Below are 454,428 nucleotides of genomic sequence, written 5' to 3' on the forward strand. Positions count from 1 at the left end.
TGACCCGGATGCCTCGGCGCATTATAAGGTGACGTTGAGGGTTGATCGCGAGCGTCTGACGGAGCGGCAGGCGAAAATCGCCATTCGCCCGGGGATGCAGGCCGAGGTGGAATTGCACACGGGGTCGAAAACTGTGCTGCAATATCTGCTGAAACCGCTCTATAAGTCGCGCGAAGCATTTCGCGAACCATAAGGAAGTCTCTGATGAACTGTGCATTTTGCGGGGCCGATGGCGCCACCCCGGTTGTAGTTTTGCCGAAAGATGACACGGTCCTGCTTTGCCCGACCTGTCAGGATGGCGTCGAAAACGGTGCCGAAGACGCGCCGCATTGGCAATGCCTGAACGACGCGATCTGGAGCGAGGATGCGGCGGTCAAGGTGCTGGCCTACCGGATGCTCAAATCACTGCAGGCGCCATGGGCGAACGATGTGCTCGATATCGCCTATCTCACCGATGAAGAACGCGACTGGGCTGAAGCAATGCCCGATGCCACGTCCGCGGGTGTGGAACACCGCGATTCCAACGGTGCGCTTTTGGTACAGGGGGACAACGTGGTGTTGATCAAGGATTTGCCTGTCAAGGGGGCCGGTTTTACGGCCAAGCGCGGCACGGCTGTGCGCGGAATTTCCTTGGTGGCGGATAATGCCGAGCATATCGAGGGCCGCGTTGAGGGGCAGCGCATCGTGATTTTAACCAAGTTCGTCAAGAAAAGCTGAGCCACGCCCCCCAAATACCGCTCCCGCCCACCCACCCCGCGGGATTTGGGGGGCGGGTGCGCCAAATCTCATGCGGTTGCATTGCTGGCAGATGTCCGAATTGGGTATTTGCGTCAAGAAAGAGGGCCGGAGGGCTCTGGTTTCTTTAATGGCAAAAATACCCATTTGTTGGGTAGGTTTGAGCGCTACGCATGAAATGGCATCGCGCGTTGGGCGATCTGTCTGGGCCGAGCGAAGCGAGGCCCCCCCCCGCGACGCACGAAGTGCGGCGCAATCCCTTGAGCCAGCCGACGCGCGACGTGCGGCGCAACCCCTTGAGCCAGCCGATGAACGACATGCGGCGCAACCCAATTGCCTCACCCAATTCAGGAGGCGAGGTTTTCTAACCGCGCTTCAGCTTTCAAGCCAGAGCGTGACGGGGCCATCATTGGTGAGGCTGACTTGCATATTGGCGTCGAATTCTCCGGTTTCGGTTTTGATACCGAGGTTCGACATATGATCTGCGAAATGGGAGTAGAGCGCTTCGCCCTCTGCCGGTGGTGCCGCGTTTGAGAAGCCGGGGCGATTGCCGCGTGATGTGTCGGCGGCGAGGGTGAATTGTGAGATCACCAGAACAGAGCCGCCCGTATCAAGCAGGGAGCGGTTCATTTTGCCGCCGTCATCCGCAAAGATGCGCAGTTTCGAGATTTTCGTCGCGAGGTGTTCTGCCTGGGCGGGGGTATCGCCCTGCATGGCGCAGACGAGGATCAGCAGGCCGGGGCCTGTTTCGCCGATGAGGGTGGCGTCTACGTGGACCTTGGCCTCTGTGACACGTTGAATAAGGGCGCGCATGAAACCTTCTTTCTTATGGCTTGATCAAGCCCGTGGAATTGCCCGAGATCACGGCCGCACGCGGGGCAACCGCGTCAGTCGCGCCAGTCGAGGACGGCTTCGAGCGGGGCGCGTTCGGTGCGAAAGCTGTTGACGGGGGCGGAGGGGTCTTCGAACCCGAAGGAGATCGCCGCGAGGATGAGCCGGTTGTCCGGAATGTCGAAAAACTCGTGCACAAAGCGGCCATGTCCGGCGACCGCCGCTTGGGGGACCGAGGCCACGCCGAGGGCTTGGGCCGCGAGGCAGAAGGCCGTTACAAAGCCGCCGCTGTCCATCACGCCATAGGTGCCGAGGTCGGCCTCGGAGGTGATGATCGCCACATGCGGTGCGCCGAAGAGGCGGAAGTTTTCCATCATCTGCGCGCCGGAGGCGGCGCGGTCGCCTTTTTCGATGCCGACGGCGTCATAGAGTTGCCAGCCACAGGTGCGGCGCCGTTCCTGATAGGGGCCGGTGTATTGCTTGGGCCAATCGAGATCGGGCTGTGAGGAATTCGCCGATGCGTGGGCAAAGAGCGCTTCGCGGAAGCGATCGGTTTCGGGGGTGTCTGTCACCAGCACTTGCCAGGGTTGCGCATTGCACCACGACGGCACGCGGCCAGCGGCGGTGATGATCTGTTCGATCGTCGCACGCGGGACCGGGTCGGGGCGATAGGCGCGGCAGGAGTAGCGGGTGCCGAGCAGTTCGAGGAGGTCGTCATAGCCTGTCATGGTGCACTCTTTCCAACATAGGGCTTGGTGTGGGCCGTTTAGCTGGCGAAATCATACCGCCCGCCGCGCTCCAACGCACGTTGATAGGCCGGGCGGGATTGGACCGCGCTGTGCCAGCGGGTCAGCGCTTCGGGCACCGGATTGGGGGGCATGCGGCTGAGCATGGCGTCGACCGGGTAGGACATTTGGATGTCTGCCGCAGTGAAGTGATCACCCGCGAAATAGGCCGTTTCGGAGAGCGTGGCAGCCCAGAGGGAGAGCTGATCCGAGAGGCCCGGATCGGTGACGGTTTTCATCAGCCCGTTCGAGATGCCTTTGCCGATGGGGCGCATGATCCACGGCACGTTTTTCGGGATCATCGAAAAGATCAGCTTGTTCACCAGAAGCGGCATGACCGAGCCTTCGGCGGCGTGCATCCAGTAGCGATAGGCGCGGGCGTCATCGCCGAGCGGGTCGGCGGGCGCGAGGCCGCTGTCGGGGTGGCGCAGGCAGAGCTCTTCTAGGATGGCGCCGCTTTCGGCGAGCACACCGAAGGGGGTTTCAACGATGGGTGACTTGCCAAGCGGGTGCAGCGCCTTGAGCGCGGCCGGGGCGCGCATGTTCTTGCCGCGCGGATAGGTTTTGACGGCGTAGTCGAGGCCCAGTTCCTCGAGCAGCCAGAGCACCCTGTGGGCGCGGGAATTGTCGAGATAATGGACGGTATAGCCGGACATGGGATGCCTTTATTGGTTCTGCGCAACGACATAGCCGATGCCGCCAGCGACGATCAGGCCAAGGATGACGGCGAAGGTGATTTTCCATGCCGACCAAGGGCGTTCACCCTGCACCCGGCCGGTGCGGCCATTGACCACAAAACGATAGGTTTTCCCACGGTATTTATAGGCCGCCATCCAGACCGGCAGCAGGATATGTTTGAAAGTCACATCCGAGACGGTGGTGTCGACATTATCGACGCGCTGACGGTCGCCGCCGATGTCAAAGCGCACGTCGCGTTCGATCACGCGGGCCATTTTCTCGCGGGCTTCGTCATAGCCTTGGGGGAGTTCGACGGTGTAGCCTTCGGCGCGGAACCCGGCGAGGTATTCGGGCGAATAGGGTTCAAGCGCCGACAAATCCCAAGGTTCGAGCGCATCGGTATAGCGTTTGGGCAAAGCTTGGGACGCCAACACAAGCACGTCGTCAAACCAGCGCGCGACGCGGCCCGAGACCGATGTCCAGCGGATCTTCTGGACGCGTTGCTGCACCTTCTTGCCATTGCGGGTGACGGTGCGGGTGACGTAGTAAACGGTGCCGCGCTGGCCTCGGTAGCTGGATTTGGTATCGGCGTCGAAGGTCCAGTAGGGCACATAGATCCCCTGCATCTTGCGGCCTTTGCGGGCGTAGTCCTGTACCCCGTTCGGCGCAAACCAGAGCGAGCCGAGCCAGTCGGTCAGCGCCTCGCGAGACTTGCCTTCGTCAAGGGCGAAAGGCAGCACGCCACGCGGTTTGATTTGCCGGTGGGTGCCGGTGTCTGTCACCACCGGAGTGGCGCAGAACGGGCATTCGGTGGCGTGGGTGTTGGCGTCGAATTCGATCTGTGCGGCGCAGTTGGGGCAGCGCGAGAAGCGGAGTTCTTCGATTTCCTGCGCGGGGAGTTGGGCGTCGATCGCTGCGCGGAAATCAAGCTCGCGGATCACGGGCGCATCGGGGTCGCTGTCGTTGATTGGTTCCTCGGAGCCGCAGTGGTCGCAGATCAGCTTCCCCTCGCCAGCGGCATAGCGATAGTCCGCGCCGCATTGCGGGCAGGGAAAGCGGTGATCGGTTTGCGTTGGTGCGGGGGGCGGGGTTTGGGGCATTTTTAATGAGTATTTAGGGAAAGAGGAAAGGGCGGGCAGGGCCGAAGCGTCTGCGCCGCCTGTTGAAATGTTTGGTCCGGTTTAGGCACCCGGCGGGGGCGGGGGCAGGATGGTGAAAAGCTGGGCCAGCTCGGCCACGTCATCGGCGGTTTTCCAACCGTCCTGACCCGGTGTCCAGACATGGGTGGTGCGTGTCAGGCTGCCGTCGGCGGCCATGCGGCCCATGGCGGCCTTGGAGAAGGGGCCGCGCGTTTCGCCATTTTCGGCAATGTGCCAGACGTGTTCGGCGGGCGGGGGCGGCGGCGCGACGGGCGCGGCAGCGGCGGGGGCTGCGGCCTGTGCCGCCGGGGCCTGTGCTGTGGCAGGGCGGGCGCCCCACGGGCCGATGTTTTGGGCCATTTGCAGCCCGAGCCCGGCGCCCATGCCGGTTTGCATCGCAGCGGCGCCAGCGCCGTCACGGCCAAGGCTTTCGGCGGCCTGAAACTGCATATAATTAGAGAGATCACCGATCACGCCCATCGAGGTGCGTTTGTCCATCACCGCCTCGACCGCTTCGGGGAGAGAGATGTTTTCGATGTAGAGTTCGGGCATTTCGAGGCCGTATTCGGCCAGCGTGGGCGCGATGTCTTTGGCGACAAGTTGGCCAAGTTCGCGGGTGTTGGCGGCCATGTCGAGCACGGGAATACCGGAGCGCGAAACGGTGCGGGAGAATTCCTGAACGATGATGTTGCGGATCTGGTAGCTGATCTCGTCCATGGTGAATTCGCCGTCGGTGCCGACGATTTCAAGCAGGAATTTCGCCGGGTCGGAGACCTTGATCGTATAGGTGCCATAGGCGCGCAGGCGCACCGGGCCGAATTCGGGGTCGCGGGCGATGATCGGGTTCTTGGTGCCCCATTTCAGATCGGAGAAGCGGGTGGTGTTGACGTAGTAGACCTCGGATTTGAAGGGCGATTGAAAGCCGTGGTCCCAATGTTGCAGCGTCGTCATGATCGGCATGTTGTTGGTCTCGAGCATATAGAGACCGGGGGTGAAGACATCTGCGAGCTGGCCTTCATGCACGAATACGGCGGCTTGCCCTTCGCGCACGGTGAGCTTGGCACCGTATTTGATTTCATGGGCTTCACGCTCGAAGCGCCAGACCATTGTGTCGCGGGTGTCGTCAGTCCAATGAATGACGTCGATAAATTCGCCGGTGAGAAAATCAAGAATACCCATGATAACGTGTCTCCGTAGGGTTAGAAATTAGTGCCGGTCAGCTCGCGCGCGATTTGGGCGGCGATGGGCCGGGCTTCGGGGAAGCTCATACCGGGGCGCAAGCGCCGGTCATAGAGCATTTTGAGCAGCATTTCATCATGCGTGGTGAGGAAGGCAAATTCCTCGTCATCGTTGAAGATCGAGGGGCGGGCGTAGCGGCTGTCTTTCATCAGGCCGAGGCCTTGGGTCATTTCCTCGTGAATGCAGGATTGACGGCCCAAGCGCGGGTGTTCGGCGCGGATCAGAACGATGGCGCTTTCGAGGGCGCCTTCGGGCTCGGCGGCGGGCTGGATCAGCACAAGACAATGGGTGGCGCGCGAGAGGTTGCGAAACAGCGATTTCACAGAGCGGGCGTTGCGCGGGCTGATCCGGGGGATCAGAGCCATCAGTTCGGCCTCGTCATCGGTGCTCATCACCAGAACGTGGAAATTGGCAGAGGCGGCGGGGGCGGCGCTGATCGGGTGGCCGGACAGCCGCGCGAGGCGGGCGGCAAAGCGGGTGATGTCGCCGCTATCGCTGCTGCGTTGGTCGGCGGAGACAGAGGCGCCAAAGCGCACGGCATAGCGCACCGGTTTGGTCCAGCGATGCAGCATGCCGCTTCCGGTGCCCGCGCCGGAGAGCCCGCCGAGGCGGTATTCTTCGGTGAAGGCGACGGTGCGGAAATTCTCGATCAGCGTTGCCGGGCCAAAGCGGGTGTCAGGCCCGCCGCCATCGGTGCGCATCAACCCCTGTGCCAGCAGCTTTTCCTGAATGCGGGCGTAGTAATCCGTAAGCTCGAGCCGTTTGGCCGACGGGGTTTGAGAGGCCAGCGGCGCGGTGGCTGGCCCCTTGAGGCCCGCGGGGCGGGCCACCGGTTTCAGGGTCGGCGCGGTCTCAAGGCAGGCAGGCAAAAACGCCAGCCCCAGAAGGGCCAGCGCAAATCGTGCCGGTCGTGTGAGACCCGCCAATGCCATATCAGCCCGCGTCAGGTGCGGCTGTGCCGACGGTGTCGCCCAGCCCGGTTTTGCGGGCCTTGGCCGAGGCGAGGGTGTCGCGCAGATCGGCTTCCATTTTCTTGAGGTCTTCCTCGGCGGCGGCGCGGCGGGCTTTGCCCTCGTCCGCGATCTGGAGAGATTCCTCGATGGTGCCGATCAGATCGGCGTTGGCCTGTTTCACCGCTTCGATGTCGAACACGCCGCGCTCCATTTCCTCGCGCACGATCTTGTTGCTTTCGCGCAGGTTCTTGGCGTTGGCGGTCAGGAGTTCGTTGGTGAGGTCATTGGCCTCGCGCACGGCGATTGCGGCCTCGGCCGAGCGTTGGATGGTCACGGCCTGAGCCAGTTGGGTTTCCCAAAGCGGCACGGTGTTCACAAGGGTCGAGTTGATCTTGGTCACCAGCGACTTGTCGTTTTCCTGCACCAGCCGGATGGAGGGCAGGGATTGCATTGTCACCTGACGGGTGAGTTTGAGGTCATGCACCCGGCGTTCAAGGTCGTCACGCGCGGCGCGGATGTCGCGCAACTCTTGCGCTTTCATCACCTGATCGGCCTCGGGGGCGGCCTGAACCTCGGCTTCCTTGGCGGGGATGTCGACCTCATCAAGGACGCGCAGTTTCTCTTCGCCGGCGGCGATATAGAGCGCGAGTTCGTCATAGAAGGTCAGGGTTTTTTCATAGAGCAGGTCGAGCGATTTGATGTCTTTCAACAGCACGGTTTCGTGGCTGTGGAGGTTGTCCGTCACCTTGTCGATCTGTCCCTGAATGGTTTCAAACCGGGCGGTGAATTTGGCGAAGGGCGCGGCGCGGCCCAAGAGGCGCTCCCACCATGTGCGTTTGCGGCGCACGTCGAGTTCGGAGACCGAAAAGCCGCGAATGGTGGTGACGATGGAACGCAGGCTGTCGCCCGCCGGGCCGACATCCTTGTTGCGCACGCCGTTGAGCATGGCTTGGGAGATCTCTTGCAATTCGGCCTGCGCCGCAGAGCCGAAGTTCACGATCGACCCGGTGTCGGTCATGTCGAGTTCATCCATGCGGGCGGTGATTTCCTTGGACACGGTTTTGTTGGCCTTGGCCAGAGGCACGACATCGTCGGCGGCTTTGGGCTCAGGGAGGATCACGGCGTTGACCTCTTCGACCAGAGCGAGCGTGTCGGCAGCTTTTTGTTGAATGGTGGTGGACATATGCGGTTCCTTTGGCAAATTCGATGATGATTAACGGTCGAGCCGGATTCCTTCGCGGTCCAGACGATCACGCAGAACTTCGATTTCTACGGTCAGGTCGGAACGATCATCCAGCAAGAGGGCTTTGGTCTTGGCGTTGAAGCTTTCCTCGAGGTCGGTGAGCAGCATCATGTAGTCAGAGCGCGCGGCGCGGTCGCGGTCGCGGGCGTAGATGTCGGCGAATTTCACGGTCGCGTCGCGCGCGCCCTGTAGGTAGACGGACATATATTTGCGTGCGGCGGTGAGGTCACGCGGGTCTTCTTCGACGGTGCGCAAGAGTTCGCGCACTTTGCCCTGAAACCGCTCGACACGGGATTCGGCGTCGCGGTCGCTGGCGCGTTTGATGGCGTCGGACATGGCGGCGAGATGGGCTTCGGCCTGATCGACGTAACGGGCGACGCGGTCGGTCTGGAATTCATCGACGCCTTCCATGCCTTTGTTTTTCATCGGGTCGGGGCCGAAGGCAAAGAAATGCAGCGCGGTGCCGACGATGCCGTAGATCGCCGGTTCGATGATGGCCGTTTTGGCGGCGAACCCGGCGATGAACAGCCCCGCCCCGGTCAGGAGCGAGCCGAGGATTTTGCGCGGGACCGCCGGGCGGCGGGCGGCCTTGCGGGCGTCATAGGCTTCTTGCGCCAAGAGCCCTTCACGGGTGAGCCATGCCGCCAAAAGCAGTGTGCCCAAGGCGATAAGGTTCAACGCCAGCGCAGAGGCGCCATTGCCGAACGCGGCCCAGATCAGCGGCAGGGGCGCAAGGAGCAGAAGGTTGACGCGGCCACCGGCGCGGGTGCGCGTGGCGCCACGGAAGCTGCCTTGGTCGCTGTTGTTTTGCGGGTCGGAGGGATCGGGGCTGAACTTGCCCCCATAACGCTGTGCCATCATACGCCCCCTGCGATTGAGACGTAGAGGATGAGTATCACGAGCAGCACGAACGCCAGTTTTTGCAGTCCAGTTTCGGACATAGGCCCCCCAGATGACCGGATGTTACGGCAATCAACCTAAGAGATGCGGCGGCGCAGCGCTAGGGGGAAGATGGGGTGAGGTTTCCCGTCTTGTGTTGCGGACCTGTGTGGCGGTCTTGTCTTGCCTGCCTGAAACCAGAGCGTTCAGAGTGGTGCGTCGTTAGCGCAGCCGCCAATGTGACGCATTGGGTGCGCGTATTTGCGTGCGGCGGGCGGGGGCCATGGCGCCCCGCCCGTCGTGCGGTTAGTGGTTGGCCTTACGCTCGGAATTCAGCTTGCGGGAATAGCCCGATTGCAAGATTTCCACCGCAAAGAGCACGATAACCGAGAAATAGAAGGTGGATTTGGACATCGGCACCACTTCGTAGCCAAAGAAATGCAAGGCGAGCGTATCGTCGTGCATGGCGTGGGACGCGGCCTGTCCGGCCTCGCCCAGCAGAACGACACCGACGATCAGCAGGATGAACAGGCCGAGCACCTCATACATCCGGTTCTTTTCAAGGAAGGCAGTGACGCCATCCGCCAAGAGCAGCATCGCCGCCCCTGAGAGCAGGATCGCCGCGGCGAGGATCGGGAAGACATCGGTGATCGCGAGCGCCGAGAGCACCGAATCGAACGAGAAGATGAGGTTCATCATCACGATCAGGATCACCACTTGGGTGGCCGATTTGCCGGATTTCTGTTCCAGATCAGTGCCGAGGTGGTCGACCGAGAGCATGTGCGAAATCTCTTTCACCGCCGTGTAGATGATGAACACACCGCCGAAGATGAAGACGCAGGTGGCGAAGTTCACGCCGCCTTCGATGACGCCTTTCCAGTCGAACACATAGAAGGGTTCGGCCAGAGATTCGATCAGGCTGATCATCACGAAAAGCAGCACCACGCGCAGCGCGACGGCGATGATGATGCCCCAGAAGCGCACCGCCTTTTGATGCGCCACCGGCGCGCGTTGGGATTCGATTGAGATATAAAGCAGGTTATCGAAGCCCAGCACCGCCTGCAGAAAGCACAGCATCAGCAGGTTGCCCAGGTTCTCGATGGTCATCAGTTCGGCCAGCATGGTTGTTCCTCGTTACGAAAATCATGTTGTGGAAGGGTGTAGCGCAGCACGCAGGCGTTTGAAAACCACGCATTCGCGGAAAACGCAGAGAATGCGCGGGCGTTGCGGCGCGGGGTTGGGGCGTCGTGACACAGGAGAGCGGGCATCGCGGCGCAAGGGTGGGGGCGCTGCCCCCACACCCCCGGAGTATTTTCAGCAAGATGAAAGAGGGGGCCGGGTTTGGTTCTTGCTGGGTGGGGGGCTGGCCGTTTATTTGCGTCGGCGTTGGGGGGAGCGGCGGGGTTTGGCTTTGGCCTGTGGGCCCGGTTTTTCGCCGTTTTCGCCCTCCATCCCGAGTTGTTCCCGCAATACGCGGCCGCGCACTTCCTGCACTTCGCCTTGTTTGAGTTGGCCCAGTTGGAAGGGGCCGTAGGACGTGCGGATCAGGCGGTTGACGGTGAGGTTTACCGCCTCCATTGCGCGGCGCACCTCGCGGTTTTTGCCTTCGCGCAGGGCGACGGTGATCCAGGCGTTGGCGCCTTGTTGGCGATCGAGCGAGATGATCATCGGCTGGAAATGTTCGCCTTCGATGGTGATGCCGTCGCGCAGGGGGGCGAAGGTGTCTTCGGTCGGACGGCCATTGACGCGCACGCGGTAGCGGCGCAGCCAGCCGGTCGAGGGCAGTTCAAGCCGACGTTTCACCGCGCCATCGTTGGTGAGCAGCAGCAACCCTTCGGAATTGAGGTCGAGGCGTCCGACGCTCATCACGCGGGGCAGGTCGGCGGGCAGGTCGTCATAGATGGTCGGGCGGCCCTGTTCGTCACGGGTGGTGGTCACGAGGCCTGTGGGCTTGTGATAGAGCCAGAGACGCGCCGGTTCGGGCGCGTCGAGCGGCTTGCCATTCACGACGATCTTGTCCTTGTCGGTGACGTTGAGCGCGGCGCGGGTGATGACCTCGCCGTTCACGGTGACGCGGCCTTCGGTGATCATGCGTTCGGCTTCGCGGCGCGAGGCCACGCCGGCGCGGGCGATGACCTTGGCGATGCGGTCTCCGGGCGGGGTATCGGCGTTCGGCTTGGAGGGCGATTTTGCGTTCATGAGGAGGCAATAGCGGATTGGCGGCGGCGCGGGAAGGGGGTAAGGGGGGCGGCATGGAATTCAACGCACATATGCGCGCGGCTTTGGCCGAGGCAGAGGCCGCCGGAGAGCGCGGCGAAGTGCCTGTGGGAGCCGTTTTGGTGGCGCCCGACGGAAAGATCGTGGCGCGGGCGGGCAACCGCACGCGAGAGCAGAGCGATCCGAGTGCGCATGCCGAGATGCTGGTGATCCGGGCGCGTTGCGCCGAGTTGGGGAGCGAGCGGCTTCCGGGGCATGATCTTTACGTCACGCTGGAGCCTTGTGCGATGTGTGCCACGGTGATTTCGGCGGCGCGGATCAGGCGGTTGTATTACGGCGCGTCCGACCCCAAAAGCGGTGGGGTGGAGCATGGCGCGCGGGTCTTCATGCACCCGCAGGCGCATCATGTGCCGGAGGTTTATGACGGGATCGGTGGACGCGAGGCGGCGGCGCTTTTGCAGGCGTTTTTCGCCGCCCGGCGTTAGGTTTTTACACGGGCATTCAAAGCGTGATCGCCTTGAGAACCTGAGGTTCGATCACATCGACACCGGGCAGGCCCGCTTGCAAAACCTCGGCCGATTGTTCGAGCACGGGGAAGGTGCGGTAGTGGCCGGGGATCACGGTTTTGAAGTTGAAGTACCGTTTGGCGGCATAGGCCGCGCCCTTCATGTCCATGGTGAAATGGCCGCCCGCCGACAGGATGCCGATGTCGGGTTTATAATAGTCGCCCATCCAGTCCATATCGGCCATGATGTCGGTGTCGCCAGAGGCATAGAGCATATGCCCTTCGGAGGCGATCATGAAGCCGACTTCGGAACCTGCGGCCTTGGGGCCATCGGGGGAGCCGAAGCTGGAGGAATGCGAGGCCGGAACCATCGAGACGGCGACATTGCCGAGATCGACTGTGCCCCCTTTGTTGAAGCCGATGGTCTCGATGCCTTCATGCTCTTGATAGTGGCTCATGATGTCGTATTGCCCGACCGCAGGTACCGCCAATTTGCGCGTCAGATCAGTCAGATCAGCGACGTGATCGAAATGGCAATGGGTGAGCAGGATGTGGGTGGCGCCTGCTGTGGCGGCGTCGTGCTGGGCCTCGTTGAGCATCGGGTTGCCGGTGAGCCATGGGTCGATCAGCAAAACTTGCTCGCCGGTTTCAATGCGCCACGAGCCGTGGCCGAGCCAGATGATATTCATGTGTTCCCTCCCGTCGGAATCAATTCCTTTAGGTGAGGATAGCATCTGACCCTGAGGGCGCCAGTGGGGCAGGCTAATGTTTCCGGCCAACGTTTCGGGCCAATGTTTCGGGCCAGTGTTTTCGGCCTGCGTTTCGGGCCAATGGTGCCAGTGCTGTTGTGCGGGCAATGGCCGCTTGTCATCGCACGGGGCGGAGGGTAGGTGTGGGGCACCTCGGGGGGCCTGAACGGCGGTTCAGGCTGAGATGCAGCGCGATTTGCAGACCCGTTGAACCTGAACCGGTTAAGACCGGCGGAGGGAAGGTATCGGATCTCCCGATCTTGCTCCGCCCGTCGCAGATAAGGAGATGAGATGAGACATCTTGCATTTGCCGCGGGAGTTCTGGCCGCCACATCAGCAGTGGCCGAAACCCCAATTCTAACAGTCTATACCTATGACAGCTTCGTGGCCGATTGGGGCCCCGGACCCGCCGTTGAAAAGGCCTTTGAGGAGGGCTGCGGCTGCGATTTGCAATTCGTCAGCGCGGGTGATGGCGCAGCGCTTTTGGCGCGGCTCAAGCTGGAAGGGGCGCGCACGCAGGCCGATGTGGTTTTGGGGTTGGATACCAACCTGACCGCCGCTGCCGCCGCGACCGGGTTGTTTGCCGAACACGGCAAGACGCCAGTGGTGGATGTGCCCAATCCCTTTGGTGAGGCGGGAGCGTGGACCGATACGCATTTCCTGCCGTATGACTGGGGTTATTTCGCCTTTGTCCACGACAAAGAGAAGCTCCCCAACCCGCCGAAATCCTTCGAGGAATTGGCCAAATCGGATGTCAGCATAGTGATTCAGGACCCGCGGTCTTCGACGCCGGGTCTTGGTTTGTTGCTCTGGGTCAAAACCGTGCATGGCGACAAGGCAGGCGAGGTCTGGTCCGCGCTTGCCGACAATATCGTCACGGTGACGCCGGGCTGGTCCGAGGCGTATGGGCTGTTCCTTGAAGGCGAGGCGGATATGGTGCTGAGCTATACCACATCGCCGGCCTATCATCGGATCGCCGAGAGCGATGACGGCAAGGCGTTCGCGCCGTTTGGCCGCCATTACATGCAGATCGAAGTTGCCGGGAAAGTGGCCGGGACGGACCAGCCGGAGTTGGCCGACAAATTCCTTGATTTCATGCTGACCGATGCGTTTCAGAGCGTCATTCCGACGACCAACTGGATGTATCCGGCGATGACGCCAGAGGCGGGCCTGCCTGAGAAATTCGGCTCACCGCTTGATCCTGCGCTGGCGCTTTTGGCACCTGCGGGTGAGGTGGGTGCGCTGCGTAAGCAAGCGTTGGATGAATGGCTGAGCGCGCTGTCCAAATAGGCCAGCGTGCGATCTCTTGGGTCGCAGCGTGTTTCGTTGCGGCCCTGACGCTTGTGCCATTGGGCGCGGTGTTTTGGTCTGCCGACTCTATTGCCGGAGTATTAACGCGCGATTGGGGGACCGTACGGTTCACCGTTTTTCAGGCGTTTTTGTCGGCGTTGATTAGCGTTCTGCTGGCGGTGCCGGTGGCCAAGGCATTGGCAAGGCGTCGGTTTTTCGGGCGAAAGCTGTTGATTACGCTGCTGGGCGCGCCTTTTATCCTGCCGGTGATTGTCGCGGTTGTGGGGTTGTTGGCGGTGTTTGGCAGAAGCGGCATCGTTAACCAATTGCTTGGCGTGTTCGGGGCTGAGCCGATCTCGATCTACGGGCTAAAAGGCGTGGTGTTGGCGCATGTGTTTTTCAACCTGCCGCTGGCGACACGAATGATTTTGCAAGGCTGGCAGGCGATTCCCGGAGAGCGGTTTCGATTGGCCGCAACCTTGGGCATGACGCCATGGCAGGTGTCGCGAACGCTGGAATGGCCCATGCTGCGCAGTTTGGTGCCGGGCGCGGCGATGGTGATTTTCGTGCTGTGCCTAAGCAGTTTTGCCGTGGCGCTGACCCTCGGAGGCGGGCCGAGGGCGACGACGATTGAACTGGCGATTTACCAGTCTTTCCGGCTCGATTTTGATCTTGGCCGCGCGGCGATGCTGAGCATGGTGCAATTGGTGCTGGCGGGCGGTGCGGCGGCGGTGGCCTTGGCGTTGGCGGCCCCGGCGGGGTTTGGCGCAGGGCTGGACCGGGTGGTGCGCCGCTTTGAGGCGGAACGCGGCGCGGTCAGGGTGCTGGACGGGGTGGTATTGGTGGCGGCGGCGGGGTTTTTGTTGCTGCCTCTGGGCATGATCGTGTTGAGCGGGATCGCGGGCCTCGGCAGGGTTCCTGACGTGGTTTACGAGGCGGCGCTTGTGTCGCTTGGCATTGCGCTTGTGTCGACGGCCCTGACGGTTGGATTGGCGCTTGCGCTGGCGCGGCAGGGCGAGGTTTGGGGGTATCTCGGGCTAGCGATTTCGCCGATGGTGATCGGCACGGGCGCGTTCTTGATCCTGAACCCGGTGATTGATCCGCGGTTGGTGGCGTTGCCGGTGACAGCGACGGTTAACGCGTTGATGGCGTTGCCTTTTGCGGTGCGGATACTGGCACCCGAAATGCGAGCTATCGAGGCTGAATACGGCCGCTTGGCGGATAGCTTGGGCCTGTTTGGCTGGGCGCGGATGCGGTGGCTGATCCTTCCGAGGTTGCGCAAATCGCTGGGGTTTGCGGCGGGGTTGGCGGCGGCTTTGTCGATGGGCGACCTTGGGGTTGTGGCGCTTTTCGCGGCGCCGGATTGGGCGACGTTGCCGTTGCAGATGTACCGCTTGATGGGGGCGTATCAGATGCAGGCGGCGGCGGGGGCGGGCTTGATTTTGCTGTGTCTGAGCCTTGTTTTGTTCTGGATTTTCGATCGCGGAGGGCGCGTGGATGTTGACGCTTGAAAACCTGATGATCCGTCAGGGCGGGTTTGAAATGACGGCGAATTTGAGGGTTGCAGCTGGTGCATTGGTGGCGGTGATCGGGCCGTCAGGCGCGGGGAAATCAACGCTTCTGAATGCGGTGGCAGGGTTTATCGTGCCGCAGGGCGGACGGGTGCTGTGGGAAGGGCGCGAGATGACTGGGAATGCGCCGGGCGCGCGGCCTATTGCCATGTTATTTCAGGACAATAACCTGTTTCCGCATCTGAGCGTGGCGCAGAATGTGGCGCTGGGGGTCAACCCGTCGCTGCGGTTGAGCGCGGCGCAGAACAAGGCGGTGGCGGCAGCGTTAGAGCGCGTTGGCCTTGCGGCGATGGCGGCGCGCAAACCGGGGCAGCTTTCGGGTGGACAGCAAAGCCGCGCGGCCTTGGCGCGGGTATTGGTGCAGGGCAAGCCGCTGATTTTGCTAGACGAACCCTTCGCGGCGTTGGGGCCTGCGCTTAAGGTTGAGATGCTGGATCTGGTTGCGGAACTGGCGCGGGAAACCAAGGCGACCGTGCTTATGGTGAGCCATGATCCGCAGGATGCGCTGCGCTTTGCCGAGGCTGCGATTCTGGTGGCGGAGGGGCAGGCCAAAGCGCCAGAACCGGTGCGCGATTTGATGCAGAATCCGCCGCCCGCGTTAAGGGATTACCTCGGAAATTAACCAGATCGAAAGCAAGGTAAACGCCGCGCCGCGTCCCGAAAAGGGGGGGGACTTCCGGCTGACATCCGGCTGACTCCCGGCTGCCGTCCGGTGAGCAGTGGTTAACGCGGGTTAAGGTTAACTTTCTGCTGAGGGGGCAGGTCATCGTCGGCTGTCCAACGGATGGCCCGGTTTCTTTAATGGTCAAAATACCCAAATCCCTCGCCAGCAACGCGCGACAGCTTTCAGAAATGTATCAATGGCCTGTCCAAGTGCGCCGTCTTGGGCCGAGCGAAGCGAGGCCCCTCTGGCGACGCACGAAGTGCGGCGCAAAACCTCAGAGATCAGCCCGAACGCTCCTAGCGCAGGACACCGCTCTCAGTACAAAAGAAAACACCCCGCCGGTTCAGGGCGGGGCGTTTGATCTTGTCACGCGGTGCGGCCTAATCAGGCCTCTTCGTCGCGGTGCTTGTGGGGGTACCACAGCTTTTTGTTGGTGAGGTAGAGCAGCACCGACAGGATGGTCAGCATCAGCACACCGACAAAGCCCGCGTTCTGGCGCGCCATCATTTTCGGTTCGGCGGCCCACATCAGGAACGACGCGATGTCCATTGCTTCGTGGTGCAGTTCGGTCGAGTGGCCATCGGCGAATTCGACGTCGTCACCGTAAAGTGGCGGAGCCATTGCGATCCAGCCGCCGGGGAAGGCGGTGTTCTCGTAGAATGTGGTGCCGGCTTCCTCTTTCTCCTTGCCGGTGTAACCGGTCAGGATCGAGACGATGTATTCCGGGCCACCCATGCCTTTGACCAGCTGGTTGATGCCGGTGCCTTCGGGGCCGTGAAAGCCCGCGCGCGCCTTGGCCATCAGGCTGAGGTCGGGCGCTTTCGGGTCATTGCTTTCCGGGAAGTGGTCGACCGGTTTACGCGGCACTTCTTCGTCCAGTGCCGGGTCGTAGATGGTGAAGTTCTGGGCCGCATAGGCGCGGACCTGATCTTCGGGCAGGTGCGGCCCGCCTTCATCACCCAGCGTTCTGAGCGGCACGAATTTCATGCCGTGGCAGGACGCGCAGACCTCGGTATAGATCTGCAGCCCGCGCTGGAGTTGGTTCTGGTCGAATTTACCAAACGGTCCTTCGAAGGAGAATTGCACATCGTGGATGTGTCCTTCGTCGCCCGCGGCGCTGGCCAGCCCAGCCGAAAGGGCGAGGGCGGTAACTGCGGTGATCGCAAGTTTCTTCATCATTGGTCCCTTGTCCTTTCTTATTCAGCCGGTTTCGAGCCGTATTTGGCGTCGAAATCGTCTTCGATGGTGGCGGGTTGTGCCGTTGGTTTTTCGATCACGCCAAGCAGTGGCAGGATCACCAGGAAGTAGGCGAACCAATAGGCCGAAGCGATCAGAGCATAGGTCGCGTAAGGCTCTTCCGCTGGGCGCGCCCCGAGCCACATCAGCAGCACGAAGTCGATGACCAACAGGTAGAACCACCATTTGAACATCGGGCGGAAACGGCCCGAGCGCACACGCGATGTGTCGAGCCAAGGCACCAGCACCATCACGATGATCGCACCGAACATGGCAAGCACGCCGAAGAACTTCGCGTCAATGATGCCACCCGTGAGGGCCGAGGCCCATTGCACCACCCACACCTCGGACGTGAACGCCCGCAGGATCGCGTAGAACGGCAGGAAGTACCATTCGGGCACGATGTGTGCCGGTGTCGCCAGAGGGTTGGCTTCGATGTAGTTGTCGGGGTGGCCGAGGTAGTTCGGCATGAAGCCCACAACCGCAAAGAAGATCGCCAGGATCACGGCCAGCGCGAACAGGTCTTTGATCACGAAATAGGGCCAGAAGGGCAGGGTGTCTTTCTTGACCACGTCCTTGTTGTCGCGGCGCACTTCGACCCCTGTGGGGTTGTTGTTGCCGGTCGTATGGAAGGCCCAAATGTGCACCACAACCAGCGCCGCAATCACGAACGGCAGCAGGTAGTGCAGCGAAAAAAAGCGGTTCAGCGTGGCGTTATCCACCGCCGGTCCACCCAAGAGCCAGGTCTGGATCGGTTCGCCCACAAAGGGGATCGCGCCGAACAAGCCGGTGATCACGGTGGCCCCCCAGAAGGACATTTGCCCCCAAGGCAGAACGTAGCCCATGAAGCCGGTTGCCATCATCGCGAGGAAAATAAGCATCCCCACGATCCACGTGATCTCACGCGGGGCTTTGTAGGAGCCGTAAAACAACCCGCGGAAGATGTGGATATAGACCGCAAAGAAGAACAGCGATGCGCCATTCATATGCAGATAGCGGATCATGTGCCCGCCGCGCACGTCACGCATGATGTGCTCGACCGAGGCAAAAGCATAATCGACATGCGGCGTATAGTGCATGGCCAAAATGATGCCTGTGACAATCATATGCACAAGGCAATAGGCAAGCACGATGCCCCAAATCCACCACCAGTTCAGGTTTTTCGGAGTTGGGATCATCAGCGTATCATAGAGAAGGCCGACAACATTCAGCCGCTTGTGCAGCCATTTTTCGGGGGCCGTCTTGGGCTCGTAATGGTCGTGAGGAATACCGGACATGGTTGCGTCTCCTTAACCCAAGATCAACTCGTCGCCATCAAAGGCGGCGAGCGGAATGTCGAGGTTGCGGGGGGCCGGACCTTTGCGGATACGGCCAGCGGTGTCATAGTGCGAGCCGTGGCAGGGGCAGAACCAGCCGCCAAACTCTCCAGCGCCATCGCCGATCGGAACACACCCGAGGTGGGTGCAGACACCGATCATCACCAGCCATTCACCGGCCTCGTCAAGGGCGCGGTTTTCATCGAGCGCGTCGGCGCCGGGCTTGTTGGCGTTTTCGCCGTTTTTGTCGATCTCAAGGTCGTCCAGTGTCACGGCGCGTGCGGCTTCGATCTCTTCAGGGGTGCGGCGGCGGATAAACACCGGCTTGCCCAGCCATTTCACCGTAAGCTGCGTGCCCACTTCGACGCCGGAAATGTCGACCCGGATCGAAGACAGGGCCGTCACATCGGCAGAGGGGTTCATTTGATCGACAAGCGGCCAGACCGCGGCACCCGCGGTGACGGCGCCTGCGCCTGCGGTGGCATAGTAGAGGAAGTCTCTGCGCGTGCCTTCGTGTTCATCTGCGTGGGACACCAGGTTTTCTCCGTTTTCTTCTGAGGCCGTGCAAAGGCCCATCGTGAACAAGGCCGCAGAATCCAGCAGCCCTTCTCGCGCGTTCTTTAGCCTTGGTTTGGCCTTGCGTCCAGATGGGAATGCCAAATGCGCCTAAAGGGCGCAGTCGGGCGGGTCATTCGGTCACAGATTGATTTTGCCCCTGTGGGGCAGCCCCAAGCCGGGCGTCGGGCCGCGCGATTCGCCTTGTTCCCGCGTGTTTCCACCGAGGTCTCTGTTATGGCGGGTGCTGCGCTCAATCGCGCGGCGCGGTGGATTTGAGCGACTCGCGTTCAGAGATGGTGGCCGCCCAGTCATCAAGTGCGTCGTTGCCTTTGCGCCAGCCGCGCGCGTCGAGCCGGAAATCAAGATAGCCAAGCGCACAGGCAACGGCGATATGTGACATGTCGACCGGCCCGGCGAGGTGGCTCATCCAGCGGTCATTGATCGCTTTGACGGCATGTTCGATCTTGCTCCACTGGGCATCCATCCAATCGGCCATTTGGTGCTCTGGCGGGCGGAAGCGGCCCTCGTAGACAATCGAAAGCGCGCTGTCGAGGATGCCATCGGCGGTGGCTTCCAGCGTCAGGACCTCCCAGATCCGGGCGTCGGGATAGAGCCCGGCGGCCGCGCGCGCATCGAGATAGCGGGTGATGACCCGGCTGTCATAGATCGCCGGCCCGTCCGGGCGGATCAGCGCCGGGATGCGGCCCAGTGGATTGGCGGCGCGCACCGCATCGGCAACGGCGGTGGGGGCGGTTTTGACCGAAATGAATTCGACATCATCGGCCTGACCGGTTTCGATCAGGCAGGCATGAACCTTGCGGGCGTAGGGCGAGGCGGCGGAATAAACGAGTTGCATGGGCTGCGTCCTTTGTCGTGTTGTCCGGCAGGTTAGGCCGGGATGTGCGGCCTGTCTATGTTGCGTCTCGTCTGAGCCGTTGTTCAATCGGCAGGCGGAGGCAAGGCTATTCAGGCGGGCGGCGCATGAGCGCGGCCAGAAGCGCGGTATCGGCTCCCATCCCTTGTGCCGCGATATGATCCGCCGCCGCGAGGCGCGCCGCCTCGGGCTTGTTCTGGCTCAGCTTCCAGGTGCTGTCGACCGTGTCGATGTCAAAGCGAAACGGCTTGATCATGCGCATCATCTTTGCGGCGGTGTCAGGGGCGAGCTTGTCCAAGCGCCATTCCGGTTTGGGCGCCGGGGCGCCTCGAAATGGGCCGACTGGCGGGCGAGCAGATCGGGTAGAGTGTCGTCTGGCATCGGGCTCAGCGTGCCGGTCAGGTGGATGGCAAGGTAATTCCACGTCGGCACCTGATCGTCGAGCTCGTACCAGTCGGGCGAGACATAGCCATGCGGCCTTTGCACAGCAATGCGGGCCGGGACCGGCGCGGTCGCGCTGCGGGCGATTGGGTTTGAGCGGACAAGATGCAGCTCTGCCAGAGTGCCGCTTGCGCTGAGCAGAAATGGCACATGCGAGAGCATTGGGGCGGCGTTGGGCGCAGACACGGCCAGCATGCCAAAGCCGGCCTCGCGCGCAATGGCAATGGCTTCGCTTTGCTGTTCGGGCCGATAGATCGGATTGGGGTGCATGTGTCACCTGTGGTTGGCATCACGGCATAGCGGCCTGCCGGAGTTGGTTTGTCAAGCAAGGCGCCCTCGGACGACCCCACCCACCCACCCGTCGCCCGAGTGCGCCTTGCGCCTTATTTGCGAGCGGTGGCGTGTATTGGGGGCGGGAAAGATGCGCATCTAAAGAAAGAGGAAAGGCCGCGTTTCTTCAATGTTTCAAATACCCATTTCTTGAGCTTTCAACATCATGCTGTCGTTTGCGGTTTATGGCTATCGCTGGCCTATGGCACCGGGGCCGAGCGAAGCGAGGCCCCCCCCCGCGACGCCGTCAGGCGGCGCAACCCAATTGAAACTGGTGACGCCGTCAGGCGGCGCAACCGTCAGGCTGTAAGACGGGTGGTGGACTGTCCGGTGATTTGGGTGGTTACAATCTGGCCTTCGATTTGGGCTGTGCTGAAATCGACTTCGGCGAATTGTTCGGTGCGGCCCATATGGGGGTTTTCCATCAGGATGTGATGGGTTTGGCCCTGTTGTGCCGCCAAATGGCGGGTGACGGCGGTTTCTCCGGCGCTGCGAAGGCGGGCGGCGCGGGCTTTGATCGTTTTGCCATCGACTTGGGGCATGCGCGCGGCGGGTGTGCCGGGGCGTGGCGAATAGGGGAAGACGTGCAGCCACGTAAGGTGGCAGTCCTCGATCAGCGCCAGTGAGTTTTCGAAATGCGCGTCGGTTTCGGTTGGAAAGCCTGCGATGATATCCGCACCGAACGTCATGTCGGGGCGCAGGGTGCGGGCCTCTTCGGCGAAGCGGATGGCGTCGTCGCGCAGGTGGCGGCGTTTCATCCGTTTCAGGATCAGATCGTCGCCATGTTGCAGCGACAGGTGCAGGTGCGGCATCAGGCGCGGTTCGGTGGCGATGGCCTGCATCAGGTTGTCGTCAACTTCGATCGAATCGATCGAGCTGATCCTGAGGCGTGGCAGGTCGGGCACCAGTTTGAGGATGCGCATCACCAGATCGCCGAGTTTCGGCTCTGCTGGCAGGTCGGCGCCCCAAGACGTGAGGTCGACGCCGGTCAGCACCACTTCGTTATAGCCGCGATCCACGAGGCGCTTGATCTGATCCACCACAACCCCCGCCGGGACCGAGCGGGAATTGCCGCGCCCATAGGGGATGATGCAGAACGTGCAGCGGTGGTCGCAGCCGTTTTGCACCTGCACGTAGGCGCGGCTGCGCGTGCCGAAGCCGTCGATCAAATGCCCCGCCGTTTCGGTGACCGACATGATGTCATTCACCGCCACGCGTTCGGTTTCGCCGACAAAGTCGGGCGACATGGCCGCCCATGTATCGGGCTGCATTTTCTCGGTGTTGCCGATCACGGCGTCGACCTCGCCCATGGCAGAGAAGCTGTCCGGGTCGATCTGGGCCGCGCAGCCCGTGACGATCAGCCGGGCCGAGGGGTTTTCACGCCGCAGGCGGCGGATTTCCTGACGGGCTTTGCGCACCGCTTCATTCGTCACGGCGCAGGTGTTGACGATCACCGCGTCCTCGAGCCCGGCACCGGCGGCGAGTTCTTTCATCGCTTCGGTTTCATAGGCGTTGAGGCGGCAGCCCAACGTGGTGAATTTTGGTGCGGTCGACATGTCAGCCCGTCCAGACCGCATCAAAGACATGCGCCGTGGGCCCCGTCATCCAGACGCCATCCTCGCGCCAGTCGATCTGGATCGTGCCGCCGTCAAGCTCGATCGTCACGGCCCGCCCGGTCAGCCCGCGGCGATACGCCGCCACAGCGGTGGCACAGGACGACGATCCAGAGGCGAGGGTGATTCCCGTGCCACGCTCCCACACCCGCATGCGCAGGTGGTCGGGGCCGATCACATGGGCGAATTGCACATTGGTGCGTTCGGGGAACAACGGGTGGTGTTCAATCGCCGCCCCGCGGGTGGCAAGATCGACAGACTCGGCGTCGGGCACGAAGAAGGTGCAATGCGGGTTGCCCATGCCGGTGCCAGTTGGGGCGCCGTCGATTGGCAGCTCGGTCGTGTCCATCGCGCGGGCGAGGGGGATCTCCTGCCAGTCAAGCTGGGGCGCGCCCATATTGACCGAGGTGAGGCCATTGCCCGCATCGCGCGCGGCAAGAGCGCCACGTTCGGTCAACAGCGTCAGCGCGGATGTGCCGGATTCGTCCATCAAATAGCGGGCAATACAGCGCGTGGCGTTGCCGCAAGTGGCGGAAAGCGAGCCATCGGCATTAAAGAACGTCAGCCGCGCATCGGCGTTATCATCGTTATGAATGACGGCGAGTTGGTCGAACCCGACCCCGCGATGCCGGTCCGCCATGGCGCGGGCGATGTCGGGTGTAATGGCCACAGGGCGCACCCGCGTATCAACGACAACGAAATCATTGCCGAGCCCGTGCATTTTCATGAATGGAATATGATCGCCGGTTCTGTCCATGGGCGGCATATACGCCCGACATCCGACATTATCCAGCGTCGAGCGAAAATTCGCGAATTTTCGGGGTTGACCCTTGTCCAAGCTCTTTCTAGATAGGCCGCCTAGTGGGCCGTTAGCTCAGTTGGTAGAGCAACTGACTTTTAATCAGTGGGTCGCAGGTTCGAATCCTGCACGGCTCACCACTGTATCCAGATAAAGTGCGACGCTTTTGGTGTCTTGCGTGGCGCATGGGCGTCGCAGGGTCGGCGGAGTGCGGGAATTATCTCGCGCTTGGCGAGTCGCTTGCCCGTATTGGGACCGGGTTTGTCGGGGAATCAGATTGAATTGTTGAATAAGGCACGGCGGTTTGCGCGAAATCGTTTATCCTTCTGGTTGTGAGTGTCCGAGCGAATAACATGTGCTTATTTTTTAGTCATTAACGGAACGTGTTTTCGCGGGGCGTTTTGGCGGCTGTTTTCAGTGGGCTGGAAGGCGGATTATTTGTATCGAAAGCAATGGGATGGGTGATTTCAGCGGGATGCGGCGAGGTGCCCGGAACAGCCAGTGGAAATGCGGGTTTCGAGGGGGCTGCGCCGCTCTGTGGCAAAACAATCCTAATATCACGTTAATACTGTTTCTTGCGCCATATTTCGACCAAGATTCGGCTTTAGGTTGTTTGAAAGGATGGCGGATTAGCCTGAGAAAAAAGAATTTTGCTGGGGCACTGGAAACGAAATGAAGATACTTGCTGTAGATGACGACCCGATTATCCTCGAACTGCTGGGGCAGTTTGTGGAAGCGATTGGCGAACATGAGCTGACCATGGCGACATGTGGGCGTGACGCTCTCGAGCAGCTTCAGGATGCAAACAGTCCGGACTTCGATTGCTTTCTGATTGATATTCAGATGCCGGAAATGGACGGTGTCGAGCTGACGCAGCGCATCCGGTCGATGAAACGCTTTGTTGATACGCCGATCCTGATGCTGACGGCGATGTCGGCGAAACGCTATGTTGATGCGGCTTTTGCGGCGGGGGCGACCGATTACGTCAACAAGCCCTTCGAGGTCAGCGAGCTGAAAGCGCGGTTGTCGCTTGTTGAGGGCATCGTGGATGCGCGTCGGGTCAACACCAACAAGATTTTCGCCGCCAAGGCCGCCGTGACCGGTGACAGCCCGGTGCAGCAGCTTGAGCTGCATGAGCCGATTTCGATTTATGACGTCGAGAATGTCATTGATTATACGGCGATGCAGAACTATGTCGCGCAGCTTTCGCGCACGACGATGTTCGGGTCGGCCACGTTTGCCTTTACGATCCGCAAGATTGACGAGCATCACATGGCGATGTCGGCTTTTGAATATTCGAGCATGATTTCGGATGTTGCCGAAATTATTTCGGACACTTTGGCCGGGCGGCAATTCCTGATGGCTTATGCCGGGAACGGGACGTTCGTTTGCGTGACCGAAAGCGGATGGCGTCCGGACATGGAAGCGCTGATGGACGAGATCAACCTGAGCTTGTCGCAGACCGAGCTTTATAACAACGCTGGTGAGCTGCTTTATGTGCGGGTCAGCGCGGGCGAGCCTGTGCGTCTTATCTGGCAATCGGAGCAGACGGTCATGGAGGCGCTGTCCAAGGCGCATGCATCGGCCGAGGCTGCGAGCGCGGCTTATGAGCGGGCACAGGACGGGTTTTGGCTGGGTGAGAGGCTCGCATGAGCGATGTGATGCGAGACTTTCCGGGGCTGGAGCCGATCCGGCAACGATTCCGCGCGACGCTCGCTGATCGCCAAAGCGATGTGGCGCATCACGCGCTTGAGGCGTGGAATGCGTCGCAGGAGGGCGGGACGCCGAAGGCCGTGGCCCGCCACCTCAAGGAAGTGCGCAACAGGTTGCACACGATTGCCGGCAGCGCCGGATCGCTTGGCTATGGCGAATTGGGTGAGGCCGCCTTTCATGGCGAGGCCGAGATTATTTCGTATCTTGAGCGCGAAGATGCCGCCACGTCGGCGGCGGTGCCAGCGGATGTGATTTACGCCATCAACACGTTTATCGAGCGCTGCGGCGCGGCGATAGACGGCGACTGATATCGCGTGGCTGTTTGGCCAGTGCTTAAAAGCAGCCTGAACTAGCCTTCTTTTGCTTTGCTCATCGCGGCTTTGACCTGCTCACCGAGGGTGGTGGGGTCAAACGGCTTGCTGATCACCGCCGCAGCGCCGGTTTCCAGAAGCGCTTCGCGTTCACCGTGTTGGGCGCGGGCGGTCATGAAAATGGCAGGCGTGTTGGCGAAGGCCGGTTTCTCGCGGATGAACTCGAGCATCTCTTTGCCGCTCATTCCGGGCATCATCATATCCATCAAAAGCACGTCTGGCTGAAAGCCATCGACCGCTTTCAAACCCTCTTCGCCCGAGTCACATTGCAGCACCTCGAATTCGCCCGACAGGGCGAGAGCGAGCATAGTGATTTCGCGGATATCTTCATCATCTTCGACATGCAGAAGTTTAATCATCAGCGGCTCCTCGTTCTCACGTTTGCCAAGTTTACCATGTGATTTGGCTCAATCATCGCGCGTTGCGCTGGTTGGCCTTGATTGGCATTGGCTGTTGTTTTTATGTTTGTGTTTATGGGCACCACGGTCAGCCGTTTGTCACGTATTCATGATGCGAGAGCAAGGCATTCGGTAACACTTTCAGCAACGTGTGACATGTCATGGTGGCTTTTCTCATGCGAGGCAAAGAGGCGTGGGTCTTCGGCTGTGGCGCCCTTGGATCCGAGCGCGATGAGGCGGGCGCGGGGCTGGGCGCGGGTGATCTCGTCAAGCAGGCGATCGACCGCGCCGTTGGGCATGTCCCAGTCAAAGATGATAACGTCCCATGCGGTTGTGCGGATTTTGCCCTGCGCGTCGAGGAAGGTTTTGGCGCGGGTCACGTCGGCCAATTTGGAGAGCGCGTCGGCGGTGAGTGCGGCGCAATCATCATCGGATTCGATGTGCAGGATCGAGAGGCGTTCGTCGTCGGCTTCGCTGTCCTGTGGCGCGGGAAGCTGTGGTGTGCTCGCTTCGCTCTGGGCAAGGGGGAGGGTGAACCAGAAGACCGTGATCCCGCCCTCTTGGCTTTCGAAACCGATCTGGCCATTCATGCGTTCGACGATCAGGCGGGCGATGTTGAGGCCAAGTCCGGTGCCGCCTTTGGCGCGGGTGTCAGAGGCGTCCGCCTGAGAAAACGCATCGAAGATATGCGACCGGAAGCTTTCGGGGATGCCCGGCCCGATGTTTTGCACAAATGTGATCGCCTGATCCCCGAGACGTTCGGTTTTGACCAAGATTTCGGTGTCGGGATCAGAGTATTTGCAAGCGTTGGACACCAGATTGGCCAGCACCTGTCCGGCGCGGGTTTCGTCCATGTGCACTTGGGGCAAGTCGTCGGGCATGACGATCTTGATCGTGTTGTCATGCGTTTTGGCAAAGGGCAGAATCTGGGTCACGGTTTCGGAGACCATTTCGCAGAGATCGGCATCCTGAATGTAGAAGTTGAGTTTGCCCGCCGAGATCTTTTCGAGGTCGAGAATGTCGTTGACGATATAGGCGAGCTTGTCCGCATTGGAGCTTGCGATTTCGATCAGGCGCAGTTGGTTCGGGGCGAGGGCGTCTTTCTGGGAAACGGTGAGCAGGCCAAGCGCGCCTTTGATCGAGGTGAGCGGCGTTCGCAACTCGTGGCTGACCGTTGACACAAATTCGTTCTTGGTCTTTTCAAGGCGTTTCTGTTCGCTGATGTCGATGATCTGACCGATGAAGAACATGTCGCTGTCTTCGCTTTCGCGTGACCATGAGACGTTGAACAGGCACCAGCTTTCTGTTCCGCTGGCGTGCAGGATACGGTGTTCGGCGGTGTAAACGCTTTCTTCACCTTCGTCGATCAGCTTGGATATCGCGGTGTAGAGGGTTTTGCGATCGTCGTGGGGGATCACGTCGGCGATGGCGGTTTTGCCCACCAGTTCGGCTTCGGACATGCCCGCCAGATGGCACATGGCCTTGTTGACGCCGGTGAAGTTCCCTTCGAAGTCGATCAGCGCCATGCCGATGGGCGCGTTTTCGACAACCTGTCGGAAGCGGCGTTCGCTTGCCTCGAGCGCGCGTTGATTGTCGCGCAGCTTGGTGATGTCGATCTGTGTGCCGATCAGCCGCTTGGCGAGGCCGTTCTCATCCCGCTCGACGCAGCCAGCATTGGATTGCATCCAGCGCCAGCTGCCATCGAGATCTTTGATGCGGTATTCGGCAATCGAACGGGGGGCGTGACCTTTGATGCAGGCTTCGTCCGCGGCCTCGATGATTGGGAGGTCATCGGGGTGAACCCGGTCGAGAAAGTGGATTTGGCCGTCAACTTCGCTTGGGTCTGCGTCGATGCCCATGATCTTGCACCAAGTCTCTGTTACCGAGGAAGTGCCGGTTTCAAGGTCAATATTGAAAACGCCGATTTCGGCGCCTTGCAAGGCAAGGTCAAAGAGTGCGCGGCTGCGTTTGAGGTTTCGCTGGGCTTCGTTCTTGTCGCTCAGGTCACGCATGATCGCGGTGATGCGCGGTTCGCCATCGAAGGTTTTCCAGTTGTTAATCTGAACCTCAAGTTCGAGGGTCTGATTGGTCTTGGTGCTTGCCAGAGCATTGTAGTTCTGGCCGGGGGCATCCGTGCGCGTGACGAGGGTGTCAAACGGCGCGTTCACCAATTCAAGCTGGCTGTAGCCAAACAGGGAGAGAGCGGCCTGATTGGCGAAGGTGATCTTTTTGTGCCCATCAAGGATCAGCACCGGAAGGACCGAGTTTTGGATGATCGAGCGGTTTTCCTCTTCGCTGGCCTTGATTTGGCGAAAGCGCAGGGCGGCGACTTCGGCGAGGGTGTCCTGACGCATGCGGTTGCTGCGCATGATCGACAACAACAGCAGCGTGATCATCAGGCTGAAAACCACCGCCACATAGGGCTGATAGCCTGCGAAGGCCGCATCAAAGGCAGGGCTGCTGTAATAGGTGATTGTCCAGTGGCGGCCGAAGCGCTCCATCTCGTGGGTGAAGGAGAAATTGCCCAGCAAAGCGGGATCGGGGCGGTTGTCGTAGACGACGAGTTGCTCGTCTGCTGTGCGCCCGTCAGAGACATGCAGGTAGGCGGAGTCCAGTGTCGTTGTGCCTTGAATGCCGAGCAGGTTGTGGACAAAAACCGGAACATCGGCCCAGCCAATGAACGTGCCTTGTCCTGTGCTGCCGAGTGTTGGTTTGAACAGCGGCTTGTAGAGGACATAGCCCAGCGAATCGTTGATTGCGGCCTGCGCCAGCGTGATCGGATGGGACATTTTGGTCTGTCCCGTCGCGCGGGTTTCCTCGAGCAGTGCTTTGAGCTCTGGCGAGAAGGTGATGTCCAGCCCCCAAGCCCCGGAGTTGGTTGCCTTGGGCGACATCTGTTTGATGATATAATGCACCGGCTCGTCCGACAGGCGGCGGAGTTGGAAATCCGGGTGCCCTTGGGCGTGCATGTATTGAACAAAGCTATCAAGGTCGGCATCGGCCACTTCGACCACGATCCCCATCCCGTTCAGCCCGTGAAGATGGTCTCCGAGGTTGAGTGAGTTCACATAGGTGGTGAAGTCATTGGGCGTGACCTCGCTTGAGGAGATCATGAAGGCCGCGACGCCATTGATGCTTTGCAGGTGGGCATCAAAGCGGGAGCGGATGATTTCGAGGTGATCGCGGGATTTGAGTTTGAATTCGCGGTCAGCAAGCGCGGCGTTCCGCGTGCTGGACAGCGAATAGAGCCCAAAGGTGATGAGCAAGCAAACAGCAAGTACTAAGAGTTCAAACCGACGCAAACCGATGGCTCCCAAAGTGTCCTGTCATATCGTGCATGATATCGTCTGATTGCTCCGGGGCCGGTTCAGTCCGGTCTTTGGTTATTAACTTCTTGTTAACACAAATACGGGGGAACGATTCCCTGATCAACAATGGTTTGGGGAACAGGAATACAATTAAAACGTGTGTTAACTTTGCAACTTCGCATGGGGCGTTTGGGGCGCGTCTTGCGGGGGGGGAGGCGTGTAGGGGCCATTGCTGGGCAAAGATTGACCGGCAGGCGGGTTTTTAGGGTCCGGGGTTTGCGATAGACTTGAAGGAACAGGGTTTTTCCGCTCAGGTGGGGGTAGGCCGTGTTGCGCGTTTTTTGAGGGTGCGGCGGAGTGCGGCACCGCAATATCGGAGGTCGAGACATGGCGCTTTCCCCTAGTGATGCAAGTCGTAAGACGCGCGAGATATGTGCGCTTGCGCCAATCGTGCCGGTTTTGGTGGTTGAGGACGCGGGTGCGGCGATCTCTTTGGCCGAGGCGCTGGTGGCGGGCGGTTTGCCTGCGCTGGAAGTCACGTTGCGCACGCCCGCGGCGTTGGAGGTGATCCGCGAGATGGCGACAGTGCCGGGCGGCCATGTCGGGGCGGGCACGTTGATCACGCGAGACGATGTGCGCGCGGCCAAGGAAGCGGGCGCGGTGTTTGGCGTATCGCCCGGCGCGACGGATGAATTGCTGGCGGCGTGCGAAGAGTTCGACATGCCGCTGTTGCCGGGGGCCGCAACGGCGAGCGAGGCGATGCAATTGCTGGCGCGGGGCTATGACGTGATGAAGTTCTTCCCGGCCGAAGTTGCGGGCGGAGCGGCGGCATTGAAGGCGATTGGCTCGCCCTTGCCGCAGATCAGTTTTTGTCCGACGGGCGGGGTCAATCCGGGCAACGCGGCAAGTTATCTGAGCCTGTCGAATGTGGTCTGCGCCGGGGGCAGTTGGGTGGCGCCGAAAGACCTTGTGATCAAGGGCGATTGGGCCGGGATTGAAGCATTGGCGCGCACGGCGGCAGCATTGGAGCGCGGGGCATGAACAATCTGTGGACACAGCTTGAGGCGCATCGCGAGGCAACGCGGGAGCGGTCGATCCTGTCGTTGTTCGATGATGCGGGCCGGTTCGAGGCGTTTTCGGTTGAAAGCGACGGGATGCTGCTGGATTTCTCGAAGACGGCGATTGATGGCGCGGCGTTGGAGCTGTTGCTGGGGCTGGCCGAGCAGGCGGGTGTCGTGGACAAACGCGACGCGATGTTTCGCGGTGATTTGATCAACAGCACCGAAGGGCGGGCCGTATTGCACACGGTGTTGCGCGCGCCCGAAGATGCCGGGCCGCTGTTGGTTGAGGGCGAGGAGGTGCGCGCGGATGTGGCCGAGACCTTGCACCGGATGGAGCGCTTTGCCGAAGAGGTGCGCAGCGGGCGGTTGACCGCGACCGACGGCGCGCCGTTCAGCGATGTGGTCAATATCGGCATCGGGGGGTCCGACCTTGGGCCCGTAATGGCGACGCTGGCGTTGGGGCCGTATCATGACGGGCCGCGTTGTCATTTCATTTCAAACGTCGATGGTGCGGATGTCGCCGAGACGCTGCGCCCGCTTGATCCGCGCCGGACGCTGGTGATCGTGGCCTCAAAGACATTCACCACGATCGAGACGATGACCAACGCCGAGACGGCGCTGACGTGGTTGCGCACGGCATTGGGCGCAAAGGCGGGGGCGCATCTGGCGGCGGTGTCGAGCGCGATGGAGCGCACGTCAGAGATGGGCATCGCGCCGGAGCGCGTGTTCGGTTTTGCCGATTGGGTTGGCGGGCGGTATTCGCTGTGGGGGCCGGTGGGCTTGCCGATCATGCTGGCGGTTGGCGGGGCGCGGTTCCGCGAGTTTCTGGCCGGGGGGCACGCGATGGACCGGCATTTTTGCACCGCGCCCTTGGCGGGCAACATGCCAGTTTTGCTTGCGTTAACAGGGATTTGGCATCGGAATGTCTGTGGCTATCCCACCCGCGCGGTGCTGCCTTATGATCAACGGTTGGCGCGGCTTCCGGCGTATCTTCAGCAGTTGGATATGGAGAGCAACGGCAAGCGCGTGAGTGTCGGCGGCAAGGCTGTGGCGCGGGCCACGGGTCCGGTGGTTTGGGGCGAGCCGGGGACCAACGGGCAGCATGCGTTCTATCAGCTATTGCATCAGGGAACCGAGGTTGTCCCGGCCGAGTTTTTGATCGCGGCAGAGGGGCATGAGCCGGGGCTTGGGCAGCATCATGCGTTGCTCAAGGCGAATTGTCTGGCGCAATCCGAGGCGTTGATGATCGGGAGGTCGTTTGAAGAGGCGATGGCGTTGGCCGCAACTTTGGGGTTTGACGGGGCCGAGCGGGAGGCGCAGGCCGCGCATCGCACGTTTCCGGGCAATCGCCCGTCGGTGACGCTGGCCTATCCCAAGCTGACGCCGTTTACGCTTGGCCAGATCATCGCGCTTTATGAGCATCGGGTATTTGTCGAGGGTGCGATTTGGGGCATCAATTCGTTCGATCAATGGGGCGTGGAGCTGGGCAAGGAATTGGCGACCAAGCTGTTGCCAATGGTCACAAGCGGCAGCGGCGCGGGCAAGGATGGCTCGACCGCGGGGTTGATTTCGGCGTTGTCGCGCAAGGTGTGACGCGCGTGGGGAACTGGGCGGGGTAAGCTGGGCTGGGGTCTCGGCATGCGGCATTTGCCGTTGTTTTAAGCGCGTTTACCCCCGGTTTGGCGGGGTTTCGGGCGGTGTGTGCTTCACGGGAGGTGGCGCGCCGCAGCTGTCATAAAACATTCGCAAGACAGTCACATCGGTTTGACAAAAGGGGTGTTTAGGTCGCCCCAAGTTGAACCGGGGGTCTGGATGCTTGTCTTCGAAAATCTAACGAAGCGCTTTGGCGCGAATACAGCCGTGGACAACGTCAGCTTTACCGTTGAGCGACCGATGATGATTGGCATTATCGGGGCGTCCGGTGCGGGGAAATCGACCCTGTTGCGCATGATGAACGGGTTGAGCGATGCGAGTAGTGGCGCGCTGAGCTTTGAGGGGCGCGATGTCTTGGGTCTGCGCGGTGCAGCCAAGCGCGCGTGGCAGTCGCAATGCGCGATGATCTTTCAGCAATTCAACCTTGTGCCGCGTATGGACGTGGTGTCGAACGTGCTGCATGGCACGTTGAACCGGCGCTCGACCCTAGCGACGTTGTTTAGCCTTTATCCGCAGGCCGACATCTATCGCGCCATTGATATTCTGGAGCGGTTGGGCATCGAAGCCCATGCCGCCAAGCGGGCCGAGGCCCTGTCGGGTGGACAGCAACAGCGGGTGGCGATTGCGCGCGCGTTGATGCAGGACCTCAAGATCATCCTCGCGGATGAGCCGATTGCCAGCCTTGACCCGATGAACGCGCAGATCGTGATGGACGCGTTGCGCCGTATTCACGAGGAAGACGGGCGCACGGTGATTGCCAACCTGCACACGCTGGACACGGCGCGGCGCTATTGCGACCGGGTCATCGGGATGCGCATGGGCCGGGTGGTGTTTGACGGCACGCCCGAGCAGCTGACCACCGGCGCGGCGCGCGACATTTACGGGGCGGACGCCGGATTTTCCGAAGCCGCCACCAGCACGAGCATTGAAACCCTTGAAAAGACGCAAGTGCTCAATGGGGTGCCTGCCTGACGAAACTTCAGCGCCCGGTTGCCGCGCTGCGGGATCGGGTTTCACACGACCCAAAACCTAAACCGGAGACATGACATGAAAAAGCTGATTGCTGCCGTATTGGCGACCACCGCGCTTTGCGCCCCCTTGAGTGCCGAAGGCATCAAGGAATTCCGCATCGGTATCCTTGGCGGTGAAAACGCCCAAGACCGTATGGCATCCAACGAATGCTACCGCGCCAAGGCCGAGGCCCTGTTGGGTGTGCCTGTGAAACTGTTCACGCCTGCCGATTATGACGGCGTGATTCAGGGTCTGCTTGGCGGCACGCTCGACATGGCGTGGCTGGGTGCTTCGGCCTATGCCAAGACCTATCTGAGCGATCCGAACGCGGTTGAGCCGGTGATGGTCAAGACCAATGACGACGGTTCCTATGGCTATTACTCGATCGGTTTTGCACGCAAAGACAGCGGCATCACATCCTTGGCCGACCTGAAGGGCAAGGTCTTTGGGTTTGGTGATCCGAACTCGACCAGCGGTTACCTGATCCCGTCGATTGAGATCCCTGTTGCAACCAAATCGACGATGACGTCGGGCGACTATTTCGGCGAAGTCAAATTTGTCGGTGGCCACGAGCAGACCATCGTTGCCGTGTCGAATGGTGACATCGACGGCGGCGTGACATGGGCCGACGGCATGGGCGCATGGGAAGACGGCTACAACTCGGGCGCGCTTCGCAAAGCGGCGGATGCCGGTCTTGTCGACATGAACGATCTGGTCGAAATCTGGAAATCCAAGCCGATCCCCGAAGGCCCGATCGTGCTGCGCACCACGCTGCCCGAGCGCGTGAAGATCGACGTGACCACATTGACCGCGTCGCTGCCTTATATGGACCCGGAGTGTGCCTATAACTTCATGGCCGGCAAGGCGCTGGGCTTCCAGCCGATCAACCATGACGCATATCTGTCGATCATCGAAGCGCGCAAGCTGAAATCGAACTGATCGCGGTTAAGACAGATTGGCGGATCCCACAGGTTGGGGTCCGCCGTTTTTTAAGGGGCTTCTCGAGATGGCAGAGACTTCGGATGTGCGCGCGGATTACCTTGCTCTGACGCGGCGCAAACGGACCTATAACACGATCCTGATCGCGCTGTTTGTGGCGCTGATGGTGTCGGGGTTCGTGACGGCGGACAACCGCAACGCGGGGAGCTTTGTTGCCGGGTGGCACAATTTCTTTGATTTCCCGGCCGAGGTTCTGGGCGAGGCATCGCAAAAGCTGATTGAGTTTCCGGGCCATTTCGTGCGGTTTTTGCCGGCGCTGATCGAGACGGTGAATATCGCCGGGGCGGCGACCTTGTTCGGGGCGCTTTTTGCGATCTTGTTTTCGCTGCTGTCGACCCGTGGGCTGGCGCTTTGGCCGTGGGCTATTCCGGTGTTCCGGCGGATGATGGACATCATGCGGGCGGTGCCCGAGATTGTGATCGCTTTGGTGCTGATCTTTGTGCTGGGCGGTGGCCCGCTTCCGGCGATGATCGCGATTGCGTTCCATACCATCGGGGCGCTGGGCAAGTTGTTTTCCGAAGTGAATGAGAACGCCTCGCTGAAGCCGGTCGAGGGGTTGCAATCGGTTGGAGCGAGTTGGGCTCAGCGGATGGTTTTGGGGGTGATGCCGCAGGTGGCGCCCAACTATTTGAGTTACGCTTTGCTCAGGTTCGAGATCAACATCCGGGCCTCGGCGATCCTTGGGTTCGTGGGTGCGGGCGGGATCGGTTACGAGCTGAAAAACGCGATGTCCTGGGGGCAGGGCAAGTATGACGAGGCGGCGGCGATTTTCGTTTTGCTGTTCCTGACCATTGTGTTGGTCGACCAGATTTCATCGGTGCTGAGAGACCGATTGACCCATGGCAACCGCAAATTGGAGGCGACGCTGTGAGCATTGCTGAGCCCGAGACTTTCACCCTGCGCCGGAATGCCGAGCAGATCATTTCGCGCAAGCGGTTCATGGCGTTCGGCCTGCCGGTGGCGATCCTTGCCTATCTGACCTATGTGTTTTTCGCCTTTGACATACCGGGCGTGGTTGCCAAGACCAGTTTTGACAATGCGCGGACGCTTTTGGCAGATAGCTATAGCTACAAGACCCATGTGACGCGCGATTTCCGCAATGGCGGCGTGAAGGTGGCGATTGAGGGCGAGCGCAAGGGCACATACCCCGCAGGCACCGCGCCCGCGTGGGTGACGCTGGGCGATTTGGCGGTTGTTGATCTGGGCGGCGGGCATATTGTGCGGCTGGGCGAGGATGTGACCACCTATGATGTGCCGGATTACGGTGTGATCACCGTGACGGCGAGCCGGTCGCAAGGGGTCAAGGCCGAGTTTCCGGGCGGTGTGGTGCCAGAGTGGGCGAGCCTGTCGAAAACTCGTTTGGGGATCACCACCGATGCGGGCCGTGTGAATGTGACCAAGACCAAGGCCGAGGTGTTCCGCTATCAGGCCGGGTGGGAGTTGTTCTTTTTCACGCTGACCAGCCCGTATCACGGCATGGGCTGGGGTGAAATCGCAGGGCGTGCGTTTGGCGGCGAGGCCGGGGCGATCTGGAACGATTTCTGGCACAACACTATGTGGCACCACAATCAGGTTGGCGGCGCGATACTCGAGACCATTTTGATGGCGTTCCTTGGCACCTTCGGGGCGGCCATTCTGGCGCTGCCTCTGGCGTTTCTGGCGGCAAAGAACTTTGCCCCGCTGCGCATCGTGCGGTTTGCGGCGCGGCGGGTGTTCGATTTTTTCCGCGGGGTGGATGCGTTGATCTGGACCATTGTGTTGGCGCGGGCGTTCGGGCCGGGACCATTGACCGGGGCGTTGGCAATTTTGATCACTGACACGGGCAGTTTCGGGAAGATGTTCTCGGAGGCTTTGGAAAATGTCGATGACAAGCAGATCGAGGGCATCCAGTCGACCGGGGCCAAGCCGGTGCAGCGATACCGTTTCGGGGTGATCCCGCAGGTGACGCCGGTTTTGTTGAGCCAAGTGCTTTACTTCTTTGAATCCAACACCCGTTCGGCGACCATTATCGGGGCGATCACCGGCGGCGGCATCGGGCTTATGCTGACCCAGGCGATGGCGACGCATAAGGATTGGGAAGAGGTCACCTATTACATCATTCTTGTGATCATCATGGTGATGGCGATGGATTGGTTGTCGGGTAAGCTGCGGGCGCGATTGATCAAGGGCGATGAGGGGGGCATTGATGGCACGGCTCAAGGCAGAGGCACCATTCCTGCACCCGGAGTGCGAAATCACCGAGGCGCAGTTTGGCCGCTTTGTTGAGATCGGGCGGGGCAGTCGCGTGGCCTATTCCAGCTTTGGTGATTATTCCTATTGCGACCGTTATGCCGATATTGCCAACACGGAGGTTGGTAAATTCGCCAATATCGCGAGTTTCACGCGGATCGGGCCGACGGATCATCCGATGGAGCAGGCGAGCCTGCATCATTTCCTTTATCGCTCGGCCGATTATTGGGACGGTGAGGAGAATGATGCGGCGTTTTTTGCCCACCGCCAGAGCCGCGTTGCGCGGATCGGGCATGATACGTGGATCGGGCATGGTGCCGTGGTGCGGCCAGAGATCAGCATCGGGCACGGCGCGATTGTTGCGGCGGGGGCCGTGGTGACCAAGGATGTCGCGCCCTATCAGATCGTTACCGGCGTTGCGGCAAAACCGATGCGGGCGCGGTTTCCCGAGGCGGTTGTCGAGCGGTTGCTGGCGCTGGCGTGGTGGGATTGGGAGCACGAGGTGCTGCGCCAGCGGATCGGGGATTTCCGGTCGCTGCCGATCGAGGCGTTTTTGGACAAATACGAAGGCGCGGCCTAAGGGGGTTTGGCCCGGTCGCGTCGCCTAGCTATTCCGCCGCGAGGCGGGCATGCGCGGGCAATTGGGCAAAGCGCGTGGCGAGCGCACCTGACAGGAAGGCGAAGCGGCCATGGGAGATGGTTGCTTCGATCTGGCGACTGCGGGAATTCAGCACCACGATGTCGGCGCGTTTGCCGGGGGTGAGCGTGCCGCGATCGGTGAGCTTCATCACGCGGGCGGGGGTGGTCGAGATCATCTCCCATGCTTTGGCGAGGCTGAGCGTGCCCTTGTCGGCCAGCGCGAAGGCGGCGCTGTGCAGCGTTGGGTAGTGATAGTCGGAGACGAGAATGTCACAGAGCCCGCGTTCGATCAGCGACAGGGCCGAGGCATTGCCCGATTGCGAGCCGCCGCGCACCACGTTGGGCGCGCCCATGACCACCGCATCGCCATAAGCATGGGCCACGGCGGCGGGATTGGCACGCAGGGGGAATTCGCAGATATGCGCGCCGAGCGCGTTGAACATGTCGCGGGTTTCGCCGTCGGGGTCATCATGGCTGCCGCAGATCACGCCGAGGTTTTCAAAGGCACAGGCCAGCGCGTTGAGGTGGCGCGGCACTTCGCCGGCGCGGTCTTTGGCCTCGCGGGCGCGGGTGATGAAAACTTCGATTGTGCCGCCTTCACGCTCGGCCCAGCCAACGAGGCGGTGGGGCGCGAGGGTGACCATTTGCATCGCCTCGGAGAGGTGGTCGTTGAAGACAACGTAGTCGACACCGTGGCGGCGGACCGTGTCGATCAGCCGCTCGCGGGTGTCGGGCATATGGGTTTCGACCCGCAGTTGGATGCGCATATCGGTGAGCGCGCTGTCGCAATAGGTGTCGACGGCGGCGAGCACCTTGTCGGCATAGTCCGGCCCGCGCAGCCCACCTTCCCAGCTCCACCCCTGAGCGAGCCAAGCGGTGGTTACACCATTGGCGGCAAGTTCGCGATCAACCGACGCGAGGCCCATGGCGATGGGAAAAGGCGCGGTGGGGCGCGGCGCGATGTGGCGCTCAAAGGTGTCGCCATGCATGTCGATGATGCCCGGCAGCAGGGTGTATCCGTCAAGGTCAACCTCATGGCCCGCATCATGGGCGATGCGGCCATCGGATATGCAGAGCGCGTCACGCTGCAAGGTGCCGTCACGTAGGACCATGGCGCCGGTCAGGCGCAGAGGGGGATAAAACAGGACATTGCCGAAGCCTCACGGGGTTTTCCGGGAAGCATAGCGATGATTCGTATCGTTTCCGTGACGTAAGCTCTTGGACTTAATCGGGATTGACGGTGAGCGTCACACGATCCCCTGCGAACCATGTGGTGCCGTATTCGATGGGCTTGCCGTCCGGGCAAATATTGATGCCGATGGATTTGAGCAGCGGATCGCCTTCTTTCATTGCAAGGTGGAGCGCCTGAGTGGCGTTGGCGCGTTCGGCGGTGAGCCGGGTTTCGGCGCGGGTGAAATCGGCGATGCCGTTCAGGCGGAGGGCCTCGGTCACGGAGGTGACCTCGCGCAGGGTGTCGAGCATGCCGGTGACGCGGGCGCGGGGGAAGACGCTGGTGAAATGGGCGATGGGCGTGCCACCGGCGAGGGATAGCCCCTCGTAGATGATGACCGTGTCGCCCTTGGACAGGCCGAGCGCCTTGGTCTCGGCGCTATCGCCGGGGCGGGTTTCGAGGCGCAGCACCTGTTTTTTCGGCAAACGCCCGGTGGCGGCGATATTGCGGTGAAACCGGACGCGCCGCCCGATGGGGTAGTCAGCCGTTTCAATTGCCACGAAGACGCCGGACCCGCGCCGCGAGCGGGTGATGCCGCGCTCGGACATGTCGGAGAGAGCGTGTCGGACCGTGTGCCGGTTAACGCCGAAACGCGCGGCCAGTTCGGCCTCGGTCGGGAGCTTGTCACCGGCGCGGTAGTGACCGGCGGCGATGTCGCCCTCTAGCGTTTCGGCAATGGTCTTCCAGATCGGGGTGCGGGCCATGTGTCACCAAAGTTTCATGAAGTTTTGATTGCGGAATGGGCGGGTTGCCCGTAATGATTTGTCTAGTTGTATAGTTGTTTAGACAAATCGGCAAGGTGTCTATATGAGCGATGAAACCGAACATACCCAAGCGCGCAAAGCGTGGATGAGCCTGTTGGCCAAAGCGCCGCCGGCGCGGCTTGAGGCGCTTGTTGAAACGCTGGACGATGCGGCGGCATGGCCCGAGTTTACATGGCTTCGCGCACCGAAAACCGGCGGCGTTATGGTGCGCGGCAAGAGCGGCGGCACGGGTGCGGCGTTTAACCTTGGCGAGATGACGGTGACGCGCTGTGCGCTGCGGCTTGAGAGTGGCGAGGTCGGGCATGCCTATGTGCAGGGGCGCGACAAGGGTCATGCGACCCGCGCCGCACGGATTGACGCGATGATGCAGACGGAGCGCAAAGGCGTGTTGCGTGCGCAGGTTCTGGAACCGCTGGAGGCAGAGATGCAGGCCGCGAAGGCCAGCCGCGCGGCCAAGGCCGCCGCAACCAAGGTCGAGTTTTTCACAATGGTGCGGGGGGAAGACTGATGCTGGATAGCGTGATGGATGGCGGATTTGGCGATGCGCCACAGGACGCGGCCCGTGCGTTTCGCGCCGCCCTGTCGGTGATGGCGCGACCGGGCTTGATCGAGCGGGTGAGCGGGGCGCGTGCGCCCGCGCCGGTATCGCCTGCGGCGGCGGCGATGTTGCTAACGCTTTGCGATGCGGAGACGCCTTTGTTCCTTGCCCCGGCGCATAACACCGAGGACGTGCGGGCATGGATCGCCTTTCACGTCGCAGCCCCGATTGTTGCCGCGGATCAGGCGCAGTTTGCTTTGGGCGGTTGGGATGATCTTCCCGCGCTTGAGGCGTTTTCGATTGGCACGGCAGAGTATCCTGACCGCTCGGCCACATTGATCGTCGAGATGGCTGCGCTGTCGCAAGACGGCGCGACATTGACCGGGCCGGGGATCGAACGGCAGGCGCGTTTGTCGCTGCCTGAGATCGAGGCATTCCGCCGCAATCGGGCGTTGTTCCCGCAAGGGTTGGATTTCTATTTCACCTCTGGCGAGGCGCTTGCCGCCTTGCCCAGAACAACCATCGTGGAGGGCGCGTAGATGTATGTGGCAGTCAAAGGCGGCGAGCGTGCGATTGACGCCGCGCATGCGTGGTTGGCCGAAGAGCGGCGCGGTGACACGGACGTGGGCGAACTGAGCCTTGGGCAGATCCGCGAGCAATTGTCGCTGGCGGTGAACCGGGTAATGGCGGAGGGGTCGCTTTATGATCCTGACCTTGCGGCATTGGCGATCAAGCAGTCGCGCGGCGATTTGATCGAGGCGATTTTCCTGATCCGGGCCTATCGCACGACCTTGCCCCGGATCGGCCATTCGGCCCCGGTGGACACCGGCAAGATGGCGTGCATTCGCCGCGTCTCGGCGACGTTCAAAGACGCGCCGGGCGGGCAGGTTTTGGGCCCGACGTTCGATTACACGCACCGTTTGCTTGATTTCAAGCTGGCCGCAGAGGGCGCGGTTCCGGAGGCCGCGACAGGCGGTGGTCTAGCCGAGGAAATGCCGCGGATCAGCGAGTTTCTCAACCGTGAGGGGTTGATCCAAGAGGAGGTGCAGAGCGACGAGACCCCGCCCGATATGACCCGCACGCCGATGGAATATCCAGCGAACCGGGCGCTGCGCCTACAGGCGCTGACGCGGGGCGACGAGGGGTTCCTGCTTGGCATGGCCTATTCGACGCAGCGCGGATACGGGCGCAACCATCCTTTCGTGGGCGAATTGCGGATCGGCACGGTCGCGGTGGAAATGGACATTCCCGAGTTGGGCTTTGCCATCGAAATTGGCGAGATCACCCTGACGGAATGCGAGACGGTGAACCAGTTCATGGGCTCTAAAACCGAACCGCCGCAGTTTACCCGTGGCTATGGACTTGTCTTTGGGCAGACCGAGCGCAAGGCGATTTCGATGGCTTTGGTTGATCGCGCGCTGCGCTGGAAAGAGCTTGGCGAAGACAATGAGGGCGCCCCGGCGCAGGACGAGGAATTCGTGCTGTCCCATGCCGATAACATTCAAGCGACCGGCTTTCTCGAACATATCAAACTGCCGCATTACGTCGATTTCCAGTCCGAGCTTGAGTTGATCCGCAAGGTGCGGGCCGAGGCGCTGGCGGTGCAGGCAGGCGGTATTGCCACACAGGAGGCCGCGGAATGAGCGATTACAACTTTGCCTATCTTGACGAACAGACCAAGCGGATGATCCGGCGCGCGTTGCTGAAAGCGGTCGCGATCCCCGGATATCAGGTGCCGTTTGCCAGCCGCGAAATGCCGATGCCCTATGGCTGGGGCACGGGGGGCGTTCAGGTGACAGCTGCGTGCCTGACGCCCGACGACACGTTGAAAGTGATTGATCAGGGGGCCGATGACACCACCAACGCAGTGTCCATTCGCAAGTTCTTTGAGCAGACCGCCGATATCGCCGTGACCGAAAAAACCACGCAGGCCAGCGTGATCCAGACGCGCCACCGCATTCCGGAAGAGGAGCTGAGCGCGGATCAGATCCTTGTGTATCAGGTGCCGATCCCCGAGCCGTTGCGCTTTCTCGAACCGCGCGAGACCGAGACGCGCAAGATGCATGCGCTTGAGGAATACGGGCTGATGCATGTGAAGCTTTACGAGGATATCGCGCGGCACGGGTCGATTGCCACGGCCTATGCCTATCCGGTCAAGGTCGAGGGGCGCTATGTGATGGACCCGAGCCCGATCCCCAAGTTCGATAACCCCAAGCTGGAGAGCGCTGCGATCCAGCTGTTCGGCGCGGGCCGTGAGCAGCGGATCTATGCGATCCCGCCGTTTACCAAAGTGGTCAGCCTCGATTTCGAGGATCACCCGTTTGAGCCGTCAAAAGCCGATCATGCGTGTGACATGTGCGGCGCGAACCACACCTATCTTGATGAGGTGATCATGGATGACGCGGGAGGGCGGATGTTTGTCTGCTCGGACACCGATTATTGTGCCACGCGGCAGGAGGCCGGGCACCTTGGCCCGCTCGCCGCCCGCAAGGAGGACGCCGCATGACGCCGCTTTTGTCCGTTAAAGGGATCGAAAAAACCTATGGCAGCCGGATCGGTTGCACCGGGGTGAATTTCGACCTCTACCCCGGTGAGGTGCTGGGTATTGTCGGAGAGTCAGGGTCGGGCAAATCGACATTGCTCAACTGCCTTGCCGGTCATTTAGAGCCCGACGGCGGCGAGGTGTTGTTCGACACGCGCACCGATGGGCCACGTGATACGCTAAAGATGAGCGAGCCTGAGCGGAGGATGCTGGGGCGGACCGATTGGGCCTTCGTGCATCAAAACGCCCGCGACGGGTTGCGCATGGGCGTCTCCGCCGGCGGCAATGTCGGTGAGCGTCTGATGGCTGTGGGCGCACGGCATTATGGCGATATCCGCGCGCAGGCTGGCGAGTGGCTGGGCCGGGTCGAAATTGCCGAGGATCGGATGGATGACCGCCCCACGGCGTTTTCCGGTGGGATGCAACAGCGGCTCCAGATCGCACGTAATCTCGTCACCGGGCCGCGCCTTGTTTTCATGGATGAACCCACCGGCGGCTTGGATGTAAGTGTGCAGGCGCGGCTACTTGATCTCCTGCGCGGGCTAGTGCGCGAAATGGGGCTAAGCGCGATTGTCGTCACCCATGACCTTGCCGTGGTTCGGCTTTTGGCAGACCGGTTGATGGTGATGAAATCCGGCCATGTGGTTGAACAGGGTCTCACCGATCAGGTCCTTGACGATCCACAACACGCCTACACGCAACTTCTTGTGTCGAGCATTTTACAGGTATGACCCATCCCGCGCCCGCCCTTTCATCTGACTGGAAGTATCCCGGGGGTTTGGGGGCTGGCCCCCAATTAGACCTGCGTTTGGGGGCTGGCCCGCATTTTAACCCGCAAACGGGGCCTCGCCCCAACCGACCGACAATGGAGACCACCCGATGATCCAGATCGAAAACGTGTCAAAGTCCTTTGCGCTGCACAATCAGGGCGGCGCGGTGATCCCGGTGATGCAGGGCGCGTCGCTAGGCGTTGCGGCCGGGGAATGTGTTGCGCTGACGGGGAATTCGGGGGCCGGTAAATCGACCCTGATGCGGATGATTTACGGCAACTACCTGACGGCGTCGGGGGTGATCCGTGTCGGCGAGGTGGACGTGGCCAGCGCCGAGCCGCGCGAGATTTTGACCTTGCGCCGCGAGACGCTGGGCTATGTCAGCCAGTTCCTGCGCGTGGTGCCGCGCGTGCCGACGCTGGACGTGGTGGCCGAGCCGTTGTTGGCGGTCGGCACCGAGCGCGAGGCGGCGCGGGCGCGGGCGCGGGAATTGCTCACAAGGCTCAACATTCCCGAAACGCTTTGGTCCTTGTCGCCGACCACGTTTTCGGGGGCGAGCAGCAACGCGTGAACATTGCACGCGGCTTTGCCCATGGCTTTCCTGCGATGCTGCTTGACGAGCCGACGGCGAGCCTTGATGCGACCAACCGCGCGACGGTGTTGGAGTTGATCGAGGAAGCCAAGGCGCGCGGCGCGGCGATCATCGGGATTTTCCATGACGCCGAAGCCCGCGAGCGTGTGGCGGACCGTGAGGTTGATGTTTCGGTCTTTACCCCGGCCCGTGCGGCATGAGCGGCGCGATTTTCGCCATTGTTGGCCCGTCAGGAGCGGGCAAGGACACGGTGATGGCAGCGGTCAAGGCTGCGCGCCCTGATCTGCATCTGGTGCGGCGTGTCATAACGCGCCCCGAAGCGGCGGGGGGCGAAGACTTCGAGGGTGTCAGCGCGGAGGATTTTGCCGCGCGCGCGGCCGCTGGCGCGTTTGCGTTGAGCTGGTCTGCGCATGGTTTGCGCTATGGCATTCCCGTCAGCGAGGTTGCGGGGGTGGCCGAAGGCCGGGTGGTTTTGTTCAACGGGTCGCGCGGCATGTTGCAAGACGCCGCGCGGGTTTTCAGCGGGCTGCGGGTGATCAGCCTTGGCGCGTCAGACGAGGTTCTTGCCGCGCGGTTGCGCGCGCGGGGACGCGAGAGCGAGCAAGACATCGCAGCCCGGCTTGAGCGTGCGAAATTGCCCTTGCCAGAGGGTTTGCCCGCGGGGTTGAGCGTGACCCGGATCGATAATTCCGGCGCGTTGGACCATGCGGTAAAGGCGGTTTTAACCGCGCTGAGGCGCGAGAGGGATGCAGTAGGATGACGGAGACAACACAGATGACGGACATGACCCTAGCCAATGCGCGGATCGTTTTGGAAAACGAGGTGATCCACGGCGCGATCGAGATCAGGGACGGTCATATCGCCCGCATCCTGCCGGGCGCGGCGGTGCCGGAGGGCGCGAATGACCTTGAGGGTGATTTGATCATTCCGGGGCTTATCGAGCTGCACACGGACAACCTTGAGCGTCATATCGAGCCGCGCCCGGCGGTCGATTGGCCCCACGCGGCGGCGATTTTGGCGCATGATGGGGAGCTGGCCTCGGTTGGGATCACCACGGTTTTCGACGCGATGCGGGTCGGGTCGATCCCGCAGGGCAAGGGGCGTTATATGAAATATGCGCGCAATCTGGCGACTGAGTTGATGGGGCTTCGGGCCTCTGGGGCGTTGAGGATCAACCATTACCTGCATCTCAGAGCCGAGGTGTGTTCGGAGACTCTGGAAGAGGAAATGGCCGAATTCGGTCCAGAGGATCGGGTCGGGATCGTCAGCCTGATGGATCACACGCCGGGGCAGCGGCAATTCCGCGATCTTTCGCAGCTTCGCACCTATGTGCAGAAAAAGCGCCAGATGAACGACGTGGAGTTCGAGGAGCATGTGGCGCGTTTGCTGGTGCTGCGTGAGGCCAATGGCGCACGTCACGAGGCGGTGGCCGTGGGCGAGGCGGCGCGCTATGGCGCGGTGCTGGCCAGCCATGACGACACCACGCAAGAGCATGTCCGAGTGAGCGCGGGTCACGGTATTGCGCTGGCCGAGTTTCCGACCACGGTTGAAGCGGCCCAAGCCTGTCGGGGGGCAGGTATCAAGGTGATGATGGGCGCGCCGAACCTGATCCGGGGCGGATCGCATTCCGGCAACGTGGCGGCGCATGAGTTGGCCGAGGCCGGGTTGCTGGACATTCTGTCGTCGGATTATGTTCCGTCGGCGTTGATGACGGCGGCGTTTCTGCTGGCGGATTTGTGGGATGATCTGCCCCGCGCGATTGCGACCGTCACGGCGACCCCGGCGCGGGCGGCGCGGTTGGAGGATCGCGGGCGGATTGGCGAGGGGTTACATGCCGATCTGGTGCGGGTCGCACGCATTCAGGGCACGCCGGTCGTGCGCGGCGTGTGGTGTCACGGGCGGCAAGTGGGGTGATTTGCCTCTATGAATTGGCTGCGGGAGGTGTTTCTGCGGCCTTTTCAGACGGCTTTGCGCTGACGTAGTTCAGGATCATTTCGGTCGCATCGTCTTCCAGTCGTTTTTGCCATTGGGCCGAGAATATTGTGGCGCCGAAGCTTGCGGAGAAGCTCTCTCGGTTTGAGACGTTAAAAAAGCTCATGGCCGAGATGTGCCAATGCAGGGCGACCGGGTGAATTCCGCTGCGAAACGTGCCTTCGCGTTCACCTTGCAAGATGATCTTGCTGAGGCGTTCGATCACATCCGCATTGAGGACGCGGAGGTGTTTGGACTCTTGCAGGTAGCGCGCGTTGTGGGTGTTTTCGACCTGCACGATGCGGATAAAGTCAGGGTGCTTTCGATGGTGTTCGAAGGTGAAATGGATTAGCTTTTTCAGGGCTTTGCGCGCGGGCATGTTGTTTAGGACAAGATTTTCTTCACCGATGCGGATTTTGGCATAAGCCGCTTCTAGCGCGTGCTTGTAGAGCCCTTCCTTGTCCCCGAAATAGTAGTAGATCATCCGTTTCGAGGTTTTCGTCGCGGCGGCGATTTCATCAATTCGCGCACCGGACAGCCCGTGTTTGGCGAACACACGCATGGCGACATTCAGGATGTCAGACCTGACTTCGCGCGGATTCTGTGTCCAGTTTCGGTTTGATTTTGTTGTTTTGTTCGAGGCGTTCACTCTGGCTACCATTTAGAAGGATGTCGCGATTCCAATGGGCAGTGTAGCCGATGTTTTCGCGCTCGGCGTGAAAAATTTTTTCATCGCGGCGGCGGGCAGGGGGCGGTTTTAGTGAAAATCGCGGCTGGGGAAGAGTTTCTTGGCCTGTTCGCGGGGGTGGCGGGCGGTGCTGGGGCGACGGGGCGGGCGGGGGGCGTCGTCGGCTTGGGGCTGGGTGATGCCGATGGCGTCATCCATCGGGTGACCGAGTTCGGCGAGCCGGTGGGAGAGGTCTTCGATCTGTTGCGCGATGAGGTGCACGACGATGCCCTCGCGTTGGAGATAGCCCGTCACTCGCAACAGCCGCCCGCCCATCACCGTGCGGCGGTAGCGTTCGTTGATCTTGGGCCAGACCACGATGTTGGACACGCCGGTTTCATCCTCAAGCGTGAGGAAAATAACGCCCGAGGCGGTGCCGGGGCGCTGGCGGGTGATGACGAGGCCACAGACGCTGGTCCGGCCCAGTGGCGCGTCGGGCAGTTTGTCATGCGGGGTGAGGCCGGGAATGGCGGGGCGCAGAAGCTCCATCGGGTGGGCGCGCAGGGTGAGGCGCATCGAGACGTAATCTTCGACCACCTCTTCGCCGAGGTGCATGGCGGGCAGATTGACGGCGGGTTCGGTGATGTTTTCGCCATCCAGCGGGTCGTTGAACAGCGGCAGGGGGTTCTGACCGCGGATGGCTTTGACCTGCCAGAGCGCCTCGCGGCGGCCCGCGCCGGTGTCGGCAAAGGCGTCGGCCTCGGCCAACCGTTCAAGTGCTGCGGGAGCGAGACCGGCCCGCAGCCAGAGCGCCTGCACGTCGGAATAGCCATTGCCGCGTGCGGCCACGATCCAATTGGCGTCTTCTTCCTTGAACCCTTTGATCTGGCGGAAGCCAAGCCGGAGCGCCAGCGCCCCATCGGCGCGGCGTTCCAAAGTGTTGTCCCATGTGGAATGATTGACGCAAATCGGGCGGGTTTCGACCCGGTGTTCGCGCACGTCGCGCACGATCTGGGCCGGGGCATAAAAGCCCATCGGCTGGGAATTGAGCAGGGCGCAGGCAAAGACCGCCGGGTGGTGGCATTTCAGCCATGCCGAGACATAGGCCAGCATGGCAAAGGCCGCTGCGTGGCTTTCGGGAAAGCCGTATTCACCGAAGCCTTCGATCTGGGAAAAGCAGCGTTCGGCGAAGTCGATCTCATAGCCGCGCGCGAGCATGCCCGAGATGAAACGCTCGCGAAATGTGCCGATGGTGCCCATGCGCCGGAAGGTGGCGAGGGAGCGGCGCAGGCGGTCGGCCTCCTCCGCGGTGAAACCGGCGGCGACGATGGCGATCTGCATCGCTTGCTCCTGAAACAGGGGCACGCCGAGGGTTTTGCCAAGCACCCCTTCGAGCGCGTCGGAGGGGAAAGCCACCGCCTCGCGCCCCTGACGGCGGTTGATATAGGGGTGGACCATGCCGCCCTGAATAGGGCCGGGGCGGACGATGGCGACCTCGATCACCAGATCATAAAAGGTGCGCGGGCGCATCCGCGGCAGGAAGTTCATCTGGGCGCGGCTTTCGACTTGGAACACCCCGACCGCGTCGGCGACGCAGAGCATGTCATAGGTGGCGGGGTCTTCCTGCGGTACATCGGCGATGGTCAGTTGCTCGCCCTCGTGTTGGTCCAGCAGGTCAAAGGATTTGCGAATGCAGCTGAGCATTCCGAGGCTGAGGATGTCGACCTTGAGAATGCCGAGCGTGTCGATGTCGTCCTTGTCCCATTCGATGACGGTGCGGTCTTCCATCGCGGCATTTTCGATCGGGCAGAGTTCGTCCAGTCGCCCCTTGGTGATGACAAAGCCGCCGACATGTTGCGACAGGTGGCGGGGGAAGCCAGTGATCTCGCGGATCAGGTGGATCGTCTGTTGCAGGCGCGTGTCGGAGAGGTCGAGGCCCAGTTCCTGCACGCGTTTGGGGTCGGCGCCGGCGTTGGACTGGCCCCAAATCTGGCTTGAGAGATTGGCGGTCACATCAAGCGACAGGCCCATCACCTTGCCCACCTCGCGGATCGCGGCGCGGGAGCGGAAATGGATCACGGTGGCGCAGAGCCCGGCGCGGTGGCGACCGTATTTGGCGTAAATATGCTGGATCACCTCTTCGCGGCGTTCGTGTTCAAAATCAACGTCAATGTCCGGCGGCTCGCCCCGGTATTTCGACATGAAGCGTTCGAACACCATGGTGATCTGATCGGGGCCGACATCGGTGATGCCAAGCGCCCAGCAGAGGATGGAATTGGCCGCCGAGCCGCGCCCCTGACACAGGATTCCGACAGAGCGGGCGTATTGCACGATGTCATAAACGGTCAGGAAATAGGCGGCGAAACCAAGGTCTTGGACGAGGTTTAGTTCTTTGTTGGCGAGGGCGCGATAGCGGGCGGGCACGCCATCGGGGCAGCGGCGCAACAGGCCTTGGTCGGCGAGACGGGTGAGGCGGGCTTGGGGGGCTTCGCCGTTGGTGATCTCGTCAGGGTATTGATAGCTGAGCTCGCTCAGGCAGAAGCCGCATTGCACGGCGATGTCTATGCTACGGCGCAGGGCGGCGGGGTGGTGACGGAACAGCCGCGCCATGTCGGCCCCCGATTTCAGGCGGCGTTCGGCATTGGGCAGGGCGCGGGTGCCGATCTGGTCAATCGTGATGTGTTCGCGCATGCAGGTCAGCACATCGGCGAGCTGGCGACGCGCGGCGCGGTGCATGAGGACATCGCCGACCGCCACCATCGGGGCGGAGGTCTTTTGCGCCAGCCGGGAAATGGCGGCGAAATAGGCCTGATCCGAGCCGTCATAGCGCGGGGCGGCGCCAAGGAACACGCGACCGGGGAAGCGGCGGCGCAGGGTTTGAATGTCGCGGGTGGATTTATGCAGCGGAGCCTGCGACGTGGGCGGCGGCAGGGCGATGAGCATCATGCCTTCGCACCCCTCGGTAAGGCCCCGGAGGTCAAGGTGGCAGTCGCCCTTTTCGGCGCGGCGTTTGCCAAGGGTCAGCAGGCGGGTGAGACGGCCATAGGCGGCGCGGTCACGCGGCAGGGCGAGCCACTCGACCGCGCTGTCACGCAGGCTCAGGCGGCAACCGGTGATCAGCCGGGGGAGCGTGGCGGTGCCGGGGCGCGGCAGTGGGGTATGCGCGCCGGTGTCTTGCCGCGAGCTGCTGTCGAATTCGACCTGCGAGCGGATTTGCAGGGCTTCGTCTTTTTCGCGCTTGAGCTCTTTGAGCGCGGAGTAGGCGCGCACCACCCCGGCCAGCGAATTGCGGTCGGTGATGGCGACGGCGGAAAGGCCCAGCTCGGCGGCGCGGGTGACCAGCTCTTCCGGGTGCGAAGCCCCTGTGAGGAAAGTGAAATTCGAGGTCACGCAGAGTTCGGCATAGGGCGGATTTTGCGGCGCGTTCGGGGATGTCATGCGAATTCCCCCTGCACGAACCAGCCGGGATTTTGCGGCGTGTGATAGAGCCAGAGCCGCCGCCCCTGTCGGGTTTCAACACGCCAGTAATCGCGCAGGCCCGAGCGCCAGCTGTCATCCTGAAGCCACCACTCCGGGGCGATGCGTTCCGGGCCGATGGCGCGCGCGGTGGTGAGGGGCATGCGCCGCCAGCGGAATTGACGCGGCGGGCGGCGGCCATGGGCGGCGATGGGTTCGGGGGGAAATAGCGTGAGCGGGCGGGCGTGCAGGCTGACCCAGCCGCGTTCGGGTTCGGAATAGGCGGCGGGGGCAACGATAAAGCTACGCTCGGGGATGTGGCTGTCGGCGGGGAGAAAACGGCGGATGTTTTCAAGGCCGATGCGGGTGCCGATGCGGGTGATGAGGTCGGTCAGCTGATCGGTGCGGTTCGATTGAACGTGGCTGATTTGCTGCACCGGGAGGGGTTCGACCTCGGTCGCCTCAAGGCGGAGTTGGTCGATGCCGTAACCGGCGTCAACCTCGCCCACGCCGCGTTCGAACAGGGGCAGGATGCGCAGCGGATCGCGCAGGGGGCGGGCGAGGCGAAGCTCGACCTGTTGGCTGTCCTGATCGACACGGCGCAGGGTGAGACAGAGGCGGCGGGCGCCGACCTCCTGCGCTTTGAGCTTGTCACAGAGGGGCGCGAGCAGGCGGGCGGTGCCTTCCATCACGTCCGCCGAGAGACCGATGGGGTCGGGCAGGGTCATGCGGGTGCCGTAATGCGGCGGGTCGGCCAGTGGGGTGATTTGCTCGGGTTGATCGCCGAGCGCCTGATCGAGGCGCATCAGCACCTCGCGTCCGAAACGGCGGGTCAGGGGCGCGCGCGGCGTCTGGGCGAGATCGCCGATCCGGCGCAACCCGAGGCGTTCGAGCGCGGTGCAGGTTTTGGGCTCAAGCCGGAGGGCGGCGACGGGCAGGTTTTTCAGCGCCTCCAAGGGGGTGTCCGGCGCGGCGACACCTTCGGCGTAATGCGCCAAGGCCCATGCCGCGCCGCGGGTGCCGCCAAGGCCGATGCGCACCGAGAGGCCGGCACGCAGCAGGCGGCGGCGCATGTCCGAGAGCATCGCCGCCTCGTCGCCAAAGAGATGGGCCGAGCCGGTGATGTCGAGTACCAGCCCGTCGCGCCCCTCGAGCCCGACCCAAGGGCAATAGCGCGTGGCCCAGCGGCGCAGCACATGCAAAAAGCGCGTATCGCCCGGAAGATCGGCGGGGCGGCTGCGCAAACCGGGGCAGAAAGCGCGTGCGTCAGAGAGCGACATGCCGGAGCTAAGCCCTTGGGTTTGGGCGTCTTTGTTGAGGCAATAGAGCCTTTCGGCGTTGCTCTGCTTGAGGGTCAGGGCAAAGGGCGCATCAACCGGACGTGCGCGCAGAGCCCGGTCGCTTGCCAACCGGGGGAACCACAGAGAGACGACGCGTTTGCCCGTTCCACCGAACATCCCAAACCCCAAATGTTCCCGATTTGTTCTTTATAATTTCCCAGCGATGCAGAGTCGAGTCCGACTGGGTGGTTTGTTGGGCGATTTCGGGGTCATCAAGCACCGGCGCACAGTGCCAGCGGGTTTCGGCGGCGTTGTTGCCCTGCCCCTCGGGGATGAGGAGGAGGGCGGTGGTTTTGCCCGCCTTGGCGGCGAGTTGCAGGCGGCGACCGGCGGTGAAGCTGATCTCTTTGTCGAGCTCGCCAATCACCAGCCCGAGCGCGGCGGAGCGCAGGGCCTCTTCCATGACGGCGAGGCCGTCGGTTTGGTTGTCGACATGGGCCATAAGCAGGCGGTCCGGGTCGATCATGCTGCCCACCCCGGCGGGGTTGAGCGTGTCGGGTTTCCAGCCTTCGCGGACCCAGAGGATGCTGCCTTCGACATGGGCGCATTGGGCCAGTGCAAAGACCACGGCACCGGGGCCGCACACCTCGTGAGCGCGGGCGCGGCGCAGGGGGAAATCAGGGATGGTTTGGCCACTCATACCCATTTGATACGTCAGAGCGGGGCGTCTGGCGAGGGGGGTGACAAAATTTCCCGGTGACCTTCCGGTGACCTTTCCGGTGTTTGGTCTGTGACGTGAGGGAAGGTAACAGCGCGGGGTTAGCAGAGCGTTAAGGGGTGGCGCGTTAACGGATCGGGCCATCCAGAACCGTCCAAGAACGACCACGACCAGCGCGCGATTGCGGCTGATCGGCTTACAGGGGGGTGCGTGTCTGACTAATCACTCAACCGCGCGGATGAGTTTGCGTTCGAGGACGCGCAGGACCTTGCGCAGATCATGGCCACGGCGCAGGATCTGCCCATCCATGCCGACAACCGAATACTGCCCTTGTTTGTTGCGCAATTTCGGTTGTTTTTCAATGCGATAGAGCGGGTGTTCGGCGGTGCGGCGAAACACCGAGAAGACGGCCACATCGCGCAGTGTCGAGATGCCGTAGTCGCGCCATTCCCCGGCGGCAACCATGCGCCCGTAAAGCGAGAGGATGACATTAAGCTCGGTGCGGTGAAAAGCCACTTGGGTGGGCGGGGCCCCGGCGAAGGGCGAAGGATCTTGAACCGTCATAGGGAGAGAGTTGCGCTGTTTGGCGATAAAATCAAGTGCAATGGTAAACAGACCGTCCGGGCGGGTTAACGGCGGTGCGGCGTGGCGCGGGAGGGGGTGACTCCCGGCTGACATTCGGCTGACTCCCGGCTGCCGGGTTGGGGAGGAAAGGTTAACGCGGGATTAGGTTAATGTGGCGTTCGCAGGGGGGGTGCCCCGGATCCAAGGCCGATGGCCCGGCTTGGCAAAGCAATCAGACCGGTCGATCAGCCGCAGTAGACGCGGGTGATGATCCCGGCCTTGTCGGTTTCGACGTTCAGGCGGTCGGCGCGGTAGTCCATCGTAACGGCGGTGCCGGGAGCGATGATACGGACCAGTTTTTCGCCGGAGAAATCCGCAGCTTCGGCGGGGGTGCCGACGAGCGGTTCGTATTTGGTCGCGGCACAGGTGGCATCGGCGCGCATGATATCCTCGTGAGGTTGGCAAGCGGTCAGAAGGGCCAGAACAGACAGGGCAGCGAGGCTGATCACAAAGGGAAAACGGGGGATGCGGGACATGGGTGCGTGCTCTTCTGGTTGGCTGTTCCTTTTGATGTGGAGGCAGATTGGCGGCGATACAAGCCACGCGTGGGGGGAATTTTTTTCGCCGGCGAAACATTGCTTGTCCGGGGGAGTGGCGGGGGAGGGCGGCGCAGGCCCGCGATCAGGCGGTGGCTCTGAAGTCTGGTGCATCGCCACCGATATCGAGCACGCCGGAGGCCAGCGTCTTGGCCGGGAGGGTGATGCGGTATTCGCCGCCAAACCCGAAGCTCCACCCCATGAGATCGCTTTCCGGCAGGCGCAGAAGCGTGAGCGCATCTTCTTTGTTGCAGCTTTCGCGCCGGGCGAGGCCCATGCTGCCGCTTTCCTGGGTGGCGAGGCCGGTCCAGTAGCGCTCAAACATGCGGCGTTGCTGTGCCGGGAGCAGGTCGGGTGTTTCGCTATAGGCGCGGCGGCCATAGTGATCAAACCAGCGGAAATAGGTGGCCAGCATATGCGGATCGTGCAGGAGCGGCGTTGGCAGGGCTTCGCCTAGAGCAGTGTCGAAGGTGGAAAACCGCAGCGATTTCAGGCCCCGCAGGGTGAGCTTGAGCAGGGCGGGAGAAAACGGCACCCCTTCGGTGCGGGCGGCGTGGAGTTCGCCGCTGAGGGCGGAGACGCCATCGCGGGTGGGGCCGAGATCATCGAGGAACCGCCGGGTTGCCGGATCGGGGGCGTCGGGGTCGATCAGGCCACAGATGACGCGATAATCCCAGTCGAGTTCGGATTGCAGCACCTCAATCAGGATCAGCAGCGAATTCCAGTCGAACGGTTGAAACCGCGGGTCTGAGAGGTCTGTTTCCGAGGGCAGGTTGGCCGCGCGCGGGTCATGTCCGTTTGCGGTTGGATGAAGCGGGTGGACCGGGCGGGGCACGTGGGCCCGACGGGCGGGTTGGGCCGCTTGGGGCGGATCGGGTGCATCGTCGGGCGTGCCGGGGCGTTCGATCAACACGTCGAGCGGCCAGCGCGGAATGTCGGCGGGGTGCCCGGTGGCACGGGCGAGGATGTCGTCACGCATGGGCCGCGCGGCGGCGGTGGAGACTCGGCCGGGGGCTGGCGTTCGGGTCCGAAGCTTTGGCAATGGCGCAGGATCGGCGTGCCGGGCTTGTCCTGAGAGGTGAAGGCGAGGATCCAGCCCGTGCGCGGGCCGCGCCCGCCCCAGAGCCGGGGGGCAGCTGCGAGCAGCTTATCTGGGCCAGAAACAACGCCGGTTTGCCATCGGCCATGGGCCACGCCATGTCATCGGGCATATGCGGGGCGCCGCCGAGCCAGCTGTGAATTGGCATGCCCCGGTGGATTGGCACGACAGGGCGCAGGCGGATGATGGGGTTTTCCGGGCTGGTGTTGGCGGCGGTTGGTGCTGCGGGTTTTGCGGTGGTTTGCCGGGGGATCGCGGTGGGCGGTTGCTCGGGCGGGGGGCTGTCCGGGGTGGTGGTGGTGGTGGGCCGTCCGGGGCGCGGTTTGGGGTGCGGTTTGGCGGGGGTGTGCGCAGCGGGGGGCGCGTATTTGAGCCATTCGGGGAGGGTATTGTTGGCGTCACTGGAGTGGTCGGTTGTGGCGGGCTGCTCTGCCACGGGGAGCGCGGCATCGGCGCGCGGCGCGGGACTTTTGATGCGTGGAATGCTGGTTGCGAAGACGATCAGCAATCCGGCGAATAGCACTACCGGCTGTTGCCCCACCAGCCCGACAATGAACACCCCAGCGCCAAGCAATCGTGTGAGCGTGCCGACGGATGCAAGCGGCCTGTCGCCAGTCGGTTGGCTGGCCGTGAGATGAAGTTTGGTCATGGTGCCCCTCATGCGTTGTTGCGAGCGATCTTGGAGGCGGGCGTGGCGAAAAAGCGGCGGGGCGGCGGCAGAGCGAGGGGGATTGGTGCGGGATTTAGGAAGATTTTCGCTAAATCGCGCGGGGTGCGGATTTACGCGCCAACACGAAAACGCGTGTTGTATCCGCGCCCGGATTGCAGCACTCTGCGCCGTGAAATATTGGAGGATTTACCTATGCGCACCAGAGCTGCAGTCGCGGTCGAGGCCGGCAAACCCCTTGAGATCATGGACGTAAACCTTGAAGGCCCGAAAGCCGGTGAGGTTCTGGTTGAAATCAAGGCGACGGGGATTTGTCATACCGATGAATTCACCCTGTCGGGGGCCGATCCCGAAGGGCTTTTCCCGGCCATTCTGGGCCATGAGGGAGCCGGGGTTGTGTTGGAATGCGGGCCGGGGGTGACGAGCCTGAAGCCGGGCGATCATGTGATCCCGCTTTATACGCCGGAATGCCGCGAATGTGACTATTGTCTCAACCCCAAGACCAACCTGTGCCAATCGGTGCGCGTGACGCAGGGGCAGGGGCTTATGCCGGATGGGACGAGCCGGTTCAGCATGCTCGATGGGACGCCGATCTTGCACTATATGGGCTGTTCGACCTTCTCTAACCACACGGTTTTGCCGGAAATTGCGCTGGCGAAAGTGCGGCCCGACGCGCCGTTCGACAAGATTTGCTATATCGGTTGCGGCGTCACCACCGGGATCGGTGCGGTGATCAACACGGCCAAGGTCGAGATCGGCAGCCGGGCGGTTGTTTTCGGGCTGGGCGGTATCGGGCTGAATGTGATTCAGGGGCTGCGCCTTGCCGGGGCGGATCAGATCGTGGGGGTTGATTTGAACCCTGCCAAGGTTGAGATGGCGACGCGTTTCGGGATGACCGATTTCGTCAACCCTTCGGATGTTGAGGGCGATCTTGTCGGGCATCTGGTTGAGCTGACCGGGGGCGGGGCGGATTATACGTTTGACGCGACGGGCAACGTGCAGGTGATGCGCACGGCCTTGGAATGCGCGCACAAGGGCTGGGGTGAGAGCATCATCATCGGCGTGGCGGCGGCAGGGGCCGAGATTTCGACCCGTCCGTTCCAATTGGTCACGGGCCGGGTTTGGCGCGGCACGGCGTTTGGCGGGGCGCGGGGCCGGACGGATGTGCCCAAGATCGTGGATTGGTACATGGACGGCAAGATCGAGATCGACCCGATGATTACTCACACCATGGGGCTTGAGGATATCAACAAGGGTTTCGATCTGATGCATGCGGGTGAGAGCATTCGCAGTGTGGTGGTGTATTGATCAGACCGTGGATGGCGGGGTGAAACCCCGCCCTACGGCGTTGGGGCGATGATATGGCAGTGAAGATGCGAGACGCGGTGCGCGGTGCGGATGACGCGCTTGTCTGGTCGATCCTGAAACCGGCGGTGGAGGCGGGCGATACGCTCTGCGCCGAGCCGGATGGCGGGATGGCGGGTGGTCTGGCCTATTTCTGGGCCGAGACGGCACGCGTTTGGATTGCCGAGGACGACGGCGTTGCGCTGGGCTGTTGGTATATCAAGCCAAACCAGACCGGCAATGGCGCGCATGTGTGCAACGCGGGCTATTGCACCAGCCCGGCGGCGCGGGGCAAAGGCGTGGCGCGGGCGATGCTGGCGGCGTCGTTGGACGAGGCGCGGCGGCAAGGCTATCGCGCGATGCAGTATAATTTTGTGGTGGCGACGAACACGCGGGCGGTGGCGACGTGGGAGCGCGCCGGGTTTGCCGTGGTTGGGCGTTTGCCGGGGGCGTTCAAACATCCCGAGCAGGGCTATGTCGACGCGCTGGTGATGTTCAAGGATTTGACGAAGTAGGGGCCCGGCGCGCGCCCCTGGTGAGGTCTGCTATGCGCGGCGAAGCCGACCTTCGTTGCAGGTGCGCGAACGGCTGCTGTTAGATAGCAGCCGTTTATTTGCAAAGCGGGCAACCGATGGGCTGCCCGCAATGGTCTTTCCAATAAAAAGGTTACTTCATCGAATTGAAGCCAATCATGTTCCCTTCGGTGTCTTGGCACAGAAGAACCCAGCCAAAGTCGCCGATGGAAAACTTTGGCCTGACGACCGAACCGCCGGCTTTAACTGCACGCTCTTGTTGCACTGCGCAATCCTCGACCATGAAGTACACGATTGTCCCGCCAACACCGGGACCAGCATGCGGGGCTTTGGTCAGGGCGCCGCCCGCGCCATAGGCGCTCATTTCCGCAGGAAAGCTCATCATTTGCGTTTCACCAGTGGGATCACCCATTGGTTCGAGTTTGGAGCCGAGCATGGCTTCGTAAAAGCCCACGGCCCGATCCAGATCGTCTACGTAGATGTCGAACCATCCGACAGCATTCATCTTTGTCATTTTATGTCCTTCGTTTCATGTGTGAAAAGGTGAGAGAGGTTTTGCTCAGGCGGCGACGCCCTGCGGTTTTTCGTCTGCGTCAATGGTGCTTTCCAAGTGCCAGATCTTGGAGACGATCTGCCAACCTTCAGCTCCGCGTAGAAATCCAAGGTGGTCGACGAACACGGAGTGATGCGCGCGTATCCGAATTTTGACGGTGGCGCTGATCGGGGACAGGAAATCGATCATCAGGACTTCGGCCTCGCGCTTCTGGCCAGCGCTAGCGGGCGAAACACGGCCCGCAACGTCGCGGCTGAAACTGTCAATTGGTTCAACAAATACGGTGCCATTGTCGGCATCGAACAAGCTGGATCGCGGGTGGAAAACGGCGTTCAGCTTGGCGGTGTCGCAGGTGTGGATCGCGTCAAAATAGGTTTCGATTGCGGCGAGAAGGTCAGCTTGGATCGTCATCGTCATGTCTCCGTTTCAAAGTGATGACGCAGACTTGCCATCATCGACCAAATCGCGATACTGTCTATATTGACAAGGTTCGGTCGGATTCTGCCAACATGACAAAATTTGCGTCTCTCCCTCAAAAGCACCCGCTTGTGTGCGCCGTTGCCTATGATGGGTTGTGCACATTCGAATTTGGCATTGCTGTCGAGCTTTTCGCCCTCCCACGCCCCGAATTTGACAATTGGTACAAGTTTGCCACCGTGAAGGCCGAGCCGGGCCCCATTCGTGCCGTGGGCGGCATTACGTTGGACGCAGAAGACGATCTTGGCCTGCTTGAGGATGCCAGCCTGATTATTGTTCCGGGATGGCGCGGCGCCGATACGCCTGTTCCAGAAGAGTTATGCGAGGCGCTGCGCGCCGCATACGCGCGTGGGGCGCGTGTTGCATCTATCTGCTCAGGGGTTTTTGTGTTGGCAGCCGCAGGGCTGTTGAATGGCAAACCCGCGACAACACACTGGCGCTATACCGAAAAGCTTGCTGAGCGTTATCCAGACATCACCGTCGATCCAGACGTTCTGTTTGTTGAGGGCGAGCGTGTGTTTACGTCTGCCGGATCAGCCGCCGGGTTGGATTTGGGGCTGCATATCATCCGACAGGATTTTGGCGCGCAGGTTGCCGCTTCGGTGGCACGCCGTTTGGTCCTGCCTGCTCAACGCGACGGTGGCCAGCGGCAGTTCATACCCCGTCCGGAACCAAAGGCCCGCATGGGATCCGGTTTGGCGGCACTTCAGGATCGTATCCGCGCCTCGATTGACGAAGAGTGGCCGATTGAGCGCATGGCGAGCACCGCCGCCACAAGTGGTCGGACACTGGCCCGGCGTTTTCACGAGGAAGCAGGCACAACCCCGCTAAACTGGTTAAAGCTGGAACGGGTGTCGCGCGCCGCAGAGTTGCTGGAAAATAGCTCTATTCCGCTATCGGATGTTTGGGAAAGCTGCGGCTTCGGCTCGGCAGAGACCTTTCGCCGCGAATTTCGCAAAACGATGGGGGTTCCGCCCGTCCGATACCGCGAACGTTTGGGCGCTCTCTGAGGCGCAAAACAAAACGGATCGCTCGACATGGGATGCGGGCGCTGCCCTATGTGGCAGCGTCAATCCGGGCGCGCGCAAGGGGTTTCGCCGGGCGCGCGGGGGCGTAGGAATTGGTGCAACAAGAAGGAGGTCAGACGATGACTGATAAGGCACCGCTTTTGGCGGTATTGATTGATGCAGACAATGTTTCGGCCAAGGAAACCAAGGCGATTTTTGATGAGATCGCCGGGATTGGCGAGGCCAGCGTGCGCCGGGTCTATGGCGATTTTTCGCAGTCGAAAACCAAGGGGTGGAGCAATGTGCAGGCCGAGTTTGGCCTTGTGCCGCATCACCAGCCGGAAAACACCGTGGGCAAGAATGCGAGCGACATTGCCTTGGTCATCGACGCGATGGATCTGATGCATTCGGGGCGGTTTGACGGCTTTGTGCTGGTCTCGTCCGACAGCGATTTCACCCGGTTGGCCAGCCGCATCCGCGAACAGGGGCTGGATGTGACCGGGATTGGCAAGAAGACCACGCCGATTGCGTTTCGTAAGGCCTGTAAGCGGTTTCTGTTCCTTGAAAACCTTGATGGCAACGGCGGCGAGGCTACGGCCGAGACCCAGAAGGCATCGCCGAAACAGAACCATGGCGAGGCCAAGGCGCATATCCTCAAGGCGATGGACAGCATTGATCAGGAAGGCGAGTGGTACAACCTTGGCCGTTTGGGGCAGATGATCGTGGCGGCGCAATCGGATTTTGATCCGCGCAGTTATGGCCGGGCCAAGCTGAGCGATCTGGTGCGTGATCTCAAGATTTTCGAGACGCGGCGCGGGGCGAACAACCAGTTGGAAGTGCGGCGGCTGGATTGAGGGCGGTTGCGCGTGTAAGCTGAGCCTTATGGCGCGCGACAACCCATATCGACCGTTTACGCCGGACCCGGAGCAGATGGCCTTGCACCCCGGCCAGTCGGGCAATGCGATCAACGGTTTGGGCGAGCGGGCGTTTCGCCGCCCGGAGGTGGTATATTGGGCGCCCAACCCCGACGACATTCCACACGGGAAAATGCAACGCTGGTTCTATTCGGTTGACCCGGACCCGGCGGCGATGGCGGCGGTGCGGGCCGAGCGGCAGGTGATATTGGATGCGCCGATGGCCGAGGTGGCGGCGGAGCCGATGGCGATTGCGCCGGAGGCGTGGACCGGCGGGCTGGCGCAATTCGTCAGCGCCGGGATTTGCGAGATGACCGGCGTGGCGCAAGCGCGCGAAGAGTGGTTTTTCGCCGGGCAGGAGATGCGCCACAGCCGGTTGATCCTTTTGGCGGTGGGCCATGAGTTCGACGCGATTGCACAAGCGCCCAAGGTGCAGGCCGGGGCCGAGGTGGTGCGCCAGTATGGCCGCGCGGCGGGGGCGGCCAAGACGGTGGCGAGCTGGATCCGGCAACAGGGCTGGGAGGCCGAGCCGGTGACCGGGCCGATGGCCGGGGCGGTGACGTTGATCCCGCCCGCGATTGAATGCGGCTTTGGTGAATTGGGCAAGCACGGGTCGATCATCAACCCGGAGCTGGGCGCTTCGTTTCGCTTGGCAGGTGTGTTGACGGACGCGCCATTCGCGCCAACGCCCAAGCGGGAGTTCGGGATCGACAGCTTCTGCGCCAACTGCCGGATTTGCGAGGAGGCCTGTCCGCCAGAGGCGCTTTCACCCGGCAAGCAATGGGTGCGCGGCGAGGAGAAGTGGTATGTGGATTTCGACCGGTGTCTGCCGTTCTTCAACGAGACGCAGGGTTGTGCCATTTGCATTGCCGTTTGCCCGTGGTCGCGCCCCGGTGTGGGGTTGAACCTTGCGGCCAAACTGGCGCGGCGGGCGGAGCGGATTGGCGCGGGTGACGCGCCGGAGGGGCGCGGTTAGGTGCCGTAACGGGCCATGAAAGTTGCGACCGCTTCATTGGTGACGGTGGCGATTTCGTCTTGCGAAAACTCGGTCTGGATACCGAACACCGCACGCATCCAGAGGTAGGATTTGGACAGGTCCGAGAATTGTTCCGCCGCCAGCGTGAGGTTGTCGATCTTTAGCTCGCCGCGGGCGACGCCATGGGCCAGCACCTCTTCGAGGCGCTTGCGGCCCATCTCGGGGCCGCAGTCATAAAACGCGCGGGCAATGTCAGGAAAGCGGTCACGTTCGGAGACGCAAATGCGGAACATGGTTTGCGTAAAATCCGACAGAAGATATTTCGCGAGGCGCATTGCCAAGGAGGTGAGCACCTCGCCGATCGGCCCTTGGGTGTTGATTTCGGCCGCGGCGGCATCGGCCATGCGAAGGCATTCGAGGCGGGCGACTTCGGCGAAAAGTTGTTCTTTGTCAGGGAAGTAGGAGTAGAGCGTTGCCTTGGAGACGCCTGCGGTTTGGGCGATTTGATCGACGTTGGCCCGCTCGAACCCGTCGGCCATGAACACTTTGCGCGCCCCTTCGAGAACCTGATCGAACTTGCGGCCTTTGCTGTTGATCTGGGATGTGGCGAGGCTAACAGGGCAAATTGGCATGGCGGCTCCGTTAACGATGTCAGGATTGGTGTCAGCACGTGGGTCGGCATCAGGGTAGCTTTGCAGTTCTGAACTGGCAAGTTTAGTTCTGGGATGACCTTGGGTTGCGTGCAGGATCGAGGGGGATTTTGCGCCAAGACTCTCTTGCGTCGCGGAGCGGTGCTCGCTAAGTTTAGAACAATTCTAAACTTGAGGATTTCCCTATGCGGTTTCTAACTCAACGGCGGCGCTTTTCCGAGCTGAGCGAGCAGGAGGTTCTGGCGCTGGCGATTTCATCGGAGGAGGATGATGCGCGGATTTACCGGATGTATGCCGAGCGGATGCGCGACGATTTTCCCGACAGTGCCAAGGTGTTTGACGGCATGGCCGCCGAGGAGGATGACCACCGCCAGCGATTGATCGAGCAGCATCGCAAGCGGTTTGGCGAGGTGATCCCGTTGATCCGGCGCGAGCATGTGGCGGGCTATTATGCGCGCCGCCCGGTGTGGCTGGTCGAGAACCTCGGGCTTGAGCGGATGCGCGAAGAGGCCGAGAATATGGAAGCCGATGCCGAGCGGTTTTACATTGCCGCCGCGCAGCGCAGCACGGATGCGGGCACGCGCAAGTTGCTGGGTGATCTGGCGGCGGCAGAGGCCGGACATCAGCACAAGGCCGAAACGCTGGAAGAGCAGCATCTGGGCGCGGATGCGCGGGGCGAGGAGGAGCGCACGGCGCATCGCAAGTTCTTGCTGACGTGGGTTCAGCCGGGATTGGCCGGGTTGATGGACGGGTCGGTGTCGACGCTGGCGCCGATCTTTGCCACCGCATTTGCGACGCAGGACACATGGACCACCTTCCTTGTCGGGTTGGCGGCGAGCGTGGGCGCGGGCATTTCGATGGGGTTCACCGAAGCGGCCAGCGACGACGGAGAGTTGAGCGGGCGGGGCAGCCCGATCAAACGCGGGTTTGCCAGCGGGGTGATGACCATGGTGGGGGGCTTGGGGCATGCGTTGCCGTATCTGATCCCCGACTTCTGGACCGCGACGACGATCGCTTTGGTCGTGGTGTTCATCGAGCTTTGGGCGATTGCGTGGATCCAGAACAAATTCATGGACACGCCGTTTTTCCGCGCCGCGTTTCAGGTTGTGCTGGGCGGGGCGTTGGTCTTTGCCGCGGGGGCGTTGATTGGCAGCGGCTAGGGCGCTTTGCCGTCGGGGGTGAGGGCGCGGAACCGCTCGGCCAGATCGCCCATTGCGGTGCGATAGGCACCGGGGCCGAAGCTCGCCCGTGCAACGCCCATGGCGGCGACCGAGCTCAGCGGGCTTTGATCGCCCAGCATCATCACGTTCACCGGCAGAGTGGTGGCGGCGGTGATGCGGCGGATCAGCGTCTCTTGCGTGAGGCCGGGCACAAAGAAGCCATCCGCGCCGGCCTGTTGATAGGCCTGTGCGCGGGTGATCGCCTCGTCGACAAAGCCGGCGTGGCTGTCCGGGGCAGAGCCGAGAAAGAGATCGGTGCGGGCGTTGATAAAGAGCGGCACATTGGCAGAGCTGGCCGCCGTGCGGGCGGCGGCGATGCGGGCGGATTGGCCTTCGATGCTGTGCAGGCCGTCACCGTTGATCACCCGGTCCTCGAAATTGATGCCGATGGCACCGGCGGCGATCAGGCGCGACACATTGCTGGCAACCCCGGCGGGGTCGGTGGCATAGCCGCCTTCGAAATCGACCGAGAGGGGCAGATCATTGGTGGCAGCGATGCGCGCCACGATGGTGAGCAAGAGATCAAGCGGCAGCGCCTCGCCATCCGCGTAGCCTTGGGCGGCGGCGACCGACCAGCTTCCTGTGGCGAGCGCCTTTGCCCCGGCGTCGGCGATGGCTTTGGCCGATCCGGCGTCCCAGATGTTGTAAAGCACCAGCGGCGTGCCGGGGGTGTGGAGCGATTTGAAGCGGGTGGCTTTGTCGGCTTGGCTGAGAGCGTGCGTGGTCATGTCGGGCTTTCTATTTGGGTGGGACGATAGAGGCGTTCGATTTCAAGCAGCCGTTTTTTGCGCCAGAGGCCGCCGCCATAGCCGGTTAGCGCGCCATCCGCGCCGATGACCCGGTGGCAGGGCACGATCAGGGCGAGTTGGTTGGCGCCATTGGCACGCGCTACGGCGCGGGTGGCGGAGGGGCGGCCAAGCGCACGGGCGAGGTCGCCATAGCTTGTCGTGGTGCCGGGCGGGATGTGGCGCAGCGCATCCCAGACCGATTGCGCAAAACCCGAGCCGGTATAGGCGAGCGGGGTTTTGAACGCAGCCGATTGGCCAGAGAAATAGGCGGAAAGCTCGTGTTTGATCTGTTCGCCGGGGGCGGTTGTGCCGATGCCGAGCCGCCCCTTGACCGAGGTATCAAGGCGGGCCAGCTCGCGGCTGAGCGCTTTGCGGTCATGAAATTCGAGCAGGTAAAGCCGGGACGGGCTGCTGAGTGAGATCATGTCGCCGAGCGGCGTGCTGATCCAGTCGGCAAAGAGCAGCGGATCGGGGTGGAGACGGCCCGGCGCACGGCCAAGCAGACGGGCGAAGGCGGCGCGAAACGCGCTGGGCGAGGCATAGCCGGCGTCAAGCTGTGCGTCGATCACCTTGCCGCCGTCCGCGATGGTGGTGAAGCCGTCCCGCAGCCGCCGTTGCCTTGCGATTTCAAGGAAGGTCATGCCGAATTGACGTTTGAAGCTGCGCCGGACGGTGGAGAGGTCAAAGCCCATGCGGGTGATGTCCGCTTCGGACCAGCGGTATTCCGGGCGTTCATCCAGCGCGGCGAGCAGGCTGGCGATGGAGGGGTCGGCCGAGGCCACGGGTTGCATCGGGTGGCAGCGTTTGCAAGGGCGGTAGCCCGCGTCGATGCAATCGCCCACGGTCGGGTAGAAGGTGCAATTCTCGGGCTTGGGTTTGCGCGCCGGGCAGGTCAGGCGGCAGAACACGCCGGTGCTGGCGACGCCAACGAAGGCTTGGCCATCATAGGCGGGATCGCGCCCAAGCAGCGCCGAGTAGAGTGTCGCGTGGTCTGGAAGATCAAAGAACATGCGGTGATAGTAGCAGGGTGGCGGGCATGTGCCGCCGGAAATCGGGCGTGTATTTGAATTTGTTGGAGGGGCGGTATGCGGGCATGGGTGCTGGGGGTGGTTTTGGCGCTGATGGCGGGCGGGGCGCAGGCGGAGGTGCGGGTGGTTTGCACCCTTGTGGCCGAGGCCGAAACCGGGCGGGTGGTGTTGGAGGAGGGCGCGTGCGCGGCGCGTGAGACGCCTGCATCGACGTTCAAGGTGGCCTTGGCGGTGATCGGCTTCGAGGCGGGGTTTTTGCAGGATGCGCACGCGCCGGTGCTTGAGTATCGCAAGGGCGAGCCCGATTGGGGCGGCAAGAACTGGACCCGCGACACCACGCCAGAGCGGTGGATGACCTATTCGGTGGTCTGGTATTCACAGCGGATCGCACGGGCGCTGGGCGCGGAAGTGTTAAGCGCAAAGGCGCGGGCGCTGGGGTATGGCAACGCGGATTTTGCCGGTGATGCGGGCTATGACAACGGGTTGGAGCGGGCGTGGATTTCATCGTCATTGCAGATATCGCCACGCGAGCAGGTGGCGTTTTTGCGCGGGCTGGTGACGGGGCGTTTGCCGGTGAGTGCGCGAGCGATGCGATTGACACGCGCGGTGGTTGAGGAGCGCCGGGTCGGGGGCTGGCGGGTGAATGGCAAGACCGGGGGCGCCTATCCGCGCCGGGCGGACCGGAGTTTCGACTATGCCGCCGGGGTCGGCTGGTTTGTGGGATGGGCCGAAAAGGACGGGCGGGTTTACGTGTTCGCGCGGCTGACGCGGGCCAACACGCGGCTAAAGGGCTCGCCCGGTGTTGTGACGCGGGCGCGGTTTCTGGAAAACTGGCCTGCTATGGCAGAACGATTGAGGTGAGGCGGCCTGTGCGGTTAGGGTTTTGTCAGGGGTGATGGATGGCGGGCTTGAGAGATGGCGGGCTCGAGAGATGGCGGACGTGATGGATAGGAAGGGATAGGTCATGGGCAAATGGGGCACACTACGGTTGGGTGGGCTGACCGCAGGGTTGGTGATGTTGGCGGCACTGGGGCGGGCCGACGGCGATCATGATCACGGGGTGATGGGCAAGGATGCGCAGCATTTGCCGATTTTCGACGCGCATATCCATTACAAGGAACCGGCGTGGGATGTTTACCCGGTCAAAAGCATTATCGAGTTGATGGACCGCAGCGGGGTCGCGATGGGGTTGGTCTCTTCCACGCCCGATGAAGGCACGATCATGCTGTGGAAATACGCGCCGAACCGGGTGGTGCCGGAGCTGCGCCCCTATCACGGGGATGCGGGGTCATCGAATTGGACCAAGGCGCCGGATATGGAGGCCTATTTGAAAGAGCGGTTGCAGGCCTATCCGCATCAAGGGATTGGCGAGTTTCACATTCATCGGCTGGACCGGTCGGATGAGCCGCTGTTTCGCAAGGTGATCGCGATGGCCAAGGCGCGGGACATTTTCCTGCATGTGCATTCGGGGGTGGAGCCTGTGGAGTGGCTTTTTTCGCTGGACCCGGAGGTCAAGATCATCTGGGCGCATGCCGGGTTGAGCACGCCCGCAAAAGGGGTTTACGCGGTGATGAAACGCTATGGCACGTTGGTTGCGGATACGTCATTGCGCGAGCATGACATTCTGGATGGTGCGGGCGGGTTGGACCCTGTGTGGGAGAAGATCCTGATCGAGTTTCAGGGCCGCTTGATGGTGGGGAGCGACACATGGGTCAACAGCCAGTGGGACCAATATGAGGACATCATCGCCACGCATCGCAGGTATCTGGCGCTTTTGCCGCGCGAGGTCGCGGAAAAGATCGCCTTTAAGAATGCCGAGCGGTTTTTCGGGCGCAAGGTGACGATGGATTTAATCGGAAAACGCTGAGGCTTGGCGACCGCGTGCGATAGGGCGGGGGCAAGAATTTTTGAAAAATTCTTGGTAAAATTCTTTGAAGAATTTTGGCGCTCGGGTGGTGGGGTTACTCTGCTGCTTGCAGGGCGCGGTTTCGCTGCTTGTCGAGCAGGACTTCGCGTTGGGGGACCCATGTGTATTTCGGGTCTTTTTGCGTGGCATTCCATGTCAGCGGTCCGCCGCGGCGCCACGGGTCAACCACAATGCCGGAGAACATGTCATCGCCACGCGCCGAGATGATCGAAGTGGAGTGTTCGATCAAAACCGGGTGCCCATAGTTGGCGATGGCGCGGTGAATTTCGAGGGTTTCGAAGCGTTCGGATTTCAGGCGCCGTTCCATATCCTCGGCCCAGTGCCAGCAGAGGCCACGCGGGCGCAGGCCCATATTCACCTTGGTGTTATGAATGAGCGGCGGATCGGTGATCTGGTATTGGCGGGCCAGTTCGGCGGGGTAGGTGAGAGAGATAAAGGCGGCACGGTGGGCTTCGGCGGGGTCGACATCGGGGCCAAGCGCCTGGATCGCGGCGGCCAGGCGGGCGACCTCGTCAGGTTGGGCGCTGGGCGCGGGGGGCGCGCAGGCGGTCAGGGCCAGAAACGCCAGCAGCCCGGCAAGGATACGCAAAAACGTCAAGGGAAGTGCCTGTTTGCCTGTTGAACTTGCCCAATCGCTAGCGCGGGGGCGGCGCGATGTCGAGAGAGCCGTCGATCACAGGTTCATGACCTTGTCGAAAAAGCCACGGTTGGCGGTGCGGGCCTGTTCAAGGAGCGCCGGGTGGCGGCGGGCCTTTGGCAGGGCGGTTTGCCAGTTGGACGGCGTGGCCATGGTGGGCGGGTCCGCGAAGCCGTTGAACTTGTTTGAGAACGGCAGGCAGAGGGTGCGGCGGCCAAGCAGCATGGCCCAGTAGGTGCCGTGATAGGAATTGGTCACCACCGTGTCGCCGCTGGCGATATGGGCGATGGCCTGTTGCAGGGTCGGGCCGTGATTGGTGAGGCTCGGGATACTATCGGGCAGGGTGATGCCGGTGGATTTGCGGTGGTGCAGGAAAGCGACCACCTCATGCTTGGGTGCGGGGGGCGCATCAAACAGCGGCGACATGGCCGAGACGCAAGGCACATGCGACAGCCCCGCCACCCCCGCATTGCGGGTCGAGATCAGCGAGGCCGAGGCGCGAGCGATTTCAAACGGCAGGCTTTGCGCCGTTTTGCTGTCGAGGCCCACGGCCCAGATGACCGTGTGCCGCGCGGCGGCGGCGTTATAGATCAGCGCGTTGATCGCCTGTTGTGCGACCTGACCACCGCCGAGGATGGCACGGTGACAGGCCGGCAGATCGGCACCGAAATCACCAATCGTGCTTGTGCCGAAATCAAAGTAATCCGCCGGGCAGCAGGCACGGTCACCCACATTGGCGGTGGTGCGGATATGTTGGAATGCGGCATCAAACATAGTCGAGGTTTAGCGTCTATGTTGCGGGTGGCAAAGGGGGATTGCGTGGTGGCCTATTCGCAGGAAACGCATTGCGACCCATTGCGTCCGCCTGTCCACATGATACCAATTTCACATGTGGGAGATTTTTCTTAAAACCGTGCCGTTCTTTGCGCTCATCGGTCTTGGCTATGGCGCCGGGGTGACGAAGTTTTTCAGCGAAGAGGCGACCTCTTATCTGACGAAATTCGTGTTTTACTTTGCCTTGTCGGCGATGATCTTTCGCTTTGCCTCGCAGATGAGCCTGAGCGAGGTGGCCGATACGCGGTTTATCGTCGCGTATCTTTGGGGCTCGGGCTTTGTTTACGGATTGGGCATGGCGGTGGCGTTTTTGCGCAAGCGCCCGATGGAGGAAGCGGCGATCGAGGCGCAATGTGCGGTGATTGCCAATGTCGGTTTCCTTGGGATTCCGATGCTGACGCTGTTGTTGGGTCCAGAGGCGGTGGGGCCGTTGATGATGGTTCTGGCGATGGATTTGATCGTGTTCGGCTCGCTTATCGTGATTTTGGTGACGGGCGGGCGTGACGGACGGATGGGCCTTGCGGTGCTGCGCACGGTCGGGGTTGGCCTGCTCAAGAACCCGATGATTATGGCGATGGCGTTGGGCCTGTTGGTCTCGGGGTTCGAGATCACGGTGCCGGTGCCGGTGGAAGAGTTTCTGACCATTCTGGGGGCGGCGGCGACGCCGGGGGCGTTGTTTGCGATTGGCGCATCGTTGGCCAGCAAATCGGCCGAGCGGTTGTCGGTGGCGGGGTGGTTGAGCTTTGCCAAGCTGGTGTTGCATCCGGCGTTTGTGGCGTTGGCGGCGCTGTATCTGTTCCCGATTGATCCGTTCCCGGCGGCGGTGATGATTTCCTGTGCGGCGCTGCCGGTGGCGGGGAATGTCTTCATTCTGGCGCAGCATTACGGTGTCGCGCCGCAGCGGGTGTCGGCGGCGATTTTGGTCTCGACAGTGTTCAGCGTGGCCTCGGTGCCATTGGTGATCGCATGGGTGACACAGCTTTATTGAAATTGACGAAGGGGAGAGAGACATGAGCGAGCAAAGCGTGCCGGGGTATAGCCCCGTGCCATTGCCACGCCGTGCAGAGCGGAGCGATGCCGAGGTTTTGGCCGCTGCGAAGGGGTTTCGCGGCGATATGGCGAGCCGCCACACGATCCGCGATTTCAGCACGCGTCCGGTGGCGCGGGAGGTGATCGAAGAGGTGATCCTGAGCGCCGGGAACGCGCCGAGCGGGGCGAACCATCAGCCGTGGCATTTCGTGGCGATTTCGGACCCTGAGATAAAGGCGCAGATTCGCAAAGCTGCCGAGGAAGAGGAAGCGAGGTTTTATGGCGGAGGGGCCGGGGACGAGTGGCTTTCGGCGCTGGAGCCGATTGGCACGGGTGTGTCCAAACCGCATCTTGAGGAGGCGCCGTGGCTGATTGTGGTGTTTGCGCAGCGCTATGGTTTGCGCGAGGATGGCAGCCGGTTCAAGAATTACTATGTGCCCGAAAGCGTGGGCATCGCCAGCGGGTTTTTGATTGCTTCGCTGCATATGGCGGGGCTTTACGGGCTGACCCATACGCCGAACCCGATGAAATTCCTGACCGGGATTTGCGGGCGTCCCGAGCATGAGAAGCCGATCATGATCGTCGCCGTGGGCCATGCGGCAGAGGAGGCAACGGTGCCGCAGAAGGCGATGAAGAAAAAGCCGTTGGGTGAGGTGGCGACGTTTATTTGAGGTGGGCTCTCGGAAAGAGCCCAGCACGGACTCAAGGCGAAGCCGCCGTGCATCGCCGTCACGCCCCACCGGGGCGGCGATTGGCAAGCGCAGAGCGCCCCAACACCCTTTTTCGGGATTGGCGAGTATAAAGTGCCCTATTCTTAGCATGGTCGCCACCCCGGCGTGACGGCGATGCACGGCTTCATGCATTTCCCGTTTCGCCTGATCCGTTGAGTTGCTATGCCTGAGCCCAAGCGAATGACAGGAGGCCAGCGCAATGGAAACGGTAGCGGAAAACAGGTGTTTTGGCGGGGTTCAGGGGGTTTACACCCATGGCTCGGACGTATGTGGCGTGCCGATGACCTTTGGTCTGTTCCTGCCCGAAGAAGCCAAGGACGGGCCGGTGCCTGTGCTGTGGTATTTGAGCGGGCTGACCTGTACGCATGAAAACGCGATGGTCAAGGCGGGTGCGCAGGGCTGGGCCGCGGAGCAGGGGATTGCTCTGGTCTTTCCGGACACTTCGCCGCGCGGCGAGGGGGTGGCCGATGACGAGGGTTATGACCTTGGGCAGGGGGCCGGGTTTTATGTGAACGCCACGCAGGACCCATGGAAGCCGCATTTTCAAATGTGGGATTACGTGGCCGAGGAGTTGCCCGCATTGATTGGCCGCGAGTTTGCTGTTGATCTGGAACGGCAGTCGATCACCGGCCATTCGATGGGCGGGCATGGTGCGCTGACGCTGGCGATGGGCCTGCCGGGGCGGTTCCGGTCGGTTTCGGCGTTTTCACCGATCTGTAACCCGACGGCGAGCGATTGGGGGCGCAAGCAGCTCGGTGCTTATCTGGGCGATGACGAGGGGCTTTGGGAGCGTCACGACGCGACGGTGATGATGAAAGCAAACGGGTTTGACGGGCCGATGTTGGTGGATACCGGCACCAGCGATCAGTTTATTGATTTGCTCAAGCCCGAAGCGTTGGCGCAGGCGGTGAATATGCGGCGTCAGCAAGCGGTGCTGCGCCTGCAGCCGGGGTATGACCACAGCTATTTCTTTGTCTCGACCTTCATGGAGGACCATGTGGGGTTCCATGCCGAGGCGCTATATGGGTGAGGGCGTGTTTTCGCGATCTCAACCTTTTCGAGGCATGATGGCAGTGAGCCAACGCGGTGTGACAGCAGGGATATGACATGAGCGATTACGATCTGATTATCATCGGGTCCGGCCCGGCGGGGCGGGCGGCGGCCATTCAGGCGGGCAAGCTGAAGCGCCGGGTTCTGGTGGTGGACAAGAACGAACGCCCCGGCGGCGTGTCGATCCACACCGGGACGATCCCCTCGAAGACCCTGCGCGAGACGGTGTTGAACCTGTCGGGTTGGCGTGAGCGCAGTTTTTATGGCCGGTCCTACCGCGTGAAGGATGATATCGAGGCCGGGGATCTCAAGGCGCGGCTGCATAAGACGCTGGATTACGAGGTTGATGTGTTGGAGCATCAATTCAACCGCAACCATGTTGAAACGCTGCATGGATATGCCAAGTTCCTGAGCGAACATGAGATCGAAGTTGCGACCGAAGCGGGCGAGGTGCGCAAGATCACGGCGGATAAGTTCCTTATTTCGACCGGGACCAAGACGTTCCGCCCCGATTATGTGCCGTTCAACGGCAAGACGGTGGTGGACAGCGACGAGTTTCTTGAGCTGGGCCAGATCCCGAGGAGCCTGATCGTGGTCGGGGCCGGGGTGATCGGGGTGGAATATGCCACGATGTTTTCGGCGCTGGATGTGCGGATCACGCTGATCGAGCCGCGCGAGAGTTTCCTTGATTATATCGACCGGCAGATCATTCAGGAATTCACCCATCATATCCGCGAGAATGGTGTTGATCTGCGGCTCGGCTCAAAAATCGACGCGATCGAGGATGCGGGTGAACATGTTGAGGTCAGCCTTGAGAATGGCCGCCATGTGCGCGCCGAGATGCTGTTGTTTGCCGCCGGGCGCATGGGGGCGACGGCGAGCCTTGGGTTAAAGGCTGCGGGGATCGAGACGGACCATCGGGGCCGCATCGAGGTGGATCGCAAGACCTATCAAACCAAAGTCGGCCATATCTATGCTGCGGGCGATGTGATCGGGCATCCGGCGCTGGCGTCGACCTCGCTTCAGCAGGGGCGGGTGGCGGCGTGCCATGCGCTGGACACGCCGACCATGCCGGAGAGCCCGTGGTTCCCCTATGGCATTTATTCGGTGCCGGAAATTTCGACCTGTGGCATGTCCGAAGAGGAATTGCAGGAGCGCGGCATTTCCTATGAGGTTGGCGTGGCGCGGTTTGGTGAGACCAGCCGCGGCAATATCATGGGGCTGCAACAGGGCATGTTGAAGATGCTGTTCAGCCTCAAGACGCGGCGCGTTCTGGGGGTTCAGATTGTCGGCGAGGGCGCGACCGAGTTGATCCATATCGCGCAGGCGGTTTTGAACCTGAAGGGCACGGTGGAGTATTTCGTGCAGAACACGTTCAATTACCCGACGTTGGCCGAAGCCTATAAGATTGCCGGGCTGGATGCGTTCAACCGCATGCCGATCCCGGAGGAATACAAGGCGAATAAGCCCGAGAAGAAGGCGTCTGAGAAGAAAGTGCCGGAGAAGAAAGTGCCCGAGAAGAAAGCGGCGGATAAGAAGCCCAGCGGGAAGAAAAGCAAGTGAGCGCGATCTATGTGGATGCCGATGCCTGTCCGGTGAAGGCCGAAGCCGAGAAGGTCGCGACGCGGCATGGGGTGAAGATGTTTGTCGTCTCGAACGGGGGCTTGCGGCTGTCGCAGAACCCGCTGGTCGAGACGGTGATTGTGCCCGACGGCCCGGATGTGGCCGACATGTGGATTGCCGAGCGCTGTGGGCCGGGTGATATTGTCATCACCGGAGACATTCCGTTGGCTGCGAAATGCGTCGAGGCGGGGGCAGACGTGCTCAAGCATAATGGTGAGCGGCTGACCCAAGCCAATGTGCGCGAGGCGCTGGCGATGCGCGATCTGATGAGCGATCTACGCTCGGCCGATCCGTTCCGGCAGGGGGGCGGCAAGGGGTTTACAAAGGCGGACCGGTCGCGTTTTCTCGATATGTTGGAAATGACCCTGCGCAAGCTTGCGCGGTGACTGGTTCCTGAGCCAAAACGAAAGACCCGGATATGACCGTTACAGCAGCAAAACAGGGCAACCTGTTTGGTGCGATTTGCGCCATGATTGCGGTGTTGTGCTTTTCCGTAAATGACATCGGGATCAAGTGGTTATCCGACGGCTATGCGCTTCATCTGGTGGTGTTGATCCGCTCGCTTGTGGGGATGGTTGTGATGCTGGCCATTATCATGCCGTTGAGCGGCGGATTGCGGGTGATGCGCACCAAAAGGCTGGGTGCGCATCTGTTCCGCGGGCTGTGTGTGGTGCTGGCCAATGTGTTCTTTTTCCTTGGGCTGGCGGCCCTGCCTTTGGCCGATGCGGTGGCGATTTTCTTTATCTCGCCGCTGGTGATCACGTTGTTTTCGGTGCTGTTTCTGGGCGAGACGGTGGGCCCGCGCCGGTGGGGGGCGATTGGTTTGGGGTTCGTCGGGGTGATGGTGATCGTGAAGCCCGGCACATCGGCGTTTCAGGCGGCATCGTTGCTGCCGATTGTGGCGGCGATCCTATATGCGGCGTTGCACACGATGACGCGCAAGATCGGCAATACCGAGAGCGCGGCGACGATGATGTTTTACATTCAGGTCACGTTCCTTGCGACCAGCGCGCTTGTCGGGCTGGTGCTGGGGCATGGCGGGTTTGAGGGTAGCGCGCATCCGTCGATTGCGTTTTTGACCCGCGCGTGGGGCTGGCCCGAGGCGGGCGATTGGCTGACGCTGGGGTTTATCGGGGTGGCGAGCGCGGTGGGTGGCTATTTCATCAGTCAGGCTTACCGCGTGAGCGAGGCGGCATTCGTGGCGCCGTTTGAATATGTGGCGATGCCGATGGCGGTGGTTTGGGGCTGGATTTTGTTCAGCGAATTGCCGGGGCTGACGGATTGGATCGGGATTGCGATGATTGTCGGGGCGGGGCTGTTCCTGCTTTGGCGCGAGGCGGAAGTGGACGAGGAAAAACCGGCGTCGGCCCCGAAATACCGCCGCTGAGCGTGGGGTGTTTGACGGGGTGGGTGCAAGCAAGCAAAGTGGCGCACAAAGAGCCATGACAGGGGAAAGCCGATGACGATTGAGATGATACCCTTTGCCGAGGGCGAGGCGAAAATGCGCTGGCAGGGTTTGTTGGCGGCGTTCGAGGCGGGGCACACCCGCGCCAAGGCCGAGATTGGCGATACGTTTTTGTATCGCGGTGAGGACACGTTGCTGTCGCGTGCGGCGTGGATTGACGGGATGGGCTCATTGGTGAAAACGGCCAATATCTTTCCCGGCAATCCGGGTGCGGGCAAGCCGATGGTGAACGGCGCGGTGAACCTTTATTCCGACACTGATGGCACGTTGGAGGCGATTGTCGATTTCCATTTGGTGACCAAGTGGAAGACCGCCGGGGACAGCCTCTATGCGGCGTCCAAGCTGGCCCGGAAAGACGCGCGCAAGTTCCTGATTGTCGGGGCCGGGACGGTGGGGCGTTCGATGATCGAAGCCTATGGCGCCTTGTTCGAGGGGACCGAGTTCACCGTCTGGAACCGCTCGCCCAAGGGGGCGGAGGAGATGGCGGCGGATATTCCGGGGCTGACCGTGGCCGAGGACCTTGAGGCGGCAGTGGGCGAAGCGGATGTGATTGCCACGGCGACGATGGCGAGCACGCCGGTGATCAAGGGCGCGTGGTTGAAACCCGGTCAGCATCTGGACCTGATCGGGGCCTATCGCCCGGATATGCGCGAGGTGGACGACGAGGCGATTTCCCGCGCGCGGGTGTTTGTGAACAGCTATGACACCACGGTCGCGCATATCGGCGAGATCATAGAGCCGTTGAAATCCGGCGCGTTGAAGCGGGACGAAATTGTCGCGGATTACTACGAGCCGGAGCAGTTCCGGCGCACCAGCGACGAAGAGATCACGATTGCCAAGAACGGCGGGGGTGCGCATCTCGATCTGATGACGAGCCGTTACATTCTGGAGGCATGGCGCGGATGATCTGGGCGCTCCTGCTGATTGGGGTGATGGTTCTGGGGCTGGCCGAGCCGTTCCTGCGCGAGCTGCGCAAACCTTCGGTGCGGGCGTTTGAAGACGAGGCACCGGGGGCGTTTGCAGAGTTGTCGGCGGGGCGGGTGCATTACCGATGGAGCGGGCAGGCGGTCGCCTCCGTTGACGGCCCGGTGATGGTTCTGGTGCATGGGCTGACCACGCCGTCGTTTATGTGGGACGCGCTGGAGGCGCCGCTTGTGGCCAAAGGGTATCGGGTGCTGCGCTATGATCTTTATGGACGCGGGTATTCCGACCGACCGAGGGGCGCACAGGACGCGGCGTTTTTCGTCACGCAGTTGGAGGAGTTGCTGGCGCATGAGGGCATCACCGGGCCGGTGACGTTGGTGGGCTATTCCATGGGCGGGGCGATTGGTACGGCGTTTGCGGCAAAACACCCGGTGAAGGTGTCGCGGCTGGTGTTGTTGGCACCGGCGGGGATGGGGCATGCGCTTGGCGCGGCGGAGCGGTTGGTGGCGCTGCCGGGGCTGGTGGCCGAGTGGCTGATGCTGTGGATGTTTCCAGCCCGGTTTCGCGCCGGTGTGAACGCCGAGAGGGATGATCCGCGGGTGCCGGATGCGGTGGTGGCCGGGCAGTTGGCGCAGCTGCAACGGCGCGGGTATTTACGCTCGGTTCTGGAGAGCCTGCGGGGGATTTTGAGCGAAGACCGCGCGGCGGAACACCGGGCGATTGCGGCAGCGGGGCTTCCGGTTTTGGCGGTCTGGGGGCAGGTGGATGAGACGATCCCGATTGCCGCCAAAGCGGTGCTCGAGCAATGGAACGGAGCGGCGGAGCATGTGGTGCTGGGCGATGCGGGGCATGCGTTGCCCTATACCCATGCGGCGGAAGTGGCCGACGCGATATGACGACCGGCACAGGCCGCACTTAGCGCGACGCCTAGCGGTAGCGGGACAGGCAGGCGTTGCTGGTCGGGGAGAGTTTGCAGGCGCGGCGGTAGGCGGCCTCGGATTGGGCGCGGGATTTGTAGCGCCCGGCATCGTTGCGGCTGTGCAGGCTGCCTTTCATGTAGCACCCCCAAGCTGCGCCGGCCTCGCAAGAGGCGGTATAGGTCCGCATCTGGCAGGAGAATTTTCGCGCGGCGTCGGGCTGTTGGCGCAGCCATTTGCCGTTTTTCGAGGTTGCCGCCGCATTGGTGCAGGCATTGGCATTGCCGTTCTGACAGGCCGCCAGAAACAGCGTGTAGGTGAAGTCCGAATAATCCGCATGTTTGGATTTATTCGGATCGCTATCGGATTTCTCAAGCACGCGGGCGAGGCCGAAACAGGCCTTGCCGTCGCCTTTGAGGCAAGCTTTGTAGCACGCCATCGGGTTGGCGCCGCATGAGGTTGTGCCAAAGGGGTAGCTTTGCGACTTGGGGAAGACATCTGCCGGGCAGGTGCGCAGCGCCTTGTCATGCACCGGAGAGCGCAGGATATTGCGGATCACGGGGCGAAGCTCGGCAGGGGCGCTACGGGCGAGGTCTGCGGCAGTGTCGGCACGGATTTGGGTGTGCCAGACCATCGTCAGAATTAACACGACGACGAAGAGCAGTGCAAAAATGCGATACATATTAAAGGTAGTCCAAGCTATTCAAATTCAAGCCGGTACGAGTCGACGCTCCTTGACCGGTAGGTGAACGATAGCGGAAAATGCGCCGATGCCAACACCTATCCACCAGACGGCCGTATAGCTGCCGTAGATGTCATACATCCGCCCGCCGAGCCAGACGCCGAGGAAGCTTCCCATTTGGTGGGAAAAGAAGATGATCCCGTAGAGCGTGCCCATATAGCGCAGCCCGTAGATATGCGCGATCAGCCCGGAGGTCAGCGGCACCGTGGCCAGCCAGAGGGCGCCCATCGAAACCGAGAACAACAGCACCGTAAGCGGGGTCATCGGCACGAGGATAAAGGCGGCGGCAATGAGCGTGCGCCCGGTATAGATGCCCGCAAGCAGGTATTTCTTGGAATAGCGATTGCCAAGCCAGCCCGCCGTCAGCGTGCCCGCGATATTGGCGAGACCAATGAGCGAGATCGCCACCGCGCCGAGCCGCGAGGTTGAGGTGATGCCCATGCCATGCAGCAAGCCGCCGGGCGCAATGGGGCCGCACATTTCGGTGACAAAGGCCGGGAAATGCGCCGTGATGAAGGCCAGTTGATAGCCGCAGGAAAAGAACCCGAGGAAGATCAGCGTATAGGAGGGGTCGCGGAACGCTTTCTTGAGGATGCCGCCGAGGGTTTCTTCGAGTTCGGCGCGGGTGGCGGGGCGCGCGGGGCTGCGCATCATCGGTAGGGAGAGCAGGGTGGCGAGGATCATGGCCGCGAAGATCAGGAACACGGACTGCCATGTGAAGAAGGTGAGCAGGTATTCCGCGAGCGGCGCGCCGATCACCTGTCCGCCGGAGCCTGCGGCGGTGGCGATGGCGAGGCTCATCGAGCGGTTTTCATCGGACGCGGCGCGCCCGACGACGGCGAGGATGACGCCAAAGCCGGTGCCCGCGATGCCAAAACCGACGAAGATTTCATAGAACTGATGCGCTTCGGGGGTGACGGCAAAGGAGGACATCACAAGGCCCGCCGCATAGAGGAACGCGCCGATGATGATGGCGCGGCGGTCGCCTATTTTCTCGGCGAGGGCGCCGAAGATTGGCTGTCCGATCCCCCAGAACAGGTTTTGCAGCGCGATGGCGAGCGAGAATTCCGAGCGCGCCCAGCCGAATTCATCCGCGATCGGGATTTGGAAGACGCCGAAGCTGGCTCGGATGGCGAAGGAGATAAGGATGATGCCGCAGCCCACGATCAACACGGGCGTGAAAATAGATGGTGATTTCGGCATGGGGCATACTCCGGTTCGCAATATGACAGTGACCCTGACGGAAAGGGGCGTCAATTCAGGAAATGTGCGTTGAACGTCACGTATTGGAATATTTGGGGGGCGGGAAAAGGGGGAGGTCGCGCGATTTGTGGGGGGAAATGAGGGGGGTGCGCTTGGGTCTGCTTGGGTAAATGAGGGGTCAGCCCCTCAAACTGCAGGTTAAAATGAGGGGCCAGCCCCTCATACTCCCCGGGATATTTTCAGTCAGATGAAGCGGGCAGGGAGGGGGTGTTGCGGTGTGTGCGGGTCAGGTGGGGAGGGCGCGGGCCCAGGTGAGGAAGATGTCGAAGCTGGCGCGCCAGTGTTTGGAAAGCATCAGGTTATGGGGGGCGTCCGGGATGATGTGAGCCGTGGTGTTAAAGCGGCGGGCAAGGCGGTGTTGGCTTTTGGGCGGGAAGATCTGATCCAAAGCGCCGCCAACCACGCAGACCGGCGGTGGCGCGACGGGTTTGCGGGGCAGGGCGAGGGCGGTCATGTCGAGGAAGCCAAGGAAGCTTTCATCGGTGAGTTGGGCGTGGAATGCGGCCTTTTCGGGAGCGGGTGTGTCGGCATCAAGGAAGAGGTGGGCGGCGTAGGCCGGGCCCTGCACCATCGGGTAGAGCGAGGCGTGGGTAAGTATGCGCAGGAAGGTCAGCGGGCGTTGGCGCAGGGTTTTCAGCGCCACGGGCAGCGCGCCGCTGTGCGGTAGCGAGGCGAGCAGACCGGCGCCGCGCATAGGCGTGCCGCGCGCCATCAGGTGTTGCGTGATGAAGCCGCCCATCGAGTGGCCAATCACGATTGGTGGTGACGGCATCGCGGCAATGGTTGCGGCGGCGTCATCGACGTAATCGCGGATGCGGTTCCAGCGCATTGATTTGACTGCCGGGCGGTTGCCATGGCCGCGCAGGTCGAGCGAATGGGTGTAAAAGCCGCTTTCGGCGAAGGCTTGGGCGTAGGTGTCTTGCCAACACCATGCGCCGTGCCACGCGCCGTGGATCAAGAGCAGCGGCGGCCCGTCGGATGGCCCTGTGGTGATGATGTTGAGATCATGGGTCATCTGGTGAGTGTAGCGCCTCTACACATCTTGGCAAAGGCGCGGTAGAGAGTGGCGCATGACGCGCGATATTACCCAAGAATACGCCGCCCGCGTGGCCGCTGGCAGCCTGTCCCCCGATCCGGCGCAGGAGGCCGTTCTGCCCAGCCTTGAGCGGGTGCGCAGGGCGCTGATGGAACCGCAGAAGAAGGGGTGGTTTGGCAAGGCCAAGCCCACGCCGATCGAGGGGCTTTACCTGTGGGGCGGGGTCGGGCGCGGCAAGTCGATGCTGATGGATTTATTCGTTGATTGCCTTGGCGATATTCCGGCGCGGCGGGTGCATTTCCATGCCTTCATGCAGGAAATTCACGAGGCGATGCACAAGGCGCGTCAGGAGGGTGTCGAGGATGCCTTGATGCCTGCGGCGCAGGCGGTGATTTCGTCGGTGCGCTGTTTGGCGTTTGACGAGATGCAGATCACCGACATCACCGATGCGATGATCGTCGGGCGCTTGTTCGAGGCGTTGACGGCGGCGGGGGTTGCGGTGGTGACCACGTCGAACCGGGTGCCGGATGATCTTTATAAAGACGGGTTGAACCGGCAGTTGTTTTTGCCCTTCATCGCGCTGCTTAAGCAGCAGATGGAGGTGCGCGAGCTGTCCAGTCCGACGGATTACCGGCAGGACCGCTTGCAGGGGCAGGAGGTGTATTTTGCCCCCGATAATGCCGCGGCGAAGGCGGAAATGGATGCGATCTGGCACGATTTGACCGGCGGGATGAGCGAGGCCTATACCCTGCGGGTCAAGGGGCGCGATGTGGTCATTCCGGGGTTTCACAACGGGGTGGCGCGGGCGTCGTTTTATGACCTGTGCGGGCGGATGTTGGGGCCGGGGGATTACCTTGCGCTGGCCGAAGAGGTGAAGGTTTTGCTGATCGACAACATCCCGCGTCTGTCGCGCAGCAATTTCAACGAGGCCAAGCGGTTTGTGACGCTGATTGATGCGCTTTACGAGGCGGAGGTGCGGTTGATCGCGAGCGCGGCGGCGGCGCCAGAGATGCTTTATGTCGAGGGTGAGGGCACGTTCGAGTTTGAGCGCACGGCGAGCCGGTTGCGTGAAATGCAGTCAGAGGGTTGGGGTGCTGGGTAGGGTCGCGCAGAGCGTCTCTAACCATTGGGCGACGGCCTGAGTGGCGGGGTCGCGCCGGTCGGCGCGGCGGCGCAGGAGCCAGATATCGCGGCTGGGCGGCGGGGTGCCGGTGTTGGCGGCGATGGGCGTCAGGGTTGGCGGCGCAGCGGGATGGCTGGGCTGATCCGGGAGGCAGGGTAGAAGCGTTTTGCCAAGCCCCGCAACCACCGCCGCGCGCGCGGTTTCCACATCAGAGACGGTCACGCGGGCCTGCGGCGTTTGCGCGGCGAGCCAGCGGGCATGTGGCAGGTGCGACAGCGCCGGATCGAGCGTGATCCACGGCAGGGTTTCAGGGTCGCCTCCCACGGGCGCGAAGGCGGCATAGGTGAGACGCGCAATGCGGCGGGTGGTGAGCGTCTGTCCGCCGTGAGACGGGCGGGCAAGGCGCAGGGCGAGGTCGGCCTCGTGACGGGCAAGGTCATAATCGCGCCCGTCGGGCAAAAGCGCGAGCGACAGGCCGGGATGGGCCGCAGCAAACTCTGGCAGTGCGGGGGCGATAAGCCGGTTGACGATCATCGGCGTGGCGGTCAGGCGGATGCGCCCAGTGGGCGTGCCGGAGTGGTCCGAGACCAGCGCGTTGAGCGCGCGGCTTTCGCCCTCCATCGCGGTGGCGATGTCGGCAAGGCGGTGTGCGGCAGGGGTGAGGGTAATGGCGCGCCCGACACCGGGTTGCAAAAGCACAAGGCCGGTGGCCTGTTCCAGCGCGCGAAGGCGGCGCGAGACCGTGGTTTCATCAACGCCAAGGTGGCGTGCGGCGCCGACAAGCGTGTGGGCGCGCGACAGGGCGAGAAGGAAACGAAGATCGTTCCAATTCAGATCGCTTGGTGTTTTGACCTGCATTTTTACAGTTTAGCAATGGAATGATCGGCATTCCAGAGGGTTTCCAGCCGGTGCAAGGTGGTCGCGTTGAAACAAGGAGCGACGCGATGTTGATGACCATTCTGTTCCGCGACACCCCCGACGCGGACCCCGAGATAAGAGCGCGGCATATGCCGGAGCATTTGGATTTTCTGGAGCAAAACCGCGCAAGCATCCGCGCGGCGGGGCCGTTGTTGGCACCGGATGGCACGGTGAGCGGCGGCTTGTGGTTGGTCGAGGTTGCGGGCGCGGAGGCGGCGGACGCCTTGGTCAGGGCCGATCCGTTCTTTGCCACGGGGCTGCGGGAGAGTTGGGAGATTTGCCAATGGCGGCAGGTGTTTGCGGATGGGGCGCGGCAGATTTAGCGCAAATTCATCCCTTAGAAAATGAAAGGGGGCCGTTGGTTCGGCCCCTCAATCAGTCCTGCCTATGGGGTGTGCGCTAGGACGCGGTGAGCTTGGGGATGCTAAGCCGTTGTCCGGGGCGAATTTTGTTCGGTGATGCCAGAAATTGGCGATTGGCCTCGAAAATCTTGGTGTGGAAGCGGGCGTCACCATAGAATTTGCGCGCAATCGAGCCGAGGCTGTCGCCGGATTGCACCGTGTAGAAATTATACTGTCGGGTTTGTCCGGCCCGCTGCACCACGCGCACTTCGACGCCTTTGCCGCTGGCGAAGGATTCAAGGGGCGGTGCGGCGTTGGGATCGGCGGGCGTTTGCTTGATCAGCGTGGCAATCAGGGTCGCGGTGTCAACTTTGCCGTCGTTGGTTTGCAAGGCGGCGGGAACGGCGACCAGCCCTGCGGCGGCGGCTTCGTTCAGGAGCGCGTCGAGATAGGCGTCGGACTTCCCTTGGGTCAGTGCTTGGGAAATCAGCGTTTCGAGCGAGGTGTTTTTATTGGCCGCCGGGGCGGGGCTAGTGGGGTTGGAGCCCGTCGTGCCCGCCGGGGTGCGGGTGTCCGTGAGCGAGGCCAGCACACCTGCGGTCATGTCGCGCATCGGGTCGGATTTTGGCGCGGCGCCGGTGAGGGTGGAGGGTTTGCCGAGACCGGCGAGGACACCTTCGCTGAGGGCTTTGAGGGCGGTGTCATTCGCGGTGGCGGCCGAAACGGGGGGCGTTTTGACCGGTTGCTGTGCCGTTGTGGCGCGGAGCGAGGCCTGCACCACGGCGCTGAGCGGATCGACGTTGGGCACACCGTCGACTGGGGGCGCGCCGGTTCCGAGCAAATCGAGGCCGGTTTCGGCGCGAGAGACCTGCACTTGGGTGGTGGCGGCGCTGTTCTTGACGGCAGCAGGGGCGGGCGCGGGGGCGGCGCCGACTGTTTGAGAGGTGTCGGGTTGCAACAGCAAAAGCGTCGTGGTGATGGCAAAGAAGCCGCAGCCGATCAGGGCGATGCGCAGGGTCGGGCTGGATTGAACGGGCTGCTCCGGCTGGGCGGGTTCGGGGCCGGTAAAGGCGGGTTTTTGCGTGATCATGACTTAGCTGACCCCGTCGCGCAGCGAGAGGCCGAACAATTGCCAGAGCTGCATTCCACCGCGGTAGTATTTCAGCTTGGCCGCGGGATAGCCCGCATCGGTCAGATTGCGGATGGCGCGGGGCGTTTCAGAGCACCACGGCCCGTCGCAAAACAGCGCCAGTTCGAGCGCATTGCTGAAGTCCCAACCGGCAGATGTTTGCCGTGCGCCGAGGGCTTTTAGAATTTCGTCGCGGTAGGGGTTTGTCGGCTCGAGCGTGGCGAGCGGCACATTGACCGCGCCGGGCAGCGTGGCTGTGTTGAACCCGTCCGGCGCACGGGTATCGACAAGCAACCCGCCGCCAGTGGCGACGCGTTGTTCGAGGAAATCCATGACTTCGAGTTCGGCAATCGTGGCAACGCCGGGCGCGGCGGTGAGCGGCTGAATACAGGCGGGCGGACAGGCGCGCGAGGTTTTGGTATAGTCGGGCGCAAGCGTATGGGTTGGGTCCTGAATACGTTCAATCACCACGGGTTCACCCTTGAGGATGAACGTGCGGTTGGCCAGCTCTGGCGTGATGTTGACGTCTTGTGCCATTGCCGGCACGGCGAGTGCGACGCTTGCTCCCATCGCGAGGCGCAAAATGCGCTGCATGATACTAATCCCCCACTACACGGCGCGCGTTATTTTGCTGGCAGGCTGGCGCGTTTGTGACTGCTTTCCAAGATATAGGCGAATCACCGCGAATCAGTCAACATAAAGTGATTCGTTGTTGACGGGTTTGACGGCGCTTCGCGGGTGATTCGCGATTTTGTAAGCGAAAGGGCGGGGCAATGGCCGGACGCTGTGCCCAAAAATGCGCCGTCTTGGCCGAGCGTGGCGCGGGTTAGCCGTTTTCGCGCAGAACCGCCCCGGCCAAGTAGAGCGAGCCGCAGATCAGGACGCGGGCGTTTGGCGTCGTGGCGCTGATCGCGGCAAGCGCGCTGGCAACGCTGGTTGCGGTTTGCGCGGTCATGCCAGCGGCGCTGGCGGCGGCGGCGGTGTCGGCGGCGGGGAGGGTTGCGCTCTCTCCGGGGATCGACACGGCGGTCAGGCTTTGCACCTGCGGGGCCATCGGGGAGAGATAGCCCGAGATGTCCTTGGTATTGAGCATCCCGCAGATCAAATGCGTGGGCCGCGCCGGTAGGGCGGCGAGGTGGCGGGCGATGGCCTGTCCGGCGGCGGCGTTGTGCCCGCCATCAAGCCAGAGCTCCACGCCGGGGGCCGCATCGGCTAGAGGGCCGGAGCGCAGGCGTTGCAGGCGGGCAGGCCACGTGGCGTTGGTCATCGCGGTTTCGGGCGTGCCGGTCCCAAGTGCGCGCAGGGCGGCGAGAGCGGCCCCGGCATTGTCGATCTGATGCGCCCCGGGCAGCACGGGCAGGGGCAAGTCGAGCAGGCCGGTTTCATCCTGAAACACCAGCCGGTCGCGTTCTTCATAGACGTGCCAGTGCTGGCCCTGTGCGATCAGCGGCGCGGCAAGGCGGGCGGCGCGGGCTTCGATCACTTCGAGCGCCTCGTCCTGTTGCGGGCCGACGACGCAGGGCACGCCGCGTTTGAGAATGCCGGCCTTTTCACCCGCGATCTTGGTCAGCGTATTGCCGAGGAATTGCTCGTGGTCGATGGAGATCGGGGTGATGACAGTGAGCGCGGGCCGGTCGAGGACATTGGTCGCATCAAGCCGCCCGCCGAGGCCGACTTCGAGCAGGGTGTAATCGGCATGGCTGCGCGACATGGCGAGAAGGGCGGCGCAGGTCGTGATCTCGAAATAGGTGATCGTCTCGCCGTTGTTGGCGGCATAGCATTCATCGAGCACCGACGTCAGGTGGTCTTCGTCGATCAGCGCCCCGGCGAGGCGGATGCGTTCGTGAAAGCGCGCCAGATGCGGCGAGGTATAGGCGTGGACGCGGTGGCCCGAGCCTTCGAGCCCGGCGCGGATCATCGCTTGGGTCGAGCCTTTGCCATTGGTGCCAGCGATGTGGATCACCGGCGGCAGGGCGTTTTGCGGATTGCCCAGCGCATCGAGCAGCCGCCACATGCGATCAAGCGTCAGGTCGATGATCTTGGGGTGGAGCGCCATCATCCGGTCGAGGATGGCGTCGGATGTTGCGGTCATTCCTTGGGCGCGTCTTGCTTCGATGCTGCCTGTGCCTTGGCCGGTGCCTTGGTGGGGTCGGGAGGCGTATTGATTGCAGCTTCGGCGGCAGTTTCAGCGGTGGGCGCGGTCTCTTCGGGCGGCGTTTCCGTCGGGGCGGGCAGGTCACCGGCGATGGCGGGGGGCAGGCCAAGCAGCATGCGGGTGATGGTGATCAGCTCGTCCCGCATTTCGCCACGCGGTGTCACGCGATCAAGCATGCCGTGATCAAGGAGGTATTCAGCGCGCTGGAACCCTTCGGGGAGCTTTTCGCCCAGCGTCTGTTCGATCACACGCGGCCCGGCAAAGCAGATCAGCGCGTTGGGTTCGGCAAGGTGGACATCGCCGAGCATCGCATAGGAGGCCGTAACCCCGCCCGTCGTGGGGTGGGTCAGCACAACAATATAGGGCAGCCCCGCTTCCTTGAGCATCTGCACGGCGACCGTGGTGCGCGGCATTTGCATGAGCGAGAGGATCCCCTCTTGCATCCGCGCGCCACCGGCGGCGGAAAACAGGATCAGCGGGCGTTTCAGTTTCACTGCGCGTTCGGCGGCGGCAATGATGGCATTGCCGACATACATCCCCATGGAGCCACCCATGAAGCTGAAATCCTGTGCCGCGGCGACGATGGGCGTGCGCCCGATTTCGCCTTCGGCCACGAGCATCGCCTCAACCTCGCCCGTGGTTTTCTGGGCAGTGCGCATGCGGTCGGGGTATTTCTTTTGATCGCGGAACTTGAGCGGATCTTCGATGGCGGCGGGGACGTCGATTTCGGCAAAAATACCGCCATCGAACAGCGCGCCAAAGCGTTCACGCGGGGTGATTGCCATGTGGTGGCCGCAAGAGGTGCAGACGTTCAGGTTCTCGGTCAGCTCGCGGTGGAACAGCATGGTGCCGCACGCGTCGCATTTGCGCCAGAGGTTTTCCGGCGTGTCACGGCGGGAAAAGATCGAGTTGATCCGGGGGCGGACGTAGTTGGTGATCCAGTTCATGGGCCGATGACGCCTTTGTCTACAGTGATTTTGGTGAGCCTTGAGATAGTCGTCCGAGCCGGGAAATGCAATTGCAGCCTTGAGGAAAGCTTAGCGTGCGATGGCGAGGCGCGCCGCGAGCCATGTCGCAAGCAAAAGCAGCAGTTCAGCAGGTAGGCCCGTGCCCCAAAGCGTATCGGACGCCGGCACAGGGCGCAGCGGCGGATCAAGCACGACAAGCGCGAGGCCGCTGTCATTGCCGCCCTTTTGGCCAAAGAACAGAAACGCATAGGCATTGTTCATCAGGTGCAGCCCCAGCGCCGGGGCCAGCGACCCGGCGCGCGCGGTCAAATCAGAGGCGGCAAGGCCGAAGCAGAATGCCCAGAGCATATAGGCGAGGTTTTCGACCGGCGGCGCATAGCCGTTCCAATGGGCCAGCGCAAAGGGCAGGTTGGGCAGGATAAGCCACATGGCCGGATGCGGCAGAAGCACCGCGACACGCTGTTGCAGATAGCCGCGATAAAACAGCTCTTCGGCGCCGGTTTGAACGAGCAGAACGACAAGCGCCGGGAGCAGCAGGGTAAGCCATGTCGGCAGCGGGCGCAGGGTGACCTCAGGGCCATAGTCGACGCCGATGAGCAGGATTTCGACCGCAAAGAACACCACAGCGACATAGAGGCATGTCGTCCGGAAGGTTGCGCCAAAACCGGGGTTGAGCCCCAGCAGGCTAAGCCATGAGCGGTCATGCAAGACCCGCAGGATCAGCGCAATCGCCAGCCCAAGTAGCGCAAAAGATCCAAGGTTGAGCAACAGGCCGACCGGGGTGTTGCCCGTGGCCATGCCGTGCTCCAGCGCCGGAGAGATGGCACGAAGCAAGAGGCCAAGCGCCTTTTGCCCGGCTTGGAACAGCAGCTCGACAAGGGCAAATCCCAAAAGCACAGGCCGCAGCCCCGGTGTTTCGCGCGCCGGTTCGATGAAGCGGGCGTGGGCGGCATAGCGGTTGGGCTTTGCCGGGGGTGCTCTCATCGTGAAATCGCCAGCCGCGCCGCGAGCCAGGCGCAGAGCATGACCATGAGGTCATAGGGCAGCCATGTGGCTCGGGCGGGGATGTCATCAAGCGCGAAGGGATAAAGATTGAGTGCGAGGCCGAAGTTATGCCCCTGTGGCGCGGTGATCAAAAGGGCGCTGACGTTGATTGCGAAATGCAAGGCAAAGGCGGGGCCAAGCGTGCCAGACCGCGCGGTGAGATCGGCGGCAGCAAGACCAAAGACGAAGGCCGCAAGCACATAGACCGGCGCGTTCGCCCCGGCGGTGGCCGGATCATAATGCAACAGCGCAAAACCCAGCGCGGGCAAGGTGATCCAGACAAGCGGATGTGCAAAGCGCGCTGCAAGCTGGCTCTGAAGATAGCCGCGAAAGACCAGTTCTTCGGCGGTGATCTGTATCATAATCAGCGGCAAAGCGAGCGGCAGCAGTGCCAACCAGCGCAGCGTGGGCAGGCCGGGTGATGGTTCCATGCCGGCGGGCTCAGGCAACAGCCACAGCAAAGTGCCAAGCGCCGAAAGCGCAATCATGACCCGCAAGAAATCCAGCGCCGCCTTGGCCGGGTGTCCCAAAAGTGAGCGCATCTGTCGATGATGCAGTTGGTTCATGACCAGCATCAGCGAGAGCGTCAGCAGGCCAAAAATGCCAAGGATGACAAACATTCCGCACGGCGTTGAACCGTGGTCGATTTCGTCGGCGAGGCGCGGCCATTCGTCTTGGGTCACCAGTTCCGCAAGCAGATTGAAATAGGTATAGCCCAGCGCAAAAAAGCAGGCCGTGATGATGCAAAGCCCCAATGCCAGCCGCCAAAGCTGGGCCGAAGGGCGGGCCGGAGCGACCAGAGTATCATGAGCGGCATAGCGCATGGCACTGCTTTAGACGCAGGAAGGGGCGTTTGGGAAGCCTCGTGTTGTTGCACATCGCGTGGCCAAATGACCCGAGGGATACGGGCGAACCCGCGAGCGGTGCGCTAGATGCAGCTGTGGGAGCCTCCGGCGGGGATATTTACGGTCAGATGAAGCCCTGGCCATTTCGCTTCATCTGACTGGAAGTATCCCGGGGGTTTGGGGGCTGGCCCCCAATTGGGCCCGCGTTTTGGGGGCTGCCCCCCAATCTACTAAACCTGTGCGCGGAACGCGCTCCTTTGGATCGGGTTCGCATTGTATGGGGCGGGTGTTGCGGCTATAGGCGGGCGGACGCATAACGGAATCGCAGCAGGGAGTGGCTGACATGTCGAACGCAAATCTGGAAACCGCCATCGAGGCCGCGTGGGACGCGCGGGATACGATCACGCCGGCCACCACCGGGGAAACCCGTGAGGCGATTGAAGAGACGCTTGGCGCGTTGGACAGCGGCGCCTTGCGCGTGGCGGAGCGGCAAGAAAACGGCGATTGGCATGTGAACCAATGGGCCAAGAAGGCTGTTTTGCTGGGCTTTCGTCTCAAGGACATGGAAGAACAGTCCGGCGGGCCGCAGGGCAGCGGCTGGTGGGACAAGGTGGACAGCAAGTTCAAGGGTTGGGGCGACAACCAGTGGAAGGCCGCCGGGTTTCGCGCGGTCCCCAATTGCATCGTTCGCAAGAGTGCTTTCATCGCGCCGGGCGTGGTGTTGATGCCGTCTTTCGTGAATCTTGGCGCCTATGTGGACGAGGGCACCATGGTGGATACATGGGCCACTGTCGGCTCTTGCGCACAGATCGGCAAGAACGTGCATCTTTCCGGCGGTGTTGGCATTGGCGGCGTGTTGGAGCCGATGCAAGCCGGGCCGACCATCATTGAGGACAACTGCTTTATCGGGGCGCGGTCCGAGGTTGTGGAGGGCTGCATCGTGCGCGAAGGCTCGGTTTTGGGCATGGGCGTATTCATCGGCCAATCCACCAAGATCGTCGATCGCGAGACTGGAGAAGTCATGTATGGTGAAGTGCCTGCCGGGTCGGTTGTTGTTTCGGGCTCGATGCCGTCAAAGAACGGTGTGAACCTGTATTGCGCCGTGATCGTGAAGCGGGTGGATGCGCAGACGCGCTCGAAGACGTCGATCAACGATTTGCTGCGCGACTGAATGCGCGCCTAATTTCGCGACAGGCTGAACGCTGTTTGGCGCGCTTTGCAGAGAGTAAAAGAGGGTGGGCAATTTGCCTGCCCTTTTTCGTTTTTTCGGCGACGGATGTGTCGCGCTAATTCGTTGAAGCCTCAAAACCACGAGGGGGGCGTCATGAAGCGCGCATTGATTTTAGGGGTGCTGATTGTTCTGGGCCATGCGGCTCAGGATGTACGGGCAGCGGAGTTTATTGCAGCACCGGACCACAACGTCGCAATCCACCTACAGGAGTAGCGGTTTCAGTCGCTTGTTTTTCGGAAGGCCGATTTTTAAGAACCGGTGCCGAAATACTTGCGGCGCAGCGTTTCGTAGTCGCCCGACTCGCGCAGGGACAGCAGGGCGCGGTTGATCTCTTCCATCAGTGGGCTTTGTGAGGGCAGCGCGATGCCGTAGTTTTCGGGTTTGAACACAGGCGGCAGGAGGCGGCCGTGGGAGGCGCCTTCGGTGCGGATGTACCATGCGAGGATCGGGCCATCGAAGACCACGGCTTCAAGCTTTCCGGCTTCGAAATCGCGCAGCATCGGGGCGAGATCATCATAGCCAACGTGGCCGAGGCCGCGCGTCTCTAGGTAGGCCGAGGCGGTTGAGCCGGTGGTGGAGCCGATCCGGCGGCCATCGAGATCAGACATGGATTGGATATTGCCGGTGATCGCCTCGACCGTCATGGCGGCGGTGATGCGGGCGACAAAGATCGACACGATAAAGAGCGATGAGATCACCAGCACCACAGCAAAGAAGCGGCCGGGCCGCGATTGCGGCACGCGCTCTTCAAAGCCGCCGTTCACAACCAGATTGAGCGCCCACCAGAATGACGGGAACAACGCCTCCCGCGCTGGGCGGTCGAAATAGGGTTGGCGGTTGCGTTCAAACCACCACATCAAGAGGCCGCCACCGAACAACAGGGCAACCGCGGCCAGAATGGCGAGGGCAAGATCCCACGTGAACAGCGCCGAGAAGATGTTTGGCCCGCCAGAGTCACGCGGCACCATGATTTGCAGGCCGGCATCAAAGATCGGGTGGGTGAAATCCATAATCGCTTCGCGTGAGGCGGTGATCGAGATATTGGCGATCGCTCCGTCCACGTCGCCCGACCCGAGGGCGGCAAACATATCCGAGAAGCGATCAAACTTTTGAAAGGTCACGGTCCGGCCCATTTCGGTCGCAATCGCTTGCATCAGCTCTATTGAAAAGCCGGTAAAACCATCGGCGGTTTCCTTGGCAAAGGGCGGGCGATCAATTGTGGCAAAGGTCAGCGTCTGGGCGGACGCGGGCAAAGTTGTAAGGAGAAAGCCGAGCGTCAACGCAAGGCCGCGCAGGATGCGGAGCACGGAAATAGGCATAAGCGGTTGTCCCCAAGTGGTCTTGGCCGGTCTTAGCACGCAGAACGCGGCTGTGCATAGGGTGGACCTTTGCGGCATTTAGAGGCATGGCAGGGGCACGACCCAAGCGCAAAAGAAGGCACAGCGGACATGGCGAAGAAAGACAAACCCTCGCGTCAGGAGGTTTATACCTTGCTGGTTCAAATCGGGCGCAAAGAGGGCGACGGTTTGCCCAAGGCGGCGACCGGCGCGGCGCTTATGGTATTTGCCAGCGGTGTGGACGAGGCCGAAGCGGTGCGCGAGACGGTGGCGATTTTGAAACAGGCGGACACGGCGCCTTTGGATGTGACCGGCTATGGCACATTGGCCGAGCGGGAGGCCGAGGGGCATGACATCTCGGGCGAGGAGCGCGGATTGATGCAGCGGGCATTGGAAGAGAACGCGGTGATCGTGGCGCAAGTGACGCCGTTTTACGAGGATTGAGCCGGGGTTGCCGCCGGGCCGGGCGTGACGCCGCGGCCTGGTGGAGGAGCATCTGTCAGGCAAGCCCCATTGCGCCGGCTTCGGTCTCTGACGCTTGCATGATGCCCTTGCGCAGGATGCCGACAAGCGTGTCGATTTGCGCGCGCGAGATGGTTAAGGGCGGTGAAATCACGCAGGCATTATAGATCGGGCGCACCAGCAATCCGAGGCCCTGACAGATCGCGTCAACCCTGAGCGCGAAGGCGTAATCGCGGTCCTCGTCAGGGGTGTTCGCATCAAGTTCGCATTCGACGCCAGCCATCAGCCCACAGACGCGCACCTGAGACACCACGGGCAGGTCTTCGAGGCTTGTGAGGGCTTTTGCGAAATAGGGGCCGATCTCGCGGACGCGTTGCATCAACCCTTCGTTTTCCATGATGTCGAGATTTGCCATTGCCGCCGCCGCCGCGACCGGATGGCCCGAATAGGTGAACCCGCTGAAGAAGCCATGAGGCGCGTCCGAGGCGCGGCGCATGTCATCAAGCAGACGGTCCGAGATCAGCAGGGCGCCCATCGGGACATAGCCAGAGGTCAGCCCCTTGGCGTTGGTGATCATGTCTGGGGTGACGCCAAAGACGTCTTGGCACGCAAAGTGATACCCCAGCCGCCCGAAGGCGGTGACGACCTCGTCCGCGATGAACAGCACGTCATGCTTGCGGCAAACCTCGTGACAGCGTTTGTAGTAGCCGTCTGGCGGGATGATGACGCCGCCGGAGGCCATAATCGGCTCGGCGATAAAGGCGGCCACCTTGTCTGCGCCAAGCTCGGTGATTTTGGCCTCGAGATCGGCGACTTTCTCATCGCAGAACGCCTCGATTGATTGACCGGCGGGGCGGTCTTTGGGCTTGGGGCAGGGCAGGAAGTGGATTTGATCGGTGATCATGTCCATGCCCTCCTTCTCGCGCATCTTGCCCGAGCAGCTTGAGCTGAGGTAGGTGCCGCCGTGATAGCCGTTGACCCGTGCGATGATGTGCTTTTTCTCTGGCCGACCGAGGGCGTTGTTATAGAGGAAAGCAAAGCGCAGGCCCGAATCAACAGCCGTAGAGCCGCCGGTGGTGAAGAACACGGTGTTGAGATCGCCGGGCGCGAGATCGGCAAGGCGGGCGGCCAGTTGGGTTGTGGTGTCCGCGGCCATGGACCACGGCGAGAAATAGGTCAGGTCGCGCATTTGCTGGGTCACCGCCGCGATGATTTCTTCGCGGCCGTGGCCAACATTGACGCACCACATGCCGCCGGGGCCGTCGATCAGCCGGTTGCCGTCCGCGTCGCGCACATAGATGCCATCGCTCGAGGCAAGCGAGGTCCATTGTTCATCGCCGATCGCTGTTGCGTCTTGCCAAGGGTGCAGGAAATTACGGTCGCCTTTGTCGTTCTTGATCTGGCTTTCAACGTCTTGAGGCATTTTCGGCTCCTCGGCGGGGTGGATGTTTGGCGTGCGGGGCGGTGGAAAAATTTTAAGTTAAGTGTAAATTTAGAGTCAACTATAAAATTGACGCGACTTTGATTGTGACGCATATGTTGGGGCATGGGGTTGCGAGAAAAACAGAAAGCCGAGCGCATGGTGCGCATCCTTGATGCCGCGCGGGAGTTGTTGACGCGTCAGAGCTTTGATGATGTGCGCGCCGAGGCGATCGCCGAGTTGGCCGAAGTGTCGCCGGGCACGCTTTATAACTATTTCGGCGGCAAGAATGAGATCCTGCTGACCTTGGCGGCGATTGAGAACGAACACCTGCTTGATCTGGGCGACGGGTTCAACATCGACGCGCAGGCCACGGCACAAGAGGCGCTGGGCGGGCTGTTCGAGATTTACTACGGCGACACCTTCATGATGTTGCATCGCGATCTTTGGCGGCTTGGCTTTGCGCTCGCTTTTTCAGATGTGTCGAGTGCGCATGCCAAGCGCCTGCGCAATTCAGACAGGGCGCTGCGCCAACAGGTTGTGGACGCCGCCAATCGGCTTAGGGCGCGAGGGAAATTGCGGGCGGACCTTGATTGCAACGTGTTTGGGGCGATGCTCTATAACAATGCCAACATGCTTTTTCTGGAGTACGCATGGTCGGAGGGGCCCTCGTTTGAGGCACCTTTTGGCGCAGATCAAGGCGATGACCGATGCCATGGTCGAGCTTGCCGTGCCAGTAGAGGCGGGGCGCGCGGAGGCCGTTTGAGCGCCTATGCCCGGCGTTGTGCGGCGGTTATTGGGGCGCTGTGATGGTGGGCGCGCTTTGGTTGCCCATATATCCCACAAATGAGATGATTTTCCATGATCCGGCAATCTTGCGCAGGGTGAATACCGATTGCCAAGCATAGGGTTCGATGGTGCCGTCCTTGAGTGGCAGGTTACCGTCGAAGACCTTGTGCATGATCGCGGTGTGATCCGGGTAGAAGTCGATGCGTTTGATTTTTGCGCCTGAAAACAACGCGTGACGCAGGTTTTGCATGTCTGCCTTTTCGCGGGTTTCGGCGGAGCTGCGCAGCCAAGTGTCGCGATAGGCGGCGAGGGTGGGAAAGCCGACGGTCCAATCGGCGGGATCATCGGAAAACCCGGCATCAATCGCAAAGAAGTTGGCGGTGTCGAAATCATCGACAACCGCGTCCCAATCGGCGGCGATAAAGGCGTCGATGTCCACGCGCATGTGGGCCTCCCACAAGGCATGGCGATCCGTGTCATTTGGCGGGAAAGGATTGTCAAACGGGCTCATTGGTTTTCCCTTGGGCGCGGCTGTCGAGGGGGAGCGCGATAGCAACGTCATCACCGCGCTGGCGGCGTGTTCTGTACCGGGGTGGCGCTGCATCGTTTGGGAAATACCGGCCAGTCGTGCCCGCATGTCAGTGTTTTGGGCGAGAGACATGATGTCTTGGTGAAGGCTGTCGGCGGTCCATGCCGCGCGGTTGACGCGTTTGCCAACGCCCGAGGCTTCGGCCGCTTGGGCGTTGTCGTGGCCGTCCCAGCAATAGGGCATCACCAGAGAGGGCACGCCGTGATAGAGCGCCTCGCAAAAGCTGTTGTTGCCGCCGTGGTGGATGAAGAGATCGCATTGCGCGACAACAGAGGGTTGCGGAAACCAGTCGCCCAGATGCACGTTGTCGGGCACTTGATCGTAGCTATCGAAATAGCCGCCGGCGTTGACGATAAAGCGGGCCGGGATATGGGCGAAAGCGTTGATCAGATGTTGGATCAAGGTGGTGTCCAACGCGCCGAGCGAGCCAAAGCTGGTATAGACCACGGGGCCGGATTGGGCCGGGAAATGGGGCAGTTCAAACGGGCTTTCCTGACGCACGCAGCCTTCGAGGAACAGGAATTGATCGGCGGGCAGGGGGGCGGCCCGCTGATAGCGCACCGCAGAGGGGGCGAGGAGCAGGTTCAGGCTTTGCGAGTTTTCGAGGAAGATGTCATCGGGCAGCGGCGCGAGGCCGCATTTTTTGCGAAAGGCGTTGTAGCGCCGGTGGCTTTTGCGAATGGCGGCGCGGTAGGCCTTGTGAAACGCGGCGCAGCTTTCGGTGTCATCGGGATCAAGGCCCGACAGATAGGGCGGCACCGCAGGATCGGGAATTTCGGTTTCGGCGCAAGAGACCACGCGCACCCAAGGGCATCCGGCGCGGGCAATCGCCGGGAACATGATGACATTGTCGAGCAGCACCACATCGGGGCGGATCTGGGCGAGGATGTCGCGCAGGCTGTCTTCGACGCCGATGGCGCTATCTACGATCGCGTCCCATGTGGGGGCAACGTAGGTGGCGATCTGGTCAAACGGGCTTAGGTTGAAATTGGGCAGATGGGTGTTGAGGAAATCCTCCCAGCGGCCTTCATCGCTTTGGGAGTCGTGCTTCTCCGATGAGGTCAGGTGGTATTCCATGAAGCCATATTCGGCGAAAATCCCGGTGAAGCCGGGGTGACAGATAAAGACCGGCCTTGCGCCTTGCTTGCGCAGTTCCTGAGCGATCCCGACGCAGTTCAACGCAGCGCCGAAGCTGGCTTCGGGGAACAGGGCGATGGTTGGGGTTGAATTCACGGGCGCGGACCTCGGGTTAGGGGGAGATGCCGCGGTTGGCGGCTTCGGGGCGGCGGATGCTTGAGCGGCGCAAGTGGACTGTCATCTGGTCCGCCGCGAGTTCATGTTGTTTGCGCTCTAGACTGTCAAGAATTTCGAGGTGCTCTTGCATGGCTTGATGCATGCGAAAGGACGGGATTGTTTTGCCTTTGCGCGAGGCATGGCGCAGGCGGTGGTGCGCCAAGAGGGTGCTGCGCGCAAAGCGGTTGCCAGAGCCTTCGGCGATCATGCTGTGAAAATCGACATCAAGGCGATGAAAGCGGGTCGCTGATTTGCGGGTTTCATCAAGGTCGAGAAAGTCGTTTATCTGGGCACGCAGCAGGCCGACGGGCTTGCTATCGAGGGCGAAACCCGGAGAAATGAGGGCCAGCGGTTCGAGCAGCAGGCGCATTTCGAAGCTCTCGGCGACCGAATTCGGAGAATCGATCATCGGCTGGAAGGCCCATGCGCGGCCGGGTAGCTGGGTTACGATCCCATCGTTGGCCAGTACTTTAAGCGCAAATAGTACCGAGTTTCTGGAGGCGTCATAGCGCCGGGAGAGGGCGCTTACCGATTCGATTTCGCCGATGCGGCGTTCGGCGCGGTCCGCAAGGATGCGGCGGGCCAGAGAATCTTCGGCGCTTTCCAGTTCATTGAGGGCGTCGGAAATCACGTCCGGGGCGTCAAGTGCGAGGAAATATCCCTGTTCTTGTCGCCACTCTAGTATATTCTTTGATTCCAGTAGCTTGAATGCTGACCGGATCGGAGTTCTGGAGACGCCACAGGCCTCTGACATGGCCTTTTCTGGCAGGTGGTCACCGCGCGCCATGCCGCGCTCGAGCGCGACGCCGACAACCCGTTGGGCCAGCTTGAGGTGGCTTTGATGCGCGCTGCGTTTTGCGGATACCACTGGGTGCGCCTCTTTTATTGGCGTTTCGTACCGCCTGTTGCTGTCATTCGTAAAAGAACATCAAATACAAATTGACGTATTATTGAATACAAAAATACTAATATTGTTATCGGCTTGCAAGGGCCGCCAAAACATTCACCGGCCTTTCGTGTCGGAAAAACCAAAAAAACAGGGAGAGTTCTAATGGCTCTAAAACGAATGACCAAAACCGCGCTGTCGCTGGTTGCGATGATGGGGGCTGCTTCGGCGCTCCATGCCGAAAACCTCGTTGTGTCGAACTGGGATGGCTATATGGCCGCGGACGCGATCGAGGCCTACAGCAAGGCAACCGGCCATGATGCCGAGCTGGTTCTGCACGGGACCAACGAAGAGATCATGGGCAAGCTGATTGCGTCCAAGGGCAAGGGCTATGACGTGGTTTTCGTGTCCTCGCCATTTGCCGAAGTGCTGCACAATCTTGGGCTTGCCGAAACGCTGGACCACGCCAAGCTGCTCAATATTGCCAACCTGTACCCCGAAGCGGGCGAGTTGAAGCATGATCCGGGCAACACGTTCTCGGTGCCTTATGCGTGGGGCACGACCGGGCTTTGCTATCGCTCTGACAAGGTTGCGGGCACGCCGGACAGCTGGATGGATCTTTTGGCACCGGCCGACGGGGTGAGCGGCAAGACCACCATGCTTGCCACGGATCGCTGGCTGCTTGGGGCCGGGTTCTTGGCCAAGGGCTATTCGGTGAATGAGACCGATGCCGGCAAGGTCGCCGAAGTGCGCGATCTGTTGGTCGAGGCCAAGAAAACGCTGTTGGCTTATGACGATACGACGTTCTACGCCAAGCTGGTATCGGGCGAAGCGGAGTTGGTGCATGCGTGGGACGGCTGGTGCAACTATGGCATCGCGGAAAACACCGACATCAAATACGTGATCCCGAAAGAGGGATCGGATCTTTGGGTGGACACCATGGTGATCCTGAAGAATTCCGAGAACAAAGACGCGGCCTATGCGTTCGTGAACTTTATTCTGGACGAGAAAAATCACCGTTGGGCGGCTGAAAACATCCTTTACAAGGTGCCGAACAAGCCCGCGATGGATGGGCTGAGCAAAGAGTTTCTGGCCAGCTATACCAACATGACAATCAGCCCTGAGGCTCTGTTGGGCTATGAGCAGCTTCGTGATGTTGGCGAAGCACAGCGGCTTTATTCGCGCACGGTCTCTGAGATCAAAGCGGCGCAGTAAGCACGACTCCTCGTTGGTCCGGCAGGTGGAGAGACCTGTCGGGCCAATTGACCCTGTCCCGAGATCGCAACCCGCGTGCGCCTTGCGAAACGAAAAGTGTCCCTATGAAAGATCGCAAACCCATATTCCTGATGGCGCCGGCGATGGCTTGGCTGACGGCTTTTATGGTCATTCCATGCCTCTTGATCCTGGCGTTGGCGTTTTTCCGGCGCGGCACCTATGGCGGGATCGAATACACGTTTACCTTGGAAAATCTCGCGCTTGTGGTTGATCCGCTTTACGCGGGGATTTTCCTTAAATCGGCAGGGATTGCGGGCTTGGCGGCGCTGATCGCTGTTGTCATCGGCTATGCGGCGGCCTTTGCCATTGCTGCAGCACCGGCGCGGCGTCAGCCGATATTGTTGTTCTTTGCCGTCTTGCCGTTCTGGTCGAACTATCTGGTGCGGACATACGCGTGGATCGTGTTGTTGAACCGCGAGGGGTTGATCACCGGCGTGGCGCGCTGGCTGGGCTATGACGGCGAATTGCCGCGATTGCTTTATACCGAGAGCGCGGTCGTGATCGGGTTGGTTTATAACTATCTGCCGTTCGTTATTCTGGCGTGTTACGCGCCGCTGTCGCGGCTGAACCCGGAGATTTCCGAAGCCTCGCGCGATCTGGGGGCTTCGGGGTGGACGACGTTCCGGCGGGTGATCCTGCCGATGACGGTGCCGGGGATTGCGACCGGGTTCGTCTTTGTTTTTGTGCTGTCGATTGGCAATTTCGTGACGCCTGCGCTGTTGGGCGGGGGGCAGTTCCAGATGATCGGCAACCTTGTTTATGCGCAATTTCTGACCGCCAATGACTGGCCGTTCGGTGCGGCGCTGTCGATGGTTTTGATCGGGATCATGATGGGGCTTTTGACCTTGCAGACCTTTGCCACCGAACGCGCAGCGGGCGCCAAGCGGGAGGAGGGTTGAGATGATGTCGCAAGCCAATCCGCGCTTGATGCTGCTTATCCTGTCGGCTGTTTTTGCGTTCCTCTATCTGCCGATCTCCGTGCTTGTGGCGCTGTCGTTCAACGAGGGTGGTTTGCCCACGGCGTGGACCGGGTTTTCGGTAAAATGGTACGGCGAATTGATGCGCAATTCCGATATCACCTCGGCGGCGCTCAACACGTTGATCGTGGCAATCGTGTCGACCATTCTGGCGACGATCCTTGGCACGTTGCTGGCGATTGGTGTGGAGATCAGGCGGCGCAAGGGGCGGTTCCTTGAGACCATCATATTCGCGCCGATGATCATTCCCGATATCGTTTTGGCAATCGCGCTCTTGAGCTTTTTCTCGATGCTCGACATCACGATGGGGCTGCATACCGTGATCCTCAGCCATGTGGTGTTTAACCTTGCGTTTGTCTGTTCGGTCGTGCGGGCGCGGCTCAAGACGTTTGATTGGTCGATTGTCGAGGCCTCGAGTGATCTGGGGGCGTCGACGCCTGTGACGCTGTTTAGGATCGTGTTGCCGGTGATGTTGCCGGCGATCATTGCCGGGGCGTTGTTGGCGTTTACCCTGTCGGTGGACGAGTTCATCATCGCGTTTTTCACCGCCGGTGCCGGGCGCGATTCAATCACTTTGCCGATGCAGATCTTTGCGATGATCCGTTTTGGCGTCACCCCTGAAATCAATGCACTTGCGACGATTGTGATGGCCGTTTCGGTCATCGCCTTGACCCTGTCGCAACGTCTGAACCGCGGAGGCCTTCCGGGACAATGACCCAGCCGCTTTTGTCACTTAGAAATGTTGAAAAGAAATTCGGCACCGTCCGCGCGGTTGATGGGTTGAACCTTGATATCCACGAGAATGAGTTCTTTGCCCTTTTGGGCGCATCGGGCAGCGGCAAGACGACGCTTTTGCGCATGCTTGCGGGGTTCGAGCTTCCGACGGCGGGGCAGATTTTCCTTGATGGCAAGGACATCTCGCAGGTGCCGCCGAACCATCGCCCGGTTAACCTGATGTTTCAGAGCTATGCGTTGTTTCCGCATATGAGTGTCGCCCAGAACATCGCCTATGGTCTTGAGATGGAGAAGGTCGCCAAGGCCGAGATCAAGACCCGCGTTGAGGAAATGTTGGAGATTATCCAGCTGTCGCATCTGGCGCGCCGCAAGCCCGACCAATTGTCGGGGGGCAGCGGCAGCGGGTTGCTTTGGGGCGTGCGTTGATCAAGCGGCCACGATTGCTTTTGCTGGATGAGCCGCTGGGGGCGTTGGACAAGAAGCTGCGTGGGGACATGCAGCTTGAGCTTAAGCGGATCCAGCATGAATTCGGCATCACGTTCATCATCGTGACCCACGATCAGGAAGAGGCGTTGGTGATGGCCGACAGGGTTGCGATTTTGAAGGATGGCGGCCTGTTGCAATGCGCCACGCCGCACGACATTTACGAGCGCCCCAGCAGCCAATATGCCGCGGATTTTATCGGTGTGATGAATTTCCTGCCCGGAGAGGTCAGAGACAACGGGCTTGTGGCCAGTGATCTGACGCCGATTGCGGCGGAGGTGCCGGACGGAGTGGCCACGGGTGACAAAGTGGTGATCGCGGTGCGCCCGGAGCGTTTGCATATTGGCGCGCAGGATGGCGACAACCGCATGACCGGGCGCGTTCTGGCGACCGCCTATCACGGGTTGGATTTGCAGGTGCATTTGCAGACCTATCTATCGCCTGATCCGGTTCTGGTGCGGTTGACCGCCCATGACGCGGACGCAAACCCCTTGTCGCAAGGCGATGAGGTCACCCTTGGCTGGGCGGCCAAGGACACCCGCATTTTCGCGGCATGACACCCTAACAATCAAAAACTTCCGCACAATCGCGGGCAACAGTGGAGTGACTTTATGACTCAGAAAACATTCGCATTTTTCCCGGAGGCTGCTTTTGGCCCTGCGTTGAATTCCGTTGGTATCGCACAGGCGGTGGAGCGCATGGGGCACAAGGCCGTGTTCCTGTCTGATCCCGGTTTTGTAGATGTCTACAAGGGCTATGGGTTTGAGGCCCATCCCGTGAACCTGTCCGAGCCGATGCCTGCTGAGCAGATGGCGAAATTCTGGGAAGATTTCATCAACGGGCATATCCCGAACTTCCGCAAAGCGCCGATTGATCAGATCGACAACTACGTCAAGGAATGCTGGGAAGCGATCGTGGACAGCGCCAAATGGGCGCAAAAGGATTTGCCCGCCATTCTGGCCGATATCAAACCGGACGTGATTTCGGTGGACAATGTGATCCTGTTCCCGGCGATCAAGCAGCATGGTGTGCCTTGGGTGCGTATCATCTCGTGTTCGGAAAACGAGATCGAGGACGACGCCATTCCGCCGCATCTTTCGGGGATGTCAGAGACGGATACCGAGGGTCACGCCGCGTTCCGCGCCAAGTTCAACGAGGTGATCAAGCCGATCCACGATGATTTCAACGCCTTTCTGGCCGAGTGTAACGAGGACGCCTATCCCATCGGGCAGTTCTTTGAGCCGTCGCCCTATATGAACCTTTTGCTGTACCCTGAGCAGGTGAAATACAACCGTTCGGAGCCGCTTGATCCGGCGCAGTTTCAGTATCTGGAAGGCTGTGTGCGGCAGGACGACCCCTATGAGGTGCCGACGTTCAAGAAAAACAACGACGGGCCGCTGCTTTATGTGTCGTTCGGATCGTTGGGGGCCGGGGATACCGACCTGTTGAAACGGCTGATCACATTGATTGGCAAATCGCGTTATCGGGCGTTGGTGAATGTGGGGGATTACAAAGAGGACTACACCGACATCCCCGACAATGTGATCATCGACAGCTGGTTCCCGCAGCCATCCGTTATTCCGCAGGTGGATGCAGTCATCCATCACGGTGGCAACAATTCGTTCACCGAATGCCTGCTGTTCGGCAAGCCGGCGATCATCATGTCCTATGTCTGGGACGGTCATGACAACGCGATGCGGGTGCAGGAGACGGGCCACGGGTTCCGCTCGGACCGCTATGACTGGACCGATGAGGAGCTGATCGAGAAAATCGAGGCTTGTCTGACCGATGAAGCCATTGCCGCCAAGCTCAAGGCGACGTCGGCGCATATGAAATCGCAAAACGGTCAGGAGAAAGCGGCCCGGTTGCTGGTGGACATCACGGAGAAGGGCGCGTGAGCGATCTGACCTCCTCGGCGCCGCATATCCGCGGGGCGACCACGTTTGATGACCTTGCCGATTGGGGGCCGCAGCCCGACATGATCGCAGGCCAGTCCCATTCGACGGGCCGGTTGCTTTTCAAGGGGCCGGGCAATTCGCCCGAGACGGGTGTTTGGGTTTGCACGCCCGGCACCTGGCGGATTTCGGTGCCGCGCGACGAGTTCTGCCACTTCGTCGAGGGGCGCGTGATCTATCGGCGCGATGGGTCGGATGAGGTGATCGAGGCGACTGCCGGCACCTGTGTGCTGTTTCCCGCAGGTTGGGAAGGCACGGCCGAGATCACCGAGACCCTGCGCAACATTTACATGCTTGTCTGAATTGGAGAGAGACATGAAAGCACCCGTCATGCACAAACCCCTTGAGATCACCGAGACGGTGGACTGGGGCATTATCCCGACCATGATCGAGGGCGAAAGCCGCACCTCGGGCAAGGTTTTGCACAAAGGTCCGAATGGCGAAAGCGAGTGTGGGCTGTGGATTTGTACGCCCGGCAAATGGGACTGCCATGTCACCAGTGACGAATTCTGCCATTTCCTTGAGGGGCGCTGTACCTATGTTCACGAGTCCGGTGAGGTGATCGAGATCACACCGGATACGGCGGCGTTTTTTCCCAAGGATTGGAAAGGTGTCTGCACCGTTCATGAGACCGTCAAGAAGGTCTATATGATCCGATGACCGACGCGTCGCCGATGTCATCGACAGCAGGTGGTCTTTCGCAAGGGGCCGCCGGGTTTCTGGCCGCGCATGGGATGGCGGGCGTGCCTTTGAAAGGGTTCGCTGCTGATGCCTCGGCGCGGCGGTACTTTCGTTTGCTGGGGCGTGATGCGTTGTTGATGGACGACGGGCAGGACCCGGAGGGGTTTGCGGCCTATTTGCAGATTTCCGAGCATCTGGCCGGGCTGGGCCTGTCGGCGCCGCGCGTGCTTGAGGCGCGCAGGGCGGATTGTCTGGCGCTTATCGAGGATTTCGGCGACGACACCTATGCGCAATGTCTGGCGCGCGGGGTGGACGAGGGGGGGCTTTACCGGGTGGCGGTGGAGGCTCTCTTGCAGCTGCATCATGACCCACGGGGCGGGAAGATCGAGCGGCCCGTTTATGACATGGATGTGCATCTGGATGAGCTGTCGATTTTCGCGCATTGGTTTGCGCCTGCGGTTTGCACGGATGTGGATGTAGCGGGCTTTGATGCGCAGTTTCGCGCGTTGTGGCGCAAAGCGTTGTCGCCTGTGGCGGAGCGTCATGAGACCTTGGTGCTGCGTGATTTTCACGTCGATAACCTGATGCTTCTGGATCAGCGGCAGGGCGCGGCGCGATGTGGCTTGCTGGACTTTCAGGACGCCATTCTAGGCCCTTGCGAATACGATCTTGTGTCGCTGTTACAAGACGCGCGGCGTGATCTGGCGGCGGGGCTGGAACACGAGATGCTGGATTATTACTGCGCGAACGCGCCGGCCTCTCTGGGGGGGGCGGATGCCATTCGCAGGCGTTACCGGATCCTTGGCGCACAGCGGCACGCCCGCATTCTGGGGGTCTTTGTCCGGCTGTTTCAGCGGGATGGCAAGGCGCGCTACCTTGGCTTCTTGCCGCGCGTTTTGCGCCAGTTTCAGCAGGCGCTCAGCGATGCGGGATTGAGCGAAATTGCCGATTTCCTTGATGACGCCTTGCCGGGTTGGGCCGCAAGAGCCGCAACCTTTCACAACACTCTTTCGCCCGTGAGTGGGTCGAGCATGGGATACACAAATGACTGATACACTTTCGCCTTCCTATTATCTGGCGCCCGAATTCATCGCGACGCAGGGGCCGCTGCATGATGTGACGGATCCCGCCACGTTGGAAACGGTGGGTCACTATGGCGAGCCGAGCGCAGCGCAGGTGGATGAGATGCTGGATCGCGTGAACGCGGCGCAGAAATCATGGGCGGCGATGGATTGCAAAACCCGTGCGGGTCTTCTGCACCGTGTTGCGGACGCGATGGAGCAGGCCGACATGACGGAGATCGGCGTGATGATGTCGCGCGAGGTTGGCAAGCCATTCCCCGAAGCGATTGGCGAAATCGCCAATATCCCGGCGGTTTTTCGGTATTACGCGGAAATGGCCCGCGATGATGCGGGGCGGATCGCAGGGACGATGCAGCCCGGTTCGTTCCAGTATCAGACCTATGCGCCGCATGGGGTATCGGTGCATATCGTGCCGTATAATTTCCCATTGATTTTAGGGTGTTGGACCATTGCGGCCTCCTTGGCGGCGGGCAACGGGGTTGTGCTCAAGGCGGCGCCGGTCGGCACGATCTGTACGTTGATGTTCATGAAGTTCTTTGACGCGCTGCCAAAGGATTTGATCGCCTGTGTCGGTGGCGGCGTCGAGGTGGGTACGCAGCTGGTTGAGAGCAAGAAGACCCATGTGATTGCCTTTACCGGATCGGCCGAAGTGGGTCGCCATATTGCCGTTGAATCGGCGCGCCACATGAAGCCCTGCGTGATCGAAGGCGGCGGCAGTGACCCGATGGTGGTGTCGCAACATGCCGATGTAAAGGTGGCGGCGGCGGCGGCGGTGACGGCGGCGTTTTTGCAATCGGGTCAGGTTTGCACCTCGACCGAGCGGGTCTATGTCGAAGACGCGGTGCATGACGCATTTGTCGCGGCGCTGATTGAGCGCGCCGGGCAGTTGCGCGTGGGCAATGGGCTGGAGGTTGCGGAAATCGGGCCGCTTGTGTCCGAAGCCGCGCAGAGCCGGGTGCTTGGCTGGATCGACAGCGCGCGTGCGGCGGGGGCGACGATTGCTCTTGGCGGTGGTGTGCCCGCTGATCAGCCGGTGGGGTGGTTCGTGGAGCCGACCATTGTGACGGATGTGACGCAGGACATGGGGCTGTTCGAACAGGAGATTTTTGGCCCGGTGGTGTCGATCGTGCGCACGCAGTCGTTTGAGGAGGCGCTGCGCCTTGCCAACCAGTCGAGCTTTGGTTTGGGAGCGGCGGTTTTCACCAGCGATCTGGCCGAGGCGCATCAGGCGATTGATGCGTTGGAAGCCGGAATGGTTTGGGTCAACAATCCGCTGGTGGACAATGATGCGCTGCCATTTGGGGGCGTCAAGAACTCGGGTTTGGGTCGGGCGCTTGGGCGGATTGGTCTGGATGCGTTTCGCCAGCCCAAGATGGTGATCCTCGATCCCGTCGCGAAGGAAGCGGATTGGTGGTATCCTTATCCTGACGATTGGTTCCTTGATGCGGGCGGGCGCAAGCATGTCTGATCGCTATTGGTCACTAAGCCGAGTGACAGGGCAATGAGCGCGCCGGACCCTATTGCGGCCATCGTTCTGGCGGCGGGCAAAGGCACGCGCATGGGGTCGGAGCTGCACAAAGTCTTGCACAGGCTGAACGGCAAGCCGCTTTTGGGTCATGTGCTGGACAGTCTGGACGAGCTTGGCACCGAGAAAACCGTGTTGGTTGTTGGGGCTGGGCGCGCGCAGATCGCGGATGCTTATCCGCCGTTTGAGCGTGTCGTGCAGGAAGACCAGTTGGGCACCGGACATGCGGTGCGCGTGGCCACGGGTGCGTTACATGGTTTTAAGGGCATCGTCTTGGTCCTTTATGGCGATGTGCCGCTGGTGTCTGCTGCGACGATGAGAACGCTCACCCGTCAGATCGACGCCGATACTGCGCTGGCGGTTCTGGGGTTTGTGCCGAAAGATCCACGTGCCTATGGGCGGCTTATCACGGATGCCACCGGCGCGTTGGAGCGGATTGTTGAATTCGCTGACGCCAGCGAGGCAGAGCGCGCCGTTGGCTTTTGCAACTCGGGTATTTTGGCGATGCGGGCGGATGCGATGTTCGACCTTGTACCGCAGATCAGCAACGACAATTCCAAGGGGGAGTTTTACCTGACCGATGTTGTCGCTTTGGCGCGGGCGTCAAACCTGCGGGTGGCGACGGTTGAGGCGGATGAGGTCGAGGTGACGGGCGTGAATTCGCAAAGCGAACTGGCGGCGCTGGAAAGCGTTCTTGCGCAGCGCAGCCGGGAGGAGGCGTGACCATGGTCGAACTTTCGCATCGTTTTGCGGACACGCAGTTTGCGCCCTTTTGGCCAGAGACCGTCACCCACAAGGCGGATCTGCCGCCGCTGGTGGGCGAGGTGGCCTGCGATCTGGCCATTATCGGGGCCGGGTTTACGGGGCTATGGTCGGCGCTCAAGGCGCGTGAGCGCCACCCGAATGCGCGGATTGTTGTGCTTGAGGCGCGGCGTTTGGCGAATGCAGCAAGCGGGCGCACCGGCGGGTTTTGTGCGCCGTCGATTTCGCATGGGGTGCTTAATGCGGTGGCGCGCTGGCCGGGTGAGGCAGGCGAGCTGGTGCGGCTGGGGCGCGAAAACCTTGATGAAATGGAAGCCGATATCAAAGCTTATGGCATTGACGCCGAGTTTGAGCGCAGCGGCAAGGTCAACATTGCCCGCACCCCTTGGGAAGCTGAGGGGCTGCGCGCGATGCAGGCAGAGTATTCGCGCTTTGACATCAAGACCGATATTCTATCGCCCACCGAATTGGCCGCCCGGATTGACAGCCCGCGCTATCCCGCGGGCTTGTACGAAGCGAATTATGCCTATGTGAATCCGGCCAAGCTTGTCCATGGATTAGCGCAGGCTTGTCTTGGGGGTGGGGTCGCGATCCATGAAGACAGCGAAGTCACCGGCATCAAGAAGGACGGCGCAGGGTTGCGATTGCGCACCAAGACCGGAGAGGTGCGCGCCCGTCAGGTTATCATGGCGACCAACGCCGATCTGCCGCTGTTGCGGCGACTGCGCAGTGCGATCATTCCGATTTATGACTATACGATCATGACCGAGCCCCTGACGGACGACCAACTGGCCGCGATCGGCTGGCGGGACCGCCATGGTGTGGCCGATAGCGGCAACCAGTTCCATTACAGTCGCAAGACCGCCGATAACCGCATTCTGTGGGGTGGGTATGATGCGATCTATCATTATGGCGGGCGGCGTGACGCAAGTTTGCTTGACCGTGGTGAGACCTATGCCCGGCTTGAGGCGAACTTCCTTGAGACCTTCCCGAGCCTTCAGGACGTGCGGTTCAGCCACGCGTGGGGGGGATTATCGACACTTCTGCGCGGCTGACGTTTTTCACGGGCGTGGCCTATGGCGGGCGGCTTGCCTATGCGCTTGGGTTCACCGGACAGGGTGTTACCGCGACCCGCTTTGCGGCGCTGTCGATGCTGGACCAGCTGGACGGGTTGAGCACGCCGCGCACTGCGCTGCGTATGACGCGCAGTATGCCGGTGCCGTTTCCCCCCGAACCTATCCGAAGTCTGGCGATCCGCTGGGCTCAGGCGGATCTGGCGCGGGAGGATCGCACCGGCAAACGGTCGCTTATGCTTCGGCTTATGGACAAAATGGGGATTGGGTTTGGCTCTTGAGCCGTCCAATTCAGCAATCAGGAGACTTTCATGACCTTTTCGCCCAAACATGTCATCGGTTTTGACGACGCCAGTTTGCCCCCCAAGGAAACCGTTGTTGATGACCCTAGCGCGGTTGACGTGCCCTATAAGAGCAAAAGCTGGCGTCACTTTAGCAATGACGCCAAGGGGGCCGTTGCCGGGATTTGGGAGGCCGAACCGCATCTGGAACGCTGCACCTGTGATTTTGACGAATTGTGCCACATCATTGAGGGTCGCGTGCGGCTGACTGATGGCGACGGGGTGAGCCGTGAATTCGGGCCGGGCGACAGTTTTGTCGTGGCGGCGGGGTTTGACGGCACATGGGAGAACCTGACCCATGTTAGAAAGGTGTTCTTTATCCTGTCATGAACCGTCCCGCGGTTGAGGCGGTGATTGGACTGGGTGGACTCCCCGAAAATTGGCGCTGGTTAAGGGCCAATTTGGTGCAATAAGCTGCGGCGAGCGATTTCTTCTCAAGCAGGGTTCAAGACATGACCAAAGCGCCGGTTCGTATTGCAATCAACGGGTTCGGGCGGATCGGGCGTTCGATCCTGCGGATGTTGCTGACCAGCCGGGCGGGCGAGCCGTTTGAGCTGGTGGCGATCAACGATATCGCGCCGCTGGAGAGCTGTGCGTATTTGTTTGCCTATGACAGTGTGTTTGGCCCGTTTCCCGGAGCGGTGAGCCATGAGGCAGGCGCGCTGATTGTGGACGGCAAGCGGATTGCGTTTCACGGCGAGGCGGACATCCGGGCGGTCGATTTGGCCGGAGTGGATGTATTGCTGGAGTGCACCGGGGCGGCGGGGCATCGCGCGGATGTTGAACGCGGGTTGGAGGCCGGGGCGCAGGCCGTTTTGATTTCCGGGCCGTCGGCGGTGGCGGATGTGACGCTTGTTCTGGGGGCGAATGGCGGCGATTTGGCCCAGCATCAGGTGGTGTCGAATGCGAGTTGCACGACCAATGCTCTGGCGCCGCTGTTGCGGTTGCTGGACGAGAATTGGGGCGTGGAAAGCGGCCATATGACGACGGTGCATTGTTACACCGGCAGCCAGCCGACGATTGACAAGCCGCGCGATGATCTGGTGCGAAGCCGAGCCGCGGCGTTGTCGATGGTGCCGACCACCACGAGCGCGGCGCGGTTGATTGGCGAGGTGTTGCCGGGGTTGGCCGGACGGATCGAAGCGCGCGCCGTGAGGGTGCCGACGGCGAGCGTGTCGGCGATTGATTTGACGGTGCAGTTGCGTGACGCGGTCACGGTCGAGGCGGTGAACGCGGTTTTGGCGCGGGCCGCCGAGGCGGAGGCGGTGTTCGGGTTTATCACCATGCCGCTGGTGTCGACCGATTTGCGGATGCGCCCGGAGTCGATTGTGATGAATGGGCGAGAGACGAGCGTGTCGATGGGGGGATTGCTGCGGGTGTTCGGGTGGTATGACAACGAGTGGGGGTTTTCCAACCGGATGCTGGATGTTGCGGCATTGATGGCGGCGCGGTGAGGGGCGTTGCTGGGATGAACCCCAGCCTATGCGATTGCGATGTTTGGGGCTTGGCCCGGAACAAGGGCGAAGCCCGCCGGGCCATCGTCAGCCCCTCCCGTGGGCTGACGATTGGGTGAGGGCAGCGCGCCTCTTTTCTGTTGGAAGACCTGGCAAGAATAAAGCGCTTTAGACCCAGCGTTGGATCGTCATCCCAGGGGCTGCCAATGGCCCTGCGTCCGGCCTAGAACTCGACGCCGATCTGGGCTTTGATGCCGGAGCGGAACGGGTGTTTCACCAGCTCCATTTCGGTGACGAGGTCAGCGGCCTCGATCAGCTCGTCCTTGGCGTTGCGCCCGGTGAGAACCACATGGGTCATTTCGGGCTTTTCGCTTGCAAGAAAGCTCACCACATCGGCGATGTCGATATAGTCATAGCGCAGGGCGATGTTGATCTCGTCCAGCAGCACCATTTTGTTGGCGGGATCGCGGATCAGCTCTTTGGCTTTCTCCCAAGCGGCTTGGGCCATTTCGACGTCGCGGTCGCGGTCCTGGGTTTCCCAGGTGAAGCCCTCGCCCATGGTGTGAAAAGCGCATTTGTCGGAGAAATGCGACAGGATCAGGTCACGTTCACCCGTGCTCATCCCGCCTTTGATGAACTGCACGACGGCGCAGGGCATGTCATGGGCGATACAGCGGAAAATCATGCCAAAGGCGGCGGACGATTTGCCTTTGCCTTTGCCGGTATGAACGATCACGAGGCCTTTTTGGTCGGTCTTGGTCGCCATGATCTTGTCACGGGCGGCTTTTTTCTTGGCCATTTTCATTGCGTGGCGGTCGCTGTCATCGCTCATGTGGCTCTCCTTGCGTGTCGAAGCCAGACTTTGAGCATGGGCGCGCGGGGTTGCAAGGGCGAAGTGACGCAACGGCTTTTTCCCGCGCTGCGACGGAGCGGTTGAATTGGTCAGGGGATGTGGCGAGGTAGGGGCAACGAGAACAAGGAGAGACCCCGATGGGAGAGACGAAAACACTGGGCGATGCCGTCAAGCTCGGTCCGCTGGACCTGCGCAACCGGATCGTGATGGCGCCGATGACGCGGACCTATTCGCCCGGCAATGTGCCAAATTCCAAGGTGATTGAATATTACCGCCGCCGCGCCGAAGGCGGCACCGGGTTGATCATCACCGAGGGCACCTTTGTTGAGCATAAGGCGGCGATTGCCTATCCCAATGTGCCGGCGTTTTACGGCGAGGATGCGCTGGCCGGATGGAAAAAGGTGGTTGATGCGGTCCATGCCGAGGGCGGCAAGATCGCGCCGCAGCTTTGGCATGTTGGCGGGATCCGCCGCCCCGGTGTCGAGCCGGGTGGCAACGAACCGGGCCACAGCCCCAGCGGCATGGCGAAACCCGGCAAGGTCACAGGCCACGCGATGACGCAAGACGACATCGACGAGGTGGTCGCCGCCTTTGCCCGCGCCGCTGCGGATGCCAAGCGGATCGGGTTTGACGCGATCGAGCTGCATGGCGCGCATGGTTATCTGATCGACCAGTTTTTCTGGGACGGAACCAACCAGCGTGACGATGCTTATGGTGGCGATCTTGCCCATCGTTCGCGCTTTGCTTTGGAGATCGTGAGAGCCTGCCGCGCCGCAGTCGGGCCGGATTTCCCGATTATTTTCCGCTGGTCACAGTGGAAACAGCAGGATTACGGCGCGCGTTTGGTGGAAACGCCCGAGGCGCTGGAAGCATTTGTGGCACCGCTGGCCGAGGCGGGTGTGGACGTGTTCCATTGCTCGACACGCCGCTTTTGGGAACCGGAGTTTGAGGGCAGCGATCTGAACCTTGCTGGTTGGGTGCGCAAGTTGACCGGTAAGCCAACCATCACGGTGGGAAGTGTCGGGCTGGACGCCGATTTCATCCCCGACGATGGCAGCGCCAACTTTCGCGAGGCCAAGCCCGCCGGGGTGGACGCCTTGGTTGAGCGGATCGGCAAGGGGGAGTTTGACCTTGTCGCTGTGGGGCGCGCGATGATTGCCAATCCGGATTGGGCCGACAAGGTTTTGGGCGGAACATTTGACAACATGAAGCCCTATACCAAGGATATGCTGGAGCGGCTGGATTAAGGCAGGAGGCGCGTCATGAATGTCAGGGAAGCCGAGCTTGGCGATGTTGAGCAGATCAGTGATCTGTTGCAGGAGCTAACCCGGTTGGGCAAGCGGACGCGCCCCGATGACGCGGATTTTGTGCGCGAGAATTATGTCTTGGGCCCGCATAACATTCGCTGTTCGGTTGCCGAGGACGCGGGTGTTGTGCTGGGTATTCAGATACTTTCGCGTGCTCAAGCCGGCAATCAATGGGGCATTGAACCGGGCTGGGGCATCATTGGCACCCACACCCGTGCCGCCGCTGTGCGGCGCGGGGTCGGGCGGGCCTTGTTTGAGGCCAGCTTGGACGCTGCTAAGTCTGCCGGGGTTGAAAAGATCGATGCGTCGATCGGAGCCGATAACCACGAGGGGCTTGGGTATTACGCCGCCATGGGGTTTGAGACCTATCGGAGCCCTCAAGGGCGGGTGTGCAAGGTTTATGACGTTGCAGGCGGGCCGAAGCAGGCTGATTAACGTGAGGCTGTTGCGACATTGCGAATAAGGAAACGGGGGCCATGGCGGCCCCCGTTTTTTATGTTTGCGCTTTGGGTTGCTTATTCCGCCGGGACCGCGACTGCCGGGGCGGAGCGGGTGAAATGCTGGCGGTTGAGGCGCAAAACGAGCACAATCATCAATGCCTGACTGAGCAGAGCGATGGCGGTGAGCCCCCAGTAGCCCATTCCGAATTTTTCGATCACGCCGGCACCGACAAGGCCCTTGTTGATGAAAAACTGCATCAGCACCGCAAAGGCCACGCCGGGGCAGACCAAGGCATAGGAGCCGGGCGAGGTTTTCGTGCCAAAGACGAAATCGGTGAAATACCCCTGACGGCGCAGCACGGTGAGGCCGAGAGCAAGAAACAGGACTTGGAGTGCGATCATGCGGGCAAGGAAAATCATGGTTTCGCCGGCGTTCGAGTGGACATCGAACGTGGTGTGCAGCCCGTGGTCCTGCCGCAGAAAGAGGATCGACAGGATGGTCACGATTGGCACGATAACCATCAGGGTCGGGCCGCTTTCACGGGCGGTGCCGTGGTGGAGCATCGAGTTAAATGCCACGGTCAGTGCGACAGCCGTATAGACCAGCGCCGCCACGGCGAAGAAGGTTGAGAGCACCAGTGCGGCGCCAACTGTCACTGTGGCCGTGCTCATCGCCGCCGGGGCGGAGAAGCCGACGCCAACCATGGCAAGGGCGAAGGCGGGCAGGAGCTGGGCGAAGCTGTTGTTGGCGGTGACGTCGAAAACGCCGCCCTTGGATAGCACGCGCCCGAGGAAATCGCCGATCAGCGCCAAGGCCCAGAGGCCGACGAGGCCGAAGGCGACCATGGCGAGCGGGAAAAGGTATTCAACGATGCTCCACAGGCCGGGGACAAAGGTAAGACCGATGATAAACAAGGCGTTGATGGTCATGGCGGTGGCCAGCGGTCCGGCGAGGAGGGTGGTTTCGCCGTTGGAATTGCGCAGGGCCTGATAGGCGTCCGTCTGGCGGAAAGCACGCAGGGCGGAGACGTTCCAAGCGAGGTATTTGAGGTTGAGGAAGGCGAAGGTGGCGATGCCTGCCCAAGCCACGAGAACGGCGATTTGTTGCGGCAGGCCTCCTTGGGCAAAAACGGCCATCGCGTCTTCGAAAATAGGCACGGGGCGGCCGGGGTGCGGCACCCAGAACATCAGGAACATGAAGAAAGTCACGCTGAGCCCGCCAGCGCCGAGGGAGGCGAGGAAGTAGAGCGGGGAATAACGATCTGCGGGGCGTGTTTGTGGGTGTGTCATGGTGCGATCCTTGTGGTGCGACTCATTTATATTCGAATTTCGGAATGTGTGTAACATTCTAAAATTGGAATGTGAAGGGGTTTGTTCGCAGGGCGCATGATTTGCCATTAACGGGGCGTTAACCAAGATGGGTTTTGATAGCGGCATGCGATTGTTGATGTGCGCCGCCCTTTTGCCTTGTCTGCTTGGTTGCAACACGCCGAGCCCTGCGTTTCGCGGGGTGGCTCCGGTGCGGGTGACAATTGGTAAGAGCACGTTTGATGTGCGGGTCGATGGCAACCGGGCCGAGGCGATCCGGTTGAACTGGGAATGGGCGCCACGGTTGGAAGCGGTGGCACCGCGCGCGGTGGCGGCGACTGAGAAGGTATCAGGGTGTGAGGTGCGCAAGCCGGATGGCGATCAGGCGCTTATTTTGGCGCGGTTGAAATGTGCCAAAGGCTCGGCGGCGGCGCCAAGGGAGCGGATTCAGTATGATTGCGATGTCGAAGATGTTTATGCGCGCCGCAAACGCGGAGAGGTTATCCGCGAGATGACATGTGTGCCGAGGCGATTTTGAAACTGAGGTGTGATTTGGGCGGCGTGTTGGCGGAACGTTCGGGGCGTCGCGATTGAGGTGATGTTGGACGCGCCACGGGAGTATTTAGGGCAAGATGAAACTGGACGCTAGTTCTTGCGCAGGTGGTCGAGGAAGGCGGGGGAAGGGTAACCATCGGGCGAGAGGCCGCGTGACTTTTGATAGGCGCGCACGGCGTTGATGGTGAGGGGGCCGACCTTGCCGTCGAGCTTTTCGGGGTCGAAGCCGCGTTGTTTGAGCAGGCGCTGCAGTTCGAGCCGTTCAGGCAGGGTGAGAGCGCGGAATTCTCGCGGCCATGTGGCGCGGATAGGCGGACCACCGGCGAGGCGGTCTGCGAGGTGACCAACGCCGATCACATAGGCATCGGCGGTGTTATAGGTTTCGATCACTTCGAAATTTTTGAAGATCAGGAAGGCCGCGCCCCGGGCTCCGCCGGGGAGCAGCACCGTGGCGGGGCCATGATCGGGGACCGGTTTGCCGTTGGTATCAGTGACGCCGAGGCGGGCCCATTCGGAGGGCAATTTGGGGTGGTCGCGTCGCGCAAGCATGTAATTGAACCCATCGGGGAGGCGCACTTCGACACCCCAAGGCTGGCCGGTTTGCCAGCCGTTCTGCTTGAGGTAATTGGCGGCAGAGGCAAGCGCATCGGTGGGGTCGTCGCTCCAGATGTCACGCTTGTCATCACCGTTGAAATCGACGGCGTGCTCTTGCCATGAGGTGGGCATAAATTGGGTATGGCCCATGGCGCCGGCCCAGCTTCCGCGCATGTTTTGGGCGCTGACGTGGCCTTGGGCGAGGATGGTGAGCGCGCTCATAAGTTGGGTTTCAAAGAACTCTGCGCGGCGGGCGTCGAAGGCGAGGGTGGCGAGGGATTCGATCGTTGAGAGGGCTCCGCGATAGCTTCCGTAGGCGCTCTCCAGCCCCCAGACGGCGGCGATGATTTCCTTTTCGACGCCGTAGTGGGATTCGATGGTCGCAAGGGTTTTTGCGTGTTTTTGCAAGGCTTTCCGCCCGGCGGAAATGCGGGCATCCGAGGCAGCGCTGTCGAGGTAGACCCAGACGGTTTTGGTGAATTCGTTCTGGTTTCGGTCTTTCTTAACGATGTCTGCGCTATAGCGTATGTCGGCGAAAGCGGTGTCGATAACGGGCGCTGGGATGCCTTGTTCAATCGCCCGTGCGCGGAAGGATTTGAGCCATTCGCGGAAGGCGGCTTGGGTCGGGGCGGGTGTGTTGGAGGCGGTGCTTTTGGTCGCAGCCAAATGAGCAGGCCGGTGTTTTGGGCGCAATGAGTATTGCGGCGCCTCGGCCATGGCAGAGGTTGCCACGGCGAGGCCAAGAAAGGAGACCAGAGGAGCGAAAAGAAAGCCGATACGCATGTTGCCTGTACCCCGTTTTGGGTTTTGCCGGATGGTAGGGGCAAAGCCGCCGCGAGGGAAGGGCCGGGTTGCGCGCCGCGCGGTTACTTGCGACGGCGAGACACTTTGCGCGCTGTACTGGCGGTCTTCTTTTTGGCGCGGTTGAGTTTGCGTTTGGTCGGTTTGCCGCGCCGCCCGCGCCCGCCGCCACCGTTGCCTTGGGGCATCTTTTTGCCTTCAAGCGTGATGAGTTCGAGCGCGATACCGCCAGTGACGGGGGCTGCTTCGGCGAGGCGGACAACGACGCGGTCGCCCAACGAGATTTCGGTGCCGGTATCCGACCCGGTGAGCGTGCCGCTGTCCTGATCGAAATGGAAATACTCGTGGCCAATGTTGCGCATCGGGATAAGGCCATCGGCGCCGGTTTCATCAAGACGCACGAAGGCACCAAAGCGGGCGATGCCAGAGATCTCGCCCCGAGAAGTCGCTGCCCACACGCTCGGACAGGAAGGCGGCGAGGTAGCGGTCGGTGGTATCACGTTCCGCCATCATCGAGCGGCGTTCCGTTTCCGAGATATGCGCAGCCGTGGGTTCGAGGCGGGCGATATCGTCGGGGCCGAGGCCATCGTCGCCCCATTTATGCGCCGCGATCAAGGCGCGGTGCACGATCAGGTCGGAATAGCGCCGGATCGGCGAGGTGAAATGCGCGTAGGCCTGCAGGGCGAGGCCGAAATGGCCAAAATTCGACGGGCTATAATAGGCCTGGGTCATCGAGCGCAGGGTGGCGAGGTTGATCAGCTCGTCATGGTCGGTGCCTTCGGCCGATGCCAATAGCGCGTTGAGGTGGGCAGTTTTGAGCACCTGCCCCTTGGCGAGCACAAGCCCGGCGGTTTGGGCGGTGTCGCGCAAGCTATCGAGTTTTTCGACGGGCGGTTTCTCGTGGACGCGAAACAGCAGCTGGGATTTGCGCGCGATCAGGTCTTCGGCGGCGGCGACATTGGCCAGCACCATGAACTCTTCGATCAGCTTGTGCGCATCAAGACGGTCGGTGAAATTGACGCTTTCTACTTCGCCTTCTTCGGTCAGGGTGATCTTGCGTTCCGGGAGGTCAAGCTCGAGCGGTTGGCGGCGGTTGCGGGCCATGACCAATGCGTCATAGGCGGCATAGAGCGGGCGGATCACCTCGTCCATCAAGGGGGCGACTTTATCGTTCGGGTCGCCATCCATCGCCGCCTGCACCTCGCGGTAATTCAGCGAGGCGACGGAGCGCATGAGGCCGCGCACAAAGCGGTGGCCGCGTTTTTCGCCATGGGCGTCGATCTGGATCTGCACGGCGAGGCAGGCGCGCTCGACACCTTCATGCAGGGAACAGAGATCGCCCGACAGCCGGTCAGGGAGCATCGGCACGACCCGGTCGGGGAAGTAGCTGGAATTGCCGCGCTTGCGGGCTTCGTAGTCGAGCGCGCTGCCGGGGGTGACGTAATGGGCGACATCGGCGATGGCGACCCAAAGCACATGACCACCCTCGTTCTTGGGGTCGTCATCGGCGTGGGCCCAACAGGCATCGTCATGGTCGCGGGCATCGGCGGGGTCGATGGTGATAAGCGGCATGTCCCGCATGTCTTCGCGCGCGCCCAAAGTGGCGGGCTGCATGGCGTCGGCTTCGGCGATAACTTCGTCCGGGAAGTCGTGCGGGATGCCGTGTTGGTGAATGGCGATGAGCGAGACGGCGCGCGGTTGCGACGGGTCGCCAAGGCGATTGACAATGCGCGCACGGGGCAGGCCCATGCGGCCTTTGGGGCCGGATTGTTCGGCCTCGACCAGCTCACCTTCGCGGGCCTCTCCGGTATCGGCTTTGTTAACCTGCCATTCCTTGCCGTCGCCCTTGTCGATGGGCAGGATGCGCCCGCCTTCGGGGGTTTTGCGAAAGATGCCCAGAACGCGGCGTGGGTTTGTGCCGATGCGCCGGATCAGGCGACCTTCATAGGCGAAATCGCCGGTGACTTCGCTGAGCCGCGCAAGGATACGATCACCCGCCCCAAGTGCCGGGTCCGAGGCCCGTGTCACGATCAGGATGCGTGGTTCCTCTCCCTCGCCTTGCCACTCCATCGGGCGCGCGGTCAAATCACCATCAGCGGTTGGCTCTGTGACTTGCAGCACGGCGACGGGGGGCAGCTTGTCCGGGTCGCGATAGGTTTTCTTGCGTTTGGCCAGATGCCCGTCGGCTTCCAGTTCCTTCAAAATGCGCTTGAGGTCGATCCGCGCCGCCCCCTTGATGCCGAAGGCACGGGAAATGTCGCGTTTCGAGGTCTCGGTCGGGTGATCGGAAATCCATTGCAGGATTTCCTCTTTTGTCGGCAATTGGCTCATGTGTTTGGCCTAGCACGCAGCGCAGGGGCTGCCAATGGCTGGCGGTGAGCTTGTGATGCGGTTTGGAAATGAGAATTTCGGCCGAGAAAGGGGCCTGGGGTGGGGCCTGCCCTGCTCCAGATTTCGTTCTTGGTCAAAATACTCAATTCCCAAAATCTGTGATTACGGCGTCGATGCGGGGCTGGTGGGGACCTTTGCGCTTGTCTTGGGCCGAGCGAAGCGAGGCCCCCGGCGACGCGCGTAGCGCGGCGCAAAACCTTAGAGATCAGCCGCGCGGTCGACATCGTGCAGTGTATCGACAAGCGCGTAGGGCTGGCTTTGCAAGCTGGTGATACTGTCGGCGAGCGTATCGGGACTTGACCAGCGCACATCCTGAAAGAGCCTGGCAGGCGTGAGGGAAGGATGGCGCAGGCCGGTGAGCCAGAACCCCCGTCCGTGGCGGGGCCAAAGACGAAAGGCGCATGTCCGAGGGCGCGAAAGGCCCTCGCGATGTGAGGCGGGCGGATGGCCGGGATATCGCCGCCGATCAAGCAGACAGGGCCGGAGTGTGGCAGGCGTAAGAGCCGCGCCATGCGCGCGCCAAGATCGCCGGTCCCTTGAGAAACACGCGGCAGATGCGCGGGCCAATGGCCCGAGTGCAGCACCTTATCCGGGGCCACTGCAAGGATGATTTGCCAGCGTGGATCGTCGAGCCGCCGCAAGAGGCGCGCCACTTGATGGCGGAACCACCAAGCGGCGGGCACCATGCCGATGTCGCGCCCCAGACGGGTTTTTACACGTCCAGCCACCGGGGCCTTGACCATCACGATGAGGCGGGGTTTAGCCAAAGTAATCCTTGAGAATACGCGAATAGATGTCTTTCAACTGGCCAATCTGTTCGACTGGCACATGCTCATCGACCTGGTGCATGGTTTTGCCGACAAGGCCGAATTCGACCACGGGGCAGTGATCTTTGACGAAGCGCGCATCCGAGGTGCCGCCGGATGTTGACAGTTCCGGGCGCCGCCCGGTGACCGCCTCGACCGAGCCTGCCACGAGCTCGGAGAGCGCCCCCGGAGGGGTCAGGAAGCTTTCGCCCGAAATCTTGACGCGCATGTCGATGCCGACGCCGAATTCGGCGGCAACGGTGTCGGCTTCTTCCTCGAGCCATTTGCTTAGAGAGGCGCCGGAATGGGTGTCGTTGAAGCGGATATTGACCGTGCTGGAGCAGCTGGCCGGGATGACGTTGGTGGCCGGGTTGCCGGTGTCGATTGTCACCACGGCGAGGGTTGAGGCATCAAAATGCGCGGTGCCCTCGTCAAGTTTATGCGAGGCGAGACGGTCCATCAGGCGGGCCATCGCGGGCAGCGGGTTTTTTGCACGATGCGGATAGGCGGAATGGCCCTGCACCCCCGTCACGCGAAACTTGGCCGTCATTGAGCCGCGCCGTCCGATCTTCATCATATCGCCCATTTCGGCGGGGCAGGTGGGTTCGCCGACAAGGCAGGCGGACATGGCTTCGTTATTCGCCTGCATCCAGTCGAGCAGCGCTGTGGTCCCGTCAAGCGCGTCGCCTTCTTCATCGCCAGTGATGGCGAGGATAAGCGCGCCATCGGGCGGGGTTTGCTGCACGAAATCGACGGCTGCGGCGGCAAACGCCGCAACCCCGGATTTCATATCCGTGGCGCCACGGCCCCAGAGGATGCCATCCGAGATGTCGCCAGAGAAGGGATCGCGCGTCCAGTCGGCCACATTCCCGACTGGCACAACATCGGTATGCCCGTTAAAGCCAAAGGTTTTCGCGTGTCCCTTGTCGCCCCAGCGGGCAAACAGGTTGGACACGCCGCCACGGTCAACGCGGGTGCAGGTGAAACCTGCTGCGCTGAGCACGGTTTCCAGAAGCTGCATTGCGCCGCCTTCCGCTGGGGTGACCGAGGGGCAGCGGACAAGGGATTGGCAAAGTTGCACCGGGTCAAGGGGAGTGGTCATGGGCGCGTGTCCTCTTTGGTATCAGTTGCGTCAAGCCCTAGCCGAGAATGAAAACCGGTGCAAACAGGCCTGAAGGCATCCCGAAGACACTTCGGCGACATGGCGAGTGTTGCATGACTGCCCGAAGCGGCTTCGACGCGGAAAAAAGGCCAAAATGTGGCTTAACAGATCGCGCGGCTGCGTGTTAACGTATTGATAATAAGATCCCGAGGCAGGGTTCGATTTGAGGGCGAAAACGCCCCGCACGAGCAGGAATGCGTATAAAACGCTTAGGTTGGCAAAGGGGCTTTCGCCCCGGTGCACGACCGTTGTGCATGTGCCCGACGCCTCAGAATAAACAAGGGGTGAGCAGGCATGGTTGCGGCATCAGAACTGCCTATTAATACGGGCGCATCGGCCACGCAGATGGCCCAGACGATTTTTGGTGAGGGCGTCACGGTTGTGAGCGCCTCTTATACCGGGGACTATCGCTCTTCGGGGACCTATTCGAACGGAGATTCCGTATCGCCGGGCGTGACACCGGGAGACACGGGCGTCATTCTGTCGACGGGTTATGCCCAGAACTTTACCAATTCATGGGGTCAGGCGAACCAATCCAACAGCCTCTCGAGCAATACGTGGGGCACCAACAACAACTCGCAATTCAACTCGGCAGCGGGCACTTATACCTATGATGCGTCATGGCTCGACGTTGATTTCATCCCTGAAAACGACATGATGACGATGCAGTTCGTGTTCTCGTCGGATGAATTCCCCGAGTATGCCAATTCGCAATATCAGGATTTCGTCGGCGTTTGGGTTAATGGCGTGCAGACGGAAATGGCCGTGGGCTCTGCGAACCCGGGCAACCTTGTCGGTGGGGTGAACCAGAACCTTTACATCGACAACACCAGTGATGATTACAACACCGAGATGGACGGGTTTACCGTGACCATGACCCTGTCGTTTCCAGTAACGGCGGGCGAGGTGAATTCGATCCGTATCGGGATCGCCGATGTCGGGGACAGCAATTATGACTCCAACCTGCTGATCGCGGGGGATTCCGTGCAAACGGTTTTGATTGCGGATGACGACATTGCGCATCTTCAGGCCCATGAGACCAAGGTTGTTGACGTTCTGGGCAATGACTTTTCCGCGGCTGGCGGGACGCTCACCATCACGCATATCAACGGCCAGCCGGTGGTTGTGGGCAGCGTGGTCACGCTCAACACCGGGCAGACCGTGACGTTGAACGCCGATGGCACCATCACCGTCGTCGGCGATGATGACAGCGAATACTTCAACTTTACCTATTCGGTCACCGATGGAACCGAGGTCGATACCGGATTTGTTCTGGTCGATAACATTCCCTGTTTCGTCGCCGGAACTTTGATCGAAACCCAAGATGGTTTGCAAAAGGTGGAAACCCTGCAAGCCGGGGACATGGTGCGCACCCAAGATAGCGGGATGCAGCCCTTGCGATGGATCGGCAGGCGGCGGGTCGAGGCAAAGGGTGATTTTGCGCCGATTTACATCGCGCCGGGTGCGTTTGGCGACCACGGTGCGGTCGCGGTTTCGCCGCTGCACCGCATTCTGTTGCAAGACCACCTTGCCGAATTGCTTTTTGGCGAGCGCGAGGTTCTGGTCGCGGCCAAGGATCTGGTCAACGATCGCAACGTGCGCCCGGTCGAAGGCGGCTGGGTCGACTACGTGCATTTGTTGTTCGACGATCATCAGGTTGTCTTTACCGAAGGGTTGCCCAGCGAGAGCTTCCTTCCCGGTCCGCAGGTCAAAAGCAGTTTCGAAGCCGAGATGGTGAACGAAATCTGCACGTTGTTCCCCGAGATCGACCCGGAAACAGGCGAAGGGTATGGCCCGGCCGCGCGGCGCATGCTCAAGAGCTATGAGGCGCGGCTTTGGGCGGCGCAGGCGCGCAAGGCAAGGGTGGCCTAGGGCGAAGGCATGGCATGGATCGCGATCTCTGACGCTGAAGAAAGCCGGTTCCGCGCGAGCGGGCTTGAGGCGGGGGAGGAGGGGGCATCGCCGGACCTGTTGGACGGTGCGATGACGCGCGGTAGCCTGATGGTGGAATCGCGCTTGGCGGCGGATGGCGGGCCGCAGACAGTTCTGGCGTTTGAGCGGCTGCATCCGAGACCTTACAAATTGTCGATTCAGTCGGTTCCGGGGGCGGGCTTGTCCTTGTCATTGCTGATGGAGGAGAGGTGTTTCACACCGCGCTGCACCACGACAGTCAGGACCGCGCCGATATTCTGCGGATCACCTATAGTTGGGATATCACCAAACGCTGGGGGCGTCTGGCGATTGAACGCCCCGAGTATGAGCGCGTTGCTGCGGTTGAGTTGGCGAATGCGCCGGCGCTTGACCTTGAAGACATTCGCGCCATTTCGACCGACCCGAGGCGGCGGCATCTGGGCGAGGACGTCTTGTTTTTTGCGGTGTCAGACCGGGTTGAGCCGATTGGCCCGATGCCCAGTCTGACCGCGGAGGTTCCGATCTTATGCAATGGGCACTACGCGTCTGCCGGGCGTTTGAAGCGTGGTGATCTGGTTGAAACACTAGAAGGCGGTCTTGTCCCGGTGTTGCAGGTGATCGAGCGCACCGTGCCTGCGCGTGGGTCGTTCCGGCCTGTGCGGCTGCGTGCGCCTTACTTTGGGCTTGTGCGTGACGTGGTGGTCGCGCCCGATCAGAGGCTTGTCGTGGGCGGGTCCGAGGTTGAATACACCTTTGGCCGTGAAGCGGTTCTGGTGCCTGCGCGCCATTTGATAAACGGGATTTCTGCGATGGCCGTAACCGGGGCGGTCACGGTGCGGTATGTTCAGGCAATCCTGCCCCGTCACGATTCCCTGATTGCGGCGGGTTGCCCGGTCGAGAGCCAGTTTGTCGGGCGCATACGGCGCAAGCCCGAGCAGTTGGCGTCGTCCCTGCTGGCGCCGTTTGAGCGGGCCTTGTTGCCGGAGCATGCGCGGTCTTCGCATCTGCTGGTGCGCCCGTTCGAGGCGATCACCCTGATGCAGAGGCGCGCCGCCTGAGCGTTTCAATTTGTCGGTCTGCTGAAGCAGGGAAAGCGCCGTTCAAAACGGTGCTTTGGCAAAAAACCGCATGCCGCGACCGCCGTCGGGGTGACGCAGACGTAGTTCCTGTGCATGCAGCATCATACGCGCATAGCGCTCTGCGCCTTCGGAATAAAACGGGTCGCCAATGATCGGGTGGCCTAGGGCTGTCATATGGACGCGCAACTGGTGGCTGCGCCCTGTATGGGGCATCAGACGCACGCGGCTTTCTGTTTCGTCGGCTTTGACGCGCTTGAACGTGGTTATCGCCTGCTTGCCGGTCTCGTGGCAGACCATCTGTCGCGGGCGGTTGGGCCAGTCGACGATCAGCGGCAGGTCGATTTCGCCTTCTTCTTGGTCAAGATGCCCATGAACCCGCGCGATATAGGTTTTCTTGACCTGTCGCTTTTCAAATTGCAGGCCAAGGTGGCGTTGCGCATGCGGGGTGGCGGCGAATATCATCACGCCCGAGGTGTCGCGATCAAGCCGATGCACCAGAAGTGCTGTTGGAAAGGCCGTTTCGATCCGCGCCAACAGGCAGTCGGCCAGGTGATCGCCTTTGCCGGGCACAGACAACAGCCCCGCCGGTTTGACCACGGCAATCAACTCATGATCTTCATGCAAGACCTCAAGCGGGTCGGTGGGGGGCGTGTAGCTGTCGTTCATGGCCTGCGGTCTAGCCTGTGAATCTGTCCGCGGCAACCCAACGTCAGCCTTGCCATGGGCAAGGCGCGGGCGGCACTCTGTGGGGGAAGAGGAGACCAAAATGCACCCAACGATTGCCAAGATGAAAGAGGTCGTTGCTTCGGGCGATGACAGCAAGATCATTGAACTTCTAGCGCCGGATGTGACCTTCCTGCCGCCGACCTATTGGGCCAGCTGGACCGGAGCCGAGCCGGTGGCGGCGGTTTTGGGACATGTTGGACAGGTGTTTTCCGATTTCACCTATCGCCGGGTGATGGGGGATGGGAAAGACTGGGCGTTGGAGTTTCAATGCAAGGTGGGCGAATTTGATGCGGTGGGCGTTGACCTGATCACGTTGAACGACGCAGGGCAGATCGAGGTGTTCGAGGTGGTGATGCGCCCGCTCAAAACCATCTCGGCACTGCGCGATGCGATGATGGCGCGGATCAAACGCGACGCGCGGTTCATTGAATACAGCAAGGCATTGGGCTAAGGCGCGCGCCTCTTGCAGAGCGGTGCAAAACGCGCTTTGCTGAGGGGATGAGCAACTCGAACGATGATCTCGATGCGGTCTATGGGCTGAAAACGCCCGAAGACCACCGCCGCCACTATGACGGTTGGGCCGACAGCTATGACAGCGGTTTCGCCGCCGATATGGACTATAGACTGCCCGAGCGCGTGGCCGCTGCCTTTGCGGCAGACGCCCCGGCGGGCCCGGTGCTTGACCTTGGGGCTGGAACGGGGCTGGTGGGTGTGGCCCTTGCCGAGCTGGGTATCGGACCCGTTGACGGCACCGATATTTCGCCGGAGATGCTGAAAACAGCGGCGGGTAAAGCGGTTTATCGAAACCTGTTTGAGGGCGATATTCTGAGCCGCCTGCCGGTTGCGGACGACAGTTATGGCAGCGCCATCAGCACCGGCACGTTCACCAACGGTCATGTCGGGCCCGAGGCGATTGACGAAGTGTTGCGCGTGGTGCGCCCCGGCGGCCTTATCGCAATTTCGGTCAATGCCGAGCATTGGCAACAGGCCGGTTTCGAGGCGAAATTCGACGCGTTGCAATCCGGTTTGATCAGCGGCTTGCGCCTGTCCCGCGTGCGCATTTATGGCCAAGGGGCAACTGGTCCTCATGCCAATGATGACGGGTTGATCGTGCTGTTTCGACCGGTCTGATACCCTTCGGGTTCTTTTATGGCGAAAATACCCAAATACCGACCTCGTCGATCATGCATAGGGTGCACTCCGTGCGCGAGGTCTGATCTTGTCTAGGGCCGAGCGAAGCGAGGCCCCCCCGGCGACGCCGTAGGCGGCGCAACCCATTGAGGCAGTTGACTCCGTCAGGCGGGGCAAGGCCTCAACCTTCAGGCAGCACCTTGCCGGGGTTGAGGATGCCATTGGGGTCAAGGGCAGCTTTGATCGCGCGCATCGCGCCGAGGGCGACCGCATTTTTGCGACGTGCCATTGAGGGCAGCTTAGACGTTCCGATCCCGTGTTCAGCCGAAAAACTTCCGCCGAGGCCAAGCACGATATCTTCGATTTGCTCCATCATTGTGCTGGCGAGCCGGTCATCCTGACGGGAAAACTGCACCGTGTAATGCACATTGCCGTCGCCCAGGTGTGACACGATGTTGACGCCGGACTCTGGGTCGATCTCTTTGCGTTTTGCGTCGGCGCGGGCGAGGAAAGTCGGGACTTTGTCGAGGGCGACACAAACATCATGGATCTGGCGAAAAGGATGCGACATCGAGACTTCGGCAGCGGCTTCGCGGCGTTCCCACATCTCGCGGCGCTGGGCTTCGTTTTGGGCAACCACGGCATCAACAACTGCGCCGGTTTCAAACATATCTCCCAGCACCTCTTCGAGCAGGACGGCAATTGGTGTGCGCCCGTCCGGGCCGGGCTCAGCCGCATCATGAGAGGTGGCGCCAAGTTCGATCAACAGGTTGATCTCATGCGGGGCGCCAAAGGGCTCGCGCGCGCCGGTGATGACGCGCAGGTGGTCTTCGATATAGGCGCGCGGCATATACTCGAACGCTTCGACGGCGCCGCCCGAGGCCTCTTGTAGCCGGTTGAGCAGATCGAGCGCACCCTCGAGCGCCGGGACGGCGACCATGGCCGTGGCATAGGCGCGGGGCTTCGGGACCAGCTTGAGAACCGCGGCGGTAATAATCCCGAGCGTGCCTTCGGCACCAATCAGCAGGTGTTTGAGGTTGTAGCCCGAGTTGTCCTTGTGCAGTTCCGACATCAGGTCCATCACCTCGCCGGTTGGCAGCACCGCTTCGATGCCCAGCACCAGATCGCGGGTATTGCCATAGCGCAGCACGTTCGAGCCGCCCGCATTGGTCGACAGGTTGCCGCCGATCATGGCCGAACCCTGCGCACCGAAGGTGAGCGGAAAGAGCAGCCCATGTTCTTCGGCCGCCGCACGGATCGAGGCGAGAACCACGCCAGCTTCGACCACGGCGAGGCGGGCATCGGGGCGTATCTCGCGAATGGAGTTCATGCGTTCGAGCGACACCATGATCGCGCCGTCAGCCCGCGCACCGCCCGCCAGCCCGGTGTTCCCGGACACCGGCACGACCGGAGTGCCGAGTTCATTGGCGAGTTTGACGATCGCCGAGACTTCACCGGTATTGGCCGGGCGCACCACGGCAAGTGGGGCCCAATCATAAGCGCGTGTAAAATCATGCGAAAAGCGATCCATGTCGCCGCCCTGAAGCACTTGGTCTGTTCCAACGATGGCGCGTAACCGGTCGATCATAGCATCCTCCCCTTTGTGGCAAAGATGCGCCGAGTTTGCGGGGGATAGCAAGAGCGCTGGGGTTCGGTTAGCCTTGGTTTTAGCCAAGGGAGCGGTGAGGATCATGGTGCAGCGCGAAGAGGGTCGCCCGGCGATCGCAGACATCAGCAACGGCACAGAGTTGAAACGCTGGTATTGGCGCAAGGACGAGCTTGTAGCGCAGGCGCGTGTGTTGGGCTTGAAGGTCACAGGCGCGAAGTTCACGCTGCTTGAGCGGATCGCGCATTTTCTTGATACAGGCCGCAAGGATTTGCCCGGTGATGGCGCTGCGCCCAAGGCCACGTCACGATTTGACTGGCACAGCGAGGTGTTGAGCGAGGAGACGCAGATCACCGACACTTACCGTAACACGCAAAATGTGAGGCGGTTCTTCAAGGCGGCGGTTGGGCCGTCGTTCAAGTTTAACATCGCTTTCATGGAGTGGATGCGATCGAACACAGGCAAGACGTTGGGTGATGCAGTCGCAGCGTACCTTGATATCAAAGGTGAGCAGGCCGCGCCGGGCGCACGCACGCGGATCAAGGCCCACAATCAGTTCAATCAGTATACGCGCGATATACTAAGCGAAAATCCGGGTCTGAGTATTGAGGACGTGCGGCGTATCTGGGCCAGAAAGATAGCTTTGCCATCCGAGAGCGGGCGGCATGAGTATCACCCGAGCGATCTGGAGCTGGAGGGGCCGTAAGCCGCGCGACCGGGGCCGCGCGGCGAAAGTGTCGGGTCAGGCGGCTTTGCCCAACGCGATGAAGCGGGTGAGGTGGAAATCCTGATCGCCCCATTCATGGTCGATCATGATGAGCCGCTTGGCAAAGTGGCCAAGGTCATATTCCCACGTCATGCCGATCCCGCCGTGCAGTTGGATGCTTTCTTCGGCAACCAGCCGCCCGATACGCCCGATTGCGAATTTGGTGGCGGCCATGATGCGGTCACGCTCGCCGGCGGGTTTATCCAGCGCGGCGGCGGCGTTGATCACGGCCGAGCGGGCCTGCTCGATTTCGAGCAGCATTTCGGCGGTGCGGTGTTGCAGCGCCTGAAACTGGCCGATGACGACGCCGAATTGCTTGCGGGTGCGCAGGTATTCGATGGTCATCTCGCGGATCGTTTGCATGATCCCGAGCGCCTCGGCGGAAATCGCGACGATGGCGCGGGCAGAGGCATCGCCAAGCGCGGCTGCGCCGTCCTCGACCAGCAGGGTCGCGGGCGTGTCGGCGAAGGTCAGCTCGGAAGCGCGCCCGCCGTCGACGGTGGTGTAGTCACGCGTGGTAATGCCCGACGCATCAGCCGCGACGAGGTAGAGCGAGATGCCCGCGCCGCCCCGCGCCGAGACGATATAGCCGCTTGCGCCGCTTGCCGAACGCACAACGGTTTTGCGGCCCGAGAGGGTCACGCTGTCGCCGGTGCCGCTGGCGGTCGTCTCGACCTCGGTGAGGTCATAGAGCGCGTGGGGCTCTTCGGCGGCGAGCGCATAGCGGGCCGCGCCGCCAATGATGTTCTCGACCGCGTCGGAGTGGCCTGCTGCGGCAAGGATGGCGCCGGGCACGAGCGCGCCGTCCATCACAGGCTCGTTCACGAGGCGTTTGCCGAGTTCTTCGAAGACAACCGCGATGTCGAAGCCTTCGCCGCCAAAGCCACCTTGGTCTTCGGTAAAGAGCGCGGCGAAAACGCCGAGTTCGGCCATGCCTTCCCAGTGCTCCGGCTGGAAGCCGGCGTCGGAATTTCCGGCCTCGACACGGGCGGCGAGGGGGTATTTGTCACGCAGGTAGCGTTCGACCGTATCGGCCAGCATCCGGCGGGTGTCTGTATGGGTAAAGTCCATGTCGTTTCCCTCCTCAGAGTCCGACGATCATCTTGGTGATGATGTTCTTTTGAATTTCGTTTGAACCGCCATAGATCGTGGTCTTGCGGTGGTTGAAATAGACTTCGGACGCATGGGCGAAGCCTTCGGGGGTGACGTGTTCGCCGTTGTAGCCGGGGTCATCCACCTCGGGCGTGAGGGCGAGCGCGGAGGAGCCGAGCGCGCGGCGGGTAAGATCGTCGATCTCTTGCGCGATCTCGGTGCCGAGGATCTTGAGCATCGAGCTTTCAGGTCCGGGGGCGCCACCGGCTTCGGCCTGTGCCAAGACGCGGTTGTTGGTGACTTCCATGGTCATCAGGTCGATTTCAACCCGCGCCACACGCGCCGCGAACAGCGGATCGTCGATCAGCGGCTTGCCGTTGCGCTTTTGCTTGGCGGCGAGGTCCTTGAGGCGGTCGAGCATCTGGTTGGATTTGCCGACGCCTGCGATGTTGGTCCGCTCGTGGGTCAGCAGGTACTTGGCATAGGTCCAGCCTTTGTTTTCCTCGCCCACGAGGTTTTCGACGGGCACCTTCACATCGGTGAACCAGACTTCGTTGACCTCGTGGCCGCCATCAATCGTTTGGATCGGGCGGACTTCGATGCCCGGTGTTTTCATGTCGATCAGAAGGAAAGAGATGCCCTCCTGCCGCTTGCCCTCGTTCGAGGTGCGCACGAGGCAGAAGATCATGTCGGCGTGCTGGCCCAGGGTGGTCCAAGTCTTTTGACCGTTGACGATATAGTGGTCGCCATCGCGTACAGCGGCGGTTTTGAGCGAGGCGAGGTCGGAGCCCGCGCCCGGCTCGGAATAGCCCTGACACCACCAATGGGTGCCGTCACACATGCGCGGCAGGTAGTAGTCCTGCTGCTCTTTGGAGCCGAATTTCTGCAGCACGGGCGCCAGCATCCGCAAGCCGAAGGGAAGAATGCGCGGGGCGCAGGCATAGGCCATTTCCTCTTCGAAGATGAATTGTTTCACGGGCCCCCAACCGGTGCCGCCGAATTCTACCGGCCAAGTATAGGTGAGCCAGCCCTTGTCGTTGAGGATAAGCTGCCAGCTTTCCATTTCCGCCTTGGTGAGCGGTGCTTCGTTGCGCACTTTGGTCGCCAGCTCCTCGGGGAGGGCGGATTTGATCCATGTGCGGATTTCATCACGGAAATCCAGCTCTTCTTGGGTAAAGTTCAGGTCCATCTCGGCTCTCCTCAGCCTGCGGCGCGTTTGTTGAGATCGTCGAAAGTTTCGCCCTTGGCGACCATATCAACGAGCAACTGCGCGGGTTTCCAGAATTTGGCGTCTTCCTTTTCGAACTCGCGCAGATCGTTCAGCACGTTTTCGAGGCCATACATATCGGCGTATTTCATCGGGCCGCCGCGATAGCGTGGGAAGCCGTAGCCGAACAGGAAGGTCACGTCGATGTCAGAGGGTTTCAGCGCGATGCCTTCCTCAAGCACCTTGGCGCCTTCGTTGATCATCGCGGCGAGGTAGCGGCGGATGATCTCTTCTTCGGTGAACTCACGCGGGGAGATGCCCAGATCGGCGCGCGCCTTTTCAATGATCGGCGCGATGTCGGGGTTGGGTTTGCCGCGCCGGTCCCCATCGGCATAGACATACCAGCCCTTGGCGGTTTTCTGTCCGAACCAGCCATTTTCGCAGATGCGATCAGCGATGGTGCCGTTATAGCGCGTGTCGTTCGAGCGCGTGGCGGCGTTGTTTTTGCGGTTGGACCAGCCGATATCAAGCCCGGCAAGGTCGCCCATCGCATGGATGCCCATGGGGTAGCCGAAATTCACCAACGCCTCGTCAATGGCATAGGGCGAGGCGCCGTCTTCGACCATATAGGCCGCCGAGGTGGAGGGCGTATTTGGCGAGGATGCGGTTGCCGATGAACCCGTCGCAGAGACCGGCGCGAACCGGAACTTTCTTCATCGCTTTGGCCAGCGCGAAGCCGGTGGCGATGGCATCATCCGCAGCGTTCGAGGGGATCACAATCTCAAGCAGGCGCATGATGTTGGCGGGCGAGAAGAAGTGCAGCCCGATCACGTCCTGTGGCCGCGATGTGGCCGAGGCGATCTCGTCAATGTTGAGGTAGGAGGTGTTGGAAGCCAGCACCGCGCCCGGCTTGGCGACCTTGTCGAGGATGGTGAACACCTCTTTCTTGACGTCCATGTTTTCGAACACGGCTTCGATGATGAGATCGGCGTCCGAGAGGTCATCATAGGAGGTCGAAGGCGTGTAGCGCGCCATGATCGCGGCCTTCTGCGCCTCGGTTTTGCGGCCTTTGGCGACATCGCGGTCATAGACTTTCTCGACGTTTTGAACGCCTTTGGCGATGCTCTCGTCGTCTCGTTCAACCATTGTCACGTTGAGCCCGGCATTGAGCGCGGCGACGGTGATGCCTGCGCCCATGGTGCCGCCGCCAATGACGCCGATTTTCTCGAGCGGGCGGGGGTCGGCACGGCCATTTTCAGGACCTTTGCGCTGGAGCGTTCGGCGAAGAAGGCGTGAACGAGGCCTTTTTGCTGGGGCGTCTTGAGGCACTCCATGAAGCAGTCACGTTCGTAGATCGAGGCGTCATGCAGCGAGGTCGAGAGGGAGTTTTCCATCGAATCGACCATGCGGGCCGGGGCGTAGAGCCCTTTGGCTTTCTTGACGATGCCGTTGCGTGCGGCCTCGAAGGCGGCGGCGTTTTCCGCGTCGCTTCCAAGCCCTTCGGAGCGTTCGGAGGTTTTGCGCGGGCCTTTGCCCTCGGCGATCAACTCTGCTGCGAAGGCTTTGGCGTCGGCGAGCAGGTCGGTTTCAGCAAGACGGTCGATCACGCCGAGGCTTGCTGCTTCCTTGGCGCCGACCTGACGACCGGAGATCATGATGTCGAGCGCGGGGGCGATGCCGGCAACGCGGGGCAGGCGGATGGTGCCGCCAGCGCCGGGCATGACGCCGATCAGCACTTCGGGCAGACCAACGCGGCCCTTGGGGTCAGCGATGCGGTAATGCGCACCGAGCGAGATTTCCAGACCGCCGCCAAGGGCCGTGCCGTGAATGGCGGCGATGACGGGTTTGGTGGTGTCTTCGATCCGGGTGCAGACCTCGAACAGGGCCGGCGGCTGAGGCGCTTGGCCGAATTCGCGGATGTCGGCCCCGGCGGGAAAAGTGCGTCCGCCGCCGATGATGATCGCGGCCTTGATCGCGTCGTCGGCGTCGACCTGCTCCATGGCGTTAAACAGCCCTTGGCGCACGGCGGTGCCGAGGGCGTTAACCGGCGGATTGTTGACGGTGACGATGGCGATGTCGCCATCGCGCGTAAGAGTGACCTGATCGCTCATGTTGGTAATCCCTGATGTTCCTCCCGCGAGGCAGGGAAACCCCGCACGCGGCTTACTATGCCTCTTGCGGTGTGGGTGGGGCAACAGGCGTGGGCGTGAATCGTCGTCACGTCACGGGTTATAACGTGGCGTTACGCAAAAGGGGCTTCAATCAGAGAGGCCGGGTTCATCGAGCAGGTGACGTCCGGCGCGGTCTTCGACTTCGATGACCCAGAGGTCGGGGTCAAAGCCGCGCTGGCGGGCAATGGAGCTGTCGACTTCGGGTTCGGGCGCGTCAACGAGAAGGCCCCATTTGCGTGCGCCGGTCATGAGGTCAAACGTCCGGTGGTAGGCGCGGGCGTGGCCGTCGAGCGTGTTGAGCTTGACCAGCACGGCACCGGCGGTGTCGTCGCCATGGGCCGTCACGAAGGCGGGGATGTCGTGGCTGCGCAGGCGGGCGAGGTAGGCGTGGACCCAGAATTCGGCAGTGAGACGGGCCATCAGAGGCATGTCCTGTGGGGGATGGTGTGTGCTAATGGTTCGCAAATGGGGGGAAGCCCTCCACACCGTCGCTATAGTTGGGGGGGCAGTCCCACAAACCGCCGTTATAGATGGGGGGCCAGCCCCCAAACCCCCCGGGATATTTTCAGTCAGATGAAGGGGTTGGTTAGTTGCCATCTTTGAAATCGAGGCCCATTTCGGAATAGCGTTCGCGTTCTTCCAGCCAGTTGGGGCGGACTTTTACCTGCAGGAAAAGGTGGATTTTGCGGCCAAGGAATTCTTCCAATTCCTGACGTGCGAGGGTCGAGATGGCCTTGATCGTTTCGCCTTTTTTGCCGAGCACGATGCCTTTGTGGCCGTCGCGCATGACATAGATGATCTGATCTATTCGGGCGGAGCCGTCTTTGCGTTCTTCCCAAGCTTCGGTTTCCACTGTGAGCTGGTAGGGCAGTTCCTGATGTAGGCGCAGGGTGAGTTTTTCGCGGGTGATTTCGGCGGCGATCATGCGCATTGGCAGATCGGCGATCTGGTCTTCGGGATAGAGCCAAGGGCCATCGGGAAGGCGGGCGGCGAGCCATGCGCGCAAGTCTTTGACGCCGTGGCCTTTTTCAGCCGAGATCATGAAGGTTTCGGCGAAGGGGAAGCGGGCGTTCATCTCTTTGGTCAGGGCGAGGAGTTGGGGCGCTTCGAGTTTGTCGATTTTGTTGATGGCGAGCGCGATGGGGCGGCCCGGGGGCAATTCGGCGAGCCCTTCGAGGATGGTTTCGACGCCTTCGGTGATGCCGCGATGGGCCTCGATCATCAAGACGATGATGTCGGCGTCGGCGGCCCCGCCCCATGCGGCGGCGACCATGGCGCGGTCAAGCCGGCGGCGCGGACGAAAGAGGCCGGGCGTGTCAACGAAGACGAGCTGTGCCTCGCCTTCGAGGGCGACGCCGCGGATGCGGGCGCGGGTGGTTTGCACCTTGTGGGTCACGATCGAGACCTTGGCGCCGACCATGTGATTGGTCAGCGTCGATTTGCCCGCGTTGGGCTCTCCGATCAGGGCGATGAAGCCGCAGCGTGTGGTCATGGCGGGCGTTCCTTGGTGGGTTTGAAGGGGGGATAGCCGAAAGCGGGCGGGTTGGCGAGTCTGCTTGAAGAATAGGGTAGAATGCGCGTTGGGCGCGGGGCGGATAGCCGGTGGTTTTAGGGTGTTCGGCGGGGCCGGGGAGAAACGCGGCGTGGGTTCTGAGAAAAGCGGTCTTTTATCAGCGGTTTAGGTTTTCTCCAGCCGGGTGAGAAGGGCCGTCGCGGCGGCCTGCTCGGCCTGCCGTTTGGAATTGGCGGTGGCGGCGGCGGTTTCACCGCTGGTCAGGCGCGCCTCGATCGTGAATTCCGGGGCGTGGTCGGGGCCGGTGCGGGCGGTTTCGACATAAGCGGGCGGCTGAAGCCCGCGCGCCTGTGCCCATTCCTGCAGCGCGGTTTTGGCGTCGCGGGCGTCGGATTTGACCGTGGTGATGCGCGCGCCCCAGAGGCGCAGGATCAGATCACGGGCGGTGGCATAGCCGGCATCGAGATAGACCGCGGCAATCACCGCTTCCATCGCGTCACCGAGCAGCGCCTTTTGCGCCGCCCCCCCGACATCATTTCCGAGCGCCCGATTTTAAGCACGGCTCCGAGGTCGATCTCTCGCGCGACATCGGCGCAGGCTTCTTTACGCACGAGGGCGTTAAAGCGCGGCGCAAGCATCCCCTCGGAGGCCGAGGGGTCATGGTCAAGCACCGCTTCGGCCATGGTGAGGCCAAGCACGCGGTCGCCCAAAAACTCTAGCCGCTGGTTGTCATCGCGGGTTGGCGAAGAGATTGATGCGTGGGTTAAAGCGCGCAGCAACAGTTCGGGATCGGAGAAAGTATGACCGAGCCGGGTTTCGAAGTCCTTAATGTCGCGTGCGAGCTTCATATCGGGGCAATTACGATCAGTTGATCGCCTTGAGATAGCGGTCAGAGCGCCATGTCCAGAAGTAGAGCATGGAACGCCCGGCGGAGGAGAACATGATCCGGTCAGCGCGCCCGATCAGGTCTTCGTATTTCACGGTGCCGACGCCGCCGGCGGTTTGGGCAAAGCGGCTGTCGGTGGAATTGTCGCGGTTGTCACCCATGAAGAAGTATTCGCCCTGGGGCACGGTGAAGACTTTGGTGCGGTCAGATGTGAAGGTGCCGATGTTGAGAGTCGAGTGGCGAACGCCATTTGGCAGCGTCTCGTAAATCCTTGTTTTTTCGCAAGAAGCGCCGGTGCCGACGGTGCCGTTTTCACAGCGGGGCGGGTTGCCTTCGGGGCCTTGGGGGCCATCACCTCGGTGAAGATGCCGCCGTCTTCCTGTTTGACCGCCTCGCCGTTGATATGCAGCACGCCGTCGCGCATTTCGACGGTATCGCCGGGCAGGCCGATCAGACGCTTGATATAATCGGTACCGTTGACCGGGTGACGGAAGACGACAACGTCGCCGCGCTCGGGCTCTCCGCCCCAGATGCGGTCATTGTCGGAGCGCATCCAGCCGCAGATGTCTTTGGCGTCGACATCAATGCCGAACCGTTGAATGCGGATCGACGGGCAGGAGGCATAGGAATAGCCGTAAGCCATTTTATTCACGAACAAAAAGTCGCCTATGAGCAGGGTGTCTTTCATCGATCCCGAGGGGATCCAGAAGGGTTGGAAGAACAGCGTGCGGAAGATGCCTGCGATCAGCAGGGCGTAAACGATGGTTTTAACCGTTTCGATGATTGCGCCGAAGAAGCTGCTTTCACTGCTCATGGGGGGTGCTCTCTGCTTGTGTTGTGCAGGCTACATGAGGGGCGGGGGCGGGGCTGTCAAGGTTGGGCGTTGCTGGCAAAGGTTAATGGCAGCCTTCGGCGGGTTTTTAGGGGGGTGACCTTCGGCTGACATCCGGCTGTTAGGCGTATGACATCAGTTTCTTGCATGTGTTTACCGGATGTTAAGTTAATGCAGCGTACGTTGCCGGGACCGGATCAGTGCGGCGCGCGGCGTTTGGTGTCGTCGGGGTCATCAAGCGGGCGTGCTTCGATCAGGACGAAGGCCTGTGCCCAAGGGTGGTCATCGGTCAGGGTGACGTGGATGATCGCCTCGTGGCCCGGCGGTGTCATTTCGTCGAGGCGTTGTTTGGCCCAGCCAGTCACATGCATGATTGGCTGGCCGGTGGAGATATTGGTGACGGACATGTCCTTCCACGCGATGCCCATGCGCAGACCGGTGCCGAGGGCTTTGGAGCAGGCCTCTTTCGCGGCCCAGCGTTTGGCGTAGGTTCCGGGCGTGTCGGCGCGGCGTTCGGCCTTGGCCTGTTCGACGGGGGTGAACACGCGGTTGCGGAACCGATCACCGAAGCGGTCGAGCGTGCGGGCAATACGGTCGATATTGGCGAGGTCGGTGCCGATGCCGAGGATCACGGCGCAAGCTCCACACGGGCGGTGAGGATGCGCAGGGCAGCAGCGCCGAAAAGCGCGGCAAACAGGGTTTCAAACCCGCGGCGCGCGCGGGCATAGGCGCGGGCGATGCGCGGGGTGGAAAACAGCAGCCCGTAGCCGATGAAGACCAGCGCCGAGACGGTGACGAGTTGGGCGAACAGGGTGAACACCGCGCCGTAGCCTGACCCGGCAGGTAGGGCGATGGCATAGATCGCGCCCCAACTGAGAATCGCCTTGGGGTTGGTGAGGTGGATCAGCAGCCCCTTGAGGAACACGCGGTAGAGCGGACCGGAGAGGCCTTTTTGCAGGCCGGTGTCACCGGGGCGAAGCGCCGAGCGCAGGGATTTCAGCGCCAGCCACAAGAGATAGCCCGCGCCGATATATTTCAGCACCAGCGCGATCCAGGCGTGGGTGAGCATGAGCGTGCCCATGCCAAGCGCCGAGGCAATTCCCCAAGCGGCGGAGCCGACCAGCACGCCCACGCCAGCGGCCACACCCGCAGCGCGGCCATGCGCCATGGCGGTGCCGGAGATCGTCAGCGTGGCGGGGCCGGGGCTTCCGCCCGCGATGGCCCATGCGAGGAGCAGGCCGGAAAGTTCGATCGTGGTCATGCGTGATCCTGTGCTGAGGCGATCCTGCGCGTTCGTTTCGAGAGCAGCGTAGCGTCAGGCGCGGGCGGCGTCCATCAGGCGGCGCATTTCGGCAATCGCGGGGGCAAGGCCGGTAAACAGCGCCTCGGCGATCAGGAAATGGCCGATGTTAAGCTCCATCACCTCGGGCAAGGCGGCGATGGGCGCGACGGTTTCGAAGGTGAGACCGTGGCCGGCGTGGACTTCGAGGCCGAGTGACTGGGCGTGGGCGGCCATATCGGTCAGGCGTTTGAGTTCGTCGTCACGCTCTTGCAGGCGACCTTCGTAATGCAGGTCGCAATAGGCGCCGGTGTGCAGTTCGACAACTTCGGCACCGATGCGCGCGGCGGCGTCGACCTGAGCGGGGTCGGCGGCGATGAACAGCGACACGCGGCAGCCGGCGTCGCGCAGGGGGGCGATGAATTGGGCGAGGCGGTTGTCCTCGCGCGCGACTTCGAGGCCGCCTTCGGTGGTGCGTTCTTCGCGTTTTTCGGGGACAATGCAGACGGCGTGGGGCCGGTGGCGGAGCGCGATTTGCTGCATCTCGTCCGTGGCGGCCATTTCAAAGTTGAGCGGCGTGGAGAGACCGGCCATCAGCGCGTCGATGTCGCTGTCGATGATGTGGCGGCGGTCTTCGCGTAGGTGAGCGGTGATGCCGTCGGCACCGGCCTCTTCGGCGAGCTTGGCGGCGCGCAGGGGCGAGGGGTAGGCCGACCCGCGCGCGTTGCGCAGGGTGGCGGCGTGGTCGATGTTTACACCGAGGCGGAGTTTTTCCGGATGGCTCATGTGCGTGATTCCCTTTTGGCCGTTTTCAAGACGTGAGACGCAGTTTTCAAGGTGTTAATCCCTTTGGTGGACTGCTGATAGAGCCAATAATCGGCAGAAACGATGAGGCCAATTTTCGGGATTGTATGGTGGCGCTCAGACCATGCAGCCTTCGGTTGCGAGTTCGGACAGGAGCCAACGGCGAAAGTCGCGTTGGCCACGGGTGGTCACGCCGGAGCGCCCGGAGATGAGCCAATAGCCGCTGCCCGTGGCGGCGGCATGGGGAAAGGGGCGCACCAGCCGCCCGGCGTTGAGCGCATCACCCGCGAGGGTGTTCCGGCCAGAAACACACCGGCGCCGGTCATCGCCGCATCAAGGCAGAGCGAAGCATCCGAAAAGATCGCGTCATCGCTGAGGTCGGCGTCCTCGACCCCCGATCCGGCGAGCCAGACGTTCCAGTCAAACAGCGTGTGGGAATCACGGATGATAGGGACGTGGCGCAGATCGTCCGGCGTGGTGAGGCGCGTGGCCAGCTCGGGCGAGCACACGGGAAAGACGGTTTGCGCCATGAGGTATTCCGATTGCACGTCGGGCCATGGGCCGGTGCCGACGCGGATGCAGAGATCGACATCGCTTTGATCGGGGTTGCGGTGATCCGTCTCGGCGAGGGCCGTGACGCGGTATTCGGGATGGGCGCGGGAAAACCGGGGGAGACGCCAGATCAGCCATCTGGCGGCAAAAACCGGCGGGGCGGAGATTGTGAGACGGTTTTCGGTGCGGGTGCCGGCCTTGGCGAGGGCGCGGGACAGGTGGGTAAAGCCTTGGGACAGCTCTGTCACCATTTCGGCCCCAAGCGGGGTGAGGCGCATCCCCGATGGGGTGCGTTCGAACAGGGTGACGCCAAGGCGGCGTTCAACGGTGAGCAGCTTTTGCGAGACCGCGCCGGGGGTGACGCCAAGTTCAGCAGCGGCGGCGGACAACGTGCCCTGACGTGCCATCACTTCGACCGCGAGCAGAGCGTTGAGGGACAGGGAGGAGAGAGAGGCAGCCATATAGAAAAACTATATCCGGTTTCAGGAGGTTTCGATTTTTACCTATTATATATGCGCCTAGGGTGGTGCATGAGTAAAGGAATTCTAAAAATGTTGATGAAATATCTTGTGGGCCAGGGGCGGCGAAACCCGCGAAGGCCGCGGTGCAGCGATCCCTTGGATCACCCGGATATTTCGCGGATGTCAGCGCGTGAGATCGCGGATTTGCCGAACCCGGCGTTTGACCGGCCACGCGGGCAGGCGACGCGTGATGCTGATGAATGAGTGAGTATGACGTCAGCGCTGTTGCGGCAGGTGCGAGGGGCGCAGGTATGCTAGACAGGCACGTTAGTCGGCGTCGGGTTTCTGCTTGGCGGCCTTGGCGGCGGCGCGTTTGGCTTTGAGGGCTTCGAACTTGGACTTGATCTTGCCTTTGCGGCGGTTTTGGTAGGCGCGGATCAGCGGGACGGCGATGTAATAGCAGATCGACGCGGTGATGATGCCGGGAATGATGCCGCCGATCATATAGGGAAAGAACACCTCGTCATAGAACACCGAGAGGCGGTGCCAATCAGGATCGGCGCCGTTGAACAGGGTCTTGAAGTTAAACCACAGGTCGCGCCCTGCATCCGAGAACATGCCCCCAAGAGAGCGTTCGACATGGGCGGGATTGAAATCGGACCCCAAGAGCCAATGGCCGGTGGCGAGCGCGATGACGCCGATCGGAACATAGGTGAGCGGGTTGCCAAAGAAGGTGGCCAGCAGCGCGGCGAGGATATTGCCCTGCATCACAAACGCGATGATCGCGGCAACGACGAAGTGCATCCCGTAGAATGGTGTGAAGGTGGTGAACACCCCGGCCCAGATGCCACGGGAGATTTTATGCGGCGGATCGGGCAGGCGGTGCAGGCGATGGCGGACATAGCGGGCGGCACGCAGCCAACCGCCGCGGGGATAGAAAAACTCGACCACGATTTTCCACAGCGGTCGTTTGTCGCGTCTTTTGAAGACCAATGGTCTTCCCCCTAAAAATTTTACCCGGCAGCGGGTGTAATCGTTCAGCCCGACCCGGTCTGGGGCGGTATTGGTTGGTTCGGATCGTCGGAGCCCTTGCCGTTTGTTGTGCGCTGACCAGCGCGGGCGGGATCCCGACGACGTTCAATCTCGGCCACGTCGCTTTCGGCCTCGAGGGCCGAGACGACGCGGTGCAGGTGTTCGGCGTCGCTTAGATCAATATCGACCAGCAGGCGGTAATAATCGGGTTTGCGATCCAGAAACCGCATGTCCGAGATATTGGCCTTCTGCTCTCCGATCAATGTGCAAATCCGCCCCATCACGCCGGCGTCGTTGCCAATGGTGAGATCAAGTGTCACCGAATAGATAGGCGCGTGTTTGCCTGGTTGCCAGTGAAGATCGAGCCAACGCTCGAGTTGATCCTCAAAATCGGACAAAACGACGCAATCTATGGCATGCATAACCACGCCATGCCCGCGATAGGTGATTCCGACGATGCGTTCTCCCGGTAGGGGTTGGCAGCAGGGGGCACGTTGCACGATCTGTTCCGGCGAGAGGCCGATGACGGCACGGTCGGTGGCGGCGACTTCGGTGGTGTCGTCGGGGCCAAGCTCAGGGTAGAGGGCTTCGATCACGCGGGAGGTGGAGAGTTCGGCGCTGCCCAGACGGGCGAGCAATTCGTTACGCCCCGGCAGGCGGAGTTTGGTCGCGGCGGTATCGAGCGCCTTGTCGGTGGCGCGTTTGCCGACATGATCAAAGCCGGCGCGGGCGAGTTCGCGGCCCAGTTTGATAAAGCGTTCGCGATCAACCTCGCGCAGGGCGCGGCGGATCGCGGTTTTGGCTTTGCCGGTGGTGGCAATGTCGAGCCATGTGGCCTGTGGGATCTGGCCTTCGGCGGTGATGATATCGACCGACTGGCCGTTTTTGATCCGGGTCCAGAGCGGCACGCGCATGTTGTCGACCTTGGCCCCGACGCAGGCGTCACCGATGCGGGTGTGGATGGCATAGGCAAAGTCGATCGGCGTGGCGCCGCGCGGCAGTTTCACCACGTCGCCCTTGGGGGTGAAGCAGAACACTTGGTCGGCATACATCTCGAGCTTGACCGCTTCGAGAAAATCCTCGTGATCGTCGTCGTCTTGCAGCCGTTCGGTCAGGCCGGAGACCCATTTCGCCGGATCGACCGCGAAGGGGTTTTCGGAGGGCACGCCATCGCGGTAGGACCAATGCGCGGCGACGCCGGTTTCGGCAACGTCGTGCATCTGAAGGGTTCTGATCTGGACTTCGACGCGGCGGCCATTGCGCCCCGATACGGTGGTGTGGATCGAGCGGTAGCCGTTTGATTTCGGCTGGCTGATGTAATCCTTGAACCGGCCCGGCACGGCGCGCCAACGGCGGTGGATCACGCCGAGGATGGCATAGCATTCCTCTTCGCTGCCGGTGAGGATGCGAAAGCCGTAGATGTCGGACAGGCGCGAGAAGCTGAGCTCTTTCTCCTGCATCTTGCGCCAGACCGAATAGGGTTTCTTGGCCCGGCCGATCACCTTGGCGCTGAGGTTGGCCTTTTTGAGTTCGGATTTCATGTCGCGGGTGATGCTTTCAATCACGTCGCCGGTTTCGCGTTGCAGCGTGATGAAGCGGCGCATGATCGAGGCGCGCCCTTCGGGGTTGAGCACCCGGAAGGCGAGGTCTTCGAGTTCTTCGCGCATCCATTGCATCCCCATGCGCCCGGCGAGCGGGGCATAGATGTCCATGGTTTCGCGCGCTTTTTGCACCTGTTTGTCGGGGCGCATGGCGCGGATGGTGCGCATGTTGTGCAGCCGGTCGGCGAGTTTGACCAGAATCACCCGCAGGTCGCGGGACATGGCGATAAAGAGTTTGCGGAAGTTCTCGGCCTGTTTGGTTTCGGTCGAGGACAGCTGGAGGTTGGTCAGCTTGGTCACGCCATCGACCAGATCGGCAATCTCGCGCGAGAAGCGGGTTTCGACCTCGCTATAGGAGGCGCCGGTGTCTTCGATCGTGTCGTGCAGCAGGGCGGTGATGATGGTGGCATCATCAAGCCGCTGATCGGTGAGGATCATGGCGACTTCGATCGGGTGCGAGAAATAGGGTTCGCCCGAGTGACGGAATTGCCCGTCATGCGCGGCGCGGCCAAATTCATAGGCAGCACGCAGCATGTCTTGGTTGGTTTTGGGGTTGTAGGTGCGGACCTTGTTAATCAGGTCATCGACAGGGATCATCCAGACCGCACCTTATGCCGTATGGGGGAAGGCTCAGCCTTGCCCCTGTGCTTCCATCAAAGCCCGCAGGAGCTGCTCTTCGGAGACGTCGTCTTCGGCGGGCTTGTCCTGTTCGGCACCCATGAGCAGCGCCATGGCGTCGTCTTCGGGCTCGTCGACCTCGATCTGGGTCTGCTCCGATTCGATCAGGCGCTCGCGCAGGTCGTCGGCGGATTGGGTTTCGTCGGCAATCTCGCGCAGGGCGACAACGGGGTTTTTGTCGTTGTCACGCTCAACAGTAACAGGCGCACCGGCAGAGATTTCGCGGGCGCGATGCGATGCGAGCATCACCAGATCGAAGCGGTTTGGAACCTTGTCGACGCAATCTTCAACTGTCACGCGGGCCATCGGGGCACTCCTGAGCAAGACGTAAGAAAGCGCCTTTTATGCGGGTTGGTGCAGAAACACAAGGGTAAACCGGGTGGAAAACCGGGGGAAAGGCGGGCGGCGATAGGGCGGTAGAGAGGGCGGGGAAAGAGCGTGGGGTAGGCCGGGCGGACGGCGGCGCGGCGAGGGGGCCGCGCCGCGCCCGATGAAGGGGCGGTTCAGCCGCGCTTGCGGCGTTTGGGAGCATGCTCTTTCAGCACGCTGTCGACCTTGGCCTTGGTCACGTCAGGATTGTCGGATTTGAGGCAGGAAGCGATTTTGCCAGCGTCGGGGCGCGCCGGGCGTTGGCCGGGGGTGCGCTGGGGCATGCAGCTTTTGATTGCGCTTTCGCTTACGCCGAGCGACCCGGCGATCGCCGACAGATCGGGCGCGGGCGGGCGGGCGCCTTGTTGTTGGGCAAACGCCGGGAGCGGCGCCGCGAAGGCGGTGAGCGCCACTAGGGCGAAAACTGGGGCAAAGGCGAAAACGGGGCGGCCAAACTGTGCATGCTGTGCGTGTGTCATTACTCTCTCGTTTCAAGCTGCGCATCCCGGATTTGGAATGCGCAGTTTGAACGCAGCGGGTTTGCGGTTCCGTCGCAGGAAATTGAAAATTAGATAGAGCTCTGGTTCAATTTAACGTGTTCGCTTGGCTGGCAAAGGCGGGCAAAATGGCGCGGGGTCAATCCTTGACCACGTCGCGCGTTGCCTCGGGCGGTAGGGCGGTCAGCATCTGTGTCACGGTTTTGCCGAGCACCGGGTGGCACCAGTCTGGGGCGATGTCGGCAAGGGGAACAAGCACGAAACCACGTTCATGCAGGCGGGGGTGCGGGAGAATCAGTTGCTCGGGCGCGCGCCGGGTTTGCTCGGTCAGTGGTAAATCGTGCCATTGACGCCAAGTCAGTTGGTCGGGGGTGATCTGTTGATCAAAGGCCAATAAATCAAGGTCGAGCGTGCGCGCGCCCCAGCGGGTTTCGCGGGTGCGTTCAAAGCGGGTTTCGATGCCATGAAGTGCGCTCAGAAGGGCCTCTGGCGGGAGGGTGGAAACAACCCTAGCGGCAGCATTTTTGTAATCAGGGCCGGAGCCTAGCGGAAATGCCGGGGTTGTGTAGATTTCGCTCTGAGAAATAAGGGTGACCCCGGTGAGTTTTGCGATCTCAGCCAGCGCCGCGCGCAGGGTTTGCGTGGGGTTTCCGGCGTAAGATGGCTTGTTCGCACCAAGGGCAATGAGAGCAACTTGATCCAAAGTGATGAACCCCTTATCCTTTTCCCCGTGATATATCGACTTGAAGAGTGATTGTAAGAAACATATTTCACGCGTTACGCCCGGCCGCCCAATTACACTCACGGACTCCGGCGGGGCTTCATCGGAAGGACAATTTATGTTTTACAAAGACGAACGGCTTGCGCTGTTCATCGACGGGTCAAATTTGTATGCCGCTGCAAAGGCGTTGGGATTTGATATCGACTACAAGCTTTTGCGGCATGAATTCATGCGCCGTGGTAAGCTTTTGCGCGCGTTTTACTATACCGCTCTGTTGGAGAACGACGAGTATTCGCCGATTCGCCCTCTGGTTGACTGGTTGCATTACAACGGCTTCTCGATGGTGACGAAGCCGGCCAAGGAATACACCGACAGTCAGGGTCGCCGTAAGGTGAAGGGCAATATGGACATCGAGCTTTGTGTTGATGCCATGGAGCTTGCGCCGCGGGTTGACCATATCGTGCTGTTTTCGGGCGATGGGGATTTCCGGCCACTGGTTGAGAGCCTGCAACGTCAGGGTGTGCGGGTGTCGGTTGTTTCGACGATTCGCAGTCAGCCGCCGATGATTGCCGATGAACTGCGTCGTCAGGCTGATAACTTCATCGAGCTGGAAGAGTTGAAGGACGTGATCGGGCGCCCTCCGCGTGAGCCGATGCCGATGCGTGAGCAAGAGATGGTCAGCGAAGAGTAATTGGTTTCCCGGTGCGTGCCGGGAGTTTGAAAAAGCCGGTGCGCTAGAATGGCGCTCCGGCTTTTCCTGTTTTTATGGGGCATTTTGCGGGGCGTTAAGTGGCGCGGTTGAGCGCCATCAAACCTGCGCCAGTGAGCAGCAGCGTGACGCCGGAGAACGCCGTGCGGACCACGTTATAGAGTTGCCAACGGGGCGAATATTCGGCCCAGATGGCGGCGGCATCATCGCGTGAGGATGGCACGGAGAGCGTGGCGAGGGCTTCGTTCATCGGGACGTTGATGGCCATGGTCAGCGCCATGCCGCCGAAGAGATAGGTCAGCCCCGCCGCACCAAACAGCAGAGCCGCGCGCGGATATCCACCGCCACGGGCGAGAAAGGCTGTGACCAGCAGCACGACAGGTGTGCCGAAGAAGGCCGGGGCGAAGACGGCGTTGCGCACGCTGGCGTTCATCGCCTGCATCGCGGGGATCGCGATCTGCGGGTCGGCCGCATCGAGGCCCCACATGGTGGAGCAGACCCAGGCATAGAAGAAGCCAAAGATCGCGCCGGATAGCAGCAGAGATAGGAAGGCCATCGGGAGGAGGAGGGCATGCATGGGGTGGGCTCCTATTTTCAAAGCGGTTTGTTGCAGGGGTGCGGGCAATAGTGGCCAGCTGGGATTTTCCGTAATTTAGATTACGGATTGACTAAAGCGTAATGTGAATTACGGTTATAGTCAAGAGGCGTCAAACGCGCCGTGCAGGCAGCGGCAGCAGCAACGGAAGGACGAGCCATGCGCAGTGAGGCACGCGAGAAGCGGGCGGAAGAGATTGAGGCGGCGGCCTATGCTGTGCTTGAGGCTAAGGGCTATGCCGGTCTGTCGATGCTGGCGGTGGCGCGGGCGGCGAAGGCGTCGAATGAGACATTATACAGGTGGTATGGTGACAAGCTGGGCCTGTTTGAGGCGCTGATTGCGCGCAACACGGAGGTGGTGGAAGAGGCGTTGGAACGCGGGCGGGACGCAGATGCGCTGCTTGAGTTGGAGCGTTTGGGGCCGGTGTTGTTGGGCATGGTGTTGGGGCCGCGTGCGGTGGCGTTGAACCGGGCGGCAGCGGCGGATGACAGTGGCAAGCTGGGTCGGGCGCTGGGCCGGATCGGGCGAGAGACAGTGGGGCCTTGGGTTGTCGGTATCATGGCGCGGGCGATTGCGGCGGGACAGTTGGGCGGTGGCTCGTCCAGCGCGGGAGCGCAGGACAGCGCACAGGACAGCGCGGAGGAGATGGCGGAAGTGTGGTTCGCCCTGTTGATCGGTGACACGCAGGTGCGCCGCGTGACCGGGGCGATGGATGCGCCCGACGAGGATTGGATTGCGGCACGGGCGGAGGCGGCGCTGGGCCGGTTGCGGCGGGTGTTTGCGGTGTGAGCGTGGCGCACGACCTGCGACCGGCTGTGCGTGTGGCGCGGGGAGGAGCCTCCGGCGGGGATATTTGGGGTCAGATGAAGGGGGCGGCTGTGCGCTTAATCGGTGGCGTTGGCGTTGATCCGGTTGTGGCGGGCGATGATGTCTGGCGGCCAGGTGGATTTGATATAGGCGAGGGTGGCGCGGATGTCGGCGTCGGAGAGAATGTTTTCATACCCCTCCATGCGGGATTTATAGGTGCCGCCGACGAGCGCTTGGGTGCCGAATTTGGTGATGGCGAAGAGTTGCGCATCCGGGTGGTGCCATGTGTGGCCTGTGGGGTCGTGGGGCGGCGCGGGCATGTAGCCTTCGGCATCGGGGGTGCGCCAGTCGGGCTCTCCCTGCAGGTTGGCACCATGGCAGGCGGCGCAATGCTCGGCGTAGAGGGTTTCACCGCGGGCGATGGTGGTGGCATCGCGATAGGCGAGGAGGCCGTCAGAGGCTTGGTCCGGGCGCGTGGTAAGAAAGGCCAGCGCGGCGATGGCGGCGAGGAGAGCGGCGAGGATGAGGAGCCGGGTGCGGGTCATGGGAGTCCTATGCTGCGGCGGGCGGTTCGGGGGTGTAGCCAGCGGCATGGCAGGCTCCAGCGCGGGAAGGTCAAGGGGGAAGGCGAGAGAAAGCCGGGGTTTCGCAGGGGCGGAAAAGCGCCCGCCCTCTGGACGGGGCGGGGGATGTGGCTTAGCTCAGGGGAGGATGCTTCGGGGCCGACACCGGGGGCGGAACAGGAGATGCGACAGATGAGCAAGCCGGAACTGACCCTCTACCTTGCGGCGCCGCGCGGGTTTTGTGCGGGCGTGGACCGGGCGATCAAGATTGTCGAGATGGCGATCGAGAAATGGGGCGCGCCGGTTTATGTGCGTCACGAGATTGTGCACAACAAATACGTGGTGGATGATCTGCGCGACAAGGGTGCCGTTTTTGTCGAAGAGCTGGATGATTGCCCCGATGACCGGCCCGTTATTTTTTCCGCCCATGGCGTGCCCAAAGCGGTTCCGGCAGAGGCGGCGCGGCGCGAGATGGTGTTTGTTGATGCGACCTGTCCGTTGGTCAGCAAGGTGCATATCGAGGCCGAACGCCATGCGGAAGCGGGCCTGCAGATCATTATGATCGGCCATGCCGGACACCCGGAGACCATTGGCACCATGGGGCAATTGCCGGCGGGTGATGTGTTGCTGGTGGAGACGGTTGCGGATGTTGCCAAGGTGGCTGTGCGTGATCCCGAGCAATTGGCGTTTGTCACGCAGACGACGCTGAGTGTGGATGACACGATTGATATTGTCGCCGCGTTGAACACGCGGTTTCCGGCGATCAAGGGGCCGCATAAGGAAGACATTTGCTATGCCACCACCAACCGTCAGGAAGCGGTGAAGGCGATTGCCGAACATGCGCAGGCGATGTTGGTGGTGGGGGCGCCGAATTCGTCAAACTCGCGGCGGTTGGTTGAGGTTGCCAAGCGGGCGGGCTGTGATTATTCGCAGCTGGTTCAGCGGGCGAGCGAGATTGATTGGCGCGCGATTGAGGGTGTGCGCTCGATCGGGGTGACGGCGGGGGCGTCGGCGCCGGAGTTGCTGGTCGATGAGGTGATCGCGGCCTTGCAGGCGCGCTATGACGTCACGATCAAAGAGGTCGAGACCGCCAAGGAAGCCGTGGAGTTCAAGGTGCCGAGGGTTCTGAGGCAGGCAGGGTGAGGCAGGCGGGGTGAGCCAGCCTGTTCGCCTGATCGGGTTCGAGCATAGCGTCTATACGCGGGTGGCGCGTATTGCCTTGGCCGAGAAGGGTGTCGCGGTCGACTTTGGCGCGCATGATCCGTTTCGCGGGCAGGGGGTGGAAAATCCGCATCCGTTCGGGCGGGTGCCGGTGTTGTGCCACGGGGATTTCGAGATTTACGAGACGGCGGCGATCACCGCCTATGTCGATGCGGCGTTCGAGGGTGCGGATTTGATGCCGGATGCGCCGCATGCGGTGGCGCGGGTCGAACAGGTGGTCGGGATGGTTGACGCCTATGTCTATTGGCCGCTGGTGAGGCAGGTCCATTCGCACGGTGCGTTTCGCCCGGCGATGGGCGAGGGGGGCGACGCGGAGATCGTGGCCGAAGGGTTGCGCGCCGCGCCGGGTGTTTTGGCGGCGCTGGAGGCGGTCGCGGTCGAAGGCTTGGGTCTTGGGGCGCGATTCACCCGGGCGGATTGCCATTTGGCGCCGATGATCTGGGCATTTGTGCAGGTGGCGGAGGGGGCAGAGATGCTGCGCCGCTATCCGGCGTTGTCGGCGTGGTGGGCGCGGGTCGAGGCGCGGGCGTCGATCCGCATGACGGAGGTCGCGCTTCCAAGCCGGTCGTAAGGCCGGTAGGCTTAGTGCAGGATGAGCGCAGGTTTAACGACGTTTCGAGGAGGCGTGCCATGTCATTGCAATTTCTGATCACCGCGATTGTGGTGGTTTTGGTCCCCGGAACGGGGGTGATTTACACGCTGGCGACGGGCCTTGGCCAAGGGCGCAAAGCGGCGTTGTGGGCGGCGGTGGGCTGTACCATTGGCATTGTGCCCGCTTTGGCGGCGGCGGTGTTGGGCTTGGCGGCGGTTTTGCATGCGTCGGCGGTTTTGTTTCAGGTCGTGAAGTTTGCGGGCGTGGCGTATTTGCTGTGGCTGGCGTGGCAGGCATTAAAGGAAGGCGGCGCGTTGGCGGTGCAATCCGAGCGGGCGGCGCAGCCGGGGTGGCGCGTGGCGTGGCGGGGCATTTTGATCAATTTCCTGAACCCGAAGCTGTCGATCTTCTTCCTTGCGTTGTTGCCGCCGTTTTTATCCGGGGACCCGGCGACGGTGACAGGTGAGATGTTGGTGCTGGGCGGGGTTTTCATGGCGCTGACCTTTGTTGTGTTTGCCGGTTACGGGATGTTCGCCGCCCAGGCGCGGCGCCTGATTTTGGGCAATGCAGGCCTTATGCGCTGGGTGAGTCGCGGGTTTGCGGCGATCTTTGCCGCGCTGGCCGGGCGGTTGGCGATGGAGCGGGCGATATGAGCCGGGATGAGACGCTGGCGATCTATGACGCCAAGGCCGGGGATTACGCGGCGATGAGCGAGAGCCTGAGTGAGTTTCGCGAGTTGGAAGCTTTTGCCGCGGCCTTGCCAGAGGGTGCGCGGGTGCTTGATCTTGGGTGCGGGCCGGGGTTTTACGCAGGTTGGCTTGCCCAGCAGGGGTTTGTCGTTGAGGCGTGTGACGGATCGGCGGAAATGGTTGTTCTGGCCAAGCGGCAGGACGGGGTGGCCGCGCGCCAAGCGCGGTTTGACGAATTGGACGCGCAGGCGGCTTATGACGGGGTTTGGGCCAATTTCAGCTTGCTCCACGCGCCAAAAGCCGAGATGGGGGCTTTGTTGAGCCGGATCCGCCGGGCGGGACGGGACAATATGGTGTTTCACATCGGAATGAAGCTGGGCGAGGGCGAGGGGCCGGATGCGATTGGCCGGTTTTACGCCTATTACAGTGAGGGCGAATTGGAAGGGATGCTGAACGATGCGGGGTTTAAGGTGAGAGAGCGCAGACGCGGACGCGGCAAGGGATTGTCCGGTGAGATGGCGGACCATGTAACGATGCTCTGTCATGGCTGAGTTGTTTGCCTATACCGACGGGGCGTGCAGCGGTAATCCGGGGCCGGGGGGCTGGGGCGTGCTGTTGCTGGCGATGGAGGGCGGCGAGGTGGTCAAGGAGCGCCCCCTTTGCGGTGGCGAGGCCGAGACCACCAACAACCGCATGGAATTGCTGGCGGCGATCAACGCGCTTGAGGCGTTGGCGCGGGCCAGTGACATCACGGTGGTAACCGATTCCGCCTATGTCAAAAACGGGGTGACCGGCTGGATGCACGGCTGGAAGCGCAACGGTTGGCGGACGGCGGCGAAGAAGCCGGTCAAGAACGTCGATCTTTGGCAGCGGCTGGATGAGGCGCAGGCGCGCCACCGGGTCAAATGGGAGTGGATCAAGGGCCACGCGGGCCACCCGGAAAACGAACGCGCCGATGAATTGGCGCGCGAGGGCATGGCCCCGTTCAAGGAAGGGCGCAGGGCGTGAGCTGGCTGGCGTTGCTTGATTTCGCCTCGGTTGTGGTTTTTGCGCTGACCGGCGCGTTGGTGGCGAGCCGGGCGCAGTTGGACCTTGTCGGGTTTGCCTTTGTCGCCTGTTTGACGGCGGTGGGTGGCGGCACGGTGCGCGATGTTGTGTTGGACCGGAACCCCGTGTTCTGGGTCGGTGAGCCGCTTTATATTTTCATCGCGGCGGCGGCGGCGGTCGTGGTGTTTTTCACGGCGCATTTGATGGAGAGCCGGTATCGGTGGTTGTTGTGGCTGGACAGCTTTGCGCTTGCTGTGGCGGTGCCTGCGGGGGTGAGCGCGGGGCTGGCGATGGAACAGACGTTGCCGGTGGTGGTGATCATGGGGATGGTCACCGGATGTTTCGGTGGTTTGATGCGCGATGTCGTGTGCAACGAGGTGCCGTTGGTTCTGAAGCAAGGTGAGCTATATGCCACGGCGGCCTTTATGGGGGCGTTGGCGGCGGTTGCTGTTGTGGCGGTCGAGGGCGGTGTTGGGCTGGCGTTGATGGTTTGCGCCGGGGTGACATGGGTGCTGCGGGCCGGGTCAATGGCGCTGGGCTGGCGGTTGCCGGTTTACAAGGGGCGACCGCCGCAGGTGTAAGTGAGGCCATTGAGGGGAGCGGGTGTGCGAGGACGCGAGAAAAAGCCGCTTTATCGATCGGTGAACACCCGGACGCATGGGGTGCGCCACGGATCGGGTGTCAAAGCGCGCTGGGAGCGCAACACCAAGGCGGCGCAGGGTGACGCGGCGCGCGGATCGATGCATTCAGGTCAGAGGCACGGGCGCGATTACACGCCATTGTTCAAGTTTTTACTGTCACGGGTTGGGCAGGATTGGGCCGCGGTCCGGCGTGAGGCGATCGCGCGGTTGGACCGGGAAGAGCCGATTGGCTGGATGGTGGCGGCGACCGAAGCCGAGGGCGAGCGGTATTTCCGTGCGGGAGAGAGTTCGTATTATAGCGGGCTATATGTGGACAATGCGGGCAAGTTGTGCGTGGTTGATTCGGGGCTGACGCCCGAGACGATGCGACCGTTTTGCGGGTGTTGCACGCATACATTGAACGGTGTGCGTTTGAGTTTGGCGTTTGATGACGCTGATGGCTAGGCGCGAATTCTTTCGAAGAATTCGGTCAAAAATTCTTGGAGAATTTTTGCTGCGGGCGGTTGGCGGGGTGGCTTTTTCCGCGACGGAAAAAGGGCCGGAATTCGTGACGAATTCCGTTACTTTCGGATGTAGGTTTCCCAGATCCAGATCAGCAGGAGCGCGCCGAGGATTGCGCCGACGAAGCCAGCGGCCCAGCCGAGGATTGCGAGTAGTGTGCGCAGCACCAGACCGCCGATCAGCGCGCCGCCGATGCCGATGGCAATCGTGGTGATCACGTTGGTTTCGATGTTCATCAGCCGCGTGGCGATAAAGCCTGCTGCGGCACCGATGATGATAAGCCAGACAACGATCATGGAGTGCTCTCCTAGCGTTTGCGATAATGGGTCGGCACGATGATCAGTGCGCCGACGGATGAGACAATGGCGTTGAGACCGGGGCTGCCGAAGCCGATCTGAAACATGATACGCACGAAATAGAACAGGAATGCACCGCCGACGCAGATGATGATCGACGGCAGGTAGCCATTGCGGGTGAAGCCCGATTTTTCCGAGACGTAACCGATGATACCGGCGATCACCACGGTGCCCATGAGGGTCAGAAACATGCGCTCTCCTTAGCCCAGTTTGGTGCCGCGTGGCACCGGGATGCCACGCAGGAACTCGGTCCTATCCTGCGCGGCGCGGCCTGCCTTTTGCAAGCGGGTGATTTCAATTGCACCACTGCCGCACGCGATGGTGAGCGTATCGTCGAGGGTTTCGCCGGCTATGCCGGAGCCTGTGGCGATGCGCGAGCCGAGCAGTTTAAGGCGCTCGCCTGCCAGTTCGCACCACGCGCCGGGAAAGGGGGAGAGGCCGCGGATTTGCTGGTCGATTTCGGTGGCGGGGCGGGTCCAGTCGATGCGGGCCTCGGATTTGTCGATCTTGGCGGCGTAGGTGACGCCCGCGTCGGGTTGCGGTTCGGGGGCAAGGTCGGGCAGGGCGTCGAGGGCTTCGGTAATGAGGCTGGCACCCATGCGCGACAGGCGGTCGTGCAATTGGGCCGTGGTTTCATCGGCGCCGATTGGCGTGGCGCGGCGCATGAGCACATCGCCGGTGTCCAGCCCTTCGTTCATTTGCATGATACAAACGCCGGTTTCCCTATCCCCGGCCATGATCGCGCGGTGGATCGGTGCGGCCCCGCGCCAACGTGGCAGGAGCGAGGCGTGGATGTTGAGGCAGCCGTGGGTCGGCGCATCAAGGATGGCTTTGGGCAGGATCAGACCGTAGGCGACAACCACGGCAATGTCGGCGTCGAGCGCGGCAAAGGCGGCTTGCTCATCTGCTGATTTCAGCGATTTGGGGTGGCGCACGGGCAGGCCGAGCGCCTCGGCGCGGCTGTGCACCGGGGTGGGGCGCTCTTTCTTGCCGCGCCCGGCCGGGCGGGGGGGCTGGCAATAGACGCAGGCGATATCATGCCCGGCGGCCACCAGAGCGTCGAGAACGGGGGTGGAGAAATCGGGGCTGCCCATGAAGATGATACGCATTGTTGAGCGGTCCTCGCGTGGTTTGTTTCGGGTCGGGAAGGCGCGAGGCGGGTGGGTCTGCGCGCGATTGACAGGGGTGGGGGCCAGCCCCCAAGCCCCCCGGGATATTTTCAGTCAGATGAAGGGGCGGGTCATTTGAGTTTGGCGGCGCGTTTGATCAGCATGTCGCGTTTGAGTTTGGAGAGGTGGTCGAAGTACATTTTGCCGTTGAGGTGGTCGATCTGGTGTTGGACGGAGGTGGACCACAGGCCGACGAGGTCGCGTTGTTCGGTTTCGCCGTGTTCATTGAGGAAGCGCACGGTGACGCCGCGGGGGCGTTTGAGAGTGGCGGAGACGCCGGGAGATTGGGGCTGGCTTCTTCATGGTCGCGCAGGACCGCCGAGGCGTCGATGATTTCGGGGTTGGCCATGCGAATGACTTGCCCCCGCTCGGAAGAGGCGTCGACCACGGCGAGGCGCAGGAGCGTGCCGATCTGGGGCGCGGCGAGGCCGACGCCGGGCATGGCCTCCATCGTGTCGATCATATCGGTCCAGATCGCGCGGATGTCGTCGGTGATCGCGTCGACCGGGGTGGCGGGGGTGCGCAGGCGTTTGTCGGGCCAAGGCAGGCAGGTGCGGGCTGTCATGCGTGTTTCTCGAGGTAGGGGGGTTCGAGTTCGGCGCGCAGGGCGGGGGTGATCCGGTCAAAGTGGACATGGCCGTTGAGGTGGTCGAATTCGTGCTGGATCACGCGGGCTTCGGCGCCGTCGAAATCGCCCATGTGGATGTCGCCGGTTTCATCGGTCCATTGCATGGTGACGGCCTTGTGACGTTCGACCGGGACCGTGACGCCGGGGATCGAGAGGCAGCCTTCGTCCATCACCACGGGCACGCGTTCGGCGGCCATGATGAAGGGGTCGATCATCACGAGGGGTGATTTCTCGCCGTCTTTCCATGTCACGTCCATGACGAAAAACCGTTTCATCACGCCCACTTGCGGTGCAGCGAGGCCGCGACCGGAGGCGTTATACATGGTGTCGAACATATCCGAGATCAGCGGCCGCAAGTCGGCATGGCCGACCGAGGCGCAGGTTTGGGACAGGCGCGGATCGGGCCATTGCAGGATGGGAAGGATGGCCATCTGGCACCTCCTTGGTCATGAGCCAAATTTGCAGCACTCAGACGCGGGTTTTCTCGCGTTTGAGTTTTTGCATCTTGCGGGTGATCATCTGACGTTTGATCGCAGAAAGATAGTCGATGAACAATTTGCCGTTCAAATGGTCAATTTCATGCTGAACGCAAGTCGCCCAGAGGCCGTCGAAATCCTGTGATTGCTCATGTCCGTCGCGGTCGATCCATTTGACCGAGACCTCGGCGGGGCGTTTGACCTCGCCGTATTGGTCGGGGATCGAAAGGCAGCCTTCCTCGTAGGTGTTGATCTCGTCCGAGGCGGCGGTGACTTCGGGGTTGAACATGATCAGCGGGCTGGGCGGGGTGTCGTCGTCCTTGGCGCAATCGAGCACGATGAGGCGTTGCAGCACACCGATCTGTGGTGCGGCGAGCCCGATGCCGGGGGCGTCATACATGGTTTCAAGCATATCATCCGCCAGCGCGCGCAGATCATCAGAGAGATCGGCAACAGGATCGCAGGTTTTCTTGAGGCGCGGATCGGGGTGGATGATGATGGGCCGTTTCATGGGGCTGATGTAGGGCAAGGGGCGGGCGGGTGCAATATCGCTGTGGCATGATGTCGATGGGGTTGCACGTGGCCCTCAATCGGGTAGCGTCTGACGCAACATGCCAAGGAGACCCCGCATATGAATTTCGACGAGATTATCAACCGCCGTGGTACCCATTCGGCGAAATGGGACAAGATGGAGGAAATTTACGGGGTTCCGGCCAAGGACGGCATCGCGATGTGGGTCGCGGATATGGATTTCCGCCCGCCCGAATGTGTGCAATCGGCGCTCAAGGGGATGCTGGACCACGGGCTGTATGGCTATTACGGCGGCGACGAGGGCTATCGTGCGGCGATCCAGTGGTGGATGCAAACCCGCCACGGCTGGGCGATTGAGCCGGAGTGGATTTTTACCACCCACGGGTTGGTCAACGGCACGGCGATGTGTGTCGAGACATGGACCGATCCGGGCGACGGCGTTGTGTTGTTCACGCCGGTTTATCATGCCTTTGCCAAAGTTATCAAAGCGAACGGGCGGCGCGTTGTTGAATGCCCGCTGGCGCTGAACGCTGGGCGCTATGAGATGGATTTTGCCAGCTATGATGCGCTTCTGGATGGCAGCGAGAAGATGGTTGTGCTGTGTTCACCGCATAACCCCGGCGGGCGGGTGTGGAGCCGTGAAGAGTTGGAAGATGTGGCGGAGTTTGCCAAGCGCCATGATCTGATTCTGGTGTCGGATGAGATTCACCATGATCTGGTCATGCCGGGAAACACGCATATTCCGATGGCCAATATCGCCGGGATCGAAGACCGGTTGGTGATGATGTCGGCGACGACCAAGACGTTCAACATCGCCGGGAGCCATTCGGGCAATGTGATTATCGCCGATGAGAAATTGCGGGCGCAATTCGGGGCGCGGATGATGGCGCTTGGCTTGTCGCCGAATTCATTCGGGCTTTGTATGGCCGAGGCGGCGTATTCGCCGGAGGGGGCGGCATGGGTTGACGCTCTGAATGCGTATCTGGATGGCAACCGCAAGGTGTTTGACGACGGGATCAACGGGATTCCGGGGCTGAAGTCGATGCCGCTTGAGGCGACCTATCTGGCGTGGGTGGATTTTGCAGGCACCGGCATGGAGATGGCGGAGTTCACCGCGCGGGTTCAGGAAAAGGCGAAGATTGCCGTGAACCACGGACCGACGTTTGGCTCCGGGGGCGAGAGCTTCTTGCGGTTCAACATCGCCACGCCGCGCAAGGTGGTGGAAGACGCCGTGGCGCGGATGCAGGAGGCGTTTGCGGATTTGCAGTGAGGGTTGGTGTTGAGTGGTAGCATTGGTGCGTTCTTAGTGCGGATGGTGAATGTCTGGTGAGCGGACTTTGCTGCCGTTCGAGTTCTTCAGCTAAATGATCGCTTTGTGAGCATTCACCCTTGCAGGTAACCGCACCGAAGGCGGATAGACAGTTGAAGCAATCCCTTTGATCGGCCCGATCCGTTCTTGAATATTTCACGATTTCCGCCTATATAGGCATCAGTAATGGGATGGTCTAACCGTCCGTTCATTGGCGGGCCTTGGCTCGCCTTTGAATTTTATAGCCCTTCGTGAAACACATCGTATTTGCCGATTTCACAGGTTGCTCCCGAACAAAAGTGAAGCTTTTCAAGTAGTACCTCGATAGCTCGTTGATCGGTAAGTGAGCGTTGACCAGTTGCGTGAAGGTAGTGATTTCCAATCGGCCGCGCCGTGAGGTCGGCAAACTGAAGGCCGGTCGAGTTGCTTTTCTTATCCATCAACTCAAGCCGGAAATTCGAAAAGTCGTAGGCATTCACAGGGCCAATGAGAGCGCCCTGAACCGACACCTGCTTGTAGGCCTTGCTGAGCGCTTCATCTTCTTCTCGGCCGCGTGCTTCAAAAACAATGTGAAGCTCTTTTGCCAGTTCGTCAGGATCGTAAACTTTCAGGTAGCTCTCAATCTGTCTAAACCCCCTCGAAAGGGAGATATGATACGGATCGTATGACTTGTGCCATTCCGGCACTTTCGGCTTGTCAATCACAACGCAAAAACATCGAAATTGGGCGTCTCGCATCAATTGCGTCAGTTCATCCATAAAGGCGTGTCTACGATTACCCTGGAGGCCTTCGTACTTCGAACGAACCGCAGGATCTCTAATCTTGTCGGATTTCCGCAAGTCGCGCTCATGCAGAACAATGTTGTCGCAGCCCCAATATTTGAACTTCAAGCGGTTGAAGCGCGGGATCAACTCATCGATGTAGTGATCCTTCTCGAACATGCAGTAATTGAGACAGAGCAACGGATATTCTGGTGCTGCTTTCCAGTTGGAGTGGCCGCTCTCATCAACATAAACAACATATTTGCTGAACTCAGACATTGAAACCAACTTATGTCATTTTGTTGAGATATGGAAAAGAGATATCCGATCGAACCGTACGAGGCCTCGCCGTGGATCATGGCCGGCGCAATAGGGTGATACTTGTTCGCATTGAGAATTGTGACGCAATGGGCGGATGGGACTTGCCCCAAATAGGCCGTCCTCTCGGAGCCCAATGTCGACTTTTCGCGCATCGCATTTGTTCGAGCAAAGTGCAGCATCCGTCACTATGGACATAAACCCGTCTTTGACAACGCGGAGTGAAGCCTCACATCCGCTCGATCAACGCCACCGGAGCATCCTCTTCTCGAACGAAGTCGAGCGGGGGGCTGTCGAGGTGTTGGGTGTTGCGCTTGTATTCATAGCGCATTTCGCCGGCGTCTTCCTCGGACGCGATAACAAGGCATTGCGCGGCGTGGCGGCTGCCTTCGTAGAGGTCGATGAGGCCACGCATGTGCGGCGCGTCTTCGGCGTCGAGCGAGAAGCCGTTGTCCCAAGAGCGCAGAACGGGGTACATGTCTTCGCCGATTTGCACACGCAGGCGAGCGTTTTTCTTTTGCGCCAGCTTGCGGGCCTGCGCGAGGCCTTCGCGCATTTCTTTGGAAAAGTAGTCAGACATCGGGCCCCTCCCAGTGGTCGATAGCACAAGACTGCCTGCTAAAAGATAAAAGTAAAGCAAAGCTTTGATGACGGAGGGGAAATTGCCGGGCGGACCTTAGGTATTGTGGTCTTCGACCAGATCGACCCCAAGGACGGGGCGCAGGACATGGGGCTTTGCCGGGTCATAGAGCGCCGAATCGTTGAAGTCATGCGATTCGCCCAAGGCGGGGCCGAGCAGGATCAGAGCGGTGCGGGTGATCTTGGCCGCGCGGACCTTTTTGCGGATGTCAGAGAGCGTGCCGCGGATGATCTGTTGGTCCGGCCAGCTGGCGCGGTAGGCGACGACAACGGGGCAATCGGGGCCATAGTGGGGGATCAACTGGCGTTCGATTTCGCGCATGTTGCGAATGGCGAGGTGGATCGCGAGGGTCGCGCCGGTGCGCCCGAAGTTTTCAAGCGTTTCACCGGAGGGCATGGCCGTGGATTGCATCGACATGCGGGTGAGCACGATGGATTGCGCGATCTCGGGGATGGTGAGTTCCTGTCCGATGGCGGCGGCGGCGGCGGCATAGGCGGGCACGCCGGGGATGATCTCGTAGTCGATGTTATCGGCTTTGAGGCGGCGGATTTGCTCGGCGATGGCGCCATAGAGCGAGGGGTCGCCGGAATGCACGCGGGCGACGTTTTGCCCGGCGGCATGGGCGCGCAGGATTTCGCCATGGGTGTCATCGAGCGTCATGGCGGCAGTGTCCATGACGCGGGCGTCATCGGGGGCGCCGGCGACCACCTCTTGTGGCACCAGCGAGCCGGCATAGAGGCAGACCGGGCAGGCCGCGATCAGACGCTGGGCCTTGAGCGTCAGGAGTTCGGGGTCGCCGGGTCCGGCACCGATGAAAAAGACGGTCATGAGGCGGCTCCTTTGGGTGTGCTGGCCGTGGTGGCGAGGTCGCCGTCGATCTTGCGGGCATAGCCGCGCGGGGTGAACATGCGCGGCCCTTCGCCAAGCTGTGCCAAGCGGGTGTTGGAGGAGCCGACAAGCACGACGGTGAGCATATCGACCTCATCCACCTCAAGCTGGTCGAGGCGGCGGTAGCGGAGGTTTTCGCTTGCCCGGCCAAGGTTGGAAGCGAGCATAACCGGCGTATCGGCGGGGCGATGTTGCAGCAGGATGTCGCGCGCCTCGGCCAGCAGGGTGCGGCGGGTTTTGCTGACCGGATTATAGAAGGCGATGACGAAGTCGCCCATCGCTGCGGCATTGAGGCGGCGGATGATATCATCGCGCGGGGTGAGCAGGTCAGACAGGCTGATGGTGCAGAAGTCATGGCCCAGCGGTGCGCCGGCGCGCGCGGCCGCGCCTTGGAGCGCGGAAACGCCGGGCGAGCAGAGCACCTCGACCCGGTGGGCGGCGTCGGACACGCCATGTTCGTCGCTGTCCCGGTCCAAAAGTTCAAAGACCAGCGCGCCCATGGCATAGATCCCCGCATCGCCGGAGCAGACCAACGCGACGTTCTTGCCAAGCGCGGCCTGTTCCAGCGCATAGCGGCAGCGCGCCTCTTCGCCGCCAAGCGGGAAATCGGAGCGTTTCTTGCCCGCCGCCAGCGGGCCGAGCAGGTCGATATAGAGGCCATAGCCGACCAGCTCTTCGGCCTCGGCAATCAGGCGCGACACCTCGGGCGTGCGCCATGACGCCTGCCCCGGCCCGATGCCGACCACAGAGAGCCGCCCACGGGCGCGGCCCGTGAGAGCGGTGATTGGCGCATCTGCGCGGGTCAGGGCGCAGGTGCAATTGGCGGTTTTCTGTTTCGTGACAGCAAGTTGCCCGCCAATGGAGAGGGCGGCGGCTTCGGACACGCCATGGGTTCCGACCTCGTTGAAAACCACATCGGATGGGGTGGCGAGGTTGGGGGTCTGGCGTTCCAGTTCCGCTGCTGTGAAGAGGCGCAGCGGCACGCCGAGGCGCTTTGCGGCGTCGATGATCGCGGGTTCGTCGGCCTTGAGGTCAATGGTGGCGACGCAGGCGATGGCGCCGGGTGCGATCGCATTGGCCGAGAGCGTTTCGCTGATGAGGCTCCACATCTCGTCCGGGTCGGCATTGCGGGCACATCCGAGGCCAAGCACATGGGTTTGCGGGTGATAGACCAGCCGCGTCGCGCCGGTTTGCGCCGGGGCTTCGCTTGTCAGCAGCTCGATGTCGCCGCCCGTTTCGGCGAGGCCAAAGATATTTTCGCCTGTGATCTTGAGGCCCGCCCCATTGAGCAGCGCCGACATGACCGGTTTGGCGTCTTGCGGATTGGCAAGCCGATAGCCAAGGGGTGGCTCATCAAGCGCGACACCCATGGCGATGTCACCAGCGGTGGTCACGGCAGCGGTCGCGTTGAGTTCGGCGGCGATACGGCTGGCCAGCCGGTTCGCCCCGCGATGCCCGCCAAGGAGCGGAATGACGACAGAGCCATCGTCCGAGACGGCAAGCACCGGTGGTTCGCTGGTCTTGTCAGACAGAAGCGGCGCGACGGCGCGGATCAGGATGCCCGCAGCGCAGACCCCGATGATCGGCGTTCCGGCGGCAAAGAGGTCGCGCGTGTGCTCAAGCGCGTTGGGAAAGAACGCGTCGGCTTTGGCCACCCGGTCCTCACGGCCATGCACCGGCGCCCCCAGAAGCGCGGCAAGTCGATGCGCCAAGGGCTCACCGGCGCGGTTGAGGCAGAGGATGACGGGAGAGATTGCGGGTGTCAGAGCCATGGGTCGGCACCTTTCACGACAAGGATCATTGAGAAATAGGGCGCGCTGTCGGGCGCGTGTTCAAGCGGCGTGATATGCTCGGTCGGCAGGGTCGCCCGCTCGATATACTGCGCGTGGTTGGTGAGGCCCAACTCTGCCAGCAGCGCCCGTATGCGCGGCAGGTGGCGGCCCAGCTTCATGATGGCAATACTGTCGGCCTGCCCGAGGCGCGATCGCAAGGCATCGTCGTCCATCGGTGCAGGCAGGACGGTGAACACCTCATTACGTGCGGCAAGCGGCAGGGCGGCGCGGGCAGCAGAGGCCATAACCGAGGCGACGCCGGGGATCACCTCGACGGTATGCGTATTGCTGAGCCGCGCATGCAGATACATGAACGAGCCATAAAACAACGGATCGCCCTCGCAGAGGAACGCGACATCGCGCCCGGCGTCCAACGCTTTGGCGATCTGCGCTGCGCCTGTGTCATAGGCGGCCTGGGCGGGTGCGCGTTCGCGGCTCATCGGCAGGTCAAGTCGGATTTCCTCGGCCTCTGCGCTGATATGGGCCGCCGCGATCGACCGCGCCATACTCTGCGTCTCCGGCAGCGCCGGATAGGCTACCACCGGGCACGCCGCGATCAGCCGCGTAGCCTTGAGCGTCAGCAACTCCGGGTCCCCCGGCCCAAGCCCGATCCCGAACAGCGTGCCGCTCATAGCTGGCGCTTTCCGGTGGCTTCATCTGACTTCAAATATCCTCCGCGAAGCGTCCCGCAGGGGTCACAGGCGCAGGTGTTCCAAATTGCACGCGAACGGTTCATCGTTTGATCAGGCTCCATTGCAGGACAGGGCGCAGCGGGCGCATTCCTGTTCCGGGCCCGAGCGGTTCGGCGCGTGACACGGCAAGTTGAACCAGATCACCGCCATGTTGCCGATAAAGACGCCCCAGCAAGGCTTCGCTCTCCAGTGTGACAGCGTTGGCGACCAGCCGCCCAAGAGGGCGGAGCGAGGCCCATGCAGCGGTGAATACCTCTTCTGAGAGGCCACCACCGATGAACACCGCATCGGGCGCAGGCAGGCCAGAGAGCGCGGCAGGGACCGTGCCATCGATCAGCTCAAGCCGCGGCACACCAAGCGCGAGCGCGTTGGCCGCTGCCATGGCACGGCGGTCGGCGCGGGGTTCTATGCCGATGGCACGGGTGTAGCGCGCACCGCGCATCCATTCGACCGCAACCGATCCGCAGCCAGTGCCGATATCCCACAGCAACGCACCGCGCATCGGCATGAGTTTGGCCAGCGTCACGGCGCGGACCTCTTGTTTGGTCATGGTGCCGTCATGTTGAAACAGATCGTCGGCAAGGCCCGGCACGCGTGGCAGCAGTGCCGCATCCGGTGCGGCGATACACTCGACGGCCAGCGTATTGAAGGCGGGAACGTTGTGTGACCAGCTTTCTGCCACCCCATCAAAGCGTTGTTCATTTGCGCCGCCCATCGCCGCGAGGACGGTCATTTTTGATTGGCCAAATCCGCGCTCAGAGAGGAAGCGGGCAATTTGCGCCGGGGTGTCCGCGCCAGTGGTCAGTATCAACAGCCGGGCATCGGGTTGGATGAAGGCGATCATCTGTTCAACCGGACGGCCATGCACGGTGAGCGTTTCAAGATCGGCCATGGACCAGCCCATGCGCGTCGAGGCAAGCTGAAAGGCAGAGACTTGCGGATGATAGGTGATCTCGGCCGGATCAATAGACTGCCCGATACGCGCCCCGACCGAGAACCACAGCGGGTCACCTGTTGCGAGGACCACAACACGCTTTCCCCTGAGCGCCGTCAGCGTGTCGATCAGCGCATCAAAGGGCGAGGGCCATGACAGCCGCTCGGCGGTGAGCGTGTCAGACAAGAGGTGATGGCGGTCGCCGCCGATGATCACCTCGGCGGCTTCGACGACAGCGCGGGTCGCGGGCGAAAGCCCATTGAGCCCGTCTTCACCGATACCGACGATATGTAGCCAGGGTTGTGTCATGAAACGTTGCTTTCGGGTGGGACAAAATTTTTCGAAAAATTTTGGTCATTTTCTTTGAAGAAAATGAGCGCGTGGCGCTTGCGGGGCATTACAATTCCTCCGGTAAGCCAGCGGCGAGGGCGTTGACGGCGGCGGAGGCCATGGCGGATCCTCCGCGGCGGCCGCGCAGGGCGACGAAGTCGCAGCCGCGCGGGTTGGCGGCGAGTTCGGCTTTGGAATCGGCCGCGCCGACGAACCCGACCGGGAAGCCAAGGATTAGCGCGGGTTTTGCTGCGCCGTCGTCCAGCAGTTCGAGCAGGTGGAACAGCGCGGTGGGTGCGTTGCCTATGGCGACCACCGCCCCATCGAGATGTTCGGCCCAGAGTTCGACCGCAGCGGCGGAGCGAGTATTGCCAATCCCGGCGGCGATTTGCGGTGTTTTGGGATCGTTTAAGGTGACGATCACCGGATTTTTGGCGGGCAGGTAGCGCCGGATAATACCTGCGCCGACCATTTCGCAGTCACACAGGATCGGTGCGCCGGATGCGAGCGCCGCTTGTCCTGCTGCGAAAGCGGTTTCGGAGAACGCCAGCCGGTCGGCCACTTCGACCATGCCGCAGGCGTGGATCAGGCGGATCGCGAGGGAGTCCATGCCCACAGGAAAGCGCGCGAGCCGGGCTTCGGCGCGCACAGTGGCGAAGCTTGCGGCGTAGATGGCGCTTGGGTTTTTTTCGTAAGGGCGCAAGGGGTGGGCTTTCTTTTAGTGGTCGGTTCTGGGGGGCAAGTCCCCACACGCTCGTTTAGGTGGGGGCCAGCCCCCACACGCTGTTATAAGTGGGGGCCAGCCCCCACACCCCCGGAGTATTTACAGCAAGATGAAGGGCGGGGGTTGGGTTAGGGGGCGGGTTTGTGTTTGCGGGCGCTTTCGGGGCCGTGGGGGTGTTTGGCGTGGGGGTAGGTTGGGTGGTGATGGTCGTGCGAATGGCTGTGCCCGTGCGAATGGTCGTGCCCGTGTGAATGGCTATGGACGTGATCGTGGGGATGGTCGTGCGGGTGCGAATGGGAGTGTGAATGGTCGTGGTGGTGATGGTTCAGATCGAGGCGGCATTCGCCGGTGCAGAATGTGTCGCAGAGTGTGCAATCGGCGACATTTGAGCCGGGGGCGTGGGCGCCTTGGCCTTCGACGTGGTGGTGGTGGCTTTCCTGCACGGCGCCGACTTCGCTTTCGAATCCGAGCACTTGTGTGCGGTATTTACACATGACGCAGGTGGGGGGCGGCGCATCGCCGAATGCCGGGTGGTCGGTGGCGGATTTGGCGGCGAGGCGGGCGCGTTCGGCGGCGGGGATTTCCAGAGCCTCTGTGCCTTCGATGGCGAGGATTTGGGTGCGGTATTGGCAGGTGCCGCAGTTGGGGGGCGGGGCGGCGCTGAGTTGTTCGGTGATGCGTTCGGCGAAGGTTTCGAGCACTTTCGGGTGGTCTTTGAGGTAGCCTGCCTTCACGAATTCGATGTCGGGGTGTGCTGCGGCGGCCTGATCGGTGAAGCCATAGATGCGGTCGATCAGGATGCCGGTGAAGAGGAAATAGGGGAAGACGATGATCCGTTTGTAGCCAAGCCGTGCCGCGTGGTTGAGGCAGGGTTCGACCAGCGGAAAGGTGACGCCAGAGTAGCCCACTTCGAGCCAGCCAAACCCGAGCCCTTCCTGAAGCAGGCGGGCGACTTTGGCGACGTTGCCGTTGGCATCGGGGTCAGAGGCGCCGCGCCCGATGACGACGAGGCAGGTTTCGGAGAGCGGAATCTCGCCCTGTGTGGCGTTGGCGGCATTGGCGGCGTCCATGATGCGCGCACCGGCGGCGGCGATCATCTTGGGGTCGACGCCAAGTTCGCGGCCATAGGTCAGGTTGATCCCGTGTTTTGTCGCATAGGTGTTGAGGACCGTGGGGATGTCGTTTTTGGTGTGCATTGCGGCGAAGAGCATGCCCGGCACGGCAAGGATGCGATCACAGCCTTTGGCGCGCAGCCGGTCGAGCCCGTCGCGGATCACCGGGTTGGCGAATTCGAGATAGCCGTAGTCGCATTCCCAATCTGCGGGCAGCAGGGCGGGTAGTTTCTCGGCCAAGACCGAGAATTCATCGACTGCCGCCTGTGAGCGCGAGCCGTGGCCGCAGATCATCACACCGGTTTTGGCCATTGGATCAGGCCTCCTGAGGGGTGGCGTTGGCCTCGGCTTCATCGCCTGCTTCGGCGCCGTCATCTGCGTCAGCATCTGCTTCGGTCTGGGCGTTTGCGGCGGTTTTGGCTTTGGCGGCTTTCCACAGGGCCACGGCGGCAGCGGCGGCGATGGCCGCGGCACCAAGCCAATGGGCGTGGCCGGCGACTTCGGTCAGGTGGCCGGGATGGGCCTGCGCGGTTCCGGCGGCGAGAGTGAGCGTGAGCGTGGTGATGATGCGGGTCTGCATGGTGGGCCTCCGTGGTCAAATCATCCCGAAAGCCGGACAGAGCGAAGGTCGAAAAAGGGGGTGCCCCTGTTTCGATGAACTTCTGACGACGCCGCTTTTGGCCCCCTGATTGGGTCGACCTGTTTGCGGCACATCTTTCCGGCCCGATGCGGGCTTCGTCTGTGGCAAGGGTATAGGTGGAGTGGCGGGGCGGCGCAATTCCCAATCCGTCGAGGTGGCCATGGTTTGCGACATGTGCGCGGATGCGTGAGGGGCTGTGTGGTGGGCGGGGGTTGGAGCGGCGTGGTGGGCAAGCTAGGGTCCGCTCGAGCACACAGGAGCGACAAGATATGGGCCAGTTGGTCGACGGAACATGGCAGAGCGGGTGGTATGACACCAAAGAAACCGGCGGCGCATTCAAGCGCACAACCGCAGGGTTTCGCAATTGGATCACCCCCGATGGCGCGCCCGGTCCGAGCGGCGACGGTGGGTTTGAGGCGGCTTCGGGGCGCTATCATCTTTATGTCTCCTATGCCTGTCCATGGGCGCATCGCACCCTAATTTTCAGGGCGCTGAAGGGGCTTGAAGACCATATCAGCGTGTCGGCGGTGCATCCCGATATGCTTGGGGATGGCTGGACATTTGACGACAGCTTTGACGGGGCCACGGGTGACACGCTTTATGGTTTGCCGTTCGCGCGCGACATTTACATCAAGGCCGATCCGGGCGTGTCGGGGCGGGTGACGGTGCCGATCTTGTGGGACAAGACCCGCGAAACCATCGTGTCAAACGAGAGTTCGGAGATCATCCGCATGTTCAATTCGGCGCTTGACGGGATCACGGGCAATACGCTCGATTTTTGGCCCGAGGAGTTGCGCGACGAGATCGAGCCGGTGAATGCGCGGATTTATGATACGTTGAACAATGGCGTTTACAAATCGGGCTTTGCCACCACGCAGGCGGCCTATGAGGCGGCGGTTTTACCGCTGTTCGAGACGCTGGACTGGTTGGAGGAGCGGCTGAGGGAGAACCGGTTCCTGATGGGGGCGCGATTGACCGAGGCGGATTGGCGGCTGTTCACAACGCTGGTGCGGTTTGACGCGGTTTACCACGGGCATTTCAAATGCAACCGGCGCCGGATTGTCGATTACCCGTCGATCTGGGATTACACGCGCGCGCTTTATCAGGTGCCGGGGGTGGCCGAGACGGTGCGGATGGATCACATCACGCGGCATTACCATTACAGTCACGAGACCATCAATCCGCATCGCATTGAGCCGATCGGGCCGGAGCTGGATTTTGAGGCGGCGCATGGGCGCGGGGATGTGCGGCTTTAGCCGCTAGCTCGCCACGCGGCCATAGTGTTCGACCATGGCCAAGAGGTCATCTGGCGGCGCGTCCGACTGTACGAAAGCGCAGGCGTTGGGCAGGTGTTGAAAGATCGACCCGTCGGAAAAGAAGCTGGTATTGGTGACAGAGATCACCCGCGCGTGGGGCTGTTTGTAATTGGCGAAATCGGCGATGGCGATGGCGCTGCCTTCGGTGAGGACCAGATCAAGGATCAGGATGTCGAAGGTGGTTTGCTGTAAATGGGCGACCGCATCGGTTTGCCCCGTGGCGAGCCGGGTTTCGATACCGGCCCGTTCGAGGTGACGTTGCCATAGCTGTGCCAGTTCCGTTGCACTTTCGACAATCAGTGCCCGCATGTTCCACCTGTTCGTAATAGGCGCCCGGCCGCGCGACACATCGGCCCTAACTTTTGGGTCAAACCGATGGCGCTATGCGGTGAACACCGACGGCGTTATGGTTAACAGATTATCGAAAAAGCACAATGCGCATGGGATGTCTTGTCTCAATCGCTGAATTCCGGTTGAAGGGAGGCCGGATAGGATTGGGAAACGGCTATGATTGGGGCACGGGAATGACCACTTGGATTACGATTTGCGAGACCTGCAAACGCGAGGGTTGGGATGCGGAGCGTGATCGCGTCACCGATGGTGAGGTGCTGGCCGAGTTGATCGAAGCCGCGGCGGGCGATGTGGTCAAAACGCGGCGGGTGTCCTGCACCATGGGCTGTGAGCGGGCGTGCAATGTGATTGTGCAAGGGGCGGGCAAGATCGGCTATTCGCTGGGCAAGTTCGAGGCCACGGCTGAAGACGCGCGCGCCATTGTCGACTATGCCGAGATGCACGCAGGGAGCGACACCGGACAGGTGCCATTTCGCACGTGGCCGCAGGGGGTTAAGGGGCATTTCGTTTCACGGCATTTGCCGGTTCCAGAGATCGCGCCCGATACTGCGCCTGAGGCTGAGGCTGAATCCGAAACTGGGCGCGTTTCGGCGGCGGACCGCAGCACGTGACGCAAACGCGCGATCATGGCGGCGGGATCGACGCCGCGGTTGCGCGGTGGGGTGGCGCGCGGGAAGACTGGCTTGACCTGTCGACCGGGATCAACCCGGTGGCTTATCCGGTCGGGACCGTGCCCGCGGCGGCGTGGCTCGATCTGCCCGATGCCGCAGCAGAGGCGCGGCTGATCGCGGCGGCGCGGTCGTTTTGGGCGGTGCCGGAGGGTCTTGAGATCGTCGCGGCCTCTGGGGCGTCGGCGTTGATCGCGGCGCTGCCGGGTCTGCGCCCATCGGGGCGGGTCGAGATTGCGGGTCCGACATATAACGAGCATGAGGCGGCGTTTCGCGCAGGCGGCTGGGAGGTTGGCGGCGGCGGTGAGGCGAAGGTGATTGTGCATCCCAACAATCCCGACGGGCGCTGGTATCGACGCGAAGATTTGACCGCGCCCCTGATGGTGATTGACGAGAGCTTTGCCGATGTGGCGCCTGAACGCTCGCTGGTGGCGGACGCCGGGGCCGGGCGCATCATATTGAAAAGTTTCGGGAAATTTTGGGGTTTGGCGGGGGTTCGGCTGGGCTTTGCGATTGGCGGTGCGGATGACATTGCGGCGTTGCGGGCGCGGTTGGGGCCATGGGCGGTGTCCGGTCCGGCGTTGGAAATCGGGGCGCGGGCGTTGGAAGATATTGCATGGGCCGAGGCGACGCGTGCGCGGCTGAAACAAGACGCGGCGCGGTTGGATGCGTTGATGGTCAAGCAGGGCCGTTTGGTTGGCGGTTGCGCTTTGTTCCGGCTTTATGATGTGGGCGATGCAGCGGCGTTTCAGGCGCGATTGGCAGAGCGGCATATCTGGAGCCGGGTGTTTCCGTATTCCAAAAGCTGGGTTCGGCTTGGCTTGCCGGGGCCGGAGGGTTGGGCGCGGCTGGAGGCGGCGCTGTGAGCCTGCTGCTCGGCATGATTTTGGACGCGATTTTTGGCGAGCCGAAAGCGGTGTGGGACCGGGTGCCGCATCCCGCGGTGGTAATGGGGCGGGCCGTGGCGTGGTGCGATGAGCGGTTCAACCAAGGCGGTGCGCGGCGGTTGAAAGGCGTGGGCGTTATGGCGGCGCTTGTGCTTGGGGCTGCGCTTTTGGGCTGGGGGCTGGCGTGGTTCGGCTGGATCGTGGAGGCCGTGGTTGTGGCTGTCCTGTTGGCGCAGCGGTCGCTGGTGGAGCATGTGCGCGCTGTCGGCGACGCCTTGCGCATGTCGCTGAGCGAGGGGCGGCGGGCGGTGGCGCGCATCGTCGGGCGCGATGTTGCGAGCATGGACGAGGCGGCGGTGACGCGCGGCGCAATTGAAAGCGCGGCAGAGAATTTCAGCGATGGGGTCGCGGCGCCGGTGGTGTGGTTCCTGATCGCGGGGCTGCCCGGTCTGTTGGTCTATAAAATCACCAATACCGCCGACAGTATGATCGGCTATCGCACGGAAAAGCATGAGGAATTCGGCTGGGCTGCGGCGCGGTTTGATGATGTGTTGAATGTCATTCCGGCGCGGTTCAGCGCGGTGGTTTTTCTGTTGCTTGCAAGGCAGTTGGGCGCGTGGCGCGCGGTGGTGGCGGAGGCGCGCAAGCACCGCTCGCCCAATGCGGGCTGGCCAGAGGCGGCGATGGCGCGGGGGATCGGTGTGGCGCTGTCGGGGCCGCGGTCTTATGAGGGCGAAATGCGCGATTTCCCATGGGTGAACGGCGAAGGAGACCGCAGGCCGGGCCCGGCCGAGATCGACGCGGCCTGTGCGGTTTTGTGGCGGGCATGGGCGGTCTTGGTGGTTCTGGCGCTTGGGGTCTGGATTTTCTGACTGGTCGCGCGGAGTGGTTAACCCTATTGAAAGGGTCAAACGCTTAAAGGGTATAGCATGCGAATTCTGATGATGATTGCTTTTCTGCTCAGCGCCGGATCGGCGCAGGCGCAATGCGGCGGCAGTTTTAACGCCTTTGTGCAGGCGATGAAGCAGGAGGCGGTGGCCAAGGGCCATGCGCCCGACATGGTGAACGCCTTTTTCAACGGCGTGCGGCAGGATGGCAAAGTGCTCAAGGCCGACCGGGCGCAGGGCGTGTTTCAGATGGATTTCACCAGTTTTGCACGGCGGTTGATCAGCTCGGGCCGGTTGAACAAGGGCCGTCAGATGTCGCGCAAATACGACAGCGTTTTTAAGGTGATTGAGAAGCGATACGGCGTGTCGCGTGGGGTGCTTTTGGCGTTTTGGGCGTTTGAGACCGATTACGGCGGTTATCAGGGCGATTTCAACACGCGCAACGCTTTGGTGACGCTGGCGCATGATTGCCGCCGGCCGGAGTTGTTTCGCCCGCAAGTGTTTAGCGCGATTGAGCTTTTTGAGCATGGAGATTTCTCGCCGTCGCGCACCACCGGGGCTTGGGCCGGGGAGATCGGGATGGTGCAGATGCTGCCGCGCGATATCCTTGAAAACGGGGTGGATGGCGATGGCGACGGGCATGTGCGGCTGAAAACGTCGGCACCGGACGCGTTGATGTCGGGGGGCAAGATGTTGCAAAGCCTCGGCTGGCGCGCGGGAGAACCGTGGCTGCAGGAGGTTGTTGTGCCGGATTCGCTGGATTGGTCAAAAACCGGATTGCAGACGCAATTGCCGGCGGCGGAATGGGCCGCGATGGGCGTGAAGGCGCGGTCAGGTGCGTTAAGCCAAGGGTTGCCTGCGTCGATTATCCTGCCACAGGGGCGCAAGGGACCGGCGTTTATCGCCTATCCGAATTTTCGGGTTTATTTTGAGTGGAACCAGAGTTTCACCTATGTTCTGACGGCGGCTTATTTTGCCAACCGGCTGGAAGGCGGGGCGGTATTTGATGCGGGTCGCCCGGAGGCGGGGCTGTCCGGTAGCGAGATGAAGCAGCTGCAGCGCAAATTGGCGGAACGTGGGTATGACGTGGGCAAGTTTGACGGGATTTTGGGCGCGGGCACGCGGGCTGCGGTGCGTGATGTTCAGCAGAAGTTGGGGATGCCTGCCGACGCTTGGCCGACGAAAGCGTTGCTTGGGAAGTTATAGGTTGGGGCGTTGCCGGCGGCGTAATCGTTGCGCAGTCTTGGGGAGCGGCTGAAGGGTGGAGCTCAACAGAAAGCTAGCCATCGGAGTGTGGTGATCGGTTTGGTCAGCAAATTGGTGTTGCAGCTGATGCGTCAGTGCATAGTCCGGTGAGGCCGAACCTGCTCTAGGCCGCTGTTTTAAAAGGGATAACTTTGGGGAAAGAGCGTCGGGATGATCATTCTCAGAGTTGACGTCGCGAGAATGACCATCCTTTTTTCGGCACTTTGTTCGCTCAAAACCCGCTCACTACGTTTCGCCATGATGACGCGTGATTTGAACTGGGTGAGAGCGATTGGATTTGGCCTTAGTTAACCACTCACCGAGGCCAAGCCGGCGTCGAGAGCGGTAAGGATGGTTTGGACATCCGCGGACGTCAGCACCAAAGGCGGCGACAGGATGATGTTGGGGCCGGAGACGCGCACCATCGCACCGGCGCGGTAAGCTTCTTCCTGAATCGCGTTGATGGTGCCTTTGTCGATCGCGGCCTTGGTGGCGCGGTCGGAGACGAGCTCCATCGCGCACATCAGCCCGTGACCACCGCGCACATCGCCGATTTGGTCGTATTTTGATTGCAGCGCGAGCAGGCCGTCGAAGAGTTCCTTGCCACGGGCGGCGGCGTTTGTGGGCACGTCGAGGCGTTTGGTTTCGGCCAGGCAAGCGAGCGCGGCGGCGGCGCCCACCGGGTGGCCGGAATAGGTGTAGCCGTGGCCGATGGCGGCTTTGCCGGTCTCGTCCTTTTCAAAAGTTTCGACAACGCTTTCGGCGATCATCACCGCGCCGAAGGGGAAATACCCGTTGGTGATGGCCTTGGCGGTGCACATCATGTCGGGCTGCACCCCCCAATGGCGCGAGCCGGTCCATGAGCCGGTCCGACCAAAGGCGGTGATGACCTCGTCAGCGATCAGGAGGATGCCGTTTTTCGAGCAAATCTCGCGCACGCCGGGCATGAAGCTTTCGTTCGGCGGGATAACGCCACCAGCGCCGAGGATCGGCTCCATGATGAAGGCGGCGATGGTGCCTGCACCCTGAAACGCGATCTCGTCTTCGAGGGCGGAGAGACAGAGTTGGGCGAGCTTTTCGGGGTCGGTTTCGTTGAAGGGATTGCGATAGGTATAGGGCGCGGGGATGTGGTGACATCCGGCGAGGAGCGGCTCGTACGCGGTGCGGAAATTGGCGTTGCCATTGACCGAAGCGCCGCCGAAATGGGTGCCGTGATAGCCCTTTTTCAGCGAGAGAAACTTGGTGCGCGCCGACTCGCCTCGGATCTTGTGATATTGCCGCGCAAGGCGGAGGGCGGTTTCGACTGAGTCAGAGCCGCCAGAGGTATAGAACGCGCGGGTGAGCCCGTCGGGGGCGAAGAAATCGCGCAGTTCCTCGGCCAGTTCGATGACGCAATCATTCGAGGTGCCGCGGAAGATCGAGTAGTAGGGCAGGCGGTCAAGCTGGGCCGAGATGGCGTCCTTGATCGGCTGGCAGGAGAAGCCGAGGTTGACGTTCCAGAGGCCGCCGACGCCGTCAACAACGCTGTGGCCGTCGACATCGGTGATCTTCACGCCTTCGGCGCCGGTCACGATGGTGGGCGGGTTGGCGAGACTGTCCGCCGGGTGCGCCATCGGGTGCCAGAGGGAGCGTGCGTTCTTTTCTTTGAGGAAGTTGCCGTCTTTCATGAGGTGTCTCCGTTATTGGATGTCGAGCAGGCGGAGGGCTTGCTCATAGCTGTTGCCCGGATGGGCGACGTCAAAGTGAATCGAAGGCAGGCCTATGGCCGTGGCTCCGGCGATGTTGCGGGCCTGATCATCGACAAAAACGCAGGCGGATGCAGGGAGGCCGAGTTGGTCGAGCGCGTCCTGATAGGCGCGGGGGTCGGGTTTGAGGATGCCGGTATGGGTGGCATCGACGATCACCTCGAAGTCCGCGAGGAAGGGGAGTTTGTCGCGGAAATCCGCGCCATAAAACAGGTCAAGCTCGTTCGAGAGGATGGCGAGGCGGATGCCGTTCGCCTTGCAGGTGGCGATGGTTTCGCGGAATTCGGGGCGGATGACGGCATCGGGGTCGGCACCACGGGCGGCGCGCACGAATTGGCTCATCCCGGTCCATTTTTCACCGACGAGGGCGGCGACCTCTTGGGTGCGGGCGAGCCAGTAGTCGCGCTCGGAGATCTTGTCGGCCTGCATGTCCTGCCAGAGCGGATCGGTGTCGGGCGCGAAGGGGCCGCGCCAGTCGAGCGAGCCTGCGGGCAACCCGAGCGCGCGTTCGGTCAGGTCATGGGTTTCAAACAAAGTGCGGCTTATCACGCCGCCGAAATCGAGGATCAGGGCGCGGTTTGTCATACGGCGTCTTCTTCATAGTTGAACGTTTCGGGGAGAAAGCCGCCCGAAAGGCGGGTGAACCGGGGCGCGTGTTTGCGCAGGGCCGAAATGATGCGGGCGCGGTGGTCGGGGGTCATGCGCACGGTTGGGGCGGCCACGGCGATGGCCCCGACCACGCGGCAGGAGACATCAAACACCGGCATAGCGTGAGAATGCACATCGTCTTCGAAGCCACCGACGCTTTCGGCGATGCCGGTGCGGCGGATCTGATCGAGCCTTTGGCGGAGCGCGTTGGGGTCTGTCACGGTGTGCTTTGTGTGGCGTTCAAGCGGGCCGGAGAGCACAGCGTCGACGATTTCGGGAGGCGAAAACGCGAGGACAGCGAGGCCCGAGCTTGTGGCGTGAAGGGTCAGGAATTCGGCGTCGCCCATGGTGACGCGGGTGCCATGTTGCGCGGAATAGGCATAGGCAATCGCGGTGAGGCGACCGTTTTGCATCATCGAGAAGTGCGAGGTTTCATCGGTATCGGCGGAAAGATCGCCAAGCACCCGGTCCGCCAGATCACGCAAAGGCACGGCGGCTTCGCGCAATGCCGCGAGGCGCAAAAACGCCGGACCCAAGCGGTATTCACGCGCCGATCCGGCCTGTTCGACGAAGCCCTGCTCTTGCATTTCGCTTAGGAGGCGATGCACCGTTGCCTTGTTGAGTCCGCTTAGCCGTGCCATCTCGCTCAGCCCGATCGTGCTCTGCGATCGGTTGAAAAAGTTTAGCAAAGACAGGGCTTTGGCGACGGTTCCCATGGGGTGTTTGGTGCCTCTTTTCTGTGCGGTGACGCCGGGTGGGCGGAGTGAAATTGGTTCACGTGTTAAAATTCTTGACAGACTCGGCCGGGGTCTGTCAATCTGTTTTAGAACCGATGGTTCAAATAATGAACCAGCATAAGTTTGGTCGAAGACAGGGAGATTGACAGATGAAGACGAAAACACTTTTGGGCGGAGCGCTGGCTCTTGCGATGACGGCTTTGGGGGGCGCGGCGATTGCCGATTACCCGGAAAAGCCGGTGAATTTTATCGTGCCGTGGCCTCCGGGTGATCTGGAAGATGTTCTGACGCGGATGATCGCGGAAGACTTCCAGAAGGAATATGGCGTTGCAGCAGCCGTGGTGAACAAGCCCGGCGGCGGCGGTGGGCCGTTCCCCGGTGCCATCGAAGTGGCAAACGCCCCGGCGGATGGCTATACCATCGGATCGTTCGTGATCGGTGTGCCGGTGGTGGGCCACCAGATCGGGATTGACGATCTGTCCCCGGCCAAGTTTGAGCCGCTGGGCATTTTCCTGACCTATCCGTTCGTGATTGCGACCAAGGGCGACGCGCCTTACAGCAACATGAAGGAACTGGCCGCTTATGCGAAAGAAAACGATGTTGTGCTGGGCCATTTTGGTGACCCGCTGACGCCGACGCAGGTGACCAAGGCGATGGCCGTGAACATGGGGTTTGAGTGGGGCAGCGACGCGGCGTTTGACGCGCTGGATTGCAACACGCTGGCCAGTGGCGACGCGGATGTCATCAACACCACGTTGCAATTGATCCTGCCGTGCCTTGATGACGTGAAGGTTCTGGTTTCGATCACCGATCAGCGTATCCCGCTGGTGCCTGATGCGCCGACCGCGGGCGAGGTGGATAAGAGCCTTGATATTGCGCTGTGGAACGGATTGTTCGTCACCAAGGACACGCCGCAGGACGTGCGCGACAAAATCATCGCCGTGGCCCAGAAAACCGTGATGAGCGACCGCGCCCAAGCGATTGCCAAGGAGACCGGTGCGCAGGTTTATTGGCAGAACGCGGCCGACAGCACGGGCCGGATCGCAAAGGACATCGAGACGGTAAAACGGATCGAAGGTCTGTTGGAATAAGACCTGTGATAGGATTGGCCGGGCGGGTGACTTGCCCGGCCTTTCTTTGCCTGCAGATGGTTGGGGACATGAGGACATGAGCAGCGAAGACGAACGCAGGTTCAAATGGCCGATCCGCGGCCAGTTGTTGTTTGCGCTGGTGTTTCTGGTCGCGGCCCTTTTGCTGTTGAGCCAGTTGGGAAGCGAAACCAAATGGGTGAAGCGGACCAAGTTTTTCGCCCAGCCGCGTTTTTGGCCCGGGGTGGCGGTGGGCGGCATGGTGCTGTTTTCGGTGCTGCATCTGTGGCGATTGCCGCGCAAGCGGTTCAAGACACCGGACTTTGTGGAATGGCGGATTTGGTTTTATGCCATCGAGTGGGTTCTTTGGTTTCTGGTTTATGTGGCGGTTGTGCCGATCGTGGGATACCTGCCGACGACTGTGGGTTTCGTGATGCTTTTGGCGTGGCGCGTGGGGTATCGCAGCAAGAAGATGCAGTGGATTTCTGCCGGGTTTGGCGTGGCTGTGGTGCTGGTGTTCAAGACCTTTTTGCAAGTGAAGATCCCCGGTGGCGCGCTTTATGAATACCTCCCGGATGCGTTGCGTTCGGTGATGATTTTGAACTTCTGAGGGCGGTATGGAGCTTCTTTCTTCAGCGACAGAAATTCTTGCGCGGTGGGACGTGGTTTTGGCCCTGTTGGTGGGGTCAATTGGCGGTGTCCTGATCGGGGCGGTGCCGGGGGTTGGCCCGGCGGTGGCGATTGCGATTCTGTTGCCGGCGACGTTCAGCATGGACCCGATTGTGGGGCTGACTGTGCTGTTGGGCATTTACGGCTCGTCCATGTATGGCGGGGCGATCCCGGCGATTTTGATCAACACGCCGGGGACGGCGGTGAACGCGCTGACCACCTATGACGGCTATCCGATGACCTCACGCGGGGAGGCGCGCAGGGCTTTGAGTCTGGCCTATTCGGCGTCGTTCTTTGGCGGGGTGTTTTCGGTTATCTGCCTTATCCTGTTTGCGCCGGTGCTGGCCAAAGTCGCGCCGATGTTTGGCAGTCGGGAGATTTTCCTTGCTGCGCTGTTGGGCTTGATCCTCGTTGTGATCGCGCATCGCGGGCAGAGCCTTATTGCGGCGGCTTTGGCGAGTTTCGGGATTTTTCTGCACACTGTCGGGCTGGAGCCGGTGAAGCTGTCCAAACGCTATACGTTTGATCAAAGCTGGTTGAGCAGCGGTGTTGATTTGATCGTCGTGGTGCTGGGGCTTTTTGCGATCAGTCAGGCGATTTACCTGTTGCAGGGTGAGGATGAAAAAGTCCGCCTGACCAAGCTGCACGGGGGCATGTTTCAGGGTCTGCGCGAGTTGGGGCGGCATCCGCGCGTGGCGGGGGTGTCTGCCAGCTTTGGCGTGGTGATGGGGATGATCCCCGGCGTGGGCGAGTTTACCGCGCAGTTTTTGAGTTACACCTATGCGCAGCGGACCTCGAAGCGCCCCGAGGATTTCGGCCACGGGTCGAGCGAGGGGTTGATCGCGGCGGAGACCTCGAACAACGCGGTGCCTGCGGCGGCGATGGTGCCCTTGCTGGCGTTGGGCATTCCGGGTGAGGCCCTGACCGCGATGATGCTGTCGGTTTTCTATGTGCACAACGTGGTGCCGGGGCCGCAGCTGTTCCAGAACGACATGCCGTTTGTCGTGGCGCTTTATCTGGCGCTGTTGATCCTGAATGTGCTGGTTCTGGTGTTCCTGTTGTTTGCCTCTGGCCAGTTGATCAAGGTGGTGAAAATCCCCAACCGCTTTCTTGGGGTGGGGATCCTGACGCTGAGTTTTGTGGGTGTTTACTCCCTACGCAACTCCTTCACGGATTGCCTGATTGCGGCCTGTTTCGGGGTGTTCGGCTTTGTGCTTAAACGCCTGTCGATCCCGGCGGTGCCGATCGTGCTGGGCATGGTGTTGGGCGGGATCATGGAAGTGAAGCTGCGCGCCGGGATGGCGCGAGTGAAAACCCCGTATGACTTTATTGATCGTCCGATTGCGATGATCTTGTTTTTGATGATCCTCGCCGTTCTGGCGCTGCACATTCGATATGTGCTGGGCGAGCGGCGAAAACGCAAGGAGTTGAAATGGCAGAGCAAGCGAGCATCGACGCGCTTCGGAAATCAGATGTTCCGGCGCAGAGATTATTTATCGACGGAACGTGGCAAAAGGGTGCGGGAGAACCGCTCGAAATACACTCCCCGATCGACGGACAAACGCTAACCACGCTGGAGCGGGCAACGGCGGAAGATGTGGGCCGTGCCACTGCGGCGGCGCGGCGTGCGTTCGAGGATGGGCGGTGGTCCGGCTTGGCCCCGGCGGCGCGCAAGAAGGTGTTGCACCGGATTGCCGACATCATCGAGGAACGCGCGCTTGAGCTGACTGTTCTGGGCGTGCGCGACAATGGCACCGAGATCAACATGGCGTTGAAGGCCGAGGCCGGGTCAGCGGCAGGGACATTCCGTTATTATGCCGAGGCGTTGGACAAGATTTACGGGGAGATCGCGCCGACCGCGCCGGGGATCTTGGGCCTTGTCCACAAGGAGCCGGTGGGCGTTGTGGGCGCGATTGTGCCGTGGAATTTCCCGCTGATGATCGGCGCTTGGAAGCTGGCCCCCGCTCTGGCGGCGGGCAATTCGGTGGTGTTGAAACCGGCTGAGACGGCGTCACTCTCGCTGCTCAAACTGGCGGAATATTGCGCCGAGGCCGGCCTGCCCGATGGGGTGTTGAACGTGGTCACAGGCGATGGTGCGGTGACCGGAGAGGCCTTGGGGCTGTCGATGGATGTCGATATTCTTGTGTTCACCGGATCGGGCGGTGTCGGGCGGCGGTTGCTAGAGTATTCGGCGCGCTCGAACCTCAAGCGGGTGTATCTTGAGCTGGGGGGCAAGTCGCCGAACGTGGTGTTTGGCGACGCGCCTGACCTTGAGCAGGCGGCGAAAGTGTCGGCGATGGGAATTTTCCGCAATTCGGGGCAGGTTTGTGTGGCCGGGTCGCGGTTGTTGGTCGAACGCTCGGTTCATGACGAATTCGTCGCGGCGGTGTCGCGCCATACCAAGGCGTTGAAAGTGGGTGATCCGCTCGACCTTGGGAGTGATATCGGGGCGGTCAATTCGCTGCGACAGTTGGAGGGCAATCTGGGATTTGTCGAAACGGCACAGGCCGAAGGGGCGGAACTTGCGCTGGGCGGAAGCCGGACTTTGGAGAGCACGGGGGCTATTACATGGAGCCAACCGTTCTGACCGGGGTGAAGCCAGGCGATAGGGTGTTCCAGCAGGAAGTGTTCGGCCCGGTTTTGGCGGTGACGCCGTTTGAGGGCGAAGACGAGGCGCTTGCCCTTGCCAATGGCACCGACTTTGGTTTGGCCGCGGGCGTGTGGACCGGAAATCTGAGCCGGGCGCACAAGATGGTGGCGGGCATCCGTGCCGGTGTGGTGCATGTGAACACCTATGGCGGGCCGGATAATACGGTGCCGTTGGGCGGCGTGAAGCAATCGGGCAATGGCCATGACAAGTCGCTTCATGCGATGGAGAAATACATGGATCTGAAAACAGCATGGATGCAGTTGTGACCGAAACTCTACTCGACCGCCGCGAGCGGCTTTTGGGCCCGCGAATGACCACGTTTTATGAGGAGCCTGTGCATTTGGTGCGCGGGCTTGGCACCAAAGTGTGGGACGTGGAGGGGCGCGAATTCCTCGATTGTTATAACAACGTGCCGCATGTGGGCCATTGCCACCCCAAGGTGGTTGAGGCGATCTGCAAGCAGGCGGGGACGCTGAACACCCACACGCGGTATCTGCATGACGGGATCGTGACCTATGCCGAGGATCTGACAAGCACGTTTGCGGACCCGTTGAATGCGATGATGTTCACCTGCACCGGGTCTGAGGCGAACGACATTGCGTTGCGTATGGCGCGCGCGGTGACGGGCAAAACGGGGGTGATCGCGACCGATCATACCTATCACGGGAACACGATGGCGGTGAGCCAGCTGAGCTGTACCAACCCGCCGCCGGACCGTTGGGACACTGTAGAATTTGTGCCCGCGCCGGACAGCTATCGACCGATGAGCGGCGAGGTTTGGGCCGGGCATGTGCGCGATGCAATCAAGCGGTTGGAGGCCAAGGGTCACGGGCTTTCGGCGCTGATTATCTGTCCGTTTTTTGCCAATGAGGGCTTTCCCGATTTGGAAGCTGGTTGGGTGCGCCCGGCGATTGAGGCCGTGCGCGCCGCGGGCGGCGTTGTGATTGCCGACGAGGTGCAGCCGGGTTTTGGCCGCTTGGGCACACATTTCTGGGGTCATGAAAAGGCCGGGTTCCTGCCCGACATCGTGAGCCTAGGCAAACCGATGGGCAATGGTCATCCGGTCGCTGGCGTGGTGACAAGCCGTGCCGTGATGGAAGCATTTCGCGATACGTTTCGTTATTTCAACACCTTTGGCGGCAACCCGGTGAGCATGGCCGCGGCGCAAGCGGTGTTGGATGTGATCCGCGACGAAGGATTGCAGGAAAACGCGCGGGTTGTCGGGGATTATGCCCGCGAGGGGCTGCGCAATTTGGCCGAAAAACACCCTGTGATCGGCGATGTGCGCGGCTCGGGGTTGTTCTTTGGTGCCGAGCTGGTTTTGGATCGAGAGACCAAGGCGCCGGCGACCGAGTTTACCAAGAAGGTCGCCAATGCGGTTAAGGCCAAGGGCGTTTTGATGAATTTCCTTGGCGTGCATTACAATGTTCTCAAGATGCGCCCGCCGTTGGTGTTTTCGCGTGAGGATGCCGACCGGATGCTGGGTGCCGTTGATGAGGCGCTGGGCGAGGTGCCCCTTGCTTGAGGCGGCGCGGGAGGCGGCGGCCCTCTGGGGGCTAGGTGATGCGCCAATAGAGTTGGCGGCGCAGCGTGAGAACGTGGTGTTTCGCGTCGGCGCGTCCGGGGGCGACTGGGCGTTAAGGTTTCATCGGCCGGGCTATCGCGACGAAGGGCAGTTGACGTCGGAGTTGCAATGGCTGGCGGCGCTGGCCAATGGGGGCGTGCGCGTGCCTGCGCCCAAACCCGCGCTGAGCGGGGCGCTGATCCAGCGGCAGGGCGATCATATGGTCGATATGCTGGAATGGATGCCGGGGCGCCCCTTGGGCAAGGCCGGGTCGTTGGACCGTGTGACGGACCGGGTGGGGTTTTGCCGCGCCTTGGGAACGGCGATGGCACAGCTGCATGGCGTGTCGGATGAATGGCCGCGCCCGATGGGATTTTCGCGCCCCGCGTGGGACCGCGCCGGCTTGCTGGGCGAGCGCCCGCTCTGGGGGCGGTTTTGGGAGCATCCGGCGCTGTCGGACGGCGAGCGTGATCTGCTGTTGGAGGTGCGCGAAAAGGCGGATGCGGCGCTTGCCGGGATCGAGGGAGATGCGGATTACGGGCTGATCCATGCGGATTTGATCAGTGAAAACATGCTCTTTGACGATGCCGAGCCGGACGCCGGGGTCGCGTTGATCGACTTTGACGATGGTGGGTTCGGGTTTCGGGATTTCGAGCTGGCCACGTTTCTATTGCGCTTTACCGAGGCTGCGGATTACCGCGAATTGCGGGCGGCGATGTGTGAGGGGTATCGCGTGCGGCGCAGGGTTAGGCCCGAGCAGCTTGACCTGTTTATCCTGCTCCGAGCGTTGACCTATCCCGGATGGATCATGGACCGCTTGGGCGAGCCGGGGAGCGAAGAACGCTCGTCGCGGGCGATTGCAACGGCGCTGCGCGAGGCGCGGCGCTGGCTGGAGACGTAAGGGAGGCCAGACATGGCGGATACAAAAACGATCCTGGTGATCGGCACCTATGACACCAAAGACGACGAATTGGGGTATCTGGCGGCGTGCATCAAAGGGCAGGGCGGCAAGGTTTTGTCGATGGATGTAAGCGTGTTGGGCGACCCGAGCCAGCCGACGGATTATTCCAAACACGCCGTCGCCGAAGCGGGCGGGTCGAGCATCAAGGCGGCGATTGACAGCGGTGATGAGAACCACGCGATGCAGATCATGGCGGCGGGCGCGGCGGCGCTGACGCTCAGGCTATATCGCGAAGGGTTGATTGACGGGGTGATCGCGCTCGGTGGGTCGATGGGGACCGATCTTGCGCTGGACGTCTGTGCGGCGTTGCCTTTGGGGGTGCCGAAATACGTGGTTTCGACCGTGTCGTTCAGCGCAATGTTACCGCCGGAACGGATGGCGCCGGACATTCAGATGATCCTTTGGGCTGGCGGGCTTTACGGGTTGAATTCGGTCTGCAAAGCATCGCTGAGCCAAGCCGCGGGAGCGGTGTTGGGGGCGGCGAAAGCGGTAGAAAAGCCGCGCTTTGACAGGCCGTTGATCGGCATGACCTCGTTCGGGAAAACCGTTTTGCGCTATATGGTGAGCCTGAAACCGGCGTTGGAAGACCGCGGCTTTGAGGTGGCGGTGTTTCATGCGACGGGCATGGGCGGGCGGGCGTTTGAAGGGCTTGCCGCCGAGGGCGTTTTTGCCTGTGTTTTCGATTTCGCGCCGCAGGAGGTGGTGAACCATCACTTTGGATCGAGCATCACAGCAGGGGCGGACCGAATGACCAATGCGGGGGCGCAAGGCGTGCCGCAGATCGTTGCGCCGGGGTGTTATGACCTTGTGGATTTCGTGACGTGGCAAGAGCCGCCAGAACGGCTGAGCGATCGACCGACGCATGCGCATAACCGGCTTCTTACCTCGGCGGTGATCGACGCAGACGAGCGCCGCGAGGTGGCGCGTGTGATCTGCGAAAAACTGAGCGGCGCCAAGGGGCCGGTGAAGATTTTGCTGCCGCTTGAGGGCTGTAACGAGTGGGACCGCGAAGGCGCGGATTTGCATGACGCTGCAGGGCTGGCCGCGTTTTGCGAAGAAATGCAGAGCGCCTGCCCGGCGAATGCGGGGTTGCAAGCGTTGGATTGTCATATCAATGACGCTGCGTTTTGCGAAGCCGCGCTGAGCGTATTTGACGCTTGGGTGGCTGATGGGACGCTCAAGACCTAGGGCTGCCCTCTTGACCTTCGAGGTGAACAAGGCTTCCTTTTGAATGCCAAGAGGAGAGGCCCAAATGACCACATCGCGTATTCCCGGTTTTCACAACCTGACCCGCAGCGACCGGCTTGCCAAAATAGCCGAAGCCGCCGGGTTGACGGCGCAAGAGGTGGCGCATCTGGAGGCGAGTGCCGCGCATGACGGGGCGTTGGCCGATAACCTGTCGGAGAACGTGATTTCGGTCATGGCGGTGCCATTGGGCGTGGCGACCAACCTGATCGTGGACGGGCAGGAGGTGTTGGTGCCGATGGCAACCGAGGAAAGCTCGGTCATTGCGGCGGTGTGCAATGGGGCGCGCGCGTGCCGTGCAACGGGGGGCGTGACGACGCAGGCGGATGACCCCTGCATGATCGCGCAGGTGCAGCTTACCGGGTTGACCGATCTTGAGGCCGCGCAGGCCAAGATTGAGGCGCGCAAGGCGGAAATCACCGGGATTTGTGACAGTTGTGATCCGATGCTGCTAAAGCTTGGCGGCGGGTTTCGCGATCTTGATGTGCGGATTGCCGGGCCGTTTGTGGTGGTTCACCTGATCGTTGATGTGCGCGATGCAATGGGCGCAAATGCGGTGAACACCATGGCCGAGCGGCTGGCGCCCAAGCTGGAGGAATGGACCGGTGGCAAGGTGGGGTTGCGCATCCTGTCGAACCTTGCCGATCGGCGATTGATGCGCGCCCATGCGGTTTGGAGTGCCGAGGAGATCGGAGCGGCGGCGGTGGCCGGTATTTGCGCCGCGTGGGAGTTTGCCTTTCACGACCCTTACCGCGCGGCGACCCATAACAAGGGGATCATGAACGGTGTGTCCGCCGTGGCGCTGGCCACAGGCAATGACAGCCGCGCGTTGGAGGCGGGGGCGCATGCCTTTGCCGCCAAGGATGGTTATGGCCCGCTGACCCGTTATTCCAAAACGCCTGCGGGTGATTTGATGGGCGAGATCGAATTGCCGATGCCGGTGGGGATTGTTGGCGGGGCGACACGGGTGCATCCGACGGCGCAGGCCTGTCTTAAAATCATGGGGGCCGAGACGGCGGACCGCTTGGGGCGGGTGGTTGCGGCTGTGGGGCTGATCCAGAATTTCTCGGCTTTGCGGGCCTTGGCGGGAGAGGGGATCCAGCGCGGGCACATGGGGCTTCATGCGCGTAACGTGGCGATTGCGGCGGGGGCCGAGGGCTCGGAGATCGACCGGATTGCCGCCGCATTGATAGAACGCGGTGAGGTGCGCGAGGACGTGGCGCGTGAGCTTCTAGGGTAAGATGTTCGCCGCGAGGTGGCGAATTCTTTCAAAGAATTCGGGCCGAAATCCGCGACGGATTTCGGTGCCTCAAACGAATTGCTCGCGGATTAGCCGTTCTTCCAAGCCGTGGCCGGGGTCGAATAGCAGCCGGTGTTCGATGGTCGGCTCTGAGCGGATTTCGACTGTTTGCACATAGAGCACCGATCGGGAGTCCGCGTCGGCCATGACGGGGCGTTTCTCGGGCTGTTGCACGTCGATGCGCACTTCGGCCGCCTTGGGCAGCAACGCGCCACGCCAGCGGCGGGGCCGGAAGGGGGCAATCGCCGTCAGGGCCAGAACGTCCGATCCGATGGGCAGGATCGGGCCGTGGGCAGAGTAGTTATAGGCGGTCGAGCCGGCGGGTGTGGACACGAGCGCGCCGTCACAGACCAGCTCCTCCATCCGCAGCCTTCCATCGACGGTGATCTTGAGCTTGGCCGCCTGCGGGCCCATACGCAACAAGGATACCTCGTTGATCGCCAAGGCTTCGTGAACCGATCCATCGCCACGGGTGGCACGCATCGAGAGCGGGTTAATCACCGTTTCTTCGGCATTGGCGAGGCGTTCGGGCAAGTCGGCTTCGGCGTATTCGTTCATCAGAAAGCCGACGGTGCCGCGGTTCATGCCATAGACCGGCGCATTATTGCCTTGGGTGCGGTGCAGCGTGTGCAGCATAAAGCCATCTCCGCCAAGGGCGACGATGACATCGGCGTTGCTTTCGTCACAATCACCATAGCGCCCGACAAGCGCCGCATGGGCGGTTCGGGCGACGGGCGCGTCGGAGGCGGCAAAGGCGATTTTCAAGCTCATGCGCAAAGTTTCCAATAGGCGGCGCAGCGGGCCAATGGGCCGCGCTTGTCTTTCACCTGCACGATGATTGCCGCGCTGGCAAGTGGAAGTGTCGGAAACAGGGCTTTCAGAGCCCACCGCTTTGCCGTAAATCAACGCCAAAGGCCCATGCGCCCCACTGACTGACGGAGAGAGATCACATGTCCAACCCAGGTTTTTTCACCGAAGAGCTTGCCAGCCGCGACCCCGAGATTGCCAAGGCAATTGATCAGGAGCTTGGTCGTCAACGCGACGAGATCGAGCTTATCGCGAGCGAGAACATCGTTTCCTCTGCTGTGATGGAGGCGCAAGGCTCGGTTATGACCAACAAATACGCCGAAGGTTATCCCGGTCGGCGCTATTACGGTGGGTGCCAATATGTTGATATTGCTGAAAACCTTGCCATTGATCGCGCCAAGGAGCTGTTTGGATGTGACTTTGCCAACGTGCAGCCCAACTCTGGCTCGCAGGCGAACCAAGGGGTCTATCAGGCGCTGCTCAAACCCGGTGATACGATCCTTGGTATGAGCCTTGATGCCGGTGGGCATTTGACCCACGGCGCGCGCCCGAACCAGTCGGGCAAGTGGTTCAACGCCGTGCAATACGGCGTGCGGCAGCAAGACAACCTGCTCGATTACGAACAGGTGGCGGCATTGGCCAAGGAACATCAGCCAAAATTGCTGATCGCGGGCGGCTCGGCCATTCCGCGCCAGATTGATTTTGCCAAGATGCGCGAGATTGCCGACAGCGTTGGCGCGCTTCTTCACGTTGATATGGCCCATTTCGCGGGCCTTGTTGCCGCGGGAGAGCATCCAAGCCCGTTCCCGCATGCGCATGTTGTTACGACGACAACGCATAAAACCCTTCGGGGGCCGCGTGGGGGGATGATCCTCACAAATGATGAAGATATCGCTAAGAAGGTGAACTCCGCGATTTTCCCCGGCATTCAGGGCGGCCCGTTGATGCATGTCATCGCCGGCAAGGCCGTGGCCTTTGGCGAGGCGCTGCGCCCCGATTTCAAAGACTATGCCAAGGCGGTGATCGCCAATGCGCAGGCGATGGGCGATCAGCTGATGAAGGGGGGCTTGCGCTGGTGACCGGTGGCACGGACACCCATGTTTTGCTGGTTGATCTGCGCCCCAAGGGCGTTAAGGGCAACGCCACCGAAAAGGCGCTGGGCCGGGCGCATATCACCTGCAACAAGAACGGTGTGCCGTTTGACCCGGAAAAGCCGACCGTGACCAGCGGTGTGCGGCTCGGTTCGCCCGCAGGCACGACCCGCGGTTTTGGTGAGGCAGAGTTCCGCCAGATCGCCGATTGGATCATCGAGGTGGTCGACGGGCTGGCCGAGAATGGCGAAGAGGCCAACGCCGAGGTCGAGGCCAAGGTCAAAGCCGAGGTCGCCACGCTTTGCGCGCGCTTCCCGCTCTATCCAGAGTTGTGAGTTATTGGGTGGGCCGCGCGCCCGTCTAAAGAGATTGGAAGGGTCATCGCCTTGGGCGGTGGCCTTTTTCTTTGCCGCGGCGTAGCGTGCGGGCGAGTCCAAGGAGAGTAACGCAGATGCCATTGATTTCAGACGATCTTTTGTCACAGATTCGGGCGCGATTTGCGCATGTTGATAGCGATCCGTTTCAGGGTGAGAGGGTGTTTTTTGAGAATGCCGGTGGGGCGTTGACCCTGAAATCGGTGGTGGAAACCTCGGGGTTTTATGCTGCGATCCCTGACAATCAGGGGCGCGATAATGTGGCTGCGCATCGCTTGGTTGCGGTGATTGAAAAGGCGCGCTCGGACATGGCGGAGATGATGAACGCGCCGGGGGGGCAGTTTTTTATGGGCGAAAGCGGGACCGAATTGTTGTTCCGTTTGATTTCGGCGGCATGCCTTGGTGCGGGGGCCGGGCGGGTGTTGGGGTCAACGCTTGAACATCCCGCATCGCGGAGCGCGGCGGCGCGCTGGGCTGGCATCGCAGGGCAGGCGCATGTGCTTGTAAACCATGACGATTCTACGGGCACGGTCGGGGTCGAGCATTACCTGTCCGAGATCACGTCGGACACGGTGGTGGCCACGATCCTGCACACCTCTCCGGTGACGGGCATGACGGTGGATGCGGGCGCGATTGCCGCGGCGATCCGCGAGAAAGCGCCGGAGTGTTTCATCATCGTCGATGGCATCCAGCATGCCGCGCATGGGGCGATTGATCTGGCGGCTTTGGGGGTCGATGGCTATGTGATTTCGCCTTACAAGATGTTCTCGCGGCACGGGTTTGGCTTGGCTTGGGTGTCGGACCGTCTGGCCGCGCTGCCGCATAATAACCTGTTGAAAGGGCCTGAGAAAAACTGGGAAATGGGCACGCGGGATACGGGGGCTTATGCAACGCTATCGGATGTGGCGGACTATCTCGATTGGCTTGGCGGTGAAGTGTCGGAGGCGAGCGATCGCGCCGGGCGGATCAGGGCGGCGGGCGTGGCGATACATGAGCACGAAAAGCGGTTGACCGATGCGATGCTGCAGGGTGTCGGCAACCTGCCGGGGCTTGCGCAGATGCCCGGTGTGACGGTCATCGGTGGCGTGGATAATCCGGCGCGCGAGGGGTTGGTTTCCTTTGCGCTTCAAGGGGTTGCCACGGCTGACGTGGTTGCGAAACTCAACGCTGAAGGGGTGCGCACCCATATCCGCAAGGCCGATCACTACTCCGGTAATGTGCTTGATCCGCTGGGCTTGCCCGACTGCGTGCGCGTGTCGCTTTGCCACTATAACAGCCCCGCCGAGGTGGCGCGGTTTCTGGCGGTGATGAAGGAAATGTTACCCTAGCGCCCGTCATGGTTAACGCCGCTTTCAACGGTAAAACAGCCGGGGGTGACTCCCGGCTGACATCCGGCTGCAATGCGTATGACATCCGAAAACCGCATATGTTTACGCATTATTAAGTTAACGATGCGCACGCCCGTGCTCTTCATTGGCCAAATACCCAAGGTCCGACCTCGCCCCGGATGGGAGGCCTGCGGTAAGGCGGCGGCATTGCCGCTTGCCGCGCCAAGCGTCAGCTTGGCGCCCCCCGACGACGCGCGAAGCGCGGCGCAAAACCTCAGCGCAGTAAGCCGCGCAACGCGAAGAGCACGGCGACAAGCGACAGCATAAGCCACAGCCCGCCCCAGAACATCGTCGTGCCGCCGAATTCCTCGGCCAGCATCCGCGCGTCTGAATGCAGATGCGCGCGCGCCAACGTGTCGGAGAATATATCGAGCGGCACATAGATGATCGAGGTGAGCCCGATCAGCCGCAGCGCGAAATCATTCGGTCCATGCGGCAGGAACCGCGCCAGAGCGAGCAAGAGCGCCCCGCCCGCGATGCAGAAGATCAGCGCAAAGCTGTCGCGCACGTAAAACGCCGCCACAGCCAGCAACACGACGCCAAGCCCGGCCACGACCCAGCGGTCAAGCTGGCTGCGCAGCGCCGCCCAGATCAGCCCAAGCCCGATCAGCAGCGAGCCGAGGTAGCCCGCCGACAGGGTCAGGAACCGGTTGCCGCCGCGCGCCATCACTGCGCCGCCCTCATTCGAGGTGAGCGACAGGCTTTCAACGCTGCCGCCGGTCAGCAACACGGTGATTAGGTGCGACAGTTCATGAAAGAACACCACGAGGATTTTCAGCGGCACCAGCACCGGCGTTCCCCAGAGCAGCGCCACACCGGCGGTCATGGCCAGCAGCAACCAGTGCTTTTGCAGCGCCGCGATCATAGGGTTGCCACGCCGGTTGCGCGCGCTTCGCCCGGTGTCATTCCGGTCCAGCCATGAAAGGCGCGGTAGAACGAATTCGGGTCGCGGTAGGCCAGCAGGTAGGAGATTTCCTGCACGCTCAGATCGTCGCGCCGCAGGTAGTGCAGCGAAAGTTCAGAGCGGGTGCGTTCGAGCACGGATTGAAAGCTTTCCCCTTCGTCTTTCAGTTTGCGTTGCAAGGACCGGCGCGACAGGGCCAGCCGCGCACAGACCGCATCGACCGAGGCATCGCCCGCCGGAAGGATATCAACCAGCGCCCGCCGCACCCGCGCCGTCAGGGGCAGCGCGCGCGAGCGTGCGTCGAGTTGCCGACGCAGGTCGGTTTCGATCAGCCGGTATTGCTCTTCGTTGGCAAAAATCATCCGGCGCGTGGCGTCTTGTGCCGAGAGCCGCAATTCCGGCACCGCAGAGTGCGTTACGGGCGCGCCGAAAAAGGTGCTGAGGTCTGTGTCGGCCTGTGCCGGAGCGCCGACGCCAAGCGGCACGATATGTTCACCGGTAAAGCCGCGGCAGAGCTCGAGAAAATAGACGAGTTCGAAGAACGCGAACCCCGCCGGCCAGCGCTGTCCCGGCATTGGCGACCAGCGCAGGGTCAGCCCGGTTTCATCGCTTTCAGAGACGAGGTGAATGGGTGCGACCAGCGGTTTGAACACCGCCAGCCGGGCAAAGCCGGTGGCGATATCGGGGCTGGATGCGAAGCCATAGATCGCCGGGATCATCGGCCCGCGCGCCATGATCAGCCCGAGATAAAGCGCGAGGTCGGGGCGGTTTGCCTCGTGCTCCGCCGCTTGCCAGACCGCAAAGAATTGTTCGGCCGTGACGCCATGGCTCGGCTGATCAAGGAAATCGGCCGGCAGGCCGATCCGCCGCAGCACACGGGAGGGATCAATCCCAAGCGCAGTTGCGGCTTGGGTGATTTGTGGGCCGATTGGGTAGGTGTCGGGCGTTGACATGGCGTGGCTTTCGCGGGTGGTGTTCGTGACGGGCGGCGCGCGGTTTGAAAGTGCATTGGCAAGGTGTGCTGGGTTGGAAAGATGCACTGGCTTGGCGTGAAATGGCCAGTGTGGCGCGGCGGGTAGGCACCATTTGAAAGTCGATTGGCGCGAATTGCAAGTTTCATTTGCTGTGGAACCCCCTAGATTGAGGGGCGAACAGCCAAGGCAGGAGAGGCGAGACATGCAGATCACCGTGAATGGAACCGCGCATGAGGTGGATGTCGAAGGTGACATGCCGCTTTTGTGGGTGCTGCGCGACGAATTGAACATCAAGGGCGTGAAATACGGCTGTGGCATCGCCCAATGCGGCGCCTGCACCGTTCATATCGACGGTGTTGCCGTCAAATCCTGTCAGGTTGCCGCCGAGGACGTGGATGGTGAGGTCACCACCATCGAAGGTCTGGGCCAGCCCGACGCCTTGCATGCGGTGCAAGAGGCCTGGATCGCGCATCAGGTGGCGCAATGCGGCTATTGCCAGAGCGGTCAGGTGATGTTGGCCGCGAGCTTTCTAAGCGAGACACCCGCGCCGACGGATGCCGAGATTGACGACGCGATGAGCGCCAACCTGTGCCGCTGTGGCACCTATCCGCGCATCCGCGAGGCCGTGAAATCGGCCGCAGCCAAACTGCAGGAGGCCTAAGCCATGAGCCGGATTGGTAAGATTGCCCGCCGCACGTTTTTGATCGGGTCTGCGGCTGTGGTCGGGGGCGTTGCCTTTGGCTATTACATGTATAAACGCCCGGTCGAGAACCCGCTTTTGGGAGGGCTGGGCGAGGGCGAGGCCGCGCTGACGCCTTATGTATTGATCGACGCGAGCGGCATCACCCTGATCACGCCGCGCGCCGACAAGGGGCAGGGCGCCTATCACGTTCAGGCGGCGTTGATCGCCGAAGAGCTGGATGTTGAGCTGGATCAGATCAAGGTCGATCCCGGCCCGCCGAGTGCGGCGTATTACAACACGGCTTTGGCGGGAGAGGGCGTGCCGTTCCCGTCGACCGATGACGGGATGCTGGCCGAAACCGCCCGCGCCGTGATGGACGCGCCGATGAAGTTTCTGGGCATGCAGATCACCGGCGGATCGACCACGGTGCCGGACGGTTGGGAGAAGCTGCGCGTGGCGGGCGCTGTGGCGCGTGAGACGTTGAAAGCCGCCGCCGCAGAGGTGTCGGGGATCAACACCACCGCACTTACCACCGCGAAGGGCCGCGTGATCCTGCCGGATGGCAAGGAGATGACCTATGAGGAACTGGCCCCCGTGGCGGCGGGGATTGAGCCGGTGACATCGGTCAAGCTGCGCGCGCCGGAGGCGTGGCGGTTCATTGGCAAGCCGATGCAGCGGTTGGATATCGTCGCGAAATCCACCGGCACGCAGGACTATGGCATAGATTTCGAGATCGAGGGCATGGTCCATGCCGCCGTCAAGCTGAACCCGCGTCAGGGGGGCAGTGTCACGTCGTTTGACGCCGCCGAGGCGCTGAAGCTGCGCGGTGTCACGGATGTGGTGCAGGTGACCGGCGGTGTGGCCGTTCTGGCTGACAACACGTGGCGCGCGTTCCAAGGGGCCGAGGCGGTCGCTTGCGAGTGGGGCCCGGCCACCTTTGCCCCCGAGATGGAGGCCCATTGGGCGGCCTTGGGTGATGCGATCGACGGCGGGGCGTATGATGGCCGCCCGCGCGACGATGGGGATGCGGCTGCGGCGACGGCAACGGATGCGGTGGAGGCCGAATACCGCGCGCCCTACCTGGCCCACGCGCCGCTTGAGCCGATCAACGCGACCGTTTTGGTGGGAGACGACCGGGTCGATGTCTGGACCGGCACGCAGATCCCGCGGATGACACAGAACAATGTCGCCAAGATCACCGGTGTGGATTTTGACAATGTGCATGTGCATGGGCTGATGATCGGGGGGAGCTTTGGTCATCGGCTGGAGGATGACGTGGTGCGCCGCGCCGCAGAGGTTGCGGTGCAGGTCAAAGGCACGCCGGTCAAGCTCACCTATAGCCGCGAGCAGGATATGCTGCATGACTACACCCGCCCGATCGGCATGGGCCGGATGAAAGGTGCGGTGAAGGGGGGCAAGGTTGTGGCGCTGGATTACCATGTGGCCTCGCCTTCGGTGATGGACAGCCAGATGGGTGAGCGGCAAGGGCTGGCGTTGCCCGGCCCCGACAGCACGATCACGCAGGCGGCGTGGGATCAGCCCTATGCGATCCCGGATTACCGGGTGACGGGGTATCGCGTGCCGGGGCTGGCGCCGGTGTCGTCATGGCGCTCGGTCGGGGCGTCGATCAACGGCTTCTTCCACGAGGCGTTTCTGGACGAGTTGATCCATGAGGCCGGGGCGGACCCGATGGCGGAACGCATCCGCCTGTGCACGCATGAGCCGACGCGCAAAGTGCTGGAAGCCGTCGCCGAGATGAGCGGCTGGAGCGGGCCGCGCCCGGACACAGGTGTGGGGCGTGGTGTTGCGATGAGCATTTCGTTTGGCACCGCCTGTGCCGAGGTGGTCGAGGTGCGCCAGACCGAGGAGGGTTTGAAGATCGAAAACGTCTGGGTCGCGGCGGATGTTGGCCGGGTGGTTGACCCGGTCAATTTTGACGGGCTGGTCAAGGGCGGCGTTGTCTTTGGGCTGGGCCATGCGATGCTGGGCGAGATTACCTATGCCGATGGCGCCGCAGAGCAGGAAAACTACGATAGTTTCGAGGCGATGCGGATCAACCAATGCCCGAATATCTTCGTGCGCGGCCTTGAGAACGGCGAAAAGATCCGCGGCATCGGCGAACCTCCGGTCCCGCCCGCCGCACCCGCGCTGGCCAATGCAATTTTCGCAGCCACAGGTGAGAGGCTTCGCGAGATGCCGTTTGCCAAATTCATCGACTTTGCGTGAGGTAAGCGCCGCCCCCAAAAACACGGCCCACCCACCCGCCCCCGCGTTTTTGGGGGCTTGTGCCAAATGTGGTGCGGGCTGTGTTTGCACACCATCGGGGGCTGAGTGTTTTAAGAAAGATAAAAGGGCGGCGCGCCGGTGAAAGCTGGCGCGCCGCTCTGGCTTTCTTCAATGGAAAAATACCCAAATCCCACGCTTGCGCCAAGCTGAGGCAATGCCAATAAGGCGTGCCGTTGCAGCGGGTTGGCGCCGAGCGAAGCGAGGCGCCCCCCGGCGACGCCGAAGGCGGCGCAACCCCTTTGACATGGCACAAGGCGGCTTGAAGCGGGGCGAACACGGCCTTAGGGTCAGCCCATGATTTATAAGCTTCCGATCCGTGTTTATTACGAAGATACCGATATGGCAGGTATCGTCTATTACGCCAACTACCTGCGCTATATCGAACGCGGGCGCAGCGAGTGGGTGCGCGAGGTTGGGTTGGATCAGAACATTATGAAAGAGCGGGACGGCATTGTTTTTGCCGTGCGCCGGGTTGAGGCGGATTATCTGGCGCCTGCCAAGTTGGATGACGAATTGGTTGTTGAAACCTGGGTTGAGAGTCTCAAACCTGTGCGCATGGTCATGGGACAGGAGGTCAAGCGCGGTGATCAGGTGTTGTTTCGCGCCATGGTCACGGTGATTTGCATGACGCTTGGTGGTAAGCCCGTAAGGTTACCGAAATGGAACGAAGCGGGCTGAAAACGTGAGTGGGGCGGCGAAAATCCGCTTGGCTCTGGTCACGGTTGCGCGAAATCAGGCGGGTTTGATGCCGATCTTGTTGGTTTTCCCCTTTCGATAGGCTAGTTTGCGTTACTAAGAAGACCAAAAATGGTCATCGGGCAACGACCCGGGTAACAAAAAGAGCAGGCAGATGGACACAAACACACTCGCCCTGGCGCAGGAGATTGATTTCTCTTTGTGGGCCTTATTCGCGCGCGCCACGATTTCGGTGAAACTGGTGATGACCCTGCTGGTCGTCGCTTCGTTCTGGTCATGGTCGATCATCATTCAAAAGCTGATCAACTATCGCAAGGCCCATGCCGAGGCGGAGAAATTTGACCGCGCCTTTTGGTCGGGGGAGCCGTTGGATGCGTTGTTCGAGCAGATCGGCTCTGATCCCAAGGGGCAGTCACAGAAGGTGTTCGCCGCCGGCATGATCGAGTGGCGACGCTCGCATAAACCCAGCGGCGAGTTGATCGCCGGGGCGCAGGCGCGGATTGATCGCAGCATGGATGTCGCCATCGCCAAGGAGGCCGAGGGCCTGCAGCGCGGCTTGCCGGTTTTGGCGACGGTTGGGTCGACCGCGCCGTTTGTCGGATTGTTCGGCACGGTGATCGGGATCATGAACGCCTTTGTCGAGATCGCCCAGCAGCAGAACACCAACCTTGCCGTGGTTGCGCCCGGCATTGCCGAGGCCTTGCTGGCCACCGCTTTGGGTTTGCTGGCCGCCATTCCGGCGGTGATTTTCTATAACAAGCTGAGCGCGGACAGTGACCGGATCATCGCGGGCTATGAAGCCTTTGCCGATGAATTCGCGACCATCCTGAGCCGTCAGCTGGACAGCTGAGCGATGGGTGGCGGTGTCATAAAATCGAGCGGTGCGGGGGGCGGATCACGCCGTCGTCGCCGCGGCGGGCGTGCCCAGCCGATGAGCGAGATCAACGTCACGCCCTTTGTTGACGTGATGTTGGTTCTGCTGATCATCTTCATGGTGGCGGCGCCGTTGATGACCGTGGGTGTTCCGGTGGAATTGCCGAAAACCGCGGCCAATGCCTTGCCAACCGAGGCCGAGGAGCCGTTGACCGTGACCATCACCGCCGGAGGCGTGGTGATGTTGCAGCGCACCGAAGTGGCGCGAGACGAGTTGATTGGCAAGCTGCGCGCTGTGGCTGCCGAACGCGAGAGCGACCGCGTGTTCCTGCGGGCCGATGGGGCGGTGCCCTATGCCGACGTGGTGCAGGTCATGGGCGCACTTAACCGTGGTGGATTTTCCAATATCGGGCTGGTGACGGACACTGGCGGGCCCGAGCTCAACGAGGGCGGAAACTGAGCAGCCCATGCAAACGGGGCAGATCATATCAGCGGTGGGCCATGTGGGGCTCCTTGGGTGGATGTTGTTTGGTGGCAGCTTCCAGCAGGAGCCTTTGCCGTTTGAAGTGACCGAAGTGGCGGTGATCAGCACGCAGGAGTTCGAGGCGATGACGGCCGCGCAAGGCGCGCCGCAGACGGTGACCGAAGTGGCCAAGCCGCAAGCGCCCGCCCCCGATGTGCCGCCCGCGCCGAGCGTGCCGCCGCAGCAGGACAAGCCCAAAGAGGTGAGCGAGCCGGTCGCCACCGAGACGCCCAAACCCGATGTGACGCCCGAGCCGCTGGCCCCCGCGCCCAAGCCCGTTGACGTGACCGACCAGCCGCCCGAGATCTCTCCTCCGCCCGAGGATGTCGCCGCATTGGTGCCCAAGGTCAGCCCGCGTCCGCAGGCCCGCCCGGCAGAGCGCGTGGCCCCCAAGCCCGTGGCCCAACCGCCCGCGCCCGACGCCAAGGTTGACCCGGTGGTGCGCGAGCAGAGTGATCCGAACACCACAAGCGAGACGCCGAAGCCCAAGGAGGCGGCAACCGCCCCGCGTGAGGCCGTCAAGGAGATCGTGCCCGAGGCCAATGACAAGGTGAGCTCGGCGCCCAAAACCTCGGTGCGCCCGAAAGTGCGCCCGAACCGGCCCAAGCCGGCGGCGAAGCCTGCTGCCAAACCCGCCGCGACCGAACCGGACACCAAGAAAGCAGTGAACTCTGCGCTGGCTGAGGCGTTGGGTGGGGGGAACACGCCGCAGGAGAGCAGCGGAAACAACGGCCAGGGCGGCGCAGATCCGCTTAGCCAGGGAGAGAAAGATGGGCTGATCGCCGCCGTTTCGGAATGCTGGACTGTCGATCCGGGGGCGGCATCGGGTAGTGTGACTGTGGTGGTGTCGGTGAGTTTGGACCGGAATGGCAAGCTGGCGGCGAGTCCGAAGCTGGTCTCGTCCAGCGGCGGCGAGAAGGCGGCGGTGGATGTGGCGTTCCGCCGGGCGCGCACAGCGGTGATTTCATGTGGGCGCGCCGGGTTCGATTTGCCGGAAGAGAAATACGAGACGTGGCGAGAGATTGAGATGACGTTCAATCCCGAGAAAATGAGGCTGAGATGAGCATCAGAGTTTTGAGTGCGGTTTTGATGAGTGTGCTGTTGTGGGCGTTGCCTGTGGCGGCGCAGCAGGGGCCGCTTAGGATTGAGATCACCGACGGCGTTCAGGAGCCCTTGCCCTATGCGGTGCCGGATTTCGTGCCGGAAAATGGCGCATCGGGCGAGATGGCGTTGAATATCGCGCGGGTGGTGGCAGATGATCTGACCGGGACGGGCCTGTTCCGCGAGATCGGCAAAGAGGCGTTTATCAGCCGGATCACCAGCTTTTCCTCGCCAGTAGAGTTTGCCGATTGGAAAGCGATCAATGCGCAGGCTTTGATCACAGGGGCGGTGAGCGTGAATGGCGGCAATATCACGGTGAAATTCCGGGTTTGGGATGTGTTTGCCGGTCAGGAGCTTGGCGATGGGTTGCAATTTGCCGGCACCACCGAGGGCTGGCGACGGATGGCGCATAAGGTGGCGGATGCGGTCTATGAGCGGATCACCGGTGAGGGCGGATATTTCGACAGTCGGGTGGTTTTCGTCAGTGAAACGGGGCCGAAGAATGATCGCAAGAAGCGGCTTGCGGTGATGGATTACGATGGCGCCAATGTGCAGTATTTGACCGATAGCCGGTCGATCGTGCTGAACCCGCGGTTTTCGCCGACGGGCGACCGGGTGCTTTATACCAGCTATCAGAGCGGGTTTCCGCGGATCAACGTGTTGGATGTGGCCAATGTCGGGCAGAGAGTGTTGCAATCGCGCGATGGCACGCAGAGCTTTGGTCCTCGGTTCAGCCCGGATGGTCAGCGGGTCGTCTTTTCGCTCGAAGCGGGGGGCAATACCGATATTTACGTGATGGACATTGCCAGTGGCGCGGAAACGCGGCTCACGGCGGCGCCGTCGATTGAAACCAGTCCGAGCTTTTCGCCGGATGGCAGCAAGATCGTGTTTGAGAGTGATCGCTCGGGCGCGCGCCAGCTTTATGTGATGAATGCCAGCGGTGGCGAGGCGCAGCGGATCAGCAACGGTGCAGGCAATTACGGCACGCCGGTGTGGAGCCCACGGGGCGATTTGATTGCCTTTACCAAGCAAAACAAGGGGCGGTTTCATATCGGCGTGATGAAAACCGATGGCGGGGCCGAGCGGCTTTTGACGGCATCGTTTCTGGAAGAAGGGCCGACGTGGTCGCCCAACGGGCGGGTCATCATGTTCACCCGCGAGACACAGGGCGCGGGCGGTGAGGCAAGCCTTTACCGCGTGGATATCACCGGGCGGACGTTGAAGAAGGTGCGCACACCGGGTGGCGCGTCTGATCCATCGTGGAGCCCGTTGCAGAAATGAGCGGGGCGTTTTCTTTGAAAGAAAACGGTCAAAAATCCTTTGAGGATTTTTCGGTGTTTTCCGGAGCGGAAAACAGGTCGAAATCTTTGAAAGATTTCGGGTAGGCCGGGATTTGCGCAAGGGCGTATGGGTGATTCCCATGTGCGGTGGGTTGTGGTAGAAAGTGTTAAAGCGTTTCGGTTTTAGCCCGAAACGCTTCAATAAAACAAAAACGAGGCACGAGAGAATGAGCTATCTGGTAAAACCGCTGTTGGTTGTGGCGGCATTGGCCCTTGGCGCCTGTACGGATGCGGGGCGGTTTGGTGGTGACACGGGCGCAGGCACCGGGACCGGCGCAGGCAATGGTGGCGGTGTCATCGAAGGCAGCGCCAACGATCCGAAATCACCGCTTTATTTTCAGCAGGCGATTGGCGACCGGGTCTTGTTTGACATTGATCAGCACACGCTGAACCCTGCGGCGAAACAGGTTCTGGACGGGCAGGCGAGCTGGCTGACCACCAACACCGATTACAACGCGGTGATCGAGGGCCATGCCGATGAGCAGGGCACGCGGGAATATAACCTTGCGCTGGGTGCGCGGCGGGCCAATGCGGTGCGGGAGTATCTTGCATCGCGTGGGTTGGCATCACACCGGATGAAAACCCTGAGTTACGGCAAGGAGCGCCCGATCGAGGTTTGTTCGGAAGAAGCCTGTTACCGTCAGAACCGTCGCGCGGTGACCGTGTTGTCGGCCGGCGTTAGCGGCTAAGCGGGACAAGAAAGCGGAGAGACAGATGCGCAAACTTTTGGGGCGTATTGCTATTGTGGGGCTTTGCCTCTGGGCAGTTCCTGTTATGGCGCAGGATCAGCAGGCACCGGACAAGCAAACTCTGGCGGATATTCGTCAGGAGTTGACCGTGCTGTATGTGGAAATCCAGAAGCTGAAGCGCGAGATGTCGACCACGGGAGGCGCGGGTGCGACGCAGGGTGGCTCTGTTTTGGACCGGGTTGGTTCGATTGAGAGCGAGTTGGCGCGGCTGACGGCAAAGACCGAAGAGCTGCAATTCCGGCTGGATGCGATCGTCAAGGACGGGACCAACCGGATTGCGGATCTTGAGTTCCGGCTGGTTGAGCTTGAAGGCGGGGACGTTAGCAAGCTTAAACAGACCACCACGCTGGGCGGGGCTGCGGGGGCGAACCCGAACCCGTCGGGCGGCAATGCTGGCGGTGTTGCGGGCAATGGCAATGGCGGTTCTGGTGGCGATGCGCCGCAGCTTGCGCTGGGTGAGAAGGCCGATTTCGATGCGGCGAAAGCGGCGTTGGAGAAGGGCGAACACGCCGGTGCGGCGGAGAAATTCGCCGCCTTCAACGAGACATATCCCGGCAGCCCGATGGCGGCGGCGGCGAATCTTGGCCGTGGTCAGGCGCTGGAAGCGGGCGGCGATCTGACCAACGCGGCGCGGGCATACCTTGAGGCCTTTAGCCTTGAGCCAAATGGCTCTCAAGCGCCTGAGGCGCTGTATCATCTGGGCCGGGGCCTTGGCCGGTTGGGCCAGACCAACGAGGCGTGTGTGACGCTGGGCGAGGTTGGCACACGCTTTCCGGGCGGCGCGGCAGAGACCAAGGCGCGTGAGGAAATGACGCGTCTGGGCTGTTCGTGAGCGAAAAGCGCGACGACTTTCTCAATCACCTGATCGGTTCGCCCTTTGCCAGTCTTGGCGTGGGGCGTATCGGCGTGGCCGTGTCAGGCGGCGGCGACAGCATGGCGTTGCTCTGTCTGGTAACGGATTGGGCGAAAGAAAACGGCGCGGTGATTTCTGCTGTAACGGTCGATCACGGCTTGCGGCCCGAGGCAGCAGCGGAAGCGGCAGGCGTGGCGGCGTTTTGTGCCGCGCGCCGTACCCCGCATGAGGTTTTGCGTTGGGACGGCTGGGACGGCAAAGGCAATGTGCAGAGCGCAGCGCGGGCGGCGCGGTATCGGTTGATTGCTGGATGGGCCAAGGCGAACGACGTCGAGGCGGTGTGCCTTGGCCATACGCGCGACGATCAGGCGGAGACGTTTTTGATGCGGTTGGCACGCAAGGCCGGGTCAGACGGGCTTCGCGGGATGGCGGATACGTTTGAGCGCGAGGGTGTGCAGTGGCTGCGGCCATTGTTGCAGGCCGACCGCGAGGATTTGCGCGGATATTTGCGGCGGCAGGATGTCGCGTGGGTGGAGGACCCCAGCAACGAGGACAGGCGGTTTGACCGGGTGAAAGCGCGTCAGGCAATGGCGGCGTTGGGCCCGCTGGGCATTGACGCCGGGGTGCTGAGCGCGGTGGCGCAGAACCTGAGCGGCGAGAACGCCCTTATCCGCGAAACGGTACGCAACGCGCTGGCGGGGCAGGTCGAGGCGCATATGGGCGCGCTGTGCTGTGGCGAGACGGTTTTTGCGGCGTTGCACCCGGAGATCAGGCGGCGGTTTTTGATGGCGGCGGTGCAGTGGATCGGCGGTGGCGATTACAAACCCCGGTTGAGTGCTGTGTCCGAGCTTGAAACTGCGTTGCAGCAAGGCGACGCGCATACGGTCGGCGGGGTGATTGGCTGGGTCAGCAAAGGGCGTGTCTGGTTGGCGCGGGAGTATGAGCGGGTCCGCGAGGCGCGTGGCACCCCGTTTGACGGGCGGTGGCAGATTGACGGGGTGACGTTGCGGCAGGAAGAGGGCCGGGAAAACGGCCAAGAGATTCGCGCATTGGGGCCGAATGGGTTACAACAGCTTGGAAATTGGCGCGATTTGGGCTTGCCGCGCCGCGCCTTATTGCCTCTGCCAGCGGTTTGGGAGGGTGAAAACCTTGTTTGTGCCCCCTTGTTGGACGCGCCAATCGCCGGATTGGGCGTTAAAGCGACCGATCTGCGCCCAAGTTTCGACAAGTGGCTGATGCAGCATTGAACCCGGGCGCGGGATGTCTATTTTAGTCGGGTGGCTTATGTGCTAGGCGCAGAGCCGATTTACTTATGGGAGAATTGCCTTGGGCAACGCACGTAACATCGCCTTCTGGGTCGTCCTGTTCCTGTTGATACTGGCCTTGTTCAATCTGTTCTCGGGTGGTGGCAACTCGTTGCAGAGCCGCGAGATCAGCTATTCGGAATTTGTGGCCGCAGTGAATGACGGCCGGGTGAGCCAAGTGACGCTGGATGGCGAGCAGGTGCGGTTCCGCGGCAACGACGGCAAGGATTATGTCGCGATCAAGCCCGAGGACGCCGAAGTCACAACGCTTTTGATCGGTAAAGACATCCCGATGAAGGCGGAAAGCCAAGAGCAATCTGGCTTTCAGACCTTTATCCTGAGCCTGTTGCCGTTCCTGTTGCTGATCGGGGTGTGGATTTATTTCATGAACCGGATGCAGGGTGGCGGCAAAGGTGGCGCGATGGGCTTTGGCAAGTCCAAGGCCAAGATGCTGACCGAAAAGCACGGGCGCGTGACGTTTGACGACGTGGCGGGGATCGACGAGGCCAAGGAAGAGTTGGAAGAGATCGTTGAATTCCTGCGCAATCCGCAGAAATTCTCGCGTCTTGGCGGGAAAATCCCCAAGGGTGCGCTGCTTGTTGGCCCTCCGGGGACAGGTAAGACGTTGCTGGCGCGGGCGATTGCGGGTGAAGCGGGTGTGCCGTTCTTCACCATCTCGGGTTCGGATTTTGTGGAAATGTTCGTGGGCGTCGGCGCGAGCCGTGTGCGCGACATGTTCGAGCAGGCCAAGAAAAACGCGCCCTGTATCGTGTTCATTGACGAGATCGACGCCGTGGGCCGCCATCGTGGCGCCGGTTATGGCGGCGGCAATGACGAGCGTGAGCAGACGCTGAACCAATTGCTTGTCGAGATGGACGGGTTTGAGGCCAACGAGGGTGTGATCATCATCGCGGCGACCAACCGGAAAGACGTGCTGGACCCGGCGTTGCTGCGCCCCGGCCGGTTTGACCGTCAGGTCACCGTCGACAACCCCGACATCAAGGGCCGCGAGAAGATTTTGGGCGTGCATGCGCGCAAGACACCGCTTGGGCCGGATGTGGACCTGCGCATTATTGCGCGTGGGACGCCGGGCTTTTCGGGTGCGGATCTTGCCAACCTTGTCAACGAGGCGGCGCTGACTGCGGCGCGGATCGGGCGGCGGTTTGTGACCATGGAGGATTTCGAATTCGCCAAGGACAAGATCATGATGGGCGCCGAGCGCCGGTCGATGGTGTTGACCAAGGACCAGAAGGAAAAGACCGCTTATCACGAGGCTGGCCACGCGATTGTGGGGCTGAAGCTTGATAAATGCGATCCGGTTTACAAGGCGACGATCATTCCGCGCGGTGGCGCGTTGGGCATGGTGATGAGCCTGCCGGAAATGGACAAGCTTCAGATGTTCAAGGACGAAGCCGAGCAGCGGATTGCCATGACCATGGCGGGCAAGGCGGCGGAGATCATCAAGTACGGTCCTGACTCGGTCTCGTCCGGTCCGGTGGGCGACATCATGCAGGCCAGTGCTTTGGCCCGCGCGATGGTGATGCGCTATGGCTGGTCCGACAAGGTGGGCAACATTGATTACCAGGAGGCCGCAGAGGCGTTCCGGGGCAATGGGGCCGGGGGCTTTTCGATTTCGGCCCACACCAAGGAGCTGATCGAGAGCGAAGTGAAGCGCGTGATCGACGAAGGCTATGAGCGGGCGGTCAAGATCATTGACGAGAACCGCGAAGAGTGGGAGCGGCTGGCCGAGGGGCTGTTGGAATACGAAACCCTGACCGGCGAAGAGATCAACCGGGTGATCCGGGGCGAACCGCCGCACAAGGGCGACGACGAGGATGATTCACCGGATGAGGGCAGCGCCCCATCGGTCACGGCCATCCCGAAGACCAAGCCCAAGGCGAAGGCCGACAAGCCGAAAGATGACGGCGGTATGGAGCCTGAGCCCTCGGCATGAGCGCGAGCAAAGTGAAGAGTGATTGGAATCCCGGGGCCTATTCAAGGTTCCGGGATTTACGTGCGCGCCCTGCGTTGGATTTGCTTTTGGCCGTGCGCACGGTGGGGGGCGGCGATGTGGTCGACCTTGGCTGTGGCAATGGCGCGATGGGACCGAGCCTGAGAGAGCGGTTTGCCGGGCATGGGATTGTCGGGGTTGATGCCTCGCCTGCGATGTTGGGCAAGGCGGGGGAGAGCGGTGCCTATGACCGTTTGGATGAGGCCGATATTGCGGGCTGGGAGACCAAACGCGCGGGGCTGATTTATTCCAACGCTGCGCTGCATTGGTTGGGCGATCACGAGGCGTTGTTTCCCAAGTTGGTCGGGATGCTGGCCAAGGGGGGCACGCTGGCCGTGCAAATGCCGCATCAAAACAATGCGCCGTCGCACCGGCTTTGGGTGTCGCTGGCGGAGGAGTTGTTTCCGGGGCGGGTGGATACGGAAAGTGGTCCGGGGGTGATGACGCCGCCGCGGTATTTTCATCTGCTGTCCGGCTTGGGGCAGTTCGCCTTGTGGGAAACCGAGTATTACCAAGTGCTTGGCGCGGATGCGAGCGGGCATCCGGTGCGCCGGTTCACCGAGAGCACCTATGCGCGGCCGATATTGGATCTGCTGGCCGCTGATGAGCAGGCGGCGTTGATCGCGCGCTATGAGGCGGTGATGGAGAAGGCCTATCCACGTGGGGAGGATGGCACGGTTCTGTTCCCGTTCCGGCGGATGTTCTTCACGGTGAGCGTTTAAAAAGCCGCATTCAGGCAGCTCCCGCCCACCCGACCCCGCGGCCTTCATGCGGCTTTGGGGGCGTTTGTTGGCTGGGTTGCAATGAGTATTTTGGGCAAGATGAAAGCTGTGCGGCTGGAGGCGGGTTTGGGTGCGCGTCGGTTGCGCGTCAGGTCAGATCAGTTCGGATCAGGGCGTGAGCGTGAGTGTGGTGATTTGCTGGCTGATGAGACGGTTTTGGCGCAGGAGCGTGACCTGTCCGCTGTAACGACCGGGGGGCCATGACAGGCCGGGGCGGCGCAGGGCAGTGATACGGGTGAGCGCCGCGATATTGCGCGGGATCCGGTAGGTTTTGCGGTGCAGGAATGCGCCGTCGGGCGCGAAGATGTCGAGGCGCAGAATGTCGCCGGCGCGGGCGCCAAAGGCGTAACCCCAGAGCGAGATTTGCCGCGCATCGGCGGGCAGGGTCACGGCGCGGGCCGAGCCAGCGCGGATGGTGTCATAGTCGGGGCGTTCAAGGGCGAAGCCAGCGCGCAGGATGCCGCCGGGCAGGTAGGGCGGCGTGCGGGTTTGCCAGAGGGTTGTGGTTGGCGGGGCGGCGCAGGCATCGAGCCTGTCGGGATTGAACGGGTCGATGGTGCGGCCACGAAGCGGACCGAAAAGTGCAGGTGCGGAAATTCGGCGAAGCCGGATTGGCCGACGAGGCCGAGGGGCGTGCCGGGGGTGACCTGCTGGCCGGTGCGGACCGCGAGGCTTCCTTTGCGCAGGTGGCAATATTGGGTGTGCCAGCCGTTGCCATGGTCGATCACCAGCCCGTTGCCGCATTTGCGGTTTTTGATGCTGTCGGGGTTGGTCATATAGGCGCCATCGTCCATGCCGTCGCGGGTGCCTTTGACGCGACCGGCGGCGGGGGCAATGACAGCCACGCCACGGGCCATGTCAGCAAGGGTGGGCAGGGCGAAATCGGTGCCTTTGTGGCCGTCATAGGACAGCGGGTTGCAGCGAAAATCGCGCGCCGCCGGGCCGGGGTCGGCATCGACGAAATTCTGGATGTAGCATGTCGCGGGGATCATGCAATCGACGGGCAGGAGGAAGGCGGGCGGGTTTTGCGTGCTGGGCGCGGCGAATTTGGGCGCGGGGAGTTCGGCGTGGCCGGGCGCGGGGCCGATGGCAAGCGCGAGCAGGGTGAGGAAAAGAAAACCGGCGCGCAGTGGGGTGCTGCGCGCCGGTTTGGGTTTATAGGCGGTGAGGCCATGCATGGCTCTTGATTGCCTTTAGTCGGCCGTCAGGAGCGGTGGCTTGTCGCCTTTGATCCGGCGCTTTTGCGGCCCTTCGAATTGCAAGTCGATCTCGCCCTTTTTGACGCCGACCTTGACCAAGCCGCCCTTGGCGAGCTTGCCAAAGAGCAGCTCTTCTGCGAGCGGCTTTTTGATGTGCTCTTGGATGACGCGGCCGAGGGGGCGTGCGCCCATCTTGTCGTCATAGCCTTTGTCGGCGAGCCATTCAGCGGCCTTGCGGGTGAGATCAATGCTGACATCACGGTCGAGGAGTTGTGCTTCGAGTTGGAGCACAAATTTTTCGACCACGCGCAGGATCACATCCTTGGAGAGCGGTGCGAAGCTGACCACGGCATCGAGGCGGTTGCGGAACTCCGGCGTGAAGGTCCGTTCGATCGCAGCGGTGTCTTCGCCAGTGCGACGGTCACGGCCAAAGCCGATGGCCGCTTTGGCCAGTTCGGATGCGCCCGCGTTCGAGGTCATGATCAGGATCACGTTGCGGAAATCGGTTGTCCGGCCGTTATGGTCGGTCAGCTTGCCGTGGTCCATCACCTGCAGCAGGATGTTATAGACATCCGGGTGCGCCTTTTCGATCTCGTCCAGCAGAAGCACGCAATGGGGGTTCTGGTCGATCCCATCGGTGAGCATGCCGCCCTGATCGAAGCCGACATAGCCCGGAGGCGCACCGATGAGGCGCGATACGGCGTGTTTCTCCATGTATTCGGACATGTCGAAGCGGATCAGCTCGACCCCGAGGGTATCGGCCAATTGTTTGGCCACCTCGGTTTTGCCGACGCCGGTGGGGCCGGTAAAGAGGTAGTTGCCGATGGGCTTTTCCGGTTCGCGCAGGCCTGCACGGGCCAGTTTGATGGCCGACGACAGGTTTTCGATCGCCAGATCCTGACCGAAGACCACGCGTTTGAGGGATTTTTCGAGATCCTTCAGAACAACGCTGTCATCCTTGGAGACAGTTTTCGGGGGGATGCGGGCGATTTTGGCCACGATATCTTCGATGTCTTTGACACCGATGGATTTCTTGCGCTTGGACTTGGCCACCAACCGCTGGGCGGCGCCGGCTTCGTCGATGACGTCAATGGCCTTGTCGGGCAGCTTGCGGTCATTGATATAGCGCGCGGCCAGTTCGACCGAGGATTTGATCGCATCGGCGGTGTATTTAACGCTGTGATGCTCCTCGAAATAGGGTTTGAGCCCTTGGAGGATTTTCACGGTGTCATCAACCGAGGGTTCGCTCACGTCGATTTTCTGGAACCGGCGGGAGAGGGCGCGGTCCTTTTCGAAATGCTGGCGGAACTCTTTGTAGGTGGTGGAGCCCATGCAGCGCAGTTTGCCGCCCTGAAGCGCGGGTTTCAGCAGGTTTGACGCATCCATCGCACCGCCGGAGGTTGCCCCGGCGCCGATGACGGTGTGAATTTCGTCAATGAAAAGAACCGCGTCGGGATGGTCTTCGAGTTCGGTCACGACCGCCTTTAGCCGTTCCTCAAAATCGCCGCGATAGCGGGTGCCTGCGAGGAGCGCGCCCATGTCGAGCGAGAAGATCGTGGTTTCGGACAGCACCTCAGGGGTGTCGCCCTGAACGATTTTATGCGCGAGCCCTTCGGCGATGGCGGTTTTGCCAACACCGGGGTCGCCCACCAGAAGCGGGTTGTTCTTGCGCCGGCGGCAGAGCACCTGAATGCAGCGTTCAACTTCGCTGCTGCGCCCGATCAGCGGGTCAACATCGCCCTTGCGGGATTTGGCGTTGAGGTCGACGCAATATTTGGCGAGCGCGCTTTCCTTGCCGTCGCCTTCGGGGGGCACTTGGGCTTCTTCTTCGATATCGGCGCCCTGCACAGGACGGGATTCGCCGAAAGCGGGGTCTTTGGCGACACCATGGGCGATGAAATTCACCGCGTCATAGCGGGTCATATCCTGTTCCTGAAGGAAGTAGGCGGCGTTGCTTTCGCGTTCGGCGAAGATGGCGACGAGCACATTGGCGCCGGTCACTTCGGTGCGCCCGGAGCTTTGCACATGGATCGCGGCGCGTTGGATCACGCGCTGGAACGCGGCGGTCGGGACCGCCTCGGATCCGTCGATTTCGGTCACGAGGTTGCTGAGGTCATCTTCGATGAAGTCGACAAGGGTTTGTCGCAATTCATCAATGTCGACCGTGCAGGCCTGCATCACGCGGATCGCATCGGGTTCGTCAAGCAGCGCCAGAAGCAAATGCTCCAGCGTTGCGAATTCATGTCTGCGGGCATTGGCGAGCGCGAGTGCGCCGTGAATTGCCTGCTCTAGCGTTGTCGAGAATGAAGGCATGTTACCCCATGCTCCTTTCTTGTGCGCCGCGGGAAACGGTTAGGTTGCCCAACGATCATGGCCTCATAGTATTAAAGTTTGGTCGATTGTGCCGTGGCTTCAAGGCTTTTCTGAACAATTGCGTTCACATTTCCGGAAATTGCCCCGGAAAACCGCAATATCTTGTGATTTGGCCCGGATTCCACGGCTGTGGTTTTGGTGGCAGTTGTTCTGTGCCCGTGAATTCGCGGCAGTGAATTTGTGGCAGTGGTTTGGGTGAGTGTTCAGGGACGGGTGAAACGGGCGCGGGCGGTTTCAACCGCTGCGCGGACGGAACAGCCGTGGGCGTGGTCATTAAAGAGGCCCATCGACTGCAGGAAAGCAAACATGGTGGTGGGGCCGACAAATTTCCAGCCCCGTTTCTTTAATTCTTTCGACAGCGCGTGGCTGGAGGGGGATGTGGTCATGGATTGAGGCGGGTCAGTCTCGCCTGCGGGGGGCTCAAACCGCCAGATGAAGGCGGCCAGAGATCCGGCTTCGGCCACAAGCTCCTGAGCGCGGGCGGCGTTGTTGATGACGGCATTGATCTTGCCACGGTGGCGGATGATTCCGGCGTTTTGGACAAGGCGGTCAACATCGGCGTCGGTATAGGTGGCCATTTTGTTGAAATCGAAATTGTCGAAAGCGGCGCGAAAATTCTCGCGTTTGTCGAGGATGGTGCGCCAAGAGAGGCCGGACTGGAACGACTCAAGACAGAGCTTTTCAAAGAGGTGGCGGTCGTCGCTTACCGGAAAGCCCCATTCGGTGTCGTGATAGGGGATGAACGGATCATAGCCGATGCACCAAGTGCAGCGCGGCGCGCCATCGGGGCCGGGGGCGGTTTTGGTCATCAGGCGCGCCTTTCGCTGGTTTCAGAAATTATCCTTGGCCTTGCGCACGGCGGTGAACACGGCGACGGGATCGCCGCCGGGGAGGTCAACGGATTGCTGCACCTCGGCCACGTCGCTGCGCAGGAAGGGGTTGGTGTCGAGCTCTAGTTGCAGGCGCGACGGCACGGTGAATTTACCGGCGGCGCGGGCGGCGTCGGTGTCTTTGGCGCGTTGTTGCAGGGCGGCGTTGCCCGGCTCGATCGAGAGCGCGAAGCGGGCGTTGGCGGTGGTATATTCATGGCCCGAGCAGATCAGCGTATCGGGGGAAAGCGCGGCGAGTTTGCCGAGGCTTTCGAACATCTGTTCGGGGGTGCCCTCAAACAGGCGGCCACAGCCAAGCGCCATGAGGCTGTCGCCGGTGAAGGCAACTTCGCTTTCGGGGAAATGGTAGGCGATATGGCCGACGGTATGGCCGGAGACTTCGATCACGCGGACCCATTCGATGCCAACCGTGATGGTGTCGCCCTCTTTGACCTTGAGGTCGAGGGGCGGGAGGCGGTGGGCGTCGGCCTCGGCTCCGATGACGACCGCTTCGGGCCAGTCCTGTTTCAGCGCGTCGAGCCCTTGCACATGGTCGGGGTGGTGATGGGTGAGCAGCACATGGGTCAGGGTCCAGCCGCGCCGGGTTAGTTCGGCTTTGACGGGGGCTGCTTCGGGCACGTCGATGACAGCGGTATCGCCGGTTTCGGCGCAATGCATCAAAAAGCAGTAGTTGTCCGAAAGACAGGGGAGGGTGACGAGTTCCAAAGCCATGGTATTTTCCCGGGGTCTATTGTTAAAGTTGCCGTAGAGTGACCTATTGAGGACGGGGCTGCAATGCACTTGGACGTTCAGGATCTGCGTAACTTTTATTATCGCAGCACGCTTGGGCGGGCGGCGCAGAAGGTGATCCGCGAGCAGATGCAGGACATGTGGCCCGAGGCCAAGGGGCAGACGGTTCTGGGGTTTGGCTTTGCCGTGCCGATGTTGCGCCCCTATCTGCGCGATGCGCGGCGGGTGATCGGGCTGATGCCGGGGCCGCAGGGGGTGATGCCGTGGCCTGCGGGGCAACCCAATGTCAGTGTGTTGTGCGAAGAGACCATGTGGCCGATCGAGACCGGACGCGTTGACAAGCTGGTCGTGATGCACGGGCTGGAGACCAGCGAAATGCCGGGTGCCGTGCTGGACGAGGCGTTGCGGGTTCTGGGGCCGGGGGGCAAGGCGCTGTTTATCGTGCCGAATCGCGCCGGGTTGTGGAGCCGCAGCGACGCGACGCCGTTCGGCTTTGGGCGGCCCTATTCGCTGAGCCAGTTGGATGCGCAGTTGAAGCTGCACGGGTTTTTAACCGAGGAGCAGCGCACGACGCTTTATCAACCGCCGAGCGAGCGGCGGTTCTGGCGCAAGACGGCGAGTTTCTGGGAGAGAACCGGGCGCGCGGTGCCGGTCATCGCGGCGGGGGGCGTGTTGATGGTGGAGGCCAGCAAACGCGTGCCCGCCCCGAGCGGGGGCTTGGGCGAACGGGTGCGCAAGCCGATTTCGATTCTCAATCCGCAGCCCAAGCCGACACCGGCTTGAGCGCGCTTGAAGCACGGTGCCTAAGAAGGCGGGCTTTAGGTGGGCGCGACTTTAGGCGGCTTAAAACTCGACGGCGATGGAGCCAGCGATGGTGCCGTGAATGGCCACATTCGGGCTCTCGTTGATTTTGCCAGTTGGCGTGTCCTGACCCGGCGCAAAGGATTCGCGGCCGAGGTCGATCTGCGCCACGGTGCGGAAGTCCGGCCCACCGAGGCGGGAGGCCACCCATTGCCCCAAGATCCCGGCATTGAGATGCGGCGTGCCGGGTTTGGTCTGGGCCAGAAGGATCGCGCATTGACGCGAGCGCGCGCCGCTGCGGGCGGTATAGGTTTCGGTCTGGCGAATGGCATAGATCGGCCCGCCGGTGCCCTCTTTCAGAGTGACGTCGATTTCGGAGTCCGGGTGAGACAGATCGAAACTGCGGGTCGCGGGCGGTCCATCGACATGCCAGCTATGATCATGAACGAACGCGTATTTGCGCGGTGTGTTCGGGTCCATCGGCGAGGGCGCTTGGGCGGCGCGGGGCGCGGCTGCCGGGGCTTGGGTGGCGTCCGGTGTGTCTGGTGCGTCTGCGGGGTCGGGGAAATTGGCAAGCGTGTCGGCATCGGTTAGCGACAGCACGGCGATGGAGTCGGGCGAGAGCTGTGTCACGCCGGGCAGGCGGATGCGGAAATCGGTGCCGCTTGCCGTATGGCTGAGCGCCACTTCGAGCGCCGGTGTTTTGCGGCTGCGGCTGCGAAGCTGGCGAAACGACAGGGCGTGATCGAGCCCGCCATCATCGTCTTCGGGCAGGGCCACGACGAGAATATCATCGGCCGGGTCGAATCCGGGGATTTCGCAGGTTTGGTTCGAGGCGAGGAGAAACTGTGTCATCGAATCCCGATTGGCTAGGAGGTGAAGGCTGGCGCTTACTATGACCTAGTTCGCGACGGGCTGCAAAGGGTCGAAACGGGAGGCCAGAGCAGGGCGCGCAGCCAGTGAGGTTGGCCGGACTTTCGACACTTTCGACCGATTCAGACACGGCCTTGGACAAGGGGGGAGCGGGTCGGAGGGGATGCGTCAGGAGGTGCGATTGCGGGTGATAGCGTTAACGCATCCGGTAACATTTAGGCACAGGATTCGGCAAAAGTAGCGTTTGGCGCGGTTTTTTTTGACAAAAGCGGCGGCCTAAACGGTCGCACTTGGGTTAAGTCATTGAAATGTAACAACATAGGTCCTTGGGTCGAAAGTTCATAGCAGGTTGCTAGGTCCGTGAGGCTCTGCTACACCCGCCTCGATTTTCGACGCTTTGTTAACGCAAGGCTGCCACTTGCTCCGGGGAAGGCCCTTCCGGCACGAGCGAAGAACCGCTCAGCGCCGCGAAGGGTATACGACCGACGGGGCCAAAAAATCGAAAGGGTGGACGTGTCCGAACCAGCTTCGATCTCCTCCGGCATTGCAGCACGCTATGCCTCTGCCGTTTTTGACCTGGCCAAGGAAGAAAAAAAGATTGACGCCATTGAGGCCGATATCGGGGCGCTTGACGCCGCCATGGCTGATAGCGCGGATTTCAACGCGCTGATTTCCTCGCCTGTTTACACACGCGGGCAGCAATCCGATGCGATTGCAGCCATCTCAAAGAAGATGGGCCTGTCCGTGGTGATGGGCAATGCGCTGGCTCTTATGGCCTCAAAGCGCCGCTTGTTCGTTTTGCCGCAGCTGACTGCTGCGCTGCGGGAAGCGATCGCGGATGACCGCGGTGAGGTGACAGCCGAGGTGGTAAGCGCCAAGGCGCTGACCAAGGCGCAGGCCGACAAGCTTGCCAAATCGCTGAAAGCGAGTGTTGGCAAGGATGTGAATATCAAAGCGACCGTTGATGAGAGCCTTATTGGCGGTCTTGTTGTTAAAGTGGGTTCGAAGATGATCGATACGTCGATCCGTTCGCGCCTCAACTCTCTCCAGAATGCAATGAAAGAGGTCGGATAAATGGGTATCCAAGCAGCAGAAATTTCTGCGATCCTGAAGGACCAGATCAAGAACTTTGGCCAAGATGCCGAAGTTGCCGAAGTGGGCCGTGTGCTCTCGGTTGGTGACGGTATCGCGCGTGTTCACGGGCTTGATAATTGTCAGGCCGGTGAAATGGTTGAATTCCCCGGCGGTATCCGCGGGATGGCATTGAACCTTGAAGCCGACAACGTGGGTGTTGTTATCTTCGGCACCGACCGCGACATTAAAGAAGGTGACGTGGTCAAGCGCACCAACTCGATCGTGGACGTGCCGATTGGTGACGAGCTTTTGGGTCGTGTTGTTGACGGTCTGGGTAACCCGCTGGACGGCAAGGGCCCGATCAAGACCAAGAAACGCGGCGTTGCCGACGTGAAAGCGCCGGGCATCATCCCGCGTAAGTCGGTGCATGAGCCGATGGCGACTGGCCTGAAATCGGTTGACGCGATGATCCCGATTGGCCGTGGCCAGCGTGAGCTTATCATTGGCGACCGTCAAACCGGTAAGACGGCTGTGGCTCTGGATGCGATCCTGAACCAGAAGAGCTATAACGAAGCGGCGGGCGACGATGAGGGCAAGAAGCTCTATTGTGTCTATGTCGCGATCGGTCAGAAGCGTTCGACCGTTGCGCAGCTGGTGAAGAAGCTGGAAGAGTCCGGTGCGATTGACTATTCGATCGTTGTGGCCGCGACCGCGTCCGACCCGGCGCCGATGCAGTTCCTTGCCCCTTATGCCGCCACCGCGATGGCCGAGCATTTCCGCGACAATGGCCGCCACGCGCTGATCATCTATGATGATCTGTCCAAGCAGGCCGTGTCCTATCGTCAGATGTCGCTTCTTCTGCGTCGTCCGCCGGGGCGTGAAGCCTATCCGGGTGACGTTTTCTATCTCCACTCGCGTCTGCTTGAGCGGTCGGCGAAGTTGAACGAAGACAACGGTTCGGGCTCGCTGACGGCTCTGCCGATCATTGAAACCCAAGGCGGCGACGTTTCGGCGTTTATTCCGACCAACGTGATTTCGATCACCGACGGTCAGATCTTCCTTGAGACCGAGCTGTTCTATCAGGGTATCCGCCCTGCTGTGAACACCGGCCTGTCGGTGAGCCGCGTTGGCTCCTCGGCCCAAACCAAGGCGATGTCCTCGGTTGCGGGTCCGGTCAAGCTGTCGCTTGCTCAGTATCGCGAAATGGCTGCCTTTGCGCAGTTCGGCTCCGACCTTGATGCCTCGACCCAGCAGCTGCTGGCCCGTGGTGCGCGTCTGACCGAGCTGATGAAACAGCCGCAGTATTCGCCGCTGACCAACGCGGAAATCGTTTGCGTCATCTTTGCAGGCACCAACGGTTACCTCGACAAAGTCGATGTGCGTGAAGTTGGCCGGTTTGAAGCCGGGCTGCTGGCGCATCTGCGTGGCAAGCATCAGGATCTGCTCGACGATATCACCAACAACGACCGTAAGGTGAAAGACGAGCTGGCCGATCAGATCAAAGCAGCTCTGGACGCGTTCGCAGCTGACTTCGCATAAGGGGAGATAGGCAATGCCGAGTCTCAAGACCTTAAAACACGGATCGAGTCGGTCAAATCGACCCGCAAGATCACCAAGGCCATGCAGATGGTGGCCGCGGCGAAACTGCGCCGGGCACAGGAGGCGGCCGAGGAAAGCCGCCCCTATACCGAGCGGTTTGCAGCGGTTCTGTCGACCGTGGCTTCCAGCGCCGCCGGGTCGGATGACGCGCCGCTTTTGCTGCGCGGCACCGGCAGCGATCAGACCCACATGTTGGTGGTGATGACCGCAGAGCGCGGGTTGTGCGGCGGCTTTAACAGCTCGATCGTCAAGCTGGCCAAGGCGAAGATCGAAGAGCTTCGCGGCAAGGGCAAGACGGTCAAGATCCTGACCGTTGGCAAGAAGGGGCGCGAACAGCTCAAGCGGGATTATTCCGATCTGTTCGTCGATCACGTTGATCTGAGCGAAGTGAAGCGGCTTGGCTATGCCAATGCCAAAGACGTCGCGACCGATCTTTTGTCACGGTTCGAGGGCGGGGAATTCGACGTGGCGTCGATCTTCTTCTCGCGCTTTGAATCGGTGATCTCGCAGGTTCCGTCGGAACAGCAGATCATTCCAACCCCGGTCGATGCCGATGCGGGAACGGAGGGTGGCACGCTCTATGACTATGAGCCGGATCAGGAAGGTATTCTGACCGAGCTTTTGCCCAGTGGTGTGGCGACGGCGATTTTCAGCGGATTGCTGGAAAATGCTGCGTCCGAGCAAGGCGCGCGGATGTCGGCAATGGACAACGCGACACGCAACGCGGGTGAGATGATCGACAAGTTGACCATCCAATACAACCGCTCGCGTCAGGCCGTGATCACCAACGAGCTGATTGAAATCATTTCGGGCGCGGAAGCGCTTTAAAGACAACCGGAGACGAAACATGGCTAATGCAAAAGGCAAAATCACGCAGGTGATCGGCGCCGTTGTGGACGTTCAATTTGACGACCACCTGCCCGCAATCCTGAATGCGCTGACCACGGACAACAACGGCAACAAGCTGGTTCTGGAAGTGGCGCAGCACCTGGGCGAAAACACTGTTCGCACCATCGCGATGGACAGCAGCGAAGGGCTGGTTCGCGGTCAGGAAGTATCTGACACTGGTGATGCGATCACCGTGCCCGTGGGCAACGCGACACTGGGTCGTATCCTGAACGTTGTGGGCGAGCCCGTTGACGAAAAGGGTCCGGTCAAGACCAAGGAAACCCGCGCGATCCACCAAGAAGCGCCGGCGTTCGACCAACAGTCGACCGAGTCGGAAGTTCTGGTCACCGGGATCAAGGTTGTTGACCTTCTGGCGCCTTACGCGAAGGGCGGTAAAATTGGTCTCTTCGGTGGTGCCGGTGTGGGCAAGACGGTTCTGATTATGGAACTGATCAACAACATCGCCAAAGTGCACTCGGGTCTGTCGGTTTTCGCCGGTGTGGGCGAACGGACACGTGAAGGTAACGACCTTTACCACGAGATGATCGAATCCGGCGTTATCGACGTTGATAACACCGAGAACTCGAAAATTGCGCTGGTTTATGGCCAGATGAACGAGCCTCCGGGAGCACGTATGCGGATCGCTCTGACCGGTCTGACGCTGGCGGAACAGTTCCGCGACCAGTCGGGCGCAGACGTTCTGTTCTTTGTCGACAACATCTTCCGCTTTACCCAAGCCGGGTCGGAATGTTCGGCTCTGCTCGGCCGTATTCCTTCGGCTGTGGGCTATCAGCCGACGTTGGCCACCGACATGGGTGCCATGCAGGAACGGATCGCCTCGACCAAATCGGGTTCGATTACATCGGTGCAAGCCGTTTACGTGCCTGCGGATGACTTGACCGACCCTGCGCCGGCCACGTCGTTTGCCCACCTCGATGCCACGACCGTTCTGTCGCGTGCGATTTCGGAGCTGGGTATCTACCCGGCGGTTGACCCGCTCGACTCGACCTCGCGTCTGCTGGACCCAGCGATTGTGGGCGAAGAGCACTATAAGGTTGCGACCGACGTTCAGGAGATCCTTCAGCGTTACAAATCGCTTCAGGATATCATCGCCATCCTCGGGATGGACGAGTTGAGCGAAGAGGACAAGCTGACCGTGGCACGTGCCCGGAAAATCCAGCGGTTCCTCAGCCAGCCGTTTGACGTGGCGAAAGTGTTCACCGGTTCGGACGGCGTTCAGGTGCCGCTCGAAGTGACCATCGACAGCTTCAAGCGCGTTGTCGCGGGTGAATTCGATCACCTTCCCGAAGGCGCCTTCTATATGGTTGGTGGCATCGAAGAAGTGATCGCCAAAGCCGAGAAGCTGGCTGCTGAAGCTGCTTAATCTCAGCCTTTTGACCTGCCGCCTGTAAGGGGGGCGGGTCGCGGGCTCTCATCAAGGAGTGAAACATGGCAGAGACGATGCAATTTGACCTGGTGAGCCCGGAGCGGATGCTTGCCTCTTATCAGGCGAACGAAGTGCAGATGCCGGGTGCCGATGGTGATCTGACCGTGATGCCGGGGCATTCGGCGTTGATGACGACGCTGCGTCCGGGTGTCATGAAGGTGAACGGCCCGGAAGGGTCGCAAGATTACCTCGTGACCGGCGGATTTGCCGAAGTCAGCGGTGAAGCCATCAGCATTCTGGCCGAGAAGGCCACGCCGATGAAGGAAGCCAGCAAGGCCGATATCGAGCCGCTGTTGGAAGCAGCTCGGGCGAAAGCCAGCGAAGCCACGGGTGGCGATCGCGACGTGGCCGAGAAACTGGTTGCTGACATTCAGGCGCTGCTTGCGGACATGGTCTGAGGCGATGGGCTGACGCGCAATGAGCGCGAACAGCACATAAAGAAATGACAAGGCCCGGACAGCGAGACTGTGCGGGCCTTTTCCTTTTGCAATTCCCGACGTTTGCGGGAATTCTAGTGGCTAGTCCACGCAACTGAACAGCAGGCGAAGATGAAAAAGATTTCCTCTCAGACCATCGGGATTGAACAGGGCAATGATGTTTTGTTCGAGGATTTCGAGGATGGCGGCGAGATGTGGACCGGCACAGGCCATCGTGAGCGGGTGAAAGAGATCACCTTCCGCGAGGCTTTCAAGGACACGCCGGCGGTGCACTGTTCGGCCACCTTGTGGGATGTCGACAGCGCCACCAACGTGCGGGCCGATGTCGAGGCCGAGAACGTGACCGTGGAGGGATTTGATCTGGTGTTTCGCACATGGGGCGACACCAAAGTGGCCCGCATGCGGATTGGTTGGATGGCGATTGGCGCGGCCAAGGGTGAGGACGACTGGGAGCTTTATTGAGCGGGGTGCCTTGGGGGCCAGCCCTCAAACCCCCGGGATATTTCCGGTCAGATGAAACCCAGAGCGGCGCGCCCCTTCTTCTGTTGGGAAAATACCTCGGGGGTGTGGGGGCTGGCCCCCACTTGCAGCGGTTCAAATACACCCTGTCTCGGGCATAGGAAGGCGGTCGCTTCAGAACAGGCCTTCGTAGATCGGTTCGAGCATGTCGGTGTCGAACAGCGAGGAGACCGAGGTGCCGTTCCAGATGTTCAGGATCGCTTGAGCGAACATCGGGGCGGTGGGCACGATGCGGATGTTTTTGGCCGCGAGAGTGGCCTCGCTTGGGGCGATGGAATCGGTGATGACCAGTGATTTCATCACCGATTTGGTCACGCGGTCGACCGCAGGGCCGGAGAGCACGCCGTGGGTGATATAGGCGTGCACCTCTTTGGCGCCGTTTTGCATGATTACTTCGGCGGCTTTGCAGAGCGTGCCAGCGGTGTCGCAGATGTCATCGACAATGATGCAGCGTTTGCCTTCGACGTTGCCGATCACTGTCATTTCAGCGATTTCGCCGGCTTTTTCGCGACGTTTGTCAACGATGGCGAGGGGGGCTTCGATCCGTTTGGCGAGTTCGCGCGCGCGGGCGACGCCGCCGACGTCGGGGGAGATCACCAGCACGTCGTCCATTTTGCCTTTGAATTGCGTCAGGATGTCGAGGGCGAAGATCGGAGAGGCGTAGAGGTTGTCGACCGGAATGTCGAAGAAGCCCTGAATCTGGGCGGCGTGCAGGTCCATGGTCAGAACCCGTTCGATACCGGATTCAACGATCATATTCGCCACCAGCTTGGCCGAGATCGGCGTGCGGGCCTTGGTGCGGCGGTCCTGTCGGGCGTAGCCGAAATAGGGGATCACAGCGGTTGTGCGACTGGCCGAGGAGCGGCGCAGCGCGTCGGCCATGATCAGCAGTTCCATCAGGTTGTCATTGGCGGGATTGGACGTGGATTGGATAATGAACATATCCTCGCCGCGGACGTTTTCGAAGACTTCGACAAAGATTTCGCCGTCGTTAAAGCGTTCGACGCGGGTGTCGACCAATTGGGTCGAAATACCGCGGTGCATCGACATGCGGCGGGCGATGCCCTTGGCGAGTGGCAGGTTGGCGTTGCCCGAAATCAGTTTCGGTTCAGTGGTGCTGGACATGATATGTTTGATCCCCGGGCTTTTCTGTCACCGATGGCATGACAGAATCATGACGTTGACACCGCTTAGCATCTCTCTAGTTTCAGGCAAAGTGCTGCTGCGACGAACCCCAATGAAGGACGGAAATTTTGCAACGTATTGATTACTATTTCTCCACGCTGAGCCCGTGGTGTTATTTCGCCGGGCTGCGGCTTGAGGAGATCGCGGGGCGGCACGGGTTGGGTGTTGTCTACAAGCCTCTGGACATCTCGACGCTGTTCACGCGCACGGGCGGGACGGCGGTGGCGGACCGGCATCCGTCGCGCATGGAGTATCGCGCGCAGGAGTTGCAGCGCTGGACCAAGGCGACCGGGCTGGAGATGACCTTTCCCAAGCCGAGCTTCTGGCCGACCAACCCGGCGCCGTCGTCCTATGCGATCATCGCGGCGCAGGCGGCCGGTGGTGGCGATCTGGGCGCGCTGTGCCACGGGTTGATGCGGGCCTGTTTTGCCGAGGAGAAGGACATTGCCGAGGACGAGGTGATCGGCGATTGCCTGAGTGCCGCCGGATTTGATCCGTCGCTGACGACGAGCGGGATGTTGAGCGGGGCCGAGACCTATGCGCGCAATCTGGAAGAGGCGGTGGAGGCCGGTGTGTTCGGCGCGCCGTTCTACATCTGTGATGATGGCGAGAAGTTCTGGGGGCAGGACCGGCTTGACGCGCTGGAGGCGCATTTGAGCACGGTGGCCGGATAAAATGCCAAAGGATATACGCGGGGGGCACCCGACCTATTGGACCATCTTCGGGGAGGGGGCACGCAAGGTTTTGTTGATCCATTGCTCGCTCGCCCATACCGGGGCGTGGAACGGGGTGGCGGCGAAGCTGGAACAGCGGCTGTTGATGCATGCCTTTGATCTGCCGGGGCACGGGCGAAGTGACGATTGGAACGGCGACCGGGACATGCAGGAGATGAGCGTCGCCATGGCGGCGGAGGTGATCGGGCATGACGGGCCGATGGATGTGATCGGCCATTCCTTTGGCGCGACGGTGGCGTTGCGGTTGGCGATTGAGCATCCTGAGTTGGTGCGTTCGCTGGTTCTGATCGAGAATGTGATGGTGGCGGCGGCGGTTGCGGATGATCCGTCGCTGGCCGAGGGGCTTGAAAGCAGCGAATATGCCGAGGCGGTGCGGGCCGGTGACAAGGTGAACGCGGCGCGCAGTTTCATGCGCGAATGGGGCGATGGCACGCCCTGGAACATGATGCCGAAGATGCAGCGTGAGTTTTTGGCGGACCGGATTCATTTGATCGCGGCAAATGCGCCGACGGTGCATGATGACGCGCCCGGATTTTTGCAGGACAAGCGGATTGAGGGCGTGACTGTGCCGGCTTTGTTGATCCGGGGAGAAGACAGCACGCCGATGGTGGAGAAGATCCACGCAGCCATTGAGCGGCGTTTGCCGAATGCGCGCAGCGTTGCTGTTGCGGGGGCGGGGCATATGCTTCCTATTACGCATTCAGACGAGGTTGCGGCGTTGATTGGTGCGTTTCTGGATGAGGTGCCGGAGTAGCGGGGCGGATGCGGGCTTTGCTCTCGGCTAAGGGAGGCGGGGGTAGGGCCCCGCGCCGCCGTGATAATGCGGGGCCAGCCCCCCCGCCACCGTTTAGAAAGCGGGGGGCCAGCCCCCCGCGCCCCCCGGGATATTTTCAGTCAGATGAATTGGTGTGGCCGGGTGGTTGGCTGGCTGGAGGCTGGGGGAGTGTTGCCTGCTGGTTTGGGCGTGGGTTAGCCGCGTGCGAGGGCGATGAATTGGTCGATGCGCGCGTCGGTGACGGACCAGTCGGTGACGAGGCGGCAGGGCAGGGGTTCGTCGGGGTCGCCCGTTTCACGATCGCCTGCGAGCAGGTAATAGACCGCGCCGCCCGCGTGCAGGCGTTGGTGCATGGCGCGGGGCAGCTGGGCGAAGATGATGTTGGCTTGCGGCTCGAAGTCAAAGCGCACGCCGGGCAGGTCGCGCAGGCCCGTGGCGAGGCGTGCGCAGGCGGCGTTGGCGCGTTGTGCGGTGTCGAGCCAGAGGTCGTCCTTGAGATAGCCAGCCATTTGCGCCGAGAGGTAGCGATGTTTGGAGAACAGGTGCCCGCCGCGTTTGCGGCGCAGTTCGAATTCCCAAGCGTGGGATGGGTCAAAGAACAGCACCGCCTCGACGCCGATGCAGCCATTTTTGGTGCCGCCAAAGGAGACCGCGTCGATCCCGAGTTTCCAAGTCATTTCAGCCGGAGTGCAGCCGAGCGCCGTGCAGGCGTTGGCAAAGCGCGCGCCGTCAAGGTGGCTTTTGAGGCCGAATTCATGCGCGGTGGCGGTGAGGGCGGAGAGTTCATCGAGGGTGTAGACCTGACCGCGTTCGGTGACTTGGGTGATCGAGACGGGGCCGCGTTGCGGGCCGTGCACGCCGCGGGTTTCCTCGGACTGGATGGTGGTGCGCAGGGCGTCGGCGGTCATTTTGTCATCATTGCCCACAAGCGTGAGTTTGGCACCGCCAGTGTAGAATTCGGGGGCGTTGCATTCATCTTCGTGGATGTGGGCCGTGGGCGAGCAAAAGATCGTGTCCCAAGGCTGTGCTAGGGTGGCCAGCGCAAGTGAGTTGGCGGCGGTGCCGGTGGCCGCAAGGTAGATCGCGGCGTCAGGCGCTCGAACAGGTCACGCAGGCGGGTGCGGACATCATCCATGATCGGGTCGGCACCATAGCCCATGGCATAGCCGTCGTTGGCGTTTGTGAGCGCGTCGAGGACCTGTGGGTGGGCGGGGCCCGCGTTGTCGGAGGCAAAATGCATGGGGCTTGGCCTTTCTGGTGCTGGGTCTAGGACCGGGGAAAGCGGGGCCGCAGGTTAGAGCGGCTCTTCGATGATGTGGGCTTCCCAGTCGTCTTCATGGATTTCGATTTCAGACACGGTTTGCTGTTGCACCGATACTCCGGCGTCATGAACGGATTGCGCCGTGCCGGTCAGGAGCGGGTGCCAAGTGGGCAGGGCTTCGCCCGCCCAGAGGCGGCGGTAGGCACAGGTTTGCGGCAGCCAGTAGGCATGTTCGGCGATGGTTTTGGTGGTCAGCGAAATACATTCTGGCACGAATTGCCGGCGGGTCTCGTATTTCGCACAGCGGCAGGTGGCGTCGTCGAACAAGCGGCAGGCAACGCGGGTGAGGGCGACCTCGCCGCTGTCTTCGTCCTCAAGCTTGTTAAGGCAGCATTTGCCGCAGCCGTCGCAGAGCGCCTCCCATTCGGCGTCAGAAAGCTTGGCCAGCGGGGTGGTTTCCCAGAAACGCCGAGCGAGGCCGTCGCGGTTGATCGGATCGTCGCTCATAGCGCTGCGAGGATGGTGCGGGCGCGGTCGCAGTCGGCGTCCATCTGGGTGATCAGCGCGTCGAGGCCATCGAATGTCTCTTCGGGGCGCAGGTAGTCGACCAGACCGATGGAAAGCGGCGTGCCGTAAAGATCGCCGGTGAAATCGAACATGAAGGTTTCGAGGTTCGGCTTGTTTTCGCCAAACATTGGCCGGATGCCGACAGAGGCGGCACCATGGTAGCTGCCTTTGTGGGGGCCTTCGAGGACGTCGACCAGCACAGCGTAGACGCCGAATTTGGGCGGGTGCAGCCCGTCGATGCTCATGTTTGCAGTGGGGTAGCCCAGCTCGCGGCCGCGTTGGTCGCCGCCGATCACGGTGCTTTCGATGCGGTGCCAATGGCCAAGCATGGCGGCGGCGTCACGCGGGCGGCCATCGGTGAGCGCATTGCGGATCGCGGTTGAGGAGACCTCGCCCTGCGCTCCTTCGAGCAGGTTGGCGATGGTAACGCCGAAGCCGAGGTCTGCGCCGAAGGCCTGAAGGTCAGCCGCGGAGCCGGCGCGCCCTTTGCCAAAGCAGAAATCGGCGCCGACCACGACATGACGCAGGCCGAGCCCTTTGACGATGACATTGGCGGCGAAGTCTTCGGGGCTGAGGCCAGAGAGGGCGGCGTTGAAATTCAGCTCGTACAGCCGTTCAACCCCAAGTTTTTCAAGCCGGTGGGCGCGGGCCTTGGACCCCATCAGGCGGAACGGGGGGGCGTCGGGCGCAAAGAACTGGCGCGGGTGGGGTTCGAAGGTCATGATCCCGAGAGGCGCGTTGATTTTGGCGCCTTCACGGCGGGCGATGTCGATCACCGACTGATGGCCAAGATGAACGCCATCGAAATTACCGATGGCGGCGGCGGCGCCCTTGTCGGCGTCGGAAACGAAGGTGTAATCGCGAATGATGCGCATGGCGAAGGGTTAACCGCGCGGGCGGGCGGGTGCAAGCGGTGACGTCGTGTGGCAGGCTTTGATGGCGGTGTTGCAAGCGCGGTTGCGCGGGCGGGCGGCAGGGCCGCCGAGCAGGTCAGTCGAATTTGGCGGAAGGGGCCAGAACCGTGGCTTCGCCAACCAGCACCTTTTTGCCGTCGACCATGCAGCGGCAATCAAGTTGCACCCGGCGTTTGGCGTGTTCGATGCCGATCACTTCGACTTCGGCGAGGACCGTATCGCCGGGGCGCACGGGGGCGAGGAATTTGAGCGACTGGCCCATATAGATGGTGCCGTGGCCGGGGAGCTGTTCGCCGATGACGGCAGAGATCAGACCGGCGGTGAGCATGCCGTGGGCGATGCGCCCTTCAAAGATGGTGTCGCGGGCGTAGTCATCATCAAGGTGCACCGGGTTATGATCGGTTGACACCTGCGCGAACATTTCGATGTCTTCGTCGGTGACAACTTTGCGCAGGTGGCGGACCATGCCCATCTCGATTTCTTCGATTGTGATGGTTCCGCGCGGCAGGTTGTCCAACATCTTGCCCTCCTGAGGCATTTGCAAAAGTAATATTCGGACGCATGGCGCGCCGAAGTTGGAACTTTATTACTTTGCAGGCGCAGAAAATCAAGCGCTATTTAGGTCAGCGCAATTGACCAATCGAAAACGGGGGAGAGAGCATTTCCTTTTCAAGATAAGCACTTAGCGCATCTGCGTCAGGTTGCTGTGTTGTTTGCGTAATCTCACGCGCCAGCCCGCCGGTGATATAGAGAGAATCAATGTCCTCGCCCATGGCGCCTTTGACGTCGGTGTGCAGGCCGTCCCCGATCGCCAGAATGCGGCTGTCGCCGGGCAGAGGGCCCAGTTCGGCCAGTCGGCGGCGGGCGAGATCATAGATCGGCGGGTGGGGTTTGCCGAAATAGAGGCTTTCTCCGCCCATCTCGGTATAGAGTTTGGCGAGCGCCCCGGCGCACCATTCGCGCACCTCGCCCCGGTCGACCACAATGTCGGGATTGGCGCAGAGCAGTTTCAGCCCCTTTTGTTTGGCATAGAGAAAGGCGGGGCGGTTCACGTCGGGGTCGGCCATCGGATCATCGGGGCCGCAACAGACGATGCCTTCGGCCTGATCCAGCGGGACGATTTCAATATTGACCGGGTTTTCGACAACGTGGATCGGTTCAAAGAAGCCTTCGTCACGCTCCCATTCGCCCATGAAGTGAACCTTTTGCCCGACGACGCCACGAAACATCGCAGAGCGGGCGCTGTCGCCGGAGCTGGCGATTGTGTCCCACGCGTCATTGGGGACGCCGAAGATGTCGAGTTGATCAGCGACACCGGCGCGGGGTTTGGGCGAGTTGGTCACGAGCACCACTTTGCCCCCCGTGGCGCGGTAGGCCTGCAGCGCCTTGACCGCATCGGGCATCGCCGTGACCCCGTCATGCACACAGCCCCAGAGATCGACGAACATCGCGTCGTAATTTGCTGAAATCTCGGAAAGGCGTTCGATGATGCGGGTCATGCCGGTGCTCCTTTTTGGTGTCAGTAAGGATATGGCAGGGGGTGTTAAGAAATGCCAGTGGGAACGTCCGATGCGGGTTTTTCCGCAGTGCAGCGTCAGAGTTGCGCGGCGAGGAGCGTGGCCCAAAGCGCATAGGCGGTTTCGCTGGGGTGGAAGCCGTCGGTGGCGACATAGGCCGGAGCATAGGGCAGATCGAGGGGGAGATGCGATGCGTTCGGATCGGTGGCGCAGAGCGTGGCGAGAGCGGCATCAAAGCGCGCGGCGCGCCGTCCGAGGGTCGCGCGCAGGGGGTGCGGCAGCAGGGGGAATTGCCCCATCGGGGGCAGGCCCGAGGCGATAATGCGGGTGACGCCGAAGCGGTCGCGCAGGGCGGCGTGCAGCGCACGGCGTTGTGCGAGCCAGCGCGACAGCGGCACAAGATGGGTCACATCATTGACGCCAAGCACAACAATGGCGGCGTCAAACGGTTGATCCGGCAGGGTTTTCAGGCGGGCGAGGGCGGAGGCCGAGGTTTCGCCGGTTTGGGCGTGGAGGGTCCACTGCAGGGCGAAACGGCGCGAAAGTTGGCCCGATAGTTGGCCCGCGAGGGCGGTGGATTGCTGCGTAGCTCCGACGCCAGCGGCGGAGCTGTCACCGAGGATCAGAAGGCGCAATGGAGGCTGGGTATTGGCGGGCTCAGGCGTGCCGCTGCGCGGGCCGGGCGGTTCGGGCAAGATCAGCGCCTTGCGGCGGACCTGTAGCGCCTGCGCCAGCAGCAGGGGCGACAGGACAACATTTGCAGCGATGTCAAAGGCGTGGATCATGCGGCTATGGTTGGCAGATGTGCGCGCGGGGTAAAGGGATGACGTGGGGGGAACGCCAAAGGGCGCGCCATTTGCGGCGCGCCCTTTGGTCAAAATGCGATGATCGCGGTCTTAAACGGCGAGGTTCGGGATGATCTGTTTCTTGCGGCTCATGACGCCGGGAAGCACGACCGTATCGCCGGTGACATCTGCGTCAAAGCTCTTTTTAGCAAGGGTTTTCACGAGGTCGTTGGGCACTAGAAGGGTGGCCTCTTCGTTGAGGATATCGACCACGAACAGCAGCACCTGATCGACGCCGTCTTCGGCGGCGACGGTGGTCATGGTGTCCATCAGGCTGGCCTTGCGATCAAGCACGATACCGGGGGCGGTGGTTTCAAGGACGGAGACGCGGAATTTGGTGCCGGCGACTTCGTATTCCTTGGAGTCCATGCGCAGGAGTTCGGCATCGGAAAAGGCGGAGACATCGGATTTGGCAGCGAACATTTCGGCGGCAAATTCAGGGATGGAAATGCCCAGATCGGCGGCCAGTTTTTCGGCCACGGCGCGGTCATGATCGGTGGTGGTGGGCGAGCGGAATTCCAGCGTATCAGACAGGATACAGGTCAGCGCGGCGCCTTTGATGGCTTCGGGCATCTTGTTGTAATCATTGCCAATCATGTCGACCATGATGGTCGCGGTGCAGGCCAGCGGGCGGATCGTGATGTCGATCGGTCCGGCGGTTTCAAGGCCGCCGACCAGCTTGTGATGGTCGATGATTTCACGCACGTCCGCGCCGTTGATATTGGCGGGGAGTTCGGCCGGGTTGTTGGTGTCAACGACAACGCAGGCCTGCCCGTCGGCCACATCCGAGATGATCTCGGGTTTGGTGAGCGACCAGCGGGTGAGCATGAAGGCGGCTTCTGTGTTGGGCTCTCCGAGGAGGACGGGTTTGGCGTCTACTCCTTTGATTTCGTTGAGATACCAAGCCCAGATGATGGGCGAGCCGGTGCTGTCTGTGTCGGGGCTTTTATGGCCGAAAACGAGTGTGGTCATAGCGGTGCGATCCTTCGCAAAGAGGGCGGTTTTGAGCGCCTTATAAGGGCGCGGACCGCTCTTGTCACGCGGCTGATTAAGTGAAATTGCCGCGCTGCAGCGTGAGGCGGTGATCAGGCGGTGGTCGGCCGGTCTTCATCTGGCGTTAAGGTTAATGAACGCGGGCTTGGTGGCCGGTTTGGGGGGGGTGACATTCGGCTGACATCCGGCTGACTCCCGGCTGCCGGGGAAAGGTTAACGCCGGGAGGTCGGGAGGGGTTAACGCGGCGTGCGCTGTTGGGGGGAGGTTGAGGTGGCGCTTGGCTGCGTTAGTCGGTCAGCTCACGCGGGACGGTGAAGTCGAGCACTTCGCCGGTGTGGAACCGGGCATCGGACCAGTCATCAATCGGCAGGTCAGTCACCAGCGTTGCGCCGGTGGGAAAATCATGAAACCGATCATGGTCGTGCGGCGCGGCGAGCATCCGGTCAGCGAAATTGGCGCAGCCGGGATTGTGGGTGATCATCAACACACAGCCGCCGGCCCCCTTGGCGTGCAGCGTATCGAGCAGCACATGGGTCGAGGCATGATAGAGCGCGTCGATGTATTGCACCGGCATCGCGCCGAGTTTGAGCCCGTCAAAGGTTTCGCGGGTGCGTTGCGACGGGGAGCAGAGCACCACATCGGGCAGAAACCCCTTGTTCGCCAGCCACAGGCCAAGCGCCACGGCAGAGCGGCGGCCGCGGGCATTGAGCGGGCGGTCGATATCGTCCAGCGAGGGGTCATCCCAGCTCGATTTCGCGTGGCGCATCAGGATCAGGCGGCGGGTCATTGGAAGGCTTTCATGTGAAAGGCGGATTGCGCCTCTAGCCTGCCATAGTTTTGCGACACCGGGCAAGCGCGGCGCGCGATGCAGCCATTGTTCAGGCAATCCGCCCCCGCGGGCGACGCGATATGGCCACGGCAGGCGGGCACGTCATAGCCGTTTGGCCCGAGGGCATCGACAGGGCAGGCCGCGCGGCAGGGCGCGGTTGCGCAGGAGGTGCAGGGGGCGCTGCGGGCGCGGGCAGGGCGCGATGACCGGGCAGACGGACCGCGCCCCGGTAGCTGACCATCAGGCCGGCGCGGGCATGGACAAGCATTCCGACGGGCGAGGTGAACGCCTGCTTAGAGCGCAGCGCCCAGTCGAGGAACGCCGGATAGGGCGGGCCATCGGACGGGAAGATCGCGGTGCCGTCCCATGCCTGTGCAAGGGAGGTGATCACCCGTTTTGACCAGCGGTCGAGCGGGTCAGGCAAGCCGTCGCTATATTCCGGTTGGGCGGTGAAATGCGCCCAGAACCCCGGCTCGTTCGGGCCGAGCAACAACAGCGTGTCAGGCCCGTCATGCAGCGCGCCGAACAGCGCCAGCGCGTGGGTTTCGGGCGCGGGCGTCATTTGAGCCGGAAGGGGAGCGCGAGGCTCCACCCCAGCCGCGAGGGGCGGTCATCGCGCCATTGCAACCCGATCTCCATCGCGTCGTGCCCGGCGCGGGGCTGGGCGATATAGGTGCGAAACAGGCGGTCCCAGATCGACAGGGCAAAGCCATAGTTGCTGTCATGTTCCGAGCGATGCACCGAGTGATGGACGCGGTGCATATCGGGCGTGACCAGCACAAGCCGCAGGGGCCGGTCGAGCCACGCAGGCAGCGCCATATTGGCATGGTTGAACATCGCGGTGCCGTTGAGGATGATTTCAAACAGGATAATCGCCAGCGCGGCAGGGCCGATGAGGTAGACCAGCCCGATTTTCAACAGCATCGACAGGGCGATTTCGACCGGGTGAAAGCGGATCGCGGTGGTCACGTCGATGTCGCGGTCGGCGTGGTGGACCCGGTGCAGGCGCCACAAAAGCGGCACCTTATGGGTGACAAGGTGCTGCGCCCAGATGGCGAAATCAAAGAACAGCACCGCAGCGGTGATTTCAACCCACGCGGGCCAATCGAGGTGATTGAGCAGCCCCCAGCCATTGGCCGCCGCATCGACCGCCGCGCCCACGGCCAAGAGCGGCAGGCCGAACGCCAGCGCCCTAAGCGCCAGCGTGTTGAGGATGGTGATGCCCCAATTCGTCAGCCAGCGGGTCTGGCGTGGTTGGGTGCGGGCGCGGCGGGGGGCCAGCGCCTCGATCAGCGCGAAAAGCGCGAACAGGCCGAGGAAGGTGGCGAGCCGGAGGGCGGTTTCATGTTCCATAGGGCGGACTATAGGCGCGCGCGCGCCAGAGCGGAATTGCCGATTGCGTGAGCGTTTGTCAGCGCTTCTGGCGGATCATCGAGCCCGCACCATGTTCGGTGAACAACTCAAGCAGCACGGCGTTGGGCGCGCGGCCATCAAGGATGATAACGGCGCGCACGCCGCCTTCGATTGCCTCAAGCGCGGTTTCGGTTTTCGGGATCATGCCGCCCGCGATGGTGCCATCGGCGATCAGATCACGGATTTGTCCGGTTTCAAGATCGGTCAGAAGCGCGCCGGACTTGTCCTTGACCCCTTCGACATCGGTGAGGAGCAACAGGCGGTCGGCCTCGAGCGCCTTGGCGATGGCGCCGGCGACGGTGTCGCCGTTGATGTTGAATGTCTCGCCATTCTCGCCCGCGCCAAGGGGGGCGATGACGGGGATGATACCGGCGTCAAACAGCGTGTGCAGAATGGCGGTATCAACCGTTTCGGGCGTGCCGACAAGGCCGAGCGCCGGGTCGGTCGCGGTGCAGGTGACGAGGTTTGCGTCCTTGCCCGAAAGGCCGACAGCGGTGCCGCCCTGAGCGCCGATGGCCTGCACGATCCATTTGTTAACGCGCCCCGAGAGGACCATTTCAACGACTTCGATGGTCGCCTCGTCGGTGACGCGCTTGCCATTAACGAATTCGGATTGGATGTCGAGACGGGCCAGCATGTCGTTGATCATCGGGCCGCCGCCATGGACGATCACCGGGTTGACGCCGACCTGTCGCATGAGGACCACGTCGCGGGCGAATTGATCCATCGCTTCGTCCGAGCTCATGGCGTGACCGCCGAGCTTGATCACGATGATCGCGCCGGAGTAACGCTGAAGGTAAGGCAGGGCCTCGGAGAGGGTCCGGGCGGTGGCGATCCAATCGCGGTTCATGGTCTGTTTTCTCATCGGTGCGGTCCTTGGGTGGCCTTGCTTAACGCGTTTTGGCGGTGCTGCAAAGGGTTGGCGATTGCGGCGACAGGAGAGGCTGTTAGACTGCGCTTGTGCAGGGCCCAAACGGGGGTGCATCCGGGGCCGATGCGGGCAAAAAAGGATCGCGAGATGAGACAGAAAACCATGCTTCTGACCGGAGCGAGCCGAGGGATCGGCCATGCCACGGTGCGCCGGTTTAACCGCGAGGGATGGCGGGTGATCACCTGTTCGCGCCACGCCTTTCCCGAAGAATGCCCTTGGGGCGGCGGGCGAGACAACCACGTGCAGATCGACCTTGGCGATCCGGCGGATACGATCAACGCGGTCGGGTTGATCCAGGAGATGGTGGACGGAAAGCTGGATGCGCTGGTCAACAACGCCGGGATTTCGCCCAAGGGGCCGGAGGGCGAGCGGCTGAACACGCTGACTACGGATCTAATCGACTGGGGCAAGGTGTTTCACGTCAACTTCTTTTCCTCCGTCGTTCTGGCGCGGGGGCTAAAGGACGAATTGGCTGCGGCCAAAGGCGCGGTGGTCAATGTGACGTCGATCGCGGGCAATCAGGTGCACCCGTTTGCGGGCGCGGCCTATGCCACGTCAAAGGCTGCGCTCAAGGCGCTGACCCGCGAGATGGCGCATGATTTCGGTCCGCTTGGCGTGCGCGTTAACGCGATCGCGCCGGGAGAGATTGAAACCGCGATCCTGTCGCCGGGTACTGACAAGATTGTCGAACAAATCCCGCTGCGCCGCCTTGGCCAGCCCGAGGAAGTGGCCGCGACGATCTTCTTCCTCTGCACCGACGCGAGCTCGTACATCTCCGGCACGGAGATCGAAATCAATGGCGGCCAGCATGTCTAGGCCGCGCCACCAATCCAATTGAGCGCTTCCGCGCGCGTTTATTCAGTTTGTGGCGAGATGACGAACCCTCGCCAGACGAGCGTGTTTGGCATGGGCGGGACGCTCCGCGGGAGGTATTTGAAAAACAGAAGAAGCAAAAGCGGGCGTTTTGGTCTTCTTCTGTTTGGAAAATACCTCGGGGGTGTGGGGGCTGGCCCCCACTGCTTTGTGTGTTTGGTTAAACCAAGCCGGCGATGATGGCGCGGAGCGATTCGATTCCGTCGCCTTTTTCCGAAGAGGTAAGCACCATTTCCGGGAAGGACGCCGGGTGTTTGGAGAGTTTTTCGCGCACCTGGTCGAGGATGCGGGCGCGATCGTTGGCTTTGACCTTGTCCGCTTTGGTCAGCACGCATTGGAAGGTCACGGCGGATTTGTCGAGCAGGGTCATGATCTCTTCATCGACCGGTTTTACGCCATGGCGGGCGTCGATCAGAACGAAAGCGCGGCGCAGGGATGGGCGGCCTGAGAGGTATTGTTTGAGCAGGCGTTGCCACTTTTCGACCTTGGCCAGCGGCGCGTTGGCATAGCCATAGCCGGGCAGGTCGACGAGATAGTGTTCGGCGCCGAGTTCGAAGAAGTTGATTTCCTGTGTGCGCCCCGGCGTGTTGGAGGCGCGCGCCAGCCGGTTGTGGCCGGTGAGGGCATTGATCAGGGAGGATTTACCGACGTTGGAGCGTCCGGCAAAGCAGATTTCGATCCGGTCGGCGGGGGGCAGGCCGGACATGGCGACCACGCCTTTGACGAATTCGGCCCCGCCAGCGAAGAGTTTGCGTCCCTTTTCGCGGCTGAAATCATCGGGTTCTTCGGCGAGGGGGAAGGGAAGTTGCATCAGGAGAGCACCTCGACCTGATCTTCGACGGTGATGGTGCCGGATTTGGTGACGGTTGCGTAGACGCCCATTTCCTGATGGTTCCAGCCGTCGCGCAGCGCGCCGAGGGTGTTGGCGTCACGTTCGCCGGTGGCCGGGTTGGCTTCGGTCATGCGGCAGCGGGTGATTTCGGCGTTGATATGGAATTCGGCCGCGCCGATGCGGATGTGGCGGTCGACCCAGTTTTTCTCTTCCCAGGCGTCGAGCCCGGCGATGAGCAGATTGCCACGCCAGCGCAGGGGCGAGATGTCTTGGCCGAGCTGTGCGCCGACCGCTGTGTTGCTGGCGAGGTTGATCAGCGAGATCGAGCCGCTTTTTACATCGGTCATGGCGTTGTCGGCCTTGATGATGGCGGTGGGCGCGGGGCGGTTTTCGGGGGTGAAGGCGGCGAACCAGGTGATCAGGCGCTGTTGATCCTCGGCGAGGTCGGGGTTGGCGGTGATCCCGGGTTTCGACGGGTGGGTCAGCGTGACCGTATTTGTGACCGCGTCGAACCGGCTTTCGATGGCTTGCAGGAGCGGCAGGGAGGCTCCGCGCGAGAAGTTACGGCAGGGGTGCCAACCGTCGGCTGTGTCACTGTCGAGTTTGGCCGCCGAATGGGCGACGGCCCATTGGCGATCAAACGGCAGGGCGCGGCCCACGTCCAGCTGCGCATTCACCAGAGCCTCGCGCCCATGCGCCTTGATCGGGTGGCGCCAGATCTGTGCGAGGCTCACCATTAGTCCGACTTACTGCGCGAGAAGCTGGAGCGGATATTGCCGAACACGTCCGGTTTATAGCCGTGGCTGCGCATGATCAGGTACTGCTGGGTGAAGGTGATGGTGTTGTTCGCAATCCAGTAGAGCACGAGGCCCGAGGCGAAGCTGCCCAGCATGAACATGAAGACCCAAGGCATCCATGCGAAGATCTGTTTCTGCACCGGATCGGTGGGCGCGGGGTTCAGTTTTTGCTGAATCCACATGGTGATGCCGAGCAGGATCGGCATGATGCCGAGGAAGATGATTGCAAGGATCGAGCCGCTTTCCGGACCGTCCCATGGCAGCAGGCCGAACAGGTTGAAGAGCGATGACGGGTCGGGGGCCGAGAGGTCATTGATCCAGCCGATCCAAGGCGCGTGACGCAGTTCGAGGGTGACGAAGATCACCTTGTAGAGCGAGAAGAAGATCGGGATTTGCAGGAGGATCGGCAGGCAGCCGGAGGCGGGGTTGACCTTTTCCCGCTTGTAGAGCGCCATCATTTCCTGCTGCATCTTCTGGCGGTCGTCGCCTGCGGCTTCCTTGAGCTTCTCCATCTGCGGCTGAAGCTCTTTCATTTTGGCCATGGAAGAATAGGATTTATAGGCCAGCGGGAAGAGGATGATCTTGATCACCACGGTGAGGGCGATGATCGCCCAGCCCATGTTGCCGATGAGGCCATTGAGCCAATGCAGCAGGGCGAACATCGGCTTGGTGAGGAAGAAGAACCAGCCCCAGTCGATGCTGTCGAGGAATTTCGGCACGGCGGCGTCGCCGCTGGCGTTTTCATAACCGCGGATTGTGGCCCATTCCTTGGCCCCGGCAAACAGGCGCGAGGTCACGCTGACCGTGGCGCCGGGGGCGAGTTCACGGGTCTGCTGCACGGTTTCGGTTTGGTAGATATTGGTGCGCGCATCGTATTTGGCGACCGATTTGAAGGGTCCGGGCGCGGGGATGAGGGTGGTCATCCAGTAGTGATCGGTAAAGCCGATCCAGCCGGTTTCCGTGACACGGGTGACTTCGGCGCGGGCCCCTTCGTTGGGGTTGATCGCAAAGTCGGTCATATCGGAATAGTCGATTTCCTGATATTCGCCATCGGACATGGCGACGACCCCTTCATGCAGGATGAAGAAGTTTTTCAGATCAGCCGGTTCGCCGTGCCGCGCCAGAACGCCGTAAGGGGCCAGAGAAACGGTGCCTTCGGTGCTGTTGGTGACGGATTGTTCGATTGAAAACAGGTATTTATCATCGACAGAGATGGTGCGGCGGAAGGTCATCCCGGCGCCATTGTCCCACGCGAGGGTGACGGGTGCGCCGGGGGCGAGGGTGTCGCCGCTTTCAAGGGTCCAGAGCGTGTTCGAGCCAGGGACCGTTTCAACGGTGAGCCCCGCGCCGGGGGCCCAGCCAAACAGCGCGTAGTAAGCGTGTTCGTTGCCATAGGGCGACAGGAGCGTGACGATATCGGCGCCGGGCTCAAGCGTTTCGCGGTAATCCTTGAGTGCGAGCGTGTCGATACGCCCGCCAAGCAGCGACAGCGTGCCTTTGACCGAGGGGGTGTCGATTGTCACGCGGGGCGCGCTGGCGAGGGCGGTGACGGTTTCGTTGGGCGCGACCTGCTGCGTGGTGGTGCCGCCGGCGGGGGCATCCGCGACCGGGGCGCCGGCGCCTGTTGTGGGCGTAACGGTGCCGTTCGCAGCGGTTGGAGGCACCTGATCAATAGGTTGCTCGGGTGGCGGGAACATTACCGACCAGCCGATGATCACCAGCATCGACAGGGCGACGGCAAGGATTAGGTTCTTGTTCTGATCGTCCATCTGGAAGCCCACACGCATTTTTGGAAGTGAGGGAGGTTCAACAGAGTAAGGGCGTGAAGGTCAAGCAGTTAATCGGCGAATGAGGCCATTTGCGCCGGTTTGTTCCGGCTTTTTATCCGAAATCAAACCGGCGCGGCTGGAGAGCGTGAGTTGTGCGGGGTGGCGCGCGTGTCGGGCGGGAACCCGTGCTTAGCCGGAGGTGCGCCCGATTGTCGGGGGCGGGGCCAGCTTGGCGCGGTGGTCTTCGAGCCATGTGAAGGTTTGCACAAGCGGCATGGGGCGGGCGATGCCATAGCCCTGTACATGGCGGCAGCCAAGCTGTGCCAACATGGTATGTTCCCCCGATGTTTCGACGCCTTCTGCCAATGTATCAAGGCCGAGACGTTCAGCCATGGAGAGAATCGCGGCGACCATGCGTTGTTGTTCGGGGTCGTCATCGACATGGGTGATAAAGCTGCGGTCGATCTTGATCCGTTCGATGGCAAAGCGGCGGATCGCGGCAATGGAGGCGTTGCCGGTGCCGAAATCATCAAGGTCGATGCGGCAACCGAGTTCGGCCAGTTTGAAGATATTCTGGGTTGCGGTGTCTTCGGGCGCGCCGACGACGACCGTTTCCAGAATTTCGACAGTCAGCCGGTCAGCGGTGAGGTCGAAGCGATCAAGGTCCCAGCAGATTTTTTCCACCAGTTTCGGATTGCGCAGCTCTTCGCCGGTGAAGTTGACGGCAACGCGGGGCACGTCGAGTTCGGCGGCGTCCCAAGCATTGAGCGCCTGCAACGCGCCGTAGAGGATAACCTCTCCCAAACGCTCCATCTGGCCGGATTGTTCGAGGACGGGCAGGAATTCGACGGCGGGGACGGTGCCGCGTTTGGGGTGTATCCAGCGCGCGAGCGCCTCAAACCCGGTGATTTGGCCCGTGTCGGTGGAGACTTGCGGTTGGAACCACGGTTCAATCTCGCCGTTTTCGAGGGCGCGCAGGGCATCGTCGCGCAGGGTTTCGCGATTGGCGCGGGTTTTGCCCATCTCGCCAGAGAAGGCGCGGATGGCGGAGGGGCCATTGCGCCGTGCCTCATCCAAGGCGACGGCGGCGGCGTGGAGCATGCTGCGCGCTGTCCGGTTGGGGGCGCGATGCGACATGCAGAACCCGACAGAGGCGGAGATATAGACGGCGGAGCCGGAGATGAAGACCGGATCTTCGGCGGCGTCCTGAATGCGGGAGGCGAGTTGAATTGCGCCTTCGAGATCGAGGTTGGCGGTTGCATGCAGGGTGATTCCAAAGCTGCTGTCGCCGAGCCAGCCGAGGTGGTCACCATCACGCAGAACCCCGCGCAGCCGAGAGGCGCAATGATCGAGAACGCGTTCGGCGGCATCGACACCGAGCCGGTTTTGCAGCGCGTTCAGGTCTTCGATCTGAAGGATAAAGCAGGCGGATTTGAAGCCGCGTGTGTTGGCGCGGGCAAGGGTGTCTTCGAGGCGCGTTTCAAGGGTTTCGGCGAGGGGAAGCCCGGTGACGGAGTCGATCGGCTCTGCCCCGGGTCCGCCAAGCCGTTCGAAGCCACCGGCCAGCATCACCAGCAGAGGCACGCCGAGGGCGACGAGGAAAAGCGCCCCTTCGCCGCCGGTCCAATAGGCGCCGAGCACAATCGCGGGAAGGAAGGCGAGCACCTGTGGTCCGCTGAGCATACGGCGCAGAATTGCGCGAGCTGTTGAAAGAGGTATCAAATTGCGCCGGGCCATTGCTGCCCTCCTATATCCAATATGGGATCAACCTAGGACTGCATACTGAACAGGACTTTAACGCCCCACCCATCCGGTGCAGATTTTCCCTAAAATTGTAATCGAACCCCTTGGGCCCGATGTTCAGGAGCGGCGTTCGAGGCCGGCGAAATCAAACAGTTTGGGGTCGAGCAGATGCGACGGCCGGGTGTTCATCAACGCGCGGAACATGACCTGACGGCGACCGGGGCTGTTTTTCTCCCAACCATCAAGGATCGCCTTGACCTGTTGGCGTTGCAGCCCGTCTTGGGAGCCGCAGAGATCGCAGGGGATGATCGGGTAATTCATCGCGCGGGCAAATTTCTCGCAATCGGCCTCGGCGACATGGGCGAGGGGGCGATAGACGAAGAGGTCGCCTTCTTCGTTCACAAGTTTCGGCGGCATGGTGGCAAGGCGGCCACCGTGAAACAGGTTCATGAAGAACGTTTCGAGGATGTCGTCGCGGTGATGGCCGAGCACGACAGCAGAGCAGCCTTCCTCGCGGGCGATGCGATAGAGATTGCCACGCCGCAGCCGCGAGCACATGGCGCAATAGGTGCGCCCGGCGGGCACCTTGGATTTGACGATGGAATAGGTGTCTTCGTATTCGATCCGGTGCGGCACTTCGCGTTCAGAGAGGAACGCGGGCAGGACCGTCGCAGGGAAGCCGGGCTGTCCCTGATCGAGGTTACAGGCGAGCAGGTCGACCGGCAAAAGGCCGCGCCATTGCAGCTCATGCAGGATGGCGAGCAGGGTGTAACTGTCTTTGCCACCTGACAGGCAGACGAGCCATTTTGCGCCGGGTTCGATCATGCCGTATTGATCGACCGCTTCGCGCACGTTTTGAACGAGGCGTTTGCGCAGCTTCTTGAATTCGGTGCTTTTGGGAGCGCCGGCAAAGAGCGGATGGATATCGTCATTCTGGTCAAGCATAGCGGTGCTTTAGAGCAGAAAGGGCGGCGGGTAAAGCGCGGTGACGGGTGGCTGGTGGGGGCGGACGGACTTGTCGCTTGACGGCGATAGGTTGAAGAACGTGTGGCTGTTCGAGACGGCGATGTGGGTCCTCTTGCCGCTGATCGGGGCGCTCTTCGGGCGTAAGGGGTGAGCGGGCTTAAGGCTTGTGGTGATCGCAGGTTTTGTGGTCGTGATTGGGGTCGGTTCCGGGCACGGGGTCATAGCCGCAGCTGCCCCATGGATTGCAGCGCAAAATACGGCGCAGAGCGAGCCATCCGCCCTTGATCGCGCCGTGGGTTTTTAGAGCATCAAGCGCATAGGCCGAGCAGGTGGGTTGATAGCGGCAGTTATGGCCGACCCAAGGCGAGAAGATCAGCCGATAGGCCCGCACCGGCAACGAGAAGAGCCAGGCAAGCGGGCTCATGGTTTGTGCAACTGTTTGAGGGCATGGATCAGATCGCCTTGGAGGGCGTCAAAGGGCCGCTCGGCGGTGGCACCGTTGCGGCCGATCAGGACATAGTCCCAGCCGGGGCGGCCATGGGTGGGCAGGACCAGCCGGGCGATTTCACGCAGGCGACGTTTGGCGCGGTTGCGAGCGACGGCGTTGCCGACCTTTTCGAACAGGTGAATCCGACGCGGATGGTGGGCGTGTCGGGGTCAGTATCGGTTTCGCCGGGCGCGCGGCGGCGGGCCTGAACCATCATGCCGCGCGTGCCCTGCCGGCCAGCACGGGCGCAGGCGAGGAAATCGGGGCGGTTGCGCAGGGTTTCGAGCGTGGGGGTCATGGCTGAAAATCGCTCAGGATGGCGTTGCGATTGAAGCGGCGTGACAGCGGCATGCCCTCCCTAGGGGGAGGTCGGGCATGGCGCTGTTGCGCCGGGATTGGGTTGGCGCGCCTTGACGATTGCGGGGTGGGCAAATGGGCAATGGCAAAGCTGCAGTCCTCATGGTGCGGGCTGTCCTTCCGCGGGCTGCGCGTGGCGGGCGTTTAGCAGAACGTGGCACAAGCGAAAACCGCCCGGGCGCGAGGCCGGGGCGGTTCTGGAATGCTTGTCGCAATAGAGCAGCCGTAAGGCAGGGCCGGGTTATCGGCCCAGTTCCTTAAGCGCTCAGGCTCTTGCGGCCACGTGCGCGGCGAGCGTTCAGGATCTTGCGGCCAGCTTTGGAAGCCATGCGTGCGCGGAAACCGTGGCGGCGTTTGCGAACCAGGTTAGAGGGCTGATAGGTGCGTTTCATCGCTCCGTCTCCGTTAATTGCGGGCAGGCGCGCGGAATCGCGAGTGCCCATGAATGTCGAAGCCCGGTCTATAGGTGGGTGTTGCGGCGCTGTCAAACCTGTTTGGGCGGTTTGAGGGGGATTGGAGAGAGTTTAGCGCCGGTTTTGCCGGGAATTGCAATAATTCCGCCCCGCCGACAGGTGATCACGGCGAAAAGCGGGGGGTAAACGGGGGAAATGTTACGAAGGCTGACACATTCGCGCCGAATCCTCACGAAAAGCGGCGTGGCCCATCAAGGGGGCGTGATAGGGGTAGGATTGCAGCGGCGGTAAGCGCATTTTCATGGCACACCAATGGAAAGGCACGAGCCAGAGATGAGCGATATGACGAACCCGAATTTACCAAACGAGAAACACCCATTGGTGCGCGCGCTGCCGATTGTCGCGATTTTGGCAGTGGCGGTGATCGGGGCGTTTACGCTTCGCGATTACCTGAGTTTCGAGGCGCTGCGCGACAACCGCGAGGCGTTGATCGCCTTTCGCGATCTGCATTATGCGGCGACCGTGGCCGTGTTTATCGCGGCCTATGTGACGATCGTGGCATTTTCGCTGCCCGGTGCGTTGGTGGCGACGCTGACCGGGGGGTTTTTGTTTGCGACATTCCCCGGTGCGCTGTTCAACGTGGCGTCGGCGACGGTTGGTGCGACGTTGATTTTCCTCGCGGCGCGTTGGGGGCTTGGTGAGAAGCTGGGTCGGAAGCTGGAAGACAGCAAGGGCGCGGTGAAGAAGATCAAGGACGGGATCGACGAGAACCAATGGTCGATGCTGTTTCTGATCCGGCTGGTGCCTGCCGTGCCGTTTTTCGTGGCCAACCTTGTGCCGGCGTTTGTTGGGGTGCCGTTGCGCCGGTTTGTGGCCTCTACCTTTGTCGGGATCATTCCGGGGGCGGTGGTGTACACCAGCGTCGGCGCGGGTCTGGGCGAGGTGTTTGAACGGGGCGAGACGCCCAACCTCGGCATTATTTTCGAGCCGCATATCCTGTTGCCGATCCTTGGGCTTTGCGCGTTGGCCGCGCTTCCCATTGCGATCAAGGCGCTGCGGGGCGGCAAGGCGCTTTGAGCGCGACACATACAGCATGAGAGAATGACCTAATGAAGCAGATCAAGACGGATATCCTTGTGATTGGCGGCGGCTCGGGCGGTTTGTCGGTTGCGTCGGGAGCGGCGCAAATGGGCGCGGATGTGACCTTGCTTGAAGGGCACAAGATGGGCGGCGACTGTCTGAACTATGGTTGCGTGCCGTCAAAGGCGTTGATCGCCGCCGGGAACGCGGCCCATGCGATGGGCGCGGGCGCGGCGATGGGGATCGCGCCGGTCATGCCCAAGGTGGATTACGCGGCGGCCAAGGATCATGTTGCCGCCGTGGTTGGCACGATCGAGCCACACGATTCGGTCGAGCGGTTCGAAAGTCTGGGCGTGCGGGTGATCGAGGCCTACGGCGCATTCGTATCACCGAACGAAGTGCAGGCGGGTGACACCCGCATCAGCGCGCGCCGGGTGGTGATTGCCACAGGGTCGTCGCCGTTTGTGCCGCCTATTCCGGGGCTGGACTCGGTGCCATATGAAACCAACGAGACGCTGTTTGAGTTGCGCGAAAAGCCGACGCATTTGTTGGTCATCGGCGGTGGGCCGATTGGCATGGAAATGGCGCAGGCGCATCGGCGGCTGGGCTGTGACGTTACGGTGATTGAAGGCGCCAAGGCGCTGGGCCGGGATGACCCGGAAGCGGCGGCGCTTGTTCTGGACAGCCTGCGCGGCGAGGGGATCGTGATTGCCGAGGATGCGCTGGCCGCGGAAATCCGTGGCACGGCGGGCGCGATTGAGGTCGAGGTCAAGGACGGGCGCGTGTTCAAGGGCTCGCATTTGCTGATGGCCGTCGGGCGCAAGCCCAATCTGGAGCGGCTGAACCTGAATGTTGCAGGGATCGAGACGACGAAAGCGGGGATCAAGGTTGATGCCTCGTTGAAAACCACCAACCGCAAGGTTTACGCCATCGGAGATGTGACCGGCGGCGCCCAATTCACCCATGTGGCGGGCTATCAGGCGGGGGTTATCATCCGCTCGGCCTTGTTCGGCCTGCCAGCCAAGGCACGCACCGATCATGTGCCGTGGGCGACATATACCTCGCCCGAGCTGGCGCAGGTTGGCATGAGCGAGGGGGAAGCCCGCGAGGCGCATGGAGACAAGCTGGAAATTGCGCGGTTCGAGTATGCCGGAAATGACCGGGCCATCGCCGAGGGTAAAACCAAAGGGTTCATCAAGGTTATGGTGCTTAAGGGGCGACCCATTGGCGCAACCATTGTAGGACACGGTGCGGGGGAACATATAAACCTCTGGGCGCTGGTTCTTGCCAACAAGATGAAGATGGGTCAGGTGGCAGCAATGATTTCGCCATACCCCACGATTGGGGAAATATCGAAACGCGTGGCGGGAGCCTATTTCTCGCCCCGGCTTTTTGATAGCAAGGGTGTGAAGCGGGTGGTCGGGCTGGTGCAGCGCTGGTTGCCGTGAGGGCGGGTATTGAGACGGTGAAACGGTGAAACGGGTTACGGACAGATGCAAAGCGGGCCGCCCGGACGGGTGGTGGGCTGTTGGTTGGCGGTCAGATGATTGTCGGGCTGAGGTTTGCCGGCCAGTTATTTGCCGACCAGAGGCTTGCCGGGAGGAGGCGCGCGCGTGCTGAACTCTCTCTCCGGGCGGTTTTTGATCCTGACCACAGTGTTCGTGATGCTGGCCGAGATCCTGATCTTTGTGCCGTCGGTGGCGCGGTTCCGCGAAGATTACCTGCTGAGCCGGTTGGAGCGGGCGCAGATCGCCTCGCTTGCGCTGTTGGCGGATGACATGATTGATGCCTCTCTTGAGGAAGAATTGCTGCGCAATGCCGAAGTGTTCAACGTGGTTTTGCGCCGCGACGAAGCGCGCCAGTTGATCCTGGCGGCGCCGATGCCTCTGCCGATTGATGAGACGTTTGATCTACGTGATGGCAAGCCTTTGACGTTGATCCGGGACGCGATGGCGCGGCTGTTTGATTCCGAGCCAAAGGTCATCCGGGTGATCGGCAACCCGGTGCGCGAGGCCGGTCTGTTGATCGAAGTGACGATGGAAACCGCACCGCTGCGCATGGCGATGATTGACTATGGCGTGCGGATTTTGGTGCTGTCGGCGGTGATTTCGGTTTTCACAGCGCTATTGCTGTTTCTCGCGGTGCGCGGGTTTCTTGTGCATCCGATCAAGCGGGTGGTGCGCGATATGCAAAGCTATGCCGCCGACCCCGAAGACGCCCGCAGGATCATCGTGCCCAAGGCCGGGGTGAGGGAGCTTCGCGAGGCGGAAGAAGCCCTGCAGAAGATGGAAACCCAGCTGACCAGCGCATTCAAGCAGCGCGAGCGTCTGGCGCAATTGGGTGAGGCCGTGGCCAAGATTTCGCACGATCTGCGCAATATTCTGACCTCGGCGCAATTGTTCACGGACCGGATCGAGATGAGCGAAGATCCGGCGGTGATGCGGATGGCGCCCAAATTGGTGAATTCGATCCGCCGTGCCGTGAACCTGTGCGAGACGACGATGACCTATGGCAAGGCGGAGGAGCCTGCGCCGCGGCTTGTCGAGCTCGATCTGAGCGAGATCATCGACGATGTGCTGGCGTCGGAGCGGTTGTCGATCGGTGAGGGCGAGGTGAGCCTTGGTGAGGATATCGCAAGGGGGTATATGCTGTCCGCCGATCCCGAACAGCTTTACCGGGTGATCGCGAACCTTGTGCGCAACGCGCGTCAGGCGATTTTGGCGACGGGTCAGCCGGGAGAGATCGGCATTTCAGCGGGCGAAGAGGATGGTTTTTCGGTGATCCGCATTATTGATACCGGGCCGGGCCTGCCGCAGAAGGCGCGCGACCATCTGTTCCGCCCGTTTCAAGGGGGCACGCGCAAGGAGGGCACCGGGCTTGGCCTTGCGATTGCGGCAGAGTTGATCCGCGGACATGGTGGCACCCTGACGCTGGAGCGCACCGATGAAACGGGCACAGAGTTCGCCATTCGCCTGCCGAGAGGCGAGGTTGAGCAAGGTTCCGGGGAGCCGGGTGAAATGATGCGGGAAAAATCCTGAATTGCCTCTTGCCAACCGCTGGGCTTGAAGCTAAGTCAGGCCCTCACGGACCGATAGCTCAGCTGGATAGAGTACCTGACTACGAATCAGGGGGTCGGGGGTTCGAATCCTCCTCGGTCCGCCACTTACCCCCCCATCAGAAACCAACTTACTTTGCCTTGTTGGGCGTTGAGTTGCGTTTTCGTCTAAGCACACCCGAGATTGTAACTGCTCAGTTTACCATCCGCGCCGGGTCAGAAGAGGCAAGCGCACCAAGCCGGTGAACCGCACCGCAGGTGCCCGGCTATCGTCAGCCCCTCTCTTGGGCTGGCGATTTGGTTGATTTGGATGCGTCTTTCGGTCTGTGGATGTGTTTGGCGGGCATTAATCACTTCAAAACGGCTGCTGGATCGCCCCCCCCCAGGGGCTGAGGTTAGCCTCTGTCGCAAACGTTCACTTCCGGCCCTTTTCGATGACACTCAGGGCGCAATGCGGTCTGTCGGGCGGGCGTTATTGAGGCTGTATCAGGTTGACTTGGGCGTTCACTGAAACCGCGGGTAGGCGGGGGGAATATTTGCTCGATTTCCGGATGCCCCCATGTTCTCTCAGGGTATTGTTCCACTAAGCCATCAAACTGTTTTTGAACGCGGGCGCGGGCTTCGGACCAGTCCCAGTCAACCACCTGACCGTCTCGCATAGAGAGGCGTCCATCGACAAAGACCGCTTTTGTGACCCGTCCAGTTGCACCCAAGATCAGGGTGCGAATGGGGTCGACGCGTGGCGCCATCATCGCGTCAGACATGTCGAAAACTGCAATATCGGCTTTGGCACCCGCGTCTATGCGTCCGAGATCGGCGCGGCCAAGCGCAGATGCCCCGCCAAGCGTTGCGGCGTCAAACAGGTGCTCGGGGGCGGCTTCGGTCACGCTGTCACCTGCCATGCGCGCCATCATCACACCGACAGCCATGTTGAGCACCATATCCGGCGGAGCCGTATCGGTTCCCATTCCGATATTGATCCCCATGTTGCGCAATTTGCTGAACGACTTCAGCATCGCTCCTGAGCGGGCGAAAACCAACGGGCAATGCGCAACGGTTACGCCATGATCCGCGTAGAGGTGCAGATCGTTTTCCGTAGCGACGGTCGCATGCGGCGCGATGAGCCGGGCGTTCAAGCCATTGAAACTGGCCAGCCATTGCGGCGCGGTTGTGCCGTGCAGAGACTGAACCGTTTCACGCTCCATTTGGCCTTGGGCCATATGCAAACGCACGGGCACATTCAGGTCGTTCGCCGTCTGCATGGTTCTTGTTAGCAGCGTTTCGGTGCAGGTTTCGACGCGATCGGGCGCGAGCATGCCTTGAACCAACCCGTCAAACCGCCCCGCGTTCGCGTTGATAAACTCGGCCGCAGAGTCCAGACCCGCGAGACCGCGGCTTTCGTCAAAGCGCGGTTCAAGAACGCCGGGAGCGGTGCAAACCATGCCCCCTGCGCGGAAGGCCGGGCCAAGCCAGACCCGCAAGCCCAATTCGCCAGCCGCTTGGGCTGCGGCCTCGAATTCGGCGACCGTTTCGCCCCATTCGCGATAGAACAGTGATGCAATTGGCAGGGCCGAGGTAATGCCATTGCACAAGAGCTGCGCAAAGCTGAAGCGCTTTTGAAAGGCGAGTTCCTCTTGTGAATACATTTCATAGGGGCCGCGATCAACGTAGCTTTGGGGCCAAACGCGGCCCTTGGCCCAAGCGGGGCCACAGTCGACACCAAGAGTGGTGGTGTCGAGATCTGACAAAGCATCAAGGTCGATCAACCCCGGCGAGATCAGAGCATCGCCCATGTCAATTCGACGTGCGACCTCTCCTTCAAATCGAGGGCCGACGTAGAGGATGCGATCGTGCTCGATCACCACCTCGCCGTTTTCAAGCAAACGGTGGCCGCCGTTTTGATGGCCAACAACCCAACGCGCGGTCAATAAGGTTCGGCCTTCGGGGCGTTGCCCCAAGCGCAGCAGATCAAGCATCAAGAGGCCTCCTGTATCGCTTTGCCGTCGCGGCCCGTGATCTTGCCCGCTTTCACGGTCAATTTCACAGGGCCCCCTGTTGCGATAGCCTCGGCCAGGGTTGTGCCCGAGAGGAGTGCAAAATCGGCGTTGTTTCCAAGGTCGACGCCGTGGCCTTTTACGCCCATCACCTGCGCACCGCCGCTTGAACAGATCGACAGCGCCAGAGCCAGATCGGCATCCGAACGCATATTGTTTTTCTGCGCCACGATCCGTGCGCGGTCGAGCATGTCGGCGCGGTTCCACGGGTTCCAAGTGTCGATGACCCCGTCACAGCCTGCTCCCAGACGGATGCCAGCGCCGAGAACGCGCTTGACCGCGGGGACGTCTGATGAGGGCGATCCTGTGGTCAAAATAGCCACGTCTTGATCGGCAAGGGCCTCTAGCAAAGCCTCGGTTCTGTTCCAATCCGGCATTCCAAGGCAGAAGGCGTGGCTGATGGAAATCTGCCCTTTCATGCCCAAGACACGCGTCCTTTCAAGGATCATTTCCATCGAAAACGCGCCCAAGGTGCCGCCTTCGTGCAGGTGGATGTCAATTCCTGTGCCGTGCTTTTCAGCGAGGCCAAAGATCGTGTCCAAATGTCCCTTGGGGTCGCTGTCTATTCCGCATGGGTCAAGCCCACCAACAAGGTCTGCACCCATCGCCATTGCTTGGTCCAAGAGCTCGGCGGTGCCGGGTCTGACCATGAGGCCAGATTGGGGGAAGGCAACAATCTCGATATCAACCACGTCTTTGAGGGCGTCTTTTGTCTTGAGCACGCCTTCTATTGCGGCGAGGCCGTTTTCCGTATCGACATCGACGTGGCTGCGAATATGGGTGATGCCGTTGCCAACGAGCGCCAATGCGTGTCGCATGGATTGTTGGTGCGGATCATGGTTGAGGCGGCGCCGTTCACTGCGCTCGTTGTCGATCATCGACTGCAAATCAGAGCCAACGGTATTTGGATACCAGCCCATGCCCATGAACGTCTTGTCCAGATGGGTATGCGCTTCGACCAAACCGGGGACCATAATGGCGCCTTTCGCGTCTTCGACTTGCGCTTGCGCCGTTTCGATCTGGGCCGCGCATTTTGCAATGCGGCCATTGCTGATCAATATGTCAGTCGGCGCCGAGCCGAGTGGGCGGACGTTGCGAATAAGAAGATCTGTCATGCTACCTCCGGGGCAAAGCCGCCGATTTTTGTCAGCGGCCATGCGAAGCCACCAAGTTTTGATGTTCGATATTTCATCCCGATCAAGGCTTCTGCTGTGCGAACTGCAGCCGTTACACCGTCAATCACAGGAACCGAGGTTTCCGCCGTTAGTTTTTCGCACCATTCGGCCATGCCAGCGCAGCCAAGCACGACCGCTTCGGCGCCGTCCAGATCGCGGGCGGCGCGCACCTCTGCTGCGATAAGCGCGTAAGCGCTGTCGGCTTCGGTTTCCAGCGTCAGAACCGGAAGATCAACGGAGCGCACACGACGGCAATGACGCGTTGCTCCATAGCTGTCGACCAGATCTTCGATGATCGGCACAGAGCGCGGCAGCGTCGTCACGATAGAGAAACGCGTGGCCAAAGTTTGAGCCACTTGCACCCCGGCCTGACAAATCCCTATCACGGGAGCGCCTGCGACTTCTCTGGCGGCAGATAAGCCCGGGTCGTCGAAACACGCAATCACATGCGCGTCTGCGCCTGCTTTCTCGGCTGCGCGAATGGCCGCCAGCAATGCAGGCACTGCTAGGGCTTCGTCGGCATATCCTTCGATAGAAGCAGGTGTGCCGGTTGCCGTCACAAGGTCAATCTCGGTGTCGGCGCTGGCGGCGCGACGCGCGGCTCTTCCGATTTGGGCGGTCATCGAAACGGTTGAATTCGGGTTTATGACATGAACACGCATTACGGTTTTCGCCCTTCAGCCGGAGACAAGCGAGCGGCTTCCCAAGCATCCGCTTCTTTTGGTTTCTTCAACTCGAATTGCTGGTCAGCGACGATGTAATTGTCTGCGTGCAGCCGCGCGATGGGTTGATACACCTCGGGGTCAACGTAGCGACCGCCAGCATCGAGACAGTCGTTGCGAACCGTCATTTCGACAACTTCACCCAAGATTATCGCTCGGTTCGGAAAGTCGATTATTCTCTCGACCTTGCATTCCATCGCGCAGGGCGTTCGCGTGACGTAGCGCGCGTCAATCTGGCGGCACTCTGCTGTTGAAAGCCCTGCAAACGAGGGCTCATCAACGTCGCTCGGGAAATTCACGCCACACAGGATCATTGCATCAGCAATTTCCATGTCGACCATGTTCACACAGAACTCCTGAGTGCGGCGGATGTTGACGACGGTATCTTTTTCGCCGCCGTCGCCGCGCGTCTGAATCCCGAGGATCACAATGGGCGGGTCTTGCGAGAAGACATTAAAGAAACTCATCGGGGCGGCGTTGGTGTGACCTGCTTCAGAGCGCGTGGTCACAAGAGCAATGGGGCGCGGCCCGACGAAGTTTGTCAAAAGACGGTAGCGATCCTGTGGCGGCAGTTGGGTGAAGTCAAAGTCCATCAGGCAATCTTTCTTGTGGGGGCAACATCTGTGCGGCCTTCTTGGACGGCATGACAGCGCACGTGGCTATTGCCATGTTGCAAAAATGCGGGTGCTTCGCTTTTGCAACGCTCGTTTGCAAGGGGGCAACGCGGATTGAAGTGACAGCCCTTGGGCGGTGTGATCGGATTTGGCACCTCTCCCGCAGGGCGATCGACATCGCGATGGGCCATCGAAATGTCCGGAACGGTTTCAAGAAGAAGCCGCGTGTAGGGATGCTGGGGATTGGCGAAGATTTGATCTGCTGGAGCAAGTTCGACCAACCGGCCGAGATACATAACGCCGATATAGTCAGAGATGTAGTTCACCACGGCCAGATCATGACTGATGAACAAATATGTAAGGCCAAGCTCTTGCTGGAGTTCGCGCATCAAGTTCAGAATTTGCGCTTGGACCGACACATCAAGCGCCGATGTCGGCTCGTCGCAGACCAAGAATTCGGGTTTTGTAGAAATCGCCCGCGCGATAGAAATGCGTTGCCGTTGGCCGCCTGAAAATTCATGCGGGAATTTCTCGCCGTCTGCTGCGGAAAGGCCGACAAACTCCAATAGGCGGTCAACTTCCTTGCGGCGCGCGGTTGCATCGGGGTGTGTTGCGAAGCTTAGCATCGGCTCTGCAATGATGCGGGCGACGCGCCAGCGCGGGTTCAAGCTTGCGAAGGGCCCTGAAAAATCATCTGCATGCGACGGCGAACCTCGGACGGTTCTCCGGCTTTCGCGTCGGACAGCTCGTTGTTGTCAAACTTGATGCTGCCATCAGACGGGCGGACAAGCCCCATGAGCAGCTTGGCCACGGTAGATTTTCCGCAGCCGGATTCTCCGACAAGGCTGAGGGTGGTCCCTTTCTCAATGGAGAAATCGACGCCATCGACAGCATGCACATATTGCTTTCCCGCGCCGGAAAGCAGGCGGTTGAGCAGGGGTTGGGACAGGTCGAAGGACTTCTTTAACCCTTGAACATTCAATAGCGGGGCGGTCATGCGGAAACCTCCTCTTGCAGGTGGCAAGCGACAGAGTCTAGTTGCGTTGTTCTCAGTTCTGGCCGTTGTTGTCCGCAGATTTCCATCCGGTGCGGGCAGCGAGGGCCGAAAGCGCAGCCTGCGGGGCGCGCATTTGGCCGAGGCATGGCGCCTTCGATCTGGGCAAGCTGGTCAGGGCGCGGGCCGATCCGCGGGATCGACGCCATCAAACCCGAAGTGTAGGGGTGTTTGGGATTGGTCAGAACCTCTTCGACCGCACCGATTTCGACAATTCGGCCAGCATACATGACAGCGACCCGGTCGGCTGTTTCAGCAATCACGCCCATGTCATGGGTTACGAGCAGCACAGCCACACCGGTTTCGCGCGCAAGTTTTCGCAAGAGTGCGATGATCTGTGCCTGAACGCTCACATCGAGAGCGGTTGTCGGCTCGTCTGCGATCACCAAGCTAGGCTCGGCGCAGAGGGCGAGCGCGATAACGACGCGCTGGCGCATCCCGCCGGAGTATTGGTGCGGGTAAGTGTCGATCCGCGCCTCGGGTGCTGGAATGCCAACACGACGCAGCCAGTCGATGGCCCGCTCGCGGGCTTCGACCTTGGACAGCTTGAGGTGCGTTTGGATGGTTTCGATCAGTTGCTCTCCAACGGTCAACACGGGGTTGAGGCTGGTAAGCGGGTCTTGGAAGATCGCGCCAATTTTGCGCCCGCGAATGCGACGCATTGCTTCCGGGCGAAGGGTGTCGATGCGCTGTTCTTCGAGCGTGATCTTCCCTTTGGTGATCCTTCCCGGTGGTTCGATGAGGCCGATGATAGCGGCGCCTGTCATAGACTTGCCCGCACCACTTTCTCCGACCATGCCCAAGATCTCTCCGGGTGCGACAGACAGGTTCACATCTTCAATCGCGTGGACGACGCCTGCACGACCCGGAAAAGTCACAGTCAAATTTTCGACGGTCAAAAGGGTCATTTTTTCTACCTCAACTTAGGGTTCAGAGCGTCACGCAGCCAGTCGCCCAGCAAATTCACGGCAAGCACAAGAGCCACCAGCACAACCGAAGGAAAGATGACCACCCACCAGATGCCCGAGAACAAATACTCGTTCCCGATCCGGATCAGAGTGCCGAGCGATGGCTGCGTTGCTGGCATGCCGACGCCCAAAAAGGAGAGTGTCGCCTCTGTCAAAACAGCCATGCCAAGGTTGATCGTCGCGATCACCAAAACGGGCCCGAGCACGTTGGGCAAAATGTGATGGATCATGATGCCGGTGCCCGAAACTCCGTTGATCCGAGCGGCCTGCACATATTCCTTTTGGCGTTCGACCATTGTCGAGCCACGAACCGTGCGCGCATATTGCACCCAGTTTGTCAGCCCGATCGCGAGGATCATGACCCAGATCGCGGCGTCAGCGTGACGCTCTGGCGGGAGCACGCCGCGGGCGACGCCATTGACGAGCAGGGCAACCAAGATCGCCGGGAAGCTGAGCAGAATGTCGGCCACGCGCATGATCGCGCCATCGACCATCCCGCCGAGAAAGCCGCCGAGCAAGCCCATCGTGATCCCCAGACCTGCGGCCAAGGCAACGCTGGCAAAGCCAACGATTAGCGACAGGCGCAAGCCGTATAATATGGAGGAGTAAAGGTCTCGGGCTTGCTGATCCGTGCCGAGTAGGTAGCGTGCGTCGCCACCTTCAACCCAAACGGGGGGAAGTTCGCTATCCCAGAGAAGGAGTTGCGACAGATCATAGGGGTTCTGGGTTGCCAGCATCGGCGCGAACAACGCCAAGGCAAACAATCCGATGAGCAAAAGGCTGGAAATTTTTGCAGTCCAGGACTGTCGAAAGCTCCAAGCGAGATCGCTTTCAAACATGCGGGATAGTGTGTTGGTTGTCATTGTTTTCCCTCCCGATCAATGTGCGGAGCTTGCGCTGTCGACGCGCAGGCGCGGGTCGAGCACGGCGTAAAGGACATCAACGGTTGTGTTGATGATAACGAAGATCAAGCTGACCAGAACCAGATAGGCGGCCATCACGGGCACATCACCAAAGCTGACGGCTTGGATAAAGAGCGCCCCCATCCCCGGCCATTGGAACACTGTTTCCGTGACAATCGCGAAGGCGATCAAGCCACCGAGTTGCAACCCGAAAATCGTGATGACGGGGATCAAGGTGTTTTTCAGCGCGTGGCGAAAGTTGATGGAGTTGTTGGTCAATCCGCGCGCCTTGGCGAATTTGATGTAGTCGGTGCGCAGCACTTCCATCATCTCGGCTCGTACCAGTCGCATGATCAGCGTGAGTTGGAACAGGCACAGCATGAATGAGGGTAGGATCAGGGCCTTGATGCCGGAAAGCGTAAGGAACCCGGTTGACCACCAGCCGATGTCGATAACCTTGCCCCGGCCAAACGACGGGAGCCAGCCGAGCCATACGGAAAAGACAAGGATCAATAAGATGCCTGTCACGAAGGTCGGCAGTGAAATTCCGATAAGTGATAGAAGCTGAAGGCTTTGAGCGGAAAAACTTCTCGGCCTGAGAGCCGTCAGAATGCCAAGCGGGATGCCTATTAGCAAAGACAAGCTGGCAGCGACGAAGACCAGCTCTGCCGTCGCCGGAAAGCGTTCGGACAGAAGCGTCGAAACAGGGCGGGCGTTGCGCCATGACAGGCCAAAATCCCCGGTCGCGGCACGGCCGACAAAGCGTCCGTATTGCACCCAGAGCGGCTGATTGAGGCCAAGGCGCTCGCGCACTGCTTCGCGCTCTTCAGTTGTGGCATTTTCGGCCACCAGAGAGTTCACAGGATCCCCCATGAAGCGAAACATCATGAATGCAATCAGCGCGACTGTCAGCATGACAAACACTGATTGAATAATACGACGGAGTAGGAAACCAAGCATGGCAGAACTCTCTCTTATGGCTGCATGAGGCAGTCATGGCGGCCGGGAACCCCCGGCCGCCGCAGTCTCACTTGTTGACGTTTGCGTACCAGAGGCGAACCAGATCATCTGGTGCTTGGGGCACCTTAACCGTGTCACGTGCGGCCCACGACAAAGGTTGCTGATGAAGCGGCAACCAAGGCACATCTGCTTTGGCAAGCATCAGGGCTTCTTGCATCATGGCCAGACGCTTGGGTTCATCCACTTCGATGGCGACGGCACGCGTAAGCTCATCAACTTTTGGGTTTGAATACCCCGGAGGTGTGAACGTGCCGTAGTTTCCGTCTTTGGTTGCCAGCATCGCAGACAGAACCGAGAAGCCATCGAGCATTGGCAATGTCGCCCAGCCGAGCATGTACACGTCAACTTTGGCTGTATCGACCTTTTGGAAGTGCATCTGACGCGGTTCTGTTACCAAGCGTGGTTCAAAGCCGGATTGCGCGAGCATCGCGGCCATGGCTTGGCAAATGCCTTCATCATTGACGTAGCGGTCATTCGGGCAATTCAGGTTGAATGCAAAACCGTCCGGGTAGCCAGCCTCTGCCAGCAGAGCTTTTGCTTTTGCCGGATCATAAGGCAGGCGCTCGTCCATTGCATCGGTAAAGCCTTTGACGGCGGGCGCGACAAGAGAGCCGGTTACGCGTGACTTTCCGCGCATGATGCGGTCGCGGATCAAATCCATGTTGATCGCATGATACATGGCCTGACGGACGCGCACGTCTTTCAAAGGGTTGCCTTCGACGTTTCCGTCGACAAGCTTATCGCTCATATTGATGCCCATCATAATGCTGCGCAAACCGGGGTTCTGGAGCATATGCACGCCGTCCGCCGCATTGATGCGCGCGGCGTCTTGAAGGGGGCTGGCTCGATCAGGTCGATCTCGCCCGAGAGCAAAGCGGCGACGCGCGTCGCGTCGGATCCGATTGGCGAGTGTTCAATCCGTGTGAGGTTGTGCTGGGGCGTGTCCCACCAGTCTTTGTTAACAACCAAGACGTTGAGCGCATCGGGCCGGCGGCTTTCCAGAATAAACGGGCCGGTGCCGTTGGCGTTGTTGGTTGTATAGCCCTCTTCGCCAAGGCCGGCATTGATGGGTTCGACCGAATTGTGCGCTTCGAGCCACCCCTTATCCATGATGAAGATGTTGGTCAGGTAGTTGTTGAGAAGCGGTGTCGGGCCGTCCAGAATGAGATCAACGGTTAGATTGTCTACAATCTCGACCGCTTTCAGGCCGGGTAGGTTTCCGGTGAGCGGCGATTTCAGATTTGCGGCGCGCATAAGAGAAACCTGCACATCGTCCGCACCGAAAGTTTCGCCACCTTGGAAGGTCACGCCTTCCCTAAGCTTGAAGCGGATGCGCGTTGGTTCGAGCACTTCCCACTCGGTGGCCAAGGCGGGCTCGACCTTCATCTCTGCGTCATAGCGGACCAGAGGTTCATAGATGTGGTGGGTGAAGATGTTGGTGAAACTATCGGTAGTTCCATGTGGGTCGAGTCCATAAATATCGCGCGCGGTAGCGTAGCGCAGTGTTTCAGCACTCGCTCCTGTCGCAATACATGTGACGGCGGTGGCGGTCATTAATAGCTGACGAAGCATAGTCATATATCCCTCTTGTTTTGGTGCTCACAGGGAATCTGACAAGAATCGAAAACCTGCGGCCCCTACATTGCACACATATTCCAATTAAATTGTCTACAATTTTATTTTCTTGTGCCGACAATCCTGTTGGAATAAATTTAAGATGTGCAAAATTTAACCAAGTAAGTCTGAGATCAATAGAGATGGCTGCCACCGATCCAAAGGCCGACACTCCGCAGGCGGAAATCTACAACCGGATCTGGTTGTCGATTGCTGAACGCAAGCTCAAACCGGGCACGCGGTTGAAAGAAGAAAAGCTGGCCGAGATATTTTCGGTCAGTCGTGCGCGTGTCCGCCGGGCGCTTGCCACTTTGGCGCATGAAGGGTTGGTGACATTGGTGCCCAACCGTGGTGCGTTTGTCTCGCAACCGTCAGCGGAAGAGGCGCGCGATATTTTTTTCGCCCGCCGGACAATTGAAGCCAGTCTTGTTGCGCGTCTCTGTGAGGCGGCCACGCCCGAAGCGCTTGAAAAGCTTGAGGCGCATGTTGCACAGGAATGGGCCGCGCGAGATGCAGGCGACATCAAAGCGTCAATCCGGCTGTCTGGCGGCTTTCATGCGTTGATCGGAGAACTCGCGGGGTCGCCCTATCTTTGGGACGTGTTGCGGGATCTGGTTTCTCGGACCTCGCTGATTATGGCGATGTATCAGACACGCAGCCAAACCCATTGCGGCCCTGATGAACATGCAGATGTCGTTGCGAGCATTCGAGAGGGCGACGCCTTGCGTGCGCAAGAGTTGATGAACCACCATATTGATCATCTGGAAGAGCAGCTTGATCTTGAGGACGACAGCGAAACCACTGATGATCTTAAGGATATTCTATTGTGACGTTGCCACATGACATTGTGATTCACTGCGCAACGATTGTCACTGTTGATGCCGAGCGCCGCGTGCTTGGCTCCGGTTGGATCGCTGTGGATGGCAACCAGATCGCGGCTATTGGGCAAGGCGAGCCGCCAGCGGCGAAGCGTGTGATAGATCGTCCGGGGCTGATCGCCCTGCCTGGCCTGATTGATACGCACTCCCACTCGGGGCACGGGCTTGTCCGGGCTGCGGGTGACGGTGACGGAGCGCTTTGGTTCAGAATTTGTGAAGAGATTTATGCCGGGGTGTCGACGCCTGAGTTCTGGCACGCAGAAGCGCGGCTTGCTCAGATGGAGCGTCTTTTGGGCGGTGTCACCACAGCGGTTTCCTTGCTCGGCGGTGGGGCCGATGTGATGAGGACAGATACCGGCGACGCTGGTGATGCGCATTGCGCGGCAACGGTTGAGTCTGGATTAAGGACTTTCATGGCGGTTGGGCCGGGTCGGTTGCCTTTCCCCAAACTGTTTGGCCCGGATAAACGCCCCGTGAGCTTTGATCAGCAAATGGAAGTGAGTGCAGATTTGATTGCACGTCACGATGATGTTCTTGGCCGACGCACGGGCGTTGCTTTGATACTGCCGGTCTATTCTTCAGATCATATGGCGGATCACGAGGCCGAAATTCGTCACATGTCCACCGAGATGCGGGATTTGCAGGATCGCACCGGAGTTTTGCTCACTCAAGACGGCCATCGCTCAGGGACAATCGCCCTTGCACGGGATCTGGGCTTGCTCTCTCCTCGCGCAGCGCTTGGCCATAGCATTGATCTGACGCCGGACGATTTTGATGCGCTGCGGGAGACTGGTGCGACGATCATTCACAATCCTTCGGCCATTATGTCGATCAACGGGAGATGCCCCGTTCCAGAACTTCTTGAAGCGGGCATTACGGTCAGCCTTGGGTCTGACGCCGGTGCGCCAGATCGGGGCTTTGATATGTTCCGCCACATGGCGCAAGCGATGCACTATCATCGCCGCCACTTCCAAGATGCGTCTGTTTTGCCGGAAGGGAAGACATTGGAGCTTTGCACAATTGATGCGGCCCGCGCCCTTGGTTTGCAGGATCATATCGGGTCACTTGAGGTCGGCAAGCGGGCGGATATCATTCTGCTCGATGGGCAAAAACCGCATCTCTGGCCCCCGGTCATGCCACTTAACCGCATTACGCATTTTGCGAATGCTGCAGATGTAGATACGGTTTTGGTCGATGGCCGTGTGCTTATGGAACGCCGGGAGGTTCCACACCTTGATCTTGAAGACATTCTGATCGAGGCCGAAAAGGCAGCTGATCGGGTCTTTTCAGATGCCAAACGCTTGGACACAAGAACGGAGTCTTCTCAGTCTTGGAGGCAAGCGAAGCGCTCAACCGGTTCATACCGCGCTGCGGGGTCTGATACTTAGAGAAAATCTTGCGCTGTTGTTTTCGGCGTTGCTGTGGGCTTGGTCGGGCTCAGGGCCATTCGGCGAATGACACCTCTTCTGTGCGGGTGCGGTAGAGCGGGGTGTAGGTGCGGCGGAATTGGGCCGGAGCGAGGCTTTCGTGGCGGCGGAAGAAGCGGGTGAAATAGGCGGCGTCGTTGAAGCCGAGCTTGTAGCCGATTTCGGCCACTTGCAAATCGGTGGTGACAAGCAGGGTTTTGGCCTCTTCCATCAAGCGGCGTTGGATGTGGCGATGCGGCGGCGTGCCGGTGGCGCGGCGCATCGCATCGTTCAACCGGTCGCGCGAAACGCCGAGGCGGCGGGCGTATTCCGCCACGGTCCAGTGGTTTTGCAGATGCAGTTCAACGAGGTTGAGAAAGCTGTCCGAGATACGGTGTGGCTGTGGCTCGGCGGCTTGAAGCGGCGGGGCGGCGGCACGCCAAATTTCGATCATCAGCAGCGAGACGCAATGGTGCAGGACGGTGTCGCTTCCCGGTGCCATTTCGTGCAATTCGGTTTCGATTTTGTCAAACAGGGCAACGAAAGCGCGGATCATTGCGGGCGACATATCGGGCAGGAAGATGCGGCGGCTGACCACTTGGCGGACATGGGCCGAGATCACGTCAGTGGGTAAGGCGCGGCCAAGGGCGCGTTCGGGCATGCGGATGAGATAGCCGCGGGTTCCTGCGGTCAGCGAAATGCGGGTGGACCAGCCGGTAGGCGCCCAGATCAGGCAGGGGCCGGGCACGTCGCGTTCGACCTCGTCAGACACAAAAGAGCCGCGCCCCGAGACGAGCAACACGAAGGTTGCGCGCCCGCCAGAGGTGGCAAATTCGGTGTTGGTGAGTGCGCTTTTGATACGCTCGGCCTGGATGGTTTGGCGGTCCATTTGGCGGTCCTGTTTGCGGCGGTGTTGGGCGGGCGGCGTGATGGGGGTTGGGCGCGCATTGCGTGGGTGGAGGTGATTTATTCCCACAAATGTACAATTATAATCACATAATGTCTATTATCGTGGATTGGAGAAGGGCGTAGCGTTTGTTTGTCCCCGCTTTGGGAGAAGTGCGGGATCGGGACGGCAGGTCGAACAGGCCGCGACGTTCCGCGACATTCTGGGAGGAAAAAGATGAAAAATTCGCTTTCAAAGGCGGCCCGTAGGGCGCGCCGGTTGACGACATGTGCGGTTGCGGCGCTTGCGCTTGCCGTTGGCGTGATCGGGGTAGAGGCGCAGGCGCGCGACAAGGTCACCTTTGGCTATGCCATTTCCAAATCTGGGCCCAACGCGGGCGGTGCGGATATGACCGTGACGCCGAATTACGAATTGTGGGTCAAAGAGGTCAATGACGCGGGCGGGTTGAAGATGCCCGATGGCAGCCGTTTGCCGATTGAAGTGATCGTTTATGACGACCGGTCCTCGGCCGAGGAGGTTGTGCGCGCGGTCGAGCGTTTGGCGACACAGGACAAGGTTGATTTCATCCTGCCGCCATGGGGCACGGGGTTTAACCTTGCTGTGGCGCCGTTGATGTCGAAGTTCGGCTATCCGCATCTGGCCGGTGCGGCGGTGACGGATAAGGCGCCGGATTTTGTCAAACGCTGGGACACGAGTTTCTGGTTCATGGGGGGCAGTGTTGATTACACAGCGGCCTTTGCAGACGTGCTGATTGCCGAGCGTGAGGCCGGGCGGATCAACGGCAAGATCGCCATGATCTCGGTCGCGGATGGCTTTGGTATTGATCTGGTCAAGGCGGCGCGTGAGACGTTCGAGAAGGCCGGGTTCGAAGTGAGCTATGACAAGACATTTCCGCCCCAGACATCAGATTTCTCGACCATCCTGAGCGAGGCGGCGAACACCAAGGCGGACACGTTTGTGGCGTTCAGCTATCCTCCGCATACTTTTGCGCTGACCAAGCAGGCGAAGGTGTCGAGCTTCAGCCCGCCGGTGTTTTACCTTGGCGTGGGCGCCGGTTTCCCGATCTATCCCAAGATCGCCGGTGGCTCGGTTGAAGGGGTTATGAGCCTTGGTGGGATCGACCCGAACAACAAGCTGAATTCTGACTATCGTGCCAAGCATGAAGAAGTGATCGGGCGGGCGCCGGATTACTGGGGTTCGGTGCTGATCTATGCATCGTTGCAGATGCTGGAGCAGTCGATCGAGCGGGTTGGTCTGGACAAAGCTGCGGTGGCCAAGGAGCTGTCGAGTGGCACATTCTCGACCGTGTTGGGGGCCGAGACTCGGCTGGAAAACAACCAGCTGCGCGCCATCAACTGGGTTGGTCAGTGGCAGGATGGTCAATTTGTGGCGGTGTCGGCCAAAGGCGGCGCGGGAACCGCTGCGGTGAAGCTGCCCAAGCCCGGTTGGGACTGATTCCGATCAACTGACCCGTCACCACCTGTCGGGCCGGGGAGCGGCGGATACGTCCGCCGCCTCTGCCCCCTCTTAACAAGGCTTGAACTTTCATGCTTGAACATGTCGTCAACGGGCTCGTGCTTGGCGGAACCTATGCGCTTGTCGCGATGGGGCTGACCATACAGTACGGTATTGCGCGGATCATGAACCTCGGGTTTGGGGATACGATCATCGCGGCCTGTTTTGCCACCTTTGTTTTGTTTACCACCCTGTCGATCAACCCGACTGTCGCGCTGCTGATCCTTGTGCCTGCGGGGTATCTGATCAGCGATGTGATTTATCGGGTGATCATGAAGCCGCTGGTGGCGCGCGCGCCGGATGAGGGCGCGCTTGAGGTGGACAGTATTCTGGTCACATTCGGGCTGCTGTTCGTCATTCAGGGCGTGCTTTTGACGCTCTTTGGCGGTGGCTATACCAGCTATACTTTCCTTAACACGCCGGTGAACGTTTTGGGATCGGTGGTGGCGGCCAACCGGCTTTTGGCGTTTGTGCTGAGCCTTGTGATTGGCGGGGTGCTGGTGGTTGTTTTGTTCCGCACCCGTTGGGGGATGATCCTGCGGGCGGTGGCGCTTGCGCCGAAAAGCGCGCCGTTGTTCGGGATTGATACCGACCGCGCGGCGCGCACGGCCTTTGCCATTGGGGGCGCGATGGCGGCGACCGGTGGTGTGGTTGTGTCGATGTTTCAGACCTTTACCGCAACCGCCGGTGTGGTTTTCACGATGAAGGCGCTGATTGTTGTCATCCTTGGGGGCAAGGGCAGCGTGCCCGGCGCGGTTGTCGCGGGGCTTTTGCTGGGTCTCGTTGAAACATTCGTGGCCGCCTACATTGATCCGGGGCTGACGCTGGCGGCGGTTTACACCGTGTTCCTCGCGCTGTTGCTGGTGCGGCCCAACGGCATTTTCGGAAAGGCGTGACGATGAAAACGATGCATGGTTTCGCTTTGGTCGCTGTTGCGGTTGTCTTGTTGGCGCTCGCTCCATTGTTTGTGTCCGAGTATTGGACCGGAGTCCTGTTGGGAATGACGGGCTATGTCACCCTGGCGACCGCATGGGCGTTGTTTTCCGGGCCGACGCGTTATGTGTCGCTGGCGACGGTCGCGTTTTTCGGGGTCGGGGCCTATACGGTGGCCGTTTTGAACGAGGTTCTGCCCTATCCATTGGTGCTGCTGTCTGCCGGGGGGATCGGCATGGTCATGGCCTTGGTGGTCGGCCTGTCGACGCTGCGCCTTGCCGGGGTGTATTTCGTGATCTTCACCTTTGGATTGGCCGAGTTGGTGCGCCAGACCGTGAGTTGGTGGGAGGTTAATGTGACCTACACGATGGGGCGCTATGTCTTTCTGCCATTCGAGGGGCGCCACATTTACTGGCAGCTATTGGCGTTGGCGGTTGTGACCTTCCTGATCTCTTGGGCGATCGGGCGGTCGCGCATCGGGCTGGCGCTAAAGGCGGTGGGCGATGACGAGAGTGTTGCCGCCCATGCCGGGGTTGATGTGACGCGCATCAAGCTGTTGTTGTTTGTCATATCGTCCACGATCATCACCCTTGTCGGGGCCATTCAGGCACCGCGCTGGACCTATATCGAGCCGTCGATTGTGTTTAACCCAACGGTCAGCTTTATGACGCTGATCATGGCGCTATTGGGCGGGGCGATGCGGCTTTGGGGGCCAATGGTGGGGGCGGTTCCGCTGTTCTTGCTGTTTGAATGGCTCTCGGTCAGCTTTCCCGATCACTTTTCAATCATCCTTGGGCTGCTGTTTATCCTGATCGTATTTGTCATGCCGAACGGCGTGTTGGCCAAGATCGACGATCTGCGCAAGGGAGGCCGGGCATGAGCAAGACGCTGGAAATCCGCAATTTGCACAAACGCTTTGGTGGCTTGGTTGCGGTCAAGGATGTCTCGTTCGCGTTGCAACCCGGCGAGGTTGTGGGCCTGTTGGGGCCGAACGGGTCGGGCAAGACGACCGTGTTGAACATGATCTCGGGCGCGTTGCCCTGTGATGGCGGGCAGGTTCTGATTGGTGATACCGACATCACCCGGATGAAGCCGCATAGGGTGGCCAAACACGGGGTCGCGCGGACGTTTCAATTGGTGCGCCCGTTGCCGACGTTGAGCGTGGCGGAGAATGTGTTGTTGTCGCTGGCGTTTGGCAAAAAGCGGCATTGGGGGCGCGAGGCGCGCGATCTGGCCGAGGAGAAGCTGCGGTTTGTCGGGCTGGCGGGGCGCGGCGATGAGCAGGTCGGTAACCTGACCTATATCGACCAGAAACGGATGGAGATGGCGCGTGCGCTGGCTTCGGAGCCGGACCTGTTGTTGTTGGACGAATGGCTGGCGGGGTTGAACCCGTCGGAGTTGCGCATCGGTATCGACCTTGTGCAGCATTTGCAGGGGCAGGGGATGACCGTGCTGTTGGTGGAGCACATCATGGAGGCGGTGCGCGCGCTGTGTTCGCGGTGCATCGTGATGAGCGCGGGCGAGAAGATCGCCGAGGGGCTGTCAGCCGAGGTGTTGCAGGAGCCAGCGGTGATCAAGGCCTATCTGGGGGATGATCATGCTTGAGCTGAAGGATATGACCGTTCGCTATGGCAAGCATTTGGCGGTTGATGGCGTGAGCTTTGCCGTCAGCAAGGGCGAGGTTGTCGTGGTGTTGGGCGCGAATGGCGCGGGCAAGTCGACAATGCTTAAGGCGATCGCGGGGATGGTTCCCACCGCCGGGGGCGCGGTGACGTTAAACAATGAGGTTCTGAGCGGGGTGGCGGCGCATAAGGTCACCAATCGCGGTATCGCGCTGGTGCCTGAGGGGCGCGGCGTGGTCGGGCGCATGACGGTTGAGGAAAACTTGCGGCTGGGGGCGACCCCGGCGCGGGCGCGCAGCCACGAGGAAGAGACGCTGGCGCAGGTTCTGGACATTTTCCCACGGCTGGGCGAGCGGCGAAAACAGTTCGTTCACACGATGTCGGGCGGCGAGCAGCAGATGGTGGCCGTGGGGCGCGCAATGATGTCCAAGCCCGAGTTTTTGTTGCTGGACGAGCCGAGCCTTGGCCTTGCTCCAATTGTGGTGGGGGACATGTTCAAAGCGCTGGCGCGGGTGCGCGAGACCGGCGTGGGTCTGTTGATCGTCGAGCAGAATGTGAAGATCAGCCTACGCCATGCAGATCGCGGATACCTGCTTGAGGCGGGGCGGATCATCGGCGCGGGCACCTCGGATGAATTGATGAATGATGCGGCTGTCAGGCACGCCTTTTTGGGCGGCGATATGTAAATGGAGAAGAACATGAGCGTTTTGGACCTTTTGATTGATGGTGAGAAAGTGCAGGGCCAAGGGGGGCGGACGTTTACCCGCAACAACCCGCTGACCGGAGGGGTGGCGACCGAGGCCGCCGCCGCCGCCACGGTTGAGGATGCCAACCGGGCCGCCGATGCCGCCGCGCGGGCGTTTCCAGAATGGTCGAACACCGGCCCGGCGGCGCGGCGCAGCCTGTTGATGGCGGCGGCGGACAACCTTGAGGCCCGCGGGGCGGATATTGCCGCAGCCATGGCAGAGGAGTTGGGCGCAACGGCGGCCTGGGCGGGGTTCAACGTGATGTTGGCGGCGGGAATGCTGCGCGAGGCAGCGTCGATGACCACCATGATCAAGGGCGAGATCATCCCGTCGAACCGCCCCGGCTCAATGGCGATGGCGATCCGCCAACCGGCGGGTGTGGTGTTGTCGATGGCCCCTTGGAACGCGCCTGTGATCCTTGGGGTGCGCTCGATCGCGATGCCTTTGGCCTGTGGCAACACGGTGGTGATGAAATCCTCCGAGCTTAGCCCGCGCACACATGCGCTTATCGTTGAGGCGATGCAGGAGGCGGGATTGCCCAAGGGGGTGTTGAACGTGCTGTCCAACGCGCCGGATGATGCGAATGAGATTGTCCAAGCGTTGATTGAGCATTCGGCTGTGCGCCGGGTGAATTTCACCGGCTCGACCCGGGTGGGGCGGATCATTGCCAAGCTGGCGGCCGAGAACCTCAAGCCTGCGTTGCTGGAACTGGGTGGGAAGGCCCCGATGGTGGTGCTGGAGGATGCCGATCTTGATGCTGCGGTCGCTGCTGCCGCTTTTGGTGCGTATATGAACCAAGGTCAGATTTGCATGTCGACCGAACGGTTGGTGGTACATGAAGCGGTGGCCGACGAGTTTGTCGAAAAGCTTGCCACGAAGGTGCGGAGTCTGACGGTGGGCGACCCGCGCGAGGGCAATACCTCGCTCGGCTGTGTCGTGGACAGCGGCGCGGTGGCGCGGATCATGGGGCTGGTGCGCGATGCCGAGGACAAGGGTGCCAAGATCGTCGCGGGCGGCCATGCGGATGGCGTTTTGATGGAGGCGACCCTGCTTGATCATGTCACGCCGTCGATGCGGATCTATACCGAGGAGAGCTTTGGTCCGACCGCATCGGTGGTGCGCGTGGCCAGCATCGACGAAGCGGTTCGGGTGGCCAATGACACCGAATATGGCCTGTCGGCGAGCATTTTCGGGCGCGACACCGTGCGGGCCATGGCCGTTGCGCGGCGGATCGAAAGCGGCATTTGCCACATCAACGGCCCCACGGTGCATGACGAGGCGCAGATGCCATTCGGCGGCGTCAAGGACTCGGGCTATGGCCGGTTTGGCGGCATGGCGGCGATTGAGGAATTCACGACGCTACGCTGGATCACCGTTCAGGATGGTCAGCCGCAGTACCCGATTTAAGGGGCGCGCGATGTTCGATCTTGAGGGCAAAGTGTGTCTTGTCACTGGCGGGGCCGGGTCGATTGGCATGGCGTCGGCGCGGCTTTTGCGGGCGCAGGGCGCGCGGTTGGCTTTGATTGATCTCGACCTTGCGGCGCTTGACGCGGCCTGTGGCGAGGCGTTTGGCGCGGCGGCGGGAGAGGTTCTGTGCATCGCCGCGGATGTGACCGACGAGGCGCAGGTGCGCCGCGCGATTGCGCGCACGGTGGAGCGGTTTGGCAGGCTGGATGTGCTGATCTCGAACGCGGGGGTGTTTGGCACCGTGGCGCCGATTGAGGACTATCCCACCGAGGTGTTTGACACCGTCATGGCGGTGCATGTGCGCGGGGCGTTTTTGCTGGCCAAACATGGCGTGCCGCAGATGGAAAAGGGGGGCAGCATTGTGCTGACCTCAAGCGTGGCGGCGACGCGCGGCGATCCGGGGGTTTACGCCTATATCACGGCGAAACATGCGCTGACCGGCTTGATGCGGGTGCTGGCCAAGGATCTGGCACCGCGCGGCATTCGGGTGAATGCCATCGCGCCGGGGCCGGTTGATAACGGCTTTCAAAAAGCGGTGGAGGATGGCTTGGGCCGCGAGATCGGGCGGGATGGGACCGCGTTTTTCAACGAAATGATCCCGATGGGGCGCCACGGCACGGCGGCAGAGATTGCCGCGTCAGTGCTCTATCTGGCGTCGGCGCAATCGGGGTTCACCACCGGCCATTTGTTGATGGCCGATGGCGGCATGTCGGTGTGAGCCTAGCGGAACAACCCGTCGATATAAGCGGCGCCGAGGCCGACCTTTTCATAGTGCTCCTTGCACATGGCGATATATTGGTGGACGTCGAAATAGCCATCGGGTTCGCCATCTTCGTCGAGCCAGATCAGCGGGCCTGTGACCTTGAAGTGGACCTTCATCGGGTCGGGGTGGTCGTAGGCGACGAGAGTGTGGCCTTCGCCCGGAGTTTCATAGACGAAATCACCGGCGGTCGCGATCCAGTCGTGTTCAAGGTAGCCCCATTTGCCCGAGATCGTGTAGGCGAAGACCTCATGCGGGTGGTAGTGCCGGTTCACCAGCCCCGGCCCGGTGGCCATGAGCACATCGCACCATTGGTTCTTGCTGGGCGAAATCCAGAGCGGTTTGGAGAACACGGTTTCGGTGAAGGGCACATAGTAGCGCATGTCGTCATCGGCGATGTTGGGCAGGTAGACTTCGGGCGATGCGTCGGGCTGAAACACTTTGGTGATCGGTTTAAGGTCGCGCCAGAATTCGGGGCCGGATTCGGGGCCCGATCCGGGGGCGGTGGATTTTTCAGTCTTGGCTTCACTGGGCTTGGGGGCGTCGTGCATTCTGGGTCTCCTCGTTTTGATGGCGGTTTAGCTTTTGATCGCGGTGGCGAGGTCTGTGGCGGCGCGTTTCAGGGCGGGTTCGGCGCGGGCGGTAAACCGTGCGTCAAACCGGCTGAGCGTGCCGAAGGCCGAGAGGGTCAGCGAGGCGCGCCCCGATGTGGGTGTGACGGGGACCGAGACAGCGGCGATGTCGGGTTCGTTGTCGCCGCGATTGAGCGCATGCCCGTCGGCGCGCACGCGGGCGAGAACCGGTTCAAGCGCGGCCAGCTCCTCGGGCGGGGTGCCTTGGGTGGTGGCCCATTGCGCGCGTTCGCGGGGCGACATTCCGGCAAGGAACAGCCGCCCCTGAGCGGTTGGCAGCATTGGCAGCGTGGTCCCTGTGCGGATATGAACCGAGATCGGGCGCTGCGCCAGAGACACCGCCACGCAGAGCGGCCCGCGCGGGGTGAAGCGGCAGGCCATCACCGATTCACCCAGCTCCTGTTGCAAGCGATCCAAACAGAGTTGAAGCCCCGGCGGCAGGGGGGCGAGGTCTTCGGCCATACGACCGAGCCGCGCCAGACGCGGGCCGGGGGCATAGGCGCCACGGCGCACGGTTGTGAGCGCCCCGACCGCTTCGAGCGTCGTGAGGAAGCGATGTGCGGTGGCGTTGGAGAGGCGCAATTCGCGTGCGACCACCTCGACCGTCAGCTCGGGGCGGGCGTCGTTCAGAAGGTCGAGCGCGTCGAAAGCTTTCATCACCGAGAGGTTGATCGGGGTGGCCATGGGGGAGGCTCCGTTTAGGGGACTTGACCAAAATTGCCCTTTCACCTCACTATATGCAAATAGAATCTCATTATCTGCAATTGTAGGGCGTGCGCAGGGTGGGGGCATCAGAAGAAGCGTTGGGAAAGGCGTGTTGAATGGAAGATAATTCGGCGATTGCCGCAGGCGGTGCGATCTTTGGCAAGCTCAAGGCGCTGGGCGTGGATTATGTCTTTGCCAATTCGGGCACGGATTTTCCGCCGATCATCGAAGGGTTGGTGGAGGCGCGCCGTGCCGGGCTTGATCTGCCGACACCGATTACTGTGCCGCATGAGCACGCGGCGGTGTCGATGGCGCATGGGTATTGGCAGGTGACGGGGCGCCCGCAGGCGGTGTTGCTGCATACCAATGTCGGGCTGGCCAATGGTGCGACGGCGGCGATCAACGCGTGGTGCGATCAGGTGCCGATGATCCTTATGTCGGGGCGCACACCGGTGAGCGAGCACACCCGGTTCGGGGCGCGCACGGTGCCGATTGGCTGGGGTCAGGAGATGTTCGATCAGGAGGCGTTGATCCGCGAGACGACGAAGTGGCACTATGAGCTGCGCTTTGCGGACCAGATTGCCGAGTTGATGGATCGGGCGTGGGCGATTGCCAATTCAACGCCCAAGGGGCCGGTCTATTTGAGCCTGCCGCGAGAGGTGCTGTGCGAGGCTTGCCCGCCTGAGGGGCTGGATGCGCCGTCGCGGATGGCGCCGGTGAGCACCGCGCCGGACCCGGAGGCGTTGGCCCGCGCGGCGCAGGCGCTTGCGGGGGCGCAAAATCCGCTGATCATTGCGCAGCGCGGCGCGGGGAACGCGGCGGGATTTGCCGCGCTTCAGGCGCTTTGCGAGCGTTATGCGCTGCCGCTGTCGCATTATTGGTCGAACCAGTTGGCCATGCCGTTGTCGCATCCCTGTCAGGTTGGGGCCGATCCCGGTCCGTGGCTGCAAGAGGCGGATGTGGTGCTGGTGCTGGATTCGCTGGCGCCGTGGTTTCCCGACAAGGTCAGCCTGCGCGGTGATGTGACGGTGATCCATGCCGGGCCGGACCCGCTTTTTACCCGCACGCCGGTGCGCAATTTCGCGGCCGATATCACGCTTGCCGGGCCGACGGATCGGGTGATTGGGGCGCTAAACGCGGTGTTGGAGAGCCAGACGCCCGAGAGCGCGCAGTTGGTGGCGCGCCGTGCGCGGATTGCGGATGCGGCGGAGGCGGCACGGGCAGGTGCCGTCAAGGCGGCGCAAGCCGGGGCGGGCGCACCGATGAGCAAGGAGTGGGTGAGCCTGTGTCTGGGGCAGGCGATCAAGGTGCAGGCGCAAGAGCATGGCCGTCGTTCCACCGTCTTTCACGAGTTGGGCTGCCCTTTGATGCCGCTCGATCTGGACCAGCCTGACAGCTATTTTCAGGAGCCGCATTCGGGGGGCTTGGCTGGGGTTTGCCGGCGGCGATCGGGGCGCAGATGGCGTGCCCCGATAGGTTGGTGTTCGCCACCATGGGCGACGGAAGTTACATGTTCGCCAACCCGACCGCCTGTCATCTTGTGGCCGAGGCGCATGATGTGCCGGTGATTGTTTTGGTTCTGAACAACGAGGAATGGGGGGCGGTGCGCCATTCGGTTGAGGGTTTATACCCCGATGGCGCGGCGCGGGCCGCGAATGAGGTGCCGTTAACCTCGCTTCGCCCAAGCCCGAATTTCACCCGCACCGCCGAGGCCAGCCGCGCCTGGACCGAGACGGTGAGTAACGGGGCGGATCTTCCTGCTGCGTTGGAGCGGGCCATCAAGGTGGCGACTAGCGAGCGGCGGCAGGTTCTGCTTAACATCGCGATTGCACGGACTGCGCCGCATTGAGCGGTTGCGCCGCCCCGGCGGGATGAGCCGCCGGGGTATTTGGGGATGCGCCTTTAGAAATCCCAGTCTTCGTCTTCGGTCGCGACCGCCTTGCCGATGACATAGGAGGACCCCGAGCCGGAAAAGAAGTCGTGGTTTTCGTCCGAATTGGGCGAAAGGGCGGCCATGATGGCCGGGTTCACCTTGCAGGCGTCATCGGGGAAAAGAGCCTCAAAACCGAGGTTTTGCAGCGCCTTGTTGGCGTTGTAATGCAGGAAGTTTTTCACGTCTTCGGTTAGGCCGAGCCCGTCGTAGAGCTGCTCGGTATAGCGCGCTTCGATGTCGTAGAGATCAAACAGCAGCGAGAAGGCGAAATCCTTGAGTTCGGTGCGCTGGGCCTCTGGCAGGCGTTCCAGCCCGCGCTGGAATTTATAGCCGATGTAATAGCCGTGGATCGCCTCGTCACGGATAATGAGGCGGATCAGATCGGCGGTGTTGGTCAGCCGCGCGCGCGAGGACCAATGCATCGGCAGGTAGAAGCCCGAATAGAACAGAAAGCTCTCCAGAAACACGCTGGCGATCTTTTTCTTGAGCGGGTTCGCGGCGGTGTCGTATTCGTCGAGGATCAGCCGGGATTTCGCCTGTAGATGTTCGTTTTCGGCGGACCAGCGGAAGGCTTCGTCGACATCCGAGGTTTGGCAGAGGGTTGAAAACACGGAAGAATAGCTGCGCGCATGGACCGCCTCCATGAAGGCGATGTTGCTGAGCACGGCTTCTTCGTGCGGGGTGATGGCATCGGCCATCAGGGTGGGCGCGCCGATGCTGTTCTGGATCGTGTCGAGCAGGGTGAGGCCGGTGAAAACGCGGGTGGTGAGCTGGCGTTCATCGTCGGTCAGCTGTGACCAGCTTTGGATGTCGTTGGAGAGCGGCACTTTTTCCGGCAGCCAGAAATTCACCGTGAGGCGGTTCCAGACGTCGAGGTCGATGTCGTCTTCGATCCGGTTCCAGTTGACGGCTTGAGGAACGGGGCGGGGGTGATCAGGTCTTTCATGGCGGGCCTCACAGAGAGCAGGAAACGCAGCCTTGCACTTCGGTCCCGGTGAGGGCCTCTTGGCGCAGGCGGATGTAATAGATTGTTTTGATGCCCTTTTTCCATGCGTAGATCTGGGCGCGGTTGATGTCGCGGGTGGTGGCATCGGCGGGGAAGAACAGCGTCAGCGACAGGCCTTGGTCCACGTGTTGGGTGGCGGCGGCGTAGGTGTCGATGATCGCGTAGGGGCCGATTTCATAAGCATCGCGATAGTAGTCGAGATTGTCGTTGGTCATATAGGGCGCGGGGTAGTAGACGCGCCCGATTTTGCCCTCTTTGCGGATTTCGATTTTCGAGGTGATCGGGTGAATCGAAGAAGTGGCGTAGTTGATATAGCTGATCGAGCCGGTGGGCGGCACGGCCTGTAGGTTGCGGTTGTAAAGCCCGTCGGCCATGACCGCATCGCGCAGGGCGCTCCAGTCGTCGCGGGATGGAATGGCGATACCGGAGTTGGCGAAGAGGTCGCGCACGCGGTCGCTTGCCGGTTGCCAGTCTTGGCTTACGTATTTGTCGAAAAACGTGCCATCGGCATAGCTGGAGGCCTCGAACCCTTTGAACATCTGGCCACGTTCGCGGGCCAGCGCGTTTGAGGCGGTAAGCGCGTGGAACAGCACCGTGCAGAAGTAGATATTGGTGAAGTCGATGCCTTCCGGGCTGCCGTAGTGGATGTTTTCACGGGCGAGATAGCCATGCAGGTTCATCTGGCCCAAACCGATGGCGTGACCTTGGTCGTTGCCTTTGCGGATCGAGGGCACGCTGTCGATTGCGGACATTTCCGACACGGCGTTGAGCGCGCGAATTGCTGTGCCAACGGTGCCGGCCAGATCGCCGCCATCCATGGCGCGGGCGATGTTCATGCTACCGAGGTTGCAGGAAATGTCGGTGCCCATTTGCGCATAGCTTAGATCGTCGTTGAATTCGGAGGCTTCGTTGACCTGAAGGATTTCCGAACAGAGGTTCGACATGGCGATGCGGCCAGCAATCGGGTTGGCGGCGTTCACCGTGTCTTCGAACATGATGTAGGGGTAGCCGCTTTCGAATTGGATTTCGGCGATGGTTTGAAAGAACGCACGGGCGTTGATCTTGGATTTGCGGATGCGCGGGTCATCGACCATTTCGGCGTATTTCTCGGTCACGGAAATCTCGGAGAAGGCGCAGCCGTAGACTTTTTCAACGTCATGGGGCGAGAAGAGATACATGTCTTCGTTCTTTTTCGCCAATTCAAAGGTCACATCGGGGATGACCACGCCCAAGGAGAGCGTTTTGATGCGGATTTTCTCGTCTGCGTTCTCGCGTTTGGTGTCGAGGAAACGCAGGATGTCGGGGTGGTGGGCGTTGAGATAGACGGCACCGGCGCCTTGGCGCGCGCCAAGTTGGTTGGCGTAGCTAAAGGAATCCTCGAGCAGTTTCATCACCGGGATCACGCCGGAGGATTGGTTTTCGATGCCTTTAATGGGCGCGCCGTGCTCGCGGATATTGGTGAGCATCAGGGCCACGCCGCCGCCGCGTTTGGAGAGTTGCAGGGCCGAGTTGATGCCGCGCCCGATGCTTTCCATGTTGTCTTCGAGCCGGAGCAGGAAGCAGGAGACAAATTCGCCGCGTGCCTTTTTTCCGGCGTTGAGGAAGGTCGGGGTTGCGGGCTGAAAGCGACCCGAGATCACCTCGTTCATCAGGTGCATGGCAAGGTCGGTATCACCACGTGCCAAAGTCAGGGCGTTCATCACGACGCGGTCTTCGTAGCGTTCGAGATAGCGGCTGCCGTCGCGGGTTTTCAGGGTGTAGGAGGTGTAATATTTGAACGCGCCGAGGAAGCTGGGGAAGCGAAATTTCAGCGCGAAGGCGGCGTCCCAGATTGTGTGCAGGAAAGCGCGGTCATATTGCGCCAGCACGTCAGGGTCGTAGTAACCTTCGTCGATGAGATAGCGCAGTTTTTCGTCCAGCGAGTGGAAGAACACGGTGTTGCGGTTCACATGTTGCAGAAAATACTGGCGGGCCGCCATACGGTCGGCTTCGAACTGGATGTGGCCCTTGTCGTCGTAAAGGTTCAGCATCGCGTTCAGCGCATGGTAGTCGAGATCGGCGGTTACGCTTGCATCAAGCATGGGGTGTCCTTTTGGGCAGCGGCGAACCGGGCGAGGCCGGAACGGATGTTGGAGAGGTCGGTGTCGGTTCCGGCCAGTTCGAAACGGTAGAGCACGGGGACGCCGCATTTGGCAGCGATGACATCCCCGGCGCGGGCAAAGGTGGTGCCGAAATTCCTGTTGCCGCCGGCGATAACGCCGCGCAGCAGGGTGCGGGTGGCGGGTGCGTTCAGGAAGCGGATCACCTGTTTGGGGACAGCGTGACGGCCCATTCCATCGGCGTAGGTCGGGCAGATCAGCACGAAAGGCGCACCGATCTGTGGCAGGGGGTCAGACTGGCGCAAAGGCAGGCGCGTCGCGGGCAGGCCGAGGCGTGCAACAAGCCGAGCAGTGTTGCCCGATCCGCCGGAGAAATAGACAAGCTGCATCCGCGCGCCCCCGCTTCAGGCCCGGCTTAGGACAGGCGGCTAATCATGTCTGGGCGGAACCCGGCCCAGTGATCATCACCAGCCACAACGACGGGGGCCTGACGATAGCCCATGGCCTGAACCCGGTCCATCGCCGTGGAATCCTGTGTCAGGTCAATGAGGTCATAGGCGAGGCCGCGCGCGTCGAGCGCCCGAGTGGTTGCGGTGCATTGAACGCAGGCGGGTTTAGAGTAAACGGTGATGGTCATGTCGGTCTTTCCAATGTTTGAGCAGAGATCGGGAAAGGGACACGAGACAGGGAAGCGCGTGGTGCTGCGCCCCGAAAATCACGTGCCCGGACCCTCCGTCCGCGGTCGTCGTTCATTTGGCTTTGGCAGGTCTCCTGGCTTACGGCTCGAATGCCTCTGGCCCGCCTTCCCGGTGCTGTTGCACCAGTGGTTTCGGGCCTTGGCTTGCCGTTGACAGTTGCGGGGGCAGCGCCGGAGTCTCACCGGTTTCCCTATTCGCTCGCGATGCGAGTCGCGAACACCAAAGCAACAGCATATAGATGTGAATGGTGTGTTGCTGTCAATATATAGATTTTCAGAAAGGGGAGACTATTTGCAATGGTGGCGTTGTCAGGGGCCGATGCGGGTGGCTGTGGTGCGCGGTGGGCAGGTGGTGCGCCTGTTGCTCATGCAGCAACAAACGCAAACCTAGATTACAGTTGTGCGCGCGGGCCCGCTCACATCCGCATGCGCGGAACTTTGTTGGGATCAAGTTTCAGCTCAACAATGATCGGGCCTTTGCGTTCGTCGATCGCTTTGATGGCGTCTTCGAGGCCCTCGGGGGAGGTGACCTCTATCCCTTCGCCACCAAGAGATTTGGCGACCTCGGTGAAGGAAGGCCATTGAAACTCGGTCAGGGACGGGTCCATTTGCCGATCGAGCATTTGGATATGTTCCGCGCCATATGCGGAGTCATTGCAGATGATCACGATGAGATCGCGGTTCGTGCGCACAGCGGTGTTGAATTCATTCGCGCCGCCCATCATGAAGCCGCCATCCCCCATGAAGAGCACAACAGGACGGTCGGGAGCACCATGCGCCGCGCCGATTGCTTGCTGCATCCCCTGGCCGATGGCCGCGAAGTTATCGCTCATGTGGAAGCTGTTGGGATCAGGCACGCCAATGCGGCACCAGACCTCGGTGATGTAACGCCCGCCATCCGTAAGCATGATGCGGTTTTCCGGGAGCGCCTCGTTCAAGCGGTCCAGAGCGTATTCGAAATTGATGCAGCCGTCTGAGGCGATGGTTGCATCGCCTTTCGGGTGGACGGAGAGATCGTGTGCGGGCAGTTCTTTGGAGAAGCCGGAGGGGGCGATTTCGGCTTCGTCCATCCAGAAGAGGATGTTGTCGGCGGTTTCAGCCGCGTCGGCGATGAGCACGGCATCGGGTTGATAGAATGCGCCGACATCAGCGGTGCTGTTGTTGACTTGAATGACGCGTTTGCCTTTTAGCAATTCGCCGCGGTCGGTTGTCAAAAAGTGCATCCATGCTCCGAAGACGATAACGCAATCCGCAGCGCCGATTACGTCATAGGCCTCTGCTGTGCTGAGCGTGCCAAAGTAGCCGATGTTGTTGGGGTGGCCTTTGAACAGGCCGGTGCCTTTGAGGGTGGTGGCGAGCGGTGCTTCGAGCCGTTCGGACAGGGCAATCAGGTTGGCTTTGGCCGACACAGCGCCCGCCCCTGCGAGGATCAGGGGGCGTTTGGCGGAGGCGATCATGCCGATGGCCTCTTCATGCTCGGAGCCTTGGGTGATGACCGTTGCGGGTTGGGAGAAGGGGAAAACGACGGTCTCGTGTTTGACCTCGGCCCACATGAAGTCTGACGGGATGTTCAGCACAATGGGGCGGCGTTCCTTGCGGGCGCGGTAGAAGGCGGTGGCAACATCACGCGCGGCAGTGTCGGGTGATTTGACCTGTTCGAAGCCTGCGCCCGTGGCTTTGACGACTTCGCGTTGATCAATGTTTTGCGGGTGAAACGGGGCCATGACGGGCGTGTCGCCGCACAAAAGGACCATAGGGCGGCGGGCAACCACGCCTTCGCGCAGCGCGGTGAAGCAATTGGTCAGGCCGGGGACCTTGGGTGACGGTGGCGACGCCGGTTTTGCCGGTCACTTGGCCATAGGCCTGTGCCATCAAGACTGTGCCGCCTTCGTGGGCGGCAGGCACGAGCGTTCCGCCGCAGCCGCTTACAAAGTGGTTGGCCATGAAGAGATTGGCGTCTCCGACCAGGCCGAACATGGTGTCGATGTCATGATCGCGCACGGCTTGGGCGATGGATTGGTGCATGTATTCTATTTGGTCTGGCAACTTTGTATTCCTTTGACGGCGGGCGGGTTTGAAGGCGATATTTGTCGGCTTAGTGCGACAGGAAAACGGGCACCTTGGCGTCACGAATGACATCGGTTGTGACACCGCCAAAGACATCGTGACTGAATTTGCTATGTTCGAATGCGCCCATCACAACCAGTTTGGCGGACAGGTCCTGTGCTGCGGATAAGAGGGTTTCGGCGATGGAGCCCTTACGGGGGTAAACAACGCTTTGCGCGTTGATCCCATGACGCCCGAGGTTGCGCAGCAAATAGTCCGTTCCAGGGGCTTGTTGTGATCCAACCGTCAGCAGGGTGACTTGGGCTTTCTTTTCAAGGCCAACCATCGCATCGCCAATCGCGCGGGCGGAGGAGCGTTTGCCGTCCCATGCCACGAGCGCGTGTTCGGCCAGCCCTTCGGCCTCATAGCCGTCGGGAATGACCAGCACCGGGCGGCCGCTGCGCAGGGCGATCAGGTCGGGGTTGGCGGACAGATGCGCTTCGGTTTCAAGATGCGAATGCGCGCCGGTCACGACCAAATCAAACGCACGCGCAAATTCGGAAAGGGTGGTCCCGTCGCCGGCGTTGAGGTCAACAAAGTCGGATCGGTCTTCGAAACCGGCCTCGGCGGTGATGGTGCGAAACCGCTCGGCGATTTCCGCTTGGCGCTGGGACTGGGCGTCAAAAAAGGTTTTGAGGAAGCTTTTCGGGACAGAGCCGCGCAGGGTGCGTTCGAGATCGCTCTGGCTATGCCGCAAAACGCCGGTGACCCATGCGTTATGGTGTTTTGCCAGACGCAGGGCATAGCGCAGGCCGCTGCCTTTGGAGGCGTCGCCGCTATAGGCGCTCAGGATGGATTTTATCGTCATCGTGGGTTTCCAATCGCGTTAGGGGCGTCGGCGTGGCCGCTGTCATGCCGGGTTCTCTTGGGCGTTTTTCTTGAGGAACCAGACGACCGAGACCGCCGACAGGACCAGCAGGGCCACGGCGACTGGGCTTTTTAGAACCTGTGTGAGGTCGCCATTGGTCAAGGCGAGGGATTGGGCGATTGATTTCTCGAACCGGGGACCGAGGAAAAACGCGATGATAAAAATCACCAGCGAATAGCCGAAGCTTGCCATCAGGTAACCTATGACCGCGAAGATCAACATGATCGTGACGCCGAACAGCCCGTTGGTGGCCATTGAGACGCCGACAAAGCAGAGCAGAAGCGCCGATGAGAAGATGATGGATTCAGGGGCCGAGACGACCTTGACCCAGAGGCGCAGGCCGAGTTGTCCGACCCAGAGGTTGACGAAGTTTGCCATGATCATCGCGCCGAAAAGGCCGTAGACGAGGCGGCCTTGGTTTTCAAACAACAGCGGACCGGGCTGCATGCCGTGGATGGTGAAGGCGCTGATGATCAGCGCGGCGCCGACGCTTCCGGGGATGCCAAGCGTCAGCAGCGGGATCAGGTTGGCGCCGACCACAGCGGAGTTGGCAGATTCGGATGCGGCGATGCCTTGGATGTTGCCTTTGCCAAAGGTTTCGGGCTCTTTCGAGCTGGCCTTGGTCATGGCGTAGGACATGAAGGCGGCAGCGGTTGAGCCGATCCCCGGCAGGGCGCCGAGAATGGTGCCGATCGTCGCGCCGCGCAGCATGGTGTAGCGGCAAGACCAGTATTCGGCCCAAGACACGCGGCGGTCAGCGGGGTTGCCGGTGTCCTTGGCGACGATGGCGGGGCGCAAGTTGCCGTGGGCCTCGGAGAGGCGATGCAGGATTTCGGAAATGGCCAGCATCCCGATGGCAACAGAAGGCAGGGCGAGGCCACCGAAGAGATCCCAATAGCCAAAGATCAGGCGCGGCGTGAAGTTTTCGGGGTCTTGGCCGATGGAGGCGGCGAGCAGGCCAAGGCAGGCAGCGATGATGCCTTTGGCCAGCGAGTTTCCGATCAGCCCTGCGAGGATCGAAAACGCGAAGATCATCAACGCGCAGACCTCTACCGGTCCCATCTTCAGAGCCAAGATCGCGAGGGGGGCAGACACGGTGATCAGGACGATGTCGCTGAATGTGTCGCCGGTGACAGAGGAGAACAGCGCCATTTTGGTGGCTTTGAGCGGCTTGCCCTGTTTGGCCAGCGGGTAGCCATCCATTGCCGTTGCGGCGGCATCCGGTGTGCCGGGGGTGTTCATCAGCACGGCGGGAACAGCGCCGCCAACAAGGCCGCCCTTGTTCACCCCGACAAGGAAGGCGATTGCCGGCAGCGGATCAAGTCCGAAGGTGAAGGGAATGGCGATTGCCATGGCCATAATCGGGCCAATGCCGGGCACCGCGCCGACAAATTGCCCGAGCACGACACCGAATAGCACAAACAGCAGGTTGTAGAGCGAAAAGGCGTCGGCGAAGCCTGCGAGGATTGTCGAAAATTCTACCATGACTGGAGTCCTTTAGGGCAGCGCGCGGCCCAGCACCTCGGAAACGAGGAACCAGATGAGGAGGGGCATGGCGATCACTCCGAGGCCAAGCCACAGGGGGCGGCGCTCTCCTATCAGCCACATGATTGCCAATGCGAGACCCGGCGCGACATATTCAAAGCCGAGTTTCGACATCGCCCAGATGCCGATGCACAAAAGCGCGACGTAGAGCGCGGTTTTGGCCATTAGGACGGGGTTGCGGGTTTGATGTGTCGTGGGTTTGATTGCCACGTAGGCACCCGAAATGGCGAGAATAATGGAAATGATATTGGGGAGAGTGGCGGGCGCAATATTTCCGCTTTCGACGGTTTCGATAAAGTTGGGATTGACCCAAAAATACATCGCAAGCCCCAAAAGCATAAAGAACAAGCCAGATATGCGATCTGCTGTTGTGGTCATCGTCCCCTCCCCAGAGAAATAGCACCCCGCCGCAGTGCGCGGCGGAGTGTTTAGTTTAGCTTATTTGGCGAACAGCCACCTTGGCGTTGGCCAGCCCGTCGATCATCATTTTTTCAGTGCCCTCGACGCCCATGTTGATGGGGTCACCTTTGACGGCATTCCGGACGATCTCGGCGAACTTAGGAGACTTGGTTGCCTCTTCGATTGCGGCGGCAATCGCTTGGATCGCGTCCGGGTCAGTGCCTTTGCGCATGGCGAGGAAAAAGACAGGATCGACATAGGCGTTTACACCGGATTCGATGAATGTCTTTTTGTCCGGTGCATAGCTGAGGCGGGATTGGTTGGCGCCTGCGATCACCTTCATATCGCCGGACTCAAGATAGGGGTATTGCTCGCCCGAGCCGAAGCCCGCAAGAACCTGCCCCCCGAGGATGAGCTTCATCACCTCGGCACCGCCATCGGCTGTGACCAGATTGAATTTGGCATCCTTGGCGGCCATGGTTTGCTTCATCACCAGCACCTGTGGCGGGGCCATTGTGGCGACGGGCAGGGTGCCCTCTTTCTTGGCGTGGGCGATCATCCCTTCGAGGTCGTCAAAGGGGGCGTCCTTGCTTGCGACCAGCGCCAGTTCGGCTTTGGCGACGGTGCCGAGGTAGTCGAAGCTTGAGACATCAAACGGCAGTTGGTCGCCACGCTGCACCAGTTGAACGTGCACTGGAATGCTCACGCCCATACCGATTGTGAGGTTGTCGACGGGGCGCTGTGACAGGCCGGTGAACATGGCAACGCCGCCACCGCCGGGCTTGTTCTCGACCACGATATTCCAGCCGGTGTTTTCTTTCATCACTTCGGCAAGCACGCGGCCCATTGTATCGGTGGAGCCACCGGCGCCAAACCCGATCTGAATGGTCAGGGGGCCAGCAGGCGCCCAGTCATCCGCAACAGCCGGTGCGGCGAGGGCCATTGCGGCGGTTGCCGCCAAGGCCATGAGTTTTGATTTAAGTTTCATAAGGTTTCCTCCCTTGGTTTTCACGTTTGTATTCACTGTTTCGATTTTTCAAGTGCGAGTCGTTTGACCGCTCGTTCGCGCAGGCCGGCGACCTGATTGAGCAATGCCTGCGGATCGACGAACACATTCGGCTCTCCCGATTTGCGGGTCATGAGCTTTTTGCGGTTTTCGTCGAGGTTGGCTGAAAAGCCATGTGTGGTCAAATGCACTTCAACTGGCATGTCTTGGGATTCGACCAGTTTGCGCACCCGATCAACGCTTTCGATGTAGGCTTCGATCTGGGGCGGACCTTCGATTGCGTTCAGCCCGAGGCCACCAATGGTGATGGCCCGGTAGGTGTTGGTCCCGTCCTTGACGTCATAGAGGTATGACGCGGTGCCCCAAGTGTGGCCGGGGGTTTCGATGACCTTGAAGGTGTTGTTGCCCACGGTGATTTCATCACCATCGGCGACGACAATTTCCGGCGCGATCATGTCCCAAGCCCGCGGGCCGCCTTGGGATTTGGCTGCGGATGTGACGGCCTCTTCCCAGCCTTCTTTGGTCATTATGAATTTTGCGTTGGGCAACAGAGGTTTGAGCGCGACGGCACCGCCGACATGGTCAAAATGGCCATGGGTCATCATCACATATTTGATGTCTTCAAGTTTGGTGCCGGTTTTCTTGATGTTCTCAACGATTGTCTTTTTGAAAGGACCGTAGAGCGTATCAATCAGGACTACGCCGTCATCGGTGTGCACCAGCCACGCCGACACCCAGCAGACGCCGACATAATCGACATTATCGAAGGGTTTCCATGGCTCGACGTATTGATCGGCAGGGGTGTTGAGCCATTTGCCCAAATCCGGGGGCATTTTGCCCGTCTTTCCAAATTCGATAAAGCGCTGGATGATCGGCCCTGACGGGCAGCCATCGAACAGGGGTTCGGCCGATGCCGCTCCGGCCGCGCCGATGCTCAGCAACGCGGCAGCGCGCACCGTGTTTTTGAGTGACTTTAACAGGTTTACCATAACGATTCCTCCCTCGGATGGCATGAAATTCAGACTATTCCGGCGGCAAGAGTTTGCCGGGGTTTAGAATGTCGTTGGGGTCAAGGGCCGCTTTGATCGACCGCATGACCGCCAGTTGCGCGGGTTCTTTCAGGTGTTTCATCACCGCCAATTTGCTTTGCCCGATCCCGTGTTCGGCGCTGAACGAGCCGTTAAGCTCGGTCAGCTTGGCGAAAACCTTGGCCTTGGCCGTTTCGAGCGGCAGGGCATCCCATGTCTGCCCGTTGGACGCAGACAGGGCATAATGCAGGTTGCCATCGCCAAGGTGGCCTACCGTCAATGGTTGAAAGCCGAGGTCGTCCATCTCTGCATCCATGGCATCGACAAAGGGGGCAATCGCGGCCAGAGGCAGCGAGATGTCGAGGTGATAGGCAGGGCCGTTTTCGGTGATTGATTCCAGAGTTGCTTCGCGCATTTTCCAAAGATCGGCGCGCTGTTGTTCGGATTGAGCGATCATCGCATCAAGCACTAGCCCCTCCTCCATCAGATCGCCCAAAAGCGCCATGACGTCAGCTTGGAGCCGGATGCCGCCGTCTTCCATCTGTTCGGCGTCATGGGCGCGAGAGGAGGCCACTTCGACCAGAATGCCCGTGGCGACGGGTCCGTCCAGCGGGCGGCGCATGGCGGGAAATGCCTTGCAGATGGTCTCAACGATAGCGTTTGGCATGTATTCGAAGGCTTCGACGCTGCTTCCTGTGTGGTCCTGAAGCCGGTTGAGGACGGTGGGGGCCGACGCGAGTTGATCAACCGACAAGAACGCGGTTGAGCGGGCGACGGGCGCGGGGGAAAGTTTGAAAACAGCGGCTGTGATGATGCCCAATGTGCCCTCGGCGCCGATCAGCAGGTTTTTGAGATCATAGCCGGTGTTGTCTTTGCGCAGTCCGGTGAGCGCATTGATCACCGACCCGTCCGGCATGACCGCTTCGATGCCGAGGCACAGCTCTCGTGTGTTGCCGTAGCGCAGGACGTTTGATCCGCCCGCATTGGTCGACAGGTTGCCGCCAATGGTGCAGCTGCCTTTGGCACCGAACATCAGCGGGAAGATCAAATCGTGCTCAAGCGCCTTGTTGTGGAGGGTTTCGAGCACTGTACCGGCTTCGACGGTGACGGTTCGGGCCTGTGGGTTGAGCGCGCGAATGGCGTTCAGACGGTTGAGCGAGATGACAATGGACGCGCGATTGTCCAGAGGCACGCCGCCGCCGCACAAGCCGGTACGTCCACCTTGGGGGACAACCGCGATGTTGTGGGCATCGCAGAGTGTGACCAGTTCGCTGACCTGTTGCGTTGTGGCCGGGCGGACAACCGCGAGCGCGCTCGCGGTAAATTGCCCCGTCCAGTCGGTGAGATAGGGCGCGACGTCTTCGGGGGTGGTCAGAACATAAGTATCGCCCACGACGGCGCGAAAGGCGTCGGTCACTGTGTTGGCGGTTGCGTTAGAGCTGGCTTCAATCATCAAAATCGCTTTGCAGGGCTGTGTGACGCCATCCGTGGCGGCAGCTGTCGACTCGGGTAATCTACCATCCAACATGTTAGATTGATCTGTCAAGTAACATGTAACATGGTAGTTTGACAATGCCAGCGTCCTCAAGGATGATGGTCCGAGATTTAGCAGGAGCAGCCGCATGCAACCCGTCGACCGTCCGAAGTCTTTGATGGAAGTGACCTCAGAAAAAATTCGCGATGCTATTGTCGCGGGTGAATTGCCTTTGGGGTCCAAATTGTCAGAACAGCGGCTGGCCGATACGTTGGGGGTGAGCCGGTCGCCTGTTCGGGATGCGCTGGCGGTGTTGCAGTCTGAAGGGTTGGTTGCGATTTTGCCCAAGCGAGGCACATTTGTTTTTACCCCCGATTTGCGGGTTGTTGATGAGCTTTGTGAGCACCGGGCCATCCTTGAGACCGCAGCGCTTCGGCTTGGGATCGAGCGCAACCATGCGGATGTGTTGCGGCAGCTTGAAAAAGCCAGCACCGAAATGGAGCGCGCCTTGAAGTCGAATGACGCGTATAGATACACAATGGGTGACCACCAGTTTCACAATGCGATCGTTGAAGGCGCGAGAAACCGGACATTGACGAAGACCTATAATCAGACCGTTTCGCCGCTTAAGGCGCTGCGAACGCATCTGTTTACGATCATGAGCGAAAATTCGGATCGTTCGATGGCGGAGCATTTTGCCTTGATCGAAGCGGTCGCCGCAAGGCAGACCGAACAGGCGGTGTCACAGCTTGCTGTTCATATCGGACATCTTGAAGAAGCGTTTCGAGCAAAGCTTCTTGCGGAGCGCGCGGAGAAGGTTGAGCGGGCTGTTTCGTAGGCGTGCGGAGCTCGTGCGGTGGGGTGGCTTTTCCAAGCGCGGGCCGGCCCCGTATTAGAGCCGGTTTGAGGGTGGCGCCGGTCAACACCGGCTTATGTCACAAACGGAATGGCGTGTTCCTGCGCCGCATAGGTGGTGCCATTGATGCGGAGGCTTAGATGCTGGGGAGTGTCCGGCAGGTCGGATTGGATGAGCCCGACGGCAATTGTTTTGCCCAGCCTTCTTGAGAAAGCCCATTCGCTGACAAACCCGGCGTTTGTATCATTGTGCAGCAGTGCAACCGGATGCCCGACAAGCGGTGGGGTGCCGTCAATGACCAAGCCAATGCGGCGGCGGCTTGGCGGGGTGGTTGCGAGATCGGCAAGCGCTTGGCGGCCGACGAAATCAATATCGGCCTGCAGGTCGATCAAAGCGCCAAACCCCATTTCGTAGGGCGTTGCACGGTGGGTTTGCCAGCGCATATCGGCGCCATATGAAATCAGCCCGCTTTCCAGCCGTTCGACATCGTTTGGCGCGCCGGGGCCGATACCAAAACCCGCGCCGGCGTGTTTTACCAGATTCCACAGGTCGGTTCCGCGGGTCTGATCCTGAAGATAGAGTTCGAACCCGCCCTGTTTGGACCAGCCCGAGCGGGCGAGCACCAGCGGAATGCCATCAAGGCTGGTTTCTTTGAACCCGAAGTAGCGGAAATCGCGCACCTTGTCGCCGAACAGCTTGGCGGCCACATCTTTGGCTTTTGGCCCTTGTATGGCGAGGGGCGAGACATCGGGTTCGCTGACCTTGACGTTCCATCCTTTTTCGCGCCCCAGAGCGGCGGCCCAGAGGTGGATGTCGCTGTCTGCGACGGACAGCCAATAGCGGTCATCGGCCAGTTTCAGCAGAACGGGATCGTTGATCAGCCAGCCGTCATGATCGCAGAGCGGCACGTAGCGGCCCTGACCCACTTTGGTTTTGCTTAGGTCGCGGGGTGTCAAGTATTGCGCCAGCCGCCCTGCGTCAGGGCCAGAAAGCTGGACCTGTCGTTGCGCGGCCACATCCCACATGGCGACGCCATTGAGCAGGCGGTCATATTCGGCGTCGGGATCGCCAAAGTGGGCGGGAATATACATGTGGTTATAGACCGAGAAACTGTGAACGCCGTCGCGCACGGTGGCATCAAAATAGGCTGATTTGCGAATGTTCGGGCCGATACCAATCGAAAATGTCATGGGGCGTCCTTTGATGTAATGCCGTCAGTGTCGGGCTGTTCAGAACATGTCCTGAAGCATGAGGCAATCCCTGTGCGGCGCGGGATATGCGCGTGTATTGCGCGCGCTGGTGTGGACGGATACGCAGGGCGAATACAGCGTCTTGTGTAGCGGTGCCGCGTGGGGAGATTGAATGCGCATACTTCTGATTCATACGGGTGGCACGATCGGGATGACCCAAACGAAAGACGGGTTTGCCCCGCTGGCGGGCGTCGTTGAGGACGCGGTGCAGGGGCTGGTTGCTGCGAAAGAGATAGCGGCGAGCGTTACGATCCATGCGCTTGAGCCGTTGATTGACAGTGCGCAGGCCACACCCGGCGACTGGATCAGGATCGCGCAGAGTATCAACGCGGCGGGTGCAACCTGTGACGGTGTGGTGGTCACCCATGGCACTGACACGTTGGCCTTTACGGCGGGGGCGCTTTGTCTGGCGCTCGCGGGTCTCGACAAGCCGGTGATTGTGACCGGCTCGATGTTGCCTTTGACGGTGGAGGGCAGCGATGGGCTGGGCAATCTGCGCGATGCGTTGAGCGCGGCGACGACCAGCGGGCCGGGTGTTTGGGTGCAATTCGCGGGGCGTTTGTTGCATGGCGGACGGGTGCGAAAATCCCATTCGAGCGCGTTTGACGCTTTTGAGGCGGAGGCCAGCAAGATCCCCCCGGTGTTTGCCGCAAATCGCGCGGGATTGAATGAACTGTCGCCGCAAAAGGTGAGTGTTTTCTCTGTCACGCCGGGGCCATGCGCGGATGTGCTAGGCTTTGCTGTGGACCACTGTGACGGTTTGGTTTTGCGGTGTTACGGGTCGGGGACCGCGCCGGATACGCCGGAGATGCGCGCGGCTTTGGACCGGGCGAGACGCCGCGACGTTCCGGTGATCGCAGTCAGTCAATGCCCCGAGGGCGGGATGAAGCTGGGAACATATGCTGCGGGGCAGGTGATGCGGGATAACAATGTGGTCGACGGGCGCGATACGACACCCGAAATGGCCTATGTCAAAATGCATTTCGCCTTGTCCTTGCATCGCACTTATGAGGCGCGCTGTGCATTTCTGGCGCAGAGTCAGCTTGGCGAATTCACGCAGTAAGCTGTTGGAACAAAGGGAAACGGCCCAGCGATTGCCGGGCAGGTGAGGTCGGGCGAAAAAAGGGGGCGCGTGGCCCCCTTTGCCATAGGTTATTCTGCAGCGTGAACCGACTGCACGCCGTTTCTTTCGCGCAGGCCATCTTTCCAGATCGCTTTGACGAGCGAGGCGCACATGAGAACCATCACAAGCGAGAAGGGCAGAGCGCCGATCACCATGGCGGATTTGATCGCCTCGACGCCACCAGCGATCAACAGACCACCGACAACCAACGACAGGGCCAAGCCCCAGAAGATGATGTGCGGGCGACCGGATGGCTTTTCTGTTCCGGCTGCGTTGATTGTGTTCACGATCAGGATCGCGGAGTCTGCTGTGGTCACGAGATATGTGAGCAGCAAGACCACAACGATTACGGCCATGATCCACGCCACACCGGAGCCGAGCATGAAATCGAGCATCGCGAACAGCTGGTTCTGTTGGCCAGCGCCGGAGATCACATCATTCGCGCCACCATTCAAGGTCAGGTCGATCGCGGTGCCACCTACAATGGTGAACCAGACGAAACACATGATGGAGGGGATAATGATCGCCCCCAGAATATATTCGCGCAGTGATCGGCCACGGGAGATACGCGCGAGAAAGACCCCCACGAAAGGTGCAAATGCGATCCACCAAGCCCAGTAGAAAACCGACCAGCCACCTTGCCAGCTTGCCAGTTGGGCGGCTTCGCTGCCGTCAACACCGTCGCTTGTCCAGACGGTGAACAAGAGTTGTGGCAATTGAATGATGTAGGTGAGCAGCCCCTCAACAAGGGCGCTCAGGCCAAAGAAGGTGGAGCCGAACAGCAAGAAGAACGCCAGCAAGAAGAAGCTGAGGCCCATGTTGATGTTTGAAAGCCATTTGATGCCTTTGCCAACGCCGGACAGGGCCGACAGTGTGGACGCGCCCATGATGATCAGCAATGCGGTGATCACACCAGCCGTGGAGGGCGATCCGGTTTCTGCAACGATGAGCCAATCACCAAACCCGATACGGTGCAGGCCGGACACAAATTGCTCAACCCCGAAGCCCAGCGTCTGCGCCACACCCAGAATGGTTGCAACGACGGCGACGATATCCACGATATGACCCAAGATGCCCGACAGTCTTTCGCCAAATAGCGGTGTCAGCGCGGAGCGGATCGTGAGCGGCAGGTTGCGACGGTACGAGAAATACGCAAGCGAAAGCCCAACGATGGCGTAGCATGCCCATGCGGAAAATCCCCAGTGCAGGAACGACCAGAGGTAGGCGTTATTCACATTATTTGCAGCGGAGGCACCCGTTTCGCCCATGATAACATTTGGGTTGTTGGCAAAGTGGTACATCGGTTCAGCGGTTGCAAAGGTCAGCATGCCGATGCCGATGCCAGCGCCAAACATCATCGAGAACCAAGAAAAGTTAGAAAACTCTGGCGTGTCGCCTTCCAGTCCAAGTTTGAGCCGACCGGTGCTTGGGATCAACGCAAGAATAACGCAGACAAGCAGGAACAGCGCGACAACGTAGATATACCAGCTTGAGAATGTTCCAAGCAGCGAGCTGTTCAGGTCTCCGAGGATTGTTGCGGCGGTCTTTGGCACCGCAATCGCCCACACAATGAGGGCGGCGATCAGGATTTTGGACGTGATCGCAACATCTTTGCTGAAGCCAGCATAGAAACCGCGATCCGCGGTTTGGATGGGTAGATCCATCAATGGGGGTTTATTAGCCATGTTTCCTCCTGAATGGCTGGTGGATGTCAGACAAAACGGGCCTCCCACGCGAAGCGTATTCGCGTGACCGTTTTAGTGTCTGACCGGGATAGGGACGTTGGCGAGATGCCTAGCCGGGGCTGTGCGTTAGGATGTGCGTGCCAATGTTAAGGCGGAGCAATCAGGGCGCAGCGATCAGGGCTAAGCATCAAATCTGGTTAGCTTGGTAGATACTCGTCGCTCCAAGATCTGCTCAGGTTGCCGGTTTTGATCATGGCCTCGATTGCAGTGTCCACATAGCCGAGTTCGGACAGGATCGCGCGGGTTGAGGCGCCAAATTTTTCGGCTGGCCGCACGGCGCTGACCTTGCTTCGGGTGGTGCGCACTGCGTAGGGGTCAAGCTGGATAACTTCGTGGCCGCTGGGATGATCCGCATACAGCGAGAAAGAATAGCTGCCGTTGGATGTTCCGGGATCGCCGTCGGCGTCGCGCAGGTTTCTGGCGCGAAGCGCGTCGAGGTTCTCGCAGATGACGGCGCCAATGTCGGCGGCTTGTAACCGTTCAACCCAGTCCGCGGCGGTTTGGGTTTGAAAAGCGGTCGCAAGAAATGCGGCGCGGTCTTCTTCTGGCAGATCGGGGAGTTCTTCGAGGCCTTCGACGTTCCGAAACCGCGGCAGGTCGCCCTCGTAGGCGCTGAGCAGGAGGTGGCGCGATGCTGTGCTGTAAAAGCGGGTTAGCGCGTCATAGCCGCTTGCTTCGGGGCCTGAAGGTTCGTCAAACAGCCCCCGGCCTTTGAAGTCGAAGGCGAAGGCCACTTGCAGTAGTCCGCTGTTAGATGACAGCGAGGTGCGGCCACGGCCAATGCGACCGTGACGGTGTTTTTGATACAGGGCAGCGGCGACGGCCAATGCGCCACCAAAGCCGCACATCACGTCGATCGTGCCAACGTGGGCGTGTTCTTCGGGGCGGTCCATCGCGCCGCCGAACCGCAGCATGATGCCGGTGGTCGCCTGCACCAGATCGTCATAGCCGATATAGTCGGTACGGGCGCCACGGCGCACGCCGCTGAAGCAGTCGAGCTTGCAAAACAAGGCGTCGGGGTTGAGTTTGCGCAGGCTATCTGCGTCCAGCCCCATCTTTTTGATTTGGGTGTCGGGGGCGTTCCAGATGATGACATCCACAGACTTTACGAGGTCTTCGAACACTTGTCGGCCATGGCGCGAAGTGATGTCCGCAAGGATCGAGCGTTTGCCGCGCATTTGCGACATGCCGTAGATAACGGTGTTCCAGCTGTCATACATCGGCTCGGCTGGTTCCAGCTTGATGACTTCGGCACCAAAACGCGCCAGATAGCTGGCGGCATGCGGGCCGGCGATCACGTTGCACAGGTCCAGCACCCGGACGCCCGAAAGCCACCCTTCCTGATCAGTGTCGGTTATGTCACTCGCATCTGCTGGCTCAGGGATTTCGGTGCGGACTTTTTGGAGGGTTTTTAGCGCCTCGTCGAAGTCGACCCAGCGGCGGGGTTCGGGTGTCAGGGCTTCTTCGCCGCTTTCTTCCATCCAGACGACCGGGCCGGGCTGGGTCATATCGCCGTAAACCGGATCGTGGACATCAATCATCAGGCCCGAGGTTTCGGCGTATTCGTCGTGGATCCATTCCTGCAACCATCGCTGCGGCGCGCCGGGAACAAGGCCGCGGCCAAACATCTTTTTCCACTCGTGCGATGTGCGGGTCATAAAGACCTCTTTCATGCGCTCAGCGATCTTGTCGGCCCAATCCTTGGGCATGGGGTACACGCCAAGAGAGGTTTCGTGTTCCCATTCGGACCATGGTTTGTAGGTGTTCTCTTCCGAGGTCAGCCCGTCTTCGACCAGTTCGTCATAGATGCCAAGCACCTCAAGGCAGCGACGTGCGTGGTTTTTGTGACTGGGGCAGACGACGTAAAACATCCGCCCGTCCTTGCACATGTAGCTGCGGAAAAACGGGTCCATCAGCTCTTGCAGGTCTTCGTAGCTGACGTTCATCGGCAGGCCTTCGACGCGGCGGCGTTCGATTTCGGTCTCGCGCTGGGTAAGATAGCGTTCGGGCAGGCCGTCGATTTTGATCGAGTTATAGCACAGGCCTTCCATTACGGCGGCGGCCAGCGGGACTTCGATCTGATCGCCAAGGCCGGTGATCTGACGCGATTGCAGCGCCAGCACCGTGGCCGATGCTGCGATCTGTGACGCATAGGCCGACGCCAGCGGCAGAGGGGAGAAAGAGGGGTTCAAGCCCATCAGAACCCGGTTCAGCCCCATGTCGGTGAAGACGCCCGAGCTGGCTGACACGATGCTTTCATAGGCGCGCAACTCGCGGCGTTCGGCATCATTGGAGGCAAAGCCGGGCACGGAAACCGTGATCAGTTCCGGGCGTTCCAGACGCATGGCGGCAAAGTCAAAACCCAGCTTGGCGATTTTGCCGGGGCGGAAGTTTTCGACGATGATATCGGCCTCGGCACAAAGCGCGCGGGCCTGTTCCAGACCGTCGTCGGATTTCAGATCAAGGTTCACGATAAGCTTGTTGCGGTTCAGCGTGGCATTGGCCGGGCTATCCCACATCGCGCCTTGGGGTGGGTCGATATGCACGACTGTGGCGCCTAGATCGCCAAGAAGCATCGCGACAGCGGGGCCTGCGATATATTGACCAAAGTCGACGACTTTTACACCGGTAAGCGGCAGTTTGGAAAACGAATTACGCATGTGATCTCCAACAATGACGATTGGGTTGTTCGGCTGATAGGTATGCTGGGTGGGGGGCTGGCAGGTTTATTGCCCTGCCAGAATCCAGCTCGCTGCTTTTTCCGCGATCATGATCGTGGGGGAATTGGTGTTGCCGCTGGTAATTTCAGGCATGACAGAGGCATCAACCACCCGGAGTCCGGCGACGCCTTTGAAGCGCAGGTGCGGGTCGAGAACGGCGGTTGGGTCATCGGCGCGGCCCATTTTGACGGTGCCAACGGGATGGAAAATTGTGCTGGCGATGTCGCCTGCGAGCCGGGCCAGATCATCGTCGCTTTGATACTTTATGCCGGGTTTGAATTCCTCGGGCTCATAGGGCTGCATCGCCGGTTGCGCCATGATTTCGCGCACCTGACGCAGGCTGTCTGCGGCGACTTTGCGATCATCTTCGGTATCGAGGTAATTCGGCGTAATCTTGGGGGCATCGCGGAAGTCACCCGAGCCAATGCGCACGTGACCGCGGCTGGTTGGGTTCAGGTTACAAACGCTCACCGTGATCGCCGGGAAATCATGCAGATCTTCGCCGAATGCCTCGAGACTGAGGGGTTGGACGTGGTATTCGAGGTTGGCGTGCGTGCGATTGGGGTCAGAGCGCGTGAAGGCGCCTAATTGGCTGGGTGACATGCTCATCGGGCCAGAGCGTTTGAGCAGGTATTCCAGACCGATCTTGGCCTTGCCGATCATCGAATTGGCCAGAGTGTTCATGGTCTTCGTGCCCTTGACCTTGAACACGGCGCGGATTTGCAGGTGGTCTTGCAGGTTTTCGCCGACATAAGGTTGATCCATGACCACGTCGATGCCGTGCTTTTTGAGGAGTGCAGTGGGACCGATGCCCGACAATTGCAGGATTTGAGGCGAGTTGACGGCCCCCGCAGACAGAACAACTTCTTTGCGGGCGGTCACGGTTACAGGCTGGCCTGCGCGATGCACCTTGGCGCCAACACAGCGCAGCGCGCCGTCCGCTGCCTTTTCAAACGTCAGCTTTTCGACCTGCGCTTCGGTCCAGATGGTCAGGTTTTTGCGTTGCTTGGCCGGGCGCAAGAACGCCTTGGACGTGTTCCAGCGCCAGCCGGACCGCTGGTTTACATCGAAATAACCGACGCCGGAATTGTCGCCGCTGTTGAAGTCGTCGGTTTTCTGGATGCCGGTTGTTGTCGCGGCGTCGGCAAAGCTGTCCAATACGTCCCATCGCAGGCGTTGTTTTTCAATCCGCCATTCGCCGCCGTGCCCGTGCATGTCAGAGAAGCGGCTGTTGTCGCCGGTGACCGGATCAGCCCCATCATCGAGCTTGTAGTGGTCTTCGTGCGCCTTGAAATTCTTGAGGGAGTTTTCCCAGTTCCAAGCCTCTTCGCCGGACAATTCGGCCCAGTTGTCATAATCGCGGGCCTGACCGCGCATATAGATCATGCCGTTGATCGAGGAACATCCACCGAGCGTCTTGCCGCGCGGATAGAGCAGGGTGCGCCCGTTCAGGCCTTTGTCCGGCTCGGTTTTATACATCCAGTCGGCGCGCGGGTTGCCGATGCAATAGAGATAGCCAACTGGGATGTGGATCCATGGATAGGTGTCGGCTTTGCCGGCTTCCAGCAAGAGCACTTTGTTCGCGGGATCCGCGCTCAAGCGGTTGGCCAACAGGCACCCGGCGGAGCCACCGCCGATTACGATATAGTCAAATCCGTTTGAACCTTGAGCCATGTCGCCATCCATCCATCAGCCGTTGCAGTGTATTGTCGATACCGCAGGAAAGGGGGTGATGAACGAAACGCTGTGATTTGCCATGAAGGCAAAAGCATTACGGTCCAGTCACGTCCCCTCCTAGAACGCGAATTTTGATGACCTTTGAGGGAGGAGTTTGAAAAAACCTAATGACAAATGCCACAGTGCAATATTAAAATTTTTTATATGGATCGTTTCTCTAATATAAACAGCGTCTTGGCGTTTGTGACGGTGGCCCGCGAAGGCAGTGTTTCGCGCGCCGCCGAGGTGTTGAACCTGACGCAACCAGCGATTAGCCACCAGATAAAGCGGCTGAGCGAGGAGACAGGAATCGCGTTGTTCAACCGCACGGCTGCGGGTTTGCAGCTTAGTCATGACGGTGCGGCCGTGTTGTCAAAAGCGGAACATATCCTTGAAGCGATGACTGATTTCCACCGGAGCGCCCGGCAAATTTCTGGTCGGGTCAGTGGTAAGCTTAAGATCGGGACCATCGTTGACCCAGAGTTTATCCGGCTGGGCCGGATGCTGGCGCGTTTGCAATTGGAGCATCCGGACATCGAGACCGAACTGATGCATGGCGTCAGCGGGGATATCATGGCCTGGTTGAAACGGGGCAAGATTGATGCTGGGTTTTATTTGTGCGGGCCAGAAGATCTGTTGCAGATGGGAACAGAAAGCGAAGATCAGATTCACGCGATAAAGCTTGCCGATTTCAGTTACCGCGTCATCGGCCCGGTCGGGTGGCAAGAGAAAATAGGGACCGCTGATTGGTCGACGCTGGCGACACACCCTTGGATCGGGACGCCGGAGCGGTCTGTTCATCACCGTCTGATGGCCAAGGTCTATCCTGACTTTGACGATCGTTTGAATGTGGTTGCTCGTGTCGATCAAGAGGCCTCGATGCTGGAGATGGTGCGCTCTGGCATTGGGTTGAGTTTGTGCCGCGAGTCTATTGCGCTGCATCAAAAGCAAACCTTTGGTCTTGCTGTGTGCAATTCTGTTTCTGTGCCTGCGTGCCTGTGTTTTGTGACTTTGGAGCGGCGTAAGAAAAGTCCGATCCTCACCGAGTTGTTTACCTTGCTGCAAGGCTCTTGGTGAGGCTTGCCGCGAGCCATTCGGGGCAATCCGAGACGTCGTGGGGCGCTGACACCAAAAAGGAGCGGCCAAGAAGCCATTGGTGAGCAGTCACAACAGCTCGGAGCAGTGTGTGGGAGCATTGCGTGTGAGCGTGCTAAATGACGATGCGACCGTGATCGTAACCCGCCAGCCCTAGTCTGCGCAGACGAGGGCTGGCTTTGTCTTGGCAAGCTTGGGCTTTGTTGGCGTCATGCGGCCTTGCGGAGGTGTTTCGTTTCAGGCGCTTCTACCAAAGCCGCGTGGAGAGCGATGACTGCATCGTCGACCGATGTTCGTGGGACGACGAATTGAATGTCCACGTTGCGTGGTGTTTGATGGGCGGCAATAAGGTCGATTTCCGCGTTCTCTAACGAGATAAGTGCCCGGCTAAAGGCTTTTAGTCCGGTAAGGTCGCGCCCGATTGCCGAAACGATGGACACGTTGCGTGCGCTTATGTTGGCAGATGGGAAGGTTGTTTCCAAATCTGATATGACGCGGCGCACAGCTTTGAGGGGCGCTTCGACATAGTGGGTGATTGTGTTGGCATTTGACGTTTTGGAGGCAATGCGCACTTTGTGACGCCGGAGGGCTTCCAGCGCGGCAGTGTCATAGCCTTTGACGCCGACCATGTCCTGCTCAAACAGCTCCAACGCGACAACATTCAGCCCGGTAATGATTTCTACCGCAGGGGTTTCAGCAAGTTGTTCGTCGATGAGGGTTCCCGGATCAGAGGGCTCAAACGCGTTGGTGACGCGCAGCGCCACGTTGGACTGGCGTAAAATCTTTGCCGCATTCGGGTGAATGGCCTCCATCCCCATGTTGGAGAGTTGATCTGCAACATCATAGTTCGTGTGCCCCAGTTTGCGCACCGCCCCTGCGCCAACCAGCGCCGGATCAGCCGAGGAAAGGTGGAACTCCTTGTGGATGATCGCTTCTTTCGCCTTCGTATGCGCCGCAATGTTAGAGAAGGTCACTTCGGAATAGCCCCGATCATATTCGCGCATCAGACCTTCGCGACATTGGGCGTAGCCCGTGACGATCGGAAGTTCCGTGGCAAGGTCCACGTCCTGAAACGCGGTTGCGATACGTTCCTGCAAGCTGCACTCGGTTTCATCGCGCCAGCCGCTCAGGTCTACGAAACGCGCGTTGACCCCGGCGCGTTGCAGCATCAGCGTCATCACATAGGCGGAATGCGCTTCGCCCAGACCCGACAGCAGCTCACGAACGACCATCATCTGGCTGGACAGTCGGAAATGACCGTAGGAGCACAGGCGGCGCAAATCATACAGGCAATTGCGTGCGCCTTCGATCCGGTCGCGGACAAAATCTTCGGCCAGGGCACGGTCGGCGGGATTGTCCAGCACTTCGGCTTGGCATTTGCCCATGGCGACGGCCACACGGGTCAGCGCATCCAGCCAGCTATGATCGTTGTCATCATTCGAAAAGAGGGCATAGACGCCGGGCTCGCCAGTTTTTTTGTGCTCGAGCAACAGATCGGTGATCCCGCCAAAGGCGGAGACCACGAAGATCCGGTGAAACAGCTCATCTGCAGCACGGTCGCCGATGATCAAGGTGTCGCGCAGCTCGTGGATGCGCGACATTGAGGTGCCGCCGATTTTCTCGACGGTATGTTCTGGAAAATTCACGATATATCTTCCGGTTTGCGCCGGAGCCTCTCAGGCTGTTTGCAGATCGTCAGCAGCGGCATAGGATCCATCTTCGCGATGCACCTCTGTGCCGGTCACGGGCGGATTGAAGCAACACGCCATCACCAACTCTTCGTCAGCGCGCAAGATGTGGCGATCATGTTTGTTCAGCGCATACATCACGCCGGGTTTGATGGCGTGGGTTTCGCCGGTTGCGATATCGGTGATCGAACCGGTGCCCTGCATGCAATAGACGCTCTCGAAGTGGTTCTTGTATTCGAACGTGTGTTCCGAACCGGGCTCAAGAAAGGTGATGTGAAAGGAGAAACCCATTCCGTCCTCGGCCAGAAGCATGCGCACGCTGCTCCATTGCGCATCCGATACGACGCGGTCGCGCTCTTTTTTGATGATCTCATTGAAATCACGAACAATCATGTCTCTTACTCCGCTGCAAATTTGCTTGAATCAGTTTCAAGGCGCATGGCGTTCCGCAACACCATGAGACCTTTGAGTAACGTGTCTTCATCCGTGGTTAGCGGGGCCAGAATTTTAACCACTTGCCCCTCGTTTCCAGAGGTTTCGATAATCAAACCGTCACGGAACGCGCGGGCGCAAATGGCGGTGGCCAATTCGCCTGAACCGACATCCAGTCCCTGCATCATGCCGCGCCCTTTGAGCTTAGACCCTGGCAGCAACTCAGACATTTCTGTCAACGCGTTTGTCAGCAGAAGCGCCTTGGCGGCGGTCGCATTCTTCATGCGATCATCGGCCCAGAATTTGGTTACGGCCACATGGGCGGTGACAAAGGCGTGGGTATTGCCGCGAAAGGTGCCGTTGTGTTCGGCAGGGCCAAAGACGTCGTATTCCGGGCGCACCAAGAGCAACGCCATGGGCAGGCCAAAGCCAGACACGGATTTCGCCAGCGTGACAATATCTGGGGTGACCCCCATGCCATCAAAAGAAAAGAAATCACCGGTCCGACCACAGCCGGCCTGAATATCGTCAACGATCAGAAGCGCACCATGTTCCTTGGCGAGCGCGGCGATCCGGCGGATCCATTCCGGGCGGGCGGCATTAAGCCCCCCTTCACCCTGTACCGTTTCCAGAAGAATGGCCGCGGGGGCATCAATTCCGGACGAGCTGTCATTGAGCATCGCTTCAAGGAAATCGGCAGTGTCGGTGTTTTCGCCGAAATAACCGTCAAACGGCATTCGGGTTACGCCGTTCAAAGTGGTGCCGGCAGCGCCCCGGTGATAGCTGTTGCCGGTCGCTGAGAGCGCCCCCGTCGTTACGCCGTGAAACCCGTTGGTGAAGGCAACTATGTTGGTACGGCCAGTCACTTTGCGCGCCAGTTTCATTGCCGCTTCAACTGCGTTTGCCCCTGTGGGGCCGGTGAACATCACCTTGTGATCCATGTCACGCGGCTGAAGAATGAAACGGTCGAAGACATCCAGAAACTTGGCCTTTGAGTTGGTGTGCAGGTCCAGACCATGGGCCAATCCGTCAGACTGAAGGTGGGCAATCAACGCCTGCTTCATGTCCGGGTCATTATGGCCGTAGTTGAGGGAGGAACACCCGGCCAGAAAGTCGATGTAACGTGTGCCGTCACGGGCAATCATTTCGGACCCTTGGGCCGATGTGAACACCGGGTCAATTCCCCGGCAGTAGCTGCGCGCTTCGGATTCGCGGCGGTTAAAAATGGCAATTTCAGACGGGTTCGTAGACATACGACCTCTCTCGGGTTTTGGGTGTTGGGGGAATAAATGGTGGGTTAGCAGTGGCTGGCGCATGGCTCAGGCCGCCAACCTCGCCCGGTTGGCCAGCGGGATTGTGACCATGTGCTCGGTTTTGTGACGTTCTTGGAAGTGCAAAGCCTGAGTGTAATAGGGAGTCATATCCATATCTTTGCCCTGACGGCGCGCAAATTTTCGGAACAAGGACCAGGATGCCTCGTTGTCCGCAGTTATGGTGGTTTGCAGTCGGGTCACGTCTTTGCACTCTGGGCGATTGAGGATGCTTTGCAGCATCAAACCACCCAAGCCCTGACCACGCGCAATATCAGACACCGCCACCTGCCAGACAAACAGAGTGTCGGGCTCGTTGGGCATCACATAAGCAGAGACCCAGCCTGCAACCTCGCCCGACAACTCGGCCACGACGCAGGTGTCAGCGAAGTGATCGCATTGCAGAAGGTTGCAATACATGGAGTTCTCATCAAGCGGCTGGCAGGACCGGACAAGAGTCCAGATCGCAGCGCCATCTTTGGCGGTGGGTTTGCGTAGGGACGGCAGATCAACGCGCATCGGGTGAGAAGGATGTTGCATCTCGGGCTCCTATAACTTTGATCAGCGAACTAACATGGCGGCAATTAAGGTTCAACAGTCGAAGCAAAAATTGTCTGAAATGCGTGATATTGCGGGTTTTTGGGCCAAAATGGCTCTAAATAGCTTAGCTTTTCAAAATAAATTGTGGTTTGCGCCCTTCGCGTCGCTTAAGTATGCTTAGCCAGTCAAACCAATGGAGCAGATTTGGACCGTATCGATAGCAGCTTGATTGCCCTGCGACGAATAATCCGCACGACAGAGTTGTTCGGCCGCGAAATCCGCCAGTCCACTGGCGTTACTCCCACTCAATTTCGTGTTCTGCAGATTGTCTCAGAGCAAGGTTACGCGACTGCCAAAGGCATATCTGTGCGAATGCGGGTTTCCCAAGCTACGGTGACCTCTTTGGTGGACAAGTTGGTCCGCGATGGTCTGGCCGTGCGCGAAAAATCTACGCAAGACCGGCGTCAAACAAACATTTTGCTTACCGGCGCAGGCCGTAAGGTGCTGGATGAAGCGCCAGACCCGTTACAACAACGGTTTGTGCGCAAGTTTGCCGCCATGGAAGATTGGGAACAGGCCATGCTGGTTGCAAACCTCGAGCGTGTGGCTGCCATGCTGGACGCAGAAGATATGGACGCGTCGCCAGTTTTGGATACCGGTGAAATCAAACTTGCAGAGTGACTCTCCGACAGTCTCATTTCGACATGAAGGGTGGCAGGTTACGCGCCGCGGGCTTGATGCCATTGTCGACCGGCGCGACGGAGCATTTTGTTGTCTGTCTCATCGTCCACTCTTTAGTGGCAACGAAGAGCCAAACCCTGCTCACATCAAATAACGCTGTTTGGACACATCGGCGCTGACGTCAGGCAAGCAGGGCAGGACAACCGCGCCAGCGCGAACAGGCGCGGTGATCTCCGTTCGGGTGAGTTTACTGGTGCAGATGCGGGTTTGGGCGCATGGTTGCGATCAGCTCAGCCACTTTGACGCCGAACTTGCGCATTTCAGATTTATTCATGATGACACCGTTGTCCGTCAGATAAAGCCAATCCGTAGCGCTTAGCGTGTGGCCGCCCGCATCGTCAGGCAAGACGATCTGGTATTCCATCTTGATCGTTGATCCTGAGATCGTTCCGCGCGCTTCCCCTACGATATCATCAGCGGTCGCGGTAAACGTATCTCCATCGACGATTTTAAGGAACCACTTGCGGCTTTGCGTCTTGCCGTTCGAATAGGTGAATACTTCGCTGAGTGTGCCGGTTTCCCCCTGCCATTCGCCAACCATTCTGGCGACAAAACTATTGGTCACCCTTCCGGTTGGGCCATAGATCAGCCCTTCAGACAGGAGTTCGCCAGATAGATGCTGTTTCAAGGAAAACCTTGGGCCAGTATCGGCGTAGTCAGACGGGCTTTGGGCGCGAAAGCTGAGAAACAGATCCTTCGCCAACAGGGCGATAAGGATAAGGAACAGTAGGGCGGACAAAAGTTTCATAGGGTTTGATCCTCGGTTGGGAGCGTAAGAACTAGGGCTAGCGCTGCGAGTTTCAGAACGCAGGGGATAACAGCGTAGGCGATATTGAGGGTTGCCAGTGCGGCAGGGGTGTTGCTTGCGCCGGGGGCGAAGCCGCTGTTTTCGAGCAATGGGAGAACAGCGAAGGCAGCAATTGCGAGGCTCAGTTTCCCGGCAAAGGACCAGATGCCGAACGCTGTCGATGCCTTTAGCCCGGCACGAGTCAGCGCGACGGAGAACATCGCGGGTAATATGACCATATCCGCCCCGAGCGCCGCGCCGGAGGTGAGGCAGATCAACGCAAAACCAGCCGCGTTGCCGGGGGAAAGAAACGCAGCGCCGACGAAGCCAAGAATGGCCAGCGGCATGGCAATGAGCAGGGTTGTTTTCGTGCCGACCCGCAGGCTTAGCCGGGTCCAGAGAGGCACGCTGAGCCCGGCGCTTGCAAAGAACAGGATCAAGAGCGGCCCGGCCATTCCGGTCAACTGTAGGCGATCTTCGACGAAAAACAGGAAGAGGGTTGAGGTGATAGCAACCGGCAGAGAATTGACCAGCGCCAAGGCCAAAAGGCGCAACGCTCCTGCTTGGGCCAGACCTGTGAATGAGAGTTGCGCGCCCTCAACCACGGGTCGTTGCCATATCGGAAAGGTGAGAACCGCCGTCAGAATTGCCAGCATTCCGAGGAAGACGCCAAACGCAGGGTAGCCTTGAGCGCCGAAGCCAAGCGCGACGAATATCGCCGGTGCAATGGCGGCGATGATCACCCCGGCCATCATGCCGCCCTCGCGGAAGGCGGCCACGGTCATCAATTCGCGCTTTTCGGGGCGTTTGGCGAGGGTTGCGCTACGGCCATAAAGCAAGATCATGCCGAGGCTATATGCCGAGAACAACAACACGAGGATCGCAACCAGTTCGACGACTACATTCGGCCCGTCCCGCTTCATGAAGAGCAGCGGAAAGCCGATGGCAAGCCCGGCAGCCGCCAAAAACGCAAAGCCGCCTTGCAGCCGTGGCCAGCGGTCGATCGCCCATCCAATCAGGGGCCCTGTACCAAATCGACGAGCCTGATCAGCAGAAGGATCGTTCCAATTGTGCCCAGCCCGATTCCGAGTTCGACCGATGCAAAGCGCGGCAGATGAATGTAGAGCGGGATGCCTGCCGCTGCCAACATCAGCGCATAAAGGCTGACTCGCGGGTAAAGCATCACTCGCCCCGCAACCGGCGGGTGAAGGATTTTGAGCGCGTGTCATCACCCAGAAAGATAGCCATGAACCGGGTTTTGATTTGGGGATAGGCGAGCGTGCACATGCGTCTGCCGTTGCGCCAAAAGCGGAGTTTGTCTTGGCCGTCAGACACGGCAACGTAGCGGTCGCCCTTGCGCACGTTGTCAAAACAGCGCTCGAGCTGCGCACGCAGCGGCAATGCTGTGCCGGTGCGTTCAAGTTCGCGCATGGTGCCTTCGACAAGGTCGAATTTGGTCAGATTGCGCAGGTACTTCAGCTCAAGCCCAAAGTCTTTGCCCCAATCGAGCCGCGCGCCGGATTTGGTGTAAAGCCGGGCTTCGTAGATCGGCAGCCCGACCCAGCGGAAGGTCGCCGCGCCGCGCAATTCAGCACCCGAGAGGGCCGTGTCGACGGGTGAGGCCTGAGAAACTGCGGGGGCGATGAGCAAGGCAAGGGGCAGGGCGATTTTAAGCATGAGCGAGCTCCACCTGCACAACATTGGTGTGGCCAATCGCGAAGGAGGCGGCACAGATTTCAAGGTAGTATTGCCAGTTGCGAAAGAAGGCCTCGCCGTATCCCATCTCAGTGATCTTGCGTTTCTGCGCGCTCAGGCGCTCGGCCCAGATACGGCAGGTTTTGCCGTAGTCTTGCCCGAAGGCGAAGTTGTCACGCACCTGCAGGCCGGCTTTCTGGGCTTGGTCAGCGATCACGCTATCAGAGAGCAACATGCCTCCGGGGAAGACATATTGGCGTATGTAGTCGGACGAGCTTTTGTAGGTGTCAAAGAAACTGTCCTTGACGGTTATGGCTTGCAACAACACACGCCCGCCGTCGGCGAGGCTATTCTTGAGCGTTGAGAAATAGCTAGGCCAGTAGCGCTCGCCGACAGCTTCGATCATTTCGATCGAGACGATGTTGTCGAACTTGCCGTCAATGTCTCGATAGTCGCGAAGCTGGATGTCTGCGCGCCCGTCAAGGCGGCATTCGGCGTAGCTGTGCTGGTTGCGCGAAATGGTGACGCCGGTAACGTCGCGGCCATCTTCGCTTGCCGCTTCGGCAAAGCCGCCCCAGCCGCATCCGATTTCCAGAGTGCGCTCGCCTTCGTTCAAGCGAGACAAAGCGCGCGCGTTTTTGCGTGATTGTGCCCGCGCAAGATCGTTTTCCGTAGGATCGAACAGGCCGGAGGAATAAGTCATCCCTTCGTCAAGCCAGAGACCGTAGAATTCATTGCCGACATCGTAATGCGAGCGGATGTTCTTGCGCGAGCCGCGCTTGGAATTGGCCCGGAGCACGGTATCAACCAGCCGGAATTTCGCCTTGTTAAAGGTGCTGGCCTGATCGTAGTTGCCAAGGTGGTCGCGGTTGCGCATCGCCACGGACGTCAGCGTTTCGATTGATGGCGTGTCCCAGAGGCCTTGGACATAGGTTTCGCCCAATCCGACTTGGCCATGCGCAGCCATCGCCGAGACGGTCGCCCAATCGTGAATAACCAACTCTGCTTCGGCGCCGGACGTGCCGAAGTTGTAGCGTTCGCCTTCGGGCGTGCGCAGAGTCAGGCGGCCTTCACGCAGACGCTCGCAGGTCGAGAGGAATTCCATTTTCAAGGCCTTGTCGGTCAAGCGCATTTTCCATTCCTTTGAGTTGGTGATGTTCGTTGAGAGTACGCACGATGCGCATGGCGCTGGCGATGCCGTCTTCGTGGAAACCGTGGCGGTTCCAGGCACCGGCGAACCATGTCCGGTTCGTGCCTTGCATCTGGCGAATAGCGTTTTGAGCTTTGAGGGCGGCCCTGTCGAACACCGGGTGGGCGTATTCGACGGTGTCGTAGATCGCCTCCTCGCGGATTTCGATTGATGGGTTCAGGGTGACGAACAGAGGGTCACTTTCCGGGATGTTCTGCAGCTTGTTCATCCAGTAGGTGACGCCGATATTGCCGTTCTGCGAGCGGTAGGCCCAGCTTGACCAGCAAGCGCGGCGCTTGGGCATGTGGCTCGGATCGCAATGCAGCACTGCGGTATTGGATTGGTACCGGATGCTACCGAGAGCGTCGCGTTCGGCCGCAGATGCATCGGTGCCCAGAACAGCAAGGGCCTGATCCGAATGACAGGCGAGGATGATCTCGTCATAGGTTTCAACTGGCGCATCGCCAGCGGTAAGTCGGACGCCGAATTCGCCACGCTCAACATGGCTGACCGGGGTGGCGGTGTGTAGAGTGACACCACGCGCAATTAGAGCGATTTCAAGGCGTTTGACGTATTCGATGCTACCGCCTTTGACGGTCCACCACTGGTGCTCGCCTGTCCCGGCCAGAAGGGCATGATTGCGGAAGAATTGCACCAAGGATTTTGCGGGAAACTGGTCAACCTCGGTAACTGGAGTAGACCAGATCGCGCCGCACATGGGCATCAGATAATTGTCACGGAACCAGCGCCCGAGACCCAGTTCATCTACCAGCTCGCCAATTGTTTTGTCGTCGTCCTTGGCCGCCGCTTCGGCGTGTTTGCCAAAGCGGATGATGTCGGCGATCATCTTGTAATACTGAGGACGCAGCAGGTTTCTTTTTTGCGCCAGAATGGATTGGCGTGAGGTCAGGCCATATTCGAGCCAGCCATCATCGATACTGGCCCCAAAGCTCATTTCGCTTTTGATCACCGGGACATTGAGGTCGCGAAAGAGCCGGGTGAGATTGGGATAGGTGACATAATTGAAAACTATAAAGCCGGTATCGACCGGTTGATCGCCATTTTTTCCAGCCATCACCGTGCGGGCATGGCCGCCAAGTCGGGGTGCGGCTTCGAACAAGGTGATGTCATGATACGGCGATAGATAATAGGCTGCGGAAAGGCCCGAAATGCCACCGCCTACAATAGCGATTTTCTTGCGCGGCCCTAAGGTTTTATCCAGCATTACGTCCTCATCATTTGTCGGTCGTTATGATGGTAATACGCAGACTCGACCGGGATGGATCATTCACGATTCAAGAAAGATTTCATCGGGGACTGGCGTGGAGGTGCAATTGCGCCAACGCTGGCAGGAATTTTTTCCAGAAAGAAATGATCCGAAACCAGTTCGAGCGCGTAATCAATGTATCATGCTAGAACACATCCAAGCCCAGACAGCACATGCACGGCGTGGCAAGCTTAAGAACGCGTTTCGATACGGTGTTGATTATGTCCTCACCGATCTTACTGAAGCGAAGCCTTGGCTGTTCTCGCGCAATCGGTTCAATCTGTGGTCAGTATGGGATCATAACCATGGCGGTATGCGCGCGCACGGTCGTGGTGTTGAGTGGTTTAAGGATGTGTTGGCGGATCGCGGCTTTGCCTTGGACGGGGCGCAGTTGTTGCTGCTCACGCAGCCCAGCTTTTTGTGGTTCAACTTCAACCCTGTCAGCTTCTGGATCGCGCTGCGCAATGGGAAGCCATGTGCATTTGTTGCAGAGGTCAACAGCACCTTTGGGCAGCGGCACTGCTATTTCTGTGCGCATGATGATTTTCGCCCGATCAATAGGCGCGATACCCTGACCGTTGACAAGCTGATGCATGTGTCGCCGTTTCAAAAGATAGCCGGCACATATCGATTTAGCTTTGGCATGGATGATGATGCTATCAACATTCGCATTGCGTTTGAGAACGGTGAGCAGGGTGTTGTCGCGACACTATCGGGCAAACGCCGCACAGCGACCAGTGCATCATTGTTGAAGGCCGCCGTGCGCCGCCCGTTTGGGTCGTTGCGGGTGCTGGCCTTGATCCACTGGCAAGCTGCGATCCTTTACCTCAAACGCGCTCCATTTTTGAGAAAGCAGACCGCGCCGAAACGCATGATGACCGATAGTCACAATTTTCACGGTGTAGACACATGACGAATATCGCTGGCAAGACCTATTGGCTTATCGGAGCGAGCGAGGGGCTTGGCCGTGCCTTGGCTATCAAGCTGAACGCCGAGGGCGCGCGGCTGATCCTGTCTGCCCGCAATGGTGAGCGGTTGGAAAGCCTACGTGCTCAGTTGGTTGAAGCACGAGTGGTCGCGTTTGATGTAACCGACGCCGATGCCGTGCTCGAGGCCGCTGCAAAGGTGGGTGACGTGGATGGAATGATCTACAACGTAGGCACCTACGAGCCGATGCCGGCGACGCAATGGGACGCAGGTTCGGCGCTGATGATGTGCGAAACAAATTTCATCGGCGCGATGCGTGTTCTCGGTAATGTGCTGCCCGGGCTTATCGAAAAGGGGCGGGGGGATATCACGCTTGTTGGTTCGCTGGCCGGGTATAATGGATTGCCCAAATCGATCGGCTATGGGGCGAGCAAAGCAGCCTTGGTCAGCCTTGCTGAAACCATGCGGTTTGATCTGAAAGGCACGGGCGTGACAGTGCGATTGGTCAATCCCGGCTTTATCAAGACCCGGCTAACTGAAAAGAACGAATTTCGCATGCCGATGCTGATGACGCCCGAAAAAGCCGCGGAAAAGGTGCTGAAAGCGATGCGCAAGCGGCGATTTCGGACGGATTTTCCCGCTCCGTTTTCATGGGCGATCCGCAGTTTGGCATTTATTCCCGACTGGTTGCTTTATCGCGGTAAATAGTCGGAGAAAGCGTAGGGTGAGGGGGCCAATACACAAGGCAATAGACCCCAATGAGGCCGCCAGAGACCCGGTGGTTTCAGCATTTACGGCTCACAGCTCAAATCCGGAACAACGGTTGCAATAAGCGAGGAACCAGCGCTCTGAAACGAAGGCGCGCGTCGGTTGCGGCGAGACAAATGCAAGCATCCCCTTCATCCGCTACCGGCGAATGTTCCAGTGTTTCATCGGCAATCTCAATATCGCCAACGCCAAAATGGCCCGTCTCATCGCTAAAGCTACCCTGCAACACGAGGGTCAGCTCCAGACCGTTGTGGCTGTGATCCGGCACGGCCTGTCCTGGCGGGATATAGAGCAGGCGCACAGAGCCCTCCGCATCGGCTGACAAGATATCCTGCTGCACGCCCATGCCCAGTTTTTCCAGCGCGGCGCGCGTCCTTTCAAGGCCTCCATAACCGGACCAGGGTATATGCCTTTGCGTTCGTAAACCGGCTCAGGCGTAACTGGCGCGTCGAGCAGGGCAAGAACCTCGTCCTTCAAAGAAGAGGAAATGGCGACAGTTCGGGTTTCATCCAGAACGGTCCCACCGACCGTTTGATGAGCTTCTAAAGCTGCGCGGCATTGCGCGCACACTGAAACGTGGCTTGCCACGGCAACAGCAAAAGAATGCGGAAGGTTGCCCGCCGCATAGGCCGCCAGCATGGCATCTGGGATATGGTGGGTGATGGCACTCATTGCTTGAGGTCCTTTAACTCGTGTCTTAGGCGCTCCAGCCCTAGCCGGATGCGTGATTTTATGGTTCCCAAGGGCAAGCCGGTCAGGGTGCTGATCTGCTGATGAGTTAGCTCACCCAGATAGGCCCGTTCGATGATCTCGCGCTGCTCGGGCTTTAAGCTGCCCAACGCTTGTTTCAATTGCTCGGCGTCTTGCTCTAGGCTCAAAATCTGACTGGCATCAGGTTCTGTATCGGGCGGTTGTTTCAGTTCCTCCGGCAAAGGCCGGTTTTCCTTGCGGGTGATGTCTATCTGACGGTTGCGGGCAATCTGATAAATCCAGGCAGAGACTTGTGCGCGGTGTGGGTCAAACATCGCCGCCTTGCGCCATACCGTTAACATTACGTCTTGGACGATCTCTTCTGCCTGATGCGGTGATGCCCCCGAACGTATGATGAAGCCCTTTAGCCGCGGCGCAAAATGATCAAACAACTCCCCAAATGCAGCGCGATCACGATTGTCGCGAACCGCAATCATCCATGTGGTCTGTTGCGAAAGACCGACTTTGCTTTTCGACACAGGTTTTCTTTCGTGGCGAGGCAGCGGAAGAGCACGCTTGGTGCTGCACGGGCTGGTTAAGGTCTGTATCATCATAACTATAATACGTAGCTCTGTGAAACATGGATCAGTTTTGCAGCGATCTTTTCCCCAAATGGCCAGATTAATGCGAAAAGGCACTTGGGCTCCGCCTCAACCCAATCCTTAAGCAAACCTGCGCAGGTGTGTCGAACTATGCGGAGATCGTCACCTCGACCGACTGATTTTGCAAGCTGACCTGACCAAAGCTGGTTAGAAAAGAAACTTCTGCTGCGTCCATTCCGACACCAATACGTGCAATCTGGTTTGCGGCGGCCATCCCCGTTGCATCGACAAGATGCCATGTGCCGTCAAGATAGACCTCGGCGACCGCATGAAAATCCTGCGGCGTGACGTAGGGCGCATAGACACTGGCAAACCGTGCGGGAATGGCAGAAGCGCGTGACAGGGCAATCATCACATGGGCATAGTCACGGCAAACGCCCTGACGTTGCACGAAAGTATCCAGAGCGGTCGTCTGCGCGTTGCTCGACCCCGGAACATATTTGAAGCTTTCAAAGATCCAGTCCCGCATTTCCGCAATGCGCGCACCGCCCTCGCTCGATCCGAATTCCGCTGCGACAAAGTTCTGCAATTCGTCGGAGGGGCAGTAGCGCGAGGGCATCAGGTATCGGATCGCGTCACTTGGCAACTGATGGGGCGGTGTCGCCGGCAATTGCGAGATATCCAGAGCGGGGCGATCGACCACGACATGCGAGACGTAAGTGTATTGGAAGTCCCGTTCTACCTGTAGCAGCCGGCGCTCTCCCACGCCGTCCTCTGCCGATACTTTGGACTGGTGCAGAGTATCACTCGTGGTGAATGATTTGTGGATGACACGCTGGTCTGCAAAATCGGGAACCTCGACCTGCAAGATAAGGTCCGTCGTGGACTCCACCGTGTAATGCATCTCAACGCCAATCTGAAGTTTCATGGCCGGTTTCCTTTGGCGAGGGCAGGACGTATCCGAGCCGTTTGCATCGAACACGCTGTGCGCACAAGCATAGGCTAGGTGAACTCCCTAAAGCGAGAAGACCTTTGCGCTGGACGGTATCCCGAAACCGCAGGTTCGCTTTGTCGGCTGCGCAATCTGGCGGCGACGCTTCGATCTGGCCGAGGCCGAGAATGTTCGCAATGACGCGCCGCACAGGCGCCTCACCGGGGATGACCGCGGAGTGGCAGAGGCCGCGTCGAGCTCCAATACCGGACGGTGCGCCATGTCGATTACAGCATGGTATCGCGCCTCCCGGGATGCCCATGGTTTTCGCAGGGCCTCATGTTGGGGAATTGCATCTCAGGCACTTTGCAACGTGTTCTGATTATCGGTGAACACCTTAAGGACCTTGAGCTCCCGCCGCTGCCCGTCGCGTGTTTCCCAGTGAAAGACCGCCCCTTCGGCAAGACCGATCAAAGCCACGCCGATCGGGGTCATGACGGAGATGCGGCCGGCAGAGATATCGGCTTCAGCCGGCAACACAAGGGTGATTGTGTGATCCTTGCCCTCGGTCTCGTCGCGGTAGGTGAACTTCCGCCCGAGATCGACCACATCCCCCCGCAGACGGGAAGGTGCGACTACGCGTGCGCGGCTTAACTCTTCGATTAACAGCTCGGCCAGATCGGGGTTGCGGCGCATCATCCTTTCGGAAAGGGGACCTCCAGCTCCGCCAGCCTTGTATTGCTGAGGACAATATTGGGGCGCCTGCTGCGCCGCGGATTTGTTTGGGTGGACATTCTGGTCTCCTTTAAGGCTGTTGAATGGATGTGAGGGTTGAATTGATGGGCGCCTAGGCGCCCTGCACGCCGAGCACCACGAGCTTGTCGATCCAGCCGTCCTCACGCAGGAGCGGCGTTTTCTGCATCTTGTGCATGCCAAGCAGCGTCGCACCCAAAAAAGAGGTCACGGGAATGCGTCCCGGCTGCATATCGGACACGAGCGTTAGCATGCCGGAGCGTTCGTTGCGACCGCTGGTCATGAAGGTAACGTGCCTGCCGACGGTGACGAGATCAGCCGGCGTCGGCTCGGGTGCGGCGCGTGCGAGACGCAACTTGTGCCGTAGAAAGCCTTCGATGAGCGTCGGGTTCGGGCACTCGGCCGTCAGTCCGAGGCTCAATAGCCGTTCAACACCGATCCAATCGGCGCGGGACAGCTGGAATCGACCCATCATAGAAGGGCATTTGGCCGTAGGTTGAAAAGCATCGGCAGTCGGCCGACTCATGGGATTGTTGATGTGCATGATGGTCCCCCGTAAAGGATTGCAGTCTCAAGGATGTAGTTGAGAAGGCCCCGGGGGTTGTAGAAACGCCTAAGCGTGCGCCACCCGGGGACGGGGGCGGTTCAGTAGCAGAAACCGATAATGATTCTCATGCGTAACCATGCCACAAGCCTACCGCGCAAAACGGGACTGTCAATCCGGCTGGAGTAAGGCTGAGCTTGTAAACTTATGTCGGTCGTAAGGGGAGCAGAGGGTTCTGCTGTAAATAGAAAATATGGGTCTTTTGCTTTGACGTTTAAATGTCCGCTTTGGGTCGAACATGCTGGGCATCCGGTGCAAGATCCTTCATAATGATAAAATGCCTGTCATCGAATATATCTATTCAGTTCATTCCGCCTTTGCCTATCTGGGCTCTGCCGAATTGAGCAAGCTATGCGTCGAATATAATGTGACCTTGATCCACAAGCCGATTTTGTTATCTCCAGTTGTGGAAGCGCAAAGCAGCCAACCATTTCGCGCGCGAACGCAGGCGCATGTGGACTATTTCTTCGGGCGCGAGATTGAAAGATGGGCTGAGTATCGCGATGTTCCAATTATCAATTTCCGACCGACTTACCACGATGCCGACTACAGCCTCGCCTCCGGAATGATCCTAACGCTCGGGGAGACGGGCACACATATCGATACGATGGCGCACGCCTTTCTCGAAGCCCATTGGCGCTACGACGCCGACCTTTCGAATCTTCAAACGCTTGCCAAGATAGCTGAGGATTTGGGACATGATGCGGATATGCTGCTGGCGCAGGCGGCGTCGGAAACGGTTCAAGACAAGTTGCAAGAAAATTCTACTTGGGCTCGAGAGCAGAACGTTTTTGGCTCACCAACCTATATTGTAGATGGAGACCCGTTTTACGGTCAGGATCATCTCGAATTAGTCAAACGTGCGCTTTCCCAACCGTTTGCTGCATCAAAGTGGTCCAATCCGCCCGTAGATTGAGCCTTGCAAGCTCAATATTAAGGCCAAAAGACAGCGCACCAGCGATTATCTCCGGGTAGCCACGGGCCTCAGCGAACAGTTCGATACCATCACGGTCATTCAAGGCCGTTCTCTCAAGCTTGCTTGCAGAGAAAGGTTTGTGACAATCGCCCGCAGTCAACGCTTGAGCTGATCTCAATATAAAGAACAATGCGATGGCTCTCATCGCGTCGCATCCTCAGATGTCACGTCAGTTGGGCCTACAGTTTCAAGAAATATCCGACTGACAAGAAATTACCCAAAGATGATGCAAGACTTGTTGGTCTAAATCAACGCAAACGGGGCTTCAACCACCAGAACCTTCCTCCAACTAGCGTCAAACAAACCAATATTTATCGCACCAAAAGAGAAAGTTGCCGAACTGTCCGTCGGCAGAGAGGCTAGCCTGGCTAGACTGCCCGCACACGCTGTGCGTAACATTGCATGAACCGCTACGCGTAAAGCTCACCGCAACAGGATGCCGGTATCGAAACTTCCGGAAAGTTCCTTGCAATTGTCGGTATCGACATCGCCGTAGAGGTCATTTGCGAGACACAGTGTAGCGGAAAAAGTACCCGTTAACTGCCCGTCTTGATGGATTGCTTCGTACCCCTCCAGCTTTACTGTGGGGGCAACCGGCGCGCCTGCGCTGGTGTAGAACGGCGGGCGCATCCCGTTCGTCGTGTAAATAAATTCTGCCGCCGTGGGCGGTGTGTCCGGCACTAAGGCACCCAAATAGGTCAAACTGATGCTGAGGACATTTTTTGACGAGAACTTCGGCTTTGGATGCGCTTGAATGCTGATGCTTGACAAACGCTCCCCACTCTTGAGGCTTGCCGATGCTATCAGGGCGTCGCCGGTACCGTCCGATATGGTGAACCAGTCCTGTGCTTCACCGTCCCATATGATCGAAACCGTTCCCAACTGCTCCGCTGCTGTGGCAGCTGGAAAACTGAATAAAATGAGGGCTGCAATCCGAAACAACATAAGCAAAGGAATAAAGTTCGCAAACGTGAATATCTTTCTTGAATTCATACAATATGCGATATGGATTGGCTTTGACCTGCGCCCCAAGTTCCCTCCATCTTTGCGCGGAGTCCTTAGGGTTAAATCTTTGGCGTTAAGCCGCCATCTTGTCCATTGCCTTTCTCTGCAAAAATTTCATCGGTGTCAGGTTGCCCAAGGCTGAATGTGGTCTGCGCCAATTGTAATCTTCCTGCCATTGTTCCAACATTTGTCTTGCATCCAGCAATGTGCCGAACAGTGTTTCGTTGAGGCATTCATCTCTGAGTTTGCCGTTGAAGCTTTCGATGAAACCGTTCTGCTGGGGCTTGCCTGGCGCGATGTAGTGCCAATCAATGACGGTATCCTGCACCCATTTGAGGATCGCCATGCTGGTGAACTCGGTTCCATTGTCCGAGACAATCGTCTTTGGCATGCCACGCTCAGCGATGATGCGGTCCAGCTCACGCGCAACCCGTTGGCCCGACAATGATGTGTCCGCAACCAGCACCAGGTTCTCTCGACTGTAATCATCCACGACCGCTAAGATGCGGAAGCGGCGACCATCCGTCAGCGCGTCAGATACAAAGTCCAAGCTCCAGCGTTGGTTTGGGCCATCCGGCAGCACCATCGGCTTTCTTGTACCCAATGCGCGCTTCCTGCCGCCTCTGCGCCGCACCTGCAGCTTCTCCTCGCGATAGATACGCCTGACCTTCTTATGGTTCACCTCAAAGCCTTCTCGCGCAATCATTACATGGATCCGACGGCAACCAAACCGACGCCGTTCCCTCGAAACGCGCTTGATGGCATCTCGCAGTTCAGCATCATCGCCACGTCGCGACGGATATCGTATCGTGGATCGATCAATCTGTAGCACATCACACGCCCGCCGCTGGCTGACCTGATGTTGCTCCATCAGGTGCGCCACAGCTTTCCGCTTCACGGCGGGCGTCACCATTTTTTTGAGTTGATGTCTCGCAACATTGCGTTGTCCAACATCTGTTCTGCCAACAGCTTCTTCAGCTTGCCGTTCTCGTCTTCCAACGCTCGCAACCGCTTCGCGTCAGACGGCTCCATACCACCATACTTCGATTTGTATTTGTAGAACGTCGCCGAGCTGATCCCGTGCCGCCGACATACATCAGCAGTCTTCTCGCCAGATTCCTGTTCCTTGATCATCGCTATGATCTGTTCGTCCGTAAATCGTGCCTTCATTTGTCCGTCCTTTTGTTGGCCGGACTCTACACAAATCTGGAGGAGATTCAGGGGCTCAGGTCACCTTCAACCGCTACCCCGTTTCACGCTAAGTAGTCTTCTGCTTCTGCGCTTCTGTACAAGCCTTCTGCACTCGTGGCGTCTTCAACCGCCTTTCTCACATCTTCTTTGGTCAGGTCGAGCATCCGGTAGGTTCCCGTCTTTTTCAGTTTGGTTATGGCCTCGATGCGTCGAAAGGTTGCTAGATTGTCGGCAGCATATTTCGCCAGCCCTTTGAGCTTCGGCAATGCATCCGCGAGATGATCCCCATGTGGGTCGATCAAATCGGCTGCGATGGTGCCATCGTCCTTCTGTACGAAGAAAATGAAGTCTGGGCGGACCATGCGGTTTTCCCCCGCCTCTTCATAGATAACCCCAAGGGAGTCTTGGCTTGCTCGTGCCGGGTTACGATACCAACCGATGCTGCCTTCCTTTTGAAGCTCGGCACGTAGGACGGCGGGTTCCCACGATGAATTGAAGGCGTCTGGAAACAGACCTTCCTCATCGCAAAGTAGATGACGCTCGAACCGATCAAGGTCGTATTCCTTGCCGTTAGGTTCGCGTGCCGATGTGGGTTGTAGCCACATATTCGGGCGGGCGATTTCGACTGGAAGCGGGTCCGTGCTCATTTCCCTAATCTGGCGGTAGGCTTCCTGCCGCTCATCGGTAAGGCCCTTGATCGCCTCTTTGTGCGCAGCAAGCCATTCCTTGGCCAGCTTCTCCGCCTCGGCCTCTAGGTCTTCCTTGATCTTGGGCACCAGTCCGATTGCGGCGATGATCGTGTGCGCCTCGATCAGTGCTTCTTCGTCATCCTCTTCGTCTTCCATCCCTGCGGCCAAATGCTCAGCATAGGTCGTGGCAAGGTCAGGGCTGATGGCGCGTCCGGCTCGTTTGTATGCGTCTTCGATAACGGCATAGTCAGCAGCTTCAACGAAGTCGTTGAAGGTCATCTTTTGCGTCTTCGTGTCTGCCGACAGGGTTTTCCCCTCCACGGTCATGACTGATGCACGGGCCTCGTTGATTTGTGTGTCATGGGTCACCAGAGCGGCGTCCAGAACAGCGTGCATCGCTTCATGGGCCTTTCTACCAGCGTCGGGCAAGAGGTCGTCCATTGCCAGTTCATGCGCTAGCGCTGTCAGGCGTTTGACTGGGCGGGCCTGCTTCTTTGGCAAGGTCTGGGAGGGGAGCGAAGTTAGCTTGTCCCAAACCCCTTCGGGGATCGCCGGATTAGGCTTCATTTCACGCGGATTGATCAGGACGCGGCGACCGGGCAGTTCTTCGCCGCTTTCACCGCCTTTCATCAGCTCGTCCACGACTGCCGTCACGGTTTCCTTGTTGAAGTGAGGCAGAAGGCAGTCCACGGCGTTTAGCCGGTCGTTCCCCGAAATCCGCCTCGCGAGTGGGGTTCGCACCATCCGCCCCAAAAGCTGCGTGATGTGGGTCTTGTCGGACGCTGCGCGAAGCGAGACCATGACTTCGGCGCGGGGGCAGTCCCAACCGGTGCTGATCGCGTTCTTGGCGATGAGGATGCGCACCCAATCGTCCTGTTGGACCCTCTGAGGCTCGATGTAGGGAACGGTGTGCCGCCCAAAGGTCTCGGTTTTGTGTTCGCCAAACACGTTGGCAATGCTGTCTTCGGGCAGGTCTGGAAACCGCTCAAGGATCACGTCCAGCCAATTCCCAATGTCTTTAGGGTTCGGTGCATCTGGCACTTGCAGCACCATGAGCGGCTGCACCTTGCTCCCGTCGCCCTGCTCTTGCGCATAGGCCTCCCAGGCTTCGGTGATCTCGCGCAGCTTGTCGGCCCCACGGCGTAGAAGCACGGTTTCGAAATCGCCAACCTCGTCGGGCACGTCCATCGTGATCGTGTCTTTCAAAAGGCCTGATGCCTGCACCAACCCGGCGTCCACCTGAACATGCGGCAGGATCGTGCGTCCTTGCATATCCTTCATCGCCTTGTTGAAGCGGTCCACGGTGGCAGAGATACCCCAGACAATCGGAATGGCAGGCGTGCTGCCAGAGCCGTTGATGAGCTGTTTGACGATGGTCTGCCTGCCAGAAGCGGCGGCAACCCCGCCATCGGCCTTCATGCCCCTGTGTGCTTCGTCCAGCACGAGGTAGAGCGTCAACTCGGGGTCTTCGATGGTGTTACGGATCGTGTCCCAAATCGTGAAGGCGCGCATGTCGGGCATGATCTTTTGCCCGTCTGCGGTTTCTAGGCTGTCGTCGTCCGGGTCGTGGCCGCGCGTCAGGAGGCTGCTCTTGGAAAGTTTCTGCGTGTTGAGGAAGTAGATTTTCCCGGCTTCCAAGGTCTCACGGTTGAAGGTGTTTTCGACCGTCACAAGGTCGGAAATGGTCAGCTTGTCGGAGGCCTCCTGCAAGCGCCATTTGGATTGCGTGTTGAGCGACGGGTCATCGCTGAACCAGATCACGACCGCGCCGGGGTCGGGTTCGAACTCCAATTCGTCATTGCCGAATAACAGCGCCTCGAACACGGCGGCGGCCATCACGGTCTTACCGGAGCCGGTGGTGGCGGCGAGGGAAAAGGCGGTTTTCATGTCGTGGTCTTGCCAGAACACCCGCGCCTTCTTCATGTTGTCCAACACGTCCGCGACGGCTTGGGTCTGATAGTCGATAAGCGTAAATTTCATGTCTCAGCGCCCCATCGCGAAGCGGAAATTGGTCAGGTAGGATTCGTAAAGGCGCACAGGCTCGACCCCGGCGGGCAATTCCCGCGTGATGGCCTGAAAACGGCGTTCGTCATCGGTGACGATATAGGCGATGCGGATACCATCCTTGGCTGCGATCTCCGCGCAGAACGGGGCGGCACGGTCGAGATTGGTCAGAAGGCCATAGGTATCTGCCACCTCCCAACCTTCCGCTGGCTCCTTGTCGATCCGCCGCCCTTCGCTGCCTGCCCGCATCCATAGGAGCGGGGCAATCCGCGCGAAAGCGCGGTTGTGGGCGATTTTGACCGGGGTTTCATAGGTGAGGGTGAAGAACTCGGCGTTTTCCTCAAAGCCCTCGGCCATCGGGAATTCGTCGGTGAACTTGTAGTCGCCCTTGATTGGCGCGCCTTCTGGCGTCTTACCGGTTATGGTAGCTTCGATGCGGGGCTTTGTGATGTAGTCGCAGATGCCCCACTTTTCCCAATCGGGATCGCCGGGTCGAAGGTCAGTCGTACGCAACTTTGTGTGTTCGTCGGCGGCGACTTCATTGTTCGTCACTGAAATGCATTGACGGCGACCACCATCTTGTCGGTTCAGGCGCATGACCGCATGGGCTGTAGTCCCCGATCCTGAAAAGAAATCCAACACGACAGCGGAAAAGTTATCGCCGCAGAGTATTCTCAAAACGTCTTCGACAGCGTAGAGGCTTTTAGGGAAAGGAAATTCTCGACCTGGTATTATCTCCCGGATTAGGTCGCTTCCATGTGACTGGGCGTTATGCGACTCGATAGCCCACTGAGTGGTCGGGTTTTTCCGTTTTCCCTCTACGAAGCTGACAATCGCTGCTCCGCTTTCCTCGTAACCAGTAATCTTGATACGGCCCTCTTCAATATCTTGGATCGGACCCGTTGTCAGATAGTATATTGTTACCTTCTTCTTCCCGCGCCCGGAAAATACTGCCTTCACGAATCCCTTCTTCAGGCGCTCTTTTAGTGTTGGAGCAGTAAGGCCCCAGTTCATTTCTCGAATGTCGCCCTTGTCGCGAATCGGAAGCACCGTGAGACAGCCGTCCAAATCTGATGCGCTAGTTGCTGGTTCGTCGGGAGACATTGGTTCGCCAACATCAACAATTCTTCCTGTCTTTTTGTCTACGTAGATCGGATAGAATTGCTCAGGGCCGCCCTTGGGAGTCCCTCTTGCCGACTCAACATCTGATCGCCTCAAACTGGCCCAGCGAACACTACCGCCAGCAACGTCAACTTCTTCTGGCTTAATCCTGTGAGCGCCCAGAAATGCAAAGAAAAGAAACTCGTTGGTGCGCGAAAATTCGTTATCGCGAATAATTCCTTTCGCATTGATTTGCGATGAAACCATCTGCACTCTCGCTTCGGGAAAAACCTGTTTTATCAATAGCCCAAGATTGAGAAACTCTTTTTCATCGATGCTGCAAACAAGCGCCGATGCTTTGGGGTTAAGAAGGTCTCTCGCAACTTTGAGCCGTCGTTCAATAAAGGCAAGCCACTTCGAGTGTCGGTAGAGATCGTCCTTCCCCACATAGTCGTTGTTATACTTCCAGTCATTTGCTCCCGAATTATAAGGTGGATCAATGTAGATCACGTCGATCTTCCCGCGATGGGTGAAGGTCAGTGCCTCTAAGGCATGGAAGTTCTCGCCGTTGATTACGGTGTGATAGGGCTTGTCGCCGCCGCGTTCGACCTTTCCAGTGCTGACAACGCCGGGGTAGATGTAATCGCGAAACTCTGCGACCACGATCAGATCGGCCACGGCAACTTCCTGCGTCTCCGGCTCTGCCGCGCCGATCAGCTCCACCTGGGCCCTACGCTCGGCCCCTCTGCCGGACAGGCTGCGCACCTTCCAAAGCCTTTGGTCGCCCTTCTACGTCTCGCCGCGCGGGGGCAGGACGCGCACCTTGTCGCCCTTGCGCACTGGCCGCCCCGGCAGCTCCACGCTTTCGGGCCGGTGCCGTTCAAAGTTAAGGCCAAAGGCGCGACGGTTGGTCAGTGCCTTGAACTCCCGTTCTAGCTCTCGCCCCAGATCGGCGTCTTTCCCCTTCGCCTGCGCGATGAGATCGGTCAGGCGAGACATGGGCGGGCCTCCTGTTGGGTGAGGTGCATGGGGGTAGGTGTGCGGCTGTTTCGGATCATCTTCTTGCTCTTGCGGCGAAATGGCCGGTGTCTGTTAACGATTGAAAAGGAAGGGTTTCTTCCGATCGTCGTCAACTTCGCATTTAAGGGCGCAAGAGGCTAGGGGGAAGTAAAAAGCTCCGGGCAGGATAAACCCACCCGGAGCAATAGCAGTATCTCCCAACTGCAAAGGGTTCGTATCCTGTGACCTGTTATCTTGCCCTCAATCCTTCAACGTAACTACTATATAATTGTTTTCAGGCAGTTTTTCCATGTCCCGTACCAGACTAGCGCGCGAGGTTGGGTGGCGGGGTCTTTCCGTAGTTCCATGCGTACGATCTCGGCCGCGGCCGGTGAACGCGTGGGCTTCGGTTCCTCAAGCACTTTTTCAGGTCTCGTGCCGGTTTCTTTTTGGCCCCATCAACGTCTGTTTTGGTGAAGCTGCAAAGCAGCACAGGCATACCTAGCCAACGGCAGCTCTGCGCCGTGTGCATATTTGTTGATTGAGATCGGACTTGTGTGAGATCAGTTGCTTGACGCTGTGGAGTCCATGAAATATGTGATGAACTCACTGAGCGGGCGTTGTGTAGTGGTAAGACCTTAGCCTTCCAAGCACAGAACATATGTTTCCCTGACATTCTTTGAGTTGCCAAGTCATTCAGTTCATGCAAGAAATTGTTGCAGGGTCATTCCTGTTGTTTCCCTGTGTTTCAATTCAATACCTACAAAAAGCTGACAAAATGCCAAAGCTCACAGAGACCTTCGCTCGCAAAGTTCCGCAGACAAAAACGGGGACAGACAAGCACTGGGACAGCGAGATTAAAGGGCTAGTTCTGTTCGTCGGCAAACGGTCCAAGACATGGTATTTCCAAAAGGACGTCGGCGGTGTCACCAAGCGGGTACTGATCGGCCGTTTTCCTGTAATCTCATCTCAAGCAGCACGCCAAACTGCTTTGGGCCTCGCGTTGGAAATGGGGCGAGGGGCAGGTAAAATGGCCCAAGCTGGCGCGCCCACCCTCGAGGCTGCCATGGAGGGATATTTGGTTCGGCCGAAGTTGAGATCGGATGCGCATAAATCTACCCTACGTCAGCAGTTTGACTTGCACTTGAAAGAGTGGCTGCGGCTTCCTCTCGATGAGATATCCAAGAAAATGGTGGTGGAGAAACATCGGTCAATGGCGGATCGCCCATCGGCAGCGAACCATACCCTGAAGTATTTCAGAACAGTTTGGAATCATGCCCGACGGGTGCATGATCTTCCAGAACCTCCTACGATTGCGATCGAGTGGTATGAAGAGCAGCCAGCCGGGCATATCATCGAGGACCTGAAGAACTGGAGCCGATCTGTCAAAGGTCTGCCTAACCCAATCCATCGTGTTTTCTACGAGTTACTATTGTTCACAGGACTCCGCAAAACCGAAGCATTGACCCTTGAATGGAAAAATGTGCACGAAGATCATATCCACTTGCCCGTAACCAAAAACGGCCGCAGCTTCGACTTGCCGATCCTGCAAGCGCATCACGAGATTCTAGCGCCTATGCGCAATCTAAGCCGCCAATGGGTGTTCCCATCTCCAAAATCAAAGACTGGCTACATAACCAACCCAGCTTCTATCCCTTGGAGCCCGCACGCGCACCGGCGAACCTTTGCTACCGTGGCGATGGAAGCCGGGATTATGGAGGAGGTTGTAGGGCGGCTACTTAACCACACGCCGTTGTCGATTACTGGGCGAAGGTACGTAAAGCCTTCTCTTGATGCGCTGCGAGCCCCGATGGAGATTGCGTGTAAAGAAATAGGCACCAGGATTACGTGAAATGTCTGACAAGAAAGCTGGCGCGTCTCGAGATTGGATTTTAGACGAGGGCTATTTCCCGCGTGCTAACGGAGGTTTGAGGAGGAACCCTGAAGAGTTCTTCGATGCGGAACCGGAAGAGTTCAAGGCGTTTTGGGTGCAACTGAAGGCGGTGTTTTCGCAGCACTTTAAAAGCAGGGAGAAACTCGACTATTGGATTGTCGCGGATTTTTTCTGGAAGCGTCGATTTTCGTCTTTGAATGAGTTCTGGAGCAAAAACGAGGTGCTTGATGATCTGGCCGCCCTCCGACGATATTTGATTGGGATCCCGGCTATTTTGAAACGGCTCCCAGATGCAATTTCGGACGAACTGCGATCTGCGGCGATCAGGCCGATTGTCGGTCCAGTAGCGGATTTGGGGTGGGGGGCAGAACTGCGCTCAGATAGTTTTCTGGAAATGCTGCCGAGTTATAAAGCTCACAGGTTTCTGGTTTCGATTGAAGAGCACGTGCCCGAAATCTTACCGTTGCTTGAAGCGGCAACTCGTGTGGCAAATTCTGGCACGCCTGTTGGGAACAAGGGGTTGGAGGCTTGGAGAACCGTGAATGCGTGTGTGGAAGTATGTGAACTTTTGCCAGGTTATATCCAGGTTCCCAAGCATATGAACAACGCTGGACCTTTCTACAGGCTTCTCTCGGATGTCTTTGATGTAATGGAACACCCTGAGGACCCAGTTTCAGCCTTCAGAGGCTGGAGCCGGCATGTGGGTAGGACAGCTGAAGAAAACCCCTGAGCTGCCCATGAAGCGTCTGTAAACGAAGTTCACTGTGAAGCCTCAAGCATTATTGAGGAGTAGTGACATGCCCGCAGAATACCTAACCGCACGCGAAGCGGCAGCTTATACCAGTCTGAGTGAAAGCTATCTCGCGAAACTTCGTATGGGAACCAGCCGCACAGAAGGACCAGCTTACATTCTGGTTGGTCTACGCGCTGTTCGCTACAAGCGTTCCGCGTTGGACGATTGGATGGATGGACGCGCACATGGAAAGCAAAATAGCGCGGTGGCTAAATAAATGGCTAAAGTTAACAAAAAAGGACGCAACAAATACGAGCACGGAACCTTCATTCCGAGGAGCCTAATCTCTACAGAAGCTTGGGCTACAATGTCTCCCAAGGCGCAAATGCTATACATTTGGTTGCGTCTTGAATGGAAAGGGAGCCGCGCCAACAACAACGGCAAGATCAAATTAAGCTGCAGGCAAGCTTCGAAGTGTCTTGGCATTGGAGTCAACGCCACGATGCGGGCGTTCCACGAATTGCAAGCCAAAGGGTTCATCGTTGTTACGCAGCTTGGCGCTCTTGGTGTTGAGGGAGAGGCCCGTGGCCCTAGCTATGAACTCACAGATATCGGCATGCCAAATCAAAGCCCTCGGAAATTGTACCTCAAATGGCGCAGTGGCAAAGACTTCGAGGTCAAGCGACACCATGCCAACAATCCCTCGGGCAAGCGCGGAAAACAAAATCCCTGTATCTAAATGCGATACGGACCTGTCAGCATATCAGTGACGTTTAGTGGAGCCCCTTCTCTAAAACGGAAACGTGCCATCATCAATCTGGCAACGTTTCGCGTCATAAGTCGATGGGACTCTGTCTTCAGATTGGAGACATCCTTAATACCATACACTTGGTGCGAGTTAGAGCAGAGCGGCCTCTTGGCATCAATTATCTTCGTTTACCTCGAATGGAAGTAAAGGACCGGGGGGGGGGTATCAAAAAACCTATGGCCGCGGACTGTTACCGGCGCGTAAACAACTTTAAACGCACGGGCCAATTTAGAGAAAAAAGCCCAAGTTTGCGGTTGCTCAGCAAGGCTCATGGAGTGTGTTTTCGCTTAGTAGCAGATGTCGCGACAATGTACGCCATGAGCTTCTGCTTATCCGTCTTCTTAATTGGAGGGCAGGATTATAAAAAATAATTGCGCACGGTTTTACGAATTTAAGTCGTGGCTCAATTTCTTTCGCCATGTTTGTTGACCGATTGCGCGGAGGATTTCGACGATGCGAAGATCGACCTCGGATCTGCGCCCGCGGCGGTTCTGAATTAAGACAAGTTGGCGCACTAGGCTCGGCGTGCAAAACGGTATGGTCGATAGATTTTGCTCTAACGGTGGAGCAAGCAACCTTTGCGGGACGATGGATACGCCGTGACCGTAAGCCACAAGCCGTTCCATCGCGTCGAGTGCGTCGAGTTCCATCTCTTCGTGTACGTTGATTCCGCGGGATTGCAGGCGCGCAGCCACGCGCTGGCCCAACCAAGCGCGCTTGTTGAAGGCAATGTAGGGCAGGGCGAGAAGGCGTTCGCGGTCGGTTTCGATGTTAGCAAGCGATTTCGGGCCGATCACATATGTTGGTTCTTCAGCGATGCTCGTTACTTCTAATTCTTCATGGGCAATCCTTGGCGAGGTAACGAGCGCGAAATCGATTTCGCGGGCGAGCACTTTGTTCGCCAATTCACCTGAGAGACCCGACTTGATCAGAAGTTGAATCGAAGGAAAGGCATTGCGGAAATCGGTAAGGAACCTGGGCAGTATTTCCTGCAGGTTGGTTGGGACGAAACCGATTGAAATCTGTGCGGGAAGCTCTTCGCCACTTGCTGCTATTCTGATTTTTTCAATTTCTGCCAATGCTTTGCGAGCGGCGTTGGCGACAGCGATTCCCTCTGCAGTGAGCGTTGGAGGGCGACTGCTTCGATCAAACAATTGTGCTCCTAGATGAGCTTCGAGTTCCTTCATCTGAATGCTTACAGCTGACGGACTGAGGCCAACGGTGCCGCCTGCAGCGGCAAAGCTTTGTGTCTCTAGAAAAGCGGTAATTGTTCTTAGTTGACGGAGGTTCATGAGAGCATCCTATGTGTGGCTGATTACGTTTAACATAAATTTTTCTCACTTAAATCGTAAAATGTTTGCGTTAGGTTTGCGACAATTGTTGATCTACGCTCGCTTCATGTTCAAATTTACAGACCCACAATCCAAATCGACTGGGCCACTCGCCGGACTTCGTGTGCTTGACTTGTCTCGAATTCTTGCTGGCCCGACCTGCACTCAATTGCTCGGTGACCTGGGCGCGGACGTAATCAAGATAGAGCGTCCGGGAGTAGGCGATGACACACGTCGCTGGGGCCCGCCGTTCGTAATGGGGCGTGATGGCAACCCGACAGATCAAAGCGCCTATTTCGTGTCCTCCAACAGGAACAAGCGTTCGGTCGCGCTGGATATCAGCCTGCCGGAAGATGCCGAAGCCGTGCGTAGAATGACCTGCGATTGCGATATTTTGGTTGAGAACTTCAAGACCGGGGGACTTGAGAAATATGGGCTGGATTATAAAACGCTTTCCCAGCTCAATCCCGGCTTGATCTACTGTTCGATCACAGGGTTTGGCCAGTCGGGCCCCAATGCTACGCGTCCTGGATATGATCTTTTGGCGCAGGCTTTTGGCGGGATCATGAGCCTAACCGGTGAACCGGAGGGCGAGCCAATGAAGGTTGGCGTGGGCGCAGCTGATGTTATGTGCGGCATGTATGCCAGTTCAGCCGTTCTTGCTGCTTTGCATCACCGGGAGAAAACTGGTGAAGGGCAACATATCGATTTAGCGCTTGTGGATACGCAGGTGGCATGGCTGGTGAATGGGGCAACCAATTATCTGGTCTCGGGCGAATTGCCCCAGCGTTTTGGCAACCAACACCCCAATATCGTACCCTACCAAGTTTTCGAAACAAGTGACGGGCATGTCATTGTCGCAGTTGGTAACGACGCGCAGTTTCAGGCATTCTGTAGGGTGCTTGAATGCCCTGCGCTGGCAGAAGATTCGCGGTTCGTGACCAACGAGGCGCGTCTCGCCAATCGTGACGCATTAATCGCGATTATTGCAGCAGAGCTGCGCACGCATTCCAAGTCATGTTTGCTTGGGAAAATGGAAGCTTCCGGTGTTCCAAGCGGCCCGATCAACCGTCTCGATGAAGTGTTCGCGTCGGAACAGGTTGGGGCGCGGGCAATGAAGATATCCATGCCGAGCAAAGATGCGCTGGAGGGTGAAATCAACCTGATTGGCAATCCGATCAAGTTTAGCCGGACACCGGTTACCTACAGGCGCTCGCCACCCACATGCGGTGCAGATACCCAAGAGGTACTGCGCGAATTCGGGTTGTGGCGCGAAAATAACGCAGAAACGGAAGTTGAAACAAATGATACCTGAAAGCCAAGCCATTTTGGATGAGATCGCCGTTGAGGCGCGCGCTTTAGCGGAAGGGGAGTTTCGCTCGCGGGCGGCCGAAGTTGACGCCACCGAAGCCTATCCGTGGGACAACGTGGCGAAGTTGCGCGATGCCGGCTTTATGGGGATGACGATTCCCAAAGAGTACGGTGGACGCGGTCTTTCTTACCTTGCTGCTGTGACAGTCGTTGAGGAGATGGCACGGTGCTGTGCCACGATGGGCCGGATCACCGTGGAGGCCAACATGGGTGCGGTTGGCGCCATTATGCAATACGGCAGCGAAAAGCAAAAACAGCTTGCTGCTGATCTCGTTTTGTCCGGCGACAAGCCTGCAATTTGTATTACGGAACCCGGCGCTGGTAGCGCTGCGACCGAAATGACGACCACTGCTGAGAAAAAAGGTAACACATACGTATTGAACGGCACCAAATACTGGATCACAGGCGGGGGTGTTTCGAAGCTGCACCTGATTTTTGCGCGGCTTTTTGAAGATGGCGAATTCAAGGGCATCGCTGGGTTTATCGCGGAACGGGGCAAGTCCGAGGGTCTGATCATTGGCGAGCGCGAGCCGGCCATGGGAGTGCGCGGGATTCCAGAAACATACCTTCATTTCAATGACATGAAGGTTCCTGAAGACATGATCGTAGTGCCGCCAGAAGGCATCAAACGTGGTTTTGCTGGACTAATGCGTGCGTATAACGCGCAACGCGTAGGGGCCGGCACCGTTGCACTTGGTATTGCGCAGGGCGCTTTCGACATTGCTGTGGACTATGCGCGAAATCGAGAGCAGTTCGGCCGGCCAATCGCCGAGTTTCAAGGCTTGCAGTGGATGATCGCCGACATGTCCATAGGCCTCAAGTCGGCCCGCGCTTTGTTGCGATCCGCTGCAGCAACCCAGGTTGGCGGCTTTCCAGATATTACCGCCGCTGCGCAAGCCAAAATTCTGGCTTCGGAAACCGCTCAGAAGGTGGTGAACGATGCTCTGCAGATCCACGGTTCAATGGGGTATTCACGCAACCTTCCGTTGGAACGCGCTGTGCGCGATGCGCGAATGTTCACCATCGCCGGGGGAACTGCCCAAATTTTACGAACTCAGGTCGCGGCAGCGGTTTTGGGAATCAAGACGCCGCAAACTCGAGATGGCTACACTCGGCTTTTCAGTAAAGCTGATGGCGTAACAGTGGCAGCCAAATAAGGCCGTTGGACGTTTAGAAAGGACGGTATCGCATGAAGCATTACGAGAACATGGACGGGTTGGTTTTTACGGCTAGTGCCCCCGAAAGTGCGAACCGTTTCTCGGAGTTGAGCTCGGCATACATGGGCTTTCGCAGGGATACCGGTTCAATCCTTAAAAACATGCTCGCGGAAGACCCCGACATGCCCATGGCACGTTGCGCGCAGGGCTATTTTGCAAAGCTGTTTGGGAGTAGCAACCAGTCGAGGAAAGCACAGGAAATCAGTGGCGAATTGAACGTTCTTCTTGAGCGTGTGAATGCGACCGATCGAGAACAAAATCATGCTGCTGCTCTAACGGCGTGGTGCGCGGGTGAATTGGATCAGGCGTCTCAGCTTTGGGAAGAGATATTGCTGGATGATCCTAATGACGGGATGGCGCTTCGACTGGCCCATTTTACCCATTTTTATTCGGGTGATCCGCGTCGGATGCGAGATTCTATGGCACGTATCCTTCCGCTCTGGTCGGAAAACCATCGTGACTACGGGTTCCTACTGGGGATGTACGCCTTTGGGTTGGAGGAATGCGGTGAGTATGGGAAAGCCGAGAGTTTTGGGCGACAAGCGGTTGAACGCAACCCAGCTGACGCCTGGTCGGTCCATTCCGTCGCGCATGTATTGGAGATGTCGGAACGCCACGAGGAAGGTATCGGTTGGGTTAAAGGGCTCGAGGAGCATTGGTCGACCGTCAACAATTTCCGTTTCCACCTCTACTGGCATCGGAGCCTCTATCATTTGGAGCGAGGCGAGTTCGATACGGTTCTTGCGCTCTACGACGAGCAAATAGTTTCGGATATCGACTCGGATTTCTATCTCGACATCTGCAATGCCTCATCGCTCCTTTGGAGGCTCGAGATGTTCGGCGTGGATGTGGGGAGCCGCTGGTCCGATCTTGTTGCCGTGGCGCGAACCCATGTGAAGGACACGGACCTTATCTTTGTTTCGCTGCATTACCTGATGGCGCTGGTTGCAGGTGGTGACAGGGAAGCCGCGGAAGAGATGATCGATAACATAGAGAAATGGTCGCAGCTTGGTGATACACAAGCGAAGGTTTGCGCCGAAAGCGGGCTTGCTCTTGCCAAGGGTTTAAGGCTGGCTCGGGACGGGAAATATGCCGCCGCTGCCGATCATATTGAACCGGTGAAATACGCGCTCGACCGGATCGGCGGAAGCCGGGCACAACGCGATCTCTTCCATATGATTTTGCTAGACGTAACCCAATCAAGCCAAGACATGCTCAGGGCTCGTGCGCTCTTTTCAGAGAGACTTGGGCACAAGGTGCACTCTGACTGGACGTGGCATCACTATGCGAGAATTCAAGAGCAACTGGGCAATCCTCAAGGCGCTCAGGTGGACGCTTGGTTCAAGGCGGGGACGCGAGCGTCCTAATCAATGAAAATGAACGACACGATGGATCAGAAAACAGAGATGAAGCACCTCGGAGACGAGTTTCGTTCGCACAGTTCTCATTGGGGGGCGTTTCGTGCCCGCTGGGACGGTGAGCGCTTGCAAGTCACGCCCCGGGCTGATGATCCTGATCCGTCGTCATTGCTACAGAACATCCCGGATGCGCTGCGTCACAAAGCGAGGATCGCGAGGCCTGCAATCCGAAAGGGGTGGCTGGAAGGTAAGGGAGCGGGAAGTCGGCGTTCCGGAAATGATTTCATCGAAATGCCGTGGGATGAGGTACTAGACCTCTTGGCAGAAAAACTTCGCTCTACGCGTGACGAGCATGGACCGGAATCCATTTTTGGTGGGTCATATGGATGGGCTTCTGCAGGGCGTTTCCATCACGCGCAAAGCCAGGTGCACAGGTTTCTGAACACGGCGATGGGCGGCTACGTTCGCTCGGTCAACAATTATAGCGCTGGCGCGGCGCTGGTTGTTTTGCCGTATGTCTTCGGACCTTACGCAGATGTAACTATGCGAAATGTAACCTGGGAACAGGTCGAAGCGCATACAGACATAGTGCTGGCCTTTGGTGGGTTGCCAACCAAAAACACGTCGGTTGCCAGCGGAGGCATCAGTTCGCATATTGAGCGGCCCAGCATGGTCGCCGCTCATCGCCAAGGCACGCGGTTCGTCTCAGTCAGTCCAATGCGCGATGATATGATCGACGAGGTCGAGGCTGATTGGTTTGCATCAAGGCCATCAACCGATGTGGCCTTCATGATGGCGCTGGCGCATGTGTTGGTGTCCGAAGGGCTGCACGATCGCGGTTTTCTGGATCAATACACGTCAGGGTATGACAGGTTCGAAGCCTATCTGATGGGGCGCATTGATGGCGTTGCGAAAACACCGGAATGGGCCGCGGAGATCACGGGAATTGATGCAAATCGAATTCGTGCGTTAGCACTTGATTTGCCTAAGAAACGTGTCTTGATCGTGACGGCACAATCGCTGCAACGGGCACGGTACGGCGAACAACCGATCTGGATGGCCGCGACCCTTGCGGCAATGTTGGGACAGATTGGTTTGCCTGGCGGTGGTTTCAACTACGCGCTTGGATCATTGGCGCACTACGGTCGCCAACAGGGCAGTGCGACGCTGCCTGCATTGCCACAGGGTCAAAACGGCGTAGAGACGTTTATCCCGGTCGCACGGATCGCGGATATGCTGCTGAATCCAGGTGCCGGATATGATTATAACGGTCAAAAGCTGACCTATCCAAAGATAGAATTGATCTATTGGTTAGGGGGCAACCCATTTCATCACCACCAAGATATTAACCGTTTGAAGGCGGCGTTTGACCAGGTAGAGACGCTTGTTGTGCACGAATCCGTCTGGACGCCGATGGCGCGATACGCCGATGTGGTTCTTCCAGCGACGATAACGCTGGAGCGCAACGATCTGGCGTGCGGAAGATCAGACCCCACGATGATTGCGATGCAACAGGTGGCGCCTCCTTTTGCTCAGGCGCGAGATGACTTTTCGATTTTTGCAGCTCTTTCGCGTCGGCTTGATGTTGAGCAGGCGTTCACCGAGGGACGCAGTGCGGACGAATGGGTGCGGCATTTTTATGAAAATACGCGCCGACAACTTCTTGAACGAGGCGAAGATGCACCCGACTTCGATAGCTTTTGGAGCAAGGGCGAAGTTGCGTTGCCACAAGACCCGGACGACGGAGGGATTTTGCGCGCTTTTCGGCAAGATCCCCAAGGATCGCCGCTGCCCACGGAAACTGGCAAGATTGTTGTGTTCTCTGAGACGATTGCATCATTCGGTTACGACGATTGTCCGGGCCATCCTGTTTGGTTGGAGCCAACGGAGGTGCCGATGACACCTGACATGTTTTATCTTGTCGCGAACCAACCAGCGCGTCGGTTGCATAGTCAGCTGGATTTCGGTGCCCATAGCGTCGCTGGTAAGACATCACAACGCGAAACGCTCAGGATGCATCCTGAAGATGCTGAGAGATTGGGTGTTGGAGACGGCGATATCGTCAAGATTTCTAACCGGCGAGGTGCCTGCCTTGCAGGAGTGGCATTAACCGATGCAATTCTACAGGGCGTGGTGAATTTGCCGACAGGGGCTTGGTATGACCCTGAATGCCCGAATGGCGAGGCACCGCTTTGTGTCCATGGGAACCCCAACGTGTTGACCAAAGACATTGGAACCTCACGTTTGTCTCAAGGCTGTACCGGCCAAATAACCTTCGTATTTATCGAGCGTTTCGACGGCCCTCTGCCGCCAGTGCGCGCATACGACCCGCCTGCTTGTCTGGCAGCGCGGAACACTATGGAAGGACAATGCTCATAAGGCTTTCTGATCAAGCACCTTCCTAGAACACCCAAGCCGGACCTGCATCCCAGATAAAGGCAAGCCCGGCGTGATGTTCACTCCCGCGCAATAAGTCGCTGTGCGGTTAACCCGGAGAAACCCGGGACATTCAAAAAATAAACAAACCCAACAACAAGGAGACTCCTCATGAAAACCGTTTTCAAGATAGCAAGCAACGCGGCTGTCGTTGGCTTGATGGCACTTGGCGCCCCGATGGCCCAGGCTCAATCCAAAGAGCCCGCCCCTACAATCAAACAAGTGCAAGAGAGAGGCCATCTGCTTTGTCCCAGTCACGTTGGCACCTACAAAGGTTTTGCAGAAGTTGACGACAAGGGCGAATGGCAAGGGCTCGATATTGAATTGTGCCGCGCAGTTGCGACCATGATGTTAGGCGACAAGACAAAAGTCGAGCTGGTGCCACTGAGTTGGGCGCAGCGGTTTCCTGCCCTTCAATCTGGTGATGTCGACATTATCATCAAAGTGACAGGTTGGACGATGTCGCGTGACACCGAACAAAACCTACAGTTTTCCATGCCTTACTTTGTTGGTGGTACCCAATTTGCTGTTCGTAAAGATCTGGGCATTACCTCGGCCAAGGAATTGAACGGTGCTTCGATCTGTGTCGCCGCCGGGACATCGCTTGTCCGGTTCGCGTCCAACTGGCTGGAAGGTCAAGGTCTTGAATTCAAGATGATCCAGTTCGAAAAGGATGAAGAAGCACAGTCCGCTTACAACGCCGGACGTTGTGACAGCTATATCCAGTGGGGTCCAAACCTGGCTGTGTTTCTCACGAATGCGAAAGGCGGAACCGAAGAAAACATGGTGTTGCCAGAGCTCGTAGACTTCGGGTTGGCGTCGATCACCATGCGTGAAGGCGAGCAGCAGTTGGTCGACTCGATGAACTGGCTTATCAGCATTCTGTTGCAGGCCGAATTCGAAGGGGTGAACTCGCAAAATGTTGACGAAATGCGTGCCAACCCGACAAACCCCACCGTGGCCAAGCTGTTGGGTGTGGATCCGGGCCTTGGTGAGCGGTTGGGGCTTAGAGATGATTGGGCCTATGACGTGATCAAACAGGTCGGCAACTATTCCGAGATCTATCACAAAACCATGGGCGACAAATCTCCCTACAAGCTTCCGCGGGGCTTTAACAACCTGTGGAACAATGGCGGTGTGCTCTACCCACTCACGCTCGACTAAATAGCCAACCATAATTCCGGGGCCGGCCGAGATGGCCCCGGCGACCCAATCCAGAAAGGTGGACCGCATGAACCGTCGCCTGCGCGATATTCTGTTGCAGATTTCCTTCGTGGGCCTGCTTCTTGTCCTGATTGTTGGCTTTCTGCTGAATGCCTATTTCAACCTTAAGGAACAAGGCATCACTTCGGGTTTCTATTTCCTCGAACGTCAGATCGGGTGGGATATGGGGTTCGCCTTTATGCCAACCGCAATCAGCGATCCATATTGGTATGCTTTGCTGCTGGCTCTGATGAACACAGTTGTCATCGGCTATGCTGCAATAGCATTGGCAACCATTCTGGGAGTTGGTGTTGCCGCGATGAGAATTTCGGGCAGCTCGGTATTGAACACCATCGCTGTGGGCTACATTGAGTTGATACGCAACGTGCCGCCGTTGGTCCAGATCCTCGCATGGTACGCAGTGTTCACGGCCTTTCCGCCGCCGCGTCAAGCTTTGGAGTTTCTTGGCGGTGTTCTGCTCACGGCGCGGGGGCTTCATGTTCCGGCACCAAATGTATCCGGGATGGCCATTGTGCTGTCCTGCTTGGTCGCGCTGATTTGCATCGCCGGGCTGCTCTGGATCGCGCTCGGGAAGCGTTTCATGTTTCACCAGAGCTTACAAAAACTAAAGATTTCCGCGATCGTGATGGCGGGTTCTTTGGTGCTGATCTGTGCGATTATGGCTGTACTGCGATTGCCCGATACGCCCCTGATATCGTATCCCGCGCTCAAAGGGTTCAATATTTCTGGCGGCATTACAATGCCACCTGAGCTTACAACCATTTTGGTCGGGGTAACAGTGTTCGGCTCTGCCTTCGCGGCGGAAATTATCAGGGGCGGTTTCCTATCGGTTGATACCTCAAAGCTGGAAGCCGGCAAGGCGCTGGGTATGACGGGTTGGTCGATCTTTATGAAAATCCGGCTCCCGATCGCAATTCGCAACATCATCCCGATGATGACCAATCTTTATGTCTGGCTGATCAAGGCGACCGCGCTGGGTGTAGCGGTGGGTTTCGCGGATCTCTTTAACGTTGTGGTGTCAGCCATCGTGCAGTCAGGCCACGTAATCGAGTTTGTGATCATTCTGGCCGGAGCGTTCTGGGCCGTGAACGCCGGTTTTACCATCCTGATGAACCGCTTTGACCGCAGGCTCCATGCCAAGGAGGCACGTAAATGAACATCTCAACACCATACGTAAAGCGTGACAGCTCTGTGGTGCATAGGCCGAGAAACTTTATGAGCAGGCTCGGCCATTATGCAAACAAGCATCCGGTGATTTTTGTTTTTTCGACGCTGCTGTTGCTTGTCATTATCGGGCTCGGAGCTGTTATTCTGGATTGGGCGGTGTTTCGCGGAATATGGTCTGCACCAGATTCCCAGGCCTGCCGAGCAGAAGGAGTCGGTGCATGCTGGGCTGTCATCGGCGCACGCTGGCGGATCATTTTCTTTGGTCTCTACCCGTTTGATGAACAGTGGCGTTCGGCGATTGCATGCGCCGTCATGTTGGCCACTGCGATCACATCCTGTTTCCCGCGGTTCTGGACCTTTAAGCGGTTGTCGATCCTCTGGGTGGCTGGTTATGTCGTATTCTATATCCTCATGGGAGGCGGTGTGTTCGGGTTGAAACCGGTGACCGTGCAGAATTGGGGTGGTTTGGCGCTGACGTTCTTTGTGTTCGGAACCTGTACAATCCTAACCATGCCGCTCGCTGTTGTGCTCGTCTTGCTTCGGCAGTCATCGCTGTACATGATTTGGAAGCCTACACAGCTGATCATTGATTTTGTCCGGTCGATGCCCTTGCTGGTGGTGATGTTCGTAACAGCGGTTATCGTGCCGTTCGGATTGCCCGATGCGCTGATCGGCGAAAAGCTATACCGGGTTATCCTTGGGTTTGCATTCTACAATGCCTGTTACCAAGCCGAAATCTTGCGCGGTGGCATCCAGAGTTTGCCACAGGGGCAGGACGAAGCCGCCAAGGCACTGGGTTTGTCCTATCGCCATCGCGTTAGCCGGATCATTCTGCCGCAAGCTTTCAAAATAACCTTGCCGGCAACGATCAATCAAATCGTAATCATCTTCCTCGAAACGCCATTGATAAGCATCATCGGCTTCTTTGAAGTCCTCGCTTCAGGCGCGGCTGCATTCGGCACTCTGGAATGGGGTGTCGCGGTCGCCGAAGTATATCTCTTCATTTCGATCGTCTTCTTCATGCTCTCCTTCTCGTTGTCTAGCTACGGCAGATTTCTGGAGAAGCATCTCAGTGTCAACGAAAGGTAAGTCATGGACAATTCAACAGCCAACGCCGTCGCCATATCGGACCTCAACAAATACTACGCCAATTTTCATGCGCTTCATGACATCAATCTCGAAGTAAAGCAGAAAGAACGGATTGTGATTTGCGGGCCGTCAGGGTCGGGAAAATCCACGCTTATCCGGTGCATCAATCAGCTTGAGGAACATCAAGCCGGTGAAATCCGCATCTTTGGCGATGAGATCCGTGCTGATCGTCCGGATATCGAAGCACTCCGCCGTCAAACTGGAATGGTCTTTCAGGATTTTAACCTCTTTCCGCATATGACCGTTCTGGAAAACTGCATTCTTTCCCCAATTCTGGTTCGCAAAGTGCCGCGCGCAGAAGCCGAGGAAATTGCGCGGGATTATCTGGCGAAAGTCCATGTGCCGGATCAGGCGGATAAATACCCGACCCAATTGTCGGGGGGGCAACAGCAAAGGGTAGCCATCGCACGAGCACTGTGCATGAGGCCCCAGATCATGCTGTTCGACGAGCCAACATCGGCACTTGACCCCGAGATGATCTCGGAGGTGCTGGACGTCATGGTCGAATTGGCGGGAACCGGTATGACCATGATCTGTGTCACCCATGAAATGGGCTTTGCCCGTAAGGTTGCTGACCGGGTGATCTTCATGGATGCGGGCAGGATAGTCGAACAGAACGAGCCGGAACAGTTCTTTAACAATCCGCAAAGCCCAAGAGCCAAACAATTTCTGGAACAGGTTTTGAGCCACTAATACGACGGCCCCTCGTCGAACAAATAAGGAGACCAAAGCATGGCCAACGAAAGCCCAAACACACACATGCAAGTTGATGCCGTGATCGTCGGAGCCGGAATTGCGGGAATGTATGCCATACACCGACTAACTCAGATGGGATTGTCTGTCTGTGCTTTTGAGCGTGGGGATGGTGTCGGTGGAACGTGGTACTGGAACCGTTATCCAGGTGCGCGGTGTGATGTTGAAAGTCTGGAGTATTGTTACTCGTTTTCGGAAGAACTGGTGCAAGAATGGTCATGGAAAGACCGTTATGCCGACCAGTCAGAAATCCTCTCCTATCTTGACCATGTGGCAGACCGGTTCGACCTGCGGCGCCATATACAGTTTGAAACCGAGATTGAGAGCGCGGTCTACAATGACGAAACTGCCTTGTGGACTTTGACGACCAATCAAGGAACGAGTGTTTCAGCCAGATACTGCGTCATGGCGACTGGGAACCTCTCAAAGCCGCAGTTTCCCGCCGTACCGGGCTTGGAGCGGTTCAAGGGCGCTCTTCATCACACGGGTGCCTGGCCAAAGGACGGTTTGGATTTTACCGGCAAGCGAGTGGTTCAAATCGGTACGGGTGCGACGGGAATTCAGGTTGCACCGCGGATCGCCCCGCAAGCTGAGGCGTTGATTGTGTTGCAACGTACTGCCAACTTCTCGATCCCGGCTGGCCAGCGCCCGTTACCTGACGAAGCTCAACAAGAGTTTAGGGCGAGTTTTCCGGTAAAGCTCGATCTGGCGCTGAACGCGGCTTCGGGGATGGCCTATGTACCGGTTCCCGAGCAGTCGGCTTTGGACGTTACGGAAGAAGAGCGGAACCGGATTTACGAAGAGCGGTGGCAGAACGGTGGCAGTTTCGCTTTTTCATCTTCGTTCAACGATATTCTCACGGACTTTGAAGCCAACCAAACGGCTGCCAATTTCGTGCGCGGCAAGATACGTAGTATCGTAAAGGACCCGGAAACCGCCGAGGCGCTATGCCCAAAGGACCACCCCTATGCCACCAAGCGTGTTTGTGTGGATAGCGGGTATTATGCCACATTTAACCGAGACAACGTGACGCTGGTCGATTTGAATGTCGAAAAGTTGCTTGAGTTTACCGAGAATGGTTTTCGGACTTCAAAAAAGGAATATGAGGTTGATGCAGCCGTCTTTGCAACGGGATTCGATGCAATCACAGGCGCTGTTCTCGAGATGGATGTGCGGGGGAAAGGCGGACTTAGCCTCAGGGATGCTTGGAATGATGCGCCCACTGCTTACTTGGGTCTACAGGCGGCCGGATTTCCCAATCTTTTCTTTGTCACCGGTCCAGGAAGCCCATCGGTCAAGGCGAATATGTTCAAGGCAATTGAACAACATGTGGATTGGATTGCTGACTGCATTCGTGACATGCGCGAACAGGGTATCGTTTCGATAGAAGCGGATGCGTCGGCCGAGGCAGAATGGGTCGCCCATGTGAAGGATTTGGCAGATTCCACGTTGTATCCGCTTGCCAAGTCTTGGTGGACCGGTGCCAACGTGCCGGGGAAACCGCGCCACTTCATGATCTATATCGGGGGTTTTTCCACCTATCGGCAACTGTGTTTCGACGTCGCCGAGAATGGATATAAGGGGTTTCATCTCGAAAAAGAACCAGAGGTTTGCACCTGATCCCGCAGCGGGACCGGAGATTTCGAAAGGGCATTGAATCATGGAACCAGTGCAACCTTTGGCCGTGATCGTCGGCGGAGCCAATGGGATTGGTGCCGCCACCGCAACAGAGCTTGCAGCCCAAGGAATGAAGCCCATCCTATGCGATTTGGATGGTGAGCAAGCTTCTCTTGTGGCGGCGCAACTTGGCGGGCATGGGTTCACTCTTGATGTGACAGATCGGTCCGCATGTTTTGCGGTGGCCGAAGAGATATTCGCGCGGTTTGGCGCCGCATCTGTTCTTGTCAATTCCGCCGGTGTCGCACGGGTCGCGGCGATTGAGGATCAAGGTTCACCGGCTGCTTGGGATTCAAGTCTGGATGTGAACCTGACTGGTAACTTCAACATGGTTCACAGCTTGCTTTCACAGCTTCGGGAAACCGCAGGTGTGATCGTCAACGTTGCCTCTGTCATGGCGCAGCGCAGCAGCGCGATGACACATGTTGGTTATAGCGCTTCGAAAGGTGGGGTATGTGCTCTTACGCGGGCGCTTTGCCGACAGCTTGCCGAAGATGGTATCCGTGTTAATGCGGTTGCTCCCGGGTTCATTGAAACACCGATGCTTGCAGCCAATATGACCGATTTCGGCCCTCTGCTCGAGCAGCACGTTCCAATGAAGCGGCTAGGCCGCCCGGAGGAGGTTGCGAAAGTGATCGCTTTCCTCTGCTCCGACGCGGCCAGTTTTGTTTCAGGTGCGATCGTCCCAGTGGATGGAGGCTACCTTGTCGTCTGACCCGTTTCTTCGTTTATCCAATATAGAAACCGCCCGATGCGATAACCGCTTCAGCCGTGATATAGCTTGCAGCGTCAGAACAAAGAAAGGCGATAATGCTTGCCATTTCGGAGGGTTGCGCCGGACGTTTGAGCGGAACCATCTCCAACACTTCGGGGCTCAACAAATCGGCAGGGTCATCAGCCATCGGCGTCTCAACGATACCGGGATTGAGGCAGTTCACGCGCACCTTGGGCGCAAGCTCTTTAGCCAGTCCCCGCGTATAGGCCATGACACCGCCTTTGCTGGCGCCGTAGTGGCCACGGGTAAGGCGCCCGCCGAAATTCGCCGCAATAGAGGCAAGGTTTACGATGGCACCCCCTTCCGAAAAATGCGGGATCGCAGCGCGTGTGATGTAAAAAATCCCATCCAGATTGACGCCCATCATCTCGCGCCATTGCTCATCCGTCATTTCGGCGATGCTTTGCTTGCGATAGATCCCCGCCGCAGCCACAAGGTAGTCCAGACCCCCGAAAGCTTCGATACACGCGGCCACCGTGTTGTCGGCGCTGGCCCTGTCAGCAGCATCGTAGCCGAATGCGCTTGCTGTCTTGCCGGTGGGGTCAAGCACTTTGGCGGCCTCAGCTGCTGCGGACGCATTGATGTCCGCGAGCAATACCTTTGCTCCGAGCTGATGAAACAGTTCTGCGGTGGCCTTACCGATGCCGCTTCCTGCGCCGGTGATGAGTGCTGTTTTGCCGGAAAATTCAATCATTTTGGTCGTGCCTCCAATTGGACGTTTGGCGAAGAACAGGTGCTCTGTCACTCCGGAAAAGGGCGGGTGAGAGCGCGTGATAGCACGCGGTAGAATCGCCCTGAAGAAACTTATAAGACATTGAAAACAATAGTCAAATTACGAAATTGGGACACTTCTTCCAATCTGTAAACGTGCAAAAAAGGATGATCGCATGACCACCTCGAAAATCGTACAACCCTCCCAGTTCGGCTGGGCTAAACCTTCGATGACTGTCGCCGAATGGAACGGTGACCTGCTTTACATATCGGGCCTCGTCGCCTTTCAGCACGATGGTTCGATCGCACCGGGTGGCATGTATGATCAGGCCGTTTGCGTTTTCTCAAACTTGAAGACGGTGCTTGCTGAAGCGGGGCTAGAAATGGACAGTTTGCTGAAGATCAACTGTTTCCTCGCGGACCCTTCGAAGTTTGGTGAATTTGCCACCGCAAGAGCCGAGGCGTTTCCAGTCAGGCTGCCCGTTAACACAACCGTTGGCAGCACGCTTGTGATGCCGGAGTTGTTGGTTGAGGTTGATGCGATCGCCCGAAGGTAGCAGATGCTAGGCACGAAATAATTGGCAGGGCTTTGTAGAGTGCGATTTAGTGATACCCGCTTGAAAGTGGTCAAACGGTGTATTCGATAGACTGTGCGCCTTGTGGATTTTCTGCAGGTCGTGCATGGCAGGTTTGATCGTTGCTAAATCAGTGTGGCGGCTTCCAATTGCCGCCCGCTGATGCCTTTGAGGCGTAGTCAGAGATGAAAGGGCGTTGCTTGCAGCAAGGCGATGCCCTTTAGCTCGGCCGTCCTTTCTACTTGGCCGTCAGACAAGCTTGAACTTAGGCGAGAGCAATCTTTAGCAACGATAACAGAAGTGCACCGGTGGTTGATGTTTGCATTTGGGATACTTCAATGCGGTTCCATTCTGCGTGGTAGCGGCAGTAAAGGGACGTCAGGAATCTCGCCCAGAGAAAGCTGAGGAGGGATTAATGGACTCCAAAATGCAGTAACGCCAAATTTGGTGGGGCCGGACGTGACGTGCGCGCGGGTTGGCGCAGATTAAGGCACTAAAAGCGCGATCATTCCTAATCCCAACCCAATCAAAAGCGCTAGAGATAACAGAACCGTTGCGATTACCCGCGTTCCGGCGTTCAATACCGAGCGTGCATCCACGTTCAACCCAAAGGCCGCCATTGCAATAATGGTCAACACAGTTGCACCCATCGATATTATGGGGAGGATTCCTTGCGGAATGGCGTCGATGGATCTCAACCCGATCATTCCAAGAAAGCCAAAGATGAAGAGTGGTGGCACAAAACCATGCTTTCTAGTGCTCGACGTTCCAACGGACCGACCTTCGTCAGGCAAGCGGGAGGCGAGTATAGCCAACACAGTCGTTATCGGCCCCAGCATAAGCACGCGAACGAGCTTCACGAGCGTTCCAATCTGCACCGCAGCCGCCCCCATAGGGGCCGCAGCGGCAAGGACTTGGGGCACGGCATAAACTGTCATTCCGGACAGGACACCGTATTGCAGCGCTTGCAGCTCCGCGAGATGTCCAATCAGAGGTAAACCCAATACGACGAACACGCCAAGCACAGCAGTGAAGGTTATCGAGGCGCTGATGTCGTCGCTATTTGCATTGATTACCGGGGCAACGGCTGCAATGGCAGAGTTGCCGCAAATCCCGTTTCCGCAAGCAATCAGCAACGCCATTCGTGCCGGCAAGCCCATCAATCGACCTAGAAAATATGACCCAGGCACAACCAGAATCACGATCGCAACGATGCCAGTAAGCAGCGTCGGCTCTACGGCCATCAAGGTCTGAGCGCTTACAGCGGCGCCAAGCAGAACTATTGCAATCTCTAGCAGCACTTTTGACGAAAACGCTATACCAGCAAGGAAGCGCTTATGCGGTTGCCTGAGCGTTCGAAAGACAGCGCCGATCAGTATCGCTAGAACCAATGGCTCCAACCATATCGCGCCAAAGATCGCTTTCTCTATTTCTGCGGCAAGTACCGCCAGCAGCCCGATGGCCGCGCTCAGCACAAACCCTGGTAGGATCTCGAAAGCACGCATTCGCCTACAGCGTGTTGCTGAGAGTAAGTTAGAAGCGAGAGGCATCGAGACATCCCTTGATCAAAGCCATCGTGACTTCAAAAAGCCTGTTACAATCAACCATTCAAACGAATTGTTTTTGTGATAATGAACGTAACTATCGATTTATGAGGCCCACATGACCCCTGAGCAACTTCGTGTATTCGTCGCAGTGGCTGAAATGGAACATATGACACGTGCAGCCCGGTCTCTGAACATGACCCAATCTACGGCTTCGGCGTCAATCTCGGCCTTGGAGGCACGCCATCAAGTTACCCTTTTTAATCGGATCGGAAGGGGGATCGTCTTAACCGAAGAGGGACGTGACTTTTTGCCCGAAGCACGCGCAGTTCTGGCGCGGTTGAGCGAAGCTGAAGCAATGCTGCTTGAAACGCGCGATTTGATCCGAGGCCATATTCGGCTAATCGCGAGTCAGACGATTGCAGGATACTGGCTGCCCGAGAAAATCGCGGCGTTTCGCAAGCGGTTTCCGGGGATCAAGATTACCCTTGGAATAGGCAACACTCAGGAAGCAATGCACGAAGTTCTACAGGGGACATTGGATTTGGCGTTGGTCGAAGGAGAGGTTTCTGATCCACGGCTTGTCAAGCAGCAGATTGGGGAAGACAAATTATGTCTGGTTTACGCTCCTAATGGGAACGAGCACTTTTCAAGAAATGCTTTGGACCAAGCCAATTGGGTTCTACGTGAACCGGGGTCTGGCACGCGTTCCAGCGCGGACGCAGCGCTAAATAAGCTGGATTTCCACTTACCCAAGCGTGAGGTTGGCCTTGTCTTGCCGTCAAACGAAGCGGTGATGTCCGCGGTAGAAGCCGGGGCCGGGGTAACCATCCTTTCCGCTTTTGTCGTGGAGAGGTCACTTATGATCGGAACCTTGCGTGAATACGACTTGGAGCTCCCTCCTCGGCCTTTTTATGCTTTGTTTCATCGTGATCATCGGATGAGCCGGGCAACGAAGGCATTTTTTGACATTTTTTGAACTACCCCGCGAAATTCGAACACTGACGTAAGCTGCAATTTGTTGTCTGCTGATCTTCAACACGAAGGAAATCAGGAATGTCGAAACGAAAGCAACATCACCCCGAGTTTAAGGCCAAGGTTGCGCTACGGCGTCCAGTTTGAACTCGTTCGTAAACCGTATTCCCTTACTCATATCCGTCTCTCTTTGCTTCCAAAATTACCAAGCAAAGCGTCTACAAATCTAGGAGCACCTCATGAAGTAAAGGCTGGTGCCGTTTCATCCGAACACTTTGTCGCGGATGCGTACCGTTGACGCTGACTTGATCGCTCGGGCCGTCAAATGCGCTTTGATTGGGGCGCTGCACTTGCCTGCCAGTTGGCGACAAAGCGAACGAACATCCGCGTCAGACTCTCGCGTCTTGAAGTGTCTGGCCAGACCGCAAAAATGCCCAGTGGGATCAGTTGCCAATCCGGGAGAAGGCGCACCAGCCGGCCTTCGGCCTCACCCCGTGCGGCAAGGTGTTCGGGTAGCACCGTCGCGCCAAGGTTCTGAGAGGTGAAGTGATAGAGTGCGTCAATGCTATCGACTTCGAGCCGGGCCTGACCCAGCACCTTGACCGTCTCGCCCCCCGGACCGGTCAGTGCGGTATAATCTGAACGGTGCTTGTAGCGCAGCCAGTCCCAATCCTCCATCTCTGACGGATGGGACGGGCGCGGGCGCGTGGCGGCATAATCCGCCCCCACCACCAGAGCGCGCGCGCTTTCGCCCAACTTGCGCGACATCATCGAGCTGTCGTCCAACCACCCGACGCGGATGTTCACGTCATAACCGTCTTCCAGCAGATCCATGCGCCCGTCTGTAAATGTCAGCGACATGGCGACCTGTGGGTGGCTGCGCACGAATTCCGCGATGGCGGTGGCTAGCGCCGAGGAGGACATATAGGCTGGCATGGACACACGCAGCGCCCCCACCGGCTCCAATGACAGGGCGTTCAATTCGTTCAACCCGCTTTCGGCGCTGCGCAACATCTCTGCCGCGCGGGCATAGAACATACGCCCCTCGTTGGTCAGGGCGATCTTACGGGTCGTGCGATAGAGCAGGGTCACGCCCAAGAAATCTTCTAGGTCCGACACCGTCTCGCTGATACGGGACGGTGCGAGGCCCACGGATTTGGCCGCGGCCCGGAACGACCCCTCGTCGACGACCCGTGCAAAGATCGCCATGTGGCGCAGATGCTCAATCATTGTTCCGCCAGTCCGAATTATGACTTCCGAAAACAAGGTATACCCGGATCAATGCGGCGGGGATAGATGTTCCTTACAACACAACGGAGCATCGACATGAACGCGAGCACTTTCTTCGAGACGGAAAACGCCGAACGCTATCTCGGCACGCTGTGCAAGCATTTCGGCCAAAAGGTTCCGGTCTCTTTCGAGCCCGGCGCGGGCCACATCGAGCTGCCTTTTGGACAGTGCGACCTGCGCGCCGACACTGCTGGCCTGAGCCTGACCGCCACCGCCGCTGACGCGCCCGCTCTCGACAAGACGATCCAGGTGATCACCAATCACCTCGAACGGTTCGCATTCCGCGAAAACCCGGACCTGAACTGGAGCCGGACCGAACCCACCGGGGCCTGACACCGGCCCGACCCTTTTTCTACCCCATGACTTGCCCGAACACGCCCCGTCCCGGAGCGCGGACAGAGAGGGTATGTCCAAACACTCCGAGGAGAAACCAATGAAACTTTTCCAACTATTTGCCCCAGTGGCGATCGCCGCCACTCTACCGTTCACGGCGCTGGCCGACAGCGCCGACACCAAGGCTTTCGTTCTGGAAGCGCTGAAAAACACGCTGTTGGCGGGCAATGTCGCAGCCGTTGACCAGTATTTTGCCAAAGACATCATCCAGCACAACGAGATGTTTGCCAACGGCATCGAGGCGCAGAAGGGCGTCGTCGGCTTTCTTGCTGGCAGCGGCAACTTCAAGGCGGACTATGTCCGGGTCATCGCGGATGATAACATCGTGGCTGTGCATGCCCGCTATGAGGGCTTTGGCGCAACAGCGATGATCGCCTTTGACGTCTTCCGCGTTGAGGACGGCAAGATCGCCGAGCACTGGGACAACCTGATTCCCGAGGCCGCGCCCAACCCCTCGGGGCGCACCCAGATCGACGGCGCAACCGTCGTCACCGACCTGAACAAGACCGAAGCCAACAAGGCGTTGGTCGAAGAGTTCATCACCAAGTCGCTGATCAAGCATGAGCAGGTGGACTTTACCAAATACATCAACCCGACGAACTATGCCCAGCACAACCCGATGGTCGCTGACGGCCTGGAAGGCTTTGGTGCCTTCATGGCGCAGATGGCCGAACAGGGCATCACCATGGACTACACCAAGATCCATCAAGTGATCGGCGAAGGCAACTTCGTGCTAACCCTGTCCGAGGGCGCCTTGGGCGGTGAACAGACCGCCTTCTACGACCTCTTCCGCCTCGAAGACGGGCTGATCGTGGAGCACTGGGACGTCATCGCCCCCGTGCCCGGCCCGGACGCCCCGCACAACGAAGCTGGCAAATTCTGACCACCCTGCCCCTCAAGGAGCACGACATGAACCGCAGAACCCTTTTGAAGACCTCAATTGGCACGACGCTCGCCACCATTCTCGCACAACACGCAGGAGCACAAACAATGGACAACCAGACACAAGCTAGCTTTGACACCGTCATGGCCTTTATGGGCGCGATGGGATCGGGCGACATGGAAAAGATGAGCGCACTGATGGCCGACGACATGGTCTGGCACAACGAAGGCGACGAAAGCCTGCCGTGGATCGGCGGCGCGGAGGGCAAAGAGAACATCTTCAAATTCCTCGGCGTATTTTCCGAAAACCTTCAGACAACCAAATGGGAAAACACCGACGCCTTCGCCTCGGGTGACACGGTCGCTGTCTTTGGCAAGATGAACGGCGTCACCCCCCATTCCGGCAAGGAAATCGGCGAATTCACCTTTGCCTTGCGCGCCAAGGTCCGCAATGGCCAAGTGGTGCTGTGGCACTGGTTCGAGGACAGCTTTGCCGTCAGCCGAGCCTACCACGGCTGACCCGCGTATTCTTGCAAAGCCGTCGTTTCCGGCGGCTTTGCCCAGCGTTTTGAAGAGAGGACAGACCATGACAACCTTTGCCGTTACCGCTGTTTCGGGCCAGCTTGGCCATGAGATCGCCCGTAAATTGATTGCCTTGCCGGGCGGCGCGTCCGTCATCGGGCTGGCCCGCACTCCGACTAAGGTCACCGACCTCGGCGTCGAGCTGCGACCGGGTGATTATGACCAGCCGGACCAGTTGCAAACCTCGCTGGAGGGGGTGGATGCGCTTCTGATCGTCTCGGGCATGGCCCCGCCCGAGGATCGCATCCAGCAGCACCGCAACGTGATCGACGCCGCCCGCGCGGCGGGTGTGAAGAAACTGGTCTATACCAGCATCATCGGTCCCGAAGAGGGCACGCGCTTTTCTCCGGTGGTGCAAAGCAACCGTCAGACAGAGGCGGACATTCGCGCCAGTGGTCTGGACTGGGCCATTGGGCGCAACGGCATCTATATCGAGCCCGACGTCGAATACATCGACAGCTACAAGGCCCGCGGTGAGATCGCCAACAGCGCGGGTGAAGGCCGCTGCGGCTACACCACGCGCTCGGAGTTGGCCCATGCCTATGCCGCGCTCTTGACGCGCGTCGATCTGAACGGTGGCACCTATGACCTGACCGGCACGCCGATCACCCAAGAGCAGCTTGCCGGCCACCTGAACCGCACCTTCGGCACAGACCTGACCTACCGCGAGATGACTTCTGAAGAATTCGTTGCCGACCGCAGCGCCGAACTGGGCGATTTTATCGGCCCGATCATCGGCGGCATCTACGAGGGCATCCGCCAAGGTGCTTATGACCGTTCGGGTGACTTTGCAAAGGTCACCGGCCGCCCGCACCAACCTTGGGAGGATTACTTTTCCGCGCTCCGTAGCTGAGCGTGAAGGAGATCCTGCGCTGTAGCGTATCACCACCAACCCATCTACGGGGTCGCTGACGCGACCAATCCAAGAAAGGCAACAGACATGCTGTCACGACTTTCTCCCTATTGGCTCTGGGCGGTGATGGCGCTGCCGGGCTTCGGCATCCTCGCAAGTATCCTGACCGCGGCTGATGCCGAGGCCACCGGGGCCGCCATCCACGCGGCCTTGCACCCGACCGGCGAATTCGGTGCGCGCTTTATGATTATCGCCATGCTGGCCTCGCCGCTGGCGCTGGTGTTCAAGGGCTGGCGCGGGCCGCGTTGGCTGAAGAAGAACCGCCGCTACTTTGGTGTCGCGGCCTTTGTCTATGCACTGGTGCATACGGTGCTGTATCTCATCGACCTAGGCGGCTCGCAGAAGGTGATCGCCGACCTGCCAAAACTCTATATCTGGACCGGCTGGATCGCTTTCCTGATCTTCGTGCCGCTGGCCGTGACCTCTTCTGACCACTTTGTCCGAAAGATGGGCCGCACTTGGAAAACGCTGCAACGCACGACTTATGCCGCCGCTGTCCTGACCCTGTTGCACTGGGCGGCGCTGCACGATTGGGGTGGTCTTGGCCCTGCGCTGGTGCACTTTGTTCCGCTGGGCCTGCTGGAAGGCTACCGCGTCTGGTACTGGCACCTGCGCCCGCGCCCGAAGGAGGTGTGAACGCAGGACGGCTATGGTGCGCAAGTTTGCAGTGTCGGTTTCCAATGCATCGCACCAGTTCGTCAATTCCGCAGCAACTGGGAGGGGGAGCTCAGTTTTAGGAACACCCTATAACGGCTCAAGTGGTAGCCAAATCCATAGTTGGCTGGCAACCATCCATTTTGTCATCCCGTCCTGCTTAGACCTCGACGACAACCTTGCCGATGGCTTTGCCGCTTGTCAGGCGATCATAGGCATCTCCGACCCGATCAAGGTCGAATGTTGTATCATCAAGCAGCGGTTTCATCGCACCGGCGTCTACAATCTCGGCGAGCTTTGTCAAAATCTCACCGTGCTTGGCGCGACCTTGTCCGCTGAGCATGGGCAACAGCATAAAGATGATGTGCAACGACAGACCTTTGAAATGCGCTGGTGACAGATCAATTTCGAGCAGGCCCACAGTGGACGCGATGTTGGCATTGAGTGCCGCCGCCTCGAAGGAGTTGGTCATATTGGCACCGCCAACGGTGTCAAAAATGATGTCAAAGCCGGCACCACCTGTGTATTGCCCCACATAGTCGGCGATCTTCATTGTGGCGAAGTCAATTGCGGTCGCTCCGTAGCCGTTGATGACAGCCAGCTGCGCGTCGCCAGTGCCCGTGCCATAGACGTCTGCACCGAAATGTTTGGCCAGTTGCAACGCCAAGTGGCCAACACCGCCTGCGCCACCTTGCACCAGAACCTTTTGGCCTGCCGTGATGCCTGCGCGCTCCAACCCTTCGTAGGCTGTGATGCCAACCAAGGGCATCGCTGCGGCTTCGCGCATCGAGATGGACTTGGGTTTGCGGGCGATCAGTTGGGCATCAGCCAACATGAATTCAGCAAGCGCACCTTGGAGGTCGGCTAGCCCTCCTGCGCAGCCGTAGACTTCGTCACCGACAGCAAATGCGGTGACGCCTTCGCCAATCTCTTCTACGACGCCTGCGAAATCCATCCCCAACACTGCAGGGAGCGCAGGAGACAGGGGCAGATCGGCGCCCATTGACCGGATCATGGTGTCAACGGTGTTCACGCTGCTTGCTGCAACGCGCACGACCACGTGGCCTGCGGTCGCCGTGGGTTTGGGCAGTTCTGTGATTTCGAATTCTGCGGTTTCGCCGAAGGATGTAAGGGTTGAAGCTTTCATGGGAAGTCTCCTCGGATATGGTTGGAGTAGGTTATGAGAGGGGGCATGGTTGCTGTTGCGCCTTAGAACGGGGCAAAGCCGTCCTTGGCGGCTGTTGGAACGGTCCAGCGTTCTTTGGCGTCGATGTCATCGTAGGGTGCACCAAACATAGGCACCTGACCGTTTTCGCCGTAAAGCCAAAGAACAAGGTTTGTTCTTTCGCCTTGGGTGATCGGCATGGATTCATGTGGCACACTGCCGTGGTGGATCAGCGCTTTTCCGGGGGCAAAACCCAATTCGGCGACCTGACGGGTTTCGCGGTCAAAGAATTTCACACCCGAGCCGGAAAACGCCTCACCGGGAAGATTGAGGTTCAGGTTCAACGTCACCGAAGATGCATCCGTGTGCGCCCGTAAAGATCTATCCGCATCTGCCTGCCACTGGATCGAAAAGCCGAAGGTTTGCGTGTCGTATCCGACAATATCGGGAAACAAGAGCCGCGAGATGGGCCGCATGTAGGTGTCCATCAAAGCGCGGTAGAAAGTCTGAAAATTAGGCGCAGCAAGATAGCCCTCCGAGCGGCTGTCCAGCATCGCGCCACCACGGTTGAGTGAAATGCCATAGGGCGGGCGCAGCGGGATATTCGCGTTGGCAACATTTTCAAGATAGTCACGCAGGACCGATAGACGGGCGGGGTCAAAAAACTGCGCCTCAAAGACGCCGGGAAAGACTTCTGTCCAAAGGTCTCTGACAGCACCCTCCTTGCTGGGGTCTTGCCAGGCCTGTGCGATGGCATCGCGCAATTTGGGGTCATAAAGGCTGCTGTCTAGAATGGGCGCTTGGCCGGTGCTGGCCTCCCATTGCATCCACGCGTCCTGAAACAAGGGCGTGTTTTGCGCCCAGAATGTCTGAACTGACGGGGTGCGGTGCAGCATTTCGTCACGCGTAGGTCGACTGATCGCGCGGGCGCGTTCGAGGGCATTGGTTTGCATTGTCTATGCTCCTGATGTGGCCGTGCGCGGCATCGGCCCGGATGAGAATGTTCGTGGTATGTGCTTAGCCAAGCACGGCGGCGGCCTCGTCGAGACCTTGCATCACCTTTGCGCTGTGAGCAGCATCAAGTGCTGCCGCATTTGGCGGGGCGAATTGTTGGCTGTCATTGTCGAAATATTTCCCGCTCGCAGTGGCGAAACCTGCGCCCACAGCCGCGTCGCGCAAGATATTCGCGCCAATGCTAAGATCGCTGCCCGCCACGCCAAAGCCCTCTTTGACCATCTTGGACGCCAACAAAGAACCGGGGTTAACCGCGATGATTGCGGGGCCGTCAGGCAGTTCTCTCGCCATTTCGCGCGACCAAATGGTGAGCGCCAGTTTGCTTTGGGCATAGGCGTCCATATCGCTCAACTGACTGCGCCCGTGTAGCGCATCCAGATCAACGGGCGCTTGCGCAGCCGAGGACAAATTGACGACACGGCCGTTTTTCGCGATGATCGGAAAAAGGTCGCGGGTCAGCACATAGGGGGCAATCGCGTTCACCATAAAGCGGAGATCGTAACCTTCTTTGGTCACGGTATTTGGGGCCTTTAGGATACCTGCGTTATTGATCACTATATCAATCTGGTCGTGATCGGCGCGAATGGCGCTGGCCAGCGCGTGAACATCAACCATATCCGACAGGTCGGCCTTGTATTGCGCGACGGGGCCTTTGATTGTTTTGGCCGCAGCCTCCAGCTTGGCTGCATTACGCCCGTGCAGCAGGACCGTGTGCCCTTCGGCTGCAAGGGTTTGCGCGGTTACAAGGCCGATGCCGTCAGTGGAGCCTGTGATGAGAATTGTCTTCGTCATTGGGTAATCTTTCTGTGGTGGTCCCGACTTTGGGAGTTAGGCTGCGTAACGGACCAAGGTGCGGCTCTCGATGCTGCGTCGAACAGTATGAATGTTTGGGGGCCCTCGATCATGTCCAATGCACTATGGGCGATCGAAGGCAGGCCGCGATTGTCGAAGATGTTAAAGAAGGCCACATCGTCGGGCGTCATTTTAGACATATAAAGCCAGTCATGCTGCGGGTTCGCTGCGATCCCCATGATCTGGCCCTTGCGGTCCGGATAGATCAGATCGAGCAAAATCCAGTCCTGCTTGGCGACACTGGCAGGACGAATAAACCCCAGTGGCGCAGAGTTGATTGGCGCGCCAACCGGCCGCCAAACGTTGACGAATGCATAGTGGCCATTGGCCCATGCGGCGGCTTTGTTTTCCCCAAGGATATCAATTAGCCGCTTCTCGGCCCCATCAATACTGTAATCGCTATGCACATTGCGGGCCGGAGCGCGATCTGCGTTCGGGTCATCCACACGCAACGTATGGTCAAACACGATGACCTCTTGCGCGCTGATCTCGGATTGCAGCAGCGCTGTCAGCTCAGCGTCATAAGCTTCGTGCCAAGCGTTACCTGTGAAAGACGACACAGCCGTCGGGAATGTTGCAAACCCGACAGAGGTGTTCTCGAACGAGACGCGCGGATTTGATGTGCGTATATCACGCACCGGCACCTGCGTCGGTGCAAGCTCGGGCGAAATCAGGTTGCCAACAATTCCGTCCGCATCAAGCACGAATGCCTGCCGCTGCGATTTATGGAGGTGGTAGTTTACGGTTGCGATTTGGGTCATCGGAAGGTCCTGTGTCTGTCTTGTAATGAGATTTATCACTTTCAAAAAAGATATAAATGAGGTAAATTTTAATTCAGTATTCCGAAAAAGTATAAAGTATGGACGCGCAATCCCTTCGCCTTTTCGTTCTCGCCTGCGAGACACTGAACATAAGCGCCGCAGGCCGTGCGCTTGGTATGGCACCTGCGGTCGCAAGCACGCGCATCGCGAAGCTGGAGCATCTTGTGGGGGCAGACCTTTTGCACCGATCAACCCGCAAAGTGTCGCTGTCGTTAGAAGGCCGCGATTTCTTGCCCTATGCCCGCGAAATGATAGCTCTGGAGGAGACCGCACTCGCGGCACTCGGAACGGGACGGACGACGATCAGCGGCACATTGCGCTTTGCGGCGCCCAGCACCTTTGCACAACTCTACATCGCGCCGCTGTTGCCGATGTTTATGGACCAATATCCGGACTTGCACCTGGACCTCCATCTCTCCGACTCCGAGTTTGATCTCATCGAGGGGAGTTACGATCTGGCGCTGCGCAACGCGGTTCTGGCCGATAGTAACCTCACTGCACGCAAGCTCGCGGACGATACACGCATCCTGTGTGCCTCGCCCGCCTATCTTGAGCGCTGTGGAACCCCCCAAAATCCCGAGGATTTGGCACAACACCGCTTGATTGCATTCAAAGATATTGAACCAAGATCACTCGTCTCGCAAGACGGCTCGCAGGCACAATTCAACCCAACAAATGCAACCCATTATCTGATCGTGAACGACGGCCTAACGCAAAAACTCACGACGCTCGATGGCGGTGGTATTTCGATTAACTCCATCTGGGCAGTGCAAAAGGAGCTTGCGACTGGAAGCCTGACACGCATCTTGCCCGACTTTGAGTTGGCAAACAAACCAGCGCTTTGGCTGATCTACCCCAAAAGCAACGTCGTCTCCGCCAAAGTCCGCGTGTTCATGGATTTCCTGATCGATCATTTCGGGCGTCAGAATGGAGCACGCAAGACGTCCTGATCTGAAGGTTTATGTGACCGATGGATTTTGCAGTTCAGAACAATAGCAGACGTTTGCCATACGATTGTCTAAATGTCGGCTTTGGGCCGTTTGCATATTTGTTGATTGAGATCGGTCTTGTGTGAAATCAGTTGCTTGACGCTGTGGAGACCATGAAATATGTGATGAACTTACTGAGCGGGCGTTGTGTAGTGGTAAGACCTTAGCCTTCCAAGCTAATGACGCGGGTTCGATTCCCGCCGCCCGCTCCAAAAAGATCTTTTCCTACACATTGCCTACAATTATCCCGGTTTGGATAAGTTAAGTGTTTGATTTTTGGATGTATTCATGGCTTTTGAGAATTTGCCTTCCAAGCTAATGACGCGGGTTGGATTCCGCCGCCCGCTCCAGAAAAATGCTTCTGACAGTTTGCCCTGTAGAACAAGCGTTTGCCGTGATCCAATGGATTGAGATGACACGGTTTATTACCTTTTGATGGCTGGTCTGTCCGGCTTGGTGATGCGGGGTCGCTTGCCGTTCTGCGCTGTGATCCGTTTAATTCTGGCCCAACGGAGCAGAGGGTGCGTGCACTGCGTCAACACGTAGCTTGACCCTGTGCGCCTGCGCCTCCATGAAGCTTTAACGAGCCAAGAGTCAGGGAGCCGGATATGGCCAGACAACCCAGCCCGACAGCCGGCGAACAGGACCGGGAAAAATCGAAGCGCGTAGGCGCGCTGCGCGGGCTTGCACCGTTCATGCGGCCCTATCGTGGTTTGGCGGTTCTGGCGGGTCTTGCGCTTATGCTGACTGCGGGGTTGTCGTTGGCTTTGCCGATGGCTGTGCGCCGTGTGGTGGACAATTTCGGCACCGAAAACGACGCAATTCTCGACAAGTATTTCGGCGCGGCGATCGCGATTGCGGCCTTGCTGGCGATTGGTACCGGGTTGCGCTATGCGCTGGTTACGCGCTTGGGAGAGCGCGTGGTCGCCGATATCCGTAAGGCGGTTTTTGACCGTGTGATCGGGATGAGCCCCGGCTTTTTCGAGACCATCATGACCGGCGAAGTGCTGAGCAGGATCACGACGGATACGACGCTGATCCTGTCGGTGATCGGGTCTTCGATCTCGGTCGCGCTGCGTAACGTGTTGATTTTCCTTGGTGGTTTGGTTCTGATGTTGCTTACATCGGCCAAGCTTACGGGGTTGGTTCTGTTGATTGTGCCGCTGGTGATCGTGCCGATTTTGGTGATGGGGCGGCGCTTGCGGGTGCTGAGCCGCGAGAACCAGGATTGGATCGCGCAAAGCTCTGGTTCGGCCAGCGAAGCCTTGAGCGCGGTGCAAACGGTGCAGGCTTTTACCCACGAAGCGGCCAGCCGGGCCAGCTTCTCGGATGTGACAGAGAAAAGCTATGACGTGGCCCGCAAGCGCATCACCGTGCGGGCGGTGATGACGGTGTTGGTGATGTTTCTGGTGTTCACTGGTGTCGTCGGGGTGCTGTGGATCGGGGCGCGGGACGTGCGCCATGATCTGATGAGCTCGGGTGAATTGGTGCAATTTGTCATCTATGCGGTCCTTGTGGCGGGTGCCGTTGCGGCGTTGTCGGAAATTTGGGGCGAGTTGCAGCGCGCCGCCGGGGCGACCGAGCGGTTGGTGGACCTGCTCGAAGTCGAAGACGCCGTGACAGATCCGGTAACGCCGATTGTCTTGCCGCGACCGGTCAAGGGAGAGATTACCTTTGAAAAGGTTACTTTTTCCTATCCGTCGCGTCCGGACATGCCGGCGCTGCATGACATTGATCTGAAGATTGCGCCGGGGGAAACGGTGGCTTTGGTCGGCCCGTCGGGGGCGGGCAAGACGACGATCGTGCAATTGATCCAACGGTTCTATGACCCGTTTTCGGGGCGGGTTCTGCTGGATGGCCAAGACCTCAGCGCGTTGGCGCAGGGGGACTTTCGCTCTGCCATGGCGCTGGTGCCGCAAGACCCGGTGATCTTTGCCGCTTCGGCGCGTGAGAACATTCGCTTTGGTCGCGAAGGGGCCAGCGATGCCGAAGTCGAAGCCGCAGCGCGCGCGGCGGCGGCGCATGATTTTATCGAAGCACTTCCAACGGGTTACGATAGCCCCTTGGGAGAGCGCGGCGTTCTGCTTTCGGGTGGTCAGAAGCAACGGATCGCCATTGCGCGGGCCATTTTGCGGGATGCGCCGGTGCTGCTTTTGGATGAAGCGACAAGCGCATTGGACGCGGAAAGCGAACGTGCGGTGCAGGCGGCAGTGGACGAATTGGCCAAGGATCGCACAACAATTGTGGTGGCGCACCGCCTTGCCACGGTCAAGAAGGCCGACCGCATTGTGGTGATGGAAGATGGCCGCATCGCAGCCATTGGACGCCACGAGGAATTGGTCGCCGAGGGCGGGCTTTACGCGCGTTTGGCGCGGCTGCAATTCACCGATGGCGGCGAAGCTTAACCCTTTCTGAACGGCGCGTTCAGCAGGGTTAATGCCCGCAAACCTGCCCGAAAGCGGGGGTGACATTCGGCTGACTCCCGGCTGACATCCGGCTGCCGCCCGACGCGACATTGGTTAACGCGGGATTAAGTTAATCCACCGTGCGCGCCTGCTTTCTTTAATGGTAAAAAATACCCAAATGCCGACGGTTTCTCCACCCGCAGGTCCCGCGCATGGTCGGGGCGTTTGCAATCTTGGGGGCGCCGAGCGAAGCGAGGCGCCCCCCCGCGACGCCGAAGGCGGCGCAATCCCTTAGGTCAGCGACGTCCAAAGCCGAACTGCGGGTTCTAAAGTAATCCACCCCAATGGCGGGTGAGGTGGCCTATGATCTCATCCCGCGTGCGCCGATAGGCGTCAAGCTTGGCGTCGCGGGTTTCGCCCGTGCCGGTCGGGTCGGTGATGGGCCAGAACTCCACATCCGTGTGATAGGGCCGGGTCAGGCTTTGCGCGCTGGCATGCGAGGCCGGTGACAGCGCCACGATCAAGTCATAGGACGACAGGTGGTCGCCATAGTCGCCCAGTTCTTCGAACGTGCGCGCCGTATGCCGGGAGAGTTCGACCCCGACTTCGTCGCACACCGAGATGGCAAAGCCGTCGACTTCGAGGTCGCTCTTTAGTCCGGCGGATTGCAGGTAGGTTTCCGTCCCGTAGAGCTTCTTGGCGATTGCTTCGGCCATGGGAGAGCGCACGGCGTTGTGGTCACAGCAGAACAGCACCGATTGGGGCAGGGGGGCAGGCATTATGCGATCAGCTCCCGAAATGCAGCACGCAGACCAGCGTAAAGAGCCGCCGCGCCGTATCATTGTCGATCTCGGCTTTGCCGATCAACCGCTCCTGAAGCACGCGGGCGCCTTCGTTGTGGATGCCGCGCCGGGCCATGTCGATGGTTTCGATCTGGCTGGGGGGCATGTTCTTGACGGCGTTGTAATAGCTTTCGCAGATCGCCCAGTAGTCTTTGACCACTTGGCGAAAGGGCGACAGCGAGAGGTGGAACTCGGCTGCTTTTTCGGCGCTTTCGGTGGTGACGTCGAACACCAGCCGCTTGTCACGGATGGACAGGTACACGTGATAGGGGCCTTCGGGCGCAATCCGGTCATCGCGCTTGGGCAGGATGAAGCTGTTTTCTTCCAGAAGGTCGAACATGGCGACTTTGCGCTCTTGCTCGATCTCCGGCGTGGGAGGGGGCAGGCTCGAATCATCGAGCTCGATCTGGCTGATCCGCGACATGGGATGGCCCTTTCGCTTGGCGTTACATGGTCTCTCCCGCCCTGTTTGCTAGCGCTTAAAGGCTCGCTTGCCAATGGGGGGCATCACGGCGGGTTGCAATTTGTTGCAGCCGTGTTCGGGTGATCAGGATTTATTGAGGTGGTTCAGGCGCGCGCGAACGGACAGGCCGTGCGCCTCGAGGCTTTCGGAGTTGGCCAGCGTTTCGGCCGACGGGCCAATCGCGCCGAGCGCCTCGGGCGTCATTTGCGCCAGCGTGGTGCGCTTGAGGAAATCCATCACCGACAGCCCCGAGGAGAACCGGGCCGAGCGCGCCGTGGGCAGCACATGGTTCGGTCCGCCGACATAATCGCCAATCGCCTCGGGCGTCCACGCGCCAAGAAAGATCGCCCCGGCATGGGTGATTTCATCGGCCAGCGCCATCGGCTCGGCCACGCAAAGCTCAAGGTGTTCGGGCGCGACCCGGTTGGACAACTCCGCCGCCTTGGACAGGTCCGGCACATGGATAATCGCGCCGTAGTCGCGCCAGCTTGCCGCAGCGATCTTGCGGCGTTCCAGCGTCTTGAGGTGACGGTTGATCGCCGCCTCGACCGCGCTGGCCATCGCCGGGCTGTCGGTGATCAGGATCGCCTGTGCGCTTTCGTCATGTTCGGCCTGTGACAGCATATCAAGCGCGATCCAGTCCGGGTCATTGTCGCCATCGGCAATCACAAGGATTTCGGACGGGCCGGCGATCATGTCGATGCCGACCTTGCCAAACACCCGTCGTTTGGCCGCCGCGACAAAGGCGTTGCCCGGTCCGGTGATCATATCGACCGGCGCAATGCTTTGCGTGCCATAGGCCAGCGCCGCAATCGCCTGTGCCCCTCCGATGCGATAGATCTCTTCCACCCCGGCAAGACGCGCCGCAAGGATCACCAGCGGGTTCACAGCGCCGCCCGGCGTGGGGCAGGTGATCGCCAGCCGCTTGACCCCCGCCACCTTGGCCGGAATGGCGTTCATCAGCACCGATGACGGATAAGAGGCCAGCCCCCCGGCACATAGAGCCCCGCCGCCGACACCGGCGTCCAGCGCCAGCCAAGGCGCGCGCCATTGTCCTCTTGCCAGAGCGCATCCTCGGGCATCTGGCGCGCGTGATAGGCCCGGATCCGTTCGGCTGCCAGTTCAAGCGCTGCGCGCTCGTCGGCGGGCACGGCGGCGCAGTGCATTTCGATTTCCGCGGGCGAAAACCTGAGCGTGTCCGGCGTCAGCGCCAGTTTGTCAAAGCGCGCGGTCAGCGCGATCACGGCGTCATCGCCGTTGGTGCGCACGTCGTCGATGATCCCGGCCACGGTGGCATCCACGTCCGGCGCGTCCTCGCGCTTGGCGCTCAGCAGGGCGGCAAAGGCCGTTTCAAAATCGGAACTCTCGGCATTCAGGATCACGGGCATGCGGCTCACTCCTCGGCTTGGCGCTGTAGTAAGCGCTGCACATTAAAGGCTCAACCCCGGTTTCTTTAATGGCAAAAATACCCAAATCCATCCCGCGCCAAGCGGGGCCGCCATCAGCGGCGGTGCGGTCCGTTTGCCGGGGTCCGGTTTAGTCCAAGGGATGATCAGGCGCGCGGCGCGACGGGGCGCGATAGGGGCGGGTGACATCCTTGAGGCTGGCTTCCAATGCCTCAAGCTCGAGCCGGATCACGCCGTCGCCTGCCAAGGTCAGCAGGATTTGCCCGGAGGGCGCGTCGCCCTCGCTCCAGTCAACCGACAGCAGCGACAGGATCATCTCTGGGTCCGAGCGGTCGATCCCTTGCGACGCGACGTTCAGCACGTTGTCAAAGAGCAGCACCGATTGCACCCGTTCCGGCCCGTGCCTCTTGCGGCCCTTGTCCTCCCACCGGAAGCGGTTGAGCAGCAGGGCAAAGCGGCGGTCGCGTTTGTGAAAGCGCATTTCGCTGACCGGAAAGACCGCGTCCTGTGCCAGCGCCGAGATCACCTGAAGATCCTCGGCGTCCATTGCGCCGAGGTTCAGCGGGCGTTCGTGACCGTCTTCAAAAGTGGCGTCTTGTTCGCTCATGTTTCCTTGACCCGTTCGATTTTGGCACCCACGCCTTCGAGTTTGCCAACCACATGTTCATAGCCGCGATCAAGGTGATAGACCCGGCTGACCACGGTTTCGCCTTCGGCCGCCAACCCGGCAAGGATCAGCGAGACCGACGCCCGCAGGTCTGTTGCCATCACCTGCGCGCCTTTGAGGCGTTCCACTCCGGTCACGGTGGCCTGACCGCCCTGCACGTCGATCTGTGCCCCCATGCGGATCAGTTCGGGCGCATGCATGAAGCGGTTCTCAAAGATTTTCTCTTCCAGCACCGAAGTGCCGTTGGCGGTACACATCAGCGCCATCATCTGGGCCTGAAGGTCGGTCGGGAAACCGGGGAAGGGTTCGGTTGTGACATCCACCGATTGCACCCGGCCATTGCGCGGGCGCACCAGCAGGCCACGGTCGGTTTCGGTCACTTCAACCCCGGCCTGATCGAGCTTTTCGACAAATGCGCCAACGAGGGAGAGCTTGCCACCAAGGCAGAGCACTTCGCCGCCCGCAATCGCGGGGGCCAGCATATAGGTGCCCAGTTCGATGCGGTCTGTCACCACCGGGTGGGTTGCGCCGCTGAGCCGGTCAACGCCTTGGATGGTGATTTCCGAGGTGCCGTCGCCATCAATCTGCGCCCCCATTTTACGCAGGCAATCGGCGAGATCGACGATCTCGGGCTCGCGCGCGGCGTTTTTCAGGACGGTGGTGCCTTTGGCCAGCGTCGCGGCCATAAGGACGTTTTCAGTGGCCCCGACAGAGGCAAAGGAAAACTCGACCACGGCACCTTTTAGGCCGCCGGGGGCCTTGGCGTGGAGGTAGCCGTCCTTGAGTTCGATTTCAGCGCCGAGCGCTTCGAGCCCGTGAATGTGCAGATCCATCGGGCGCGCGCCAATCGCACAGCCGCCGGGCAGCGAGACAACCGCGTGCCCCAGTCGCGCAAGCATCGGCCCCAGCACAAGGTTGGAGGCGCGCATTTTGCGCACGATGTCATAGTCGGCGACATGGTTGTTGATGTCATGGCTCGACATGGCGAGCACCTGACCGTCCTGCATCGTGGTGACTTCGGCGCCCAGCGATTGCAACAGTTGGGTCATCGTTTTGATGTCGCTGAGGCGCGGCGCATTGGTCAGCGTCAGCGGTTCTTCACTGAGCAATGTTGCCGGCATCAAGGTGAGGCAGGCGTTTTTCGCGCCGGCGATGGGGATTTCCCCGCGAAGTTCACCATTTCCGGTGACAATAATCTGATCCATTTACGGCCTGTCCTTTCCCTCGGGGGCGCCTTTTTTCGTGTCCGATTGATCGGTCGCGCGGGCCTTGGCCTGGGCCTTGCGGCGGGCCATGTTGGCTTTCAGCGCCGATTTCAGCCGGTCGTCGCGGCTGGGTTTCGGATTGGCGGGTGTTTTGCTGCTCATGATCACCTCTTAAAGGAGGTATGAAAAACAGTCCAGATTGCGCTTGCACGCGGGGGCGTTTGCGTCTAATCACCCGCCCACGCGAACGGCGTAATGCTGACGCATCCGGCGCTGCTGTAGCTCAGAGGTAGAGCACTCCCTTGGTAAGGGAGAGGTCGAGAGTTCGATTCTCTCCAGCAGCACCATTTTACCGAACGTCGCGATTTTGATCGGCCTTGGCGGGGCTTTGCAGGCTCGACTTACGCGCACCGCTTGCGCGGCACGCTGAGTGCGAGGGCTCGGTTCTTTCCAGCAGCACCATTTTTCCTACGGCTTCGAAGTCTGGTCGACCTTGGCAGGGCCTTTTGAGGCTTGGCTGGCGCGTCGCCTTCAGGCCCCGTCGTAGGGGGGATAGGTCAGGTAGCCTTCGTTGCCGCCGCCATAGAAGGTGTCGGGGTTCGGCTCGGCGAGCGGGTGTCCGGCCGCGAGGCGGGAGACCAGATCGGGGTTGGCGATGAAGGGGCGGCCAAAGGCGGGCAGGTCGATCACATTCTCGCGTATAAGCTGCGTGGCGCGGTCCTTTGTCATCGCGCTTGCCAGGATGATGGCCATGTCGCCGGAATGCGCGCGAAAGCTGCTCATCAGCGCGTCGAACCTCTGCATTTTTTCCGGGTCGAGCGGGCGGCCATTGGTGGATGAACCGGCGCGCGAGTGATCCATGAAGTGGACATAGGCGATGCCGCGGTCGGCCAGCGCGGCAACCAGCGTCTGGAAGGTCTCGGGGATGCCGTCAAACAGCGGCATGGCGAAGGGCTGACCATAGGGCGAGAGGCGGATGCCGACGCGATTTCGCCCGACGCGATCGACCACCGCATCGACAAGGTCGAGCACAAAACGCAGCCGTCCGTTAAGCGTTTGTGCTGCGTATTTGTCGGTACGGGTGTTGACGAGCGGATTGATGAATTGATCCAGCAAATAGCCGTTGGCTCCGTGAATTTCTACGCCGTCGAACCCGGCGGCGATTGCGTTTTCGCTACCTTGGGCGAAATCCTCTATCACGCGGTCGACTTCGTCTGTTTCAAGAGCGCGGGGTTTGGAGGCGTCGATCAAGTCGGGGGTGCCGTCGGGGCCATAGCCGAAGGCCTTGGCGCCGATGGCCTGAATGTCGGAGGCACCGACCGGGGCGGCGCCGTCGCTTTTGATGCTGGTGTGGGACACGCGACCAACGTGCCAGAGCTGTGCGAACATCTTGCTGCCCTGAGCGTGGATAGACTTGGTCACGCGCTGCCAGCCGGTGATATGCGCCGGAGTGTAGATGCCCGGAATGAAGAGATATCCCATCGCTTGTTCCGAGACCGGGGTGCCTTCGCTGATGATCAGACCGGCGCTGGCGCGCTGGGTATAATAGAGGGCGGTCTTTTCATCGGCGACACAGGTTGTGGCGCGGGCGCGGGTCATGGGGGCCATGACGATGCGATTGCCAAGGCGGGTGCCCGACAGATCGAAGGGGGAAAAGAGGTTGGGCATAGGGTGTCCTTGATCGGTTGCCGGCGGGCGACAACGGGCAGTGCGAACCGGGTGGGGGGGTTACTCTGGCGCGGTGTCCACCATCGACGGGCGGGCGGCGAAGGTTTCGTACCATTTGGTCAGAGCCGGACGGCTGCTGCGCCAGTCGAAATCGGCGAAGCGGAAGTCGAGATAGGCAATGGCGCAACCGATGGCGATGAGGCCGGCGTCGATGCCGGAAAAATCGGCGGTTTCCGCCTCCATCCGGTCGAGCGAGGCGTTGATTTTGCCCATCTGCCCGTCGAGCCAGTCCTGCCAGAGCAATTCAGCGGGGCGCATCGCGGTTTCGTAGCGGGCCAGCAAAGCGGCGTCGAGCAAGCCGTCAGCGAGGGCTTCGCGGCGCAGCACGGTCCAGACCGTATCGTTTTCGGGATACATCTTGGCGCCATTATGCTGGGCATCGAGCCAACGGGTGATGACCCGGCTGTCATAGAGGGGTTCGCCGTCATCGAGGATGGCGGTAGGCACTTTGCCGGTCGGGTTTTCCTTGACGATACTTTGGTCGGCGGCAATCGGGCTGGCCATGGAGGCGAGTTTTTCGACGCTCTGGCCGGTTTCAAGGGCGAGGACCATGACTTTGCGGACATAGGGGGATGCGGGCGAGTGGAAGAGTTTCAACTTGAGGTCTCCGGTGTGTCTGATTGGGTTTTTTCAGGTGTGACCGTGATGCGGCCGGTTTCGATACATTCGGCGAGGTATTCGCCTGCGAAATTGACGTGCTCGCGCATGAGGTAGTCTGCGCGGATCGGATCGCGGCGGCTGATCGCCTGAAGGATCCGGTGGTGATCGTCGTGGCTCCGTTTCATGATGTCGAAGTCCTGCCAGACGATCATGCGGTTGGAGGCGAAGGGAATGAGCTGGGTCTGGCGGACGAGTTCGACGATCCAGCGGTTATGCGTGCGGTGGATGATTTCATCGTGAAAGCGCACGTTCATGTTTCGGTAGCCGTCAATGTCTTTTGGATCCAATTTTCCATTTTCCAGCGCCCGATCCCCAAAGTCGAGAAGGGCCTCCATTTCGTCGACCACCTTGGAGGGCATGCCGAGTGTGGCGAGGGACGCGGCGGCGAGACCTTCCAGCACAGCGCGGGCGGCATAGCCGTCGATGATGTCTTTGCGATCGAATTCACGCACCGTGTAGCCGCGATTCGCCTCGTATTGCAAAAGCCCTTCGTTGGCGAGGTTCGAGAGTGCCGTGCGCAGCGGTGTGCGCGACACGCCAAGCCCACGCGCGAGGCGTTCCTGTTGCAGGCGCTCACCCGGATGAATTTGCCCGCTCATGATGTGTTCACGCAAAATATTCGTGACTTCTTCGGTGCTTGTAATCGCCAATACGCGTCCTCCGATGTGCCGGATTACATGGATAGTATGTAAATTGCATATAAGGAAGAGTTTCGCAAGATCGTATCCAAAGTGAGGCTATTCCCCAAATAAATGCTTGACAATGGCGGTAGAAAGATCAGATTGCATCCAATCTAGAACGGCAGATGAGGGGGCTGTCAATGGATCGACGGTATTTGATAACGGGTGGCGCGCGGGGCATCGGCACAGGTATTGCCCGCCGTTTGGCCAATGATGGAGCGCAGGTCGTGATTGCGGATCTGGACCTTGGGCAGGCGTCTGCTGCGGCGGAGTCATTGCCGGGCTCCGGGCATTTCGGGATCGAGATGGACGTGACGGATGAGGCCGCGGTTGTTGCCGGATTTGAGCGCGCGGAAGAGGCCGGGGCGCTTGACGGGGTGGTCTGTAATGCGGGCATTTTGATCTTGCGAGACGGCGGCGAACGTGCGCCGCTTGTCGAGACCGAGCTGGATGAGTGGAGCCGGACGCATGAGGTCAATCTGACCGGCACTTTCCTGACTGTGCGGGAATTCTTGCGCCGCCGGAAAAGCAATTCTGTATCCAATGGCCGCATTGTGACGTTCACATCAAGCGCGGCGCAGCTGGGCGGATATCGCAGTTCGTCGTCTTATATTTCGTCGAAATCCGGGGTGATCGGTCTGACCAAAGCGGTGGCGCGTGAATGCGCGGGCGATGGGATCACCTGCAACGCGGTTGCGCCGGGATTGATTGATGCGCCGATGCTGCGGCTTTCGTTGGCGGACAAGGACGATGCGGCGGCGGCGGCGAATATTCCGCTGGGCCGGATCGGTGTGCCCGAGGACGTGGCGGGGGCGGTCGCCTTTTTGCTGTCCGAGGACGCGTCATACATGACCGGCGGCGTTCTGGACGTGAACGGCGGGTACAGAATGCAATGAAACAGCTTTATCGCATCCCTTTTCTTGACTGGTTGTCGAACCGGTTGATGGACATCTCAGGCCTGCTGTTGCTGGTGATGATGCTGCATGTGGTGCTGGACGTGTTCATGAAATACGTTTTCAACCAGCCGGTGCCGGGCACGCTTGAGGTGGTTTCATACTACTACATGGTGGGCGCGGTTTTCTTGCCGATTGCGTTTGTCGAGCTGGCGCGCGGATCGGTGGCTGTTGACCTTTTTTACATGATGATGAGCCGGCGTGTGAAGGTTGCGTGCATGTGTTTCGTGCTGCTGACCTGTGCTGCGGTTTACGGCGGTTTGGCCTGGAGCACCTATGGCGATGCGATGCGATCGTTTTCGACCGGCGAGGTGGTCATGGGGCCGGTGACCGTGGTGGTTTGGCCGAGTCGATTTGTCCTGCCTTTGAGCTTTGGGCTGGGCGCGCTGATCTGTCTTTTCCATCTCGCGAAGCTGATCTTTGACAGGGCTGCCAGTGCCGCGCTTGTTGAAACCCATCCAGAAGGCGGAGATATCTGATGGACCGTTTAGAAATCGGGTTCACCGGCCTTGCGGCGGTGCTGGCGCTTATTGCCTTGCGGCTGCCGATCGGGCTGGTGCTTGCTCTGGTGAGTTTTGCGGGGATTTGGGCCTGTACCAATGGCACTGCGGCGTGGGGGTTGGTCAAGGCCGTGCCTTATCAGTTTATCGCCACATGGTCGTTCAGCGCGGTGCCGATGTTCCTGTTGATGGGATATATTGCCAGCCACGCGGGTCTGACCAACGGCTTGTTCAAGGCGATGCGGGTGATGCTTGCGCGGGTGCCGGGGGGCTGGCCTGTTCCACGGTGGGGGCCTGCGCGTTGTTTGCGGCGGCGTCGGGATCGTCGGTGGCGACATCGGCGGCGATGTCACGCATTGCCGTGCCGGAGATGATCAAAGCGGGGTATGACAAGGCGCTGGCGACCGGCTGTGTTGCGGCGTCGGGGACGCTTGGTTCGCTTATTCCGCCGTCGATCTTGATGGTGCTGTACGGGGTGTTCACCCAGCAATCGGTGGGCCAGTTGTTTATGGCCGGGTTTTTGCCGGGCGTTTTGTCGGCTGTGATCTATGGGCTGATGATTGTGGTGCGGGTCAAGTTCAACCCGAGCCTTGCGCCGCCCGCAGAAGAGAAGATCGACCGGGCCGAGTTTCGCGCGGCGCTGCGCGAGATATGGCCTTTGCCGTTGTTGATCCTTGGGGTTCTTGGCGGAATTTTCCTTGGGATCATGACGCCGACCGAGGCCGGGGCAGTTGGCGCGTTTATCGCGATCTTGATTGCGGCGGCGCGTGGCCGGTTGGGCGTGGATATGATGCGCGGGGCGCTCAAGGATGCGGCGGCCGGGACATCGGTGATTTTCATCATCGCGATGGGTGCCAGCATGTTTACCAGCTTTATGGGGCTGAGCGGTGTGCCGCGGGTCGTGGCCGAGAGCATGCTGTCGGTCGGGGACGATCCGATCACGCTCATCCTGATGATCGCCATCATTTACATCGTGATGGGCATGTTCATCGACTCGATCGGGTTGATGCTTTTGACGCTGCCGATCCTGATGCCGCTGTTGGCGGCGGCGGATGTCAACATGATCTGGTTCGGCATCATCGTGATCAAGCTGTTGGAGATCGGTCTGATTACGCCGCCCGTCGGGCTCAATGTTTACGTGATCAACTCGGCTTTGCGGGGGACGGTCGCGCTTCCGACGATCTTCCGTGGGGCCCTGTGGTTCATGGCGATGGATGTTTTGACCATCGCAATACTGGTCGCGTTTCCAGCGATCGTTCTGTGGCTACCAAGCCTCATGCAATAACAAGGGAGAGGAGATTACCCATGACGTTTCTTAAACAAATAGCGGCCGGTGCCGCGGTTGCGGCTTCGGCCACATTCGCGACGAGTGGCGCAAACGCACAGCAGATGCTGTCGACGTGGCTTGAGCCGAACCACATCATCACCATTGAAGGCCACAAGGGTTGGGCCGATCTGGTGCGCGAGGCGACCAAAGGCGAGATTGATTTCGAACTTTTCGTGGGTGGCGCTCTTATTCCGGCGAAATCGACGATGCAGGGCACGGCGGACGGGCTGGCGCAGGTCGGGTTCCACACGGCGACCTATACGCCGTCGGATCTTCCGGTGTCGAACGCGCTGGCGGATATGGGATTTGAAGTGCCGGACGCCTTTGTCATGGCGTTTGCCTTTGGCGATTTCATGATGAACAACGAGCAGGGTTATAACGACTGGCGCAAAAACGGGGTGATTTTCGGGGGCAGCTATTCGACCCCGATCTATTACTTCATCTGCCGCGAAGACGTGAAGACGCTGGACGATATCAAGGGCAAGCGCGTGCGCATGCCCGGTGGCGGCTGGGCCCGTTTCGGTCAGGAGATCGGCGTGGTTGGTGTGAATGTGCCATCCTCGGAAATCTATACAGCGTTTGAGCGTGGGTCGGTTGATTGCACGGCGTCGGATGCAACGCATTTGACATCGGGTGCGACGCTCAAAGAGGTGGCGAGCTCGGTTACGTTGCTCAAGATGAGCCCGTTCTATGCCGGTGTGACCTATGCCTATAACCCGACCTTCTGGAAGGGGTTGAGCGAAGAGCAGCGCCGTGAGCTGTTCAACCAGTCCGCTCTTGCCATGGCGCGGATGCAGATTTCCTATGACAAGCAGGCCGAGGCCGCTTTGGTGGACGCCAAGGAAGCCGGAATCAAGTTGATTGAACCGGATGCGAGCCTTCAGACGGCCTATGATCAATGGGTTGCTGGCGGCGTGGGTGGCATGGCCGAGATCGCCAAGTCGACGCATGGGATCGACAACCCGGAGGAGCTTTATAAAGCGTTCCGTGTCTATGTCGACAAGTGGCAGAAGCTGCTTGAGGGCGTTGATCGCCACGACGAAAAAGTGGTTGCGGCGCTGCTGCGTGAGAACCTCTTTGACAAGATTGATGTGGCGACGTTCGGCACCGAATGATGCACAGGCGCGGCGCCCGGTTTCGGGGGCCGCGCACATCAAAGTTTGGCGCGGCCGAGGCGGCGCAAACCCCATTCCCCAATTGGAGTAGGTCAAGATGACAAGCGATGCAGGCAAGACTGCTATCGTCACCGGCGCGGCCGGTGGGATTGGTCTGGCGACGGCGCGCAGGCTGGCCGAGGACGGTTTTCGTGTCGTGATGACGGATATGGACGAAGGGCGGCTGAACAAGGCTGCCGAAAGCATTGCGCAGGACGTTGAGACGGTTGTGGCCAATCTGAGCGATGGCGAAGATCGGGCCCGGCTTTTGGAGCGGGCGGGCGCGGTTTATGCCTTGGTGAACAATGCCGGGATATTTTCGACCAAACCGGCGCTGGAGCTGACCGGGGATGACTTCCGGCAGATGTATGAGATCAACACAGTCGCGGTTTTCGAGCTGTGCCGCCTTGCCGGGTTGAGCATGCGCGATACGGGGGGCGGCAAGATCGTCAACATCTCGTCACGCTCGTTTCTGGGCGGGCCGAATGTGGCGCATTATGCGGCGTCCAAGGGGGCGGTTGTTGCGCTGACGCGGTGTCTGTCGCTGGAGTTGGCGGAGCACAACATCCTTGTGAACGCGATCGCGCCGGGGGTGATCGACACCGATATTCTCAAGAGCTGGGACGAGGAAGAGCGCGCAAAGCTTGCGTCTTATCAACCGCTTGGACGGGTTGGGCAGCCCGAAGACATTGCCCATGTTGTTTCAATGCTATCGGACCCGCGCACGGATTACATCACCGGTCAGGTGATCGTCGTTGATGGTGGCCGGTCAGTAGGAGGTGGAAATGTCTGAGAGTGATCGCCTTGAGGGCGTGGCCGTTGTCACCGGCGCGGCGAGCGGGATCGGGTTTGCGACGGCGAGATTGCTGGCCGAGCGCGGGGCGGGTCTTGTGTTGGCGGATCGCGATGCGGCGGCCTTGGAGGCCTTGAACGATGCCGAGTTCGGGGATCGGATTTTGGCGCGGGTTGCTTGCGATGTGGCAGACCCGGCGGCGCCGGAGCAGATCGCCAAGGCGGTGCAGGAAACGGGCCAACCTTGGGTGGCTTTGGTCAATAACGCGGGCATTGCGGCGGCGCCGAGCATCGCGAACACCGATGACGACACGTTGCAGAGGTTTCTGGATGTCAACTTGGCCTCGGTTTTCCGCATGTCAAAGCTCGCCGTGTCAAAGATGCGGGCCGGGGGCGGCGCGATTGTGAACATCGCGTCGGTCTTTGGGTTGACCGGTGTTGGCGGCAGTTCGGTTTATGCCATGACCAAGGGGGGCGTGGCCGCCTTGACGGTGCAAATGGCCTGTGAATTTGCGCGGGACGGCATTCGCATCAATGGCATTGCGCCGGGGTTGATTGAAACGCCGCTGACGCGTGAGCGCATCGACACGGGCGCGTATTTCCAGCGCACCATGTTGGAGGGCACCCCGATGGGGCGCGCCGGGCAGCCCGAAGAAGTGGCCGAGGCGGTTGCCTTCCTGCTGAGTCCGCGGGCCGGGTTTATCACCGGAGAGGTTCTCAAGGTTGATGGCGGGTGGTTGACCGGGCGGCTTTTGCCGCCGATGCGCGAGGGGGGCGTGATGACGGCCCTACCGAAAGACGCCGATGTTGTGATTGTGGGAACGGGGGCCGCCGGAATGTGCGCGGCGATCCGGTTGCACAAGCTGGGGCTGTCGCCGGTGCTGATCGAGAAGACGGCGTATTTTGGCGGCTCGACCGCGGTGTCGGGCGGGGCCGTCTGGGTGCCGCGCAACCCGCATTCCGAAGTTGTTGGGCGGCCCGACACGCGCGAGGCGGCGATGACCTATTTGCGCAGTGAAATGGGCAACCGCATACGCGAGCCGCTGGTCGAGGCGTTTCTGGACAACGGGCCAGAGATGGTGGCATTTCTTGAGGCCGAGTCCGAAGTGAAATTCGCCGCACGTGCGTTGGGGCCGGATTACCACCCCGATCAGCCCGGTGGCAGCCTTGGCGGGCGGGTGATGGACCCGCTTGATTACGATGCACGCCGGTTGGGCGGGGCGTTGAAGCGGTTACGGCCTCCGATCCCCGAGTTTACGGTTCTTAAAGGCATGATGGTGGGGCGGACCGATCTGGGGATGTTGCCCAAGATGCACCGCTCGCTTGGTGCGTTTGTCTATTCCACCAAGGTTGTGCTGCGCCATATGGCGGATCTGTTGCGGTTCGGGCGCGGGACGCGATCGGTTCTGGGCAATGCGCTTGCTGCGCGGCTGGGACAGACGGTGCATGACCTTGGGATTCCGATTTACTATGAGGTCGCCTTTGAGGGTTTGATCCTTGATGCGGAGGGCCGTGTCAGTGGCTTGCGCGCAACGCAGAACGGGGCGCCGTGCGAGATTGCCGCGCGTCATGGTGTGGTGCTTGCGTCGGGTGGGTTTCCACAGAATGACGCGATGCGGGCCGAGGTTATGACGCATGCGCGTGGGGGCAAGCATTGGTCGATGTCGCCGGACGGCAATACCGGGGATGGCTTGCGCGCGGCGGAGCATATTGGCGCGGTGCGGGGCGACAACAACATGCATCCGGCGTTTTGGGCGCCTGTGTCGCGCTATAAACGTGCGGACGGCAGCGAGGTGCCGTTTCCGCATCTGTTCCTTGATCGGGCCAAGCCCGGTGTGATTGCTGTGACCGATAGCGGCGAACGCTTTGTCAACGAGAGCGCATCGTATCACGATTTTGTCGCCGGAATGCTGACGGCGATGGAGAACGGGGCCAAGGGGTTCCGGTTGATCTGTGACCATCGGTTTATCCGGCGCTATGGGCTGGGCGCGGTGCGGCCATTTCCGGGCCGGTTGTCGCCGTTTTTGCGCAATGGCTATGTGATGCGGGCCGATAGTCTGGGTGAATTGGCTGCTCAGGCGGCGGTGCCGGTGGTGGCGCTGGAGGCGACGGTTGCGGCCTATAACCGGGATGCGGCACGCGGCGAGGATAGCGCGTTCGGCAAGGGGAGCAGCGATTACAACCGCTACCTTGGCGATCCCGAGAACACGCCCAACCCCTGTTTGCGACCGATCGAGAACGGACCGTTTTATGCGCTTGCGATTTATCCGGGCGATATTGGAACGAGCATCGGGATTGTCACCAACGAGAATGCGCAGGTGGTGAACGCCCAAGGCGAGGTGATTGGCGGGCTTTATGCCGCCGGGAATGACATGAATTCGATCATGGCGGGTTCGTATCCGGGGCCGGGAATCACCTTGGGGCCGGCGCTGACCTTTGGCTATATCGCCGCGAACCACATTGCCGGGGCGGTGCGCGCCAAGGGCTAGTGGTGTGTGGCCTCGTCAGGGTCGAGTTCGATACAGATTGCCCTGAGCCAGAGATCGTCGAGCAGGCGGATGACCATCTCTTTGTCGACGGGGTCGTCGGAGGGAGTCCAGCCGTGCAATCTGCGCACGTCGATCAGCAGCGTGTCGGACAGGCTTATCAACGCGCTGATTTTGGTGCGAAGAAACTTTGGGTCGTCCTGAGCGGAGGGATTGATGGCGCGCGCGATCATGATTCGCAGGATGAGATCGCCCATTTATCGTTTATCGAAGAGGCGCGGCGGGCGATGGCATCATTTTCGCGCAGGAGCGTGTTTTTGGCGGCGAAGAGGTTTGAATTTTCTGACGACAGATTGACCATATAGGCATTGCTGCGATGGATTGATTGAGCGAATGAAAAGCGCCCCCGCCCGCGGGGGAGGCGGGCATACATCAAGGCCCAGTACATTCGTATAACCGCGCTGACGATGTCACATTTGCTCTTAAAATAAAGGTAAAACGTCGCTCGCACGATGCCGGCCCGGCTTGTGATGGCTTCAACCGTGAGGGCCTCGTAGCCGACCTTTTCAAGCTCGCGGGCGGCAACGGCAAGGAGCTTGGCGCGGGTGCGCACGCGTTTGCGATGGCTCTCCATCCGAATGGCGCGCGCCTCAAGCACGTCGGCCACATTGAAGCCCGAAAGCTCTGGGTCATCTATGGGAAGCGGGGCGGTTTGACTGTTCATAATTTGCTTTATTGACATACCGTCCAATTTAGTCAACGGTGCAAAAAATGGACAGATTGTCATAAATGGACGCATCGTCATAAAATGAGGAATATCGCATAGTGATCGGATCGCAGGTTCAGTTTCAGAACGTATCCAAAACCTTCGGCTCTGTTCGCGCACTTGAGGATTTCAGTCTTCAAATCGCGCCTGGAGAGTTTGTCACTTTGCTCGGGGCTTCGGGGTCGGGCAAGTCAACCGCGCTGAATATACTTGCCGGGTTTCTTGATCCGACATCGGGGGACGTGTCGATCGACGGCACCGTTGTGAACGGTGTCCCATCGGAAAACCGCAATGTCGGGATGGTGTTCCAGAATTTCGCGCTTTTTCCGCATATGAATGTGTTCGAAAATGTCTCGTTTCCGCTCAGGATGCGGCGGGTTGCCAGCGCCGAGATCAAGCGCAGGGTAGAGGCCGCGCTTGAAATGGTGCGGCTGGAGGCGTTTGCCGAGCGCAAGCCTGCGGCGCTTTCAGGCGGGCAGCGACAGCGCGTGGCTTTGGCGCGGGCGGTTGTGGCGGAACCGCCGGTGTTGTTGATGGATGAGTGTCTGTCTGCGCTCGACCTCAAGCTTCGCGAAGAGCTTCAGGGTGAAATACGCCGCATTCACCGCGAGATCGGCACGACGGTTGTTTTTGTAACCCATGACCAGACCGAGGCGCTGACCCTGTCGGACAGGGTGGCTGTATTGTCCAATGGGCGGATTGCCCAAGTCGATACGCCGCTCACGCTCTATGATGCGCCGCGCACGCGGTTCATTGCGGATTTTGTCGGTCAGTCGAACGTTTTTGATGTCAGGCATACGGTATCGGGTGCCGCGGATGTGCCGGACCTTGGGGTCACGCTTGACCCTGTGCCGGAGGGGGCCACGGCAATCAGCCTGCGCCCGGAGCGGATTCAGCTTGGTGGCAATGTGGACGCCGGGAGCGTCGCTCTGAACGGAACAATCGAGGATGTCGCGTTCTTTGGCGCGTCTGTGGTTTCGGTCGTGCGGCTGGCGAGCGGCGCGAAAATCGAAGTTCGAAAATCACGCGATTCAGAAGACAAAATATTGGCGTTGGGGGAGGCGGCAGTTGTGAGTTTTGCGCGCACTGCCCCGGCGATGTTGTTCGATGAATGAAAATAAAAAAACATTAACAAGGAGATACCAATGAAGAGATTTGCCAAACTTTTGGCCGCGGCGAGCGTTGCGGTGGCCGGTGTCGGAGCCGGAACGGCGATGGCCGAAGATACGCTGGTGTGGGCCGGATCAGGCGGCGGGCTTGCCGAAGTGTGGAAAGAGGTGTTTGACGATCCGTTCACCGCAGAGACCGGGGTCAAGGTTGATGGGCTGGCGACATCGGACCGGGCCTCGGCGATCAAGGCGATGATGGTGGCGGGGCGCGTGACCTGGGATGCGGCGGAGCTTCCGCCGGTGGATTATGCCATTGCCTCGGCGAATGGTTGGCTTGAGCCGCTGGATTGGGACAAGATGGACCCCAACAATATGGTGCCAGAGGCAGGCAGGTTGCCTGACGCGGGGATCGCGGCGACCTATTCCACCATCATTGCCGTGCGCACCGACAAGCAGCCGGACGGGCAGTCGATGACGGGCTGGGCCGATTTCTGGAATGTTGAGAAGTTCCCCGGTGGGCGGGCGTTGCAGAATTCGGTGATCGAAAATCTGGAATTCGCCTTGCTGGCGGATGGGGTTGCGCGAGACGACCTTTACAAGGTTCTGGCGACGCCAGAAGGGCAGGACCGCGCCTTTGCCAAGCTGGACGAGATCAAGCCGCATGTTGTGGCCTGGTGGACCGCCGGGGCGCAGCCGGTTCAGATGCTGTCGGATGGGGAAGTTGTTTACACCACGGCATGGAACGGGCGGATTACCAAGCTGGCCAGTGACGGCACACCGGCCGCGATTGTCTGGGCCGGGGGCGCGTTGAAGCCGACCTATGTGGTGGTCATCAAGGGGTCGAAAATGGTCGAAGCGGGTAAGAAATACATCAGCTTCATGGTGACCGACCCGAAACGCGCGGCGAAGTTCGCGTCGATCCTGCCTTATCCGGGCATGACCAAGGGGCTTTACGATCATATTGATCCGGAGGTTGGCAAATCCATGCCAACGCATCCCGACAACATGAGCCAGCAGTTCGTCGTGAACGCGAAATTCTGGGAGCAGAATGTCGACGCGCTTCGTGAGCGGTGGGAAGAGTGGCTGCTCGAATAAGACGGCCATGTGCCACCCTGCGCACGGCTGAAAACGGCCGTGCGCGCTCTCTTTGCTTGATTTACCGGAACAGAGTGAAACGCGATGAATAGATGGATAATGCTTCCGGGCCTGCTGCTGGTGATTTGCCTGTTCGTTTTGCCTGTTGGGTTTGTCTTTCAGATCAGTTTGTTTGATCCGAGCTTCGCGCTGGATCATTTTGAGCGGTTCTTTACGCGCGGGCCGTATCTGAAGATTCTGTGGAATACGCTTAGCCTGTCGGGGATTGTCGCGTTCAGCTGTTTGCTGATCGGTTATCCGGTTGCGTATTTCATTGTCAGGCAGCCACCGCGAAGCCGCCCGTTTCTTTTGTTTGTGATCCTTGTTCCGATGTGGATGTCGATCCTTGCGCGGACCTATTCGTGGATGGTGGTGTTGGGGCAGGAGGGCATCATCAACCAGATGCTGTTGTTCATCGGTTTCATTGACGCACCTGTTCAGATGCTCTTCACCACCGGCGCGGTTTATGTCGCGATGATCCAGATCATGCTGCCCATTCTGATCGTGACCTGCGTGTCGTCGATGACCGAGATCGACCAGTCGCTGTTGCGCGCCGCGCGCACCATGGGGGCGAGCCCGCGGCGGGCGTTTCGCGAGGTTTTCCTGCCGCTGTCGGCCGAGGGGGCGGTGACCAGCACGTTGATCGTCTTTATCCTGAGTGTCGGGTTTTTCATCGTCCCGGCGTTGATTGGCGGGCGCAAGGACGTGTTGTTGGCGAATTTGATCAGCCGGCAGGTGACGCAGACCAACTGGGGATTTGCCGCCGCGATGGCGATCATCATGCTGCTGGCGGTGCTGGTCATCATGCTGGTGGTGCGGCTGGTGTCGGCGCGCTTCATTCATCATGAGAGGGAGGCCCGGTGATGTCGTTCTTCAGCTCTGCCGTGCTCTTGCGGCTGCATTACTTTCTTGTCGTCGTCTTTTTGTTTTTCCCCATTCTGATCGTGACGCCGATTTCGTTCTCGGACAGTCAGTTCATGCGGTTTCCACCCGATGGGCTGAGCCTGCGTTGGTATCGGTATTACTTTACCGATCCGGTCTGGCTTGATGCGACGTTCAGGTCGCTGCGGGTCGGGCTTGGGGCGAGCGTGTTGGCGACGGCGATTGGGGTTCTGGTGACCATCGGAATGGGGCGCGGACCCGCCAAGGGCAAGGGGCTTTTGACGGCGATATTCGTGGCCCCGGCGATTGTGCCAAATGTCATCGTCGCGCTGGGGGTGTTCATCCTAGCGGTGCGCACCGGGGTGTCGGACCGCGAGCTGACGCTGGTTGCGGCGCATGCGGCGATTGCCCTGCCGTTTGTGGTGTTGATTGTCGGTGCCGCCTATCGCCAGCTTGACCCGACGCTTGAACGGGCGGCGCGGGTTATGGGGGCGGGGCCGGTGCGGGCCTTTGTGCATGCGACGCTGCCGCCGTTGATGCCGGCGGTGCTTTCTGCCTCGATTTTCGCATTCTTCATCAGTTTCGACGAGCTGATCATCTCGTGGTTCCTGATGAGCAGCGCCGAGACATTACCGATGCGGATCTGGAGCGATCTGCGCTTTGAAATCAATCCGACCATCGCCGCCGTGAGCGTGTTTTTCGTAGGTGTGACGACGATTGCAATGACCACCGCCGAGTTGCTGCGCCGCAAGGCCGTGAAGAGAGACGCCGAATAGATACCGCTAAATTTAGAATAAGGAAGTACCAATGATACGTTACGAAAAGCAGGGCGACATCGCCGTTATGACGTTTGATAATCCGCCGCTGAACGTGCTGACGCCGGATGATCACAAGCGGTTGTTTGAAATCCTTCAGGACTTTACGGCGGACCGCGATATTCGCTGTGGTGTTCTGACCGGATCGGGGGAGCGGGCGTTCAGCGCCGGGGATGATATCAAAACCGAGCGTCCCATGCGCACGCGCGAAGAGGTGGTCGAGCGCCATCTGACACCATCGCGCGCGTTTGAGACGGCCGAGTATCCGGGGTGGGAGGCAGAGCTTTTGACGATGCCGCGGCACAAGCCGATTGTCGGGGCGATCAACGGATACTGTCTTGGGCAGGGGTTCCTTTACATGTCGATGCTGACCGATATCAGATACGCGTCGAAGACGGCGCAATTCGGGCTGCCAGAGATTGCCTATGGCATGGGCGGCGCCGGTGGCATGTTGAGCCTTGGCAAGCAGATCCCGCATGCGGCGGCGATGGAAATACTGTTGCTGGGCAAGATTTTCAGCGCCGAGCGGGCCGAGGAACTGTCGTTGATTAACGAGGTTGTGGACGCGGATGCGCTTATGGAAACGGCAATGGCAGCGGCGCGCCAGATCGCGTCGCATCCGCCGATGTCCGTGCGTGTCGAGATGGAAACCTATCAACGCAGCCAAGATATGAGCCGTGCCGACAGCATGGCGCTGGCAATGCATATGTACCGGCTGGCGCGGAGCGTGCAGCCACGGGACCTACCGCTTACGAAAGGTAAGGGAGAATGACGGCTCTTCATCCCGGATTGGACGAGGTTGCCCGCCTTGCCGAGAAGCTTGCGATTGAGGCTCCGGTTTGCAACATCAACGATTTTGCGGCGCGTCAGGCCGAACGGTTTGGCGCGGCGATTGCCTTGGACTATTTTCAGCTGGGTGAGCAGCTGAGTTATGAGGCATTGCACCGTCGCTCTAACCGGGTGGCGGCGAATTTGCTGGCGCTGGGGTATCGCAAGGGCACCCATATCGCGGTGATGCTCAACCACGGGCCGGCGTCTGCGTTGGTGTGGTTCGCCATTCAGAAAATCGGCGCGATCATTGTGCCGGTGAACACCGCCTATCAGGGCAAGGAGCTGGATTACATCCTGAACCAATCTGATGCGCAAACGCTTATCATCGACGAGGTTTTCCTGTCGCGACTGGAGGATATGAAAGAGCGGCCTGAGTGTCTTGGCGATCCGCATGTGGTGCGGCGCGAGCACCTTGGTGCGCTTGAGGTTGGCGGTGATTTGGATGTGTTTGACCCCGGATACACGGTTGCCGGCACCGATTTGGCGAATTTGCAATACACCTCAGGCACCACGGGGTTTCCCAAAGGGTGCATGTTGACCCAAAATTACTGGCTTAAACTGGCCGGTATCATCGGGGTGAACCTGCAGGATCACGGCTGCGCGCGCATGCTTATCTGGGCACCTTTTTTCTATATGGACGGTCAGTGGACTTTGCTGGCGGCGATGGAAATGGGCGGGACCGCCGTGGTGGCGTCAAAGATGAGTCTAAGCAAATTTCTGGACTGGATAGGCGACAACCAGATTGATTATTGCATGATGCCCGAGCCGATCATGAAGCTGGTCGAGGCGCGCCCCGAGGATCGGGACTTGCCGCTGAAATACATCCAGACCTTTGGTTGGCGCCCGTCTGCGCGGGCCGAGGCAGAGGTGCGTTTTGACGCGATCTGCCGGGATGCCTTTGGCATGACCGAAGTTGGTCTGGCGATGATATGCCCCGAGGCCAGCGGCGAAAAGCTTGAGCAGAACATATGCGGTGTTGTTGCGCCGGGTCGCGAGACGCGTGTGGTTGACGAAGCGGGCCGCGAATGTGCGCCGGGTGAGCCCGGAGAGCTGCAAATTCGTGGCGACGCGATCATGCTTGGCTATTACCGGCGGCCAGAGGCGAACCAAGCAGCGTTTGACGGTGATTGGTTCCGGTCGGGCGATTTGTTCATCAAGGATGCCGAGGGGTTTCATCGTATTGTCGGGCGTTTGAAGGACATGATCAAACGCTCGGGCGAGAATATTTCGGCCAGCGAAGTGGAAGCGGCGATGCGCGATGCGCCGCAGATTTCGGAGGCGGCGGTCATTGGCGTTGCGGATGATTTGCGCAAGGAAGAGGTGATGGTTCTTGTGAAGCGCACCGAAGGGGTTTCCCCGGAAGAGTTCGGCGCGGCAGAAGTATCAGCACATTCCAAGATATTGGCGGCGTTCAAGCGCCCGCGATACATTGGTTTTGTTGATGAATTCCCACGCACGGCATCAAACAAGATTGCCAAGTCGCGGATCGCGATTGAGCATATTGCGGGCGACGTGGTCGATACCTTGCAAGAGGCGACGGTGGCGGAGCCGCGATTGAAGGCGTTGCTTCCGGCGTCGTGATCTGACTGCACCCGCTTGTTGGTTGAAGCCGGTCAAGACCGGTCAAAGCCGAGCGGGTGCAGGCAAACTTGCGGCAGAGGATTCACAGCCCCACAAATTGACGCTAACGTGCCTGCATGAGCAGGCCGCAGGAAACCGATCTTTATCCACCCGTCAAAGCCTATCTCGAAGCCATGGGTTTCGAGGTGAAGGGAGAGGTGGGTGCGGCGGATGTGGTGGCGCTCTGCGAGGGGCGGGAGCCGTTGATCGTTGAGCTTAAGACCGGCTTTTCGCTGACCCTGTTGCAGCAGGCGGTGGCGCGTCAAGCGGTGAGCGATTGCGTCTACGTTGCTGTGCCGCGCTGGAAGGGGAAAGCGGCGTGGCGGACGTTTAAGGGGAATGTGGGGCTGTGCAAGCGGCTGGGTGTTGGGGTCTTGTCGGTCAAGCTCGACACGGGCGAGGTCAAGGCGCATTGCGATCCGGTGCCGTTTCAGCCGCGCAAGTCCAAGCGGCGCCGCGCAGCATTGCTCAAGGAATTTGCCGGGCGCGAGGGCGATCCGAACCTTGGCGGGATGAAACGCGAGACGATTGTCACCGCCTATCGGCAGGGGGCCGAGAAATGCGCCGTTTTCCTGATGGAGCAGGGGCCGAGCAAGGGGGCTGTGGTGGCCAAGGCGACCGGTGTGGAACGCGCGACGGCGATGATGCGGGACAACCATTATGGCTGGTTTGAAAAGGTTGCGACGGGTGTTTATACGCTGAGCCCGGCGGGGCGCGCGGTTTGTGCTGGGGCCGTGGAGTGAGGCCGGTGGATTGAGGCCCGTGAAATGAGGCCAGTGGATTAAGGCCAGTGAAATCGGGCCAGTGGATTGAGCGAAAGGCGACGCAGATGAGCGATGCGAAGGTGTTGATTGCGGGCGGTGGGATTGGCGGGCTGACCCTTGCCCTGACGCTGCATCAGATCGGGGTGAAGGCGGTGGTGTTTGAGGCGGTGCGCGAATTGCGCCCGCTGGGCGTGGGGATCAACCTGCAACCCAATGCTGTGCGCGAGCTTTTTGATCTGGGGATCGGGGCCGAGGCGTTGGACAAGGTGGGATTGCCGGCTTTGGAATGGGCCTTGGTCGGGCAGGGTGGTCAGGAGATTTACGCCGAGGCGCGGGGGCTTGAGGCGGGGTATCGCTGGCCACAATATGCGGCGCATCGCGGCAAGTTTCACATGCTGCTGGCGGATGAATTGCGATCGCGGGCCGGAGAGGGCGCGATTGTGACCGGGGCGCGGGTGACGGGCTATGAACAGGACGCGGATGGTGTCAGCGCGATTGTCGAGGGCGCCGATGGGGCCGTGCGGCGCGAGCGCGGCACGTTGTTGATCGGGGCGGATGGCATTCATTCGAATGTGCGTGCGCAGATGCATCCCGAACAACCGCCGATCCATTGGGGCGGTGCATTGATGTGGCGCGGCACGACGCGGGCCAAGCCGGTGCGCACGGGCTCGTCCTTTATCGGGTTGGGCACGCACCGCCAGCGGATGGTGATTTACCCGATCAGCCATGTGGGCGAGGACGGGCTGGCCGATATCAACTGGATCGCGGAGGTCACTTATGATGACCCGGATGAGCGCAAGACAGGGTGGTTTCGCGAGGCCGAGATCACGGATGTGTTGCCGCATTTCGAGGGGTGGAATTACGATTGGCTGAATGTGCCTGCGTTGATCCGCGGCGCGGGGGCCGTGTACGAGAACCCGATGATTGACCGCGACCCCGTGCCGACATGGGTCGAGGGGCGCGTGGCGCTGATGGGGGATGCGGCGCATGCGATGTATCCGACCGGGTCGAACGGGGCCAGTCAGGCGATTGTCGATGCGCGGGTGATCGGGGCCGAGATGCTGAAGCACGGTGTGGGCCAAGCGGCCTTGGCAGCGTTTGACGCAGCGCTTTGTGAGCCGGTGTCGGCGTTGATCCTGCGCAATCGCGGGGCGGGGCCGTTCGGGTTGCTCAACATGGTGGATGAGCGCTGTGGCGGGGTGTTTGAGCAGATTGACGATGTGGTTCCCGCCGAGGAACGGGCGGCGTTTATGGCAGGCTATAAGGCGGCGGCGGGGTTTGCGATTGAGAAGCTGAATGGCGCGGAGCGCACGATTGCGGAAGGTGCGCGGGTTTAGTGCATAAGCTGATCGGGATGTTGACGTGGCTGAGGCCGCCGGGCCAGCGCCTGGCCGTTCCGGCGGGCTGGTGCTTTGGCGAAGGCAGTTTGACCTACATAGCGCAGGATGTGTCGGCTAGATAAAGTGCCCGGCACCAGCGGTAGGAGCGCCCCCAAGGGCAAGCGCTGACCCAGTTCAGCGCGTTATCCGCGCCGTTTGATGAAATCCGCGACGAGAGACACGATCTGCGGGGCGAGCAGCGGGGTGATGATGTGGCCCATGCCTTTGATCGCCTGATACTCGCTTTCGGGGATATGGGCGGCGATTTCTTCGCCAAATTCGACCGGGATCAATGTGTCGTCGATCCCGTGGATCACGAGGCAGGGCGTGGTGACGCGGCCCAGCATCGGGCGGCGGTCGCCTGCGGCCATGGTGGCGAGGAGTTGGCGATTGACGCCTGCCGCGTCCGAGCTGCGCGCATGGGCGCGGCGGGCTTCGGCGCGGATGTCGGCTTCGGGCATGGGAAAGCCGGGAGAGCCGAAGGAGGCGTGACCGGCGACCCAGTTGTCTTGGGCCTGTTCCAGCGTTTCGGGATAGGTGAGCAGCCGGGGCAGGATCGTGGCGGCATGGGCGCGCTCGACCAAGGGGCGGCAGGCGGTCATGACGATGGTGTCCGTCAGCAGCCGGTCGGGGTGGTTGAGCGCAAGGATTTGCGCGATTGCACCGCCCATGGAGATGCCAAAGATATGCGCGCGCGCGACCTGTAACGCGTCCATCAGGCCAACCACGTCGCGGGCCATATCATCAAGCGTATAGGCGGGCGGGACGTCCTGTCCGGCTGTCACAAGGCGCGTGATTTCGTCCGCGTCGCCCGGCACGCCGGGGGCGGGGCAGCGAGACGAGAGGCCGATGTCGCGGTTATCAAAGGTGATGGTGCGAAAGCCCGCGCGCACGAAGCCTTGGATGAAATTCTCGGGCCAATGGATGCGTTGGGTGCCGAGCCCGCGAATGAGGATCAGGGCGGGGGCGTCTTGAGGACCGTGATCTTGGACGTCGAGGGTGATGCCGTTGGCGGTGATTTGCATTGTGTTTGCTTTCGCGGGAGTGATTTTAAGGGGGGCTGTCAGGGCACTGTCAGGGGCGGGCAGCAGCGTAAAGGCGCCTCATCCGCCGCCGGACGGTTCGGGGCATTCGCGGCAATGGGCCTGGCCAAAGAGGGGTAAAGGCTGCGCTGTCAAACACTGGCCGGTCACTCGGAAAGCTGTAGGCGTTTGATGGCAAAGCCGCGGGTTTCAAGCATGTGCAGCAGGCCGATTTTGCCCGGCAAATGCCCCGCGCCGACGGCAACGAAAACGGATTTTCCGGCGGTTTGCGTGTCGAGCAATTCGGCCCAACCGGTGTTGCGATCAGTCAGGAACATGCGTTCGAATTTGTCAAAATCGGCCTGCGCCGTCGGGCCGCCATGTTCAAGCATCAGCATCCGGCCAAACTCCCACAGCAAGGAGATGTTTTCGGCAAAATAGAGGTCGAGCAGGGTGGTTTGCAGGTCATCGGGGTCTTGGGGCAAGTCGAGCGACAGCTTGATCATAGCGATCTGTTCTTCGCGGGTGAAACCGTCGAGCAGTTTGACGACGGTGCTTGTGTCCTCAATCGAGCGGGTGTCGAGGCCGTCTGCGTCGAGCTGTGCGGCGAGGCGTTCGTCGATCCCGGCGATCCCTGACATTTGCTGGCGCAGGTCGCAAGGGCTGCTGCCGAGCATCATCGAGATGAAGATCGGTTTGAACTTGGCCGCCATGAAGGATGGAATGCCGCGTTCGGCCATAAGGGTGCGCAGGCGTTGCCAGTCGGCCTCGTCGAGCATTTCGGGGATGGTCGGGCCGGAGGTGATGAACATGAGCGTCGGGTCGGTTTGGCTCTGTTTTTCGAAGCGTTTCGTGTCGCGGTGCGACATTTCGAAATAGATCACATCAGCGGCGCGGGCATGGGGCAAAAGCGCGGAGACCTGCTCTTTGGTTTTGGCGTGAAAGAAGTGGTAGGTGCCGAAAATGGTGATCTTCGTATCGCCGCGCGTGGCCTGCCAGAACAGGCCGGTCGGATAGGGGGCCGCCGCCGCGCGGGCCTCGAGCGCGGCGCGTTTGTCGGGCGAAAGCGTTGGCATGAGATTGCTGCCGCCGCAGTCAAACGCATGGAGCGGCGCGGCAAGGAACAGGAACGCAACGGTGAGAAAACGGGAAAGCGGCATCTGTGGTCGGGCCTTTCGCGGGATAAATGTCGCGGCGAGCGTAGAGGGTTTGGCGGGCGAAGGGAAAGGGGTATTCCGCCCGGCTGCCCGCGCACTCTTCCGGCGTGGTGGCGCGAGGGTGAGGGGGGCGGCGGGTGCGCTGGGTTATGCTGGGTTATGGTGTCGCGAACTCGGCATAGATTTCCAGCACGTTGCCGTCGGGGTCACGAAAGAACAGGGTTCGGTGGGTGAAGCTGCCGAAGTTACGGTCTGCCGGGGGCGAGAGGACAGGGATGCCTTGGGTGTCGAGCATTTCGGCGCAGGCATCGACGGTGGCCGTGGGCACGCGGAACGCCAGTTGCAGCGCGGCGCTGCCATGCGGCAGGGGCGCGTCATCGGGCGTCAGCCCCGGTTTGGCCAGCGCCAGCGTGTTGGGGCCGATCCGGTATTCATGCCAGTTCGGCGAGAGGCTTCGCAGGTGTGAAAAGCCCATCACGGTTTCATAAAACGCACGCATTGCCTCCATGTCGCGGGTGAAGATGACGGTATAGTCAATCGCCGAGATTGCGGCAAAGGGCGAAGGGCTGGCGTGGTCAGTCGGGGGCATGGGGGCGGCTCCGGTTGGGGGAACAGTGGTGGCGCGGTCAGGCAGAGTTTAGGGCAGAGTTTAGGGCGTCTTGCCGGGTGATACAGCCCGTGGTGCGGCCTGTGCCGGTCTTTGGTCGAGGTTTCGCGGATGTTTCGGAAAAAACCACGGGCTTTGTGGTTGACTCATCGTTGCGTGGTTCATACCTATGCGCCGTTAGCACTCGAGACAAGTGAGTGCTAACGGCCTTGACCCGTGCTTTCAGGCGGGCAGGTCTAGGGAGAAACGACTGTCTCAAAGGAGTTGTAGAGATGGCATTTACACCGCTTCATGACCGTGTGGTTGTACGTCGCACGGAGAGCGAAGAGAAAACCGCAGGCGGGCTGATCATCCCCGACAGCGCCAAGGAAAAACCCGCGGAAGGTGTTATCGTGGCTGTTGGCGCAGGTGCGCGCGACGACGATGGCGACCGGATCGCAATGGATGTCAAAGAAGGCGACAAGATCCTCTTTGGCAAATGGTCGGGCACCGAGATCACCCTTGATGGTGAAGAGCTGCTGATCATGAAAGAATCCGACATCATGGGCATCATTGCCTGATTGTCGCCCCCGATAACAACGAGATTTAAGGAGCAAGCGCATGTCTGCTAAAGACGTAAAGTTTGACACCGATGCCCGCAACAAGATGCTCAAGGGTGTGAACATCCTTGCCGATGCGGTGAAAGTGACCCTGGGCCCGAAAGGCCGTAACGTGGTTCTGGATAAATCCTTTGGCGCGCCGCGCATCACCAAAGATGGTGTTTCGGTTGCCAAGGAAATCGAGCTTGAAGACAAGTTCGAGAACATGGGCGCGCAAATGGTGAAAGAAGTCGCCAGCCGCACCAATGACGAAGCCGGCGACGGCACCACCACCGCGACCGTTCTGGCCCAAGCCATCGTTAAAGAAGGCATGAAGGCTGTGGCCGCGGGCATGAACCCGATGGACCTCAAGCGCGGGATCGACCTTGCTACCACGAAAGTCGTGGAAGGCATCAAGGCCGCCGCACGTGACGTGAACGACAGCGCCGAAGTTGCGCAGGTCGGCACGATTTCCGCCAACGGCGAAGCCGAGATCGGCCAGCAAATCGCAGACGCGATGCAAAAGGTCGGCAACGAGGGTGTTATCACCGTCGAGGAAAACAAAGGTCTGGAAACAGAGACAACCGTTGTTGAAGGTATGCAGTTCGACCGCGGTTACCTGTCGCCTTACTTTGTGACCAACCCGGACAAGATGATTGCAGATCTTGAAGACTGCATGATCCTGCTGCACGAGAAGAAACTCTCGTCGCTGCAAGCCATGGTTCCGCTGCTTGAGTCGGTGATCCAGTCGCAAAAGCCGCTGCTGATCATTGCTGAAGACGTGGAAGGCGAAGCGCTAGCGACCCTCGTGGTCAACAAGCTGCGCGGTGGCCTGAAAATCGCAGCTGTTAAGGCTCCGGGTTTCGGCGACCGTCGTAAAGCCATGCTTCAGGACATCGCCATTCTGACCGGTGGTCAGGTGATTTCCGAAGACCTCGGCATGAAGCTGGAAAACGTGACCATGGATATGCTTGGCACCGCCAAGAAGATCCAGATCACCAAGGACGAGACCACCATCGTGGACGGTGCCGGTGAAAAAGCCGAGATCGAAGCACGCGTGGCGCAGATCCGCACCCAGATCGAAGAAACCACATCCGATTACGACCGTGAAAAACTGCAAGAGCGCGTGGCCAAGCTGGCCGGTGGTGTTGCTGTGATCCGTGTCGGTGGCATGACCGAAACCGAAGTGAAAGAGCGCAAAGACCGTGTTGATGACGCTCTGAACGCGACACGCGCTGCTGTTCAAGAAGGCGTTGTTGTTGGTGGTGGTGTTGCTCTGGTTCAGGCCGGTAAAGCGCTGAACGGTATGGAAGGCGCAAACGCTGACCAGACCAATGGTATCGCCATCGTGCGCAAGGCCATCGAAGCGCCGCTGCGTCAGATCGCAGAAAACGCAGGTGTTGACGGCGCGGTTGTTGCCGGCAAGATCCGCGAAAGCGACGACAAAGCGTTCGGGTTCAACGCACAGACCGAAGAATATGGCGACATGTTCAAATTCGGCGTGATTGACCCGGCCAAAGTGGTTCGCACCGCTCTGGAAGATGCGGCGTCGATTGCTGGTCTGCTGATCACCACCGAAGCCATGGTTGCCGACAAGCCTGCCAAAGAGGGCGCAGCCCCGGCCGGCGGCATGCCCGACATGGGCGGCATGGGCGGCATGATGTAAGTCGAATTCGCGCAAGCGAGTTCTGGCTTCCCGAAAGGCGGTTTTTCGTCAGAAAATCCTGCCGGACGGGTCACCGCAAAAGAAACAGGGGGGCGCTCCGCTTGGGGCGCCCTTTTTCGTTTGGTGCAGACATACACCGCACGGGACAAAGGGCGACGGCCCGGCGATTGAGTGAGGGGGGCGCAGGTTGGTCGCTATCCTCCGGTCAGGCGATGTACGGCTCTTTCCTTCCGAGCGAAACCGGTGTCTTCTGCGGCGCATGACAGATTTCATGCGAGAAATGCGACGGGGTGAAGAGGCCGAGGTTGAGCGATTGCTTAACGCGGCCTTTCCCAATGACAGCGAGGCGCGGCTGGTTCGGCTGTTGCGCAAACGTGGCGAGATGGCGGGCGAAAGCGTGGTGGCCGAGGATGGCCGCATCATCGGCTATGTCGCGTTGTCGTCGTTCAAAGCGCCGAAAGGGTGGCTTTGTCTTGCGCCCGTGGCGGTTGCGCCAGAGCAGCAGGGGCGCGGCATCGGACGGCGGATGTGCGGGATGCTGAGCGAGTGGGCGCGGCTGGCGGGGCAGCATATTGTCGTGCTGGGCGAGGTGGCGTTTTACGAGCGCGCGGGGTTTAGCCAGACGCGGGCGGCGCGGCTGAACTCGCCCTATTCGGTTGAACACACCCTGCTGGCGGGGCCGGGAACGGACGCACCGGAGCGTGAGCTGATCTATCCAACGGCGTTTTCTGAGCTTTGACGCACAGGTTGCGCGCGGGGATGTGAGGCGACAAGCGGGCGCGGGTTGCCTATCTTGGGTGGCAACAGCCAAAGGAAAGAGACATGGAAAAGTTGCAAGTGCAGGGCGTGCATCACATCACGCTGACCGGGGCGGACCGACAGACCAGCATTGATTTCTGGGAAGGTGTGTTGGGCATGCCATTCGTTTTTGAGCAACCCAATCTGGACAATCCGGGCGAAGGGCATTTGTATTTCGATCCCGGTGACGGGCGGATGATTACGGTTTTCACCGATGAAAGCCGGACGCCAGACAGTCGGCGCACCCCGACCGAACCGGGCTGTGTGCATCATCTGGCGTTCAGCGTGAGCCGGGTCACGTTCTTGCAGGCGGTTGAGCGGCTGGAGGCGCGCGGGATTGGGCATTCTGGCGTGAAGGATCGCGGCTTTATGGACTCGATCTATTTCAACACCCGATGGGATTGCTGATCGAGTTGGCGAACTACAAGTTTGAGCCGCCCGCCGGGTGCAGCCATGCGCAGGTTTTGATGGAGGCGCACAAGCTGCGCGAGGCGCGGGGCGACAAGGCGATTGCAGCGGTCCATCTGGCCGATGCGATTGAGCGGCTGGTGGCGGCGAGCCAAGCATCGTTGTCGGAAGATCGCGCGGCGAAAGACCCGTATTGAGCAAGATTGGTGCGTGAAAAATCGCACCCTACACAGGCGAGGCATAGCCGGATGAGGCTTTTTCTTTTGACGGCGCTGACCATGGTGGCGTTTGCCGCCAATTCGGTGCTGAACCGGTTGGCTTTGGAAGGGGGCGAGAGCGGCCCTGCGAGCTTTGCGGCCATAAGGTTGATCGCGGGGGCGGTGGTTTTGGTCGTGCTGGTGGTGCAGCGGCGGGGTGCTGTGCCGTGGCGCTGGCCCGGTTGGACGGGGCCTATGACGCTTGTGCTTTATGTGCTCGGGTTTTCCTTTGCCTATGTCAGCCTTGGGGCCGGGATCGGGGCGCTGATCCTGTTTGGGGGCGTGCAGGTGACAATGTTCGCCGGAGCTGTCACCGCGCGTGAAGTGATCCCGCTGTCGCGCTGGATCGGGGCGGGGGTGAGTTTTGCGGGGCTATGCGTGTTGATGTGGCCTGCTGGAGATGTGGCGGTGAGCCTGAGCGGGGCGGCGTTGATGTTGGCGGCGGCGCTTGGCTGGGGGGTGTATTCGCTTGTCGGGCGGGGGGCCGTGGACCCGCTTGTCACGACGGCGGGAAATTTTGTCTATGCGGCGCCGGTGGGCATTGTGGCGTGGTTGCTATTGCCCGATGGGATGACACTGGTCGGCGCGGCCTTGGCGATTGTATCGGGGGCGGTGACTTCGGGGCTTGGATATGCCTTGTGGTATGCGGTTTTGCCGGCATTGGGCGCGGCGCGCGCGGCGGTGGCGCAGTTGAGCGTGCCGGTGATCGCAGTCTTGGGCGGGGTGGTGTTTTTAAGCGAGGGTGTGAGCTGGCGTTTGGTGGTGGCGACTGTGCTGGTGCTGGGCGGGGTGGCGGTGTCGGTGGTGGACCGACGGCCGGGCGTAAGGCGCGGCTGAAGCGGGGCGAATGCCTGTTTCGGAGCGGTGCGTTGACGTGTGGTTGGCCGATTGCGCGTGTGCTTAGGGGGCTGCGACAGGCTCAATCGGGTCATAGCCAATGGCGTGATCCGGATCGAAGGCGATGTCGGGGAGGCTATCGGGTTTGAAGCGGATGTCGCCCAGTTCGGCGCGGGTGAACCAGCGGCGGCGGGTTACGACGCCTTCGGGGTCGCGCCAGTCGTCGGTGAGCGTGCCTGACAATAGGGTGCAGCGAAAGAACACCTCGACCTGATGAAAGCCGTCTGCCGGATTGTGGTATTCATTGACCAGCGCGGGGGCGCCGACCTGCACAATCAGGCCGGTTTCCTCATGCACTTCGCGGGCGAGGTTGTCTGGCAGGGAGCTGTGCGGTTCGGCGCCGCCGCCGGGGGCGCACCAGAGCTTTGTGTCAGCACCGGGGAAGGCGTTGACCAGCAGGAGCCGCTTTTCAACGACGATCAGCGCGCGGGTCGCGAGGCGGATAGGGCGGCGGCGGGTCATATCCCCCTTTCATAGGCAGGAGTTTCGGCCTATCTCAACCCTTATGCGGGTTTTGCTTTTTCTTTTGATGTTTCTGCCGTCGGTGGTGCGGGGCGAATGTGTGGTCCTGCTGCATGGGCTGGCGCGCACCGAGGCGTCGTTTCTGGTGCTGGGCGAGGTGTTGGAAAGCGAAGGGTATCAGGTGATCCGGCCGGGGTATCCATCAACCGAAGAGCCGATCCTGTCGTTGATCGTGAAGACCCTGCCGCGTGCGGTGGATCAATGTGGTGCGCAAAAGGTGAATTTTGTCACCCATTCGATGGGCGGCATTTTGATCCGCACATGGCTTAAGACCTATCAGCCGCCAAACCTTGGGCGGGTGGTGATGTTGGCACCGCCGAACCACGGGTCGGAGTTGGTTGACAAGCTGGGCGACTGGACGGTGTTTGGCTGGGTCAACGGCCCGGCGGGGATGCAGCTTGGGACGGGGCCGGACGCCTTGCCGCAGCATCTGGGGCCGGTGGCGTTTGAGCTGGGGGTGATCGCGGGGAACCGCTCGCTGAGCCCGGCGTATTCGGTGATTTTGAAGGGGCCGGATGATGGCAAGGTCTCGGTCGCGTCGACCAAGGTTGCGGGGATGAAAGACCATCTGGTGTTGCCGGTCACGCATACGTTTTTGATGAACAACCCGTTGGTGATTGCGCAGGTTCTGGAGTTTTTGAAACACGGGCGGTTCCGGCGCGGGCTGGATATGGGCGATGTGCTGTTGGGCGGGGGAGACGAGGAATGAGTTTGCAATTGTGCCTGACGGGGGCGGAGGTTTTGCGCCCTGCCGGGTTGGAAGACGGGCCGCTGAGTATTGCGGGGGGCATGATCGCGGCGGAGCGTTTCGGGCGCGAGGTTGACCTTGGTGGATATCGGCTTTTGCCGGGGATCGTGGACATTCACGGGGACGGCTTTGAGCGGCATCTGGCGCCACGCCGCGGGGCGATGAAGGACATGGCCGGTGGGCTGATCGCGACCGAGGCTGAGCTGGCGGCGAACGGGATCACCACCGCAATTCTGGCGCAGTTTTACAGCTGGGAGGGGGGCTTCGCGGGCCGGAGTTTGCCCGCTCGATGCTGGAGGCGTTGGATCGCGTGCGCGGGGAGGTTGTGACCGACTTGCAAACGCAGTTGCGTTTCGAGGTGCTGATGCTGGACGCTTATGAGGATTTCGCGGCCTTGGCAGAGCGGTTCGGCGTTGGTTATGTGGTGTTTAACGATCACGTCCCGCACGAGCGGTTGGAGGCGGGCAAACTGCCCAAGCGGCTGACCGGGACGGCGTTGAAATCGGGGCGCAGCCCGGAAGCGCTATTGAAACTGATGCAGGAGTTGCACGCGCGCCGGGATGAATTGCCCGAAGCGATTACGGCGCTGGCCGCGCGGTTTGCGGCGGCGGGTGTGCGGATGGGTAGCCATGATGACCGAAGCGCCGAGGAGCACGCCATGTGGCACGGGCGCGGCACCACGATTGCCGAATTCCCCGAGACGCTTGAGGCAGCCGAAGCGGCGCGGGCTGCGGGCGACGGGATCGTCATGGGCGCCCCCAATGTGATGCGCGGCGGCTCGCATAACGGCAATGTTCCGGCGCATGAATTGGTCGCGCTGGGCCTGTGCGATGCTTTGGCGTCGGATTACCACTACCCTTCATTGCGCCGCGCCGCGATGTTTCTGGTTGAGGCGGGGGTTTGCGATTTGAGCAGGGCTTGGGCGTTGGTGTCTTCAGGCCCGGCGCGCATGCTGGGGCTTGAGGATCGCGGAGTTTTAGAGCCGGGCAAGCGCGCGGATCTGTTGGTGGTCGAGGCCAAAAGCGGGCGGCTTGCGGCGACCATGAGTGGCGGGCGGTTCAGCTATCTCAGTGGCGATGTGGCGGAACGGTTTATGTAAGAGCCCTGTCAGAGCAAGACGCGCCCGCCCAATGCCCGCTCTTTAAGCGAAGCGCGGGGGGGATGGGTTTTGCATGAGTATTTGGGGCAAGATGAAAGTTGGAGGGCTTTGACGCTTTCGGGGGGGGGCTTTCTTGGCAAAGCTACGCAAGCCTCCGCAGGTCGCCGGTAATTGGCGACTGTCAGGGGGTGTCGGAGGGGTGGTTGACGCCGTCGTGCCAACCGAGCGGTTCCAGTGTGGCAGGGTTTACCCCTTCTAATGCGCCAAGGTTGACGCCGTATTCATTGGGATTGGAGCGGCGTTGATGATGGGTGTAGATGCCGCAGGTTTTGCAGAAATGGTGTTTCGCTGTGCCGGTGCCAAATGTGTAGAGCGACAGGTTTTCAGCGCCTTTTGTGATGGTCAGCCCGTCGAGTGGAACGGTAAGGGTGGCGGCGGCGCGGCGGCGGCAGAATGAGCAGTCGCAATGGCGCGCCTCACTTAAGGGCGCGGAGGGGGGCACGCGCAGTTCCACGGCGCCACAGTGGCAGGTGAGTTTCAGCGGCGTGCTCATTTGCGGCGGCGCACCAAGGGGATTTTGGAGGGGTCGTATGTTGCGTCGGGGTGCGGCGGGTGCATGTCGTTACGCTCCCAATAGGTTGACCCGCCACGGCGCAGGAAGAATGGCAGGGTCAGCACCAACCCGGCGATGAAGCCACCCGCGTGGGCCCAATAGGCCACGCCGCCGCTGTTGGCATCAGAGGTGAGCGCGCCGGAGAATTGCAAGACGAACCAGACCGCCAGCATGATCCAGGCCGGAATGGTGAAGATGCGAAAATAGATGACAATAATCAGCAGAATGTCGATTTTCGCCTTGGGGAAGAGCAATAGATAGCCGCCCATGACCCCGGCGATGGCGCCGGAGGCTCCAACGGTTGGAATGTCGGAATAAGGCTCTGCCAGCACATGGCCATATCCGGCGAGCAAGCCGCAGGCGACATAGAACAAAAGGAAGCCGATATGGCCCATCTCGTCTTCGAGGTTGTCGCCGAAAATCCACAGGAAGAGCATGTTGCCAGCGAGATGCATGATGCCGCCATGCAGAAACATCGAGGTGAGCAGTGTGGCGTAGCCGCTGCCCAGCGAAATCTCGCGTGGGACGATGCCCCATTCGTAGAACATGATGTTGAGCGCCATCGGTTCATTAAACAGCGCCGTATAATAGCTGATGAAGATCAGCACATTGAGGCCGATCAGCGCGTAGGTGACAAAGGGCGTGCGCCCGGACGGGTTATGATCGCGAATGGGAAACATGCTCGGCACGCTAGCCGCTTTCGCGGAATTGGGGAAGGTGGAAATAGGGCGGGTGCGCGCGGGCGATCAAGCCGAGTTTATTTGAGTGGCGCGCGGGATGCGGCATGATGCGTTATGGCACGGTTTGCGGACCTGTTGTGGGCGATGTTTTTGGGCGGCGCGGCTGTGTCGGGCGCGGCAGGGGCTGCAAGCTGTCCTGAGGCCAAGGACTCGTGAGGCCAAGGACTATGGTGTCGCGCTGGCGCGGTTGATCGAAGCGGTCAGGGAGGCGCCGGATGCGCAGCGGGCGCGTCAGACTACCAACGAGATGTGGGCGCTTAGTTGGACACCGAATGCTTGGCATCCGGGCGCTTGTAGCTGCGTGAGCGCGCGCGCCGCCAAGATTTTGTGACAGCGCGGAAGATCAGATAGAGCGACATGAAGACGGCCAAGAGGATTACGAAGCTTTTGAGCCAGCCGAGGATCATCCAATGCAGAGGCGCGCCGGCATCAATGCGCAGCGAGGCGATGATCGCCGCGAACATCGCAACGGTGATAATCTCGCCCATGTTCTGGCTGCGAAGGAACGGAAAGCGGCGCCAGAATTGCATGTCGGCGATCCGGTCTGCGGTAAAGACATAGAGCAGCCACAGGCCAATCAGCGCATAGCGCAGGTTGGGGCTGAAATCTTGGGGCTGATAGCCGGAAAGGAACAGCCCCGTCGCAACGATTGCCACGGGAATGAAGGCGATTCCGAGTGCGATAAGCATGCCGCGTTGGAAAGCTTGGCGGAGGCGGGAATGTGTATGAGGTGCTGCGTTGTCCATGGCTAAGGTTTTTAACCAAGAAATTGGCAGAAATTTGGCAAGATGGTCGCTTTGTAGGGCTTTACGCGAAAAATTCTGAAGCTATGGTCCGGGATGTTGCGGGCGTGATGGAATGGTAGACATACCAGACTTAAAATCTGTTGGGCCTTGTGCCCGTGTGGGTTCGAGTCCCACCGCCCGCACCACTTGTCCTTTTTAGCAGGTTTTTAGGCGTTCAGGCCGGTTTCTGCGGCTGTCTTTCGGCTTTTACGAGAGGCCGAGGAAGGCCAGTTGTGGGGCCAGTTGGCCTGCGCCCATGTCTGCGCCTGTTACAGTTGGCTTGTGCATGGCTGCGGCGCGCGCGACCAAGGGGGTTGCGGTGCTGTGGGTGACCACATCGCAGACGATTTCGGCGGCGGCGATGCTCGGCTCGTTAAAGGGGAGCGGATCGTCACCCGATTTGCCGAGCGTGGTGGCGTTGATCAGGATGTCCGCGTCAGAGCCGGTCGGCAGCAACGTCACATCAGGCCAATGGGTTTCAATCAGCGTGCGAACAAGGGTGGCGCGGGTCGGGTCAGTTTCGTCGAGAGCGATATGCGAAAGACCGAGGGTGCAAAGCGCATCGGCTATGGCCTGACCCGCGCCGCCGCCCGCACCGAGGATGCGGGCGGATTTGCCAGAGATTGTGCCGCCTTTGGCCAGAATGGCGGCGCATATTGCGGCGCCATCGGTCGCGTCTCCGGTAAGGGTGCCGTCCGGGTTGCGCCGGATGGTGTTGAGCGCGCCCAGTCGGGCGGCGCGGTCGGTGTGGTGATCGACGCCCGCAAAGGCGGCTTGCTTATGTGGGTATGTGATGGAGCATCCGGCAAAGCTGGGGCTTTGGCGCAAGAGATCCAGAAAGGCGGGGAGGCCATCGGGCGCAAGTTCGATCGGGTCCATTCGGGCGGCGATGCCATGGGCGGCGAAATGGGCGTTGAAGGCAGGGGGCGAGAACACCCCGGCCACGGGGGCGCCGATAATCGGGAAGAGAAGGGGGTGTCCGGCGCGGTCATGCCGGTTCGAGCACGCAGCCGATGGTTTTGGTTTTGGCGACGGTTTCTTCCCATTCGAGGGCGGGATCGGAGGCGGCGACAATGCCACCACCGACATGCAGGTAGATTTCGGACCCGGCAACACGGGCCGAGCGCAGGTTGACGTAGAGCGCGGTGCGCCCGTCAAGCGCGGTGGGGCCGAAATAGCCGGTGTAGAGCCCGCGGGTGTCGCCCTCTTCATCGAGGATGAAGGCGCGGGATTCCGGGCGGGGCATGCCACACACCGCCGAGGTGGGGTGCAGGCGGCGCAACAGCCCGGCGAGGGTTTCGGCGGGCAGAGCCGCGGCGGTAAATTCCGAGCGCAGGTGGCAGAGATTGGCGGCCTGCACGGTGGCGGCGGCGGTCTCGCGCAGGTTTGTGACCCCTTCGGCGGTAAAGGCTTCGCGGATGAAATCGGCAACAAGGGCTTGTTCGTGAACGATCTTGTCGTCCCAGTTGACGTCGGAGAGTGGCGTTCCCGAGGGGGGCCATTGCGTGCCGGCGAGGGCCATGGTTTCGACCCCTTGGGCGTCAGCGGTCAGCAGGATTTCCGGCGTGGCAACCAGCCAAGTGCTGGTGTCAGGCGCGCTGAACACTGTGATCATGGCGTGGGCATGTTCGCGGGCCAGTGCCTCGGACAGGGCGATGAGGTCATAGGCGTCGGGCAGGGGGCGGGGATCAATGCGCGAGAGCACGATTTTCTCACAGGCACCGGATTTGATCGTTGCAACGGCGCGTTTGACGCGGGCCTCATAGGCGGCGCGCGGCGTTGGGGCGGGGGCCGTGGCGCTGGCCGGTGCTTGGAGGGGGCGGCGCGTGGTGCCCCGCGCGATGGCGGCCTGAAGATCGGATTGCGGGGTTTCGGCGAAACCTGTGCCGTTCCGGAACCGGGTTTGCGTTGGTGTGATGAGCACATCGGCAGGGAAGTGCGACGCCTGATTGCCGTCTTCCGTGCGGAACGGCGCGGCGACGAAGCCGGGCAGGTCTGCGCCACCGAATACCGCCGTGGTTTGAGGCGGCGTGCAGGAGATAAGCGTTGTAAAGCCTGCCTCTCCCGGTTGGCGCCAGAAGGCATAGGCCAGATCATTGGCGGCGGCGAAGCAAAGCGAAGCGGTTTGGGCGGCTGTGAGTTTCATGGGCGGGAAAATGTCCTATTGCAGGCAGGCGGGCCAGAGAGAAGACTATGAAATTCGATAGCCTTTGCCTATGCGGTGAATGGCGGTGGCATTACCCCTCTTTGATAAGTTGGAATTCATCGGGGAAGCTGAGTTCGTCGATTGCCTGACGCACGCATTTCAATGCGGTGCGCACATCGGGATCGTTCTGTTGATTGGCGTGACAGTGAAACAGCACTGGTTGGCGCAGGGTTTCGGCGATCGGAATAACGCGATAGCCCGGAGAGTGGACCCCAAGGCCGGTGAGTTCGTCCTGAAGCGCGATGCCGAAGCCTTCGCGCATGAGGTGGGGCGCGGTTTCGGTGAAACGGGTTTCAATCGAGATGTTGGGCTGGAGGCCTGCGTCAAAGAAAATCTGGCGCACCAGTTTGCCGTGGGGCGTGTTGGGGTGGAAGAAAATCAGCCGCTCATCGGCGATGTCGTGAACAGAGACAGAGGGTTTCTCAGCGAGGGCGTGATCGTCAGGCACGACACAGACCATGCCGATGGACGAGATCCGGAAAGAGGCGATGCCGGGGTGATCCACCGGAAAGATGGTGACGGCGCAATTGCCCTCTGACAGCCAGAGGTAGTCACGGATTTGCTTCATCGACAGCGTGTCCATGCGCAATTTGGCTTCGGGGCGTTGGCGTGAGAACAGCGCGAGGCTTCGCGGGCCGAGTGCCTGGCTAACCGAGGGGGAGACGCCCATGCGAAAAGTGGAATGTTGACCGCGCACCACTTCGAGCACGGTTTCGGAGAGGCGTTCAAACGCGGACATGGTGGTGGTCGAGGCCTCGAACACCTGACGCGCAATGGTTGTGGGTTTGAGCCTTGCGCCTGTGCGATCAAACAGGGTGGTGTCGAGCACGTCTTCCAAGCGACGAATCGTATTGGTGACAGTGGGTTGCGCGATGCCGAGTTGGTTTGCAGCGGCGCTTATCGAGCCGTTGATCATCACGGCGCGGAACACTTCGAGTTGGCGAAAAGACAGCAAAGCAGGCCCTTTTGTTCAATTTATGCGGGTTAGGCGCGCGACAGGCGGCTCAATTTCACAGCTCGCTTATAGTCATAGGCTATGGTTTTAACGCAAGGAAGCTCTTTCATCGCGCTTGCAAGTGGTGCAGTGTTTCGCGGTGTATTGGCGCAGGTGCGCCGAAATATCGAAGAGACCCCCTTGATCCGGGGGTAAGGGAGGAAAAATGGGACTTTTCAAGATGACGCGCCGCGTCTGGCTGGCCAATATTGCGGCTGTGGCTGCGGGAATTATGAGCGTGGGCATGCCGAATGCGGCGGCTGCGGATGATGATGTGGTGCTGGGCGCGCTGCGCTTTACCAGCCACGGTGCCGGTTTCGTTGCTTTTGAGCGCGGCTATTTCAAGGAAGAAGGGTTGAACGTCACGTTCGAATTCTTCCAAGCCGCACAGCCGATTGCTGTGGCCACGGCCAGCGGCGACGTTGATTTCGGCGTGACCGGTGTGACCGGCGGGTTGATGAACCTGGCCGAGAAAAACGCGCTTCGCGTTGTGGGCGGCGTGCTGCACGAGACCAAGGGTTTTGACGGCATGATCGTTCTGGCGTCGAACAAGGCCTATGAGGCCGGTTTGACCTCGATCGACAATATTCCGGGTCATTCGGTGTCGATGACGCAAGTTGGCTCGACGTTCCACTATATGACCAGCCGGATCGCGGAAGCGAAAGGGTGGGACATGGGCGACATCAAATTGGTGCCGCTGCAAAAGGTTGGCGCGATGATTGCGGCGATCAAATCGGGCCAGACCGACGTGATGATCATGGTTCCGCATATCGCCAAGGCTTTGGCCAAGGGCGGTGCTGCGAAACAGATCGGCAAGCTGAACGATTATGTCGAATACCAGATTTCGACGATGATCACTTCGGTCGATAATATCGAGAACAACCCCGACATGGTGAAGCGGTTCATCAAAGCCTATGCGCGCGGGATTGCCGATATGAATGCGGGTCTTTTGAACCCCGATGCCGATCCAGCCGAAAAAGAGGCGCTGACCAAGATCCTGCACAAGTATGTTTACACGGATCGCCCTTATGAGAAGGCTGCGCCTTCGATTCAGGCTGGTGCCATGTTCCTGAACGAGGGTGCATCGCTGAACAAGACCGACGTTGCCAAGCAGATGAAGTGGTTCAAAGACACAGGTTTGGTCAAGACGGATCTGACCATTGACCAGCTGGTCAATGACAGCTTTGTCGAAACCAACTGAGACCTGAACGTTAGTCTGGAGCGACCTTTATGGACCTGAGAGTTGATGCCCTGTCGCATTGGTATGGCGAGCTGGAAGTTTTGCGCGATATCAATGTGAACATCCCGCAAGGCGAGATCGTCTGTGTGATCGGGCCGTCGGGCTGTGGCAAGTCGACCTTGCTCCGCCTGTTGGGCGGGTTGGAGCAGCCAACCAAGGGTCAGGTCATGCAAGTGGGAGAGCCGCCTGTCGGCTCTCTCACCCCCTGACATATGTGTTTCAGGATTTCGCGCTGCTGCCGTGGCGCAGTGTCGAAGACAATGTTTCGCTGGTGCTGGAACGGCACAAGTTGAGCAAGACCGAGAAAGAAGAGCGGATCGCCGATGTTCTGGCGCGCACGCGGCTGTCGGATTTCCGCAAGGCGGTGCCCAAGCAGCTTTCGGGTGGGATGAAGCAGCGGGTCGCGATTGCGCGGGCGCTGGCGGTGAACCCGGCTGTGTTGCTGATGGACGAGCCTCTGTCGGCGCTGGACAGTCAGACGCGCGAATTGCTGATGGATGATCTGATTGATCTGTGGACTCGCGAGCGGTTCACGTCGTGTTATATTACGCACAATCTGGCCGAGGCCGTGCGGCTGGGTCACAAGGTTGTGGTGTTGTCGCGCCGCCCCGGTGTGGTGCGCGAGATTGTTGAGATCGACATACCGCTGGCCGAGCGCAAGATGTCGGACCCCAAGATTGCCGAGATCCAGCAGAGCCTGTGGGACATGATGCGCGAAGAGGCGCAGAGCGCCGATCTTGAGCTGACCGAATAAAGACCCGTCTGCCCGCATGGGCGACCAAAACCAAGAATGAGGAGGCCGGATATGGCCGATGTGACGATGCACGCCAAAACGCCAGAGGCGCGCCCCGCGAGCGAGACCACCGAGCGTCCGGTTCATTTTCGCGGCGGCGGGTTCAAAACCGAGCCCCGCCGATTTATCGGGCTGTTTGTCTTTTTGGGCCTGCTGATTATCTGGGAGACCGGATCGCGGTTGGGGATTATCTCAGAGCTGGTATTGCCCGCGCCGAGCGAGGCGTTTGGCGCGTTCATGGATTTGGTCCGCTCGGGCAATTTGCAAAAGCATCTGAGCGCGTCGCTGCAGCGCTTGGTGATCGGGTTTTCCGCCGGGACCATTTTGGGGCTGATCGTGGGGACCGCGATTGGGCTGAATTCTATCGCGCGGGCGGGGATTGCGCCGCTGGTGTCGGCGATTTTTCCGATCCCGAAAATCGCGCTGTTGCCGCTGTTCATCATCTGGTTCGGCATTGGTGAGGGGTCAAAAGTGGCCACCATCCTGTTTGGCTGTTTCTTTCCCACGGTGATCGCCACCTATGGCGGGATTGATTCAGTTGATCGCACGTTGATCCGCATGGGCCAGAGCTTTGGCCTGTCGCGCTGGGAAATCGTGCGCAAGATTGTGTTGCCTGCGGCGCTGCCTGCGATCCTGTCGGGGATGCGGATTTCGGCGTCGATTGCGATTATCCTGTTGGTCGCGGCCGAGATGATCGGGGCGGAATATGGCATCGGGGCCTATGTGCTGTTGGCCGGGAACCTGATGTCGACGGACCAATTGATTGCCGGTGTGATGATCCTGTCTGTCATGGGCTTGATCGTGAGCTGGCTGATCTCGCGCGCGGAGCGTGCTTTCCTGAGCTGGAGAAACTAAATGCCACAGAATAACGAGACTTATGACGTCGTCATCGCTGGCGGCGGTGCCGGAGGTGTGGGCGCAGCGATTGGTGCGGCACAGGCGGGGGCGAAGGTGGCCTTGGTCGAGAAATACGGCTTCCTCGGGGGGGCGGCGACCAATGCTCAGGTGCTGGCCTATTGCGGGTTTTTCCATCAGGGCGACACGCCGGTGAAGGCGGTTGGCGGCGCGGGTGAGCAATTGCTTGATGAGATGCGCAAGCTGGGCGTGGAATGCGCGCCCTATCATTCACCGACGACGCATAACTGGATTGTGCTGCTTGACCCGGAGCGTTTGAAGGTGGCGTTGGACCGGTTGTTGGCGGCGCATGGGATTGACGTCATGTTGCATTCGCGGGTCGCGGCGGCGACGCGGACGGGGGATGCGGTTGAGCGGGTCACCGTGGCCGGCATGGACGGGCGGTTTCATATCACTGCGGGCGGCTATGTCGATGCGAGCGGTGACGCCAATCTGGCGTTGGTGGCCGGGGTGCCGATGCGGTTTGGCGACGGCGAAGGGCGCTTGCAAGCTTATACAATGCCGATGCGCGTGGGTGGTCTTGCGCCCGATACCAAGATCGAGCGCGCGCGGATGTGTGCGGCGGTAGAGCAGTTCAACGCGCAGAGTGAATTCAAGATCAACCGGACCGATGGTGGGATTTACACACGCGTCCCGTCATCGAGCGATTTCTGGTGGCTGGTCATCGACCGCGAGATGCCGGACTTGTCATGGCGCAGCTTTACGCGTGCCGAGCAGAGCGCACGCGAGATGGGGCTGCGCATGGTTGAGGTGTTGCGCGACAGCGTGCACGGGTTTGAGAGTGCTTGGCTGGCGCAGACCGGGCCACAGATCGGGGTGCGCGAGACGCGCCATCCGGCGGCGCGCTATGAGGTGCGCCATGCAGATGTGGTGGCCGGGCGGTTGCATGCCGATGGGGTGGCGCGGGCGGCTTGGCCGATCGAGCTTCATTCGGAAGCCGGGAAGCCAATTTATGAGCATGTCGGCGGCGCGGGGTATTACCACATCCCGCTTGATGCGTTGCGCGCGCAGGGGTTGGAGAACCTTTGGTATGCCGGACGGGTGATCGGGGCGGACCCGATGGCCTATGGCTCGACCCGGGTGATGGGCACGGCGTTTGCCAGTGGCGAGGCGGCGGGTGTTGGCGCGGCGTTGACGGCGAAAGCCGGGATCGCGCCGAGCGCGGACGCGGTGCGCGCGGTGTTGGAGGCGCATGGGGCGTTGATTTGACGTTGACGTAACACGCATGCGCGATGCAGCGGCCCCTAGGGCCGCCGCGCATCGCCGACCCGTCCCATGGGGCGGCGATTTGGTGAGGGAATGCGATGCCGTGAAGTCGCACGCATTTGGCGGGGATAAAGCGCGACTCGGCGACGTTGGGTCGCCGCCCCCGGGTCGGGGATGCGCGAGTCCACCGAGGCGGACCCGCGTAAGGTTACTCCGCTGGTTCGCGCAGGGTTTCTTCGGTTAACCGGCTGATGGCGTTTTCGATCATGCGCAGTCCTGCATCCTGCCCCAGAGACATGATGGATTCCGGGTGGAATTGCACCGCCGCCACCGGCAGGGATGTGTGTTCCAGCCCCATGACGATGCCATCGGCGGTCACGGCGTTGACGCGAAGGTCGGACGGCAGGCTGTCGCGCGTGGCGTAGAGCGAGTGGTACCGCCCGACGGTCACTTTCTCTCCCAAACCGGCAAAGATATGGCCGGGGTATTCGACGGTAAGCTGTGCCGGTTTGCCGTGCACCGGATCGTCGAGTTGGGCCAGCGATGCTCCGAAAAATTCGGCAATCGCTTGCAGCCCCAAGCAGACGCCGAAAATGGGCAGCCCGCGGTCAAGCGCGGCTTGGATGGTGTTGGAGCAATCGAAATCCTGCGGGCGACCGGGGCCGGGGGACATCATCACAAGGTCAGGTTTGAAGCTGTCGAACACCTCTGCCGCGACGGGGGTTCGGGTGGTGAGCACCTCGGCCCCGGTTTGCCGGACATAGTTGGCCAGCGTGTGCACGAAGCTGTCCTCGTGATCGACCAGAAGCACGCGTTTGTCGGTGCCGACCGGCACGCGCCAGCCGTCGCCGTTTCCGGCATTGGTGCGCACGTCGCCGCGAATGGCGGCGCGCATGGCCGAGGCTTTGAGTTCGGTTTCCGCCTCTTCATCATCGGGATCGGAGTCGTTGAGCAGAGTGGCTCCGGCGCGGACTTCGGCGACGCCGTTCTTGATGCGAATGGTGCGCAGGGTGAGGCCGGTGTTCATGTCGCCGTCAAAGCCCACGGCCCCAATCGCGCCGCCATACCAGAAGCGGGTCGATTTCTCGTGGTTTTCGATAAAGCGCATCGCCCAGAGTTTGGGCGCGCCCGTCACCGTCACGGCCCAAGCGTGAGAGAGGAAGGCGTCAAATGCGTCCATGCCTTCGCGCAGGCGGCCTTCGATGTGGTCAACCGTGTGGATCAGGCGCGAATACATCTCGATCTGGCGTCGCCCGATGAGGCGCACGGAGCCGGGATCGCAGACGCGCGATTTGTCGTTGCGGTCGACATCGGTGCACATGGTCAGCTCGCTCTCGTCCTTTTCGGAGTTGAGCAGCTTGAGAATCTGGGCGCTGTCTTCGATTGCGTCGGCGCCGCGGGCGATGGTGCCGGAGATAGGGCAGGTTTCGACCCGCCGACCCGTCACGCGCACGAACATTTCCGGGCTGGCCCCGACGAGGAATTCCTTGTCTCCGAGGTTCATGAGGAAGCCGAAGGGCGCGGGGTTGATGACTTTGAGCCGTCGGAAGATTGCGGCGGGGCTGTCCGCGCAGGGCTCGTAGAACACCTGACCCGGCACGACCTCGAACAGGTCGCCACGGCGGAAGCTATGTTTCGCGGCGCGGACGAGCTCGGCGTATTCGCCGGGGTTGTGATCGCCGCGCGTGACTTCGGCGTCCGAAAGCTCAAACGCATCGGGTGCGGTGCCGCGAGCGAGGCCTTCTGTCGAGAGATCGCCCTTGGAAAACTCGTAGGAGTAAGTATGGGCGCGGGTTGAATAGTGGTCGGTGACCAAGAGTTCGTCGATCAGGAACAAGACGAGGTCACGCTGATCCGCCGGGCGTTCGAGTTTGAGTTCGATCGGTTCGAATTGGAAGGCGAGGTCATAGCCGAAGGCGCCGTAAAGGCCGAGGTGGTGATCCTCGTCGCTTTTGAACAGGGCCATGATCGCGCGCAATACCGAAAAGACAGACGGCGCGCGGGAGCGTTCTTCCTCGTTATAAACGCGTTCAGGGGCGCGCAGGGTCAGGGAGATTTCGTCCGGGGCGACGGTGAGGCTGGCAATCTCGGGCAGGTCAGCAAGTGCGGGCTGGATGATCGACAAAAGCACCTGACCACGCGCGTTGAGCGCACGCAGGCGCATGTCGCGGCCCCGGCTCTGGATCATCAGGGGCGGCTCGGCGAAGCCGAACTCCCAGCGGTTATAGCGACCGGGGTATTCGTAATTCGAGCTGAACAGCGCGCCAAGGTGGCTGTCGAGCCGGTCGATCAGGGCTTCGGAAGAGGTTTTGAATTCGGCGTCGTGGACCTGTCGCGTGACGGTGACGCCACCATCGGTGACGAAAGTTTGGTTGATCATGATTTTGCTAACATCTCTCGGGAGGGGCTGTGAGGCCCGGGCATCGTGGAAAAGGGGCAGGCGACCCGGTCACGTAAGTGACGGGTTCAGTATGTTTGGCCTCGCCATCGATGAATCATCATGTGCTTTTCCAAAGTTCGAGCGCATCTATGGCGGCTTAGCCATAGTTTCCGGGGAGTGTTATGCGGTGCCATTCAGAGAATCGCAATGGTTTCATGCGCGTTTGTTAAATTTCGCTGATTGGGGGCGCATTCAATTCGGGACTTGAATGTTTCATAAAATGAAGTATATCGCGGTTCATTGCCTGAAGCGAGAGACCTTGTGATGTCTGAAACCGTTACCATCCGCGATGGAATTCCATCGGACCTCCCTGCGGAGCTGAGCGTTTTGCTGGGGGTTCACCTGCTCTATTGGACAATCAATGAGGTGTTCGAAGGGGCAAGCGCAGCGCCTGCTCTGTCCAAGAATGAGCGTAAAGTAATTGTTCACCTCGCTGTGCCACGTCGTATGGGCGAGCTGGCGGCGGATATGCAGGTTTTGCCATCGACGGTAACGTTGATCGCAGACGAATTGGAAGAAAAAGGCATGCTCCAACGCGAACGGGATCCACAGGATCGCCGCGCTTGGCAGCTTTGCCTGACGCGCAAGGGCATGGAGACGCGCCAAGAGACGTTGCGCGAAGCGACAGACGTTTTTCGAGAGGTCACGGGGCTTTCAAAAAGCGAAACCGAGATCGTTGCCGACCTTATGCAGAAGGTTGCAAAGAACATCCGGGCAGGTGGGCTGCCAGAAGGAGTGACAGCATGTTGATGACTTACCCGCGCGTTGTGGCGCTTGTTTCCGCGATTTTTTTGGCTTTTCCCGTCGGGGCGCAGGAGCTGTTGAAGCCTGTGAAGCTTATCGTGGCACAAAACGGTGGCACCGAGGTGACGCGCCAGTTTTACGGCTCGGTCGTGGCGCGCCAGACTGTTGATCTTGCGTTTCAGGTGGGGGGACAGTTGCAGAGCATTCCGGTGATCGAAGGGGTGACGGTCAAGCAGGGTGAGCTTGTGGCGCAGCTTGATCTTGAAAGCTTTGAGCTCGCTCTCAAACAGGCGAAATTGCAGAAAGAGCAGGCGGATCGGACTTTGGCGCGGTTGAAGCGGTTGTCCGGCTCGACCGTAAGTCAGGTGAGCATTGATGATGCGGCGACGGCGGCGGCGCTGGCCGATGTGGCGGTGAAGAACGCAGAGTTCGCGCTGAACCATGCCACGTTATACGCGCCGTTTGATGCATTGGTCGCGGCGCGCGATGTGGCGAATTACACGACGATCGCGGCGGGGACCCCGGTGGTGCGGTTGCACGACATGTCGGAAATTCGCATCGAGGTGGATATCCCGGAAGTGTTGTTCCTGCGGGCCGATGCCGCGCCGGATGTAGAGTTGCATGCCAAGTTTCCGTCCTCGGACAAGATTTTTCCGGCGCAATTGCGCGAGTTCAACGCCGAAACGTCGAAGGTTGGGCAATCATATCGCGTGACGTTGGGCATGACCCCGCCAAAGGGCGTGCGGATTTTGCCGGGCGCATCGGCCACGGTGATCGCAACGATCAAGGGGGAGCATAAGGACGCGATCCTTTTGCCCAAGACAGCCGTTTTCGTCGATGCGGCGGGCAAGCCGAGCGTCTTGGTCTTTGCACCGAAAGGCGCGAGCGAAGGCACCCTGAGCAAGCGCAATGTCACAGTGGCACAGGCGCCGGAGGGCGGCATTCTCGTTGTGTCGGGGCTTGAGCCGGGATTGGAGATCGTGGCCGCTGGTGGTGCGGCGCTTGAGGATGGGCAAAAGGTCCGCCGTTTTGCCGGTTTCGGAAACTGAGGGTGCGGCCATGAACATTGCAAAAGCTTCTATCGAAAAACCGCTGCTGACGTGGCTGGTCATTCTCGGCGCATTGCTGGGCGGTTTATGGGGGTTTTCGTCGCTTGGGCGGCTGGAGGACCCGGCGTTTACCATCAAACAGGTGGTGATTTCGACGCAATACCCGGGCGCGACCGCCGAGCAGGTGGCAACGGAGGTGAGCGAGCCGCTGGAATCCGCCATTCAAAAATTGGGCGAAGTCGAGCGCATTACCTCGGTCAACCAGCCGGGGTCGTCCTTGATCACGGTCGAGGTCTATTCGACGTTTGACGGGAGTGAACTTCCGCCGATCTGGACCAAGTTGCGCAACCGGGTATCAGACGCGGCGCGCAGCCTGCCCGAAGGAACGAGCGAGCCCTATGTGAACGACGCGTTCGGGGATGTGTTCGGGATATATTATGCGGTGACAGCCGAAGGATTTTCGGACGCAGAAAAACACCAGCTCGCCACGTTTTTGCGGCGCGAATTGCTGACCGTTGACGGGGTTGCGGATGTCGAGGTCAAGGGGCTGCCGGCCGAGGCGATCTTTGTTGAACCGGACATGTCTTTGGCGGTTAACCTTGGCCTGCCGCCGCAAGCCATCATCAGCGCGCTGGCGACGGCGGATTCGGTGGTTGCTGCGGGGTCTGTACGCGGGGCGGACGGGGTGCGGACCAACATTCAGGCGCCCAAGGGCACGGGCTCGGTCGAGGCGCTGGCGTCTTTGACCATCGGGGCGAGTGGAGAGGTCGTCAACCTGTTCGATATCGCCCGAGTTTACCGCGCGCGCCAAGAGGTGCCCGACCTGATGGTGCGGTTTAACGGCCATGACGCATTCACGCTGGGTGTTGCGGGGCTTTCGACCGAGAATATTGTCGAAGTGGGGCGCAGGGCCGATGCGCGGCTGGCCGAGTTGGACACCAAGATTCCGCATGGGGTCAAGCTGTCGCCGATTTACCAGCAGCACGTGGTGGTTGATGAAGCATCGAGCGCGTTCTTGGTAAACCTTGCCCTGTCGGTTGGCATCGTGGTGGTTGTTTTGGCGATCTTCATGGGCTGGCGTGCGGCGATTGTCGTGGGGGCAACGCTTTTGCTGACCGTGGTGGGCACGCTGTTCTTCATGGCGTTGTTTTCGATCGAGATGGAGCGGATTTCGCTGGGGGCGTTGATCATCGCGATGGGGATGTTGGTGGACAACGCCATCGTGGTGGCGGAGGGCATGCAGATTTCCATGCGCCGCGGCAAAGACAGCCGCAGTGCTGCGGATGATGCGGCGGCTAAGACGCAGATCCCCTTGCTAGGGGCGACGGTGATCGGGATCATGGCGTTTGCCGGGATCGGCCTGTCGCCGGATGCGACGGGCGAGTTCCTGTTTTCGCTGTTTGCGGTGATCGGCATTTCGCTGTTGTTGTCTTGGGTTCTGGCGCTGACCGTGACGCCGCTGTTGGGGCATTACCTGTTCAAGAGGGGCACGGCGGGCGAAGATGATGCCTATGGCGGATGGATGTTTCGCGCCTATGGCTGGTCATTGAAATGGGCGTTGAAGCTGCGGTGGCTGGTTGTTGTCGGGCTGATTGCCGTGACGGTGGTGTGTTTCGCGGGCTTTGGCCTGATGAAGCAATCGTTCTTTCCCGACAGCAACACGCCGATGTTCTTTGTGCATTACAAGCTGCCGCAAGGCACCGATATTCACACAACCTCGGATGATCTGCGCAAGATGGAAGCGTGGCTGGAGAAGCGCGAAGAGGTGCAATCCGTCGCGACATTTGTCGGGCAGGGGGCGTCGCGTTTCATGCTGACCTATTCAGCGGAAAAGGCGAACCCGAGCTATGGCCATCTGATTATTCAGACCGAGCGACTGGAGCAAATCCCGCCGCTGCGCGAGGAGCTGGAAGCCTGGGCGCGCGCGTCGTTCCCGCAGGGCGAGTTCCGCAGTAAGCGGCTTGCCTTTGGCCCCGGTGGCGGCGCGTCGATCCAGGTGCGTCTGTCCGGGCAGGGCCCGGATGTGCTGCGCCAGCTGTCCGAGAAGATACAGCAGACGTTGAAGGCGAGTTCCGACAACCTTGTCGACATCCGCACGGATTGGCGCGAGCAGGAGCTTGTCCTTGCGCCGGTCTATGCGACCGAGCGCGCGCAGACCGCCGGGATCAGCCGCGAGGATGTGGCGCAGGCGCTGCTACTGGCGACCGATGGTGTCACCGCGGGCGTGTTCCGCGAGGGCGAGCGGCAAATCCCGATCATTGCGCGTCTGTCCCGCGAAAAAGCGCTGGGATTGTCCGATCAGGTGGTGTTTTCCGCGACGAGCGGCAGCGTTCTTCCGATCGAACAGGTGACGGACGGGTTGGAGTATCGCGTGCAAAACACGCTGGTGCATCGTCGCGACCGGGTGCCGACCCTGACCATCGAGGCGGATATTCCAGCGGATATGACCGCGGCGCAGGTGCAGGCCGAGATTCAGGCTGCGGTCGAGGCGTTCGAGCTTCCGGTCGGGTATCAGATGGAATGGGGCGGCGAATACGAAAGCTCGAGCAAGGCGCAGGCCGCGCTGGGGGCGCAGATCCCGATTTCCGTGCTGATCATGGTGCTGATTTCGATCCTGTTGTTCAACGCGTTGCGCCAGCCGCTGATTATCTGGCTGTTGGTTCCGATGTCGGTGAACGGCGTGGTGATTGCCCTGTTGGCGTCGGATGTGGCGTTTTCCTTTACTGCGCTTTTGGGGCTGTTGTCGCTCTCGGGGATGCTGATCAAAAACGGGATCGTTCTGGTTGAGGAAATCGACCTTGTCCGCGCCGAGGGTGTCCCATTGAGGAAGGCGATTGTTGAGGCGTCGACCTCGCGGTTGCGGCCGGTGATGTTGGCGGCAGTGACGACGATCCTTGGCATGGCGCCTTTGTTGACGGATGCGTTTTTCGTGTCGATGGCGATCACCATCATGGGCGGCTTGGCTTTTGCGTCGATCCTGACGCTGGTGGCGGCGCCGGTGCTGTATGATCTGTTCTTCTCGCGCGAGGAGGCACGCCGCCTGCGCGAGGCGGGGGCAGCCGTGGCCAATTAAAGCGGCAAGCCCCGCGCGGGCGGGGCTTTTGCCTGATCCTTATGCTTTGCTTTGGTCGGGGCGCAGCGTGAGCGGCGCGCGTGAGCGGGTGTTCCCGGCGGTGGCGGTTTTGCCAAGCAGGGTCACGAGTTGCTTCTTTTCGTCATCATCAAGGCCGATGAGGATGTCGTCCTGAAGCGCGCGCACAGTCGGGCCGATATGATCCAGCAGCGCGTCGCCTTTCGGGGTGATCGCAAGGGCGCGCGCACGTCTGTCGGTTTTGGACTGTTGTCGCAGGATCAGAGATTTCGCCGCGAGGCGATCAACCACGCCGCCGATTGTGGCCTTGTCATAGGCGATTGCCCGCGCGAGGCTGGCTTGGTCGATGCCGGGGTTTTCGCGAATCATGGTGAGCGCGGCGAATTGCACCGGTGTGATCTCGGCCTCGATTTCGGCCATACGGTCGGCGAAAATTGCCACTGAAATCTGGTTGAGGCGGCGGATCAGGTGCCCGGCCATAGTATGGATTTCGCTCACGTTTTGCCTCCGGTTGTGGTTGGCAGAAGAATAGCGTTTGGTAAGCATGCTTGCAAATTTGACCGCGATAATAATGGTATGTATACATACTATGGGCTTGGCGGGTGAGAGCCGGCTCGGGTGGATGACATGGGAGAGGGTGACATGGGAGAAACGCTGGGCACATTGGAAGAGCTGCCGCAGGGGTATCGCGACGACATGGCAAGCGCGGGGGTCGCCCCGCTTTGGCCGATGATGCGCAATGTGTTGCCGCATGGCGCGCCGCAGCCGCAGACGATTGCAGGCTATTGGAACTATGATAAAATCCGCCCGCTTTTGCTTCGCGCAGGCGAGCTTACACCGCTAGAAAAGGCAGAGCGCAGGGTGCTGGTTTTAAGCGATCCGGGGCGCGGGGTGGGGGCGATGCAGGCGACCGCGTCGATTTACCTTGGGCTGCAATTGTTGCTGCCCGGCGAAACGGCCCCGGCCCATGTTCACACCCCGAGCGCCGTTCGGATTGTGGTGGAAGGCAAGGGGGCTTATACGGTCGTTGACGGTGAAAAGCTGCCTATGGAAGAGGGCGATCTGGTGCTGACGCCCGGCGGGGAATGGCACGATCATGGCCATGATGGCGATGAGCCGGTGATTTGGCTCGATGCGCTCGATCTGCCGCTGTTTTACTATCTTGAAGGCTCTTATGCGACCGAAGGTCCGCTTCAGGCGCAACGCAATCGGCCCGATGCGAGCGAGGTTGAGTATCTGAGCGCCGGGCTGGCTCCGACGCGGCGCAATGGGGGCGGCGTGCGGCGGTATCCGATGATGCGCTATCCTTGGGTGCGCACGGAGGCGGCGCTACGTGCGATGCTGGCCCATGGCGGGGATGAGATTGCCGAGCTCGACTATGTGAACCCCGAGACCGGAGCGGATATTTTGCCGACAATGGGGTTCACCGCGATGCTGCTGCCCGCAGGTTGTCGTCATGCGCCCGATCTGCGGTCGTCTTCGGCGGCTTTTCATGTGGTCCGCGGGCGCGGGCGTACAACGATCAATGGCGAGGTGTTTGAATGGGGTCCGAAAGACACATTCAGCGCGCCGGTGTTCGCAGAGATCACCCATGAGGCCAGCGATGAGGCCTTTTTGGTGCGGGTGCATGACCGCCCGCTGCAGGAGAAACTTGGATATTATGAGGAACGCGCACGATGACGAGCTATCTTTTTGACGCACCAGAGGTGTTTGCCATTCCGGTGAAGGGCGAAAGCGCGGACTATCCCGTGCGGCGGATTTTTTGCGTCGGGCGCAATTATGCCGCGCATGCCGCCGAAATGGGGGGTGAGGTGGACCGCGAAGCGCCGTGGTATTTCACCAAGTCGGCCTGCCACGGGGTGCTGAGCGGGGCGACGCGACCTTACCCGCCGGGAACGGAGAATTATCATCACGAGATGGAGCTGGCCTTTGCTATTGGCAGGCCGGTGTTTCGGGCGACGCCCGAAGAGGCGGAGGCGGCGATCTACGCGTATGGCTGTGCGCTGGATATGACGCGGCGGGATCGTCAGCAGGATGGCAAGGATAAGCGGCGTCCGTGGGATCTTGGCAAAGATGTGGAAGGGTCAGCGGTGTTTGGCGACATGAGCCGTGCGGAGGAGTTTGGCCCCGTTGGCGCACAACGCATTCATCTTGAGGTGAATGGCGAGAGCCGGCAGGATGCCACATTGGAGGAGCTTGTCTGGAGCTGTGAAGAGGTGGTGATGCACCTGTCAAAGTTCTACCACCTTGCCCCCGGTGATGTGGTGATGACAGGCACGCCCGCAGGTGTAGGGCCGGTGGTGGCCGGCGACAAGATTACCGGCGGTGTGGATGGGCTTGCGCCGATTTCTCTGAATATCGATCCGGCTGAATAAAGTGAACTGAGCTATCGACGGGAGCGGAATTTTTCAAAAATTCCGGGGCGGTTTCTTTGAAAGAAACCGCTTGCGTTGCGTTGCTTGGAGGCGTGAGTGGTCATGCTTGCGGGGTAGTGGGGTCGCACTAAGGTAAGTATGCTTATTATTATTGACAATAAGTAGTAAGTATAGCTATTAACCGTGCAGACCAGACTGAGAGGAGCGATCATGCAATATTACGTTGATGGATTTCGCGGCGGCGACCCGGATATCAAGCAAGCGGCAGAGAAGCGGCGCGAAAGCGCGCCGTGGCGCTCCTTGCCTGACACGGTGGATGTTCTGATCGCGGGATGTGGTCCGGCGGGGTTATGTCTTGCAGCGCAGATGGCGCAGTTCCCCGAGATCGAGACGATGATCGTTGAGCCCAAGCCCGGACCGATCGAGAAGGGGCAAGCAGACGGTGTGAACACACGCACGATGGAGATGTTTCAGGCCTTCGGCTTTGGTGAGACCGTTAAGCGCGAAGCCTATTGGGTGAACCAGACGGCGTTCTGGATGCCGGACCCGAAGGCGCCCAATCATATCCGCCGCATTGGGCGGGTGCAGGATGTGCCAGAAGACAGTTCCGAGATGCCCCATACCTTGCTCAACCAAGCGCGAGTTCATGAGCTTTTCCTCAACGTGATGAAAAACGCGCCGACGCGGCTTGAGCCGGATTATGGCTGGGCTGTTCGCGATGTGGTGGTGGACCCGGAGGCGGACAGCCACCCGGTGAGCGTGACGCTTGAAAACACCGGAGTGAATGCGGGCGATACCAAGGTTGTGCGGGCCAATTATGTGGTTGGGTGTGACGGGGCGCGCTCCAACGTGCGGCGCGCAATTGGTGGCAAATTGCACGGCGATGCGGCGCATCAGGCCTGGGGGGTGATGGATGTTCTGGCGAATACCGATTTCCCTGATATCCGGCAGAAATGTCTTGTTGCCTCTGCCAGCGAGGGCAATGTTTTGATCCTGCCGCGCGAGGGGGGCTATCTGTTTCGAATGTATGTCGAGCTTGACAAGCTGAGTGCGGAGGAACGGGTTGCGAGCAAGAATTTCACCGCTCAGCATATGATTGATGCGGCGAACCGGATCATGACCCCCTATGCTCTTGATGTGAAAGAGGTTGTTTGGTGGTCGGTTTACGAGATTGGTCATCGCATGACCGACCGGTTTGACGACGTGCCCGAGGGAGAGGACCGGAACCCGCGGGTTTTTACCGCAGGCGATGCGTGTCACACCCACAGCCCCAAGGCGGGACAGGGTATGAATGTGTCCATGCAAGACACCTTTAACCTTGGATGGAAACTGGCGCATGTGTTGCAGGGGCGGGCGGATGCATCGTTGCTGCGCAGCTATTCCAAGGAACGCTGGGCCGAAGCAAAGCGGCTGGTGGACACGGATCACGAATGGGCGCGGATCATGAGCGCACCGCCGGGTGAATCCGAGCTTGATGGATCGGATATGCCACGGTTTCAGAAGCAGTTTATCGAGAACCTAGAGTTCACCGGTGGCTTGGCCGTGTGTTACGAGCCGTCGGCTTTGACCGGCACCGGAGAGCATCAGGCGTTGGCCACCGGGCAAGAGGTTGGTCGGCGGTTTCATTCTGCGCCGGTGGTTCGGGTGGCCGATGCGATGCAAATGCAATTGGGGCATGTGGCCGAGGCGGACGGGCGCTGGCGGATCTATGCCTTTGCCGGAAGCGAGGATGCCAAGGGTGTGCACAAGCTCGCCGAGTGGCTTGAGGCTGATGCGGCGTCGCCCGTGGTTCGATTTACCCGCGCGGGCGAGGACATTGACAGTGTGATCGATTTTCGCGCCGTCTTTCAGGCTCCTTTTGACGAGGTTGAATTGGATGGGATGCCGTCGTTGCTTAAGCCCAAGAAAGGCCCATTGGGCTTGCAGGATCACGAGAAGGTTTTCGGTCTAGATCACAAGGGGTTGGGTGACATTTACGAAATGCGCGGGATTGATCGGGGCAAAGGGTGCATGATCGTGGTGCGCCCGGATCAATATATTTCGCAGGTTCTGCCGCTTGATGCCTATGGCGCGTTGGCGACGTTCTTTGAGGGTATTCTGACGCCGGTGGGATGAGAAGGATGCGGCGGGGGTGGTCTGGTTCGGGCGCTCCTGCCCTTCCGGTCCGTCCCGGCCTGCTCCTTTCGAAGCCGATAATTTGAGCCAGGAAAGAAGGCGACAAAGAATCCTTGTCAGGAAATAGATATGATCTATAACTATTATTGAAATGACTTAATTGGAGGGCCGCATCATGGCCAGCGATATTCTTTTGGTGGATGTGCAGGACGGGGTTGCCACCCTGACGATGAACCGCCCGGGCAAGCGCAATGCGATGTGCGACGAATTGCTGGAGGCGATTGATGCCTTCTTCTCGAACCCGCCCGAGGGGGTGAAGGCCGTGGTTTTGACCGGCACAGAAGGGCACTATTGTTCCGGGCTTGATTTGTCCGAGCATAAGAGCCGCGACGCGGAAGGCACGATGCGCCATTCGCGCGGCTGGCATGCGGTGATGGACAAGATCCAGTATGGCGGTCTGCCGGTGGTGAGCGCCATGTTCGGGGCGGTGATAGGCGGCGGGCTGGAGATTGCCACGTCGACCCATGTGCGGATCGCCGAGCCTTCGACCATTTTTCAGCTGCCCGAGGGGCGGCGCGGAATTTATGTCGGCGGCGGTGCGAGCGTGCGGGTCGGGCGCATTCTGGGCGCGGACCGGATGGTTGAGATGATGCTGACCGGACGCAAATACGGGGCTGAGGACGGCTTTACGCTGGGGCTTGCGCACTACAGCGTGGGCGAGGGGGAAGCGTTGCCGATGGCACAGGATCTGGCGCGCAAGATCGCCAAGAACGCGCCTTTGTCGAATTATGTAATGATCCATGCGCTGAGCCGGATCGAGGATATGGACAAGGCGGGCGGGCTGTTTACCGAGCCTATGTGCTGCGCTGACCCAGACCAGCCCGGATGCGGTTGAAGGGCTGGCGGCGTTCCTTGAAAAGCGGCCTCCGAGCTTTGGGGGTGAACCGTTGGCGGAACCGGTGAGCATTCAAACCCAAGTGGAAACGGTCAGCGATGCGCCGCTGCGCCAGTTCATCGGCTATCACATGAAACGGGCGATGGCGGTTTTACAGGCCGATCTGAACAAGGCGCTAAAGCCGTATGGGTTGCGGATGGTGACCTATTCGGCGCTGGCGATGATCGTAAAGAATGCAGGGTTAAGGCAGGCGCAGCTTGCCGATGCCTTGGCGATTGAACGACCCAATCTGGTGGTCATTCTGGACGAGTTGGAGACGGCCGGGCTGATTACGCGCGACAAGGTGCCGACGGATCGGCGGGCCTATGCGCTGAACCCGACGTTGAGGGGGCGGACCCTCTGTGAGGAGGCGACGGCGGCGAACCGGGCGGATGAGGCGCGGTTGCTTGGAGGATTGGACGAGGAGAAACGGGCGCAGGTGATCGAGGTGATGCGCCTGATCGAGCGGGCCGGAGGAGGACAGAAAGATGAAACGCACGACGCGGTTTGAGCCGCATGACACCGAACTGTTGCGCCGCGACGACGGCACGATGATTTATCGCAGCCGCAAGGCGATGAGCGACACGGTAGGGCGGACCGGGGATTGGCTCCATCGTTGGGCCAAGGACGCACCCGAGCGGGTGTTCATCGCCGAGCGCAGCGGCGCGGGTTGGCGCGAGGAGCGCTATGGTGCAGTGCTCGAGCAGGTGCGCGCGATTGCCGAGAGCCTGCTGGCACGGGGATTGAACAACGCCACGCCGATCTTGGTCATGTCGGGCAATGGGGTGGATCACGGGCTTTTGGCACTGGCGGCGCAGTATGCGGGCATTCCCACGGTGCCGGTGGCGGAGCAATATTCGCTGATCCATGGGGCGCATGGGCGCTTGCAGCACGCGATCGAGCTGGTCCGGCCCAAGATGGCCTATGTGGTGGATGCCGGGCAGTATGATGAGGCGCTGAACCTGCCGGATTTCGACGACATTGAAGTGGTTGCCTCGCGGGTTGCCGGACGAGCGGGGGTGACGCCGTTTAGCGAGCTTATGAAGGGCGATGCAAGTGTCGACGTTGACGCCGCCTTTGCCAAGGTGACGCCTGAGACGATGGTGAAGATTTTGCTGACCTCTGGCTCGACCTCGGCGCCGAAGGGGGTGATCACGACGCATAAGATGATGTGCGTGAATCAGGCGCAGATTCTTGACAGCCTGCCGCAATTGAATGACCGGGTGCAGCGCATCGTTGATTGGCTGCCTTGGAACCATGTCTTTGGCGGTTCGCATAACTTTAACATGATGCTGGCCAATGGCGGCGCGCTGTATATTGACGATGGCAAGCCGGTGAAGGGCCTGTTCGAACGGACGCTGGAAAACCTGTCGATGGTGACAGGGACGCTGAGCTTTAACGTGCCGGTTGGGTTTGGTTTGCTTATTAAAGCGCTGGAGGCGGATGCGGGCCTGAAGCAGCGGTTTTTTGAAGATCTCGATATGATCTTTTATGCTGGGGCATCGCTGCCGCAGGACATGTGGCAGGCGCTTGAAAACATGGCGCTTGAGGTGAAGGGCGAAGTGCCTTTGATGACCTCAAGCTGGGGTTTGACCGAGACGGCCCCGGCGGCGATGTTCCAACAGGAGCCAACCGATAGCGCGGGGCGGATTGGTGTGCCGATGAGCGGCATCGAGTTGAAGCTGATCCCGGATGAAGACCTACGCTGTGAAGTGCGGTTGCGCGGGCCGTCGATCATGCCGGGGTATTTCGAAAGCCCGGAAAAGACGGCGGATGCCTTTGATGAGGAAGGGTTTTTCATCACCGGCGATGCGATGAAATTCGTTGATCCGGAAAATCCGAACCGGGGCATGAAATTCGATGGCCGTATCTCGGAAGATTTCAAGCTGAACACCGGCACATGGGTGCGGGCTGCGCAACTGCGGCTTGATCTGTTGGCGCTGCTGTCGCCGATCGCGGCGGACCTTGTGGTAACGGGGGCCGATAAGGCGCAGATCGGTGTGATGATCTTTCCCAACATGGCCGAATTGGAGCGCGAAGGCTTTGCCAGTGATGCACTTGACGGGGCGCTGAGTGACAAGCTGTTGCTGGGCGAGGTGCATCGCCGGTTGGCGGAGCGGGCGCGCGAGGTGTCGGGCTCTTCGGTGCATGTGGGGCGGGCGATGGTGTTGGCCGAGCCGCCGAACATGGGCGAGGGAGAGATGACCGCCAAGGGGAACCTGAATTATCGCAAGGTTCTGGACCGGCGCAAGGCGCTGCTGGAGCGGCTTTATTCGGACAATGACCCGGCGGTGACAGTGGTTTGAAGCTGGCGAAACGTGCTCCGGACCCGATCCGGGGCCACGCCGAACAGGACAAGAGGCCCCGGAACGAGCCCGGGGCGTGAAGCAACTGGAGACGACAGATGGTAGACATTTCAAAGGTCCGCGCGATCGACATTCACACCCATGCAGAAGAACCGTGTGGGTGCCATGCAGATGACGGCTATGACGATCTGCAATCAACAATGGCGAGCTATTTTCGTGCGCCTTGGAAGCATCCGCCGACCGTGCCGCAAACCGCGCAGCATTACCGCGAGCAAAACATCGCGGCGGTGATTTTTCCCGTCGATGCAGAGCGCGAGACGGGCTATCGCCGTTACAAGAACGAAGAGGTTGCCGAGTTGGCCGCCGAGAACGACGATGTGCTTATTCCATTTGCCAGCATTGACCCGTGGAAAGGCAAGATGGGCGTGCGCGAGGCACGGCGCCTGATCAAGGATTTCGGCATCAAAGGGTTCAAGTTTCACCCGACGATGCAGGGCTTCTGGCCGAATGACCGTATGGCTTATCCGCTTTATGAGGCGATTGCCGAGGAGGGCGGTATTGCGCTGTTCCACACCGGGCAGACCGGGGTGGGTAGCGGTATGCCCGGCGGCAACGGGATGCGTTTGAAATACTCGAACCCCATGGTGATTGACGATGTGGCGGTGGACTTTCCCGAGATGAAAATCATCCTCGCGCACCCGTCTTTCCCTTGGCAGGAAGAGGCGCTTTCGGTGGCGCAGCACAAGCCCAATGTCTATATCGACCTCAGCGGTTGGAGCCCCAAGTATTTCCCCGATATCCTTGTGAAATACTGCAATTCCATCTTGAAGAAAAAGGTTCTGTTTGGCTCGGATTGGCCGATGATCACGCCGGAGCGTTGGTTGAGTGATTTCGAGAAAATCGGCATCAAGGATGAGCTTCGCGAGGGGATCATCAAGGGCAACGCGGCGAAGCTTTTGGGTTTTGAGTGATGAAGCCGTTCAAGGCGCCGCTCGACGACATTCTCTTTACGCTCAACCACGTGGCGGGCGCGCATGCGCTGTCCGAGTGGGACGCGGAGTTTGCGGGCGACATCGGGGCGCATTTTGCCGCCTTTGCGGAGGGCGAGATTGCGCCGCTGGATGAGCCGGGCGATCGGCAGGGTTGTGTCTTGGACGATGGACGCGTGCGGATGCCCGACGGGTTTTGCACGCTCTACAAGGCCTATGCTGAGCAGGGGTGGCCGGGGCTGACCGCGCCGGAGGAATTCGGCGGGCAGGGCATGGGCGCGATGATGCTGGCCATCGTGTCGGAAGTGTTCAGCGGGGCGAACCATTCGTTGCAGATGGTCACCGGGCTGGTGCCCGGCGCGATCCGGGTGTTGATGCGGTTCGGCACCGAGGAGCAGAAGGCGCGCCATATTCCGGGGCTGGCCAGTGGCGAGCTTTTGGCGACCATGTGCCTAACGGAGCCGGGCGCGGGATCGGACCTGTCCAAAGTGCGGTGCCGGGCCGAGCAGAGTGGTGACGGCTGGCGGATCACCGGCGAGAAGATCTTTATCTCGGGCGGCGATCAGGACATGTCGGACGGGATTTTCCATTTGGTGCTGGCGCGGACCTCGGACAATGGGGTTAAGGGGTTGTCTCTTTTTGCTGTGCGCGACGTGGTTGAGGGGGCGCGAAATGGCGTGAGCGTCACCCGGATCGAGGAAAAGATGGGGCTTCATGCCTCGCCCACCTGTCAATTGGCGTTTGATGCGGCCGAGGCCGAGTTGATCGGCAAGGAGGGGCAGGGTCTTTTGGCGATGTTTACCATGATGAACCACGCGCGATCAGACGTGGCGTTGCAGGGCGTGGCCCATGCGGCGCGGGCCTATGACGTGGCGCGGGCATACGCAGAAGAGCGGGTGCAGGGGCGCAAACCCGATGGCAGCGCCGCGGTTCTGGCGGATCATGCGGATGTGGCGCGGATGCTCGACGAGATTGACATGCTGGCGCTGGGGGGACGGGCGATTGCGCATCTGGCCTTTGTCACGATGGAGCGGGGCGACGCGCCTGCGTTGGTTGAGTTCCTGACGCCGGTGGCCAAGTATTATTGCACCGAGGCCGGGATGCGGGCGGCGGAATTGGGCGTGCAGGTGTTAGGCGGGTATGGCTATCTTAGCGAATACAGGCTTGAGCAGACCTATCGCGATGCGCGGATCACGGCGATTTACGAAGGGGCCAATGGCATTCACGCACGCACGCTGGCGACGCGGTTGCTGAAGGGTGCCGAGGCGGAGGCTTTTGAAGAGTTCTTGCGGGCCGAGGCAGAGCGGTTTGGCGGTGGTGTCTCGGCGGTGTTGAGCCAATGGCAGGAGGCGCGAGACCTGCTGCGCGGAGCGCGCGACGCGAGCGTGTTGGCCGATGATTTCATGCAGGTGACGGCGATGGCTTTGCTCACGGCGCTTTGGGCGCGCATGGAAAGCGCGGCAGAACAGCACCCCGAACCGGCGCGCATCACGCGGGTGGCGGCGCGCGCGGGGCGCTGGGTGCGCGCGTTCGCGCCCGGCTATCTTGTGCGGATGGGTGAGGAGGCGGCCTGATCCGCGATCAGGCGGTGCGTTTCAGCGACGCCGTAAGGTTGGATAAGGCAAAGATCACAGCGGCGAGGCAGACCATGGTTGGACCTGCTTCGGTTTCAAACCAGATGGCGAGTTGCAGGCCGCCCAAGGCCGAGAGGACCGCAATGCCGGTGGCGATCACCGTCATACGCTCGGGCGTGGTGGCATAGGGGCGGGCGGCGGCGGCCGGGATGATGAGCATCGCGCCGATCAGCAACACGCCGACCACTTTGATCGCGACAGCCACCACAAGGGCGAGCGCCAGCGTGAGGATCAGCTCTTCGCGTTTGGGGTTGATGCCAGAGGCATAGGCCAGATCGGTGTTGAGCGTTGTGGTCAGAAGCGCCGACCAGCGCCAGATCAGCAGCGAGAGGATCAGCGCCGCGCCGCCCCAGATAATGGCGAGATCCCAGCGTGACACGGCGAGGATTTCACCAAAGAGATAGGCTGCGAGATCTAGCCGCACGCCTTGCAAAAACCCGACGGCCACAAGCCCGAAGGCCAGCGCGGAATGGGCAATGACGCCAAGCAGCGTGTCCATCGTGTGGCCGCGTCCGGAGAGCGACCAGACGGTCACGGCGACGATCAGCGACACCGCCAGAACCGCAGAGAACACCGGCAGGCCAAAGGCCAGCGACAGCGCCACGCCGAGGATCGCAGCGTGGGCGGTGGCATCGCCGAAATAGGCCATGCGGCGCCAGACGACGAAGCTGCCCAAAGGCGCGGCGGCAAAGGCGACGCCAACGCCGGCGAGCGCGGCACGGATCAGAAAGTCGTCGAGGAAGCTCATTGTGCGGACTCGTTGTGGTCTTGGTCGTGCTCGTGCGAATGATCGTGATGATGGCCGTTCGCATGATCATGGTGGTGGTCGTGGTCATGTTCGTGCCGGTAAAGCGCCAGAGCGCCTTGGGTGCCGGTGCCAAAGAGCGCCCGGTATTCCGGGGCGGAGGCGACATGTTCGGGCGCGCCATGACAGCAAACATGACCGTTGAGACAGATCACCCGGTCCGACGCGGCCATGACCACATGCAGCTCGTGGCTGACCATGAGAACGGCGCAGCCGAGGTCATCGCGCAGCCGGGCGATGGTTTCATAAAACGAGGCCGAGCCGGGTTGATCGAGGCCCTGGGTCGCTTCGTCAAGGATGAGCAATTGCGGATCACAGAGCAACGCACGGGCGAGGAGAACGCGTTGGAATTGGCCCCCGAAAGGCGGGTCATCTGGCGATCTCCCAGCGTTTCGGCCCCGGCGCGGGTAAGTGCGGTGGCGGCGTCTGCGTCGCTGACCCTGTTCGGCAGGCTGAGGAAGCGGCGCACCGTGAGCGGCAGGCTCGGGTCGATATGCAGCTTTTGCGGCACATAGCCGACACGCAAGCCGGGCTGTCGCGTGAGGGTGCCGGAGGTCGGAGTGATCGCCCCGATCAGGGTGCGCAAAAGCGTGGATTTGCCCGACCCGTTGGGGCCAACGATGGTGACAATCTCTCCGGGGTCTAGGGCGATGTCGACGCTATTCAGCACTGTGTTCCCGGCGAGGGACACGTTGCAATTCGCCAGCGAAATAAGGCTCATTCGGGCGTGTCCTGACATTTCGGGCAAAGGCCTTCGGCTTCGACCACGGCACGTTCGATTGTGAAGCCGCTCTCTTTGGCGGCGCGGCCAAGGTCGCCTTTGGTCGGGTCGGCATAGGTTTCGGCCACGGTCGAGCATTCGCGGCAGATCAGGAAAGCGGGCGCGTGGTTCTGGCCCATATGACCGCAGGCGGTGAAGGCGTTGAGGCGTTCGATCTTGTGCGCGAAACCGTGGCTGACCAGAAAATCAAGCGCACGGTAGGCGATGGGGGGCTGCGCGCCGAGCCCTTCTTCGCGCAGGCGATCAAGGATCTCATAAGCGCCAAGGGCGCGATGATCTTCGAGCAGGATTTCCAGAACGCGGCGGCGTTGCGGGGTGAATTTCAACCCTTCGCGCGCGCAATATTCAACGGCGGCGCCGACGCCTTTGTCGATGCAATGGGCGTGGTCATGCGTGGTAAAGCCCTTGGATGTCATGCCGTCGGATCCTGCCAGCGTTGCGGTAAATTCGGCTCTTGATATGTTATCGTATCACATATATCAAGCCGCAGATTGTTACAACATAACAGGTGCACGATGCGACGGATGAAAGCGGGAATTTGGGCGAGTGTTGTTTGGGCCGGTGCGGCCGGTATGGCGATGGCAGACGTGCCGAACGTGGCGACGGATATACCGCCCGTACATTCGCTGGCGGCGCGTGTGATGGCCGGTGTTGGCACGCCCGACCTTGTGGTGCGCCCCGGTGCATCGCCGCATGGCTATGCGCTTCGGGTGTCTGAAGCAAAGGCGCTTGATCGAGCGAATTTGGTCTTTTTCGTTAGCGACGGGTTAACGCCGTGGTTGGAAGAAATGGTTGAACCGCTTGCCACCAAGGCGAAGGTCATCGAACTGCAGACTATACCCAATACCTTAACATTTCCTTTTAGGGAGAGTGCGGTCTTTGCTCCGCATGGCGATGACAAGCACGAGGGCCATGACCACGGCGATCACAAGCACGAGGGTCACGACCACGGTGATGACAAGCATGAGGGCCATGACCACGGCGATGACAAGCATGAGGGTCACGACCATGGCGATGACAAGCACGAGGGCCGCGACCACGGTGATAACAAACACGAAGGTCACGACAAACATGCCGAGGGCGGCGACGGCCATGACGGGCATGACCACCACGGGCACGACCATTCGGGCGCGGACCCGCATAGCTGGCTTGACCCGGCCAATGGTAAGGTTTGGATGGCAGCCATGGCCGAAGAGCTGGCCAAGCTGGACCCGGATAATGCCGACGCCTATCGCAAGAATGCCAAGGATGGCATTGCCGAGATCGACGCCGCCATTGCAAAGGCCACTGAAATCCTTGCCCCTGTAAAGGACGCAAAGTTCGTCACGTTCCACGATGCCTATCAGTATTATGAGCGCCGCTTTGGGCTTCGCAATATCGGGTCGATTTCGATGAGCGATGCGCGCAAGCCGGGGCCGGGGCGGGTGAAAGAGATCCGCGATGCCGTTCGCGCCCAAGGTGTGGCCTGTGTCTTTTCCGAGCCGCAATTCAACGCCGGGTTGGTTAACACCGTGTTTGAGGGCAGCAGCGCCAAAACCGGCTTGCTTGACCCGCTTGGGGTAGAGCTGGAACAGGGGGCGGCGCTTTACCCGGCGCTGGTCGTGGCGCTGGCGCAGGAAATGGCGACCTGTATGTCGCCCGAGTGACGCATTTGGCATTGACCCTCGCCTGACAAGCGCCGTTGATGGGCGCAGTCAAGCGAGGGAGCCACCAGATGCCGATTGAGAACGCCGCTTTTTCCCAAAGCGAATATGACCGCCGTATCGCCAAGACCCGCGCCGCGATGGCGCGGGCGGGTGTTGAAGTTTTATTTGTCACCGACCCGTCGAATATGGCGTGGCTGACCGGCTATGATGGCTGGTCTTTTTACGTGCATCAGGGGGTGATCCTAGGGCCGGAGGGTGCGCCCGTCTGGTGGGGGCGCAGCATGGACGGGCGCGGTGCGCGGCGCACGGTCTGGATGGATGATGCGCAGGTCATGCCCTATGGCGACGCTTATGTGCAATCGACCGAGCGCCACCCGATGCAGCATCTGGGCCAGCTTTTACAGGAGCTTGGCCATGGCTCTGCGCGGATCGGGGTCGAGCTTGAGAACTACTATTATTCGGCCAAGGCGCATTTGAGTTTGGTCGAGTCCTTGCCGGGGGCAGAGATTGTGGATGCCACGGCTTTGGTCAACTGGCAGCGCAATATCAAATCGGGTGAAGAGCTTGATTTCATGCGCCGTGCCGCGCGGATTTCCGAGAAGGTGATCACCCTTGCGATTGAACGAGCCGAGCCGGGCAAGCGCAAAAACGAGCTGGTGGGCGATATTTTGCAGGCCGGTGTCTATGGCGTGGGCGAGGATTGGGGGGATTACCCCGCGATCCTGCCGCTGACCCCGTCAGGGGCGGATGCAAGCGCGCCGCATCTTACGTGGGACGGGGCCGAAATGCGCGCGGGCGAGGCGACGTTTTTCGAGCTGTCCGGGTGTTACCGGCGCTATCACGCGCCGCTGTGCCGGACCGTGCATCTGGGCAAGCCGCCGCAGGTGATGCTGGACGTGGCGGAGGTGCTGAGCGAGGGGCTGGAAGCCGGGCTTGAGGCGGCGCGGGCGGGCAACAGGGCCTGTGATATTGCCAACGCTTTGGGCGGGGTTCTGGAGCGTGCGGGGATCGAGCGCGGGGCGCGTTGTGGCTATCCCATTGGCCTCAGCTATCCGCCGGATTGGGGCGAGCGGACGGTGTCGTTGCGCGAGGTGGACGAGACCGTGTTGGAGCCGGGAATGACGTTTCATTTCATGCCGGGGCTGTGGATGGACGACTGGGGCCTTGAGACAACCGAGAGCATTCTGATCCGCGAAGAGGGTCCGGCGGAGACGTTCTGTGACATCGAAAGAAAGCTGTTTGTGAAGCCATGAGCGCGGCGGTGGAACCGGCGGCGGGAACGCCGTTGATCTGGCGTTTGGCGCCTGCGATTTTTGTGGTGTTCTGGGCCGGGGGATACAGCTTTGCCAAGCTGGGCTTGCCCTATGTCGAGCCGTTCACGATGCTGGTTCTGCGCTATGGGTTTTCGGTTGTGATCCTTGGTGGATTGCTGGCGTTTATGCGGGTGGCGTGGCCGAAGGGCGCGGCGCATTGGGGCGCACTCGCGCTGACCGGGTTTTTGATCCAGAGCGTGTATTTCGGCCTGAGTTATATGGCGTTCAAGGCCGGGGTGAATGCGGGCACATTGGCGATTTTCATGGCGCTTCAGCCGCTGTTGGTGGCGGGGGCGGGGGTATGGATGTGGCCCGAAAACCGGGGCACGGGCGCGCTTTGGCTGGGGCTTGTTCTGGGCTTTGGCGGCGTGGTTCTGGTGATTGTGTCGGGTGATACGCTGGGGGCGAGCCCATGGGTGGCGTTGATGTTCGCGGCGGGGGCGTTGTTGGGCATCACCAGCGCGACGCTGTTTGAAAAACGCCACGGGTTTCGCACGCATCCGTTGGTCGGGGCGTTGGTGCAATATGTCGTGGGGTTTGGCACGCTGTTGCCGGTGGCGTTGCTGTTCGAGACGCAGGTGATCGAATGGCACCCCAAGCTGGTTATCTCGCTGGCCTATCTGGTGGTTGGCAACTCGTTGATTTCCGTTACGCTTTTTGTTGGCTTGGTGCAGCGAGGGAACGCGACACGGATTTCGGCGCTGCTCTATCTGGTGCCGCCTTTGGCGTTGCTGATCGCTTGGGTGTTGCTGGGCGAGACGCTTGCGCCGTTGGCGTTTGTTGGATTTGTGATCTCGGTCGTTGGGGTGTTCATGGTGAACCGGGCGACGGGGTAGACCGGGCTAGAACGGGCTAGTCTGGCATGTCGTCTTCGATGTAGGTGCGGATGTTTTCCTCAAAACTGGTATCGGCGGAGAGGCCGAGGCGGAGGGCCTTTTCGGGGCGGAAGTCATAGCGCCAGCCATTGACGATTTTCTCAATCTCGGGCTGGGAGGTCCAGGTGATATGCTTGGCCGCGTCGGGGCCAGCGACCGTGGTGAGGGCGGCGATCATCTGGGCGATGGTCGAGGTGCGTCCGGGCATGATCATACAGCGGTTTTGGCCAAGATCAGCCGCCGGGATTTCGGCGCCGATCACGAGATTTTCCACGCATTTACGGGGGGATAGGTAATAATGCGGGAAGTCCTGATCCACCGGGCAATTGGCGGGGATACCGGCGAGAGGCTCGCGGATGATCGAGGACATGAAGGAGGAGGCGGCGAGGTTCGGCTTGCCCGGACGGACCGAGATTGTGGGCAGTCGGAAGCCGCGGCCATCGACAAAACCACGGCGGGAATAATCGTTGAGCAGCGCCTCTCCGATGGCCTTTTGCGTGCCGTAAGAGGTTTGCGGATTGAGGAAGGTGGCATCGGTGATCGGATTGGGACCTCGCCGCCATAAGCCGCGATGGAGGACGAGAAAACCACTGTCGGCGCGGTGCCGAGGGCGCGGCAGCGTTCAAGCACGTTGAGGACGCCCATCATGTTGATATTCAAGCCAGTTTCAAACTCGGCCTCGCAATGTGAAGAGAGCGCGGCGGCAAGGAGATAGATCACATCGGTCTGTTCGGTGATGCAGGTGGCAAGTGACGCGGGGTCGGTGATGTCGCAATGCCGGGTGGTGATCGGCGCGGCGGGGGGAAAGGGCGGAGCGGCGAGATCGGCGCAGGTGATTGCGGTGATGTCGCGCCCCATAAGATGGCCGCGATTGGCCAGTGATTGTGCGAGTTTGAAGCCGATCAGGCCGCTGCCGCCGATGATGAGAATGTTCATGTTGTCCTCTCCCTGTTGGGGGGAGTTTTTCACCCCGAAGGCGTGGTGGCAAGCGCGGGCTTGGCGTGGTTAACTAGGCACAGCGACGGAGAGGCGAGCATGACGAAGAGCATTATTATCACGGGCGCAGGTCGGGGCATTGGCAAGGCCTGTGCGGAGGTGTTTTTAGAGGCGGGGTGGCGCGTTGGATTGGTGGGGCGCAACCTTGCGGCTCTTGAAGCGGTGGCGGCGGGAAACCCGGCGGCGCTGGTGATGCAATGCGACGTGTCCGACGCGAAGGGCGTAACGCAAGCCTTTGAAGATGCTGCAAAAAGCTGGAGTGGATTGGGCGCGATTTTCAACAATGCGGGGGTTGCGCTCCTGTCCAAAACCATCGACGAGATCGACGTTGAGGCGTGGCGCGAGGTGATTGATGTGAACCTGACGGGCAGTTTCATTTGCGCGCAGGCGGCGTTTCGGATCATGCGGGATCAGGCCCGCAGGGCGGGCGGATCATCAACAACGGGTCGGTGTCGGCACATGCGCCGCGCTGGGGTTCGGCGGCGTATACGGCCTCGAAACATGCGATCACTGGCTTGACCAAATCCATATCGCTGGACGGGCGGCCATTCAACATTGCCTGCGGGCAGATCGACATCGGTAACGCCCTGACCGATATGGTGGAAAAGATGACCCAAGGTGTGCCGCAGGCGGATGGGACGTTGCAGGTGGAGCCGGTGCTGGATGTGCGCCATGTGGCGGAGTCGGTGTTGCATATGGCAGAGCTGCCATTGGCGGCCAATGTTCAGTTTATGACCGTTATGGCGACAAATATGCCTTTTGTTGGAAGAGGTTAGCATATTTCCTGTGAAATTTCGTTAAACCTGCGTCCGAAAGGGTTAACGCGAATTTTGGCGGCGAAAGAGGGGGTGACTCCCGGCTGACATCCGGCTGACTCCCGGCTGCCGGGGGATTGGCAGGGGTTAACGCGCGTTAAGGTTAATGGGGCGTGCGGTGGCGGTGGGGCACCATCAGGGCGAGCGCGAGGAGCAACAGCACAGCGGCGGCGACGAAGGTGAGCCGCATCCCATTGGCGATTGCCATTGGCGTGGCGGTTTCGAGTGCGTCGGTGCCGGTGCCAAAGGCAAACACGACACCCATCACAGTGGCCCCGGCGAACAGGCCGAGATTGCGCGACAGAGCGAGGAGGCCGGAAGCGGTGGCGCGTTGATCCGCAGGGGCATGTGACAGGGTGGCGGTGTTGTTGGCGGCCTGAAACAGCTGATAACCGGGGGTCAGGACCGCGATGGCGGCGATATAGCCGATAACGCCAAAAGCAGGGCCAAGCAGCGCCAGAGAGAGCGCCCCGGTGATCAGCGCGAGCAGGCCGATAAGCACCACCCGCTGCGGGCCGAGCGCATCGACCATCCTTCCAGACGGGACGCCGGAGAGGATGGACAAAACCGGACCGACCGCCATGACCAGACCGACCTGCGCGTCACGCAGCCCAAGGGCAAGGCCGAGGAAGAACGGGCCGATGATCAGCGTGGTCATCATCACCATGGCGACGATGAAATTGGCGGTGAAGCGCACCGCTGTTGTGCTGTTGAGGGGGGCAAGCAGGCGAGAGAGGAGGCGCGGGCGCGCGGCAGGTTGAAGATCGGGGCACAGGTTGGTTTGCGGCAGGGGCCGCGGGGCGGTTTGCGGCAGAGGGCGCGGGGCGGTTTGCGGCAGGGGCCGCGGGGCGGTGGAGGGCAATGCCCAGAGCGCCAGCACAAAGGCAACCACGCCGCCGGGCACGAGGACCAGAAACACCGCAGACCAGCCGAACGGGCCGATAAGCGCCCCGCCCAAGACCGGGCCAAGCGCGGTGCCGACCGCCGAGACCGACCCCAGCACCCCCATCGCCCGCCCGACACGCGGCGGCGGGGTGGTGTCGCGCACCATGGCGAGGCTGAGCACCATGAGGATTGCCGCGCCGATGCCTTGGAGTGCGCGCGCCGCGATGAGCGCCGGAAGCGACGGCGCCAACCCCGCCCCTGCCGAGGCCACGGTGAAGATCACTAGCCCGACAATCAGCGTGGCGCGTCGCCCAAAGCGGTCTCCCAGTAGTCCGGCAGCAAGGGAAAACAGCGTCAGCGTGGCAAGGTAGGCCGAGACCACCTGTGTTGTGCTTTGCACCGGCGCGCCAAAGGCACGTGCCAGCGCAGGCAGCGCGATATTGGCGATGTTGTTGCCGAGCGAGGCCAGAAACAGAGCCGTTGCGAGGCAGAGGAACGTGCGGCTGTTAGAGGTCGGGTTGGGGGAGGTCGGGTTGGGGGTGGTCAGGTTGGAGGAGATCATGGGCGGAGCCTGTGTGTTGGATAGGTGCAAGAGAGGCCAAGGGCGGGCAAGATGCAGGTTCAAGCCAACTTGAGGTCAAGCGCGGTTTTCAGGGTGCGTTCACGCAAGCGGTCGGCGGAATTGACGGCTTGTCGCGCAGGCAGAGCGCCCTATTGTGAGCGACAGAACAAGCGGGAGGAATTTGGACATGAAATTGTTGCGCTTTGGCCCTGTGGGGCAGGAGAAGCCGGGGATCTTGGACAAGGAAGGTCAGGTGCGCGATCTGTCGGGTCGGGTGGCGGATTTTGCCGGTGATGGTGTGTCGAGCGAGACGCTGGCGGTGATCGGCGGGATCGACATTGAGAGCCTGCCGGTTGTTGAAGCGCCCGGGCGGATCGGGGCGGCGCTGGCGACGGTGCCGAATTTTTATTGCATCGGTTTGAACTATGCCCGCCATGCCCGCGAGGCGGGGATGGATGCGCCGAAAGAGCCGATCATTTTCTCAAAGGCGACCACCGCTTTGGCCGGGCCGGATGATCCGGTGATGTTGCCGCGCACATCCGAGCGGGGCGATTGGGAGGTTGAGCTGGGCGTGGTGATCGGCAAGCGCGCGCTTTATGTCAGCGAGGCAGAGGCGTTGGACCATGTGGCGGGCTATTGCGTGATCAACGACGTGAGCGAGCGCGCCTTTCAGATTGAACGCAGCGGCCAGTGGATCAAGGGCAAATCCGCGCCGGGGTTTGGGCCGGTCGGGCCGTGGTTGGTGACCCCTGACGAGGTGGGCGACCCGCAGGATCTGGCGCTTGTGATGCGGTTGAACGGCGAGGTGATGCAGTCGTCCTCGACCGCGGATATGATTTTCGGCGTGGCCGAGATCATTTCCCATATGAGCCAGTTTATGGAGTTGCGCCCCGGTGATGTGATCGCCACGGGCACGCCCGAAGGGGTGGGTATGGGCATGAAACCGCCGCGATACCTGCGCCCCGGTGACGTGATGGAGTTGGAGGTTGAGGGGCTGGGCCAGCAGCGCCAAGAGGTTGTTGCGGCGCAGTGAGGGCGTTTTGGCCGAAAGGGTGCTTGGGCGGCTAGAATTTGGCTCGGGTGGCCGGGGGCGTGCGGGAGGGGAAGACATGACGGATCAGAAAGCGATTGCGCTCATCGGCTTAGGCTCGATGGGGTATGGCATGGCCATGTCGTGCCTTGGGGCCGGGCACCGGGTTTGGGGTGTTGATGTGGACGCCGCCCGGATGGAGGCGTTTCGCGCCGAGGGGGGCGAGGCGGGGGCTTTGGACGAGGCTGCCGCCGCTTTGGACATTGTTGCCGTCGTGGTGGTGAACGCCGCACAGACGCAGGCGGTGTTGTTTGGCGAGGCTGGTATCGTTGCCAAGCTGCGCCCCGGTGCGGTGGTTTTAGGCTGTGCGACGGTGGCGCCGGAGTTTGCCCGCGAGATGGCCGCAAAATGCGCGCGTGCGGGGGTTGATTACCTTGATGCGCCGATCTCGGGCGGGGCGGCGAAGGCGGCGGAGGGTCGTCTTTCGGTCATGCTCTCCGGGTCGGATGCGGCCAAGGCAAGCGCCGCGCCGATGTTGCAGGCCGTGGCCGAGAACCTGTTCGATCTGGGCGAGGCGCCGGGGGCGGGATCGGCGATGAAGGCGGTGAACCAGCTTTTGGCCGGGGTGCATATTGCCGCCATGGCCGAAGCGGTGACATTCGGCATGACGCAGGGCATTTCCGCCGCCGAGATTGCGCGGGTGATCCCGCATTGCGCCGGAAGCAGCTGGATGTTGGAGAACCGCTTGCCGCATATTGTGGAGGGCGATTACGCGGCGTGCAGCATGGTCGATATCTGGCCCAAGGGACCTTGGGATTGTTGAGGAAATCGCACAGGGGGCGGGGCTTGATGTGCCGCTGGCCAGCGCGGCTTTGGGCCAGTTCAGCGAGGCTTCGGCGCGGGGATGGGGGCGCGAGGATGATGCGGCGGTGGCCAAGCTTTATGCCGAGCAGGCGGGGCTTGAGCTTCCTGATGGGACGGATGGCAACGGGCATGGCGGGGGTGCGGGATGAAGTTTTCGGCCAACCTAGGGTTTTTATGGGCCGAGTTGGCGCTGCCGGAGGCGATTGCTGCGGCTGGAGCGGCCGGGTTTGACGCGGTTGAGTGTCATTGGCCCTATGATGTGCCAGCGGAGGAGGTGGCGGCGGCGTTGGGCGCGGCGGGGTTTGAGATGGTGGGGCTGAACACGCGGCGCGGCGATGTGGCGGCGGGCGAGAACGGTTTGGCGGCGCTGCCGGGGCGCGAGGAAGAGGCGCGGGCGGCGATCCGCGAGGCGGTGGAGTATGCCGCCGCGATTGGCGCGCGCAACGTGCATGTGATGGCGGGCAATGCCAGCGGCGCCGCGGCGGAGGCCACGTTCATCGAGAACCTGCGGTTTGCCTCTACGCTGGGGCGCGCGGCGGGGGTTGGCATTCTGATCGAGCCGCTGAACCAGTATGATGCGCCGGGGTATTTCCTGAGCACGACGCGACAGGCCGAGGCGGTGATTGCGGCGGTGGGGGCGCAGGTCCTGAGGCTGATGTTTGATTGCTATCACGTGCAGTTGATGGAGGGCGATGTGATGAACCGCCTGACGCGGTTGTTGCCGATCATCGGGCATATTCAGTTTGCCGCCGTGCCGGACCGGGGCGCGCCGGATCATGGTGAGTTGAATTACCCGTGGCTGTTCGAGCAGATCGCTGCCTTGGGATATGATGCGCCCTTGGGGGCGGAGTACAGGCCCGGCGGCGCAACGGCTGCGAGCCTTGGGTGGTTGGCGCGGGCGCGGGGGGAGACGCGGGGCGGCTGAGTCTGCTTTGCCACCATTGGCGCGAGAATTTTTAGCCCGGCTTGAACCCCTCAGAGCGCGGCCTTACACAGCCTCAAAAAGACTAGGCAGTGTGCATTAATGAGAGAGCAGGTAATCCTTCAATCGGTGGCTCCGTTTTTCGAGGAGATCGAAAAGCTGGGGTATGACGTGCATGCGACCAGCGATTTTGAAGAGATCCAGCGCCTTGTTGCCCAGACCGGGCGCGCACAGCAAACCCCGATGATGTCGATTGAGCGGCTGGATTTCACCCGCAAGGACGCGTTTTGGGCCTTCCTTATGAAGGATGGCGAGGCGATCGGCGGGGCGGGGGTGAAATACACCGACCTCGAAAGTGAGCCGTTTACCGAATATTTGCAGCGCACGTCGCGGGCGCAATACGGGCGCGAGAGCGACCCGATTGCCAGCTTTGCGCCGCCGCTCAGCGATATGTTGAAGGGCAAGCTGGTTTATATTGGCGAACTGGAGTTTCGCACCGGAACGCGCGGCAATCTCAAGCTTTTGGCGGCGTTCGGGAAGGTCTTGCAGGGGCTTGCCACGTTAAAGTGGCCGCAATTCGACTGGATGTATGCGATCATCCCCGAAGAGCATTTGAAGTTCGACCACCTTTATGGGTTTTTCGTGACCGTGCCGGATGCGTTGACATGGGCCGAGCCGGTGCCGGCGGGGCGTTTGAATTCGCACGCGTTTCTAGCCATTGAAGGCAGGCACATCGAACATTTGTTCAAGGTCGCCGGCCGCCGAACGCGCCTCCGGAATTATCAAGCACGCGGGCAAAAACCAGAGTGAGGCTGCGCCCATCAATGGTTTGCACCGGCGCGACGATGCGCCTGTAGCTGCCTTGGATAAGCTCTCCGTCGACCGGAACGGATATGGCGACGTCTTCGATATCATAGCGTTGTCTTTTGCAAACACGCCAATGGGATGCGAGCGAGTTTTCGATAATCGACGGGTCGAAGGAGCTGACCTTTTTGAGGTATTCGTCGGTATCGCTGATGTTAAAGAACTGCGCGGCGAGGCTGTGCTGTCCGATCCGCTTTGGTGCCATGATCTTGGTGTCGGGGGTGGGCAATTCGAACAGGTCAACGCGTTCGCGCAGGGCGTCGAAATCGGTCAGGCGGCCATTGTTGCGGTGCAGCCAGTTGAGCACGTCATCGCAGAGGATATCGGTGCCATGGCGGCGCATTTCGTCCTGAACCTCGCGCAGGGCTTGGGAATAGGCCAAGGCGGCGCGGCGGTGCAGCACGTCCGAGGTTTGCGGCGCAGCAAAGCCAATGGTGGCGCGCGATTTGGAGAAGATTTCAAGCGACACATTCGCCGCATCGCACAGCCGTTGGATCGTGGAAAAGGGGATTTCACGCTCGAGCGAGATCTGGGCGTGGAGGGTGGAGTATTTCAGATCAGCGGCAATACAGGCAGCTTTTAGCCCGCCGAAATATTGTTCGCAGAAGCGGGAAACTTTGGTGCCTAGATCATTCATAACACACACATTGCAAAACACAGATGTGGATTGTCAATCCACTTTTGCAGATCGGCTGAAGATCGGCTGAAGATCGGCGGGCGGAAAAGCGGTTGCGGGCCTTTCTGCTTCCTGATTGCTTGAGCGCAAAGAGGGAGGGACCTATGACCAAAGTAACCTACGAGAAAGACGGGCGCATTGCACGCATTACCTTGAACCGGCCAGAGGTGATGAACGCGATTGACGATGATCTGCCGCGCGAACTGGCCGAGGCGGTGGCGCGGGCAGAGGCGGACGACGGCGTGCATGTGATGTTGCTGAGCGGCGCGGGGGAGGCGTTTTGCGCAGGCTATGATCTGACGTTTTATGCCGAGAACAATGGCACCAACAATGTCACGCAGGAGATGCCGTGGGATCCGATCAAGGATTACCGGTTCATGTGGAACAACACCCAGCATTTCATGTCGCTGTTTCGTGCGATGAAGCCGGTGGTGACCAAGGTGCACGGGTTCGCTGTGGCGGGTGGGTCGGATATCGCCTTGTGTTCGGACATGGTGATCATGGGCGAAAACGCCAAGATCGGCTATATGCCGACGCGGGTTTGGGGCTGTCCGACGACCGCGATGTGGGTCTATCGGCTGGGCCCGGAAAAGGCCAAGCGGATGCTGTTTACCGGCGACAAGATCACCGGGCGCGAGGCCGAGGAGATGGGGCTTGTGCTGAAGGCGGTGCCGGAGGCGCAGTTGGACGACGAGGTGGAAGCGCTGGTGGCGCGGATGGCCAGCGTGCCGATCAACCAGTTGGCGATGCAAAAGATGGTGATTAACCAGCCGATGGAGGCGTCGATCAACGCCACGCAGCGGTTGGCGACAGTGTTTGACGGCATCACGCGGCATTCGCCCGAAGGGTTGAATTTCAAAGCCCGTTCCGAGGCCGAAGGCTGGAAACAGGCGGTTGATGATCGCGATCAGGGCACGTGGGACTGGACCAAGAACGAGCCGCTCCCCAAGAGCAACCGCTGAGCCGCTATTGGCTGTTCAGGATCGCCGGGACCACGTGTTTTTCGATCACCGCGACGGGGGTTTTCCAATCTTTCGGGTGATTGTAATTCCCGGCGATGATGGCGATCACGAGGTCGACATGCGGCTGCACGGTAAGTCGCTGCCCGCCATTGCCCATGGCGGCGGTCCATTTTGCGGGGCTTTTGGCGGGGGAGTGCCACCAGAAGTAGCCGTATTGCAGGCCGAAGCTGGTTCTTGCCAGCGGGCTTGTCGCGGCTTTCATCCAGCGGGCCGAGACGATCTGTTTGCCGTTGTAACGCCCGTGTCCGGCGACCAGCGTGCCGATGCGGGCAAGCGCGGGCAGGGTCAGGCGCAGGCCGGAGGCCGCCGAGGGCACGCCATCGCCGCCTTTGACCCAGTCAAAGCGGGTGATGCCAAGCGGGGCAAAGAGCGCCTCGCGGGCGAAAGCGTCAATCGGCTTGCCGGTGCCTTTTTCGATGATCCGCGCAACGAGGGCGGTTGCGCCGCCGGAGTATGTCCAGCGACCACCGGGGCGGGTTAGGATTTTTTGCTCAAGCACAAAGCGGTAGCGGTCGGGCGCGCGCTCCATCGCGATTTCGCTGTTGCGGGGGTTTGAGTATGGGGTGGTTTCGTCCCAGGCGGTGCCCATGCGCATGGTCAGCGCGTCGGCAATGGTGATCCGGGCGCGTTTGGGATCGCGGGCAAGGTCGGCGTATTCGGGGAATTGCGCATAGAGCGCGGCGTCAGGCGGCGGCACAAGCCCGCGATCCAGCGCGATGCCATAGAGCAGGCCAACCACCGATTTCGTGACCGAGCGCATGTCGTGCAGGGTGTTTGGCCCGTGGCGGCGATTGCCAAGGGGCACCCCCCAGCGTTGGTCTTGGCCGTCGAAGTAGATCTCGACCAGCTTTTTGCCGCGATAGAGCACGAGGACGCCGTGCAATCCGGGCAGGGCGCCTGCGTCGAAATCAGATTGCAGCGATTGGGCGAGCGTTTGCGCCGATGCCGGACGGGGCGCGAGCGCCAGTGTGAGCAGCGCTAGAAATGCAAGGAGCGCGAGGGGGAAACGGTGCATGGGGTCCATCCTTGGGCCGGGATCGGACCCCATGCTATCGGCGTGTCAGAGGTAAGTCACGCCTGTTTGCGGGCAACGATATAGCGCGCGGGTGGCTGTGCGGGGTGGTTGCCGGTTTCGATAATTTCAAACCCGGCGCTGGTGATGCTGTGTTCCAGTTCAGCGATGGAGAAGCGCCCGACAAAGGGGGCTTTGCCAAAGGCTTGCAGCACCGGGACCGCCAGCATCATGAGGCGGAATTTGAAGCCGAGCGCGGGTTCGGACAGGCAGGGGGATTTCGAGATGAACAGCCCGCCGGGGCGCACCTTTGCCGCGATGCCGGTGATCGCGGCGTCGAGATCCTGCACAAGGTGGAGCACGTTGAAGGCGCAGACCATATCGAAGCTCTGACCGGCGAGGTCGCCGGTTTCGATGTCGGCAGAGACAAAATCGACGTTGTCGATGCCTTGGGCCTTGGCCTTTTGCGCGCCGATGGCGAGCATTTCGCTGGAGAAATCGCTAGCGGTGATGCGCCCGGCGGCATCGGCGAGGCGCAGGGCGGTGGAGCCGGTGCCGCAGCCCATTTCAAGCACATGGTCGGTGGGGGTCAGGTAGGAGCGGGTGCGTCCGAGCGTGTATTCATAGCTTTCGGTGTCGGCGATGGGGCGTTTGGCATAGCCCTTGGCGGCTTTGTTCCAGAAGGTTGAAGGGGTCATTGTAAAATCCTCGACGGGGAAATGGCTGTGGTGGTGGTCTATTGCAGGTAGGGTAATCCATACGAATATCAGATTGAATTGGCGAAATTCGTGGTTGTGGTATACGAATACGCATGGATTGGCAGGCGATACGATTTGACTGGACCCAGTTGCGCGGGTTTTTGGCGACGGCGGAGGAGGGGTCATTATCGGCGGCGGCGCGGGCGCTGAAGCTGACCCAGCCGACATTGGGGCGACAGGTTGCGGCGTTGGAAGAGGCGCTGGGCGTGGTGTTGTTTGAACGGGTCGGGCGCGGGCTTGTGCTGACCCCGGCGGGGCAGGAGCTTTTGCCACATGCGCGGGCGATGGGGGATGCGGCGGGGCGCATATCGCTGGCGGCGGCGGGGCAGGCGCAGGGGTTGGAGGGCAAGGTCAGGATCACGGCGTCGGACGTGTTTTCAGCGCATTTGCTGCCGCCGATCCTGTCGCAGCTGCGCAGCGCGGCGCATAAGTTGCAGATCGAGGTGGTCGCGGCCAATGACATTCGCGACATCCTGCGCCGGGAGGCGGATATTGCCATTCGCCATGTGCGTCCGACCGAGCCGGATTTGATTGCCCGCATGGTGCGGCAGGACAAGGGGCATTTTTACGCGGCGCCTGCTTATATCAGGCGGCACGGGCGGCCCGAGACCTTGAGCGACCTTGCGCGGCATGAGTTCATTTCCTTTGGCGATGCGCAGCAGATGATGGCGTATTTGAACCCGCTGGGCATGGCGTTGCGCGAGGGCAATTTTCCGATTGGATCGGCAAGTGGCGTGGTGGCGTGGAAGATGGCGCGCGAGGGGCTGGGGATTATCGTGATGGTCGATGATGTGGCCGAGCAAACGCCCGAGATGGAGCGGTTGTTGCCGGGGATGGCGCCGTTTGAGGTGCCTGTGTGGCTTGTCACGCACCGCGAGTTGCACAGCTCGGCGCGGATCAGGTTGGTGTATGATCTGTTGGCCGGGGCATTGGCGCGGGGAAGCTAGGGGCGGTTAAGGGCCTTTGGGTTTGCCTTTGGTCAGGCGGATCGGTTGGATGTTGCGCGGCTGAAGCGGTTCGCTCGAGCCGTTTTGCACCAGAACGGGATCAAGTGGGACGCCAGTATCGCGCAGGGCGAAGGCAATCGGCGAGGGCTGATCGCTGGCCACATGGGTTTCGCTCCATTTCCAGATCGAGAGCAGAACGGGGGCGAGCTCTTTGCCCGCGTCGGTCAGCCGGTATTCGTGGCGCGGCGGGCGGGTTTGATAGGGGCGACGCGCCAGAACGCCATCGGCTTCGAGCTTTTTCAAACGATCGGCCAGCAGGTGGCGGGTGATGCCGAGGCTGGCTTGCAATTCATCAAACCGGCGCAGGCCAAAGAACAGGTCGCGCAGGATTAACAGCGTCCAGCGATCGCCGATGACCGAGAGGCCACGGGCGATAGGGCAGCTTTCTTTGTCGAGATCATTCCATTTCATAACCTACTTCATAGCACGGTTGACTCGGTTCCGAAAGGGAACTTACAGTGGGTTCTGAAAAAGAACTTATCGAATCGGGAGCGATTTTCATGACAAAGCAGGTTGATCGTTCACCGGATGCGCCGCGCCGCCGACCTCTTCACCCTGCGTTGGGGCTTGTTGCTCTGAACGTGGCGGCGCGTGCGCTATCGGTTGTATCGCCGCGTTTGGCCGGGCGCTGGATGGTGAAAATGTTCACCACGCCCAAGCGCCACAAAGCGCCGCCGCGTGAGTCGGATTGGATGACAGGTTCGCGATTGGAGCGGATCACGGGCGCGGGGCAGGAGGTGCCGCTTTATCATTGGGGGGGTGATGGGCCGATCATCCTGTTGGTGCACGGGTTTGCGGGCCGGGGTAGCCAGATGGGGGCGTTTGCCGCGCCGTTGGTTGCGGCCGGATTTCATGTGGTGGCAATGGATTTGCCCGCACATGGGCGCGCGGCGGGCAGCCATAGCGCGCCGCCGGATATGGCCAAGGCGATTGCCCTTGCGGCGGCGCATCTGGGCTCGGTGTTCGGCGTGGTTGCGCATTCGGTCGGATGTTTGAGCACCGCGCTGGCCATGTCACAGGGGATGCGCGTTGCTGCGGTGGCCTTTATCGCGCCGCCGGTGAGCGCACGCGGGCGGTTGGAGGCATTTGCGCGGTTTGTCGGGTTTTCACCGGCGGCGTTGCCGTTTGCGCATCGCATTCTGGCGCGGCGCTATGGTGTTGGGATTGAAACGCTTGAGACCGAGGAGATGGTGCCGGGGCGCGAGGTTGGCGTTTTGATCCTGCATGATCGGGCAGATCCGATGGTGCCGTTTGAAGAAGGCGCGCGGCTGGCCGAGCAATGGCGCGGGGCCGCGTTGGTGGCGACCGACGGGTTGGGCCACACGCGCATTCTGCGCGATGCAGAGGTCACGCAGCAGGTTGTCGGCTTTTTGAGCGCAAAAGCGGCCAAGGCGGGGGCCGCGCCTGCGGCGTGATCCGCGCGGCGGGCGGGGCTGCTGACAGGATGGTGTCAGGAGCGGGCGCTGCATCTGTGCGGCGGCTCTTGTTAATTCCGATTTAGGCAATAGGTTGAGCCGCCTGATGGGGGCGAACGGGAGAGCGTTGATGGCGGCAATTGTCGAGATAGACGGGCTGAGCAAAACCTATGACGGTGGGTTTACTGCGTTAGAGCCGCTAAATCTTAGCATCGAGGATGGTGAGATACTTGCGCTTCTTGGGCCAAATGGGGCGGGGAAAACCACTCTTATTTCAATGCTTTGCGGGTTGGTTTCGCCCAGCGAAGGCCGCGCGCGGGTGGCCGGGTTTGACGTGGTGGCGGACTATCGCGCGGCGCGGCGCACGATTGGGTTGGTGCCGCAGGAGATCCACCTTGAGCCGTTTCAGACGGTGTGGAATGCGCTTCGATTTACCCGCGGGCTGTTCGGGCTGAAGCGGGATGATGCGGCGCTGGAGGCGATTTTGAAGCGGTTGTCCCTGTGGGACAAACGCGGCGCGAAGATCAATGAGCTGTCTGGCGGGATGAAGCGCCGGGTGCTGATTGCCAAGGCGCTGTGCCATGATCCGAAGGTTTTGTTTTTGGACGAGCCGACCGCCGGTGTCGATGTCGAGTTGCGCCGCGACATGTGGGAGATCGTGTCGGATTTGAAGGCCGCCGGTGTGACGATCATTCTGACCACCCATTACATTGAGGAAGCGGAGGCGATTGCCGACCGGATCGGTGTGATCAACAAGGGCCGGTTGCTGTTGGTTGAGGAAAAGGCGGCGTTGATGGCGCGGATGGGGCGCAAGGAATTGCGCATTGCCCTGCGCACCCCGGCGGAGGCGGTGCCCGAGGCGTTGGGCGACTATGATCTGGTGCTGGAGGAGGGCGGGGCCACGTTGGTTTATGCCTATGACACGGGCGCGCAGAGCACGGGCATCACCCGTCTGCTGCAGCGCGTGGCCGAGAGCGGGCTACAGCTTGCTGATATTGAAACCCGGCAATCGAGCCTTGAGGAAATTTTCGTCGGGCTGGTGCGGGATGAGGAAAGGGAACGCGCATGAACTGGCAAGGGTTTTGGGCGATCTATGCCTCGGAGATGAACAGGTTTTTCCGCACCATCATGCAGAGCCTGATTTCACCGGTGTTGAGCACATCGCTGTATTTCGTGGTGTTCGGCACGGCGATTGGCAGCCGGATTGAGCAGGTGGAGGGCGTGTCATATGGGGCGTTCATCGTGCCGGGGCTGATCATGTTGTCGGTGATGACGCAGAGCCTGTCGAACGCAAGTTTCGGGATATATTTCCCGAAGTTCATCGGCACGATATTCGAGGTTCTTTCGGCGCCGGTGAGTTTCATTGAAATCGTGTTGGGCTATGTCGGGGCGGCGGCGACGAAGGCGTTGTTTATCGGGTTGATCATTCTTGGGACCGCGTGGTTTTTCGTTGACCTGACGATTGCGCATCCGGTGGCGATGCTGGCGTTTTTGTTCCTGACCTGTATCAGTTTTGCACTGTTCGGGTTCATCATCGGCATATGGGCGCAGAATTTCGAGCAGTTGCAGTTGATCCCTTTGCTGGTGGTGACGCCGTTGGTGTTTTTGGGGGGCGCGTTTTATTCGGTGTCGATGTTGCCGCCTGTGTGGCAGACGATCACCTTGTTTAACCCGGTGCTCTATCTGATTTCGGGGTTCCGGTGGGCCTTTTTTGGCACGGCGGATGTGCCGGTGATGGTGTCTTTGCTGGCGATTGGCGGCTTTACCCTTGTGTGTCTGGTGGTGATCGGGGTGATTTTCAAAACCGGCTATCGGGTGAAGCCCTGAGCGGGGCGCTCGTGACTTTTATGCCTCCGGCGGGGATATTTTTGGAAAGATGAAGCGGCGGTTCTCTGGGGCTGTCTTGTCTCTGGGGGGGCGGGCCTCTACATGGGTTAGCATGAAGCGCTTTATCCCGTTTATGAAGTCGCCACCGCGTGTGGCTGTTATTCGCCTGCAAGGGGCCATTGGCACCGGGCGGATGCCGTTGAATGATGAGGCCATGGGCCCGGTGATCGAGCGGGCCTTTCGGCGCGGGCGGCCGTGCGCGGTGGCGTTGTTGATCAATTCGCCGGGGGAAGCCCGGTGCAGAGCAGCCGGATTGCCGGGCGGATCCGGCGGCTGGCCGATGAGAAAGACATTCCGGTGCATGCTTTTGTCGAGGATGTTGCGGCGTCGGGGGGCTATTGGCTGGCCTGTGCGGCGGATGATATTTTCGCCGATCCGGCGTCGATTGTCGGGTCAATCGGGGTGATTTCCGGCGGGTTTGGGGCGCATGAGTTTATCAACAAACACGGTATCGAGCGGCGGGTTTACACCGCTGGTAAGTCGAAGTCGCAGTTGGACATGTTTCAGCCCGAGAAGCCGGCGGATGTGAAGCGGTTGAAGGGTATTCTGGACGATATGCACGGCGTGTTTATTGACCATGTTACCCAGAGCCGGGGCGCGCGGTTGGCCGAGGCACCCGGCGATTTTCAGCGGTGAATTCTGGCTTGCGGGCAAGGCAGAGGCGTTGGGATTGATTGACGGGCTGGGACAGATGGAACCCAAGCTGAAAGAGCTTTATGGCGAGGACGTGAAGCTTTTGCCCTATGGGCGCAAGCGGTCGTTCATGCAGCGGTTTGGCGCAGAGATGGCGGCGGATGCGATGGCCACAGTGGAAGAGCGGGCACAGTTTGCCCGCTTTGGGCTGTAGCGCATGATCGCCAAGATTGTTGTTCTTTTCCTTGTGGGCATGGGTGTGTTGGCGATGTTCGGCAAGCTGAGCGTGCCGGGGGCCAAGAAGCTGGCCAATAAACGCTGTAAGAAATGCGGCAAGTTCCGCATTGGGCGCGGCGCTTGTGATTGTGGCAAAGGATAGAGCGCGATGGATTGGGTGTATGCCGGGCTTGGCCTGATCATTCTGTTGCTTGCGGGCGACAGCCTTGTGCGCGGGGCTGTGAACGTGAGCCTGAGAATGGGGATACCGGCGCTGATTGTGTCGTTGACCATTGTGGCGTTCGGGACCTCGGCGCCGGAGTTGTTGATTGCCATTAGCGCCATTCATGATGGCGCGCCGGGCATTGCGATGGGCAATGTCGTGGGGTCGAACACGGCGAATGTACTGCTTGTTCTGGGGATACCGGCGCTTTTGGCGACGATGCACACTTCGGATTGCGAGACCAAGAAAACCTATATTTTCATGTTGATCGCGACCCTTCTGTTTATCGCGCTGGCGTTCCGCGGGGTGTTTGACTGGAAAGCCGGGATCGTTTTGCTGGCGGCGCTGGCGTTTGTGTTGGGGGACGCGTTTTTGCACGCGCAACGGCACCGGCGCGAGATGAAGGGCCTTGCCCTTGCCGAAGCGGAGGCCATGGAAGCGGAAGAGATCGAGGGGGCCGACCCCGACATGCCGTGGTGGAAGATCGGTGTCTTTCTTGTGCTTGGCCTGATCGGGTTGCCGCTGGGCGCGGATTTGCTGGTCGACAGTTCGATGAATATCGCGCGGATGTTTGGCGTATCGGAAGTTGTGATCGGCCTGACCCTTGTGGCGGTTGGAACGTCGTTGCCGGAATTGGCGACGACCGTGATGGCGGCCATCCGGCAGCAGGCGGATGTGGCGTTGGGCAATGTGATCGGCTCGAACATGTTCAACCTGTTGGCGATTATCGGCATCACCACGTTGATCGGGCCGATCCCGGTGGATGCAGAATTCCTTCGGTTTGATCTTTGGGTGATGCTGGGTGCGTCGCTGCTTTTGATCCCGTTTGTGTTTCTTGGACGGGACATCACGCGGGTCTGGGGGATCATTTTGTCGGCGCTTTATGCCGGCTATGTGCTCATGGTTCTGGTATGAGCGCGCGGGCGCTTGTTACCGGCGGAGGCGACCGGCTGGGCGCGGCGATGGTGCGATACCTTGCCAAGCGCGGCTATGACGTTGCGGTGCATTACAACACCAGCGCGGCCAAGGCCGAAGCCTTGATGGCCGAGGTGCAGCAGGGCGGGGTGCGCGCCGTAGCCTTGCAGGCCGATCTGTTGGACGAGGCGCAGGTGAGCCCGCTTGTGGGGCGCGCGGCAGAGGCGTTGGGCGGGCCGCTGGATGTGTTGATCAACAACGCGTCGATCTTTGAGTATGACACGATCCGCACGGGCACGCGCGACAGTTGGGACCGGCATATCGAGTCAAACCTGCGCGCGCCGTTCGTGTTGACGCAGGCGTTTGCGGCGCAGGCCCCCAAGGCCATGCCCGATGACGCCGCCGAGCCGATGGCGCAGGCGCTGGTGATCAATATGGTGGACCAGCGGGTGCGCAAGCTGACGCCTGAGTTTGCCTCGTATACGATTGCAAAGATGGGGCTTTGGGCGCTGACACAGACCAGCGCGCAGGCATTGGCGCCGGATGTGCGGGTGAATGCAATTGGCCCTGGCCCGACGATGATAGGCGCGCGCCAGAGCGCCGCGCATTTCGCGCAGCAGCGCGAGAATACGGTGCTTGGGCGCGGCTCTAATCCGCAGGATATTACCGCCGCTCTGGGCTATTTTCTGGATGCGCCAGCGGTGACCGGGCAGTTGCTTTGTGTGGATGGCGGGCAGCACCTTGGCTGGCAGACGCCGGACATACTGGGACCTGAGTAAAGGGCCGATCCGGCCATCTTTTTCGCCGTGCCGTGAAAGTTTTGCACGGCGTCGCAATGTGTTACCAAAGCGTCATGAAAATGTTAATGTTTTCAATGTTTTGCCATGTGTTCAAAAAAGAAACGTTAAAATTCAACAGGTTACATATGTGCTTAAAAATTAGGCAAATTAGCGAAGTCAGCCAAAAACAACAATTATTTCGATCCGACGGAAAGATACACACGGAGTTATCCACAGGAACGGTGGATGCCTTTTAACTTGTGCAGCCCGAAGTAACATTGCAGCCCAAGAACAGAATCAGACCCGGTGACACATGGCGCAGAACGACGATGAAAAGGTGACGCAAGGGAAGCCCGGCCATGAGGTGATTGCCGGATACCTCAAGACATTGGACGCCTCGCCGGGGGTGTACCGGATGCTTGATGCGAAAAACGCCGTGCTCTACGTGGGCAAGGCGCGCAACCTGCGCGCGCGCGTCTCAAGCTATGCCAGACCGACGGGGCATTCGGGGCGGATTGCGCGGATGATCCGGGACACCGCGTCGATGATGTTTCTGACCACGCGGACGGAAACCGAGGCGCTTTTGCTTGAGCAGAACCTCATCAAACAGTTGAAGCCGCGCTATAATGTGCTTTTGCGCGACGACAAGAGTTTCCCCAATGTGTTGGTCACGGATCACGAATTTCCGATGATCAAAAAGCACCGCGGTGCGAAGAAGGAAAAGGGCAGTTACTATGGCCCCTTTGCCAGCGCGGGGGCGGTCAACCGGGCGTTGGGACAATTGCAGCGTGTGTTTTTGCTGCGCAATTGCACGAACGCGATGTTTGAGAGCCGGACGCGCCCGTGTCTGCAATATCAGATCAAACGCTGCACTGCGCCCTGTGTGGGCAAGGTGAGCGCGGCGGAGTATGGCGACGCGGTGCGCGATGCGGAACGCTATCTTCAGGGCCGCTCGACCCAGATCCAAGAAAAGCTGGCCAAAGAGATGGCGCAGGCGTCGGAGGCGATGGAGTTCGAGAAGGCGGCGGCGTTGCGCGACCGGATCAAGGCGCTGACTCAGGTGCAGACGGCGCAGGGGATCAACCCGCGCAGCACGGCGGAGGCGGATGTGATCGCGCTTCACCTCGACAAGGGGCAGGCCTGTGTCCAGGTGTTTTTCATTCGCGCCAACCAGAACTGGGGCAACCGCGATTTTTACCCGCGTGTGGGTGAGGGGATTGAGGCGGCGGAGGTTTTGGAAGCCTTCATCGGCCAGTTTTATGACGGCAAGGAGCCGCCGCGGTTGTTGCTGTTGTCGCATCCTCTTGAGAACGAGGATTTGATGGTGGACGCCTTGAGCGGGAAGGCGGGGCGCAAGGTTGAGATACTGGTGCCCAAGCGCGGTGAGAAGGCGGAGTTGGTCGAGTCGGCCGAGCGCAATGCACGCGAGAGTCTGGCGCGCAAAATGGCGGAAACGGCAACGCAGGCGAGGCTGCTTAAAGGCGTGGCCGAGGCGTTTGACCTTGAGGCGCCGCCGGGGCGGATCGAGGTCTATGACAATAGCCACATTCAGGGCGCGCATGCGGTCGGGGCGATGATCGTGGCCGGGCCGGAGGGGTTTGAAAAGAACCAGTATCGCAAGTTCAACATCAAGGGCGATGACCTGACCCCCGGTGATGATTTCGGGATGATGAAAGAGGTTCTGATGCGCCGTTTCAAGCGATTGCTGAAGGAAGACCCGGAGCGCAAGGAGGGCCATTGGCCGGACCTGTTGTTGATTGACGGTGGCGCCGGGCAGGTGTCGGCGGTGCAGTCGATCATGGACGAGATGGGGGTGCGCGACCTGCCGATGGTGGGCGTGGCCAAGGGGGTGGACCGGGACGCCGGTAAGGAAGAGTTTTACCGCAGCGGTAAGCGGCCCTTTGCTTTGCGTCACAATGATCCGGTGCTGTATTTCATCCAGCGGATGCGGGACGAGGCGCATCGGTTTGCGATTGGGACGCACCGGGCGAAACGCTCGAAAGCGGTGGGGGCGACGCCGTTGGACGATGTGCCGGGCGTGGGCGCGACACGCAAGCGGGCGTTGCTGGCGCATTTCGGCTCGGCCAAGGCGGTGAGCCGCGCGGCGCTGGCTGATCTCAAGGCGGTGGACGGGGTGTCGAGCGCGTTGGCGGAGACGATTTATGATTATTTCCATGAGAATGGGTGACGGCGCGGGGGCCACGCGGGGCGCGAAGAGACGCGGGCGCGGCGTGTTGGGCGTGCGGGGAAATGGATATTTTTGGTCAGATGAAGGCGGGCGCGACGGAAGTGTCGCGCCGGGACGTTTAGCGCCAATCGGGTGCGGGTGGGATCAACGTTCTTTCCCAAGCGAAAAAAGCAGGTTAGATAGTTTGCGATGAGATGGACGATCCCTAATATCCTGACCGCGTTGCGGTTGTTGGCGGCGCCGATGGTGCCGGTGATGTTTCTCTATTTCACAAGGCCTTATGCGGATTGGTTCGCGTTGGTCCTGTTTGTGGGCGCTTCGGTGACGGATTGGTTTGACGGCTATCTGGCGCGGGCGTGGAAGCAGGAAACCAAGCTGGGCACGATGTTGGACCCGATTGCGGACAAGGCGATGGTGTTGATCGCGCTGTTGGTGATTTGCGGCTATTCCAACACGGCATGGACGCCGTGGCTGGTGCTTCCGGCGACGATCATCATGTTTCGCGAGGTGTTTGTGTCCGGCTTGCGGGAGTTCCTTGGGGATACGGCGGGGACGTTGAAGGTGACCCAGCTGGCCAAGTGGAAGACCACGCTGCAAATGATTGCGATTGCTGTGCTTTTTGCCAACGGGATGTTTGAGCATTACCTTGTTATGTCGTCGCTTGGGATGGATCAGGCGATGATTGATGCGGTGTTGACGGGCGTTGAAATCGACGCGCAGGGGCTTGGCTGGAAGTTTGATGCGATGGTGTGGTCGGGCAACATCGGGGTAACGCTTTTGTGGTTGGCGGCGGTTTTGACGCTGGTGACGGGCATAGATTACATGCGCAAGGCCGCGCCGCATTTGCGGGAGGGTAGCTGATGGATGTGCTTTACTTTGCTTGGGTGCGCGAGCGCATCGGGGTGCCGCGCGAAACGGTTGAGACCGGGGCGGCGACAGTTGCGGAGCTGGTTGAAGAGCTGCGCGGGCGCGAGGCGCGGTATGCGGCGGCGTTTGCCGATCTGAGCGCGTTGCGTGTGGCGTTGGACCAGGGACCTTTCGGATTTTAACGCGCCGTTGGCGGGTGTTCGGGAAGTGGCATTTTTTCCGCCGATGACCGGGGGCTAGCCATTGGATATCCGGGTTCAGGAGGCGGCGTTCGAGTTCGGCGCAGAGGCCGAGCGGTTCGCCCAAGGGCACGCGCATATTGGCGCTGTTGTGACCTTTACCGGCATTGTGCGTGACCTTGTGGGTGGCGGGCTCGACCGGATGGAGATTGAGCATTATCCGGGGATGACGGAGCGCGCCCTTGCCAAACAGGCAGAGCAGGCGGCGGCGCGGTTTCAATTGGGCGATGTGTTGGTGATCCATCGGTTCGGGCGATTGAAGCCCGGTGAGATGATCATGATGGTCGCCACCGCCGCGCCGCACCGGGCGGATGCGTTTCAGGGGGCAGAGTTCCTGATGGATTATTTGAAATCACGCGCGCCCTTCTGGAAGAAGGAATTCACCGCTGATGGGGCCGAATGGGTGGCCGCCAAGAGCGAGGACGAGGACGCGCTGTCACGCTGGTAGGGTGACGCCAAGGCAGGGTTGCGCGGTGGGCGCGTGGCGGCGCAGAGTTCCCTGAAAAACCGGGGGCGAAAATGTCAGTTGTGATCGAAGAATTTCTGAGCGTGTTGCAGCCGAAAGTTAAGGGCATTTTGCGCGGCACGGCGAAGTTGGTCATTACCGATGTGGGCGTGGTCATGTTGGACGAGACAGGCGCGCGGGTTGGTGATGGTGCGGCTGATGTGACGCTTAAGGCCACGGAAACGGTGTTTCGCAACATCATGGACGGCACGCAGAACCCGGTGATGGCGGTCATGTCCGGCAAGCTTGGGGTTGAGGGCAGCTCGACACGTGCGCTTAAGGTCGGTCAAATCCTGACAGGAGCGTGAGGGCGCGCGCCTGATCCGCAGGTTCCGGGTTTTCGGCGCGGACCGCTTTGCGTTAGCGTGGGGGAACCTAACGCGGGGCAGCGACAGATATGACACCGTTGAAAATTCCCAACCGTTTGGCGCGGTGGCTGTGGCTGGATGCGCAGGGGTTGGCGCGCGCACCGGTGGGGGCGCTTGATCTGGGGCGGACCATTCACGATCTGGGGCTGGTGCAACTGGACACGATACAGGTCGTGTCGCGGGCGCATCACCACATCCTGTGGTCGCGCAATCAGAATTACCGCGAGCCGATGTTGGACAAGCATTTGCGCAAGCGGCAGGTGTTTGAACATTTCACCCATGACGCCAGCGTCCTGCCGATGGAGTTTCTGCCGATGTGGCAGAGGCAGTTCCGGCGCTGGGCCGAGAAGATTGTCACTGCAGGCTGGTGGAAGAATATGCCGGACGCCGAGGGGCGGGCCGAGATCAAGGCGCGGATCGCGCGTGAGGGCGCGCTTTCGACCCATGCGTTTGACACCAAGATCGAGGGCAAGAAGGAAATGTGGACCCGCCCGCCGCACAAGCTTGCGCTGGATTACATGTGGTATGCGGGCGAATTGGCCACCTGTCACCGCGAGGGGTTTACCAAGTTTTACAATCTGGCCGAGCGGGTGTTTCCCGCCGATTTGCGCAGCGTCGAGATGGCGGAGGAGGCGCAGATCGACTGGCTCTGCCGCGCCGCGTTGAAGCGGATCGGGTTTGGCACGCAGGGCGAGATTCAGCGGTTCTGGGACGCGATGAGCGCCAAGGAGGCCAAGGCGTGGCTGGACGGGGCGCGGGCGGAATTGGTGCCGGTGGAGATTGGCAATGCCGATGGCAGCGTCACGGCGGGCTGGGCGATGCCGGACATTGAGGCGCGAATGGCGGCGGTTGAGAAGCCGACTGCGCGGCTGCGGATTCTCAACCCGTTTGATCCGGTGATCCGCGATCGTGCGCGTTTGGAGCGGCTGTTCGGGTTTGAATACCGCGTGGAGATGTTTGTGCCTGCGGCCAAGCGCAAATGGGGGTATTACGTTTACCCGTTGTTGGAGGGCGACCGGTTTGTCGGGCGCATCGAGGCCAAGGCGACCCGCGCCGAGGGCGTGCTGGAGCATATGCGCACATGGGTTGAGCCGGGGGTGAAATGGACCGGCGCACGGCAAGGCAAGCTGGAGGCGGAGTTGGAGCGGTTGAAGCGGCTGGCCGGGGTGGCGGAGGTCACGGGGGCGGGTGAGCTGCTGCGCGGTTAGGCGATGGGGGCATGCGCGCGCCGGATTAATGCAGGGTGCGGCGCGTTTGGGATCAAGCGCTTTGGGATTGCTCGTATTGGGCGCGCATTTCTTCGGCTTCGGAGCGGGCGTCGCGCAACCCGTCCATGGCGGCGGCGAGTTCGGCTTCGGTCTGGCTTAGCTGATTGGTCAGCTCGGCTTCGCGTTGTTGCAGATAGGTGATCGCCTGATCGCGGGTTTCCTCGGCCTCGTGGAGTTCCCGGGCCATGCGGTCAAGCTCTTCGACATCGGAGCGGGCCACGCGGCTGAAGCGGTGGATCAGCCAATTGGCGAACCAGCCGGTGCAGAACGCGACGAACAGGATGATGGCCGTTGCAATGATGAACTCAGTTCTTGTCATCAGGAATTCCTTGGTCTTTCGCCTGCGGCTCGGTGCCGTCTTTGTCTGTGCCGGTCTGATCGGTGCCAGCGGGGGTCTTTTTCTCGACGCTTTCCAGCGTGGTTTTGGTTTCCTTGACCGGGTCCGGCAGGATCAGCGAAAACTCGATCCGGCGGTTATCTTCGCGGCCGGCTTCGGTTTTGTTGTCGGCGATCGGTTTGCTTTCGCCATAGCCAACGGCGGTAAAGGAGGAGGTCAGCACGCGGCGTTCACGTAGGCCGTTCAGCACCGCCTGAGCGCGGCCCTGGCTGAGCTGTTGGTTCATGGTTTCGCGGCCCTGACTGTCGGTGTGGCCGCTGATTTCAAGCTTGATGGGCCCGCATTTCTTGAGCACCTCGGCAATTGCATCCACGGTTTTGCGCGAGGCGCCGTCGATGGTGTCAGAGCCCGGCTCGAAGGCGATTTTCTGGGTCGCCTGAAGCTCTTTGATCTGGTCGATGCATTCCTGCGGTGTGGGCAGGCCCGCAACGGGGTCGAGCTTTTTCTGGTAGGTCACCTTGATGTCATAGGTGTTGCCGTCGCCCAGTTTTTCGGACAGGAGGCGCGAAATTTCGGCCTTGGCATCGGGGTTGCCGGTGTTGCCGAGCACGCGCACGTTGTCGGGGGTGATTGTCACCGCACCGTTGGAGAGATGCGCGAGCGCATCAAGCCCGGTGAGCACGCGCACCGGCCAGTCGCCGGGCAGGGCGTCGTCGATGCGGGCCGAATTATGCACCGTGGTTGAGCCAAAGCGGGCCTGTGCAAAGCTGTAGGTGGTGTCACGCGAGAGTTCATCGCTGACCCGGCCGCGCAGTTGCACGAGGCCTTCGGGCGAGAGGGTTGCAACAAATTCGGGCGGGCCGTCGCCTTGGGCTTCGGGCGGTTTGGGCAGGACGGCGTGTAGGCTGAACACATCGGGGAGGGTGTTTTCAAGTTCTCCCACGATCAGGTCGAATTTGGCCTGATCGGTGCCTTCGGCGGCAACAAGCGTGATGTCGGCATCGGCGAAGGTCACGGTGCCTTGACCCATGTCGGCCAGCGCGGCGATGGCCATTTCCGCCGCCTTGGCCCAATTGGGCGAAGGCACGCCAAGGCCGATGACACAATGGGCGCTGCCGTCGAAACCTGCGGCGGCGGCGGCTTTGAGGATGCGGGTTTGAGCGGCGGGCGTATCCGCCGAGCAGCTGTCAAAGCGCACGCCATCGTCATCAATAAGAAAACGCAGCGAATAGGGTGTGATCACCGGGCGCGGCGCAGAGATGTTGAGCGTCACGGCGAGACCTTCGGGCATATCGTCCGACAGGGTTTTCTGAAGCTTGCGTTTCTCTTCGGCGCTGTCGGAGATCGCGGTGATGCGCACCGTGCTTGCATCAATCGAGACCTTTGAGCGCGGCAGGGATCTGAGCGACGTCAGCCCGTATTCGAGCGCCTGATCCCAGCCTTCGGGCGTGGGATAATCGGCCAGATCCAGCAGGTCTGCGATCTGATCATCGCCAAAACGACGTTTGAGATCGGCCACCAACCGGTCGCGATCTGTGGTTGCAGGAACGAGGCCGATAAGCGTGATGCCGGCGTCATTTCGCAGAATTTCGACGGAAAACCGCGGTGGCGCGATATTCTTGGCGGCGGCCATTTCCATCCGGTCGATCACCCGCGCGGCATCGACGACCTCGCCTGCGGTGGAGATCGCAAGAAAGCGGTTGGCTTCGGAGGGGGCGGTGCCGGTGAGGAAAACCTGAAGCCCGTCGGAATGGACCTCGGCCCAGGTGAGGCCTTTGATATCAAGGGCTTCACGGACGCCAAACTCGGACGTTTCTTCGATCATCGTGACGGCAAAGCCGGCGGCGAAAAGGCTCGCTGCGGCAGCGGCGAGGAACGTCCCGGAGATAATGGCGATGGCGGATAGGCGCATGATACCTGCAGACTAGCGTACGGTGTGCTGTTATCTAATCCGTGGCGCGGCGGGTTGCAATCACAGGAATAGCGCAACGGCGAAAAACAGCAGGGGGGTCAGCCCCGTATCGCGGTTGGCGCGAAACAGCATCAGCAGACGGGCGTTGTCGTCAAGGTCGAGCATGCGCAACTGCCAGTGCATATGCCAGCCCATGGCGCAGGCCCCGGCGAGGGCGATGAACAGCGCGAGGGGGCTGTCATTGGCGCCGACCATGGCGGTGATGATCGCCAGCGCGAGCAGCGACACGGTGGCGACAAGAAAGCGACGCAGCCAAGTTGCGGTTTGCGTCCCAAACAGCCGGGCGGTGGATTTCACCCCGATCAGCGCGTCGTCTTCGGTGTCTTGGTGGGCATAGATCGTGTCATAGAACAGGGTCCATGCGATGCCCGCGACATAGAGAATGACCGCCGGTGTTTCGAGCGTGCCGCTATGGGCCGTCCATACCAAGAGCGCGCCCCAGTTAAAGGCAAGGCCGAGGAACACCTGTGGCCACCAGGTAAAGCGTTTGGCAAAGGGGTAGACCGCCACAGGCACAAGAGAAAGCACGCCCAGCAGGATCGCATTCATGTTAAAAGTCAACAGGATAGCGAAAGCGATCAGGGCTTGGAGGATCATCCAGCCCGCCGCCTGTCTGGTGCTGACCTGACCCGAGGGTATAGGCCGTGAGCGGGTACGCTCGACCCGCCCGTCAATGTCGCGGTCGGTGATGTCGTTCCACGTACAGCCCGCGCCACGCATCAAAAACGCACCCGCCCCACAGGACAGGAATATCCAGAGATCAAACCAGCGCGCCGCGCCGTCATGCAGCATCGCCAGCGCCAGACCCAGCCAGCACGGCAGCAGCAAAAGCCACGTTCCGATCGGCCGGTCAGCGCGCGACAGGCGCAGATAAGGGCGGCTCCATTCGGGGGCGGTGTGATCGACCCAATTGCCTTTGACGGCATCCGAAACCTGCCCGTTTTCGGTGCTTTTGGCGTCTGGTGTCTTGTCGGATGTGCTCATATGGTCGGACCCATGAAAAAGGCGAAGATCAGGCTTTATGTAGAGCACCCGCTTGGGGCAGCGCAAACGGTTCCTTTGGAGCGCGATCAGGCGCATTACCTGTTTGGGGTGATGCGGCTGGGGCTGGGCGACGTTGTGGCACTGTTCAACGGGCGCGACGGAGAGTGGCAGGCCGAGGTTGTCGAGGCCGGAAAGCGGCGCGGCGCGTTGGAGTGCAAGGCCGAGAGCGCGGGGCAGGTCGCGCCGCCCGATCTGTGGCTTTTGTTCGCGCCGATCAAGAAGGCGCGGACCGATTTCATTGTCGAAAAGGCCGCCGAAATGGGCGCGGCCAAGATTTGCCCGGTGCAGAGCGATTTCACCAATTCCGAGCGTATCCGGCAGGACCGTTTACAGGCCCATGCGGTGGAAGCCGCCGAGCAATGCGGCGGCGTTTTCGTGCCTGAAGTCAAGGAGTTGGCGCGGCTAGATAAAGTGCTGAGCGACTGGCCTGAGGGGCGGCAGTTGATGTTTTGCGATGAGGCGCTGGCGGGGGGCGATTTTACGCTTCCGAGCGAGCTTGTCGATGCGCCATGGGCGATTTTGATTGGGCCGGAAGGCGGGTTTTCTGAGGCCGAGCGGGCCCGGCTGGCGGGGTTGGATTTTGCCCATCCCGTTGCCTTGGGGCCGCGGATTTTGAGGGCGGATACGGCGGCGGTTGCGGCGTTGGCTTTGTGGCAGGATCGGCTGGGGGATTGGGGTTGAGTTTTATCCGGCCAGAGGTGCGTGAGGTGCTGTGGCGATGGCGCGAGGCACTGGCCGGATTGGCCAGTATTTTGGTCGGAATCGCGCTGGTTTATGGCACCTATGGTTATTTGCCAATGATCGGCGGAGCCCTTGTTTTTATTGGATTTTTGGTGATGGGAGCGGGGGCGGTGCGGGCCAGTGTGAAGCCGAGGAGCGGCGGGGCCGGTGTGATCGAGCTGGATGAGGGGCGGTTAACCTTTCTTAATCCCGCGCAGGGCGCGTTTGTGGAATTGCCAGCGGTCATCCGGATCGAGATTATCACCACCAGCAGGGGGCCGGTGGAGGACGATCTCTTCTGGGTGTTTTACGAAGCGAGCGGGCAGGTGGTGCGCATCCCGGCCTCGGCCGTGGGAAGCGAGCTGTTGTTCGATGCGTTGGCCGCTTTTCCGGGGGCGGATTATCGCAAGGTTATCGCCGCTTCGGGGTCAACCGACGACAACGTCTTTGTGATCTGGCAGAAAGATCGCCGCCGTCTGCATTGACACTTTGCGGACAAAGCCGCAGAGATTCCCCCAACAGAGCGAAAAGATCGGAGTTTCAAGCGATGTCCATTCCCCAGTCCGGCGGCGGCCCGATCGAACGGCACGAACAGCTGACCGAATACCTTGTTGAAGGCTGCAAGCCGAAAGAGGATTGGCGCATCGGGACCGAGCACGAGAAGTTCGGCTATTGCAAGGACACGCTGAAGCCGCTGCCCTATGAGGGCGAGCGCTCGATCCTCGCGGTGCTGGAAGGGTTGCGCGACCGGCACGGCTGGGCACCTGTCGAGGAAGCTGGCAAGCTGATCGGGTTGAGCAAGGGCGGCGCGAACGTCAGCCTTGAGCCGGGCGGGGCGCTGGAACTGTCGGGTGCGCCGTTGGAAACCATCCACGAGACATGCGACGAGGTGAACACCCACCTGCGCGAGGTCAAAGCGATTTCGGAAGAGATTGGCGTGGGGTTCATCGGGCTGGGCGCGGCGCCGATCTGGACCCATGACGAGATGCCGTTGATGCCAAAGGGGCGTTACCGCCTGATGAATGACTACATGGAAAAGGTAGGCGAAACAGGGCGTTGGATGATGCGCCGCACGACGACGGTGCAGGTCAATATCGACTTCGGCTCGGAAGCGGATATGGTCAAGAAGCTGCGCGTGGCGCTGGCGTTGCAGCCCGTGGCGGTGGCGTTGTTTGCCAATTCGCCGTTCTGGGAAGGCAAGCCGAACGGCCATAAATCATGGCGCAGCTATATCTGGCGGCACATGGATGCGGCACGCACCGGGATGCTGCCATTCGTGTTTGAGGACGGCATGGGGTTTGAGCGCTATGTCGACTATGCGCTCGATGTGCCGATGTATTTCGTCTATCGCGATGGCAAGTATATCGACGCGCTGGGACAGTCGTTTCGCGATTTCCTGAAGGGGAAATTGCCCGCGTTGCCGGGGGAAATTCCGACCCTTTCGGATTGGGCGGACCATCTGACGACGGCCTTTCCCGAAGCGCGGATCAAGCAATATATGGAGATGCGCGGGGCCGATGGTGGCCCTTGGCGCAGGCTTTGTGCGCTGCCGGCGTTCTGGGTCGGGTTGACCTATGATCAGGGCGCTTTGGACGCGGCGTGGGGACCTTGTGAAGGATTGGGACGCAGAAACGCGCGAAGCGTTGCGCGTGGCGGCGAGCGAGGACGGCTTGCAGGCGGTAGTGGGCGACATCAAGATGCAACCGCTTGCGCGTGAGGTGCTGAATATCGCGCGCGAGGGTCTGCGGGCGCGGGCACGCCCCGGCGCCGGGGGCATGATCCCGGACGAGCGGCATTTCCTGCATGCTTTGGATGATTCCGTGACCGACGGGAAGGTTCCGGCGGACGAATTGCTGGAGCGGTTTCACGGCGATTGGAATGGCGATCTGAGCCGGATTTACGCTGATTACAGCTATTGATCCGTTAAGCGGAGATTAAGCGAAATTAATCTTGATGAACGCGGTTTGTCGCCCGATTTGGGGGGGTGACATTCGGCTGGCTCTCGGCTGACATCCGGCTGCCGGGTGGTGCGCGGCCCGAATTGGCGTGAAAGCGTTAATCGGGGGGCGTGCGGTGGGGTAAGGTTTGCGTAGCCCTTGGGTGGTGAAAGGGGCCAGCGCCTGCCCGTGGGGTGGCGCATCTTAGGTTGCTGTGGGGCAGTTTATCTTGCCAGATCATCGCGACGTCTGAGCGGATCTGAAACTTTGCCAAAGCGCCTGCCCGCCGGGACGGGCAGGCGCTGGCCCCGCGCCTTCGGCGCTGTTCGGGCCGGGGTCGTCGTTTAGGCCGCTTTTGCCGGCGGGTCCAGCACGGCGCGCAGGGTGGTGATGGCTTGCGAGAACCCGAGGCCGAGGCAGAGCGCGACAAAGCCGCTGGTCAGAAGCAGGCCGATGACGGGTGTGTCGCTGAACATCGCAAGGCCGGCCGCTGCGATGAGCACGAAGCCGAAGCCGATCGCGCCATAGCCGGTGGCGATGGTCACGGCGGCAGTGCGGGCGGCGGGGGTGCCGCGACATTCCGACATCATCGCGCCGATGCGCAGGATCATCACGGATAGCGCCGCGAGGGCGAAGAGGGCGAGGATGAGGTAGGTGAGGGCTGCGAAGAACATGAGAGGCCTCCTTTCAGGCGTAGATGTTCGAATTGCGGGTAAAACGCTTGTAAAGCGCGGTGAAAGTGGCGGCCCAGATCGGCGCGAACGCGGTGCCGAACAGGAGGTAGAAGATGCCAAGCCCATTCGAGTCGGGGTAAGCGATATAGAGGCCGATCACGAAGGTGGAATTGAGCAGGACTCCGGCGACGGCGAAGGCGGATTTGCGGCGCTCGCCGCGGCAGAGCATCCAGAACATGACCGGCGCGCCGAGCAGGAGATAGACCGGCAGGCCAAAGAGCAGCGCCAGCATCGAAATGAGATAGAGCGGTGCCCCGAGAATGCCGACGATCAGCGGCGCGAGGAGCAGGGCGGCAAAGAAGGCGATCATGCTGACCGGGCGGGTTGACCAGAGCAGGGGGCTGGGCGGGGGTCGGAACATTCTGGTAGCTACGGTCATTTCTGTAATCTCCGAAATTTATGGGCAAAAAAAGGGATCAGCCGGATTTGCCCCCTGATTTAGAGCCGGGCAGGAAGCGGGCGATTTTTGCGCCGAGTTTGAGGAGCGTAAGTTGGGTGCCGCGCGGGATGCGGGAAATCTCGCTATACCAGTCGTCAAACATCTGCATGGTGGCAAGTGTTTCGTCGAGGCGGGTTTGGACGTGATCGGGAGTGCCATCGGTTTTGGCATCGGCCGAGACATGGTGCAGGGCCGCGAGGGTGGGAGAGAATTCACGCGCGCGCCGGCTTGCGACGACGGCATTCACAAGGTCGAACATATCGCGGATCGAGGTGAAATGGTCGCGCCGGTCGCCCAGTTTGCGGGTGGGTTTGACGATGTCCATCGACTGCAGCTCTTTCAGCGCCGTTGACACATTGGAGCGAGCGAGGTTGAGCGTATCGCAGATGTCTTCGGCGGTCATCGGGTCGGGCGCGATGTGCAGCAGCGCGTGGATTTGCGCCACGGACCGGTTGACGCCCCATTTGGTGCCCATCTCTCCCCAGTGGAGAATGAAGTCTTGCATGGCGGGGGAGAGGTGCATCGGGTGAGTCGCCTGTCGTTAGTTTCTGTAATGACAGAAATAACAGAAGGGAGTGGCGGTGGCAAGCACATTCCCACAAGCGTTTTCCCCCAAGCACTTTCCCCCATGAGCGAGCCGACAGGGGGCGCAGAGTTTTGCCGAAAATCGCCGTTTGGCGCGAAGCTCTGGACCGAAAGTTAAGGTTCGGTTAAGACGCTTGGGTCTGATCCGGGGAGCGCGTTTTGCTCAGAACAACATTTAGTCTGTCCGGCCTTGCCGGGGCGATGATCTTGTCTGGCTGTGCTGGTGATCCGCTCGCCGGGGTCAAGAAGATTGACGAGGTTGACGTGGTTGGCCCGTCCCCTGTGGTGGAAGCGGTTGCCGCTCCGATCGAGACCGATCAGAACGCGACCCTGTTCCAGAGGCTCATGCGCAAACGGGAGGTTGCGCCGGGGTCTGGGTTGGAACCCGCAAAAGACACCACATCAGGGACCGGCCCTAAAGCGGAGGCGCCAGAGGAGGGCGCCTCTGCGACGGGGCAAGTTGTGGGAACGGGCACGGGCACGGGGGCCGCGGCGGATGCAAAGGTTGAGAAAGTTGTGCTGACGCCGGAGCCCGAGGGCAAACGGGGCGGCGGATTGTTTGGCAGTCGCAAGGCGAAGGTGTTGAGCGGGCCGGACGCGCGGGAGGTGGCCGCGGGCGAGGTTTTGCCGTTTGGCGAGATCGCGCGGGCCTGTCACATGAAGCGCGGGCAACTGGGCAAGGAAGTGTCGAAATACCCCGAACGCGGCACGAAATACCGGGTTTTTGACTCGGCACCGGGGAATGTGGGGCTGCATACCTTCTATGTCACCGGGTTCAAGGATGGCTGTCCGCGCCAGTTTACCGCCGCTTTGGCGGTGTTCGGGACGGCGGGCATGTATGAATCGCTGCGCTATACCCTGCCGGTAAAGGCGCGGAGCAAGAAGCCGACCGACAAGGCCTATGAGAAGGTCAAGTCGAAGGTCTGTGGCGTGAGCCGGACCAAGCCCTGTGGCGCGAAGGTGTCGCGGATGGAGAAGGGCACTGTTTTCCTGAGCCTTTATAACCGGTTTGAGGGGGCGCAGGGGTGGACCAACCTGTTGCTGAGCGACGGGGCGGTTTTGGCCAAGGACGTTCAGGGCTAGCCCCTCGCCGCAGGTGGGCGAAGGTGGGGTGAAACCCCACCCTACGCGGGACTGACCCTACGTGGGACTGGTCGTGACGGGGCGCCAAAGCGCGCGTCGGGTTGCTTTATCGTATGGTGTTTGCACGCAAGACGGGACGGGGGGCCGTGGGGGTGTGTTTGGGCCGAGCGGGTCCTGGAACGCCGACTATTGCAACGCCCAGTGATTTGAGACTTTGCCAGATGCGGCGCAATCCGCCGTGGGCGGAGCGGCTGCGGATGTCGTGGCTGCGGCGGATATAATGGGCATAGTCGATCGAGCCGCCGGGGAGGGTTTTGTAGTCGGGTTGCTGGGTCATCTGAGAGTCCTTTCGTTGTGATGCCCCCAGCTTGGCCAATTCACGGCAGGCGCGCTTGAAGGCGGTCTTGAGAGACCCTTGTGATTCCCTTGATTTTCTTGATTTCCCTTGGGATTCGCCTGATGCTTTCAGAAATTCTTGAGAAAGTTGGTTTTTGCCATGCGCTATAGCTTTGCCGATTGCGTGTTGGACACCGGGGCGCACAGGGTGGTGCGTGGCGGTGTCGATGTGCCGGTAGAGCCGCAGGTGTTCGATCTGTTGCGCCTGTTGGCGGAGAATGCCGGGCAGTTGGTGAGCAAGGATCACTTGATTGATGTGGTCTGGGGCGGGCGGATCGTGTCGGAGGCGACGATCAGCGCGCGGATCAATGCGGCCCGCAAGGCGGTGGGCGATGATGGCAAGCGACAGGCGATCATTCGCACCATCACGCGCCGGGGGTTCGAGATGGTGGCGGAGGTCGTGACGGAGGGCAGCGCGACGCGGGAGGCGGGCCAGCCAGCGGGTGACGCACGGGGTGATGCAGGGTGTGAAGCGGGGGCCGAACAAGAGGGGCCGGAGCAGCGCCAGACCATCCGCTTTACCACGTCCCGCGATGGCACCGGCATTGCTTATGCCATTTCCGGCGAGGGGCCGCCGTTGCTGAGAGCGGGGCATTTTCTGAGCCATCTAGAGGTGGATTGGCAGGGGTCGGTCTTTCGCCCGTTTCTGCATGCGCTGGGGCGGGTGCATCGGCTGGTGCGCTATGACATGCGCGGGATGGGCCTGTCGGACAGCACGCCCGGAGCGCTGGATCTTGAGCGATATTGCGATGATTTGCTGGCCGTGGCGGATGCGGCGGGGTTGGAGCGGTTTCCGATCTTGGGCATATCGCAAGGGGTGCCCGTGGCGGTGCGCTTTGCCGCGATGCACCCTGAGCGGGTGAGCCGCTTGGTGCTTTATGGCGGGTTTGCACAGGGGCGGATGGTGCGAGAAGGTGGCGCGACCGCAGAGGAAGCGGAGGCGATGCTGACCATGATAAAGGCCGGTTGGGGCAAGCCCGACAGCGCCTTTATGGCGGCGTTTACGGCGATCTTCTGTCCCGATGCCACGCCAGAGGAACGCGCGAGCCTTGTTGCAACGCAACAGGCCTCGGCCACGCCAGAGATGGCATTGCAGCTTCGGCAGGTGTTGGATCGTATGGATGTGACCGAGTGGTTGCCACAGGTGAGCGCCCCGACCTTGGTCATTCATGCCAGCAACGACGCGGTTAACCCGCTGTCACAGGGCCGGTTTTTGGCGTCGCGCATTGCGAATGCGGAATTGAAGGTGCTGGAGACGAACAACCATATCTTCGTGCAATCCTGTCCGTCATGGGCGGAGTTCGTTGCGGCGACGCTGGCGTTTCTGGAGCGGTCGCCTGATCGGTAGTTTGATCTGGTCGTGTGGCTTAGGAACGCGGGTCAGTAACGCGGCTTAGTAATGCGGGGGTGGCCGGTCATTGGCGCCGAACACATGGCTGCCGCCTTCGGCTTCGCGTTCGCCTTCGCGGCGCATCAGGGCGGCGACGCGGCGGCGCAGCGTTGTAATGTCGTCGGCTTGGGCCGCGACAATCCCGCTGAGGTCATCAACGACGCGTTCAAGGTGGGCGATTTTCTCTTCGAGCTTTTCCATGGGCGTTACATGCGCGCCAAGGGCCTTTGGGTCAAGGCCGTCCTTGCCCCTTTGCCGCCCATCCGGTAGAGGCTTGCGCCAAGTGCAGAGGCCCGCCGCCGGGCCCGATACCCAAGTCAAGGACACGACCCATGGCCAAAGAGAAGAAAGCCCCGCGCCCCAAGGCCGTCACGCCCAAGGGGTTTCGCGATTATTTCGGCTCGGAAGTGAGCGAGCGCAGCGCGATGTTGCAAAAAATCGCGGCGGTCTATCATCGCTATGGCTTTGAGGCGCTGGAGAGCAGCGCGGTCGAGACGGTCGAGGCGTTGGGCAAGTTTTTGCCCGATGTGGACCGGCCCAATGAGGGCGTGTTTGCTTGGCAGGAAGATGACGAGGGCGGCAAGGGTGCCAAGGCCGACTGGCTTGCGCTGCGCTATGATCTGACGGCGCCGCTGGCGCGGGTTTATGCGCAGCATCGCAATGAGTTGCCGACGCCTTATCGGCGGTTCGCCATGGGGCCTGTGTGGCGCAATGAAAAGCCCGGACCGGGGCGGTTTCGCCAGTTTTATCAGTGTGATGCGGATACTGTCGGGTCGGCGTCCTCGGCGGCGGACGCCGAGATTTGCGCAATGCTGGCCGATTGTCTGGAAGAAGTGGGCATTCCGCGCGGGGATTACATTGTGCGGGTCAACAACCGCAAGGTTTTGAACGGCGTTCTGGAGGTGATGGGCGTTGGCGAAGGCGCGGCGCGTGATGCCGTTTTGCGCACTATCGACAAGTTCGACAAGGTTGGCGAGGCCGGGGTGCGCGAGTTGCTGGGCAAGGGGCGGCTGGATGCGTCGGGGGCCTATATTGACGGTGTGGGTCTGAGCGATGAGCAGGCCGCGCCGGTGGTTGCGTTCCTGACCTCGAAGGGGGCGGATAATGCGGCGACATTGGCCAACCTGCGCCGCGCCATTGGCGAGAGCGCGGTCGGGGCCGAGGGCGTCGCCGAGTTGGAAGAGATCGCCGGTTTGCTTGCAGCGCAAGGCTATGGCGCGGACCGGATCGTGATTGACCCGTCGGTCGTGCGCGGTCTTGGCTATTACACCGGGCCGGTTTACGAGGCCGAGCTGACCTTTGAAATCCTCGACGAGAAGGGGCGCAAGCGCCAGTTCGGCTCGGTCGCGGGGGGCGGGCGCTATGACGATCTGGTCAAACGCTTCACCGGGCAGGCCGTGCCGGCGACGGGGGTGAGCATTGGCGTTGATCGCCTGCTTGCTGCGCTGCGCGAGAAGGGGCGGATTGAGACCAAGGCCCAAGGCCCCGTGGTTGTGACGGTGATGGATCGCGCCCGCATGGCCGACTATCAGGCGATGGTGGGAGAGCTGCGCCAAGCCGGTATTCGCGCCGAGGTTTACCTTGGCAATCCGAAGAATTTCGGCAACCAGTTGAAATATGCCGACAAGCGCGAAAGCCCGGTTGCGGTGATCGCGGGGAGTGATGAGTTTGAGGCGGGCAAGGTGCAGATCAAGGATCTGATCCTTGGTGCGAAGATCGCCGAGAACGCCACTTTGGAAGAGTGGAAAGAGCGCCCGAGCCAGTTTGAAGTGGCACGCGGTGATCTGGTCAGTGAAGTGCGCAAGATCCTAGACGGGCAGGCGGGTTGATATGCCACGCAGAGCAGCGAACCGGGCCGAGGCGGCGCGGCTGAAAGCGATATTCGAGGCGGCGGGTGCGCAGCCGATCGAAGCGCCGATCCTGATGCCGGCGGACGTGCTTTTGGACCTTTACGGCGAGGACATTCGCGCGCGGGCCTATGTGACGTCGGATGCATTGCGCGGCGAGCAGATGCTGCGCCCGGATTTCACGGTGCCGGTGGTTGAAATGCACATGGCCCACGGCGCAGAGCCGGCGCGATACACCTATGCCGGTGAGGTGTTTCGCCGTCAGGAGGACGACGCGGCGCGCGCCAATGAGTATTTTCAGGTCGGCTATGAGGTGTTCGAGCGCGACAATCCGGCGGCGGCGGATGCCGAGGTGTTTGCCTTGATCCAAGGGGCCTTGGAAGGGTTGCCCGTGCGCGCGGCGACGGGCGACATCGGCATATTGATGGCGGCCGTGGGCGGGTTGAACACCAGCGCGCGGCGCAAGGCGGCCTTGATGCGCCACATCTGGCGGCCACGGCGGTTTCGCGCGTTGATCGACCGGTTTTCGGGCCGGGTGCCGGTGCCGGCGAGCCGGGTCGCGTTGCTGGCGGCGAAAGAGCCGTTTGCGAGTGCCGGGCCGGACATCGGCCTGCGCAGCCGCGCCGAGGTGGAGGCGCGGATCGAGGCGCTGCGCGAGGATGCGGCGATGCCCGCGTTGGCAGCAGGAGAGGTCGACCTGATGGAGGCGCTGCTGGCGGTGCGCGAAACGATGCCCTATGCGCTGGAGCGGTTGCGCGACATTGCGGTCGATATGCCCGCCATCCAAGGCGCGGTTGAGCGGCTTGCAGCGCGCGGCGAGGCGTTGGAGGCACGCGGCGTGGATGTGGCGCGGCTCGATTTCGAGGCGTCTTATGGGCGCACGCAGATGGAATATTACGACGGCTTTGTGTTCGGCTTTTACGCCGAGGCGCGGCCCGATTTGCCGCCGGTGGCCACGGGTGGGCGCTATGACGCGCTGACCCGGCAACTGGGGCACGGGCGCGAGATCCCGGCGGTCGGGGGTGTGCTGCGCCCCGGGTTGATGCTGGAGCTTGCGGAGGGGTTGGCATGACGATCAAGCTGGGCGTGCCCTCCAAGGGGCGGTTGATGGAGAAGACCTTTGACTGGTTCTCCAAGCGCGGCATCGGGCTGTCGCGGGCGGGATCGGACCGCGAATATTCCGGCGCGGTCGAGGGGATCGACGGGGTCGAGCTGGTGCTGCTCTCTGCCGGGGAAATCCCGCGCGAGCTGGCGGCGGGGCGGATCAACCTTGGCGTCACGGGGACCGACCTTGTGCGCGAAAAACTCGGCGGTTGGGAGCGTCAGGTCGAAGAGCTGGCGCCGCTTGGCTTTGGCCATGCCGATTTGATCATCGCGGTGCCGAATGCCTGGGTTGATGTCGATATGCTTGACGATCTGGATGCGGCGGCGGCGGCGTTTCGGGCGCACCATGGTTTCCGGCTCAGGATCGCGACGAAATACCACCGGCTGGTGCGTGACTTCCTGCGTGACAATGGGGTCGCCGACTATCAGCTGATCGACAGTCAAGGCGCGACCGAAGGCACAGTAAAGAACGAAACCGCCGAGGCGGTGGCCGACATCACCTCGACCGGCGATACGCTTAGGGCTAACCACCTCAAGGTGCTGGAAGACGGGCTGGTGTTAAAGTCGCAAGCCACGCTGTTTCGCGCCCGCGATGGCGAGTGTAGCAAGGCCGACCGCGCCGTGATGGCAACGCTCAAGGATATGCTCGGCGTGGCGTGAGGAGCGTCAGGCCGCGCGTTTTTGAGGCCGCGGTTTTGCACGCGCTACCAATTCGGATCAGCTCCAGTTTTCTTTAATGGGTCAAATACCCAATCCTCAAACCATCCGCCTGCGCCGCCGCTCAAAATGAGCACGCGCCCTATGCAGCAAACACCAAGGCCGAGCGAAGCGAGGCCCCCGGCGACGCGCGTAGCGCGGCGCAACCCGAGAAGGTGACGTGGCTGTTTGGTATTGCGCGCAGTTTTGCCGGGGCTTTGGAGGTTCGAGTGGGGGCTAGGCAGGTTTGAGGCGCGCCTCTGGTGCGACACACTCTGTTATTAGTGGGGGCTGGCCCCCACACGCTGGTATAAGTGGGGGCCAGCCCCCACGCCCCCGGGATATTTCCGGTCAGATGAAGGGCTGGTCAGAGCACACCGATTTCGGCGAGTTTGGCTGAGAGTTCTGCAGGCAGAGCGTCGTCGTCGGCGCGTGGGGTGGCGAGGTCGGGTGGCGCGTCGGCGGGGGCGAGGTAGCGCCAGCCTTGGAACGGGCGTTTGAGCGCCGAAGCCGTGGGCACCAGTTCGGGGTCGAGCACGAAGGCGCAGCGGCGGATGCCGTCCTCGCCCGTTACCTCGTCAAAGCGCAGCACGCGTTGGCGGCATTGGATCGCGCCTTTGATGACCCAGAAGATCGACCCGCCAGCGAGGACTTCGGCCTCGCGTTTGGGCCACATGCGGGTGACGTGGCGGGGCAGGCCGTCGGGGCTTTGGGCGGCGCGGCTTGCCTGCCATGCGGCAAGGGTGTCGACCGAATCGGTGCCGACAGAGAGTTTGATGAGATGGGTTATCTTGTTCGTCAATTGTTCCGTGCCCCTATATGTGGTAGGTTATAGCTCTTCCCGCGATTCTGCCACCCGTGCTTTTGCGCACACGGCGCATAACTTGTTGGCAGTGGCGGCCGATTTCTGTTTAAACGCGCGCGCCGACCCGTTAGTTTCATACCCCTGCACCAGCCACAGACCGGAGCCAACAGATGACTCGTTTCGCTGCCCCTATTGCCGAGCAAATTTGGGATATGAAATACCGCCTCAAAGACGCCGATGGCACGCCGGTTGATCAGAGTGTCGAGGACAGTTGGAGGCGCATCGCGCGCGCGCTGGCGACCGTTGAAAACGACCCGAAGCTCTGGGAAGACCGGTTTTACAGTGCGTTGGAGGATTTCAAGTTCCTGCCAGCCGGGCGGATCACCGCCGGGGCGGGCACCGGGCGCAGTGTGACGTTGTTCAACTGTTTCGTCATGGGCACGATACCCGACAGTATGGGTGGCATTTTCGACATGTTGAAAGAGGCCGCTTTGACCATGCAGCAGGGGGGCGGGATCGGCTATGATTTCAGCACCATCCGGCCGCGTGGCGCGGATGTGACCGGGGTGGCGGCGGATGCCAGCGGGCCGCTTTCGTTTATGGATGTATGGGATGCGATGTGCCGCACCATCATGAGCGCGGGAAGTCGGCGCGGCGCGATGATGGCGACGATGCGCTGTGACCATCCCGACATCGAGGATTTCATCAGTGCCAAGCAGGATCCGGCGCGGCTTCGGATGTTTAACATGAGCGTGCTGGTGACGGATGATTTCATGGCTGCGGTCAAGGCCGGAGGGACATGGGATTTGCGCTTTGGCGACAAGGTGTATCACACTGTCGAGGCGCGCGATCTGTGGAACCGCATCATGCAGGCGACCTATGAATACGCCGAGCCGGGGGTAATTTTCATCGACCGGATCAACGCGATGAACAACCTGAATTACTGTGAAGATATTGCCGCCACGAACCCTTGTGGCGAGCAGCCGTTGCCGCCCTATGGCGCGTGTCTGTTGGGGTCGATCAACCTTGCGCGTTTGGTCGAGACCCCGTTCGAGGCGGGGGCCAAGTTGGACGAGGCCGCGCTGGGCGATTTGGTCGCCACCGCCGTTCGGATGATGGACAACACGGTTGACGCAAGCCGCTTCCCGCTTGAGCAGCAAGCGCAGGAGGCGGCGGCCAAGCGGCGGATCGGACTTGGGGTTACCGGCCTTGCCGATGCGTTGTTGATGGTCGGTTTGCGCTATGGCTCTGACGAGGCCGCAGCACAGGCCGAGGCGTGGTTGAAGGCGATTGCGCGCGCCGCCTATCTGGCGTCGGTCGACTTGGCCCGTGAGAAGGGCGCCTTCCCGTTGTTTGACGCCGAGAAGTTCCTTGAAAGCGGCGCCATGCAGGCGATGGATGCGGATGTGCGCGATGCGATTGCCGACCATGGCATTCGCAACGCATTGCTGACCAGCATCGCGCCGACGGGAACGATCTCGCTCTATGCCGGGAATGTTTCCTCCGGGATCGAGCCGGTGTTTGCCTATGCCTATACCCGCAAGGTTTTGCAGAAAGACGGCAGCCGCACCGAAGAGGAAGTGGTGGATTACGCCGTGCAGATGTGGCGCGAAAAGTTTGGCGATGCGGAGTTGCCCGACTATTTCGTCAACGCCCAGACATTGGCCCCCGGCGACCATGTGAAGATGCAGGCGGCGGCGCAGAAATGGGTTGATTCCAGCATTTCCAAGACGATCAACGTGCCCGAAGATATCTCGTTTGACGCCTTCAAGGATGTTTACATTCAGGCCTATGAGACCGGCTGTAAGGGCTGCACGACCTATCGTCCGAATGAGGTGACGGGGAGCGTGCTGACCGTTAGCGAAGCCGCGGATGAGACCCCCGAGGAGGTCAAAGGCGCGATGAGCGATGGCGAGGTGGTCTATATGACCGAGCCGCTGGATCGGCCGCAGTCTCTGGAAGGGTCGACATACAAGTTGAAGTGGCCCGACAGCGAGCATGCGATTTATTTGACGGTCAATGACATCCTTATCAACGGCCATCGCCGCCCGTTTGAAGTGTTCATCAACTCGAAGAACATGGAGCATTTTGCCTGGACCGTGGCGCTGACCCGGATGATTTCGGCGGTGTTCCGGCGCGGTGGTGATGTGAGCTTTGTGGTGGAGGAGTTGAAGGCCGTGTTCGACCCGCGTGGCGGCGCATGGATGCAGGGCAAATACATTCCCTCCATCCTTGCCGCAATTGGTGGCGTGTTGGAACGGCACATGATCGCGACCGGGTTTATCGAGGGCGAGGGGATGGGGCTTAAGGCTGATCCGCAGGCCAATGTGGTGAACCTTGACGGGCCGCCCAAGGGCAAAGCCTGTCCGAGCTGTGGGCAGTATGATCTGCGCATGGTCGAGGGCTGCATGACCTGTGCCAGCTGTGGCCATTCCAAATGCGGCTGATGGCGCGGGTGTGAGCCGGGGCCTGTTAACCGGATTGCGGCATAGGGGGCATGCGGGATGATTGCTTATGTCACCGTTGGGGCGGATGATTTGGCGGCGGCGGAGCGGTTTTACGCGGCGTTTCTGCCTTCGCTTGGCTATGGGCTTGAGGTTGGGCCGGAGGGGTTGAGCTTTGCTTTGCCTGTTGCGCCGGGGCAGGAGCCTGTGTTGCCGGATTTCTATGTGAAGCCGACGTTTGACGGGGCGCCGGCCACGGCGGGGAACGGCGCGATGGTTGCTTTTGAGGCCAACACGCAGGCGCAGGTGCGGGCGCTGCATGCGGCGGCAATGGCGGCGGGGGGTGCGGACGAGGGCGCGCCGGGGTTTCGCGCCTCCTATGGGCCGCGGTTTTATGTCGGCTATTTGCGCGACCCGCAGGGCAACAAGATCGCTTTGTTTTCGGCCAATCCGGAGCAGCCGGGGCGCGACGGGTGATGGGCAGGCCCATTGCGGGATGGAGTGCCGCAATGGGGCAAATGCAAGCTGGGTTCGGCTAAAGGATGCAAAAAACGCCTTCGCGAAGATCAGCGAAGGCGTTTTCTTTTGGTCTTAGCGGCGCGCGGGGTTTGCGGCGGCGGTGCCCGTTTTCGCGCATCAGGCGCTGGGCGCATCCAATCGGGGTTTGGTCACGAAACACGCGATCCGTGCAGACAGCGGGAAGGCGATTGCGCCCAACACGAAGGCAATGGGCCAAGCGATTAAAGCGGTTCTGGGCCAAGTCGAAAGCCAGAGGGCGGTTGGCCCGAGGGCGATAAAGGACATAATCCCGGACATGGCAGTGGCCATCATGAAGGTCATGATGATTTGGGTGAGAATCATAGTCTTTTTTTGCATCAGCAGTGCTTTCAATGACGGATGGAGTCTTGAAGCGCTCGCGCCGCAAAATGACACCATCCTGTTGCAAGGGTGGTGTCGCGGGATCACGCCCTTCGGGCGCGCTTAAATCCCGCTCTGGCGGGGACGGGAATAACCAAACCCGCCTAAAATCTTTTCGACCCGCGATCTATAGGCGTTGCTTGGGCGAAAGAAAACGATGAAATTGCGCCAACTTTAGTGGTCATGCGCCTGAGTTGGCTGCAACATCTGGTCAGGGGCGGCGTGAGGGGCCGCCCCGTTTGGGTTCACGGGGGCGTGCGGCGATCAGATGTCGATCACGACTTTGCCCAGAGCCTGACCGCTGCCAAGGCGGGCATAGGCGGCACCGGCCTGTTCAAAGTCAAAGCGTTGCGCGTCGAGCAGCGGTGTGACGGCGCCCGCATCGACCAGTTCGGCCAGTTTGGCGAGGATGTCGCCATGGGCCTGACGGTTTACGTTGGCGAGCATCGGCAGCAGCATGAAGACAATATGCAGCGACAGGCCCTTGAAGTGGGCCGGTGACATGTCGATTTCCACCATGGCAACGGTGGTGATGATCTGGGCGTTGAGGGCTGCGGCCTCGAACGAGTTGGTCATATTGGCACCGCCAACGGCGTCAAAGATCACGTCAAAGCCGTTGCCTCCGGTTTGGGCGGCGACGTAATCGGCGATCTGGTCTGTCATGAAGTCGATCGGGGTCGCGCCGTAGCCTTGGATGATCTGCATTTGCGCATCGCCCGTGCCAGTGGCGGAAACCTCGGCGCCGAGGTGTTTGGCGATTTGAACCGCGAGGTGGCCAACGCCGCCAGCGCCGCCCTGAGCCAGAAGTTTTTGCCCCGCGGTGACGCCGGCGCGGTGCAGGCCTTCGTAGGCGGTGATGCCGACCAGCGGCATGGCGGCGGCTTCGCGCATGGAGAGCGATTTGGGTTTATGGGCGATCAGCTGGGCGTCGGCCAGCATATATTCGGCAAGCGCCCCTTGGAGATCGGCCAGACCGCCAGCGCAGCCGTAGACCTCATCCCCGACGGCAAAGGAGGTGACGCCTTCGCCGATCTCTTCGATGACACCGGCGAAATCCATGCCGAGCACGGCAGGCAGGGCAGGGGACAGCGGCAGCTCGGCGCCCATGTTTTTGATCATCGTGTCAACGGTGTTGACGCTGCTGGCGTGGACGCGCAGCACGACGTGGCCCGCTGTAACCGCAGGACGGTCAAGCGTTGTCGGTTCAAAGGATGCGTCGGGGCCGTAGGTGGTGAGGGTCATGGCTTTCATCTGGAAACTCCTGTTGATGAGGTGGCTTGGTGTCCAGATAGATCATTCGGGTATTGAGTTTAATTGGCTGAAATACAGCATCAGTTTTATGATTTTGGATATAAGCAGAGCGGGCAGGGCAGCTTGCGGGCGGGTCGCGGGATGGCTGTCGTGCAATGCGAAAAGGGTGAGGACCGTGGTTGAGACGGAGTCCTCACCCCTTTTTGTCAGGCGCGGGTGGCGAAGGGATTGCGACGCTGGCTCTAGGGCTTGCCGAGCAGCGTGGTCGTGGTTTTTTCGAGTGTTCGCATGACCAGATCGCAATGCGCCGGGTCAAGCGCGGCGGGGTGCGGGTCGTCAAACTGTCCGGCGTCATTGTCAAAATACTTGCCCGAGGCGTTGGCGAAGGCGTCGCCGGTTGCGGCGGCTGTCAGGATGTCGGCGCCGATTTGAAGGTCGTTTCCGGCGACGCCGAAGCCTTCCTTGACCATTTTGGAGGCCAGAAGCGAGCCGGGATTGACGGCAACCGCCACGGGGCCTTTGGGGTAGTAGCGGGCAAACGCGCGTGTCCAGATGATCAGCGCGAGTTTGCTTTGAGCATAGGCCGCGAAATCGCCGAGCGTGGCGCGGCCCGCCATGGCGTTGGCATCAATCGGCGCTTGGGCCGCCGAGGACAGGTTCACGATGCGCCCATTCGAGGGGATGATCAGGCGCAGGCTGTTGGTCAGCACATAGGGGGCGAAGGTATTGACCATAAAGCGCAAATCCACCCCTTGGGCGGTGGTGGGGTTGGGCGTCTTGTAGACGCCGGCGTTGTTGATCAACACGTCGAGGTGATCGTGGCGCGCGATGACATCGGCGGCGAGCTTTTGAACCTCGGCCATATGCGCCAGATCGGCGAGATAGGTTTCGACACTGCCGCCGAGTTCGGCGGCGGCGGCGTCAAGCTTGGTCTGACTTCGGCCGTGGAGCAAAATGGTATGGCCAAGCTCGGCCAGCGTTTTGGCGGTGCGCAGCCCGATACCGTCAGTCGCGCCGGTGATGAGTATGGTCTTGGACATGAATTGCTCCTACTGGGTGAAGTCGGGCAGTGACCGCGACGTGATCGCCTGCGCCGCCATTGAAGCGGAGCGCGAGGTTGCATGCGCGCGAATAGTTCATGGATCGCTAGTTATTCATTGATCGAAGTGAGTAAATAAGCGAATAGCGAATTCATAATATGGATTTTGGATATAAACGATGGACACAGCCAGCCTGCGATTGTTTGTTTTGGCGGCGGAAAAGCTGAATATCAGCGCCGCCGGGCGCGCCCTTGGGCTTGCGCCTGCGGTGGCGGGTGCGCATTTGGCGAAACTGGAAAAGACCGTCGGGGCGGACCTGTTGCATCGCACGACGCGCAAGGTGTCCTTGTCGCTGGAAGGGGCGGAGTTTCTGCCGTTTGCGCGCGAAATACTGGCGCAGGAGGACGCGGCGCGGGCCGCGCTTGGCAAGGGGCACGCAAGCCCGCGCGGGACGTTGCGGTTTACCGCGCCCAGCACCTTTGCCCAGCTATATATCGCGCCGATCCTGCCGGAGTTCTTGCGCCGCTATCCCGATCTGACGCTGGATTTGCGGCTGTCGGACAGCGTGTTTGATTTGATCGAGGGGAGTTTCGATCTGGCGATCCGAAACTCGGCTATGCAGGATTCGAGCTTGAAGGGGCGGAAATTGGCGGATGAAGCGCGGATGCTATGCGCCTCGCCTGCTTATCTGGCGCAGAACGGCACGCCGGCGCATCCGCGTGACCTCTGCCAGCATCAGTTGATCGGGTTCAAGAGCCAAGCGGCGCGCCCGTTGATCGGCCCGGAGGGGCAAAGGGAGGTGTTTGACCCCGGTGCTTCGGCGTGCCGGCTGGTTCTGGATGATGGCCTGACGCAGAAGCTTGCCACGCTTGCCGGGGCGGGGATTTCGGTGAACTCGCGGTGGAGTGTTGATCGGGAGCTGGCAGACGGCACGTTGGTGCGGGTTTTGCCGGAGTATGAAGTTGCGGATAAGTCGATGCTTTGGCTGGTTTACCCAAAGTCGAATGTTCTGTCGCCGAAGGTGCGGGTGTTCATGGATTTTCTGATTGAGAAACTAGTGAAAACCCCGGCTTGGGGGCCGGGTGCAGGGGCTCAGGATTAGGCTTTGGGTTGGTCGGTTGCCGGGTCTGACAGGGTTTTGGCGATCTCTGACGTTCTCGCCGAGGGGGAGCATGCCGCCCAAATTGATCCCTAGATACGCGGGCAGTGAGACTCTGATGGCGCGCCTTTGATCGGGCGCGCCGTGCTGTGGCGTTGCGCGGCGTGGAAAGCGGGCCGGGCTTTGGCGGCGTTACCCCTGAAGCGGGATGACGCCCAAGTCACCTTCGGCGCGGGCCTTGATCGCCAGAGCGGCGGCATGGGAGGCGGCGGCGGTGGTGTAGTAGGGGATCTTGTCATAGAGCGCGACCGAGCGGATTTCGCGGCTGTCGGCGACGGCGGCGGCGCCTTCGGTGGTGTTCATGACAAGGTTAATTTGCCCGTCCTTGAGTTGATCAACCACATTGGGGCGCCCCTCGTAGACCTTTTTGACCACATCGCAGGCGATGCCGTGATCCTTGAGGAAGGTCGCGGTGCCATTGGTGGCGACGATGGTAAACCCTTGTTCAACAAGAATTTTCGCAGTGTCGATCAGTTCCGGCGTCTTGTCGTCATCCTTGATCGAGAAGAACACCTTGCCAGTGGCGGGAAGTTCGGTGCCAGCCCCCATCTGTGCCTTGAGGAAGGCCAGCGGGAAGGAACGGTCCCAGCCCATAACCTCGCCAGTGGAGCGCATTTCCGGGCCGAGGATTGTATCGACGCCGGGGAAGCGGGCGAAGGGGAGCACCGCCTCTTTGACCGAGAACCACGGCATATGCGGATCGGCCAGCGTCATCGGGTCGGGGGATTTCACGGTGCCGGGTTTGGCATCGGCGGGGATCGGGTTGCGCAGGGGGAAGTTCTGCATCGGTTCACCGGCCATCAGGCGGGCGGCGATGGAGGCAATCGCGCTGTCGGTGGCTTTGGCCACGAAAGGCACGGTGCGGCTGGCGCGCGGGTTGACCTCGATCAGGTAGATTTCATCGTTCTTGATCGCGAATTGCACGTTCATCAGCCCGACCACGTTGAGGGCAAGGGCGAGGGCGTTGGCCTGTTCCTTGACCTGAGCGATCAGCGCGTCGGAGAGCGAGTAGGGCGGCAGCGAGCAGGCGCTGTCACCGGAGTGGACGCCGGCCTCTTCGATGTGCTGCATGATTCCCGCGACATGCACGGTTTTGCCGTCCGAGAGCGCGTCAACGTCGAGTTCAACCGCGCCAGAGAGGTAGCTGTCGAGCAGCACAGGGCTATCACCGGAGACCACGACGGCCTGAGAGATGTAGCGTTCAAGCTGGGGCATGTCGCGCACGATTTCCATCGCGCGGCCACCCAGAACATAGGACGGGCGAATGACCAGCGGGAAGCCGATTTCTTCGGCGATTTTAAGGGCTTCGGCGTCGGTGGAGGCGATGCCGTTCTTGGGCTGCTTGAGGCCAAGTTGGTTCACCAGCGCCTGAAAACGCTCGCGGTCTTCGGCCAGATCAATCGCGTCGGGCGTGGTGCCGAGGATCGGGATGCCTTCGGATTCGAGCGCGTTGGCGAGTTTCAGCGGGGTTTGGCCGCCGAATTGTACGATGACGCCGTGAAGGGTGCCGTTTTCCTGCTCAACCCGCAGGATTTCCATCACGTGCTCAAAGGTGAGCGGTTCGAAATAGAGCCGGTCGGAGGTGTCATAATCGGTGCTGACCGTTTCCGGGTTGCAGTTGATCATGATGGTTTCATAGCCCGCTTCGGTCAGGGCGAAACAGGCGTGACAGCAGCAATAATCAAACTCGATCCCTTGGCCGATCCGGTTGGGACCGCCGCCGAGAATGACGACTTTCTTTTTGTCCGAGGGGCGGGCCTCGCATTCCACATCGCCCATCGCGGGGGCTTCGTAGGTGGAGTACATATAGGGGGTCTGGGCCTCGAATTCGGCGGCGCAGGTGTCGATGCGTTTGAACACGGCGGTGACACCGGCGGCATGGCGGGCGCGGCGGATGTCGGCCTCTTTGAAACCGGTGAGAATGGCGAGGCGGGCATCGGTGAAACCGAGCATCTTGAGCTTGCGCAGACCGTCGGCATCCGTGGGCAGGCCATCGGTTTTGACAACTTCTTCGGCTTCTACAATCTCGCGGATACGGGCGAGGAACCACGGGTCGAACATGGTGGTGGCGTGAATGTCTTCGTCGCTAAGCCCGTGGCGCATGGCCTGTGCGATGGTGCGCATCCGGTCGGGGGTCTGCTTGCTGATCGCTTTGATCACGGCGGCCTTTTCGGGGGCGCCTTCGATTTCGACTTCGTCAAAGCCGGTGAGGCCGGATTCCATCGACGCCAGCGCCTTTTGCAGCGATTCGTGGATGGTGCGGCCGATCGCCATCGCCTCGCCCACGGATTTCATCGCGGTGGTGAGGTGGGGTTCGGAGCCGGGGAATTTCTCGAATGCGAATTTCGGGATCTTGGTGACCACATAGTCGATGGTCGGCTCAAAGCTCGCCGGGGTGACCTTGGTGATGTCGTTGTCGAGTTCATCGAGCGTGTAGCCGACGGCCAGCTTGGCGGCGATTTTGGCAATCGGGAAGCCGGTCGCCTTGGATGCCAGCGCCGAGGAGCGCGACACGCGCGGGTTCATTTCGATCACGACCATGCGGCCGGTTTCGGGGCTGATCGCCCATTGCACGTTGGAGCCGCCGGTTTCGACGCCGATCTCGCGCAGGACGGCGATAGAGCCGTTGCGCATGATCTGGTATTCCTTGTCGGTCAGCGTCAGCGCGGGTGCAACGGTGATCGAATCGCCCGTATGCACGCCCATCGGGTCGACGTTTTCGATGGCGCAGACGATGATGGCGTTGTCGGCCTTGTCGCGCACGACCTCCATCTCGAACTCTTTCCAGCCGAGCAGCGATTCGTCGACGAGGATCTGATTGACCGGCGATGCGTCCATGCCAGAGCGGCAGAAATGGATGTAATCATCGCGGTTATAGGCGACGCCGCCGCCGGTGCCACCGAGGGTGAAGGCGGGGCGGATGATGGCGGGGAGGCCGATCTCTTCGAGCGCGTCGAGCGCGATTGCGATGCCGGTGTCGAGGTCGGCTTTGCCGTCGTCTTTCTTGGGGGCGGTGACGATTGTGGCCTTGGGGTTTTCGATGCCCAGACGATCCATCGCCTCGCGGAAGAGTTTGCGATCTTCTGCCATTTCAATGGCTTCGCGGTTGGCGCCGATCAGCTCGACACCGAATTTATCAAGCACGCCCATATCAGCCAGCGCCAGCGAGGTGTTGAGCCCGGTCTGACCGCCCATGGTGGGCAGGAGCGCGTCGGGGCGCTCTTTCTCGATGATCTTGGCGACAACTTCGGGGGTGATCGGCTCGATATAGGTGGCATCGGCGAGGCCCGGATCGGTCATGATTGTCGCGGGGTTCGAGTTGACCAGAACAACGCGGTAGCCTTCCTCGCGAAGGGCTTTGCAGGCCTGGGCGCCGGAGTAGTCAAACTCGCATGCCTGCCCAATAACGATGGGCCCTGCTCCGATGATCATGATGGATTTGATATCGGTTCTTTTCGGCATGCCATATCCCCCGGCTAGTTCGAGCAAATTGTCGTGGGTTATAGACATGCGCGGCCCATGTGCAAGGGGCGAATGGGCGCGGATTGTCAGGGTTGATCGCTTAAGGGTGTGCGGCAGGTTTTTGGACAGCAAAAAGCGCGCGCAACAGCAGGGCGAAAAAGAGCAAAGCGGGAACAAGCGCCGTCAGCATGAAGTGGTCGTTGAAGCTGTGTAGGAGGGAAAATGTTTTGACGCTGCTGACCAGCAGGGTGAGCACAATCCAGCCCCAGGCCTGTTTGGGCGGCATGATCACAAACAACGCCGGCAGCAGGAGGAGCGGCATAAAGAAGTAATGCGCCCAAGAGAGCGGTCCAAGCAGCGCGGCAATCAGGCTGAGCAAAAGCAGTTGCACCGGAAGGGCGGTGGCGGGGTCGATCCGGCGGCCACCGCGCCAGAAGAAAACCAGCGCAAGTATCAGGGCGGCTTTGCTGAGCACGGTGATCCACAGCGGTTCGGGGGCGGTATAGACGGCCAGCGCGCGACCATCGGGCATGGCGGCGGCGCGAAAAAACTCGGAGGCTTGAAAGAGCAGTGCTTCGGGAGAGAAGTTGAGCTTGGTCATGACGATCATCGCGTTGATCTTTGAAAGCTGCTCGAGAAACTGGGCATGAAGCGGCCAGCCCATGACAAGGAGCGAGGTCAGGGCGATCCCGCCCGATACGGCCAATGCCGCGCCCAAGGCGCGCCAATCGCGACGCATCACAAAGATCAGCGCAAAGAGAATGGGCGAGACTTTTATGGCAATCGCCAGCCCGAGGAGCGCACCGCCGCGAATGCTCTGTTCGCGCGAGACGAGCCACATGGCCGCGAGGATCAGGAACGTGACCGTGATCTGGGGCTGGTTGTTGAGGAAGGCGTTGAACGCAGGGAAGCTAAAGAACAACACGGCGAAGGCGATCAGGCCCTGATGCATCGGCGTGGGGTGTTGCCTGTGCGGCGTGAGCGTAAAGGCAAGAAACGCAGAGGCCAGCGCGCCCGCCACATGCAGCAGGAACGTGGCCTTGAAGAAGGTCGCCGCGGACATGGCATGAGCCGGAACCGCGAGCAGCGCCGCCCAGATCGGCGGGTAGACATAGGCGGTGACCACTTGCGCGTCTTGCCCTTGGGCGGTCATCACCTCATCCCACAGCGGCATCGGCTCGGCGTTGAAGATATGCGACGGGGCGAGATAGATCAGCTCGCTCTGACCGTTTGCGACCATCCAGCCCGCCATATAAAGCGCCGAAATGTCGATGTGCGGGCCGTTGAAACAGCTTTGAATGATCCACATCGCCCAGAGAACGGCGAGCGCGATAAACAGAAGTTTGGTTGTTCGGGGTGTCATTTGCTCGGGCTTTGCCTGAATTGCTGTTTCGGTCTGGCCGGTTTCGGCTCTGGCTGTTGTTGCGTGATTGGTAGCGGATGATGTGGGCGTGGTCACTTTTTTTGTCTCGGTGCGCGGGTTTTCTGCAAGAGGGAATGGGGTCACGGGCCTTGACTTCCTCGGCTCTACAAGGTGTATCGGCGCGACCACGATATTCACCCCTTGAAAGGGCCAGCACATGCACGCCTATCGCAGCCAAACCTGCGCCGAATTGAACACATCGCACGTTGGAGAGACTGTCCGCCTGTCGGGTTGGGTCCATCGGGTGCGCGATCACGGGGGCGTTTTGTTCATTGATTTGCGCGACCATTACGGCATGACGCAGGTGCTGTGCGACCCGGACAGCCCGGTTTTTGCGCAAGTCGAGAAGGTGCGCAGCGAATGGTGCATCCGGATTGACGGCGAAGTTAAAGCGCGGGCGGATGATTTGGTGAACCCCAAGATCCCGACCGGCGCGATCGAGGTTTATATCCGCGATATGGAAGTGTTGGGCGCTGCTGCGGAATTGCCGCTGATGGTGTTTGGCGAGCAGGAATACCCCGAGGAAACGCGGCTTCGCTATCGCTATCTCGATCTGCGGCGCGAGAAGATGCAGAACCACATGAAGCTGCGGTCTGATCTGGTGGCGTCGATCCGCAAGCGGATGTGGGACAAGGAGTTCCGCGAATATCAGACGCCGATCATCACGGCGTCTTCGCCGGAAGGTGCGCGCGATTTTCTGGTGCCGTCGCGGCTTCATCCCGGCAAGTTTTATGCGTTGCCGCAGGCGCCGCAGCAGTTCAAGCAGCTGATCATGGTCAGCGGCTTTGACAAGTATTTCCAGATCGCGCCGTGTTTCCGCGACGAAGACCCGCGTGCCGACCGCTCGCCCACGGATTTCTATCAGCTTGACCTTGAGATGAGCTTTGTCGAGCAGCAGGACGTGTTCGACACCATTCAGCCGGTCATGCAGGGCGTGTTTGAAGAGTTCGGCGGCGGGCGCAAGGTGGACAGCGAGTGGCCGCAAATTTCCTATCGCGATGCGGCGCTGTGGTATGGCACCGACAAGCCGGACCTGCGTAACCCGATCAAGATGCAGCGCGTCAGCGAGCATTTCGCGGGCGGGGGCTTTGCGATTTTTGCCAAGCTGCTGGAGCAGGAAGGCACCGAAATTCGCGCCATTCCCGCGCCGGGCGGTGGCTCGCGCAAGTTCTGTGACCGGATGAACGCCTTTGCCCAGAAAGAGGGCCTGCCGGGGATGGGGTATATCTTCTGGCGCGATCAGGGCGAGGGGATGGAAGCCGCCGGACCGCTGGCCAAGAACATCGGGCCGGAGCGCACCGAGGCGATCCGCCAGCAATTGGGTCTTGGCGTGGGCGATGCGGCGTTCTTCCTTGGCGGTAAGCCAAAGGCGTTTGAAGCCGTGGCCGGCAAGGCGCGCACGGTGATCGGAGAAGAGCTGAACCTGACCGACAAGGACCGGTTTGCCTTTGCCTGGATCGTGGATTTCCCGATTTACGAGCGCGACGAGGAAACCGGCAAGATCGACTTTGAGCACAACCCCTTCTCGATGCCGCAAGGCGGGATGGCGGCGCTTGAGGGCGATCCGCTGGAGGTTCTGGGCTA

General features: G+C 60.5%; 426 protein-coding genes, 5 tRNA genes, 31 pseudogenes and 2 riboswitches (2 of these 464 running past the window's edge). Of the genes and pseudogenes, 234 read left to right on the forward strand and 228 right to left on the reverse strand.

Annotation, left to right across the window (positions count from 1 at the left end; genetic code table 11):
• On the forward strand, nt 1–193 hold the end of the coding sequence (locus N4R57_01375; protein UYV37792.1) for an HlyD family efflux transporter periplasmic adaptor subunit. Its footprint begins 995 nt before the window's first position; 193 of the gene's 1,188 nt are visible here — the last part of the coding sequence; its start codon lies beyond the left edge, outside the window; the stop codon is at nt 191–193.
• 11 nt (nt 194–204) lie between these two features.
• Complete coding sequence (locus N4R57_01380; GenBank protein UYV37793.1) at nt 205–717, forward strand: alkylphosphonate utilization protein; 513 nt, start codon at nt 205–207, stop codon at nt 715–717.
• A 393-nt stretch (nt 718–1,110) separates the two neighbouring features.
• Here the strand turns inward: N4R57_01380 and dtd are convergent, their stop codons facing one another.
• The 10 genes from dtd to N4R57_01430 all read right to left on the reverse strand — a co-directional run bounded on the left by dtd (nt 1,111) and on the right by N4R57_01430 (nt 10,681).
• Nucleotides 1,111–1,548, reverse strand: a complete 438-nt coding sequence (dtd, locus tag N4R57_01385) for a D-aminoacyl-tRNA deacylase (GenBank protein UYV37794.1) — start codon at nt 1,546–1,548, stop codon at nt 1,111–1,113.
• Between the two features lie 74 nt (nt 1,549–1,622).
• Nucleotides 1,623–2,294 (reverse strand): nitroreductase, encoded by a 672-nt coding sequence (locus N4R57_01390; GenBank protein ID UYV37795.1) that lies wholly within the window; start codon nt 2,292–2,294, stop codon nt 1,623–1,625.
• Nucleotides 2,295–2,332: 38 nt separating this feature from the next.
• A complete protein-coding gene (locus N4R57_01395) occupies nt 2,333–3,007 on the reverse strand; it encodes a glutathione S-transferase (protein ID UYV37796.1) in 675 nt (224 codons plus the stop codon).
• 9 nt (nt 3,008–3,016) lie between these two features.
• Entirely contained in the window at nt 3,017–4,129 is a 1,113-nt protein-coding gene (locus N4R57_01400; GenBank protein UYV37797.1) for a TFIIB-type zinc finger domain-containing protein, read from the reverse strand.
• Nucleotides 4,130–4,210: 81 nt separating this feature from the next.
• Complete coding sequence (locus N4R57_01405; GenBank protein ID UYV37798.1) at nt 4,211–5,347, reverse strand: SPFH domain-containing protein; 1,137 nt, start codon at nt 5,345–5,347, stop codon at nt 4,211–4,213.
• A 20-nt stretch (nt 5,348–5,367) separates the two neighbouring features.
• Entirely contained in the window at nt 5,368–6,339 is a 972-nt protein-coding gene (locus tag N4R57_01410) for a DUF2927 domain-containing protein (GenBank protein ID UYV37799.1), read from the reverse strand.
• Nucleotide 6,340: 1 nt separating this feature from the next.
• Entirely contained in the window at nt 6,341–7,543 is a 1,203-nt protein-coding gene (locus N4R57_01415; protein ID UYV37800.1) for a toxic anion resistance protein, read from the reverse strand.
• 30 nt (nt 7,544–7,573) lie between these two features.
• A complete protein-coding gene (locus tag N4R57_01420; protein UYV37801.1) occupies nt 7,574–8,461 on the reverse strand; it encodes a 5-bromo-4-chloroindolyl phosphate hydrolysis family protein in 888 nt (295 codons plus the stop codon).
• A gap of 327 nt (nt 8,462–8,788) precedes the next feature.
• Nucleotides 8,789–9,601 (reverse strand): tellurium resistance protein TerC, encoded by an 813-nt coding sequence (locus tag N4R57_01425; GenBank protein UYV39488.1) that lies wholly within the window; start codon nt 9,599–9,601, stop codon nt 8,789–8,791.
• Between the two features lie 252 nt (nt 9,602–9,853).
• Nucleotides 9,854–10,681, reverse strand: coding sequence for an rRNA pseudouridine synthase (locus tag N4R57_01430; protein ID UYV37802.1), 828 nt, complete (start codon nt 10,679–10,681; stop codon nt 9,854–9,856).
• A 53-nt stretch (nt 10,682–10,734) separates the two neighbouring features.
• Between N4R57_01430 and N4R57_01435 the strand changes: the two genes are divergently transcribed.
• The gene (locus tag N4R57_01435; GenBank protein ID UYV37803.1) at nt 10,735–11,184 is read left to right on the forward strand and encodes a nucleoside deaminase; all 450 of its coding nucleotides are present in this window, start codon (nt 10,735–10,737) and stop codon (nt 11,182–11,184) included.
• Between the two features lie 16 nt (nt 11,185–11,200).
• On the opposite strand, the gene N4R57_01440 is transcribed toward N4R57_01435, so the two are convergent.
• Nucleotides 11,201–11,893: a metal-dependent hydrolase gene (locus tag N4R57_01440; protein UYV37804.1), complete on the reverse strand. Its 693-nt coding sequence runs from the start codon at nt 11,891–11,893 to the stop codon at nt 11,201–11,203.
• A 204-nt stretch (nt 11,894–12,097) separates the two neighbouring features.
• A riboswitch (TPP riboswitch) is annotated at nt 12,098–12,210 on the forward strand.
• Between the two features lie 34 nt (nt 12,211–12,244).
• Between N4R57_01440 and thiB the strand changes: the two genes are divergently transcribed.
• From thiB to thiQ, 3 genes are read left to right on the forward strand one after another with little or no spacing between them, the layout of a single operon-like run.
• Nucleotides 12,245–13,243 (forward strand): thiamine ABC transporter substrate binding subunit, encoded by a 999-nt coding sequence (thiB, locus tag N4R57_01445; protein ID UYV37805.1) that lies wholly within the window; start codon nt 12,245–12,247, stop codon nt 13,241–13,243.
• Nucleotides 13,219–14,754: a thiamine/thiamine pyrophosphate ABC transporter permease ThiP gene (locus N4R57_01450; GenBank protein ID UYV37806.1), complete on the forward strand. Its 1,536-nt coding sequence runs from the start codon at nt 13,219–13,221 to the stop codon at nt 14,752–14,754. Before thiB ends, N4R57_01450 begins: the two co-directional genes overlap by 25 nt.
• On the forward strand, nt 14,741–15,436 hold the full coding sequence (thiQ, locus tag N4R57_01455) for a thiamine ABC transporter ATP-binding protein (GenBank protein UYV37807.1): 696 nt from the start codon (nt 14,741–14,743) through the stop codon (nt 15,434–15,436). Before N4R57_01450 ends, thiQ begins: the two co-directional genes overlap by 14 nt.
• 426 nt (nt 15,437–15,862) lie before the next feature.
• Here the strand turns inward: thiQ and N4R57_01460 are convergent, their stop codons facing one another.
• The 7 genes and pseudogenes from N4R57_01460 to dapF form a co-directional block, all read right to left on the reverse strand.
• The gene (locus tag N4R57_01460; protein UYV37808.1) at nt 15,863–16,657 is read right to left on the reverse strand and encodes a cytochrome c1; all 795 of its coding nucleotides are present in this window, start codon (nt 16,655–16,657) and stop codon (nt 15,863–15,865) included.
• 17 nt (nt 16,658–16,674) lie between these two features.
• Entirely contained in the window at nt 16,675–17,991 is a 1,317-nt protein-coding gene (gene petB, locus N4R57_01465; protein ID UYV37809.1) for a cytochrome b, read from the reverse strand.
• Between the two features lie 12 nt (nt 17,992–18,003).
• Nucleotides 18,004–18,564 carry a ubiquinol-cytochrome c reductase iron-sulfur subunit gene (gene petA, locus N4R57_01470; protein UYV37810.1) on the reverse strand — a complete coding sequence of 187 codons (561 nt, stop codon included), beginning with the start codon at nt 18,562–18,564 and terminating at the stop codon, nt 18,004–18,006.
• Nucleotides 18,565–18,838: 274 nt separating this feature from the next.
• On the reverse strand, nt 18,839–19,444 hold the full coding sequence (locus tag N4R57_01475) for a glutathione S-transferase (protein UYV37811.1): 606 nt from the start codon (nt 19,442–19,444) through the stop codon (nt 18,839–18,841).
• A gap of 106 nt (nt 19,445–19,550) precedes the next feature.
• Nucleotides 19,551–20,173: pseudogene (locus N4R57_01480) on the reverse strand (FMN-binding negative transcriptional regulator).
• Between the two features lie 359 nt (nt 20,174–20,532).
• Nucleotides 20,533–21,789, reverse strand: coding sequence for a tRNA (N(6)-L-threonylcarbamoyladenosine(37)-C(2))-methylthiotransferase MtaB (gene mtaB / locus N4R57_01485; protein ID UYV37812.1), 1,257 nt, complete (start codon nt 21,787–21,789; stop codon nt 20,533–20,535).
• A gap of 1 nt (nt 21,790) precedes the next feature.
• Nucleotides 21,791–22,612, reverse strand: coding sequence for a diaminopimelate epimerase (gene dapF / locus N4R57_01490; GenBank protein ID UYV37813.1), 822 nt, complete (start codon nt 22,610–22,612; stop codon nt 21,791–21,793).
• Nucleotides 22,613–22,709: 97 nt separating this feature from the next.
• Between dapF and N4R57_01495 the strand changes: the two genes are divergently transcribed.
• From N4R57_01495 to N4R57_01505, 3 genes are all read left to right on the forward strand, one after another.
• Nucleotides 22,710–22,785, forward strand: a tRNA-Lys gene (locus tag N4R57_01495).
• Between the two features lie 532 nt (nt 22,786–23,317).
• On the forward strand, nt 23,318–24,298 hold the full coding sequence (locus N4R57_01500; protein UYV37814.1) for a response regulator: 981 nt from the start codon (nt 23,318–23,320) through the stop codon (nt 24,296–24,298).
• Nucleotides 24,295–24,666 (forward strand): Hpt domain-containing protein, encoded by a 372-nt coding sequence (locus N4R57_01505; GenBank protein ID UYV37815.1) that lies wholly within the window; start codon nt 24,295–24,297, stop codon nt 24,664–24,666. Before N4R57_01500 ends, N4R57_01505 begins: the two co-directional genes overlap by 4 nt.
• Nucleotides 24,667–24,707: 41 nt before the next feature.
• Here N4R57_01505 and N4R57_01510 read toward each other — a convergent pair whose 3' ends face one another.
• Nucleotides 24,708–25,088, reverse strand: coding sequence for a response regulator (locus tag N4R57_01510; GenBank protein UYV37816.1), 381 nt, complete (start codon nt 25,086–25,088; stop codon nt 24,708–24,710).
• 146 nt (nt 25,089–25,234) lie between these two features.
• Entirely contained in the window at nt 25,235–28,393 is a 3,159-nt protein-coding gene (locus N4R57_01515; GenBank protein ID UYV37817.1) for a PAS domain S-box protein, read from the reverse strand.
• A gap of 429 nt (nt 28,394–28,822) precedes the next feature.
• Here N4R57_01515 and eda point away from each other — a divergent pair, with 429 nt between their 5' ends.
• From eda to N4R57_01550, 7 genes are all read left to right on the forward strand, one after another.
• Nucleotides 28,823–29,476, forward strand: a complete 654-nt coding sequence (eda, locus tag N4R57_01520) for a bifunctional 4-hydroxy-2-oxoglutarate aldolase/2-dehydro-3-deoxy-phosphogluconate aldolase (GenBank protein UYV37818.1) — start codon at nt 28,823–28,825, stop codon at nt 29,474–29,476.
• A complete protein-coding gene (gene pgi / locus N4R57_01525) occupies nt 29,473–31,089 on the forward strand; it encodes a glucose-6-phosphate isomerase (GenBank protein UYV37819.1) in 1,617 nt (538 codons plus the stop codon). Before eda ends, pgi begins: the two co-directional genes overlap by 4 nt.
• Nucleotides 31,090–31,308: 219 nt before the next feature.
• A complete protein-coding gene (phnC, locus tag N4R57_01530; protein UYV37820.1) occupies nt 31,309–32,121 on the forward strand; it encodes a phosphonate ABC transporter ATP-binding protein in 813 nt (270 codons plus the stop codon).
• 75 nt (nt 32,122–32,196) lie between these two features.
• Nucleotides 32,197–33,099 (forward strand): phosphonate ABC transporter substrate-binding protein, encoded by a 903-nt coding sequence (phnD, locus tag N4R57_01535; GenBank protein UYV37821.1) that lies wholly within the window; start codon nt 32,197–32,199, stop codon nt 33,097–33,099.
• Nucleotides 33,100–33,166: 67 nt separating this feature from the next.
• Complete coding sequence (gene phnE / locus N4R57_01540) at nt 33,167–34,030, forward strand: phosphonate ABC transporter, permease protein PhnE (protein ID UYV37822.1); 864 nt, start codon at nt 33,167–33,169, stop codon at nt 34,028–34,030.
• Nucleotides 34,027–35,424, forward strand: coding sequence for a phosphonate ABC transporter, permease protein PhnE (phnE, locus tag N4R57_01545; protein UYV37823.1), 1,398 nt, complete (start codon nt 34,027–34,029; stop codon nt 35,422–35,424). The genes phnE (N4R57_01540) and phnE (N4R57_01545) overlap by 4 nt, the downstream gene beginning before the upstream one ends.
• Nucleotides 35,345–35,968 carry a chloramphenicol acetyltransferase gene (locus N4R57_01550; GenBank protein UYV37824.1) on the forward strand — a complete coding sequence of 208 codons (624 nt, stop codon included), beginning with the start codon at nt 35,345–35,347 and terminating at the stop codon, nt 35,966–35,968. Before phnE (N4R57_01545) ends, N4R57_01550 begins: the two co-directional genes overlap by 80 nt.
• 28 nt (nt 35,969–35,996) lie before the next feature.
• Here the strand turns inward: N4R57_01550 and N4R57_01555 are convergent, their stop codons facing one another.
• Nucleotides 35,997–37,157, reverse strand: coding sequence for an alpha-D-ribose 1-methylphosphonate 5-triphosphate diphosphatase (locus tag N4R57_01555; protein UYV39489.1), 1,161 nt, complete (start codon nt 37,155–37,157; stop codon nt 35,997–35,999).
• A 94-nt stretch (nt 37,158–37,251) separates the two neighbouring features.
• Entirely contained in the window at nt 37,252–37,962 is a 711-nt protein-coding gene (gene phnF, locus N4R57_01560; GenBank protein ID UYV37825.1) for a phosphonate metabolism transcriptional regulator PhnF, read from the reverse strand.
• A 103-nt stretch (nt 37,963–38,065) separates the two neighbouring features.
• Here phnF and phnG point away from each other — a divergent pair, with 103 nt between their 5' ends.
• The 8 genes and pseudogenes from phnG to N4R57_01600 all read left to right on the forward strand — a co-directional run bounded on the left by phnG (nt 38,066) and on the right by N4R57_01600 (nt 44,378).
• Entirely contained in the window at nt 38,066–38,530 is a 465-nt protein-coding gene (phnG, locus tag N4R57_01565) for a phosphonate C-P lyase system protein PhnG (protein ID UYV37826.1), read from the forward strand.
• Nucleotides 38,530–39,099, forward strand: a complete 570-nt coding sequence (gene phnH / locus N4R57_01570; protein UYV37827.1) for a phosphonate C-P lyase system protein PhnH — start codon at nt 38,530–38,532, stop codon at nt 39,097–39,099. Before phnG ends, phnH begins: the two co-directional genes overlap by 1 nt.
• Nucleotides 39,100–40,203, forward strand: coding sequence for a carbon-phosphorus lyase complex subunit PhnI (locus N4R57_01575; GenBank protein UYV37828.1), 1,104 nt, complete (start codon nt 39,100–39,102; stop codon nt 40,201–40,203).
• Entirely contained in the window at nt 40,200–41,066 is an 867-nt protein-coding gene (locus N4R57_01580) for an alpha-D-ribose 1-methylphosphonate 5-phosphate C-P-lyase PhnJ (GenBank protein ID UYV37829.1), read from the forward strand. Before N4R57_01575 ends, N4R57_01580 begins: the two co-directional genes overlap by 4 nt.
• Entirely contained in the window at nt 41,063–41,833 is a 771-nt protein-coding gene (gene phnK, locus N4R57_01585; GenBank protein UYV37830.1) for a phosphonate C-P lyase system protein PhnK, read from the forward strand. Before N4R57_01580 ends, phnK begins: the two co-directional genes overlap by 4 nt.
• Nucleotides 41,834–41,981: 148 nt before the next feature.
• Nucleotides 41,982–42,664 (forward strand): annotated as a pseudogene (phnL, locus tag N4R57_01590) (phosphonate C-P lyase system protein PhnL).
• Nucleotides 42,661–43,224 carry a phosphonate metabolism protein/1,5-bisphosphokinase (PRPP-forming) PhnN gene (phnN, locus tag N4R57_01595; protein UYV37831.1) on the forward strand — a complete coding sequence of 188 codons (564 nt, stop codon included), beginning with the start codon at nt 42,661–42,663 and terminating at the stop codon, nt 43,222–43,224. Before phnL ends, phnN begins: the two are co-directional and overlap by 4 nt.
• On the forward strand, nt 43,221–44,378 hold the full coding sequence (locus N4R57_01600) for an alpha-D-ribose 1-methylphosphonate 5-triphosphate diphosphatase (GenBank protein ID UYV37832.1): 1,158 nt from the start codon (nt 43,221–43,223) through the stop codon (nt 44,376–44,378). The genes phnN and N4R57_01600 overlap by 4 nt, the downstream gene beginning before the upstream one ends.
• 7 nt (nt 44,379–44,385) lie before the next feature.
• Here N4R57_01600 and N4R57_01605 read toward each other — a convergent pair whose 3' ends face one another.
• From N4R57_01605 to N4R57_01640, 8 genes are all read right to left on the reverse strand, one after another.
• Nucleotides 44,386–45,096 carry a TetR family transcriptional regulator gene (locus N4R57_01605; protein ID UYV37833.1) on the reverse strand — a complete coding sequence of 237 codons (711 nt, stop codon included), beginning with the start codon at nt 45,094–45,096 and terminating at the stop codon, nt 44,386–44,388.
• Nucleotides 45,097–45,192: 96 nt separating this feature from the next.
• Nucleotides 45,193–48,540 (reverse strand): error-prone DNA polymerase, encoded by a 3,348-nt coding sequence (locus tag N4R57_01610; GenBank protein ID UYV37834.1) that lies wholly within the window; start codon nt 48,538–48,540, stop codon nt 45,193–45,195.
• On the reverse strand, nt 48,537–50,015 hold the full coding sequence (locus tag N4R57_01615) for a DNA polymerase Y family protein (protein UYV37835.1): 1,479 nt from the start codon (nt 50,013–50,015) through the stop codon (nt 48,537–48,539). Before N4R57_01615 ends, N4R57_01610 begins: the two co-directional genes overlap by 4 nt.
• Nucleotides 49,930–50,538 (reverse strand): hypothetical protein, encoded by a 609-nt coding sequence (locus N4R57_01620; GenBank protein UYV37836.1) that lies wholly within the window; start codon nt 50,536–50,538, stop codon nt 49,930–49,932. The genes N4R57_01615 and N4R57_01620 overlap by 86 nt, the downstream gene beginning before the upstream one ends.
• Nucleotides 50,539–50,778: 240 nt before the next feature.
• On the reverse strand, nt 50,779–51,120 hold the full coding sequence (locus N4R57_01625; protein UYV39490.1) for a DUF2794 domain-containing protein: 342 nt from the start codon (nt 51,118–51,120) through the stop codon (nt 50,779–50,781).
• A gap of 245 nt (nt 51,121–51,365) precedes the next feature.
• Nucleotides 51,366–51,656, reverse strand: coding sequence for an I78 family peptidase inhibitor (locus N4R57_01630; protein UYV37837.1), 291 nt, complete (start codon nt 51,654–51,656; stop codon nt 51,366–51,368).
• Nucleotides 51,657–51,801: 145 nt separating this feature from the next.
• Nucleotides 51,802–52,695, reverse strand: a complete 894-nt coding sequence (locus N4R57_01635; GenBank protein UYV37838.1) for a hypothetical protein — start codon at nt 52,693–52,695, stop codon at nt 51,802–51,804.
• A complete protein-coding gene (locus N4R57_01640) occupies nt 52,688–53,464 on the reverse strand; it encodes a YwqG family protein (protein ID UYV37839.1) in 777 nt (258 codons plus the stop codon). Before N4R57_01640 ends, N4R57_01635 begins: the two co-directional genes overlap by 8 nt.
• A gap of 213 nt (nt 53,465–53,677) precedes the next feature.
• Between N4R57_01640 and N4R57_01645 the strand changes: the two genes are divergently transcribed.
• Entirely contained in the window at nt 53,678–54,790 is a 1,113-nt protein-coding gene (locus tag N4R57_01645) for an S-(hydroxymethyl)glutathione dehydrogenase/class III alcohol dehydrogenase (protein ID UYV37840.1), read from the forward strand.
• 53 nt (nt 54,791–54,843) lie between these two features.
• Nucleotides 54,844–55,341 carry a GNAT family N-acetyltransferase gene (locus tag N4R57_01650; GenBank protein ID UYV37841.1) on the forward strand — a complete coding sequence of 166 codons (498 nt, stop codon included), beginning with the start codon at nt 54,844–54,846 and terminating at the stop codon, nt 55,339–55,341.
• A 151-nt stretch (nt 55,342–55,492) separates the two neighbouring features.
• Here N4R57_01650 and N4R57_01655 read toward each other — a convergent pair whose 3' ends face one another.
• Nucleotides 55,493–55,873 carry a VOC family protein gene (locus tag N4R57_01655; GenBank protein ID UYV37842.1) on the reverse strand — a complete coding sequence of 127 codons (381 nt, stop codon included), beginning with the start codon at nt 55,871–55,873 and terminating at the stop codon, nt 55,493–55,495.
• 45 nt (nt 55,874–55,918) lie between these two features.
• A complete protein-coding gene (locus N4R57_01660; GenBank protein UYV37843.1) occupies nt 55,919–56,323 on the reverse strand; it encodes a nuclear transport factor 2 family protein in 405 nt (134 codons plus the stop codon).
• A gap of 98 nt (nt 56,324–56,421) precedes the next feature.
• Here N4R57_01660 and ftrA point away from each other — a divergent pair, with 98 nt between their 5' ends.
• From ftrA to N4R57_01675, 3 genes are all read left to right on the forward strand, one after another.
• Nucleotides 56,422–57,399, forward strand: coding sequence for a transcriptional regulator FtrA (ftrA, locus tag N4R57_01665; GenBank protein ID UYV37844.1), 978 nt, complete (start codon nt 56,422–56,424; stop codon nt 57,397–57,399).
• 137 nt (nt 57,400–57,536) lie between these two features.
• The gene (locus N4R57_01670; GenBank protein UYV37845.1) at nt 57,537–58,250 is read left to right on the forward strand and encodes an NYN domain-containing protein; all 714 of its coding nucleotides are present in this window, start codon (nt 57,537–57,539) and stop codon (nt 58,248–58,250) included.
• Between the two features lie 28 nt (nt 58,251–58,278).
• The gene (locus tag N4R57_01675) at nt 58,279–59,286 is read left to right on the forward strand and encodes a 4Fe-4S dicluster domain-containing protein (GenBank protein ID UYV37846.1); all 1,008 of its coding nucleotides are present in this window, start codon (nt 58,279–58,281) and stop codon (nt 59,284–59,286) included.
• On the opposite strand, the gene N4R57_01680 is transcribed toward N4R57_01675, so the two are convergent.
• Nucleotides 59,283–59,918 carry a TetR/AcrR family transcriptional regulator gene (locus tag N4R57_01680; GenBank protein ID UYV37847.1) on the reverse strand — a complete coding sequence of 212 codons (636 nt, stop codon included), beginning with the start codon at nt 59,916–59,918 and terminating at the stop codon, nt 59,283–59,285. The two genes, N4R57_01675 and N4R57_01680, sit on opposite strands and share 4 nt — an antisense overlap.
• 203 nt (nt 59,919–60,121) lie before the next feature.
• Between N4R57_01680 and N4R57_01685 the strand changes: the two genes are divergently transcribed.
• Entirely contained in the window at nt 60,122–61,096 is a 975-nt protein-coding gene (locus N4R57_01685) for a rubrerythrin family protein (GenBank protein UYV37848.1), read from the forward strand.
• Here N4R57_01685 and N4R57_01690 read toward each other — a convergent pair.
• A complete protein-coding gene (locus N4R57_01690; protein ID UYV37849.1) occupies nt 61,093–61,884 on the reverse strand; it encodes an isocitrate lyase/phosphoenolpyruvate mutase family protein in 792 nt (263 codons plus the stop codon). The two genes, N4R57_01685 and N4R57_01690, sit on opposite strands and share 4 nt — an antisense overlap.
• Nucleotides 61,881–62,954 carry a trifunctional transcriptional activator/DNA repair protein Ada/methylated-DNA--[protein]-cysteine S-methyltransferase gene (locus tag N4R57_01695; protein ID UYV37850.1) on the reverse strand — a complete coding sequence of 358 codons (1,074 nt, stop codon included), beginning with the start codon at nt 62,952–62,954 and terminating at the stop codon, nt 61,881–61,883. Before N4R57_01695 ends, N4R57_01690 begins: the two co-directional genes overlap by 4 nt.
• Before the next feature lie 75 nt (nt 62,955–63,029).
• Here N4R57_01695 and blaOXA point away from each other — a divergent pair, with 75 nt between their 5' ends.
• Nucleotides 63,030–63,833: a class D beta-lactamase gene (gene blaOXA / locus N4R57_01700; GenBank protein UYV37851.1), complete on the forward strand. Its 804-nt coding sequence runs from the start codon at nt 63,030–63,032 to the stop codon at nt 63,831–63,833.
• Nucleotides 63,834–63,936: 103 nt separating this feature from the next.
• Entirely contained in the window at nt 63,937–64,839 is a 903-nt protein-coding gene (locus N4R57_01705) for an amidohydrolase (GenBank protein ID UYV37852.1), read from the forward strand.
• Nucleotides 64,840–64,933: 94 nt separating this feature from the next.
• Here N4R57_01705 and N4R57_01710 read toward each other — a convergent pair whose 3' ends face one another.
• Together N4R57_01710 and N4R57_01715 are read right to left on the reverse strand one after the other, a co-directional pair.
• Complete coding sequence (locus N4R57_01710) at nt 64,934–65,497, reverse strand: hypothetical protein (GenBank protein ID UYV37853.1); 564 nt, start codon at nt 65,495–65,497, stop codon at nt 64,934–64,936.
• 75 nt (nt 65,498–65,572) lie between these two features.
• Entirely contained in the window at nt 65,573–66,310 is a 738-nt protein-coding gene (locus N4R57_01715; protein ID UYV37854.1) for a polysaccharide pyruvyl transferase family protein, read from the reverse strand.
• Nucleotides 66,311–66,425: 115 nt separating this feature from the next.
• Between N4R57_01715 and N4R57_01720 the strand changes: the two genes are divergently transcribed.
• The 8 genes from N4R57_01720 (at nt 66,426) to N4R57_01755 (ending at nt 74,088) form a co-directional block, all read left to right on the forward strand.
• Nucleotides 66,426–67,358: an AEC family transporter gene (locus N4R57_01720; protein UYV37855.1), complete on the forward strand. Its 933-nt coding sequence runs from the start codon at nt 66,426–66,428 to the stop codon at nt 67,356–67,358.
• A gap of 22 nt (nt 67,359–67,380) precedes the next feature.
• Entirely contained in the window at nt 67,381–68,070 is a 690-nt protein-coding gene (locus N4R57_01725; GenBank protein UYV37856.1) for a nitroreductase family protein, read from the forward strand.
• Nucleotides 68,071–68,329: 259 nt separating this feature from the next.
• Nucleotides 68,330–69,160: an S-formylglutathione hydrolase gene (gene fghA, locus N4R57_01730; protein UYV37857.1), complete on the forward strand. Its 831-nt coding sequence runs from the start codon at nt 68,330–68,332 to the stop codon at nt 69,158–69,160.
• Between the two features lie 77 nt (nt 69,161–69,237).
• On the forward strand, nt 69,238–70,743 hold the full coding sequence (sthA, locus tag N4R57_01735) for a Si-specific NAD(P)(+) transhydrogenase (GenBank protein UYV37858.1): 1,506 nt from the start codon (nt 69,238–69,240) through the stop codon (nt 70,741–70,743).
• Complete coding sequence (locus tag N4R57_01740; protein UYV37859.1) at nt 70,740–71,189, forward strand: YaiI/YqxD family protein; 450 nt, start codon at nt 70,740–70,742, stop codon at nt 71,187–71,189. Before sthA ends, N4R57_01740 begins: the two co-directional genes overlap by 4 nt.
• Before the next feature lie 32 nt (nt 71,190–71,221).
• Complete coding sequence (locus tag N4R57_01745) at nt 71,222–72,190, forward strand: DMT family transporter (protein UYV37860.1); 969 nt, start codon at nt 71,222–71,224, stop codon at nt 72,188–72,190.
• A 72-nt stretch (nt 72,191–72,262) separates the two neighbouring features.
• Nucleotides 72,263–73,174: an ornithine cyclodeaminase gene (locus N4R57_01750; GenBank protein UYV37861.1), complete on the forward strand. Its 912-nt coding sequence runs from the start codon at nt 72,263–72,265 to the stop codon at nt 73,172–73,174.
• The gene (locus tag N4R57_01755; GenBank protein ID UYV37862.1) at nt 73,171–74,088 is read left to right on the forward strand and encodes an alpha/beta hydrolase; all 918 of its coding nucleotides are present in this window, start codon (nt 73,171–73,173) and stop codon (nt 74,086–74,088) included. Before N4R57_01750 ends, N4R57_01755 begins: the two co-directional genes overlap by 4 nt.
• 31 nt (nt 74,089–74,119) lie before the next feature.
• Here N4R57_01755 and N4R57_01760 read toward each other — a convergent pair whose 3' ends face one another.
• The 3 genes from N4R57_01760 to N4R57_01770 form a co-directional block, all read right to left on the reverse strand.
• Complete coding sequence (locus N4R57_01760) at nt 74,120–74,791, reverse strand: hypothetical protein (GenBank protein UYV37863.1); 672 nt, start codon at nt 74,789–74,791, stop codon at nt 74,120–74,122.
• A gap of 27 nt (nt 74,792–74,818) precedes the next feature.
• Nucleotides 74,819–76,054 carry an MFS transporter gene (locus N4R57_01765; protein ID UYV37864.1) on the reverse strand — a complete coding sequence of 412 codons (1,236 nt, stop codon included), beginning with the start codon at nt 76,052–76,054 and terminating at the stop codon, nt 74,819–74,821.
• A 286-nt stretch (nt 76,055–76,340) separates the two neighbouring features.
• The gene (locus tag N4R57_01770) at nt 76,341–77,129 is read right to left on the reverse strand and encodes an alpha/beta fold hydrolase (GenBank protein ID UYV37865.1); all 789 of its coding nucleotides are present in this window, start codon (nt 77,127–77,129) and stop codon (nt 76,341–76,343) included.
• Nucleotides 77,130–77,184: 55 nt separating this feature from the next.
• Between N4R57_01770 and zapE the strand changes: the two genes are divergently transcribed.
• A complete protein-coding gene (zapE, locus tag N4R57_01775; GenBank protein UYV37866.1) occupies nt 77,185–78,252 on the forward strand; it encodes a cell division protein ZapE in 1,068 nt (355 codons plus the stop codon).
• On the opposite strand, the gene N4R57_01780 is transcribed toward zapE, so the two are convergent.
• Nucleotides 78,229–79,131 (reverse strand): LysR family transcriptional regulator, encoded by a 903-nt coding sequence (locus tag N4R57_01780; GenBank protein UYV37867.1) that lies wholly within the window; start codon nt 79,129–79,131, stop codon nt 78,229–78,231. The genes zapE and N4R57_01780 overlap by 24 nt on opposite strands.
• 86 nt (nt 79,132–79,217) lie before the next feature.
• Between N4R57_01780 and N4R57_01785 the strand changes: the two genes are divergently transcribed.
• Complete coding sequence (locus tag N4R57_01785; protein ID UYV37868.1) at nt 79,218–79,514, forward strand: YciI family protein; 297 nt, start codon at nt 79,218–79,220, stop codon at nt 79,512–79,514.
• Between the two features lie 76 nt (nt 79,515–79,590).
• Here N4R57_01785 and N4R57_01790 read toward each other — a convergent pair whose 3' ends face one another.
• From N4R57_01790 to N4R57_01815, 6 genes are all read right to left on the reverse strand, one after another.
• Entirely contained in the window at nt 79,591–80,622 is a 1,032-nt protein-coding gene (locus tag N4R57_01790) for a LysM peptidoglycan-binding domain-containing protein (protein UYV37869.1), read from the reverse strand.
• A 3-nt stretch (nt 80,623–80,625) separates the two neighbouring features.
• On the reverse strand, nt 80,626–81,255 hold the full coding sequence (locus N4R57_01795; protein UYV37870.1) for a rhodanese-like domain-containing protein: 630 nt from the start codon (nt 81,253–81,255) through the stop codon (nt 80,626–80,628).
• Nucleotides 81,256–81,487: 232 nt separating this feature from the next.
• The gene (locus tag N4R57_01800) at nt 81,488–82,753 is read right to left on the reverse strand and encodes a bifunctional folylpolyglutamate synthase/dihydrofolate synthase (protein UYV37871.1); all 1,266 of its coding nucleotides are present in this window, start codon (nt 82,751–82,753) and stop codon (nt 81,488–81,490) included.
• Nucleotides 82,750–83,763, reverse strand: a complete 1,014-nt coding sequence (gene accD / locus N4R57_01805) for an acetyl-CoA carboxylase, carboxyltransferase subunit beta (protein UYV37872.1) — start codon at nt 83,761–83,763, stop codon at nt 82,750–82,752. The genes N4R57_01800 and accD overlap by 4 nt, the downstream gene beginning before the upstream one ends.
• A 90-nt stretch (nt 83,764–83,853) precedes the next feature.
• Complete coding sequence (locus N4R57_01810; GenBank protein UYV37873.1) at nt 83,854–84,768, reverse strand: CPBP family intramembrane metalloprotease; 915 nt, start codon at nt 84,766–84,768, stop codon at nt 83,854–83,856.
• Nucleotides 84,765–85,652: a CPBP family intramembrane metalloprotease gene (locus N4R57_01815; protein ID UYV37874.1), complete on the reverse strand. Its 888-nt coding sequence runs from the start codon at nt 85,650–85,652 to the stop codon at nt 84,765–84,767. Before N4R57_01815 ends, N4R57_01810 begins: the two co-directional genes overlap by 4 nt.
• 364 nt (nt 85,653–86,016) lie before the next feature.
• On the opposite strand from N4R57_01815, the gene dapD reads away from it, so the two are divergent.
• Nucleotides 86,017–86,844: a 2,3,4,5-tetrahydropyridine-2,6-dicarboxylate N-succinyltransferase gene (gene dapD, locus N4R57_01820; GenBank protein ID UYV37875.1), complete on the forward strand. Its 828-nt coding sequence runs from the start codon at nt 86,017–86,019 to the stop codon at nt 86,842–86,844.
• Between the two features lie 308 nt (nt 86,845–87,152).
• Here dapD and N4R57_01825 read toward each other — a convergent pair whose 3' ends face one another.
• The gene (locus N4R57_01825; GenBank protein ID UYV37876.1) at nt 87,153–88,223 is read right to left on the reverse strand and encodes a transporter substrate-binding domain-containing protein; all 1,071 of its coding nucleotides are present in this window, start codon (nt 88,221–88,223) and stop codon (nt 87,153–87,155) included.
• Between the two features lie 129 nt (nt 88,224–88,352).
• Here N4R57_01825 and N4R57_01830 point away from each other — a divergent pair, with 129 nt between their 5' ends.
• On the forward strand, nt 88,353–88,685 hold the full coding sequence (locus tag N4R57_01830; protein ID UYV37877.1) for a hypothetical protein: 333 nt from the start codon (nt 88,353–88,355) through the stop codon (nt 88,683–88,685).
• 55 nt (nt 88,686–88,740) lie between these two features.
• Here the strand turns inward: N4R57_01830 and N4R57_01835 are convergent, their stop codons facing one another.
• Nucleotides 88,741–90,126 carry an aminotransferase gene (locus N4R57_01835; protein ID UYV37878.1) on the reverse strand — a complete coding sequence of 462 codons (1,386 nt, stop codon included), beginning with the start codon at nt 90,124–90,126 and terminating at the stop codon, nt 88,741–88,743.
• A 129-nt stretch (nt 90,127–90,255) separates the two neighbouring features.
• On the opposite strand from N4R57_01835, the gene N4R57_01840 reads away from it, so the two are divergent.
• Nucleotides 90,256–90,933 carry a TetR/AcrR family transcriptional regulator gene (locus N4R57_01840; protein UYV37879.1) on the forward strand — a complete coding sequence of 226 codons (678 nt, stop codon included), beginning with the start codon at nt 90,256–90,258 and terminating at the stop codon, nt 90,931–90,933.
• Here N4R57_01840 and N4R57_01845 read toward each other — a convergent pair.
• Nucleotides 90,917–92,734: a glycosyltransferase gene (locus N4R57_01845; protein ID UYV37880.1), complete on the reverse strand. Its 1,818-nt coding sequence runs from the start codon at nt 92,732–92,734 to the stop codon at nt 90,917–90,919. The genes N4R57_01840 and N4R57_01845 overlap by 17 nt on opposite strands.
• Nucleotides 92,735–92,750: 16 nt before the next feature.
• Nucleotides 92,751–93,581, reverse strand: a complete 831-nt coding sequence (locus tag N4R57_01850) for a GntR family transcriptional regulator (protein ID UYV37881.1) — start codon at nt 93,579–93,581, stop codon at nt 92,751–92,753.
• Between the two features lie 264 nt (nt 93,582–93,845).
• Here N4R57_01850 and N4R57_01855 point away from each other — a divergent pair, with 264 nt between their 5' ends.
• The 15 genes and pseudogenes from N4R57_01855 (at nt 93,846) to N4R57_01925 (ending at nt 106,023) form a co-directional block, all read left to right on the forward strand.
• A complete protein-coding gene (locus N4R57_01855; GenBank protein ID UYV37882.1) occupies nt 93,846–94,895 on the forward strand; it encodes a spermidine/putrescine ABC transporter substrate-binding protein in 1,050 nt (349 codons plus the stop codon).
• A gap of 104 nt (nt 94,896–94,999) precedes the next feature.
• Nucleotides 95,000–95,854: an ABC transporter permease gene (locus N4R57_01860; GenBank protein ID UYV37883.1), complete on the forward strand. Its 855-nt coding sequence runs from the start codon at nt 95,000–95,002 to the stop codon at nt 95,852–95,854.
• 1 nt (nt 95,855) lies between these two features.
• The gene (locus N4R57_01865) at nt 95,856–96,647 is read left to right on the forward strand and encodes an ABC transporter permease (GenBank protein ID UYV37884.1); all 792 of its coding nucleotides are present in this window, start codon (nt 95,856–95,858) and stop codon (nt 96,645–96,647) included.
• A pseudogene (locus tag N4R57_01870) lies at nt 96,644–97,071 on the forward strand (ABC transporter ATP-binding protein). Before N4R57_01865 ends, N4R57_01870 begins: the two are co-directional and overlap by 4 nt.
• Nucleotides 97,072–97,089: 18 nt before the next feature.
• Nucleotides 97,090–97,707: an ABC transporter ATP-binding protein gene (locus N4R57_01875; GenBank protein ID UYV39491.1), complete on the forward strand. Its 618-nt coding sequence runs from the start codon at nt 97,090–97,092 to the stop codon at nt 97,705–97,707.
• Between the two features lie 54 nt (nt 97,708–97,761).
• Entirely contained in the window at nt 97,762–99,048 is a 1,287-nt protein-coding gene (locus N4R57_01880) for a glycosyltransferase (protein ID UYV37885.1), read from the forward strand.
• The gene (locus N4R57_01885) at nt 99,045–99,407 is read left to right on the forward strand and encodes a cupin domain-containing protein (GenBank protein UYV37886.1); all 363 of its coding nucleotides are present in this window, start codon (nt 99,045–99,047) and stop codon (nt 99,405–99,407) included. Before N4R57_01880 ends, N4R57_01885 begins: the two co-directional genes overlap by 4 nt.
• Nucleotides 99,408–99,420: 13 nt before the next feature.
• The gene (locus N4R57_01890; protein ID UYV37887.1) at nt 99,421–99,765 is read left to right on the forward strand and encodes a cupin domain-containing protein; all 345 of its coding nucleotides are present in this window, start codon (nt 99,421–99,423) and stop codon (nt 99,763–99,765) included.
• Nucleotides 99,762–100,838 carry a phosphotransferase gene (locus N4R57_01895; GenBank protein UYV37888.1) on the forward strand — a complete coding sequence of 359 codons (1,077 nt, stop codon included), beginning with the start codon at nt 99,762–99,764 and terminating at the stop codon, nt 100,836–100,838. Before N4R57_01890 ends, N4R57_01895 begins: the two co-directional genes overlap by 4 nt.
• Nucleotides 100,831–102,336 carry an aldehyde dehydrogenase family protein gene (locus N4R57_01900; protein UYV37889.1) on the forward strand — a complete coding sequence of 502 codons (1,506 nt, stop codon included), beginning with the start codon at nt 100,831–100,833 and terminating at the stop codon, nt 102,334–102,336. Before N4R57_01895 ends, N4R57_01900 begins: the two co-directional genes overlap by 8 nt.
• A gap of 33 nt (nt 102,337–102,369) precedes the next feature.
• Nucleotides 102,370–103,116, forward strand: a complete 747-nt coding sequence (locus N4R57_01905; protein ID UYV37890.1) for an NTP transferase domain-containing protein — start codon at nt 102,370–102,372, stop codon at nt 103,114–103,116.
• A gap of 2 nt (nt 103,117–103,118) precedes the next feature.
• The gene (locus tag N4R57_01910) at nt 103,119–104,210 is read left to right on the forward strand and encodes an FAD-binding oxidoreductase (GenBank protein ID UYV37891.1); all 1,092 of its coding nucleotides are present in this window, start codon (nt 103,119–103,121) and stop codon (nt 104,208–104,210) included.
• Nucleotides 104,177–104,509: a hypothetical protein gene (locus N4R57_01915; GenBank protein ID UYV37892.1), complete on the forward strand. Its 333-nt coding sequence runs from the start codon at nt 104,177–104,179 to the stop codon at nt 104,507–104,509. Before N4R57_01910 ends, N4R57_01915 begins: the two co-directional genes overlap by 34 nt.
• A 30-nt stretch (nt 104,510–104,539) precedes the next feature.
• The gene (locus N4R57_01920) at nt 104,540–104,899 is read left to right on the forward strand and encodes a cupin domain-containing protein (GenBank protein ID UYV37893.1); all 360 of its coding nucleotides are present in this window, start codon (nt 104,540–104,542) and stop codon (nt 104,897–104,899) included.
• 122 nt (nt 104,900–105,021) lie between these two features.
• Nucleotides 105,022–106,023, forward strand: coding sequence for an aldehyde dehydrogenase (locus tag N4R57_01925; GenBank protein ID UYV37894.1), 1,002 nt, complete (start codon nt 105,022–105,024; stop codon nt 106,021–106,023).
• 223 nt (nt 106,024–106,246) lie between these two features.
• Here the strand turns inward: N4R57_01925 and cobO are convergent, their stop codons facing one another.
• The gene (cobO, locus tag N4R57_01930; protein ID UYV37895.1) at nt 106,247–106,855 is read right to left on the reverse strand and encodes a cob(I)yrinic acid a,c-diamide adenosyltransferase; all 609 of its coding nucleotides are present in this window, start codon (nt 106,853–106,855) and stop codon (nt 106,247–106,249) included.
• A gap of 158 nt (nt 106,856–107,013) precedes the next feature.
• Here cobO and N4R57_01935 point away from each other — a divergent pair, with 158 nt between their 5' ends.
• Entirely contained in the window at nt 107,014–108,123 is a 1,110-nt protein-coding gene (locus tag N4R57_01935; GenBank protein UYV37896.1) for an NADH:flavin oxidoreductase, read from the forward strand.
• A gap of 15 nt (nt 108,124–108,138) precedes the next feature.
• The gene (locus N4R57_01940; GenBank protein ID UYV37897.1) at nt 108,139–108,618 is read left to right on the forward strand and encodes a GNAT family N-acetyltransferase; all 480 of its coding nucleotides are present in this window, start codon (nt 108,139–108,141) and stop codon (nt 108,616–108,618) included.
• An 80-nt stretch (nt 108,619–108,698) separates the two neighbouring features.
• Here the strand turns inward: N4R57_01940 and N4R57_01945 are convergent, their stop codons facing one another.
• Nucleotides 108,699–109,913 carry a hypothetical protein gene (locus tag N4R57_01945; protein UYV37898.1) on the reverse strand — a complete coding sequence of 405 codons (1,215 nt, stop codon included), beginning with the start codon at nt 109,911–109,913 and terminating at the stop codon, nt 108,699–108,701.
• A gap of 127 nt (nt 109,914–110,040) precedes the next feature.
• On the opposite strand from N4R57_01945, the gene N4R57_01950 reads away from it, so the two are divergent.
• A complete protein-coding gene (locus tag N4R57_01950; GenBank protein ID UYV37899.1) occupies nt 110,041–110,469 on the forward strand; it encodes a hypothetical protein in 429 nt (142 codons plus the stop codon).
• Nucleotides 110,470–110,576: 107 nt separating this feature from the next.
• Here the strand turns inward: N4R57_01950 and N4R57_01955 are convergent, their stop codons facing one another.
• From N4R57_01955 to dapE, 4 genes and pseudogenes are all read right to left on the reverse strand, one after another.
• Entirely contained in the window at nt 110,577–111,863 is a 1,287-nt protein-coding gene (locus N4R57_01955) for a lytic murein transglycosylase (protein ID UYV37900.1), read from the reverse strand.
• Between the two features lie 83 nt (nt 111,864–111,946).
• Nucleotides 111,947–114,212, reverse strand: a pseudogene (gene rnr, locus N4R57_01960) (ribonuclease R).
• Between the two features lie 258 nt (nt 114,213–114,470).
• Nucleotides 114,471–115,015, reverse strand: a pseudogene (locus N4R57_01965) (glycosyltransferase).
• 16 nt (nt 115,016–115,031) lie between these two features.
• Complete coding sequence (gene dapE, locus N4R57_01970) at nt 115,032–116,180, reverse strand: succinyl-diaminopimelate desuccinylase (GenBank protein ID UYV37901.1); 1,149 nt, start codon at nt 116,178–116,180, stop codon at nt 115,032–115,034.
• A gap of 354 nt (nt 116,181–116,534) precedes the next feature.
• Between dapE and N4R57_01975 the strand changes: the two genes are divergently transcribed.
• Both N4R57_01975 and N4R57_01980 read left to right on the forward strand, forming a co-directional pair.
• On the forward strand, nt 116,535–118,112 hold the full coding sequence (locus tag N4R57_01975; GenBank protein ID UYV37902.1) for a Hint domain-containing protein: 1,578 nt from the start codon (nt 116,535–116,537) through the stop codon (nt 118,110–118,112).
• Between the two features lie 269 nt (nt 118,113–118,381).
• The gene (locus N4R57_01980; protein ID UYV37903.1) at nt 118,382–119,209 is read left to right on the forward strand and encodes a Hint domain-containing protein; all 828 of its coding nucleotides are present in this window, start codon (nt 118,382–118,384) and stop codon (nt 119,207–119,209) included.
• Between the two features lie 42 nt (nt 119,210–119,251).
• Here N4R57_01980 and N4R57_01985 read toward each other — a convergent pair whose 3' ends face one another.
• Nucleotides 119,252–119,896, reverse strand: coding sequence for an RluA family pseudouridine synthase (locus tag N4R57_01985; protein ID UYV37904.1), 645 nt, complete (start codon nt 119,894–119,896; stop codon nt 119,252–119,254).
• A gap of 100 nt (nt 119,897–119,996) precedes the next feature.
• Here N4R57_01985 and N4R57_01990 point away from each other — a divergent pair, with 100 nt between their 5' ends.
• Together N4R57_01990 and N4R57_01995 are read left to right on the forward strand one after the other, a co-directional pair.
• Nucleotides 119,997–120,407 carry a nuclear transport factor 2 family protein gene (locus N4R57_01990; GenBank protein ID UYV37905.1) on the forward strand — a complete coding sequence of 137 codons (411 nt, stop codon included), beginning with the start codon at nt 119,997–119,999 and terminating at the stop codon, nt 120,405–120,407.
• Nucleotides 120,408–120,454: 47 nt separating this feature from the next.
• A complete protein-coding gene (locus tag N4R57_01995; protein UYV37906.1) occupies nt 120,455–121,087 on the forward strand; it encodes a class I SAM-dependent methyltransferase in 633 nt (210 codons plus the stop codon).
• A gap of 181 nt (nt 121,088–121,268) precedes the next feature.
• Here N4R57_01995 and N4R57_02000 read toward each other — a convergent pair whose 3' ends face one another.
• The gene (locus N4R57_02000; protein ID UYV37907.1) at nt 121,269–122,675 is read right to left on the reverse strand and encodes an FAD-binding oxidoreductase; all 1,407 of its coding nucleotides are present in this window, start codon (nt 122,673–122,675) and stop codon (nt 121,269–121,271) included.
• 103 nt (nt 122,676–122,778) lie between these two features.
• Between N4R57_02000 and N4R57_02005 the strand changes: the two genes are divergently transcribed.
• On the forward strand, nt 122,779–123,399 hold the full coding sequence (locus N4R57_02005) for an SAP domain-containing protein (protein UYV37908.1): 621 nt from the start codon (nt 122,779–122,781) through the stop codon (nt 123,397–123,399).
• Between the two features lie 36 nt (nt 123,400–123,435).
• On the opposite strand, the gene N4R57_02010 is transcribed toward N4R57_02005, so the two are convergent.
• The 16 genes and pseudogenes from N4R57_02010 to folK all read right to left on the reverse strand — a co-directional run bounded on the left by N4R57_02010 (nt 123,436) and on the right by folK (nt 139,142).
• Nucleotides 123,436–124,530: an acyl-CoA dehydrogenase gene (locus N4R57_02010; GenBank protein ID UYV37909.1), complete on the reverse strand. Its 1,095-nt coding sequence runs from the start codon at nt 124,528–124,530 to the stop codon at nt 123,436–123,438.
• 13 nt (nt 124,531–124,543) lie between these two features.
• Complete coding sequence (locus N4R57_02015) at nt 124,544–125,740, reverse strand: acyl-CoA dehydrogenase family protein (GenBank protein UYV37910.1); 1,197 nt, start codon at nt 125,738–125,740, stop codon at nt 124,544–124,546.
• An 11-nt stretch (nt 125,741–125,751) separates the two neighbouring features.
• A pseudogene (locus tag N4R57_02020) lies at nt 125,752–127,869 on the reverse strand (3-hydroxyacyl-CoA dehydrogenase NAD-binding domain-containing protein).
• Nucleotides 127,870–128,016: 147 nt separating this feature from the next.
• Nucleotides 128,017–128,349, reverse strand: a complete 333-nt coding sequence (locus N4R57_02025; GenBank protein UYV37911.1) for a DUF1491 family protein — start codon at nt 128,347–128,349, stop codon at nt 128,017–128,019.
• Nucleotides 128,350–128,515: 166 nt separating this feature from the next.
• Nucleotides 128,516–129,421, reverse strand: coding sequence for a GTPase Era (era, locus tag N4R57_02030; protein UYV37912.1), 906 nt, complete (start codon nt 129,419–129,421; stop codon nt 128,516–128,518).
• A 186-nt stretch (nt 129,422–129,607) separates the two neighbouring features.
• Nucleotides 129,608–130,290, reverse strand: a pseudogene (gene rnc / locus N4R57_02035) (ribonuclease III).
• Between the two features lie 16 nt (nt 130,291–130,306).
• Nucleotides 130,307–131,142: pseudogene (gene lepB, locus N4R57_02040) on the reverse strand (signal peptidase I).
• Between the two features lie 215 nt (nt 131,143–131,357).
• A complete protein-coding gene (gene acpS, locus N4R57_02045; GenBank protein UYV37913.1) occupies nt 131,358–131,792 on the reverse strand; it encodes a holo-ACP synthase in 435 nt (144 codons plus the stop codon).
• The gene (locus N4R57_02050) at nt 131,789–132,421 is read right to left on the reverse strand and encodes a LysE family translocator (GenBank protein UYV37914.1); all 633 of its coding nucleotides are present in this window, start codon (nt 132,419–132,421) and stop codon (nt 131,789–131,791) included. The genes acpS and N4R57_02050 overlap by 4 nt, the downstream gene beginning before the upstream one ends.
• A 54-nt stretch (nt 132,422–132,475) precedes the next feature.
• The gene (locus N4R57_02055; protein ID UYV37915.1) at nt 132,476–133,225 is read right to left on the reverse strand and encodes a pyridoxine 5'-phosphate synthase; all 750 of its coding nucleotides are present in this window, start codon (nt 133,223–133,225) and stop codon (nt 132,476–132,478) included.
• Nucleotides 133,226–133,431: 206 nt separating this feature from the next.
• Complete coding sequence (locus tag N4R57_02060; protein UYV37916.1) at nt 133,432–134,256, reverse strand: LysR substrate-binding domain-containing protein; 825 nt, start codon at nt 134,254–134,256, stop codon at nt 133,432–133,434.
• Nucleotides 134,257–134,583: 327 nt separating this feature from the next.
• Complete coding sequence (locus N4R57_02065; protein ID UYV37917.1) at nt 134,584–135,249, reverse strand: DUF2062 domain-containing protein; 666 nt, start codon at nt 135,247–135,249, stop codon at nt 134,584–134,586.
• A gap of 44 nt (nt 135,250–135,293) precedes the next feature.
• On the reverse strand, nt 135,294–137,486 hold the full coding sequence (locus tag N4R57_02070; GenBank protein UYV37918.1) for a bifunctional (p)ppGpp synthetase/guanosine-3',5'-bis(diphosphate) 3'-pyrophosphohydrolase: 2,193 nt from the start codon (nt 137,484–137,486) through the stop codon (nt 135,294–135,296).
• A 33-nt stretch (nt 137,487–137,519) separates the two neighbouring features.
• Nucleotides 137,520–137,873, reverse strand: a complete 354-nt coding sequence (gene rpoZ, locus N4R57_02075) for a DNA-directed RNA polymerase subunit omega (protein ID UYV37919.1) — start codon at nt 137,871–137,873, stop codon at nt 137,520–137,522.
• A gap of 197 nt (nt 137,874–138,070) precedes the next feature.
• Nucleotides 138,071–138,415, reverse strand: coding sequence for a hypothetical protein (locus N4R57_02080; GenBank protein ID UYV37920.1), 345 nt, complete (start codon nt 138,413–138,415; stop codon nt 138,071–138,073).
• 157 nt (nt 138,416–138,572) lie between these two features.
• On the reverse strand, nt 138,573–139,142 hold the full coding sequence (gene folK, locus N4R57_02085) for a 2-amino-4-hydroxy-6-hydroxymethyldihydropteridine diphosphokinase (protein UYV39492.1): 570 nt from the start codon (nt 139,140–139,142) through the stop codon (nt 138,573–138,575).
• 130 nt (nt 139,143–139,272) lie between these two features.
• On the opposite strand from folK, the gene N4R57_02090 reads away from it, so the two are divergent.
• Nucleotides 139,273–139,845: an NYN domain-containing protein gene (locus tag N4R57_02090; protein ID UYV37921.1), complete on the forward strand. Its 573-nt coding sequence runs from the start codon at nt 139,273–139,275 to the stop codon at nt 139,843–139,845.
• A 94-nt stretch (nt 139,846–139,939) separates the two neighbouring features.
• Here N4R57_02090 and N4R57_02095 read toward each other — a convergent pair whose 3' ends face one another.
• Entirely contained in the window at nt 139,940–140,440 is a 501-nt protein-coding gene (locus N4R57_02095; GenBank protein ID UYV37922.1) for a DUF1772 domain-containing protein, read from the reverse strand.
• 177 nt (nt 140,441–140,617) lie between these two features.
• On the opposite strand from N4R57_02095, the gene N4R57_02100 reads away from it, so the two are divergent.
• Nucleotides 140,618–141,247, forward strand: coding sequence for a TetR/AcrR family transcriptional regulator (locus N4R57_02100; protein ID UYV37923.1), 630 nt, complete (start codon nt 140,618–140,620; stop codon nt 141,245–141,247).
• A 95-nt stretch (nt 141,248–141,342) separates the two neighbouring features.
• On the opposite strand, the gene N4R57_02105 is transcribed toward N4R57_02100, so the two are convergent.
• Nucleotides 141,343–141,810: a cytochrome c gene (locus N4R57_02105; GenBank protein ID UYV37924.1), complete on the reverse strand. Its 468-nt coding sequence runs from the start codon at nt 141,808–141,810 to the stop codon at nt 141,343–141,345.
• A gap of 210 nt (nt 141,811–142,020) precedes the next feature.
• On the opposite strand from N4R57_02105, the gene ispH reads away from it, so the two are divergent.
• From ispH to N4R57_02140, 7 genes are read left to right on the forward strand one after another with little or no spacing between them, the layout of a single operon-like run.
• Entirely contained in the window at nt 142,021–142,971 is a 951-nt protein-coding gene (gene ispH, locus N4R57_02110) for a 4-hydroxy-3-methylbut-2-enyl diphosphate reductase (protein UYV37925.1), read from the forward strand.
• 10 nt (nt 142,972–142,981) lie between these two features.
• Entirely contained in the window at nt 142,982–143,620 is a 639-nt protein-coding gene (locus N4R57_02115) for a glutathione S-transferase family protein (protein UYV37926.1), read from the forward strand.
• 59 nt (nt 143,621–143,679) lie between these two features.
• On the forward strand, nt 143,680–144,294 hold the full coding sequence (locus N4R57_02120) for a LysE family translocator (GenBank protein UYV37927.1): 615 nt from the start codon (nt 143,680–143,682) through the stop codon (nt 144,292–144,294).
• The gene (locus N4R57_02125; GenBank protein UYV37928.1) at nt 144,291–144,881 is read left to right on the forward strand and encodes a methyltransferase domain-containing protein; all 591 of its coding nucleotides are present in this window, start codon (nt 144,291–144,293) and stop codon (nt 144,879–144,881) included. The genes N4R57_02120 and N4R57_02125 overlap by 4 nt, the downstream gene beginning before the upstream one ends.
• The gene (gene rnhA, locus N4R57_02130; GenBank protein ID UYV37929.1) at nt 144,874–145,338 is read left to right on the forward strand and encodes a ribonuclease HI; all 465 of its coding nucleotides are present in this window, start codon (nt 144,874–144,876) and stop codon (nt 145,336–145,338) included. The genes N4R57_02125 and rnhA overlap by 8 nt, the downstream gene beginning before the upstream one ends.
• The gene (locus N4R57_02135) at nt 145,335–145,958 is read left to right on the forward strand and encodes a trimeric intracellular cation channel family protein (protein UYV37930.1); all 624 of its coding nucleotides are present in this window, start codon (nt 145,335–145,337) and stop codon (nt 145,956–145,958) included. Before rnhA ends, N4R57_02135 begins: the two co-directional genes overlap by 4 nt.
• A gap of 24 nt (nt 145,959–145,982) precedes the next feature.
• A complete protein-coding gene (locus N4R57_02140; protein UYV37931.1) occupies nt 145,983–146,462 on the forward strand; it encodes a hypothetical protein in 480 nt (159 codons plus the stop codon).
• Between the two features lie 116 nt (nt 146,463–146,578).
• Here N4R57_02140 and N4R57_02145 read toward each other — a convergent pair whose 3' ends face one another.
• The 6 genes and pseudogenes from N4R57_02145 to def (N4R57_02170) all read right to left on the reverse strand — a co-directional run bounded on the left by N4R57_02145 (nt 146,579) and on the right by def (N4R57_02170) (nt 149,659).
• Nucleotides 146,579–146,815, reverse strand: a complete 237-nt coding sequence (locus N4R57_02145; GenBank protein UYV37932.1) for a GlsB/YeaQ/YmgE family stress response membrane protein — start codon at nt 146,813–146,815, stop codon at nt 146,579–146,581.
• Nucleotides 146,816–146,826: 11 nt separating this feature from the next.
• On the reverse strand, nt 146,827–147,066 hold the full coding sequence (locus tag N4R57_02150) for a hypothetical protein (protein UYV37933.1): 240 nt from the start codon (nt 147,064–147,066) through the stop codon (nt 146,827–146,829).
• Nucleotides 147,067–147,075: 9 nt separating this feature from the next.
• Nucleotides 147,076–147,984 (reverse strand): methionyl-tRNA formyltransferase, encoded by a 909-nt coding sequence (gene fmt / locus N4R57_02155; GenBank protein ID UYV37934.1) that lies wholly within the window; start codon nt 147,982–147,984, stop codon nt 147,076–147,078.
• Nucleotides 147,985–148,115: 131 nt separating this feature from the next.
• A pseudogene (gene def / locus N4R57_02160) lies at nt 148,116–148,609 on the reverse strand (peptide deformylase).
• The gene (gene def, locus N4R57_02165; GenBank protein UYV37935.1) at nt 148,606–149,103 is read right to left on the reverse strand and encodes a peptide deformylase; all 498 of its coding nucleotides are present in this window, start codon (nt 149,101–149,103) and stop codon (nt 148,606–148,608) included. Before def (N4R57_02165) ends, def (N4R57_02160) begins: the two are co-directional and overlap by 4 nt.
• A gap of 37 nt (nt 149,104–149,140) precedes the next feature.
• Entirely contained in the window at nt 149,141–149,659 is a 519-nt protein-coding gene (gene def, locus N4R57_02170) for a peptide deformylase (protein ID UYV37936.1), read from the reverse strand.
• Nucleotides 149,660–149,779: 120 nt separating this feature from the next.
• On the opposite strand from def (N4R57_02170), the gene N4R57_02175 reads away from it, so the two are divergent.
• Complete coding sequence (locus tag N4R57_02175; protein UYV37937.1) at nt 149,780–150,949, forward strand: pyridoxal phosphate-dependent aminotransferase; 1,170 nt, start codon at nt 149,780–149,782, stop codon at nt 150,947–150,949.
• A 278-nt stretch (nt 150,950–151,227) separates the two neighbouring features.
• Here N4R57_02175 and N4R57_02180 read toward each other — a convergent pair whose 3' ends face one another.
• The 9 genes from N4R57_02180 to N4R57_02220 all read right to left on the reverse strand — a co-directional run bounded on the left by N4R57_02180 (nt 151,228) and on the right by N4R57_02220 (nt 159,799).
• On the reverse strand, nt 151,228–152,028 hold the full coding sequence (locus N4R57_02180) for a DUF3800 domain-containing protein (GenBank protein UYV37938.1): 801 nt from the start codon (nt 152,026–152,028) through the stop codon (nt 151,228–151,230).
• Nucleotides 152,029–152,296: 268 nt separating this feature from the next.
• Nucleotides 152,297–152,647: a hypothetical protein gene (locus N4R57_02185; GenBank protein ID UYV37939.1), complete on the reverse strand. Its 351-nt coding sequence runs from the start codon at nt 152,645–152,647 to the stop codon at nt 152,297–152,299.
• A 96-nt stretch (nt 152,648–152,743) separates the two neighbouring features.
• The gene (cobM, locus tag N4R57_02190) at nt 152,744–153,535 is read right to left on the reverse strand and encodes a precorrin-4 C(11)-methyltransferase (protein ID UYV37940.1); all 792 of its coding nucleotides are present in this window, start codon (nt 153,533–153,535) and stop codon (nt 152,744–152,746) included.
• A complete protein-coding gene (gene cobJ, locus N4R57_02195) occupies nt 153,532–155,367 on the reverse strand; it encodes a precorrin-3B C(17)-methyltransferase (protein ID UYV37941.1) in 1,836 nt (611 codons plus the stop codon). The genes cobM and cobJ overlap by 4 nt, the downstream gene beginning before the upstream one ends.
• Nucleotides 155,358–156,059, reverse strand: coding sequence for a precorrin-2 C(20)-methyltransferase (cobI, locus tag N4R57_02200; protein ID UYV37942.1), 702 nt, complete (start codon nt 156,057–156,059; stop codon nt 155,358–155,360). The genes cobJ and cobI overlap by 10 nt, the downstream gene beginning before the upstream one ends.
• 100 nt (nt 156,060–156,159) lie before the next feature.
• On the reverse strand, nt 156,160–157,362 hold the full coding sequence (gene cbiE, locus N4R57_02205) for a precorrin-6y C5,15-methyltransferase (decarboxylating) subunit CbiE (protein ID UYV37943.1): 1,203 nt from the start codon (nt 157,360–157,362) through the stop codon (nt 156,160–156,162).
• Between the two features lie 88 nt (nt 157,363–157,450).
• On the reverse strand, nt 157,451–158,086 hold the full coding sequence (locus N4R57_02210; GenBank protein ID UYV37944.1) for a precorrin-8X methylmutase: 636 nt from the start codon (nt 158,084–158,086) through the stop codon (nt 157,451–157,453).
• A gap of 149 nt (nt 158,087–158,235) precedes the next feature.
• Complete coding sequence (locus tag N4R57_02215; protein ID UYV37945.1) at nt 158,236–159,531, reverse strand: sirohydrochlorin chelatase; 1,296 nt, start codon at nt 159,529–159,531, stop codon at nt 158,236–158,238.
• Nucleotides 159,532–159,535: 4 nt separating this feature from the next.
• Nucleotides 159,536–159,799: a hypothetical protein gene (locus tag N4R57_02220; protein ID UYV37946.1), complete on the reverse strand. Its 264-nt coding sequence runs from the start codon at nt 159,797–159,799 to the stop codon at nt 159,536–159,538.
• A gap of 329 nt (nt 159,800–160,128) precedes the next feature.
• On the opposite strand from N4R57_02220, the gene N4R57_02225 reads away from it, so the two are divergent.
• Nucleotides 160,129–161,115 (forward strand): glutathione S-transferase family protein, encoded by a 987-nt coding sequence (locus N4R57_02225; protein ID UYV37947.1) that lies wholly within the window; start codon nt 160,129–160,131, stop codon nt 161,113–161,115.
• A gap of 3 nt (nt 161,116–161,118) precedes the next feature.
• Here the strand turns inward: N4R57_02225 and N4R57_02230 are convergent, their stop codons facing one another.
• Entirely contained in the window at nt 161,119–161,484 is a 366-nt protein-coding gene (locus N4R57_02230; GenBank protein UYV37948.1) for a VpsR-related response regulator, read from the reverse strand.
• Nucleotides 161,485–161,699: 215 nt separating this feature from the next.
• Here N4R57_02230 and N4R57_02235 point away from each other — a divergent pair.
• The 4 genes and pseudogenes from N4R57_02235 to N4R57_02250 all read left to right on the forward strand — a co-directional run bounded on the left by N4R57_02235 (nt 161,700) and on the right by N4R57_02250 (nt 165,174).
• Nucleotides 161,700–162,059 (forward strand): annotated as a pseudogene (locus N4R57_02235) (DUF1636 domain-containing protein).
• A 74-nt stretch (nt 162,060–162,133) separates the two neighbouring features.
• Nucleotides 162,134–163,060 carry a pyridoxal phosphate-dependent class II aminotransferase gene (locus N4R57_02240; GenBank protein ID UYV37949.1) on the forward strand — a complete coding sequence of 309 codons (927 nt, stop codon included), beginning with the start codon at nt 162,134–162,136 and terminating at the stop codon, nt 163,058–163,060.
• Nucleotides 163,057–163,953, forward strand: a complete 897-nt coding sequence (gene cbiB, locus N4R57_02245; GenBank protein ID UYV37950.1) for an adenosylcobinamide-phosphate synthase CbiB — start codon at nt 163,057–163,059, stop codon at nt 163,951–163,953. Before N4R57_02240 ends, cbiB begins: the two co-directional genes overlap by 4 nt.
• A 57-nt stretch (nt 163,954–164,010) precedes the next feature.
• The gene (locus tag N4R57_02250; protein ID UYV37951.1) at nt 164,011–165,174 is read left to right on the forward strand and encodes a lytic murein transglycosylase; all 1,164 of its coding nucleotides are present in this window, start codon (nt 164,011–164,013) and stop codon (nt 165,172–165,174) included.
• A gap of 347 nt (nt 165,175–165,521) precedes the next feature.
• Here N4R57_02250 and N4R57_02255 read toward each other — a convergent pair whose 3' ends face one another.
• Genes N4R57_02255 through N4R57_02265 form a run of 3 tightly spaced genes read right to left on the reverse strand, consistent with a single transcriptional unit; the run spans nt 165,522 to nt 168,322 of the window.
• Nucleotides 165,522–166,880, reverse strand: coding sequence for an aspartate aminotransferase family protein (locus tag N4R57_02255; GenBank protein UYV37952.1), 1,359 nt, complete (start codon nt 166,878–166,880; stop codon nt 165,522–165,524).
• Nucleotides 166,881–166,892: 12 nt separating this feature from the next.
• On the reverse strand, nt 166,893–167,543 hold the full coding sequence (locus N4R57_02260; GenBank protein UYV37953.1) for an HAD-IA family hydrolase: 651 nt from the start codon (nt 167,541–167,543) through the stop codon (nt 166,893–166,895).
• Nucleotides 167,540–168,322 carry an IclR family transcriptional regulator gene (locus N4R57_02265; GenBank protein ID UYV37954.1) on the reverse strand — a complete coding sequence of 261 codons (783 nt, stop codon included), beginning with the start codon at nt 168,320–168,322 and terminating at the stop codon, nt 167,540–167,542. The genes N4R57_02260 and N4R57_02265 overlap by 4 nt, the downstream gene beginning before the upstream one ends.
• Nucleotides 168,323–168,492: 170 nt before the next feature.
• On the opposite strand from N4R57_02265, the gene N4R57_02270 reads away from it, so the two are divergent.
• The 8 genes and pseudogenes from N4R57_02270 (at nt 168,493) to N4R57_02305 (ending at nt 177,760) form a co-directional block, all read left to right on the forward strand.
• A complete protein-coding gene (locus N4R57_02270) occupies nt 168,493–169,434 on the forward strand; it encodes a tripartite tricarboxylate transporter substrate-binding protein (GenBank protein ID UYV37955.1) in 942 nt (313 codons plus the stop codon).
• 76 nt (nt 169,435–169,510) lie between these two features.
• A complete protein-coding gene (locus N4R57_02275; GenBank protein UYV37956.1) occupies nt 169,511–170,041 on the forward strand; it encodes a tripartite tricarboxylate transporter TctB family protein in 531 nt (176 codons plus the stop codon).
• 7 nt (nt 170,042–170,048) lie between these two features.
• The gene (locus tag N4R57_02280; GenBank protein ID UYV37957.1) at nt 170,049–171,668 is read left to right on the forward strand and encodes a tripartite tricarboxylate transporter permease; all 1,620 of its coding nucleotides are present in this window, start codon (nt 170,049–170,051) and stop codon (nt 171,666–171,668) included.
• Nucleotides 171,650–173,016, forward strand: a pseudogene (locus tag N4R57_02285) (aldehyde dehydrogenase). The gene N4R57_02280 and the pseudogene N4R57_02285 overlap by 19 nt, the downstream one beginning before the upstream one ends.
• Nucleotides 173,013–174,275 carry an aminotransferase class III-fold pyridoxal phosphate-dependent enzyme gene (locus N4R57_02290; protein UYV37958.1) on the forward strand — a complete coding sequence of 421 codons (1,263 nt, stop codon included), beginning with the start codon at nt 173,013–173,015 and terminating at the stop codon, nt 174,273–174,275. Before N4R57_02285 ends, N4R57_02290 begins: the two are co-directional and overlap by 4 nt.
• Nucleotides 174,244–175,215 (forward strand): phosphotransferase, encoded by a 972-nt coding sequence (locus tag N4R57_02295; protein ID UYV37959.1) that lies wholly within the window; start codon nt 174,244–174,246, stop codon nt 175,213–175,215. The genes N4R57_02290 and N4R57_02295 overlap by 32 nt, the downstream gene beginning before the upstream one ends.
• Nucleotides 175,216–175,227: 12 nt before the next feature.
• Nucleotides 175,228–176,463 (forward strand): Tm-1-like ATP-binding domain-containing protein, encoded by a 1,236-nt coding sequence (locus tag N4R57_02300; protein UYV37960.1) that lies wholly within the window; start codon nt 175,228–175,230, stop codon nt 176,461–176,463.
• A gap of 64 nt (nt 176,464–176,527) precedes the next feature.
• Nucleotides 176,528–177,760: a hydroxymethylglutaryl-CoA reductase, degradative gene (locus tag N4R57_02305; GenBank protein ID UYV37961.1), complete on the forward strand. Its 1,233-nt coding sequence runs from the start codon at nt 176,528–176,530 to the stop codon at nt 177,758–177,760.
• A 69-nt stretch (nt 177,761–177,829) separates the two neighbouring features.
• On the opposite strand, the gene N4R57_02310 is transcribed toward N4R57_02305, so the two are convergent.
• On the reverse strand, nt 177,830–178,591 hold the full coding sequence (locus N4R57_02310) for an NAD kinase (protein UYV37962.1): 762 nt from the start codon (nt 178,589–178,591) through the stop codon (nt 177,830–177,832).
• A 179-nt stretch (nt 178,592–178,770) separates the two neighbouring features.
• On the opposite strand from N4R57_02310, the pseudogene N4R57_02315 reads away from it, so the two are divergent.
• Nucleotides 178,771–180,053, forward strand: a pseudogene (locus N4R57_02315) (serine hydroxymethyltransferase).
• Between the two features lie 116 nt (nt 180,054–180,169).
• A complete protein-coding gene (locus N4R57_02320) occupies nt 180,170–181,420 on the forward strand; it encodes an aminotransferase class V-fold PLP-dependent enzyme (protein UYV37963.1) in 1,251 nt (416 codons plus the stop codon).
• 274 nt (nt 181,421–181,694) lie between these two features.
• Here N4R57_02320 and N4R57_02325 read toward each other — a convergent pair whose 3' ends face one another.
• Both N4R57_02325 and N4R57_02330 read right to left on the reverse strand, forming a co-directional pair.
• Nucleotides 181,695–182,345 (reverse strand): M50 family metallopeptidase, encoded by a 651-nt coding sequence (locus N4R57_02325; protein ID UYV37964.1) that lies wholly within the window; start codon nt 182,343–182,345, stop codon nt 181,695–181,697.
• A complete protein-coding gene (locus N4R57_02330) occupies nt 182,342–183,337 on the reverse strand; it encodes an AraC family transcriptional regulator (GenBank protein UYV37965.1) in 996 nt (331 codons plus the stop codon). The genes N4R57_02325 and N4R57_02330 overlap by 4 nt, the downstream gene beginning before the upstream one ends.
• Nucleotides 183,338–183,560: 223 nt before the next feature.
• Between N4R57_02330 and N4R57_02335 the strand changes: the two genes are divergently transcribed.
• From N4R57_02335 to N4R57_02390, 12 genes are all read left to right on the forward strand, one after another.
• Nucleotides 183,561–184,019 carry a (2Fe-2S)-binding protein gene (locus N4R57_02335; protein UYV37966.1) on the forward strand — a complete coding sequence of 153 codons (459 nt, stop codon included), beginning with the start codon at nt 183,561–183,563 and terminating at the stop codon, nt 184,017–184,019.
• A 3-nt stretch (nt 184,020–184,022) separates the two neighbouring features.
• Nucleotides 184,023–186,266, forward strand: a complete 2,244-nt coding sequence (locus tag N4R57_02340) for a molybdopterin-dependent oxidoreductase (protein ID UYV37967.1) — start codon at nt 184,023–184,025, stop codon at nt 186,264–186,266.
• A 354-nt stretch (nt 186,267–186,620) separates the two neighbouring features.
• Nucleotides 186,621–187,004, forward strand: coding sequence for a tol-pal system-associated acyl-CoA thioesterase (gene ybgC, locus N4R57_02345; GenBank protein UYV37968.1), 384 nt, complete (start codon nt 186,621–186,623; stop codon nt 187,002–187,004).
• 172 nt (nt 187,005–187,176) lie between these two features.
• On the forward strand, nt 187,177–187,872 hold the full coding sequence (gene tolQ / locus N4R57_02350; protein UYV37969.1) for a protein TolQ: 696 nt from the start codon (nt 187,177–187,179) through the stop codon (nt 187,870–187,872).
• 3 nt (nt 187,873–187,875) lie between these two features.
• Entirely contained in the window at nt 187,876–188,355 is a 480-nt protein-coding gene (gene tolR, locus N4R57_02355) for a protein TolR (GenBank protein UYV37970.1), read from the forward strand.
• 7 nt (nt 188,356–188,362) lie between these two features.
• Complete coding sequence (locus tag N4R57_02360; protein UYV37971.1) at nt 188,363–189,481, forward strand: energy transducer TonB; 1,119 nt, start codon at nt 188,363–188,365, stop codon at nt 189,479–189,481.
• Nucleotides 189,478–190,800, forward strand: coding sequence for a Tol-Pal system beta propeller repeat protein TolB (tolB, locus tag N4R57_02365; protein UYV37972.1), 1,323 nt, complete (start codon nt 189,478–189,480; stop codon nt 190,798–190,800). The genes N4R57_02360 and tolB overlap by 4 nt, the downstream gene beginning before the upstream one ends.
• Before the next feature lie 226 nt (nt 190,801–191,026).
• The gene (gene pal, locus N4R57_02370; GenBank protein ID UYV37973.1) at nt 191,027–191,548 is read left to right on the forward strand and encodes a peptidoglycan-associated lipoprotein Pal; all 522 of its coding nucleotides are present in this window, start codon (nt 191,027–191,029) and stop codon (nt 191,546–191,548) included.
• 25 nt (nt 191,549–191,573) lie between these two features.
• Entirely contained in the window at nt 191,574–192,440 is an 867-nt protein-coding gene (ybgF, locus tag N4R57_02375; GenBank protein ID UYV37974.1) for a tol-pal system protein YbgF, read from the forward strand.
• Complete coding sequence (gene tilS / locus N4R57_02380) at nt 192,437–193,708, forward strand: tRNA lysidine(34) synthetase TilS (protein UYV37975.1); 1,272 nt, start codon at nt 192,437–192,439, stop codon at nt 193,706–193,708. The genes ybgF and tilS overlap by 4 nt, the downstream gene beginning before the upstream one ends.
• Before the next feature lie 79 nt (nt 193,709–193,787).
• Nucleotides 193,788–195,719: an ATP-dependent zinc metalloprotease FtsH gene (gene ftsH, locus N4R57_02385; protein UYV37976.1), complete on the forward strand. Its 1,932-nt coding sequence runs from the start codon at nt 193,788–193,790 to the stop codon at nt 195,717–195,719.
• Nucleotides 195,716–196,498, forward strand: coding sequence for a methyltransferase domain-containing protein (locus N4R57_02390; GenBank protein ID UYV37977.1), 783 nt, complete (start codon nt 195,716–195,718; stop codon nt 196,496–196,498). Before ftsH ends, N4R57_02390 begins: the two co-directional genes overlap by 4 nt.
• A gap of 168 nt (nt 196,499–196,666) precedes the next feature.
• Here the strand turns inward: N4R57_02390 and N4R57_02395 are convergent, their stop codons facing one another.
• The 5 genes from N4R57_02395 to gloB form a co-directional block, all read right to left on the reverse strand.
• Nucleotides 196,667–196,948 (reverse strand): hypothetical protein, encoded by a 282-nt coding sequence (locus N4R57_02395; GenBank protein UYV37978.1) that lies wholly within the window; start codon nt 196,946–196,948, stop codon nt 196,667–196,669.
• A complete protein-coding gene (locus N4R57_02400; protein UYV37979.1) occupies nt 196,945–197,736 on the reverse strand; it encodes a M23 family metallopeptidase in 792 nt (263 codons plus the stop codon). The genes N4R57_02395 and N4R57_02400 overlap by 4 nt, the downstream gene beginning before the upstream one ends.
• 15 nt (nt 197,737–197,751) lie before the next feature.
• Nucleotides 197,752–200,070, reverse strand: coding sequence for an ATP-dependent Clp protease ATP-binding subunit ClpA (clpA, locus tag N4R57_02405; protein UYV37980.1), 2,319 nt, complete (start codon nt 200,068–200,070; stop codon nt 197,752–197,754).
• Between the two features lie 263 nt (nt 200,071–200,333).
• Nucleotides 200,334–200,939 carry a DNA-3-methyladenine glycosylase I gene (locus N4R57_02410; protein ID UYV37981.1) on the reverse strand — a complete coding sequence of 202 codons (606 nt, stop codon included), beginning with the start codon at nt 200,937–200,939 and terminating at the stop codon, nt 200,334–200,336.
• A gap of 21 nt (nt 200,940–200,960) precedes the next feature.
• Entirely contained in the window at nt 200,961–201,731 is a 771-nt protein-coding gene (gene gloB, locus N4R57_02415; protein UYV37982.1) for a hydroxyacylglutathione hydrolase, read from the reverse strand.
• 63 nt (nt 201,732–201,794) lie between these two features.
• Here gloB and N4R57_02420 point away from each other — a divergent pair, with 63 nt between their 5' ends.
• Entirely contained in the window at nt 201,795–202,532 is a 738-nt protein-coding gene (locus N4R57_02420; GenBank protein ID UYV37983.1) for a class I SAM-dependent methyltransferase, read from the forward strand.
• Between the two features lie 60 nt (nt 202,533–202,592).
• Here N4R57_02420 and N4R57_02425 read toward each other — a convergent pair whose 3' ends face one another.
• Nucleotides 202,593–203,405 (reverse strand): hypothetical protein, encoded by an 813-nt coding sequence (locus tag N4R57_02425; protein ID UYV37984.1) that lies wholly within the window; start codon nt 203,403–203,405, stop codon nt 202,593–202,595.
• Between the two features lie 531 nt (nt 203,406–203,936).
• Between N4R57_02425 and N4R57_02430 the strand changes: the two genes are divergently transcribed.
• From N4R57_02430 to N4R57_02455, 6 genes are all read left to right on the forward strand, one after another.
• Complete coding sequence (locus N4R57_02430) at nt 203,937–204,497, forward strand: F0F1 ATP synthase subunit delta (GenBank protein ID UYV37985.1); 561 nt, start codon at nt 203,937–203,939, stop codon at nt 204,495–204,497.
• Entirely contained in the window at nt 204,498–206,036 is a 1,539-nt protein-coding gene (atpA, locus tag N4R57_02435) for a F0F1 ATP synthase subunit alpha (GenBank protein UYV37986.1), read from the forward strand.
• Nucleotides 206,037–206,042: 6 nt separating this feature from the next.
• Nucleotides 206,043–206,924, forward strand: coding sequence for a F0F1 ATP synthase subunit gamma (locus tag N4R57_02440; GenBank protein UYV39493.1), 882 nt, complete (start codon nt 206,043–206,045; stop codon nt 206,922–206,924).
• A gap of 19 nt (nt 206,925–206,943) precedes the next feature.
• Entirely contained in the window at nt 206,944–208,368 is a 1,425-nt protein-coding gene (atpD, locus tag N4R57_02445; GenBank protein UYV37987.1) for a F0F1 ATP synthase subunit beta, read from the forward strand.
• Nucleotides 208,369–208,433: 65 nt separating this feature from the next.
• Complete coding sequence (locus N4R57_02450) at nt 208,434–208,829, forward strand: F0F1 ATP synthase subunit epsilon (protein ID UYV37988.1); 396 nt, start codon at nt 208,434–208,436, stop codon at nt 208,827–208,829.
• Nucleotides 208,830–208,979: 150 nt separating this feature from the next.
• A complete protein-coding gene (locus tag N4R57_02455) occupies nt 208,980–209,330 on the forward strand; it encodes an H-type lectin domain-containing protein (GenBank protein UYV37989.1) in 351 nt (116 codons plus the stop codon).
• A gap of 171 nt (nt 209,331–209,501) precedes the next feature.
• Here the strand turns inward: N4R57_02455 and N4R57_02460 are convergent, their stop codons facing one another.
• Nucleotides 209,502–210,512 carry a ribose-phosphate pyrophosphokinase gene (locus N4R57_02460; protein UYV37990.1) on the reverse strand — a complete coding sequence of 337 codons (1,011 nt, stop codon included), beginning with the start codon at nt 210,510–210,512 and terminating at the stop codon, nt 209,502–209,504.
• 128 nt (nt 210,513–210,640) lie between these two features.
• On the opposite strand from N4R57_02460, the gene N4R57_02465 reads away from it, so the two are divergent.
• A complete protein-coding gene (locus N4R57_02465) occupies nt 210,641–211,246 on the forward strand; it encodes a 2-hydroxychromene-2-carboxylate isomerase (GenBank protein UYV37991.1) in 606 nt (201 codons plus the stop codon).
• A gap of 1 nt (nt 211,247) precedes the next feature.
• Nucleotides 211,248–212,060: an alpha/beta hydrolase gene (locus N4R57_02470; GenBank protein UYV37992.1), complete on the forward strand. Its 813-nt coding sequence runs from the start codon at nt 211,248–211,250 to the stop codon at nt 212,058–212,060.
• A 215-nt stretch (nt 212,061–212,275) separates the two neighbouring features.
• Here the strand turns inward: N4R57_02470 and N4R57_02475 are convergent.
• The 11 genes and pseudogenes from N4R57_02475 to argB all read right to left on the reverse strand — a co-directional run bounded on the left by N4R57_02475 (nt 212,276) and on the right by argB (nt 221,286).
• Nucleotides 212,276–213,321, reverse strand: a pseudogene (locus tag N4R57_02475) (low specificity L-threonine aldolase).
• A gap of 54 nt (nt 213,322–213,375) precedes the next feature.
• Entirely contained in the window at nt 213,376–213,849 is a 474-nt protein-coding gene (locus N4R57_02480) for a YcgN family cysteine cluster protein (protein ID UYV37993.1), read from the reverse strand.
• Nucleotides 213,846–214,784, reverse strand: coding sequence for a bifunctional riboflavin kinase/FAD synthetase (locus tag N4R57_02485; protein ID UYV37994.1), 939 nt, complete (start codon nt 214,782–214,784; stop codon nt 213,846–213,848). Before N4R57_02485 ends, N4R57_02480 begins: the two co-directional genes overlap by 4 nt.
• Nucleotides 214,785–214,899: 115 nt before the next feature.
• Nucleotides 214,900–215,343 carry a MaoC family dehydratase gene (locus tag N4R57_02490; GenBank protein ID UYV37995.1) on the reverse strand — a complete coding sequence of 148 codons (444 nt, stop codon included), beginning with the start codon at nt 215,341–215,343 and terminating at the stop codon, nt 214,900–214,902.
• A 103-nt stretch (nt 215,344–215,446) separates the two neighbouring features.
• Nucleotides 215,447–216,322 carry a TIGR01459 family HAD-type hydrolase gene (locus N4R57_02495; protein ID UYV37996.1) on the reverse strand — a complete coding sequence of 292 codons (876 nt, stop codon included), beginning with the start codon at nt 216,320–216,322 and terminating at the stop codon, nt 215,447–215,449.
• A 95-nt stretch (nt 216,323–216,417) separates the two neighbouring features.
• Nucleotides 216,418–217,125 (reverse strand): SGNH/GDSL hydrolase family protein, encoded by a 708-nt coding sequence (locus N4R57_02500; protein ID UYV37997.1) that lies wholly within the window; start codon nt 217,123–217,125, stop codon nt 216,418–216,420.
• Nucleotides 217,126–217,236: 111 nt separating this feature from the next.
• On the reverse strand, nt 217,237–218,157 hold the full coding sequence (locus N4R57_02505; protein UYV37998.1) for a manganese-dependent inorganic pyrophosphatase: 921 nt from the start codon (nt 218,155–218,157) through the stop codon (nt 217,237–217,239).
• A gap of 308 nt (nt 218,158–218,465) precedes the next feature.
• Nucleotides 218,466–218,966: a histidine phosphatase family protein gene (locus tag N4R57_02510; protein UYV37999.1), complete on the reverse strand. Its 501-nt coding sequence runs from the start codon at nt 218,964–218,966 to the stop codon at nt 218,466–218,468.
• Nucleotides 218,967–219,057: 91 nt separating this feature from the next.
• Entirely contained in the window at nt 219,058–219,570 is a 513-nt protein-coding gene (locus tag N4R57_02515) for a ferredoxin (protein ID UYV38000.1), read from the reverse strand.
• Entirely contained in the window at nt 219,567–220,361 is a 795-nt protein-coding gene (locus tag N4R57_02520) for a sterol desaturase family protein (protein UYV38001.1), read from the reverse strand. The genes N4R57_02515 and N4R57_02520 overlap by 4 nt, the downstream gene beginning before the upstream one ends.
• A 58-nt stretch (nt 220,362–220,419) precedes the next feature.
• Nucleotides 220,420–221,286, reverse strand: a complete 867-nt coding sequence (gene argB, locus N4R57_02525) for an acetylglutamate kinase (protein UYV38002.1) — start codon at nt 221,284–221,286, stop codon at nt 220,420–220,422.
• A gap of 153 nt (nt 221,287–221,439) precedes the next feature.
• Between argB and N4R57_02530 the strand changes: the two genes are divergently transcribed.
• Nucleotides 221,440–222,168 carry an SDR family oxidoreductase gene (locus tag N4R57_02530; GenBank protein ID UYV38003.1) on the forward strand — a complete coding sequence of 243 codons (729 nt, stop codon included), beginning with the start codon at nt 221,440–221,442 and terminating at the stop codon, nt 222,166–222,168.
• A gap of 217 nt (nt 222,169–222,385) precedes the next feature.
• Here the strand turns inward: N4R57_02530 and yihA are convergent, their stop codons facing one another.
• The 8 genes and pseudogenes from yihA to rpmH all read right to left on the reverse strand — a co-directional run bounded on the left by yihA (nt 222,386) and on the right by rpmH (nt 229,568).
• Complete coding sequence (gene yihA, locus N4R57_02535; GenBank protein ID UYV38004.1) at nt 222,386–223,036, reverse strand: ribosome biogenesis GTP-binding protein YihA/YsxC; 651 nt, start codon at nt 223,034–223,036, stop codon at nt 222,386–222,388.
• Entirely contained in the window at nt 223,036–223,791 is a 756-nt protein-coding gene (locus N4R57_02540) for an MOSC domain-containing protein (GenBank protein ID UYV38005.1), read from the reverse strand. The genes yihA and N4R57_02540 overlap by 1 nt, the downstream gene beginning before the upstream one ends.
• Before the next feature lie 2 nt (nt 223,792–223,793).
• Nucleotides 223,794–225,623 carry a membrane protein insertase YidC gene (gene yidC, locus N4R57_02545; protein UYV38006.1) on the reverse strand — a complete coding sequence of 610 codons (1,830 nt, stop codon included), beginning with the start codon at nt 225,621–225,623 and terminating at the stop codon, nt 223,794–223,796.
• A 189-nt stretch (nt 225,624–225,812) separates the two neighbouring features.
• Nucleotides 225,813–227,360, reverse strand: coding sequence for a bifunctional diguanylate cyclase/phosphodiesterase (locus N4R57_02550; protein UYV38007.1), 1,548 nt, complete (start codon nt 227,358–227,360; stop codon nt 225,813–225,815).
• Nucleotides 227,361–227,483: 123 nt separating this feature from the next.
• Nucleotides 227,484–228,311 (reverse strand): tRNA 2-thiocytidine(32) synthetase TtcA, encoded by an 828-nt coding sequence (ttcA, locus tag N4R57_02555; protein UYV38008.1) that lies wholly within the window; start codon nt 228,309–228,311, stop codon nt 227,484–227,486.
• A 178-nt stretch (nt 228,312–228,489) separates the two neighbouring features.
• Complete coding sequence (gene yidD / locus N4R57_02560) at nt 228,490–228,756, reverse strand: membrane protein insertion efficiency factor YidD (GenBank protein ID UYV38009.1); 267 nt, start codon at nt 228,754–228,756, stop codon at nt 228,490–228,492.
• A pseudogene (rnpA, locus tag N4R57_02565) lies at nt 228,753–229,117 on the reverse strand (ribonuclease P protein component). Before rnpA ends, yidD begins: the two are co-directional and overlap by 4 nt.
• A 316-nt stretch (nt 229,118–229,433) precedes the next feature.
• The gene (rpmH, locus tag N4R57_02570; protein ID UYV38010.1) at nt 229,434–229,568 is read right to left on the reverse strand and encodes a 50S ribosomal protein L34; all 135 of its coding nucleotides are present in this window, start codon (nt 229,566–229,568) and stop codon (nt 229,434–229,436) included.
• Between the two features lie 363 nt (nt 229,569–229,931).
• Between rpmH and N4R57_02575 the strand changes: the two genes are divergently transcribed.
• From N4R57_02575 to N4R57_02590, 4 genes are all read left to right on the forward strand, one after another.
• Entirely contained in the window at nt 229,932–230,666 is a 735-nt protein-coding gene (locus N4R57_02575) for a VTT domain-containing protein (protein ID UYV39494.1), read from the forward strand.
• A gap of 32 nt (nt 230,667–230,698) precedes the next feature.
• Complete coding sequence (locus tag N4R57_02580; protein ID UYV38011.1) at nt 230,699–232,117, forward strand: FAD-dependent oxidoreductase; 1,419 nt, start codon at nt 230,699–230,701, stop codon at nt 232,115–232,117.
• 165 nt (nt 232,118–232,282) lie between these two features.
• Nucleotides 232,283–233,707, forward strand: coding sequence for a HAMP domain-containing histidine kinase (locus N4R57_02585; protein UYV38012.1), 1,425 nt, complete (start codon nt 232,283–232,285; stop codon nt 233,705–233,707).
• Between the two features lie 47 nt (nt 233,708–233,754).
• A tRNA-Arg gene (locus N4R57_02590) sits at nt 233,755–233,831 on the forward strand.
• Between the two features lie 288 nt (nt 233,832–234,119).
• Here N4R57_02590 and N4R57_02595 read toward each other — a convergent pair.
• The 10 genes and pseudogenes from N4R57_02595 to N4R57_02640 all read right to left on the reverse strand — a co-directional run bounded on the left by N4R57_02595 (nt 234,120) and on the right by N4R57_02640 (nt 243,811).
• The gene (locus N4R57_02595) at nt 234,120–235,700 is read right to left on the reverse strand and encodes an amidohydrolase family protein (GenBank protein ID UYV38013.1); all 1,581 of its coding nucleotides are present in this window, start codon (nt 235,698–235,700) and stop codon (nt 234,120–234,122) included.
• Nucleotides 235,700–236,893 (reverse strand): amidohydrolase family protein, encoded by a 1,194-nt coding sequence (locus N4R57_02600; protein UYV38014.1) that lies wholly within the window; start codon nt 236,891–236,893, stop codon nt 235,700–235,702. Before N4R57_02600 ends, N4R57_02595 begins: the two co-directional genes overlap by 1 nt.
• Nucleotides 236,890–237,615 (reverse strand): aspartate/glutamate racemase family protein, encoded by a 726-nt coding sequence (locus tag N4R57_02605; GenBank protein ID UYV38015.1) that lies wholly within the window; start codon nt 237,613–237,615, stop codon nt 236,890–236,892. Before N4R57_02605 ends, N4R57_02600 begins: the two co-directional genes overlap by 4 nt.
• On the reverse strand, nt 237,615–238,268 hold the full coding sequence (locus N4R57_02610; protein ID UYV38016.1) for a flavin reductase family protein: 654 nt from the start codon (nt 238,266–238,268) through the stop codon (nt 237,615–237,617). Before N4R57_02610 ends, N4R57_02605 begins: the two co-directional genes overlap by 1 nt.
• Nucleotides 238,268–239,286: pseudogene (locus N4R57_02615) on the reverse strand (ATP-binding cassette domain-containing protein). Before N4R57_02615 ends, N4R57_02610 begins: the two are co-directional and overlap by 1 nt.
• Nucleotides 239,283–240,251, reverse strand: coding sequence for an ABC transporter ATP-binding protein (locus N4R57_02620; GenBank protein UYV38017.1), 969 nt, complete (start codon nt 240,249–240,251; stop codon nt 239,283–239,285). The pseudogene N4R57_02615 and the gene N4R57_02620 overlap by 4 nt, the downstream one beginning before the upstream one ends.
• 5 nt (nt 240,252–240,256) lie before the next feature.
• Nucleotides 240,257–241,174: an ABC transporter permease gene (locus tag N4R57_02625; protein ID UYV38018.1), complete on the reverse strand. Its 918-nt coding sequence runs from the start codon at nt 241,172–241,174 to the stop codon at nt 240,257–240,259.
• Nucleotides 241,175–241,189: 15 nt separating this feature from the next.
• On the reverse strand, nt 241,190–242,173 hold the full coding sequence (locus N4R57_02630; protein UYV38019.1) for an ABC transporter permease: 984 nt from the start codon (nt 242,171–242,173) through the stop codon (nt 241,190–241,192).
• A gap of 67 nt (nt 242,174–242,240) precedes the next feature.
• A complete protein-coding gene (locus tag N4R57_02635) occupies nt 242,241–243,026 on the reverse strand; it encodes an ABC transporter substrate-binding protein (GenBank protein UYV38020.1) in 786 nt (261 codons plus the stop codon).
• A complete protein-coding gene (locus tag N4R57_02640; protein ID UYV38021.1) occupies nt 242,993–243,811 on the reverse strand; it encodes an ABC transporter substrate-binding protein in 819 nt (272 codons plus the stop codon). Before N4R57_02640 ends, N4R57_02635 begins: the two co-directional genes overlap by 34 nt.
• Nucleotides 243,812–243,990: 179 nt before the next feature.
• Here N4R57_02640 and N4R57_02645 point away from each other — a divergent pair, with 179 nt between their 5' ends.
• Both N4R57_02645 and N4R57_02650 read left to right on the forward strand, forming a co-directional pair.
• A complete protein-coding gene (locus N4R57_02645) occupies nt 243,991–244,677 on the forward strand; it encodes a GntR family transcriptional regulator (GenBank protein ID UYV38022.1) in 687 nt (228 codons plus the stop codon).
• On the forward strand, nt 244,674–246,113 hold the full coding sequence (locus tag N4R57_02650; protein ID UYV38023.1) for an amidohydrolase family protein: 1,440 nt from the start codon (nt 244,674–244,676) through the stop codon (nt 246,111–246,113). Before N4R57_02645 ends, N4R57_02650 begins: the two co-directional genes overlap by 4 nt.
• Nucleotides 246,114–246,162: 49 nt before the next feature.
• Here the strand turns inward: N4R57_02650 and N4R57_02655 are convergent, their stop codons facing one another.
• The gene (locus N4R57_02655; GenBank protein UYV38024.1) at nt 246,163–247,020 is read right to left on the reverse strand and encodes an AraC family transcriptional regulator; all 858 of its coding nucleotides are present in this window, start codon (nt 247,018–247,020) and stop codon (nt 246,163–246,165) included.
• Between the two features lie 234 nt (nt 247,021–247,254).
• Between N4R57_02655 and N4R57_02660 the strand changes: the two genes are divergently transcribed.
• The 7 genes from N4R57_02660 to N4R57_02690 all read left to right on the forward strand — a co-directional run bounded on the left by N4R57_02660 (nt 247,255) and on the right by N4R57_02690 (nt 254,039).
• A complete protein-coding gene (locus N4R57_02660) occupies nt 247,255–248,493 on the forward strand; it encodes an amino acid ABC transporter substrate-binding protein (GenBank protein UYV38025.1) in 1,239 nt (412 codons plus the stop codon).
• Nucleotides 248,494–248,585: 92 nt separating this feature from the next.
• Nucleotides 248,586–249,449, forward strand: coding sequence for a branched-chain amino acid ABC transporter permease (locus N4R57_02665; GenBank protein UYV38026.1), 864 nt, complete (start codon nt 248,586–248,588; stop codon nt 249,447–249,449).
• A gap of 2 nt (nt 249,450–249,451) precedes the next feature.
• Nucleotides 249,452–250,366 (forward strand): branched-chain amino acid ABC transporter permease, encoded by a 915-nt coding sequence (locus tag N4R57_02670; protein ID UYV38027.1) that lies wholly within the window; start codon nt 249,452–249,454, stop codon nt 250,364–250,366.
• Complete coding sequence (locus tag N4R57_02675; protein UYV38028.1) at nt 250,363–251,091, forward strand: ABC transporter ATP-binding protein; 729 nt, start codon at nt 250,363–250,365, stop codon at nt 251,089–251,091. The genes N4R57_02670 and N4R57_02675 overlap by 4 nt, the downstream gene beginning before the upstream one ends.
• Nucleotides 251,084–251,794: an ABC transporter ATP-binding protein gene (locus tag N4R57_02680; GenBank protein ID UYV38029.1), complete on the forward strand. Its 711-nt coding sequence runs from the start codon at nt 251,084–251,086 to the stop codon at nt 251,792–251,794. Before N4R57_02675 ends, N4R57_02680 begins: the two co-directional genes overlap by 8 nt.
• A 12-nt stretch (nt 251,795–251,806) precedes the next feature.
• The gene (locus tag N4R57_02685) at nt 251,807–253,261 is read left to right on the forward strand and encodes an aldehyde dehydrogenase (GenBank protein UYV38030.1); all 1,455 of its coding nucleotides are present in this window, start codon (nt 251,807–251,809) and stop codon (nt 253,259–253,261) included.
• Nucleotides 253,262–253,271: 10 nt separating this feature from the next.
• Complete coding sequence (locus tag N4R57_02690) at nt 253,272–254,039, forward strand: SDR family oxidoreductase (protein UYV38031.1); 768 nt, start codon at nt 253,272–253,274, stop codon at nt 254,037–254,039.
• Between the two features lie 2 nt (nt 254,040–254,041).
• Here N4R57_02690 and N4R57_02695 read toward each other — a convergent pair whose 3' ends face one another.
• Together N4R57_02695 and N4R57_02700 are read right to left on the reverse strand one after the other, a co-directional pair.
• Nucleotides 254,042–254,632, reverse strand: a complete 591-nt coding sequence (locus tag N4R57_02695) for a 2,4'-dihydroxyacetophenone dioxygenase family protein (protein UYV38032.1) — start codon at nt 254,630–254,632, stop codon at nt 254,042–254,044.
• A gap of 27 nt (nt 254,633–254,659) precedes the next feature.
• Complete coding sequence (locus tag N4R57_02700) at nt 254,660–255,397, reverse strand: IclR family transcriptional regulator (GenBank protein ID UYV38033.1); 738 nt, start codon at nt 255,395–255,397, stop codon at nt 254,660–254,662.
• A 137-nt stretch (nt 255,398–255,534) separates the two neighbouring features.
• Between N4R57_02700 and N4R57_02705 the strand changes: the two genes are divergently transcribed.
• Together N4R57_02705 and N4R57_02710 are read left to right on the forward strand one after the other, a co-directional pair.
• Nucleotides 255,535–256,986, forward strand: a complete 1,452-nt coding sequence (locus tag N4R57_02705; GenBank protein UYV38034.1) for a thiamine pyrophosphate-requiring protein — start codon at nt 255,535–255,537, stop codon at nt 256,984–256,986.
• Nucleotides 256,878–257,267 (forward strand): thiamine pyrophosphate-dependent enzyme, encoded by a 390-nt coding sequence (locus N4R57_02710; GenBank protein ID UYV38035.1) that lies wholly within the window; start codon nt 256,878–256,880, stop codon nt 257,265–257,267. The genes N4R57_02705 and N4R57_02710 overlap by 109 nt, the downstream gene beginning before the upstream one ends.
• 53 nt (nt 257,268–257,320) lie before the next feature.
• Here the strand turns inward: N4R57_02710 and nrdF are convergent.
• The 12 genes and pseudogenes from nrdF to N4R57_02770 form a co-directional block, all read right to left on the reverse strand.
• Nucleotides 257,321–258,271, reverse strand: a pseudogene (gene nrdF / locus N4R57_02715) (class 1b ribonucleoside-diphosphate reductase subunit beta).
• 34 nt (nt 258,272–258,305) lie between these two features.
• Nucleotides 258,306–260,438 (reverse strand): class 1b ribonucleoside-diphosphate reductase subunit alpha, encoded by a 2,133-nt coding sequence (gene nrdE, locus N4R57_02720; protein ID UYV38036.1) that lies wholly within the window; start codon nt 260,436–260,438, stop codon nt 258,306–258,308.
• The gene (gene nrdI / locus N4R57_02725; protein ID UYV38037.1) at nt 260,420–260,845 is read right to left on the reverse strand and encodes a class Ib ribonucleoside-diphosphate reductase assembly flavoprotein NrdI; all 426 of its coding nucleotides are present in this window, start codon (nt 260,843–260,845) and stop codon (nt 260,420–260,422) included. Before nrdI ends, nrdE begins: the two co-directional genes overlap by 19 nt.
• 26 nt (nt 260,846–260,871) lie before the next feature.
• Complete coding sequence (nrdH, locus tag N4R57_02730) at nt 260,872–261,093, reverse strand: glutaredoxin-like protein NrdH (GenBank protein ID UYV38038.1); 222 nt, start codon at nt 261,091–261,093, stop codon at nt 260,872–260,874.
• 106 nt (nt 261,094–261,199) lie between these two features.
• Nucleotides 261,200–261,393, reverse strand: a riboswitch (cobalamin riboswitch).
• Nucleotides 261,394–261,569: 176 nt separating this feature from the next.
• Nucleotides 261,570–262,907, reverse strand: a complete 1,338-nt coding sequence (locus tag N4R57_02735; protein ID UYV38039.1) for a thiamine pyrophosphate-dependent enzyme — start codon at nt 262,905–262,907, stop codon at nt 261,570–261,572.
• Nucleotides 262,849–263,199, reverse strand: a complete 351-nt coding sequence (locus N4R57_02740) for a thiamine pyrophosphate-binding protein (GenBank protein UYV38040.1) — start codon at nt 263,197–263,199, stop codon at nt 262,849–262,851. Before N4R57_02740 ends, N4R57_02735 begins: the two co-directional genes overlap by 59 nt.
• 49 nt (nt 263,200–263,248) lie before the next feature.
• Nucleotides 263,249–264,067 carry a universal stress protein gene (locus N4R57_02745; GenBank protein ID UYV38041.1) on the reverse strand — a complete coding sequence of 273 codons (819 nt, stop codon included), beginning with the start codon at nt 264,065–264,067 and terminating at the stop codon, nt 263,249–263,251.
• Nucleotides 264,068–264,109: 42 nt separating this feature from the next.
• Nucleotides 264,110–265,612, reverse strand: a complete 1,503-nt coding sequence (locus N4R57_02750) for a tripartite tricarboxylate transporter permease (protein ID UYV38042.1) — start codon at nt 265,610–265,612, stop codon at nt 264,110–264,112.
• A 12-nt stretch (nt 265,613–265,624) separates the two neighbouring features.
• Nucleotides 265,625–266,050, reverse strand: coding sequence for a tripartite tricarboxylate transporter TctB family protein (locus N4R57_02755; protein ID UYV38043.1), 426 nt, complete (start codon nt 266,048–266,050; stop codon nt 265,625–265,627).
• Between the two features lie 55 nt (nt 266,051–266,105).
• Nucleotides 266,106–267,059: a tripartite tricarboxylate transporter substrate-binding protein gene (locus N4R57_02760; protein ID UYV38044.1), complete on the reverse strand. Its 954-nt coding sequence runs from the start codon at nt 267,057–267,059 to the stop codon at nt 266,106–266,108.
• Nucleotides 267,060–267,091: 32 nt separating this feature from the next.
• A complete protein-coding gene (locus N4R57_02765) occupies nt 267,092–268,066 on the reverse strand; it encodes an MBL fold metallo-hydrolase (GenBank protein ID UYV38045.1) in 975 nt (324 codons plus the stop codon).
• 34 nt (nt 268,067–268,100) lie between these two features.
• A complete protein-coding gene (locus N4R57_02770) occupies nt 268,101–269,558 on the reverse strand; it encodes an FAD-binding oxidoreductase (GenBank protein UYV38046.1) in 1,458 nt (485 codons plus the stop codon).
• Nucleotides 269,559–269,727: 169 nt separating this feature from the next.
• Here N4R57_02770 and N4R57_02775 point away from each other — a divergent pair, with 169 nt between their 5' ends.
• Nucleotides 269,728–270,417 (forward strand): GntR family transcriptional regulator, encoded by a 690-nt coding sequence (locus tag N4R57_02775; GenBank protein ID UYV38047.1) that lies wholly within the window; start codon nt 269,728–269,730, stop codon nt 270,415–270,417.
• Nucleotides 270,418–270,509: 92 nt separating this feature from the next.
• On the opposite strand, the gene N4R57_02780 is transcribed toward N4R57_02775, so the two are convergent.
• Entirely contained in the window at nt 270,510–271,625 is a 1,116-nt protein-coding gene (locus tag N4R57_02780; protein UYV38048.1) for a glycine cleavage system protein T, read from the reverse strand.
• 172 nt (nt 271,626–271,797) lie between these two features.
• On the opposite strand from N4R57_02780, the gene N4R57_02785 reads away from it, so the two are divergent.
• Nucleotides 271,798–272,748 (forward strand): asparaginase, encoded by a 951-nt coding sequence (locus N4R57_02785; GenBank protein ID UYV38049.1) that lies wholly within the window; start codon nt 271,798–271,800, stop codon nt 272,746–272,748.
• An 89-nt stretch (nt 272,749–272,837) separates the two neighbouring features.
• Here the strand turns inward: N4R57_02785 and N4R57_02790 are convergent, their stop codons facing one another.
• The 3 genes from N4R57_02790 to N4R57_02800 form a co-directional block, all read right to left on the reverse strand.
• A complete protein-coding gene (locus N4R57_02790) occupies nt 272,838–274,493 on the reverse strand; it encodes a BCCT family transporter (protein UYV38050.1) in 1,656 nt (551 codons plus the stop codon).
• Between the two features lie 197 nt (nt 274,494–274,690).
• The gene (locus N4R57_02795; GenBank protein ID UYV38051.1) at nt 274,691–277,213 is read right to left on the reverse strand and encodes a CoA transferase; all 2,523 of its coding nucleotides are present in this window, start codon (nt 277,211–277,213) and stop codon (nt 274,691–274,693) included.
• A 66-nt stretch (nt 277,214–277,279) separates the two neighbouring features.
• On the reverse strand, nt 277,280–278,947 hold the full coding sequence (locus tag N4R57_02800; GenBank protein ID UYV38052.1) for a GMC family oxidoreductase N-terminal domain-containing protein: 1,668 nt from the start codon (nt 278,945–278,947) through the stop codon (nt 277,280–277,282).
• A 207-nt stretch (nt 278,948–279,154) separates the two neighbouring features.
• On the opposite strand from N4R57_02800, the gene N4R57_02805 reads away from it, so the two are divergent.
• Complete coding sequence (locus N4R57_02805; GenBank protein ID UYV39495.1) at nt 279,155–280,066, forward strand: LysR family transcriptional regulator; 912 nt, start codon at nt 279,155–279,157, stop codon at nt 280,064–280,066.
• A gap of 227 nt (nt 280,067–280,293) precedes the next feature.
• Here the strand turns inward: N4R57_02805 and N4R57_02810 are convergent, their stop codons facing one another.
• The 4 genes from N4R57_02810 to ectA all read right to left on the reverse strand — a co-directional run bounded on the left by N4R57_02810 (nt 280,294) and on the right by ectA (nt 284,054).
• Entirely contained in the window at nt 280,294–281,730 is a 1,437-nt protein-coding gene (locus N4R57_02810) for an aspartate kinase (GenBank protein ID UYV38053.1), read from the reverse strand.
• A gap of 30 nt (nt 281,731–281,760) precedes the next feature.
• Nucleotides 281,761–282,165: an ectoine synthase gene (locus N4R57_02815; GenBank protein ID UYV38054.1), complete on the reverse strand. Its 405-nt coding sequence runs from the start codon at nt 282,163–282,165 to the stop codon at nt 281,761–281,763.
• Nucleotides 282,166–282,170: 5 nt separating this feature from the next.
• Nucleotides 282,171–283,457 carry a diaminobutyrate--2-oxoglutarate transaminase gene (gene ectB, locus N4R57_02820; GenBank protein ID UYV38055.1) on the reverse strand — a complete coding sequence of 429 codons (1,287 nt, stop codon included), beginning with the start codon at nt 283,455–283,457 and terminating at the stop codon, nt 282,171–282,173.
• Between the two features lie 66 nt (nt 283,458–283,523).
• The gene (ectA, locus tag N4R57_02825; protein ID UYV38056.1) at nt 283,524–284,054 is read right to left on the reverse strand and encodes a diaminobutyrate acetyltransferase; all 531 of its coding nucleotides are present in this window, start codon (nt 284,052–284,054) and stop codon (nt 283,524–283,526) included.
• 204 nt (nt 284,055–284,258) lie between these two features.
• Here ectA and N4R57_02830 point away from each other — a divergent pair, with 204 nt between their 5' ends.
• Nucleotides 284,259–284,735: a MarR family transcriptional regulator gene (locus N4R57_02830; protein ID UYV38057.1), complete on the forward strand. Its 477-nt coding sequence runs from the start codon at nt 284,259–284,261 to the stop codon at nt 284,733–284,735.
• Nucleotides 284,736–284,982: 247 nt separating this feature from the next.
• Here N4R57_02830 and N4R57_02835 read toward each other — a convergent pair whose 3' ends face one another.
• From N4R57_02835 to N4R57_02855, 5 genes and pseudogenes are all read right to left on the reverse strand, one after another.
• A complete protein-coding gene (locus tag N4R57_02835) occupies nt 284,983–285,543 on the reverse strand; it encodes a DUF3833 domain-containing protein (GenBank protein UYV38058.1) in 561 nt (186 codons plus the stop codon).
• Nucleotides 285,540–286,765: pseudogene (locus N4R57_02840) on the reverse strand (MFS transporter). The gene N4R57_02835 and the pseudogene N4R57_02840 overlap by 4 nt, the downstream one beginning before the upstream one ends.
• A complete protein-coding gene (locus N4R57_02845) occupies nt 286,765–287,259 on the reverse strand; it encodes a hypothetical protein (protein UYV38059.1) in 495 nt (164 codons plus the stop codon). The pseudogene N4R57_02840 and the gene N4R57_02845 overlap by 1 nt, the downstream one beginning before the upstream one ends.
• Nucleotides 287,252–288,409, reverse strand: coding sequence for a cyclopropane-fatty-acyl-phospholipid synthase family protein (locus N4R57_02850; GenBank protein UYV38060.1), 1,158 nt, complete (start codon nt 288,407–288,409; stop codon nt 287,252–287,254). The genes N4R57_02845 and N4R57_02850 overlap by 8 nt, the downstream gene beginning before the upstream one ends.
• Complete coding sequence (locus tag N4R57_02855) at nt 288,348–289,691, reverse strand: FAD-dependent oxidoreductase (GenBank protein UYV38061.1); 1,344 nt, start codon at nt 289,689–289,691, stop codon at nt 288,348–288,350. The genes N4R57_02850 and N4R57_02855 overlap by 62 nt, the downstream gene beginning before the upstream one ends.
• Nucleotides 289,692–289,875: 184 nt before the next feature.
• Here N4R57_02855 and N4R57_02860 point away from each other — a divergent pair, with 184 nt between their 5' ends.
• Together N4R57_02860 and N4R57_02865 are read left to right on the forward strand one after the other, a co-directional pair.
• Complete coding sequence (locus tag N4R57_02860) at nt 289,876–290,646, forward strand: DUF1365 domain-containing protein (protein ID UYV39496.1); 771 nt, start codon at nt 289,876–289,878, stop codon at nt 290,644–290,646.
• Entirely contained in the window at nt 290,643–291,368 is a 726-nt protein-coding gene (locus tag N4R57_02865; protein ID UYV38062.1) for an SDR family NAD(P)-dependent oxidoreductase, read from the forward strand. Before N4R57_02860 ends, N4R57_02865 begins: the two co-directional genes overlap by 4 nt.
• 97 nt (nt 291,369–291,465) lie before the next feature.
• Here the strand turns inward: N4R57_02865 and N4R57_02870 are convergent.
• From N4R57_02870 to N4R57_02890, 5 genes and pseudogenes are all read right to left on the reverse strand, one after another.
• Nucleotides 291,466–292,100, reverse strand: a pseudogene (locus N4R57_02870) (ChrR family anti-sigma-E factor).
• Nucleotides 292,097–292,615, reverse strand: coding sequence for a sigma-70 family RNA polymerase sigma factor (locus tag N4R57_02875; protein ID UYV39497.1), 519 nt, complete (start codon nt 292,613–292,615; stop codon nt 292,097–292,099). The pseudogene N4R57_02870 and the gene N4R57_02875 overlap by 4 nt, the downstream one beginning before the upstream one ends.
• A gap of 253 nt (nt 292,616–292,868) precedes the next feature.
• On the reverse strand, nt 292,869–293,648 hold the full coding sequence (locus N4R57_02880) for a transglutaminase family protein (GenBank protein ID UYV38063.1): 780 nt from the start codon (nt 293,646–293,648) through the stop codon (nt 292,869–292,871).
• A gap of 360 nt (nt 293,649–294,008) precedes the next feature.
• A pseudogene (rnk, locus tag N4R57_02885) lies at nt 294,009–294,445 on the reverse strand (nucleoside diphosphate kinase regulator).
• A 53-nt stretch (nt 294,446–294,498) separates the two neighbouring features.
• Complete coding sequence (locus N4R57_02890) at nt 294,499–294,948, reverse strand: hypothetical protein (GenBank protein UYV38064.1); 450 nt, start codon at nt 294,946–294,948, stop codon at nt 294,499–294,501.
• A gap of 298 nt (nt 294,949–295,246) precedes the next feature.
• Between N4R57_02890 and N4R57_02895 the strand changes: the two genes are divergently transcribed.
• On the forward strand, nt 295,247–295,924 hold the full coding sequence (locus N4R57_02895) for a DsbA family protein (protein UYV38065.1): 678 nt from the start codon (nt 295,247–295,249) through the stop codon (nt 295,922–295,924).
• A gap of 483 nt (nt 295,925–296,407) precedes the next feature.
• Here N4R57_02895 and N4R57_02900 read toward each other — a convergent pair whose 3' ends face one another.
• The 5 genes from N4R57_02900 to N4R57_02920 form a co-directional block, all read right to left on the reverse strand.
• Nucleotides 296,408–296,977 carry a hypothetical protein gene (locus N4R57_02900; protein UYV38066.1) on the reverse strand — a complete coding sequence of 190 codons (570 nt, stop codon included), beginning with the start codon at nt 296,975–296,977 and terminating at the stop codon, nt 296,408–296,410.
• 85 nt (nt 296,978–297,062) lie between these two features.
• Nucleotides 297,063–298,159 (reverse strand): IS3 family transposase gene (locus tag N4R57_02905; GenBank protein UYV38067.1). Its coding sequence is split into 2 segments (ribosomal slippage): nt 297,063–297,910 and nt 297,910–298,159, totalling 1,098 coding nucleotides; the frame shifts between segments, so codons are not numbered across the junction.
• Nucleotides 298,160–298,242: 83 nt separating this feature from the next.
• Entirely contained in the window at nt 298,243–300,849 is a 2,607-nt protein-coding gene (locus N4R57_02910; protein ID UYV38068.1) for a DEAD/DEAH box helicase family protein, read from the reverse strand.
• A gap of 3 nt (nt 300,850–300,852) precedes the next feature.
• Nucleotides 300,853–302,739, reverse strand: a complete 1,887-nt coding sequence (locus tag N4R57_02915; GenBank protein ID UYV38069.1) for a DNA methyltransferase — start codon at nt 302,737–302,739, stop codon at nt 300,853–300,855.
• 24 nt (nt 302,740–302,763) lie between these two features.
• A complete protein-coding gene (locus N4R57_02920) occupies nt 302,764–302,973 on the reverse strand; it encodes a hypothetical protein (GenBank protein UYV38070.1) in 210 nt (69 codons plus the stop codon).
• Between the two features lie 778 nt (nt 302,974–303,751).
• On the opposite strand from N4R57_02920, the gene N4R57_02925 reads away from it, so the two are divergent.
• From N4R57_02925 to N4R57_02940, 4 genes are all read left to right on the forward strand, one after another.
• Nucleotides 303,752–304,825, forward strand: coding sequence for an integrase family protein (locus N4R57_02925; GenBank protein ID UYV39498.1), 1,074 nt, complete (start codon nt 303,752–303,754; stop codon nt 304,823–304,825).
• Between the two features lies 1 nt (nt 304,826).
• Nucleotides 304,827–305,597, forward strand: coding sequence for a hypothetical protein (locus N4R57_02930; protein UYV38071.1), 771 nt, complete (start codon nt 304,827–304,829; stop codon nt 305,595–305,597).
• Between the two features lie 67 nt (nt 305,598–305,664).
• The gene (locus tag N4R57_02935; protein ID UYV38072.1) at nt 305,665–305,877 is read left to right on the forward strand and encodes a helix-turn-helix domain-containing protein; all 213 of its coding nucleotides are present in this window, start codon (nt 305,665–305,667) and stop codon (nt 305,875–305,877) included.
• Entirely contained in the window at nt 305,878–306,339 is a 462-nt protein-coding gene (locus N4R57_02940) for a hypothetical protein (GenBank protein ID UYV38073.1), read from the forward strand.
• Nucleotides 306,340–306,791: 452 nt separating this feature from the next.
• On the opposite strand, the gene N4R57_02945 is transcribed toward N4R57_02940, so the two are convergent.
• Nucleotides 306,792–307,700 (reverse strand): LysR family transcriptional regulator, encoded by a 909-nt coding sequence (locus N4R57_02945; GenBank protein ID UYV38074.1) that lies wholly within the window; start codon nt 307,698–307,700, stop codon nt 306,792–306,794.
• Nucleotides 307,701–307,806: 106 nt separating this feature from the next.
• On the opposite strand from N4R57_02945, the gene N4R57_02950 reads away from it, so the two are divergent.
• The 10 genes from N4R57_02950 to N4R57_02995 all read left to right on the forward strand — a co-directional run bounded on the left by N4R57_02950 (nt 307,807) and on the right by N4R57_02995 (nt 320,806).
• Entirely contained in the window at nt 307,807–309,054 is a 1,248-nt protein-coding gene (locus N4R57_02950) for a CoA transferase (protein ID UYV39499.1), read from the forward strand.
• Nucleotides 309,044–310,267 carry an acyl-CoA dehydrogenase family protein gene (locus N4R57_02955; protein UYV38075.1) on the forward strand — a complete coding sequence of 408 codons (1,224 nt, stop codon included), beginning with the start codon at nt 309,044–309,046 and terminating at the stop codon, nt 310,265–310,267. Before N4R57_02950 ends, N4R57_02955 begins: the two co-directional genes overlap by 11 nt.
• A gap of 32 nt (nt 310,268–310,299) precedes the next feature.
• The gene (locus N4R57_02960) at nt 310,300–311,694 is read left to right on the forward strand and encodes a tetratricopeptide repeat protein (GenBank protein UYV38076.1); all 1,395 of its coding nucleotides are present in this window, start codon (nt 310,300–310,302) and stop codon (nt 311,692–311,694) included.
• A gap of 9 nt (nt 311,695–311,703) precedes the next feature.
• A complete protein-coding gene (locus N4R57_02965) occupies nt 311,704–314,064 on the forward strand; it encodes a molybdopterin guanine dinucleotide-containing S/N-oxide reductase (GenBank protein UYV38077.1) in 2,361 nt (786 codons plus the stop codon).
• A 168-nt stretch (nt 314,065–314,232) separates the two neighbouring features.
• Entirely contained in the window at nt 314,233–315,285 is a 1,053-nt protein-coding gene (locus tag N4R57_02970) for a transporter substrate-binding domain-containing protein (protein UYV38078.1), read from the forward strand.
• Nucleotides 315,286–315,352: 67 nt separating this feature from the next.
• Entirely contained in the window at nt 315,353–316,501 is a 1,149-nt protein-coding gene (locus tag N4R57_02975; protein ID UYV38079.1) for an ABC transporter permease subunit, read from the forward strand.
• The gene (locus N4R57_02980) at nt 316,498–317,601 is read left to right on the forward strand and encodes an amino acid ABC transporter permease (GenBank protein ID UYV38080.1); all 1,104 of its coding nucleotides are present in this window, start codon (nt 316,498–316,500) and stop codon (nt 317,599–317,601) included. The genes N4R57_02975 and N4R57_02980 overlap by 4 nt, the downstream gene beginning before the upstream one ends.
• 3 nt (nt 317,602–317,604) lie before the next feature.
• On the forward strand, nt 317,605–318,354 hold the full coding sequence (locus N4R57_02985) for an amino acid ABC transporter ATP-binding protein (protein UYV38081.1): 750 nt from the start codon (nt 317,605–317,607) through the stop codon (nt 318,352–318,354).
• Nucleotides 318,355–318,393: 39 nt separating this feature from the next.
• Nucleotides 318,394–320,034 (forward strand): NAD(P)/FAD-dependent oxidoreductase, encoded by a 1,641-nt coding sequence (locus tag N4R57_02990; protein ID UYV38082.1) that lies wholly within the window; start codon nt 318,394–318,396, stop codon nt 320,032–320,034.
• Nucleotides 320,035–320,098: 64 nt separating this feature from the next.
• Nucleotides 320,099–320,806 (forward strand): SDR family oxidoreductase, encoded by a 708-nt coding sequence (locus N4R57_02995; GenBank protein ID UYV39500.1) that lies wholly within the window; start codon nt 320,099–320,101, stop codon nt 320,804–320,806.
• Nucleotides 320,807–320,819: 13 nt separating this feature from the next.
• Here N4R57_02995 and N4R57_03000 read toward each other — a convergent pair whose 3' ends face one another.
• A complete protein-coding gene (locus N4R57_03000) occupies nt 320,820–321,560 on the reverse strand; it encodes an SDR family oxidoreductase (protein UYV38083.1) in 741 nt (246 codons plus the stop codon).
• Nucleotides 321,561–321,753: 193 nt separating this feature from the next.
• Here N4R57_03000 and N4R57_03005 point away from each other — a divergent pair, with 193 nt between their 5' ends.
• A complete protein-coding gene (locus N4R57_03005) occupies nt 321,754–322,134 on the forward strand; it encodes a RidA family protein (GenBank protein ID UYV38084.1) in 381 nt (126 codons plus the stop codon).
• Between the two features lie 503 nt (nt 322,135–322,637).
• Here the strand turns inward: N4R57_03005 and N4R57_03010 are convergent.
• Entirely contained in the window at nt 322,638–323,657 is a 1,020-nt protein-coding gene (locus tag N4R57_03010) for a putative sulfate exporter family transporter (GenBank protein UYV38085.1), read from the reverse strand.
• Nucleotides 323,658–323,814: 157 nt separating this feature from the next.
• Between N4R57_03010 and N4R57_03015 the strand changes: the two genes are divergently transcribed.
• On the forward strand, nt 323,815–324,675 hold the full coding sequence (locus tag N4R57_03015; protein UYV38086.1) for a LysR family transcriptional regulator: 861 nt from the start codon (nt 323,815–323,817) through the stop codon (nt 324,673–324,675).
• A 317-nt stretch (nt 324,676–324,992) separates the two neighbouring features.
• Here N4R57_03015 and N4R57_03020 read toward each other — a convergent pair whose 3' ends face one another.
• Nucleotides 324,993–325,901, reverse strand: coding sequence for a LysR family transcriptional regulator (locus tag N4R57_03020; protein ID UYV38087.1), 909 nt, complete (start codon nt 325,899–325,901; stop codon nt 324,993–324,995).
• Between the two features lie 96 nt (nt 325,902–325,997).
• Here N4R57_03020 and N4R57_03025 point away from each other — a divergent pair, with 96 nt between their 5' ends.
• The 5 genes from N4R57_03025 to N4R57_03045 all read left to right on the forward strand — a co-directional run bounded on the left by N4R57_03025 (nt 325,998) and on the right by N4R57_03045 (nt 329,367).
• Nucleotides 325,998–326,294: a DUF2218 domain-containing protein gene (locus tag N4R57_03025; protein UYV38088.1), complete on the forward strand. Its 297-nt coding sequence runs from the start codon at nt 325,998–326,000 to the stop codon at nt 326,292–326,294.
• 100 nt (nt 326,295–326,394) lie between these two features.
• The gene (locus N4R57_03030; protein UYV38089.1) at nt 326,395–327,237 is read left to right on the forward strand and encodes a nuclear transport factor 2 family protein; all 843 of its coding nucleotides are present in this window, start codon (nt 326,395–326,397) and stop codon (nt 327,235–327,237) included.
• A 26-nt stretch (nt 327,238–327,263) separates the two neighbouring features.
• Nucleotides 327,264–327,755, forward strand: a complete 492-nt coding sequence (locus N4R57_03035; GenBank protein ID UYV38090.1) for a nuclear transport factor 2 family protein — start codon at nt 327,264–327,266, stop codon at nt 327,753–327,755.
• 67 nt (nt 327,756–327,822) lie between these two features.
• A complete protein-coding gene (locus N4R57_03040) occupies nt 327,823–328,671 on the forward strand; it encodes an SDR family oxidoreductase (protein UYV38091.1) in 849 nt (282 codons plus the stop codon).
• A gap of 87 nt (nt 328,672–328,758) precedes the next feature.
• Complete coding sequence (locus N4R57_03045) at nt 328,759–329,367, forward strand: ferric reductase-like transmembrane domain-containing protein (GenBank protein ID UYV38092.1); 609 nt, start codon at nt 328,759–328,761, stop codon at nt 329,365–329,367.
• A 178-nt stretch (nt 329,368–329,545) separates the two neighbouring features.
• Here N4R57_03045 and N4R57_03050 read toward each other — a convergent pair whose 3' ends face one another.
• From N4R57_03050 to N4R57_03065, 4 genes are all read right to left on the reverse strand, one after another.
• Nucleotides 329,546–330,532 carry a zinc-dependent alcohol dehydrogenase family protein gene (locus tag N4R57_03050; GenBank protein UYV38093.1) on the reverse strand — a complete coding sequence of 329 codons (987 nt, stop codon included), beginning with the start codon at nt 330,530–330,532 and terminating at the stop codon, nt 329,546–329,548.
• A 62-nt stretch (nt 330,533–330,594) separates the two neighbouring features.
• On the reverse strand, nt 330,595–331,503 hold the full coding sequence (locus N4R57_03055) for a 2OG-Fe(II) oxygenase (GenBank protein UYV38094.1): 909 nt from the start codon (nt 331,501–331,503) through the stop codon (nt 330,595–330,597).
• 64 nt (nt 331,504–331,567) lie between these two features.
• Nucleotides 331,568–332,356, reverse strand: coding sequence for an SDR family NAD(P)-dependent oxidoreductase (locus N4R57_03060; GenBank protein UYV38095.1), 789 nt, complete (start codon nt 332,354–332,356; stop codon nt 331,568–331,570).
• On the reverse strand, nt 332,353–333,177 hold the full coding sequence (locus N4R57_03065; GenBank protein ID UYV38096.1) for a hypothetical protein: 825 nt from the start codon (nt 333,175–333,177) through the stop codon (nt 332,353–332,355). Before N4R57_03065 ends, N4R57_03060 begins: the two co-directional genes overlap by 4 nt.
• Before the next feature lie 98 nt (nt 333,178–333,275).
• On the opposite strand from N4R57_03065, the gene N4R57_03070 reads away from it, so the two are divergent.
• The 3 genes from N4R57_03070 (at nt 333,276) to N4R57_03080 (ending at nt 336,631) form a co-directional block, all read left to right on the forward strand.
• On the forward strand, nt 333,276–334,187 hold the full coding sequence (locus tag N4R57_03070; protein ID UYV38097.1) for a LysR family transcriptional regulator: 912 nt from the start codon (nt 333,276–333,278) through the stop codon (nt 334,185–334,187).
• A 177-nt stretch (nt 334,188–334,364) separates the two neighbouring features.
• Nucleotides 334,365–334,438: transfer RNA gene (locus N4R57_03075), tRNA-Gly, on the forward strand.
• 396 nt (nt 334,439–334,834) lie between these two features.
• Nucleotides 334,835–336,631 carry an ABC transporter transmembrane domain-containing protein gene (locus tag N4R57_03080; GenBank protein UYV38098.1) on the forward strand — a complete coding sequence of 599 codons (1,797 nt, stop codon included), beginning with the start codon at nt 334,835–334,837 and terminating at the stop codon, nt 336,629–336,631.
• A gap of 326 nt (nt 336,632–336,957) precedes the next feature.
• On the opposite strand, the gene N4R57_03085 is transcribed toward N4R57_03080, so the two are convergent.
• From N4R57_03085 to N4R57_03110, 6 genes and pseudogenes are all read right to left on the reverse strand, one after another.
• Nucleotides 336,958–337,410: a low molecular weight phosphatase family protein gene (locus N4R57_03085; GenBank protein ID UYV38099.1), complete on the reverse strand. Its 453-nt coding sequence runs from the start codon at nt 337,408–337,410 to the stop codon at nt 336,958–336,960.
• A 7-nt stretch (nt 337,411–337,417) separates the two neighbouring features.
• Entirely contained in the window at nt 337,418–337,897 is a 480-nt protein-coding gene (locus tag N4R57_03090; GenBank protein UYV38100.1) for a UPF0262 family protein, read from the reverse strand.
• Nucleotides 337,898–338,020: 123 nt separating this feature from the next.
• A pseudogene (gene hisD / locus N4R57_03095) lies at nt 338,021–339,324 on the reverse strand (histidinol dehydrogenase).
• Nucleotides 339,325–339,472: 148 nt separating this feature from the next.
• Nucleotides 339,473–339,949, reverse strand: a complete 477-nt coding sequence (locus tag N4R57_03100; GenBank protein UYV38101.1) for a DUF2948 family protein — start codon at nt 339,947–339,949, stop codon at nt 339,473–339,475.
• Nucleotides 339,946–341,214 carry a UDP-N-acetylglucosamine 1-carboxyvinyltransferase gene (gene murA / locus N4R57_03105; GenBank protein UYV38102.1) on the reverse strand — a complete coding sequence of 423 codons (1,269 nt, stop codon included), beginning with the start codon at nt 341,212–341,214 and terminating at the stop codon, nt 339,946–339,948. Before murA ends, N4R57_03100 begins: the two co-directional genes overlap by 4 nt.
• Nucleotides 341,215–341,376: a hypothetical protein gene (locus tag N4R57_03110; protein UYV38103.1), complete on the reverse strand. Its 162-nt coding sequence runs from the start codon at nt 341,374–341,376 to the stop codon at nt 341,215–341,217. It abuts the gene before it with no gap.
• A gap of 110 nt (nt 341,377–341,486) precedes the next feature.
• On the opposite strand from N4R57_03110, the gene N4R57_03115 reads away from it, so the two are divergent.
• Nucleotides 341,487–341,561 (forward strand) — tRNA-Thr (locus N4R57_03115).
• 184 nt (nt 341,562–341,745) lie between these two features.
• On the opposite strand, the gene N4R57_03120 is transcribed toward N4R57_03115, so the two are convergent.
• From N4R57_03120 to N4R57_03130, 3 genes are read right to left on the reverse strand one after another with little or no spacing between them, the layout of a single operon-like run.
• Nucleotides 341,746–342,882 (reverse strand): alkene reductase, encoded by a 1,137-nt coding sequence (locus N4R57_03120; GenBank protein ID UYV38104.1) that lies wholly within the window; start codon nt 342,880–342,882, stop codon nt 341,746–341,748.
• Between the two features lie 60 nt (nt 342,883–342,942).
• Nucleotides 342,943–343,539 carry a glutathione S-transferase gene (locus N4R57_03125; protein ID UYV38105.1) on the reverse strand — a complete coding sequence of 199 codons (597 nt, stop codon included), beginning with the start codon at nt 343,537–343,539 and terminating at the stop codon, nt 342,943–342,945.
• Nucleotides 343,536–344,252 (reverse strand): GntR family transcriptional regulator, encoded by a 717-nt coding sequence (locus N4R57_03130; protein UYV38106.1) that lies wholly within the window; start codon nt 344,250–344,252, stop codon nt 343,536–343,538. The genes N4R57_03125 and N4R57_03130 overlap by 4 nt, the downstream gene beginning before the upstream one ends.
• A gap of 170 nt (nt 344,253–344,422) precedes the next feature.
• Here N4R57_03130 and N4R57_03135 point away from each other — a divergent pair, with 170 nt between their 5' ends.
• The 6 genes and pseudogenes from N4R57_03135 to N4R57_03160 all read left to right on the forward strand — a co-directional run bounded on the left by N4R57_03135 (nt 344,423) and on the right by N4R57_03160 (nt 351,497).
• Nucleotides 344,423–345,178 carry an SDR family oxidoreductase gene (locus N4R57_03135; protein UYV38107.1) on the forward strand — a complete coding sequence of 252 codons (756 nt, stop codon included), beginning with the start codon at nt 344,423–344,425 and terminating at the stop codon, nt 345,176–345,178.
• The gene (locus N4R57_03140; protein ID UYV38108.1) at nt 345,175–345,714 is read left to right on the forward strand and encodes a TRAP transporter small permease; all 540 of its coding nucleotides are present in this window, start codon (nt 345,175–345,177) and stop codon (nt 345,712–345,714) included. The genes N4R57_03135 and N4R57_03140 overlap by 4 nt, the downstream gene beginning before the upstream one ends.
• Nucleotides 345,714–347,020: pseudogene (locus N4R57_03145) on the forward strand (TRAP transporter large permease). The gene N4R57_03140 and the pseudogene N4R57_03145 overlap by 1 nt, the downstream one beginning before the upstream one ends.
• A 20-nt stretch (nt 347,021–347,040) precedes the next feature.
• Entirely contained in the window at nt 347,041–348,177 is a 1,137-nt protein-coding gene (locus N4R57_03150; protein UYV38109.1) for a C4-dicarboxylate TRAP transporter substrate-binding protein, read from the forward strand.
• 97 nt (nt 348,178–348,274) lie between these two features.
• Entirely contained in the window at nt 348,275–349,009 is a 735-nt protein-coding gene (locus N4R57_03155; protein ID UYV38110.1) for an SDR family oxidoreductase, read from the forward strand.
• Nucleotides 349,002–351,497, forward strand: a complete 2,496-nt coding sequence (locus N4R57_03160; protein ID UYV38111.1) for an SDR family oxidoreductase — start codon at nt 349,002–349,004, stop codon at nt 351,495–351,497. Before N4R57_03155 ends, N4R57_03160 begins: the two co-directional genes overlap by 8 nt.
• Here N4R57_03160 and N4R57_03165 read toward each other — a convergent pair.
• Both N4R57_03165 and N4R57_03170 read right to left on the reverse strand, forming a co-directional pair.
• A complete protein-coding gene (locus tag N4R57_03165) occupies nt 351,494–351,751 on the reverse strand; it encodes a hypothetical protein (protein ID UYV38112.1) in 258 nt (85 codons plus the stop codon). The two genes, N4R57_03160 and N4R57_03165, sit on opposite strands and share 4 nt — an antisense overlap.
• Nucleotides 351,724–352,299 carry a TetR/AcrR family transcriptional regulator gene (locus N4R57_03170; protein UYV38113.1) on the reverse strand — a complete coding sequence of 192 codons (576 nt, stop codon included), beginning with the start codon at nt 352,297–352,299 and terminating at the stop codon, nt 351,724–351,726. The genes N4R57_03165 and N4R57_03170 overlap by 28 nt, the downstream gene beginning before the upstream one ends.
• A 20-nt stretch (nt 352,300–352,319) precedes the next feature.
• On the opposite strand from N4R57_03170, the gene N4R57_03175 reads away from it, so the two are divergent.
• From N4R57_03175 to N4R57_03210, 8 genes are all read left to right on the forward strand, one after another.
• Nucleotides 352,320–353,375 carry an ABC transporter ATP-binding protein gene (locus N4R57_03175; GenBank protein UYV38114.1) on the forward strand — a complete coding sequence of 352 codons (1,056 nt, stop codon included), beginning with the start codon at nt 352,320–352,322 and terminating at the stop codon, nt 353,373–353,375.
• Nucleotides 353,376–353,405: 30 nt separating this feature from the next.
• The gene (locus N4R57_03180; GenBank protein ID UYV38115.1) at nt 353,406–354,464 is read left to right on the forward strand and encodes an ABC transporter substrate-binding protein; all 1,059 of its coding nucleotides are present in this window, start codon (nt 353,406–353,408) and stop codon (nt 354,462–354,464) included.
• A gap of 99 nt (nt 354,465–354,563) precedes the next feature.
• Nucleotides 354,564–355,367, forward strand: a complete 804-nt coding sequence (locus N4R57_03185; GenBank protein UYV38116.1) for an ABC transporter permease — start codon at nt 354,564–354,566, stop codon at nt 355,365–355,367.
• Nucleotides 355,367–356,161 carry an ABC transporter permease gene (locus N4R57_03190; GenBank protein ID UYV38117.1) on the forward strand — a complete coding sequence of 265 codons (795 nt, stop codon included), beginning with the start codon at nt 355,367–355,369 and terminating at the stop codon, nt 356,159–356,161. Before N4R57_03185 ends, N4R57_03190 begins: the two co-directional genes overlap by 1 nt.
• A gap of 31 nt (nt 356,162–356,192) precedes the next feature.
• Nucleotides 356,193–356,972 (forward strand): enoyl-CoA hydratase/isomerase family protein, encoded by a 780-nt coding sequence (locus N4R57_03195; protein ID UYV38118.1) that lies wholly within the window; start codon nt 356,193–356,195, stop codon nt 356,970–356,972.
• On the forward strand, nt 356,969–358,612 hold the full coding sequence (locus N4R57_03200) for an acyl--CoA ligase (protein UYV38119.1): 1,644 nt from the start codon (nt 356,969–356,971) through the stop codon (nt 358,610–358,612). Before N4R57_03195 ends, N4R57_03200 begins: the two co-directional genes overlap by 4 nt.
• Before the next feature lie 116 nt (nt 358,613–358,728).
• Nucleotides 358,729–359,394, forward strand: a complete 666-nt coding sequence (locus N4R57_03205) for a DUF2161 family putative PD-(D/E)XK-type phosphodiesterase (protein UYV38120.1) — start codon at nt 358,729–358,731, stop codon at nt 359,392–359,394.
• A gap of 86 nt (nt 359,395–359,480) precedes the next feature.
• Nucleotides 359,481–360,752 (forward strand): flavin-dependent oxidoreductase, encoded by a 1,272-nt coding sequence (locus N4R57_03210; GenBank protein UYV38121.1) that lies wholly within the window; start codon nt 359,481–359,483, stop codon nt 360,750–360,752.
• Nucleotides 360,753–360,937: 185 nt separating this feature from the next.
• Here N4R57_03210 and N4R57_03215 read toward each other — a convergent pair whose 3' ends face one another.
• From N4R57_03215 to N4R57_03225, 3 genes are all read right to left on the reverse strand, one after another.
• Entirely contained in the window at nt 360,938–361,819 is an 882-nt protein-coding gene (locus N4R57_03215; protein ID UYV38122.1) for an alpha/beta hydrolase, read from the reverse strand.
• A 164-nt stretch (nt 361,820–361,983) separates the two neighbouring features.
• Entirely contained in the window at nt 361,984–362,976 is a 993-nt protein-coding gene (locus N4R57_03220; GenBank protein ID UYV38123.1) for a TraB/GumN family protein, read from the reverse strand.
• A 154-nt stretch (nt 362,977–363,130) separates the two neighbouring features.
• Nucleotides 363,131–363,562: a VOC family protein gene (locus N4R57_03225; protein ID UYV38124.1), complete on the reverse strand. Its 432-nt coding sequence runs from the start codon at nt 363,560–363,562 to the stop codon at nt 363,131–363,133.
• 290 nt (nt 363,563–363,852) lie between these two features.
• Here N4R57_03225 and groES point away from each other — a divergent pair, with 290 nt between their 5' ends.
• From groES to N4R57_03250, 5 genes and pseudogenes are all read left to right on the forward strand, one after another.
• A complete protein-coding gene (gene groES, locus N4R57_03230) occupies nt 363,853–364,140 on the forward strand; it encodes a co-chaperone GroES (protein ID UYV38125.1) in 288 nt (95 codons plus the stop codon).
• A 40-nt stretch (nt 364,141–364,180) separates the two neighbouring features.
• The gene (groL, locus tag N4R57_03235) at nt 364,181–365,824 is read left to right on the forward strand and encodes a chaperonin GroEL (protein ID UYV38126.1); all 1,644 of its coding nucleotides are present in this window, start codon (nt 364,181–364,183) and stop codon (nt 365,822–365,824) included.
• A gap of 271 nt (nt 365,825–366,095) precedes the next feature.
• The gene (locus N4R57_03240) at nt 366,096–366,563 is read left to right on the forward strand and encodes an N-acetyltransferase (protein ID UYV38127.1); all 468 of its coding nucleotides are present in this window, start codon (nt 366,096–366,098) and stop codon (nt 366,561–366,563) included.
• An 83-nt stretch (nt 366,564–366,646) separates the two neighbouring features.
• A pseudogene (locus N4R57_03245) lies at nt 366,647–367,227 on the forward strand (VOC family protein).
• 51 nt (nt 367,228–367,278) lie between these two features.
• Nucleotides 367,279–368,124, forward strand: coding sequence for a DMT family transporter (locus N4R57_03250; GenBank protein ID UYV38128.1), 846 nt, complete (start codon nt 367,279–367,281; stop codon nt 368,122–368,124).
• Nucleotides 368,125–368,187: 63 nt separating this feature from the next.
• Here the strand turns inward: N4R57_03250 and N4R57_03255 are convergent, their stop codons facing one another.
• Nucleotides 368,188–368,646, reverse strand: coding sequence for an NUDIX domain-containing protein (locus N4R57_03255; protein UYV38129.1), 459 nt, complete (start codon nt 368,644–368,646; stop codon nt 368,188–368,190).
• Nucleotides 368,647–368,689: 43 nt separating this feature from the next.
• On the opposite strand from N4R57_03255, the gene N4R57_03260 reads away from it, so the two are divergent.
• Both N4R57_03260 and N4R57_03265 read left to right on the forward strand, forming a co-directional pair.
• Nucleotides 368,690–369,415: an alpha/beta fold hydrolase gene (locus N4R57_03260; GenBank protein UYV38130.1), complete on the forward strand. Its 726-nt coding sequence runs from the start codon at nt 368,690–368,692 to the stop codon at nt 369,413–369,415.
• Nucleotides 369,412–370,553, forward strand: a pseudogene (locus tag N4R57_03265) (alpha-D-ribose 1-methylphosphonate 5-triphosphate diphosphatase). Before N4R57_03260 ends, N4R57_03265 begins: the two are co-directional and overlap by 4 nt.
• A gap of 181 nt (nt 370,554–370,734) precedes the next feature.
• Here N4R57_03265 and N4R57_03270 read toward each other — a convergent pair.
• From N4R57_03270 to N4R57_03280, 3 genes are all read right to left on the reverse strand, one after another.
• On the reverse strand, nt 370,735–371,106 hold the full coding sequence (locus N4R57_03270) for a GFA family protein (protein ID UYV38131.1): 372 nt from the start codon (nt 371,104–371,106) through the stop codon (nt 370,735–370,737).
• Complete coding sequence (locus N4R57_03275) at nt 371,103–371,846, reverse strand: rhomboid family intramembrane serine protease (protein UYV39501.1); 744 nt, start codon at nt 371,844–371,846, stop codon at nt 371,103–371,105. The genes N4R57_03270 and N4R57_03275 overlap by 4 nt, the downstream gene beginning before the upstream one ends.
• A gap of 317 nt (nt 371,847–372,163) precedes the next feature.
• Nucleotides 372,164–372,595, reverse strand: coding sequence for a hypothetical protein (locus tag N4R57_03280; GenBank protein ID UYV38132.1), 432 nt, complete (start codon nt 372,593–372,595; stop codon nt 372,164–372,166).
• 155 nt (nt 372,596–372,750) lie between these two features.
• Between N4R57_03280 and N4R57_03285 the strand changes: the two genes are divergently transcribed.
• Nucleotides 372,751–372,837, forward strand: a tRNA-Leu gene (locus N4R57_03285).
• Nucleotides 372,838–372,898: 61 nt separating this feature from the next.
• Here N4R57_03285 and N4R57_03290 read toward each other — a convergent pair.
• The 3 genes from N4R57_03290 to N4R57_03300 form a co-directional block, all read right to left on the reverse strand.
• Nucleotides 372,899–373,780: a hypothetical protein gene (locus N4R57_03290; GenBank protein UYV38133.1), complete on the reverse strand. Its 882-nt coding sequence runs from the start codon at nt 373,778–373,780 to the stop codon at nt 372,899–372,901.
• Complete coding sequence (locus N4R57_03295) at nt 373,680–374,837, reverse strand: chorismate-binding protein (protein ID UYV38134.1); 1,158 nt, start codon at nt 374,835–374,837, stop codon at nt 373,680–373,682. Before N4R57_03295 ends, N4R57_03290 begins: the two co-directional genes overlap by 101 nt.
• A gap of 91 nt (nt 374,838–374,928) precedes the next feature.
• On the reverse strand, nt 374,929–375,852 hold the full coding sequence (locus N4R57_03300; GenBank protein UYV38135.1) for a LysR family transcriptional regulator: 924 nt from the start codon (nt 375,850–375,852) through the stop codon (nt 374,929–374,931).
• 205 nt (nt 375,853–376,057) lie between these two features.
• On the opposite strand from N4R57_03300, the gene N4R57_03305 reads away from it, so the two are divergent.
• The 4 genes and pseudogenes from N4R57_03305 to N4R57_03320 all read left to right on the forward strand — a co-directional run bounded on the left by N4R57_03305 (nt 376,058) and on the right by N4R57_03320 (nt 380,048).
• Nucleotides 376,058–377,092 (forward strand): ABC transporter substrate-binding protein, encoded by a 1,035-nt coding sequence (locus tag N4R57_03305; GenBank protein ID UYV38136.1) that lies wholly within the window; start codon nt 376,058–376,060, stop codon nt 377,090–377,092.
• A 29-nt stretch (nt 377,093–377,121) separates the two neighbouring features.
• Nucleotides 377,122–377,885: pseudogene (locus N4R57_03310) on the forward strand (ABC transporter ATP-binding protein).
• Nucleotides 377,886–377,951: 66 nt separating this feature from the next.
• Nucleotides 377,952–378,779 (forward strand): ABC transporter permease, encoded by an 828-nt coding sequence (locus N4R57_03315; GenBank protein UYV39502.1) that lies wholly within the window; start codon nt 377,952–377,954, stop codon nt 378,777–378,779.
• Complete coding sequence (locus N4R57_03320; GenBank protein UYV38137.1) at nt 378,780–380,048, forward strand: FAD-dependent oxidoreductase; 1,269 nt, start codon at nt 378,780–378,782, stop codon at nt 380,046–380,048. It abuts the gene before it with no gap.
• 205 nt (nt 380,049–380,253) lie between these two features.
• Here the strand turns inward: N4R57_03320 and N4R57_03325 are convergent, their stop codons facing one another.
• The gene (locus N4R57_03325) at nt 380,254–382,425 is read right to left on the reverse strand and encodes an anthranilate synthase (protein UYV38138.1); all 2,172 of its coding nucleotides are present in this window, start codon (nt 382,423–382,425) and stop codon (nt 380,254–380,256) included.
• Between the two features lie 324 nt (nt 382,426–382,749).
• Here N4R57_03325 and N4R57_03330 point away from each other — a divergent pair, with 324 nt between their 5' ends.
• Genes N4R57_03330 through N4R57_03340 form a run of 3 tightly spaced genes read left to right on the forward strand, consistent with a single transcriptional unit; the run spans nt 382,750 to nt 387,351 of the window.
• Nucleotides 382,750–383,235 carry a MarR family transcriptional regulator gene (locus tag N4R57_03330; protein UYV38139.1) on the forward strand — a complete coding sequence of 162 codons (486 nt, stop codon included), beginning with the start codon at nt 382,750–382,752 and terminating at the stop codon, nt 383,233–383,235.
• Nucleotides 383,229–384,278 (forward strand): efflux RND transporter periplasmic adaptor subunit, encoded by a 1,050-nt coding sequence (locus N4R57_03335; GenBank protein UYV38140.1) that lies wholly within the window; start codon nt 383,229–383,231, stop codon nt 384,276–384,278. The genes N4R57_03330 and N4R57_03335 overlap by 7 nt, the downstream gene beginning before the upstream one ends.
• 10 nt (nt 384,279–384,288) lie before the next feature.
• Nucleotides 384,289–387,351 carry an efflux RND transporter permease subunit gene (locus tag N4R57_03340; protein UYV38141.1) on the forward strand — a complete coding sequence of 1,021 codons (3,063 nt, stop codon included), beginning with the start codon at nt 384,289–384,291 and terminating at the stop codon, nt 387,349–387,351.
• Nucleotides 387,352–387,390: 39 nt separating this feature from the next.
• Here N4R57_03340 and N4R57_03345 read toward each other — a convergent pair whose 3' ends face one another.
• Nucleotides 387,391–387,867 carry a MarR family transcriptional regulator gene (locus N4R57_03345; protein UYV38142.1) on the reverse strand — a complete coding sequence of 159 codons (477 nt, stop codon included), beginning with the start codon at nt 387,865–387,867 and terminating at the stop codon, nt 387,391–387,393.
• A gap of 144 nt (nt 387,868–388,011) precedes the next feature.
• Here N4R57_03345 and N4R57_03350 point away from each other — a divergent pair, with 144 nt between their 5' ends.
• The 8 genes and pseudogenes from N4R57_03350 to N4R57_03385 all read left to right on the forward strand — a co-directional run bounded on the left by N4R57_03350 (nt 388,012) and on the right by N4R57_03385 (nt 397,662).
• Nucleotides 388,012–389,049, forward strand: coding sequence for a cupin domain-containing protein (locus N4R57_03350; protein ID UYV38143.1), 1,038 nt, complete (start codon nt 388,012–388,014; stop codon nt 389,047–389,049).
• Complete coding sequence (locus tag N4R57_03355; protein UYV38144.1) at nt 389,046–389,744, forward strand: fumarylacetoacetate hydrolase family protein; 699 nt, start codon at nt 389,046–389,048, stop codon at nt 389,742–389,744. The genes N4R57_03350 and N4R57_03355 overlap by 4 nt, the downstream gene beginning before the upstream one ends.
• Before the next feature lie 210 nt (nt 389,745–389,954).
• Nucleotides 389,955–391,859 (forward strand): FAD-dependent monooxygenase, encoded by a 1,905-nt coding sequence (locus N4R57_03360; protein ID UYV38145.1) that lies wholly within the window; start codon nt 389,955–389,957, stop codon nt 391,857–391,859.
• 175 nt (nt 391,860–392,034) lie between these two features.
• Nucleotides 392,035–392,794: pseudogene (locus tag N4R57_03365) on the forward strand (crotonase/enoyl-CoA hydratase family protein).
• A 24-nt stretch (nt 392,795–392,818) separates the two neighbouring features.
• On the forward strand, nt 392,819–393,304 hold the full coding sequence (locus N4R57_03370; protein UYV39503.1) for a MarR family transcriptional regulator: 486 nt from the start codon (nt 392,819–392,821) through the stop codon (nt 393,302–393,304).
• On the forward strand, nt 393,282–395,099 hold the full coding sequence (locus N4R57_03375; GenBank protein ID UYV38146.1) for a feruloyl-CoA synthase: 1,818 nt from the start codon (nt 393,282–393,284) through the stop codon (nt 395,097–395,099). Before N4R57_03370 ends, N4R57_03375 begins: the two co-directional genes overlap by 23 nt.
• A 98-nt stretch (nt 395,100–395,197) precedes the next feature.
• Nucleotides 395,198–396,070, forward strand: a complete 873-nt coding sequence (locus N4R57_03380; GenBank protein UYV38147.1) for an amidohydrolase family protein — start codon at nt 395,198–395,200, stop codon at nt 396,068–396,070.
• Complete coding sequence (locus tag N4R57_03385; GenBank protein UYV38148.1) at nt 396,070–397,662, forward strand: acyl-CoA dehydrogenase family protein; 1,593 nt, start codon at nt 396,070–396,072, stop codon at nt 397,660–397,662. The genes N4R57_03380 and N4R57_03385 overlap by 1 nt, the downstream gene beginning before the upstream one ends.
• A gap of 7 nt (nt 397,663–397,669) precedes the next feature.
• Here N4R57_03385 and N4R57_03390 read toward each other — a convergent pair whose 3' ends face one another.
• The 3 genes and pseudogenes from N4R57_03390 to N4R57_03400 form a co-directional block, all read right to left on the reverse strand.
• Nucleotides 397,670–398,470: a metal ABC transporter permease gene (locus tag N4R57_03390; GenBank protein ID UYV38149.1), complete on the reverse strand. Its 801-nt coding sequence runs from the start codon at nt 398,468–398,470 to the stop codon at nt 397,670–397,672.
• Nucleotides 398,467–399,248: pseudogene (locus tag N4R57_03395) on the reverse strand (metal ABC transporter ATP-binding protein). Before N4R57_03395 ends, N4R57_03390 begins: the two are co-directional and overlap by 4 nt.
• Nucleotides 399,245–399,724, reverse strand: a complete 480-nt coding sequence (locus N4R57_03400) for a transcriptional repressor (protein UYV38150.1) — start codon at nt 399,722–399,724, stop codon at nt 399,245–399,247. The pseudogene N4R57_03395 and the gene N4R57_03400 overlap by 4 nt, the downstream one beginning before the upstream one ends.
• 108 nt (nt 399,725–399,832) lie before the next feature.
• Between N4R57_03400 and N4R57_03405 the strand changes: the two genes are divergently transcribed.
• The 3 genes from N4R57_03405 to N4R57_03415 all read left to right on the forward strand — a co-directional run bounded on the left by N4R57_03405 (nt 399,833) and on the right by N4R57_03415 (nt 403,103).
• Nucleotides 399,833–400,954, forward strand: coding sequence for a zinc ABC transporter substrate-binding protein (locus tag N4R57_03405; protein ID UYV38151.1), 1,122 nt, complete (start codon nt 399,833–399,835; stop codon nt 400,952–400,954).
• A gap of 68 nt (nt 400,955–401,022) precedes the next feature.
• Nucleotides 401,023–402,207 carry a M24 family metallopeptidase gene (locus N4R57_03410; protein ID UYV38152.1) on the forward strand — a complete coding sequence of 395 codons (1,185 nt, stop codon included), beginning with the start codon at nt 401,023–401,025 and terminating at the stop codon, nt 402,205–402,207.
• Complete coding sequence (locus tag N4R57_03415) at nt 402,204–403,103, forward strand: DMT family transporter (GenBank protein UYV38153.1); 900 nt, start codon at nt 402,204–402,206, stop codon at nt 403,101–403,103. The genes N4R57_03410 and N4R57_03415 overlap by 4 nt, the downstream gene beginning before the upstream one ends.
• A 16-nt stretch (nt 403,104–403,119) precedes the next feature.
• Here N4R57_03415 and N4R57_03420 read toward each other — a convergent pair whose 3' ends face one another.
• Nucleotides 403,120–403,404 (reverse strand): hypothetical protein, encoded by a 285-nt coding sequence (locus N4R57_03420; GenBank protein UYV38154.1) that lies wholly within the window; start codon nt 403,402–403,404, stop codon nt 403,120–403,122.
• The gene (locus N4R57_03425) at nt 403,401–404,078 is read right to left on the reverse strand and encodes an NAD-dependent epimerase/dehydratase family protein (GenBank protein ID UYV38155.1); all 678 of its coding nucleotides are present in this window, start codon (nt 404,076–404,078) and stop codon (nt 403,401–403,403) included. The genes N4R57_03420 and N4R57_03425 overlap by 4 nt, the downstream gene beginning before the upstream one ends.
• A 99-nt stretch (nt 404,079–404,177) precedes the next feature.
• Here N4R57_03425 and N4R57_03430 point away from each other — a divergent pair.
• Nucleotides 404,178–404,914, forward strand: a pseudogene (locus N4R57_03430) (SDR family oxidoreductase).
• A 142-nt stretch (nt 404,915–405,056) separates the two neighbouring features.
• Here the strand turns inward: N4R57_03430 and N4R57_03435 are convergent.
• The gene (locus N4R57_03435; GenBank protein UYV38156.1) at nt 405,057–406,400 is read right to left on the reverse strand and encodes an MFS transporter; all 1,344 of its coding nucleotides are present in this window, start codon (nt 406,398–406,400) and stop codon (nt 405,057–405,059) included.
• Between the two features lie 187 nt (nt 406,401–406,587).
• Here N4R57_03435 and N4R57_03440 point away from each other — a divergent pair, with 187 nt between their 5' ends.
• From N4R57_03440 to N4R57_03455, 4 genes and pseudogenes are all read left to right on the forward strand, one after another.
• Nucleotides 406,588–407,433 carry a fumarylacetoacetate hydrolase family protein gene (locus N4R57_03440; protein UYV38157.1) on the forward strand — a complete coding sequence of 282 codons (846 nt, stop codon included), beginning with the start codon at nt 406,588–406,590 and terminating at the stop codon, nt 407,431–407,433.
• 76 nt (nt 407,434–407,509) lie between these two features.
• Nucleotides 407,510–408,443: pseudogene (locus N4R57_03445) on the forward strand (NAD(P)-binding domain-containing protein).
• On the forward strand, nt 408,440–409,219 hold the full coding sequence (locus tag N4R57_03450) for a TIM barrel protein (GenBank protein UYV38158.1): 780 nt from the start codon (nt 408,440–408,442) through the stop codon (nt 409,217–409,219). Before N4R57_03445 ends, N4R57_03450 begins: the two are co-directional and overlap by 4 nt.
• A 99-nt stretch (nt 409,220–409,318) precedes the next feature.
• Nucleotides 409,319–410,026 (forward strand): hypothetical protein, encoded by a 708-nt coding sequence (locus tag N4R57_03455; protein UYV38159.1) that lies wholly within the window; start codon nt 409,319–409,321, stop codon nt 410,024–410,026.
• Here the strand turns inward: N4R57_03455 and N4R57_03460 are convergent.
• Nucleotides 409,962–410,717 carry a hypothetical protein gene (locus N4R57_03460; protein UYV38160.1) on the reverse strand — a complete coding sequence of 252 codons (756 nt, stop codon included), beginning with the start codon at nt 410,715–410,717 and terminating at the stop codon, nt 409,962–409,964. The genes N4R57_03455 and N4R57_03460 overlap by 65 nt on opposite strands.
• Before the next feature lie 143 nt (nt 410,718–410,860).
• Between N4R57_03460 and N4R57_03465 the strand changes: the two genes are divergently transcribed.
• Nucleotides 410,861–411,718 (forward strand): crotonase/enoyl-CoA hydratase family protein, encoded by an 858-nt coding sequence (locus tag N4R57_03465; GenBank protein ID UYV38161.1) that lies wholly within the window; start codon nt 410,861–410,863, stop codon nt 411,716–411,718.
• A gap of 4 nt (nt 411,719–411,722) precedes the next feature.
• On the opposite strand, the gene N4R57_03470 is transcribed toward N4R57_03465, so the two are convergent.
• Both N4R57_03470 and N4R57_03475 read right to left on the reverse strand, forming a co-directional pair.
• The gene (locus N4R57_03470) at nt 411,723–412,793 is read right to left on the reverse strand and encodes a beta-lactamase family protein (GenBank protein UYV38162.1); all 1,071 of its coding nucleotides are present in this window, start codon (nt 412,791–412,793) and stop codon (nt 411,723–411,725) included.
• A gap of 56 nt (nt 412,794–412,849) precedes the next feature.
• A complete protein-coding gene (locus N4R57_03475) occupies nt 412,850–413,488 on the reverse strand; it encodes a class I SAM-dependent methyltransferase (protein ID UYV38163.1) in 639 nt (212 codons plus the stop codon).
• A 113-nt stretch (nt 413,489–413,601) separates the two neighbouring features.
• Between N4R57_03475 and N4R57_03480 the strand changes: the two genes are divergently transcribed.
• Nucleotides 413,602–414,495, forward strand: a complete 894-nt coding sequence (locus tag N4R57_03480) for a LysR family transcriptional regulator (GenBank protein ID UYV38164.1) — start codon at nt 413,602–413,604, stop codon at nt 414,493–414,495.
• 6 nt (nt 414,496–414,501) lie between these two features.
• On the opposite strand, the gene N4R57_03485 is transcribed toward N4R57_03480, so the two are convergent.
• Nucleotides 414,502–414,966, reverse strand: coding sequence for a helix-turn-helix transcriptional regulator (locus N4R57_03485; protein ID UYV38165.1), 465 nt, complete (start codon nt 414,964–414,966; stop codon nt 414,502–414,504).
• Nucleotides 414,967–415,055: 89 nt separating this feature from the next.
• Here N4R57_03485 and N4R57_03490 point away from each other — a divergent pair, with 89 nt between their 5' ends.
• From N4R57_03490 to N4R57_03550, 13 genes and pseudogenes are all read left to right on the forward strand, one after another.
• Nucleotides 415,056–415,970, forward strand: coding sequence for an alpha/beta hydrolase (locus N4R57_03490; protein ID UYV38166.1), 915 nt, complete (start codon nt 415,056–415,058; stop codon nt 415,968–415,970).
• Between the two features lie 130 nt (nt 415,971–416,100).
• On the forward strand, nt 416,101–417,039 hold the full coding sequence (locus tag N4R57_03495; GenBank protein UYV38167.1) for an ABC transporter ATP-binding protein: 939 nt from the start codon (nt 416,101–416,103) through the stop codon (nt 417,037–417,039).
• Nucleotides 417,036–417,797 carry an ABC transporter permease gene (locus tag N4R57_03500; protein UYV38168.1) on the forward strand — a complete coding sequence of 254 codons (762 nt, stop codon included), beginning with the start codon at nt 417,036–417,038 and terminating at the stop codon, nt 417,795–417,797. Before N4R57_03495 ends, N4R57_03500 begins: the two co-directional genes overlap by 4 nt.
• A 112-nt stretch (nt 417,798–417,909) precedes the next feature.
• Nucleotides 417,910–418,704, forward strand: a pseudogene (locus N4R57_03505) (S49 family peptidase).
• Nucleotides 418,705–418,707: 3 nt separating this feature from the next.
• The gene (locus N4R57_03510; GenBank protein UYV38169.1) at nt 418,708–418,869 is read left to right on the forward strand and encodes a hypothetical protein; all 162 of its coding nucleotides are present in this window, start codon (nt 418,708–418,710) and stop codon (nt 418,867–418,869) included.
• Between the two features lie 6 nt (nt 418,870–418,875).
• Nucleotides 418,876–419,844, forward strand: coding sequence for a calcium/sodium antiporter (locus tag N4R57_03515; GenBank protein UYV38170.1), 969 nt, complete (start codon nt 418,876–418,878; stop codon nt 419,842–419,844).
• Nucleotides 419,841–420,623, forward strand: coding sequence for an SDR family oxidoreductase (locus N4R57_03520; GenBank protein ID UYV38171.1), 783 nt, complete (start codon nt 419,841–419,843; stop codon nt 420,621–420,623). Before N4R57_03515 ends, N4R57_03520 begins: the two co-directional genes overlap by 4 nt.
• Nucleotides 420,624–420,936: 313 nt before the next feature.
• A complete protein-coding gene (uvrC, locus tag N4R57_03525; protein UYV38172.1) occupies nt 420,937–422,811 on the forward strand; it encodes an excinuclease ABC subunit UvrC in 1,875 nt (624 codons plus the stop codon).
• Between the two features lie 189 nt (nt 422,812–423,000).
• Entirely contained in the window at nt 423,001–423,672 is a 672-nt protein-coding gene (gene pgsA, locus N4R57_03530; protein ID UYV38173.1) for a CDP-diacylglycerol--glycerol-3-phosphate 3-phosphatidyltransferase, read from the forward strand.
• Nucleotides 423,672–423,918, forward strand: a pseudogene (moaD, locus tag N4R57_03535) (molybdopterin converting factor subunit 1). The gene pgsA and the pseudogene moaD overlap by 1 nt, the downstream one beginning before the upstream one ends.
• 3 nt (nt 423,919–423,921) lie before the next feature.
• Nucleotides 423,922–424,365 (forward strand): molybdenum cofactor biosynthesis protein MoaE, encoded by a 444-nt coding sequence (locus N4R57_03540; protein UYV38174.1) that lies wholly within the window; start codon nt 423,922–423,924, stop codon nt 424,363–424,365.
• Nucleotides 424,366–424,436: 71 nt separating this feature from the next.
• Nucleotides 424,437–424,730, forward strand: a complete 294-nt coding sequence (locus tag N4R57_03545; GenBank protein ID UYV38175.1) for an SCP2 sterol-binding domain-containing protein — start codon at nt 424,437–424,439, stop codon at nt 424,728–424,730.
• Nucleotides 424,731–424,819: 89 nt separating this feature from the next.
• Nucleotides 424,820–425,998 carry a winged helix DNA-binding domain-containing protein gene (locus N4R57_03550; GenBank protein UYV38176.1) on the forward strand — a complete coding sequence of 393 codons (1,179 nt, stop codon included), beginning with the start codon at nt 424,820–424,822 and terminating at the stop codon, nt 425,996–425,998.
• Between the two features lie 52 nt (nt 425,999–426,050).
• Here the strand turns inward: N4R57_03550 and N4R57_03555 are convergent, their stop codons facing one another.
• From N4R57_03555 to ubiA, 3 genes are read right to left on the reverse strand one after another with little or no spacing between them, the layout of a single operon-like run.
• Nucleotides 426,051–426,377, reverse strand: a complete 327-nt coding sequence (locus N4R57_03555; protein ID UYV38177.1) for a hypothetical protein — start codon at nt 426,375–426,377, stop codon at nt 426,051–426,053.
• Nucleotides 426,364–428,307, reverse strand: a complete 1,944-nt coding sequence (locus N4R57_03560) for an OmpA family protein (GenBank protein UYV38178.1) — start codon at nt 428,305–428,307, stop codon at nt 426,364–426,366. The genes N4R57_03555 and N4R57_03560 overlap by 14 nt, the downstream gene beginning before the upstream one ends.
• A gap of 60 nt (nt 428,308–428,367) precedes the next feature.
• Nucleotides 428,368–429,351 (reverse strand): 4-hydroxybenzoate octaprenyltransferase, encoded by a 984-nt coding sequence (gene ubiA / locus N4R57_03565; GenBank protein ID UYV38179.1) that lies wholly within the window; start codon nt 429,349–429,351, stop codon nt 428,368–428,370.
• A 12-nt stretch (nt 429,352–429,363) separates the two neighbouring features.
• Between ubiA and N4R57_03570 the strand changes: the two genes are divergently transcribed.
• From N4R57_03570 to N4R57_03580, 3 genes and pseudogenes are all read left to right on the forward strand, one after another.
• Entirely contained in the window at nt 429,364–430,092 is a 729-nt protein-coding gene (locus N4R57_03570; protein ID UYV38180.1) for a 16S rRNA (uracil(1498)-N(3))-methyltransferase, read from the forward strand.
• The gene (locus tag N4R57_03575) at nt 430,089–430,616 is read left to right on the forward strand and encodes a hypothetical protein (GenBank protein UYV38181.1); all 528 of its coding nucleotides are present in this window, start codon (nt 430,089–430,091) and stop codon (nt 430,614–430,616) included. Before N4R57_03570 ends, N4R57_03575 begins: the two co-directional genes overlap by 4 nt.
• A gap of 62 nt (nt 430,617–430,678) precedes the next feature.
• A pseudogene (locus N4R57_03580) lies at nt 430,679–432,050 on the forward strand (glutamate--cysteine ligase).
• Between the two features lie 362 nt (nt 432,051–432,412).
• Here the strand turns inward: N4R57_03580 and N4R57_03585 are convergent.
• The 3 genes from N4R57_03585 to N4R57_03595 are packed head-to-tail and all read right to left on the reverse strand — an operon-like array spanning nt 432,413 to nt 433,764.
• The gene (locus N4R57_03585; GenBank protein UYV38182.1) at nt 432,413–432,742 is read right to left on the reverse strand and encodes a hypothetical protein; all 330 of its coding nucleotides are present in this window, start codon (nt 432,740–432,742) and stop codon (nt 432,413–432,415) included.
• Between the two features lie 13 nt (nt 432,743–432,755).
• Nucleotides 432,756–433,163 carry a hypothetical protein gene (locus N4R57_03590; GenBank protein ID UYV38183.1) on the reverse strand — a complete coding sequence of 136 codons (408 nt, stop codon included), beginning with the start codon at nt 433,161–433,163 and terminating at the stop codon, nt 432,756–432,758.
• Nucleotides 433,164–433,218: 55 nt separating this feature from the next.
• Complete coding sequence (locus N4R57_03595; protein ID UYV38184.1) at nt 433,219–433,764, reverse strand: MarR family transcriptional regulator; 546 nt, start codon at nt 433,762–433,764, stop codon at nt 433,219–433,221.
• Nucleotides 433,765–433,985: 221 nt separating this feature from the next.
• Between N4R57_03595 and N4R57_03600 the strand changes: the two genes are divergently transcribed.
• Nucleotides 433,986–434,909: a hypothetical protein gene (locus tag N4R57_03600; GenBank protein ID UYV38185.1), complete on the forward strand. Its 924-nt coding sequence runs from the start codon at nt 433,986–433,988 to the stop codon at nt 434,907–434,909.
• A 106-nt stretch (nt 434,910–435,015) separates the two neighbouring features.
• On the opposite strand, the gene N4R57_03605 is transcribed toward N4R57_03600, so the two are convergent.
• Nucleotides 435,016–435,246, reverse strand: coding sequence for a hypothetical protein (locus tag N4R57_03605; GenBank protein ID UYV38186.1), 231 nt, complete (start codon nt 435,244–435,246; stop codon nt 435,016–435,018).
• A 138-nt stretch (nt 435,247–435,384) separates the two neighbouring features.
• On the opposite strand from N4R57_03605, the gene N4R57_03610 reads away from it, so the two are divergent.
• The gene (locus N4R57_03610) at nt 435,385–436,653 is read left to right on the forward strand and encodes an alpha/beta fold hydrolase (protein ID UYV38187.1); all 1,269 of its coding nucleotides are present in this window, start codon (nt 435,385–435,387) and stop codon (nt 436,651–436,653) included.
• 45 nt (nt 436,654–436,698) lie between these two features.
• Here the strand turns inward: N4R57_03610 and N4R57_03615 are convergent, their stop codons facing one another.
• Nucleotides 436,699–436,896, reverse strand: a complete 198-nt coding sequence (locus tag N4R57_03615) for a SlyX family protein (protein UYV39504.1) — start codon at nt 436,894–436,896, stop codon at nt 436,699–436,701.
• A 131-nt stretch (nt 436,897–437,027) separates the two neighbouring features.
• On the opposite strand from N4R57_03615, the gene hisS reads away from it, so the two are divergent.
• The 3 genes from hisS to hisG are packed head-to-tail and all read left to right on the forward strand — an operon-like array spanning nt 437,028 to nt 440,306.
• Nucleotides 437,028–438,524, forward strand: a complete 1,497-nt coding sequence (gene hisS / locus N4R57_03620) for a histidine--tRNA ligase (protein UYV38188.1) — start codon at nt 437,028–437,030, stop codon at nt 438,522–438,524.
• A gap of 1 nt (nt 438,525) precedes the next feature.
• Complete coding sequence (locus tag N4R57_03625; GenBank protein UYV38189.1) at nt 438,526–439,614, forward strand: ATP phosphoribosyltransferase regulatory subunit; 1,089 nt, start codon at nt 438,526–438,528, stop codon at nt 439,612–439,614.
• On the forward strand, nt 439,611–440,306 hold the full coding sequence (hisG, locus tag N4R57_03630) for an ATP phosphoribosyltransferase (GenBank protein UYV38190.1): 696 nt from the start codon (nt 439,611–439,613) through the stop codon (nt 440,304–440,306). The genes N4R57_03625 and hisG overlap by 4 nt, the downstream gene beginning before the upstream one ends.
• A gap of 403 nt (nt 440,307–440,709) precedes the next feature.
• Here hisG and N4R57_03635 read toward each other — a convergent pair whose 3' ends face one another.
• Nucleotides 440,710–441,144 carry a DUF1489 domain-containing protein gene (locus tag N4R57_03635; GenBank protein UYV38191.1) on the reverse strand — a complete coding sequence of 145 codons (435 nt, stop codon included), beginning with the start codon at nt 441,142–441,144 and terminating at the stop codon, nt 440,710–440,712.
• Nucleotides 441,145–441,317: 173 nt separating this feature from the next.
• On the opposite strand from N4R57_03635, the gene N4R57_03640 reads away from it, so the two are divergent.
• Nucleotides 441,318–443,594: an adenosylcobalamin-dependent ribonucleoside-diphosphate reductase gene (locus tag N4R57_03640; GenBank protein ID UYV38192.1), complete on the forward strand. Its 2,277-nt coding sequence runs from the start codon at nt 441,318–441,320 to the stop codon at nt 443,592–443,594.
• 57 nt (nt 443,595–443,651) lie between these two features.
• Nucleotides 443,652–444,068 carry a VOC family protein gene (locus tag N4R57_03645; protein UYV38193.1) on the forward strand — a complete coding sequence of 139 codons (417 nt, stop codon included), beginning with the start codon at nt 443,652–443,654 and terminating at the stop codon, nt 444,066–444,068.
• A 159-nt stretch (nt 444,069–444,227) separates the two neighbouring features.
• On the opposite strand, the gene N4R57_03650 is transcribed toward N4R57_03645, so the two are convergent.
• The 3 genes from N4R57_03650 to N4R57_03660 form a co-directional block, all read right to left on the reverse strand.
• The gene (locus N4R57_03650) at nt 444,228–444,467 is read right to left on the reverse strand and encodes a DUF2798 domain-containing protein (GenBank protein ID UYV38194.1); all 240 of its coding nucleotides are present in this window, start codon (nt 444,465–444,467) and stop codon (nt 444,228–444,230) included.
• Nucleotides 444,468–444,773: 306 nt separating this feature from the next.
• Nucleotides 444,774–445,760, reverse strand: coding sequence for a zinc-dependent alcohol dehydrogenase family protein (locus N4R57_03655; protein ID UYV38195.1), 987 nt, complete (start codon nt 445,758–445,760; stop codon nt 444,774–444,776).
• Nucleotides 445,761–446,002: 242 nt separating this feature from the next.
• Nucleotides 446,003–446,800, reverse strand: coding sequence for an SDR family NAD(P)-dependent oxidoreductase (locus N4R57_03660; protein UYV38196.1), 798 nt, complete (start codon nt 446,798–446,800; stop codon nt 446,003–446,005).
• A 178-nt stretch (nt 446,801–446,978) separates the two neighbouring features.
• On the opposite strand from N4R57_03660, the gene N4R57_03665 reads away from it, so the two are divergent.
• Complete coding sequence (locus tag N4R57_03665) at nt 446,979–447,902, forward strand: LysR substrate-binding domain-containing protein (protein UYV38197.1); 924 nt, start codon at nt 446,979–446,981, stop codon at nt 447,900–447,902.
• A 189-nt stretch (nt 447,903–448,091) separates the two neighbouring features.
• Here N4R57_03665 and carB read toward each other — a convergent pair whose 3' ends face one another.
• Complete coding sequence (gene carB, locus N4R57_03670) at nt 448,092–451,421, reverse strand: carbamoyl-phosphate synthase large subunit (GenBank protein UYV38198.1); 3,330 nt, start codon at nt 451,419–451,421, stop codon at nt 448,092–448,094.
• A 100-nt stretch (nt 451,422–451,521) separates the two neighbouring features.
• On the reverse strand, nt 451,522–452,784 hold the full coding sequence (locus N4R57_03675; GenBank protein UYV38199.1) for a DUF2029 domain-containing protein: 1,263 nt from the start codon (nt 452,782–452,784) through the stop codon (nt 451,522–451,524).
• A gap of 217 nt (nt 452,785–453,001) precedes the next feature.
• Here N4R57_03675 and aspS point away from each other — a divergent pair, with 217 nt between their 5' ends.
• Nucleotides 453,002–454,428, forward strand: partial view of an aspartate--tRNA ligase gene (gene aspS, locus N4R57_03680; protein UYV38200.1) — the 5' portion only. The gene runs 349 nt beyond the window's last position; 1,427 of the gene's 1,776 nt are visible here — the first part of the coding sequence; it begins with the start codon at nt 453,002–453,004; the stop codon falls past the right edge of the window.

It is taken from the genome of Rhodobacteraceae bacterium D3-12 (assembly GCA_025916135.1).
Taxonomy (GTDB): domain Bacteria; phylum Pseudomonadota; class Alphaproteobacteria; order Rhodobacterales; family Rhodobacteraceae; genus JAKGBX01.

Bases quoted from the DNA above. Each gene is read 5' to 3' on its own strand.
- N4R57_01380 (UYV37793.1), top strand. From the start codon at position 205: ATGAACTGTGCATTTTGCGGGGCCGATGGCGCCACCCCGGTTGTAGTT.
- dtd (UYV37794.1), bottom strand. From the start codon at position 1,548: ATGCGCGCCCTTATTCAACGTGTCACAGAGGCCAAGGTCCACGTAGAC.
- N4R57_01390 (UYV37795.1), bottom strand. From the start codon at position 2,294: ATGACAGGCTATGACGACCTCCTCGAACTGCTCGGCACCCGCTACTCC.
- N4R57_01395 (UYV37796.1), bottom strand. From the start codon at position 3,007: ATGTCCGGCTATACCGTCCATTATCTCGACAATTCCCGCGCCCACAGG.
- N4R57_01400 (UYV37797.1), bottom strand. From the start codon at position 4,129: ATGCCCCAAACCCCGCCCCCCGCACCAACGCAAACCGATCACCGCTTT.
- N4R57_01405 (UYV37798.1), bottom strand. From the start codon at position 5,347: ATGGGTATTCTTGATTTTCTCACCGGCGAATTTATCGACGTCATTCAT.
- N4R57_01410 (UYV37799.1), bottom strand. From the start codon at position 6,339: ATGGCATTGGCGGGTCTCACACGACCGGCACGATTTGCGCTGGCCCTT.
- N4R57_01415 (UYV37800.1), bottom strand. From the start codon at position 7,543: ATGTCCACCACCATTCAACAAAAAGCTGCCGACACGCTCGCTCTGGTC.
- N4R57_01420 (UYV37801.1), bottom strand. From the start codon at position 8,461: ATGGCACAGCGTTATGGGGGCAAGTTCAGCCCCGATCCCTCCGACCCG.
- N4R57_01430 (UYV37802.1), bottom strand. From the start codon at position 10,681: ATGAACGCAAAATCGCCCTCCAAGCCGAACGCCGATACCCCGCCCGGA.
- N4R57_01435 (UYV37803.1), top strand. From the start codon at position 10,735: ATGGAATTCAACGCACATATGCGCGCGGCTTTGGCCGAGGCAGAGGCC.
- N4R57_01440 (UYV37804.1), bottom strand. From the start codon at position 11,893: ATGAATATCATCTGGCTCGGCCACGGCTCGTGGCGCATTGAAACCGGC.
- thiB (UYV37805.1), top strand. From the start codon at position 12,245: ATGAGACATCTTGCATTTGCCGCGGGAGTTCTGGCCGCCACATCAGCA.
- N4R57_01450 (UYV37806.1), top strand. From the start codon at position 13,219: ATGGCTGAGCGCGCTGTCCAAATAGGCCAGCGTGCGATCTCTTGGGTC.
- thiQ (UYV37807.1), top strand. From the start codon at position 14,741: ATGTTGACGCTTGAAAACCTGATGATCCGTCAGGGCGGGTTTGAAATG.
- N4R57_01460 (UYV37808.1), bottom strand. From the start codon at position 16,657: ATGATGAAGAAACTTGCGATCACCGCAGTTACCGCCCTCGCCCTTTCG.
- petB (UYV37809.1), bottom strand. From the start codon at position 17,991: ATGTCCGGTATTCCTCACGACCATTACGAGCCCAAGACGGCCCCCGAA.
- N4R57_01475 (UYV37811.1), bottom strand. From the start codon at position 19,444: ATGCAACTCGTTTATTCCGCCGCCTCGCCCTACGCCCGCAAGGTTCAT.
- mtaB (UYV37812.1), bottom strand. From the start codon at position 21,789: ATGTCGACCGCACCAAAATTCACCACGTTGGGCTGCCGCCTCAACGCC.
- dapF (UYV37813.1), bottom strand. From the start codon at position 22,612: ATGCCGCCCATGGACAGAACCGGCGATCATATTCCATTCATGAAAATG.
- N4R57_01500 (UYV37814.1), top strand. From the start codon at position 23,318: ATGAAGATACTTGCTGTAGATGACGACCCGATTATCCTCGAACTGCTG.
- N4R57_01505 (UYV37815.1), top strand. From the start codon at position 24,295: ATGAGCGATGTGATGCGAGACTTTCCGGGGCTGGAGCCGATCCGGCAA.
- N4R57_01510 (UYV37816.1), bottom strand. From the start codon at position 25,088: ATGATTAAACTTCTGCATGTCGAAGATGATGAAGATATCCGCGAAATC.
- eda (UYV37818.1), top strand. From the start codon at position 28,823: ATGGCGCTTTCCCCTAGTGATGCAAGTCGTAAGACGCGCGAGATATGT.
- pgi (UYV37819.1), top strand. From the start codon at position 29,473: ATGAACAATCTGTGGACACAGCTTGAGGCGCATCGCGAGGCAACGCGG.
- phnC (UYV37820.1), top strand. From the start codon at position 31,309: ATGCTTGTCTTCGAAAATCTAACGAAGCGCTTTGGCGCGAATACAGCC.
- phnD (UYV37821.1), top strand. From the start codon at position 32,197: ATGAAAAAGCTGATTGCTGCCGTATTGGCGACCACCGCGCTTTGCGCC.
- phnE (UYV37822.1), top strand. From the start codon at position 33,167: ATGGCAGAGACTTCGGATGTGCGCGCGGATTACCTTGCTCTGACGCGG.
- N4R57_01550 (UYV37824.1), top strand. From the start codon at position 35,345: ATGGCACGGCTCAAGGCAGAGGCACCATTCCTGCACCCGGAGTGCGAA.
- phnF (UYV37825.1), bottom strand. From the start codon at position 37,962: ATGGCCCGCACCCCGATCTGGAAGACCATTGCCGAAACGCTAGAGGGC.
- phnG (UYV37826.1), top strand. From the start codon at position 38,066: ATGAGCGATGAAACCGAACATACCCAAGCGCGCAAAGCGTGGATGAGC.
- phnH (UYV37827.1), top strand. From the start codon at position 38,530: ATGCTGGATAGCGTGATGGATGGCGGATTTGGCGATGCGCCACAGGAC.
- N4R57_01575 (UYV37828.1), top strand. From the start codon at position 39,100: ATGTATGTGGCAGTCAAAGGCGGCGAGCGTGCGATTGACGCCGCGCAT.
- N4R57_01580 (UYV37829.1), top strand. From the start codon at position 40,200: ATGAGCGATTACAACTTTGCCTATCTTGACGAACAGACCAAGCGGATG.
- phnK (UYV37830.1), top strand. From the start codon at position 41,063: ATGACGCCGCTTTTGTCCGTTAAAGGGATCGAAAAAACCTATGGCAGC.
- phnN (UYV37831.1), top strand. From the start codon at position 42,661: ATGAGCGGCGCGATTTTCGCCATTGTTGGCCCGTCAGGAGCGGGCAAG.
- N4R57_01600 (UYV37832.1), top strand. From the start codon at position 43,221: ATGACGGAGACAACACAGATGACGGACATGACCCTAGCCAATGCGCGG.
- N4R57_01605 (UYV37833.1), bottom strand. From the start codon at position 45,096: ATGGTAGCCAGAGTGAACGCCTCGAACAAAACAACAAAATCAAACCGA.
- N4R57_01610 (UYV37834.1), bottom strand. From the start codon at position 48,540: ATGACATCCCCGAACGCGCCGCAAAATCCGCCCTATGCCGAACTCTGC.
- N4R57_01615 (UYV37835.1), bottom strand. From the start codon at position 50,015: ATGTTCGGTGGAACGGGCAAACGCGTCGTCTCTCTGTGGTTCCCCCGG.
- N4R57_01620 (UYV37836.1), bottom strand. From the start codon at position 50,538: ATGAGTGGCCAAACCATCCCTGATTTCCCCCTGCGCCGCGCCCGCGCT.
- N4R57_01625 (UYV39490.1), bottom strand. From the start codon at position 51,120: ATGACGGTTCAAGATCCTTCGCCCTTCGCCGGGGCCCCGCCCACCCAA.
- N4R57_01630 (UYV37837.1), bottom strand. From the start codon at position 51,656: ATGTCCCGCATCCCCCGTTTTCCCTTTGTGATCAGCCTCGCTGCCCTG.
- N4R57_01635 (UYV37838.1), bottom strand. From the start codon at position 52,695: ATGCGTGACGACATCCTCGCCCGTGCCACCGGGCACCCCGCCGACATT.
- N4R57_01640 (UYV37839.1), bottom strand. From the start codon at position 53,464: ATGACCAAACTTCATCTCACGGCCAGCCAACCGACTGGCGACAGGCCG.
- N4R57_01645 (UYV37840.1), top strand. From the start codon at position 53,678: ATGCGCACCAGAGCTGCAGTCGCGGTCGAGGCCGGCAAACCCCTTGAG.
- N4R57_01650 (UYV37841.1), top strand. From the start codon at position 54,844: ATGGCAGTGAAGATGCGAGACGCGGTGCGCGGTGCGGATGACGCGCTT.
- N4R57_01655 (UYV37842.1), bottom strand. From the start codon at position 55,873: ATGACAAAGATGAATGCTGTCGGATGGTTCGACATCTACGTAGACGAT.
- N4R57_01660 (UYV37843.1), bottom strand. From the start codon at position 56,323: ATGACGATCCAAGCTGACCTTCTCGCCGCAATCGAAACCTATTTTGAC.
- ftrA (UYV37844.1), top strand. From the start codon at position 56,422: ATGACAAAATTTGCGTCTCTCCCTCAAAAGCACCCGCTTGTGTGCGCC.
- N4R57_01670 (UYV37845.1), top strand. From the start codon at position 57,537: ATGACTGATAAGGCACCGCTTTTGGCGGTATTGATTGATGCAGACAAT.
- N4R57_01675 (UYV37846.1), top strand. From the start codon at position 58,279: ATGGCGCGCGACAACCCATATCGACCGTTTACGCCGGACCCGGAGCAG.
- N4R57_01680 (UYV37847.1), bottom strand. From the start codon at position 59,918: ATGCCAATTTGCCCTGTTAGCCTCGCCACATCCCAGATCAACAGCAAA.
- N4R57_01685 (UYV37848.1), top strand. From the start codon at position 60,122: ATGCGGTTTCTAACTCAACGGCGGCGCTTTTCCGAGCTGAGCGAGCAG.
- N4R57_01690 (UYV37849.1), bottom strand. From the start codon at position 61,884: ATGACCACGCACGCTCTCAGCCAAGCCGACAAAGCCACCCGCTTCAAA.
- N4R57_01695 (UYV37850.1), bottom strand. From the start codon at position 62,954: ATGTTCTTTGATCTTCCAGACCACGCGACACTCTACTCGGCGCTGCTT.
- blaOXA (UYV37851.1), top strand. From the start codon at position 63,030: ATGCGGGCATGGGTGCTGGGGGTGGTTTTGGCGCTGATGGCGGGCGGG.
- N4R57_01705 (UYV37852.1), top strand. From the start codon at position 63,937: ATGGGCAAATGGGGCACACTACGGTTGGGTGGGCTGACCGCAGGGTTG.
- N4R57_01715 (UYV37854.1), bottom strand. From the start codon at position 66,310: ATGTTTGATGCCGCATTCCAACATATCCGCACCACCGCCAATGTGGGT.
- N4R57_01720 (UYV37855.1), top strand. From the start codon at position 66,426: ATGTGGGAGATTTTTCTTAAAACCGTGCCGTTCTTTGCGCTCATCGGT.
- N4R57_01725 (UYV37856.1), top strand. From the start codon at position 67,381: ATGAGCGAGCAAAGCGTGCCGGGGTATAGCCCCGTGCCATTGCCACGC.
- fghA (UYV37857.1), top strand. From the start codon at position 68,330: ATGGAAACGGTAGCGGAAAACAGGTGTTTTGGCGGGGTTCAGGGGGTT.
- sthA (UYV37858.1), top strand. From the start codon at position 69,238: ATGAGCGATTACGATCTGATTATCATCGGGTCCGGCCCGGCGGGGCGG.
- N4R57_01745 (UYV37860.1), top strand. From the start codon at position 71,222: ATGACCGTTACAGCAGCAAAACAGGGCAACCTGTTTGGTGCGATTTGC.
- N4R57_01750 (UYV37861.1), top strand. From the start codon at position 72,263: ATGACGATTGAGATGATACCCTTTGCCGAGGGCGAGGCGAAAATGCGC.
- N4R57_01755 (UYV37862.1), top strand. From the start codon at position 73,171: ATGATCTGGGCGCTCCTGCTGATTGGGGTGATGGTTCTGGGGCTGGCC.
- N4R57_01760 (UYV37863.1), bottom strand. From the start codon at position 74,791: ATGTATCGCATTTTTGCACTGCTCTTCGTCGTCGTGTTAATTCTGACG.
- N4R57_01765 (UYV37864.1), bottom strand. From the start codon at position 76,054: ATGCCGAAATCACCATCTATTTTCACGCCCGTGTTGATCGTGGGCTGC.
- N4R57_01770 (UYV37865.1), bottom strand. From the start codon at position 77,129: ATGACCCATGATCTCAACATCATCACCACAGGGCCATCCGACGGGCCG.
- zapE (UYV37866.1), top strand. From the start codon at position 77,185: ATGACGCGCGATATTACCCAAGAATACGCCGCCCGCGTGGCCGCTGGC.
- N4R57_01780 (UYV37867.1), bottom strand. From the start codon at position 79,131: ATGCAGGTCAAAACACCAAGCGATCTGAATTGGAACGATCTTCGTTTC.
- N4R57_01785 (UYV37868.1), top strand. From the start codon at position 79,218: ATGTTGATGACCATTCTGTTCCGCGACACCCCCGACGCGGACCCCGAG.
- N4R57_01790 (UYV37869.1), bottom strand. From the start codon at position 80,622: ATGATCACGCAAAAACCCGCCTTTACCGGCCCCGAACCCGCCCAGCCG.
- N4R57_01795 (UYV37870.1), bottom strand. From the start codon at position 81,255: ATGCAGCGCATTTTGCGCCTCGCGATGGGAGCAAGCGTCGCACTCGCC.
- N4R57_01800 (UYV37871.1), bottom strand. From the start codon at position 82,753: ATGACCGCAACATCCGACGCCATCCTCGACCGGATGATGGCGCTCCAC.
- accD (UYV37872.1), bottom strand. From the start codon at position 83,763: ATGAACTGGATCACCAACTACGTCCGCCCCCGGATCAACTCGATCTTT.
- N4R57_01810 (UYV37873.1), bottom strand. From the start codon at position 84,768: ATGAGAGCACCCCCGGCAAAGCCCAACCGCTATGCCGCCCACGCCCGC.
- N4R57_01815 (UYV37874.1), bottom strand. From the start codon at position 85,652: ATGCGCTATGCCGCTCATGATACTCTGGTCGCTCCGGCCCGCCCTTCG.
- dapD (UYV37875.1), top strand. From the start codon at position 86,017: ATGTCGAACGCAAATCTGGAAACCGCCATCGAGGCCGCGTGGGACGCG.
- N4R57_01825 (UYV37876.1), bottom strand. From the start codon at position 88,223: ATGCCTATTTCCGTGCTCCGCATCCTGCGCGGCCTTGCGTTGACGCTC.
- N4R57_01830 (UYV37877.1), top strand. From the start codon at position 88,353: ATGGCGAAGAAAGACAAACCCTCGCGTCAGGAGGTTTATACCTTGCTG.
- N4R57_01835 (UYV37878.1), bottom strand. From the start codon at position 90,126: ATGCCTCAAGACGTTGAAAGCCAGATCAAGAACGACAAAGGCGACCGT.
- N4R57_01850 (UYV37881.1), bottom strand. From the start codon at position 93,581: ATGGCGCGCGGTGACCACCTGCCAGAAAAGGCCATGTCAGAGGCCTGT.
- N4R57_01855 (UYV37882.1), top strand. From the start codon at position 93,846: ATGGCTCTAAAACGAATGACCAAAACCGCGCTGTCGCTGGTTGCGATG.
- N4R57_01860 (UYV37883.1), top strand. From the start codon at position 95,000: ATGAAAGATCGCAAACCCATATTCCTGATGGCGCCGGCGATGGCTTGG.
- N4R57_01865 (UYV37884.1), top strand. From the start codon at position 95,856: ATGATGTCGCAAGCCAATCCGCGCTTGATGCTGCTTATCCTGTCGGCT.
- N4R57_01880 (UYV37885.1), top strand. From the start codon at position 97,762: ATGACTCAGAAAACATTCGCATTTTTCCCGGAGGCTGCTTTTGGCCCT.
- N4R57_01890 (UYV37887.1), top strand. From the start codon at position 99,421: ATGAAAGCACCCGTCATGCACAAACCCCTTGAGATCACCGAGACGGTG.
- N4R57_01895 (UYV37888.1), top strand. From the start codon at position 99,762: ATGACCGACGCGTCGCCGATGTCATCGACAGCAGGTGGTCTTTCGCAA.
- N4R57_01900 (UYV37889.1), top strand. From the start codon at position 100,831: ATGACTGATACACTTTCGCCTTCCTATTATCTGGCGCCCGAATTCATC.
- N4R57_01905 (UYV37890.1), top strand. From the start codon at position 102,370: ATGAGCGCGCCGGACCCTATTGCGGCCATCGTTCTGGCGGCGGGCAAA.
- N4R57_01910 (UYV37891.1), top strand. From the start codon at position 103,119: ATGGTCGAACTTTCGCATCGTTTTGCGGACACGCAGTTTGCGCCCTTT.
- N4R57_01920 (UYV37893.1), top strand. From the start codon at position 104,540: ATGACCTTTTCGCCCAAACATGTCATCGGTTTTGACGACGCCAGTTTG.
- N4R57_01925 (UYV37894.1), top strand. From the start codon at position 105,022: ATGACCAAAGCGCCGGTTCGTATTGCAATCAACGGGTTCGGGCGGATC.
- cobO (UYV37895.1), bottom strand. From the start codon at position 106,855: ATGAGCGATGACAGCGACCGCCACGCAATGAAAATGGCCAAGAAAAAA.
- N4R57_01935 (UYV37896.1), top strand. From the start codon at position 107,014: ATGGGAGAGACGAAAACACTGGGCGATGCCGTCAAGCTCGGTCCGCTG.
- N4R57_01940 (UYV37897.1), top strand. From the start codon at position 108,139: ATGAATGTCAGGGAAGCCGAGCTTGGCGATGTTGAGCAGATCAGTGAT.
- N4R57_01945 (UYV37898.1), bottom strand. From the start codon at position 109,913: ATGACACACCCACAAACACGCCCCGCAGATCGTTATTCCCCGCTCTAC.
- N4R57_01950 (UYV37899.1), top strand. From the start codon at position 110,041: ATGGGTTTTGATAGCGGCATGCGATTGTTGATGTGCGCCGCCCTTTTG.
- N4R57_01955 (UYV37900.1), bottom strand. From the start codon at position 111,863: ATGCGTATCGGCTTTCTTTTCGCTCCTCTGGTCTCCTTTCTTGGCCTC.
- dapE (UYV37901.1), bottom strand. From the start codon at position 116,180: ATGACCACTCCCCTTGACCCGGTGCAACTTTGCCAATCCCTTGTCCGC.
- N4R57_01975 (UYV37902.1), top strand. From the start codon at position 116,535: ATGGTTGCGGCATCAGAACTGCCTATTAATACGGGCGCATCGGCCACG.
- N4R57_01985 (UYV37904.1), bottom strand. From the start codon at position 119,896: ATGAACGACAGCTACACGCCCCCCACCGACCCGCTTGAGGTCTTGCAT.
- N4R57_01990 (UYV37905.1), top strand. From the start codon at position 119,997: ATGCACCCAACGATTGCCAAGATGAAAGAGGTCGTTGCTTCGGGCGAT.
- N4R57_01995 (UYV37906.1), top strand. From the start codon at position 120,455: ATGAGCAACTCGAACGATGATCTCGATGCGGTCTATGGGCTGAAAACG.
- N4R57_02000 (UYV37907.1), bottom strand. From the start codon at position 122,675: ATGATCGACCGGTTACGCGCCATCGTTGGAACAGACCAAGTGCTTCAG.
- N4R57_02005 (UYV37908.1), top strand. From the start codon at position 122,779: ATGGTGCAGCGCGAAGAGGGTCGCCCGGCGATCGCAGACATCAGCAAC.
- N4R57_02010 (UYV37909.1), bottom strand. From the start codon at position 124,530: ATGGACTTTACCCATACAGACACCCGCCGGATGCTGGCCGATACGGTC.
- N4R57_02015 (UYV37910.1), bottom strand. From the start codon at position 125,740: ATGGACCTGAACTTTACCCAAGAAGAGCTGGATTTCCGTGATGAAATC.
- N4R57_02025 (UYV37911.1), bottom strand. From the start codon at position 128,349: ATGGCCCGTCTCACTGCCGAATTCTGGGTCCACGCCTACCTCGCCCGC.
- era (UYV37912.1), bottom strand. From the start codon at position 129,421: ATGACCACACGCTGCGGCTTCATCGCCCTGATCGGAGAGCCCAACGCG.
- N4R57_02050 (UYV37914.1), bottom strand. From the start codon at position 132,421: ATGACCACGATCGAACTTTCCGGCCTGCTCCTCGCATGGGCCATCGCG.
- N4R57_02055 (UYV37915.1), bottom strand. From the start codon at position 133,225: ATGAGCCATCCGGAAAAACTCCGCCTCGGTGTAAACATCGACCACGCC.
- N4R57_02060 (UYV37916.1), bottom strand. From the start codon at position 134,256: ATGGCTGCCTCTCTCTCCTCCCTGTCCCTCAACGCTCTGCTCGCGGTC.
- N4R57_02070 (UYV37918.1), bottom strand. From the start codon at position 137,486: ATGATCCCTGTCGATGACCTGATTAACAAGGTCCGCACCTACAACCCC.
- rpoZ (UYV37919.1), bottom strand. From the start codon at position 137,873: ATGGCCCGCGTGACAGTTGAAGATTGCGTCGACAAGGTTCCAAACCGC.
- N4R57_02080 (UYV37920.1), bottom strand. From the start codon at position 138,415: ATGACACACGCACAGCATGCACAGTTTGGCCGCCCCGTTTTCGCCTTT.
- N4R57_02090 (UYV37921.1), top strand. From the start codon at position 139,273: ATGTTTTACAAAGACGAACGGCTTGCGCTGTTCATCGACGGGTCAAAT.
- N4R57_02095 (UYV37922.1), bottom strand. From the start codon at position 140,440: ATGCATGCCCTCCTCCTCCCGATGGCCTTCCTATCTCTGCTGCTATCC.
- N4R57_02100 (UYV37923.1), top strand. From the start codon at position 140,618: ATGCGCAGTGAGGCACGCGAGAAGCGGGCGGAAGAGATTGAGGCGGCG.
- N4R57_02105 (UYV37924.1), bottom strand. From the start codon at position 141,810: ATGACCCGCACCCGGCTCCTCATCCTCGCCGCTCTCCTCGCCGCCATC.
- ispH (UYV37925.1), top strand. From the start codon at position 142,021: ATGAGCAAGCCGGAACTGACCCTCTACCTTGCGGCGCCGCGCGGGTTT.
- N4R57_02120 (UYV37927.1), top strand. From the start codon at position 143,680: ATGTCATTGCAATTTCTGATCACCGCGATTGTGGTGGTTTTGGTCCCC.
- N4R57_02125 (UYV37928.1), top strand. From the start codon at position 144,291: ATGAGCCGGGATGAGACGCTGGCGATCTATGACGCCAAGGCCGGGGAT.
- rnhA (UYV37929.1), top strand. From the start codon at position 144,874: ATGGCTGAGTTGTTTGCCTATACCGACGGGGCGTGCAGCGGTAATCCG.
- N4R57_02145 (UYV37932.1), bottom strand. From the start codon at position 146,815: ATGATCGTTGTCTGGCTTATCATCATCGGTGCCGCAGCAGGCTTTATC.
- N4R57_02150 (UYV37933.1), bottom strand. From the start codon at position 147,066: ATGTTTCTGACCCTCATGGGCACCGTGGTGATCGCCGGTATCATCGGT.
- fmt (UYV37934.1), bottom strand. From the start codon at position 147,984: ATGCGTATCATCTTCATGGGCAGCCCCGATTTCTCCACCCCCGTTCTC.
- def (UYV37935.1), bottom strand. From the start codon at position 149,103: ATGGCCATCCTTCCCATCCTGCAATGGCCCGATCCGCGCCTGTCCCAA.
- def (UYV37936.1), bottom strand. From the start codon at position 149,659: ATGAAACGGCCCATCATCATCCACCCCGATCCGCGCCTCAAGAAAACC.
- N4R57_02175 (UYV37937.1), top strand. From the start codon at position 149,780: ATGAATTTCGACGAGATTATCAACCGCCGTGGTACCCATTCGGCGAAA.
- N4R57_02180 (UYV37938.1), bottom strand. From the start codon at position 152,028: ATGTCTGAGTTCAGCAAATATGTTGTTTATGTTGATGAGAGCGGCCAC.
- N4R57_02185 (UYV37939.1), bottom strand. From the start codon at position 152,647: ATGTCTGACTACTTTTCCAAAGAAATGCGCGAAGGCCTCGCGCAGGCC.
- cobM (UYV37940.1), bottom strand. From the start codon at position 153,535: ATGACCGTCTTTTTCATCGGTGCCGGACCCGGCGACCCCGAACTCCTG.
- cobJ (UYV37941.1), bottom strand. From the start codon at position 155,367: ATGGCTCTGACACCCGCAATCTCTCCCGTCATCCTCTGCCTCAACCGC.
- cobI (UYV37942.1), bottom strand. From the start codon at position 156,059: ATGAGCGGCACGCTGTTCGGGATCGGGCTTGGGCCGGGGGACCCGGAG.
- cbiE (UYV37943.1), bottom strand. From the start codon at position 157,362: ATGACACAACCCTGGCTACATATCGTCGGTATCGGTGAAGACGGGCTC.
- N4R57_02215 (UYV37945.1), bottom strand. From the start codon at position 159,531: ATGGCCAAAACCGGTGTGATGATCTGCGGCCACGGCTCGCGCTCACAG.
- N4R57_02220 (UYV37946.1), bottom strand. From the start codon at position 159,799: ATGCAGACCCGCATCATCACCACGCTCACGCTCACTCTCGCCGCCGGA.
- N4R57_02225 (UYV37947.1), top strand. From the start codon at position 160,129: ATGGGCCAGTTGGTCGACGGAACATGGCAGAGCGGGTGGTATGACACC.
- N4R57_02230 (UYV37948.1), bottom strand. From the start codon at position 161,484: ATGCGGGCACTGATTGTCGAAAGTGCAACGGAACTGGCACAGCTATGG.
- N4R57_02250 (UYV37951.1), top strand. From the start codon at position 164,011: ATGCGAATTCTGATGATGATTGCTTTTCTGCTCAGCGCCGGATCGGCG.
- N4R57_02255 (UYV37952.1), bottom strand. From the start codon at position 166,880: ATGAAAGACGGCAACTTCCTCAAAGAAAAGAACGCACGCTCCCTCTGG.
- N4R57_02260 (UYV37953.1), bottom strand. From the start codon at position 167,543: ATGACAAACCGCGCCCTGATCCTCGATTTCGGCGGCGTGATAAGCCGC.
- N4R57_02265 (UYV37954.1), bottom strand. From the start codon at position 168,322: ATGGGAACCGTCGCCAAAGCCCTGTCTTTGCTAAACTTTTTCAACCGA.
- N4R57_02270 (UYV37955.1), top strand. From the start codon at position 168,493: ATGAAGACGAAAACACTTTTGGGCGGAGCGCTGGCTCTTGCGATGACG.
- N4R57_02275 (UYV37956.1), top strand. From the start codon at position 169,511: ATGAGCAGCGAAGACGAACGCAGGTTCAAATGGCCGATCCGCGGCCAG.
- N4R57_02280 (UYV37957.1), top strand. From the start codon at position 170,049: ATGGAGCTTCTTTCTTCAGCGACAGAAATTCTTGCGCGGTGGGACGTG.
- N4R57_02295 (UYV37959.1), top strand. From the start codon at position 174,244: ATGAGGCGCTGGGCGAGGTGCCCCTTGCTTGAGGCGGCGCGGGAGGCG.
- N4R57_02300 (UYV37960.1), top strand. From the start codon at position 175,228: ATGGCGGATACAAAAACGATCCTGGTGATCGGCACCTATGACACCAAA.
- N4R57_02305 (UYV37961.1), top strand. From the start codon at position 176,528: ATGACCACATCGCGTATTCCCGGTTTTCACAACCTGACCCGCAGCGAC.
- N4R57_02310 (UYV37962.1), bottom strand. From the start codon at position 178,591: ATGAGCTTGAAAATCGCCTTTGCCGCCTCCGACGCGCCCGTCGCCCGA.
- N4R57_02320 (UYV37963.1), top strand. From the start codon at position 180,170: ATGCCATTGATTTCAGACGATCTTTTGTCACAGATTCGGGCGCGATTT.
- N4R57_02325 (UYV37964.1), bottom strand. From the start codon at position 182,345: ATGATCGCGGCGCTGCAAAAGCACTGGTTGCTGCTGGCCATGACCGCC.
- N4R57_02330 (UYV37965.1), bottom strand. From the start codon at position 183,337: ATGTCAACGCCCGACACCTACCCAATCGGCCCACAAATCACCCAAGCC.
- N4R57_02335 (UYV37966.1), top strand. From the start codon at position 183,561: ATGCAGATCACCGTGAATGGAACCGCGCATGAGGTGGATGTCGAAGGT.
- N4R57_02340 (UYV37967.1), top strand. From the start codon at position 184,023: ATGAGCCGGATTGGTAAGATTGCCCGCCGCACGTTTTTGATCGGGTCT.
- ybgC (UYV37968.1), top strand. From the start codon at position 186,621: ATGATTTATAAGCTTCCGATCCGTGTTTATTACGAAGATACCGATATG.
- tolQ (UYV37969.1), top strand. From the start codon at position 187,177: ATGGACACAAACACACTCGCCCTGGCGCAGGAGATTGATTTCTCTTTG.
- tolR (UYV37970.1), top strand. From the start codon at position 187,876: ATGGGTGGCGGTGTCATAAAATCGAGCGGTGCGGGGGGCGGATCACGC.
- N4R57_02360 (UYV37971.1), top strand. From the start codon at position 188,363: ATGCAAACGGGGCAGATCATATCAGCGGTGGGCCATGTGGGGCTCCTT.
- tolB (UYV37972.1), top strand. From the start codon at position 189,478: ATGAGCATCAGAGTTTTGAGTGCGGTTTTGATGAGTGTGCTGTTGTGG.
- pal (UYV37973.1), top strand. From the start codon at position 191,027: ATGAGCTATCTGGTAAAACCGCTGTTGGTTGTGGCGGCATTGGCCCTT.
- ybgF (UYV37974.1), top strand. From the start codon at position 191,574: ATGCGCAAACTTTTGGGGCGTATTGCTATTGTGGGGCTTTGCCTCTGG.
- N4R57_02390 (UYV37977.1), top strand. From the start codon at position 195,716: ATGAGCGCGAGCAAAGTGAAGAGTGATTGGAATCCCGGGGCCTATTCA.
- N4R57_02400 (UYV37979.1), bottom strand. From the start codon at position 197,736: ATGCATGGCCTCACCGCCTATAAACCCAAACCGGCGCGCAGCACCCCA.
- clpA (UYV37980.1), bottom strand. From the start codon at position 200,070: ATGCCTTCATTCTCGACAACGCTAGAGCAGGCAATTCACGGCGCACTC.
- N4R57_02410 (UYV37981.1), bottom strand. From the start codon at position 200,939: ATGACCAAAACCGCCCCCGGCCCCGATGGCGCGCCGCGCTGCACTTGG.
- gloB (UYV37982.1), bottom strand. From the start codon at position 201,731: ATGGCTTTGGAACTCGTCACCCTCCCCTGTCTTTCGGACAACTACTGC.
- N4R57_02420 (UYV37983.1), top strand. From the start codon at position 201,795: ATGCACTTGGACGTTCAGGATCTGCGTAACTTTTATTATCGCAGCACG.
- N4R57_02425 (UYV37984.1), bottom strand. From the start codon at position 203,405: ATGACACAGTTTCTCCTCGCCTCGAACCAAACCTGCGAAATCCCCGGA.
- atpA (UYV37986.1), top strand. From the start codon at position 204,498: ATGGGTATCCAAGCAGCAGAAATTTCTGCGATCCTGAAGGACCAGATC.
- atpD (UYV37987.1), top strand. From the start codon at position 206,944: ATGGCTAATGCAAAAGGCAAAATCACGCAGGTGATCGGCGCCGTTGTG.
- N4R57_02450 (UYV37988.1), top strand. From the start codon at position 208,434: ATGGCAGAGACGATGCAATTTGACCTGGTGAGCCCGGAGCGGATGCTT.
- N4R57_02455 (UYV37989.1), top strand. From the start codon at position 208,980: ATGAAAAAGATTTCCTCTCAGACCATCGGGATTGAACAGGGCAATGAT.
- N4R57_02460 (UYV37990.1), bottom strand. From the start codon at position 210,512: ATGTCCAGCACCACTGAACCGAAACTGATTTCGGGCAACGCCAACCTG.
- N4R57_02470 (UYV37992.1), top strand. From the start codon at position 211,248: ATGCCAAAGGATATACGCGGGGGGCACCCGACCTATTGGACCATCTTC.
- N4R57_02480 (UYV37993.1), bottom strand. From the start codon at position 213,849: ATGAGCGACGATCCGATCAACCGCGACGGCCTCGCTCGGCGTTTCTGG.
- N4R57_02485 (UYV37994.1), bottom strand. From the start codon at position 214,784: ATGCGCATCATTCGCGATTACACCTTCGTTTCCGACGCCGACAAGGGC.
- N4R57_02490 (UYV37995.1), bottom strand. From the start codon at position 215,343: ATGTTGGACAACCTGCCGCGCGGAACCATCACAATCGAAGAAATCGAG.
- N4R57_02495 (UYV37996.1), bottom strand. From the start codon at position 216,322: ATGACCCGCATCATCGAACGCCTTTCCGAGATTTCAGCAAATTACGAC.
- N4R57_02500 (UYV37997.1), bottom strand. From the start codon at position 217,125: ATGATCCACGCCTTTGACATCGCTGCAAATGTTGTCCTGTCGCCCCTG.
- N4R57_02505 (UYV37998.1), bottom strand. From the start codon at position 218,157: ATGACCACACTCGTTTTCGGCCATAAAAGCCCCGACACAGACAGCACC.
- N4R57_02510 (UYV37999.1), bottom strand. From the start codon at position 218,966: ATGACCCGCCGCCTGATCCTGATGCGCCACGCGAAATCGAGCTGGGAT.
- N4R57_02515 (UYV38000.1), bottom strand. From the start codon at position 219,570: ATGACGCCCGCGCCCGAAACCCACGCGCTGGCGCTGTTCGGCGCGCTG.
- N4R57_02520 (UYV38001.1), bottom strand. From the start codon at position 220,361: ATGGAACATGAAACCGCCCTCCGGCTCGCCACCTTCCTCGGCCTGTTC.
- argB (UYV38002.1), bottom strand. From the start codon at position 221,286: ATGAGAAAACAGACCATGAACCGCGATTGGATCGCCACCGCCCGGACC.
- N4R57_02530 (UYV38003.1), top strand. From the start codon at position 221,440: ATGAGACAGAAAACCATGCTTCTGACCGGAGCGAGCCGAGGGATCGGC.
- yihA (UYV38004.1), bottom strand. From the start codon at position 223,036: ATGCAACTTCCCTTCCCCCTCGCCGAAGAACCCGATGATTTCAGCCGC.
- yidC (UYV38006.1), bottom strand. From the start codon at position 225,623: ATGGACGATCAGAACAAGAACCTAATCCTTGCCGTCGCCCTGTCGATG.
- N4R57_02550 (UYV38007.1), bottom strand. From the start codon at position 227,360: ATGGCCCGGCGCAATTTGATACCTCTTTCAACAGCTCGCGCAATTCTG.
- ttcA (UYV38008.1), bottom strand. From the start codon at position 228,311: ATGCTTGACCAGAATGACGATATCCATCCGCTCTTTGCCGGCGCTCCC.
- yidD (UYV38009.1), bottom strand. From the start codon at position 228,756: ATGAGCCCGCTTGCCTGGCTCTTCTCGTTGCCGGTGCGGGCCTATCGG.
- rpmH (UYV38010.1), bottom strand. From the start codon at position 229,568: ATGAAACGCACCTATCAGCCCTCTAACCTGGTTCGCAAACGCCGCCAC.
- N4R57_02575 (UYV39494.1), top strand. From the start codon at position 229,932: ATGACGAACCCGAATTTACCAAACGAGAAACACCCATTGGTGCGCGCG.
- N4R57_02580 (UYV38011.1), top strand. From the start codon at position 230,699: ATGAAGCAGATCAAGACGGATATCCTTGTGATTGGCGGCGGCTCGGGC.
- N4R57_02595 (UYV38013.1), bottom strand. From the start codon at position 235,700: ATGCTTGATCTGCTGCGCTTGGGGCAACGCCCCGAAGGCCGAACCTTA.
- N4R57_02600 (UYV38014.1), bottom strand. From the start codon at position 236,893: ATGACAGATCTTCTTATTCGCAACGTCCGCCCACTCGGCTCGGCGCCG.
- N4R57_02605 (UYV38015.1), bottom strand. From the start codon at position 237,615: ATGCGTGTTCATGTCATAAACCCGAATTCAACCGTTTCGATGACCGCC.
- N4R57_02610 (UYV38016.1), bottom strand. From the start codon at position 238,268: ATGGACTTTGACTTCACCCAACTGCCGCCACAGGATCGCTACCGTCTT.
- N4R57_02620 (UYV38017.1), bottom strand. From the start codon at position 240,251: ATGACCCTTTTGACCGTCGAAAATTTGACTGTGACTTTTCCGGGTCGT.
- N4R57_02625 (UYV38018.1), bottom strand. From the start codon at position 241,174: ATGACAACCAACACACTATCCCGCATGTTTGAAAGCGATCTCGCTTGG.
- N4R57_02630 (UYV38019.1), bottom strand. From the start codon at position 242,173: ATGCTTGGTTTCCTACTCCGTCGTATTATTCAATCAGTGTTTGTCATG.
- N4R57_02635 (UYV38020.1), bottom strand. From the start codon at position 243,026: ATGCTCCAGAACCCCGGTTTGCGCAGCATTATGATGGGCATCAATATG.
- N4R57_02640 (UYV38021.1), bottom strand. From the start codon at position 243,811: ATGACTATGCTTCGTCAGCTATTAATGACCGCCACCGCCGTCACATGT.
- N4R57_02645 (UYV38022.1), top strand. From the start codon at position 243,991: ATGGCTGCCACCGATCCAAAGGCCGACACTCCGCAGGCGGAAATCTAC.
- N4R57_02655 (UYV38024.1), bottom strand. From the start codon at position 247,020: ATGGACCGCCAAACCATCCAGGCCGAGCGTATCAAAAGCGCACTCACC.
- N4R57_02660 (UYV38025.1), top strand. From the start codon at position 247,255: ATGAAAAATTCGCTTTCAAAGGCGGCCCGTAGGGCGCGCCGGTTGACG.
- N4R57_02665 (UYV38026.1), top strand. From the start codon at position 248,586: ATGCTTGAACATGTCGTCAACGGGCTCGTGCTTGGCGGAACCTATGCG.
- N4R57_02670 (UYV38027.1), top strand. From the start codon at position 249,452: ATGAAAACGATGCATGGTTTCGCTTTGGTCGCTGTTGCGGTTGTCTTG.
- N4R57_02675 (UYV38028.1), top strand. From the start codon at position 250,363: ATGAGCAAGACGCTGGAAATCCGCAATTTGCACAAACGCTTTGGTGGC.
- N4R57_02680 (UYV38029.1), top strand. From the start codon at position 251,084: ATGCTTGAGCTGAAGGATATGACCGTTCGCTATGGCAAGCATTTGGCG.
- N4R57_02685 (UYV38030.1), top strand. From the start codon at position 251,807: ATGAGCGTTTTGGACCTTTTGATTGATGGTGAGAAAGTGCAGGGCCAA.
- N4R57_02690 (UYV38031.1), top strand. From the start codon at position 253,272: ATGTTCGATCTTGAGGGCAAAGTGTGTCTTGTCACTGGCGGGGCCGGG.
- N4R57_02695 (UYV38032.1), bottom strand. From the start codon at position 254,632: ATGCACGACGCCCCCAAGCCCAGTGAAGCCAAGACTGAAAAATCCACC.
- N4R57_02700 (UYV38033.1), bottom strand. From the start codon at position 255,397: ATGGCCACCCCGATCAACCTCTCGGTGATGAAAGCTTTCGACGCGCTC.
- N4R57_02705 (UYV38034.1), top strand. From the start codon at position 255,535: ATGGAAGATAATTCGGCGATTGCCGCAGGCGGTGCGATCTTTGGCAAG.
- N4R57_02710 (UYV38035.1), top strand. From the start codon at position 256,878: ATGGCGTGCCCCGATAGGTTGGTGTTCGCCACCATGGGCGACGGAAGT.
- nrdE (UYV38036.1), bottom strand. From the start codon at position 260,438: ATGCTTGATGCAAGCGTAACCGCCGATCTCGACTACCATGCGCTGAAC.
- nrdI (UYV38037.1), bottom strand. From the start codon at position 260,845: ATGCAGCTTGTCTATTTCTCCGGCGGATCGGGCAACACTGCTCGGCTT.
- nrdH (UYV38038.1), bottom strand. From the start codon at position 261,093: ATGACCATCACCGTTTACTCTAAACCCGCCTGCGTTCAATGCACCGCA.
- N4R57_02735 (UYV38039.1), bottom strand. From the start codon at position 262,907: ATGGTCCTTTTGTGCGGCGACACGCCCGTCATGGCCCCGTTTCACCCG.
- N4R57_02745 (UYV38041.1), bottom strand. From the start codon at position 264,067: ATGACGATAAAATCCATCCTGAGCGCCTATAGCGGCGACGCCTCCAAA.
- N4R57_02750 (UYV38042.1), bottom strand. From the start codon at position 265,612: ATGGTAGAATTTTCGACAATCCTCGCAGGCTTCGCCGACGCCTTTTCG.
- N4R57_02755 (UYV38043.1), bottom strand. From the start codon at position 266,050: ATGACCACAACAGCAGATCGCATATCTGGCTTGTTCTTTATGCTTTTG.
- N4R57_02760 (UYV38044.1), bottom strand. From the start codon at position 267,059: ATGAAACTTAAATCAAAACTCATGGCCTTGGCGGCAACCGCCGCAATG.
- N4R57_02765 (UYV38045.1), bottom strand. From the start codon at position 268,066: ATGGTAAACCTGTTAAAGTCACTCAAAAACACGGTGCGCGCTGCCGCG.
- N4R57_02770 (UYV38046.1), bottom strand. From the start codon at position 269,558: ATGATTGAAGCCAGCTCTAACGCAACCGCCAACACAGTGACCGACGCC.
- N4R57_02775 (UYV38047.1), top strand. From the start codon at position 269,728: ATGCAACCCGTCGACCGTCCGAAGTCTTTGATGGAAGTGACCTCAGAA.
- N4R57_02780 (UYV38048.1), bottom strand. From the start codon at position 271,625: ATGACATTTTCGATTGGTATCGGCCCGAACATTCGCAAATCAGCCTAT.
- N4R57_02785 (UYV38049.1), top strand. From the start codon at position 271,798: ATGCGCATACTTCTGATTCATACGGGTGGCACGATCGGGATGACCCAA.
- N4R57_02790 (UYV38050.1), bottom strand. From the start codon at position 274,493: ATGGCTAATAAACCCCCATTGATGGATCTACCCATCCAAACCGCGGAT.
- N4R57_02795 (UYV38051.1), bottom strand. From the start codon at position 277,213: ATGCGTAATTCGTTTTCCAAACTGCCGCTTACCGGTGTAAAAGTCGTC.
- N4R57_02800 (UYV38052.1), bottom strand. From the start codon at position 278,947: ATGGCTCAAGGTTCAAACGGATTTGACTATATCGTAATCGGCGGTGGC.
- N4R57_02805 (UYV39495.1), top strand. From the start codon at position 279,155: ATGGATCGTTTCTCTAATATAAACAGCGTCTTGGCGTTTGTGACGGTG.
- N4R57_02815 (UYV38054.1), bottom strand. From the start codon at position 282,165: ATGATTGTTCGTGATTTCAATGAGATCATCAAAAAAGAGCGCGACCGC.
- ectB (UYV38055.1), bottom strand. From the start codon at position 283,457: ATGTCTACGAACCCGTCTGAAATTGCCATTTTTAACCGCCGCGAATCC.
- ectA (UYV38056.1), bottom strand. From the start codon at position 284,054: ATGCAACATCCTTCTCACCCGATGCGCGTTGATCTGCCGTCCCTACGC.
- N4R57_02835 (UYV38058.1), bottom strand. From the start codon at position 285,543: ATGAAACTTTTGTCCGCCCTACTGTTCCTTATCCTTATCGCCCTGTTG.
- N4R57_02845 (UYV38059.1), bottom strand. From the start codon at position 287,259: ATGCTTAAAATCGCCCTGCCCCTTGCCTTGCTCATCGCCCCCGCAGTT.
- N4R57_02850 (UYV38060.1), bottom strand. From the start codon at position 288,409: ATGCGCTTGACCGACAAGGCCTTGAAAATGGAATTCCTCTCGACCTGC.
- N4R57_02855 (UYV38061.1), bottom strand. From the start codon at position 289,691: ATGCTGGATAAAACCTTAGGGCCGCGCAAGAAAATCGCTATTGTAGGC.
- N4R57_02860 (UYV39496.1), top strand. From the start codon at position 289,876: ATGCTAGAACACATCCAAGCCCAGACAGCACATGCACGGCGTGGCAAG.
- N4R57_02865 (UYV38062.1), top strand. From the start codon at position 290,643: ATGACGAATATCGCTGGCAAGACCTATTGGCTTATCGGAGCGAGCGAG.
- N4R57_02875 (UYV39497.1), bottom strand. From the start codon at position 292,615: ATGATTGCGGTTCGCGACAATCGTGATCGCGCTGCATTTGGGGAGTTG.
- N4R57_02880 (UYV38063.1), bottom strand. From the start codon at position 293,648: ATGAAACTTCAGATTGGCGTTGAGATGCATTACACGGTGGAGTCCACG.
- N4R57_02890 (UYV38064.1), bottom strand. From the start codon at position 294,948: ATGCACATCAACAATCCCATGAGTCGGCCGACTGCCGATGCTTTTCAA.
- N4R57_02895 (UYV38065.1), top strand. From the start codon at position 295,247: ATGCTGGGCATCCGGTGCAAGATCCTTCATAATGATAAAATGCCTGTC.
- N4R57_02900 (UYV38066.1), bottom strand. From the start codon at position 296,977: ATGAATTCAAGAAAGATATTCACGTTTGCGAACTTTATTCCTTTGCTT.
- N4R57_02910 (UYV38068.1), bottom strand. From the start codon at position 300,849: ATGAAATTTACGCTTATCGACTATCAGACCCAAGCCGTCGCGGACGTG.
- N4R57_02920 (UYV38070.1), bottom strand. From the start codon at position 302,973: ATGTCTCGCCTGACCGATCTCATCGCGCAGGCGAAGGGGAAAGACGCC.
- N4R57_02925 (UYV39498.1), top strand. From the start codon at position 303,752: ATGCCAAAGCTCACAGAGACCTTCGCTCGCAAAGTTCCGCAGACAAAA.
- N4R57_02930 (UYV38071.1), top strand. From the start codon at position 304,827: ATGTCTGACAAGAAAGCTGGCGCGTCTCGAGATTGGATTTTAGACGAG.
- N4R57_02935 (UYV38072.1), top strand. From the start codon at position 305,665: ATGCCCGCAGAATACCTAACCGCACGCGAAGCGGCAGCTTATACCAGT.
- N4R57_02940 (UYV38073.1), top strand. From the start codon at position 305,878: ATGGCTAAAGTTAACAAAAAAGGACGCAACAAATACGAGCACGGAACC.
- N4R57_02945 (UYV38074.1), bottom strand. From the start codon at position 307,700: ATGAACCTCCGTCAACTAAGAACAATTACCGCTTTTCTAGAGACACAA.
- N4R57_02950 (UYV39499.1), top strand. From the start codon at position 307,807: ATGTTCAAATTTACAGACCCACAATCCAAATCGACTGGGCCACTCGCC.
- N4R57_02955 (UYV38075.1), top strand. From the start codon at position 309,044: ATGATACCTGAAAGCCAAGCCATTTTGGATGAGATCGCCGTTGAGGCG.
- N4R57_02960 (UYV38076.1), top strand. From the start codon at position 310,300: ATGAAGCATTACGAGAACATGGACGGGTTGGTTTTTACGGCTAGTGCC.
- N4R57_02965 (UYV38077.1), top strand. From the start codon at position 311,704: ATGAACGACACGATGGATCAGAAAACAGAGATGAAGCACCTCGGAGAC.
- N4R57_02970 (UYV38078.1), top strand. From the start codon at position 314,233: ATGAAAACCGTTTTCAAGATAGCAAGCAACGCGGCTGTCGTTGGCTTG.
- N4R57_02975 (UYV38079.1), top strand. From the start codon at position 315,353: ATGAACCGTCGCCTGCGCGATATTCTGTTGCAGATTTCCTTCGTGGGC.
- N4R57_02980 (UYV38080.1), top strand. From the start codon at position 316,498: ATGAACATCTCAACACCATACGTAAAGCGTGACAGCTCTGTGGTGCAT.
- N4R57_02985 (UYV38081.1), top strand. From the start codon at position 317,605: ATGGACAATTCAACAGCCAACGCCGTCGCCATATCGGACCTCAACAAA.
- N4R57_02990 (UYV38082.1), top strand. From the start codon at position 318,394: ATGGCCAACGAAAGCCCAAACACACACATGCAAGTTGATGCCGTGATC.
- N4R57_03000 (UYV38083.1), bottom strand. From the start codon at position 321,560: ATGATTGAATTTTCCGGCAAAACAGCACTCATCACCGGCGCAGGAAGC.
- N4R57_03005 (UYV38084.1), top strand. From the start codon at position 321,754: ATGACCACCTCGAAAATCGTACAACCCTCCCAGTTCGGCTGGGCTAAA.
- N4R57_03010 (UYV38085.1), bottom strand. From the start codon at position 323,657: ATGCGTGCTTTCGAGATCCTACCAGGGTTTGTGCTGAGCGCGGCCATC.
- N4R57_03015 (UYV38086.1), top strand. From the start codon at position 323,815: ATGACCCCTGAGCAACTTCGTGTATTCGTCGCAGTGGCTGAAATGGAA.
- N4R57_03020 (UYV38087.1), bottom strand. From the start codon at position 325,901: ATGATTGAGCATCTGCGCCACATGGCGATCTTTGCACGGGTCGTCGAC.
- N4R57_03025 (UYV38088.1), top strand. From the start codon at position 325,998: ATGAACGCGAGCACTTTCTTCGAGACGGAAAACGCCGAACGCTATCTC.
- N4R57_03030 (UYV38089.1), top strand. From the start codon at position 326,395: ATGAAACTTTTCCAACTATTTGCCCCAGTGGCGATCGCCGCCACTCTA.
- N4R57_03035 (UYV38090.1), top strand. From the start codon at position 327,264: ATGAACCGCAGAACCCTTTTGAAGACCTCAATTGGCACGACGCTCGCC.
- N4R57_03040 (UYV38091.1), top strand. From the start codon at position 327,823: ATGACAACCTTTGCCGTTACCGCTGTTTCGGGCCAGCTTGGCCATGAG.
- N4R57_03045 (UYV38092.1), top strand. From the start codon at position 328,759: ATGCTGTCACGACTTTCTCCCTATTGGCTCTGGGCGGTGATGGCGCTG.
- N4R57_03050 (UYV38093.1), bottom strand. From the start codon at position 330,532: ATGAAAGCTTCAACCCTTACATCCTTCGGCGAAACCGCAGAATTCGAA.
- N4R57_03055 (UYV38094.1), bottom strand. From the start codon at position 331,503: ATGCAAACCAATGCCCTCGAACGCGCCCGCGCGATCAGTCGACCTACG.
- N4R57_03060 (UYV38095.1), bottom strand. From the start codon at position 332,356: ATGACGAAGACAATTCTCATCACAGGCTCCACTGACGGCATCGGCCTT.
- N4R57_03065 (UYV38096.1), bottom strand. From the start codon at position 333,177: ATGACCCAAATCGCAACCGTAAACTACCACCTCCATAAATCGCAGCGG.
- N4R57_03070 (UYV38097.1), top strand. From the start codon at position 333,276: ATGGACGCGCAATCCCTTCGCCTTTTCGTTCTCGCCTGCGAGACACTG.
- N4R57_03080 (UYV38098.1), top strand. From the start codon at position 334,835: ATGGCCAGACAACCCAGCCCGACAGCCGGCGAACAGGACCGGGAAAAA.
- N4R57_03085 (UYV38099.1), bottom strand. From the start codon at position 337,410: ATGCCTGCCCCCCTGCCCCAATCGGTGCTGTTCTGCTGTGACCACAAC.
- N4R57_03090 (UYV38100.1), bottom strand. From the start codon at position 337,897: ATGTCGCGGATCAGCCAGATCGAGCTCGATGATTCGAGCCTGCCCCCT.
- N4R57_03100 (UYV38101.1), bottom strand. From the start codon at position 339,949: ATGAGCGAACAAGACGCCACTTTTGAAGACGGTCACGAACGCCCGCTG.
- murA (UYV38102.1), bottom strand. From the start codon at position 341,214: ATGGATCAGATTATTGTCACCGGAAATGGTGAACTTCGCGGGGAAATC.
- N4R57_03110 (UYV38103.1), bottom strand. From the start codon at position 341,376: ATGAGCAGCAAAACACCCGCCAATCCGAAACCCAGCCGCGACGACCGG.
- N4R57_03120 (UYV38104.1), bottom strand. From the start codon at position 342,882: ATGCCCAACCTCTTTTCCCCCTTCGATCTGTCGGGCACCCGCCTTGGC.
- N4R57_03135 (UYV38107.1), top strand. From the start codon at position 344,423: ATGGATCGACGGTATTTGATAACGGGTGGCGCGCGGGGCATCGGCACA.
- N4R57_03140 (UYV38108.1), top strand. From the start codon at position 345,175: ATGAAACAGCTTTATCGCATCCCTTTTCTTGACTGGTTGTCGAACCGG.
- N4R57_03150 (UYV38109.1), top strand. From the start codon at position 347,041: ATGACGTTTCTTAAACAAATAGCGGCCGGTGCCGCGGTTGCGGCTTCG.
- N4R57_03155 (UYV38110.1), top strand. From the start codon at position 348,275: ATGACAAGCGATGCAGGCAAGACTGCTATCGTCACCGGCGCGGCCGGT.
- N4R57_03160 (UYV38111.1), top strand. From the start codon at position 349,002: ATGTCTGAGAGTGATCGCCTTGAGGGCGTGGCCGTTGTCACCGGCGCG.
- N4R57_03165 (UYV38112.1), bottom strand. From the start codon at position 351,751: ATGGGCGATCTCATCCTGCGAATCATGATCGCGCGCGCCATCAATCCC.
- N4R57_03170 (UYV38113.1), bottom strand. From the start codon at position 352,299: ATGACGATGCGTCCATTTATGACAATCTGTCCATTTTTTGCACCGTTG.
- N4R57_03180 (UYV38115.1), top strand. From the start codon at position 353,406: ATGAAGAGATTTGCCAAACTTTTGGCCGCGGCGAGCGTTGCGGTGGCC.
- N4R57_03185 (UYV38116.1), top strand. From the start codon at position 354,564: ATGCTTCCGGGCCTGCTGCTGGTGATTTGCCTGTTCGTTTTGCCTGTT.
- N4R57_03190 (UYV38117.1), top strand. From the start codon at position 355,367: ATGTCGTTCTTCAGCTCTGCCGTGCTCTTGCGGCTGCATTACTTTCTT.
- N4R57_03195 (UYV38118.1), top strand. From the start codon at position 356,193: ATGATACGTTACGAAAAGCAGGGCGACATCGCCGTTATGACGTTTGAT.
- N4R57_03200 (UYV38119.1), top strand. From the start codon at position 356,969: ATGACGGCTCTTCATCCCGGATTGGACGAGGTTGCCCGCCTTGCCGAG.
- N4R57_03205 (UYV38120.1), top strand. From the start codon at position 358,729: ATGAGCAGGCCGCAGGAAACCGATCTTTATCCACCCGTCAAAGCCTAT.
- N4R57_03210 (UYV38121.1), top strand. From the start codon at position 359,481: ATGAGCGATGCGAAGGTGTTGATTGCGGGCGGTGGGATTGGCGGGCTG.
- N4R57_03215 (UYV38122.1), bottom strand. From the start codon at position 361,819: ATGCAAATCACCGCCAACGGCATCACCCTCGACGTCCAAGATCACGGT.
- N4R57_03220 (UYV38123.1), bottom strand. From the start codon at position 362,976: ATGCCGCTTTCCCGTTTTCTCACCGTTGCGTTCCTGTTCCTTGCCGCG.
- N4R57_03225 (UYV38124.1), bottom strand. From the start codon at position 363,562: ATGCCCCCGACTGACCACGCCAGCCCTTCGCCCTTTGCCGCAATCTCG.
- groES (UYV38125.1), top strand. From the start codon at position 363,853: ATGGCATTTACACCGCTTCATGACCGTGTGGTTGTACGTCGCACGGAG.
- groL (UYV38126.1), top strand. From the start codon at position 364,181: ATGTCTGCTAAAGACGTAAAGTTTGACACCGATGCCCGCAACAAGATG.
- N4R57_03240 (UYV38127.1), top strand. From the start codon at position 366,096: ATGCGAGAAATGCGACGGGGTGAAGAGGCCGAGGTTGAGCGATTGCTT.
- N4R57_03250 (UYV38128.1), top strand. From the start codon at position 367,279: ATGAGGCTTTTTCTTTTGACGGCGCTGACCATGGTGGCGTTTGCCGCC.
- N4R57_03255 (UYV38129.1), bottom strand. From the start codon at position 368,646: ATGACCCGCCGCCGCCCTATCCGCCTCGCGACCCGCGCGCTGATCGTC.
- N4R57_03260 (UYV38130.1), top strand. From the start codon at position 368,690: ATGCGGGTTTTGCTTTTTCTTTTGATGTTTCTGCCGTCGGTGGTGCGG.
- N4R57_03270 (UYV38131.1), bottom strand. From the start codon at position 371,106: ATGAGCACGCCGCTGAAACTCACCTGCCACTGTGGCGCCGTGGAACTG.
- N4R57_03275 (UYV39501.1), bottom strand. From the start codon at position 371,846: ATGTTTCCCATTCGCGATCATAACCCGTCCGGGCGCACGCCCTTTGTC.
- N4R57_03280 (UYV38132.1), bottom strand. From the start codon at position 372,595: ATGCTTATCGCACTCGGAATCGCCTTCATTCCCGTGGCAATCGTTGCG.
- N4R57_03290 (UYV38133.1), bottom strand. From the start codon at position 373,780: ATGTCGGTGGTGGCATTGTCGCCGCCTCCGATCCCGCCCTCGAATGGG.
- N4R57_03295 (UYV38134.1), bottom strand. From the start codon at position 374,837: ATGAAACTCACAGCCGCCCAAACCGCTTCGCTTTGCTTCGCCGCCGCC.
- N4R57_03305 (UYV38136.1), top strand. From the start codon at position 376,058: ATGGGACTTTTCAAGATGACGCGCCGCGTCTGGCTGGCCAATATTGCG.
- N4R57_03315 (UYV39502.1), top strand. From the start codon at position 377,952: ATGCACGCCAAAACGCCAGAGGCGCGCCCCGCGAGCGAGACCACCGAG.
- N4R57_03320 (UYV38137.1), top strand. From the start codon at position 378,780: ATGCCACAGAATAACGAGACTTATGACGTCGTCATCGCTGGCGGCGGT.
- N4R57_03325 (UYV38138.1), bottom strand. From the start codon at position 382,425: ATGATCAACCAAACTTTCGTCACCGATGGTGGCGTCACCGTCACGCGA.
- N4R57_03330 (UYV38139.1), top strand. From the start codon at position 382,750: ATGTCTGAAACCGTTACCATCCGCGATGGAATTCCATCGGACCTCCCT.
- N4R57_03335 (UYV38140.1), top strand. From the start codon at position 383,229: ATGTTGATGACTTACCCGCGCGTTGTGGCGCTTGTTTCCGCGATTTTT.
- N4R57_03340 (UYV38141.1), top strand. From the start codon at position 384,289: ATGAACATTGCAAAAGCTTCTATCGAAAAACCGCTGCTGACGTGGCTG.
- N4R57_03350 (UYV38143.1), top strand. From the start codon at position 388,012: ATGGGAGAAACGCTGGGCACATTGGAAGAGCTGCCGCAGGGGTATCGC.
- N4R57_03355 (UYV38144.1), top strand. From the start codon at position 389,046: ATGACGAGCTATCTTTTTGACGCACCAGAGGTGTTTGCCATTCCGGTG.
- N4R57_03360 (UYV38145.1), top strand. From the start codon at position 389,955: ATGCAATATTACGTTGATGGATTTCGCGGCGGCGACCCGGATATCAAG.
- N4R57_03375 (UYV38146.1), top strand. From the start codon at position 393,282: ATGAAACGCACGACGCGGTTTGAGCCGCATGACACCGAACTGTTGCGC.
- N4R57_03380 (UYV38147.1), top strand. From the start codon at position 395,198: ATGGTAGACATTTCAAAGGTCCGCGCGATCGACATTCACACCCATGCA.
- N4R57_03385 (UYV38148.1), top strand. From the start codon at position 396,070: ATGAAGCCGTTCAAGGCGCCGCTCGACGACATTCTCTTTACGCTCAAC.
- N4R57_03390 (UYV38149.1), bottom strand. From the start codon at position 398,470: ATGAGCTTCCTCGACGACTTTCTGATCCGTGCCGCGCTCGCCGGCGTT.
- N4R57_03400 (UYV38150.1), bottom strand. From the start codon at position 399,724: ATGACATCCAAGGGCTTTACCACGCATGACCACGCCCATTGCATCGAC.
- N4R57_03405 (UYV38151.1), top strand. From the start codon at position 399,833: ATGAAAGCGGGAATTTGGGCGAGTGTTGTTTGGGCCGGTGCGGCCGGT.
- N4R57_03410 (UYV38152.1), top strand. From the start codon at position 401,023: ATGCCGATTGAGAACGCCGCTTTTTCCCAAAGCGAATATGACCGCCGT.
- N4R57_03415 (UYV38153.1), top strand. From the start codon at position 402,204: ATGAGCGCGGCGGTGGAACCGGCGGCGGGAACGCCGTTGATCTGGCGT.
- N4R57_03425 (UYV38155.1), bottom strand. From the start codon at position 404,078: ATGAACATTCTCATCATCGGCGGCAGCGGCCTGATCGGCTTCAAACTC.
- N4R57_03435 (UYV38156.1), bottom strand. From the start codon at position 406,400: ATGATCTCCTCCAACCTGACCACCCCCAACCCGACCTCCCCCAACCCG.
- N4R57_03440 (UYV38157.1), top strand. From the start codon at position 406,588: ATGAAATTGTTGCGCTTTGGCCCTGTGGGGCAGGAGAAGCCGGGGATC.
- N4R57_03450 (UYV38158.1), top strand. From the start codon at position 408,440: ATGAAGTTTTCGGCCAACCTAGGGTTTTTATGGGCCGAGTTGGCGCTG.
- N4R57_03455 (UYV38159.1), top strand. From the start codon at position 409,319: ATGAGAGAGCAGGTAATCCTTCAATCGGTGGCTCCGTTTTTCGAGGAG.
- N4R57_03460 (UYV38160.1), bottom strand. From the start codon at position 410,717: ATGAATGATCTAGGCACCAAAGTTTCCCGCTTCTGCGAACAATATTTC.
- N4R57_03465 (UYV38161.1), top strand. From the start codon at position 410,861: ATGACCAAAGTAACCTACGAGAAAGACGGGCGCATTGCACGCATTACC.
- N4R57_03470 (UYV38162.1), bottom strand. From the start codon at position 412,793: ATGCACCGTTTCCCCCTCGCGCTCCTTGCATTTCTAGCGCTGCTCACA.
- N4R57_03475 (UYV38163.1), bottom strand. From the start codon at position 413,488: ATGACCCCTTCAACCTTCTGGAACAAAGCCGCCAAGGGCTATGCCAAA.
- N4R57_03480 (UYV38164.1), top strand. From the start codon at position 413,602: ATGGATTGGCAGGCGATACGATTTGACTGGACCCAGTTGCGCGGGTTT.
- N4R57_03485 (UYV38165.1), bottom strand. From the start codon at position 414,966: ATGAAATGGAATGATCTCGACAAAGAAAGCTGCCCTATCGCCCGTGGC.
- N4R57_03490 (UYV38166.1), top strand. From the start codon at position 415,056: ATGACAAAGCAGGTTGATCGTTCACCGGATGCGCCGCGCCGCCGACCT.
- N4R57_03495 (UYV38167.1), top strand. From the start codon at position 416,101: ATGGCGGCAATTGTCGAGATAGACGGGCTGAGCAAAACCTATGACGGT.
- N4R57_03500 (UYV38168.1), top strand. From the start codon at position 417,036: ATGAACTGGCAAGGGTTTTGGGCGATCTATGCCTCGGAGATGAACAGG.
- N4R57_03510 (UYV38169.1), top strand. From the start codon at position 418,708: ATGATCGCCAAGATTGTTGTTCTTTTCCTTGTGGGCATGGGTGTGTTG.
- N4R57_03515 (UYV38170.1), top strand. From the start codon at position 418,876: ATGGATTGGGTGTATGCCGGGCTTGGCCTGATCATTCTGTTGCTTGCG.
- N4R57_03520 (UYV38171.1), top strand. From the start codon at position 419,841: ATGAGCGCGCGGGCGCTTGTTACCGGCGGAGGCGACCGGCTGGGCGCG.
- uvrC (UYV38172.1), top strand. From the start codon at position 420,937: ATGGCGCAGAACGACGATGAAAAGGTGACGCAAGGGAAGCCCGGCCAT.
- pgsA (UYV38173.1), top strand. From the start codon at position 423,001: ATGAGATGGACGATCCCTAATATCCTGACCGCGTTGCGGTTGTTGGCG.
- N4R57_03545 (UYV38175.1), top strand. From the start codon at position 424,437: ATGTCAGTTGTGATCGAAGAATTTCTGAGCGTGTTGCAGCCGAAAGTT.
- N4R57_03550 (UYV38176.1), top strand. From the start codon at position 424,820: ATGACACCGTTGAAAATTCCCAACCGTTTGGCGCGGTGGCTGTGGCTG.
- N4R57_03555 (UYV38177.1), bottom strand. From the start codon at position 426,377: ATGACAAGAACTGAGTTCATCATTGCAACGGCCATCATCCTGTTCGTC.
- N4R57_03560 (UYV38178.1), bottom strand. From the start codon at position 428,307: ATGCGCCTATCCGCCATCGCCATTATCTCCGGGACGTTCCTCGCCGCT.
- ubiA (UYV38179.1), bottom strand. From the start codon at position 429,351: ATGAGCACATCCGACAAGACACCAGACGCCAAAAGCACCGAAAACGGG.
- N4R57_03570 (UYV38180.1), top strand. From the start codon at position 429,364: ATGAAAAAGGCGAAGATCAGGCTTTATGTAGAGCACCCGCTTGGGGCA.
- N4R57_03585 (UYV38182.1), bottom strand. From the start codon at position 432,742: ATGTTCTTCGCAGCCCTCACCTACCTCATCCTCGCCCTCTTCGCCCTC.
- N4R57_03590 (UYV38183.1), bottom strand. From the start codon at position 433,163: ATGTTCCGACCCCCGCCCAGCCCCCTGCTCTGGTCAACCCGCCCGGTC.
- N4R57_03595 (UYV38184.1), bottom strand. From the start codon at position 433,764: ATGCACCTCTCCCCCGCCATGCAAGACTTCATTCTCCACTGGGGAGAG.
- N4R57_03605 (UYV38186.1), bottom strand. From the start codon at position 435,246: ATGACCCAGCAACCCGACTACAAAACCCTCCCCGGCGGCTCGATCGAC.
- N4R57_03615 (UYV39504.1), bottom strand. From the start codon at position 436,896: ATGGAAAAGCTCGAAGAGAAAATCGCCCACCTTGAACGCGTCGTTGAT.
- hisS (UYV38188.1), top strand. From the start codon at position 437,028: ATGGCCAAAGAGAAGAAAGCCCCGCGCCCCAAGGCCGTCACGCCCAAG.
- N4R57_03625 (UYV38189.1), top strand. From the start codon at position 438,526: ATGCCACGCAGAGCAGCGAACCGGGCCGAGGCGGCGCGGCTGAAAGCG.
- hisG (UYV38190.1), top strand. From the start codon at position 439,611: ATGACGATCAAGCTGGGCGTGCCCTCCAAGGGGCGGTTGATGGAGAAG.
- N4R57_03640 (UYV38192.1), top strand. From the start codon at position 441,318: ATGACTCGTTTCGCTGCCCCTATTGCCGAGCAAATTTGGGATATGAAA.
- N4R57_03645 (UYV38193.1), top strand. From the start codon at position 443,652: ATGATTGCTTATGTCACCGTTGGGGCGGATGATTTGGCGGCGGCGGAG.
- N4R57_03650 (UYV38194.1), bottom strand. From the start codon at position 444,467: ATGCAAAAAAAGACTATGATTCTCACCCAAATCATCATGACCTTCATG.
- N4R57_03655 (UYV38195.1), bottom strand. From the start codon at position 445,760: ATGAAAGCCATGACCCTCACCACCTACGGCCCCGACGCATCCTTTGAA.
- N4R57_03660 (UYV38196.1), bottom strand. From the start codon at position 446,800: ATGTCCAAGACCATACTCATCACCGGCGCGACTGACGGTATCGGGCTG.
- N4R57_03665 (UYV38197.1), top strand. From the start codon at position 446,979: ATGGACACAGCCAGCCTGCGATTGTTTGTTTTGGCGGCGGAAAAGCTG.
- carB (UYV38198.1), bottom strand. From the start codon at position 451,421: ATGCCGAAAAGAACCGATATCAAATCCATCATGATCATCGGAGCAGGG.
- N4R57_03675 (UYV38199.1), bottom strand. From the start codon at position 452,784: ATGACACCCCGAACAACCAAACTTCTGTTTATCGCGCTCGCCGTTCTC.